Source organism: Kaistella antarctica, from assembly GCF_900109615.1.
GTDB classification, from domain to species: domain Bacteria; phylum Bacteroidota; class Bacteroidia; order Flavobacteriales; family Weeksellaceae; genus Kaistella; species Kaistella antarctica.
The window spans coordinates 346,028-807,400 of the sequence record NZ_FOIX01000001.1; the positions used below are offsets into that span (position 1 = coordinate 346,028).

Annotated in this window: 434 protein-coding genes, 6 tRNA genes and 1 pseudogene (2 of these 441 only partly in view); 235 read left to right on the top strand and 206 right to left on the bottom strand. The window is 36.3% G+C overall.

Annotated elements, in window-relative coordinates:
• The 4 genes from BMX49_RS01660 to porW all read left to right on the top strand — a co-directional run.
• Positions 1-207, top strand: partial view of a Rossmann-like and DUF2520 domain-containing protein gene (locus tag BMX49_RS01660; protein WP_034718034.1) — the final stretch only. The gene continues 546 nt to the left of window position 1, outside the view; only the last 207 of its 753 coding nucleotides appear in the window; its start codon lies beyond the left edge, outside the window; it ends in the stop codon at positions 205-207.
• A complete protein-coding gene (locus tag BMX49_RS01665; RefSeq protein ID WP_034718036.1) occupies positions 197-715 on the top strand; it encodes a KdsC family phosphatase in 519 nt (172 codons plus the stop codon). The genes BMX49_RS01660 and BMX49_RS01665 overlap by 11 nt, the downstream gene beginning before the upstream one ends.
• Before the next feature lie 19 nt (positions 716-734).
• Entirely contained in the window at positions 735-1,304 is a 570-nt protein-coding gene (locus BMX49_RS01670; RefSeq protein ID WP_034718037.1) for a Maf family nucleotide pyrophosphatase, read from the top strand.
• A gap of 78 nt (positions 1,305-1,382) precedes the next feature.
• Entirely contained in the window at positions 1,383-3,953 is a 2,571-nt protein-coding gene (porW, locus tag BMX49_RS01675) for a type IX secretion system periplasmic lipoprotein PorW/SprE (RefSeq protein ID WP_126337177.1), read from the top strand.
• Positions 3,954-3,967: 14 nt separating this feature from the next.
• Here the strand turns inward: porW and tsaB are convergent, their stop codons facing one another.
• The 7 genes from tsaB to rpiB form a co-directional block, all read right to left on the bottom strand.
• Positions 3,968-4,648 (bottom strand): tRNA (adenosine(37)-N6)-threonylcarbamoyltransferase complex dimerization subunit type 1 TsaB, encoded by a 681-nt coding sequence (gene tsaB, locus BMX49_RS01680; protein ID WP_034718040.1) that lies wholly within the window; start codon positions 4,646-4,648, stop codon positions 3,968-3,970.
• Between the two features lie 24 nt (positions 4,649-4,672).
• A complete protein-coding gene (locus tag BMX49_RS01685) occupies positions 4,673-5,422 on the bottom strand; it encodes an SDR family NAD(P)-dependent oxidoreductase (protein ID WP_034718042.1) in 750 nt (249 codons plus the stop codon).
• Between the two features lie 20 nt (positions 5,423-5,442).
• Complete coding sequence (locus tag BMX49_RS01690; protein ID WP_034718043.1) at positions 5,443-5,814, bottom strand: YraN family protein; 372 nt, start codon at positions 5,812-5,814, stop codon at positions 5,443-5,445.
• Positions 5,815-5,825: 11 nt separating this feature from the next.
• Positions 5,826-6,755, bottom strand: a complete 930-nt coding sequence (locus tag BMX49_RS01695) for a S66 peptidase family protein (protein WP_034718044.1) — start codon at positions 6,753-6,755, stop codon at positions 5,826-5,828.
• On the bottom strand, positions 6,752-7,435 hold the full coding sequence (locus BMX49_RS01700; RefSeq protein WP_034718045.1) for a LysE family translocator: 684 nt from the start codon (positions 7,433-7,435) through the stop codon (positions 6,752-6,754). The genes BMX49_RS01695 and BMX49_RS01700 overlap by 4 nt, the downstream gene beginning before the upstream one ends.
• A 67-nt stretch (positions 7,436-7,502) precedes the next feature.
• Positions 7,503-9,656 (bottom strand): ribonuclease R, encoded by a 2,154-nt coding sequence (gene rnr / locus BMX49_RS01705; RefSeq protein ID WP_034718047.1) that lies wholly within the window; start codon positions 9,654-9,656, stop codon positions 7,503-7,505.
• Positions 9,657-9,688: 32 nt separating this feature from the next.
• Complete coding sequence (gene rpiB, locus BMX49_RS01710) at positions 9,689-10,120, bottom strand: ribose 5-phosphate isomerase B (RefSeq protein WP_034718049.1); 432 nt, start codon at positions 10,118-10,120, stop codon at positions 9,689-9,691.
• A gap of 621 nt (positions 10,121-10,741) precedes the next feature.
• Here rpiB and BMX49_RS01715 point away from each other — a divergent pair.
• Complete coding sequence (locus BMX49_RS01715; protein WP_034718051.1) at positions 10,742-11,932, top strand: phosphoglycerate kinase; 1,191 nt, start codon at positions 10,742-10,744, stop codon at positions 11,930-11,932.
• A gap of 259 nt (positions 11,933-12,191) precedes the next feature.
• Here the strand turns inward: BMX49_RS01715 and BMX49_RS01720 are convergent, their stop codons facing one another.
• From BMX49_RS01720 to BMX49_RS01745, 6 genes are all read right to left on the bottom strand, one after another.
• Positions 12,192-13,010 carry a class I SAM-dependent methyltransferase gene (locus BMX49_RS01720; protein WP_034718052.1) on the bottom strand — a complete coding sequence of 273 codons (819 nt, stop codon included), beginning with the start codon at positions 13,008-13,010 and terminating at the stop codon, positions 12,192-12,194.
• A gap of 40 nt (positions 13,011-13,050) precedes the next feature.
• Positions 13,051-14,910, bottom strand: coding sequence for a tRNA uridine-5-carboxymethylaminomethyl(34) synthesis enzyme MnmG (gene mnmG / locus BMX49_RS01725; protein WP_034718054.1), 1,860 nt, complete (start codon positions 14,908-14,910; stop codon positions 13,051-13,053).
• A 156-nt stretch (positions 14,911-15,066) separates the two neighbouring features.
• Positions 15,067-15,474, bottom strand: a complete 408-nt coding sequence (gene ybeY, locus BMX49_RS01730; protein WP_034718057.1) for an rRNA maturation RNase YbeY — start codon at positions 15,472-15,474, stop codon at positions 15,067-15,069.
• Positions 15,475-15,478: 4 nt separating this feature from the next.
• Positions 15,479-17,644, bottom strand: coding sequence for a patatin-like phospholipase family protein (locus BMX49_RS01735; protein ID WP_034718059.1), 2,166 nt, complete (start codon positions 17,642-17,644; stop codon positions 15,479-15,481).
• A complete protein-coding gene (locus tag BMX49_RS01740; protein ID WP_034718061.1) occupies positions 17,645-20,089 on the bottom strand; it encodes a bifunctional UDP-N-acetylmuramoyl-tripeptide:D-alanyl-D-alanine ligase/alanine racemase in 2,445 nt (814 codons plus the stop codon).
• Positions 20,086-20,676, bottom strand: a complete 591-nt coding sequence (locus tag BMX49_RS01745) for a thymidine kinase (protein ID WP_034718062.1) — start codon at positions 20,674-20,676, stop codon at positions 20,086-20,088. Before BMX49_RS01745 ends, BMX49_RS01740 begins: the two co-directional genes overlap by 4 nt.
• Positions 20,677-20,737: 61 nt before the next feature.
• On the opposite strand from BMX49_RS01745, the gene BMX49_RS01750 reads away from it, so the two are divergent.
• The 7 genes from BMX49_RS01750 (at position 20,738) to BMX49_RS01780 (ending at position 27,658) form a co-directional block, all read left to right on the top strand.
• Complete coding sequence (locus BMX49_RS01750) at positions 20,738-21,760, top strand: DUF8457 domain-containing protein (protein WP_034718063.1); 1,023 nt, start codon at positions 20,738-20,740, stop codon at positions 21,758-21,760.
• 12 nt (positions 21,761-21,772) lie between these two features.
• Positions 21,773-23,152 (top strand): UDP-N-acetylmuramate--L-alanine ligase, encoded by a 1,380-nt coding sequence (locus BMX49_RS01755; protein WP_034718065.1) that lies wholly within the window; start codon positions 21,773-21,775, stop codon positions 23,150-23,152.
• Positions 23,153-23,887, top strand: coding sequence for a 16S rRNA (cytidine(1402)-2'-O)-methyltransferase (gene rsmI, locus BMX49_RS01760; protein WP_034718067.1), 735 nt, complete (start codon positions 23,153-23,155; stop codon positions 23,885-23,887).
• An 8-nt stretch (positions 23,888-23,895) separates the two neighbouring features.
• A complete protein-coding gene (gene fabG, locus BMX49_RS01765; protein WP_034718069.1) occupies positions 23,896-24,639 on the top strand; it encodes a 3-oxoacyl-[acyl-carrier-protein] reductase in 744 nt (247 codons plus the stop codon).
• Between the two features lie 258 nt (positions 24,640-24,897).
• Complete coding sequence (gene egtB, locus BMX49_RS01770) at positions 24,898-26,049, top strand: ergothioneine biosynthesis protein EgtB (RefSeq protein ID WP_034718071.1); 1,152 nt, start codon at positions 24,898-24,900, stop codon at positions 26,047-26,049.
• The gene (locus BMX49_RS01775; protein WP_034718073.1) at positions 26,046-26,999 is read left to right on the top strand and encodes an L-histidine N(alpha)-methyltransferase; all 954 of its coding nucleotides are present in this window, start codon (positions 26,046-26,048) and stop codon (positions 26,997-26,999) included. The genes egtB and BMX49_RS01775 overlap by 4 nt, the downstream gene beginning before the upstream one ends.
• Positions 26,996-27,658, top strand: a complete 663-nt coding sequence (locus BMX49_RS01780) for an aspartate/glutamate racemase family protein (protein ID WP_034718075.1) — start codon at positions 26,996-26,998, stop codon at positions 27,656-27,658. Before BMX49_RS01775 ends, BMX49_RS01780 begins: the two co-directional genes overlap by 4 nt.
• A 5-nt stretch (positions 27,659-27,663) precedes the next feature.
• Here BMX49_RS01780 and BMX49_RS01785 read toward each other — a convergent pair whose 3' ends face one another.
• Positions 27,664-28,701 (bottom strand): GMP reductase, encoded by a 1,038-nt coding sequence (locus BMX49_RS01785; protein WP_034718077.1) that lies wholly within the window; start codon positions 28,699-28,701, stop codon positions 27,664-27,666.
• A 48-nt stretch (positions 28,702-28,749) separates the two neighbouring features.
• On the bottom strand, positions 28,750-29,514 hold the full coding sequence (gene surE, locus BMX49_RS01790; protein ID WP_034718079.1) for a 5'/3'-nucleotidase SurE: 765 nt from the start codon (positions 29,512-29,514) through the stop codon (positions 28,750-28,752).
• A gap of 218 nt (positions 29,515-29,732) precedes the next feature.
• Here surE and BMX49_RS01795 point away from each other — a divergent pair, with 218 nt between their 5' ends.
• Together BMX49_RS01795 and BMX49_RS01800 are read left to right on the top strand one after the other, a co-directional pair.
• Positions 29,733-32,012, top strand: a complete 2,280-nt coding sequence (locus BMX49_RS01795; protein WP_126337178.1) for a DUF5686 family protein — start codon at positions 29,733-29,735, stop codon at positions 32,010-32,012.
• Between the two features lie 157 nt (positions 32,013-32,169).
• Positions 32,170-34,290: a carboxy terminal-processing peptidase gene (locus tag BMX49_RS01800; protein WP_034718081.1), complete on the top strand. Its 2,121-nt coding sequence runs from the start codon at positions 32,170-32,172 to the stop codon at positions 34,288-34,290.
• A gap of 93 nt (positions 34,291-34,383) precedes the next feature.
• Here the strand turns inward: BMX49_RS01800 and BMX49_RS14650 are convergent, their stop codons facing one another.
• Complete coding sequence (locus BMX49_RS14650; RefSeq protein WP_034718084.1) at positions 34,384-34,881, bottom strand: hypothetical protein; 498 nt, start codon at positions 34,879-34,881, stop codon at positions 34,384-34,386.
• Between the two features lie 160 nt (positions 34,882-35,041).
• Here BMX49_RS14650 and BMX49_RS01810 point away from each other — a divergent pair, with 160 nt between their 5' ends.
• The 7 genes from BMX49_RS01810 to cls are packed head-to-tail and all read left to right on the top strand — an operon-like array spanning position 35,042 to position 40,025.
• Positions 35,042-36,358 (top strand): 2TM domain-containing protein, encoded by a 1,317-nt coding sequence (locus tag BMX49_RS01810; protein ID WP_034718086.1) that lies wholly within the window; start codon positions 35,042-35,044, stop codon positions 36,356-36,358.
• Positions 36,359-36,360: 2 nt separating this feature from the next.
• Positions 36,361-36,654 carry a 2TM domain-containing protein gene (locus BMX49_RS01815; RefSeq protein WP_034718087.1) on the top strand — a complete coding sequence of 98 codons (294 nt, stop codon included), beginning with the start codon at positions 36,361-36,363 and terminating at the stop codon, positions 36,652-36,654.
• 4 nt (positions 36,655-36,658) lie between these two features.
• Entirely contained in the window at positions 36,659-36,955 is a 297-nt protein-coding gene (locus BMX49_RS01820) for a 2TM domain-containing protein (RefSeq protein ID WP_081864344.1), read from the top strand.
• 5 nt (positions 36,956-36,960) lie between these two features.
• Entirely contained in the window at positions 36,961-37,251 is a 291-nt protein-coding gene (locus BMX49_RS01825; protein WP_034718090.1) for a 2TM domain-containing protein, read from the top strand.
• A gap of 1 nt (position 37,252) precedes the next feature.
• On the top strand, positions 37,253-37,813 hold the full coding sequence (locus BMX49_RS01830) for a methyltransferase family protein (protein ID WP_246005101.1): 561 nt from the start codon (positions 37,253-37,255) through the stop codon (positions 37,811-37,813).
• A gap of 9 nt (positions 37,814-37,822) precedes the next feature.
• Positions 37,823-38,566, top strand: coding sequence for a LytR/AlgR family response regulator transcription factor (locus tag BMX49_RS01835; RefSeq protein ID WP_081864345.1), 744 nt, complete (start codon positions 37,823-37,825; stop codon positions 38,564-38,566).
• A 10-nt stretch (positions 38,567-38,576) separates the two neighbouring features.
• The gene (gene cls / locus BMX49_RS01840; RefSeq protein ID WP_034718092.1) at positions 38,577-40,025 is read left to right on the top strand and encodes a cardiolipin synthase; all 1,449 of its coding nucleotides are present in this window, start codon (positions 38,577-38,579) and stop codon (positions 40,023-40,025) included.
• Positions 40,026-40,134: 109 nt separating this feature from the next.
• On the opposite strand, the gene BMX49_RS01845 is transcribed toward cls, so the two are convergent.
• The 5 genes from BMX49_RS01845 to mnmA all read right to left on the bottom strand — a co-directional run bounded on the left by BMX49_RS01845 (position 40,135) and on the right by mnmA (position 46,254).
• Positions 40,135-41,511, bottom strand: a complete 1,377-nt coding sequence (locus BMX49_RS01845; protein WP_034721063.1) for a trimethylamine monooxygenase — start codon at positions 41,509-41,511, stop codon at positions 40,135-40,137.
• 461 nt (positions 41,512-41,972) lie between these two features.
• Positions 41,973-42,533: a DUF4256 domain-containing protein gene (locus BMX49_RS01850; protein WP_034718093.1), complete on the bottom strand. Its 561-nt coding sequence runs from the start codon at positions 42,531-42,533 to the stop codon at positions 41,973-41,975.
• A gap of 93 nt (positions 42,534-42,626) precedes the next feature.
• Positions 42,627-43,325 (bottom strand): Dph6-related ATP pyrophosphatase, encoded by a 699-nt coding sequence (locus BMX49_RS01855; RefSeq protein ID WP_034718094.1) that lies wholly within the window; start codon positions 43,323-43,325, stop codon positions 42,627-42,629.
• Positions 43,326-43,414: 89 nt separating this feature from the next.
• Entirely contained in the window at positions 43,415-44,344 is a 930-nt protein-coding gene (locus tag BMX49_RS14575) for a hypothetical protein (protein ID WP_126337179.1), read from the bottom strand.
• A 722-nt stretch (positions 44,345-45,066) separates the two neighbouring features.
• Complete coding sequence (gene mnmA / locus BMX49_RS01865) at positions 45,067-46,254, bottom strand: tRNA 2-thiouridine(34) synthase MnmA (RefSeq protein WP_034718096.1); 1,188 nt, start codon at positions 46,252-46,254, stop codon at positions 45,067-45,069.
• Positions 46,255-46,811: 557 nt separating this feature from the next.
• On the opposite strand from mnmA, the gene BMX49_RS01875 reads away from it, so the two are divergent.
• A complete protein-coding gene (locus tag BMX49_RS01875) occupies positions 46,812-47,351 on the top strand; it encodes a hypothetical protein (RefSeq protein ID WP_034718100.1) in 540 nt (179 codons plus the stop codon).
• Positions 47,352-47,626: 275 nt separating this feature from the next.
• On the opposite strand, the gene BMX49_RS01880 is transcribed toward BMX49_RS01875, so the two are convergent.
• Entirely contained in the window at positions 47,627-49,741 is a 2,115-nt protein-coding gene (locus BMX49_RS01880; protein WP_034718102.1) for a prolyl oligopeptidase family serine peptidase, read from the bottom strand.
• 227 nt (positions 49,742-49,968) lie between these two features.
• Here BMX49_RS01880 and BMX49_RS01885 point away from each other — a divergent pair, with 227 nt between their 5' ends.
• The 8 genes from BMX49_RS01885 to BMX49_RS01915 all read left to right on the top strand — a co-directional run bounded on the left by BMX49_RS01885 (position 49,969) and on the right by BMX49_RS01915 (position 57,455).
• The gene (locus BMX49_RS01885; protein ID WP_034718104.1) at positions 49,969-50,163 is read left to right on the top strand and encodes a hypothetical protein; all 195 of its coding nucleotides are present in this window, start codon (positions 49,969-49,971) and stop codon (positions 50,161-50,163) included.
• Positions 50,164-50,337: 174 nt separating this feature from the next.
• On the top strand, positions 50,338-51,741 hold the full coding sequence (locus tag BMX49_RS01890; protein ID WP_034718106.1) for a spore maturation protein: 1,404 nt from the start codon (positions 50,338-50,340) through the stop codon (positions 51,739-51,741).
• 100 nt (positions 51,742-51,841) lie between these two features.
• A complete protein-coding gene (locus BMX49_RS01895) occupies positions 51,842-52,237 on the top strand; it encodes a hypothetical protein (protein ID WP_034718107.1) in 396 nt (131 codons plus the stop codon).
• An 80-nt stretch (positions 52,238-52,317) separates the two neighbouring features.
• Positions 52,318-52,443, top strand: a complete 126-nt coding sequence (locus tag BMX49_RS14835; protein WP_260242640.1) for a hypothetical protein — start codon at positions 52,318-52,320, stop codon at positions 52,441-52,443.
• A 78-nt stretch (positions 52,444-52,521) separates the two neighbouring features.
• The gene (locus BMX49_RS01900; RefSeq protein WP_034718110.1) at positions 52,522-54,309 is read left to right on the top strand and encodes a MutS-related protein; all 1,788 of its coding nucleotides are present in this window, start codon (positions 52,522-52,524) and stop codon (positions 54,307-54,309) included.
• A 105-nt stretch (positions 54,310-54,414) separates the two neighbouring features.
• Complete coding sequence (locus tag BMX49_RS01905) at positions 54,415-55,755, top strand: TolC family protein (protein ID WP_034721068.1); 1,341 nt, start codon at positions 54,415-54,417, stop codon at positions 55,753-55,755.
• 24 nt (positions 55,756-55,779) lie between these two features.
• A complete protein-coding gene (locus BMX49_RS01910; RefSeq protein WP_034718113.1) occupies positions 55,780-56,370 on the top strand; it encodes a SprT-like domain-containing protein in 591 nt (196 codons plus the stop codon).
• A gap of 2 nt (positions 56,371-56,372) precedes the next feature.
• A complete protein-coding gene (locus BMX49_RS01915; protein ID WP_034718115.1) occupies positions 56,373-57,455 on the top strand; it encodes a mannose-1-phosphate guanylyltransferase in 1,083 nt (360 codons plus the stop codon).
• Positions 57,456-57,507: 52 nt separating this feature from the next.
• Here BMX49_RS01915 and BMX49_RS01920 read toward each other — a convergent pair whose 3' ends face one another.
• From BMX49_RS01920 to BMX49_RS01935, 4 genes are read right to left on the bottom strand one after another with little or no spacing between them, the layout of a single operon-like run.
• Complete coding sequence (locus BMX49_RS01920; RefSeq protein WP_034721070.1) at positions 57,508-58,470, bottom strand: glycosyltransferase family 9 protein; 963 nt, start codon at positions 58,468-58,470, stop codon at positions 57,508-57,510.
• A complete protein-coding gene (locus tag BMX49_RS01925; RefSeq protein WP_034718117.1) occupies positions 58,470-58,889 on the bottom strand; it encodes a SufE family protein in 420 nt (139 codons plus the stop codon). Before BMX49_RS01925 ends, BMX49_RS01920 begins: the two co-directional genes overlap by 1 nt.
• A gap of 38 nt (positions 58,890-58,927) precedes the next feature.
• On the bottom strand, positions 58,928-60,025 hold the full coding sequence (locus BMX49_RS01930) for a glycosyltransferase family 4 protein (protein WP_034718118.1): 1,098 nt from the start codon (positions 60,023-60,025) through the stop codon (positions 58,928-58,930).
• Positions 60,026-60,034: 9 nt separating this feature from the next.
• A complete protein-coding gene (locus BMX49_RS01935; RefSeq protein WP_034718120.1) occupies positions 60,035-60,256 on the bottom strand; it encodes a hypothetical protein in 222 nt (73 codons plus the stop codon).
• Positions 60,257-60,417: 161 nt separating this feature from the next.
• Here BMX49_RS01935 and BMX49_RS01940 point away from each other — a divergent pair, with 161 nt between their 5' ends.
• Positions 60,418-62,937 (top strand): ATP-dependent Clp protease ATP-binding subunit, encoded by a 2,520-nt coding sequence (locus tag BMX49_RS01940; protein ID WP_034718122.1) that lies wholly within the window; start codon positions 60,418-60,420, stop codon positions 62,935-62,937.
• An 81-nt stretch (positions 62,938-63,018) separates the two neighbouring features.
• Here BMX49_RS01940 and BMX49_RS01945 read toward each other — a convergent pair whose 3' ends face one another.
• Positions 63,019-63,522, bottom strand: coding sequence for a superoxide dismutase family protein (locus BMX49_RS01945; protein ID WP_177169182.1), 504 nt, complete (start codon positions 63,520-63,522; stop codon positions 63,019-63,021).
• Positions 63,523-63,673: 151 nt separating this feature from the next.
• Here BMX49_RS01945 and BMX49_RS01950 point away from each other — a divergent pair, with 151 nt between their 5' ends.
• The 8 genes from BMX49_RS01950 to BMX49_RS01985 all read left to right on the top strand — a co-directional run bounded on the left by BMX49_RS01950 (position 63,674) and on the right by BMX49_RS01985 (position 71,732).
• Positions 63,674-65,893 (top strand): TonB-dependent receptor, encoded by a 2,220-nt coding sequence (locus BMX49_RS01950; protein ID WP_081864346.1) that lies wholly within the window; start codon positions 63,674-63,676, stop codon positions 65,891-65,893.
• A 106-nt stretch (positions 65,894-65,999) separates the two neighbouring features.
• Entirely contained in the window at positions 66,000-66,641 is a 642-nt protein-coding gene (locus tag BMX49_RS01955) for a hypothetical protein (protein ID WP_034718124.1), read from the top strand.
• An 84-nt stretch (positions 66,642-66,725) separates the two neighbouring features.
• A complete protein-coding gene (locus BMX49_RS01960) occupies positions 66,726-67,445 on the top strand; it encodes a class I SAM-dependent methyltransferase (RefSeq protein WP_034718126.1) in 720 nt (239 codons plus the stop codon).
• 37 nt (positions 67,446-67,482) lie between these two features.
• Positions 67,483-69,243, top strand: coding sequence for a DNA mismatch repair endonuclease MutL (gene mutL / locus BMX49_RS01965; RefSeq protein ID WP_034718128.1), 1,761 nt, complete (start codon positions 67,483-67,485; stop codon positions 69,241-69,243).
• Positions 69,244-69,249: 6 nt separating this feature from the next.
• Positions 69,250-69,981 carry a rhomboid family intramembrane serine protease gene (locus tag BMX49_RS01970; RefSeq protein ID WP_034718130.1) on the top strand — a complete coding sequence of 244 codons (732 nt, stop codon included), beginning with the start codon at positions 69,250-69,252 and terminating at the stop codon, positions 69,979-69,981.
• 12 nt (positions 69,982-69,993) lie between these two features.
• Complete coding sequence (locus BMX49_RS01975) at positions 69,994-70,971, top strand: endonuclease/exonuclease/phosphatase family protein (protein ID WP_034718131.1); 978 nt, start codon at positions 69,994-69,996, stop codon at positions 70,969-70,971.
• A gap of 2 nt (positions 70,972-70,973) precedes the next feature.
• Positions 70,974-71,348: a hypothetical protein gene (locus BMX49_RS01980; protein WP_051803641.1), complete on the top strand. Its 375-nt coding sequence runs from the start codon at positions 70,974-70,976 to the stop codon at positions 71,346-71,348.
• A 39-nt stretch (positions 71,349-71,387) separates the two neighbouring features.
• The gene (locus BMX49_RS01985; protein ID WP_034718133.1) at positions 71,388-71,732 is read left to right on the top strand and encodes a hypothetical protein; all 345 of its coding nucleotides are present in this window, start codon (positions 71,388-71,390) and stop codon (positions 71,730-71,732) included.
• 30 nt (positions 71,733-71,762) lie between these two features.
• On the opposite strand, the gene BMX49_RS01990 is transcribed toward BMX49_RS01985, so the two are convergent.
• From BMX49_RS01990 to mraZ, 17 genes are all read right to left on the bottom strand, one after another.
• On the bottom strand, positions 71,763-73,277 hold the full coding sequence (locus tag BMX49_RS01990; protein WP_034718134.1) for a GH3 auxin-responsive promoter family protein: 1,515 nt from the start codon (positions 73,275-73,277) through the stop codon (positions 71,763-71,765).
• A gap of 105 nt (positions 73,278-73,382) precedes the next feature.
• Positions 73,383-73,793 (bottom strand): BrxA/BrxB family bacilliredoxin, encoded by a 411-nt coding sequence (locus tag BMX49_RS01995; protein WP_034718135.1) that lies wholly within the window; start codon positions 73,791-73,793, stop codon positions 73,383-73,385.
• Positions 73,794-73,890: 97 nt separating this feature from the next.
• Complete coding sequence (locus BMX49_RS02000) at positions 73,891-75,147, bottom strand: cation:proton antiporter (protein ID WP_034718138.1); 1,257 nt, start codon at positions 75,145-75,147, stop codon at positions 73,891-73,893.
• 176 nt (positions 75,148-75,323) lie between these two features.
• On the bottom strand, positions 75,324-75,770 hold the full coding sequence (locus BMX49_RS02005; protein ID WP_034718139.1) for a GatB/YqeY domain-containing protein: 447 nt from the start codon (positions 75,768-75,770) through the stop codon (positions 75,324-75,326).
• Between the two features lie 77 nt (positions 75,771-75,847).
• A complete protein-coding gene (gene ftsZ, locus BMX49_RS02010; RefSeq protein ID WP_034718141.1) occupies positions 75,848-77,671 on the bottom strand; it encodes a cell division protein FtsZ in 1,824 nt (607 codons plus the stop codon).
• 16 nt (positions 77,672-77,687) lie between these two features.
• Positions 77,688-79,061 (bottom strand): cell division protein FtsA, encoded by a 1,374-nt coding sequence (ftsA, locus tag BMX49_RS02015; protein WP_034718142.1) that lies wholly within the window; start codon positions 79,059-79,061, stop codon positions 77,688-77,690.
• A gap of 50 nt (positions 79,062-79,111) precedes the next feature.
• Positions 79,112-80,149, bottom strand: a complete 1,038-nt coding sequence (locus tag BMX49_RS02020) for a cell division protein FtsQ/DivIB (RefSeq protein WP_034718144.1) — start codon at positions 80,147-80,149, stop codon at positions 79,112-79,114.
• A complete protein-coding gene (murC, locus tag BMX49_RS02025; protein ID WP_034718145.1) occupies positions 80,146-81,507 on the bottom strand; it encodes a UDP-N-acetylmuramate--L-alanine ligase in 1,362 nt (453 codons plus the stop codon). Before murC ends, BMX49_RS02020 begins: the two co-directional genes overlap by 4 nt.
• A 118-nt stretch (positions 81,508-81,625) precedes the next feature.
• The gene (gene murG / locus BMX49_RS02030; RefSeq protein ID WP_034718147.1) at positions 81,626-82,741 is read right to left on the bottom strand and encodes an undecaprenyldiphospho-muramoylpentapeptide beta-N-acetylglucosaminyltransferase; all 1,116 of its coding nucleotides are present in this window, start codon (positions 82,739-82,741) and stop codon (positions 81,626-81,628) included.
• Positions 82,742-82,782: 41 nt separating this feature from the next.
• Positions 82,783-84,006, bottom strand: a complete 1,224-nt coding sequence (locus BMX49_RS02035; protein WP_034718150.1) for an FtsW/RodA/SpoVE family cell cycle protein — start codon at positions 84,004-84,006, stop codon at positions 82,783-82,785.
• Between the two features lie 12 nt (positions 84,007-84,018).
• The gene (gene murD / locus BMX49_RS02040) at positions 84,019-85,356 is read right to left on the bottom strand and encodes a UDP-N-acetylmuramoyl-L-alanine--D-glutamate ligase (protein WP_034718153.1); all 1,338 of its coding nucleotides are present in this window, start codon (positions 85,354-85,356) and stop codon (positions 84,019-84,021) included.
• A 6-nt stretch (positions 85,357-85,362) separates the two neighbouring features.
• Entirely contained in the window at positions 85,363-86,604 is a 1,242-nt protein-coding gene (gene mraY / locus BMX49_RS02045) for a phospho-N-acetylmuramoyl-pentapeptide-transferase (RefSeq protein ID WP_034718155.1), read from the bottom strand.
• A gap of 28 nt (positions 86,605-86,632) precedes the next feature.
• A complete protein-coding gene (locus BMX49_RS02050; RefSeq protein WP_034718158.1) occupies positions 86,633-88,093 on the bottom strand; it encodes a UDP-N-acetylmuramoyl-L-alanyl-D-glutamate--2,6-diaminopimelate ligase in 1,461 nt (486 codons plus the stop codon).
• A gap of 12 nt (positions 88,094-88,105) precedes the next feature.
• On the bottom strand, positions 88,106-90,097 hold the full coding sequence (locus BMX49_RS02055; RefSeq protein ID WP_034718160.1) for a penicillin-binding transpeptidase domain-containing protein: 1,992 nt from the start codon (positions 90,095-90,097) through the stop codon (positions 88,106-88,108).
• The gene (locus BMX49_RS02060) at positions 90,081-90,446 is read right to left on the bottom strand and encodes an FtsL-like putative cell division protein (protein WP_034718161.1); all 366 of its coding nucleotides are present in this window, start codon (positions 90,444-90,446) and stop codon (positions 90,081-90,083) included. The genes BMX49_RS02055 and BMX49_RS02060 overlap by 17 nt, the downstream gene beginning before the upstream one ends.
• Before the next feature lie 68 nt (positions 90,447-90,514).
• A complete protein-coding gene (rsmH, locus tag BMX49_RS02065; protein ID WP_034718163.1) occupies positions 90,515-91,408 on the bottom strand; it encodes a 16S rRNA (cytosine(1402)-N(4))-methyltransferase RsmH in 894 nt (297 codons plus the stop codon).
• A gap of 44 nt (positions 91,409-91,452) precedes the next feature.
• Positions 91,453-91,923, bottom strand: coding sequence for a division/cell wall cluster transcriptional repressor MraZ (gene mraZ / locus BMX49_RS02070; protein ID WP_034718165.1), 471 nt, complete (start codon positions 91,921-91,923; stop codon positions 91,453-91,455).
• A gap of 247 nt (positions 91,924-92,170) precedes the next feature.
• Between mraZ and BMX49_RS02080 the strand changes: the two genes are divergently transcribed.
• The 6 genes from BMX49_RS02080 (at position 92,171) to BMX49_RS02105 (ending at position 98,501) form a co-directional block, all read left to right on the top strand.
• Positions 92,171-92,935 (top strand): alpha/beta fold hydrolase, encoded by a 765-nt coding sequence (locus tag BMX49_RS02080; protein WP_034718170.1) that lies wholly within the window; start codon positions 92,171-92,173, stop codon positions 92,933-92,935.
• A gap of 56 nt (positions 92,936-92,991) precedes the next feature.
• On the top strand, positions 92,992-93,609 hold the full coding sequence (gene yihA, locus BMX49_RS02085; RefSeq protein WP_034718172.1) for a ribosome biogenesis GTP-binding protein YihA/YsxC: 618 nt from the start codon (positions 92,992-92,994) through the stop codon (positions 93,607-93,609).
• A 24-nt stretch (positions 93,610-93,633) separates the two neighbouring features.
• Entirely contained in the window at positions 93,634-94,083 is a 450-nt protein-coding gene (locus tag BMX49_RS02090; protein ID WP_034721081.1) for a GNAT family N-acetyltransferase, read from the top strand.
• A gap of 163 nt (positions 94,084-94,246) precedes the next feature.
• Positions 94,247-95,572: a T9SS type A sorting domain-containing protein gene (locus BMX49_RS02095; RefSeq protein WP_034718174.1), complete on the top strand. Its 1,326-nt coding sequence runs from the start codon at positions 94,247-94,249 to the stop codon at positions 95,570-95,572.
• 117 nt (positions 95,573-95,689) lie between these two features.
• Positions 95,690-97,831: a S46 family peptidase gene (locus BMX49_RS02100; RefSeq protein WP_034718176.1), complete on the top strand. Its 2,142-nt coding sequence runs from the start codon at positions 95,690-95,692 to the stop codon at positions 97,829-97,831.
• A 97-nt stretch (positions 97,832-97,928) separates the two neighbouring features.
• A complete protein-coding gene (locus BMX49_RS02105) occupies positions 97,929-98,501 on the top strand; it encodes a DUF3267 domain-containing protein (RefSeq protein ID WP_034718178.1) in 573 nt (190 codons plus the stop codon).
• A 15-nt stretch (positions 98,502-98,516) separates the two neighbouring features.
• Here the strand turns inward: BMX49_RS02105 and msrA are convergent, their stop codons facing one another.
• The 5 genes from msrA to BMX49_RS02130 form a co-directional block, all read right to left on the bottom strand.
• Positions 98,517-99,077, bottom strand: coding sequence for a peptide-methionine (S)-S-oxide reductase MsrA (msrA, locus tag BMX49_RS02110; RefSeq protein ID WP_034718180.1), 561 nt, complete (start codon positions 99,075-99,077; stop codon positions 98,517-98,519).
• Positions 99,078-99,166: 89 nt separating this feature from the next.
• Entirely contained in the window at positions 99,167-100,159 is a 993-nt protein-coding gene (locus tag BMX49_RS02115) for an ROK family protein (RefSeq protein ID WP_034718183.1), read from the bottom strand.
• A 103-nt stretch (positions 100,160-100,262) separates the two neighbouring features.
• Positions 100,263-103,334, bottom strand: coding sequence for a preprotein translocase subunit SecA (gene secA / locus BMX49_RS02120; RefSeq protein WP_034721084.1), 3,072 nt, complete (start codon positions 103,332-103,334; stop codon positions 100,263-100,265).
• A 115-nt stretch (positions 103,335-103,449) separates the two neighbouring features.
• Positions 103,450-103,671: a DUF2795 domain-containing protein gene (locus tag BMX49_RS02125; protein WP_015807225.1), complete on the bottom strand. Its 222-nt coding sequence runs from the start codon at positions 103,669-103,671 to the stop codon at positions 103,450-103,452.
• 95 nt (positions 103,672-103,766) lie between these two features.
• Positions 103,767-104,795, bottom strand: coding sequence for a GDP-mannose 4,6-dehydratase (locus BMX49_RS02130; protein WP_034718185.1), 1,029 nt, complete (start codon positions 104,793-104,795; stop codon positions 103,767-103,769).
• 65 nt (positions 104,796-104,860) lie between these two features.
• On the opposite strand from BMX49_RS02130, the gene BMX49_RS02135 reads away from it, so the two are divergent.
• Positions 104,861-105,652: a DUF2797 domain-containing protein gene (locus tag BMX49_RS02135; RefSeq protein ID WP_034718187.1), complete on the top strand. Its 792-nt coding sequence runs from the start codon at positions 104,861-104,863 to the stop codon at positions 105,650-105,652.
• A gap of 61 nt (positions 105,653-105,713) precedes the next feature.
• A complete protein-coding gene (locus BMX49_RS02140) occupies positions 105,714-108,389 on the top strand; it encodes a hypothetical protein (RefSeq protein ID WP_034718189.1) in 2,676 nt (891 codons plus the stop codon).
• Positions 108,390-108,406: 17 nt separating this feature from the next.
• On the opposite strand, the gene BMX49_RS02145 is transcribed toward BMX49_RS02140, so the two are convergent.
• From BMX49_RS02145 to BMX49_RS02160, 4 genes are all read right to left on the bottom strand, one after another.
• The gene (locus BMX49_RS02145; protein ID WP_034718192.1) at positions 108,407-108,748 is read right to left on the bottom strand and encodes a hypothetical protein; all 342 of its coding nucleotides are present in this window, start codon (positions 108,746-108,748) and stop codon (positions 108,407-108,409) included.
• 173 nt (positions 108,749-108,921) lie between these two features.
• Positions 108,922-109,005 (bottom strand) — tRNA-Leu (locus BMX49_RS02150).
• A 5-nt stretch (positions 109,006-109,010) separates the two neighbouring features.
• A tRNA-Gly gene (locus tag BMX49_RS02155) sits at positions 109,011-109,086 on the bottom strand.
• Positions 109,087-109,117: 31 nt separating this feature from the next.
• Positions 109,118-109,199: transfer RNA gene (locus BMX49_RS02160), tRNA-Leu, on the bottom strand.
• A 160-nt stretch (positions 109,200-109,359) separates the two neighbouring features.
• On the opposite strand from BMX49_RS02160, the gene BMX49_RS02165 reads away from it, so the two are divergent.
• The 8 genes from BMX49_RS02165 (at position 109,360) to BMX49_RS02200 (ending at position 115,726) form a co-directional block, all read left to right on the top strand.
• On the top strand, positions 109,360-109,734 hold the full coding sequence (locus BMX49_RS02165; RefSeq protein WP_034718195.1) for a DUF3127 domain-containing protein: 375 nt from the start codon (positions 109,360-109,362) through the stop codon (positions 109,732-109,734).
• Positions 109,735-109,789: 55 nt separating this feature from the next.
• Positions 109,790-110,443 carry a leucyl/phenylalanyl-tRNA--protein transferase gene (gene aat / locus BMX49_RS02170; RefSeq protein WP_034718198.1) on the top strand — a complete coding sequence of 218 codons (654 nt, stop codon included), beginning with the start codon at positions 109,790-109,792 and terminating at the stop codon, positions 110,441-110,443.
• Positions 110,433-111,350, top strand: a complete 918-nt coding sequence (locus tag BMX49_RS02175) for a DMT family transporter (protein WP_034718200.1) — start codon at positions 110,433-110,435, stop codon at positions 111,348-111,350. Before aat ends, BMX49_RS02175 begins: the two co-directional genes overlap by 11 nt.
• 132 nt (positions 111,351-111,482) lie before the next feature.
• The gene (locus BMX49_RS02180) at positions 111,483-112,136 is read left to right on the top strand and encodes a CBS domain-containing protein (RefSeq protein ID WP_034718203.1); all 654 of its coding nucleotides are present in this window, start codon (positions 111,483-111,485) and stop codon (positions 112,134-112,136) included.
• 88 nt (positions 112,137-112,224) lie between these two features.
• Positions 112,225-113,091, top strand: a complete 867-nt coding sequence (locus BMX49_RS02185; protein ID WP_034718204.1) for an NAD kinase — start codon at positions 112,225-112,227, stop codon at positions 113,089-113,091.
• Between the two features lie 70 nt (positions 113,092-113,161).
• Entirely contained in the window at positions 113,162-114,229 is a 1,068-nt protein-coding gene (fbaA, locus tag BMX49_RS02190) for a class II fructose-bisphosphate aldolase (RefSeq protein ID WP_034718208.1), read from the top strand.
• Between the two features lie 84 nt (positions 114,230-114,313).
• The gene (gene accD / locus BMX49_RS02195; RefSeq protein WP_034718211.1) at positions 114,314-115,165 is read left to right on the top strand and encodes an acetyl-CoA carboxylase, carboxyltransferase subunit beta; all 852 of its coding nucleotides are present in this window, start codon (positions 114,314-114,316) and stop codon (positions 115,163-115,165) included.
• Between the two features lie 54 nt (positions 115,166-115,219).
• On the top strand, positions 115,220-115,726 hold the full coding sequence (locus tag BMX49_RS02200) for a DUF6973 domain-containing protein (RefSeq protein WP_034718214.1): 507 nt from the start codon (positions 115,220-115,222) through the stop codon (positions 115,724-115,726).
• A 92-nt stretch (positions 115,727-115,818) separates the two neighbouring features.
• Here the strand turns inward: BMX49_RS02200 and BMX49_RS02205 are convergent, their stop codons facing one another.
• The 3 genes from BMX49_RS02205 to BMX49_RS02215 form a co-directional block, all read right to left on the bottom strand.
• A complete protein-coding gene (locus BMX49_RS02205; protein ID WP_051803643.1) occupies positions 115,819-116,289 on the bottom strand; it encodes a hypothetical protein in 471 nt (156 codons plus the stop codon).
• Between the two features lie 33 nt (positions 116,290-116,322).
• Positions 116,323-118,995, bottom strand: coding sequence for a TonB-dependent receptor domain-containing protein (locus tag BMX49_RS02210; protein ID WP_034718217.1), 2,673 nt, complete (start codon positions 118,993-118,995; stop codon positions 116,323-116,325).
• 69 nt (positions 118,996-119,064) lie between these two features.
• A complete protein-coding gene (locus BMX49_RS02215; RefSeq protein WP_034718219.1) occupies positions 119,065-119,436 on the bottom strand; it encodes a hypothetical protein in 372 nt (123 codons plus the stop codon).
• A 143-nt stretch (positions 119,437-119,579) separates the two neighbouring features.
• Between BMX49_RS02215 and BMX49_RS02220 the strand changes: the two genes are divergently transcribed.
• Positions 119,580-120,344 (top strand): murein L,D-transpeptidase catalytic domain family protein, encoded by a 765-nt coding sequence (locus BMX49_RS02220; protein ID WP_034718222.1) that lies wholly within the window; start codon positions 119,580-119,582, stop codon positions 120,342-120,344.
• Positions 120,345-120,400: 56 nt separating this feature from the next.
• On the opposite strand, the gene BMX49_RS02225 is transcribed toward BMX49_RS02220, so the two are convergent.
• A complete protein-coding gene (locus BMX49_RS02225) occupies positions 120,401-121,210 on the bottom strand; it encodes a GLPGLI family protein (protein ID WP_034718224.1) in 810 nt (269 codons plus the stop codon).
• Positions 121,211-121,346: 136 nt separating this feature from the next.
• Between BMX49_RS02225 and BMX49_RS02230 the strand changes: the two genes are divergently transcribed.
• The 5 genes from BMX49_RS02230 (at position 121,347) to sufD (ending at position 125,825) form a co-directional block, all read left to right on the top strand.
• Complete coding sequence (locus BMX49_RS02230; RefSeq protein WP_034718226.1) at positions 121,347-121,676, top strand: HesB/IscA family protein; 330 nt, start codon at positions 121,347-121,349, stop codon at positions 121,674-121,676.
• Between the two features lie 21 nt (positions 121,677-121,697).
• Positions 121,698-123,149: a Fe-S cluster assembly protein SufB gene (sufB, locus tag BMX49_RS02235; protein ID WP_034718228.1), complete on the top strand. Its 1,452-nt coding sequence runs from the start codon at positions 121,698-121,700 to the stop codon at positions 123,147-123,149.
• A 122-nt stretch (positions 123,150-123,271) separates the two neighbouring features.
• The gene (sufC, locus tag BMX49_RS02240) at positions 123,272-124,015 is read left to right on the top strand and encodes a Fe-S cluster assembly ATPase SufC (RefSeq protein ID WP_034718231.1); all 744 of its coding nucleotides are present in this window, start codon (positions 123,272-123,274) and stop codon (positions 124,013-124,015) included.
• Positions 124,016-124,045: 30 nt separating this feature from the next.
• A complete protein-coding gene (locus BMX49_RS02245; protein WP_034718233.1) occupies positions 124,046-124,456 on the top strand; it encodes a four helix bundle protein in 411 nt (136 codons plus the stop codon).
• Between the two features lie 49 nt (positions 124,457-124,505).
• Positions 124,506-125,825 carry a Fe-S cluster assembly protein SufD gene (gene sufD / locus BMX49_RS02250; RefSeq protein WP_034718236.1) on the top strand — a complete coding sequence of 440 codons (1,320 nt, stop codon included), beginning with the start codon at positions 124,506-124,508 and terminating at the stop codon, positions 125,823-125,825.
• 217 nt (positions 125,826-126,042) lie between these two features.
• On the opposite strand, the gene BMX49_RS02255 is transcribed toward sufD, so the two are convergent.
• Together BMX49_RS02255 and scpA are read right to left on the bottom strand one after the other, a co-directional pair.
• Positions 126,043-128,613, bottom strand: a complete 2,571-nt coding sequence (locus tag BMX49_RS02255; protein WP_051803646.1) for a T9SS-dependent M36 family metallopeptidase — start codon at positions 128,611-128,613, stop codon at positions 126,043-126,045.
• A 334-nt stretch (positions 128,614-128,947) separates the two neighbouring features.
• Entirely contained in the window at positions 128,948-131,065 is a 2,118-nt protein-coding gene (gene scpA, locus BMX49_RS02260) for a methylmalonyl-CoA mutase (RefSeq protein ID WP_034718239.1), read from the bottom strand.
• Between the two features lie 152 nt (positions 131,066-131,217).
• Here scpA and BMX49_RS02265 point away from each other — a divergent pair, with 152 nt between their 5' ends.
• The gene (locus BMX49_RS02265) at positions 131,218-131,961 is read left to right on the top strand and encodes a hypothetical protein (RefSeq protein ID WP_034718242.1); all 744 of its coding nucleotides are present in this window, start codon (positions 131,218-131,220) and stop codon (positions 131,959-131,961) included.
• Between the two features lie 106 nt (positions 131,962-132,067).
• Here BMX49_RS02265 and BMX49_RS02270 read toward each other — a convergent pair whose 3' ends face one another.
• From BMX49_RS02270 to BMX49_RS02290, 5 genes are all read right to left on the bottom strand, one after another.
• On the bottom strand, positions 132,068-132,274 hold the full coding sequence (locus BMX49_RS02270; RefSeq protein ID WP_126337180.1) for a hypothetical protein: 207 nt from the start codon (positions 132,272-132,274) through the stop codon (positions 132,068-132,070).
• Positions 132,275-132,404: 130 nt separating this feature from the next.
• Positions 132,405-133,493: a peptide chain release factor 1 gene (gene prfA / locus BMX49_RS02275; protein ID WP_034718247.1), complete on the bottom strand. Its 1,089-nt coding sequence runs from the start codon at positions 133,491-133,493 to the stop codon at positions 132,405-132,407.
• Positions 133,494-133,789: 296 nt separating this feature from the next.
• The gene (locus tag BMX49_RS02280; RefSeq protein ID WP_034718249.1) at positions 133,790-134,068 is read right to left on the bottom strand and encodes a hypothetical protein; all 279 of its coding nucleotides are present in this window, start codon (positions 134,066-134,068) and stop codon (positions 133,790-133,792) included.
• 92 nt (positions 134,069-134,160) lie between these two features.
• Complete coding sequence (locus tag BMX49_RS02285) at positions 134,161-135,768, bottom strand: fumarate hydratase (RefSeq protein WP_034718252.1); 1,608 nt, start codon at positions 135,766-135,768, stop codon at positions 134,161-134,163.
• A 167-nt stretch (positions 135,769-135,935) separates the two neighbouring features.
• Positions 135,936-137,015 (bottom strand): helix-turn-helix transcriptional regulator, encoded by a 1,080-nt coding sequence (locus BMX49_RS02290; protein WP_034718255.1) that lies wholly within the window; start codon positions 137,013-137,015, stop codon positions 135,936-135,938.
• Between the two features lie 141 nt (positions 137,016-137,156).
• On the opposite strand from BMX49_RS02290, the gene fumC reads away from it, so the two are divergent.
• Positions 137,157-138,539, top strand: coding sequence for a class II fumarate hydratase (gene fumC / locus BMX49_RS02295; protein ID WP_034721089.1), 1,383 nt, complete (start codon positions 137,157-137,159; stop codon positions 138,537-138,539).
• Between the two features lie 100 nt (positions 138,540-138,639).
• Here the strand turns inward: fumC and BMX49_RS02300 are convergent, their stop codons facing one another.
• The 11 genes from BMX49_RS02300 to BMX49_RS02355 form a co-directional block, all read right to left on the bottom strand.
• The gene (locus BMX49_RS02300) at positions 138,640-139,677 is read right to left on the bottom strand and encodes a porin family protein (protein WP_034718257.1); all 1,038 of its coding nucleotides are present in this window, start codon (positions 139,675-139,677) and stop codon (positions 138,640-138,642) included.
• Between the two features lie 30 nt (positions 139,678-139,707).
• The gene (locus tag BMX49_RS02305; RefSeq protein WP_034718260.1) at positions 139,708-140,322 is read right to left on the bottom strand and encodes a hypothetical protein; all 615 of its coding nucleotides are present in this window, start codon (positions 140,320-140,322) and stop codon (positions 139,708-139,710) included.
• Complete coding sequence (locus tag BMX49_RS02310) at positions 140,303-140,869, bottom strand: RNA polymerase sigma factor (RefSeq protein ID WP_034718263.1); 567 nt, start codon at positions 140,867-140,869, stop codon at positions 140,303-140,305. Before BMX49_RS02310 ends, BMX49_RS02305 begins: the two co-directional genes overlap by 20 nt.
• 147 nt (positions 140,870-141,016) lie before the next feature.
• Positions 141,017-141,730 (bottom strand): ABC transporter ATP-binding protein, encoded by a 714-nt coding sequence (locus tag BMX49_RS02315; protein ID WP_034718266.1) that lies wholly within the window; start codon positions 141,728-141,730, stop codon positions 141,017-141,019.
• Positions 141,731-141,753: 23 nt separating this feature from the next.
• Positions 141,754-143,220 carry a DUF5687 family protein gene (locus tag BMX49_RS02320; protein ID WP_034718268.1) on the bottom strand — a complete coding sequence of 489 codons (1,467 nt, stop codon included), beginning with the start codon at positions 143,218-143,220 and terminating at the stop codon, positions 141,754-141,756.
• 259 nt (positions 143,221-143,479) lie between these two features.
• On the bottom strand, positions 143,480-145,129 hold the full coding sequence (locus BMX49_RS02330; RefSeq protein ID WP_034718271.1) for a DNA repair protein RecN: 1,650 nt from the start codon (positions 145,127-145,129) through the stop codon (positions 143,480-143,482).
• 176 nt (positions 145,130-145,305) lie between these two features.
• On the bottom strand, positions 145,306-146,211 hold the full coding sequence (gene porD / locus BMX49_RS02335; protein WP_034718274.1) for a type IX secretion system protein PorD: 906 nt from the start codon (positions 146,209-146,211) through the stop codon (positions 145,306-145,308).
• Positions 146,212-146,248: 37 nt separating this feature from the next.
• On the bottom strand, positions 146,249-147,445 hold the full coding sequence (gene coaBC / locus BMX49_RS02340) for a bifunctional phosphopantothenoylcysteine decarboxylase/phosphopantothenate--cysteine ligase CoaBC (RefSeq protein ID WP_034718278.1): 1,197 nt from the start codon (positions 147,443-147,445) through the stop codon (positions 146,249-146,251).
• A 132-nt stretch (positions 147,446-147,577) separates the two neighbouring features.
• A complete protein-coding gene (locus tag BMX49_RS02345) occupies positions 147,578-147,901 on the bottom strand; it encodes a DNA-directed RNA polymerase subunit omega (RefSeq protein ID WP_034718281.1) in 324 nt (107 codons plus the stop codon).
• Positions 147,902-147,942: 41 nt separating this feature from the next.
• Entirely contained in the window at positions 147,943-148,905 is a 963-nt protein-coding gene (locus BMX49_RS02350) for an outer membrane protein assembly factor BamD (protein ID WP_034718284.1), read from the bottom strand.
• A 108-nt stretch (positions 148,906-149,013) separates the two neighbouring features.
• Positions 149,014-149,640 (bottom strand): TetR/AcrR family transcriptional regulator, encoded by a 627-nt coding sequence (locus BMX49_RS02355; RefSeq protein ID WP_034718287.1) that lies wholly within the window; start codon positions 149,638-149,640, stop codon positions 149,014-149,016.
• A gap of 52 nt (positions 149,641-149,692) precedes the next feature.
• On the opposite strand from BMX49_RS02355, the gene BMX49_RS02360 reads away from it, so the two are divergent.
• The 4 genes from BMX49_RS02360 to BMX49_RS02375 all read left to right on the top strand — a co-directional run bounded on the left by BMX49_RS02360 (position 149,693) and on the right by BMX49_RS02375 (position 152,179).
• A complete protein-coding gene (locus BMX49_RS02360) occupies positions 149,693-150,364 on the top strand; it encodes a TatD family hydrolase (RefSeq protein ID WP_246005103.1) in 672 nt (223 codons plus the stop codon).
• A gap of 2 nt (positions 150,365-150,366) precedes the next feature.
• Positions 150,367-151,095, top strand: coding sequence for a tRNA threonylcarbamoyladenosine dehydratase (locus tag BMX49_RS02365; RefSeq protein ID WP_034721092.1), 729 nt, complete (start codon positions 150,367-150,369; stop codon positions 151,093-151,095).
• A complete protein-coding gene (gene rnpA, locus BMX49_RS02370) occupies positions 151,088-151,468 on the top strand; it encodes a ribonuclease P protein component (RefSeq protein ID WP_034718293.1) in 381 nt (126 codons plus the stop codon). The genes BMX49_RS02365 and rnpA overlap by 8 nt, the downstream gene beginning before the upstream one ends.
• 63 nt (positions 151,469-151,531) lie before the next feature.
• Positions 151,532-152,179, top strand: coding sequence for a DUF4126 domain-containing protein (locus BMX49_RS02375; RefSeq protein WP_034718296.1), 648 nt, complete (start codon positions 151,532-151,534; stop codon positions 152,177-152,179).
• Between the two features lie 32 nt (positions 152,180-152,211).
• Here the strand turns inward: BMX49_RS02375 and BMX49_RS02380 are convergent, their stop codons facing one another.
• The 10 genes from BMX49_RS02380 to BMX49_RS02425 form a co-directional block, all read right to left on the bottom strand.
• The gene (locus BMX49_RS02380; protein ID WP_034718299.1) at positions 152,212-154,242 is read right to left on the bottom strand and encodes a DUF8458 domain-containing protein; all 2,031 of its coding nucleotides are present in this window, start codon (positions 154,240-154,242) and stop codon (positions 152,212-152,214) included.
• 1 nt (position 154,243) lies between these two features.
• Entirely contained in the window at positions 154,244-154,792 is a 549-nt protein-coding gene (locus BMX49_RS02385; protein ID WP_034721095.1) for an LptE family protein, read from the bottom strand.
• 23 nt (positions 154,793-154,815) lie between these two features.
• A complete protein-coding gene (locus BMX49_RS02390) occupies positions 154,816-156,090 on the bottom strand; it encodes a sigma-54 interaction domain-containing protein (protein WP_034718301.1) in 1,275 nt (424 codons plus the stop codon).
• A gap of 170 nt (positions 156,091-156,260) precedes the next feature.
• The gene (gene miaB / locus BMX49_RS02395; protein ID WP_034718303.1) at positions 156,261-157,694 is read right to left on the bottom strand and encodes a tRNA (N6-isopentenyl adenosine(37)-C2)-methylthiotransferase MiaB; all 1,434 of its coding nucleotides are present in this window, start codon (positions 157,692-157,694) and stop codon (positions 156,261-156,263) included.
• Positions 157,695-157,780: 86 nt separating this feature from the next.
• Complete coding sequence (locus BMX49_RS02400) at positions 157,781-158,497, bottom strand: energy transducer TonB (RefSeq protein WP_034718306.1); 717 nt, start codon at positions 158,495-158,497, stop codon at positions 157,781-157,783.
• Between the two features lie 20 nt (positions 158,498-158,517).
• A complete protein-coding gene (locus BMX49_RS02405) occupies positions 158,518-158,925 on the bottom strand; it encodes a hypothetical protein (RefSeq protein ID WP_034718308.1) in 408 nt (135 codons plus the stop codon).
• Between the two features lie 65 nt (positions 158,926-158,990).
• Positions 158,991-159,482, bottom strand: a complete 492-nt coding sequence (locus BMX49_RS02410) for a hypothetical protein (protein ID WP_051803647.1) — start codon at positions 159,480-159,482, stop codon at positions 158,991-158,993.
• Positions 159,483-159,547: 65 nt separating this feature from the next.
• A complete protein-coding gene (lysA, locus tag BMX49_RS02415; RefSeq protein WP_034718311.1) occupies positions 159,548-160,747 on the bottom strand; it encodes a diaminopimelate decarboxylase in 1,200 nt (399 codons plus the stop codon).
• Between the two features lie 211 nt (positions 160,748-160,958).
• The gene (locus tag BMX49_RS02420; protein WP_034718313.1) at positions 160,959-162,185 is read right to left on the bottom strand and encodes a 3'-5' exonuclease; all 1,227 of its coding nucleotides are present in this window, start codon (positions 162,183-162,185) and stop codon (positions 160,959-160,961) included.
• Positions 162,186-162,200: 15 nt separating this feature from the next.
• Positions 162,201-163,721 (bottom strand): helicase HerA-like domain-containing protein, encoded by a 1,521-nt coding sequence (locus tag BMX49_RS02425; RefSeq protein WP_034718316.1) that lies wholly within the window; start codon positions 163,719-163,721, stop codon positions 162,201-162,203.
• A 127-nt stretch (positions 163,722-163,848) separates the two neighbouring features.
• Between BMX49_RS02425 and BMX49_RS02430 the strand changes: the two genes are divergently transcribed.
• From BMX49_RS02430 to BMX49_RS02490, 13 genes are all read left to right on the top strand, one after another.
• A complete protein-coding gene (locus BMX49_RS02430; protein ID WP_051803649.1) occupies positions 163,849-164,211 on the top strand; it encodes a hypothetical protein in 363 nt (120 codons plus the stop codon).
• Positions 164,212-164,319: 108 nt separating this feature from the next.
• A complete protein-coding gene (locus tag BMX49_RS02435; RefSeq protein ID WP_034718319.1) occupies positions 164,320-165,183 on the top strand; it encodes a hypothetical protein in 864 nt (287 codons plus the stop codon).
• Positions 165,184-165,308: 125 nt separating this feature from the next.
• Positions 165,309-167,294, top strand: coding sequence for a TonB-dependent receptor plug domain-containing protein (locus BMX49_RS02440; protein WP_034721102.1), 1,986 nt, complete (start codon positions 165,309-165,311; stop codon positions 167,292-167,294).
• A 95-nt stretch (positions 167,295-167,389) separates the two neighbouring features.
• A complete protein-coding gene (locus BMX49_RS02445; protein WP_034718322.1) occupies positions 167,390-167,833 on the top strand; it encodes a hypothetical protein in 444 nt (147 codons plus the stop codon).
• Between the two features lie 76 nt (positions 167,834-167,909).
• Positions 167,910-168,716, top strand: a complete 807-nt coding sequence (locus tag BMX49_RS02450) for a sulfite exporter TauE/SafE family protein (RefSeq protein ID WP_034718324.1) — start codon at positions 167,910-167,912, stop codon at positions 168,714-168,716.
• Positions 168,713-169,099, top strand: a complete 387-nt coding sequence (locus BMX49_RS02455; RefSeq protein ID WP_034718327.1) for a hypothetical protein — start codon at positions 168,713-168,715, stop codon at positions 169,097-169,099. Before BMX49_RS02450 ends, BMX49_RS02455 begins: the two co-directional genes overlap by 4 nt.
• An 85-nt stretch (positions 169,100-169,184) precedes the next feature.
• Positions 169,185-170,594 (top strand): MBL fold metallo-hydrolase, encoded by a 1,410-nt coding sequence (locus BMX49_RS02460; RefSeq protein WP_034721105.1) that lies wholly within the window; start codon positions 169,185-169,187, stop codon positions 170,592-170,594.
• Entirely contained in the window at positions 170,594-170,968 is a 375-nt protein-coding gene (locus tag BMX49_RS02465) for a rhodanese-like domain-containing protein (protein ID WP_034718330.1), read from the top strand. The genes BMX49_RS02460 and BMX49_RS02465 overlap by 1 nt, the downstream gene beginning before the upstream one ends.
• Before the next feature lie 67 nt (positions 170,969-171,035).
• Positions 171,036-171,665 carry a methyltransferase domain-containing protein gene (locus tag BMX49_RS02470; RefSeq protein WP_034718332.1) on the top strand — a complete coding sequence of 210 codons (630 nt, stop codon included), beginning with the start codon at positions 171,036-171,038 and terminating at the stop codon, positions 171,663-171,665.
• Complete coding sequence (locus BMX49_RS02475; protein ID WP_034718334.1) at positions 171,662-171,871, top strand: DUF6132 family protein; 210 nt, start codon at positions 171,662-171,664, stop codon at positions 171,869-171,871. The genes BMX49_RS02470 and BMX49_RS02475 overlap by 4 nt, the downstream gene beginning before the upstream one ends.
• Positions 171,864-172,172, top strand: a complete 309-nt coding sequence (locus tag BMX49_RS02480) for a rhodanese-like domain-containing protein (protein ID WP_034718336.1) — start codon at positions 171,864-171,866, stop codon at positions 172,170-172,172. The genes BMX49_RS02475 and BMX49_RS02480 overlap by 8 nt, the downstream gene beginning before the upstream one ends.
• Entirely contained in the window at positions 172,172-172,378 is a 207-nt protein-coding gene (locus BMX49_RS02485; RefSeq protein WP_034718339.1) for a hypothetical protein, read from the top strand. Before BMX49_RS02480 ends, BMX49_RS02485 begins: the two co-directional genes overlap by 1 nt.
• A 48-nt stretch (positions 172,379-172,426) precedes the next feature.
• On the top strand, positions 172,427-172,726 hold the full coding sequence (locus BMX49_RS02490) for a thioredoxin family protein (RefSeq protein ID WP_034718342.1): 300 nt from the start codon (positions 172,427-172,429) through the stop codon (positions 172,724-172,726).
• Between the two features lies 1 nt (position 172,727).
• On the opposite strand, the gene BMX49_RS02495 is transcribed toward BMX49_RS02490, so the two are convergent.
• Positions 172,728-173,486, bottom strand: coding sequence for an amidohydrolase (locus BMX49_RS02495; protein WP_034718345.1), 759 nt, complete (start codon positions 173,484-173,486; stop codon positions 172,728-172,730).
• Positions 173,487-173,612: 126 nt separating this feature from the next.
• On the opposite strand from BMX49_RS02495, the gene BMX49_RS02500 reads away from it, so the two are divergent.
• From BMX49_RS02500 to BMX49_RS02510, 3 genes are all read left to right on the top strand, one after another.
• The gene (locus tag BMX49_RS02500) at positions 173,613-174,056 is read left to right on the top strand and encodes a DUF6646 family protein (protein WP_034718348.1); all 444 of its coding nucleotides are present in this window, start codon (positions 173,613-173,615) and stop codon (positions 174,054-174,056) included.
• A gap of 110 nt (positions 174,057-174,166) precedes the next feature.
• Entirely contained in the window at positions 174,167-175,534 is a 1,368-nt protein-coding gene (gene rseP, locus BMX49_RS02505; RefSeq protein ID WP_034718351.1) for an RIP metalloprotease RseP, read from the top strand.
• 74 nt (positions 175,535-175,608) lie between these two features.
• Positions 175,609-175,682: transfer RNA gene (locus BMX49_RS02510), tRNA-Asn, on the top strand.
• Positions 175,683-175,865: 183 nt separating this feature from the next.
• Here BMX49_RS02510 and BMX49_RS02515 read toward each other — a convergent pair.
• Together BMX49_RS02515 and pepT are read right to left on the bottom strand one after the other, a co-directional pair.
• A complete protein-coding gene (locus BMX49_RS02515; protein ID WP_051803651.1) occupies positions 175,866-176,426 on the bottom strand; it encodes an energy transducer TonB in 561 nt (186 codons plus the stop codon).
• 2 nt (positions 176,427-176,428) lie between these two features.
• The gene (pepT, locus tag BMX49_RS02520) at positions 176,429-177,688 is read right to left on the bottom strand and encodes a peptidase T (protein ID WP_034718354.1); all 1,260 of its coding nucleotides are present in this window, start codon (positions 177,686-177,688) and stop codon (positions 176,429-176,431) included.
• A 183-nt stretch (positions 177,689-177,871) separates the two neighbouring features.
• Here pepT and BMX49_RS02525 point away from each other — a divergent pair, with 183 nt between their 5' ends.
• The 3 genes from BMX49_RS02525 to BMX49_RS02535 all read left to right on the top strand — a co-directional run bounded on the left by BMX49_RS02525 (position 177,872) and on the right by BMX49_RS02535 (position 180,390).
• Positions 177,872-178,720, top strand: coding sequence for a hydroxymethylglutaryl-CoA lyase (locus BMX49_RS02525; protein ID WP_034718356.1), 849 nt, complete (start codon positions 177,872-177,874; stop codon positions 178,718-178,720).
• 3 nt (positions 178,721-178,723) lie between these two features.
• Positions 178,724-179,740 (top strand): tetratricopeptide repeat protein, encoded by a 1,017-nt coding sequence (locus BMX49_RS02530; RefSeq protein WP_034718360.1) that lies wholly within the window; start codon positions 178,724-178,726, stop codon positions 179,738-179,740.
• Positions 179,741-179,988: 248 nt separating this feature from the next.
• Positions 179,989-180,390: an OsmC family protein gene (locus BMX49_RS02535; RefSeq protein WP_034718364.1), complete on the top strand. Its 402-nt coding sequence runs from the start codon at positions 179,989-179,991 to the stop codon at positions 180,388-180,390.
• A 50-nt stretch (positions 180,391-180,440) separates the two neighbouring features.
• On the opposite strand, the gene BMX49_RS02540 is transcribed toward BMX49_RS02535, so the two are convergent.
• The 4 genes from BMX49_RS02540 to BMX49_RS02555 are packed head-to-tail and all read right to left on the bottom strand — an operon-like array spanning position 180,441 to position 182,159.
• Positions 180,441-180,767: an SUF system Fe-S cluster assembly protein gene (locus BMX49_RS02540; RefSeq protein WP_034718367.1), complete on the bottom strand. Its 327-nt coding sequence runs from the start codon at positions 180,765-180,767 to the stop codon at positions 180,441-180,443.
• Positions 180,768-180,782: 15 nt separating this feature from the next.
• Entirely contained in the window at positions 180,783-181,481 is a 699-nt protein-coding gene (locus BMX49_RS02545) for a 3'-5' exonuclease (RefSeq protein ID WP_034718370.1), read from the bottom strand.
• A gap of 11 nt (positions 181,482-181,492) precedes the next feature.
• Positions 181,493-181,834, bottom strand: a complete 342-nt coding sequence (locus BMX49_RS02550) for a tRNA-binding protein (protein WP_034718372.1) — start codon at positions 181,832-181,834, stop codon at positions 181,493-181,495.
• A 10-nt stretch (positions 181,835-181,844) separates the two neighbouring features.
• A complete protein-coding gene (locus tag BMX49_RS02555) occupies positions 181,845-182,159 on the bottom strand; it encodes a cytochrome c (protein WP_034718375.1) in 315 nt (104 codons plus the stop codon).
• 163 nt (positions 182,160-182,322) lie between these two features.
• On the opposite strand from BMX49_RS02555, the gene meaB reads away from it, so the two are divergent.
• Positions 182,323-183,306 (top strand): methylmalonyl Co-A mutase-associated GTPase MeaB, encoded by a 984-nt coding sequence (gene meaB, locus BMX49_RS02560; protein WP_034718378.1) that lies wholly within the window; start codon positions 182,323-182,325, stop codon positions 183,304-183,306.
• Here meaB and BMX49_RS02565 read toward each other — a convergent pair whose 3' ends face one another.
• Entirely contained in the window at positions 183,307-183,840 is a 534-nt protein-coding gene (locus BMX49_RS02565) for a DUF4251 domain-containing protein (RefSeq protein ID WP_034718382.1), read from the bottom strand.
• 99 nt (positions 183,841-183,939) lie between these two features.
• Between BMX49_RS02565 and BMX49_RS02570 the strand changes: the two genes are divergently transcribed.
• Both BMX49_RS02570 and BMX49_RS02575 read left to right on the top strand, forming a co-directional pair.
• Positions 183,940-184,749 (top strand): M48 family metallopeptidase, encoded by an 810-nt coding sequence (locus BMX49_RS02570; protein WP_034718385.1) that lies wholly within the window; start codon positions 183,940-183,942, stop codon positions 184,747-184,749.
• Between the two features lie 73 nt (positions 184,750-184,822).
• On the top strand, positions 184,823-185,149 hold the full coding sequence (locus BMX49_RS02575) for a hypothetical protein (RefSeq protein WP_034718388.1): 327 nt from the start codon (positions 184,823-184,825) through the stop codon (positions 185,147-185,149).
• A gap of 34 nt (positions 185,150-185,183) precedes the next feature.
• Here the strand turns inward: BMX49_RS02575 and BMX49_RS02580 are convergent, their stop codons facing one another.
• The 9 genes from BMX49_RS02580 to BMX49_RS02620 form a co-directional block, all read right to left on the bottom strand.
• Positions 185,184-185,822, bottom strand: coding sequence for an outer membrane beta-barrel protein (locus BMX49_RS02580; RefSeq protein ID WP_034718390.1), 639 nt, complete (start codon positions 185,820-185,822; stop codon positions 185,184-185,186).
• Positions 185,815-186,624, bottom strand: a complete 810-nt coding sequence (locus tag BMX49_RS02585) for an ABC transporter ATP-binding protein (protein WP_034718393.1) — start codon at positions 186,622-186,624, stop codon at positions 185,815-185,817. Before BMX49_RS02585 ends, BMX49_RS02580 begins: the two co-directional genes overlap by 8 nt.
• Entirely contained in the window at positions 186,624-187,376 is a 753-nt protein-coding gene (locus BMX49_RS02590; protein WP_034718397.1) for an MlaE family ABC transporter permease, read from the bottom strand. The genes BMX49_RS02585 and BMX49_RS02590 overlap by 1 nt, the downstream gene beginning before the upstream one ends.
• Positions 187,377-187,411: 35 nt before the next feature.
• Positions 187,412-188,785: an exopolysaccharide biosynthesis polyprenyl glycosylphosphotransferase gene (locus BMX49_RS02595; RefSeq protein ID WP_034718399.1), complete on the bottom strand. Its 1,374-nt coding sequence runs from the start codon at positions 188,783-188,785 to the stop codon at positions 187,412-187,414.
• 34 nt (positions 188,786-188,819) lie between these two features.
• Entirely contained in the window at positions 188,820-189,452 is a 633-nt protein-coding gene (locus BMX49_RS02600) for a 7-carboxy-7-deazaguanine synthase QueE (RefSeq protein WP_034718401.1), read from the bottom strand.
• Positions 189,445-190,329, bottom strand: coding sequence for a bifunctional 5,10-methylenetetrahydrofolate dehydrogenase/5,10-methenyltetrahydrofolate cyclohydrolase (locus BMX49_RS02605; RefSeq protein ID WP_034718404.1), 885 nt, complete (start codon positions 190,327-190,329; stop codon positions 189,445-189,447). The genes BMX49_RS02600 and BMX49_RS02605 overlap by 8 nt, the downstream gene beginning before the upstream one ends.
• 29 nt (positions 190,330-190,358) lie before the next feature.
• On the bottom strand, positions 190,359-191,999 hold the full coding sequence (gene pgi, locus BMX49_RS02610; protein ID WP_034718408.1) for a glucose-6-phosphate isomerase: 1,641 nt from the start codon (positions 191,997-191,999) through the stop codon (positions 190,359-190,361).
• Between the two features lie 117 nt (positions 192,000-192,116).
• Positions 192,117-193,028, bottom strand: a complete 912-nt coding sequence (locus BMX49_RS02615) for a DUF4349 domain-containing protein (protein ID WP_034718411.1) — start codon at positions 193,026-193,028, stop codon at positions 192,117-192,119.
• 131 nt (positions 193,029-193,159) lie between these two features.
• Positions 193,160-194,272, bottom strand: coding sequence for an AI-2E family transporter (locus BMX49_RS02620; RefSeq protein ID WP_246005105.1), 1,113 nt, complete (start codon positions 194,270-194,272; stop codon positions 193,160-193,162).
• A 278-nt stretch (positions 194,273-194,550) separates the two neighbouring features.
• Here BMX49_RS02620 and BMX49_RS02625 point away from each other — a divergent pair, with 278 nt between their 5' ends.
• Positions 194,551-196,797 (top strand): inorganic phosphate transporter, encoded by a 2,247-nt coding sequence (locus tag BMX49_RS02625; protein WP_034718414.1) that lies wholly within the window; start codon positions 194,551-194,553, stop codon positions 196,795-196,797.
• A 170-nt stretch (positions 196,798-196,967) separates the two neighbouring features.
• On the opposite strand, the gene lon is transcribed toward BMX49_RS02625, so the two are convergent.
• Complete coding sequence (lon, locus tag BMX49_RS02630; protein ID WP_034718417.1) at positions 196,968-199,373, bottom strand: endopeptidase La; 2,406 nt, start codon at positions 199,371-199,373, stop codon at positions 196,968-196,970.
• A 234-nt stretch (positions 199,374-199,607) separates the two neighbouring features.
• Here lon and BMX49_RS02635 point away from each other — a divergent pair, with 234 nt between their 5' ends.
• From BMX49_RS02635 to serS, 10 genes are all read left to right on the top strand, one after another.
• The gene (locus BMX49_RS02635; protein ID WP_034718420.1) at positions 199,608-201,752 is read left to right on the top strand and encodes a peptidylprolyl isomerase; all 2,145 of its coding nucleotides are present in this window, start codon (positions 199,608-199,610) and stop codon (positions 201,750-201,752) included.
• Positions 201,753-201,874: 122 nt separating this feature from the next.
• Entirely contained in the window at positions 201,875-202,825 is a 951-nt protein-coding gene (locus tag BMX49_RS02640; protein ID WP_034718424.1) for an MlaD family protein, read from the top strand.
• A 12-nt stretch (positions 202,826-202,837) separates the two neighbouring features.
• Entirely contained in the window at positions 202,838-204,169 is a 1,332-nt protein-coding gene (locus tag BMX49_RS02645) for a 4Fe-4S dicluster domain-containing protein (RefSeq protein WP_034718426.1), read from the top strand.
• Between the two features lie 19 nt (positions 204,170-204,188).
• A complete protein-coding gene (locus tag BMX49_RS02650) occupies positions 204,189-204,971 on the top strand; it encodes a (Fe-S)-binding protein (protein ID WP_034718429.1) in 783 nt (260 codons plus the stop codon).
• A 69-nt stretch (positions 204,972-205,040) separates the two neighbouring features.
• Entirely contained in the window at positions 205,041-205,532 is a 492-nt protein-coding gene (locus BMX49_RS02655; RefSeq protein ID WP_034718432.1) for a hypothetical protein, read from the top strand.
• A 99-nt stretch (positions 205,533-205,631) separates the two neighbouring features.
• Positions 205,632-206,759, top strand: coding sequence for a glycosyltransferase family 4 protein (locus tag BMX49_RS02660; RefSeq protein ID WP_034718435.1), 1,128 nt, complete (start codon positions 205,632-205,634; stop codon positions 206,757-206,759).
• 50 nt (positions 206,760-206,809) lie between these two features.
• Positions 206,810-208,456: an asparagine synthase-related protein gene (locus BMX49_RS02665; RefSeq protein WP_034718438.1), complete on the top strand. Its 1,647-nt coding sequence runs from the start codon at positions 206,810-206,812 to the stop codon at positions 208,454-208,456.
• Positions 208,457-208,458: 2 nt separating this feature from the next.
• Complete coding sequence (locus BMX49_RS02670; RefSeq protein WP_034718439.1) at positions 208,459-209,706, top strand: oligosaccharide flippase family protein; 1,248 nt, start codon at positions 208,459-208,461, stop codon at positions 209,704-209,706.
• Positions 209,707-209,721: 15 nt separating this feature from the next.
• Complete coding sequence (locus BMX49_RS02675) at positions 209,722-210,219, top strand: hypothetical protein (protein WP_034718440.1); 498 nt, start codon at positions 209,722-209,724, stop codon at positions 210,217-210,219.
• 68 nt (positions 210,220-210,287) lie between these two features.
• Positions 210,288-211,556: a serine--tRNA ligase gene (serS, locus tag BMX49_RS02680; protein ID WP_034718442.1), complete on the top strand. Its 1,269-nt coding sequence runs from the start codon at positions 210,288-210,290 to the stop codon at positions 211,554-211,556.
• A gap of 51 nt (positions 211,557-211,607) precedes the next feature.
• On the opposite strand, the gene BMX49_RS02685 is transcribed toward serS, so the two are convergent.
• The 9 genes from BMX49_RS02685 to BMX49_RS02725 form a co-directional block, all read right to left on the bottom strand.
• Complete coding sequence (locus BMX49_RS02685) at positions 211,608-212,396, bottom strand: hypothetical protein (RefSeq protein WP_034718444.1); 789 nt, start codon at positions 212,394-212,396, stop codon at positions 211,608-211,610.
• Positions 212,397-212,474: 78 nt separating this feature from the next.
• Positions 212,475-213,218 carry a sulfite exporter TauE/SafE family protein gene (locus BMX49_RS02690; RefSeq protein WP_034718446.1) on the bottom strand — a complete coding sequence of 248 codons (744 nt, stop codon included), beginning with the start codon at positions 213,216-213,218 and terminating at the stop codon, positions 212,475-212,477.
• Complete coding sequence (locus tag BMX49_RS02695; RefSeq protein WP_034718448.1) at positions 213,209-213,664, bottom strand: FixH family protein; 456 nt, start codon at positions 213,662-213,664, stop codon at positions 213,209-213,211. Before BMX49_RS02695 ends, BMX49_RS02690 begins: the two co-directional genes overlap by 10 nt.
• A gap of 8 nt (positions 213,665-213,672) precedes the next feature.
• Positions 213,673-215,121 (bottom strand): cytochrome c oxidase accessory protein CcoG, encoded by a 1,449-nt coding sequence (gene ccoG / locus BMX49_RS02700; protein WP_034718450.1) that lies wholly within the window; start codon positions 215,119-215,121, stop codon positions 213,673-213,675.
• Between the two features lie 89 nt (positions 215,122-215,210).
• A complete protein-coding gene (locus BMX49_RS02705; RefSeq protein WP_034718452.1) occupies positions 215,211-216,086 on the bottom strand; it encodes a cbb3-type cytochrome c oxidase N-terminal domain-containing protein in 876 nt (291 codons plus the stop codon).
• A 20-nt stretch (positions 216,087-216,106) separates the two neighbouring features.
• Positions 216,107-216,298: a cbb3-type cytochrome oxidase subunit 3 gene (locus BMX49_RS02710; protein ID WP_034718454.1), complete on the bottom strand. Its 192-nt coding sequence runs from the start codon at positions 216,296-216,298 to the stop codon at positions 216,107-216,109.
• A gap of 15 nt (positions 216,299-216,313) precedes the next feature.
• The gene (gene ccoN, locus BMX49_RS02715; RefSeq protein WP_034718455.1) at positions 216,314-218,593 is read right to left on the bottom strand and encodes a cytochrome-c oxidase, cbb3-type subunit I; all 2,280 of its coding nucleotides are present in this window, start codon (positions 218,591-218,593) and stop codon (positions 216,314-216,316) included.
• Between the two features lie 5 nt (positions 218,594-218,598).
• On the bottom strand, positions 218,599-218,820 hold the full coding sequence (gene ccoS / locus BMX49_RS02720; RefSeq protein WP_034718457.1) for a cbb3-type cytochrome oxidase assembly protein CcoS: 222 nt from the start codon (positions 218,818-218,820) through the stop codon (positions 218,599-218,601).
• A gap of 117 nt (positions 218,821-218,937) precedes the next feature.
• Complete coding sequence (locus BMX49_RS02725) at positions 218,938-221,328, bottom strand: heavy metal translocating P-type ATPase (protein ID WP_034718459.1); 2,391 nt, start codon at positions 221,326-221,328, stop codon at positions 218,938-218,940.
• Positions 221,329-221,419: 91 nt separating this feature from the next.
• On the opposite strand from BMX49_RS02725, the gene BMX49_RS02730 reads away from it, so the two are divergent.
• From BMX49_RS02730 to BMX49_RS02740, 3 genes are all read left to right on the top strand, one after another.
• Positions 221,420-222,133: a Crp/Fnr family transcriptional regulator gene (locus BMX49_RS02730; RefSeq protein ID WP_034718460.1), complete on the top strand. Its 714-nt coding sequence runs from the start codon at positions 221,420-221,422 to the stop codon at positions 222,131-222,133.
• Between the two features lie 75 nt (positions 222,134-222,208).
• Complete coding sequence (gene panB, locus BMX49_RS02735) at positions 222,209-223,024, top strand: 3-methyl-2-oxobutanoate hydroxymethyltransferase (protein ID WP_034718461.1); 816 nt, start codon at positions 222,209-222,211, stop codon at positions 223,022-223,024.
• Positions 223,024-223,356 carry a hypothetical protein gene (locus BMX49_RS02740; RefSeq protein ID WP_034718462.1) on the top strand — a complete coding sequence of 111 codons (333 nt, stop codon included), beginning with the start codon at positions 223,024-223,026 and terminating at the stop codon, positions 223,354-223,356. Before panB ends, BMX49_RS02740 begins: the two co-directional genes overlap by 1 nt.
• 91 nt (positions 223,357-223,447) lie before the next feature.
• Here the strand turns inward: BMX49_RS02740 and BMX49_RS02745 are convergent, their stop codons facing one another.
• From BMX49_RS02745 to BMX49_RS02790, 10 genes are all read right to left on the bottom strand, one after another.
• Positions 223,448-223,906: a heme-binding domain-containing protein gene (locus tag BMX49_RS02745; RefSeq protein WP_034718464.1), complete on the bottom strand. Its 459-nt coding sequence runs from the start codon at positions 223,904-223,906 to the stop codon at positions 223,448-223,450.
• Positions 223,903-225,585, bottom strand: coding sequence for an Ig-like domain-containing domain (locus BMX49_RS02750; RefSeq protein ID WP_034718465.1), 1,683 nt, complete (start codon positions 225,583-225,585; stop codon positions 223,903-223,905). Before BMX49_RS02750 ends, BMX49_RS02745 begins: the two co-directional genes overlap by 4 nt.
• Before the next feature lie 28 nt (positions 225,586-225,613).
• On the bottom strand, positions 225,614-226,873 hold the full coding sequence (locus BMX49_RS02755; RefSeq protein WP_034718467.1) for a serine hydrolase domain-containing protein: 1,260 nt from the start codon (positions 226,871-226,873) through the stop codon (positions 225,614-225,616).
• 79 nt (positions 226,874-226,952) lie between these two features.
• A complete protein-coding gene (locus tag BMX49_RS02760; RefSeq protein ID WP_034718468.1) occupies positions 226,953-227,888 on the bottom strand; it encodes a 2-hydroxyacid dehydrogenase in 936 nt (311 codons plus the stop codon).
• Positions 227,889-227,937: 49 nt separating this feature from the next.
• The gene (locus BMX49_RS02765; protein ID WP_034718470.1) at positions 227,938-228,453 is read right to left on the bottom strand and encodes an acyl-CoA thioesterase; all 516 of its coding nucleotides are present in this window, start codon (positions 228,451-228,453) and stop codon (positions 227,938-227,940) included.
• On the bottom strand, positions 228,420-229,184 hold the full coding sequence (locus BMX49_RS02770; protein ID WP_034718472.1) for an HU domain-containing protein: 765 nt from the start codon (positions 229,182-229,184) through the stop codon (positions 228,420-228,422). The genes BMX49_RS02765 and BMX49_RS02770 overlap by 34 nt, the downstream gene beginning before the upstream one ends.
• A gap of 89 nt (positions 229,185-229,273) precedes the next feature.
• Complete coding sequence (locus tag BMX49_RS02775) at positions 229,274-229,948, bottom strand: T9SS type A sorting domain-containing protein (protein ID WP_170166244.1); 675 nt, start codon at positions 229,946-229,948, stop codon at positions 229,274-229,276.
• Positions 229,949-230,048: 100 nt separating this feature from the next.
• Entirely contained in the window at positions 230,049-232,166 is a 2,118-nt protein-coding gene (locus BMX49_RS02780; RefSeq protein WP_034721113.1) for a TonB-dependent receptor, read from the bottom strand.
• A gap of 211 nt (positions 232,167-232,377) precedes the next feature.
• Complete coding sequence (locus tag BMX49_RS02785) at positions 232,378-233,139, bottom strand: WG repeat-containing protein (protein WP_051803653.1); 762 nt, start codon at positions 233,137-233,139, stop codon at positions 232,378-232,380.
• Positions 233,140-233,167: 28 nt separating this feature from the next.
• The gene (locus BMX49_RS02790; protein WP_051803656.1) at positions 233,168-233,494 is read right to left on the bottom strand and encodes a DUF2752 domain-containing protein; all 327 of its coding nucleotides are present in this window, start codon (positions 233,492-233,494) and stop codon (positions 233,168-233,170) included.
• A gap of 238 nt (positions 233,495-233,732) precedes the next feature.
• Here BMX49_RS02790 and BMX49_RS02795 point away from each other — a divergent pair, with 238 nt between their 5' ends.
• Together BMX49_RS02795 and BMX49_RS02800 are read left to right on the top strand one after the other, a co-directional pair.
• The gene (locus BMX49_RS02795) at positions 233,733-236,009 is read left to right on the top strand and encodes an aconitate hydratase (RefSeq protein WP_034718477.1); all 2,277 of its coding nucleotides are present in this window, start codon (positions 233,733-233,735) and stop codon (positions 236,007-236,009) included.
• A 171-nt stretch (positions 236,010-236,180) separates the two neighbouring features.
• A complete protein-coding gene (locus tag BMX49_RS02800; RefSeq protein ID WP_034718478.1) occupies positions 236,181-238,370 on the top strand; it encodes an outer membrane beta-barrel protein in 2,190 nt (729 codons plus the stop codon).
• A gap of 6 nt (positions 238,371-238,376) precedes the next feature.
• Here the strand turns inward: BMX49_RS02800 and BMX49_RS02805 are convergent, their stop codons facing one another.
• The 6 genes from BMX49_RS02805 to BMX49_RS02830 form a co-directional block, all read right to left on the bottom strand.
• The gene (locus tag BMX49_RS02805; protein ID WP_034718480.1) at positions 238,377-239,057 is read right to left on the bottom strand and encodes an RluA family pseudouridine synthase; all 681 of its coding nucleotides are present in this window, start codon (positions 239,055-239,057) and stop codon (positions 238,377-238,379) included.
• A gap of 65 nt (positions 239,058-239,122) precedes the next feature.
• The gene (locus BMX49_RS02810) at positions 239,123-239,635 is read right to left on the bottom strand and encodes an NUDIX domain-containing protein (protein WP_034718482.1); all 513 of its coding nucleotides are present in this window, start codon (positions 239,633-239,635) and stop codon (positions 239,123-239,125) included.
• Positions 239,632-240,543, bottom strand: coding sequence for a site-specific tyrosine recombinase XerD (gene xerD, locus BMX49_RS02815; protein WP_034718484.1), 912 nt, complete (start codon positions 240,541-240,543; stop codon positions 239,632-239,634). Before xerD ends, BMX49_RS02810 begins: the two co-directional genes overlap by 4 nt.
• Positions 240,544-240,558: 15 nt before the next feature.
• Positions 240,559-240,984: a deoxycytidylate deaminase gene (locus BMX49_RS02820; RefSeq protein ID WP_034718485.1), complete on the bottom strand. Its 426-nt coding sequence runs from the start codon at positions 240,982-240,984 to the stop codon at positions 240,559-240,561.
• A 30-nt stretch (positions 240,985-241,014) separates the two neighbouring features.
• Positions 241,015-241,782 carry an enoyl-CoA hydratase-related protein gene (locus tag BMX49_RS02825; RefSeq protein WP_034718487.1) on the bottom strand — a complete coding sequence of 256 codons (768 nt, stop codon included), beginning with the start codon at positions 241,780-241,782 and terminating at the stop codon, positions 241,015-241,017.
• 115 nt (positions 241,783-241,897) lie between these two features.
• Positions 241,898-243,388 (bottom strand): catalase, encoded by a 1,491-nt coding sequence (locus tag BMX49_RS02830; RefSeq protein WP_034718489.1) that lies wholly within the window; start codon positions 243,386-243,388, stop codon positions 241,898-241,900.
• 90 nt (positions 243,389-243,478) lie between these two features.
• On the opposite strand from BMX49_RS02830, the gene BMX49_RS02835 reads away from it, so the two are divergent.
• From BMX49_RS02835 to BMX49_RS02855, 6 genes are all read left to right on the top strand, one after another.
• The gene (locus BMX49_RS02835; protein WP_034718490.1) at positions 243,479-244,432 is read left to right on the top strand and encodes a hydrogen peroxide-inducible genes activator; all 954 of its coding nucleotides are present in this window, start codon (positions 243,479-243,481) and stop codon (positions 244,430-244,432) included.
• A gap of 187 nt (positions 244,433-244,619) precedes the next feature.
• Entirely contained in the window at positions 244,620-245,900 is a 1,281-nt protein-coding gene (gene metK, locus BMX49_RS02840) for a methionine adenosyltransferase (protein ID WP_034718491.1), read from the top strand.
• 74 nt (positions 245,901-245,974) lie between these two features.
• Positions 245,975-246,463: a hypothetical protein gene (locus tag BMX49_RS02845; RefSeq protein WP_034718492.1), complete on the top strand. Its 489-nt coding sequence runs from the start codon at positions 245,975-245,977 to the stop codon at positions 246,461-246,463.
• A 179-nt stretch (positions 246,464-246,642) separates the two neighbouring features.
• Positions 246,643-247,233, top strand: a complete 591-nt coding sequence (locus BMX49_RS02850; protein ID WP_034718493.1) for an RNA polymerase sigma factor — start codon at positions 246,643-246,645, stop codon at positions 247,231-247,233.
• Positions 247,234-247,274: 41 nt separating this feature from the next.
• Positions 247,275-247,409 carry a hypothetical protein gene (locus tag BMX49_RS14840; protein ID WP_260242669.1) on the top strand — a complete coding sequence of 45 codons (135 nt, stop codon included), beginning with the start codon at positions 247,275-247,277 and terminating at the stop codon, positions 247,407-247,409.
• A gap of 26 nt (positions 247,410-247,435) precedes the next feature.
• Complete coding sequence (locus BMX49_RS02855) at positions 247,436-248,131, top strand: YjjG family noncanonical pyrimidine nucleotidase (protein ID WP_034718495.1); 696 nt, start codon at positions 247,436-247,438, stop codon at positions 248,129-248,131.
• Positions 248,132-248,180: 49 nt separating this feature from the next.
• On the opposite strand, the gene trpS is transcribed toward BMX49_RS02855, so the two are convergent.
• The 3 genes from trpS to BMX49_RS02870 all read right to left on the bottom strand — a co-directional run bounded on the left by trpS (position 248,181) and on the right by BMX49_RS02870 (position 251,876).
• Positions 248,181-249,149, bottom strand: a complete 969-nt coding sequence (gene trpS / locus BMX49_RS02860) for a tryptophan--tRNA ligase (protein WP_034718497.1) — start codon at positions 249,147-249,149, stop codon at positions 248,181-248,183.
• Positions 249,150-249,213: 64 nt separating this feature from the next.
• Positions 249,214-250,323: a tetratricopeptide repeat protein gene (locus BMX49_RS02865; protein WP_126337182.1), complete on the bottom strand. Its 1,110-nt coding sequence runs from the start codon at positions 250,321-250,323 to the stop codon at positions 249,214-249,216.
• Positions 250,324-250,355: 32 nt separating this feature from the next.
• The gene (locus BMX49_RS02870) at positions 250,356-251,876 is read right to left on the bottom strand and encodes a helix-turn-helix domain-containing protein (protein ID WP_081864348.1); all 1,521 of its coding nucleotides are present in this window, start codon (positions 251,874-251,876) and stop codon (positions 250,356-250,358) included.
• A gap of 275 nt (positions 251,877-252,151) precedes the next feature.
• Between BMX49_RS02870 and BMX49_RS02875 the strand changes: the two genes are divergently transcribed.
• Positions 252,152-253,429: a T9SS type A sorting domain-containing protein gene (locus BMX49_RS02875; RefSeq protein WP_034718500.1), complete on the top strand. Its 1,278-nt coding sequence runs from the start codon at positions 252,152-252,154 to the stop codon at positions 253,427-253,429.
• A 72-nt stretch (positions 253,430-253,501) separates the two neighbouring features.
• Here the strand turns inward: BMX49_RS02875 and BMX49_RS02880 are convergent, their stop codons facing one another.
• The 8 genes from BMX49_RS02880 to BMX49_RS02915 form a co-directional block, all read right to left on the bottom strand.
• Entirely contained in the window at positions 253,502-254,143 is a 642-nt protein-coding gene (locus BMX49_RS02880) for a SanA/YdcF family protein (protein WP_034718501.1), read from the bottom strand.
• Between the two features lie 9 nt (positions 254,144-254,152).
• The gene (locus BMX49_RS02885) at positions 254,153-254,791 is read right to left on the bottom strand and encodes a lipoprotein signal peptidase (protein WP_034718502.1); all 639 of its coding nucleotides are present in this window, start codon (positions 254,789-254,791) and stop codon (positions 254,153-254,155) included.
• Positions 254,792-254,793: 2 nt separating this feature from the next.
• The gene (locus tag BMX49_RS02890; RefSeq protein WP_034718503.1) at positions 254,794-254,991 is read right to left on the bottom strand and encodes a DUF2683 family protein; all 198 of its coding nucleotides are present in this window, start codon (positions 254,989-254,991) and stop codon (positions 254,794-254,796) included.
• Between the two features lie 5 nt (positions 254,992-254,996).
• Entirely contained in the window at positions 254,997-255,239 is a 243-nt protein-coding gene (locus BMX49_RS02895) for a DUF6576 domain-containing protein (protein WP_034718505.1), read from the bottom strand.
• An 82-nt stretch (positions 255,240-255,321) separates the two neighbouring features.
• Entirely contained in the window at positions 255,322-255,702 is a 381-nt protein-coding gene (locus tag BMX49_RS02900) for a TraR/DksA family transcriptional regulator (RefSeq protein ID WP_034718507.1), read from the bottom strand.
• Between the two features lie 63 nt (positions 255,703-255,765).
• The gene (ileS, locus tag BMX49_RS02905; protein WP_034718508.1) at positions 255,766-259,275 is read right to left on the bottom strand and encodes an isoleucine--tRNA ligase; all 3,510 of its coding nucleotides are present in this window, start codon (positions 259,273-259,275) and stop codon (positions 255,766-255,768) included.
• A gap of 92 nt (positions 259,276-259,367) precedes the next feature.
• Complete coding sequence (locus BMX49_RS02910) at positions 259,368-260,819, bottom strand: sensor histidine kinase (protein WP_051803661.1); 1,452 nt, start codon at positions 260,817-260,819, stop codon at positions 259,368-259,370.
• 59 nt (positions 260,820-260,878) lie between these two features.
• Complete coding sequence (locus BMX49_RS02915; RefSeq protein WP_051803663.1) at positions 260,879-261,379, bottom strand: DUF2062 domain-containing protein; 501 nt, start codon at positions 261,377-261,379, stop codon at positions 260,879-260,881.
• Positions 261,380-261,505: 126 nt separating this feature from the next.
• On the opposite strand from BMX49_RS02915, the gene topA reads away from it, so the two are divergent.
• The 19 genes from topA (at position 261,506) to BMX49_RS03010 (ending at position 285,565) form a co-directional block, all read left to right on the top strand.
• Complete coding sequence (topA, locus tag BMX49_RS02920; RefSeq protein ID WP_034718510.1) at positions 261,506-264,076, top strand: type I DNA topoisomerase; 2,571 nt, start codon at positions 261,506-261,508, stop codon at positions 264,074-264,076.
• Positions 264,077-264,520: 444 nt separating this feature from the next.
• The gene (locus BMX49_RS02925) at positions 264,521-267,634 is read left to right on the top strand and encodes a T9SS type A sorting domain-containing protein (RefSeq protein WP_034718512.1); all 3,114 of its coding nucleotides are present in this window, start codon (positions 264,521-264,523) and stop codon (positions 267,632-267,634) included.
• A gap of 81 nt (positions 267,635-267,715) precedes the next feature.
• A complete protein-coding gene (locus BMX49_RS02930; RefSeq protein ID WP_034718514.1) occupies positions 267,716-268,792 on the top strand; it encodes an arginase family protein in 1,077 nt (358 codons plus the stop codon).
• A 65-nt stretch (positions 268,793-268,857) separates the two neighbouring features.
• Positions 268,858-270,405 carry a DUF8728 domain-containing protein gene (locus BMX49_RS02935; protein WP_034718515.1) on the top strand — a complete coding sequence of 516 codons (1,548 nt, stop codon included), beginning with the start codon at positions 268,858-268,860 and terminating at the stop codon, positions 270,403-270,405.
• On the top strand, positions 270,405-271,394 hold the full coding sequence (locus BMX49_RS02940) for a glycosyltransferase family 2 protein (RefSeq protein WP_034718517.1): 990 nt from the start codon (positions 270,405-270,407) through the stop codon (positions 271,392-271,394). The genes BMX49_RS02935 and BMX49_RS02940 overlap by 1 nt, the downstream gene beginning before the upstream one ends.
• Before the next feature lie 16 nt (positions 271,395-271,410).
• On the top strand, positions 271,411-272,541 hold the full coding sequence (locus BMX49_RS02945) for an EpsG family protein (protein WP_034718518.1): 1,131 nt from the start codon (positions 271,411-271,413) through the stop codon (positions 272,539-272,541).
• Between the two features lie 5 nt (positions 272,542-272,546).
• Entirely contained in the window at positions 272,547-273,668 is a 1,122-nt protein-coding gene (locus tag BMX49_RS02950; RefSeq protein WP_034718520.1) for a glycosyltransferase family 4 protein, read from the top strand.
• 34 nt (positions 273,669-273,702) lie between these two features.
• Positions 273,703-274,563: a polysaccharide biosynthesis/export family protein gene (locus BMX49_RS02955; protein WP_034718521.1), complete on the top strand. Its 861-nt coding sequence runs from the start codon at positions 273,703-273,705 to the stop codon at positions 274,561-274,563.
• Position 274,564: 1 nt separating this feature from the next.
• Positions 274,565-277,048 (top strand): exopolysaccharide transport family protein, encoded by a 2,484-nt coding sequence (locus BMX49_RS02960; RefSeq protein WP_034718522.1) that lies wholly within the window; start codon positions 274,565-274,567, stop codon positions 277,046-277,048.
• A gap of 181 nt (positions 277,049-277,229) precedes the next feature.
• A complete protein-coding gene (locus tag BMX49_RS02965) occupies positions 277,230-278,120 on the top strand; it encodes a DUF6089 family protein (RefSeq protein WP_034718523.1) in 891 nt (296 codons plus the stop codon).
• 3 nt (positions 278,121-278,123) lie between these two features.
• Complete coding sequence (gene uppS / locus BMX49_RS02970) at positions 278,124-278,876, top strand: polyprenyl diphosphate synthase (RefSeq protein WP_034718524.1); 753 nt, start codon at positions 278,124-278,126, stop codon at positions 278,874-278,876.
• A gap of 29 nt (positions 278,877-278,905) precedes the next feature.
• Complete coding sequence (locus BMX49_RS02975; RefSeq protein ID WP_034718526.1) at positions 278,906-281,443, top strand: BamA/OMP85 family outer membrane protein; 2,538 nt, start codon at positions 278,906-278,908, stop codon at positions 281,441-281,443.
• A gap of 11 nt (positions 281,444-281,454) precedes the next feature.
• On the top strand, positions 281,455-282,120 hold the full coding sequence (locus BMX49_RS02980) for an OmpH/Skp family outer membrane protein (RefSeq protein ID WP_126337183.1): 666 nt from the start codon (positions 281,455-281,457) through the stop codon (positions 282,118-282,120).
• Between the two features lie 13 nt (positions 282,121-282,133).
• The gene (locus BMX49_RS02985) at positions 282,134-282,628 is read left to right on the top strand and encodes an OmpH/Skp family outer membrane protein (RefSeq protein WP_034718528.1); all 495 of its coding nucleotides are present in this window, start codon (positions 282,134-282,136) and stop codon (positions 282,626-282,628) included.
• A 60-nt stretch (positions 282,629-282,688) separates the two neighbouring features.
• On the top strand, positions 282,689-283,180 hold the full coding sequence (locus BMX49_RS02990; RefSeq protein ID WP_034718529.1) for an acyl-CoA thioesterase: 492 nt from the start codon (positions 282,689-282,691) through the stop codon (positions 283,178-283,180).
• On the top strand, positions 283,177-284,046 hold the full coding sequence (rfbD, locus tag BMX49_RS02995; RefSeq protein ID WP_034718531.1) for a dTDP-4-dehydrorhamnose reductase: 870 nt from the start codon (positions 283,177-283,179) through the stop codon (positions 284,044-284,046). The genes BMX49_RS02990 and rfbD overlap by 4 nt, the downstream gene beginning before the upstream one ends.
• Complete coding sequence (locus BMX49_RS03000; RefSeq protein ID WP_034718532.1) at positions 284,043-284,720, top strand: hypothetical protein; 678 nt, start codon at positions 284,043-284,045, stop codon at positions 284,718-284,720. The genes rfbD and BMX49_RS03000 overlap by 4 nt, the downstream gene beginning before the upstream one ends.
• 16 nt (positions 284,721-284,736) lie before the next feature.
• Positions 284,737-285,456 (top strand): bacillithiol biosynthesis deacetylase BshB1, encoded by a 720-nt coding sequence (bshB1, locus tag BMX49_RS03005; protein WP_034718534.1) that lies wholly within the window; start codon positions 284,737-284,739, stop codon positions 285,454-285,456.
• A gap of 35 nt (positions 285,457-285,491) precedes the next feature.
• Positions 285,492-285,565: transfer RNA gene (locus BMX49_RS03010), tRNA-His, on the top strand.
• Between the two features lie 128 nt (positions 285,566-285,693).
• Here BMX49_RS03010 and BMX49_RS03015 read toward each other — a convergent pair.
• Together BMX49_RS03015 and BMX49_RS03020 are read right to left on the bottom strand one after the other, a co-directional pair.
• Positions 285,694-286,029: a DUF3276 family protein gene (locus BMX49_RS03015; protein WP_034718535.1), complete on the bottom strand. Its 336-nt coding sequence runs from the start codon at positions 286,027-286,029 to the stop codon at positions 285,694-285,696.
• Positions 286,030-286,143: 114 nt separating this feature from the next.
• Positions 286,144-287,805, bottom strand: a complete 1,662-nt coding sequence (locus tag BMX49_RS03020) for an ABC transporter ATP-binding protein (protein WP_034718537.1) — start codon at positions 287,803-287,805, stop codon at positions 286,144-286,146.
• 200 nt (positions 287,806-288,005) lie between these two features.
• Here BMX49_RS03020 and nusB point away from each other — a divergent pair, with 200 nt between their 5' ends.
• From nusB to yajC, 3 genes are read left to right on the top strand one after another with little or no spacing between them, the layout of a single operon-like run.
• Positions 288,006-288,911 (top strand): transcription antitermination factor NusB, encoded by a 906-nt coding sequence (gene nusB, locus BMX49_RS03025; RefSeq protein WP_034718538.1) that lies wholly within the window; start codon positions 288,006-288,008, stop codon positions 288,909-288,911.
• Between the two features lies 1 nt (position 288,912).
• Positions 288,913-289,398, top strand: coding sequence for a DUF1573 domain-containing protein (locus BMX49_RS03030; RefSeq protein WP_034718540.1), 486 nt, complete (start codon positions 288,913-288,915; stop codon positions 289,396-289,398).
• A gap of 19 nt (positions 289,399-289,417) precedes the next feature.
• Positions 289,418-289,747, top strand: a complete 330-nt coding sequence (yajC, locus tag BMX49_RS03035) for a preprotein translocase subunit YajC (protein ID WP_034718542.1) — start codon at positions 289,418-289,420, stop codon at positions 289,745-289,747.
• Positions 289,748-289,904: 157 nt separating this feature from the next.
• Here yajC and BMX49_RS03040 read toward each other — a convergent pair whose 3' ends face one another.
• The 5 genes from BMX49_RS03040 to BMX49_RS03060 all read right to left on the bottom strand — a co-directional run bounded on the left by BMX49_RS03040 (position 289,905) and on the right by BMX49_RS03060 (position 296,414).
• Complete coding sequence (locus tag BMX49_RS03040) at positions 289,905-291,593, bottom strand: putative transporter (protein ID WP_034718543.1); 1,689 nt, start codon at positions 291,591-291,593, stop codon at positions 289,905-289,907.
• A gap of 96 nt (positions 291,594-291,689) precedes the next feature.
• Positions 291,690-292,952: a DUF2851 family protein gene (locus tag BMX49_RS03045; RefSeq protein ID WP_034718545.1), complete on the bottom strand. Its 1,263-nt coding sequence runs from the start codon at positions 292,950-292,952 to the stop codon at positions 291,690-291,692.
• 70 nt (positions 292,953-293,022) lie between these two features.
• A complete protein-coding gene (locus tag BMX49_RS03050; RefSeq protein ID WP_034718547.1) occupies positions 293,023-293,400 on the bottom strand; it encodes a GxxExxY protein in 378 nt (125 codons plus the stop codon).
• A gap of 107 nt (positions 293,401-293,507) precedes the next feature.
• Positions 293,508-294,641 (bottom strand): N-acetyl-alpha-D-glucosaminyl L-malate synthase BshA, encoded by a 1,134-nt coding sequence (gene bshA, locus BMX49_RS03055; protein ID WP_034718549.1) that lies wholly within the window; start codon positions 294,639-294,641, stop codon positions 293,508-293,510.
• 21 nt (positions 294,642-294,662) lie between these two features.
• A complete protein-coding gene (locus BMX49_RS03060) occupies positions 294,663-296,414 on the bottom strand; it encodes a glycoside hydrolase family 3 protein (protein WP_081864350.1) in 1,752 nt (583 codons plus the stop codon).
• Positions 296,415-296,525: 111 nt separating this feature from the next.
• On the opposite strand from BMX49_RS03060, the gene BMX49_RS03065 reads away from it, so the two are divergent.
• Together BMX49_RS03065 and deoD are read left to right on the top strand one after the other, a co-directional pair.
• The gene (locus BMX49_RS03065; RefSeq protein ID WP_034718551.1) at positions 296,526-297,044 is read left to right on the top strand and encodes a hypothetical protein; all 519 of its coding nucleotides are present in this window, start codon (positions 296,526-296,528) and stop codon (positions 297,042-297,044) included.
• Between the two features lie 142 nt (positions 297,045-297,186).
• Positions 297,187-297,894: a purine-nucleoside phosphorylase gene (deoD, locus tag BMX49_RS03070; protein WP_034718553.1), complete on the top strand. Its 708-nt coding sequence runs from the start codon at positions 297,187-297,189 to the stop codon at positions 297,892-297,894.
• 13 nt (positions 297,895-297,907) lie between these two features.
• On the opposite strand, the gene ribA is transcribed toward deoD, so the two are convergent.
• The 9 genes from ribA to BMX49_RS03115 all read right to left on the bottom strand — a co-directional run bounded on the left by ribA (position 297,908) and on the right by BMX49_RS03115 (position 305,273).
• A complete protein-coding gene (gene ribA / locus BMX49_RS03075; protein WP_034718555.1) occupies positions 297,908-298,498 on the bottom strand; it encodes a GTP cyclohydrolase II in 591 nt (196 codons plus the stop codon).
• 10 nt (positions 298,499-298,508) lie between these two features.
• Positions 298,509-298,964 carry a hypothetical protein gene (locus BMX49_RS03080; RefSeq protein WP_034718556.1) on the bottom strand — a complete coding sequence of 152 codons (456 nt, stop codon included), beginning with the start codon at positions 298,962-298,964 and terminating at the stop codon, positions 298,509-298,511.
• Positions 298,957-299,571 carry a DUF4254 domain-containing protein gene (locus BMX49_RS03085; protein WP_034718557.1) on the bottom strand — a complete coding sequence of 205 codons (615 nt, stop codon included), beginning with the start codon at positions 299,569-299,571 and terminating at the stop codon, positions 298,957-298,959. Before BMX49_RS03085 ends, BMX49_RS03080 begins: the two co-directional genes overlap by 8 nt.
• 10 nt (positions 299,572-299,581) lie before the next feature.
• Positions 299,582-299,788 (bottom strand): Sec-independent protein translocase subunit TatA/TatB, encoded by a 207-nt coding sequence (locus BMX49_RS03090; protein ID WP_034718558.1) that lies wholly within the window; start codon positions 299,786-299,788, stop codon positions 299,582-299,584.
• Positions 299,789-299,820: 32 nt separating this feature from the next.
• Positions 299,821-301,404 (bottom strand): peptidoglycan DD-metalloendopeptidase family protein, encoded by a 1,584-nt coding sequence (locus tag BMX49_RS03095; protein ID WP_034718560.1) that lies wholly within the window; start codon positions 301,402-301,404, stop codon positions 299,821-299,823.
• Positions 301,401-302,195: a lipoprotein insertase outer membrane protein LolB1 gene (lolB1, locus tag BMX49_RS03100; RefSeq protein WP_034718562.1), complete on the bottom strand. Its 795-nt coding sequence runs from the start codon at positions 302,193-302,195 to the stop codon at positions 301,401-301,403. Before lolB1 ends, BMX49_RS03095 begins: the two co-directional genes overlap by 4 nt.
• Positions 302,196-302,289: 94 nt before the next feature.
• Positions 302,290-303,321, bottom strand: coding sequence for a sugar phosphate nucleotidyltransferase (locus BMX49_RS03105; RefSeq protein WP_034718564.1), 1,032 nt, complete (start codon positions 303,319-303,321; stop codon positions 302,290-302,292).
• Between the two features lie 67 nt (positions 303,322-303,388).
• Positions 303,389-303,820 (bottom strand): dUTP diphosphatase, encoded by a 432-nt coding sequence (gene dut / locus BMX49_RS03110; protein ID WP_034718566.1) that lies wholly within the window; start codon positions 303,818-303,820, stop codon positions 303,389-303,391.
• Position 303,821: 1 nt separating this feature from the next.
• On the bottom strand, positions 303,822-305,273 hold the full coding sequence (locus BMX49_RS03115; protein ID WP_034718568.1) for a lipopolysaccharide biosynthesis protein: 1,452 nt from the start codon (positions 305,271-305,273) through the stop codon (positions 303,822-303,824).
• Between the two features lie 141 nt (positions 305,274-305,414).
• On the opposite strand from BMX49_RS03115, the gene BMX49_RS03120 reads away from it, so the two are divergent.
• From BMX49_RS03120 to BMX49_RS03135, 3 genes are all read left to right on the top strand, one after another.
• Complete coding sequence (locus tag BMX49_RS03120; protein ID WP_034718569.1) at positions 305,415-306,752, top strand: dihydroorotase; 1,338 nt, start codon at positions 305,415-305,417, stop codon at positions 306,750-306,752.
• Positions 306,753-306,914: 162 nt separating this feature from the next.
• Complete coding sequence (locus BMX49_RS03125; protein WP_034718571.1) at positions 306,915-307,796, top strand: SDR family oxidoreductase; 882 nt, start codon at positions 306,915-306,917, stop codon at positions 307,794-307,796.
• 223 nt (positions 307,797-308,019) lie between these two features.
• Positions 308,020-310,242 (top strand): M1 family metallopeptidase, encoded by a 2,223-nt coding sequence (locus tag BMX49_RS03135; RefSeq protein WP_034718574.1) that lies wholly within the window; start codon positions 308,020-308,022, stop codon positions 310,240-310,242.
• 105 nt (positions 310,243-310,347) lie between these two features.
• On the opposite strand, the gene BMX49_RS03140 is transcribed toward BMX49_RS03135, so the two are convergent.
• The 8 genes from BMX49_RS03140 to BMX49_RS03175 all read right to left on the bottom strand — a co-directional run bounded on the left by BMX49_RS03140 (position 310,348) and on the right by BMX49_RS03175 (position 316,267).
• Positions 310,348-311,808, bottom strand: a complete 1,461-nt coding sequence (locus BMX49_RS03140; protein WP_034718577.1) for an NAD(P)/FAD-dependent oxidoreductase — start codon at positions 311,806-311,808, stop codon at positions 310,348-310,350.
• A 3-nt stretch (positions 311,809-311,811) separates the two neighbouring features.
• Positions 311,812-312,840: a polyprenyl synthetase family protein gene (locus BMX49_RS03145; RefSeq protein ID WP_034718579.1), complete on the bottom strand. Its 1,029-nt coding sequence runs from the start codon at positions 312,838-312,840 to the stop codon at positions 311,812-311,814.
• Positions 312,841-312,842: 2 nt separating this feature from the next.
• On the bottom strand, positions 312,843-313,532 hold the full coding sequence (locus BMX49_RS03150) for a hypothetical protein (protein WP_034718580.1): 690 nt from the start codon (positions 313,530-313,532) through the stop codon (positions 312,843-312,845).
• Positions 313,486-314,136 carry a hypothetical protein gene (locus BMX49_RS03155; protein ID WP_034718581.1) on the bottom strand — a complete coding sequence of 217 codons (651 nt, stop codon included), beginning with the start codon at positions 314,134-314,136 and terminating at the stop codon, positions 313,486-313,488. Before BMX49_RS03155 ends, BMX49_RS03150 begins: the two co-directional genes overlap by 47 nt.
• Entirely contained in the window at positions 314,126-314,743 is a 618-nt protein-coding gene (locus BMX49_RS03160) for a hypothetical protein (RefSeq protein ID WP_034718582.1), read from the bottom strand. The genes BMX49_RS03155 and BMX49_RS03160 overlap by 11 nt, the downstream gene beginning before the upstream one ends.
• On the bottom strand, positions 314,740-315,531 hold the full coding sequence (locus tag BMX49_RS03165; protein WP_034718584.1) for a COG1470 family protein: 792 nt from the start codon (positions 315,529-315,531) through the stop codon (positions 314,740-314,742). The genes BMX49_RS03160 and BMX49_RS03165 overlap by 4 nt, the downstream gene beginning before the upstream one ends.
• Before the next feature lie 28 nt (positions 315,532-315,559).
• The gene (locus BMX49_RS03170) at positions 315,560-316,036 is read right to left on the bottom strand and encodes a hypothetical protein (protein WP_126337185.1); all 477 of its coding nucleotides are present in this window, start codon (positions 316,034-316,036) and stop codon (positions 315,560-315,562) included.
• Positions 316,037-316,195: 159 nt separating this feature from the next.
• Positions 316,196-316,267 (bottom strand) — tRNA-Gln (locus BMX49_RS03175).
• 148 nt (positions 316,268-316,415) lie between these two features.
• On the opposite strand from BMX49_RS03175, the gene recA reads away from it, so the two are divergent.
• Complete coding sequence (recA, locus tag BMX49_RS03180; protein ID WP_034718588.1) at positions 316,416-317,423, top strand: recombinase RecA; 1,008 nt, start codon at positions 316,416-316,418, stop codon at positions 317,421-317,423.
• 413 nt (positions 317,424-317,836) lie between these two features.
• A complete protein-coding gene (htpG, locus tag BMX49_RS03185; protein ID WP_034718590.1) occupies positions 317,837-319,732 on the top strand; it encodes a molecular chaperone HtpG in 1,896 nt (631 codons plus the stop codon).
• A gap of 101 nt (positions 319,733-319,833) precedes the next feature.
• Here htpG and BMX49_RS03190 read toward each other — a convergent pair whose 3' ends face one another.
• Positions 319,834-320,139, bottom strand: coding sequence for an MGMT family protein (locus BMX49_RS03190; RefSeq protein ID WP_034718592.1), 306 nt, complete (start codon positions 320,137-320,139; stop codon positions 319,834-319,836).
• Positions 320,140-320,192: 53 nt separating this feature from the next.
• On the opposite strand from BMX49_RS03190, the gene BMX49_RS14655 reads away from it, so the two are divergent.
• Positions 320,193-320,339 carry a hypothetical protein gene (locus tag BMX49_RS14655; protein ID WP_170166245.1) on the top strand — a complete coding sequence of 49 codons (147 nt, stop codon included), beginning with the start codon at positions 320,193-320,195 and terminating at the stop codon, positions 320,337-320,339.
• Positions 320,340-320,465: 126 nt separating this feature from the next.
• Here BMX49_RS14655 and BMX49_RS03195 read toward each other — a convergent pair whose 3' ends face one another.
• The 6 genes from BMX49_RS03195 to BMX49_RS03220 all read right to left on the bottom strand — a co-directional run bounded on the left by BMX49_RS03195 (position 320,466) and on the right by BMX49_RS03220 (position 329,967).
• Positions 320,466-321,440: a deoxyhypusine synthase family protein gene (locus BMX49_RS03195; protein ID WP_034718593.1), complete on the bottom strand. Its 975-nt coding sequence runs from the start codon at positions 321,438-321,440 to the stop codon at positions 320,466-320,468.
• A 254-nt stretch (positions 321,441-321,694) separates the two neighbouring features.
• Entirely contained in the window at positions 321,695-322,090 is a 396-nt protein-coding gene (gene arfB, locus BMX49_RS03200; RefSeq protein WP_034718595.1) for an alternative ribosome rescue aminoacyl-tRNA hydrolase ArfB, read from the bottom strand.
• A 67-nt stretch (positions 322,091-322,157) separates the two neighbouring features.
• Positions 322,158-323,186: an AMP-binding protein gene (locus tag BMX49_RS03205; RefSeq protein ID WP_034718597.1), complete on the bottom strand. Its 1,029-nt coding sequence runs from the start codon at positions 323,184-323,186 to the stop codon at positions 322,158-322,160.
• A 208-nt stretch (positions 323,187-323,394) separates the two neighbouring features.
• Positions 323,395-325,173: an arginine--tRNA ligase gene (gene argS / locus BMX49_RS03210; RefSeq protein ID WP_034718598.1), complete on the bottom strand. Its 1,779-nt coding sequence runs from the start codon at positions 325,171-325,173 to the stop codon at positions 323,395-323,397.
• An 80-nt stretch (positions 325,174-325,253) separates the two neighbouring features.
• Positions 325,254-326,912: a SusD/RagB family nutrient-binding outer membrane lipoprotein gene (locus tag BMX49_RS14845; RefSeq protein WP_034718599.1), complete on the bottom strand. Its 1,659-nt coding sequence runs from the start codon at positions 326,910-326,912 to the stop codon at positions 325,254-325,256.
• A 10-nt stretch (positions 326,913-326,922) separates the two neighbouring features.
• Positions 326,923-329,967, bottom strand: coding sequence for a SusC/RagA family TonB-linked outer membrane protein (locus tag BMX49_RS03220; protein WP_034718601.1), 3,045 nt, complete (start codon positions 329,965-329,967; stop codon positions 326,923-326,925).
• A 112-nt stretch (positions 329,968-330,079) separates the two neighbouring features.
• Here BMX49_RS03220 and rnhB point away from each other — a divergent pair, with 112 nt between their 5' ends.
• Positions 330,080-330,685 (top strand): ribonuclease HII, encoded by a 606-nt coding sequence (rnhB, locus tag BMX49_RS03225; protein WP_034721129.1) that lies wholly within the window; start codon positions 330,080-330,082, stop codon positions 330,683-330,685.
• A 59-nt stretch (positions 330,686-330,744) separates the two neighbouring features.
• Here rnhB and yidC read toward each other — a convergent pair whose 3' ends face one another.
• Both yidC and pyrG read right to left on the bottom strand, forming a co-directional pair.
• On the bottom strand, positions 330,745-332,559 hold the full coding sequence (gene yidC, locus BMX49_RS03230) for a membrane protein insertase YidC (protein ID WP_034718602.1): 1,815 nt from the start codon (positions 332,557-332,559) through the stop codon (positions 330,745-330,747).
• A gap of 163 nt (positions 332,560-332,722) precedes the next feature.
• Complete coding sequence (gene pyrG / locus BMX49_RS03235; RefSeq protein WP_034718604.1) at positions 332,723-334,330, bottom strand: CTP synthase; 1,608 nt, start codon at positions 334,328-334,330, stop codon at positions 332,723-332,725.
• Positions 334,331-334,801: 471 nt separating this feature from the next.
• Here pyrG and BMX49_RS03240 point away from each other — a divergent pair, with 471 nt between their 5' ends.
• The 4 genes from BMX49_RS03240 (at position 334,802) to BMX49_RS03255 (ending at position 339,314) form a co-directional block, all read left to right on the top strand.
• The gene (locus tag BMX49_RS03240; protein WP_034718605.1) at positions 334,802-335,290 is read left to right on the top strand and encodes a T9SS type A sorting domain-containing protein; all 489 of its coding nucleotides are present in this window, start codon (positions 334,802-334,804) and stop codon (positions 335,288-335,290) included.
• Positions 335,291-335,314: 24 nt separating this feature from the next.
• The gene (locus tag BMX49_RS03245) at positions 335,315-336,868 is read left to right on the top strand and encodes a DUF8740 domain-containing protein (protein ID WP_051803667.1); all 1,554 of its coding nucleotides are present in this window, start codon (positions 335,315-335,317) and stop codon (positions 336,866-336,868) included.
• A gap of 489 nt (positions 336,869-337,357) precedes the next feature.
• A complete protein-coding gene (radA, locus tag BMX49_RS03250; RefSeq protein ID WP_034718607.1) occupies positions 337,358-338,704 on the top strand; it encodes a DNA repair protein RadA in 1,347 nt (448 codons plus the stop codon).
• Positions 338,705-338,741: 37 nt separating this feature from the next.
• Entirely contained in the window at positions 338,742-339,314 is a 573-nt protein-coding gene (locus BMX49_RS03255; RefSeq protein ID WP_034718608.1) for an acyl carrier protein phosphodiesterase, read from the top strand.
• On the opposite strand, the gene BMX49_RS03260 is transcribed toward BMX49_RS03255, so the two are convergent.
• Both BMX49_RS03260 and BMX49_RS03265 read right to left on the bottom strand, forming a co-directional pair.
• The gene (locus BMX49_RS03260) at positions 339,311-339,838 is read right to left on the bottom strand and encodes a DUF6702 family protein (protein WP_034718610.1); all 528 of its coding nucleotides are present in this window, start codon (positions 339,836-339,838) and stop codon (positions 339,311-339,313) included. The genes BMX49_RS03255 and BMX49_RS03260 overlap by 4 nt on opposite strands.
• Positions 339,839-339,916: 78 nt before the next feature.
• Positions 339,917-343,156: a S8/S53 family peptidase gene (locus tag BMX49_RS03265; RefSeq protein WP_034718612.1), complete on the bottom strand. Its 3,240-nt coding sequence runs from the start codon at positions 343,154-343,156 to the stop codon at positions 339,917-339,919.
• Positions 343,157-343,322: 166 nt separating this feature from the next.
• Here BMX49_RS03265 and BMX49_RS03270 point away from each other — a divergent pair, with 166 nt between their 5' ends.
• Both BMX49_RS03270 and BMX49_RS03280 read left to right on the top strand, forming a co-directional pair.
• Positions 343,323-343,895, top strand: coding sequence for a HupE/UreJ family protein (locus BMX49_RS03270; RefSeq protein ID WP_034718614.1), 573 nt, complete (start codon positions 343,323-343,325; stop codon positions 343,893-343,895).
• Positions 343,896-344,139: 244 nt separating this feature from the next.
• Positions 344,140-346,509 (top strand): M1 family metallopeptidase, encoded by a 2,370-nt coding sequence (locus BMX49_RS03280; protein WP_034718617.1) that lies wholly within the window; start codon positions 344,140-344,142, stop codon positions 346,507-346,509.
• A gap of 58 nt (positions 346,510-346,567) precedes the next feature.
• Here BMX49_RS03280 and BMX49_RS03285 read toward each other — a convergent pair whose 3' ends face one another.
• Together BMX49_RS03285 and BMX49_RS03290 are read right to left on the bottom strand one after the other, a co-directional pair.
• Positions 346,568-347,071, bottom strand: coding sequence for a phage tail-like protein (locus BMX49_RS03285; protein WP_034718618.1), 504 nt, complete (start codon positions 347,069-347,071; stop codon positions 346,568-346,570).
• A gap of 2 nt (positions 347,072-347,073) precedes the next feature.
• The gene (locus BMX49_RS03290) at positions 347,074-349,485 is read right to left on the bottom strand and encodes a DUF4347 domain-containing protein (RefSeq protein WP_034718619.1); all 2,412 of its coding nucleotides are present in this window, start codon (positions 349,483-349,485) and stop codon (positions 347,074-347,076) included.
• A 352-nt stretch (positions 349,486-349,837) separates the two neighbouring features.
• On the opposite strand from BMX49_RS03290, the gene BMX49_RS03295 reads away from it, so the two are divergent.
• A complete protein-coding gene (locus tag BMX49_RS03295) occupies positions 349,838-350,116 on the top strand; it encodes a co-chaperone GroES (RefSeq protein ID WP_034718620.1) in 279 nt (92 codons plus the stop codon).
• Between the two features lie 79 nt (positions 350,117-350,195).
• Entirely contained in the window at positions 350,196-351,821 is a 1,626-nt protein-coding gene (gene groL / locus BMX49_RS03300; protein WP_034718621.1) for a chaperonin GroEL, read from the top strand.
• Between the two features lie 67 nt (positions 351,822-351,888).
• Here groL and BMX49_RS03305 read toward each other — a convergent pair whose 3' ends face one another.
• From BMX49_RS03305 to BMX49_RS03355, 10 genes are all read right to left on the bottom strand, one after another.
• Entirely contained in the window at positions 351,889-353,088 is a 1,200-nt protein-coding gene (locus tag BMX49_RS03305) for a hypothetical protein (protein WP_034718623.1), read from the bottom strand.
• A gap of 304 nt (positions 353,089-353,392) precedes the next feature.
• Complete coding sequence (gene pyk, locus BMX49_RS03310) at positions 353,393-354,838, bottom strand: pyruvate kinase (protein ID WP_034718625.1); 1,446 nt, start codon at positions 354,836-354,838, stop codon at positions 353,393-353,395.
• Positions 354,831-355,301: an IPExxxVDY family protein gene (locus BMX49_RS03315; protein WP_034718626.1), complete on the bottom strand. Its 471-nt coding sequence runs from the start codon at positions 355,299-355,301 to the stop codon at positions 354,831-354,833. The genes pyk and BMX49_RS03315 overlap by 8 nt, the downstream gene beginning before the upstream one ends.
• Positions 355,276-356,040, bottom strand: coding sequence for a ribonuclease III (rnc, locus tag BMX49_RS03320; protein ID WP_034718628.1), 765 nt, complete (start codon positions 356,038-356,040; stop codon positions 355,276-355,278). Before rnc ends, BMX49_RS03315 begins: the two co-directional genes overlap by 26 nt.
• 15 nt (positions 356,041-356,055) lie before the next feature.
• Entirely contained in the window at positions 356,056-357,300 is a 1,245-nt protein-coding gene (gene fabF / locus BMX49_RS03325; protein WP_034718630.1) for a beta-ketoacyl-ACP synthase II, read from the bottom strand.
• Between the two features lie 24 nt (positions 357,301-357,324).
• Positions 357,325-357,564: an acyl carrier protein gene (locus BMX49_RS03330; protein WP_002976354.1), complete on the bottom strand. Its 240-nt coding sequence runs from the start codon at positions 357,562-357,564 to the stop codon at positions 357,325-357,327.
• Between the two features lie 331 nt (positions 357,565-357,895).
• On the bottom strand, positions 357,896-358,816 hold the full coding sequence (gene hutG, locus BMX49_RS03335) for a formimidoylglutamase (protein ID WP_034718631.1): 921 nt from the start codon (positions 358,814-358,816) through the stop codon (positions 357,896-357,898).
• 311 nt (positions 358,817-359,127) lie between these two features.
• Positions 359,128-360,072 (bottom strand): 1,2-phenylacetyl-CoA epoxidase subunit PaaA, encoded by a 945-nt coding sequence (gene paaA, locus BMX49_RS03345; RefSeq protein ID WP_034718634.1) that lies wholly within the window; start codon positions 360,070-360,072, stop codon positions 359,128-359,130.
• 15 nt (positions 360,073-360,087) lie between these two features.
• Positions 360,088-360,363 (bottom strand): hypothetical protein, encoded by a 276-nt coding sequence (locus BMX49_RS03350; protein WP_051803670.1) that lies wholly within the window; start codon positions 360,361-360,363, stop codon positions 360,088-360,090.
• 26 nt (positions 360,364-360,389) lie between these two features.
• Positions 360,390-361,478 carry an FAD-binding oxidoreductase gene (locus BMX49_RS03355; RefSeq protein ID WP_034718636.1) on the bottom strand — a complete coding sequence of 363 codons (1,089 nt, stop codon included), beginning with the start codon at positions 361,476-361,478 and terminating at the stop codon, positions 360,390-360,392.
• A 349-nt stretch (positions 361,479-361,827) separates the two neighbouring features.
• On the opposite strand from BMX49_RS03355, the gene clpB reads away from it, so the two are divergent.
• Complete coding sequence (gene clpB / locus BMX49_RS03360) at positions 361,828-364,419, top strand: ATP-dependent chaperone ClpB (protein WP_034718637.1); 2,592 nt, start codon at positions 361,828-361,830, stop codon at positions 364,417-364,419.
• Between the two features lie 367 nt (positions 364,420-364,786).
• Here clpB and BMX49_RS03365 read toward each other — a convergent pair whose 3' ends face one another.
• Positions 364,787-367,159, bottom strand: coding sequence for an outer membrane beta-barrel family protein (locus BMX49_RS03365; protein WP_034718639.1), 2,373 nt, complete (start codon positions 367,157-367,159; stop codon positions 364,787-364,789).
• Positions 367,160-367,304: 145 nt separating this feature from the next.
• Between BMX49_RS03365 and BMX49_RS03370 the strand changes: the two genes are divergently transcribed.
• The 3 genes from BMX49_RS03370 to BMX49_RS03380 all read left to right on the top strand — a co-directional run bounded on the left by BMX49_RS03370 (position 367,305) and on the right by BMX49_RS03380 (position 371,403).
• Positions 367,305-368,624 (top strand): sensor histidine kinase, encoded by a 1,320-nt coding sequence (locus BMX49_RS03370; protein ID WP_034718640.1) that lies wholly within the window; start codon positions 367,305-367,307, stop codon positions 368,622-368,624.
• Positions 368,614-369,297 (top strand): response regulator transcription factor, encoded by a 684-nt coding sequence (locus tag BMX49_RS03375; protein ID WP_034718642.1) that lies wholly within the window; start codon positions 368,614-368,616, stop codon positions 369,295-369,297. The genes BMX49_RS03370 and BMX49_RS03375 overlap by 11 nt, the downstream gene beginning before the upstream one ends.
• A gap of 180 nt (positions 369,298-369,477) precedes the next feature.
• A complete protein-coding gene (locus BMX49_RS03380; RefSeq protein WP_034718644.1) occupies positions 369,478-371,403 on the top strand; it encodes an ABC-F family ATP-binding cassette domain-containing protein in 1,926 nt (641 codons plus the stop codon).
• A 138-nt stretch (positions 371,404-371,541) separates the two neighbouring features.
• On the opposite strand, the gene BMX49_RS03385 is transcribed toward BMX49_RS03380, so the two are convergent.
• The 3 genes from BMX49_RS03385 to BMX49_RS03395 are packed head-to-tail and all read right to left on the bottom strand — an operon-like array spanning position 371,542 to position 372,985.
• On the bottom strand, positions 371,542-371,829 hold the full coding sequence (locus tag BMX49_RS03385) for a type II toxin-antitoxin system RelE/ParE family toxin (RefSeq protein ID WP_034718645.1): 288 nt from the start codon (positions 371,827-371,829) through the stop codon (positions 371,542-371,544).
• Positions 371,819-372,055, bottom strand: coding sequence for a hypothetical protein (locus BMX49_RS03390; RefSeq protein WP_034718646.1), 237 nt, complete (start codon positions 372,053-372,055; stop codon positions 371,819-371,821). Before BMX49_RS03390 ends, BMX49_RS03385 begins: the two co-directional genes overlap by 11 nt.
• A gap of 54 nt (positions 372,056-372,109) precedes the next feature.
• Complete coding sequence (locus BMX49_RS03395; RefSeq protein WP_034718648.1) at positions 372,110-372,985, bottom strand: DUF4846 domain-containing protein; 876 nt, start codon at positions 372,983-372,985, stop codon at positions 372,110-372,112.
• 116 nt (positions 372,986-373,101) lie between these two features.
• Here BMX49_RS03395 and BMX49_RS03400 point away from each other — a divergent pair, with 116 nt between their 5' ends.
• The 13 genes from BMX49_RS03400 to BMX49_RS03455 all read left to right on the top strand — a co-directional run bounded on the left by BMX49_RS03400 (position 373,102) and on the right by BMX49_RS03455 (position 385,682).
• Positions 373,102-374,436, top strand: a complete 1,335-nt coding sequence (locus BMX49_RS03400) for a hydroxymethylglutaryl-CoA reductase, degradative (RefSeq protein ID WP_034718650.1) — start codon at positions 373,102-373,104, stop codon at positions 374,434-374,436.
• On the top strand, positions 374,423-375,043 hold the full coding sequence (locus BMX49_RS03405; RefSeq protein WP_034718652.1) for a hypothetical protein: 621 nt from the start codon (positions 374,423-374,425) through the stop codon (positions 375,041-375,043). The genes BMX49_RS03400 and BMX49_RS03405 overlap by 14 nt, the downstream gene beginning before the upstream one ends.
• A 47-nt stretch (positions 375,044-375,090) precedes the next feature.
• Entirely contained in the window at positions 375,091-375,261 is a 171-nt protein-coding gene (locus BMX49_RS14665; protein WP_156030678.1) for a hypothetical protein, read from the top strand.
• Position 375,262: 1 nt separating this feature from the next.
• Entirely contained in the window at positions 375,263-375,649 is a 387-nt protein-coding gene (locus tag BMX49_RS03410; RefSeq protein WP_034718654.1) for a DUF423 domain-containing protein, read from the top strand.
• 71 nt (positions 375,650-375,720) lie between these two features.
• Positions 375,721-375,906, top strand: a complete 186-nt coding sequence (locus BMX49_RS03415; RefSeq protein ID WP_034718655.1) for a zinc ribbon domain-containing protein — start codon at positions 375,721-375,723, stop codon at positions 375,904-375,906.
• A 214-nt stretch (positions 375,907-376,120) separates the two neighbouring features.
• Positions 376,121-379,327: a YCF48-related protein gene (locus BMX49_RS03420; RefSeq protein ID WP_074726706.1), complete on the top strand. Its 3,207-nt coding sequence runs from the start codon at positions 376,121-376,123 to the stop codon at positions 379,325-379,327.
• A 160-nt stretch (positions 379,328-379,487) separates the two neighbouring features.
• Positions 379,488-379,820 carry a DMT family transporter gene (locus BMX49_RS03425; RefSeq protein ID WP_260242685.1) on the top strand — a complete coding sequence of 111 codons (333 nt, stop codon included), beginning with the start codon at positions 379,488-379,490 and terminating at the stop codon, positions 379,818-379,820.
• A 39-nt stretch (positions 379,821-379,859) separates the two neighbouring features.
• The gene (locus BMX49_RS03430; RefSeq protein WP_034718659.1) at positions 379,860-380,726 is read left to right on the top strand and encodes a DMT family transporter; all 867 of its coding nucleotides are present in this window, start codon (positions 379,860-379,862) and stop codon (positions 380,724-380,726) included.
• A gap of 322 nt (positions 380,727-381,048) precedes the next feature.
• Positions 381,049-381,570: an azurin gene (gene azu, locus BMX49_RS03435; RefSeq protein ID WP_051803672.1), complete on the top strand. Its 522-nt coding sequence runs from the start codon at positions 381,049-381,051 to the stop codon at positions 381,568-381,570.
• A 159-nt stretch (positions 381,571-381,729) separates the two neighbouring features.
• The gene (locus BMX49_RS03440) at positions 381,730-382,107 is read left to right on the top strand and encodes an HYC_CC_PP family protein (protein WP_034718660.1); all 378 of its coding nucleotides are present in this window, start codon (positions 381,730-381,732) and stop codon (positions 382,105-382,107) included.
• A gap of 95 nt (positions 382,108-382,202) precedes the next feature.
• Positions 382,203-382,673 (top strand): DUF3347 domain-containing protein, encoded by a 471-nt coding sequence (locus BMX49_RS03445; RefSeq protein ID WP_034718661.1) that lies wholly within the window; start codon positions 382,203-382,205, stop codon positions 382,671-382,673.
• A gap of 113 nt (positions 382,674-382,786) precedes the next feature.
• A complete protein-coding gene (locus BMX49_RS03450) occupies positions 382,787-383,275 on the top strand; it encodes a DUF305 domain-containing protein (RefSeq protein ID WP_034718663.1) in 489 nt (162 codons plus the stop codon).
• A complete protein-coding gene (locus BMX49_RS03455) occupies positions 383,265-385,682 on the top strand; it encodes a multicopper oxidase domain-containing protein (protein ID WP_074726707.1) in 2,418 nt (805 codons plus the stop codon). The genes BMX49_RS03450 and BMX49_RS03455 overlap by 11 nt, the downstream gene beginning before the upstream one ends.
• A gap of 54 nt (positions 385,683-385,736) precedes the next feature.
• On the opposite strand, the gene BMX49_RS03460 is transcribed toward BMX49_RS03455, so the two are convergent.
• Positions 385,737-386,711, bottom strand: a complete 975-nt coding sequence (locus BMX49_RS03460) for a phosphatidylserine decarboxylase (RefSeq protein ID WP_081864352.1) — start codon at positions 386,709-386,711, stop codon at positions 385,737-385,739.
• A gap of 558 nt (positions 386,712-387,269) precedes the next feature.
• On the opposite strand from BMX49_RS03460, the gene sucC reads away from it, so the two are divergent.
• The 10 genes from sucC to BMX49_RS03510 all read left to right on the top strand — a co-directional run bounded on the left by sucC (position 387,270) and on the right by BMX49_RS03510 (position 397,824).
• Positions 387,270-388,463 carry an ADP-forming succinate--CoA ligase subunit beta gene (gene sucC / locus BMX49_RS03465; RefSeq protein ID WP_034718664.1) on the top strand — a complete coding sequence of 398 codons (1,194 nt, stop codon included), beginning with the start codon at positions 387,270-387,272 and terminating at the stop codon, positions 388,461-388,463.
• A 271-nt stretch (positions 388,464-388,734) separates the two neighbouring features.
• On the top strand, positions 388,735-389,178 hold the full coding sequence (locus tag BMX49_RS03470; protein WP_034718666.1) for a hypothetical protein: 444 nt from the start codon (positions 388,735-388,737) through the stop codon (positions 389,176-389,178).
• Between the two features lies 1 nt (position 389,179).
• Positions 389,180-391,357, top strand: a complete 2,178-nt coding sequence (locus BMX49_RS03475) for a reprolysin-like metallopeptidase (RefSeq protein WP_034718667.1) — start codon at positions 389,180-389,182, stop codon at positions 391,355-391,357.
• 161 nt (positions 391,358-391,518) lie between these two features.
• Positions 391,519-392,889 (top strand): hypothetical protein, encoded by a 1,371-nt coding sequence (locus BMX49_RS03480; protein WP_034718669.1) that lies wholly within the window; start codon positions 391,519-391,521, stop codon positions 392,887-392,889.
• 114 nt (positions 392,890-393,003) lie between these two features.
• Positions 393,004-393,417, top strand: a complete 414-nt coding sequence (rpsL, locus tag BMX49_RS03485) for a 30S ribosomal protein S12 (protein WP_034718671.1) — start codon at positions 393,004-393,006, stop codon at positions 393,415-393,417.
• A gap of 25 nt (positions 393,418-393,442) precedes the next feature.
• Positions 393,443-393,919, top strand: coding sequence for a 30S ribosomal protein S7 (rpsG, locus tag BMX49_RS03490; RefSeq protein WP_034718672.1), 477 nt, complete (start codon positions 393,443-393,445; stop codon positions 393,917-393,919).
• A gap of 6 nt (positions 393,920-393,925) precedes the next feature.
• Positions 393,926-396,043 (top strand): elongation factor G, encoded by a 2,118-nt coding sequence (gene fusA / locus BMX49_RS03495; RefSeq protein ID WP_034718674.1) that lies wholly within the window; start codon positions 393,926-393,928, stop codon positions 396,041-396,043.
• Between the two features lie 18 nt (positions 396,044-396,061).
• Positions 396,062-396,367, top strand: a complete 306-nt coding sequence (rpsJ, locus tag BMX49_RS03500) for a 30S ribosomal protein S10 (RefSeq protein WP_034718676.1) — start codon at positions 396,062-396,064, stop codon at positions 396,365-396,367.
• A 357-nt stretch (positions 396,368-396,724) separates the two neighbouring features.
• Complete coding sequence (locus tag BMX49_RS03505; protein ID WP_034718678.1) at positions 396,725-396,997, top strand: DUF1294 domain-containing protein; 273 nt, start codon at positions 396,725-396,727, stop codon at positions 396,995-396,997.
• Positions 396,994-397,824: a GLPGLI family protein gene (locus BMX49_RS03510; RefSeq protein ID WP_034718680.1), complete on the top strand. Its 831-nt coding sequence runs from the start codon at positions 396,994-396,996 to the stop codon at positions 397,822-397,824. The genes BMX49_RS03505 and BMX49_RS03510 overlap by 4 nt, the downstream gene beginning before the upstream one ends.
• Positions 397,825-397,855: 31 nt before the next feature.
• Here the strand turns inward: BMX49_RS03510 and BMX49_RS03515 are convergent, their stop codons facing one another.
• Both BMX49_RS03515 and BMX49_RS03520 read right to left on the bottom strand, forming a co-directional pair.
• Complete coding sequence (locus tag BMX49_RS03515; protein WP_034718681.1) at positions 397,856-400,513, bottom strand: hypothetical protein; 2,658 nt, start codon at positions 400,511-400,513, stop codon at positions 397,856-397,858.
• 2 nt (positions 400,514-400,515) lie between these two features.
• On the bottom strand, positions 400,516-401,484 hold the full coding sequence (locus BMX49_RS03520; protein WP_034718682.1) for a hypothetical protein: 969 nt from the start codon (positions 401,482-401,484) through the stop codon (positions 400,516-400,518).
• A 184-nt stretch (positions 401,485-401,668) separates the two neighbouring features.
• Here BMX49_RS03520 and rplC point away from each other — a divergent pair, with 184 nt between their 5' ends.
• The 28 genes from rplC to rplQ all read left to right on the top strand — a co-directional run bounded on the left by rplC (position 401,669) and on the right by rplQ (position 415,713).
• The gene (gene rplC, locus BMX49_RS03525; RefSeq protein WP_034718684.1) at positions 401,669-402,295 is read left to right on the top strand and encodes a 50S ribosomal protein L3; all 627 of its coding nucleotides are present in this window, start codon (positions 401,669-401,671) and stop codon (positions 402,293-402,295) included.
• Positions 402,286-402,915: a 50S ribosomal protein L4 gene (rplD, locus tag BMX49_RS03530; protein ID WP_034718685.1), complete on the top strand. Its 630-nt coding sequence runs from the start codon at positions 402,286-402,288 to the stop codon at positions 402,913-402,915. The genes rplC and rplD overlap by 10 nt, the downstream gene beginning before the upstream one ends.
• Before the next feature lie 3 nt (positions 402,916-402,918).
• Positions 402,919-403,209 (top strand): 50S ribosomal protein L23, encoded by a 291-nt coding sequence (gene rplW / locus BMX49_RS03535; protein WP_034718687.1) that lies wholly within the window; start codon positions 402,919-402,921, stop codon positions 403,207-403,209.
• A 65-nt stretch (positions 403,210-403,274) separates the two neighbouring features.
• Complete coding sequence (gene rplB, locus BMX49_RS03540; protein ID WP_034718688.1) at positions 403,275-404,096, top strand: 50S ribosomal protein L2; 822 nt, start codon at positions 403,275-403,277, stop codon at positions 404,094-404,096.
• Positions 404,097-404,098: 2 nt separating this feature from the next.
• Positions 404,099-404,377 (top strand): 30S ribosomal protein S19, encoded by a 279-nt coding sequence (rpsS, locus tag BMX49_RS03545; RefSeq protein ID WP_034718690.1) that lies wholly within the window; start codon positions 404,099-404,101, stop codon positions 404,375-404,377.
• 2 nt (positions 404,378-404,379) lie between these two features.
• Positions 404,380-404,781 carry a 50S ribosomal protein L22 gene (gene rplV / locus BMX49_RS03550; protein ID WP_034718691.1) on the top strand — a complete coding sequence of 134 codons (402 nt, stop codon included), beginning with the start codon at positions 404,380-404,382 and terminating at the stop codon, positions 404,779-404,781.
• 2 nt (positions 404,782-404,783) lie between these two features.
• Positions 404,784-405,530 (top strand): 30S ribosomal protein S3, encoded by a 747-nt coding sequence (rpsC, locus tag BMX49_RS03555; RefSeq protein ID WP_034718694.1) that lies wholly within the window; start codon positions 404,784-404,786, stop codon positions 405,528-405,530.
• A gap of 83 nt (positions 405,531-405,613) precedes the next feature.
• On the top strand, positions 405,614-406,039 hold the full coding sequence (gene rplP / locus BMX49_RS03560; protein WP_034718696.1) for a 50S ribosomal protein L16: 426 nt from the start codon (positions 405,614-405,616) through the stop codon (positions 406,037-406,039).
• Positions 406,040-406,048: 9 nt separating this feature from the next.
• Positions 406,049-406,240 carry a 50S ribosomal protein L29 gene (gene rpmC / locus BMX49_RS03565; protein WP_034718697.1) on the top strand — a complete coding sequence of 64 codons (192 nt, stop codon included), beginning with the start codon at positions 406,049-406,051 and terminating at the stop codon, positions 406,238-406,240.
• Between the two features lie 10 nt (positions 406,241-406,250).
• A complete protein-coding gene (gene rpsQ / locus BMX49_RS03570) occupies positions 406,251-406,508 on the top strand; it encodes a 30S ribosomal protein S17 (protein WP_126337186.1) in 258 nt (85 codons plus the stop codon).
• Positions 406,508-406,876 (top strand): 50S ribosomal protein L14, encoded by a 369-nt coding sequence (rplN, locus tag BMX49_RS03575; RefSeq protein WP_034718700.1) that lies wholly within the window; start codon positions 406,508-406,510, stop codon positions 406,874-406,876. Before rpsQ ends, rplN begins: the two co-directional genes overlap by 1 nt.
• Before the next feature lie 17 nt (positions 406,877-406,893).
• The gene (gene rplX / locus BMX49_RS03580; RefSeq protein WP_034718702.1) at positions 406,894-407,220 is read left to right on the top strand and encodes a 50S ribosomal protein L24; all 327 of its coding nucleotides are present in this window, start codon (positions 406,894-406,896) and stop codon (positions 407,218-407,220) included.
• 10 nt (positions 407,221-407,230) lie between these two features.
• Positions 407,231-407,782: a 50S ribosomal protein L5 gene (gene rplE / locus BMX49_RS03585; protein ID WP_034718704.1), complete on the top strand. Its 552-nt coding sequence runs from the start codon at positions 407,231-407,233 to the stop codon at positions 407,780-407,782.
• Between the two features lies 1 nt (position 407,783).
• On the top strand, positions 407,784-408,053 hold the full coding sequence (gene rpsN, locus BMX49_RS03590; protein ID WP_034718706.1) for a 30S ribosomal protein S14: 270 nt from the start codon (positions 407,784-407,786) through the stop codon (positions 408,051-408,053).
• A 153-nt stretch (positions 408,054-408,206) separates the two neighbouring features.
• Positions 408,207-408,605: a 30S ribosomal protein S8 gene (gene rpsH, locus BMX49_RS03595; protein WP_034718707.1), complete on the top strand. Its 399-nt coding sequence runs from the start codon at positions 408,207-408,209 to the stop codon at positions 408,603-408,605.
• A 17-nt stretch (positions 408,606-408,622) separates the two neighbouring features.
• A complete protein-coding gene (gene rplF, locus BMX49_RS03600) occupies positions 408,623-409,168 on the top strand; it encodes a 50S ribosomal protein L6 (RefSeq protein ID WP_034718709.1) in 546 nt (181 codons plus the stop codon).
• 18 nt (positions 409,169-409,186) lie between these two features.
• Positions 409,187-409,534 (top strand): 50S ribosomal protein L18, encoded by a 348-nt coding sequence (gene rplR, locus BMX49_RS03605; RefSeq protein ID WP_034718710.1) that lies wholly within the window; start codon positions 409,187-409,189, stop codon positions 409,532-409,534.
• Between the two features lie 18 nt (positions 409,535-409,552).
• Positions 409,553-410,074 carry a 30S ribosomal protein S5 gene (gene rpsE, locus BMX49_RS03610; RefSeq protein ID WP_034718712.1) on the top strand — a complete coding sequence of 174 codons (522 nt, stop codon included), beginning with the start codon at positions 409,553-409,555 and terminating at the stop codon, positions 410,072-410,074.
• Between the two features lie 10 nt (positions 410,075-410,084).
• Positions 410,085-410,261, top strand: coding sequence for a 50S ribosomal protein L30 (gene rpmD, locus BMX49_RS03615; protein WP_034718714.1), 177 nt, complete (start codon positions 410,085-410,087; stop codon positions 410,259-410,261).
• 76 nt (positions 410,262-410,337) lie between these two features.
• On the top strand, positions 410,338-410,784 hold the full coding sequence (gene rplO, locus BMX49_RS03620; protein ID WP_034718715.1) for a 50S ribosomal protein L15: 447 nt from the start codon (positions 410,338-410,340) through the stop codon (positions 410,782-410,784).
• 8 nt (positions 410,785-410,792) lie between these two features.
• Positions 410,793-412,175: a preprotein translocase subunit SecY gene (gene secY / locus BMX49_RS03625; RefSeq protein WP_034718717.1), complete on the top strand. Its 1,383-nt coding sequence runs from the start codon at positions 410,793-410,795 to the stop codon at positions 412,173-412,175.
• 8 nt (positions 412,176-412,183) lie between these two features.
• The gene (gene infA / locus BMX49_RS03630) at positions 412,184-412,399 is read left to right on the top strand and encodes a translation initiation factor IF-1 (RefSeq protein WP_015806726.1); all 216 of its coding nucleotides are present in this window, start codon (positions 412,184-412,186) and stop codon (positions 412,397-412,399) included.
• A 142-nt stretch (positions 412,400-412,541) separates the two neighbouring features.
• On the top strand, positions 412,542-412,658 hold the full coding sequence (gene rpmJ, locus BMX49_RS03635; RefSeq protein WP_007839480.1) for a 50S ribosomal protein L36: 117 nt from the start codon (positions 412,542-412,544) through the stop codon (positions 412,656-412,658).
• 9 nt (positions 412,659-412,667) lie between these two features.
• Positions 412,668-413,045 (top strand): 30S ribosomal protein S13, encoded by a 378-nt coding sequence (rpsM, locus tag BMX49_RS03640; protein ID WP_034718719.1) that lies wholly within the window; start codon positions 412,668-412,670, stop codon positions 413,043-413,045.
• Between the two features lie 12 nt (positions 413,046-413,057).
• Positions 413,058-413,447 (top strand): 30S ribosomal protein S11, encoded by a 390-nt coding sequence (gene rpsK, locus BMX49_RS03645; protein ID WP_027376638.1) that lies wholly within the window; start codon positions 413,058-413,060, stop codon positions 413,445-413,447.
• Between the two features lie 91 nt (positions 413,448-413,538).
• On the top strand, positions 413,539-414,147 hold the full coding sequence (gene rpsD / locus BMX49_RS03650; protein WP_034718720.1) for a 30S ribosomal protein S4: 609 nt from the start codon (positions 413,539-413,541) through the stop codon (positions 414,145-414,147).
• Positions 414,148-414,180: 33 nt separating this feature from the next.
• Complete coding sequence (locus BMX49_RS03655; protein ID WP_034718721.1) at positions 414,181-415,176, top strand: DNA-directed RNA polymerase subunit alpha; 996 nt, start codon at positions 414,181-414,183, stop codon at positions 415,174-415,176.
• 6 nt (positions 415,177-415,182) lie between these two features.
• On the top strand, positions 415,183-415,713 hold the full coding sequence (gene rplQ, locus BMX49_RS03660; protein WP_034718722.1) for a 50S ribosomal protein L17: 531 nt from the start codon (positions 415,183-415,185) through the stop codon (positions 415,711-415,713).
• 123 nt (positions 415,714-415,836) lie between these two features.
• Here rplQ and BMX49_RS03665 read toward each other — a convergent pair whose 3' ends face one another.
• On the bottom strand, positions 415,837-416,253 hold the full coding sequence (locus tag BMX49_RS03665; protein ID WP_034718723.1) for a hypothetical protein: 417 nt from the start codon (positions 416,251-416,253) through the stop codon (positions 415,837-415,839).
• 178 nt (positions 416,254-416,431) lie between these two features.
• On the opposite strand from BMX49_RS03665, the gene eno reads away from it, so the two are divergent.
• The 9 genes from eno (at position 416,432) to BMX49_RS03710 (ending at position 425,475) form a co-directional block, all read left to right on the top strand.
• Complete coding sequence (gene eno, locus BMX49_RS03670) at positions 416,432-417,724, top strand: phosphopyruvate hydratase (protein ID WP_034718725.1); 1,293 nt, start codon at positions 416,432-416,434, stop codon at positions 417,722-417,724.
• Between the two features lie 81 nt (positions 417,725-417,805).
• Positions 417,806-419,092, top strand: coding sequence for a citrate synthase (locus BMX49_RS03675; protein ID WP_034718726.1), 1,287 nt, complete (start codon positions 417,806-417,808; stop codon positions 419,090-419,092).
• A 252-nt stretch (positions 419,093-419,344) separates the two neighbouring features.
• Positions 419,345-420,034 carry a DUF6624 domain-containing protein gene (locus BMX49_RS03680; RefSeq protein WP_034718728.1) on the top strand — a complete coding sequence of 230 codons (690 nt, stop codon included), beginning with the start codon at positions 419,345-419,347 and terminating at the stop codon, positions 420,032-420,034.
• Positions 420,035-420,075: 41 nt separating this feature from the next.
• Positions 420,076-420,360, top strand: coding sequence for a hypothetical protein (locus BMX49_RS03685; RefSeq protein ID WP_034718729.1), 285 nt, complete (start codon positions 420,076-420,078; stop codon positions 420,358-420,360).
• Positions 420,354-422,852 carry a phenylacetic acid degradation bifunctional protein PaaZ gene (gene paaZ, locus BMX49_RS03690; protein WP_034718731.1) on the top strand — a complete coding sequence of 833 codons (2,499 nt, stop codon included), beginning with the start codon at positions 420,354-420,356 and terminating at the stop codon, positions 422,850-422,852. The genes BMX49_RS03685 and paaZ overlap by 7 nt, the downstream gene beginning before the upstream one ends.
• Before the next feature lie 5 nt (positions 422,853-422,857).
• Positions 422,858-423,193 carry a 7(1) septoil knot domain-containing protein gene (locus tag BMX49_RS03695; protein ID WP_034718732.1) on the top strand — a complete coding sequence of 112 codons (336 nt, stop codon included), beginning with the start codon at positions 422,858-422,860 and terminating at the stop codon, positions 423,191-423,193.
• 75 nt (positions 423,194-423,268) lie between these two features.
• Positions 423,269-423,970 (top strand): SMUG2 DNA glycosylase family protein, encoded by a 702-nt coding sequence (locus BMX49_RS03700; RefSeq protein ID WP_034718734.1) that lies wholly within the window; start codon positions 423,269-423,271, stop codon positions 423,968-423,970.
• Positions 423,970-424,737, top strand: coding sequence for an enoyl-CoA hydratase/isomerase family protein (locus BMX49_RS03705; RefSeq protein ID WP_034718735.1), 768 nt, complete (start codon positions 423,970-423,972; stop codon positions 424,735-424,737). Before BMX49_RS03700 ends, BMX49_RS03705 begins: the two co-directional genes overlap by 1 nt.
• 3 nt (positions 424,738-424,740) lie before the next feature.
• Positions 424,741-425,475: an SDR family NAD(P)-dependent oxidoreductase gene (locus tag BMX49_RS03710; protein WP_034718737.1), complete on the top strand. Its 735-nt coding sequence runs from the start codon at positions 424,741-424,743 to the stop codon at positions 425,473-425,475.
• A 71-nt stretch (positions 425,476-425,546) separates the two neighbouring features.
• Here the strand turns inward: BMX49_RS03710 and recQ are convergent, their stop codons facing one another.
• The 4 genes from recQ to aspS all read right to left on the bottom strand — a co-directional run bounded on the left by recQ (position 425,547) and on the right by aspS (position 430,336).
• A complete protein-coding gene (gene recQ, locus BMX49_RS03715; protein ID WP_034718739.1) occupies positions 425,547-427,739 on the bottom strand; it encodes a DNA helicase RecQ in 2,193 nt (730 codons plus the stop codon).
• A 125-nt stretch (positions 427,740-427,864) separates the two neighbouring features.
• On the bottom strand, positions 427,865-428,218 hold the full coding sequence (locus tag BMX49_RS03720; protein ID WP_034721143.1) for a helix-turn-helix domain-containing protein: 354 nt from the start codon (positions 428,216-428,218) through the stop codon (positions 427,865-427,867).
• A gap of 4 nt (positions 428,219-428,222) precedes the next feature.
• Positions 428,223-428,516 (bottom strand): type II toxin-antitoxin system HigB family toxin, encoded by a 294-nt coding sequence (locus BMX49_RS03725; RefSeq protein ID WP_034718740.1) that lies wholly within the window; start codon positions 428,514-428,516, stop codon positions 428,223-428,225.
• A gap of 65 nt (positions 428,517-428,581) precedes the next feature.
• Entirely contained in the window at positions 428,582-430,336 is a 1,755-nt protein-coding gene (aspS, locus tag BMX49_RS03730) for an aspartate--tRNA ligase (protein WP_034718742.1), read from the bottom strand.
• Between the two features lie 467 nt (positions 430,337-430,803).
• Between aspS and BMX49_RS03735 the strand changes: the two are divergent.
• A pseudogene (locus BMX49_RS03735) lies at positions 430,804-430,884 on the top strand (30S ribosomal protein THX); the annotation flags it as partial.
• Between the two features lie 288 nt (positions 430,885-431,172).
• Here BMX49_RS03735 and BMX49_RS03740 read toward each other — a convergent pair.
• Together BMX49_RS03740 and BMX49_RS03745 are read right to left on the bottom strand one after the other, a co-directional pair.
• Entirely contained in the window at positions 431,173-431,835 is a 663-nt protein-coding gene (locus BMX49_RS03740) for a DUF937 domain-containing protein (RefSeq protein ID WP_034718744.1), read from the bottom strand.
• A 91-nt stretch (positions 431,836-431,926) separates the two neighbouring features.
• Positions 431,927-432,433, bottom strand: a complete 507-nt coding sequence (locus BMX49_RS03745; RefSeq protein ID WP_034718745.1) for a DUF2480 family protein — start codon at positions 432,431-432,433, stop codon at positions 431,927-431,929.
• A 99-nt stretch (positions 432,434-432,532) separates the two neighbouring features.
• On the opposite strand from BMX49_RS03745, the gene lpxB reads away from it, so the two are divergent.
• The 14 genes from lpxB (at position 432,533) to trmB (ending at position 449,587) form a co-directional block, all read left to right on the top strand.
• Complete coding sequence (gene lpxB, locus BMX49_RS03750) at positions 432,533-433,639, top strand: lipid-A-disaccharide synthase (protein WP_034718746.1); 1,107 nt, start codon at positions 432,533-432,535, stop codon at positions 433,637-433,639.
• A 153-nt stretch (positions 433,640-433,792) separates the two neighbouring features.
• Positions 433,793-435,466: a ComEC/Rec2 family competence protein gene (locus BMX49_RS03755; RefSeq protein ID WP_177169183.1), complete on the top strand. Its 1,674-nt coding sequence runs from the start codon at positions 433,793-433,795 to the stop codon at positions 435,464-435,466.
• A 123-nt stretch (positions 435,467-435,589) separates the two neighbouring features.
• The gene (locus BMX49_RS03760; protein WP_034718748.1) at positions 435,590-436,252 is read left to right on the top strand and encodes a succinate dehydrogenase cytochrome b subunit; all 663 of its coding nucleotides are present in this window, start codon (positions 435,590-435,592) and stop codon (positions 436,250-436,252) included.
• Between the two features lie 57 nt (positions 436,253-436,309).
• Positions 436,310-438,322, top strand: coding sequence for a fumarate reductase/succinate dehydrogenase flavoprotein subunit (locus BMX49_RS03765; protein WP_034718749.1), 2,013 nt, complete (start codon positions 436,310-436,312; stop codon positions 438,320-438,322).
• 20 nt (positions 438,323-438,342) lie between these two features.
• On the top strand, positions 438,343-439,110 hold the full coding sequence (locus BMX49_RS03770) for a succinate dehydrogenase/fumarate reductase iron-sulfur subunit (RefSeq protein ID WP_034718751.1): 768 nt from the start codon (positions 438,343-438,345) through the stop codon (positions 439,108-439,110).
• 187 nt (positions 439,111-439,297) lie between these two features.
• Entirely contained in the window at positions 439,298-440,803 is a 1,506-nt protein-coding gene (locus BMX49_RS03775) for a TlpA family protein disulfide reductase (protein ID WP_034718753.1), read from the top strand.
• Positions 440,804-440,880: 77 nt separating this feature from the next.
• Positions 440,881-441,189 carry a hypothetical protein gene (locus BMX49_RS03780; RefSeq protein WP_126337187.1) on the top strand — a complete coding sequence of 103 codons (309 nt, stop codon included), beginning with the start codon at positions 440,881-440,883 and terminating at the stop codon, positions 441,187-441,189.
• A gap of 95 nt (positions 441,190-441,284) precedes the next feature.
• The gene (rlmD, locus tag BMX49_RS03785; RefSeq protein WP_034718756.1) at positions 441,285-442,694 is read left to right on the top strand and encodes a 23S rRNA (uracil(1939)-C(5))-methyltransferase RlmD; all 1,410 of its coding nucleotides are present in this window, start codon (positions 441,285-441,287) and stop codon (positions 442,692-442,694) included.
• Between the two features lie 13 nt (positions 442,695-442,707).
• Positions 442,708-443,187 (top strand): DUF6452 family protein, encoded by a 480-nt coding sequence (locus BMX49_RS03790; RefSeq protein ID WP_034718757.1) that lies wholly within the window; start codon positions 442,708-442,710, stop codon positions 443,185-443,187.
• Complete coding sequence (locus tag BMX49_RS03795; protein ID WP_034718759.1) at positions 443,153-443,812, top strand: DUF6048 family protein; 660 nt, start codon at positions 443,153-443,155, stop codon at positions 443,810-443,812. The genes BMX49_RS03790 and BMX49_RS03795 overlap by 35 nt, the downstream gene beginning before the upstream one ends.
• Before the next feature lie 250 nt (positions 443,813-444,062).
• Positions 444,063-446,957: a reprolysin-like metallopeptidase gene (locus BMX49_RS03800; protein ID WP_034718760.1), complete on the top strand. Its 2,895-nt coding sequence runs from the start codon at positions 444,063-444,065 to the stop codon at positions 446,955-446,957.
• 178 nt (positions 446,958-447,135) lie between these two features.
• A complete protein-coding gene (locus tag BMX49_RS03805; protein WP_034718762.1) occupies positions 447,136-447,927 on the top strand; it encodes a hypothetical protein in 792 nt (263 codons plus the stop codon).
• 228 nt (positions 447,928-448,155) lie between these two features.
• Positions 448,156-448,836, top strand: a complete 681-nt coding sequence (locus BMX49_RS03810; protein ID WP_246005106.1) for a DUF6759 domain-containing protein — start codon at positions 448,156-448,158, stop codon at positions 448,834-448,836.
• Positions 448,837-448,912: 76 nt separating this feature from the next.
• Positions 448,913-449,587 carry a tRNA (guanosine(46)-N7)-methyltransferase TrmB gene (gene trmB, locus BMX49_RS03815; RefSeq protein WP_034718763.1) on the top strand — a complete coding sequence of 225 codons (675 nt, stop codon included), beginning with the start codon at positions 448,913-448,915 and terminating at the stop codon, positions 449,585-449,587.
• 83 nt (positions 449,588-449,670) lie between these two features.
• On the opposite strand, the gene rpsB is transcribed toward trmB, so the two are convergent.
• From rpsB to rplM, 3 genes are all read right to left on the bottom strand, one after another.
• Positions 449,671-450,453 carry a 30S ribosomal protein S2 gene (gene rpsB, locus BMX49_RS03820; RefSeq protein WP_034718765.1) on the bottom strand — a complete coding sequence of 261 codons (783 nt, stop codon included), beginning with the start codon at positions 450,451-450,453 and terminating at the stop codon, positions 449,671-449,673.
• Positions 450,454-450,618: 165 nt separating this feature from the next.
• Entirely contained in the window at positions 450,619-451,005 is a 387-nt protein-coding gene (gene rpsI / locus BMX49_RS03825; RefSeq protein WP_034718766.1) for a 30S ribosomal protein S9, read from the bottom strand.
• 5 nt (positions 451,006-451,010) lie between these two features.
• Positions 451,011-451,466: a 50S ribosomal protein L13 gene (gene rplM / locus BMX49_RS03830; RefSeq protein WP_034721149.1), complete on the bottom strand. Its 456-nt coding sequence runs from the start codon at positions 451,464-451,466 to the stop codon at positions 451,011-451,013.
• A gap of 327 nt (positions 451,467-451,793) precedes the next feature.
• Between rplM and BMX49_RS03835 the strand changes: the two genes are divergently transcribed.
• Positions 451,794-453,233, top strand: a complete 1,440-nt coding sequence (locus tag BMX49_RS03835; protein WP_034718767.1) for a CotH kinase family protein — start codon at positions 451,794-451,796, stop codon at positions 453,231-453,233.
• 26 nt (positions 453,234-453,259) lie between these two features.
• Here BMX49_RS03835 and BMX49_RS03840 read toward each other — a convergent pair whose 3' ends face one another.
• Positions 453,260-453,592: a hypothetical protein gene (locus tag BMX49_RS03840; RefSeq protein WP_034718768.1), complete on the bottom strand. Its 333-nt coding sequence runs from the start codon at positions 453,590-453,592 to the stop codon at positions 453,260-453,262.
• Between the two features lie 170 nt (positions 453,593-453,762).
• Here BMX49_RS03840 and BMX49_RS03845 point away from each other — a divergent pair, with 170 nt between their 5' ends.
• The 4 genes from BMX49_RS03845 (at position 453,763) to BMX49_RS03860 (ending at position 459,822) form a co-directional block, all read left to right on the top strand.
• On the top strand, positions 453,763-457,125 hold the full coding sequence (locus tag BMX49_RS03845; protein ID WP_034718769.1) for a methylmalonyl-CoA mutase family protein: 3,363 nt from the start codon (positions 453,763-453,765) through the stop codon (positions 457,123-457,125).
• A 78-nt stretch (positions 457,126-457,203) separates the two neighbouring features.
• Positions 457,204-457,764: a hypothetical protein gene (locus tag BMX49_RS03850; protein WP_034718770.1), complete on the top strand. Its 561-nt coding sequence runs from the start codon at positions 457,204-457,206 to the stop codon at positions 457,762-457,764.
• A 391-nt stretch (positions 457,765-458,155) separates the two neighbouring features.
• Positions 458,156-458,554, top strand: coding sequence for a GlcG/HbpS family heme-binding protein (locus tag BMX49_RS03855; protein ID WP_034718772.1), 399 nt, complete (start codon positions 458,156-458,158; stop codon positions 458,552-458,554).
• A gap of 128 nt (positions 458,555-458,682) precedes the next feature.
• Positions 458,683-459,822, top strand: coding sequence for a serine hydrolase domain-containing protein (locus tag BMX49_RS03860; protein WP_034718773.1), 1,140 nt, complete (start codon positions 458,683-458,685; stop codon positions 459,820-459,822).
• 68 nt (positions 459,823-459,890) lie between these two features.
• Here the strand turns inward: BMX49_RS03860 and BMX49_RS03865 are convergent, their stop codons facing one another.
• Together BMX49_RS03865 and BMX49_RS03870 are read right to left on the bottom strand one after the other, a co-directional pair.
• The gene (locus tag BMX49_RS03865; RefSeq protein ID WP_034718775.1) at positions 459,891-461,252 is read right to left on the bottom strand and encodes a peptidase M64 domain-containing protein; all 1,362 of its coding nucleotides are present in this window, start codon (positions 461,250-461,252) and stop codon (positions 459,891-459,893) included.
• A 2-nt stretch (positions 461,253-461,254) separates the two neighbouring features.
• On the bottom strand, positions 461,255-461,373 hold the end of the coding sequence (locus BMX49_RS03870; protein ID WP_126337188.1) for a hypothetical protein. It continues 334 nt past the right edge of the window; only the last 119 of its 453 coding nucleotides appear in the window; the start codon falls outside the window, past its right edge; its stop codon occupies positions 461,255-461,257.

The following is a 461,373-nucleotide window of genomic DNA, read 5'->3' on the forward strand; positions in this document are numbered from 1 at the left end:
GAAATTCCGTTTGATTACTTTTTACCTTTAATTAAAGAAACCACGCAGAAAATTGAAATATTGGAACCAAAATTAGCACAAACTGGCCCGGCGATTAGAAATGATGAACGGGTTTTGAAAGCACACGAAGAATTAATTACAGATCAAGAGCAGTTGAAAATTTATAAAATAATGAATGAATCGATAAAGAAAATGTATGAGTTATAAATCGAATTTAAAAAATATAAAAGCCTTTGTATTTGATGTAGACGGTGTTTTTACGGATGGAAGTGTTTATTTGATGCCTGACGGAAGCATGTGTCGCGTCATGAATGTGCTCGACGGTTATGCAGTAGTAAAAGCCAGAAAATACAACTATCCTATTTGTGTGATTACTGGTGGCGACGATCCGATGGTAAGAAATCGAATCAACTATTTAGGAATTACAGAGTATTATGCAAAAGTTGGTGATAAGCTGGAAAAATTTGAAGAATTTAAAGCAAAATACAACTTACAAAATCACGAAATCTTAACGATGGGTGACGATCTTCCAGATTTGGGAATGATGAGAATCTCGGGAATTTCAGCCTGTCCAGAAAATTCGGTGGCGGAAATTAAATTGATTTCAGATTATATTTCACCAATTCAAGGTGGCAAAGGAGCCGTAAGAGATGTGATCGAGCAAGTGATGAAAGTTCAAGGAAAATGGTTGGTAGACGATACCAAAAGCACTTAAAAAATAGTTTAAATTTTATATGAAAATATTATTAGCTTCCAATTCTCCGCGTAGAAAAGAACTCTTGAAAGAATTGGGTTTAGACTTTGAAGTTGTTTCTGTAGATTGTGACGAAGTATTTCCTGCTGATCTGGATGTTGAAAAAATCGCTGGTTATCTGTCGGAATTAAAGTCAAATTTTTTTCGGGAATTAAAGGAAGATGAATTGTTGATCACCGCTGATACGATTGTGGCACTTGACGACGAAATTTTAGGGAAACCAAATGATGAAATTCACGCTAGAGAAATGTTGGGAAAACTTTCTGGAAAAACGCATCAGGTTTATACTGGAATCACGCTGAAAACTTCAACAAAAACCATTACTAAAACTGATGTCGCCAACGTAGAATTTGATGAAATTAGTGAGGAGGAAATCAACTTTTATATCAGCAATTATAAACCGTTTGACAAGGCCGGAAGTTATGGAGTGCAAGAGTGGTTGGGCATGGCTAAAATTAAAAATATTGAAGGAAGTTTCTACACGATAATGGGATTACCCACTCATTTAGTCTATTCGCTCTTAAAAAATTTCCAACAAGGCACTTCCTGAAACAAAAAATCATTATTTTTACAAAAATTAATGAGTAGATTAATACTAAACTACTGATTTGAAAGTTATTATCTGATAATGAAAAAAACCATACTTTTTCTTTTAGCAATCATTGTTTTCAATTCTTGTTCCTCTCGAAAGAAGACCAATGATTCTACTTTTATGAAAGGATTTTTCTCTTACTACAACACGCTATTTAACAGTAAAGATGCGCTGGAAACCGAATTGAATAATAGAGACAAAGCCCATAAAGACAATTTCTACGCTCCCTACATTCAACTCTTAACGTACGATGAGCAACCGATGGGCACCGATTTTCAAACCGGGTCAGGTGGTGGAATGTTTGGTGATGATCCGGCCTCAGGAAGTAATGATCCAGCCGCAGGAAGTAGAAATAGAAACTCAAGCGGGCCGCCTTCTCCTCCAGGTTCAAATAATTCCGCGGGGAATTTTGGTTCTTCAGGAAGTTCCAGACAAGATGCTTTCACTAAAAAAGGCGCTTCAATTTTAGAGATTTCTGAAGCAAAAGCTTTGAAAGCCATCTCGAAATACTCGGTGATAAAAGGTGGTGAGGAGAAAAACAAAAAAATGTTTGATGCTTATATTTTATTGGCTCAATCAAGATTATACCGCGATAAACCTTTAGAAGCTTTAGACGGATTGAACTTTGTTTTTTCTAATATGAGAAACGATAAGCGAATTCCGTTAGCAAGAATTTATCAGGCACAAGCTTACTCAAAAATGGAAGATTATCATAGAGCCGAAGAGGTTTTTGCTGATTTGAAAAAAAGTAAAATTAAAAAAGACTATCGTAAATTGCTCGAGATTTACTATTCGGAAATGCTTTTAAACGCTGGTAAAAAGCAAGATGCGGTCAACGAACTTGATGATGCTTACGCTATTAATAAAAATAGAAAACTAAGAAGCAGGATTGCTTTCTTACGCGGACAAATCTTAGCTGATTTGGATCGAAATGAGGAAGCCAGAGAGAGTTTTGTTACTGCTTATAAAAATGCCAATGACTTTGAATTTGAAGTAAAATCTCAAATTGAGATTGCGAAAACCTTTAATGGAAAAGACGATGATTACCAAGGCGCCAAATCTTATTTAGAAAAAATAAGCAAAAAAGGAACGTATGGTTCTCGAAAGAATGAGTTTTATTATGCTCTTGGTTTAATGGCCAATAAAGCGGGTAAGAAAGACGAAGCGAAAGAGTTTTTCGCCCAGTCTCTAAAAGAAAAAGTTTCCGATCCGCAAGTTCGTGGGTTGACTTATTATGAAATTGGAAAGGCTTATTTTGAAGACAGCGATTATCTTTCAGCTGGTGCTTTTTATGATTCGTCACTTGCTGTAATGACCTATCAACCCTCAAAAATTCTTTTGGAAGAGCAATCTGCAAACATTAAAAAAGTTTCTGCCAATTATTATTTGATTAAAAAGAATGACAGTATTTTAGCTTTAAGCAAAATGCCGGAAGCTGAAAGGATTGCTTATTTTGATAAATTTATTGAGGGAATAAAAGCCAAGGAAGACAAAGAAGAATTAGCACGTAAAAAAGACGAGCGATCCAAAGGTTTTGATATCGGCGACTATAATGCCAATTCCCCATTCGCAGGAAATACAGGCGGGTTTCAGGATTACGGTGCAAGTAAAGGTGGTTTTTACTTTGCCAATCTAGGTACCGTTGCCAAAGGAGAATCTTCCTTTAAGCAAATTTGGGGAAACAGGGCCTTAAATGACAACTGGCGAACTTCTGCCCGAGGATCTTCCATTGATGATTTAAAAAATATGGCGATGGGAATAACGAACGTTCCTGATCCGAGAAGATTAGAACCAAGTTTTTACATCGAGAAAATTCCTACAAAAACCGAGGATATTTTAGCTTTGAAAAAAGCCAGAGACACGGCCTCTTTAGGCTTGGGAAGAATGTATGAAACTTATTTTTCTGATACGCCACTTGCGACCAAAACTTTATACGATTTAGTGGATACTCGTCCTGAAGAAGAAATTAAACTGCAAGCGTTATATCAGATATTTGCCTTTAACTATGAGAAAAACCCAACTGCGGCGGAAAGAGCAAAACAAATGATTTTAACTGAATATCCTTATACTTCTTACGCAGAATTCGTGCGAAATCCGAAAAATAGTTCTTTCTCACAATCTGCTGAAGAAGTAGAAAAATTATATTCCCAGGCATTTGATTTATATGATCAAGAAAAGTATGAAGAAAGTAAAGTTTTAATTGATGGTGCCTTGGAAAAATATCCAAAGGATGCTCTCGTTCCAAAATTTTCGTTGTTAAATGCTTTTAATATTGGAAAGACCGCAGGAAAGGAGATTATGATTTTGCAACTAGAACAAATCGCACTCAACTATGCCAGAACGCCGGAAGGTGAAAAAGCGAAAGACATGCTTAAATATTTGAAAAGTGATTTAGAAATTGAAAGTTTAGATGCCAACGGCAAAGTGATTAATGCGAATCAACCAGCGATGCCGATTGAAAATCAACCTGAAAAAATCGACGCGGATGATAATGATCCAGCAAGCCTACCAGATACTGATACAAAAAGACCCGCACCAAAAATGCCTCAGTCAATTGATAGTAAGCAGATGAAAACGGCTGTTGTTGAGGAGCAAAAAATAAAGTAACCTAAAAGCGAAGATTATTCTTCGCTTTTTTTCTTTTTAACGCCTTGAAAATCTTTTAGGTAAAAAGGTTCAAAATAAGCAACATCCTCAAAATCCTTTCGATTGTATTTTTCGACTGCTTTCTTAACAAGGTACTTTGCGGAGGGATATATTGTTTCGTTAAAGTCAGCGTTTGGAAGTTGCAGAATATCCTTTGCTTTTAGAGCGCCATCACCCACAAACAAAATCTTTTTATGCTGATATTCCTGATAGGAATTTTCATCTAAGACTTTCGCCTCGGTTTCACTAATCATATCGCCTGAATCTCCCTCAAAGATAGCGGAATAAACCTCCATTCTTCTGGCATCGATTAATGGAATGATAAAATCGTGACCCTGGTTTAAAAACTGCTCTATCATCGTTTCTAAAGAATTAATCGCAATCAAAGGAATATGGAGTCCAAAGCAAAAACCTTTTGCTGAGGAAGCTCCTATTCGTAGGCCCGTGTAAGAACCTGGTCCTTTTCCTAAAGAAATGGCATCAAGGTCTTTCAAAGAGATTTTTGCTCCTTCCAAAGCCCATTCAACAAAGGTGTGTAGACTTTCAGATTGTTTATAATTTTCGGAAATCTCTTCACACAAACAAAGCAATTCTAAACCATCAGAAATGGCAACAGAACAGTTTTTAGAAGAAGTCTCGATGTGAAGGATTTTCATTTTTTTGTAAAAATTTAGTAGTCTCTATTTTCGATGAATTGTTCGCGGTTCGCTTTGAGCACTTGGATAAATCGTAAGATCTGAAATCATAACATGCTTCGGAGCGTTAATACAATAAGCAATTGCATCTGCAACATCTTCCGCTTTCAATGCTTCATAGCCTTGATAAACTGTTTTCGCCCGATCGTCATCGCCTTTAAATCTCACTTTTGAAAAATCAGTTTCAACGGCGCCTGGTTGAATATTGGTGACTTTAATTCCAAACTCGGTGAGTTCCAAACGCATTCCTTCTGACAGAACGTCAACAGCTTTTTTCGAAGCACAATAGACCACGCCATTTGCATAGGTTTGTCTCGCTGCAACGGAAGAAATATTGACGATATGCCCCGAATTTCTCTCTTTCATTCCCGGCATAATCATTTTGGAAACATACAGAATTCCTTTCACATTACCGTCAATCATCATGTCCCAATCATTGATATTCCCCTCAATGAGCGAATCTAAACCGTGCGCATTTCCAGCATTATTAATGAGTATATCAATTTTCTTCCAATCTATGGGAAGTGATTCAAAAGCTTTTTCTACTTCTTCAAAATACCGTTGATCAAAGTTTAAACTAAAGGTTTCTGTATAAGCTGAAAGTTCAAATTTTAGCTGATCCAAAACTTCAGTTCTTCGTCCGCAAAGAATCAATCTGAAACCTTGCTTAGCGAGGAGTTCTGCCGTGGCTTTTCCGATTCCAGAAGTGGCTCCGGTGATGAGTGCTGTTTTCATTGATCACTGTTTTATATTAATTAATTGGCATCAAAGCTTTGAAAGGCATCTTCGAGATGCGTAATATTTAATCTTCCTTTTTCATCTCGTAAAACGGCAATGATATCAAAACGAACTTCCTTATCGATATTTCTATCCTTCATATAAAAATCGGCTGCCATGACTAGAGATTTTATTTTGGTTTTCGTTACGGCCTCTTGTGGTTCCATAAAGATATCGCTTCCCCTGGCTTTAACTTCTACGATGATAATTTCGTTCTTAAATTCTGCAATAATATCGATTTCCGATTTTTGATACCGAAAATTTTTAAGCAAAATTTTGTAGCCTTTCTTTTCTAAAAAAGAAGTGGCAAGCTCTTCTGCGATATTTCCAAAATCGTTGTGTTCTGCCATTGCATATTGCTCTAAAATATAACTTTTACTTTATCTTCAACTACCAGTTTGATGTTGGCTCCAATAATTAAAGGTTTATTATCTAAAATATGTCCGTTTGGAAAACCAAAGAGAGTAGGGAAGTTGTATTTTTTTATCCGTTCTGAAATAATTTGATTGCTAAAGTCATCGAAACTTTCTTCGTAGTTTTTATTATCCTTTTCGTCGCCCATGTTGATCATTCCACCAATGATTAAACCTTTGATTTTTCTAAAAACTCCAGCTAACTCAAGACTTATCAGCATACGATCTAAAGCATAATATTTCTCGCCAATTTCTTCTATAAAAAGGATTTTATCTTTAAAATCAAAAGAATATGGGCTTCCTAAAAGTGCATAAACCAAGGCTAAATTTCCACCGATTAGTTGACCATCTACGCGTCCAGTTTTATTTAATAAATTACTTTCTAAATAATATCTAGGTTTTTTACCTTGAAGAATGTTAAATATGAAATCATAGCTTTCATCCGTCACCCCAAAACTTGAGGTCTTAATAGTTTGTCCATTGATAGAAGCGAAATTATTCTTCAATAGAAAGCTCTGAATGACGGTGTTGTCAGAATATCCAATATACCATTTTGGATTTCTTTTAAATTTTGAAAGTTGCAGATGTCCTAATAAATGCTGACAACCATAACCACCTCTGGAAGTCCAGATAGCGGAAATATCTTCATCATTAAAGGCCCAGTTTAAGTCAGAAATTCTTTCCTTTTCAGTTCCAGCGTAATTGTATCCATGAGAAAACTGGGTGTAAAGATGTTCCCCCAAAACAGGTTCAAATCCTTTTTGCTCAATCATTAGTAAACCCTTTTCCAGTTGCTGCTCTTCCACGGCGCCGGCCGGAGAAATAATTGCGATTTTATCACCTTTTTTGACAGATTTTGGGAAAATGATCTCATTCATTTTTGAAGATGTTTTTGTTCTGTCTTTTCTGCCTGTTCTAGTTTTTTATCAAATTGATTGAACTTTTTGAAACTTTGTAAGAATATAAAAATACTGAAAACTACCAAGATATAACCAACCGCTTTTCTGATTTGATTCGCCAGCTTTTGAGTTAATTTATCTCGAAATACTTTAGCCAAATAAATTTTAAAGAAATCAATAACCAGATAAGTCCCGACGACTAGGCACATGTATAACAGAAAATCATTGGTTTCAGGATAGGAATTTCTAACTGAAATTACCGTAGCCAACCAAAAAAGAACAACGCCTATATTCAAAATATTAAAGAAAAAACCATTCAAGAAAGTTTTAAAATAATTCTGACTGATTAGTGTTTCTTCGCCTGGCAAGTGCATTTTCGTTCGAGAAACGATCATGTAAAGGGCATAAATGAACACAATGAAAGCCGTAATCCGATAGAATCCGGGATGTTTATCTATTAATTCTACCAAATCGCCACTCGCAAAATAGGCCGCTACAATACAAACGATATCGGCTAAAACAACGCCTAAATCCAGTGTAAATGCATGTTTAGGTCCACGCAAAAAACTTGTTTCAATCAGCAGAAAGAAAATCGGCCCGATGAAGACAATACTCAACATAAATCCTAATCCGACGGCTGAAAGTATAAGTTCTACCATTAATAATTTTTTGGAAACGAATCGATTTTTAAATCAGTCCATTTACAGTAACCCGCAAAAATACGTTTTACGGTTGAATGATTTTAAAATCTAATTGTTTCTGAATGAGATTGGCCTTCATTACCCTAATCGTAACTTCATCACCTAATTGGTATTTATTCCCAGTTTTGCTGCCATAAACAGCGTGATTTTTCTGATCATAGGAATAAGAGTCATCCATCAAATCTCTCAATTTAATTAGTCCTTCTGCACCATTTTCTGGAATTTGAACCCAGAATCCGAAATCAGCAACGCCAGAAATAACACCCGTGAAATCTTCGCCCAAATGCTGCTCCATGAACTTAACCTGCATAAACTTGATAGAGTCTCTTTCGGCATCTGAAGCCAGTTTTTCCATCGCACTGCAATGCTTGCATTTGTCTTCGTATTCTTGCTTTTGAGGAGATTTACCACCATCTAAATAATGCTGCAACAAACGATGAGCAATTAAATCTGGATACCGGCGAATAGGAGAGGTGAAGTGCGAATAATATTCGAAGCCGAGACCGTAATGTCCGATAGGGTCAGTAGAATAGACCGCTTTACTCATCGAACGCATTGCCAAGGTTTCGATCATATTTTCTTCGCCTTTTCCTTGAATATCTGCTAATAATTTATTGAGAGATTCAGCTACTTTCTTGGTATTCGCTAAGTTCATGGTATAACCAAAAGTACCTACAAAATCTCGCAAGGCTTCTAACTTAGCAGGATCTGGATCATCATGAACTCTATAAATAAAGGTATTACTGGTCGGAGATCCTTTCTTATTTAAAGAAATAAATTCAGAAACTTTCCGGTTGGCCAGCAACATAAACTCTTCAATCAAGTGATTAGAATCTTTGCTGACTTTAAAATAAACACCAATTGGCTGGCTATTTTCATCTAAATTAAAACGAACTTCGCTTCTATCAAAAGTAATAGCACCGTTTTCAATACGGGCTTTTCTTAAGATTTTCGCTAAGCGATCAAGTGCCAAAATTTCTTCAGCTAAATCACCTTCTTCCGTTTCAATCCTTTCTTGTGCTTCTTCATATGCGAATTTTCGATCAGAATATGTGATCGTTTTTCCAAACCATTCGCTTTTAATTTCAGCGTTGTCATCAATTTCGAAGACGGCTGAAAAGGTATATTTTTCTTCATTTGGTCGAAGCGAACATACGTCGTTACTTAGAACTTCAGGTAACATGGGAACCACACGATCGACCAAATAGACTGAGGTAGCGCGCTTATATGCTTCTGCATCAAGGATTGTTCCTGGCACAACATAATGCGAAACATCGGCAATATGAACTCCTATTTCCCAGTTTCCATTATCTAATTTTTGAATCGAAAGAGCATCATCGAAATCTTTTGCATCTTTCGGGTCAATGGTAAAAGTACAAACTCCTCGCATATCACGTCGTTTCGCAACTTCATCTTCATGAATTCTACGATCGATTTCCTGAGCTTCTCTTTCTACTTCTTCGGGGAATTCATAAGGCAAGCCATATTCGGCTAAAATTGAATGTATTTCTGTTTCATGTTCACCTGGTGCACCAAGAACTGAGATAATTTCACCTTCAGGATTTTTCTCTCCAGCTCTCCAAGCAGTCATTTTAACGACGACTTTATCACCGTCTTTTGCACCACCAATTTTACCTTGTGGAACAAAAATATCAGTGTTAATATGCTTTTTATCGCCTACAACAAACCCGAAATCTTTGTGTTTGATGAATTGAAAAGTACCCACGAATTGATCGCGTTTTCTTTCCATTACTTCTAAGACTGAACCTTCCATTTTTTTACCTTTAAATTTATAGGTAACAATAAGTACGGTATCGCCTTGGAGCGCATCTTTTACATTTTTAGAATGAATAAAAATATCATCATCTAAACCAACCACCTTTACATAAGCGTTTCCGGTTTGGTTAAAATCGATGGTTCCACTTAACGTTCCTTCGATTTTAAGATTAATAATGTATTTTCCTTTCTCAACTTCTTTTATTCGTTGATCAGAAAGCAATTTATGTATCGACTGTATGACCAATTCCCGTTGTCTTGGATTCTTATAGTCAATACCGTCTGCAATTTGCTTGTAATTATAGATTTTACCGGATTTATCGTTCATAAAACCTAAAATCAGTCGTCCGATTTCTTGCAATTTATGATTATTTTTATCCGAGAAATATTTTCCTTTTGCCATTTATTATGGTTTGTAATTATATTAAAGAAGGTTTAACAAGTAGAAATCTTTTCAACTCTGTTTTGATGTCTGCCACCTTCGAAAGCAGTGTTGAGAAAAGTATCAACAATATCAGTTGCCAACTGGGTAGCAATAAAGCGAGCAGGAAGGGCGATCATATTTGCATTATTATGTTGTCGCGCAAGACTTGCAAGTTCGGGCATCCAACATAAAGCACATCTGATATTCTGATGTTTATTTGCTGTAATCGCAACGCCTTCGCCACTGCCGCAAATTAGAATTCCCCATTCATTTCTTCCCTGTTCGATAGAGTTTGCGGCAGGATGCACAAAATCTGGATAGTCAACCGAATCGAGGGAAAAGGTGCCGAAATCTTCAACTTCAAATTTGCCTTCTAAATGCTTTTTTATAATTTCTTTATATTCAAAACCTGCGTGATCGCTGGCTATTGCTATTTTCTTCATGTCTATACTTTAAAACTTAATTTCTTAAGTCAGACAAATTTAAGATTATTAATATAAAAACATTCCATAATACATTAAATCTTTGTAATCCTTATATATGACGATTGAAATCAGCTTTCACTTTGATGACTTTTAATCGAAAAAATATTTTTGCAAATAACTTGGGGACAACCTACAGAAAGGGTGTTGATAAGTTCCCCGAACAATGTCTTTTATTATTGAAGTTAATTAGCTAATGGACATTAACTTCCCAACATTGCAAATAATCTTTTATAAAATTGTCATGCTTCAATTCCGAAGTTGTTAAGATTCAGTTTATAAATAGTAGCACGCAAATAAAATTACTCACAATTGTTAATTAGTAGTACAAGAAGCTCATATTCTAGTAATTATAATGTTAATAAACTATGATTAACCTAAGAATTAAATGGGGTCAAATTATTTATTTTATTTCTCCCCATACTACCAAACTACAACAACATCATTCATTTTCTTTCTATATATAAATAAACGATTGTAGATAAGATGAGTATTTGTGGATTGTGGATTTTTAAACTCAAATTAATCTTGAATCGAGGGAATTAATGGTAAATTTGTGAAACTTAAAAGGGAGAAAATTTTATGAAAACAATTAACGATTTTAATTTCAAAGATAAAAAAGCTTTGGTGAGAGTAGATTTCAACGTTCCTCAAGATGAAAATTTGAAAGTAACCGATAATACAAGAATTCAGGCTGTGAAACCTACCATTGAAAAGATTTTAAATGATGGCGGATCGGTTATTTTAATGACCCACTTGGGAAGACCCAAAGGTAAGGTTGCTGATGAATTTTCATTAAAAAAAATTCTTCCGGAAATAGAAGAAGTCTTGGGAAAAACAGTTAAGTTTTGTAACGACTGTGTTGGTGAAGATGCTAAAAAAATGGCTGCTGATTTACAACCAGGTGAAATTCTTCTATTAGAAAATCTTCGTTTTCACAGCGAGGAAGAAAATGGCGATACTGTATTTGCTAAGAAATTAGCTGACCTAGGAGATGTTTACGTTAATGATGCTTTTGGAACTGCTCACCGAGAGCATGCCTCAACAGCAGTTATAGCTCAATACTTTCCTTCAACGAAGTACTTCGGTTTATTGATGGCTAAGGAATTAGAAGCTATTGATAAAGTATTGATGAGTGGTGAAAAACCGATTACGGCAATTTTGGGAGGATCAAAAGTCTCCAGTAAAATTACTATTATTGAGAATATGTTGCCGGCAATTGATAACTTAATTATCGGCGGTGGAATGGCCTTTACTTTTATACGAGCCTTAGGAGGAGAAATTGGTAATTCTTTGGTTGAGGTTGACAAGCAGACGCTAGCTTTAGAAATTTTAGAGAAAGCGAAAGAACAAAATGTCGCTGTGTATTTACCTGTTGATTCAATAATAGCTGATGACTTTAATAACGACGCTGAAATAAAAGAAGTTGATATTTACGAAATTCCTCAAGGTTGGATGGGATTAGATGCAGGGGTGAGAAGTAGAAAATTATTTCACGATGTGATTATGAATTCTAGGACTATTCTGTGGAACGGGCCAATTGGTGTTTTTGAAATGTCACATTTTTCGGCAGGAACTGTTGCCTTAGGAGATAGTATTGCAAAAGCAACCAAGTTAGGTGCTTTCTCGCTTGTAGGTGGTGGAGATAGTGTTGCCTTCGTAAAACAGTTTGGATATGAAGATAAGGTTAGCTATGTATCTACGGGTGGAGGAGCTATGCTTGAAAGTTTAGAAGGTAAGGAACTTCCTGGAGTAAAAGCAATCAATAATTAATTTGGACTAAACCTTTAGTTTTTACATAAAAGAAAAGTTTCCTGTAAAAAGGAAACTTTTCTTGTTTTACGAAATGTTTGTAAGGAATGTTTATTTGTAAACTATTACTTACCTCTTAAAAATAAAAAAGTAGTAATTTTTTTTACCATCTATCTCTTTCATCTAAGTAATATGGATTTTAATAAATTTTTAATTATTTCAATATTTCTGACGAATCAAGTGAAAATATGGGTCCAGAAACCTATCTAAAATCGACAATCTATTTCTTTTCGATAATATATATCAAACTTGAATATTCGCCAGTTTTTGATGCTTTAAAATTAGAAATGAATCCGAAAATTAGTCCTTTGAGCCAAAAAAGAGAAGATTTCTTATATTTTTCACTTAACATTGAAATATAAAACGAATCGAGTAGGAGTGGTTTTATTTTTTTGACTTTCCAATCTTCGGTATTCATTAATTTTTCCATCCCAGATTTTGAGAAATGATAGACGTGTCTCGGGACATCGTATGCAGCCCAAAATTCTCTATATTTCAATGCATCGTATGAAGTTGGATTTGGAACCGCGATAATTAGCATCCCTTTATTTTTTAGTTTATCATGAAATAAATGTAACATTTCTTTTTGATTTTCGATATGTTCGAAAACATGCCATAAAGTAATTGCATCTAAAGACTGACTTTCAATAAAATCTAGATTATAAATGATCTTAGTTTTTTTAACTTTTTGAAGTACATATTTGCGGGCAGATTCGCTAGGTTCAAATCCTAAAGTTTCAAAATCATTTTCGATATATTTTACAAATTCGCCAGCACCACATCCATAATCTAAAACTTTTTTATCTTTTCCTACAAAATCAAATAGAATATTTCGCTTGTACCTCAGATTGAAGTTCTGCAACACTTTATATAATTTCTCTTTTAAAGATCCTGAATCTTGATGATGAGAAATATAGTCGGTGCTATCATAATATTTCACAATATCTACTGGAATAGGGTGGGTTTTGAAAACGCCAGGAATAACGGTTTCCTTAATTTCGAATTCTTCTTTAGTAAGAAAATGGTCTATAACTTTCATGTGGTAAATGGGAAACTCTGGATATGTTTCACGTGAAACATTATTTCAAGTAAATTAATAAGATGTTAATATCTGCAGGGGAGACACCACTAATTCTTGCTGCTTGTGCAATTGTTTTTGGACGCACTTTATTAAACTTTTGCTTTGCCTCAGCAGACAATGATTTTAAATTATCATAATTAAAATCATCTCCGATTTTTATTGTTTCCAGTCGAGATAGTTTAGCAACATTATCTCTCTCTTTCTCAATGTAACCCTTGTACTTAATATTAATTTCTGCTTGTTCTTTTACTTCTGTAGAATATTGATGAGTGACTTCCTTAATAAAATCAATTTCTTCTAATTTCTCCAAAGTCATATTAGGTCTGGTCAGTATTTGAGCGGACCGGTAAGCTTGGTCAACTTTAGCAGATGAGATAGTGTCTAAAATTGGATTAATAATTCCTGGTTTCAATGAGGTATCTCTTAAGAAACTCTCTAATTGATTACTTTTATTAATTTTCTCCTTAACTTTTATAAGACGTTCTTCGGATGCTAACCCTAAATTATAAGATTTTTCTGTCAGGCGAATATCTGCATTATCTTGTCTTAATAACAATCTATATTCTGCTCTGGAAGTAAACATGCGATAAGGTTCGTCAGTGCCTTTGGTAATTAAATCATCTATAAGTACACCGATATATGCTTCATCTCTTTTAAGCGTAAAATCTTCTTTTCCGTGAACTTTATTATGAGCATTTATTCCAGCTATTAATCCTTGTCCAGCGGCTTCTTCATAACCGGTAGTGCCATTTATTTGCCCTGCAAAGTATAGATTTTCGATGAGCTTTGTTTCTAAGGTGTGGTTAAGTTGAGTAGGAGGGAAGTAATCATATTCAATGGCATAACCGGGTCTGAAAACCTTTGCGTTTGCAAATCCTGGTATATGTCGCATGGCTTTAATTTGAATATCTTCAGGCAATGACGAGCTGAATCCGTTCACATAAATTTCAACTGTTCGCCACCCTTCTGGTTCAACAAACAATTGGTGACGTTCACGTTCAGCAAAACGATTAATTTTGTCCTCGATACTTGGACAATAGCGTGGGCCGATACTTTGGATCGTTCCATTAAACATAGGACTTCTGTCGAATCCTTCTCTTAATATTTCATGAACCGTTTCATTGGTATAAACAATATGACAGCTCATCTGTTTTGTCAATTTGGGACTGTCTAGATAAGAGAAGTTTTTAGGATTTTCATCGCCTTTTTGCTCTTCCATTTTAGAATAGTCTAGGGACCTTCCGTCTACCCTTGGCGGAGTTCCCGTTTTCATACGACCTGATTCAAAACCTAAATCTACCAATTGTTCAGTAATTCCAAACGCTCGCGGTTCTCCCATTCTACCGCCACCTAATTGCTTAATTCCAACGTGAATTAATCCATTAAGGAAAGTTCCGTTGGTCAGGACTACTGACTTTCCTCTAATTTCAAGTCCTAAAGAAGTGATTACTCCAACAACTCTACTTTTTTCTATGATTAAACTTTTTACCATATCTTGGAAAAAATCTAAGTTAGGAGTTTGTTCCAAAGCGATACGCCATTCTTCAGCAAATAACATTCGGTCATTTTGAGTTCGCGGTGACCACATTGCAGGGCCTTTGGAAAGATTGAGCATTTTGAACTGAATGGCTGATTTATCTGCAATAATTCCAGAGTAGCCACCCATTGCATCAATTTCGCGAACAATCTGTCCCTTTGCAATTCCGCCCATGGCTGGATTACAAGACATTTGTCCAATTGTCTGCATATTCATTGTTATAAGTAAGGTCTTCGAACCTAAATTGGCTGCGGCAGCTGCTGCTTCTGAACCAGCATGTCCTGCTCCTACTACAATAACGTCGTATATTTCGTTTATCATTATGATCTTTTAAATGTTTCACGTGAAACATTACTTTGAATTAAATTATATGCTTTCTTTATCGCTCTAATTAATGTGCCATCGTATTGTAAATCCTTTCGGAGTACTAATCGTAGAATCGGGCGGAACAGTAGATGTAGATTCACCGGAAAGTTCCTAAAAGAGATTGAGATAAAGATCCTCTTTTCCCGTCATTTCATTCTGCTCATCTTCGGTTTTATCTTTGTAACCGCACAGATGAAGAAGTCCATGCGCCAAAACTCTGCGAAGTTCTGACTCAAAATCTTTTGAATGCTCCAGAGCGTTTTCAGAAATGCGGGGCAAAGATACAAAAATATCGGCCGAAATAGTTTTGCCTTTCACATAATCAAACGTAATGATGTCAGTATAATAATCATGATTTAAGAAATCTTGATTGACTTTCAGTAATCCCTCATCAGTCACGAATATATAATTGATTTTACCCAGTTTCTTATTCTCTGCGATCACAAGTTTTTCTAACCACTCACTTGTTTGAGCGGTGATTTCGATGGAATCTATATTTTCGAAAAAAAATTGTATCATAATTTTAAAACCAATGTCCTAGAATGACACTGAACATTCCTTGATTAATGCTTAAAGCACGGCTGTAATTTATTTTTATCTGACCAAAAGGTGATTTATAACCCGCAGTAAGTCCTGCTGAAGATTGCGAAACATGAAATAGATTGTCGACTTTGATATCATTAAATAAGTTTGCAAATGAAAAATTAGCATCAGCAAAAAAGTTTTTGGTCAGCCTGAATTGCAGAGTACTGGAAGAAGTCAAGATATTTTGCGCTACTTCTTGACCAAAATTATACCCTTGAAAATCAACGAAATTTCCTAAATTTTGATCAAATATACCACCGAGCCTATAGTTATAGTAGGGACTTAAATTATCACCAATCGTAAATCCACCCACTAAACCGAGACGGTAGGTTAACCAAGAAGTCAAGGGAAAATTGAGTTGTGTAGTAATTTTTGCCTGGAATGTTTTACCATCATCAAACTTATCCAAAATATCTAGAAGTTTTCCCTCAGCATTTAATAGGAAACCTCTGGTGGGAAAACTACGATCATCTTGAGTGTCGCTTTTAATAAATGCATAGGCATTTACAAAATTTTGTGGATCGCCATAACCACTATTTCCAGTTATTTTGGAATCAAAATAATCGTTGCTGAGTCCTATACCAACTGCATATTTATCTCTCCAAATAGATTGTATGAAGACTTCATTGCGAAACCAATTCCATTTTTCATAAATGTTACCTGACGAATCTTTTAAGTCCAAGGACATTCCTGAAGCATATACGCCCAAGCCAGGGATATAGCCGTTATCAATAAAATAATTGAAATAATACCGAGGTTGATCACCTACGACAATGTCGAGCGAAACGGTTGAGTTGCGGAAGAGAAGTCGCTTTGCTGTAACGTTTAGAAGCAAACCCGTTTTGAAAATTTCATCGTAATGCAAACCGAATTTCAAGAAGAATCTGGTATCATCTTCAGTGACGTTTAACTTTAAATAATTTTTATCATTTTCTTGAACGATATCGTAATTAATTAATCGGTAGTTATTAGTTGCATATAATTTATCAACCATTTTATTAATTCCGCCATAGGTCTGCAAAGAAGGAATTTTCAAGTTCATTTTACCTAAGACATAATTCTTTCTGAAGATATGATCATTTTCTAAGATTAAGCTATCAATTTTGTACACGTTAGAATAGATTGCATTCATAGGGGCACGCAGCAACTTATCGTCTTTTTTTGGTAGTAAAGAGAGGGTTTGCGCATATTTTTGCGCTTCTACATAGCCTGAATCCAAAATCGCTTTTTTAGAATCATAACTGGTAGCACCTGTGCCGTCTAGGTTCGGATGAATATTAATATCCGTATAATTATATTGATTTTTTGTTTCGTTCTGAATACCGAAATCAATCACTTGATTTAAAATCGATATGGCAGATTGCAAATCTTTTCTATTGGATAAGCCCTGGCTCAAATCTACTCCAATCACAATATCGATTCCTTTATCTTTTAATGGTTTAGAAGGGTAATTGATGGTCATTGCCCCATCAATATACAACGAATCTCCAATCTTAACTGGATCCATTAACGAAGGAAAAGCAGAACTGGCCATAATAGAACTTACCAAATCTCCCTCCTCGAACAATTTCATTTTTCCACTTTCAAGATTGGTAGCAACACACATAAAAGGAATGGGTAACTTCGAGAAATCAGTGATGGTAGAAACATTTTTAAAGAGTTCTTTCAACATATAAATGTTTTTCTGACCTGTAGATATTGCTTTTGGTAAAACGTTAATTTTTCCATCTTTTATTGGAACCGTTAAAATATATTTATCAACAGATTTATTAAAGAAGGAAGTTTCTTGTCTTGTTTTTTCATTCGCAATGAGGGAATAAAAATCAGTATCCATTACAATTTTTTCGATTTCTTTTCCTGTATAACCAGAGGCGTATAAACCTCCTACAATTGCTCCCATGCTGGTTCCAGAAATATAATCGACTTTTACTCCCAATGAATCGAGCACTTTCAAAACGCCAATGTGGGCAAATCCTTTCGCGCCGCCACCTGAAAGTGACAAACCAATTTTAGGATTGGGAGGTATTGTAAATCCTTGTTTAAGCTGAGATTTTCCGTAGAAACTTAACAATAGCAGGAATAGGAGAGTGATGTATTTTTTCATTTAATCTTTGATATATATTCGTTTAACGCGTCTCGAGATGGATGTTAAAACTTCGTAAGAAATTGTATTACAATAACATGCGAAATCTTCAAGAGATGGATTTGAGTTGAAAATAATTACCTCTTCTCCTTCTTTTGCAGGAGAATCACCGATGTCAATCATCATCATATCCATGCAAACATTGCCTACAATCGGATAAAGTTCTTTTCTAATGCCCAAAAAACCAACATTATTTCCAATTAATCTCGGTATTCCGTCTGCATAACCAACGGGAATCGTTGCAATTCTAGTATTTTTATTTGCTTTGAATTTGCGGTTATAGCCAACTGAATCGCCTATCTCAATTGGTGATATTTGAGAAATTACGGTTTTGAAAGTAACTGCGCTTTTCAGTTGTTTTTTGATTTCGGAACTTGCAGATACACCAACCATTCCAATACCGATTCTTACCATATCAAATTGGTGGTCGGCGAAATTTGTAATTCCTGAGGTGTTGAGAATATGCCGAATCGGTTGATCTGGTAAACCCTCAATAAGTATTTCGGAACTGTTTCCAAAGGTTTCGATCTGTTGCAAAGTGTAATCTCGTTCCGATTCATCATCAGACGAAGATAGATGACTAAAGATAGAAATGACTTTTACATTCATTGAACGCAACTTTTCAATAAGTTCCTGCAATTCTTCTGTCTTAAAACCGAGACGATTCATCCCTGTTTCTAGTTTGATATGAATTGGGTATCGATGCTGAATTCCTTTTTGAGTAAGTTTTTCATTAAATAATTCCAGCACGCGAAAACTATAAATTTCTGGCTCTAGATTATAATCGATGATGATGTTGTAGCTGTGTTGCTCAGGATTCATCACCATGATTGGTGTCGTAATTCCGTTTTTTCTTAAATCTACGCCTTCATCTGCGTACGCGACGCCTAAATAATCAATGTGATGATGTTGTAGGAACTCAGCAATTTCATAGCCACCTAACCCATAAGAGTATGCTTTTACCATCGCCATCATTTTGGTTTTCGGTTTGAGCAAGGCTTTATGAACATTAATGTTATGGAGAATAGAATTCAGATTTACTTCTAAAACGGTATCGTGTTTTTGTAATTCTAAATAAGATTTTACTTTATCAATTTCAAACTTTCTAGCACCTTTTAGCAATATGAGATTATCTTCGATTTGATTAAGATTAACGCTTTCAATGAGTTCTGTCGTGTTACTGAAAGTAAATGTTGTCGCGGTAAAAAGGCCTTCCAATTTGGTGATTTCATCACCAATCAGAAATACCGTCTTGAAATTCTGCTCATTAGTTATTGCCGCTACTTCTTGATATAATCGATCTGAATCTTTCCCTTCTACAAAATCGGTCAGGATCAAAGTTTTATGTGGTCTGTTATATTCGTTAATATTTTGAAAAGCTATTTTTAAAGAATCTAAGTCGAGATTAAAGGAATCATTAATTATCAAATTGTTCCGAATCCCATTAACACTTTCTAACCGCATTTCTACAGATTTTAAAGAGTTCAGTTTCTCTACAATTATTGAATTTTCAATACCAAACTCCTTTAAAACACAAACAACACACAAAGCATTACTAATGGTTGCCTCGTCTCTCTGGTGAATCGGCACCGAAAATTCCTCCTCGAAATATTGAATAATAACGCCTTGTGATTTATTCTTCCAATCATTTTTAATAGACACATTATTGGTACTATTAAACCCGAATGATATTAAATTTTTAACTGAATAGGCATCGGCTAACTTTTTGCAAACCAAATCACTATCACCATTAAAAATGATGGTTTTAGAATTTACGAATAATTTTATTTTTTCATCAATCAACTCATCAACGTACTCGAAATTTGAAGAATGAGCAGATCCGATGTGCGTAAGAATACCAACTTCTGGAGAAAAAATATGCTCAAGCAACTCCATCTCTTTTGGTTTTGAAATTCCTACTTCAAAAATTCCCAATTGATGTTTTTTATTAATCTCAAGCAAAGAAATCGGAAGTCCCAATTGCGAATTGAAACTCTTGGGACTTTTCACCGTAGCGTAATCATGAAACAAAGATTGATACAGCCATTCTTTTACGATCGTTTTACCATTGCTACCCGTAATTCCAATGGTTTTAAGCTGGAATTGCTGTAGATGGTATTTCGCGATTTGTTGAAGAAATTGAATTGAATTACGAACGATGATCCAAGTAATATTTTCATATTGCGGGTGATAATGTTCAGAAATAATAATGTTAATTCCTTTATCAATCGCCGACTGAATATATTTTTCGCCCGAATTTTTCGAGGTATTAATTGCTAGAAAAGCCGAGTTCGCCTCCGAAAATATGGTCCTGCTGTCGTAGGCGATATTTTTAACTTCTGCAGTTTCATCACCAATTAATTGGGAATTTGTAATTTCTGCAATTTGTTTGGTGGTGTAATTCATTTACGATCGTTGATCAGAAATTCATCATTGAAAACTCTTCTACTCACGGCTTCATAACTGTCTGTTTCTCCTAACTGCACCAAATCAGTATTGGCTGATGTTCTCATTGAATGGTTCGCGAGGTTTCCCGTTCTCTTACAAATAGCGTGCACTTTCGTAACGTATTCTGCAGTGGCCATTAAATTGGGTATGGGTCCAAAAGGGCGGCCCATAAAATCCATATCCAAGCCTGCAATTACTACTCGTATTCCGCTATTGGCGAGTTTATTAGCTACCTCTACAATGCTTTCATCAAAAAACTGCGCTTCATCAATTCCGACTACATCGCAATTAGATCCTAAAAGTAAAATTTCACTGGGGTTTTCCACAGGAGTGCTGCGGATTTTATTTTGATTGTGAGAAACAACTTCTTCATCAGCATATCTGGTATCCAATTTTGGTTTAAAGATTTCCACGTTTTGTCCTGCCATTTCTGCACGTCTCAAACGACGGATCAACTCTTCAGTTTTCCCCGAAAACATCGACCCGCAGATAACCTCCATCCAGCCGCTTTGTTTTGCGTGATTTATTGTATTTTCTAAAAACATTTGTTAATTTAGCCGTAAGATTTAAAAAATCAAAATTACGGAAATATAATAAGAATCTAATATGCAAAATCTTCAAGATATACACGACAAAATTTTTTTTGAAACCAAAAGTATTCTCGAAACATTGTGTAAAATTAATTCAAAGGACGAGCTTCTTTCCAGACAAGATTTATTCGCCGAACTAACTGATCGAATTGCCTTTTTACGAATTTTAGAAAAAAACGAGGATCAATTCTCTCTTATGCTGAAAGGTGGAAATATAGAGCAGTTCAATGATGATAACCTCACTCTAGATGAAAGTGCGGAACAGGTAGCGTTCAATGGAAATGATTTCAAAGAGAATTTGGTTGAAGAAGAAGTAATCTTCACCAATGATTTAAACGATTTTGAGGAAGAAATTCAAACTGAAGAAAAGTATGCTACTTCAATGGTAGAGGATAACGACGATTTAGAATCGAATGAAATCCAAAACGGTTCTATTTCAGAATCAGATCTGTCGCCAGAGGATGAAATTCCTTTAATTATCGAGCAAGAGGAATCTGATTACGCCCAAAGAGTTGCCCAGAAAGAAAGAGATCTAGAGGAATTGGAAGAACGCAGACGTAAAATCGTTGAAATTACCAAGCCTGATGTCTTACCTGCGGAATCAGATATAATTCCTGAACAGAAAGCAGATGCGCTACCCGAGCATCTCGAGAAAAAATTTAAATTGGCCAATATAAAAGGGTTAAGAGTTGTGCAACATTTGTTTGATAATGATCCTTTGGAAGACGAAAAAGAACAAGAAAAACCAAAACCTGAGCTTGGAAGTCTTTTGAAAGCTAATGTGCGCACTGATTTTATGGAAGCCGAAAGAAAGAAACCTGAATTTAGGCTTGATCTAAATGACAAGGTTGCCTTTACCAAAAGCTTATTTGCTGGTGATGCGGACGAATTGAAATTAACCATCGACAAATTAAATAGCTTTAGCAATCTGGAAGACGCGAAGAATTATCTGAGCGAAGTTTATTACCGAAAAGATTGGGCTAAAGCCGACGAATACGCACAACGACTTTGGAACTTGGTAGAAAATAAGTTCATGTAAACTCTGAAATATATGATGATTAGAAATATAGAAGATTTCCAAAACGTTTTTTTTATCGGAGTAGCAGGAGTCGGAATGAGTGCAATCGCACAGTATCTACAAGGAATTGGAAAGCAAGTTTCTGGCAGTGACCGATATTTTCATCCTAATGAATATAACAAAACCAAAGATCAATTAGAAAGCGAAGGAATCAAATGTTTTCTTCAAGATGGCAGCGGAATTAATAAGTATACAGATTTAATTGTAGTTTCGACTGCGATCGAAGATACGGTTTACGAAGTTCAAAAAGCCAAAGAACTTGGAATTTCAATTATTAAACGGAGCGAGCTTTTATCAACTATTGCGAAAAGTAAAAAGACCATTGCCGTGGCCGGAACTTCTGGTAAATCCACTTCTTCTGCCATGCTTTATCAAATTCTATTGGATGCTAATTTTGAACCTAGTATTATTTCTGGTGCCGGATTAACAAGCATTATTAAACAAGGAAAGATTGGGAATGCTGCCGTAGGAAGAGGCGAGTGGTTAATCATCGAAGCAGATGAAAGTGATGGTTCCGTTGTTCAATATGAACCCGAAATAGGCTTGCTTTTAAATATTGACAAAGATCACCAGGAAATTGACGAATTAATAGAGCTATTTACTATTTTTAAAAACAATACGCAGAGCCTATTCATTGTTAATCAATCAAATGCACTAGCCAAATCATTGTCAGCTGATGCTAAAAACGATTTTGGATTTGAAGATTTCGCTGCAGGTTATTCAGCCGTAAATTTCAAACAAGATGGCCTTTCGTTAACTTTTGAAGTTTTGAATCAGCATTTTCAAATGAATTCTTTGGGCCAACATTCCGTTGAAAATGCTACCGCCGCAATTGCTGTGGCTCATCAAATCGGAATTGACCTTAAGACCTGTGCTGAAAGTTTAGAAGCCTACGAAGGAATTTACCGACGACATCAAATTTTAGGTAAAAAACATGGAGTTTGGGTAATTGATGATTATGCACATAATCCTGCCAAATGTGCAGCTTCAATTAAAGCCTGCCAACCTCTAGCGAAAAAAGTAATTGCCTGGTTTCAACCACATGGGTATAAGCCAACGAGATTTTTAAAAGATGATTTTATTCAAGAGATTGCTGATGCATTGCGACCTCAAGATGAAATCTGGATGAGCGAAATTTTCTACGCTGGCGGAACTGCGGTGAAAGATATTTCAGCCAATGAATTAGTAGAAGGAATTAAAGCTAAAGGTAAAAACGCCCATTTCGTTGAAGATCGAAATGATTTATTACAAGCATTGCGGCCTGAATTAAAAGAAGGTACAGTTTTATTGCTCATGGGCGCCCGCGATCCCAGCTTAGAAACTTTTTGCAAAAATCTTTATGAAAATTTATAAATGAGTGGAATCCTATATTTTGTCCCAACACCAGTTGGAAATTTAGAAGACATTACTTTCAGAGCGGTAAAAATTCTGAAAGAAGTCGATTATATTTTATGTGAAGATACCCGAACTTCAGGTTTTCTTTTGAAACACTATGAAATATCTAAACCATTAAAATCCTACCACTTACACAATGAGCATCAAAGCACTCAAAAAGTAATTGATGATTTAAAAAACGGCCAAAATATCGCCATCATTACAGATGCTGGCACTCCTGGAATTTCGGATCCGGGTTATCTTTTGGCGAAGGCTATTTCTGATGCGAATTTAGAAATGCAATGTTTGCCTGGCGCAACAGCGTTTGTTCCCGCCTTAGTAGTTTCAGGTTTGCCCAATAACGAATTTTTATTTGCTGGATTTTTACCTCAAAAAAAAGGGCGACAAACCAAGCTTAAACAATTGGCGGAAGAAAAAAGAACCGTTATTATTTATGAAAGTCCGCACAAGATCAATACTACTTTAGAACAGATTAAAGAATTTTTTGGTGAGGAAACCAAAGTGAGTCTAAGCCGCGAAATTTCAAAAAAGTTTGAAGAAACTAAAAGAGGAACAATCAATGAGTTAATTGACTTCTCCAAAAGCAAAACTTTAAAAGGTGAAATTGTTTTGGTTATCAATAATGTCGATAATAAGGAAGTTGATGAGGAAAAACCTTTGTCTAAAAATAAATACAAAAACGTAGAAAAATAGAATATACTATGGGATTATTAGAAGGAAAAGTTGCTTTAATTACCGGTGCAACACGGGGAATCGGAAAGGGAATTGCGGAGGTTTTCGCCAAAGAAGGAGCACACGTTGCCTTCACTTACGCAGGTTCTGTGGATAAAGCTAAAGCCTTAGAGGAAGAATTAGGAAAAATTACGAAAGTGAAATCATATCAATCCGACGCTTCAGATTATGAGGCGGCCCAGAAATTAGCAGCAGATGTTATCGCGGACTTCGGTAAAATTGATATTCTTATTAATAACGCTGGAATTACCAAAGATAATTTAATGCTCAGAATGTCCAAAGAAGATTGGGATACCATCATTAATGTTAATTTAAACTCTGTATTTAACTTGACTAAAGCGGTAATTAAACCTATGATGAAAGCAAGATCAGGCTCAATTATCAATATGACTTCCGTTGTCGGAATCAAAGGAAATGCAGGTCAGGCGAATTATGCGGCATCGAAAGCGGGTGTCATTGGTTTCTCGAAATCAATCGCGCTTGAGTTAGGTTCCCGAAACATTCGGTGCAATGCCATCGCTCCAGGATTTATTGAGACCGAAATGACTGCAGCTTTAGACGAGAAAACAGTTCAAGGTTGGAGGGACGCAATTCCTCTAAAACGAGGCGGTCAGCCGGAAGATGTGGCCAATGCCTGTGTGTTCTTGGCCAGCGACATGTCAACTTACATCAGCGGTCAAGTGCTGAATGTTGATGGCGGAATGTTGACTTAGATTCTTAAGGAGCAAAAAGATTTATATCTATCCTCAAAAGCGGTCCCGCTTTCCACTATATCTTTTGCAATCGCTATCGCGATCGTAAAAGGATACCGCTCCAATCGCGGCTACAACAAAAATCATTTCATCTTACTAACAATTTTACCAACCAATTGTTAGTAAGATTTCTTACTAATTTGCACAGAATAGTTGATAATTTTTCAATTGCGGAATATTATTTGTATTCTTCTAAACTTATAATTGATCCTAATTGTTATGAGTGAATTATTGCAACTATTTCAAAACACAAGAGCGCAATCTGTTGCACTCTGCGAGCCACTTCACATTGAGGACTACCTTCCACAACCTGTAGATTTTGCCAGTCCACCAAAATGGCATCTCAGTCATTCAACTTGGTTTTTTGAAGAAATGGTGCTCAAGAAATTCGTTACCGACTATAAAATTTTCAATCCACACTTTTCATTTTTATTCAATAGTTATTATCAGACGATAGGCGAAAGAGCGATCCGAACGGAGCGTGGCACCATCACCAGACCAACCGTTGCAGAAGTTTACGAATACCGTAAATATGTAGATGCTCATATCAAGCGTTTATTGCAAAATGCTATAAGTCCTGAGTTGGAAGAACTAATTATTTTGGGAGTCAACCATGAACAGCAACATCAGGAACTACTTATCACCGATTTAAAACACACTTTCTCCTATAATCCAATACATCCAGTTTATAAAGAAAACTTCAATCTTACCGCGCAAAATAACGAGGAAGACGGTTGGTTGCAAATAAGTGAAGGAATTTACAAAATTGGGTTTGAGGGTGAAGGATTTCATTTTGATAACGAAAAAGGGAGGCACAAAGTTTTTCTGCATGATTTTGAGATTTCTAAATTTTTGGTCACCAACGCCGACTTCTTAGAATTTATGGAAGTTGGCGGATACGATAATTTTAAATTCTGGCTGGATGAAGGTTGGAATTGGGTCAATGAAAATCAAATCAAATCACCACTTTATTGGACAAAAATAGATGGCGATTGGCATTCCTTTACTCTGGAAGGTTTAAAACCCATCGAACATGATGATATTTTAACCCATATTTCTTTCTACGAAGCACAAGCTTTTGCATGCTGGAAAGGTTTAAGATTGCCGACTGAATTCGAATGGGAAGCTGCGGCAGATCAATTAAATTGGGGGAAAAGATGGGAATGGACTTACTCGGCTTACCTTCCTTATCCCAATTTTCAAATTGCTGAAGGTGCGGTCGGTGAGTATAATGGCAAATTTATGGTGAGCCAAATGGTTTTGCGCGGCGCCTCCACGGCAACTCCAAAAGGACACGAGCGAAAAACCTACAGAAACTTTTTCCATCCTAAACACAGATGGCAAGTAACCGGAATAAGATTAGCAAAATGACGAAAAACAATACTTTTTTAAAGGACGTGAATGACGGTCTCAGTCAATATCCCAAATATCTTTCTTCACATTATTTTTATGATAAAAACGGCGATGAGCTATTCCGCCAAATTATGGAAATGCCTGAATATTATCTGACCAATTCTGAATTAGAAATTTTTAAGGAGCAGACCGACTCCATTATTGGATCCTTTGGCCTCGATAAAAGTCAAGGATTTGAATTAATTGAGCTCGGAGCAGGAGATGGGGAAAAGACACAACATCTTTTAAAGCGTTTGATAGACGAGGATTTCAAATTCAAATTTATTCCTGTTGATATTTCGAATAATAGCCTTCACCAAATTACCGAACGGATGACAGATTTATTTCCGACATTAGAAATTGAAGGAAAACAGGGCGATTATTTTTATGTCCTCGATGAACTTTTTATTTCAGATAAACCCAAAGTCATTCTCTTTATCGGTTCTAATCTTGGCAATATGGCAGATGAAACAGCTGCCAATTTCTTAAATAAGATCGCAATCAATATGAAGCCTGGTGAAAAATTATTGTTGGGCTTAGATTTAATAAAGTCACAAGATATCGTCCTTCCAGCTTACAGCGATGCCGCCGGAATTACAAGAGACTTTAATTTAAATCTTTTAAAAAGAATTAATAATGAACTCGGTGCGGATTTCGACATTTCAAGTTTTGAACATCAACCAGAATATACAGAAGAAGAAGGTATTGCAAAAAGTTTTTTGAGATCTAAAAAGAAACAAACTGTTTATATCAAAGACTTGGAGAAATTTTTCGAATTTGCTGAAAATGAAAGCATCCACACGGAAATCTCGCGCAAGTATAATGATGAAATTTTACAGAGGCTGATCGCTACCTCCGACTTGGAAATCTCGACTAAATTACTAGATCGGAAAAATTATTTCGCGGACTATATTCTTATAAAAACATGAGTGAAAAATTACCCATTAAAGGAATTTTAGGTTTAGGTAAAGCATCAACGCTCTACTATTTAAATGAAATTCAAGAAAGATATCAGCGAAAAAATGATTTATACTCTACGTGTCCATTTATCCTATACCAAGTTGACTTTCAAGAAATAAACCCTTTTTTGCCAAATAATTTTTCTATTCTAATTCCCAAACTTGAATATTTCTTTCATCAGATAAAAGAACTTGGAATTTCTAAATTATTAGTTCCTAATATAACATTGCACGAAAGCATAGATCAAGTTAGTTTTCAATTTGATATTTGTCATCCTGTTTTTTTAACGTTAAAATATTTGGCAGAAAATAAAATTTCAGAAGTTTGCCTATTTGGGACGAAGTATACGATGAACTCAGAATATTTGCACCATAAGTTTTCTGAAAAGAATATTAAAATGTATTTGCCCAGCAAGGAAGATCAAGACTGGATTGACCACTTTAGGAAATCAGTTTACTCCCAAAAATCTTCTTCTGAGGAAACTTTAAAGTTTCAACAATTGATTAGAAAATATTCATCAAAAAGCGCGGTCATCATTTCATGTACCGAGCTTTCTTTATTTTCTTTAAAAAATGATTCTTCTTGTATTGATATGGCAGACCTACAAATAGAAGAATTTCTGCGCTAAAATTTCTAGTGGAAAACCTGATTTTCCTGTTCCAATACTCTAATAAAAGTTGTTCTTTTCGAAAGCTCCCGCAATTGTGAAGCTCCGACATAAGTGCAAGTTGACCGAACGCCGCCCAGAATATCTTTCACGGTCACTGCAACTGCTCCCTTGTAAGGAACTTTTACCGTCTTTCCTTCAGAAGAACGATATTCTGCCACGCCACCTGAATGTTTATCCATCGCCGTTTGGGAACTCATTCCGTAAAAAAGTCTGAATTTTTCACCGTTTTCTTCTACAATTTCTCCACCACTTTCATCATGACCCGCAAACATTCCGCCCAACATCACGAAGTCGGCGCCGCCACCAAATGCTTTCGCGACATCTCCCGGAATTTTGCAACCGCCATCAGAGATTATGTGTCCGCCAAGTCCGTGCGCCGCATCAGCACATTCGATAATTGCAGAAAGTTGCGGATAACCGACACCCGTTTTTATTCTCGTTGTACAAACGGAGCCGGGACCAATTCCGACTTTTACAATATCAGCTCCCGATAAGATTAGTTCTTCCACCATTTCTCCAGTTACCACATTTCCGGCGATGATGGTTTTATCAGGGAAAATCTTACGCATCTTTCTTACGAATCCTACGAAATGTTCAGAATAACCGTTGGCAACATCGATGCATAGAAAATTAATTTTCGGATGCGCTTCTACAATTTTCTGAATTTTACCTTCATCTTCTTTACCAATTCCGGTACTTAACGCAATGTAATTGTAAATAGAGTCTGGTTGATCTTTAAGAAAACCTGACCATTCTTCAATGGTATAATGTTTATGAATAGCCGTAATTATTTGATGTTTTGAAAGCGCTTCTGCCATTTCAAAAGTTCCGACCGTATCCATATTCGCGGCAATAATTGGAACACCTGTCCATTCTTTCTGTGAATTTCGGAAGGTAAAATTTCTTTCTAAACTGACTTGTGAGCGTGATTTTAAAGTGGAGCGTTTCGGACGGATCATGACGTCTTTAAATCCTAATTTAAGTTCGGTTTCGATGCGCATTTTTTATATTTTAAATTAAAGTAGAAAAAGATTTAAAAAGCCATTCACTTATTCCAGAGTTTCTCTTAACTGCTGAAGATGTTCGTGCGCAGTTAAATCGAATTTAACCGGGACAATAGAGATGTAACCATCAGCCAGAGCCGTTTCATCAGCATCGTGGCCATCGTCCATATTATTGAAATAACCGGTCAACCAATAATATTTTTTGCCGTGTGGATTGATTCTTTCATCGAAATTTTCCTCCCATTTTGCATTGGCTTGTCGGCAAACTTTCACTCCTTTAATTTCTTCTTTTTTAAGATTGGGAATATTAACATTCAGCACCGTTCCTTTAGGTATTGGATTTGCCAAGACTTTTTTCACAATGGTTTGAATATATTCTTTGGCTTGCGAAAAATCAGCATCCCAAGAGAAATCGAGTAAGGAAAAACCAATCGCCTGTAAACCCTCTACGCCCGCTTCTACAGCAGCACTCATGGTTCCAGAATAAATAACATTAATTGAAGAGTTGGCGCCGTGATTAATTCCGGAAACGACTAAATCTGGTTTTCTAGGCAAAATTTTATTTAAGGCAAATTTCACGCAGTCAACTGGAGTTCCGCTGAGCGAGTAATCTTTTTGGGGACCATCCAAGCCAATTTCTTCGAAGGTTAAAGTAGAGTCAATCGTAATCGCGTGGCCTTTTCCAGACTGAGGCGAATTGGGAGCAACAACGATTACGTCGCCGATTTCGTTCATAAAGTTGACAAGATTTCTAATTCCGGGAGCCGTGATTCCGTCGTCGTTGGTGACTAATATTAAGGGTTTTTTCATGAATTTAAAATGATTTTAGACAAAAATAATTCTTTAAAAAGACATTAGGCGTATTCTTCAAAAGTTTAATGATTATTTAAGATTTGCGGAGAAACAGAGCATCGAATACTACTTTTCCTCATATTAAGTTGTTGCTTAACTAACAACCTGAATTTTTATCATACTTTTGCAAGTTGTTTGATGATTAAAATTCAAACCGTTTCTCAGGATAATTATTTATGACATATTTCAGATTTTTGTTTCTATCATTGATATTGACTTCAGCTTTTTATTTTTCTCAGGTTCGAGAAACTGGGATTGATGAAGTAAAAATTAAAGCCTTTAAGAAATCGAAAAAGAAAGATAATCCTGCCTACGATATTTTGCAGGAAGTTTGGAAACGGAAAAAAAGCAACGGTCTTTCTCAGTTTCAAGATTATCAATACGAAGAGTATGAAAAAGTAGAAATTGATATTGCAAACATCGATTCTGCTTTCACCCAACGGAAAATTTTCAATAACCTCGAGTTTGTTTTTAAGTATGCAGACACTTTGGATAATGCTGATAAAATGGTACTTCCGATTTTCTTTAACGAAACCCTTTATAAAAATTTCGGTAAAAACATTCCTAATAAGAAGGAGAAAAGAGAAATTCTAGCTAATAAATCTTCCGGTTTTTCTGATAACGACGCGCTGGCAAATACGGCAAAAAATTTACATAAAGACATCGATATTTATGATAATGTTCTCAACTTCTTCAATATTGGGTTTACAAGTCCGATCGCCACAGATGGTTTTTCAGCCTATGATTACCAACTCTTAGGAACAGAATTTATCAATGGTACAGATTGTTATCGCATAAAATATTCTCCGAAAAGAAAAGATGTACTTTCAATTTACGGCGTGATTTATATTGCTAAAGAAACTTACGCGGTCGTGCGGGCAACCCTTAGATCAAGTAAAAACATTAACGTCAATTTTGTTAATAATTTCTACAATGAATTAGATTATGACAATCCAAATGATTCTATTTTCCTGCCTAAAAGAAATTATCAGGAAATACAATTGTCGGTTTTTGGAAAAGCTGAAAAATCAAAAAGTCTTCTAGCAAAGAAAACTACGGTTTTTTCCGATTACCTGTTTAATCAGAATTTAAATGATGATTTGTTTGACAATAAAATTTCATCGATAACCGATGATGATTTTCAGAAAGACGATCAGTTCTGGATTGATAATAGAAAAGAGAAGCTTTCTAAAACGGAAAAGAACGTTTATGAAATGATGGGAGAATTGCAAAATGTGCCCAAATTTAAAACTGCCATGAAAGCTTATGAAACCATTGCCAGTGGCTATTACAACATCAACAAAAGCATCAGCCTGGGCGATATTTATTCAATCGTGGGTTACAATGAAGTAGAAGGTTTTCGCTTGAGACTCGGTGCAAGAACTTACTTTTCTTCAAACGATTTATGGCGCGCTGCCTTCTATACTGCTTATGGATTTAGAGATCAACAAGTGAAATATGGTGCTGAATTTAGGAATATGTTCAATCGGGATAATCGCTTTACGCTTGGAGTTGGAACCAGAAGAGATGTAATGCAGCTAGGCTCGCAGTTGACCGCCGATGAGGGAATTATGACGAGGTCTTTTGCTTCTTCCGGCGTTTTAAGCGCTGGCGATAATTTCTATTTAAGTTCCGTAAATCAAACCAGTGCGTTTGCAGCGATTGATCCTTTTAAAAATTTCACGGTGAGATTAGACGCCACTTATCAAACCATAAAATCTGCGAATCCGGAAAAATTCTCCTTAGACTTTTTTAAAAATAATCAACTAAAATCTGTCGTCAGTGATTCTAAACTGGCTTTCAGTTTAACCGCAAGACCAGGCGCGAAATTTTCGAGATATGGCGTCGATCGTTATGAGCACAGTACTTTGGCGCCAACGATTATGTTGAAATATACGCAAGGATTAGAAGGCGTTTTCGAATCTGATTTCAAGTATAGCAAGCTTCAGTTTTATTATTATCAACCGATTCTATTAAGCAGTTTCGGGCGACTTGTTTTGAATGTGGAAGCTGGTAAGAACTTCAATGCCGTTCCGCTCGCTTTGCAAAATATTATTCCGGGAAATCAAGCTTATAATTTAATGCCTAATACTTTTGCGCTGCTCGATTATTATGAATTCGTGGCAGATCAATATTTTACTTTTCAGGCAGAACATCATTTTAATGGCAAAATCTTTTCTTACATTCCTTTAATTAAAAAATTGAAATTAAGAGAAGTCGCTTTCTATAGAACGGCGGTGGGAACTTTAAATCAAAGCTCTGTTTTAATCAACTCTTCTAATTTAATTTTAAAAGCACCCAATAAACCGTATTACGAATACGGATTCGGGATTGAAAACATCGGCTTTGGAAACGTAAGAATTCTGAGAATTGATTTTAACTGGCGAGGAAATTATCTTGAAAATCCAGCAGCCAGAAAATTCGGAATTAAGTTTGGGCTGCAGGCTTATTTTTAAAATATCCTTACCTTTTTCAGTGCAACTTTTTGTATCCGAATAAAACTTTTCGAAAATCTGATTTTATTCTAATTAAGGTACTAATTTTGATACTTTGAAAAATCCTGTAACGAATAAGGATAATCTTCAACACATTACATATACTATTTACAACTCTATGTTCAAAAATTTTAAATTCAATACCTTACTGCTTTTCATTCCGCTCACGAGTTTAGTGTTTTGCTTTAACACCCCGAAAAATGACGACGAGAAAATGTCGACCATTATGATCAGCGTAAAAAACACGCTCAGCTATTTGCACTATTCGCCAAAACCTATTAATGATGCTTATTCACAAGAAGTTTATAAGCAGTATTTCGAAATGGTTGATAACTCGAAACGGTATTTCCTACAATCAGATATGGCCGAATTTGCGCAGCACAAAACGAAGTTAGATGATTACTTAAACCAAGGTGATTTGAAATTCTATAAATTAACCATCGATCGTTTGTATCAAAGAGTTGATGAAATAGATAAAATAACGCAGGATATTTTGAGCAAACCCATCAATTTAGATGAAGAGGAGACGCTTTTGCTGGAACCCAAGAAAAAAGATAATCCAGTAAACCAGAAAGAACTGGCCGCAGAATGGAAAAAATACATCAAGTATAATATTCTGCAGGAAATGGAATCTATGACGGCGAAAGAGGAAATTCAAAAAGAGAAGAAAGATTCTGTTCAGAAATTCAATTTGAAAGACACCATTAAGTTGGACATTTTAACTCCGGAAGCAAAAAGAGTTAAAGCGACTGCTGAAGTGAAAGATTTGGTGACCGATACTTTCAGAAGATTCAAGAAAAGAAATAAGATGGATTGGTTCACGGTTTATATGAACTCATACACCGCAGTTTTCGATCCACACACGAACTATTATTCGCCGAAAAACAAAGAGGATTTTGATACGCAATTCAAAGGAAAGATCATAGGAATTGGGGCAATTATACAAGAGAAAAAAGGAAACCTTTACTTAGGTGAATTAACGATTGGCGCGCCAGCGTGGAAATCGAAGCAACTTGCGAAAGGTGATAAAATATTAAAAGTTAGATCTACCCCGAAAGATGAAGCCGTAAATGTAGTCGGAATGTTGGTAGATGAAGCGGTGCGATTGATTCGTGGAAAAGAAGGAACCAAGGTTGTTTTGACCGTTGAGAAAGAAGACAAATCCATTAAGGAAGTAATTATGACTCGTGAAGAAGTTTCGATTGAAGATACTTTCGCGCGCAGTATTGTGATCAACTCTGCAGATGGTAAGAAATATGGATTTATCAGCTTACCAAGTTTTAATGCAGATTTCGAAGATGTGAAAGGAAGAAATGCTTCTGATGACATTAAGAATGAAATCGTTAAATTAAAAGCACAAAATGTAGAAGGAATCGTGCTTGACCTTAGAAATAATGGTGGAGGAAGTTTAACGGAAGTTGGCGATATCATGGGCTTGTTTATGAACGCGGGCGCTTATGTTCAAGTTAAAGATGGTAACGGGAAAATTCAAACCCTTAGAAATAAATCCAGCACTCCGTTATGGACTGGTCCATTGGTGATCATGCAAAATGAACTTTCTGCTTCAGCATCGGAGATTTTAGCAGGCGCCATTCAGGATTACGGTAGAGGCGTGGTGCTCGGTTCGCCACAGTCTTTCGGAAAAGGTACGGTACAAACATTTGTAGATTTAAATAGATTTTTAAATTCGACTGATGACTTCGGATCTTTGAAACTGACGATTCAGAAGTTCTATAGAATTACAGGAGAATCAACGCAGAGAAAAGGTATTCAGTCGGATATTCAAATGAAAGATTTCTACACCTTTGCAGAAATTGGCGAACGCTATGATGATTTTGCATTGGCTTGGGATAAAATTCCAGCTGTAGATTATCAAGCGACCAACTACTTTTCGGTTACTGCTTTGCAGAAAGGGATTGAAGCACGTTTGAAAGACAATAAAACGTATCAGTTGATGCAAGAATCTGCGCAATGGAAAGAAAAATTGGATAAGGAAGAAACGATTTCTTTGAATCAAGCAAAATTCAATGAAGTAATGCAAACCAGAAAATCGCAAATCAAGAAGTTTAAAACACTTTCTAAATTCAACAACGGTTTGAAATTTACAGTCAATCCAGACGAAGCAGTTCGTGAGAAAAAAGATGAAGCATTTGCTAAGAAAACGGAGAACTGGACTAAGAATCTTCAACGGGATTTATACCTTCAGGAAGCGGTTAACGTTATTGCAGAAATGAAGTAACTACTTTAAAACATAAAATAAAAACAACCATCAATAGTTATTGATGGTTGTTTTGTTTGAAGTGCTGCTATATATTTTTCCGAAACGTAAACCTTACTCAACTTTCTTATTCTTTTTCTGCTGCTCGTTTTCATATTCTACCGTCAATATGATAACGCCAATAAAACAGCCAATCACAGAAAAAAACATTAATACGGTCCACAACTTATTATTCGGAAATGCAGATATTCCTTTCGGAGTATCCTGTAAGGTCTCGCGAAGTTTCATCAACACATTTGTTTTTTCCAGGGCACTTGATGAAGTTAAAGTTTGGAGTTCATGTTGACTTGCCTTTAAATTCCGATACCAGAAATCTACATCCTCGTCTGGCGTTTTATACAAAACAGAAGTGTAGCCTGTGGTCATTTTTTTTCCTTCTAAATATTGAAGAGATCTCGTCAATTCTTCTTCTGCCAGATCGATGGTGTTGGCGTTAGAAGCCCTTTTCAAGTAACCAGAAACATTCTGTTTAAATTCGATTCCTTTTGAAACACGAAAACCAAAAATCGTTACTGCTATTACAATTAATAAATAGCCAACTGTTTTCTTCATAAAATAATATTGTTAAAATTTCTTTCGTAGAGCGCGTCTACACTTTTTACTTGCGTAAAAATATATAATTTTTACCATTCAGTCTTTAAAATTGACCATTCAAGCAATAATTATTTTATTTACCTTTAATCGAGTTTACATTTGTACCAATAATTAAATCATGAACAGAAAGAGTTTAATCATTATCGCCTGGATTACGTTTTTTATAGGAAATGCGATTTTCATATTTTTCGTACCTGTAAAAACCTTTCAGATGTATCTGCTGAATATGTTAATCGCTGGAATGTACAGTTTCACGATTGCGATTGGGAATGGGTTAGTGAATGATTACTTATCGTCTAAATATTCGTGGGTAGAAGAAACCAGAAAGCGGACAATTTTGGGCGTGATATCTACAATCTTAATTAATGTTGTTTTGGTTCTGGCTTGTAATTACGCGAATTATATTTGGTTTCAAAAGCGAGATCCTGCGAATTTTTTTTCCGGCTCAATGGGCTTTTCGAACTGGATCACCATTAACATTGCGCTGCTGATTTCTGCCATACTGCATGCAAAAGGTTTTATAGACGCTTGGAAAAGTTCTACCAAACAGGAAGTCGTTCAACAGAAGTTAATTGCGAAATCGGCCAACGCTCAATTTGAGAGTTTAAAGAATCAATTAGATCCGCATTTTTTATTCAATTCTTTAAATGTCTTAAGTTCTTTAATTGATGAAAATCCAGCTCAGGCACAAAGATTCACGGCTTCGATGTCGAAGATTTACCGCTATGTTCTGGAGCAGAAAGACAAAGAATTAGTGACCGTAGAAGAAGAACTGAGTTTTGCGAAAACCTATTGTGATTTATTGAAAACCCGCTTTGAAGACAGTGTGAGTTTTGAATTTCAGGTAAACGAAAATGATTTGAGATCATATGTTGTCCCGCTAGCTTTACAGTTGCTTTTAGAAAACTGCATCAAACACAATTTCGCCACGTCAGGAAAACCTCTGCATATTAAAATCTATTCTGAAAATGGAAACTTGCTTATTGAAAATAATTTGCAGCAAAGAGAGCAGGTAAAAGAAAGCGCTGGCATCGGTTTATCCAATATCGTTCAACGCTATTCTCTACTAACTAAACAAAATGTTTTCATTGAGAAATCTTCTTCTTTTTTTAAAGTGAAAATTCCCATCTTAACTCAAAAAACTTCCGCGATGAATACACAACCTTCCAACGAATCGATGGCTTATGAGAAAGCCTCAAAAAGAGTGAAAGAACTCAAAGGATTCTACAGCAATCTTATCTCTTATTGTCTCGTAATTCCTTTTTTAATTTTTATTAATCTACGGACCTCGCCCGAATATTATTGGTTCTTTTGGCCGATGTTAGGCTGGGGAATTGGCTTAGGCTCACATGCCTTTAAAACATTTGGCGTCAGTGGTAATTGGGAAGAAAACCAGATTCAGAAGATTTTAGATAAAGAAAAATATAATAATTAACCATGGATACTTTAAACAAAGATGATTTCAAATATCAGCAAGCCAAAAAACGGGTAGTCGAGGTTAAAGGTTTCTACATTCATTTACTGATTTATTTGCTGGTAAACATCGGCTTGATTATCACCAGACATGCGATTGAAGGAGAGAAGTTTGGCTCGGTAGATAATTACTACACAGCCTTCTTTTGGGGAGTTGGATTGCTTGCCCACGGCTTGAGCGTTTTTCTGCCCAACTTTATTTTAGGGAAAGAATGGGAAGCTCGCAAGATTCGACAATTAATGGATAAAAATAAATAAGATCATGGAAAACATCACCGAAAACGACATCAGATATGCGGAAGCCAAAAAAAGGGTTAAAAGATTGAAAAGTTTTTACACGCATATTCTGATTTATACGGTTGTTAATATCTTTATCATCTCTCAGAACTTAAAGCTGAAAACTAATTACGATTATGCTGATTTAGATAATTATTGGACTGCTATATTTTGGGGTGTCGGTCTGCTGGGTCATGGTCTCAGTGTTTTCCTACCAACTTTTATTCTGGGAAGCAATTGGGAAGCGAAAAAAATTAAAGAGTTAATGGATAAAAACAAATAACAATCATGGAAAATCAAACTGGACAAAATGACCTTCGCTATCTGGAAGCAAAACGGAAAGTGAAGAAAAGAAAGGCCTTCTTCTTACATATTCTACTATTCATCACCATCAATTCAGGACTTGTTCCTTTTAAACTAATTGGTAATCAAAGCGTGGAAGTCAATGAGTTTTTCACAATCGGGGTCTGGGGATTCTTCTTGCTACTGCAAGGTCTCAACACCTTCTTTCCAAATTTTTTCTTGGGCAGCAATTGGGAGGAAAAGAAAATACGCGAATTAATGACTAAAAATAAGTAGCATGAATGCCGCCACCAATATCATCCTGGTTCTGTGGGGAATTTCCGAAATCTATCTCGTCTTAAAAATGAGATCTGGAAGTGCCGATACAAAAGGTAAAGATAAAAAGTCGCTTGCGCGTCTTTGGTTGGTCATTGGTTTCAGTATCTTTTTCGGAATCTATGTTTCTAAAGTTTCGTTTTATCCTCTTTATCAAAGTCAAATAATTCAGATAATCGGTTTGGCTTTTCTGTTTTTTGGAGTGATATTGCGGTTGATTGTCATCAATAGTTTAGGGAGATATTTCACCGTAGATGTGACGATAAAAAAAGATCATCAATTAAAAACCGATGGAGCTTATCAATATGTGAGACATCCTTCCTATTCATTTTCATTGCTTTCTTTTCTTGGCTTAGCGATTATCTTAAACAATTATGTTTCCGCAATAATTATTTTCGTTCCCGTATTTCTAATGTTCCTCTACCGAATTAAAATTGAGGAACAAGCATTAACAGACCAGTTTGGCAATGATTACACGGATTATATGAAGAAAACTAAAAGACTTATCCCATTTATTTATTAATTTTAAAAGATGATAAAAACCCTCATCATTGAAGATGAAAAACCAGCCGCGCGCAAACTAGAACGATTAATAAGCTTGTTCCCTGACTTAGAGCTTGTTGGCGCCTTGCATTCTGTGGAAGAAGGCATTAATTTTTTTGAAAATAATCCGCATCCAGATTTGATATTTTCTGATATCGTTTTAGGGGATGGATTGTCTTTTGATATATTCGAAAAAGTGCCGACTAAAAGCTTTATGATCTACACGACTGCTTTTGATCAATATACTTTAAAGGCTTTTAAATTGAATTCGATTGACTATCTGCTGAAACCAATTATGGAAGAAGATCTGGAAAAAGCAATCACAAAATACAAAAGTTTCCTACCTTCTGAACTGTCCAGTAATTCACTAGAAATCAAATCTTTAATTAAAGAAGAGAAACAGAAGCTCTCTCGGATTTTAGTAAAGATCGGTTACAATTTAAAGATTGTGCAAACCGATGAGGTTTCCTGTTTTTATAGTGAAAATAAAATCGTCTATTTGCAAACGCAAGAAAGAAATTACCCGACCGATTTTACTTTAGATGAGCTACAGGAAGTTCTCGATGACAAAAAGTTTTTCCGCGTAAACCGGCAGTTTATTATTAATTCTAATTTTATTCATAATATTCATACCTCGCCTTATTACAAAGTTGAAATGCGGTTTCAGCCGGAAGAAGAAATTACGGTAAGTCGGGATCGGGTAAAGGATTTCAAAGATTGGCTTTCTAATTAATACAACGATTATGAACTGGATTTTAATTATCGAAATCATTTATGTGATCTTCATCATTGGAGTCATGCTTCGAATTATTTACGATACCCAAAGTGTAACCAAAACCCTGGCGTATTTGCTCCTGGTGATTTTCTTGCCGGTCATCGGTGTTTTCATTTATTTTTCGTTCGGGATTAACTATCGGAAAAATAAATTATACAGCAAGAAAATTATTCAGGATCAAAAGCAGGAAGAGTTGGTGCTTGATAAGTTGCATTCTTACAATCTAAAAAATCTGGAAGGAATTTCTGATGATGACCAATTTTCAGGCTTAATGAAAATGATTTATGAAACCGACCGAAGTCCTTTAACCACCAACAATTCGGCAAAACTTTTAATTAATGGAGAAACGAAATTCCCAGAAGTTTTAGAAGCCTTGCGTCAGGCAAAGCATCATATTCATATTGAGTATTATATTTACGAAGATGATGAAATCGGTCGGGCGATTGAACAGATTATGATCGAAAAAGCGAAAGCTGGAATCGAGGTTCGTTTTATTTACGATGATTTCGGCAGCGCGTCAATCCGGAAAACTTTAGCTAAAAGATTAAGGGAAAACGGGGTGAAAGCTTTTCCTTTTTATAAGATAAAACTGATAAAATTGGCCAGCAGACTCAATTATCGGAATCACCGAAAAATTATCGTCATCGATGGTCGAATTTCCTTTGTGGGCGGCATTAATATCAGTGATAAGTATAGCAATGCTTCTGTCGGAAATGAATTGTATTGGCGCGACACGCATTTAAAATTGGAAGGCGACGCTACGGCGATTCTGCAGCATATTTTCATTGGTGACTGGAATTACTGTTCAGATGAAAAGTTAACTATAAACGAAAATTATTTTCCGAAGCCTGAGTTTGTGGAAACGCAGACCAAAAATGTTCAAATCGTTTCCAGCGGTCCAGATTCTGATCGGCCGTCGATTTATTATGCCATTGTCAAGTCGATACAGTTGGCGAAGAAAGAAATATTTTTGACTTCCCCTTACTTTATTCCTGGTGAAACGATTATCGATGCAATGAAAATGGCTTCACTTTCGGGCGTTGATGTGAAGCTTTTGGTTCCGGGAATTTCAGATTCATTTCTCGTAAATTCTGCAGCGAAGTCTTACTATACCGAGCTTTTGAAAGCAGGTGTTAAAATTTATTTGTATCAGAAAGGATTTGTTCATGCCAAAACTTTGGTCGCTGACCGCTGTATGGCCATGGTGGGAACTGCTAACTTAGATTACCGGAGTTTTGATTTGAACTTTGAGGTTAATGCCGTTGTATACGATGAAGGAATTGCGAACGAACTTACCGATAATTTCTATTTAGATCTTCAAGATGCTGAACAGATTGAAATCAATGCCTGGCTCAATCGGCCGAAACACATTCAGCTGATCGAAAAAATTGTACGGTTGATTTCGCCGATGCTATAGGATTAATGCAGTTTAAATTAAAGATTTATTTTGTTTAAATAGTTTACAAAGCAAAACACCTTTCAGATATTCTGAAAGGTGTTTTATTTTAAATATATGGTAACGATTTTTAAATTCGTTCGGCTACTAACGGTTCTTCATTTACTTCATAAAGATAACGTTCCTTGGTGTCGTTCAGTTCGTCCATCCATTCGGTGTGATGTACGGCAGCCATGGTGCCAGTGACTACACTTTGATAGGTTTTATCACGATAAGTCAGGATGCATTCCTCTTTATCTTTCAGCCATTCTTTAAACATCACGGCAACCTGATCAACATTGAAATGCGGATAATCAGACGTCGCGAGTAAGTCTTTAATATAGGCGGTTTGAAAATCAACATGCTCGTCACCCGTTTCTGCCTGCTCATTTTTTTCTAACCACTGATCGATATCAAGTCGTCTTTCCGCTGGTGTTGGCAGTTGCAAACGATCCATCATATAATCGCGCGCCACCCAAGCTTGCGTATCGAACATATTGAAAGTATAATATTGATCCTGCATTCCTAAATAAATCAACTGTGGCAATTCGTTAAAGAATATCCCTTTATAAAGGTTATCGGGATATAAATTGTTCTTCGTTTTCAGACGCATTTCATCTGGTAAAAACGGAAACTTATGTTGGTAACCTGTACACATAATCACGGCATCGAATTTCTCCGTGGTTCCATCTTTAAAGTAGGCGATATCGTCTTCAAAGTGCGTCACCAAAGGAAGTTCCTTAATTCCTTCTGGCCACTCGATCCCAATCGGATTGCTTCTGTAACTTAAAGTCACTGATTGTGCACCATGTTTATAACATTGAACGCCAATGTCTTCTGCCGAATAACTGCTTCCGATTAACAAAATGTTTCGGTCCTTAAATTGATCCGCCCCTCTAAAATCATGCGCGTGCATAACTGTTCCAGGGAAGTTTTCAATTCCTTTAAAGTAAGGCATGTTTGGAGTTGAGAAATGTCCTGAGGCAACCACCAAATAATCAAACTCTTCTGAATACGTTTTGTCAATTTTTAAATCGTCAAGAATCACGGTGAACTTTTTCGTTTCCTCATCGAAACTTGTCCAACGAACGGTGGTATCGAAACGAATATACTCGCGGGCATTACTTTTTTTAATACGTCCTTGAATATAATCGAATAGGACGGGACGTGGCGGATAAGAAGAAATCGGTTTCTTAAAATGTTCGTCAAATGAATAGTCAGAGAATTCTAAACATTCTTTCGGACCATTGGACCACAAGTATTTATACATACTGCCATGCAATGGTTCTCCGTATTTTCCAACGCCAGTTCGCCACGAGTAGTTCCACATTCCGCCCCAGTTATCCTGCTTTTCAAAGCAAATAATTTCGGGCATGGCAAAACCTTGATCTTTTAAAGCTTCAAAAGCACGAATTTGCGCAAGACCACTTGGCCCAGCACCAATAATACCAACGCGTTTGTTTTTCAAAATATTTTTGTTACTCATATGATTTTTTTAAAATTGAATTGGAACACTTTCTAAAAAGAGTTCTAAAAGTTAATAATCGCTTGTAAAAATTTCTGCATAACGCAGCCGAAAGAGTGCAATACTCTAGTTAGAAATCAACAACAAAATAATTGTTTTTATAATTTCTAATGGAATTTTTATAGGTAAGCAAGAAAGACAATATAAGGAATTTTTTGTGACATTCCTAATTTTGGCAGAAAAAGCAATTTAATAAATATTAGATTGATAAAAAAATGCCACAATTTTTGATTTTAATTTAAAAATGTGAGAAGTTAATATATTATAGATTTTTTTGTGCGTTGACTTTTCAAGAAAATAAAAAGTGGTGAAAAAGATTAGAAGTTCAGCAGAAACAGGATCTTGTTATGGTTGAAGTTCTCTGTGGATGACTCGCGTTTATAGAAATCAACATTGCTGGCCAATTATACTTTGAGCAAGCTACGAAATCCCCTTCCGCCGTAATAAGATTCTGCACCATTGTGATAAACAAACACATGATTGAAGCGACGGTCGCCGAATATCGCGCCACCCAATGTTCTAATTTCAGGTGGTGTCAGCAACCAGCTGGAGGTTTTGGTGTCGAAGTTTCCTAATTTTTGAAGGTCTCGATATTGACTTTCATCCAATAAGGTCGTTCCCATTTCGCTGGCTTTATGGACGGCGCTGTCTTTCGGTTTATTTTCTTTCCTGGCTTCCAAAGCTTCGTGATCATAAGAAAGGCTGCGACGCGCTTTCGGACTTTCTGCCGCACAATCACAAAACAGAAATTCGTTCGTACTTTCGTCGTAGCCAATCACGTCTGGTTCGCCATCGGTTTCTTCCATTTCGTTGAGCGACCAAAGTTTTTTCGGATTTTCTTCCAGTTTTTTTTGAACATCTTCCCATTTTAAATCCGCAAGACGTTCCGTATTATTTACAAAACGTTTCTCTAAGATGGTGAGAAGCTCTTGCGTTCTTTCTCTGGATAGTTCTGTATTTTTCATTTTTAAAGAATTAGGGATTTCAAGAAAAGTGTTTAGCCTTAAAAAATGGTCTTTTTTAATAGAACTAAATTACAAAATAAAGGAAGGCGCAAACTATTTTTGAATCGTCAGTTCCGCCTGCCAATATTGAAAAATCTTTTTTTCTCCCGTATCTAAAGTAAAATCAAATGAGGTTTTGATGGTTTCCGAAATTGAAAACTTTATTTCTTTCTTAAACAAACCGCCGGCATAAGATAAAGTGTGATACTCGCCGTTTTCTCCGCAAACATCAATGTTCTTTGGAAACGAGTTGATCAGATCAGCATCCAGATCTTTTCCAATAAAAGTCTCATCTAAAATATCCGCCTGAGTAACAATGATTTTTGATTTGATTCCTGAGCTTAAAAAATCCTCGATAACTTCCTGAGATGTTTTTTCCCAAAGCGGTTCTACAACTGCAATTCCCAAAGGCTGAAGCTTGCTTTCCCGATAAGCCTTTACGTCTGATAAAAAGATGTCGCCAAAGATAAAATGAATTACACCTTGTTCTTTAAAATGCTGAACCGCTTCAGCCATTTTCTCCTCGTAATTTTTCAACATTGTAGAAGATGTGACCGCGTATAAAGGGATGCCAATACTTTCTGCCTGTCTTTCTAAAATTTGAAGTGGAATCTCATGCATCGATGATTTTGAGGTTTCTTCTCTCATGGTGGTCAATAAGGCAATGACCTCAAATTCTTTTTCTTCCAAAACTTTTTGAAGTGCTAAAGCAGAATCTTTTCCGCCACTCCAGTTGAATACTGCTTTTTTCATTGAACATTTGAATTTGCAAGATTTCCGGTTCCTCTGGCGACGCTATTGTTTTATTGGTCATTTTGTTTTTACATTGGGTGAAAGCGGAATTAACCTATGCGTTGGGTTCGTTTTTTTATTATTTCATCAACTTGCCCAGTTTTATTTACAGTATAAAATTCAAAGTTATTATTGAGATAGTATGCGATTTTCTCATGCTCTTCTCCATATGAACCTTCTTTTCTAGAATCACCAAGACCATCAACTTCTATCCAAATTGTCTCATCATTATTCAATGTTACTACAAAATCACAAGTCCATCTCCTTTCCTTTGTGAGCGGCACTTGAATGAAATAATCTGCAATTAATTGCTGATCTAACAGTTCAAATATTTCGTTACCTACTGCGCATTCAATTATTGAAGGGTAAGTGTTGCCATCTAATCCAATTGAAGTTTCACCCCAACTACATCCTGCAATTTCGTTGTATTGTAAGCCCGCAAACGCAATGGCTTTTTCCCATGTGCCAATTTGGGAATCTCTTCTTGCTGCATTGAATAAAGAAGCATATGTATCTCTTATACTAGTAGCCTTTAAATCAATATCTTCTTTGTACAACCGTAAAATTTCTTGTTTTATTAATTCCGGAGTCCATGTTACTCTATTTGAGTAAAGGTTGATTTCATCATAATTATAACCTGCACTTTTTATGGCATTTTCCCAGCTACCAAATCTTTTGACAGCAGCGGTATGGAGGGATTGGTAGTTTTTTTGAATATATGATGAGTTTAAAGGGACTGCAGTTTGGTTAAGATTTATAATGTCGTTCGTTATTTTTTCCTTAGTCCAAAGCATCTGAGTGTCTCCAACTCTTCTTTGACGAAGTTCAATTGGGCAGTAATCTAAATTCAACTTATGTTTCAGTCTAGCAATTGCACTTATTGAAGTATCAAACTTATCTGCGATTTCTTTCAAGGACATTTTGTACGGATAATGTTCTTTAATAAAACTAAAGTCTTCTTCTTGCCAAATGTGCTTCATATCACCTTTTACGCGGCAATCTTTACTGCAGTATTTTGATGTCTTTAGTCTTTTGGGTTGAACTTGATACTGATTTCCACAGGTCAAACATGTCAATGTACAGCAATTTTTACACAAAGTGCTTGAGCCTGACGAGGATATGAAAAAGTTTCCGCAATTTTTACAAACGTGCTGAACTTTAGTATCTCTTCCTTCTATAGCGCATTTACGGCTACAATATTTGATCATTTCTGCATCCCTTAGCTTTTCAATTACAAAACTTTTTCCGCAGTTTTGACAGTCGTAGGTTTTACACTCTGTGCATAATTTACTACTGGCTGAATTGGAAACGAAATATGTTTGACATCTTTCACACTTTATTTTAAACACGCTTTTTCTCCCTTTGATCTGACAATCTCTGCTACAAAAGTGTTGTGTTTCAAATTTATTTGGACTCTTTACTACAAACTCATTATTGCAGTATTGACATTTTTTCTTTTTGCATTCCACACACCAGACATCAGTTGAACTTCTTGGTTGAAATTCAGCATTACATTTTATGCAATTTTTTAGTTTAAATCTGTGCATGTAACGACTCCAACTTGTTTATGGTAAAAAAAAGTTTACCAACTTCATCTAAGAATGGTTAGATTCAAATTGGCTTTTTAATCTCATTGCTAAAATACCAAAAATTCCTCCTGAAAAATCAAAAGGAATTATATTATTAATTAAAAATCAGGATTTTACGAAATCACGCCACTTCCCACCAATTCATCTTCCAAATACCAGGCAGCAAACTGTCCTTCGGCAATCGCAGATTGTGGGTTTTCAAACTCGATATAGAAACCTTCTTCAAATTGGTATATCGTCGCTTCTTCCAAAGTTTGTCGGTACCGGATTCTGGATTTTACTTTCATCGATTCGCCATTTTGCAAACGCAAATCTTCCCGAACCCAATGAACTTCTGAGTTTTCTATTTTTAAAGCGCTTCTGAAAAGTCCCGGGAAATTTCTTCCCTCGCCTACAAAAACGATGTTTTTTTCGATATCTCTGGAAATCAAAAAGCAAGATTCTTTATGTCCGCCAATTCCCAAACCTTTACTTTGACCGACTGTAAAATAATGTGCACCCTGATGTTTGCCAATTACTTTTCCGTCCAATTTTTCGTATTTTATTTTCTGAGACAGGAATACCAATTCTTCCAGTTTTGAAGAAAACTCCGGTGTTTCTTGATGAAAACCAGGGAGATCTTTAAAAATCTCTACAATTTCACCTTCTTTTGGTTCCAGCTGTTGTTGCAGAAAAGTCGGCAAACTCACTTTCCCGATGAAACATAAACCTTGCGAATCTTTTTTATCTGCCGTCACCAAACCCATTTCCCGGGCAATTTCCCGAACTTCAGGTTTCGTCACTGCTCCAATCGGAAACAACGATTTTGACAACTGATCCTGATTCAACTGACACAGGAAATAGGACTGATCTTTATTATGATCTGCTCCCGCCAAAAGGTGAAAAATCTCTTTTCCATTTTCATCAAAAGTTGAGGTAACCTGCGCGTAATGTCCCGTTGCAACTTTCTCAGCACCAAGCGATAAGGCTGTTTTCATGAACACGTCAAACTTCACTTCACGGTTACACAAAACATCAGGATTAGGCGTTCTGCCTTTTTTATATTCTTCGAACATATAATCCACGATTTTCTCCTTGTACAGTTCACTCATATCGATCACCTGATAAGGGATTCCGAGTTTTTGCGCCACCATTAAAGCATCATTACTGTCCTCAATCCAGGGACATTCATCCTCCAAAGTAACCGACGCATCATTCCAGTTCCGCATAAAAAGCGCCACCACTTCATGACCTTGTTTCTGCAGCAAATACGCTGCAACACTGGAATCTACCCCTCCAGAAAGTCCTACTACAATTTTCATATGTTCATTTTATAAAGTCTTTCAAGGAGACTCTTTATTGAGGCTGCAAATTTACGACATTAATTAATGATTTTTAGGAGATTCAAAATTGTTGCTCTATTTGAAAACCCGTCCCGCTGTCCGCTACATCTTTCTCTTTTCTGAGGAAAAGAGAAAGGATACCGCTACCATCGCGGCTAGAAAGAAGGTTTCGATTTCAGTCAAAATTTTTAAAGCAGTCCAAAAGTGAAGTTTCGAGTAATTATAGAAATTTTCGATTTCAAAATAATAGCGATTTAATTTGTGGAATTTGTGAAATCATTCGTGGCATTTGTGTTTCGTATTTTTAGTTGTAACCGCAAAAGAGACACAAGAAAAATGCTAAAAAGAAGCTTTCAAAAGACGGCAAAATCGGAGAAAAATATTTTCAGAAACATTTTGCATCCTTTTGAATTATTACTCAATCAACCTTTTGTTTATTCTTTTGCGGTAAAAAAAATTCTCTGGTTGGTTGCAGAAATTTCCGATTTCAAAAAAAGACTTAATTTTGACTATTCAATCTTTAAAAAAAACACGTGATGAAAAAACTACTTTTTCTCTCCATACTCAGTTTTACTTTCTCTGCACAAGCTCAGATTGGAACATCAACCCAGTTAGGCGGCGAAAATTCCAAGTGGACTTTCGGTGGTTCGGCCGGACTAGGTGGAAGTTTCGGCAGCAATAATGGCGGCACATCAATTTATGTTTCTCCCAGAATTGGCTACAAACTCACCGAAAGCCTGGAAGCCGGAATCGTTTCTGATCTTACCTGGACCAATGCGAAATATTATTCTTCCAACACAATCGGAGTTGGACCGTTCGTAAATTATTATATCGCCAGAAACTTTTATTTAAGCGGAATGTTTCAGGAATATTTCTTCAATCAAAAAAACAAAGTGACCAATGTAAAATATTCTGGCGATGAAGCTGCCCTTTATTTCGGTGGCGGATATATGCAAAGAATTGGCGAGCGTGCGTATATGCAAATCGGCGGAATGTATAATGTGTTGTATAAAAAAGGCGAGTCTGTTTTCGGTAGTGGATTCGTTCCAAGTGTTGGCGTTGTGTTCGGACTTTAATCATCTTAACCCCAAAGGTCACAAAAGCGTAAGACTTTATAATTCTTATAAAAGTGCAAAAAATAAATATAGGAGTTTATCAATTTGTTCCTAAAAGCAAAACTTCCCGTGAATGATTTCACGGGAAGTTTTTTTTATCAATTTAAAACGAAATGCTGATCTTTATTCTAGTCTGCAGCCCGACTTGAGTGGAGCTCTCCCCCGTCCTATGACGGGGGAAGCGGGAACGGAAGGCGCATGAAGCTGCCCAAATAAAAATAGTAATCGTTCTTCAATTATTTCTTCAAAGTTTTAATGCCCATTTCCGACAGTCCAAAACTTAAGATATCGGCATTTTCACCAATCACTTGTTCGGTACTTCTACCAGCACCGTGTCCGGCATTGGTTTCAATTCTCACCAAAATCGGATTGCCACAAGATTGCTTTTCCTGCAATTCTGCGCCAAATTTAAACGAGTGCGCTGGCACAACTCTATCATCGTGATCACTCGTAATAATCATGGTTGACGGATAGCAAACTCCCTTTTTCACTTGGTGAATCGGCGAATAAGATTTTAGATATTCGAACATTTCTTTACTGTCTTCGGCAGTTCCGTAATCGTAACTCCAACCTGCTCCAGCTGTAAATTTGTTGTAACGCAACATATCCAAAACACCAACGCCTGGGAAAGCAACTTTCGCAAGATCAGGTCTCATCGTCATCACGGCACCAACCAAAAGTCCACCATTCGAACGGCCTGAAAGTGCCATGTATTTTTTGGAAGTATATCCTTTGTTCTGCAAATATTCACCTGCCGCGATGAAATCTTCAAATACATTTTTCTTCTGCATTTTGGTGCCGGCATCATGCCATTTCTTTCCATATTCGCCACCACCACGAATATTAGGAACCGCGTAAATTCCACCGTTTTCCATCCAGATCGCATTCACGACCGAGAAAGAAGGTTGCAAACTGATGTTGAATCCACCGTAAGAATACAGAATCGTTGGGTTTTTTCCGTCGAGTTTTAAGCCTTTTTTATAGTTGATCATCATCGGAATTTTCGTTCCGTCTTTTGAAGTATAGAAAATTTGTTCTGAAACGTAATTTGCAGGATTGAATTTTACGTTCGGTTTTTGATACACTTCAGATTTTCCGGTGTCTGCATTGAACTTATAAATCGTTCCTGGCGTAATGTAATTGGTGAAAGAAAAATACATTTCCTTCTCTTTTTCTTTACTTACGAAACCTCCCGCCGTACCGATTCCTGGTAGATCGATGGTACGGATTAATTTACCATCATAATCAAGCTGCTGCACCGAAGTCACTGCGTCTTTCATATACTTTGCAAATAAATAACCGCCGCCCGTTGAAACGCTCAATACGTTTTCAGTCTGTGAAATAACATCGGTCCAAACATTGGGTTTGTTGATATTGAATTTCACCAAACGCATATTCGGTGCGTTTTTATCAGTGAGTGCATAAATAATATCACCTTTGGAATCTACCACATTGGTATTGAAATCATATCCTTTTTGAATCGGCACAAAATCGGTTTTCTTTTGAAGATCTTTAATGTACAATTCATTTCCGTTCGTCGCCTCAGAAGCGCTCAGGATCTGGTAACGCTCATCATCAGAAACACCAACGCGCATGTAACGTCTTTTGAATTTGTCGCCGCCGATGATCAACTCATCTGATTTCTGCTTCGTACCCAACTTGTGGAAATATACTTTGTGCGTATCTGTTTTGGCAGATAATTCACTTCCTTCTGGTTTATCGTAACTCGAGTAGAAAAATCCTTTATCGCCTAACCAAGAAGCGCCAGAAAATTTCACATCAATAATGGTTTCGTCGATTATTTTTTTCGTCATCGCATCCATAATGATGATCTTGTTCCAGTCACTTCCACCTTCTGAGATAGAATATGCCACCAAATTTCCTTTTTTATTGAACGAAACTCCAGCTAAAGAAGTAGTTCCTTTGTCAGAGAATTTATTTGGATCCAAGAAAACTTCCGTTGTGCCAGCTTTATTTGTTCGGTATAAAACGGATTGTGCCTGAAGTCCATCATTTTTGTAGAAATAGGTAAAGTCACCTTCTTTAAAGGGAGCTCCGATTTTCTCGTAATTCCAGATATCTTTTAACTGCGCTCTGATTTCTTCACGGAAAGGAATTTTTGCCAAATAGTCGTTGGTAAAAGCTACTTCTCTTTGAACCCAATCTTTGGTGTCTTCGGCACGATCATCTTCTAACCAGCGGTAAGGATCTTGAACCTTGGTACCAAAATATTCATCTACATGATCGACCTTTTTGGTTTCTGGATATTTCAAATTTTTGGTCATGTTTTGGGAAGCGCAAGATGCGAGCAGTAATCCGGCTGCACCAAGAGCAAAAGTTTTTACATTCATAAATGGAGTATTTCCTCAAAAGTAAGATTATTTAGTGAAATAAAAAAAGCTTAAATTAGAACGTGGAAATTAACAAATTGAAGAATTCTATTAAAACAAAAAATGGTTTTTTTCAAAGGAAACGTTAACAAAAATGGAGGTGAGGGACGGCAACTTTAACAAACTTTAAAACATTTGATTGGTCCAAAGGAATACAATTTGCTACCTTTCTTTTTTATAATTAAAATATGAGCGCAAAAACAACAATAATAGTAGCAGGAAGCTTAGGCCTGATTATCAGTCTAGGTTTAATTGGAGTAAGAAGATTTCTACGAAAAAAAGCGAAGGAATATGAAGACTATTACTCAGATTTTCACCGCCATCACGTTTATGGAAAAAGAGATGATTCAAATGAAGGCGTCGAGTTTATAGCCGTTCAGTAAAATCAACAATCAAGTTTATAATTCTGTTTTTACAAAAAAGCAGAATTTTTTTATGCGCTATTTTCCATCACCCTATTTTCAGAAGTTGAAGGAAAACTGCTGAAAGTGATAATTTGCAGTCCCAGTTCCTTTAAAAATAAACTTTTTAGTTACTTTTACTCAAATTTTTAATTCATGGTTTTAAGCAGGATTTGGAGCGGGTTTATTATCGTTGCGATTATTGTCGCAAGTATCAAGTATCTATTTTCGGATTCTTACAAAGCGATTTATAATGATATGGTTGTTGGGAAAAGTGGCGACACCGTTCAGATTGCGACTCAAAACTTGTCTGAATTAAATCCCGAAATTAAATCTGCTTTACTACTAAAGCCTGATTTTGAACAAAATAGAATTCATTATAAAACGGATTCTGCAACTTCTCAAGTAGCTGTTTATCGAGTTCAGGCAACTGATGGCGTTATCGGAACTTCTGAAACTGCCGTAAAAATCTGTTTAGGTTTAATCGGTATTATGACCCTTTTTATGGGTTTTATGAGTATCGCTGAAAAAGCGGGTGGAATCAATCTTTTATCTCGAATGATTCAGCCTTTCTTTTCTAAATTATTTCCTGAAATCCCTAAAAACCATCCTTCTTTTGGACATATGTTATTGAATTTCTCTGCCAATCTTTTAGGTTTGGATAATGCTGCAACGCCATTTGGTTTAAAGGCGATGGAAAGTTTGCAAACCTTAAATCCAGATAAAGATAACGCGAGCAATTCACAAATTATGTTTCTGTGTTTGCATGCGGGTGGACTGACTTTAATTCCGGTTTCCATTATTGCCATTCGTGCCTCAATGGGATCGGAAACGCCGACCGATATTTTTCTGCCGTGTATGATTGCTACTTTTGCAGCAACACTGGCGGCCATGATTGTAGTTTCACTCTATCAAAAGATCAACTTGCTGCAACCCGCCGTCATCGCTTATGTTGGTGGTATTTCTGTGATTATTGGTTTGCTAGTGGTATATCTCGTTAGTTTAAGCAAAGAAGGTTTGGATAATTTCAGCATGTTACTGAGTAACGGAATTATTTTATTGATCTTCTTTGTTATTGTGATGGGAGCGCTTTATAAAAAGATCAATGTGTTCGATGCTTTTATCGACGGCGCGAAAGAAGGATTCTGGACCTGTGTGAAAATTATTCCTTATTTAGTCGGAATGTTGATCGCCATTTCTTTATTGAGAACTTCAGGAGTTTTCGATGTTCTAATTGATGGAATGAAATGGGTCGCCATGGTTGGCGGATTTGATACAAGATTTGTGGATGGATTACCAACCGCTTTAATCAAACCACTTTCAGGTTCTGGCGCGAGAGGAATGATGGTTGATACGATGCAAACTTTCGGTGCTGACAGTTTTCAGGGAAGATTGGCAGCCGTTTTACAGGGAAGTTCGGATACGACTTTCTATGTAATCGCAATCTATTTCGGAGCGGTAGGAATTAAAAACACAAGATATACCGTTACAGCAATGTTGTTGGCCGATTTGGTGGGAGTGATTACTTCAGTTATTTTGGCGTATATTTTCTTTGCTTAAACAGATCAACGCAGTAATTATATAGAATACGTCAAAGCTAATTGGCGAGCATAACCTTAAACCATGCAACTTGAACCTTGCACCAAATAAATAAATAAATATGATTCACGATAAAGATTACATCATCAGAATAGTAAAACAATTTTCAGAATTTCTTTCTAAAATGATTTTAGGCGGAGAAAGTGGTGGCGACGAAATAGAACTTCAACGGGTTTTTGACACCAATATGAACGATACGTTCAAAATGGATTTCGAAACCTTGTCTGCGATGCCGACTGAAGATATTATTGACGTAATTAATAACAAAGACAGCAGCCATCATATTCCCTATTTTGAATTGTTGGGACATTTGTTTTACTTTAAAAATAAGGAGAATCCTAATCCTGAATTTGCAGGAAAAGCCAAAACATTCTATGAACACTACTTAAAAACGAGCGGGATTTTTTCTATGCCGATTGTGAGTAGAATTGGGGAGTTGAAGAATGAGAATCTATAAATAGGAAAAAGTAGGACAGAAAAGAAATCCTATTTTTTTAAAGTAAATTTTTATTTAATTATTCATAAAAACGTTTTAATATGACTTTATTATTTGCTCTTCTTTTTATTGTTACAGATGTAATTCTGTACTTCTATCTAGCTAAAAAGTATAAAACTTACAATCTATTTAAAATTGCAAAAGCTTGGACGAAAGAATACTTTTAATCCAATTTAGCTAATTACAAAACCTAAAACCCGTTATTTTTAAAAATAAGTTTGCCATTTTGGCGAAAGAAAAATTGAATGAAAGAATTACAATTACTCCTCTCTCAAAAAAAGGAGACTCTTCAAAAATTACAAAAAAAATTAACTATTTTAGGTTGGGTTCGAGTGGCTGTCTTTCTTTCTCTTACCTATTTTTTGTTACAATATTTCATTCTCGAAAGCGGGTTGAAATTCCATTTGTATCTGGCGATTTTCTTCACCATTCTCTTTTTTATTTTAGGATATTTCCTATTGAAAATTAAGGAGCAATTGCAGTTTTATAAAAACTTTCTACATATTGGGAATGAAATAATTACTAAAACAGAATTCGAAACGGGGCTAGATTTTGAGGAAGATATTGATCAACATCCTTTCGCAAAAGATCTCGATATTCTCGGCAAAAGCTCGCTCTTTAGTTATCTTAATTACGGTGAAACGACTTTAGGGAAAAATAAACTCAAAGATTTACTTTTAAATTTAAGTATAGAAAAAGAGGAAATAGTATTACGTCAAAAATCAATCTCAGAATTGTCTGAAAAGATCGACTGGAATATTCGTTTTTTGACTTTAGCGAAGTCGATGGAAATTAAAGGAAAGATTTCACATCCCAAAAAATTAAATTCAATTTTCAATAAGCCAATTCTGGCCAAGGTAGCCACAATTGCGGTTCCTATCTTGAGTTTCATTGCTTTGATTTTGGTGATATTCAGCCCGATATCTGGGACGTCAATCGGCTTAATGTTCCTTGGAATTTTAATTATTTCCAGAATTGTCCTTTACATTTATCGAAAGAAAATGCAGGAATTAGGGGAAATGCTTTCTTTCGATTCGAATCAGTACGAGCAGTTTTTAAATATATTTTTCCATATTGAAAATGAAAACTTCACGGAAGAGTTGAATCAGTCGCTTCAAAATAAACTCCGTTCTGGAAAGAGCAAGTCTTCCCGGAAAGAAATAGAGAAGCTGGCGCGTTTGCTCCGAAACTATGAAAGCGGTCAGGGAAATATCGGTGTTATTCTCAATAATCTTTTCTTATGGAATCTTAATTTTGCGCTTAAAATTGAAAATCAATTCCATCATATCAATGACGATTTACCACAGTGGTTTGAAGCCTTTGCAGAATATGAAGCCTTAATTTCACTAGGAATTTTCACATTTAAAAATCCAGAATATATCTTGCCTGAAATAAATGAAGAAGGTGTCAAACTTCAAACAGAAGAACTCATCCATCCTTTATTGTTTCAAACGGAAGTCGTTTCTAATAATTTCACCATCAATCAAAGTACGGAAATCTCAATTATTACGGGTGCAAATATGACGGGCAAAAGTACTTTTCTTCGAGCGATCGGAACTAATTTGGTTTTGGCGATGGTCGGATGTCCAATTGCGGCTAAAGAGTTTAGTTTTATTCCAATGAAACTTTTCACTTCCATGCGAACGAGCGATTCTCTCAGCGATGGAACTTCTTATTTTAATGCTGAAATTCTTCGTCTTCGGAAATTAGTTGAAAATCTAGAAAAAGGCGAACCGCAATTTATTATTTTAGATGAGATTTTAAAAGGAACTAATTCCCAGGATAAGCTGACCGGTTCGGAATTGTTCTTAGAAAAACTAATGAAAAGCAAAGTGCTTTTCTCTTGCCTCATTGCCACACACGATTTAGATTTAACAAAAATTGAAGATAAATTTCCTTTAAAAATTAAAAATTATTGTTTTGAACTTCAAAATATTGATGGCGAATTGGAGACCGATTATAAACTTCAAAATGGCGTTACAAAAAGCATGAACGCGATTTATCTGATGCGGAAATTTGGGATTATTGATTAGTATTTACACTTAATGTTTCTCAATATTGAATACAGAAATAATGCTATTCAAATCTGCAGCTGTAACAATTCCTCAAAAACATCGTCTTATTCTATAAATTATTCCATGAAGAAATCTGCTGTTTTTCTGCTGAGCTTGCTTTCCACACTTGTTTTTTCTCAAAAAGTATGGACATTGGAGGAAGCTGTCAATTATGCTGTACAAAACAATCTACAGGTTATTCAGAATTCGTACAATAAAAAACTGCAGGACAACTCACTACAAGTTGCGAAGCGGCAATATCTTCCATCGGTTTCCGGAAGCATTACCAATAGTGCTACTTTTGGATTAGGTAGAGATAATTTCGGTAAAACAGGAAGCAATGATAACTTTAACAATGGAGCAAACGTAGGTGCAGATATTTTGATTTTTAATAACGGCAGACTAGAAAAAAACATCAGAAAAACTGAGTTTGATGTGGAGGCAAGTCAGTATGATGTAGATCGAATCAAAAATGATATCTCGCTTCAAATTGCGCAACAATATCTATCAATTTTATTGAATAGGGAAATTACTAAAATTTCGGAAAGTGCTTTGGGAAATGCAGAACGGTTATTCCAAAGAGCCAAAATTACTACAGAAGTTGGAACGACGCCGCAAACAATTTTAGCCGAAGCTGAAGCAGCTCTAGCTCGGGAAAAACAAAATGTAAAGACTGCAGAAATTAATACGGAAAGAAGTTTGTTTTCACTGGCCATGCTTTTGCAACTTTCTGATTACAAAAATTTCGATATTCAGAATGTTGATATTCAGAGTAAAATTGATGCACCCTTATATTCCGCAGCTCAAATTATAGACAAAGCTTTTGAAAATCAGCCGCAGATAAAAGCCGCCGAAATCAGAATAAAGTCCGCCGAGGCCCAAACTGAAATTACAGAAACTGCTTTCTGGCCAACGGTTACAGCCAATGCCGGAGTTGGTACTTCCTACTTTTCTCTTTTTAATGTGGGAACTGATCTTGCTGGAAACAAAATTAAACAATCTGGGTTTTTCAAACAATACAAGGATAATTTTGGACAGCAAATTGGTCTTAATGCTAACATTCCAATTTTTAATAAAGGCATTACCAGGTTAAATGTAGAGCAGTCGAAAATTAATGAGGATATTGCCAGGACTTCATTGGCACTGCAGAAACAAGAAGTTTTGCAAAATGTACAGAAAGCGCAGTTCGATGCGGAAAGCAATTACGAATCATATGTCGCAGCTACAGAATCAGAGCGGAGTTCGAAACTTGCCTTGGATTTTGCAGAGAAAAGTTACAACGCGGGAAGAACTACCATTTATGATTTAAATATTGCTCGAAATAATTTTGCAAATGCCCAAGGTTCTGTGTCGCAAGCGAAATACAACTACCTTTTTAGCTTGAAATTATTAAACTTCTACGCGGGAATTCCCCTTTCTCTTTAGAATTTTTAAAGGTATTTTTGCAAGATGTCAATATCGTTGTTAGAGAAATATTTGCCAAACTACTGCTTACCTTATTTAAAGGAATGGTTTGCGAATTACGCTATTCATATAAAAATTACCAGAGGAAGAAATTCCAAACTGGGTGATTACCGGAAAATGCCGGATCAATCACATCAGATTACGCTGAATTCTACCTTACAACCACAATTGTTTTTCTTCGTGTTGACCCATGAGTTGGCTCATTTGTTAGCATTCGATAATTTTGGGAACCGAATTTCTCCACATGGTGTTGAATGGAAAAGCACTTTCAGTAAGATGCTTTCAGAAAGTATTTCTGTTTATGATGAAGATTTAAAGCCCATTATTTTAAAATTTTTAAAATCTCCTAAGGCTAATTTTATGGCAAGTCCAGATTTGGTAAGATACTTCCACATCGAAGATTATGAGGATGAAAGTTCTTACATCGAAGATTTAGAAATAAAAGACCAGTTTACGTATAGAAAGCAAACCTATATCATTGAAGAAAAACGCAAAAAGAACTATCTTTGTACCCAGCTCAAAACTGATAAAAAATATATATTCAAACCTTTAGCTCGAGTGGAAAAAATTAATTAAATATGTCTAAATCAAATAATTACTGCGTGATCATGGCAGGAGGCGTCGGGAGTAGATTCTGGCCGATGAGTACTCAAAAGTATCCGAAACAGTTTCAGGATATTTTAGGGACTGGAAGAACCATGATTCAGCAAACTTACGATCGAATTCGAAAAATCGTGCCTGCGGAAAACATTTATGTAATTACCAATAAAGAATATATCTCGCTTACGGAAGAGCAGCTTCCAGAAATAGCTTTAGAAAATATCGTTGGAGAACCGATGATGAAAAATACAGCGGCTTGTAATATTTATATGGCAAAAAAAATAGCCGATAAAAATGAAAATGCCAATATCATTGTACTTCCAGCAGATCACTTGATTCTGAAGGAAAATATTTTTCTGAAGAAGGCAGAACTCGCCTTTAATTTAGCTGAAAAAAATGACTACTTAATTACCTTAGGAATTAAACCAACGCGACCTGATACTGGTTACGGCTACATTCAGTTCGTCGAAAAAAAGAAGGCTGAATTTTTTAAAGTAAAAACTTTTACTGAAAAACCGGATTTAGAAATTGCGAAAACCTTCCTGGAAAGCGGCGACTTCTTGTGGAATGCTGGGATTTTTGTTTGGAATGTAAAATCGATCCTTGATGCTTTTAACAGTTATTTGCCAGAAATGGCGCAAAGTTTTGAAAGCTGCGAGTACAATTCAAAAGGGGAAGAACAATGTATTGACTTGATTTATCCTAAAGTCAACAAAATTTCGATCGATAATGGGATTTTAGAAAAAGCCCAAAACGTTTATGTGATTCCTGCAGATTTGGGTTGGAGTGATTTAGGAACTTGGACATCCATTTATGAAAATGCAGAAAAAGGGGAAAATGAAAACTCTGTGAACACGAAACATTTTGTCACGTACAATTCAAAAGGCAATTTGATTAAATTAAAAAACGAAAATAAAGCAGTCGTAATCGATGGTTTAGAAAACTTTATCGTAGTGGATACCGACAAAGCGCTTTTGATTTGTCCACGAGAAAATGATCAACTCATTAAAGATTATGTTCAGGATTTAAAAACTCTGAAAAAGGGGGAAAAGTTTATGTAAAATCAGACTGACTAAAATAAAAATACTTTCAGAATTTGAAAGTATTTTTATTTTAAATAAGGTCGACTATTTTCTGAATATTGATTTCTTCTAAGCAGGCCCAGTCTCCACGGTAACATTCTTTGTCACCAAAGACAGAGCAAGGTCGGCACGTTAAATCTTTCACCTGAATGATGTCGTTTTCATTTTGCCCATAGCCCAAAAATCCGGCGTAAGGATGCGTGGAGCCCCAAATCGAAATACAGCGCGTTCCTACCAAACTGGCCAGATGCATATTGGCAGAATCCATAGAAATCATCATTTCAAGTTCAGAAATTTTCTGCAATTCCCCTTTTAAAGTGAGAGAACCAGCTAAATTTTCGGTGTTTGGAATTTTCGATTGCCAGTCGTTTAAAACTGCAACTTCGGTTTTACCACCACCAAAGAAATAGATTTTATGATTTCTCGCCAAGATTTTTACAAGCTCAAAGGTTTTTTCTAAGGGTAGCATTTTACCTTTATGTTGGGCAAAAGGTGCAATTCCGATTCCGTTTTTAACTAAGGTGCCTTGAGGATATTGATGCGAAAGTTCCAAGTTAAAACCCATTGCTCTAAATACATCTGCATAGCGCTCACTGGTGGGTTTTAGTTTTTTCTTATCCAGATTCCAGACATCGGTGAGTAGTTCTTTTTCCTCTTTTTCTTTATCGATTTTAAAGACTTTAAAACCATTTTTAATGAAAAATAAATCAAGTGTTTTTGTCCGAATAACATCATGTAAATCCGCAACGAAATCTGGATTAAATTCTTTCACCAGAGATTTCCCCAATTTTCTTAAGCCAAAAATTCCTTTGTAAACGTCGAAATCAATTCCTTTAAAAAGGAGGTTAGGAATTCCATCGAATAAATCTTTGAAATTAGTGCGCGAAACCATAACGATTTCGACATTGGGATTTTGTTGGAGGAATTCCTTGAAAACGGGCACGGTCATGGCGACATCGCCGAAAGCGGAAAATCGATATGCTAAAATTCTGATCACGATTTTAATTGGAATGCAACGGCATAGAACTTAATTTGCTTCGTCATGGCCATCAAACCATTGGCTCTGGAGGGCGACAAGAATTCTTGCAAACCAATCTCTTCAATAAATTTAAAATCGGAATCTAAAATTTCTTGGGTAGCGTGACCGCTGTAAATTGAAACTAAAAGGGAGATAATTCCTTTGGGTAAAATCCCGTCGGAATCGGCGTTGAAGTAAAGTTTTCCCTCTTTAAATTCGGCATCAATCCAAACTTTAGACTGGCAGCCTTTGATTAAATTATCATCTGTTTTTTTGTCGTCAGAGATTCCTTTCAGTTCTTTGCCGAGGTCGATGATGTATTCGTATTTCTGTTCCCAATCTTCCATAAAGTCAAATGCCTCTACGGTTTCCTGCTGTTTTTCTTTGATGGTCATTGCTCAATTCTATTTGCGCAAAGATAAGAAATTACGTCTTAGAAATTTTCGTCGGTAACTTTTTTAAACAACCGAAGTAATTTGGGTTCTTCTTTTTCCCAGCACAATTCTGCCGCAGCTTTGTCTAAAGCAACTTTATAAAATAATTTTCCGTTTCTAAGAACAATTTCTATCTTTTCAGCCAATTGGGAATGATCACTAATTTTTTCGCCAGTGGCAAATCGATCGATTACTTTTCGCATTTCGGGGAAATCTGAAACAACAACTGGAATTCTGGCTTGAATATAATCAGAAACTTTATTTGGCATCGAGTAGTAATAACTGAGACCGTTGTTCTCTTCAATACTTAAGCCTACGTCAGCATTCTTGGTGATTTCTCGTAAATCTTTTGGTAGTAGTTTCCCCAAAAACTTGACTTTGCTTTCTAAATCTAATGTTTTTGTTAAACTTTCAAGTTCTTCTTTTTTGGGTCCGTCTCCTGCAATCCACAGTTCGGCATTTTCAAGACTTTTCATTGCAGAAATAATTTGATCTAACCCCCGCGAAGGATTTATGACTCCTTGATATAAAATAATTTTGGGAGAATTAATTTTGAAATAGTCCTGCAAATTTGCAATTTTAACGGGAAAATTCTGAACGGTGATCGGTCTTTCAATTTCATAAGTCTTTGCAAACCAATCTGCATAACTTTCGCTGGCCGTCATCATGTAAGTAAGTTTGGGGATGAGCCATCTCTGTAAGCTGCGCCAAATCTTTTGGGTAAACCTTCGTTGTAAAGCGGGCATTTCTGTAAAAATTTCATGGCTGTCAAAAACCAAAGGAATTCCGAATTTTTTTGAAATCAAGTAGTTTGGTAGGATTGTATCTAAATCATTTGCGAGTAAAATGCAGTTTTTATCGGCTTTTTTTAAAAGTTGCTGATACAGTTTCCACTGAAATTCTACATACGCATAACGCAGAATCTTGGTTTTCAAAATGATTCGGGAGAAAGGATAAGGTCTTTCCATTTGGGGCAAACCGCCCCAACTGTTTCCAATAAGATCTATTTCGTAACCCGCGGTAGATAGAGATTCGCAAACCTTTTCTACGCGTTGGTCTGTATATAAATTATTGAAAACACTTACAATTACTTTCACCTCAGTAAATTACGCTTTTTTCTTAATCAAATGATATCCTTGAATAAAACAAAGAACCGCATTTGGAATGATAATTGGCCAAAGATAATTGCTGTAAATACCATATAAAACAAAAAGGATACAGCCGACAAGATTTACAATTCTTATTCTGGTTATGTCTTTCAACATAAAACTTAAAACGACGAAAAACGAGGCAGCGTAACCAAAATAATTGGTAATTTCAGGAGTCATAGTATTATTTTTTTGGAAGACAAACGTAGTCATTTTCAGGCGTATTAGGAAATAATTTTCGGACATATAGTCCTGATTTATATTTGGTAAAGTATTTGTAACTTTAATAAGGAATTCAAAGATTTTTATATATCTTTAATTAAACGACGAGAAACAACAATATGGATAGTCAATTTTCAAATGGTTTAGACCAAGTTTTCAAACACAGTAAAAACGAAGCACGACGCTTGCACAGCGAGTTTCTAAATACAGAACATTTCCTTTTGGGAATGATTAAAACAGACAACTCTGCCAAGGAGATCATGCATAATTTGGGAGCCGATTTAACCCAGATCAAAAGAAAAATCGAAACAATGTCCGTGGCAAGCTTAAATCCATTTTCTGTAGAAAGTGAAAAGATATCATTTACCAAAATGGCTGATCAAGCAATCAAACGCTCGGAGTTAGAATGCAGACAATATCAAAGTTCAGAAGTCAACACCGTGCATTTATTGCTCGGCATCCTTTATAAATCAGAAGATCCTGCAACCAGTATTTTGAGTTCTTATGATATTGATTATGAAAGGGTAACCAAGGAATATCAAACGATGCTTAAGAACTCTGGCCAAGATCCAAAGATGGGAGCCTACGATGACGATGAAGAAAGGGAAGAATTCGGACAAATGCGAAAACCACCTGGAAACATCGGAACTGGCAAAAGTAAAACGCCGACTTTAGATAATTTCGGACGAGATCTTACAACACTAGCAAGAGAAGGGAAACTGGATCCTGTGATTGGTCGTGAAAAAGAAATCGAAAGGGTTTCTCAAATTTTATCAAGACGGAAAAAGAACAATCCGCTTTTGATTGGGGAACCTGGCGTTGGTAAATCAGCCATTGCAGAAGGTTTAGCTTTAAGAATTCAACAGAAAAAAGTATCGCGTGTTCTTTATGGAAAACGGGTTATTACTTTGGATTTGGCGAGTTTAGTTGCTGGCACAAAATACCGTGGTCAATTCGAAGAGCGAATGAAAGCCATCATGACGGAACTGGAAAAAAACCGAGACGTCATTTTATTCATTGATGAATTACACACCATCGTTGGTGCAGGTAGTTCCACTGGAAGTTTAGATGCTTCAAACATGTTTAAGCCCGCTCTTGCGCGAGGTGAAATTCAATGTATTGGTGCAACAACTCTTGACGAATACAGACAGTATATCGAGAAAGATGGTGCTTTAGAAAGACGTTTCCAAAAGGTGATGGTAGAGCCTACAACCGTGGAGGAAACCGTGCAAATTTTAAATCAAATTAAAGACAAGTACGAGGATCATCATAATGTAACTTATACGGATGAAGCGATTCAGGCTTGTGTGAATTTAACTGCAAGATACATTACCGACCGGTTTTTACCAGACAAAGCAATTGATGCAATGGACGAAGCAGGTTCGAGAGTGTATATTAAGAACATGAAAGTTCCGACAGAAATTATCGAGCATGAAACGAAGATTGAAGAGATCAAGGAACTTAAGCAGCAAGCCGTAAAAAAGCAAGATTATCTTGAAGCTCGTAAATTGAAAGATGAAGAGGAGCGTTTGCAAATGGAATTAAATGTTGCGCAGGAAGCTTGGGATAAAGATGTTAAAGAGAAAAAAGAAATCGTAAGTGAAGAAAGCGTTGCCGAAGTAGTTTCCATGATGAGCGGAATTCCTGTTACGAAAGTGGGAAAAAATGAGTTAGATAAATTAGCCTTGATGGATGATTTACTGAACGGAAAAGTAATCGGACAGCCAGAAGCGGTGAAGAAAGTGGTGAAAGCCATCCAACGGAACAGAGCGGGGTTGAAAGATCCGAATCGCCCAATTGGAACTTTTATTTTCTTAGGAACAACGGGTGTTGGTAAAACGGAATTAGCGAAAGTAATGGCTCGTGAACTTTTTGATTCAGACGAAGCGCTGATCAGAATCGACATGAGCGAATACATGGAAAAATTCGCTGTTTCCCGATTAGTAGGCGCGCCTCCGGGATATGTTGGCTATGAAGAAGGTGGGCAGTTAACGGAAGCGGTTCGCAGAAAACCTTATGCAGTAGTGCTTTTAGATGAAATAGAAAAAGCGCATCCAGATGTCTTTAATATCTTATTGCAAATTCTAGATGAAGGTTTTGTAACCGATTCTTTAGGGCGTAAAATTGATTTTAGAAATACGATTATTATTTTAACCTCTAATATCGGAACACGAGATCTGAAAGATTTCGGCGACGGAGTTGGATTTGGAACCACCGCAAAGAAAACAAATACCGATGCCAGAGCAAGAAGTACAATTGAGAATGCTTTGAAGAAAGCGTTTGCTCCTGAATTCTTGAATAGAATTGATGATATTGTTATCTTTAATAATTTAGAAAAAGAAGACATTTCGAAAATTATCGATTTGGAATTGGGGAAATTGTACAGCCGACTTGAAAAGTTAAACTACAAAGTTGAGTTGACTGACGAAGCAAAAGAATTTATTGCTGAAAAAGGCTGGGACAAAGATTTCGGAGCAAGACCTCTGAAACGGGCCATTCAGAAATACATTGAAGATTTATTGGCGGAAATGTTAGTGAATAAGCTGCTGACCGAAGGCGGAACAGTAGTGTTAAAAGTAAATGAAGCCAAGGACGCTCTAGAAGGCGAGCCTGTAAAAAAGAAAGCCAGCGCAAAATAGCTCACTGTTTAAACTTAAAAAAAATCCGTCCCGTCATTAGTTTGACGGGACGGATTTTTATTTTAGATAAAGAATATTGGATTATTTAATTTCAATACAGCCAACTCTACCACCAGCATTTCCGGTTGGTTGAGATTTGAAATCATCTTTGTCAGCATGAATGATGATTGATTTTCCTATAATATTTTTGGTGTCATCTGCGCATCCTAAACACCACTTGTCCGTTTTAAACATCAATCTTGCAGTTCCACTCTTGTCTGCGACTAAGTTGCCAATATCTCCCATGTGAAATTCTCCTTTGTCCCATTTTCCATGGTTTTCTGAGGTTGGATTCCAGTGTCCGCCCGCAGAACTTCCATCAGCAGCTGAGCAATCTCCTTTCTCGTGAATATGAATTGCATGAATTCCAGGAGTGAGTTTGTACGCATTAAGATCCATAGAAACAGTCTTTCCTTTTTGGACAAACTGAGCAGTTCCTTGAGTTTGGGTGCCGCTTTTAGAATTAATGACATAGGATTTCGTGGTCGTGCAAGACACAGCAAAGACTGCACTGCAAACAAGCATCGAGAGTTTAGCGATTTTCATAATAGTATTTTTAGGGTTAATGTAAAGATCAAAATTGTGAACAAAAGACAGGAGGTTAAATATACCATTCGGTTTGCAAATTTAACCATTCGGTCACTTAAATTTTCAGCAAATCTCATTCCGCAGTACTTTTATTCCCTAAAACAAAACCATGCAAACGTTTATCATTTCTAAAGTGCTGCTCCTTGTATTTTTCCTGATCGGACTTTTTTCTCAAGCGCAGATCACTGTTTCTGGAAAAGTAAGTTTTAAAAACAAGGGCCTTAAAGACATTTCAGTCACTTTAAAAAACTCCTATGACGGATCTACCACTGATGAAAATGGGAATTATTCTTTTGAAACATCGGAAAAAGGACCACAGATTTTGGTTTTTTCGAATTCGAAATTTGCGGAGATTGAAAAACCAATAGTTATTGAAAGTTCCAATTTAAATGTAAATGCTGATTTAAAAGAACAGATTTCCGAGATCGATGCCGTCGTAATTTCTGCTGGATCCATTGAAGCAAGCGATCGAAAAAGAGCAACTGCACTTTTAACTCCAATCGATATCTATACCACGGCTGGAGCAAACGGTCAAGTTTCGGCAGCTTTGGAAACATTGCCAGGCGTACAAAAAATTGGAGAAACAGAAGGATTATTTGTTCGTGGCGGAACGGGAGCAGAAACTAAATTTTTTATGGATGGAAATTTAGTCAACAACTTTTTTGGTAATTCTATTCCTGGAATTAAGTCGATGGATCGGTTGAATACGTCATTATTTAAAGGAAACGTGTTTTCCAGCGGCGGCTATTCTGCGGTTTACGGTCAAGCTTTATCTTCAGTTTTGGTTTTAGAAAGCATTGACTTTCCCGAAAGAAACTCTGTAGATTTAGGTGTTTCACCTTTGTTCATCACGGCGGGATTTCAAAACGTCAACGAAGAAAAATCAAAATCATTTGGGGTTTTTAGCTCTTATTCGAATCTTGGCTTGATAAGGAAACTAATTAAGTTTACCAACGATTTTACCAAGGCACCAGAAAGCTTCGGCACCAATTTTAACTTCAGACTTAGAAATAAAGCTGGTGGAATTTTAAAATATTACGGAAGTTTCGATACAAATACAATCGGACTGCAATCCGAAAGTTTGGAACCCAACATCGATTTTGATAATACTTCTTTAAAGGGAAAAAATACGTTTCATAATCTTTCGTTCAGACAAAGATTCGGGCAATATCTTTTCAATGTCGGCAGCTCGTACACTTTCAATTCTAATTACATTGATCTCTCTAATACATTTGAAAATTCCGAAATCAATCAAAATGTTATTGATATAAGAGGAAATTATTTTAATGCAAAAGGAACTTTAGAGCGAAAAATAAATAAAATTTCAGCAATCAGAGGTGGTATTGAGTTTAATCAAGCCAACGAAAAAACTTACGTTGCACTTTCGCAGATGCCTTATATCTCTGATAACACTATTACGTCAATTTTTGCCGAAACGGATTTGGGTTTTAGCAATCATCTTTCCGCGAAAGTCGGAGTAAGAGGCGAGTATGCAACTGCGGTTAATCAATGGAATCTTGCACCAAGATTTGCTATGGCTTATCGGATTTCTAAAAGCTGGACCAGTTCTTTGGCTTACGGAATTTTCTACCAAAACCCGGAACAGAAATACTTTGGAACTGAACCCTTGAGTTTTCAAAAAGCCGAACATTACGTTTTACAAGTTCAAAAATCGGAGGATGGAAGAAGTTTTCGACTCGAAGCTTTCTATAAAAACTACACGGATTTAATTAAAACTAAAGTTCTAGATTTCCGGCCAGTTGCCATCAATAATAACGGAGATGGATTCGCAAAAGGCTTCGAAGTTTTTTGGCGCGATAAGAAATCAATTAAAAATATCGATTACTGGATTTCCTATTCTTACCTCGATTCCAAACGCAACTTTCAGAATTATGATCAACGTTTATTTCCGAGTTTCGCTTCAAAACACACGCTTTCCTTTGTCGCTAAGAAATTCGTAACCGACTGGAAAACGGGGTTTAATCTTTCTTACACTTATGCTTCTGGCAGGCCCTTTTACAATTTTCAAACCGATAATAATGGCGACTACTTTTTAAACACTCAAGGAAAATTAAAAGATTTTAATGCTTTAAATTTTAGTCTCAATTACTTACCTAATCTGGGTAAAAAAGATGCTAAAGCATTTACGATACTCGTTTTGTCAGTCAACAATATTTTAGGACAAAAGAATATTTATGGCTATCAATTTTCAAATGACGGGTTAAGAAGCAAACCAATTTTACCATCTGCAAGCACATTTGTTTTTATCGGAGCGTTCATCAGTTTCGGCATTGATCGAACTCAAGATGCAATCAATAATAATCTTTAATACGGTTCAGAAAATAGAATTGACCCTTCAGTAAGAAAAACTTTTGTTAAGAATTATGCTGAATTATCTTTAGCCCATCAAATTAAGAAACCAAATATTTAAAACAATGAAAAAATTATTTTTAACGATGCTTCTTTTAACAACAGTAAGCATTTTTGCCCAAACTACTTTTGATAAAGTAATGACTGAAAAGATTGCTAAAATTGACCAAGCTAAAACGCCAGAAGATTTTACCGCACTCTCGAATGATTTTGTAAGAATCGGAGATAAAGAAAAAACCCAATGGCTTCCTTATTATTACGCCGCTCATACTTCCATCGAAAAAGGAAGAATGTTGATGCGTACCGGAAAAGTTACCGAACTCGACGCAATTACGGCAGAAGCTCAAACTTCTTTAGACAAAGCTTCCGACTTAAGTAAAGACAATGCCGAAATTTTTATCTTGCAAAAAATGATTCACGGTTTAAGAATGATGGTTGATCCGCAAGTTCGATACATGAGTGAATCGATGTTAGGCGCGGCTGCCTTAGAAAAAGCTGAAAAGTTGGCTCCTGAAAATCCCAGAATTACGATGCTGAAAGCAGAAGATACTTATTTCACGCCGGAACAATTTGGTGGCAGCAAAACAAAAGGGTTGGAGTTATTTCAGAAAGCATTAGATCAGTTTAAAGTCTACCAACCGAAAACTTCGTTAGATCCAAATTGGGGTAAAGGAGAAGCTGAATATTTCTTGGCTAATAAACCCTAATCCGAATAAAATTTTAAAATAACCTCTGGAATTTCTGGAGGTTTTTTTTGATTGAGGCAAAAAATAAATCACTATTTTTGCGACATGAAAAAAGACGATATCGCGCACTTTTACGACGAATTTTCTAAGAAACAAGTTAGAACTGGAGCCAATGAACGTTTGATTTCATTATACAAAAGACTACAAAAATTAGGTTTAAAATCGAATTCAAAAATTTTGGAGCTCGGTTGCGGTGTTGGCATCTTCACTGGTCTTCTTGCCAAGAACAAATCTGTAGGAATAATTGAAGCGGTAGATTTAAGTGGGAAAAGTGTTGCTATCGCTGAAAAAGAACTGCAGAATAAAAAAAATATTCAGTTCGCGGTTGCAGATGTGGTTACTTACCAACCTAAAAATTCAGATTTCGATTTCATTACTTTGATGGATGTCATCGAACATATTCCTTTAGACCAACACGAAGCATTGTTTGGTAATTTAGCACAAATTTGTACGGACAAAACAAGGATTGCGATTAACATTCCGAATCCTCAATACATCGACTTTACCAGAATTAACCATCCCGAAACATTGCAGGTAATCGATCAGGAAGTTTATTTATTTCCACTTTTGCAGCATTTTGAAAAACACCATTTAGAATTGGTCTTTTTTGAAAAGTATGGTATTTGGGAAGTTGAAGATTATCACTTCATGGTCGTTCGGAAAAAAAGAGTTTTCGAACTGAAGCATCTTGCCGATCAGCGAAATGTTTCGGAGAAAATAGTAAAAAAAGTAACTGCTAAATTGGATGCAATTAAATATCAATAATTGCTGAGAAACACCTTTATTTGAGTATATTATTAAAATGTCAGACATTATAAAACTTTTGCCAGATCATGTCGCTAACCAAATTGCCGCTGGTGAAGTGGTGCAGCGACCTGCCTCTATTGTGAAAGAACTGGTAGAAAACTCCATCGATGCGGGCGCTACCAAAATTGAATTGATTATTCGCGATGCGGGTAGAAATCTAATTCAAGTCGTAGATAACGGCAGCGGAATGAGTGAGACCGATGCGAGATTGGCCTTCGAAAGACACGCAACTTCTAAGATTCACACGACCGAAGATATTTTCAGAATTTCCACTAAGGGATTTCGGGGTGAAGCTTTGGCTTCAATCGCCGCGGTGTCTGAGGTAGAATTAAAAACGAAAACTCAAGATTCCAAAATCGGCACCAATATTTATATTGAAGGTGGCGGTTTTCAATTTCAGGAACCGATTCAAACAGCGGAAGGTTCTAACTTTTCGGTCAAGAATTTATTCTATAATGTTCCCGCCAGACGAAAATTTTTAAAGAATAACAATATTGAATTTCGTCATATTATTGATGAGTTTCAAAGGGTTGCTTTGGCGCATGAGAATTTAGATTTCGAACTTTTCCACAATGATGATATTATTTTCAGATTACGGAAAGCCAGTTTGCTACAGAGAATTGTAGATGTTTTTGGCCGAAAATTGCAACCGCTTTTAATTCCAATTAAAGAGGATTTAGGCTGGATTCAGTTGAATGGATTTGTCGCAAAACCAGAAGGTGCGAAAAAAACTCGAGGTGAGCAGTTTTTCTTTGTTAATGGACGCTTTTTTAGAAGTCCCTATTTTAACAAAGCCGTTCAGGAGGCCTTTGATGGCTTGCTTTTGCCAGGATATATTCCGACCTTCTTTTTGTTTTTAGATTTAGCTCCCGAGAAAATTGACGTCAATATTCACCCGCAAAAAACAGAAGTTAAGTTTGAAGATGAGAATTTAATCTTCGCTTTGGTGCGTTCAACCATCAAGCGTTCTTTAGGAATTTATAATATTTCCCCCAGTTTAGATTTCGATCGCGATTCGGGAATGGATGCTTTTTTAAATCAAACTAAAACCAGCGGAAGTTTCAAAGTTCCAGAGATTGTCGTCGATCGTGATTACAATCCTTTCCGTGAAGAAACGGTTTTGCCTGGTGAAAAAGTGGCGATGGCAGAAATGTATCAGCAGAATATTCAAGCTGAGCCGTCCAAAATAAACCTTTTCGAAGAAGAAGATTTTGATGAGGATTTGATGCGTCTTCCAAATGGATATTGGCTTTTTAATAAAAACGGAAAAACGCTGATGCTCGATTTGGGCAGAATGCACCGCTTGATTGTGAGTGAGCGAAACGGTAAGAAAAAACGCAGCAATGAAAAGCATACGCTCCTTTTCTCACTGGAATATCACATGAATGAAACCGAAAAAAATAAGTTTCGGTCCATTAAAAAATATCTGCCAGAACTAGGCTTTGAAATGATTATAGCCAATGACAATGTGTTGCGAATTGATGCCGTGCCGCAAGGATTAAAAGAAACGCAGGTCATGAAATTTCTTGAGAACCTTTTTGAAATATTAGAGTATCGTACCGAAGATGAATTTCTCGATTTTTACAATAGCAAATGGGATAAAATCCAAAGCAAATCCCGCTTTGATTTCCTTTATAAAATGGATGCCGAGCAACTGATTAAGGATTTCACCTTGTTAGGTTTCCCCGAATATTTACCGTCTGGGAAAAGATGTTTCATCGAAATTCCCTTAGAGGACTTAAAAAATAAATTTTAAAAAATTATGTTTCAAAATATTACACCCATCACCCGAAATATCATCATCATCAACGTTGCTGTTTTTGTGCTGATGTATTTGCTAGACAGTCAGGAAGTCTTTATGAAATTTGCCGCCTTCTATCCTTTTTCGCCTTTTTTTAAATCCTGGCAAATAGTAACGCATATGTTTATGCACGGTAGTTTGATGCATATTCTTTTCAATATGTTTACGCTTTATAGTTTTGGACCGGTGCTAGAAAGAACTTTGGGTGACAAAAAATATATCATTCTTTATTTTGTGAGCGGACTTGGTGCCTTTTTTCTTTTCAATTTGTGGAATTTCGTTGAGGTTCAACAGATCCAGTCAAATCTAGAAAGTTTTGGCTTTAATTTAGAAAGTTATTTAGCAGGAGAGAGTGTTCCCTTTGTCGGAAATTCTGCCGCGATTGTTACTCAGCAAGGACTTCTGCAAGAACTAAAATCCATTATTACCGTTCCAATGGTTGGGGCGTCTGGAGCCATTTTTGGCGTCATTGCTGCTTTTGCCACCTTATATCCGAATGCAGAAATTGGCATTATGTTTATTCCGATTCCAGTAAAAGTAAAATATGTTTTGCCAGTCATCGTTATCGGTTCTGTCATTCTGGGCGTAACTGGAAATGTGGGAGGTATTGCTCATCTAGCCCATGTTGGTGGTGCATTGATTGGTTTTTTACTGGCGAAATATTGGAAAAAAGATCAGTACCGAATCAATTAAAATTACCTGTTTGTGAAACTTTTCAGATTTGCTTTAGTTCTAATTCATGTGGTCATTATTGTTTTGCTAGGCGGAACATTGTTAAATGATTATGTTTCGCCGAGCGTTTTTCCGTATTTAAATTTGTTGTCGTTGGCATTTCCAGTTTTAATGATTTTGAATCTAATGCTTTGCCTACTTTGGATCATCTCCTGGAAAAAGCGGGCATTATTTTTTATCGTGATGACTTTAATGATGTTGACGCCCATTAAAAGATGGATTAACTGGAACAGTGAAGTTGCAGAAAAGGCGAATCTTAAAATTGTTACCATGAATATGCATTTTGGCAATTTCGGTAAGGAAGAACTCATTAACTATTTACAAGAGACGGATGCTGATATTGTTCTGGGTCAGGAAGCGGTGCACGATTTAGAGCTTAAAGGTTATGAAAATAGCATCAATGAATATCAAATTCTTTCGCTAAATTCAAAAACGGAAATTATTAAGAAAGAAAAATTAGCGACCTTCAGTAATGGAAATGCATTCTATGCAGATATTAAATTTGAGGGTAAAATTATTCGGTTTGTGAATGTGTATATGAATCCATTTTCTTTTGACAAAAAGATGGTAAAACCCGTAGAAGATTTGCAGGAAAATAAAGCCAAAGTAAAAGACATTGTAAAAAAACTTGTGCCAACCTTTAAGATTCATCAGAAAGAAATTGTAGATATTAGAAAGGCCATTGATGATTCGCCTTATCCCGTAATTCTGGCGGGCGATTTTAATGCTGTTCCGAATTCTTATGAGTATTACGAATTGGGTAGAGGTTTAACTGATGCATTTCTAAAGGTTGGTCGTGGAAGTTCCACCAGCTTTCACGATTATAAATTCCCGATTAGGATTGATTATATTTTTACGTCCAAAGAAATAAAACCAGTTAGTTATCGTGTTGATCGGTCGGTGAAACTTTCGGATCATTTTCCGGTTATCGCTGAATTTAAAGTTGATTAAAAATGAGAAATATATATTTCATATCGTTTCTAGGCTTTCTTATTTCATGTGGAAAGGAAAGGGCTAAACAGATTGTTGTTGCTCAGGAAAACACTTCTATTCCACCTTATGATACGATTGCCATCGATTCCTTTTCCCAAGGCGCCACTTCTGTAGATATCGCTCGGAAAATTAAAATGTCTTCCTTAAAATTTCAAGATTCTTTAAAACAAATTAAGTTGAAAAGTCAGGAGGAACAACTGCTCAAAAAAGCGAAAGATGAAAAAGTAGAATTGGAGAAAAAAGCGGCTGAAGCTCAAAAGAAGATCGACGCAGAAAAGCTAAAAACCAAAGAGAAAGCAACAGCTATTCAACCTGTACCTGCGGTAAATCCGTAATTTTGGCCTACATTTGAAATTAAAGTGATCAAGTAAATTATGAAAAAATATTTTTTAAGTGCAGCAATTATTTCTTTAGGATTAATGAGTTGTACGAAATCTGAAGTAAATGTTGAAACCGTCGAAAATTCGGACGGAACATCAACCACAACTACCGTAGAAAAAGAAAAAACTACATCATTTGATTCTGTAAAAATTAATGCAACCGTAGATCAAGCCCAGCAGAAACTAAACGAAGCCGGAAAAAAAATTGATGAGTACGCAAAAGACGGACGCACTCAATTTAAGAAAGCGGGCAACGATATAAAAGATGCTGCAGCCAAAGGAGCTGAAAAAGTGGAGAAAGGTGCAGAAAAAATCAAAGACGATTTGAATAAAGAATAATTGAAAATCTGCTTTAATTAAGCAGATTTTTTATTGATTCATCTTTAATAATGGTTCGATATATTCCCGATCATTGCTTAATCGCGGAACTTTATTTTGACCACCAAGCTTACCTCGTTCAGACATCCATTTGTAAAACAGATGCGGTTTAGCCACGTGAATAATTGGTTTTTTCAACGTCATATTATTATACCTTTTCGCTTCGTAGTCAGAATTCACGGATTTTAAATGATTGTCGAAAACCTCGGCAAATCTTTCTAGATCTTCGGGTTCTTGCATAAATTCGAAGATCCATTCGTGAGCGCCACTTTCGCCATTCTGCATAAAAACAGGAGCGCCCGTGAAATCTAAAATAGAGGAATTGGTTGCCTCACATGCTTTTGAGAGTGCGGTTTCTACATTATCAATCATCAGTTCTTCACCGAAAGCATTAATATAATGTTTGGTTCGTCCAGAAACTTTAATTCGAAAAGGTTGAAGCGAAGTGAATCGAACGGTGTCGCCAATTAAATACCGCCAAAGTCCACTGTTCGTGGTAATAACCATCGCGTAATTCTTGCCGATTTCTACTTCTTGTAAAGGAATTGCTTCGAGATTATCTGGGTCAAATTTATCCATCGGAATGAATTCATAGAAAATTCCATAATCGAGCATCAGCAACATTTCGTCGCTTCCATGCTGATCCTGAATTCCAAAAAAACCTTCAGAAGCATTATAGATTTCGTAGTAATTAATATCTTTTCCGATGATTTTTTTATACTGTTCGCGGTAAGGTTTAAAACTGATTCCGCCATGAAAGAAGACTTCCAAATTCGGCCACAGCTCTGAAATGCTTTCATGTCCTTTTTCTTTTAAAATCCGTTGAAGCAAAACCATCATCCAACTGGGAACGCCGGTTAAGCTACCCACTTTTTCATTGGTTACTTCAGAAATAATAGCTTCCAATTTGGTTTCCCATTCCGACATTAAGGAAACTTTTTTGCTCGGTGTCGTGGTGATTTCCACCCAGAAAGGAAGATTGTCAATTAAAATCGCTGAAAGATCTCCGAATTTTGTATTAAAGTTTTCGTAGAAATCCGCACTTCCACCAAGACGAAGATTCATGTTGGTGAAGAGTTGATTTTCGGGATGGTTATTGGCGTAAATGGAGATGAGGTCTTTGCCTGCTTTCATATGGCAAAGCTCCAGACTCTCATCCGTAATCGGAATAAATTTACTTTTGGCGTTAGTCGTTCCTGATGATTTCGCAAAATTTTTCACATAACCTGGCCAGAAAACATCTTTTTGTCCTTGTCTGGCTTGTTCGATATATGGTTCGAAATCTTCATAAGTTACAATAGGAACATTTTTCGTAAAATCTTCATAACTCGAAATACTACTGAAACCGTGAATCTTACCGTAATCGGTATTTTCAGCGTAATAAAGTTGGGAGAAGAGCACGCCATTTTGGGTTTCAATCGGGTGATCCATAAAATTCTGAATCTGATCGATCCTTTGTTTGATAAACCAATTGACCACCGTGTTGAAAAGCGCTTTTGTTGCCATATAGGCAAATATAATATTTTTATGCTAAAAGGTGTTATGCTATCAATCACAAAAAAATTCCGCCTTGTGAAAAGCGGAATTTCTATTTAAACTAAAACCTTAATCTTAGCAATATTCTTCGTAAGCTCCTTGCAAGTTCGCCGCAATTGCTCCAGCAGGATTTCCTTCGATGTGGTGTCTTTCTAACATGTGAACCAATTCACCGTCTTTGAAAAGAGCGATACATGGTGAACTTGGTGGGAAAGGTGCCAAATGCTTACGCGCTTCGTCAACTGCATCTTTATCATAACCTGCGAAAACAGTTACAAGATTTGTTGGTTTCTTATCACCTGTTAGTGAGAAAACTGCGCCTGGTCTTGCCGCTCCGGCTGCACAACCGCACACAGAGTTAATCATCAAAAGAGTAGTTCCTTCTTTTTTGATGGCTGCGTTTACGGCTTCAGCAGAAGTTAAATCTTGAAAACCTTTATCGGTTAGTTCATGCTTCATTGGCATTACTAAATCATCTGGATACATATTTTTTTATTTTATGAGTTAAACTATTGACTTGCAAAAATAATTCTTTTTAAACAAATCTCTTTCGTCTTAAATCTATCAAAACAATACCAATTATCTATTGAGACTTATTGGCTGATTTAGCTGTCAGTTTTTTAGCGAGTTTACCGATGGTCAATCCTTGGAAAATAATAGAAAATAAAACGATAATATAAGTAATTGCAACAAACATGTCACCGGAAGTTTCCCTTGGTAAAGCCAGCGCCAGTGCGACTGAAATTCCTCCGCGAATTCCGCCCCAAACTAAAATTGGAAAAGAATTGGTTTCAAATTTAACCCGCTTTTTTAAGAGGAAAAAAGGAATTCCCACTGAAATAAATCGGGCTAAAAGAACAACGAAAATAGCAATGACGCCAATGAGAATATAGATGTTTTCAAAGTTGATCACCAATAGTTCCAAACCGATCAAGAGAAATAAAATAGCGTTCAAAATTTCGTCCAGCATTTCCCAAAACTTATCGATGTATTCTTCGGTAATTCTACTCATTCCCACTTCTCTACCGCGATTCCCAATAAAAATTCCAGCGACGACCATGGCCAAAGGACCACTGATGTGCAGTGACGACGCCAACCAATATCCACCCATCACCATTGCTAAAGTGACCATTACTTCCACCGAATATTCATCAATCGTTTTCAAAATGTAAGTTCCGACACTTCCGAGAATGGTTCCTAAAATGATTCCGCCACCGGCTTCTTTTAGAAATAAAAGAGCAATATCCGTGAAGCCCATATTTTCAAAACCGACTTTCGAGATTTCTAAGAGGGCGATAAATAAAACAACAGCAACACCATCATTAAATAAACTTTCTCCCGTAATTTTTGTTTCTAAAGTCTTCGGAATATTTGCCGTTTTTAAAATACCTAAAACTGCAATCGGATCTGTCGGTGAAATCAAAGCGCCAAAGAGTAGGCAATTAATGAAAGGAATATTTAAACTGAACGCTTCTAAAAGCAAATACATCAAACCACCTACGATAACAGTAGAGAGCAGAACACCAATAGTAGAAAAGGCGATAATCGGGACCCGCTCCGATTTTATATCATTTAATCGAATATGAATCGAACCTGCAAATAATAGAAAACTTAACATGATTTCCATTAAGATGGTGTAGAAATCAATTGACAAAATCATCTTCTTGGTCTCCACAAATAAACCTGGAAAAGAGGAAGCTAATAAAACAATTCCCAAAGAAGTTAGCAGCGAAATAATCATCACGCCAATGGTTCTGGGAAGTTTCAGAAATCTTTTATTAAAATAGCCGAATGCTGCGGCAAGTATGATGATGATGGTGAAGTAGTGGTAAATCTGCATGTAGAAAATTTATTCAAATGTAATAAAATAAAAAACCCGAAACATAATGTTCCGGGTTTCAATCAAATCGATATGCATAAAATGAATATCCCTTTTAGAATAATTGATGGTTTATAATTGATGGGTGATTAATGCGGCACTAATCAGTTATCAATCATCTTTTATCAATCATAATTTTAGGAAAGTAATTTTTTCGCCATGTCGGAAATACTTTTTCCGTCGCTCTTTCCAGCAAGTGCTTTTCCTGCCATTCCCATTACTTTTCCTAAATCTTTGGCGCTGGTTGCACCTGTTTCTGCAATAATATTTTTCATTTCGGCTTCCAGTTCTTCACTGGTCATTTGCTGCGGCAAATATTTTTCAATGACTTTGCTCTGTGCGTCTTCCACTTCAGCTAAATCGCCTCTGTTTTGAGCCATAAACTGATCGTAAGAATCTTTTCGCTGCTTGATCATTCTTTGTAAAATTGCAATTTCCTGCTCTGCCGAAACATCGGCTCCTTTTGCTTCTGTTTTTAGCAATAGGATTTGAGATTTTACGGCTCGCAAAGCATCTAAGGCCACTTTATCTTTCGCTCGCATCGCGTCTTTAATTGCGTCGCTGATGATTATTTCTAAACTCATAAGTTCAATTTGTTGATTAGATGATTTGACGATTTGTTAATTAAAAATTAGCAAATCATCGCATCGTCACATTATTATTAGTCTACGTCTTTATTTAAAAACCGATTTTCTCTAACCTGCATTTTTCCATCAGTTTCCGTTAGAAAATTATTGATTTTTTGGTCAGAAGCATTTTCCTGTCCGATTGAAATATTTTTTCTACGGAAAGCTGGAATCGTTTCGAAATCATTTTCTGGCTCGAAATTCTGGTATCTTGAGTTGAACTGTTTCAATTTATTTCTTCTTTCCAAAACTTTGTCGCTGTTCGGTGTTTTATTAATGAAAGTAAAATCATCTTCAACATCGAATAAGTTTGTTTCTGCTACAGGCTCTTCCACCTTTGGCTCTACTTTTTGAACCGGTTCTTCTTTGATGATTGCCGTAGGTTGCGGTGTTTCAACTATCGGTTCCTCAATCGGTTCGTTTACGAAAAAACTGAAATCCATCGGTTTTTCTTCTGTAAAAGTAGGGGTGTTTTTAAAAGGAGTTTCTTCTTTTTTATCTTCAGTTTCAAAACTAAATGATTGGGCAAGTGGCTCGTCGCTCAAGTCATCATCGTAGGTGAACAAATCAAATTCTGGACTTTCTTCCTCTTGAAGAAAGTTTTCTGGCGATTGATTTTCTTCCACAAAACGATTGTGATCAGTCGGTACTTCCTTCTCAATCACTCTCTTTTTCTCAACTGTCTTTACCTGAAACTCGTTGACTGGAAAATCATCTTCGTCATCTAGAATAAAAAGATTTTTAGAAGGGGAGTTACTTTTCGCAGTCTCTTGATTTTCAAGATTAGATTTGAAAATATTTTCTCTCTTCTTAGCTGGTTCAATTGAATCTGATAAAGTAAAGTTCACTTTTTCAGTAACGCCAGAAGTTTTTTGGTGTTCCTTTGAAAAACCAGTCGCGATAACCAGTACACTCACAGAATCTCCTAATTCTTCGTCGGTACCAACACCGAAAATAATATCAGCCGTATGTCCGGCTTCAATTTGGATATGATCCATAATCACACCGATTTCATCCATGGTCACTTCTTCCGTACCACTTCTGATCAGCAACAGCACGTTTCTGGCACCAGTAATTTTGTTATCATTTAATAACGGAGAATCAAGCGCTTTTTTCACAGCTTCTTCTGCTTTGTTTTCACCTGACGCAACTCCGTTCGACATTAAGGCCGTTCCAGAATTGGCTAAAACAGATTTCGCATCACGGAAGTCAATATTCACATCGAAATATCCGGTAATAACTTCGGCCATTCCTTTTGCAGCGTTAGTTAATACTTCATCCGCTTTGGAGAATCCTGATTTAAAACCAAGGTTACCAAACTGCTGACGTAATTTATCATTGTTAATGACGATCAGTGAATCAACATTATTTCTTAATTTTTCTAAACCTAATTCGGCTTGTTCTAATCTTCTTTTCCCTTCAAAACTAAAAGGAACGGTCACGATTCCGATGGTAAGAATTCCCATGTCTTTTGCTACTTTCGCAATGACAGGAGCAGCACCAGTTCCGGTACCACCGCCCATTCCGGCAGTAATGAAAACCATTTTGGTGTTTTGTCCCATGGCCGCTTTTATATCTTCGATACTTTCGATCGCTGCTTTTTCACCAACTTCAGGGTCGGCTCCTGCGCCTAAACCTTCTGTGATGGTCAATCCTAATTGTACTTTATTGGCAACTGGATTATTATCTAAAGTTTGAGAATCGGTATTACAAATGACGAAATCTACGCCATGAATTCCGCGCTCGTACATGTGCTTCAGGGCATTGTTTCCACCGCCTCCGACGCCGATTACTTTGATTATTGAGGAATTTCCTTTTGGTAAATCAAATGAAAATCCTGGGGTGTTTATATTTTCCATAGTCTTGGTTTTTTAATTATTCAACTTCTTCGAAAAACTTTTTTACGCTTTCCATTATTTTTTGACCGATAGTCAATTTGTTCCGTCTGTTTTCGGTCGCTTGAGCCACCAATACTTCTTTGCTAACAGGTTCGGCGTCCAGCAAAGTTTCGTCTACCGTAAGGCGATTGTTTGGTGCAGTTGACACTTCTGCTTTCTCATCTACAATCTCGGGACTACTTTTCTTATCGCGGATTTTCAAACTTTCCATGAGTAAACCAATGGCTGTTGCATATTCCGGACCTTTTAAATGTTGGCTTTTATCATTGGTCACATATTCATTGGCAAAACCAATTCTGCTGTCGAATCCTGTGGTGTAATTGGCCAGTTGACGAAGATGACGAAGATTGGAACCGCCTCCAGTCAAAACAATTCCGGCTATTAATTTTTTCTTTTGTTCGAAAGCGCCGTAGGCTTTTAATTCTGTATTCACCATTTCCAAAATCTCTTCAACTCTAGCACTCACGATTTGCGCTAAAGTTTTTAGAGAAATTTCTTTGTCAGGTCTTCCGTGCAAACCCGGAATCGTAACGAACGTAGTATCTTTCTCCAATTCAGGAACTGCAGATCCGAAATTTACTTTAAGTTTTTCTGCATGTTTTTCAATGATCGAACATCCCTCTTTAATATCATCCGTAATAATCCCGCCACCGTAAGGAATTACGCAGGTGTGACGAATAATATTGTCTTTAAAAATAGCGATATCCGTAGTTCCACCACCGATATCAACGATCGCAACTCCAGCTTCTTTTTCTTCTTTTGTTAAAACTGCTTCAGACGATGCTAACGGTTCGAGCGTTAAAGCTTCCATTTCTAAACCAGCTTCACGAACACATCTGGCGATATTTCTAATGCTGCCCATTTGACCAACAACCACATGAAAGTTCGCTTCTAAACGAGTGCCGTGCATACCGACTGGTTCCTGGATTTCACCTTGGGAATCTACTTTATATTCTTGGGGAAGAACATGAATAATTTCCTCGCCAGGCAACATGACCAACTGTTTTACTTGATCTTTTAATTTTTCGATATCGTCATCCGTAATATATCGATCCGGATTTTCGCGCATGATATAGTCGGAATGTTGCAGCGAACGAATATGTTTGCCAGCGATTCCCACCGTTACTTTGTGAATGGGAACGCCAGAACTTGACTGTGCTTGGGCTACGGCGGCTTTGATGGATTGAATGGTTTGGGAAATATTGTTCACAATGCCTTTATGAACTCCTAAACTTTTTGCGGTCCCGACGCCGAGAACCTCAATCTTTCCGTGGGTGTTTCGCCGTCCGACAATGGCCACAATCTTGGTGGTACCGATGTCGAGGCCTACTGAATACTCGTGATTTTCCATTATATGTCGATTTGATTTTTTATCATTTTCAAAGGATTGATCCTCTGTTTTTATTCTATTTTAACTTTCGCTTTGGGCTTGCTTTCCACCTTTTTCGGAGTAACTGCTGGTTTTTTTTCAACAACCTTTGGTTTTACTATTTCCTTTCTGGGAGTTACTTTTGGTTTACTTTCCTCAGATTTTGGTTTGATGGTTGCCTTTTTTTTGACCTCCGTAACTTTTGGTTTCTCCTTTCGCGTTTCTTTCTTAGCTTCTACTCTTTGAGGCGTTAATGCCTTTTTCTGTGCCTCTTCTTTTTTCTGATTGATCACCGGCAACTTGGCCAATTCCTTTTTACCAACCGAGATGATGCTGTCATTCTCTTTGAAATTAGGATTCAGCGTAGTGACAATTTGATTCTCATACTTCACCGAGACTTTATTGTATTTTTCTGGATCTTGAAAAATTAAAAATTTTTCTACGAAAGCTTTAAATCCTTTTACTTTCAGGTCTATTTTTTCTAAATCACCAATTTCTACTTTAAAGTAACCTTCGCTGGTGAGCAGTTCATAATTGCCATTTTTCTTTGCGATTCCGATGAAATATTTCTTACTAAAATCGTCACGGTCAATTTTTGACACGAGTTCAGCTAATTTCACATATTCCGATTTTTTTACATTTCCCATCACCAACATACAAGGGAAAGAGTAATTTTTAGAAGTGGGAAATTCAACGCCTTTTTCATCCACATAAAAATCGCGATCGTCTTTGTTGAGACGGAAAGCTGGCACTCGCTGTTTGATATCTAAATTCAAATTTCCGTTTAAGTTTAAATAAACATTAGCACTATCTACGGCGGGAAGTTGATTTAATTTCTTTTCTAATTCAGGAATATTAATATCACCAACTCTTTTGGTCGGATTTGATTTTTTCACCAGGTCCTTAACATCTTTTTCATCGATGAAGTAAACACGATTTTTAGTCTGAGTCAGCTTTACCGTTACTTTTTCCATGGGTTTATCGTTGAATCTTTTTAAGGAGAAACTCAGCAGAAATCCAAAGATGATTACTGTAATTAAAATTTTTAATATTCTGAATTTGTTCTTCATTTTTTATCTGAGAGCCATTCTACAATTCCGTCGTACAAAGTATCGATGTTTCCAGCACCAACGGTCAATAGTACGTCGAAGTCTTTTTCTTTTATTTTATTAAAAGTTTCTTCCAAGGTGGAAACTTCCTTTTTTTCTAGTTTAATTTTTTCTAATAACCACTCGGAAGTTGTTCCTTCATAGTTTTGCTGTAATTCGCGGGCGGGATAAATATCCATTAGAATCAACTCATCAGCCTTATCTAAACTTTCTGCAAAGGCTTCAGCAAAATCTCTTGTTCTGCTGAAAAGATGCGGCTGAAATACTACCAACAATTTCTTGTGCGGATAGAAGGTTTTAATCGAGCCAATTACCGCATTTAATTCGGTTGGATGATGCGCATAATCATCGATATAAATTTTTCCGCTATCGAAATTATGTTTGGTATAACGCCTCTTTATTCCTTTGAAACTGGTGATTCCTTTTTTCAGAGTTTCAATATCAACACCGAAATTATTTAATAGTGCAATCGCTGCGGTGGCATTTTCAACATTATGAATTCCGGGGATTTCCCAGACGAAATCATCAAACTCTTCCGTCGGAGTGTGGAAATCGAAATATATTTTATCGCCAATTTCTCTAATGTTATCGGAGTAGTAATCGGCTTCTTCATTAACTGCGTACGTTTTGGTCTCACGACCGATATTGATTCCTTTTCTAACAAAAAGCTGTTGGCCTTCTGGAACCAAATCAGCAAAATCCTGAAACCCTTTTTGAATCGTGGCATCATCTCCATAAATATCCAAATGATCTGCATCTGTGGACGTAATCACCGCCCAATCTGGAGAAAGCGTTAAAAAACTTCTGTCATATTCATCTGCCTCAACCACTGAAATATCGTTTCCATTAAAATGAAAATTAGATTTAAAGTTCTCTGCAATTCCACCTAAAAAGCAAGAGAACGGCAGATTCGCTTCTTCACATAAATGCGCCACTAAAGATGATGTCGTCGTTTTACCGTGTGTTCCTGCAATCGCGATGCAATCGGTATTTTCAGTGATCATTCCCAGAACTTTCGCTCTTTTTAAAACATCGAATTTCTTATCATTAAAGTAATTGAGAATATCCAGTTTTTTAATGGCTGGCGTATAAATCACCAAAGTATTTTCTGGTGTTAAATTTTTAATTTTATCATTAACAATATCTTCGAACTGAATCTCAACTCCTTCTTCTACCAAAGCGTTGGTCAACTTGGTGTGCATTTTATCATAACCTAAAACGGTTTTCCCTGACGCGTTGAAATAGCGCGCTAGAGCACTCATACCGATGCCGCCGATGCCGACAAAGTAGAAGTTTTGATATGTTGTTAAAGGTTTCATTTTCGTTTTATTGATTGCGCCCTTTCAGGGCTTTCTATTACTTTTTTTCTTTTTATCAAATTCAAAGGGCTTTACCCTTTGCTGATGATTACGCCACTTCGTGGCTGGATTAATTTTTTTAAAAGCTGATATTTAAGGATGCTAAAATTTCATCCACTATTTCTTCTGTCGCTGAGGGTTTTGCGAAGAATTTCAAATTCTCACTCATCTCAGCTCTTGTATTTTCATGCTCACAGATCTCCATTAAAGTAGTCCAGAATCTTTCTGACATTTCGGTGTCTTTTACCATTTTGGCTGCGTTTTTTTCAACCAAGGTCATCGCGTTTTTAGTTTGATGATCTTCAGCTGCAAAGGGAAATGGAACCAACAGTACTGCTTTCTGCGCCATCGCTAATTCTGAGATAGCAATTGCTCCAGCTCTGGAAACAATTACATCTGCCGCAGAATAGGCTAAAGCCATATCAGCAATAAATTCCCGTAACATAATTTTTGATTGATGATTGATGATTGATTGGTTGTCTTTCAAATCACTATAATCAGTTTTTCCAGTTTGCCAAATCAATTGGAAATCTTTTGCTGCTAATTGGTCAATATTTTCTTTCCAAGCATTGTTCAAAGTTCTTGATCCTAAGGATCCGCCGACAGAAAGAATGGTCAATTTGTTTGTATCTAAACCTAACTGTTCTTTTGCTGAATCTTTATCAATCAAATCCGTGATAATGTTTTTTCGAATAGGATTTCCTAAAAAGAAGGTTTTCGTTTTCGGGAAAAAGTGACCCATATTCGGATACGCCGTGAAAATGGCTTTTGCTTTTCTAGCCAAGAACGTATTTGTTTTTCCTGGTAATGAATTTTGTTCCTGAACGAAAATGGGAACATCCAATTGTGCTGCCATGTAAAGTGCTGGTCCACTTGCGAATCCTCCAGTTCCGATGGCGAAATCTGGTTTAAATTCTTTAATTGTTTTTCGGGCTTTAACTAAACTGGAAATTAACTTGATGGGTAGATTTACATTCTTCATTAAATTTCCACGATCGAAGCCAGCGATATTTAAACCGACGATTTTAAAGCCGGCTTGTGGAACTTTTTCCATTTCCATTTTCCCTTCCGCACCGATAAATAAAAACTCTGCTTCCGGAAATCTCTTTTGAATTTCCTGCGCAATGGCAATCGCCGGGAAGATATGTCCTCCGGTGCCGCCGCCACTCATTAGAATTTTTAAATTTTTATTCATATTTTAAAATCGATTATTATCGATCAATCATTTTTTATATACTATGCGATATCATTTATTTCTTCGATACTTTGTTTTTTGCCCATTCCTTCTTCATCATAAACCTGAATTCTGGAACTCACATTTAAGATCAGACCTAATTGAATATAAGTCACTAACATGGATGTTCCTCCATAACTAATCAAGGGTAAAGGTTGTCCTGTAACTGGAATTAGATTGATGGCGACGGCAATATTGACCGACAGTTGCACAAAAATCATGGTCCCGAGACTCAGCACCAGCAAGCTCCCAAAGAAGGCCGGCATCTTACTGGCGATCATTACAATTCGAATGATCATTATTAGATAAAGAGCAATTAAAACTGTGGCGCCGAAAAAGCCGTATTCTTCAACAATGATGGCGAATATAAAATCCGAGGCGGATTGTGGAAGCATTTGTTTCAAAGCACTTTTTCCCGGACCCATTCCAGCGATACCACCGTGAACAATGGCCGCTTTGGCTTGCATTACCTGATAGTTTTTCGCTTTATCAGCTTCATCTTCAATCTGATTATCTTTCTTGGTAAAGGTTTCTACACGGCTCATCCAAGTGTGAACCCGGTTGTTTTCGATGAGGTCTGTCTTTAAAGCAACAAACATGAATACTCCAATCGCCACCGATGAAAGTCCGACGAAGCCAACGATGTACTTTTTATTTAATTGGCCGATAACCATTACAATTAAGGAAACCATTAAAATCATTAAAGCTGTAGAACCATTGTCTTTTGCAACCAAGCCAAAGACCAATAGAACTGGCCCGAAAATGTAAAAGATGTTTTCAATGGGCAGGCGATCTCTTTTAATTCTCTTGGTTAAATAGCGACAGAGATAAATGACTAACATTAAATAAGCAAAAGAAGAAGGCTGAAAAGAAATTGGAGTTCCAGGAATTTTTAACCAACGAGAAGCAGAAGCTCCATCAATTGTTTGTCCCGAAACCATCGTTAAACCTAACAAAACAATGGTTACCAACAAAAGATAACTGCTGAGTTTGCCAATGTGTTCATATTTAAAATATCCAACGCCACGCATAATCGCCAAACCAAGTACAACGAAGAAAGTGTGCTTGATAAGGTGAGACGTGGTGGTTCCGCTATTGACGATATATTCCAAATTTGAACTGGCCGAATAAACAGGGAACACCGAGAAGAACGAAATCAATAAGATCACGCTCCAAAGCACTTTGTCGCCTTTTAAAAGTTCGAATTTGTTATCTCTTTCCTGCATTTTAATCTACGATTAGTCGATGGCTTTTTTTAATACTTGGTTTTTAAACTGATTTCCGCGGTCCTCATAATTGTCGAATAGATCGAAGCTGGCACAACATGGAGAAAGCAAAACGGTATCGTTTTCTTCAGCCAATAATTTCGAAACCCTAACCGCTTCTTCCATGCTCGACGTACTGTAAATCAATTCTTTTTTATCTTTGAAAAAGTCAATAATCTTTTGGTTGTCCAGACCTAAACAGACAATCGCTTTTACTTTTCTCTTTACTAAATTTTCAATCTCGGCATAGTCGTTTCCTTTGTCCACGCCGCCAACAATCCAAACGGTCGGCTGGTTCATGCTTTCTAAAGCGAAGTATGCCGCATTAACATTGGTCGCTTTGCTGTCATTAATAAAAGTGACACCATCAATTTGCGCAATTTGCTCTAAACGATGTTCAACTGCCTGGAACGTCATCAAAGCCGTACGGATACTTTCATTGCTGATATTTAATATTTTACTGGCAATGGAAGCTGCTAAACTATTGGCGATGTTATGATTTCCGACTAAAGACAATTCTGCGATTTTCATTGAAAATTCATCTTCCATTTTCACTACGATTTTATCATTGTGATAAAAACCGCCTTCTGATAATTTCTCCTTTAAAGAAAAGGGAATCTTCTTCGCTCTGATCGCCAGTTGCTCCAAAAGGTTCATGCTCATTTCATCATCTTTGTTGTAGATGAAGAAATTATCATTCTCCTGATTTTCAGCAATTCGGAACTTGGCCATCGCGTAGTCCTCGTAATTGTAATTGTACTGGTCAAGATGATCCTGACTTAAGTTCAACAACAAAGATATAAACGGTCTGAAATTTTGAATGTCATCTAACTGGAAAGAACTTACTTCTAACACGTAATAGTCAAAATTTTCATCAGCAACTTGTCGTGCGAAACTCGTCCCGATATTTCCAGCCAAACCAACGTTCATATCGTCGTTCTTTAAGATATGATAAATTAAAGAAGTTGTGGTGGTTTTGCCGTTGCTGCCTGTAATAGCGATAATTTTTGCCTGCGTAAATTCCGCTGCAAATTCAATTTCCGAAGACAAGCGAATTCCTTTCTGGTTGATTTTAAAAATAATATCAGCCTTTTTCGGAATGCCAGGAGATTTAATGACCCAGTCAGCTTCCAGGATTCTTGCTTCATCATGTTGTTCTTCTTCAAACTCAATCTCGGCTTCAATGAGCTGGTTTTTATATTCAGACTTGATCGCGCCTTTATCTGAAAGAAAAACATTCAAGCCTTTCTTCTTCGCTAAATATGCTGCACCAACGCCGCTTTCTCCGCCACCTAAAACAACTATTTTCATATTCTTTTATCTGACTTTTAAAGTAATTAAACAGATGATCGCAAATAAAACTCCGATTATCACCATGCGGTTTACGATTTTACTTTCGTGATATCCTTCTTTCTGATAATGATGATGAAGAGGAGACATTTTGAACAGTCTGTTGTTCTGAGCGTGCTCCAGTCCGTATTTTCTTTTTCTATATTTAAAGGTTCCAACCTGTAGGACGACCGAAAGATTTTCAATTAAGAAAATTCCACACAAGACAGGGATTAACAATTCTTTTCGAAGGATAATCGCTAAAACTGCAATGACACCACCCAACATTAGACTTCCTGTATCGCCCATGAACACCTGCGCTGGATACGTATTGTACCAGAAAAAACCGATTACCGCTCCGACTAAAGCGAGGGCGAAAATGGTTGTTTCCCCCATATTGGGTAAGAACATAATGTTCAGATAATCTGCGAAAATGATATTCCCGGAGAGATAGGCAAACAGTGATAATGTTAAAAGAATGACGACACTCGTGCCGGCGGTGAGACCATCGAGACCATCGGTTATATTGGCGCCATTTGAAACCGCTGTGACAATAAAAATCACCATTGGGATGAAGATAATCCAAGCCCATTCATTAGCATCTTCAGGACTCATCCAAAATAAAATCTTGCTATAATCGAATTCGTTATTTTTTACAAAGGGAACTGTTGAAACCGTGGATTTCTCCGTCTGCATAAAGTTTGCTTCTACATTATTTCGGTTAATTTCTTTAGCATCTGCGTACTTTCTTTTCACCGTAATATCGGGATGGAAATACATGGTAACTCCAACGATCACCCCTAAACCAACCTGGCCGATCACTTTGAATTTTCCGCTTAAGCCATCTTTGTTTTTTTTAATTTTCTTTAAATAATCATCAATAAAGCCAATCGCACCCATCCAAACCACAGAGATGATCAGGAGCATGATATAAACATTCATAATTTTAGTAAACAATAAAACGGGGATCAAAGTTGCCATGATGATGATTAAACCACCCATCGTCGGCGTACCTTCTTTTTGCTTTTGACCATCTAAACCTAAATCACGCACCAATTCGCCCATTTGTTTATTTCGCAAATAGTTGATTATTTTTTTACCAAAAACCAAGGCAATTAAGAGTGACAGCAATACCGCCATTCCTGCTCGGAAAGAGATAAATCTAAACATGCCCATGCCTGGAACGTGAATTCCGTGGCTGTTTAAATATTCGAAGAGGTAGTATAACATTTTCTTGTTGGTTTAAAGTTTAAAACTTTTATTTCGACATTAATCTGGCGAGTTCTATAATCGTTTCTGTATCGTCAAAGTGGTTTTTCACTCCGTTAATTTCCTGATAGGTTTCGTGACCTTTTCCGGCTACCACGATAATATCTTTCGGTTCGGCAAATTTGATGGCCATTTTTATTGCTTCTCTTCGGTCTGGAATTGAAGTGTATTTGCTGAAATATTGTGGCTCTACGCCTGCTTCGATTTCTTTAATAATATCCCCAGGATTTTCCGTTCGTGGATTGTCTGAGGTAATAATTGCCAAAGTTGATTTACGGGTTGCAATTCTGCCCATTTCTGGACGTTTGGTCGCATCTCGGTCGCCACCACAACCGAAGACGGTAATCAGTCTTTCGTTTTTGGTCCGGATTTCATTAATCGAATCTAATACGTTTTCTAAAGCATCTGGCGTGTGCGCATAATCGACGACGAAGAAAACCCCTCCATCTGATTTTACGGTTTCAAATCTTCCTTTCACTCTTTTTAATTGAGACATTGCGGGTAAAATATCATCTTCATGAAAGCCGCATTCGATGGCAACTGCATAAGCTAGCAACAAATTGTAAGCATTGAATTTTCCAGTAACCGTAGTCCAAAACTCCTTTCCATTAAAGTTGAGCAGCATTCCATTAAAATCTACCTCTGTGATTTTTCCATGGAAATCTGCCATCGTTTTCAAAGCGTAGGTTTTCTTAGTCGCTTTGGTATTTTGTAACATCACGTTTCCGTTTCTGTCATCAACATTGGTAATGGCGATAGCATCTGAATTCAAGTCATCGAAAAATCGTTTTTTGGTATTCAGATATTCAGCAAAAGTTTTATGATAATCTAAATGATCATGAGTGATATTGGTAAAACCGGCGATTTTAAATTGTAAACCTTCCGTTCTTTGCTGGTGAATTCCGTGCGAAGACACTTCCATAAAGGCATACTCACAACCTGATTCCACTGCTTTCGCCAAAATTTGGTTCAAACGAATAACATCTGGAGTGGTGTGGGTTGAGGGAATGATTTCGTCATCAATCCTATATTCAACCGTAGAAATTAACGCAGATTTAAAACCTAATATTTTAAATACATCAAACAATAGAGTAGTGGTAGAGGTCTTTCCGTTAGTTCCTGTAATTCCGATGAGGTTTAGTTTTGACGACGGATTTCCGTAAAAATTAGACGCAAGATGTCCCAAAGTTTTGGAAGCATCTTTTACTTTAAGATAAGTAATATCTTCTATAATCTCATTTGGAAATTCCTCGCAAACAATTACATTTGCCCCTTTTTCAATAGCGGCTTTGATGAAATCATGACCATTTGAAACAGTTCCTTTTATTGCAACATACAAGGAGTTCTCAACTGCTTTTCGGCTGTCAAAAGTTAATGCTGAAACTTCTCGGTTTGTATCTCCGAGTGTTTCTAGGACGGGAATTCTGTTTAATAAATCTTCTAATTTCATATTGTTATAGAATTAATTCTGCAGTTGCAGATAAATTCTTTGGTCTTTATTAATGATGGTTCCTTCCAATGGGAACTGTTCTTTTATTTTTCCGACACCTTTATAATCAACCCGATAACCTTGGTTTTCTAATTGAGGGATAATATTTTTACCAATCAATCCAGTCACTCTAGGCATTGTTTTATCTTTTACAGCAATTTTTACATTGGGTTCAGTCATTTTACTGAGATCAACTTTACGATCCACCAACATTTCTTTTTCAATATTCTGCGGCGTTTTCAAAAATGTCTTTCCGGCAATTTCTTTAAAGACTGGCGCCGCCACGGTAGAACCGTAAAATCCTTTTGAGTTGTCTGGTTCACTCACCATCACATAACAGGTGTATTTCGGATTGTCTGAGGGATAAAATCCCGCAAACGAGGCTCTGTATTTCATTGGACCTGGCAACCAGTATTCAAATCTGGCCGTTCCAGTTTTCCCAGCCATTTTTAAATTTGGGGTGAAAATACTTCTTGCGGTTCCTTTTTCAACAGCTTTGGTTAAAGCGCTGGTCATCATTTTAATGGCTTTTTCTGAGGCCATTTTGTTAACCATTACTTTTGGCTTTGCCTGATACAATGTTCTTCCATCCTTTAAAATTTTTTCGATGAAAAGTGGCTCTACCATTTTGCCATTGTTCGCAATTCCGTTATAAAAAGTAGTAAGCTGCAGAAGATTAATATTGGTCGCATAGCCGAAAGAAATAGAAGCCAAAGCACCTGGGCTCCACGTTTTACTTTTCGGTGTTATAATTCTTGGTTTTGTAATTCCAGGCAGTTCGATATCCATTTTATCGAATAACTTCCATCTTCTAAGATGGTCCAAAAAGACTTCTGGTTTATCTGAGTAATACTTAGTAATCAGTTTTGCAGTTCCGACGTTACTTGATTTTGCCAGAACATCTGAGATTTCATAAGTTCCACCACCGTGACCATCGGAAATCCTTTGTTTAGCATAAGTCCAAACCCCATTTCCAACATTTACGGTTGTGCTTTCATCAATGAAACCATCGTCCATCGCTGCTAATAATGAAATTGTTTTGAAAGTAGACCCTGGTTCGATATTGTCTTTTATAGCGTAATTATAGGCATCGACATAAATCTCAGGTTCAGTTCGGCGTAAGTTGACCATCGCCTTGACTTTCCCCGTGGAAACTTCCATGACGATGACGGATCCATGTTCCGCATCGAATTTTACCAACTGTTTTTCTAAAGCAGAATGGGCAATATCCTGAATTCTCAAATCTATTGTCGTATAAACATCCTGACCGTCGATGGGTTCGTTTACTTTCCAGTAATCGATTGGTTTCCATTGGCTAGAATTGACTCTTTGTTCTAAACGTGTTCCATCTGCGCCAGTTAGATATTTCGAAAATGCACCTTCTAATCCAGATTTAGCAATTTCATTATCCATCCCAATGGTTCCAGCACCGATTTGCGTTGTGGCTAATTCTCTTTTGTAGTTTCTATCGACGATAAATCCACCTCTATTTTTTCCTTTCTTAAAAATTGGAAACTGGCGTAGACGATCATAATCGTCAAAATCAAGTCCTTTTACCAAAGAATAATATTGGTTTTTGGCTTTTTTCTGCTGATCAAACCGATCTCTGAAATAACTTCTTGGTTTCCCGAACATTTTTGATAATGAGTCGGTTAAAGAGCCAATGTTGTTAGAATAAACGGTGTCTTTAATGATTTTAAAATCCAGATAAACGTCGTATCTCATTACAGTCGTTGCCAAGATGGAACCGTCGGCAGCGTAAAGATTTCCGCGAGCCGCTTTTAGAGTTGCTTCCCGATAATTTTTATTGATGTAATCGTCTTTGATTTCCTGAACATTGGTGTTTTGTAAAATAAGAATTCTGGCAAGAAACACCACAAAAAGAACGAAGGCAAACCCTGTAAAAAGGTAGCCCCATCTCAATGTTTTTGAGCGTTTTTTTTCAAATTCATTTTGTACTGCCATCTAGACTATCTAATTTTATCAATATTTTGTGTGGATGATTTTCTAATGATAGTAGGGAATCCTGCACCATTTCTTTTCCTAATTCTGATTCTAATTTTACTTTAATGAGTCGACTTTGAGCGTAGGCATTTCGCGACTTAAATTCTTCGGTCTGTTCTTTTAAAATATTTACCTGTTCAATTTTCTGGCTGACCAGGTGATTGCTATAAATCATGATCATTAAAAGAAAAAACACCAGCACAAAATATCGGTAATGAATAGTTACTTCATCACGGTTCAAAAAATTCCCTTTTATTATATCAATAAAAGTGAGTCTTTTTTGTGGACGATTTGCTGGTCTTTTTGCCATTTATTTTTGGTGAGTAATAATTGATTAGCAATGAGTAATTATGTTGCTTATCGCTTTTTACGAACTCTTTATATTTTTATTCCTGTTCTTAATTTTGCACTTCGGGCGCGTGAATTTTCTTTAATTTCGTCACCATCTGGTACCACCGCTTTCGTTTGTAAAAGATCAAATGTCTTAGCGTAATTTCCGAAAATGTCTCTCGCTGGTTCTCCTTCAAACATTCCGTTTTTCAAAAATCTCTTCACTAAACGGTCTTCTAGTGAGTGGTAAGAAATCGCTACCAATCGGCCGCCAGGTTTTAAGATGCGATGTGCCTGAACGAGTAATTCCTTTATTACTTCTAATTCTTGGTTGACTTCTATTCTGATCGCCTGAAATATCTGTGCGTAAACCTTATTCTGCTTAAACTGCGGGATATAACTGAATACTTTTTTCAGCTCCTCGGTTGTTTCGATAGGTTTAATTTTACGCTGAGCCACAATTTCTCTTGCTAACTTTCTCGACTCTCTAATCTCGCCGTATTGAAATAAAATATCTGCGATATGTTCTTCTTCATATTCGTTAATGACTTTTTTTGCATCCAACATTTGCATCACATTCATTCTCATATCAAGTGGCGCGTTGCTTCTCGTTGAAAAGCCACGTTCAGCTTCGTCAAATTGGTGAGAAGAAACTCCGAAATCTGCCAGGATGCCATCAACTTTAGAAATACCGTAAGCCATCATCGCGTTTTCTAAAAACCTGAAGTTTTGATTGATGAGCGTGAATCTTGGGTCGTCGATATTATTTTTCAACGCATCTAAGTCCTGGTCAAAGCCATATAATTTTCCTTTGGCGGAAAGTCGGCTTAAAATTTCTCTGGAGTGCCCACCGCCACCGAAGGTACAGTCAATGTAGGTTCCGTCAGGATTCGTCACCAAATCATCGACACTTTTTTTCAGTAAAACAGGATTGTGATACATTTTTCTGTACTAAGTGTTTTTATATTTTAAATTCCTTTGAATTTCTATTGTTGCTCTTCATCAAAACTAATCGAGCCCATCACGTCTTCCGCTAGTTTTGCGAAATCTTCTTCAGAGGTTGTGATCACTTTCTCATATTCCTCTTTATCCCAAATCTCAAAAAGTTCACCTGCACTCGTAATAACAACCTCTTTTCGAAGGTTAGCGAAGTGCGTTAAGTCTTTAGAAATTTGTAAACGTCCAGCATTATCGGGTTCTACTATTTTCACTCCGGCCGTAAACATCCGAATGAAATCTGCATTTTTCTTGATGAAACGATTGAGTTTATTGAGTTTGTTCATCAGTTGTTCCCAGGCCTGCATCGGATAAACTTCCAGGCAAGGCTGGAACACGGCGCGTTTGACCACAAAAGAGTCATCGCCAAAATCCCCCATTTGTTTTACCAAAGCTGAGGGGAGTTTTAGCCGACCTTTGTCGTCAATTCTGCATTCGTATGTCCCGATGAAATTCTTCATTTGGGACAAATTTATATAAAAATTTCCAATAGCTCCCACTTTTTCCCACTTTTTGACTTAATGTTAATAAGTTTTGATTTAAAGATTAACACATTGATTAAAAAGTAGTTAAAAAATGTTTTTATTTTTGAACCGTAGAAGTTGGCGGTTCGATCAAAAAAACTTAAATTTAATCTATAAAAGATTCCAAATAAATTTAATTTGGCGTTTAATTTGTATTTTTGCAAACGCTTATAGCGTAAGATTTATGATATTTAAAACAAAGAAGGATAAGAAGTTTGCTTTTATTGAAGCAGGAGAAGGAGAGCCGGTAATTTTATTACACGGTTTGATGGGCGGGTTAAGCAATTTCGATAATACTGTTAAATATTTTGCAGAAAAAGGATATAAGGTTTTTGTACCTGTTCTACCCATCTATGATTTACCCGTTCTCAATACCAACCTTACTACGATTGCAAAACATGTTGCAAAATTTATAGAGGAAAAAGTAAAACGACCTGCAACCATAGTTGGAAATTCGATGGGCGGTCATGTAGGTTTAATTCTCACATTAGCAAGACCAGAATTGGTAGCTAACTTAGTTCTTACTGGTAGCTCTGGGTTGTACGAAAGATCATTTGGCGACAGTTTCCCTCGAAAAAGTGATAAAGTTTATATTAGAAAGAAAACCGAAGAAGTTTTCTTTGATCCTAAAGTTGCAACCAATGAGTTGGTGGAAGAAGTTTTTTCTGTAGTGAATGACAGGATGAAGGGAATTAAAACGGTCATGTTAGCACGAAGCGCCATTAAGCATAACATGTTAAACGATTTGCCAAAAATAACCATCCCTGTTTGTTTAATTTGGGGAAAACATGACAATGTAACGCCACCAGAAGTAGCAGTTGATATGCATAAATTCTTGCCTAATTCAGACCTGTTCTGGATTGAAGAATGCGGTCACGCGGCGATGATGGAAAAACCAGATGAGTTTAATCATATCTTATATTCCTGGTTACAGAAACAAAAAAAATAATTGAATGGAAGTTTAGTCTTCCATTTTTCATTGAGTCACCTACATAAAAACTAATTATGGTAATCAAAACAGCAGAATTTGTAAAAAGCAGCGATAAATGGCAGGACTGTCCTGAACCGACCATGCCAGAATATGGTTTTATAGGAAGGTCAAATGTTGGCAAATCTTCGTTAATCAATGCATTGATGAATCATAAGTATTTGGCAAAGACTTCGGGAACTCCAGGAAAGACACAGTTGATTAATCATTTTCTCATTAATGACAGTTGGTATCTTACCGATTTGCCAGGTTATGGCTATGCAAGAGTTTCAAAAAGTATGCGCCGTGATTTTGAAAAATTGATCACCAATTATATATTGAACCGGAAAAATTTAGTGAATCTTTTTATTTTAATAGATTCGAGACATACTCCCCAAGCCATCGATATTGAATTTATAGAATGGTGTGGCGAAAACGGAATTCCTTTTTCAATTGCGTTTACGAAAGCAGATAAATTAAAGCCGACCGTGATTGCCGCAAATATAGAGAACTACAAAACTGAACTTCTGAAAACTTGGGAGGATTTGCCTGAAGTTTACGTAACCTCTGCGGAGAAAAAAACGGGTGGTGAACCAATTCTAGATTTTATTACAACCACCAACGAGTTTTTGATGCATAACCACGTTAAGTTTTAACACGTCATTTTAAAATTTTTAATGATGCAACCAATCACTTGGAAAATTAAAACTTTCGACGAGCTTTCAACCGTAGAATTACATCAAATTATAGAGGCAAGAATTGAAGTTTTTGTTGTGGAACAAAATTGTCCTTATCCAGAAGTTGATGGTTCTGATCCGAAAGCAATCCATCTATGGGCTGAAAATGAGGGTGAAGTAATCGCTTATTGCAGAATTTTCGAGCCAGGCGTAAAATATTCAGAATGTTCTATCGGTAGAGTTCTAACCCATCAGAATTTCCGAAAGTTAAATTTAGGAAAAACATTGATGAGGTTTGCGATTAGTACAATCGAAGCAAGATTTCTAAAAACTTCCATAAGGATCTCTGCCCAAGATTATTTACTTCCTTTTTATAAAGAATTCGGATTTACACCTACGGGCAAAAGTTATTTAGAAGATAACATTCCCCATTCTGAAATGCTACGCTTGTAGATTAATTTTCTCTTATAAATATCTAAAGTTTCTCTTAAATTCAAAATGCCGATAATGTTACATCAGTAGTGTTTTGGTCATTCTATTAAAAAAGTATCAAATAATTTTGGTTTTAATTTGTAAATGATATACTTTTACATCAAATCAATTAACTTTTAATATTATGAAAAAACTTTTACTTACTGGCTTTGCGCTAGTTTCAATGGCAACACAAGCACAAACCTGGGTGCAACAGAACTCAAATTTCCCGACTGCATCTACTTTGGTGAGAGATATCCACGCTGTTAATGCAAATGTTGCGTGGGCTTATGCCGCGCTACCTGGAGCAGGAGCAGCTAATTTGCAGCAATATACCAGAACTTCAAATGGAGGTGCTACCTGGACAGCAGGGCAAATAAATGTGGGAAACACAACACTTGGAATTTCAGATTTAACAGCGGCAGATGCAAATACAGCATGGGTTGCGGTTAATGGATCAAACCAAGGAATATGGAAAACTGTGGATGGGGGAACAACTTGGAATAAACAAACTACCGCTGATTACTCCAAGCCACTTTCATTTCCTAACACCATCTACTTTTGGGATGTCAATACAGGAGTTTCTATGGGAGACCCAGATACAGCCAATGGAAGATTTACCATTTTTACAACGACCAATGGTGGAACAAACTGGGTGAGAGTTCCAGATGCTAATTTACCAGCAACATCTGGTGAATATGGATATACGACCATCAAAGCTTTTGCAGGAAATACAATTTGGATTGGTACTGACCAAGGAAGAGTATTGAAATCAAATGATAAAGGAATGAACTGGACTGTTACAGCAACTCCAATTATCGATTTCGGTGGTGTTACTACTGCTGGATCAAATGGTCAACTTACTTTGAAAGACGCTAATACAGCTTGGGTAATGGATCAAGATGGTATCATCTTTAAAACCACAGATGCTGGTGCTAGCTGGCCCCTGGTAGATGTAATGTCTGGAACCAATTATGCAGGAGATTTAAAATATGTTCCTGGTACCGTGCAGACATTAATCAGTTCGGGAGCTGGTAATCCAGAGAGAGGTTCAGCAATTAGTTACGACGGAGGGGAAAACTGGACCGAATTAACTGCGGATGCTATCAACGGCGACCCAGGAATTACAGCTCTTGCAGCTTATGATGCTTCTACTATTTATGGTGGTGCGTTCAAAAACACTGCTGGTACGGGCGGGATGAATAAATTAGGTGCACTTTTAGCAACGGCTAACCCAGCATCAGCTAAAACTGCAGTCTCAATTTATCCTAACCCAACAAAAGGACAGGTTAACATCGTTTCGAAAAGCGATGTGAAATCAATCTTATTGGTTGATATGAACGGAAGAGCAGTTAAATCTTTTGAGAACACCAAACAAATCGACTTAGCTGGTCTTCAAAAAGGAGTTTACATTCTTAATGTAACTTTAGCAGACGGACAAAGAACTGCTACTAAATTAATCAAAGATTAATAGGTACTTTAAATAATTTTAAAATGGGTGAGAGTTTTCTCATCCATTTTTTTTTATTTGTTCACAACCATCAAGTAAAAGGAATTTCCTAAATTAGCAACTTAAATAAATTATTAAATGAAAAGAATTTTTTTATTACTCACCTTTATGTTGAGTTTCCTGCAATTGAAAGCAGATGAGGGAATGTGGCTTTTGAGCATGATCAAAAGACTGAATGGAGTCGATCTTAAAAAAGACGGTTTGAAATTAACTCCCGAAGAAATTTATTCTGTCAACAGTTCTAGTTTAAAAGACGCCATCGTTCAATTTGGTGGCGGATGTACGGCAGAAATGGTTTCTAAAGAAGGTTTGCTTTTTACGAATCACCACTGTGGTTACGGGCAAATCGCTGCGCTTTCAACTCCAGAAAAAGATCACTTAACCAATGGTTTTTGGGCCATGAAAAAAAGTGAAGAACTTCCATCGAAAGGACTTTCTGTGCGGTTCATGGTGAGAATGGATGATGTTTCGAAAAGAATCAACGCCAAACTTAACAACAATTTATCTGCTGAAGAAAGAAGCAATATCATCAGTGCAGAATATAAATTAATTCAAGCTGAAAATTCAGAAAACGGAAAATATACAGTCGTAGTAAGAGATTTCTATAATGGAAATGAATTTTATTATTTCGTTTATCAAGATTTTAAAGATGTGAGATTGGTAGGTACACCTCCAAATGCTTTAGGTAAATATGGTGGCGATACTGACAACTGGGAATGGCCAAGACATACTGTGGATTTCTCTGTGTTCAGAGTTTATGCAGATGCAAATGGTAATCCAGCAGAATATTCGCCAACGAACGTTCCAATGAAGCCAAAACATTCTTTGCCTATTTCGTTAAGAGGTTATAAGCCAGGAGATTTCGCAATGATTTTGGGATATCCAGGAAGAACGAACAGATATTTGACTTCTTATGGAATCGAGCAAATGGTTAGTAAAGATTATCCGGCGTGGGTGGAAGCTTCTAAAGTTGCCATGGACGTTATGAAGAAATATATGGATAAAGACCAAGCTACCAAAATTGATTACGCTTCGCAGTATGCTTCTGTAGCCAATTATTGGAAAAATAGACAAGGTACCATTGATGCCGTTATCAAAAACGGAACCATTACAGAAAAACAAGCTTTGGAAGAAAAATTCCAGACTTGGGCTTTAATGCCAGAAAACCAAGCAATGTATGGTGGGATTTTACAAGACCTTCAATCGAACTACACGCAAATTTCTGATCGTAATGTTGAAAGAAATTATTCTTCTCAATTACAGAGAAATGCAAAGTTCATAACGGTTGCTTACCAATTAGGTTCTCTTTTAAATACCTATGCTGATCAGGATGAGGCAGGAAAAGTGGCTATGAAAACCAAAGTTACCGACGCGATTGACAGAGTTTATGACAAGTTTAATGTAAAGCTGGAAGGTGAAATGTTGAACTCAATGGTTAACCTATATCAACAAAGAGTAAGTAAAGGTTCTGCGTCATCTACCTTAATGGCAGCAGATGCAAAGAATCTTTCAACAATGGCTTTCTCTTCAATTTTCGCAACCAAAGAATCAGCGATGAATTTTGTGAACAATCCTAACCGTTTACAAATCGATGCAGACCCATTATTGAAATTGGCAAACGGTTTTGTAACCGATCAGAAATTAACTGGTGATAAATTTGCTAAAATTGACGATGCTTTCGCGAAGAACAGCAGATTGTTTTTAGATGGTCTTAGAAAATCTCAGCCAGAAACCGCATTCTATCCAGATGCGAACTCTACGATGAGAATGACTACAGGAAAAATCACCACTCTTCCTATCAGAAATGATAGAAATTATGCTTCTATTAAAAAAGAAAAAGACAACTACTACACTGAAATTAACAGTATGGTAGCGAAACATAAAAAAGGAGATGAGGAATTTGAATTGCCTCAAAGATTCTTAGATCTTGTTAAGAAAAAAGATTTCGGTCAGTATAAAGATAAGAAAGGTTTCATGCCAGTGAATTTCTTGTCTGATAATGACATCACAGGAGGGAACTCTGGATCTCCAGTGCTTGATGGTGATGGAAATCTGTTAGGTCTAGCGTTCGATGGAAATAGTGAAGCTCTAAGCGGTGACATTATCTTCGATCCGAAAATGCAAAAAACAATTAACGTAGATGTAAGAATGGTTCTTTGGACTATTGAAAAATACGGAAATGCAGGTCACTTAATTAGTGAAATGGTTTTAGTAAAATAACTTGATTTAGAATATTTAAAGACCGTTGATATCTTTCAACGGTCTTTTTTTTATCTTTATTAAATGAGTTCTGCCTTGATTTACATAATTTTTAGATATGGAATTTGATCAATTTACAAGAGAGAAAAAAACCATCGACTTGGCAAAAGCGAATGTGGATGCTTTAAAATATCTCGTGCTTTTTATTTTCATTTTCGCAGGTCCTTATTATTTAATTTGGGGATTCCAGTTGCCCGACTTAGACTCAGAGTATTTAGTATTAAAGGCATTTGCACCTTTATTAATAATACTTGTGGGCATGGCAGTTCATGAACTCATCCATGGAGTTTTCTTCGCTCTTTTCGCGCCAAAAGGATGGCAGTCTATTAAGTTTGGGATTCTTTGGAAGATGTTAACTCCATATTGCCATTGCAAAGAGCCTTTAAAAATAAAGCATTATAACATTGCTTTACTTGCGCCATTATTAATCCTAGGTATTATTCCGGCAATCATTGGTTTAATAATTGGGAATATTTTAATCTTATTTTTAGGAATTGTATTTTCTGCTACGGCAGCAGGCGACATTATGATTTATTTGCTGATCAGAAAAGAGAATCCCGAACATTATGTTCAGGATCATCCCTCAGAAGCGGGCTATTATATTTTTAGAAAAAAAGAAAGCGAAGATTAGTCTTCGCTTTTTGTATTAATCAAGTTCGGGTCTTAGCATTCCTAAGTCGCCATAATGTTTTTTGAATTTGGCAACCTTCGGTCCTACAACTGCGCTACAGAATGGTTGGGTAGGATTCGCTTCATAATACCCTTGATGATATTGTTCCGCAGGATAAAATTTATCCAATTTTGTAATTTCAGTGACATACTTTCCACTATATTTCCCTGTTGCTTCTGATACTTTCAGCGCTTCTTCAGCTTTTTGTTTTTCAGCTTCAGTAGTATAATAAATCACCGATCGATACTGAGTTCCGATATCATTTCCCTGTCTATTCAATTGTGTTGGATCATGCAGGAAATAAAACACTTCCATTAATTGCTCATAAGAAATAATCCTTGGATCATAAGCCATTTGCACCACTTCAGCATGTCCGGTATTTCCCGTGCAAACTTCCTCGTAAGTCGGGTTTTCTTTATGTCCGCCAGCATAACCAGACGTTGTAGATTCTACCCCTTGTAATAAATCAAGTACGCTATCAACGCACCAAAAGCAACCACCACCAAAGGTGATATATTCTAAATTTTGTTTGTCCATTTTCTAGAGATTGGTCATCAGCTTTTTCATTTATAGTCCCTTGGAAGACCTCAATATGTGCTGATGATAAAAATTAATAATTTTTAGATTTAATATTTACGAAAACCAGGTGACTCATTTTCCCAGACCAAAGCGCTGGCTCCCAAAATTGCAGCATCAGCCTCGTCCAGTTCACTGAAAACAAGTTTTACTTTATTTCTGAAAATAGGGAAAAGATTTCTTTCCATGTGAAGTTTCGCCGGCTTCAAAATAAAATCGCCCGCTTTGATGACGCCGCCAAAAAGCAAAATAGCTTCTGGTGAAGAGAACATCACGAAATTGGCTAATGCCTCACCTAATTTTTGTCCCGTATACCGGAAAACTTCTATCGCAGTCGGATCTCCTTTCGTAGCACATTCATAAACTACTTTCGAATTGATATCTTCCTCCAAGTAATTGTTAAGCATAGAGTTTGGAAATTCCGCGCGCATTTTTTTTGCCGTAATTGTAATTCCAGTTGCAGAGGCGTAAGCTTCCAAAGATCCTTCCGAGCCAGTGCTCCAATGTTTTCTTCCACCTGGTTTGACGATCGTGTGACCTAGTTCGCCGGCAAAACCATCGTGACCATAGATTAACTGACCGTTCGACATAATTCCGCTTCCAACGCCAGTTCCCAGAGTGATCATGATAAAATCTTTCATTCCTCTGGCGGCTCCAAACATCATTTCGCCTAAGGCTGCCGCATTGGCATCATTGGTCATTTTGCAGGGAACTTCAAATTTTTCTGTCATTAACCTTGCAAACGGCACAACTCCCTTCCAATGGAGATTGGGTGCTTGTTCGATTGTTCCTGTGAAGTAATTGGCATTCGGTGCGCCAACTCCGATTCCGTCGAAATGTCTTTGGCCACAATACTTCATTATTAAAGGAGAAACCTTATCATACAAAGCATTTATAAAATCCTGTACTTCAGGGAAATCATCTGTTTTCAGATTGCCTTTTTCTAAAATTTCGCCGCGGTGATTCACGAGTCCGTATTTGGTATTGGTTCCGCCGATATCAACGCCGAGTGCTACTTGCCTGGATAGGTCTATTAATGCCATTAGTCAAATAATTTATGGATTAAAATTACAAAAAATATCACGACTAAAATAGAAAACTCCCTCAAAAAATTTGAAGGAGTTTTCTTTACTATTGAAAATCTTTTTACGCTGGAATTTCTCCTTTGTATAAAAACGAAATAATTTCTTTGTTTACTTTCTCTACCATTTCGGTGAAAAGATAAAATGATTCTTGTTTGTAAATAACCAAGGGATCTTTCTGCTCATAAACGGCTCCTTGTGAAGAGCGTCTTAAATCATCCATTTCTCTTAAATGCAATTTCCAGTTTTCGTCAATAATTGCGAGCGATATATTTTTTTCAAAATCATTGACTAAAGAATCACATTTGGTTTCAAAAGCTTGCGCTAAATCAGTGACGATGGTCATTGTTTTAATTCCATCGGTAAAAGGAACCTGAATCATTTTGAACATTGAACCTTGGTTTTGAAACACATTCTCGATGATTGGGAATGACTTTTCCTTCAAGAGATTCAACTTCATTTGATAATCTTCCGTAGCTGCTTTGAAAAGGATATCGGTTAATTCAGGAACTTGTTTAGATTTAAATTCACTTTCGGTAACCGGAGCTGCCATGGTGAAATATTTAATGATCTCATGTTCGAAATCTTTAAAATCTCCTTCTAATTTACCTCGGCTTACTAATGACTCTGATACATCATAAATCATGTTCGAGATGTCGTATTTCAAGTGATCACCGAACAAGGCGTTCTTTCTTCTCTTGTAAATAACATCACGTTGCTTATTCATCACATCGTCATATTCCAATAATTTCTTACGGATTCCGAAGTTGTTTTCCTCTACTTTTTTCTGCGCTCTTTCGATCGACTTAGAAATCATACCGTGCTGAATTACTTCACCTTCTTTATGACCCATTCTGTCCATCATTTTCGCGATTCTTTCAGAACCGAAAAGACGCATTAAATTATCTTCTAACGAAACGTAGAACTGAGAACTTCCTGGATCTCCCTGTCTTCCGGCACGACCTCTTAACTGTCTGTCAACACGTCTCGAGTCATGTCTTTCGGTACCAACGATTGCCAGTCCGCCATTTTTCTTTACTTCACCTTGTAGCTTAATGTCGGTTCCACGACCTGCCATGTTGGTTGCAATCGTTACAACTCCTGGACCTCCGGCCATTGCTACGATTTCTGCTTCTCTTGCGTGAAGTTTAGCATTCAATACATTATGCTGAATTTTTCTTAATTGCAATGCTTTAGACAATAACTGAGAAATTTCAACTGAAGTGGTACCAACCAAAACTGGTCGGCCGTCTGCAGTCAATCTCGTTACTTCTTCGATTACGGCGTTGTATTTTTCACGATTTGTTTTATAAACTAAATCTTGTCTATCATCTCTAGTGATCGGTCTGTTGGTAGGAATTACCACTACGTCTAATTTGTAAATTTCCCAAAGTTCACCTGCCTCAGTTTCTGCTGTACCAGTCATTCCCGCCAGTTTGTTGTACATCCGGAAATAGTTCTGTAGCGTAACCGTTGCAAAAGTTTGCGTAGCGGCTTCAATTTTTACGTTTTCTTTCGCTTCAATCGCTTGGTGAAGTCCGTCTGAATAACGTCTTCCTTCCATAATACGACCCGTTTGCTCATCTACGATTTTTACCTCGCCATCGATTACCACATACTCATCATCTTTTTCAAATAAAGTATAAGCTTTCAACAATTGGCTTAGGGTATGAATTCTTTCAGATTTAACGGCGAAATCATTAAATATTTTTTCTTTGGCTTCGAACTCGTCTTCTTTGGTTAAATTCTGTCTTTCTATTTCGGCAATTTCAGTTCCGATATCATTTAAAACGAAGAAATCTTTATCTTCATTTCCGGCAGACATATATTCTACACCTTTATCGGTAAGCTCTATTTGATTATTTTTTTCGTCAATAACGAAATATAAATCTTTATCGGCAATCGGCATTTCTTTATTATTGTCCTGCATGTACTGCCCTTCCACTTTTTGAAGAAGTGCTTTGTGACCGCTTTCAGAAAGGAATTTAATCAACTGACGATTTTTTGGTAATCCTCTGTAAGCTTGAAGAAGTTTAAATCCACCTTCTTTGGTATTTCCACTTGCAATTAATTTTTTAGCTTCATGAAAAATTGCACTGACCGTTTTTTTCTGAATTTCGACAATTCGGTCGATTGACGGTTTCAACGTATCAAACTCCTGGCGATCTCCTTGTGGAACTGGACCAGAAATAATTAAAGGTGTTCTTGCGTCATCTACTAGAACTGAATCTACCTCATCAACAATCGCAAAGTTTAATTCGCCCTGAACTAATTCAGCAGGTGAAGTTACCATGTTGTCTCTCAAATAATCGAAACCGAATTCGTTGTTGGTTCCGTAAGTAATATCTGATTGGTAGGCTTTTCTTCTTGCGTCGGTATTGGGCTGGTGATTATCAATACAATCGATGGTCATCCCATGGAACTGATAAATTGGACCCATCCAAAGTGAATCTCGTTTCGCCAAATAATCATTGACGGTAACAACGTGAACACCTCTTCCTGGAAGAGCGTTCAGATAAATTGGTAAGGTTCCCACCAAAGTTTTACCTTCACCGGTTGCCATTTCCGCAATTTTCCCACTATGCAAAACAACACCACCGATGAATTGTACATCATAGTGAACCATGTCCCACACGATTGGCGTTCCTGCTGCATCCCAATGGTTTTTCCAAACTGCAGTATCACCGTCTAATTCAATAAAATCTTTGGTAGCTGCAAATTCGCGATCAAGATCAGTAGCTTTAACACGGATTTCTCCGTTCTGTGCTAATCTGCGCGCAGTTTCTTTAATCAGAGCAAATGCTTCGGGAAGAATTTCGTTCAGAACTTTTTCTTCGATTTGATAAGAATCTTTCTTCAAAGCTTCGATCTTCGTAAAGAGCGCTTCTTTCTCATCAACATTGCTGGAGTTCTTGATCTGTTCTTGAGTCTGCTCAATCTGGGAAGTAATATTAGCTGTCGCAGTTTTTAATTTCTCTTTAAATTCCGCAGTTTTATCCCGCAAACCATCGTCAGTTAATTCCTGAATTTTTGGTTCTACTGGTTTTATTTTGTTTAAAACTTTTTTTGTTTCCTTGAGGTCGGTTACATTTTTGTCACCAAGAAAGCCTTTAAGAACATTGTCTATAAATCCCATAGTATTTGCGTTCGGCTTGGTGCGTGGGAGCATTAGCCAGTTTAAAAATTTTAATTTTTAGAATTTTTCTAAAATATAAAAGTCGATTGCCGAATACGACTATCGACTGTGTTTTCTAATATTCATCTTCATTCCAGAGAAAATCGTCATCGGTTGGGTAGTCGCTCCAAACCTCTTCGATAGACTCATAGATTTCGCCTTCGTCTTCGATGGCTTGTAGGTTTTCTACAACCTCCATTGGTGCGCCTGTTCTAATTGCATAATCAATAAGTTCAGCCTTGGTCATCGGCCAAGGTGCGTCGCTTAAATAAGAAGCCAATTCTAATGTCCAATACATATAATATAATTTTTGCAAAAATATAAAAATCAACGACATAAAAGATCTTTTTGCCTCTGATTTTCAACAAACTTTGATTAATAATTGATTTTTTTTCAAGAACCATTTCTCAAAAACCATTCCACAAACTTTTTTATGCCATTTTGGAAATGGGTTCTGGGCTGATATCCAATCAAGGATTTGGCTTTGTGAATATTTGCGTTCGTTTTCTCAACATCTCCCGCCTGTCTTGGCAGTAATTTTTTCACCGCCTTCTTTTCTAATTCATTCTCAATGGTTGCTACCATTTCATTTAAATTAATGACTTCACTTTCGCCTAAATTAATAATTTCATAAACTTGGTGATGGGTTTCAATATAACAAATAGATTTTTGAATTCCTTCAATGATATCGTCGATGAAAGTGTAATCTCTCGCCGTAGAACCATCACCATAAATAGGGATTTCTTTATTTTCCGATATGAGTTTGGTGAATTTATGGATGGCTAAATCGGGTCTTTGGCGTGGTCCATAAACGGTGAAAAACCGCAAATGAATCATATCAATTCCATATAAATGATGGTAAACATGTCCTAGGATTTCGCCACACTTCTTGGTGGCAGCGTAGGGAGAGATTGGCTGTTCAACGGAATCGTCCTCGGAGAAAGGGATCTTTTCATTATTTCCATAAACACTGGAACTAGAAGCGTTGATAAATTTTACAATTTCAAACTCTTTGCATAATTCCCACAGGTTCATGGTTCCCTTAATATTGACTTCCTCATATTCCAGCGGCCGCTCAATTGAAGGGCTTACCCCAGCTAAGGCAGCAAGATGAATAACCAAATCGATTTTATGTTTCTGAAAGATCTTTTCTAAACCCTCTTTATCACGGATGTCTTGATAATATAGTTGATAGTTTTTTGAAGAGGTTTCGAAGATTAATTTTTGAATATCCAATTCCTTTGAATGAAATGAAAACTCCAAAGTTTTGCCAACTGATTCTAAAGTGTTTTTGATTTTAATTTTATGATCATAGAAATCATCAAAGTTGTCTATGTTGATGACAGAATGTCCATTTTTCAATAAGTGTTCCACCAAATGGGAACCAATAAAACCGCTTCCGCCGGTGACTAAATAATTCATGCAGGTGTTTTGAGAACACAAATTTAATTAAAATCAAATGATTATTTTTACGCAAATAATTTACGATGAAATTCTCTGGACAAATTCTTAAAATGGTCACTCAAAACGGCAAACCCATTCAATATTTTCTTAATCTTTCTAATGATTTAATTAATATGAATCAATTAATCGGGAAAAATATTAAATTGAAACATATTGGTTATGATTGTGTGAGCTGCAATAGTGATGAGAAAATTTACCGCATGGGTTTCTGTAAAAGATGCTTTTTTGAAAGTCCATTTGCCAGTGAATCGATTATTCGTCCGGAACTTTCAACCGCACATCTTGGCGTTGGCGAACGTGATCTAGCAGTAGAAGAATCTATTCAGTTAAAACCTCATATTGTATATTTAGCTTACACAGGCGATGTAAAAGTTGGCGTAACCAGAGAATCGCAAATTCCAACGAGATGGATTGATCAAGGAGCAACATTTGCACTTCAGATTGCCAAAACAGAAAACCGCTATGAAGCGGGCATGATTGAAGTTGCCATGAAAGAGCATCTAGCCGATAAAACCAACTGGCGAAAAATGCTGGAAGATGATTTCGAAGATGATTTGGATTTAGCAGACTTCCGAGAAAAAATCAAAAATTATTTCCCAGATGATTTCAAAAACTTCTATTCTGGCGAGGAAGAAATCGTAAAATTAGATTTCCCTTACGAAGCACCAGAAAAAATAGCTTCATTTACTTTAGATAAAAAACCGGAGTTTGAAGGAGTCTTGAGAGGAATTAAAGGACAATATCTTTCTTTCGAAGGTGGAGATTTTATTAATGTCAGAGGACATGAAGGTTATGTGATTGAGTTGGAAATTTGATTTCTTGATTTAGAAGATTCTAAGAAAGTAAATTGGTTCCTAAATTGTAAGTTGAATTTTTATGAAGAAAAAACGTTTTCGCATCTTTTCGATTATTCTTGGGATTCTGCTGTTGCTTTTTCTCATTGTTAATTTTGGCCTCAATTTTTGGTTGAAAAGTAACTTGCCGCGATATATCAAAAATAATTCTGAATATATAATTACCTACAAAACTTTAGATATTGATGCTGGAACGGGAAATATTCTATCGACTGGCATCACCATAAATAGTCAAAATCCCGATCGCAATGATAAATTAGGGTTGCAGGGAACAATTGATTCGCTCTCAATTTCCAGATTGGGAATTTATGATCTAATTTTCAAAAAGAATTTCACGACAGATAAATTAACGCTGAAAAGTCCGAACCTGAATATCATTCTCGCCAAACCATCCGAGGATAAAACGGGTGAAAAGAAAAAACTACCGAATTTTGAAAACATCACCATTACCAATGGAAATATTCAAATTTTCAAGAGTACAAATGAGAAAATCTTGGCGGTAAAAGAATTGGATTTTATGGTTCAGGATCTTCGGATCACCGAAAAATCGGAAGAGAATAATTTACCAGTTGCTTTTGAGAAATACCATCTGAAAGGAAAAGAATTTTTTTACCAGCCAGATAATATATATTCCTTTGCTGCCGCCTCAATTGCCACAGAAGACGGACAAATGAAAGTGAAGGATTTTGCTATGATTCCACTTTTATCTTATCAAAATTTCCTAAAGTACTATCCGAAAAAACGAAATCTCTTTGAGGTAAAAGCGACAGAAATGAGTTTTAAAGATATTCTTATTAAAAAAAATAAGCTATCGCTCACCAACGTAAAATTCGACAGTCCAGAAATTAAGATGTTTACGACGGATGTGAAATCAGAGCAGAAAAAAAAGAGTTTCACTTACGATGTTAATCTGGAAAATGTACTGCTTAATAATGCGAAGATCAATATTTTAAAATCCAATGGAACCACTTTGTTTGGCGCAGATAATCTGACGATGAATATCACTCGACTGGTGATGAATGATGAAACAGCGAAGGGAAATATTCCTTTTCAGTACGAGAATTTCGATATTAAAGGAAAGAATATTAACTATGGATCGGCAACTCAAAATGTAAAAGTCGCCAGTTTAAAAATCAATCCAAAATCCGCGGATTTGCTGAATGTTTCGGTAAAACCAACTTCATTTCATCCTGATAAAACGAGTTTAGATTTAATGGCGCAGCGTCTTCAACTCAAAATCAACACTTGGGAGTTTCTTGAAAACAAATTGAAATTAGATGTTGAAACTGTTCTAGTGAATCAATTGAATGGAAAAATTAAAACGGCAAATAACCCAAAGAAAAAGAAACCAACTTTTGAGGGAATTCAGTTTCCATTAAAAATAAAAAATGTAATCGTTAAGAATTCCAACCTAGAGATTGATAGTAAAAATCAGCCTTTAGTTTTTAAAGATTTGAATGCGAATATTCAGCAAATCGAAATGAATGAACAAACAATTAAAGATGGAATTCCATTCAAAACCGGTAATTACAGTTTAACCACCAGAAATTTTATTTATAAAACTAAATTTTACAATCTCTCCGCGTCACTTTTAAAATTGAATAAAAACACGATTCAGATTTCTAATTTTACGATGAAGCCAACCGTTTCTAGGGCACAATATATAAAGATGATTCCAACGGAGAAAGACTTGTATGATCTGAAAATTAATCAGGTAAATGCCAATGGGAAATGGGATTTAGCGTCAGCGACCAAATTTTTAGATGTTGAAAATATTACAGTAAGTAATATGGACGCTAATATTTTTCGAAGTAAAATCCCGAACGATGATTTGACGACCAAACCGATGTATTCGCAATTATTAAGATCCATTAAATTTCCTGTTTTTGTTAAGAATTTAGAGGTGAAAAATTCACTTTTAGTTTATGAAGAAGATACTAAAAAAAGTGAAGGTCCCGGAAAACTCACTTTCAACAATTTTAATATGAATGTGAAAAACCTTAATTCTGGGAAGATGAAGGGGAAGCCAACGTTGGTGCCGATTGCTATTACTTGCAAATTTATGAATGCTTCACCGATGAACGTAAAATGGAGCTTTGACACGGCGAATAGGAATGAGGCGTTTGCGATTTCTGGAAATATTTCCGATTTGCCAGCATCCAGAATTAATCCTTTTATCGAACCATACTTAAAAATTCAGGCGACTGGCTTAATCTCTGATTTGATTTTCAATTTTAAAGGAACACAGCACGGAATAAATGGAACCTTAAAAATGGTTCATCAGAATTTGAAAATCGCTATTTTAAAACAGACGGGTGAAAAAGATAAGATCCTTTCTGCTGTGGCCAACATCTTTGTAAAAACCGATTCAGGTATTTATCCGGAATCCGTGGTTGTTGAAAACGTGGAACGTGATAAGACCAAATCATTCTTTAATATGTTCTGGCGAGGAATAGAACAAGGATTGAAGAAAACTTTGATTGGGAAAAACGCTCCGAAAACCGAGCAGTCTATAAAAAATACGGTTGGAAATACGAAATCTGCTTTGGAGCAAAACAAAATAGAATTGCAGGAAACCAAAACAGAAGTCAAGGAAAAAGTTGAAACGGTAAAAGAAAAGATTCAGGAAAAGAAAGAAGTTGTAAAAGAAAAAGGGTTTTTCAAAAATCTATTTAAGAAAAAATCCGATTCGCAGTAAGCGAGTCGGATTTTGATTTAATCTATATTGTATTCGTCGTTCTCTTCTATCGGAATTTCACGCAGGAAATTGTCAAACTCTTTGCCAGTGTGATTACTTTCTGCACCGTATGAGTCCAGTATGGTTGAGAGTTCACCCTCTTTATCTTGCAATAAATAAAGGACCGCATTATCGTCTGGATTACTGTCTCCTTCAAATCGATAAGATTTTACAATCTTAAGATCATCTGCTTGATAAACTTTCTCATCTTTCCCCAAAACCATTTGCTTCTGTTCGTTCATGCATATCTCCTTGGTAATTCCTCTTTTGATTAAAGTATTTAAAACTTCAGAAAGAGTCTTTAAATTGTGATTGGCCATAATGTAGTATTTGTCTGAGCAAGCAACAAATTAAGTACCACGAAAAAAATCTGGGCGAACAATTCTGATAAATAAGGAGATTTCGCAAGCTCAGAATTAAGTAATATCCGACGATAACTCGGAAGTTACAAACAAAAAAAACGCTGCTAATCAATGATTAACAGCGTCTAAAGTACCTCGGACGGGACTTGAACCCGTACATCCTTACGGACACAGGATTTTAAGTCCTGCGTGTCTACCAGTTCCACCACCAAGGCAAAAGTGGAGCGAAAAACGGGATTCGAACCCGCGACCCCGACCTTGGCAAGGTCGTGCTCTACCAGCTGAGCTATTTTCGCAATTTCTTGAAAAAATCCTCAGAAATTTTCGTGCGGATGGAGGGACTCGAACCCACACGCCTCACAGCACCAGATCCTAAGTCTGGCATGGCTACCAATTACATCACATCCGCTAATGAACTTCTGTTCTCTTTTTTTGTGAGTGCAAATATAAAAGATTTTTTCTAACTAAAGCAAGCTATTTTTTAAATTTTTATTTTTTTCTAAAATTCATCCAGAACTTTCTTTTTAAATTCCTTTTTATTACTTTTACACCTTTAACGAATTTATATCATGGAATTACAAGGAACAGTAAAGAAAATAACTGAAGTTCAGACATTTGCGAGCGGATTTCAGAAAAGAGAAATGGTTTTAACAACCGAAGAACAATATCCGCAACCCATAAATATTGAATTTCTTCAGGAAAAAGGAGATTTGCTAAATCAACTGAAAGAAGGTGATAAAGTAAAAGTTTCTATCAATATTAGAGGTAGAGAATGGACTTCGCCACAGGGAGAGGTGAAATATTTCAATTCAATTACTGGTTGGAAAGTTGAAAATATGGAATCTGCTGGTGGTTTTGAACCCACTCACGCAACACCATCTCCCACGAAACCTGCAGAAGGAAAAGGCGTTTTCGAAGAAGACGAAGACGATTTACCTTTCTAAAATAGAAATTTAAAATTGATAAAATCCTGCTCTTACAGCAGGATTTAATTTTCAAATGATTCTGCTCAATCCAAATGAAATCTCTTTTCCTGATCCCGCTTTGTTGGAGTCAGATTCTGGTATCATTGCCGTGGGTGGGGATTTGTCGGTCGAAAGATTGTATTTCGCTTATCAGTTAGGTCTTTTCCCCTGGTACAATCCGGCCGAAGAAATTCTATGGTGGTGCCCCGATCCTAGATTTGTGCTTTTTCCGAAAGATTTGAAAATTTCAAAGTCGATGCGAAAGGTTTTACGGGATGAAGTTTTTACTTTTACAGAGAATAAATGCTTCCGAAAAGTTATCGAAGAATGCCAAAATACTTTTAGGAAAGACCAAGATGGAACGTGGCTGTCTGAAGAATTGGTAGTTTCAATTGTAAAGCTGCACGAAGCCGGAATTGCAAAAAGCATTGAGGTTTGGCAAAATGAAGATTTGGTTGGTGGTTTTTACGGGATACAAATCGGTAAAGTGTTTTGCGGGGAAAGTATGTTTTCAAAAGTGAGTAACGCCTCCAAAGCTGGCTTCATTCAGTTTATTCAAAGTCAAAAAGAAGGTTTAGAATTAATTGATTGTCAAATTCATTCTGAACATCTTGAAAGTTTAGGTGCAACCATGATTTCAAAAAAGGACTATTTAAAAATTCTAAAAAATAATAACGATGAATCCTGAAAAAGAAAAATGGGTTTTGCTAATCGTTCTTTCCATCATTTGGGGTTCGTCCTTTATCTTAATTAAGAAATCTCTGGAACATTTCAATCCTTACGAGGTTGGCGCGTTGCGCGTCCTGATTGCCGGAATTCTTCTGCTTCCCTTCGCACTTAGCAACATCAAGAAATTCCCCAAGAAAAATTTAAAGTGGTTGGTTCTCGCTGCAATAACCGGAAACTTTATTCCGATGTTTCTTTTTCCTATTGCAGAAACCAAAGTAAGTAGTAGTATTGCTGGAATCGTCAATTCGATGATGCCGATATTTGTAATTATTGTTGGATTTCTATTCTGGAAGTTTTCAACCACCAAAAGGCAGTTGGTTGGCGTTGCTATCAGTTTCTCCGGGGCGTGCATTTTAGCGCTGTCCGGTGGAGAAGGCGGAGAGTTAAAGTTGATTCCAATTGTTTTGCTTTTGATTGCAACTTTAGGTTACGCCATTTCGATGACCACTGTTAAATCTAAACTGAGCGATATTCCCGCAAAAATTTTATCTGCTTTCGTTTTTTCTTTTGTGCTGATTGTTCCTTCGCTTATTGCTTTAGTTGTTGCTGGATTCTTTAATGACTTTAATGCTGATAAAGGTTTCTTCATTGGTTTAGGTTTTGTGAGCTTGCTCTCCATTTTTGGAACTGGCTTAGCGATGATGTTGAATTACCGATTGCTCAATATTTCGACGCCTTTGTTCGCTTCAACAGTAACTTTGTTGATGCCTGTTGTTGCCGTAATCTGGGGAATTTTAGATGGGGAAACCTTAACACCGATGCAATTTGTAGGTGCATTTATCATTCTCGCAGGATTAATATTTCTACGAGCAAAGACTGCAAAAATAGAAAAACCGCAAGACCCTGAAGTCGTACGGTTTAAATAAATCTAATAAAAAGTAAAAATGAAAGGCGACAAAGATATATAATTAATATTATACTATCCAAATCTTTTTTTGTAAATTTTAATTTATTTTAAAAAGTCCTTTTCTTTTTTAATATTTTGCTAAATTTGGCTAATGTTTATCAAAGATTATATTTCTAAAGACTATCCCGCGTTTAATGCCAGTGATTCTATTGAAGTGGCAAATGAAGTGGCGAAAGAATTCGGTTATTCACACGTTTTTATTAAGAAGAAAGGATTTTATCTCGGCGCCTTGAGTCAGCAATTTTTAGAGGAAAGTGCGGAAGGAACCTTAGCCACTTTAGAACATCATTATGAGAAATTCGCTCTGTTGGATGATGGGAATATCTTAGACTCAATTAAACTTTTCCACACCTTCAACAGCAATGTTGTTCCTATCATTAATAAATTAGAGAAATATCAAGGATATCTTTCCTGCGACGATGTTTTTTGCGAGTTTGCCAAATACCCTTTGTTCTCTGAAAATGGAGCTTTATTAATTGTTCAGATCAATAACAGAAGTTACTCTATGACCGATGTTTGCAGAATCGTAGAATCAAATAATGGTAAAATTTACGGCTGTTACATCAGTGCTTTTATTGAAGACGATGTACAGATTACTTTAAAAATTAGCAGCGAAAATCTTAGTTCAATTGATGAAACCTTTGAGCGATACGGTTATAATGTTGTATTGAAATATTATGATGACGAAAAAGAAGAACTGTTGAAAGACCGTTTCGGATTTTTTCAAAAATATATGGAATTTTAAAGATGATGAACCAGTATAATCGTTTATTGAAAAGAGATAAAAATCCGTTGGCGTTCCATCTGACCAATAAAAAAATAAGAATAGACAGATGAAAGCAGCTATTTATTCTCAAAAAAACGACTTAGATACGTTTTTGTATCTGAGTAAATTTGTATCTGAACTTGAGAAAAGGGGAGTTCAACCTTTCCTGTATGAAGGAATGGCAACGGCAATGCAATTCTCCAAAAATTTTGAAACCTTTGCGGGTAAAGAAGATTTAAAGGAGAACAAAGTCGATTTGTTTTTTACCTTCGGGGGCGACGGTACAATTGTAAACTCTCTACTGTTCGTTCAGGATTTAATGATCCCAGTTGTAGGTGTAAATACTGGACGGCTTGGGTTTCTGGCGAGTTTTACCAAAGAAGAAGTTTTTTTGGAACTTGACGGGATTATTAAAGGCGAAGTGAAAATCAGCGAACGTTCGGTCATTGAAATTATTTCACCCAATAGCTCGATGTTTTTCCCTTTTGCTTTAAATGATTTGACGATTTCGCGCAAAGAAACCACCGCCATGATTACCGTGGAATCTTATATCAATGGTGAATTTCTGAATACGTTTTGGGGCGATGGAATTATTATTTCTACTCCAACTGGTTCTACCGCTTATTCTTTAAGTTGCGGCGGACCAATCATTACGCCTAACAATAATACTTTTGTTATCACGCCAATTGCCCCACATAATTTGAATGTTCGTCCGCTCATTGTTAATGATGATGTAGAAATTCATTTAAAGGTGAAAAGCCGTGTTCCACAATATTCTTTATCCCTCGATTCCAGATTATTTCACATGGAAACCGACGTGGAAATCGTGTTGAGAAAAGCGCATTTTAAGTTGCTTCTGGTTCATCCGCCCAACCTCAGTTTTTATGAAACAATTCGCCAAAAACTGCTTTGGGGCAATGATAAAAGAAATTAAACATTCAACTTAAAATCCTTAACTTTACTGTTCCAGATATCATTAATAATAAATCTATAAAAATATAATTATGAGCAGAAAATTTCCGGCCGGAGTTGCCACAGGACAAATGGTTACTGATATTTTTCAATATGCCAAAGAAAACAAATTCGCACTTCCCGCAGTAAATGTAATTGGATCCAGCAATACCAATGCGGTTCTCGAAACTGCTGCAAAACTTAATTCACCTGTAATCATTCAGTTTTCAAATGGTGGTGCTGCGTTCAACGCTGGAAAAGGATTGAGCAATGAAGGACAGCAAGCCGCAATTTTAGGTGGTATCGCTGGAGCAAAACATATTCACACTTTAGCAGAAGCTTACGGAGCTACCGTGATTTTACATACCGATCACTGTGCTAAAAAATTATTGCCTTGGATTGATGGATTGATGGATGCGAACGAAGAGTTTTTCGCGCAAACCGGAAAACCACTTTATTCATCGCACATGCTTGATTTATCTGAGGAATCAATCGAGGAAAACATGGACATTTCTTGCAAGTATTTCGAAAGAATGGCAAAAATGGGAATGACGTTAGAAATCGAACTCGGAATCACGGGTGGTGAGGAAGATGGCGTCGATAATTCAGGCGTTGATTCTTCTAAATTATACACACAGCCAGATGAGGTTGCTTATGCTTACGAAAGACTAAATGCAATTTCTCCAAACTTTACGATCGCCGCTGCTTTTGGTAATGTTCATGGAGTTTATAAACCTGGTAACGTAAAATTAACACCGAAAATTCTTGATAATTCTCAGAAATATGTTTCAGAAAAATTTGGTTTAGGTGAAGAGCCGATTAACTTCGTATTCCATGGTGGATCTGGTTCTTCTTTAGAAGAAATCAGGGAAGGTATTGATTATGGTGTTATTAAAATGAACATCGATACTGACTTGCAGTTCGCTTACACCGAGGGAATCAGAGATTTCATGGTTGAAAAAGTAGAATATCTAAATACGCAAGTAGGAAATCCAGACGGTGAGGATTTACCAAATAAAAAATACTACGATCCAAGAGGTTGGGTTAGAAAAGGAGAAGAAACTTTTATTAAAAGATTAGAGCAGGCTTTTGAAGACCTGAACAATATCAATACACTTTAATATAAATGATAATTAATCAAAGATAAATGATATTATACATTTATCTTTGATCCTTTATCAATAATCATTCATCAATTATATCTTATGGCATTCGACTGGTTTAAAAGGAAAACACAGAACATTACAACTTCTACTGAGGATAAAAAAGACGTTCCCAAAGGGCTTTGGCATCAAACGATGACTGGGAAAGTCATCGAACATGAAGAGTTGAAAGCTAATAATTATGTGTCTCCCGAAGATGGTTTTCACGTAAGAATCGGTAGTAGGGAATTCTTCTCCATTCTTTTTGATGAAAATAAATTTACTGAACTCGACGCCAATGTTGAAAGTGTAGATATGTTGAATTTTAAAGACACCAAATCTTACACCGACCGTTTAAAAGAAGTGAAAGCCAAAACGAAATTAATCGATTCGATCCGAAATGCAGTTGGTACTGTTAATGGCGAAAAGATGGTTATTTCCTGTATGGACTTTAGTTTTATCGGTGGATCTTTAGGTTCTGTAATGGGCGAAAAAATCCGTCGTGCGGTGGATTATTGTATCGCAAACAAACTCCCGTATATGATAATTTGTCAGTCAGGTGGTGCAAGAATGCAGGAAGCAACATATTCTTTAATGCAATTGGCTAAAGTTCAGTCTAAGTTAGCACAACTTTCAGAAGCTGGCTTATTGTACATTGCATATTTGTGTGATCCTACTTTTGGTGGAATCACGGCTTCATTCGCGATGACTGCGGATATTATCATGGCAGAGCCAGGAGCTTTAATCGGTTTCGCCGGACCGCGAGTTATTCGTGAAACCATTGGTAAAGATTTACCAGAAGGCTTCCAAACATCGGAGTTCTTGCAAGAGAAAGGTTTCGTAGACTTCATCGTTAAAAGAACAGAGATCAAGGACAAAGTTTCAAAAACAGTTCGACTATTGGTACACGCTTAAAAGATTTGAATTAATATTAAAATCTCACCTCATTGGAGGTGGGATTTCTTTTTTATGAGAAACATCAAAATCATATTTAATACCTTAAGATCCTTAAGTTTCGACAAAATAATGAAACTTTTACGGTTGACACTTCCGCATCCTTTATTTTCAATAATGGGATTTTATGCGACTTTAAAAAGTTTTACTTTGGCTCAAAAGCACTTTCCAAAAACTCATTCTAACAATGGAGTCGGAAATGCTTTTCGCCATTCGCTCTGGACTTGCTTGATTATGATGTATTGCTGCAAAATTTCTTCGCCCAAAAAAGCTTTGGCTTACTGCAAAGAAATGACCGATTTACACGAAGAGCTTTTCCCAAATGAGCCTCTCGAAACGAAAATGGATCTGCATAACAACCAAGTCGGCATGGATTACTTCATGCAATTACTTCCTGGCGTTCACCGACAGTTTTTTGAAACAAGTTTTTTTGTTAAGGATTTGATTACCAAAACCAAAACTGCAAAAATCCTTAAAAGTCTAGATGATGATTTTAAAGACGAACTGGTTTATCTAACCTAAAAAAAACCCCGACCAAAGCCGAGGTTGTTTTAATAATCGAATTCAAGTACAAATATTTATAATTCTGACTTCCCTATTTTAAATTCTTTCCTTTAAGTTAATGGAGCACCAACTTCTAAATCACAACGGTGATGAGGTTGGCCATGTGCTGGATTATTAGCTGGTTTTGGACCATTTGCCTGCACGGGTGCGACTGCTGGAGCCAAAGAAGGCGAAATTGGATTGGTGTTGAAACTGCTGTTTGCAGAACTTTGCTGTGGCATCACTTGCGGTGCTGCATTTTGTGGCGGCGCACTATCAATCAGAGCTCCAACTGGAATCTCGCAACGGTGATAAGGTTGACCATGTTCTGGATTTAATGCTGGCTTATCAGCAGAACTTTTGGCAGCAATTGCTGTAGCATCTTGAGAAACCAATTCTCCATTTGTAGAGATCTGAGCATCAACTTTCGTTGAATCATTCATTTGACTTGCAACTGCGGCAGTTTCTGTTGAAGATGCCTCTTTTTTGTCGCACGAATAAAGAAGGGCAGCACTGGCTATTAATAAAGGTAATATTCTCATGTTTTCTATTTTTTTCAAAAGTAAGAAATTTATTTAGAACTTAAAGTCCAACCCGAAATACACATTGGCTCCCATAATCGGTGCGTAAACCATTCCCGCGTCAAAATAATTTCCGAAAGGATTTTGTACATCAATAATCGGATTGTTTTGAGTGTAGCCTAATAAGTTTTCACCACCAACATAAGCGCGGATGTTTTTATTAAAGTTTCTTGAAATCTGTGCATTGAGTGTGGAATAGCTTTTCGAGAATTCTGGCAATCTGTATTCTAAAGGATTAGAATTCAAGTTTGGAAGTTTCTGCTTTCCAATTAATTGAAGCGTGGTGTCGATATTCCAAAAGGCGCCTTTGTCCGTTTTGTCGGTAGAATAAGAGGCGTTGAAAAACCCTCTGTTTTTCGGCATAAAAGGAATTTCTCTTTTACCTCCAAGAAATTCTGCCTGCACATCATAATATTTGTAAGCTAGTCTCAGTTCTAGATTCTTTGCTGGGGCAAAATCCAACTGGGTTTGGAAACTGTTCGCAAATGATTCACCTTCTAAATTATAAAAAACAAGTTTCTGTGGAGAAATATCTAAATCTGCCAAAACCTGATTTTGGAAATCTGTTCTAAAGAAATCTGCTACTAAAGTCGCTTTTCTATTGAATAATTTAAACTCCTGTTGCACACTTGCTCCGTAATTCCAGGCGATCTCAGGTTTTAGGTCGTAGATTTTTCCTCCATTTCCTAAAATTTCGATTTGTCGGTTCGATCCAAAATATTGCTGACTTTCGGCAAAAACATTGGCCGTTCTAAAACCTCTTCCGGCTGAAAGACGTAGAATTGTTTTGTCGGTTACATCATATTTAAAGTTTAAACGTGGCGTAAATTGGGTCCCAGCCAGATTATGAAAATCCGTTCTTGCTCCCGCAACCAAAGTATATTTTAATCCTGTCAAAGTATATTCGAAGAACACTCCAGGAACGGTTTCTGTTCTTTTATAATTTTGAGTCAAATAATCTTCATCATATTGATCATAGAGAAAACTTGCTCCAGTTTTAAACTTATTGTTTGAATTTCCAATAATACTTTCAAAAACTAAGTTGGAGTAGAACGTGTTTTGATTTCCCCAATAATTTCTATTTCCGAAGAAGCTGTCTTGTTGATGGGTCGTAAACTGGTTCATCCAACCAATACTCTGGTAAGGTTTATCTTTAAAGACGTAACCCGTTTTATTCCAAATTTCAAATCTGGAAAGATCAATTCCGACGCCGTAAGCAGTTTGTTTAGAACGGTCAATTTTCTTATCAAAAGTAGTTTGTCCGCCAAATCTTTGATCTTTCACAAAACTAATTCCGAAATGCGTTCCTAATCCAGAATGATCTAAATCATTATAATTTAAAAGATAAGCCGCGTTAATTTGATTTCCTGTCGGTTGATCTAAAAAACCATCATCATTAGAATCAGTTTTACTTAAAGTGGCATTTCCATGAAGTAAAACCGATTGGTTCCAATGTTCATTGAGTTGCGTCGTAGAAGTGATATTGGTTTCTACTCTCCCATGAACATCACCGAAAAAGTTGATTGATGTTTCAGGATTATCGTTGGCTTTTAAAAGTTCGGTATTGATTTGTCCCGTGATGCTTTCGTAACCGTTAACCACTGTACTTCCTCCTTTTGTCAGTTGAATTCCACCAATCCATCTCCCGGGAATTAAATTCAGACCATAAGGTGCAGCCAATCCACGAATTGATGGCAAAAGTTCTTTGGTCAAAGAAGTATATTTTTGATCTAAACCCAACATCTTCAATTGCTTGGTTCCTGTTACCGCATTGGTAAATGAAACATCTACCGTTGCATTGGTTTCGAAACTTTCAGATAAATTACAGCAAGCTGCTTTTAATAATTCTTTACCTCCGATATTAAAGGTTAAGCCGGTTTCTTTTTTGCTTAAAGCTGTAGCGTCTGCTAACCTAATCAATCTCACTTCCTCAATTGATTTGTCGAAATGATCAGCGTGTTGTGAGAAATCTTTTTTCGGCGCTGCTGATTCTGCTTCGTCATCGTGAACCAAATCACTTTTTACGCCTAGTGGTAATTCTCGGTCGTACAAACAACATCCTGGTAGATTCTTATACGTATCATCGGTAGAGGTGAATTTTTCATTATCATGGCCGACATCTGCAATTTTCTTTAAGATTAGGTCTGCAGAAGTTTTCGCAGGATCAAAATTTAAGGTAACCATCTGGGTATTTGAATCCCAACTTGAGGAATCAGCACCAGCACTTGTAGCGGCTTTCTCGATTCGCGATTTACAAGAACTGCAGTTTCCGCGTACGAAAAATTGATTGTCTTGCTTTACAGGTTGTTCTGTAATTGCTGTTTTCAGAAAAGAGGGTTCTCTTTCGTACAAACAACATCCAGGTAATTGATCATAGGTTTGAGTTGGTGCAGAATAAAGTTCATTATCATGGCCAACTTCTGCAATTTGCTTTAGAATTTGATCTGATGAAGTTTTATCAGCATCAAATTCGATGTCGAGCTTTTGAGTGGTGGCATTCCAGTTCGCGGTTTTTGCTCCCGTTTTTTTGGCGGAGGTTTCAATTCTATCTTTACACATCCCACATTCACCTTTTACAAGAAAGGTGGATTTAGTAGTGGTTTGAGCGAATAAGAAAGAAGTAAATAATAGGGAAAATAAGCAAAGACTTTTTAACAAAGTTTTCATTTTTAAAAATAAGTTAATTAACAAAATAAGGTTGCCAAAAGAACATTCTTTTAGCTGTAATCTAAGGTGTTAACCTGTTTTAGGCGGTTGCCAAATATTTTGAAAATTTGAAGAAAAGTAAAAATTTCCGTACTCGAAAGTGAGCGTTTTTTCGAACAAATGCTGACTTGAAGTTTGGCTAATTTCTGGTGAAAGATAATTCATCACAAAATGAACCGTGCAAGAATGACATTGCGTACAATCGTCAGTGCAATTGTTTTTCTCGGATTCTTTACTGGAGTTTTCAGTATGGCAAGATTGGGTCTGTTCCTTCTGGCAACACTCATCATTGCTCATTTGATCGCAACATTCAATCACACTTTGTGCAAATACCATCTGCTTGGGTAGAATAAAAATACTCAACCCAAAAACAATAAAAAATATTTTCAAAGTTCTTGACATGCTTTTGCAAAAATAATAAATTAAATCGAAGTAACCTGATCATCGTTAAATCTTCTTAATTAAAGTTAAAAATTGATCATTCAATCGCTTGATAACTAATTAACTGTAATTTTGCACTGTAAAATTATTTAGCACAACATTCTATGAAAAAAATCCTTTTTCCCTTAATAACTGTTTTGTTTTTCGCTACTTCTTTTTATAAGATAGAGGATTCTAAGCAAATTATAGCAGAAACACCATCAAAAATTCAAGCACAAAATACAGTTCTTTCTATTGAGCCGAAGTCTAATTCAGCTTATGCTGAAGAAATTTACTCCGCACTTGCTTTCGAAAATAGTAATCAACTCCAACCAGATGTTTTTTCAAAAGCTTTTTTAGGCTTTACCAATCTTAAAAAAGAAGGGAAATTAGATGAAGAGGCACATTTATTGACCATTTGCGATTTTTCATTGTCATCTGCTCAAAAAAGATTGTGGGTTATTGATCTGAATGAAAAGAAAGTTGTTTTTAATTCTTTGGTCGCACACGGAAAAAATACGGGTGAAGAGTTCGCACAGAAATTTTCAAACACAGAAAGTTCTTACCAAAGCAGTCTCGGTTTTTACATCACTGAAACAACATACAGCGGTTCAAACGGTTATTCATTGAAACTTTTAGGAATGGATTCCGGTTATAATGATGCGGCCTTGCAACGAGCTATAGTAATGCACGGGGCTGATTATGTGAGTGAAGATTTCATTAAAAATCAAAAAAGGTTAGGCAGAAGTTGGGGATGCCCTGCGGTGCCAAGAGCGCTGGCAGAACCAATCATCAATACCATAAAAGGTAAAAACTGTCTCTTCATCTATTATCCTGACAATCAATATTTGTCTAGTTCGAAATGGTTGAAAGTAGAAGAGAATATTTAATTTATCAGCAATCAAAAATCCCGGTTAACATTTGCTAACCGGGATTTTTGTATATTTTATTTCAACTCAATCGGATTGTTGTTTTTCTTGATCTGTTCTTTTTGCCGGTCCTCCATTTGTTTTCGCTGGTTGGGATCCATTTGAATTCTGAATGATCCACCACTGCTACTCAATACTGCAACTGCTGCAGCTGGATCTTTTCGGAATTGCTCTTGTTGTTTTTCGAAAGCGGTTCTTTTTAAAGGAATGGTAGAACCTCTTTGATCGAAACTGGCAACCTCACTAATTTTTTTCGACTCTTTTAAATCGAAACTGTAATCACCTTTAGAATCTTCTACTTTTACAATTAAACCTGGTAATCCTGAGAATTTATAAGGACCATCTTGAAAAGGAACTTCGGAAGTAAACCAAGCATACCAAGTTCGCCCTCCAAATTGAGTTTCCGCTTTTTGAGTTTTATAGTCACCAATCTTTACAGTCTCAGGAAGGATTTTCCAATCCATCGGTCGGTCTTCTTCGTAGGCATATTGATCTCTCAGAATTCTTGCTTTGTATAATTTCTTTCCTGTCTTGTAATCCTTTTCAATAATGAAATCCATATTGCTTCGCAAATTCTGCATCTGCGTTCTATCAAAATTAAAATTTCCTGTCTGTCTCATTCTTCCCATGATCGAATCTCTTTTCAGGCGATTTTCAGCGTAGAAAATAGAATTTCCGGCGGCGATATCGAGATTAGCGATTTCAGTTTTTATCGTATTTCGGTCAGTGGAATCTGGCTTCATCGTGACTTGATAAACGAAACGATTTGCTTGCGCAAAAACAATTTGGGAGCAAATGCCCAAAAAGAGGAGTCCTAATTTTCTCATTATTTATTGATTTGAATTTTTCTTAAAAGTTAAGTATGACGGTCTATTACATTGATAGACAAATATACCGAAGCGAATTTGATATTCATTATATTATTAGTAATTTTGCAATCTAAATTCAGTCTAAATAAAAACAATGATAAAAGTGAGCGATCATGCAAAAGAAAAAGCCATTCAGTTAATGACTGAAGATGGTTTCAAACCTTTTGACGATTATATAAGAGTCGGTGTAAAAAGCGGTGGTTGTTCTGGTTTAGAATATGTTCTGAAATTTGACAATCAAAAAGACGATTCAGATCAGGTTTTTGAAGATAATGGGATTAAAATCATTATCGATAAAAAATCAGTATTATATCTGGCGGGGACTGTACTTGAATTTTCAGGTGGTTTGAATGGAAAAGGTTTTGTGTTCAACAACCCGAACGCAAACAGAACTTGCGGCTGCGGTGAGAGTTTCTCACTGTAAAACATTTAATTTTTATATAAAATGGCAACAAAATATACAGAAGACGATTTAAGAGTCGATCTAGAAAATCAACAATACGAATACGGTTTTACAACGGATATTGAGTACGACGATTTTCCAATTGGTTTATCAGAAGAAATCGTAAGAATGATTTCTGCTAAAAAAGAAGAGCCGGAATGGATGACCGAATGGCGATTGGAATCCTACAGAATGTGGCTGAAAATGGAAGAGCCAGATTGGGCCAATGTAACTTATGAAAAAATTGATTTTCAATCGATCAGATATTACGCAGCACCAAAGGTCAAACCAGAACTAGCTAGTTTAGATGAGGTAGATCCGGAGTTATTGAAAACTTTTGCAAAACTTGGAATCAACATAGAAGAACAGAAAAGATTATCAGGAGTCGCGATGGACATTGTCATCGATTCCGTTTCGGTAAAAACTACTTTTCAAAAAACTTTAAAAGAGAAGGGAATTATTTTCTGTCCGATTTCGGAAGCAATCCGTGATTATCCAGAATTGGTTCGTAAATATATTGGTAAAGTCGTTCCTAGAGGTGATAACTTCTATGCCGCGTTAAATTCGGCCGTGTTTTCAGACGGAAGTTTTTGCTACATCCCGAAAGGCGTAAGATGTCCGATGGAACTATCAACCTACTTTAGAATCAACCAATCCGGAAGTGGGCAGTTCGAAAGAACTTTGTTGATCGCCGACGAAGGAAGCTACGTTTCATACTTGGAAGGTTGCACCGCACCAGCACGAGATGAAAATCAATTACACGCTGCCGTCGTGGAATTGATTGCGATGGATGATGCTGAAATTAAATATTCGACCGTTCAAAACTGGTTCCCTGGAGATTCAGAAGGAAAAGGTGGAGTTTTCAATTTCGTAACAAAACGCGGAATTTGTGAGAAAAATGCAAAAATATCTTGGACTCAAGTTGAGACAGGTTCAGCCGTAACCTGGAAATATCCAAGCTGTATTTTAAAAGGTGATAATTCAATCGGAGAATTTTATTCCATCGCTGTAACCAATCATCATCAGTTTGCAGATACGGGAACAAAGATGATTCACATCGGGAAAAACACAAGATCAACGATTATTTCTAAAGGTATTTCTGCTGGAAAATCAAACAACTCGTATCGAGGTTTGGTGAAAATGATGCCTTCAGCGAAGGGAGCGCGTAACTTTTCACAATGTGATTCTCTATTAATGGGTAATGCATGTGGCGCACATACTTTCCCTTACATCGAAGTTAAAAATCCAACGGCCCAATTAGAACACGAAGCAACGACCTCAAAAATTGGTGAAGATCAAATCTTCTATTGTAACCAAAGAGGAATCAGTACCGAGAAAGCGATCGCCCTAATTGTCAACGGTTTCGGAAAAGAAGTACTCAATCAATTACCGATGGAATTCGCCATGGAAGCCCAGAAATTACTGGAAATTTCTTTAGAAGGTTCCGTAGGATAAGCCACGAATTGGCGAAATAAAATAACATAGGTTAAAACCCTATGAAAAAAATCATAACAGTAAAAAAACAGGAAGTCATTAATTTTAAATAATTAAAACAACCTAACTACCTTATTCATATTATGTTAAAAATTAACAATTTACACGCAAGAATCCAAGACGGAGCAGAAATTTTAAAAGGAATCAATCTACAAATCAATCCAGGCGAGGTTCACGCGATTATGGGACCAAACGGAGCGGGAAAATCTACGCTGGCTTCCGTTGTTGCCGGAAAAGATGATTATGAAGTGACCGAGGGTGAAATCCTTTTTGAAGGAAATAACATTATCGAAGATGCTCCTGAAGATAGAGCGCACAAAGGAATTTTCATGTCTTTCCAGTATCCAGTCGAAATTCCTGGAGTTACCGTTACCAACTTTATCAAAGCAGCCATTAATGAAAACCGAAAAGCAAAAGGTCTAGAAAATATGCCCGCAAAAGAAATGTTGGCTTTGGTTAAAGAAAACTCTGAAAAATTAAATATCAAAAGAGATTTCCTGATGCGTTCTCTGAACCAAGGATTTTCTGGTGGTGAGAAAAAGAGAAATGAAATTTTCCAGATGATGATGCTGAATCCAAAACTAGCCATCCTTGATGAAACCGATTCTGGATTAGATATCGATGCACTAAGAATTGTAGCCGACGGTGTTAATTCGTTTAGACAAGAAGGCAACGCAGTTTTGTTAATCACTCATTACCAAAGACTTTTAGAATACGTTCAGCCAGATTTCGTCCACGTTTTAGCCGATGGAAAAATCATCAAAACTGGTGATAAATCTTTAGCTTTAGAATTAGAAGACAAAGGATACGATTGGCTACTTAATTAATTTGAAATTTGATGTTTGAAATTTGATATTATGCCAACGATAAAAAACTTCGAAGATTTAGAAATTTGGCAAAAATCAAGAATACTTTGTCAAAATATAGACAGGCATTGTCTTAAAAATAACAAATTTCAAAAACATGATCAAAATCAAATCGATCGCTCTTCTGCTTCTGCTTCTGTGATGGATAATATTGCTGAAGGTTTTGAGAGGGAAGGAAACAGAGAATTTGCAAATTTTCTTACCATGTCGAAAGGATCTGCAGGAGAAGTCCGTTCTCAATTAATTAGAGCATTCGATCGAAATTATTTAGACGAAAGTACTTTTTTAATGCTTAAAGATGAAGCAATCAACATGTCCAAAAAGCTTTCTGGATTTATTAATTATCTTAAAAATTCGGAAGATAAAGGCAATAAATTTAATAGGAATAAAGAAAATGAATGATGTTTGAGCCCACAATTTCAAATATCAAACTTCAAATATCAAATATATAATGGCTCTATTAGAAAATATACAAAATAATCACACTGCTTTTTTAGAAACGCTTCAACACCGTTTTCTGGATGAGACCCGAAATGCTTCCTTGAAAAAGTTTTTTCATTTGGGTTTACCAACTAAAAAAGACGAGGAATACAAATACACCAACTTAAGAGAAATCACCGAAAAGAATTATAATTTCTTTCCGAAAGAAGCGCACACGATTTCAAAAGAACAAATTGACGAACTGCATTTGGGCGAAGAAAACTTCGACTGGATCGTCTTTGTTAATGGTAAATTACACAAAGAATTATCAAAAATATCAATTGGTAATGTCGAATTGCTGTCTTTCAATTATGCTTTAAATGATCCTCAACACAAAGATGTTTTTGATCAGTATTTCGATACGATTGCAGATAAGAATTTAGCTTTCACCAACTTGAATACGGCGTATTGCAAAATGGGCTTTTTCTTAAAGGTGCCTAAGAATGTCGTTATCGAAAAACCGATACACGTTTTCTATATCTCTCAAAATCAAGATGAAAATACTTTTTACAACACCCGTAATTTACTGGTAGCTGAAGAAGGTTCTAAAATTGAAGTGATCGAAAGTCACCATAATTTTGATGATACTTACGTTTTCACCAACTCTGTTACTGAGATTTTTACTTACCAGAATGCGAAAGCAGATTGGCACAAATTGCAAAATGACAGCAACACCTCCTACATGATGGATCACACTTTTGCGAAACAAGAACGTGATAGTTTGACGACGGTAAATACGTTTTCTTTTGGTGGAAAATTGGTGCGAAACAATTTAGATTTCATTCATAATGGCGAGAATATCAACTCCTTTATGAACGGAATTACAATCATAGGCGACGATCAACTGGTCGATCATCATACGGCCGTTCACCATAAAACGCCACATTGCGAAAGTTACCAAAACTACAAAGGAATTTACAAAGACCATTCTCGCGGAGTGTTCAACGGAAAAGTTTTCGTAGATAAAATCGCGCAGAAAACCAATGCTTATCAGCAAAACAATAATATTCTGCTCGATGAAGGTGCCAGTGTTGACACCAAACCACAACTCGAGATTTTTGCAGATGATGTAAAATGCTCGCACGGTTGTACGGTCGGTCAACTCAATGAAGATGCCATGTTCTACTTCCGTTCGCGAGGAATTTCGAAAAAGGAAGCGCAGGCAATGTTGTTATTTGCGTTTGCCAATGATGCGATGGAAAATATCGATATCGAACCGTTGAGAGTGAAAATCTCTAAGCTTCTGGCCGAAAAACTAGGAGTTGATATGTCGTTTGATGACGTTTATTAGGGCGACAAATTTCCGCCTGAGTTTAATCCTGAGCTTGTAGGATTAATCAAAAGAAACGGGCTTCGGCTCGTTTTTTTATTAGAACTAAGCAATGGCTTAATTCGAAATCTGGGACTCGTAGTCTTTTGCATCTAAAGAAATAATATAATGAAAGCCGAATAATAATTTCGGCTTTCATTCTTTAACTGTTTTATTTAAATCATTAATTTAATCGAATTTACTTCACAATTAATTTTTCTGTTTGTGATTTTGCACCTTGTACTATTTTAACCAAATATAATCCTGGATTTAGGCCTTTGGTAGAAATAGCTTGTTTGGAAGAAGATTTTCTATTTTCGGTTAAGAGTAACTTTCCTGATAGATCATAAACGCTAATTGTCGCCTCTTCCGTTGACTTATCGATATTCCCAACAAAAAACTCATCATAAGTTGGGTTGGGGAAAACGATGTAGCTTTTGTTCGAATCAACGTTAATAGCGGCCAGAGTACCAGCGCACTCGGCCGGGTAAGTGAAATTTTCTACCTGATCAGTTGCGTTTTGTTTATTACCTGCCGACGCCGTAACTCCTAAGCCTCGTTTTGCAAAAGCGCCCCAAATCATGCATTTGTTTTCGCCCCCAGTTGCAATTTGATCGGCTTGCAGTATGGCATTCCTTCCATCAATAAAAGTTGGATTACAGGCTTGAAGTTTCAAACCATCCATAACAACTTGAACTGCTTTTGCATTTCCCGAATTAGAATCTGCTAACAGCTCATTATTATAGCCGTATTTTTCGACATATTTCCAGGTAAGATCCCACAACATGGTCGCCCAGATAAACCCAATTGCATGTTCACCAGTTACAGTATTTGTTTTCGCGTACGTATAATTATTAATTGCAAAATCGGGAGAATATTTTGCTAACCGAAGACCAATGCCGTCTGTGGGCTGATCTTTAGAATAAGTTGACATTCCTCTTGGCATTGAAGACGTATCTCCCGGTCTCGCCGTAAGCATCAACCCAAAATAGTCAGACCATCCTTCGCCCATTTGCTCTGTAGAGTATGACATTGAAAGGCAATCGTATCCATCTCCGGTTAAGCGCCCAGAAATCCCATGTCCATATTCATGAATAACAATTGCATTATCTAAACTTGAATGTTTAAAACCATTAAAATCATTCTGCAAAGTTGCGTTAATCGTTTTTCCACCCGTAAGTTCCGACGCCAAAAAAAGACCTTCTTGTTTTCCCATATTGATTGCAGGAATCGTCACTTGGTACCCGTAACTTCCACCTCCCATATTTACGGCTTCGTTTACGGTTGGTCTGTAAATAATAACTCCAACTGCACCGGCTTTCTGAGCATTCAATACTTTAAGACTATACTCACAAGTTACACTAGTAATCAAGGCAATTTTTCCAGTAAGACTTCCCAAAGTTGGTTGCGAACAGCCACTTTCTGGAGTAGGAATTTTTAAATCACCAGTTACAGATTGACCCTCCAATAATAATTTGCCGAAAGAAGCACTGCCGGTTATTACTTTCGGACGAGCGGCGAGATCCGGTGGAGAATTAAATTGATATCTTAAAATAGGATCTTCCTCACTTTGGGCCCTGTTCCAAATGTACATTTGCATTCTTGGTGCTAAAACGTAAGTGGTTCCATCGTCGATAAATTCATAGCCTCTCATAAAATTAGCGTTATTAAGGCCGCTTCCATCGAATGCTTCTGCAGCTACCGAATCATTACCAACTCCTCCTTTACCAAAATTATTAGTTTGAAAATTCCGCGCAGATTCAGTAAACCCAAAATGGTAGAAGACATCATGAATTTTATTATTGATATAAAATAAATTGGTAATCGCGGTATCTTTGTAATTAAAGGGACTAATGTTTCTACCTTCAGCGTAGGGAAAATTAAAGATTAAACCCGCGCCTCCAGCTGGTGAATAGCCAGGTAAATCGGTATTGTTTTCGTCGGAATAAGCATACACATTATTTCCTCTTGTGGTGGTGTAACTATTGGTCCCATCAGAATGCCAGCCTTCGGGAGAAGCAGTTAAATCCCAAGGATTAGTTACCAGAGAAATCGGACCAAAAGTTGGTGCTTCTGTTGGCAGAGCAAAAACTTTATAAGATGCCGGCGAAGCATCAAAAGAAACATTATCAATGGTTGTACTGTGACTGATATGATGATCTGATGTTTGACCAATCTGGCTTTCTGATTCTGGTGAGAGGGCTTTGTCCTCAAAATTGCAGGATAATGTTAAATTACTTTTTAAAAGAATTTCACCTGTGGTCGCATCTGCAATTACATGCCAAACATCTGAAGAGTTTTTGTCGGAAATAAACACCTCGTTTGATAAAATATAAGAACTGTTTTTTTCAAAGTAGACATTTGGGAAATACTCAATTCGGGAGATTTGCTGTAAACCTAAGTTGCTTATGAGCATCTCTTCCGGAATTCTGGTGTTTAAAATAGAACCTTCAAAAGAAGGAACAGAGATTTTAGTTTTAAAATCATTCTTTTCAGAGATGACCTTTCCATTGCGTAAGATGACCTTTCCGAAAGCGTTGTACACTCTCAAACCATTATAAGTTTGTTGTACACTCACAATGTTTGCATTCATACTTTTGGAGACATCTTCATTGATAATTAGGACGCCTGCTTTACGATCGGTCTTGAGGAGTTCATTATTTTGCACATAATAATCCTTGACGAGCTTTTCAGAATTCTGCCCGTTCAAATAAGAAAAGGCAAAAAATGCAGCCACGGAAAGTGGCGCAAGAAATCGATTTTTTTTCATGGCTTTGTGTTTTTAAGAACTTAAAATTAAGAAGAATTTTTAGATAATCTTATGTTTTACATAAAAAGTATTTCAATAGGTGCATGAAGTACAGTGTTTTAGCCGGAAATGGCTGGAAAATTTGATCATAATTTTCTTAAAAAAATTACAGCAAAATTTTTTTAGAAATCGTAAAATATAAATCAAAGTAAGAAGAAAAGAGGTAAAGCGTTTTTAGTTAAGCTTTATCAAAAGCTTTACTAAAAAAAAGTAAATCATTGACGATTTACTTTTTGAATACTTCATTATTGTTGCGAAGGTTCAAAGAATAATTAAAAAAAGAAAAATCTTCTGTTTACTTTAAAAATCCTTCTAAAATCTCACATGCAGATTTCGGTAAATTGGTGCCTGGGCCGAAAATATAGTCTGCTCCGTTGGCGTAAAGAAACTCGTAATCCTGTTTTGGAATTACACCACCAACCACAATGGTAATATCATCAGCACCCAATTTCTTCAATTCTGCCACCACTTGCGGAACAAGAAATTTATGTCCGGCTGCTAAAGAAGAAACACCCAAAATGTGAATATCATTTTCGACGGCTTGTTTCGCTACTTCTTCCGGAGTTTGGAATAGTGGCGCGACATCAACGTCAAATCCCATATCGGCAAATGCTGTGGCTACTACTTTTGCACCACGATCGTGACCATCTTGTCCCATTTTTACGACCATAATTCTGGGTCGTCTTCCTTCGTTTTCTTCAAACTTTTCAGATAGTAAAAGGGCTTTTGGGAAATATTCATTCTTGCTTGCGTTCATGGCGTAAACTCCTTGTATGGTTCTGATATTGGCTTTGTATCTTCCGAAACTTTCTTCCATCGCATCGCTCATCTCTCCGAGTGTTACTCTTCTTCGGGCAGCTTCGATGCAGATTTCTAACAGATTTCCTTCGCCTGATTTTGCAGACTGTTTTAGCGTTTCTAAAATTTCTGTAATTGCTTCAGTATTTCGATCTCTTTTTATTTGATGGAGTCTTTCAATTTGTTTTCTACGAACTTCAGAATTATCGATATCTAAAATGTCCAACTCCATTTGTTTCTGGGTAGATTTAAAAGAATTAACTCCAATGATAAATTCTTCGCCACTATCGATTTTTGCTTGCTTTTTCGCCGCAGCTTCTTCGATTCTCATTTTCGGAATTCCGGCTTCGATGGCTTTGGTCATCCCACCTTCTTTTTCCACTTCATCGATAAATTTCATGGCTTCATCGATCATTTGCTGCGTCAGACTTTCAACCAAATGACTTCCGCCCATCGGATCTACAACATCGCAAATCCCGCTTTCTTGCTGTAAAATAATCTGGGTATTTCGAGCAATTTTCGCCGAATAATCGGTGGGTAAAGCGATGGCTTCATCTAGCGCATTTGTATGCAAAGACTGCGTGCCACCTAAAGCAGAAGCTAATGCTTCAATGGTCGTTCGGGTAATATTATTAAAAGGTTCTTGCTCCGTTAAGCTCCACCCAGATGTTTGCGAGTGAGTTCTTAAGGCTAAAGATTTTGGATTTTGTGGATTAAATGGCGTTAACAGTTTAGCCCAAATATATCTGGCTGCCCGCATTTTTGCGATTTCCATAAAATGGTTCATTCCGATTGCCCAAAAAAAGGATAAGCGTGGAGCAAAATCATCGATTTTCATTCCGGCTTTCATTCCCGTTCTTACATATTCTAAACCATCGGCTAAAGTATAAGCCATTTCTAAAACTGGCGTAGCTCCGGCTTCCTGCATGTGATATCCTGAAATCGAAATTGAATTAAACTTCGGAATATTCTTAGAGGCATATTCAAAAATATCAGCAATTATTTTCATGGAAGGTGTCGGCGGATAAATATAAGTATTCCGCACCATGAACTCTTTTAATATATCATTCTGAATGGTACCTGAAAGTTTGTCTTGAGAAACGCCCTGCTCTTCTGCGGCAACAATATAAAAAGCCAGAACTGGTAAAACAGCACCGTTCATCGTCATTGAAACTGAGATTTCATCCAAGGGGATTTCATTAAATAAAATCTTCATGTCTTCCACTGAATCAATGGCAACACCAGCTTTTCCGACATCACCTTCCACTCTTGGATGATCTGAATCGTAACCTCGGTGTGTGGCTAAATCGAAGGCAACCGACAACCCTTTTTGTCCTGCTGCCAAGTTTCTTCTGTAAAAAGCATTGGATTCTTCCGCGGTAGAAAATCCTGCATATTGACGAATGGTCCAAGGTTTCTGCACGTACATTGTCGAGTAAGGTCCGCGCAAATAGGGCGCAACTCCAGCCGCGTATTGTTTTTCTGTAAGTGTTTTTGAATCTTTTTCAGTGTAGGAAGATTTCATTTCCAAACCATCTTTTTCGAAAAAGTAAGGAAGTGTTGCTTCTGATTCTAAGGAAAAGTCAGGATTTGTATTTTGGATTTTTGTGCGCATTGTTCTTAGCTTAATAGGAAGTAAAGTTACGATTTTTTAAAAATTGTTATTTAGTTATTTCGTGAAGCATCCTATATTTACCAAAACTCCTAGACAATGAATAAATTGCAAGCTTTTCTATTTTCTATTTTCTATTTTCACTTTTCATCGGATTGATTTGTATTAATGCGCAGCAAACTATTGATTTTGAATATGCTCCACCTCAAAACTCTCATTTTATCATCAATAATAAAACTGAAACGGTTGGAACGGTGAAAATAAGTGGTGATAAAGCAGAAATGGAAGCACTCAAAAAAATTGGCTATAACCAAGATCGAAAAATGAGTTATGAGTTTGATATAGATGTTAATATGAAAACTTTTGAAAAAACTGAAGAATCATTCCCGTTCGAATTTAATTATGAGAAAATAAAAATTGATGTGGATAGTGATGGTAAGAAAAATAACCAACTCCTTTCTTTTTCTGATATTACGATAAGTGGTGATTTAAGAAAAGACAAAGAAGTAATCACTCATATCTCCCAATCTGGCGAGGACGCGAAAGATAATTTTATAAAATCGATGCCGAGGGAATTTTTACGTCAGATTATTTCTAAAAAAAGCATGAAAGTCGGAGATCAATTTATCTTTGAAAAAGCAATGCAGTCTGCTACTGCTCAATTTAAAATAAATGGGACTTTCTCTTATACTTTAAAGAAAATCGATCCAGAAGTAGCCTACTTTGAGATCATAATTAACTTGAAAAACGATCAAGACAGTTCGATGGTATTATCCGGAAATGGTACTGGAGAAATGGTCTACAACCATATTAACCACTATGTGCTTTCAGAAAACACAACGTCGAATATTGAGGCTAGTAAAATTGAAAGACCTTCAAGATTGAGGTTCAAACTTTGATGAAGAGTTGTTTTTCTATTATGTTAATAGAATAGCTATCACACCCTATCAAATAAAAAGAACCTGCAAATATTTTACAGGTTCTTCAATAACTAAATGTTTCTAATTATTTTGTGATATCTCCATCGCCGTCAGTAGCATCTTTTGCGCCCTCTTTAACCGCGTTTGCGCCATCTTTGATCGCTTTTCCAGTAGCATCAACTGCATTCTCAGCGGCATTATCTACAGCGTTGATTGTTGAGTCGTTGGTGATAGGCATAGAATCATTGTCTACAATTACTACAGATGCTGTAGTGTCTACGTCAGAATTCATGTCAACAGTTTCAGTTTTCTTGCATGAAATTAACGTGAAAGCTGCAACAGCTCCTAAAATAAAAATCGATTTTTTCATAATACTAAAATTTTGTAATTTTTTCAAAGATATTAAAATTATTTAAATGTCATTAATAATTATCTTCTTCCCCTTTCATTTTTTCAGCATTCTCTGCCATAATCACGGCATCAATCATTTCCTGTAGATCGCCATTCATATAAGCATCTAAATTATACATGGATTTGTTGATTCGATGATCGGTAACTCTTCCTTGAGAATAGTTATACGTTTTAATTTTTGCGGAGCGGTCACCAGTGGAAACCATTGATTTTCTTTGGGCAGCAACATCTCCAACTGCCTTTTGCAATTCGATGTCGTACAATTTTGTTCGAAGCATTTCCATGGCTAATTCACGGTTGGCCAATTGGGAGCGTGCTTGTTGACAGACAACCACCATTCCTGAAGGTTTGTGCGTTAACTGAACTTTGGTTTCTACTTTATTTACGTTTTGTCCACCAGCACCTCCAGATCTTGAAGTTTGCATTTCGATGTCTGCTGGATTTAATTCAAAATCAACTTCTTCCGCTTCTGGTAAAACTGCTACCGTAATTGCTGAAGTGTGAACACGACCTTGAGATTCTGTTTCTGGAACGCGTTGTACCCGGTGAACGCCCGATTCGAATTTCATGATACCATAAATTCCGTCATTTCCTTCCACTCGAACGATTAATTCTTTATATCCTTTTGAAGCCTCGTGTGCATCGGTGATTTCGTGTTTCCAACCTTTTGATTTGAAATACATGGCGTAGGCTCGGTAAACATCTTCCACAAAAATTGCGGCTTCATCGCCACCAGTTCCCGCTCTGAGTTCGACGATTACGTTTTTATCATCGGTTGGATCTTTTGGTATTAATAGAATTTTCAGCTGATCTTCTAAATCAGGAATTTTATCAAGCGCTTCATTCTTTTCAGCTTTTGCCATTTCAACAAACTCTTTATCAGAACCGTCAGCGATAATTTCGTCTGATTCTTCAATGGTCGTCAAAGCTTGTTTGTATTGATCGAAGACAGCAACGATCTTCCCCAAGTCGCTGTACTCTTTATTCAAGGTAGAATATTTCTTTTGATCAGAAATAATATCTGGTTGAATTATGAGGTCTGCAACTTCGTTGTAGCGTTGTTTGATGGCTTCGAGCTTCGGTATAAGTGACTTTGACATTTCTGAAATTTTGTGGTTGCAAAGATAAAGAAAAATGAACCAAGTTAAAAGAATCAATTTTGCGGTGTAAAGACGACTGAAACTTTATTATAGTCCCGATTGCAACGGCATCCTTTTTTGAGGCGGAACGACGAGGAAAAGATAGAGTGGAAAGCGGGTGAGAGCTTGATAAGAAATGAAAATGGTGGTGCTCCTAATAAAAAAATCAGTCTCTAAAAAATTAGAAACTGATGTATATATGATTTTGCTTTGCGATTGCTTTTCCCGAAATTAAAGTCGGAGAGCAATGACATCAACTAGTGATGACCGTCGGTGTGAAGAAATGGACCACGTCCTTTTGGGTTGCTGTAAAGAAGTTCTACGCCCTCTTGCTCAGTCATTATTTTTCTTCTTACTTCTTCTGGATCGAATGGTTTTGTTTTTCCGAAATACTCAGCCAATCCAGCGGTAAGCCAAAGTGGGATGATGTAACCGAAGAACATGAAAATACACCAGAATCCTACGAGAAACATGATGACGAAATAAACCGTCCAAAGGAACTGGTAGAAAGGGAAGAATGATGATAATAATACCATTGTAATAGATTTTAGGCAAAAATAGGATAAATTTCGATGAGGACAAAAGATTTACGCCTGATTTTTACAATTTAAATTGAGTATAAACTTAGTTAATGCGCAATTGATTCAAAGAAGTCGTTTCCTTTATCATCAGTAATGATGAAGGCTGGGAAATCTTTAATTTCAATTTTACGTACCGCTTCCATACCAAGTTCTTCGAAATCGAGAACTTCAACTGAGGTGATATTTTCTTTGGCCAAAATTGCAGCCGGTCCACCAATCGAACCAATGTAGAATCCGCCGTATTTATGACAAGCGTTGGTCACTTCTTTGGTGCGGTTTCCTTTGGCGAGCATAATCATGCTTCCGCCGTGAGATTGAAATTCGTCAACATAAACATCCATTCGTCCGGCTGTAGTTGGGCCGAAACTTCCAGAAGCCATTCCGACTGGAGTTTTTGCGGGACCTGCGTAATAGATTGGATGATTCTTGAAATATTCGGGCATCGGTTGACCGCTGTCAAGAAGTTCTTTAATTTTTGCGTGAGCGATATCTCGGGCGACGATTAAAGTTCCGTTCAGTTTCAAACGTGTTTTGATTGGATGTTTTGAAAGTTCTGCTAAAATTGCGGGCATCGGCTGATTCAAGTCAATCGAAACGGCTTCTTCTAAATGCGGTGGCGTTAAAGGCAAGAACTGTTTCGGATTAACTTCTAATTGTTCTAAGAAGATTCCGTCTTTATTAATTTTTCCTTTAATGTTTCGGTCAGCAGAACAGGAAACTCCCATTCCGACTGGACAACTTGCAGCATGACGAGGAAGACGAATAACGCGAACATCATGCGTTAAATATTTTCCACCAAACTGAGCTCCAATGGAACTTTCCTGGCAAATTTTCTGAACTCTCTGTTCCCATTCCAAATCACGGAAAGCTTGACCACCCATATTTCCTTCTGTCGGAAGATGATCATAATAACCGGCACTTGCTTTTTTCACGGCAGCTAAATTCGATTCAGCAGAAGTTCCACCGATCACAATCGCTAAATGGTAAGGCGGACAAGCCGCAGTTCCCAGATCCATAATTCTTTCTTTCACGAATGCTTCAAGAGAACTGTCGTTCAACAAAGATTTCGTTTTTTGATACAAGAACGTTTTATTGGCAGAACCTCCGCCTTTTGCAATGAATAAGAATTTATATTCGTTCCCTTGTTCAGCATAAATATCAATTTGAGCTGGAAGATTAGAACCGGAATTCTTTTCTTCAAACATGGTTAAAGGAACGATTTGAGAATATCTTAAATTCTTTTCCTGATAGGTATTATAAATTCCTTTTGAAATCCAGGCAGCATCTTCAACGCCTGTGTAAACGTTTTCGCCTTTTTTGGCCACACAGATTGCGGTTCCGGTATCTTGACAAGAAGGTAAAGCGCCTTCAATTGCCACGGCAGCATTTTGTAAAAGATTGTAGGCAACGAAACGATCGTTATCTGTTGCTTCTGGATCGTCGATGATTTTTTTAAGTTTTGCTAAATGAGAAGAACGAAGCATGAAAGATACGTCTGCTAAAGCATTCTCTGCCAATAATTCCAAGGCTCTTGGATCGACGGTCAAAATTTCACGATCGCCTAAAGTTTCTATTTTTACATATTCTGAACTCAACTTCTTGTACTGAGTGTCATCTTTTAGAATTGGAAAAGGCTCTTGATAATGGAAGTCCATAGTTTAATTTTTAGAAACGTAAAAATAGGCAAATTAAAAACTCTTCTTCTATGAATCTACTGCTATTTCTAAAATAGAAAAGGTGGAGACTAAGCCTTCACCTTTGTTGTGGAAAGATTTTTATTCTCTTTCATCATTTGTTAGGACAAATTTAACACATAACATTGTCACAGATTGTCAACCACGTGACAAGGACGAAAAGAGTTGTTTGAAATCAGAGCCGAATCATCTTCATAATACTGAACCATTTCCCGGTATTTTTCAAAGACCAGATTGTGAAGAAGGTCTGGTTTCAGGACTTTTACATTAGACATCCATTGAAATATCCAACCGACAAGTTCCCGATTGATACCGCAGTTTAAAGTCATTACAAAATTTCCATTTTCCAGTTGCTTAAAAGCTTGGGATTCGTGCCAAAATAGATTGTGTACAAAGTTTCCGGTTCGTTTCGTAAATTCAAGTTCAATATCATACACTTCATGATTGATATTTTGAGTAATCCCAAAACGGCTTAAAAGCTCCGTTTCTAATTTTTGCAACAAATCGTTATTGTCAAAAGGGTCGTTCGTCAATTTATATTTTTCGATTTGCTCCAATCCAAATATTAAAAGTTGATCATTGTTTTCAAGAAACCCTGAAATATGCACCACTCCACGGTGATAAAGAATCTGAATCGGTAGAAACATCTGAGGAAAAACAATATGAGAAGAGATCGAGGTGTAATCGTAGTTAACAGACTGCAATTCCATAATTCTTTTATTCTGAACGCTCCAAATGCAATCGTCTAAGATTTGCGGGTGATCTGTAAAATCGGATCCTTCAAAAAAATGACTAGATGTAATTTGCTGTTTTGCAACATCTACAAAATGTTCAAAGTGGCTCTTACTATGCTTTTGGTAGAAGAGTCTGCGCATTTTTTCGATTGAATCTTTGCGGGAAGAGGTTACGGCTAAGGGAAGAAAATGTTGAAAGAGAATATAGGAGTTGATATCGAATTCCGTCAAGGGCTCCTCATCGTTGATGTATTCAATCTTCCAAGATTTTCTATTTTTTTCACCGACAGTAACCACTAATTTTTGGTCAGATAACATCAAAGAATTTTCCAGATCTTCCAAATCCCGATAAAATGTTCGCGGTGATATTTGCACGCCGTTTTTGTTCGCCCAGGCAGATAACATTTCGATCGTTACAGGACCAGATTTCAAACGACTGTAAATCATCATCAATCTTTTCGATTTTTCCGACATTATTTGGAATTTATACCTAAAGTTAGCGATTTTAAACCGTACTAATTGTCTTTATACATTAAAGCCGTTGATTTATATCATGACGATTTTTTGTGGGTCAATTTTAAAATCATTATTTTTAAGGAAATAAATTTAATCCTAATGAATTATAGAATAGAAAAAGATACCATGGGCGATGTGCAGGTTCCTGCAGACAAATTTTGGGGTGCACAAACCGAACGTTCAAGAAATAATTTTAAAATTGGTCCAGAGGCTTCGATGCCGCATGAAATTATTGAAGCATTTGCCTATTTAAAAAAAGCTGCGGCATTCACGAATGCAGAGTTGGGTGTTCTCTCTAATGAAAAAAGAGATATGATCGCGAAAGTTTGCGAAGAAATTTTAGAGGGAGAATTAAATGATCAATTTCCACTGGTTATTTGGCAAACTGGGTCGGGGACACAGTCCAATATGAATATCAATGAAGTGGTTTCGAATAAAGCGCATGTGAATAATGGCGGAACTTTGGGAGAAAAATCTGAAATTCACCCGAACGATGATGTGAATAAATCGCAGAGTTCCAATGATACTTATCCTACAGCCATGCATATTGCAGCCTATAAGAAAGTAGTCGAACACACTTTGCCAGCCGTTGAAAAACTGCGAAATACTTTACATGAAAAAGCTGAGAGTTTTAAAACGGTAGTGAAAATCGGACGAACGCATTTAATGGATGCAACACCTTTAACTTTAGGTCAGGAATTTTCAGGGTATGTGGCGCAGTTGGATTATTCTATGAAAGCAATTACTAATACCTTCGATCATTTGCAAGAAGTTGCTCTTGGCGGAACGGCGGTTGGAACGGGATTGAATACACCAAAAGGATACGACGTTTTAGTGGCGAAATATATTTCAGAATTTACGGGACTTCCGTTTGTGACGGCACCCAATAAATTTGAAGCGCTCGCGGCTCACGATGCAATAGTGGAAAGTCATGGAGGGTTAAAACAACTGGCGGTTGCGCTTTATAAAATTGCGCAGGATATTCGTTTCCTCGCTTCCGGACCAAGATCTGGAATTGGAGAAATTCATATTCCAGAAAATGAACCCGGTTCTTCCATCATGCCAGGAAAAGTGAATCCAACTCAGAATGAAGCGCTGACAATGGTTTGTGCGCAAGTTTTAGGAAACGACACTACGATTTCTTTTGCCGGAACTCAAGGGAATTTTGAACTCAATGTTTTTAAACCGGTGATGGCGTACAACTTTTTACAATCTGCTCAATTATTAGGCGATGCGTGTATTTCTTTTAATGATCATTGTGCCGTAGGAATTGAACCGAACGAACCAAGAATTAAAGAGTTGGTTGAAAAATCATTAATGTTGGTAACGGCTTTGAATACGCATATCGGTTATGAAAATGCAGCAAAAATTGCGAAAACTGCCCATAAAAACGGGACCACTTTAAAAGAAGAGGCAGTTAACTTGGGATTAGTGACCGCAGAACAATTTGATGAATGGGTGAAACCGGAGGATATGGTTTAAAAAGACGTTTAGATCATAGACGGATAGATGATAGATAAATTATGCAAAAACTCTGGAGAATTTCCAGAGTTTTTTGTTGATATGAATTGCTATGAAAAATTTATAATCCAAGTGCCAAACCGATAACCAAGGCTTTATCATTTGGGAAGTAACTGCCTTTAAAATAATTGCTGAAATCTTTCTTAACGAAAAGGCTAAGGCTGTTGTAAGAGAAAGTAAGCTGTCCGCCGTACACGAATGGATTCACCTGATAGTTAGAGCGATTCCGGAAATCTTCAGAGTCTCCACGAACGATATTATTGGTTGACATTTTCACGCCGCCGTAAGCATTGGCTGCAACTCTGAATCCGCTGCCGTAGGGTCTGTATTGAATATCCATGCCGGCATTTTTCAATTTCGAAAAGTTGTATTGTAAGCCAAGTGGAACCATTAAATATCCAGTTCGCATTTTATTTTTATCGACGTTGCCACCGTAATCTGCAACGGAGACTTGACCATTATTGTCTTTGGAGAAAAATTTATTATTGTCTAAACGAATGGTTCTCCAAGAGAAACCCAAACCTGAAATTAAACCCCACGGACTCATTCTGTCAAACTGGTAATTTAGTTTAAAACCTACTTCCAGATTATTGCTATAAGCGATATTTTTATCGAGGTCATTGTCGGGTTGATCGTTAGTCAGGGTCATAATTCCATAGGAGAAATAAGGACTGAGGTTTCGGGCCGCACGAAATTTCTTCATCAGTTTCGCTTTCAATTCTTCCTCGGAAGTGATATCAGAATTGAGTAAAGAATAGCGCACTTGTTTTTGAATCACTTCATCTAAGTCGAAACCGAGCGCTTCAATTCTTTCGTCTATTTTGGTGGAATAGCGGTCTGCAATATCAGCCTTCTTTTTATTAAATTCTGCCTGTGGTAAACTTTCCTTAGCTAAAATTTCAAGTTCTGCTTCCATGAGTTTTTTTTCCTCTTGAATAATATTGTTGATTTTGGTGGCGTATTCTTCCACCTTTTCTTTCACAATTGGACTCAGCTCTGTATCCTGTTTGTTTGGGAAATTGAGTTTGATATTAACTTGAGCATTAAGAGCGGTTGCGTATGAACATACCAATCCCGTCATGATAATTTTCTTGATCATATTATTAATTTTTAAAAGTTTAAAATGGAATTATTTTGAGTTGAGGTCAATCGTGGCAACGTTACTACCGTCTTTCGATTTCTCAATAACATCTTTATGTTCTACTGAAAAGAGCAACGTAGATGGATCCACAAATCTTTTCCGCTTAACCGGAACTTTAGCAGAATCAATGATTGCAATACTGTTCGAAAATTGATCTGGGGCAATTGCAGGAATAATTTCTTTTTGTTTAATTGCAGGAATTTGCTTTTGCACGACAATCACTTCTGGATCAATAATTTTAGTTTCTTGAGTTGAAATAACAGGATTAATCTTATTTAAAGTAGGTTCAGTACGTTCAACTAAGAGTGGAGTTGATTCCTTTCCGATTTTATTTTCTGGTTGAGCAAGCGTAGGTTGAATAGTAGTTTCCACGATTTGTGGTTGAGCAACTTCTTCATCACTACTATTAACCAACACAATTCCTAAACTTAAAAGCAAACCTAAACAAGCCGCCACTAAAAACCAATTGATCCTTGTTTTAACAGAAGTTGGAGCTGAAGTCTGACTTTCAATTTCGGACCACAAATCTCTGGACGGTGTGATTTCGCGCTCCTCGATTTGGTTCTTAATTTCGTGCTCTATATTATATTTCGGAGTATTCATTTTTCAAGTTTTTTTGTTGCTGAAAGTAGATTGTTCTCAATTTCTCTTTGGCCCTAAAAAGCTGAGTTTTGCTTACAGATAAAGAAATATTTAAGATTTCAGAAATTTCCTGATGCGAACAGCCTTCGATTACATAAAGATTGAAAACCATACGATACGCATCCGGAAGTTGGTCTAAAAGTTCTTGCGCATTAAAGTCACAATCCGTGATTTCATCGTGAATTTCTTCTAAGGCAGAAGGATGAATGTCATCAATATAAAAAACGGTTTTATGGCTTTTAATAAAATTCAGACATTCGTTCACTAAGATTCTTCGCGCCCAACCTTCCAGATTTCCCTCACCGCGAAAAGTTTCGATACTTTTAAAAACTTTACAAAACGTTTTGATGACGCAATCTTCCGCCTGATAAATATCGGTGACATAACTTTTACTAATGCTTAAGAATTTCTTTACATTTTGCTCATAAAAGATTTTCTGCGCAGCCGGTTCCTGTTTTTTCAGGCGGCTCAGCAAATCATCTTTTTTATTATGGAACAAAATATTCATATTATTCTCTTTCTACTTTAAAGACACTGAAATTGAAAAAAGGTTACAGAAAAAATAAATTCTTTGCAATTAAAACAGTAAGTGCTTGATAATGAATTGAAAAAAAATCCATTTCCTACTGAAAGAAAATGGATATCTATTTTTGATTTAGATGGAAGTCTCAACCGACGTGGTAAAGAAATCTTCTAATTCCTGTAAGGTTTCTGGCGTGGTGATAATATCTTTCACCAATTCGCCTTTGTCCAATAGAACAATTCTGTTGCTGACTTCCGTCGTGTGCGCGAGATCGTGACTGGAAATTAAAAAAGTGACCTGTTCATTTTTCGTCCAATCTTTAATTAGTTTTTTTAATTTAATTTGAGTGGAAGGATCGAGGTTGGCAAATGGTTCATCCAAAACAATGATTTCGGGAGTTCCAATTAGAGCGCCGACAATTCCGACTTTCTTTTGATTTCCTTTCGATAGATCACGAACGTACTTTTTTGCGTTTAAAATTTCACCATTGAAAAAGTCATTGAACTGTTTTAGAAATTCATCAACCTGAATTTTGGTTTGTCCACGAAGTTCGCCTAAGAAATAAAAATATTCTTCTGGTGTTAAATAACCGATCAGAAAAGTGTCATCAATAAAAGCCGAAACTTTCTTTTTCCAGATTTCATTTTCGTTGACTTTGTTGCCATCGATTTCGATAAAACCTGTCGTAGGTTCTATTAAATCTAATAAAAGACTGAAAAGCGTGGTTTTTCCAGCACCGTTATTTCCGACCAAACCGAAACTTTCTCCTTTTGGAATCACAAGGTTTTCAATGTGAAGAACTTTTTTGGAGCCGTAAACTTTAGATATATTTTGAATTGAAATCATATTGTAAATTTTAAATTGGAGAATTATGCGTTTTTAAAAGAATCGAGGGTGGAATATTTTTGGGTTTTGTAAACTTTAACAATGTAACCGAAGACTTTATCTCTCATCATAAACCCGATAATTCCTAAAATCCCTAAACTTGCAACCGCGGGATAAATTCCCAAGAAATATTTTACGATTGCAAAAACCGCCATTGGTAGCAACATTTGTGGAATGGTGAGCAACATGGTTTTCATATTGAAGTTATTGGTACCGCCACCAAACGATTTACTTTTCGAGTTGAGGTCAATTGGTTTTTTATTAAATGCTCCGGCCAAAAGGGTGATGTAAGAATTCACACCTAAATTATACAATCCCGCCGCAAACACGGTGAGATAGAATTCCCAGCTGATTAAAAGATAGAAAGAGGACAAAACAATCGAGACTGAAATGCCGATAATAATTAAAGACCATTTTCCTTTCAAATATTCTTTGTAAGGAACATTGGAGGTCATCATCAGAGGATAATAAGAACTGTCCCAACTTGGAACTCGCTGACCGAACATCAACATGAATCCACCTGTGACGAATATTCCCATAAAGACTTGCATGAAACTATTGTCATATCCTTTTGTGAAAGTCAATAGACCGTAGAGCAGAAACATTGCGCTGGCAAATAAGGCAGATTTGGCAGCTTTGCTTCTTTTCAACAACCGAATGTCATTGTTAATAAAAGTTCCCATCACGCCATATCGATCGAAGAAAGCAATGTTTTCGGTTTTCCCTTCAGCAATTTTTAACTCTAATCCTTTATCCAAGTAAAAGTTTTTATAAATTTCTTGATAGGCGAGATAGGCGGTCAAAATTGCTAGAAGCACTGGAACTAAAAAGACGCCAGCATATTCGTAAAGACTATAGAATAATCGTTGCGAATAGTACGAAAGTTCAATGATTTTGAAATATTCTAAGGCAGCTAAACTCGCCATCACCGCAACAACGATGTACAAAACCAAGTCTTTTCCGTTTAGTAAAATATTCAGAAAATTGTTAAAGTAGAAGACGGCAAAAATTCCGATGGTAAACATAATCAAATGGGTCACTGAATAGCTACCGTCGTAAATTAATAAGCCAGCAAAAGGTAGCAGAAATAATAAATTCCCCCAGTTAAAAAAATTGACAAGAATTTTGATGACGGTGTAATTTACCAATTTCTTCTTGGTTATCCCTAAAGTGAGAAAAGGTTTGATGTTTTGCGTGGGCATTTGCTGCAGAAAATAACGAATGATTAAATCGAAAGCCCAATAGTAGATGAAGAATTTGCAAAAAATCAGCAGCGGATCTGCCATCATTTTTTTCTTTGCAAAGAAATAGAGAATGAACGGCAATGCCACGAAAATCGCACTGAAATAAGCCATTCCGAAAAACATCAAAATTTTCATTCCAAGGTTTGCTCCGAATTGCGGATTACGTATAAAATTTTTGAATTCAAGTTGTAGAAGTCTCCAGTACATAGTCTTACTTTTAAAGATAAGTCTAAAAATAAGTAAAATGTTACAAATAAATTATCGAAAGATGAAATAAATGATGAAACCAACAAGAATTGTAAGGATTAAGTACATTTGAAAAAGTTCGCCTAAATCATCAGGGCTTGGTATTCTAAATTTTGAAGTTTCTTTTAAAGAATTTCTTTTGATTCTTAAAAATAAGAGAAGGTAGATCCCGAAAAATAGTAAAACTCCAGCATAAAGAAAGTCCATCCTTCAAAAGCTTTTATTTCATCAATTCTTTAGCTTGCGAAATGGCAGCTTCGGTGATTTGTGCACCCGAAAGAAGTTGGGCGATTTCCTGCAGTTTCTCCTCTTGGTTTAAAGAAATGATGGTTGATTGCGTTTTACCAGAAACTTCTCGCTTGATCACTTTGTAATTGTCGTTTCCTTTAGCAGCGACTTGTGCGAGGTGACTGATAACGATGAGTTGCATGTTTTCGGACATGTCTTTCATCACATTTCCGATCTCCTCGGCAACTTTCCCGGAAACTCCAGTATCGATTTCGTCCAGAATTAAAGTTGGAAGTTCCGCATTTTCTGCCATAAACTTTTTAATGGATAGCATTACGCGTGAACGCTCGCCACCTGAAATTGCCGTTTGAATGGGCTTTAAGGGAAAACCAGAATTTGCCTGAAATAACAATTGAATATTTTCCTTACCGAAATTGGTAAAGTTTTTTAAGTCCGTTAACTGAACTTCAATCTTGGCTTTTTCTAAACCTAACTGATTTAATAGTTTCTCCGTTTTTTTAATGAAACCGGGAACTGATTTTTTACGATTTTGTGATAATTCAGTCGAAGCTTTCTCCAAACCTTCAGCAGCGATTGCGATTTTCTGCTCCGTCTGATTGATTAGAAATTCTAATTCTGCAAACCCAGTTTGCTCATTCTGAATTTCATCTCGAATGTCGATTAAGCCTTCTACAGAATTAACTTTATGTTTTAGAAATAGAGAATTAATTTTATTGAGTTGCAATGACAAATCGGTCAGAACTTCGGGATCAGTTTCCATTTTATCAGCTTCATTTTGTAGATCGAAAAGGAAATCTTTAAATTCTACGAACTGTTCCTCTAATCTTTGGTTCAACCTGGAATATTCGTGAGACAGCGACGCGACTTTTGACAGTTTAGTTTTAACATCCAGCAAAGAATCGAGTACGCCGACTTCTTCCTGATCCATTTTATTGAAAATAATTGACAGATTTTCTACAATCGTTTCGGCGTTTTCCTGCTTACTTAATTTATTTTGAACATCTTCTAAGTCAAAAAGATCCAGATTAATTTCAAGTAATTCCTCCAATAGAAAGACTTTATAATCGCTTTCTTTACTACCTTCAGCAAGTTGATTTTTAAAATCTTCCAGTTCTTTTACCAACTTTTTATAATCAGAAAAATCCTGCTGATATTTAATAATCGAAGTTTTGTTTTTTGAAAGTCCATCAATCATTTTAAACTGATATTCTTCGTCAAACAAATTGGAAGTTTCAAACTGGGAATGAATGTCAATCAGTTTTTCAGAAAGTTTTTTTAATATTTCTAAAGTGACCGGAACGTCATTGATAAAAGCACGTGACTTCCCGGTTGGTAACAATTCTCTTCGAATTACGGTGTTCACGTCAAAGTCTAAATCATTTTCCTCAAAGAAGATTTTGAAGTTTTCATTTATAATGAATTCAGCTTCAACAATACTTTTAGCATCCGAGCTTTGAATAGATTTTACGTCTGCGCGTTCACCCAAAATCAATCGCAAGGCTCCCAGAATAATCGACTTCCCAGCGCCAGTTTCTCCCGTAATTACCTGTAAACCTTTGTTCAAAGTAATCTCGAGTGAGTCGATCAGCGCGAAGTTTTGGATGAAAATTCTTGAAAGCATATTTTAAATCAATTGCGAAATTATCATTTTAATTTCGGCTTGTAAATTTAAGACTTTAAAAGAGAGTATGAAACAGTAAAAAGAAATGAAGAGGCCGAAAACACCTATGTTAACAGATCTTTAACAAGCTCGTTTTGAAAATTTCTTTTAAATTATCGAAATCGGAAACTCAGAAATTACTTCCACTTGTTCCATTTGCCATCAATATCTTTCGGAGATAGAATGGTGAAAAGCGCTTTTAAATCAGCCATGTTCACGTTCGCATTATTTCCGTTACTAAAGATGTCAAAGACTTCCTGCTTTTTAGTATCGATAAAAATATTCACCGGATAATTCATCTGGAAATTATTTTCATAAGCTTTCAATTGCAACAATGCATCAGCAATAATTTTCTTTCCAGAGGACTGATCTTGTTTTCCCAGATTGTCTAAACCCGCACGATGATACGTGTAGTAAAGATTTCTTAGCGTATTTTGCTCTGGCTTTAACATGTTGTCAACTAAGGCCGCGCGGGTTCTTGTGCCTTCCATCATCGACCATCCAGCGAAGTTTTGATTTTGAGAGTTGTTTGATATTTTTTGAGCTTTCTCGAACCATTCCTGTCCACCTCTAACCTTGTAACTGTCGGCATCGTAACCTAAAATAGTGTATACATAAAAGCTAATTACATCAATTAAATTTTTACCAGAAAACTGTCTTTCATTAAAGACCAGGTTTTCGTTTTCGGTATAATCAAAACTAAAATTGGTATCGTTAAGATTTAAAAGTGGGGTTTCATAAGTGGTGTTAAAAACGGGCCGTACTGCCTGTACCACGATGCTCGCTTTGTAATTATTGCTTCCCGCCTTTTCATTGATAACGATTGCGAAATTACATTTGATCTTTTCGAAATTCTGTAATTTCTTGCCCGTCCAGCTGGTATTGTTGATAAAATCGCGGAGATTCTTTTCTAAAGTTTTATAAGCCTGCATATTACTGCCACTTAACTGTTGAGTGTTAACCTGTACATTTGCCAAGAGCTCTTGAGAAAAAGTCAGATTAAACGAGAAGATAAGGACGAATATCGTAATAAGTTTCTTCATTATTAAGGTAAAGTTTTGAAACGGAAATTTAAGGATATTATTTCAGAATCTGTTCTTCTATGAAAGTTAAAATATCCTTGGCAACTTCTGTTTTTGATTTTAAAGGAAATTCAGTAACAGTCGATTCTGTAATAATTTTAATTTTGTTGGTAGAACCTTTGAAACCTGCCCCTTCATCGCGAAGAGAATTTAAGACAATCATATCCAGATTTTTTTTCTGAAGTTTTCCTTTCGCATTTTCTTCTTCATTTTGAGTCTCTAAAGCGAAACCTACTAAGAATTGTTTGGTTTTCCTTTCGCCCATGGTTTTTAAAATATCTGGATTTTTTACCAACTTGATCGTTAGCGAATCTTCACTCTTTTTAATTTTTTCCTGAGCAATTTCTTTCGGAGCATAATCTGCAACAGCGGCACTTGCAATGGCGATATCTGCATTTTCGTAATATTCAAAAACCTTAGTAAACATTTCCTTTGCAGAAGTCACCCGAAAGATTTCTATATTTTGATGATTGCTTAATTCAGAACTCGGTCCAGAAATCAGAATGACGTTCGCGCCTCGATTGGCAGCTTCTTCAGCAATAGAAAATCCCATTTTCCCGGATGAATGATTTCCAATAAATCGAACGGGATCAATGGCTTCATAGGTTGGACCAGCCGTAATGAGTACGGTTTTTCCAGTTAAACTTTTATCTGAATTAAAGAAATCTTCAATGATTTGTGAAATAGTTTCGGGTTCAGCCATTCTTCCTACACCAGATAGTCCGCTGGCTAATTCGCCGTCCTCGGCTGGAATAATATGATGACCGAAATCTTCCGCTAATTCTAGATTCAGCTTTGTGGAAGGATGTTGATACATATCTAAATCCATCGCCGGCGCTATAAAAACTGGACATTTGGCCGACATGTACGTAGCCAACACTAAGTTGTCACACATGCCGTGAACCATTTTGGATAAGGTGTTTGCCGTACAAGGCGCCATTAAAATAATATCTGCCCAAAGCGCCAATTCTACGTGATTATTCCAGGTGCCATTGTCCGAATAGAAATCGCTGTAAACTGGATTTTTGGAAAGGGTAGAAAGTGTGAGTTTTGAAACAAACTGTTCCGCGGATGAAGTCATTAAAACTTGAGCTTCCGCACCTTTTTTGATGAAATCTCTGATGAGGTAATTGATTTTATAGGCAGCAATTCCACCAGAAATACAGATGAGGATTCTCTTACCGTGAAGTTTCATTAATCAAGATTTAAAAGTTGAACGAATTTACTCAAATTTTTACGAACAGATAATTAGGTTCTAATATCTTAAATAAAAAAGTCACAAGAGCAATTAGCTTTGTGACTTTTATAAGATTTAAAGAAAAGATAATTAAATTTTTTCTTCAGTTTTTCGGTAGTAAATTTCTTCGTCTAACCATTCTTGAATCGCAATTGAAGTTGGTTTTGGAAGTTTTTCGTAATGTTTAGAAATCTCGATTTGTTCTTTATTTTCAAAAACTTCTTCAAGAGTTGAATTGTGCACTGCAAATTCATCTAATTTATTATGAAGCTCAGTGCGGATTTCCGCATTGATTTGCTCTGCTCTTTTTCCCATCACCACGATTGCTTCGTAGATAGAACCTACGTTTTCTTCGATTTTATCTCTATCGTAAGTTATGGTACTTAATTCGGCTTTAGAATCTTTTACGCTCATTTTCAGTTGGTTGTTATATTTAGAGTTTGCAAATGTACGGATTACTTTTTGATTTCGAAAGTTGCCGCTGGAGTAGGAGTTGCCAAAACAGCACTGTCTCGTTGTAATTTAGAGGCGTCGCGCTTATCTTTTTCTAAGTTGATTGTCGCTTCTGCTTCCTGCATTTTCTCTTTCATTTCTTTATTTCTGGCTTCTACTTTTTTCTCGAGTTCAGCGAAAACTTCTTTCTCTTTGGCTAATTTGTTTTTAAGTTCAGTCGCAGTTTTTGCATTTTCTGTTCCAGGAACTTCTCTTTCGATTTGTTTTGTAAATGATAAACCATTTTCAATACGGTCTTTTTTCAATGCATAAACAGAATTGACAGCCAGTTCATATTTTGATTTTAGCATGTAATCGTAGATTTTAGTACGAAGTTTCGTACTAGGGAAATCATCTAAAACATTTTCAAAAGCTGTACTCGCAGCCTTATAATCGGCCATCTTGTAATATTGCTTGGCATTTTCGTAAGCTTTAAACTCTAACTTATACGTCAATTCATCAATAAGTTCATTGATGTTTTTTGATCTTTCAGAATTCGGATAATTATTAAGGAAATTTTGAAGTTCGTTAATGGCTAGATCGGTACTGGTTTGGTCTAAATTATAATCCATACTTCCTTCATAATAACACAATGCCGACATGTACGCTGCATCTTCAGCACGCGCATCTTGTGGAAATGTTACCGAGAAATTTTTGAACTGATGCCCCGCCAATTTATAGTTTTTGTCGTAATAGTTTGCGTACGCAGAATTGTAAACCACGTTTGGTGCATCATCCGTACCGGCCACCAAGTTCGAAAGTCTTTCATACAAAGACAAAGCGTCTTTCCATTTTTTCTTTTCAAATTTTTCGTTGGCAATTTTTAAGATATAATCTTTATCTGCACTTTTCAAGGCTAAATCTTGTTGCCTGTTGCAGGCAGATAATGCAAAGAATGCAAGAGCAATAATCAAATATTTTTTCATAAATAAAATATAGCAGAAATTAATTGAATTTTAATTTCTGCGGTTTAGGGTGCAAAAATATAACTTTTTTATCAATAGATATTTTTTTATGATTATTTAACTATTAAATTAATCAGTTTGGTAACCTAGAAGCGAAAAAATGGTTACTAAAAGGTTCGCCAGAATTTTTTTTTCGGCTTCATCCAGGTAATTTTCCTCTTTGCCTGAGACATATAATTCGTAAAAATTTTTATTTCTAATGACGAAAAGAGAAGATCCGACCATTAAAGTCAAAATGTCTTCAGGTTTCGGCGCATTATTAAAAACGCCTGACGTAACTCCTTTCTTAATGACGTCATCTATTTTTGAAGTGAAAGTGGTGTAGAATTCTAAGAGATCTTCTTTCAAATGTTCTGTATGCCGAAGTTCCTGTGTTACAAAACCATGAAAATAATTGAACTTAAATAACTGACTAACTACATATTTAATCAATTCTTTCATTTGCATTTCGGGTTTACCGTCTCTTACGGTTTCGGCAAACTCTGCAAAACTCTCTCTTGTTTTTTGAACGCGATATCGGTAGAGATAGGACATCATTTTTTCCTTCGACCCAAAATAGTAGGAAATCATCGCTACATTAATGTTAGCTGTGGTAGAAATGTCGCGAACGGATGTTCCTTCGAACCCCTTTTTTGCAATCAGTTTTTCAGCAACATTGAGAATATGAATTTGTTTTTCAGTAAATTTTTTCTTCATCTGTGTTATTGTTTTAGTAAAGTTAATAAATTTTTAAGAATTTTTAAAACAAATGTTTAAGGCATATATAGCTGTTTTTTGGTTATTTTTGATCATGACTGATTTTGATTTGCACCATCATATCTCGACAAGGATGACTGGGATTTATAATTTAAATGTTGGAGAATCACCACCCAATGGATATTTTTCGGCGGGAATTCATCCAAATTTAATGATGGATTTTAGCGAAGATCAGTTTGATTGGTTAAAAGAAATTAGCAAACATGAACGTTGCTTGGCAATCGGTGAATGTGGCTTAGATGGATTGATTAAGGTTGATGACGATCTGCAAGAGGAGCTATTTGTAAGGCAAATTGAGTTAGCAAATGACAGAAACAAACCTTTGCTCATTCATTGTGTCAGAAGGTTTTCTCAAATAATTCATTTTAAAAAGATAGCAGAAGTTCCCATGATTATTCACGGTTTTAACAAGAGGAAAACCATCGCTGATGAATTACAAAAACACGATTTCTATTTAAGTTTTGGAAAATCTGTTTTGCAAAATGTAAATTTGCAGGAATTTGTTAAAGGTTTTCCACCTGAAAAACTATTTTTAGAAACTGATGGTAGGAATTTTAATATTGAATTACTTTATCAAAAAGTGGCTGACTTAAAAAATATGACCCTTGAAAACCTTCAATTACAAATTCAGCAAAATTTAAAAATTTTTAATATTTCCCACTGATGATGAATAAAGACTGGCTTGAAAGAACAGAATTGCTGATTAAAGACGAAGGCTTAGAAAAACTGCAGAAAGCAAACCTTTTAGTAGTTGGTCTAGGCGGTGTCGGATCTTTTGCCGCAGAGTTTTTAGCAAGAGCCGGCGTGGGAAAAATGACTATTGTTGACGGCGACACAGTCGATTTAACCAATATTAATCGACAACTCCCAGCTTTGAAGTCTACACTTGGTAAAGCTAAGGTAGAAGTAGTGGCAGAGCGTCTTTTAGATATTAATCCCGACTTAGATTTAACGCAACTTAACCAGTTTTTAAATCCAGAAGATATGGAAACAATCTTCGATAATCATCAGTACGATTATGTTTTAGACTGTATTGACAGTGTTTCGCCAAAGGTTACTTTAATTCTAAATGCGCGGCGAAGAAAAGTGAAAATTGTAAGTTGTATGGGTGCTGGGGGAAAGATGGATCCTTCGAAAGTAATCGTTCGTGATATTCATAAAACCCAAAGTTGTCATCTTGCCAAACAAGTTCGAAAACGTTTGAAAAAAGAAAATATCGACAAAGGAATCAGATGTGTTTTTTCCACAGAAATTCAGGATGAAGAAAGTTTAAAAATGACCGATGGTAGTAATTTTAAAAGGTCTTTCTATGGAACAATCAGCTACATTCCCGCAATTTTTGGACTGTATGCAGCCGCAGAAGTCATCAATTATTTAATCAAAAGAGATGAGTGATTTCAAACTTCCGAAGGAGGAAAAATTGAAACATAAAAAACATATCGGTTTGCTATTTGAAAAAGGCAAATGGAAAACCTGTGATAATTTACGAATTATGACGCTGAATTTAGATCTGAAACCTCAGGAAGAATTTACTTTTGACAATCAAAAAATAGGAGTTTCTGTTTCTAAAAAACATTTCAAAAGAGCGCACGATCGTAATAGAATTAAAAGATTATTGCGAGAATGTTATCGTTTAAATAAAGAATTGTTTGTAGAAAAATTCGGTTCCAATTCGTTATCAATGGTTTTTTGGGTTTCGAAAGAAATGCCTGGTCATTTTAAAGTAGTAGAAGAAAATTTTTTAAAACTATGTGACTCAATTAAGTAAAGTTTAAAATCATAGCACAATTATTGTAAATTTGGAAAACAATAAATACTAAATTGAAAAAGAATGCTTGATAATATTCCCTATTTACCGTATATTCTAAGTGCTTTCATGGGAATTGGATTGGCTGCCGCTACTGGTTTCCGCGTTTTTCTACCCATGTTTGCCGTGAGTCTTGCTTCTTTTATGGGCTGGATTCCGATGAATGAAAATTTTCAGTGGCTCTCAGGTTTGCCCGTTTTGATAACGACTGGAATTGCGACGGTCGTTGAGATTCTGGCGTATTACATCCCTTTTATAGATCATCTTTTAGATACCATGTCCATTCCTTTGGCGACAATTGCTGGTTCAGTTATGTTCGCTAGTCAGTTTGCAGATTTAGGAACATTCCCACAATGGACTTTGGCGTTGATTGCCGGTGGTGGCACGGCTGCCGCAATAAGTTCAGGTTTTGCGGGAACTCGCGCAGCTTCTACGGCAACAACTGGTGGTTTGGGTAATTCTGTCGTCGCCACAACCGAAACTGCAGGAGCTGGAATTATGTCGATTTTAGCCATGGCCGCACCGATTATTGCTTTTATCGCAACAATTATTTTAATCGTAATTATTTTAGTTTTAGGTCGAAAACTTTGGCGAAAATTCCGCAGTTTTAACACAGATCGAAATTCTAAGACAATTAATGTTGAAGCAATCGATCGCAAAAATATAGAATGAAAATAACCCACTCAATTTAGTGGGCTATTTGTTTATTTGTTCTGACGTAATTCTTTGATTTCTTTTATTTTATCATCAAAATAAGTTTTCTTTCCTGGATGCTTTTCAGAAAGTAGGCCGTACGATTTAATTGCTTTTGCATAGAGTTTTTGTTCGGTGTACAAATTGGCCAAAGTCTCGGTCATCAAATGTGAAATATCATCGTTCCTTTCCTTAATTACGAAATCAGATTCTTCTTTTAATTTCGAAATTCGGGGTTCTTTTTCGATAAAGTTTTCAATGACTTTATTTTTAATTTCGGTAATTGAAATTTCTATTTTTTCTTTTGTTACTTCTTTTGTCCGATCAATTTTTAACCAACTTTGCCAAGTATTGATAAAAGTTGGGACATTACTGTCTTCAGTGCTTTCAGCGACTCTTTCCTCTTTTTGAACTGTTACATTTTTGTCTTCTTTGTTTATAGAAGTTACGTTTTCGGTGAAGAAAGAACCATTGAAAATTGGTCGATCAGTCGATTGTGTTTCTTGTTCCGCGGACTTGGTTTCTTCCTCCTTATTAATGATGATTTTCTCTACTTTTACCTCTTCCTTTTTTACCGGAATTTGTTCCTGCTTTTTAGAAATTAAAGCATCTGGAGTATTGCTTGAAAAAGACATTGGCTGCCATGCCGGTTTAATTTCTGCCACAGAATCATCCTTCGCATCCATTGTTTGTGATGAAATGTCTTGTTGTTGAACTTCTGGAATTTCAACAATGGCCGCTATTTCTTCTACTTCCTGAACAACCGGTTCCTCTACAGCATTCTCCTTTTCTACGGTTTCGATTTCTTTCTCTTCTGTTTCTATGACTTCAAAGCTCTGGGTTTCAGAGAAATTAATTTCTGCGCTTTTAGGTGCAACCTCTTTTTCTTCTGCCGTTTTCTTCTGCGTTTTTGAAGCTTTCATTTTCGCCTCAACCTCTGCAATCAGTCGTTGCATTTCCTCTTCATGTTTGTTAAAAGATGGTTTTGCAATTTCTTGAATTTCTGCTTTTTCTGGACTTGGAGCAATTTTAACTTCTGGTAAAAATTCCGCAGTAGCATGGAAGCTTAGTTTACTTGGATCCTCAATAAGAGGTTCTTCCTCAGCAATTATCTCTTCTTTAATGATTGTTTCTTTACTAAAAGTTTCAGCATGTTTAACTTCCTTAAAGCCTTGACTTTCTTCTGCTTCTAGGTTTTCGACATTTGCTTCAATTTCTACCTCAGGTAAAAATTCCTCAGTAGCATGGAAGCTTAGTTTACTTGGATCGTCTATGATGGAATCTTCCTCAGCGATTATCTCTTCTTTAATGATTGTTTCTTTACTAAAGTTTTCAGCATCTTTAGCTTCCTTAAAATCTTGATTTTCTAAGTTTTCGACATTTGCTTTAATTTCTACCTCAGGTAAAATTTCAGCTACTTCATGAAAACTAAGGTCGGCAGGATTTTTAATTATTTCAGTATCATCAGCAATGAATTCTTGTTTAATAATCGTTTCTGTGCTAAAAGTTTCGGCAGCTTTCGATTCGTGAAACTTTTCTTTGTCTGTTGGATTGATTGCTCCATCAATTTTTTGGGTAACAATCGTTCCTGATTCTATCGTTGATTCCAGATCGATGACCTCATCTTCTCTTTCTAAGAAATCCTCTTCACCCTCAAATAAAATGCGATTTAATTCTCCATTGACGTAAACTGCTTTCGGAGTTTCAACAACTTTAGATTCTATCTCTGTGAATTTATTAAGCGGCTCTTCTATTAAAATTTCGTCCGTAACTATTGGTTCTACAACTGTATTTTCGCTAGGTTTATTTTCTTTAGTCGAGTTGATTAACTGATAAAGTATTTTTTTATCCGTCGTGTAAGCTGCCGTAATCGAAAGTTCATTGGCGTAATTTTCCGGCTTCAAACGATGAGTTCCCAAGAGATGAAGCGCTCGTAAACTTTGAATATAAGGATGTTTGTTAATCTCACTGTTCAGTAATTCCAAATCTTTGATCTGAAATAATTCTGGGTTTTTTGCTAATTCTAAAATTCTTCCGTTCATCTTACCAATTGGCTACAATATCATTAAAAATTTTATTGATGATTCTCTCGTTCACCACTTTAACTTGCGAAGTTTCAATGGTGTTAATATCTAAATCGCTGCTGAAAACTGCTTCGTCAGAATAGGTTCGGTCGAAACTCTTGCTTTCTTCATTGGGAACATTGTTTTCATAGTGCACTTTCACTGTAATCGTCAATTTGTTTTGAGCTGCCTGAATGTTTCCGCCTGGTGCGTTGACCGAACTGGAAATGGTAGTCGGCGTGATGGAATAATCTGTAATTTCTCCTTCAATTAAAATATCTGGTTTCTCTTTGGTTCCTTTTAAAGTCGTTCGCTGCAGAAACCGATTCTGTATCGCGGTCGAAAATTCTTGTGACAAACTCGCATTCATTAAGGGAGCGTTATTAGGAAAATCTCGAATCTCAATCGTCTTAGTTTCTGGACTCAATGATGAGCCAGTGAAACTGTAACAAGAACTTAAAAGAGCCAAGGAAAAAGAGCCAAGGAAAAAGAGCCAAATGAAGCGGGTTCGCCTCGTGTGCAATTTCATTTCTGCAATATTAAATCTCTTCATTAGTCTTCTAGATTATACTGTTTTATTTTTCGGTAAAGAGTTCTTTGAGAAATCCCTAATTCGTCGGCGGCCTTATTCCGTCTGCCTTTGTGTTTGTCTAAAGCTTTAACGATTAGCTCTCTTTCATTGTTTTGAAGAGAAAGTGAATCCTCTTTGGTTTCTTCGATTTCAATATCTTCGACATCTTCATAGTCTTCATCTGCTTTGGAAATAACGGATGAATTTTGATACTGTTTTTGGTTTTCAAAATACAATATCGAATTTGGGTTTTGACTTTGAGTTTCTGGCGTGAAAACGCGATTGATCAAGTTTTTTTCCTGATGACTTAAGTCACTGTTTTCACGGTTTTTTATCAATTCTGAAGTTAATGATTTTAAATCGTTCAAGTCATTTCTCATGTCGAAAAGGATTTTGTACATAATTTCTCGTTCCGAATTAAATTCGTTCGAAGAAATCCCGCTGCCTTTTTGAATTACCGCTGGCAATTGAGTTTGGATTGGAATGTATTCTGCCAACTTCACGGAGTTGACCATTCTTTCTTGTTCTACAACCGTCATTTGTTCCACCAAGTTTCTCAACTGACGAATGTTTCCAGGGAAAGGATAATTTTCTAAATAATGAATCGCATCGTCGGCAAGAACTAATTCTGGCATTCTGTATTTTTCTGCAAAATCGATAGCGAATTTTCTGAAAAGCAAATGGATATCGCCCTTACGGTCGCGCAAAGCTGGCATATCGATTTGGACGGTATTTAAACGATAGTACAAATCTTCACGGAATCTTCCATCATTAATAGCCTTAAGCATATTGACATTGGTCGCTGCGACAATTCTCACATTGGTTTTTTGGACTTGGGAAGAACCGACTTTCATAAACTCACCACTTTCTAAAACACGAAGCAGACGAACCTGAGTCTGCACGGGTAATTCACCTACTTCATCCAAGAAAATAGTTCCGCCATCAGCCACTTCAAAGTACCCTTTCCGGGTAGATGTTGCTCCCGTAAAGGCGCCTTTTTCATGTCCGAATAATTCAGAATCAATTGTTCCTTCTGGGATTGCGCCACAGTTGACCACAATATAAGGTTGATGCTTACGCCGCGATTCCCCGTGGATGATTTTAGGAATAAATTCCTTTCCGACCCCACTTTCTCCCATGACCAGAACAGAAATATCTGTTGGCGCTACCTGAATTGCTTTTTGCAACGCCCGATTGAGCACCGGAAAATTTCCGATAATGCCGAAGCGTGTTTTTATAGATTGTAAGTCTGTCATTTTTGTCTTTGTATATTGTACAATGTAAGATGTACAATTGTTTTAAATATTAACCAACCTGATTTTTTCTAAATGAGCTGCAGCCCGACTTGAGTGGAAATCCTTTTTGTGGAGCGCAGCGAAACAAAAAGATTGGGAACGGAAGGCGGAAATGTCTGCCTAAATAAATCCTAAACCGTTTCTCCCAAAAGCGTTCCCTGCGTGTTTCCGTGTACGAAAACGGTCACAAGGTCACCTAATTTTTGCCCTTCCAGTTTATCGAAAACACAGACTGCATTTTGAGAATTACGGCCTTTCCATTGGTTATCGTTTTTACGGGAAGTTCCTTCAATAAGAACTTCATGATTTCTGCCGACATAACCTTGCATTCTTTTTCGGGAAAGCTCGCCTTGTAAAGCAATAACTTCGGCCAGTCTTCTTTGCTTAACATCTGCTGGAATATCGTCTTCCATTTTCTTTTCTGCCGGCGTTCCCGGTCGTTCAGAATAAGAGAACATGTAGCCGTAATCGTATTCTACTTCGCGCATCAGTGATAAAGTTAACTGATGATCTTCTTCAGTTTCGCCACAGAATCCGATGATCATGTCTTGGGAAAAGGAAACTCCAGGTAACAATTCTTTTGCTGCATTAATCAAAGTTAAATATTCTGCGCGTGTATGTTGACGGTTCATTTTTTCCAACATTCTATCGCTTCCACTTTGAACTGGAAGGTGAATGTATTTGCAAATATTATCGTATTTCGCCATGATTTTGAAAACATCAGTACTCATATCATGTGGATTGGAAGTCGAGAACCGAAGTCTCATCTGTGGAACTGCAATGGCCACCATCTCCATCAATTGGGCAAAATTAACAGCAGTTAATTGCTGAATTTCACTGGCTTTTTTAAATTCTTTTTTAGCGCCTCCTCCAAACCAGAGATAGGAATCTACGTTTTGGCCGAGAAGGGTAATTTCTTTATAACCATTATTCCAAAGTTCTTGGCATTCTTTAATAATCGAATGTGGATCGCGGCTGCGTTCACGTCCACGCGTAAACGGAACCACACAAAACGTGCACATATTATCACAACCTCGAGTGATGGTCACAAATGCCGTAACTCCATTTCCGCCTAAACGAACGGGATTGATATCGGCATAGGTTTCATCTTTTGATAAAATAACGTTAATGGCATCGCGGCCGTCTTCGGTTTCTTTTAATAAATTAGGTAAATCTCTGTAAGCATCAGGCCCCACAACTAAATCGACTAATTGTTCTTCTTCCAAAAACTTGGTTTTCAAACGTTCAGCCATGCAGCCCAAAACACCGACCGTTAAACTTGGTTTTTGTTTTTTTAAATTTTTGAATTGAGCGAGTCGCATCCGAACGGTTTGCTCGGCTTTTTCACGAATCGAACAGGTGTTCAATAGAATTAAATCTGCTTCTTCTGGAAGTAAAGTTGTGTTATAACCTTGGTCGTTTAGAATGGAAGCAACGATTTCGGAATCGGAGAAATTCATCTGGCAGCCGTAGCTTTCCAAGAATAGTTTCTTTCCGTTTTCTGGTTTTTCTGCGATGGCAAAAGCTTCGCCCTGTTTGGTTTCGTCTATATATTTTTCTTGCACCGTAATAAAATTTTAGATTCTGAATTTTAGATTTTAAATTCAAAATGAGGGTGCAAATATACAAATTTCTGTGACAGAATGGCAGATTAGTGAAAAGTAAAATGAATAGGAACTTTAAGGGTGGTCTTAATGGGAATGCCGTGTAAACTTCCTGGTTGCCATTTGTATTTCATGTACTGAATGCCTTTAATAATGCTGGCGTCAAAGCGGTCGTAGCCAGTTTTATCTAAGAGTCGAACGTTTTCCATTTGGCCTTGCTCGTTGACTTCAAAAGCGATTCGCAAGGTGAATTCTCCATTGGTATGATCCAGGTTTGGAATTCGGATTGCTCCTGTAAATTTATTTCTAAATTTTTGCAATCCTCCCGGAAACTCGGGTTGCTTAATATATTTTGAGGCGGCATAACCATTCGGAAATTTATCGAATAAATCATTCAAATAAATAGGGAACTCGGCAACGGCCGGCATTTTTTTATCTTGATAGATTGCAGGATTCCAACCGGTCATCTCTGGTAAAACTTTTTTAATGATTTCGTAAGTACATTTATTTCTCTCGAGTTTTTCTGCGTTCTGCTCTTTGACGATTTTTACGGTAGCATCTTCATAAACGACCAATTTAAGCTCATACATTTCTTCCTTGTTTTCACACGGAGAAATATTTTGATCTTTAAGGATCTGGTGGAAATCTTTGTAGAAAGCCGTATCGCCGCCAGTATAAGAAACCTGATCTTCAGGATAACTTTCTAAAAACTGCGAATGAAAGCACGCAGAAACCATTAAAAATGAAAAAAGAAATACTTTCATAAGTTTTGAGTTGAGAGCTATTAATCGTGATCGTAAACTTCTGTATTAAAGTTAATTTGATAATGGTAAATTGAACTTACCTTCTTGTTATCTTTTTCGGCGGCCTCCCAATTTTTGTGAGTTTTTCGCAAGACATAATTCAAGTCGTCTAGCAATAATTGATGATTTTTAAATTTAGGTTTTATATCAACAATCTTTGCTAAACCAGCATCATTGATATGAAGTGAAAACGTCACAATTCCGTTGATGACGTAGTTTTCAGCCACCGTATAAGTTAACGCGCGCTTAAATTCTTTGTCCAATTTTGCTTTGCCCAGCTTATAAGATGCATTTTTGTCCAACTCTTTCGGTGATGATTCGGCGGGATTCATTTGCCCATAATGGGAGATGGTAGCGAAGAAAATTAGAAGGAGTAGAATTTGTTTCATTTCTTAAAAGTAAAAAAACTTTGCGAATATTCGCAAAGTTTTTAATAATTTAAGTTCGATTGGCGTTAAACGTCAATACTTTCCGTCACAAAGTTTAATTTAATTCTGATTCGGGAATCAACTGGAACGTTGTTGCATTTTGAAGGCGTCCAATTCTTTTTAATTTTTCCGACCGCGAATTTTAAGTCTCGTAAAAATCCTTCGCTGTTATCAACTCTCGGAGTAATCTTAAGACCAGTGACTTTTCCGGCTTTATCAATGTCCATGTGGAGAAAAAAGGTTCCATTCACAACATAAATTTCTTTATCTACATACGCAGAAATGTATCTGAAAAGTTCTCTGTTAAAGGAAGCGTCACCACCTTCGAACTGTGCTCGTATAAATTGCGCCTCGTCAGAACAAGAGCTTACTTTATAATAGTCGTAAGGTTTTTTTATATCGACCCGGAAAAAATTTTTACTGGTTTCAGAAAAAAAGAAGCCTTCTTGTAATTCCTCTACATCTTGTGCCTGGAAAAAACCAAAAGCGAAAATCATTAATAATAATAATCTTTTCATTGTATTTTATTTAATACGTAAATTTACGAAAAGGGTACTCATAAAAAAGTATTATGACATGACATTTATAATACTTCTATCTGATTCTTCAGTAAATCATCGAATTCTTCCCTTCTTCTGATCAAATGCGCTGTTCCATCTAGAAAGAAAACCTCGGCAGGCTTTAAACGGGAATTGAAATTCGAGCTCATTTCAAATCCATATGCTCCAGCATTTCTGAAAACTAAAATGTCATTTTCGCGAACTTCATTTAATTTTCGGTCCCAAGCGAACGTGTCGGTTTCGCAAATGTTTCCGACAACAGTGTAAATTCTTTCAGCTCCTTTTGGATTAGAAAGGTTTTCGATGATGTGATAAGAATCGTAAAACATAGGGCGAATTAAGTGATTGAAACCAGAATTAATTCCCACGAAAACAGTTGCAGTGGTTTGTTTAATGACATTCGATTTTACTAAGAAATGTCCGCTTTCACTTACCAGATATTTTCCCGGTTCAAACCAAAGTTCGAATTTTTTCCCACTTTCTTTTTGGAAATCCGACAGCGCTTTTTCTACTTTTTTCCCTAAAGTTTTTACATCAGTTTCTAAATCACCGTCTTGATAAGGAACTTTGAAGCCGCTTCCCATATCGATATACTTTAAATCGGGGAAATGTTCAGACATTTCAAACATGATCTCTAAACCTTGGATGAAAACTTCTGGATCTTTTATCTCACTTCCAGTATGCATGTGAAGACCTTCTATGCGAAGGTTGGTCGATTTCATGACTCTCGTAATGTGACGAAGTTGGTGAATTGAAATCCCAAATTTAGAATCGATGTGTCCTGTTGAGATTTTATGGTTTCCACCCGCGTAAATATGCGGATTTATTCTCACGAAAATCGGGTAAGAATTTTCGTACTTGGTTCCGAACTGTTCCAAAATTGAAATATTATCAATGTTGATGTGAACCTTTAAACCCATTACTTCTTCAATCTCCTTTAAATCAACACAATTGGGTGTGAAGAGAATTTTGTCAAAAGTGAATCCTGCTTTCAAACCTAATTTCACTTCATTTATTGAAACGCAATCTAAGCCAGCGCCCAAATTTTTAATATATTTTAAAATATTAATATTGGTCAGGGCTTTTGCAGCGTAGAAAAATCGCGTGCTTTTATGAAAAGAAGAGGTTAGTTTTTCATAATGATTTTTGATGCTTTCTGCGTCATACACATAAGTTGGTGTTCCGAATTCCTCGGCAATCTTCATTAAATTTTTATCGGTCATAAAATCTTGTTTTGTTAAATTAAAAAAGCAGACCCCAAAAAGGCCTGCTTCACAATATTATTAAAATACCTGCCCTTAATCCACGGAGTTTGCTTTAGAGAAAAACTTTTTTCCCTTTGCAGCAACCTTTTTTATAGAGTTAAGAACGTTCATTATTTTCTTTCGTTAAATTCTGGTCAAAAATAAAATTTTTAATTTAATTCTATACTATTTATTTTAAAGGAGTTGGCACAATTTCGAAATCTCCTCTCAAAAGTCCCAATTTTAAATCATTTTGCAGATCTACGGTCGAAAAATCGATATCAATTTTTAAACTTGATAATTTTTGCAGTGATTCTATTTGAGTATATAATTCGTAAAAGCCATACGCACTCAATTTCCCTTTTTCGAAAACTAAGAATGATTTTTCACCTAAAGTTCTTCCGGTTGACAACCATAATTCATCTTTTTTATGAATGGCCAAAAGCTGTTGAAGATTTTTCACTTCTTTTAAATCACCTCTGCTGTTGATAAAACTCACTGCCTTTATTCCTTGAGTAAAAGATTTGAATTTCAGTAAAGGTTTGTCAACTTGCTGATTGCTGATTTTATCAACGAAATATTTTTCACTTTTATGGTAAAGACCGAATGGTAATTTTTCGGTTTTTTTCAAGCCTTTTGTTTTCATCATCAATTTTGCCAGAATATCATTTCCAGTTAATTCATATTGAATTTGCTCCACGTCTTCCTGAATCGTAATCCAGCGTTTTGATTTGGAATGAAAAACGCCCTTTGAAAATTTATTTAAATCATCTACAAAATCCGAAAAAATGATCTTCCCATCTTGATCCTGAAAATAGAGAATGCCTTTTTCTGCGGGTAGATCTTGGGTCAGATCGCGGATCTTATTCAAATAAGATTTCTCGTTCACCTCATCATGATGTTGTTGAATGATTTCAGAATCCTTGTCTTTGATCATTAATAATTTAAACAATTCCAAAGTTGCTTTAGCGTCTCCAGACGCGCGATGTTGATGCACCAAAGGAATTCCCAAAGATTTCACCAGCTTTCCTAAGTTGTAACTTTCAGCTTGAGGAATCAATTTCTTGGCTAACGGAATCGTGTCTATCGTATTGATTTTAAACTCATAACCTAACCTTTTAAATTCTTGGCGAAGCATTCTGTAATCGAATTCAATGTTGTGTCCGACCAAAGTAGTATGCTCCGTAATTTCAACGACTCGCTTGGCAAGCTCGTGAAATTTAGGCGCAGTTTTTACCATCTTTGGCGATATGCTCGTCAATTTTTGAACAAATGGCGTGATGTCACTTTCGGGATTGACCAAAGAAATAAACTGGTCAACAATGCGGTGGCCGTCATATTTATACACGGCGATTTCGATGATGCTTTCTTTACGGAAAGGTGCACCGTTGCTTTCTATATCTATTACTGAATACAAATTATTGTGATTAAATTATCGTCTTTTTCCTGTGATCATTCCTAAAGCAAATTTACCCAATTCTCTGGCAAAAGTATTCATAAAAGTTTTTCCGGCTCTACTGCCAATTACTTCTTGAAAAACGTTTGGTTGCTCTTTGGTCACCGATTTTTTTATGGTTGGGGCGGCATCTTGTACCGCTTGGTCCATTCTGGTTGTCAGCATTTCGTAAGCGGAATCTTTATTGACAGTTTGCTCATATTTTTTCACGAGTGCAGAGTTAGCCGTCAAAGTAGAAACTTCTGACTCAGTTAAGATATCCATTCTACTTTCGGGTGAAATTAAATAAGTATGGACCAAAGGAGTTGGAATTCCTTTTTCATCTAAAGCCGTGATGAAGGCTTCACCAATTCCCAGATTTTGTATGAGTTGTCCGGCATCGTAATATTCTGTTATCGGGTAATTTTCTACCGCTTTTAAAATTTCTTTTCGGTCTTTTGCCGTGAAACCACGGAGTGCATGCTGAATTTTCATTCCCAGTTGGCTTAAAACATTTTCTGGAACGTCGCCTGGGATTTGAGTAATAAAATAAATTCCGACACCTTTTGAACGAATGAGTTTTACCATCGTCTCAATTTGTGCTAATAAAGTTTTACTTGCTTCTTTAAAAATGAGATGCGCTTCATCAATGAATAGCACAAATTTCGGTTTTCCCGAATCGCCTTCTTCCGGGAAGGTCATATAAATTTCGGCAAAAAGAGAAAGCATAAAAGTAGAAAAAAGTTGGGGTTGACTTTGAATGTTTTGAACTCTTAAAATATTGACGACTCCTTTTCCGTCGCGGGTTTCTAATAAATCATTAACGTCAAAACTTGGTTCTCCAAATAATTTGGTTGCACCTTGCTGCTCCAAAGCAACTATTGAACGTAAAATTGCTCCCAAAGAAGCTGGCGAAATAGAACCGTAACTGCTTTTTAAATCTGCTTTTCCACGGTCGTTATCAGTTAGATATTGGAGTAATTTTTTCAAATCTTCAAGGTCAATCAAAGGCAAGCCTTTATCATCCGAATATTTAAAAACAATCGATATGATGCTGGTTTGCGTATCATTTAGATTTAGGATTTTACTTAAAAGTAATGGTCCGAATTCTGTAACGGTTGCACGAAGTTTCACCCCTTTTTCACCAGAAATCGACATGAGTTCCACCGGAAAAGATTGTGATTGATAAGGGAGTTTGGTCTTTGAATATCTATCGGTAATAATTGCATTTTCTGATCCTGGTTCCGCAATTCCAGAAAAGTCTCCTTTGATATCCAAAACCAAAGATGGAATTCCAGCGTGCGAAAGTTGCTCTACAAAAACCTGAACCGTTTTGGTTTTACCCGTTCCCGTTGCGCCAGCGATTAAGCCGTGGCGGTTGATTGTTTTTAAAGGAATTTTTATATCAACTTCCGTTACAACTTCACCATCGAGCATTGCTTTTCCTAAAGTGATAAATTCACCTTTTGGGGTGTATCTCGTCGTAAGTTCTTGGATGAATTTCGCTTTGTCTGCCATCTGTAGTTTATTTGAATGGATAAAGATAAATAATAAAAAAGATTATAAATTATCCTGGCTTAAATTTTAATTTAGATGATGAAAATCATTTTTAAATAAGATGAAAAAGTCCTAATTTTGAACTGTCATGAAATCAGTAGTAACAATTCTATTATCACTCATCATTTTTGGAGCAAGTTTTCAGAACTCGCTTTTTATGGTTGATTATGCGATTAATAAAGACTTCTACGAAATTCACTGCGTCAATAAAGCGAAACCAGAATTAGATTGTCATGGAAAATGTCAGATGAAGATGGAAAGCGAGAAAAGTACGAATCCTTTCAATTTGGTGAAATACGCTTTTGAGTTTAATATTCTGCCAGCTGCGCCCGCTAATTATTTTATTTCGAAGGAAAACTTCGATCCTTATAAAACCTTGAAATTTAGTTATCAAGAACTTTTCGTTCCTGAAATTCCCCGCATTATTCTGCCACATCCTCCGCAAGTGTAGTTGATTCATTCATGTTAAATTCTTCTGTTTCAAATGAAACTGAAGCGGCTTGACCTTTTCTCTTAAAAGAGAAAATCTTAAATCAAATTATCACTAAAATTCAAACAAATGAAATTCTCATTCAAAACTCTATTTGCCTTATTGGCAATGGCATTTCTTGTAATCTCTTGTCGTACGTCTGATGACGATTCTATCGAAATTGTAAAGCCAAACACTGAAATCGAAGGCTTATTAAAAATTAAAGAAGTCACCAACGATACTCATATCATCGAATTGTATTCTAAATCTGGCGCGACCAATTTGGGCTACAACGATATTAAACTTCGTATTAAAAATAAATCCACCAATCAGTACGAAAAAAACGCAACAATTACCTGGAAACCGATCATGCACATGACTTCAATGATGCATTCTTCTCCGAATTCTGCGGTTCAAAAAGTAAACTCTGACGGATCTTTATATTCAGGTTACATTGTTTTCCAAATGCCTGGAAATGCTACCGAATATTGGGACTTGAAAATTGATTACATGATTGGATCCAATTCTTATAATGCCACAACCGTAATTAATGTTCCTGTTGAAACTAAAAAAACAGTGAACGTTTTTCTGGGAAGCGATGGGGTGAAATATATTGTGGCTTATATCGAACCGAAATCTCCAAAAGTAGCGGTAAATGATTTAACTGTAGGCGTTTGGAAAATGCAGGATATGATGACTTTCCCAGTGGTAGATGGTTATACGGTAAAAGTAGATCCAAGAATGCCCGGAATGGGAAATCACAGTTCACCTAATAATGTTCACCCAACACAAACTGCTGCTGGAAAATTGTACACTGGTAAACTTGCCTTAACCATGACGGGTTATTGGAAAATCAATTTACAATTGACCAAAGCTGATGGAACTGTTGTCAAAGGCGAAGAGATTACTGATGGAAATCCTGCCAGCAGTATCTTTTTTGAAGTAGAATTCTAAACGAACTCACTTAAAATTATCAAAACTAATCGACAATTTTAGCGTTGGTTAGTTTTGATTTATTCCAATTATAATGCTCTTATTTATTAATGATTGGTAGCATTTTATCTAATCAAAAACTTATCATGAAGCGATTCCTATTTATAAATATTTTCGTTTTTCTTTTTACCAATAGTTTCGGGCAACAATCAGATTCCACTAAATCACAACATATTCAAGAAGTTATTTTAATCGGAACGACCAAAATTTCCAGCAAAGAAAATAAGCCTTTAGGTTCAATCGATGAATACCTACAAAAATCTGCGAAGGTTGATATGGTTAAACGCGGTGCTTACGCTTGGGAACCATTAATCAATGGTTTGCCGACCGAACGAACTTTAGTGACGATCGACGGAATGCGAATTTTTGGCGCGTGTACCGATAAAATGGATCCAATTACTTCTTATATCGAAGTTTCTAATTTAATGGAAGCCAGCATCAGTTCGGGTCAGGAAGGTTCTTGCCACGGAAATACCATCGGTGGTTCCATCGATTTGAAAAGAAACAAAATGAGGTTCGGTCAACAAAAATGGAACTTTAATGTCAACAGTGGATATGAATCGGTGAATCAGCAAAAGATTTTTGGAGCCGGAACCAACTTTAAGACAGAGAAATTCTATTCGGATGGTAATTTTATGATGCGTGATGCTGAGAATTATAAAGCTGGCGGAAATATTGAAATTCCTTTTTCGCAATTTAGAAAATTTAATATTTCGGGAATCTCTGGCGTGAAATTGGGCGAAAATAAATTGTTAGAAGCGTCTGTTATTTACGACAAAGCCAATGACGTTGGATATCCAGCCTTGCCGATGGATGTTTCGATTGCGGAAGCTCTGATTACTTCTTTGAAATTTCAGATGTTGCCAGAAAGCGATTTTCTGAAAAGTTGGGAAACCAAAGTGTATTTTAATAATATCATGCACAGAATGGATGATACCAAAAGACCAAACGTTCCTATTCACATGGATATGCCTGGTTGGAGCAAAACATACGGTTATTATTCTCACTTAAAATCTGTTTTTAACAAACATAATTTATTGCTGAATATTAATGGGTTTATTAATAAATCATCGGCGGAAATGACAATGTATCCTGCCGATAAAAGTGAGAAGTTGATGTTCATGTTGACTTGGCCCGATGTGAGAACGCTTGCTCAAGCAATATATTTAGAAGACCAAATTAAGTTAACGCAAAATTCAAGTTTGAAACTTTCCGCTTCCGTAACGATGCATCAGAATAAAGTAGAAAGTGAATTTGGCTTACACAGTTTACAGATTTTTTATCCAGAAATGAATGCGGAGAAAACCAGAGTTCTAAAAAGCTTAGCTGCTAATTATCAGTTTGATCAAAATGGATTTCAGGCAGGTTTTGGTTTAGGTTATGGAGACCGCGCGCCTTCAGTTTCGGAAGGTTTCGGTTTTTATTTATTTAATAGTTTTGAGAAATACGATTACATCGGAAATCCCAATCTTAAAAATGAATCTTCTCTAGAAGCCAATGCTTTTATTGGTGTAAAAAAAGAAAAATACAGCGCTAAAGTTTCTTCTTCTTATTTTCATATTTCTGATTATATCGTCGGAAAAATTATTGACAATTTGGTGCCGATGACCATTGGTGCTAGCGGCGTTAAAAATTATACCGCTTTGGATTACGCGACTTTATTCAATATCAGTTTATCCACAGAACTTCAAGTTATCGATCCTTTAAAATGGACGACCCAATTCGTTTACACCAGAGGAAAAGATAATGAGAATGGCAATTTGCCATTTATGAGTCCGTTCAGTTATCAATCTTCTTTAAGATATGAGCAGAATAAATTCTCTTCTGAAGTTGCAGTTTTTGGTAATACGAAATATCAGGATTTTGCACCTCAATATGGAGAATCTGAAACTCCAGCCTATCTTATTGTCAATGCGAATTTTGGATATCCACTTCCCTTAGGTCAAACTAAATTGTATACTAAAATCGGCGTTGAAAATCTTTTTGATAGAAATTTTACCACTTATTCAGACTGGAATAAAATCCCACAACCAGGACGTAATTTCTACATCAACATGAATTTCAGCTGGTAAGAAAAAGGAGAGAAACACCTGTCATATGTTGGCAATTACCGAAAGAGGTTTCCGAAAAATTTCTGTAAATTTGGTAGATAACAAATAAAAAAATCATGAAAAGAGTAGATATCATCACCATTATTATTGAAGAACAAAAAGTCGTTATCGACAGTTTAAAACAAACCGTTGAGCGGTACAAGATTGCTTCTGATTTAGATGAAGAAAGCACGCACGATCCCGAAGATTTTTCGCAACAAACCCAAGCGAAAGATATGCAGCTTCGTTATGAAAACACCCTGAAAGAAGCAAATCAAAGCCTAGCTTTCCTAGAAAACGAACTGAAAGAAAAGCATGATAAAATTGAAAAAGGCACGCTGGTAGAAACTGATCAGAATTATTTATTCGTCGGAATTTCTGTGCCACCTTTCCAATTTGAAAAGAAAGACGTTATTGCCTTTTCTGATCATGCGCCTGTTTTCCAAAATATTAAAGGAAAAAGCAAAGGTGATAAGGTCGAGGTTGGGGCAAAATCAGTGCAAATTATAGATTTTAGTTAAATGCGTTATTTGCCTTGTGTAACTTTGATCACTCTTTATGAAAAAATTAAAGAGTATTTTTGCTAAAATTATTTAGATGGAGTTATTAGGGTATTTTTCAGCAATCGTTATTGGGCTCGTGATGGGCTTAATTGGTGGTGGCGGAAGTATCTTGAGTGTTCCGATTTTTGTTTACGTCTTTGGGTTCGATCCGGTCACGGCAACTACATTATCACTTTTCGTGGTGGGAGTTACGAGTTTAGTTGGATCAGCAGGTTTTGTAAAAGACAAGTTGATTGATTTTCGAACGGCTTTTATTTTTGGTATTCCATCAGTTCTCGGCGTGCTTTTCTCCAGGAGATTGGTATTGCCACATTTGCCCGAATATATCATCAATCGGTGGGGAATCACCATGACCAAAGATATGTTTTTGCTTTTTCTGTTTGCAATCTTGATGTTGATTGCTTCCTCAAAAATGATCAGAAAAAACGAAAGACCTTCAGGAAGAAAACAAAACGGAAATAATTATACCATCTTAATATCACAAGGACTTTTGGTCGGAATTATCACCGGATTAATTGGAGCCGGCGGTGGATTTTTAATTGTTCCTGCTTTGGTAATGCTTATTGGCTTACCTATGAAACGAGCGGTGGCAACTTCATTATTTATTATCGCCATGAATTCAATTCTTGGGTTTTTAAGCACCATGAAAATGGTTGCTCACGACTGGACTTTTCTCATCATCTTTTCCAGCCTGTCCGTCGTTGGTATTTTTATCGGAATAGCCGTCGCGAAAAATATCGACGGTCGCAAATTAAAACCTGCCTTTGGGTGGTTAGTTCTCGTGATGGGATTATTTATCATTATTAAAGAAATATTTTTTAAACAACAATTACCAATATGAAGAAGTTATTCACTTTAGCTTTAGCCCTATTTTTACTTTCCGCTTGTACAAAAGAAAATACTACTAGCGACGCAACAACTACAGCTGGTTCTGTAAAAGATCCTAATGAAGTTAGTTTGGTCCAGGAAACTACCAAGTTGAAAAACAGCAAAGGCGAAATTATAGGTGTTACTTATTTTGCACAAGGTGAAAACATCGCCGTAAAATTAGAGCAAGAAGGTAAACCAGACGAAACCCTCATCGCAAAAAAAATCAATACCAAAGGTGAACCCGTGTTTGCTAATGAAAAAATGATGTGGGAAGGAGCTCTTGGATCTGGAGGAAAGATCACAGACGGTGAAGGAAATATTACAGAATACCGAGAAATAGAGGAAACGAAGTAATCCTTATTTCGTAATTAATTAAGATGAAACTGCTTTTCTATCTTATTCTTTAATGAGATTTGAAAGTATAAAAAATTGAAATATGATGACAGTAGAACAAATTTACACAGGATGTCTCGCCCAAGGAGCGTATTATATCGTGTCTGAAAATGAGGCAGTGATTATCGATCCATTAAGAGAAACAAAACCTTATATCGATCGTTTAGAAAAAGATGAGGTTACCTTAAAATATATTTTTGAAACTCACTTTCATGCAGATTTCGTTTCTGGCCATGTTGATTTATCGCGAAAAACAGGTGCGCCAATTGTTTTCGGACCTACCGCAAATCCTGATTTTGATGCCATCATTGCAAAAGACGAACAAATATTTGAAGTTGGAAAAATTAAGATTAAAGTCTTGCACACTCCAGGTCACACCATGGAAAGTTCAACCTATCTTTTAATTGATGAAAACGGAAAAGAAACTGCCATCTTCAGCGGCGATACTTTATTCTTAGGCGATGTCGGCAGACCCGACTTAGCGCAAAAAGCCGCGAGCATGACTCAGGAAGAATTGGCTGGAATTTTATATGACAGTTTGCAGAATAAAATTATGCCTCTTGCTGATGACATCACAGTCTATCCAGCGCATGGTGCCGGTTCTGCGTGCGGAAAAAATATGCAGAAAGAAACTGTGGATACTTTAGGAAATCAAAAGAAAACCAATTATGCTCTGAATCAACCCGACAAAGAATCTTTCGTGAGAGAAGTTTTAGATGGTTTAACGGCGCCACCAAAATATTTTGGAATGAACGTCGCTATGAATAAAGGCGGTTACGAAGATTTCGATGTCATTCTTAAGAAAGGTTCGCATCCAATTAGGTCAGAAGATTTTGAAGCTGTCGCCGAAGATACTGGCGCTTTAATTTTAGATACCAGAAATGCCGCTGAGTTCCAAAAAGGATTTGTTCCTAATTCGATCAACATTGGATTACAGGGAGATTTTGCACCTTGGGTTGGAGCAATGATTGTGGATGTTCAACAACCGATATTATTAGTTACTGATGTAGGCGCGGAAGAGGAGGCAATCACGCGCTTGGCCAGAGTTGGTTTTGACAACGTAATTGGTTTTTTAGAAGGTAGTTTTCAAGCTTGGAAAAACTCAGGAAATGAAGTCGATACGGTTAATAGAATTTCCGTTAAAGAATTTGCATCACAGCTTAAAGACGACTCAAAGGTAATTGATGTTCGAAACGAAACAGAATATGCTGCCGAACATGTCAATGAAGCATACAGCAAACCTTTAGTTAACATCAACGAATGGGCAACAAATTTGGAAAAAGACGAACATTTTTTCCTACACTGTGCCGGAGGTTATCGAAGTATGATTGCCGCAAGTATTTTGAACTCCAGAGGAATTAGAAATTTTACGGAAGTTGAAGGAGGTTTTAAGGCCATTAAAGAAACCGATGTTCCCACAAGTAATTTTGTTTGCCAAAGCAAAACTTTAAAATAATGAATTTAAAACAATTTTTAATTCTACTTTTGATCTCAGTCGGATTTGTTTCTTGTAATAATTTGGTGGCACCATCGCAAGTATCTCGGGCAGAAGTGAAAGGAATGGTAAACGATTCTGAAACGCTTTTAATCGACGTGCGTATTCCGAAAGAATTTGCAGAAGAAACTGTGGAAGGAGCGATTAACATTCCCTTGGCAACGATCGAAGATAATCTTGATCTCTTTAAAAACAAAAAGCAAATTATTATCTTTTGCAATTCTGGAAGACAGTCGAACCTAGCCATAGAACTTCTGAAAAAGAAAGGAATAACCAATGTCTACAATGGCAAGAATGTTCAGAATGTAGAAGCCATTAAGAACGAGCAGAAATAAAAGCTTCAGTGAGCAGTTTGAAAGAAAGTAACGAAAAGAGTCCTTTCAATTTCGTTCAGAAATTACGATGAAAGAAAAAATTGCTTTAAATAAGTCCGTTGATCAAAATTTTCCCGATAAAAACTATTGGGAAGATCGCTGGGAAAGTCGTGAAACTGGTTGGGATATTGGCTATTCTTCTCCACCCATTGAAGCGTATATTTTGCAATATGCTGTCAAACAAGCGAAAATTTTAATCCCAGGTTGTGGAAATGCCTATGAAGTTGAATTTCTTTGGAATCAGGGTTTTAGAAATATTACCATTCTAGATATTGCGCCCAAAGCAGTCGCAATTTTAAAAGAGAAATATAAAGATAAGGAAGGCGTTGCCGTAATCTGTGAAGACTTCTTCACTCATTTCGGAAATTACGATCTTGTAATAGAACAAACATTTTTCTGTGCGCTTGCTATAACTTTAAGACCGAAATACGCTGAAAAAATGCATGACTTGCTTAGTGAAGGCGGAAGACTTGTTGGCGTACTCTTTAACCGGAAATTCGAGAAGGACGGGCCGCCATTTGGAGGAAGTATTTCAGAATATCAATCTGTTTTTAGCAACTATTTTCAACTGGAAAAGATGGAAGAATGCTACAACAGTATTCCTGCCAGAAAAGGCAGTGAAGTTTTTATTAATCTTAAAAAAGCAGACAAAGGATGATGTCATTATTAGTAAAATATAAATTTGGTTTAGTCGGCATTTTAGTCGGAGGAATTTTAGGCTACGCATATTATCATTTCATAGGTTGTACCACGGGAAGTTGCGCTATAACGTCTAAGCCTTTAAACTCAACCGCGTACGGAACGGTAATGGGATATTTGATGTTTTCAGTTTTTCAACCAAAAGTAAAAGAAGAGAATGCTTAGTTTTTTTAAAAATCTTTTCGGCTCGAAAGGGGTCGATTATAAGGAGCTTTATATTGGTGGCGCACAAATAATTGATGTGCGTACGCCTGCTGAGTTTAAAAATGGTCACATCAAACAGTCGAAAAATATTCCTTTGCAACAGCTTCAAAGCGAAATGAAGAAACTGGACTTGAAGAAACCGATTATTACCTGTTGTGCCAGTGGCGCGAGAAGTGCCTCGGCGAAATCAATTCTAAAGCAAAATGGATTCGAAGTGTATAATGGAGGTGGCTGGAGTTCACTTCAAAATAAATTGAATTAATGAAAACTATATTTCAAACCTGGACATTAAGTCGGTTTTTATATCTGGCAGCTGGAATGTTTTTTGTGCTCATCGCTTCCAATGACAGGGTTTGGTTCATGATTCCGTTGGGACTATATTTCATGGCGATGGCAATTTTCAAATTTGGGTGTGCCGCAGGTGCATGTCAAATCCCGCAAAAGGAAGAGGAAGAAAATTTGAGCTAGATTGGCTCAATGAATTATTTTTAAAGATTAATTATTTTATTTAAAATTATGTCACAAAAATTTAAAGAACTTATTGACTCTGAACGTCCAGTGCTTATCGATTTTTTCGCGACTTGGTGCGGTCCATGTAAAGTGCAATCTTCGGTACTCAATACCGTAAAAGAAAATATCGGTGATTTGGCCAGAATTGTAAAAATCGATATCGATCAATTTCCATCGATTGCAGCAGAGTATGGCGTTCGCGGTGTTCCAACATTAGCAGTTTTCAAAAAATCTGAAATGCTTTACAAAGAAAGTGGCGTGCACGACGTCAATCGATTGACTGAGCTTTTAAAAAGTTTTGCCTAAATCACATCAACGTAAATTTGTCCCGATCAGACAGAAAAGGAAATTTCGTTCTAAACTCTTGCAATCTTTCTACCTCGAAAGTTGCTGACACTATATTATTGTCTGTTTTTGAAACATCAGTTCCATCCGCAAAAAAGCAGAAAGAACTTTCTGGGTATTCTAACCGGTTGCCGTCGATTCCGATTCTGTTTAAGCCAAAAACATACGCTTGGTTTTCGATTGCCCTGGCTTTTAACAAAGTCTGCCAAGCGTCAATTCTACTTTTCGGCCAATTTGCCACATACAAAATTGCGTCATAATTGCCGTTATTTCGAGCATAGACAGGGAAACGTAAATCATAACAGACTTGCAATAAAATGCGCCATCCTTTATAGTTGACAATCACCTTGTCATTTCCAGCAGTGTACTTTTTATCTTCGCCAGAATAAGAAAAAAGATGTCTTTTGTCATAGAAGTAATAATTTCCATTTGGTTCTACAAAATAGAATCGGTTTAAGAATTTTTCATCCTCACAAATTGACGCGCTTCCAGTAACGACGGCATTTTTCTCCTGAGCAAACTTTTTCATCCAATGCAAAGTCTCTTCGTTGCGGTCGGCGATTTTATCGGGATTCATATAAAAACCAGTGGCAAACATTTCGGGTAAAATCAAAATGTCAGCTGAGGTTTCCCTTAGAGAATCTTCAATATTTTTAAAATTTTGGTCTTTATCAAGCCACGCGATATCTAAGTTTAAACCCGAAATTTTTAGATCCTTCATTTGAAATATAATTTAGAATGAAAATAAAAGTACGAAATTTTATCCATAAGTTAAAAAAATCATAAAATGGTCTGGTATTTGAATGTGGACTTATATCATTATTAATAACATAAAATTTTTAAAATTATGAAAAAGCTACTTTTAGTTTGCTCTATGTTCTTCATCGGACAAATGGCGTTTGCACAAGCTTGGCAAGGAAAAGGAGATCAGAAAATCCAGGTTGGATTTAACGGTTGGGGATACGGAACGGGTATTACTGCAACTTATGATTATGGTTTATCTAAATTAATTTCAGTTGGTGCTGGAGCTAATTTTTTCTTTGACCATGACGATGACAAATATGCAGATGATGACTTTGGAGTATTCGGTAGATTAAACTTTCACTTACAAGGACCATTAGGATTACCTTCAAACTGGGACATTTATCCAGGTGTTGATTTAGGTCTTTTAGGTAAAAGCGGAACTTATTTTGGAGCACACGTAGGAGTTAGATATTTCTTCAACAATAACGTTGGTTTATTCCTTGAAGCGGGTAACAACGGAAGCATCGGAGTTTCTTTCAACTTGTAAGAAATTACGGCATATCAGACAAAAGGTTCTCATTTTGAGAGCCTTTTTTATTTGGCATCGTTTTGATAAATTGTATCTTCGCAATCTTTAAAATAATTTAAACAAATTCAATGACGTTAATACAGTTATTTCAATTTATATTGAGCATCTCAATTCTGGTGATTCTGCACGAATTGGGACATTTTATTCCCGCTAAACTTTTCAAAACTAAAGTAGAAAAATTCTATCTCTTCTTTGATCCCTATTTTTCATTGTTCAAAACAAAAATCGGCGGTACCGAATATGGAATCGGTTGGTTGCCTTTCGGTGGATACGTGAAAATTGCCGGAATGGTCGACGAAAGCATGGATACGGAGCAGTTGAAAAAACCAGCTGAACCTTGGGAGTTCCGTAGTAAGCCAGCTTGGCAACGATTAATCATCATGTTAGGTGGAGTTACCGTTAACTTTTTCTTGGCTTGGGCTATTTACTCTTCTTTAAGTTATTTTAAAGGGGAAAAATTTCACGATAATGCCAAATTCGAAAACGGAATTTCTGTAAAACCTGCGGGTCAAAAAATGGGTTTAAAGAGTGGTGATAAAATTCTTAAGATTGATGGTAAACCAGCCGATAGAATGGAAACATCAACCATTAATATGCTTTTTGCAAATAATGTAACGGTTCTTAGAGATGGTAAAGAAGTTACTTTCGATGTGAACGAAGACGGTGTTGCCGCGGTGTTGGCAGAGAATGAAGTGAAGTTGTATTTCGGTCCACGTTACCCAGTTGTGATCGATAGTCTTTTACCAAAAGGTCCCGCCCAAGCAGCAGGTTTATTGAAAGGTGATAAAATTGTGGGAATTGACGGGAAGTCAGTACGATTCTTTGATGAATTAGGACCTCAGCTGGCGCAATTAAAAAATCAAGATATTGTTTTAGATGTGGAGAGAAATAGTTCTCCTATCGTCGATGGACAAAGTAGCGCAACGTTAGAAAAAGTTAATGTAAAAGTTAATAATGAAGGAATGCTTGGGTTCGCAGCTGATACTTCGATCGCGCAAAAAGAGTTTGAGAAAACGCTGGTAGTGAAAAGTTATACCCTTGCCGAAGCAATACCAAGAGGACTGACCAGAACAATTGATGTTCTGACCATGCAAATCAAGCAATTTAAGATCGTATTCAATACCAAAACTGAAGGTTACAAAAAAGTTTCCGGACCTATTGGAATTATTAAAATGATGCCTGAGTCTGTCGACTGGGAGTTTTTCTGGGGCTTTACAGCCATGTTTTCGGTTTGGTTGGCATTTCTTAATTTAATTCCGATTCCGGGCTTAGACGGTGGACACGTGGTTTTCACCCTCTGGGAAATGATTACTGGAAAACCAGTTCCGCAAAAAGTTTTAGAAAATGCACAAATGGTAGGAGTCATTTTCCTAATGGGACTGATGGTTCTGATCTTCGGAAATGATATTTTAAAATGGATTACCGGAAAATTTTAAAAATAGTCAGAAAATATTTTGGCAGTTCTAAAAAAGGTTTTATATTTGCAGACGCTTAGCGCAAAGAGCAACACTCCTCTTTAGCTCAGTTGGTTAGAGCATCTGACTGTTAATCAGAGGGTCCTTGGTTCGAGCCCAAGAAGAGGAGCAAAACCATCACAGAAATGTGGTGGTTTTTTTGTAGTTTTAAATCAGATAAATTTGATGTTATGTCGTTGAATTGCAGTTGAGTCAACAGGTATTACACATTCTATTATTCGACTTATTAATTGCATTTATTAAAGAGAAAAAAATAAGCCGACAAAAAAACCCATCTCTCGATGGGTTTTTTTTATTCAAATTGCATTGTTAGAGGAACTGAAAGTACGGATCGAACTGGAATACCATTATATTCTGCCGGTTTCCATTTTCCCTTGTTCAATATATCGTAAAGCGTAATAATCGTTAAAAGATTAAACTCCCGATAATCCCCAATAGCGGTAACATTACTAACATTGCCATTTTCGTCTACAAGAAACCGAGCTATCGTGCGTGCAACGCCGCCTTCTATGGTTACAGCATCCGTATCAAAGTTGTGCGAAATTAAACTTCGAAAACCATTGATGCCAGTTTCATACTCAGGTTGTTTTGTAACTTGGCTCTGATAGATCATTACATCTACTTTTTTCTCTGCTTTCTGAATTTCTTTTATAGCAAGCTCATAACCGTCAAGTCGGTCCATGATAATCTTTACCTCTTCTTTTTTTCTTTCGATATTATAAACCTTCTGGTATTTTTCAGAGATCTCTTTAGCTTGTTGGTTATATGTATGATTTAATTCCGCAACTTTTGAAAGCTGAGCATCATGAATTAAAAAAGACAGAACGCTAAGAAGGATAAACGCTTTTTTCATTCTTATCGCTTCTTCACTGCTCTCGCAATATTGACGATCACTTTCACCGCTTTCTCCATTGACTCTAAACACACGTATTCATAAGGCCCATGGAAGTTGATTCCGCCCGCAAAAATGTTCGGGCAAGGTAAACCCATATAAGAAAGCTGCGCGCCGTCCGTGCCACCGCGAATAGCTTTTATTTTAGGTTCAATGTTGGCATCTTTCATCGCTTGTTCAGCAATATCCACAATGTGCATTTTTCCTTCGAACTGTTGTTTCATGTTGCGATATTGCTCTTTGATTTCAATTTCTGCCGTGCCTTCTCCAAATTTTTTGTTGAAGTCTGCCACAACATCAGTGATGTGTTTTTTCCTTGCTACAAATTTTTCGTTATCATGATCGCGAATGATGTATTGAATTTTCGCTTCAGAAACATCTGCTTTAATATCCATTAAATGATAGAAACCTTCAAAACCTTTAGTTGTAGAGGGAGTTTCATTTGCAGGAAGCATTTGAACAAATTCTGCTGCCAGTAAAGAAGCATTAACCATTTTACCAATCGCATATCCTGGATGAACGCTTAATCCGTGAATTTTTACCACTGCTCCAGCAGCATTAAAGTTTTCATATTCCAGTTCACCAACTTCGCTACCATCCATAGTGTAGGCCCATTCTGCTCCGAATTTCTTCACATCGAATTTGTGTGCGCCTCTACCAATTTCTTCGTCTGGCGTAAATCCAATGGCGATTCTGCCATGTTTAATTTCAGGATGTGCCAGTAAATATTCTGCAGCAGTAACGATTTCGGCAATTCCGGCTTTATCATCCGCACCGAGTAAAGAAGTCCCATCTGTCGTAATTAAAGTTTTGCCGACGTAATCTTTTAATGTTTCGAATTTCTTAGGCGAAAGCGTAAATCCAGTTTCTTTGTTCAAGATTAAATCACCTCCATCATAATCATCCCAAATTTGAGGTTTCACATTTTCTCCATTAAAGTCAGGAGAAGTGTCATAATGCGAGATAAATCCAACTACTGGCTCATCATCATTTTCTAAATTGGAGGGAACATACGCGTAGATATAGCCATGCTCGTCCATAGAAACATCACTTAATCCTAGTGTTTTTAATTCTTCGAAAATATATTTTGCAATATCCCACTGTTGGGGAGTAGAAGGAGTGGACTCGCTTTCTGGGTCACTCGTAGAATATATTTTGACATAATTAATAAATCGGTTTTGTAACTTTAGTTTCCAGTCGAGATTAAAATCTAGGGTTGTCATAAGCTTGTTTTTAACAAAGTTAAAATTTTAGCTTGATGATTCGGTAAATTCGTCGGAATTATTTTCGTTCTTTTATCCGTTAATTTTATTTAAATATTTAAAATTCAACGCTTTAAAAATTATCATTAATTATTTAGACGTTTTTTAAAGTTTTGGTATATTTGAGAAAATCAAAAAATAGAAATGTTTTTAACCGAATGTCCGCGAGATGCCATGCAAGGTTGGGGAGAATTTATCCCGACCCAGAAGAAGATTGACTACCTTAATTCATTAATGGACGTGGGTTTCGATGTCCTCGATTGTGCCAGTTTTGTATCTCCGAAAGCTATTCCTCAAATGGCAGATTCGGGAACCGTGATTGATGAGATTGATAAAGGTATTTCAAATACGAAACTTTCAGTGATCGTTGCCAATTACCGCGGAGCACAGAAAGCGCTTAGTCATCAAGCAGTAGATATCATTGGTTTTCCTTTTTCTATTTCTGAAACTTTTCAATTTAGAAACACCAACAAAAATCAGGAAGAAGCTTTTAATGATATTAAAAAAATCACTCAACTTTTAGAATCAGATGGCCGCGTTTTAAACGTTTACTTTTCAATGGCGTTCGGAAATCCTTACGGTGAAATGTGGAAAGCAGCAGACGTTGATTATTGGGCAGAACGGTTTAATGATATCGGCATTAAAAATATTTTACTTTCAGACACCACAGGAACGGGGACGCTGGAGCAAATAGAATTGCTTTTTAAAACCATTCCGGCAAAATATCCTAGCATCGATTTTGGCGCTCATTTTCACAACCGCTATGAAGATTCTTACAAAAAATTAAAAGCAGCCTACGATAATGGTTGTCGCAGATTTGATTCTGCCATAAAAGGAATCGGCGGTTGTCCTATGGCAAAAGACGATTTAGTCGGAAATATGCCCACGGAACAAGTGATTAATTTTATGGCCTCGGAGGGAGTCGATCATACCTTAAACTTACTTAATTTCGAGAGTGCTTATAATAAGGCAAAAGATATTTTTCATTTTTAATTTATGAAACGTTCATTGTTATTTTTATTACTCACCTTCTTTTCTTTTAGTTTTTCTCAAACTATAAAACTGCAGTTTGAAGCAGGTAATTTTGATGAACTTGTAAAGAATAAATTTAATATGGAGAGATTAAGCGGAGAAGAACTTTATTATATTGGTTATGCATTTTTTAGAAAACAAGATGATCATAAGGCGATAGAATTTTATGATAAAGCCTTAATCAAAGGTTTTAATAATCCTAATATTTATTTTCAAAAGGGTCTATCAGAAGTTTATATTAATAAATATAGTGATGCAATAAAAAGTTTCAATACAGCAATTTCGTTGGAACCAAAAGCGGAATTCTACATTGAGAAAGGAAGGGTTTACAAATTACAAAAGATGCGAGCCGAAGAAATTGCAACATATTTGGTTGGTTTGGGAAATGCGGAAAAAGTTAAATTCTACATAGAGTTGATAAAGGTTGCAGGAAATTTTTACTATGCTGAAACAGAAGAATTTGCAAGAGCTGTTGAAGTATATAAAAATGGCATCTCTAATTTTCCTCATGAATACAGTTTCTATGAAAAAGTTATTAAGTCATTAAATGCTCAAAATAAATTTGCTGAAGCTGACTTGTATTTTAAAAAAATGAGGGATTTATATAATGAAAAGCTTTTATCAGAAGATATGATGACTTTTAAATCTATTGCTGTAGATGAATTTAATTGGAAAGGACAATGGTTAAATAGTTTCAAATCTTTTGAAGCCCCCAAACACTCGTTGGAATCTTTGTATGTGGTTTATCTTATTGACAAATCAGGTGACAAAATTGAAAGAAAATTTAACGTTGAAAAGACGGATAAATTTGCGGAAAGTGATCCTCAATATGTGATTTGTGAAGAGTTGAAAAATAGTCACAATACATATCCGATTGGTTTTAAAGATGGAAATTTTAATTTGCAAGAGTTAAGAGAAGCAATTATAGAAATTTTAAGTAAAAATCAGAAGCCCACGGCATCAGTAAGTTTCACACACTAATCTGTTAATTTGGGATCGATATTAATCTATAAAATTGTATTTACGATTAATATATTAAATTCATGAGAAAATCATTAATTTTCTACCGGCTGAAAAAATTGACGACTTTTCAAATTTACTTAATTTCGAGAGTGCTTCTAATAAGGCAAATGTTATTTTTCATTTCTAATAGTATTTAAAGTAAAACAGAAGTAATATCGTAAAAGTTAAACGAATTCATTATCTTTATCTTAAAATAAACTTAAGCTATGACTTCAAAAATGACCTATTTAGGCGACTTTAAAATCGTTTCGCAACACGAGAAATCAGGCGCCACTATTACAACCTGCGCTCCATTAAGAGAGGGTGGAACCTCAGAGTTTTTCTCACCGTCGGATATATTCGGAATTTCTTTCGGCCAGTCAATGTTAATGGCAGTTGCAGTTTTAGGCGAGCCAAGAGGAATCTCCATTAAAGGCGCCACGTGTGAATTAAAAAAATCAACTCATCCTCAACCGAAGAGAATCGGAACTATTTTTTGCATCGTAAGAATTCCTGGAAAGTTTACACCTGAAGAAAAGAAATTCATCGAAGATACTGCTTTGAATTGCCCAGTTGCTTTGTCGATACACCCAACCGTACAAAGAACGGTACTATTCGAATTCGAATAATAACATTGCATATAATTAAAAATGCCAGAGATTTCTGGCATTTGTTTTTTTTAGATCATTCCCAATTCGAATCGGGCTTCTTCACTCATCATATCTTTGTTCCAAGAAGGTTCAAAGGTGAGTTCCAAATCTACTTCCACTACATCTTCAACTTCCGATACGGTCTGTCTGACTTCTGCTGGCATACTTTCCGCGACTGGGCAGTTAGGTGTGGTTAAAGTCATAATCACTTTTACTTTACCTTCATCCGAAATCTGTACGTCGTAAATTAATCCTAATTCATAAATGTCAACCGGGATTTCTGGATCATAAACCGTTTTAAGGGCAACAATAATATTTTCGCCGATTTCGGCAATTTTTTCATCTGTATAATTCATTCTAATTGGGAACCTTTAGTTTTCACTTTTTTCTAATAAATCTTCCTGACGCATGCGCCGAAAAACATTTGCCAAAGTTAAGACATCTTTTTCACAATATTGAACGATTCTAAATAAGTCTTTCTCTATATAGTAGATTGATGCTACCATTGAACCATCGATATCGTCTTTTGGTGTTGGGATTCCGAAAAGATGAGCAAGTAGTTCCAGAGAAATAAATGATTTGTAATCACCGAATTTCCAAAGTTCCATCGTATCTAAATGTGGGATTTCCCACGGTTTTTTTCCAAACATTTGAAAGGGAAGGGGCGGTTGCATTCCATTAATTAAAAATCGTCTGGCAATCCAGGGGAAATCAAACTCTTTTCCGTTGTGCGCACAGAGAATAACGTCACGTAATTTAGGTCGGTTGAAAATTTCTCCAAATTCTTCTAAAAGCTTTTTCTCATCGTCACCATAAAAGCTCTTAATCATCAACTTCCCACTCTTTTCGATAATGCCAACGGAGATGCAAATGATCTTACCGAACTCCGCCATAATTCCGCCTCTCTCATTATAGTAATCTTTTGCCGTAAACTCTTCTTTACGCTGAAATTTTGTTTTCTTATCCCAAAGATATTGCTCGGTTTCATCCAATTCGCTCCAATTACCGAACTGAGGAACGGTTTCAATATCCAGAAATAATACTTTTTCTAAAGAAATGTTTTGTATCATAATTTTAGGTTTTAGCCGATAGGTAATCCGTTTGCTGTTGGTGCTGTGGTGGTCAGAATCGTTACTTCTTGCTTTTCACCGATAACACCTAAAACCAAACATTCACTAAAGAAGTTAGCAATCTGTTTCTTAGGGAAATTTACAATAGCGATAATCTGCTTTCCGATAAGGTCGTCACTTGTATATAAATCAGTAATCTGAGCGGAAGATTTTTTAATTCCTAAATCACCAAAATCAATTTCCACTTGATAGGAAGGATTTCGAGCTGCAGGAAAATCAGAAACTGAAACAATTGTCCCGGTTCTAATGTCAAGTTTTTCAAAATCGCTCCATTTAATTTCGGGCTTAAGCATTACTTCAAATTTATTTTTTCACAGAAACGATATAATTATAAACCATCTCATGTTGCTTCTCATTTAATTTTGCTTGCGGCGCCATAGCATTCATTATGCCGACCCAATCCTGCGCATTGTGATCGGTAGGATTGGGTAAATCATGACACTTCCCACAAGTATTATCGAAAATAACTTTTCCTTGCGCAAGATGTTCAGCCGTGATCATATTGGTTCCAGCTACTGCCGTTTTAGGAGTGCATGAAGATGTAAACGCAACAGCTGCAATAGCACCGATTAAAAAAAGAAAACGGAGGTTTGTTGGTTTTGGTTTTTTCAATTTCATTATTTTCTATTGATTAAGTACTCAAAAATAGACAATTTTATTTTTAAAATTAATGAAATTGAACAAATTCAGAAGCCTATTAGTACCATTTATTTAAAGGAAAAATCCCAGACTTCGTTTCATCATAGAACAACTTTCGTAAAAGAATTGTATTTTTGATTGAATGAAAACCCCTTCTACCCAAGAACTGATAAAAGGAATCCAGTCCGGCGACAAACGTTTGCTCGGTAAAGCAATTACGTTGGTAGAAAGTAAAAAAACGGAACACCGCGATCAAGCTGAAGAACTTTTAAAAGAAATCTTACCTTTTACGGGCAAATCAATAAGAGTCGGAATTACGGGCGTTCCAGGTGCGGGAAAATCTACCTTTATTGAAAATTTTGGCAAGTTGGCGATTCAGCATGGGAAGAAAGTTGCCGTGCTGGCGATTGATCCCAGTTCCTCTTTGAATAAAGGATCTATCCTCGGTGACAAAACACGAATGGAAGAATTAGCGAAAGAGAAAAACGCGTTCATTCGTCCCAGCCCGACTTCTGGATTTTTGGGTGGGATTGCTAATGCAACTTTTGAGTCGTTATTGATTTGTGAAGCTGCCGGTTACGATTACATTTTAATTGAAACGGTTGGTGTTGGTCAAAGCGAAGTGTTGGTTTCAGATATTACCGATTTCTTTTTATTTCTAAAGATTATTGGTGGTGGCGACGAACTTCAGGGAATAAAACGAGGGATTATGGAAATGGTTGATTTAATCTTCATTAATAAAGTAGAAGAAGAAAACCGACTCAAAGCAAAAAACACCAAAATTGAACTCATGCGGGCGCTTCATTTTTTACCCTCAAAAGAAAAAAACTGGAAAGTTCCGGTGCTTCTTGGTTCAGCTCTAAATAATAATGGTTTAGAAGAGGTTTATGAAAAGGTAGAAGAGTTCATTTACCTAAAAATTTCTAATCATTCTTTTGAAGAAACTCGGAAAAGACAAGCTGAAAAACGTTTTGATTATTGGGTTCAGGAATATATTTTGCAAAAAACGAAGTCTAATAAATCGACCGAAATATTTTACGAAGAGCATAAAAAAAATGCTTCTGAGTTGAAATCAAATCCAAGTACAGAAGCAAAAATTTTTGTCGAGAAATTGCTCGGAACTTAATTACTTCTTCAGCATTGTATTTTCCATAATGTATCCATTATAAGAGATAGACTGACGGTCATTAGAATCAATCGATACGTAAGTTTTTCCATTTTTAAAAACCTCCATATAAATTGTTCGCATGTTTTGTTGATCTTTAGCTACTATTGTATAAATAGAGCTTCCTTTTTTACCCTGCTTTTTGTCTACTGTAAAATCTGTCGTAGTGAACCGATAAGAATTTTTACTATCATCCATATTCGCATTGTACATTCTGCCGAAGTAAGGTAAAGTTACACTCAGTTTTTCTTTTCTAATTTCTATCGTGTATCCAGAATCTAAATTTAAAATGCGCGAACCGCCGCCACCTGGCAAGGAGTTCATGGCTTTGATAACGTCTGCATCCATCGGATTGGCGCGCTCTGCCATAAAGGTGAATTGATTACTTTCCAATAATCGGGCAATATTCGCCGACGGGATGTTGTTTTGAGTACTGCAGGAAAATGTCACCAGAAGCATAAAGGCAACACTTGCAATTGTAAGTAGATTTTTCATGTATATTTTTTTAGTCTTCCAAAGATTGCGAAATATTATGAATATATCACCATTTGGAATAAAAATTGTTTAATGGTTCAGCACTTAAAGTAAACTACTATGAAAAATTTAAATAAAGTATTAGGTATTACGGTACTATCAGCAATGATGATCGCTTGTACAACCAACCCAATCACGGGAAGAAAATCTTTACAACTAGCCAACAACCAAGAGATTTCTGCGATGGCTTTGCAACAGTACAGACAAACACTATCAACAGCGAAAGTTGTTAAAGGAACTACGCAGGCAAAAAGTGTTCAAAATGTTGGACTAAGAATTAAAAACGCTGCGAATAACTATTACAGAGGAATTGGTAGAGAAGCAGATCTTGCAAATTACCAGTGGGAATTTAATTTAATCAACGACAAGCAAATCAATGCTTGGTGTATGCCAGGTGGTAAAGTTGCCGTTTATACTGGAATTATGCCAATTACCAAGACAGACACTGGATTAGCAGTAGTTTTAGGACACGAGATTTCGCACGCAATTGCTGGTCATGGAAATGAAAGAATTTCACAAGGAATGATCGCCGAATATGGTGGAGCGATTCTTGGAAGTACGATTTCAAATGGTCAAATGGCAGCAATCTTTCAACAAGCTTATCCATTAGGCGCTCAAGTAGCGTTATTAAAATACGGTCGAAGCCAAGAATTAGAAGCTGACGAAATGGGACTTTATTTGATGGGGATGGCGGGTTACGATCCGAGAGAATCTCAACCATTCTGGCAAAGAATGGAAGCTGCTTCAACAGGGAACAGACCTCCAGAGTTTTTATCAACTCACCCGAATCCAGATACAAGAAGAGCAGATTTAGAAAGACACATGCCGAAAGCTTTAGCATATTACAAAGCTTCAGGCGGTAAACTCTAAGACAAAATCATATTTATAGTAAACCTTTCCGAATTTTTCTTAAATTTGGGAAGGTTTTTTAATTTACATCAACATGAAAAATTTACATTTTATAGGATTTCTTTTACTAGGTTTGGCTTTTTTACTTTACTATATGCTTCCCGAATTTGCGGTAGTTAAACTTTTTGAACCCATGAGTTTAATGGGAATTCTAGCCGGAATCGGAATCGGTTTGATCATCGGAGGAATCGTAGGATATATCAGCAAAGGAACTGCCTTGAAACAGGACTTAAAAAGAAAAGAATTGGTACAGCTTCGAAAAGAAAATGAAGATCTAGAGAAGCAAGCTGCGGAACTTGCCAGACAGCAAACTGTAACTTATACCACAACAGAAGAAAATAAAAATCCTCCGAATTATTAATTCAGAGGATTTTATTTATGAGGTAAAACTACAGTTAGAATTTGTACCCTAATCCAAGCATAAATAGACTAGCTCTGTTGTCATAGTCAATTTGCTGATTAGATCCTGCTACCGTATTCACGAATTTTCTTTGATCTTTAGAAAAAGCTCCTTCATACTTCGCTGAAATTATAAGCTTCGAAATTTCACTTTGCAAACCGATTTGGTATCCTAGGGTAAAATCTTTTGCATTAACACGTTGTACGAAATTATCAAAATTTTCATCTTTCGTTAAATTAATGCTGGCAACAGGTCCGGCGTAAGCACTTAACATATCTCCTAAAAGATTGTATCCTAAAAGTACAGGGATATCAACACGGCTGCTTTTAGCTTTAATAGTCGTTTGCTCAGTATTAATGTCATTTGCAACAGTAACTTCATTGTTAAAGGTAGAATAGTAAATTTCTGGCATCACATATAATGCAACTGGTAATTTTACTTTCATTGATAAACCAGCGTTAAAACCAGTTATGTTTTTCCCTTTCTGCTCAATAGCAGTTGTGGTTGCAGTTTTTAGGTTTTTCCAAGATGCTGAACTTGTAGGAATCATGACGTTTGCTTTAGCTGCAAAAGAAATTTGCGCAGATGCCATAACACTTGCACCGATTAAGACGATGCTAAAAAATTTATTCATTAGAATGAGGTTTTGTTATAATATTGTCAATTGAAGTTTTGTTCGTTTTCATGAAATATTCACGAAGTTCCTTGAACAACTCTGAGGAGTAAACGAAGTCGATTAGGTTTTTATTGCCTGCATTAATCAGGATATCTTTATTTCCTTGCCATTCCTTAATACCCATTCGTAAATACAAAATATTTTCTCCAATGGTCATTACGGAATTCATATCATGAGTGTTGATGATGGTTGTCGTATTATATTCTTTCGTAATTTCTAAAAGCAAATCATCAATAATGTTTGCTGTATAAGGATCCAGTCCCGAGTTCGGTTCATCACAGAATAGATATTTCGGATTGTTCACAATTGCTCGCGCGATGGCAACCCTTTTTTGCATCCCACCCGAAATTTCTGAAGGATATTTTCTATTTGCTTTTTCCAGATGTACGCGGCCAATCACTTCAAAAGCGCGTCTTTTTTTCTCGCGGAAAGTTAGGTTGGTAAACATGTCTAAAGGGAATGTAATATTTTCCTCTACCGTCATCGAATCAAAAAGCGCACTTCCCTGAAATACTGTTCCGATTTCGGAGCGCAGCTGTTGTTTTTCATCTCGCGACATTTTATTGATGTCCTTTCCATCGAACAAGATTTCGCCTGACGTTGGTTGATAAACATTCAATAAGCTTTTCAGAAAAACCGTTTTCCCCGAACCACTTTGACCGATGATGAGGTTTACTTTGCCCGTTTCAAAATTGCTTGAAATTCCTTTTAAGACCTCAACAGTTTCAAAACTTTTCTTTAAATCTTTTACTTCTATCATTAGCTTAGGAACATTTGAGTTAATATAAGATTCATAATGATGATGGCCACGATCGTCCATACTACTGCTTGCGTGCTGGCACGACCTACTTCTAGTGAACCTCCTTTTACATTATAACCGAAATAGGCTGGAATTGTGGCAATTAAAAAAGCAAATACCGCTGTCTTAAAAAAGGCATACCAAATGAAATGCTGTGGCATATACATCTGGATTCCGGTGATGTAATCTGCTTTACTCCAGCTTCCAGTCGCAGTTCCAGCTAAATAGCCGCCCCATATTCCAAAGACAATACTGATTGCAATTAGTAAAGGATTAAAAATGATACTGGCTAAAATTTTAGGTAAAATTAAAAAGTTCGGCGAATTAACTCCCATAATATCTAAAGCATCGATTTGTTCGGTGACGCGCATGGTTCCTATACTTGAAGCGATATATGATCCAACTTTTCCCGCTAAAACTACCGATATAATTGTGGGTGCAAATTCCAGGATCAATACCACTTTTGTAGCATATCCGATGAAAGAATTAGGAATAGGAAAAGATGATGCGCTGAAGTTATTGAACATCTGAATCGCCACAACCGCTCCTACGAAAGTAGAAGTAAAGAGGACCAATCCGAATGAATTCACCCCTAAGTCATAGACTTCACGCATGAATAATTTGCCGAATATTGATGCCTTCTGTGGTCTTTTTAGTGTTTTTCCTAGAAGAATGAAATAGGCGCCGACTTGGCTCAACAGATTTTTAAACATGCTGCAAAAATAGTGTTTTTTATTTTTTAATTAGTTTACTTGGCATTCTTATCTCCGCCGATAATTAAAAAAACTGTTTTTAGAATGACGACTAGATCTAAACTTACCGTCCAGTTTTTTACGTAGAATGCATCTGCTAAAATTCTTTTTTGCATTTCCAGATCCATGTCCCCAGCGTCACCGCGCAACCCGTTTACCTGAGCAAGACCTGTAACGCCAGGCTTAACCAAGCTTCGAATGGAGTACCGACCAATTTTTAATTTGTAGAAATCATCGACCAAAAGCATGTGCGGTCTTGGACCGACGACAGACATTTCTCCCTTCAAGACATTAATGAATTGTGGCATTTCGTCGAGACTCGTTTTCCTCAAAAACCGACCAATCTTAGTTATTCGTTTGTCATTTTTTTCGGTCGTTTTTGATGTACACTCACCATTAACGTGCATAGTCCGAAATTTAAGACAATTAAAAACGTCATCATGGTAGCCATATCTTTTTTGTACAAAGAAAACTGGACCTTTGCCATCTAACTTAATTAAGATTGCCAGAATCGGAAATAGCCAAGTACAGATGAACACCAAAATGAGTACTGAAAATAAAATATCGAACGCACGCTTTAAGACCGCATTCGTTAAATAATCGAGTGGAAATTTAGAGCGAAGTAAAATGGGTAAAGTTTCGATATATCCCAAATCGAATTGAAAGAAATTATTTTTTGAAATGCTGGGAATTAAAGAAATTCGAACTTGGTGTCTTTCTGCTAGTTTGTAAATTTCGGTTTCCTGTATCTTTTCATAATTGCTGAAATCAGTCGAAAAATATAAAGTGTGAATTCCATTCTCTTTCCAAAATTCGACGAGTTTTGAAAAATCAAATTGATCTTCCAAGGCATAATCGTAAATTTTGAAACCATAATCTTTACGTTCTGATAAAATATTTCTAAGTATAATTGACGAAGAGTCATCAGACAAAAACATCACGTTTCTTACGTTATATCCTAATGTTCTGATATATTTCAAAGCAAAGAAAAGGGTGGATTTAATAATGAAAAGTACCACGAACAGGCACATTGCAATTAAAAACCTTTCCTGCTTTAAAAAGGCATTGTTACTTACTTTCGCCAAAAGAATTACGCCGAAAATGAAAATAAAAATATGCGTAATCAATCGCTCCAAGTAAATCGTATACGTAATATTTCTGGCGACGGTATACAATTTCGTTCGGCTACTGAGCAAAATCCAAAAGAAAATCAATAAGACAATAGAAAGGAAGTTTTGCTCGGAATTCTCTCCGCCGAATAGTTCCTCATTATTTCGTAGAAAAAAGTACACAAATACTGCCGCAATCACAACGACATCGATGAGAATAAAAGTAGTCTTGAAATATCTAGAATATCGAATTCTTTGCATACAGCAGATTAATTACAAGTAAAGCTAAGGCAATTTATGGAATATTCAAATACTTATGGGTTTGAACGGAGGTTTGCCATTTTGGATTTGCAAGGACAAAGTCGGTAATTTTAGGATAAATTTCATCTCTTTTGCTCCATTCACTTTGAAGATAGAGGACGCAGTTTTCAGAAACTTTTGCTGCCTGTTCTTCGGCAAATTTCAAGTCATTGTTGTTAAAGACAATCATCTTCAACTCATTGGCTTTGGCATAAATAGCTGGTTTTGGCAACCCAGTTTTCTTTGGTGACAGGGTAATCCAGTCCAAAGTTCCACTCATTTCATAAGCTCCCGAAGTTTCAATATGAATGACACAGCCGAGTTCTTTTAAGCGGTTGGTTAAAATCTCTAAATTCCACATCAAAGGTTCACCACCAGTTAATACAATCGTTTTGCAAAAGCGGGCTGCAGTTTCCGCAATTTCTTCGGTATTCATCAAAGGATGTAAGGTAGGATCCCAACTTTCTTTTACATCACACCAATGGCAGCCAACATCGCAACCTCCTAATCTTATGAAATAGGCCGCTTTTCCGGTATGTGCGCCTTCACCTTGTATGGTATAAAAATGCTCCATCACGGGGAGCATTTTACCTTCTTTTAATAAAATATCTTCTTCTTCTTTAGTCATTGTATACTGAGGTTTTATAAGCCAATAGGGTGTTTTTCATCAACATGGCTCGGGTCATTGGACCAACTCCGCCTGGTACCGGCGTAATCCAACTCGCTTTTTCTTTGCAACTTTCAAAATCGACATCGCCGATTAGTTTGTATCCTTTTTCAGATTGATCTTCCACTCGTGTAATTCCAACGTCAATGATGATTGCGCCTTCTTTAATCATATCTGCTTTCAAGAAATTAGGGTCGCCTAAAGCAGTGATAATAATATCTGCTTTTTGGGTAAATTCTTCAATATGAGGAGTGTATGAGTGAGTAAGAGTCACGGTAGAGTTTCCTGGGAAATCTTTTCGACCCATCAAAATGCTCATTGGTTTTCCGACAATTCTACTTCTTCCGATAACGACGCAGTGCTTTCCTTTGGTATCAATACCATATCTTTCTAATAAAGTAATAATTCCGAATGGAGTAGCTGGTAAAAACGTATCCATTTCTAAAGCCATCTTTCCGAAATTTTCAGGATGGAAACCATCTACATCTTTTCGTGGATCGATCGCCATGATGATTTTTTCCTGGTCAATTTGTTTGGGTAAAGGTAATTGAACGATAAAGCCATCTACATCTTTAGACTTATTGAGTTCATCGATTTTTTCCAAAAGTTCTGATTCAGAAACGGTGCTTGGGAAATCTACCAAGGAAGATTTAAACCCAACTTCTTTGCAATCTTTGATTTTGTTATTTACGTACGTCATGCTCGCGCCATTCTTTCCAACCAAAATTGCTACCAGATGAGGTGGACGTCTATTCGTTTCAACAATTTTTATTACATCAACGCGGATTTCTTCTTTGATTTCCTTGGAAACTTTAAGCCCGTCTAGAATTTGTGCCATTTCGGTTTTACTTTAGATTTATTTTAGATTTACTTTTTGTCTTTATAATAATGGATCAAACCATTGGTAGAAGAGTCATGGGAAGTAACGGTCTCGGAACTTTTCAGTTCAGATAAAACTTTTCCAGCTAAAACTTTTCCTAATTCTACTCCAAACTGGTCAAAACTGAAAATGTTCCAAATAATTCCCTGAACAAAAATTTTATGTTCGTATAACGCAATTAATTGACCCAGTGAATAAGGCGTTAATTCATTAAATAATATTGAATTAGTAGGCGTATTTCCGTGGAACACTTTGTAATTAACCAATCGATCAATTTCTTCTTCAGAAATTCCAGATTTTTTTAAATCTGCTCTCGCCTCATTTTCTGTTTTCCCAAATGCCAAGGCTTCTGTCTGCGCAAAAAAGTTGGCTAATAGTATTTCCTGATGGTCAGAAATTACGTTGCAAGATTTTACATAAGCAATAAAGTCAGCCGGAATCAATTCTGTCCCCTGATGAATTAGTTGATAGAAAGCATGTTGACCATTGGTTCCAGGTTCTCCCCAAATAATTGGTCCGGTTTCATATTCTACAAATTCCCCATTTCGATCCACACATTTTCCGTTACTTTCCATATCACCTTGTTGAAGGTAGGCAGGGAAACGATCTAAGTATTGAGAATAAGGTAAAATTGCATACGTTCCAGCATCGAAAAAGTTACGGTACCAAATTCTATTAAGCGCCATTAAAACTGGCACGTTTTCTTTAAAGTCAGCAGTTTTAAAATGAACATCGGTTTCGTTGGCTCCTTTTAATAATTGCTCAAAGTTTTCATAACCGACAGAAAGTACGATGCTTAAACCGATGGCACTCCACAGTGAATATCTGCCGCCGACCCAATCCCAGAATTCGAAGATATTTTCCTCCGCAATTCCAAATTTTTTCACAGCTTCCGTATTGGTAGAAAGTGCCACGAAATGTTTGGCGACATCTTCTTGTTTTCCAGCTTTCATAAACCATGATTTTGCAGATTCTGCGTTGGTCATCGTTTCCTGTGTCGTAAAGGTTTTAGAAGCGATAATGAAAAGGGTCGTTTCTGGATTTAAATCTTTGGTCACTTCGGCGATGTGATTGCCATCAACATTGGAAACGAAATGAACCTGAAGTCTTGTTTTAAAATGTTTCAAAGCGGAGCAAACCATCACTGGTCCTAGATCTGAACCTCCAATTCCAATATTCACAACATCGGTAATTTCCTTTCCTGAAAATCCTTTGTGTTCCCCCGAAATAATTTTCTCCGAGAAGGTTTTCATTTGGTCTAAAACCCTCTTAATTCCTGGCTTTATATTTTCGCCATCGACCAAGATTTCTTTATCTGAAAAATCACGTAAGGCGGTGTGAAGAACAGCTCTTCCTTCAGTTTCATTGATTTTTTCTCCAGAGAACATCGCTTCAATTGCCGCTTTTACATCGCATTCTTCAGCTAAATTTTGTAAAAGGTCGAAGGTTTTCTGATCGATTAAGTTTTTAGAATAATCGAAAAGATAATCTTTTCTTTTTACTGAAAACTGGTTGAATCGTTCTGGATTATATTGAAATAAAGTGCGGAGTTCAAAATCGTTCTGAGCAAAATGTTCTTGTAGATTTTTCCAGGCGCTGGTTTGGGTAGGATTTATTTTGGGTAACATTTCAGAAATTTTTTAATTACAGATTTTATACTTTAATAGTTTTAAAATCCCTGCAAATTTACGGAAAAATAAAACCTCCGAAAAAGATTCGGAGGTTGATTTTAAAGTGAACTAAATTTAAGATTTTTGATCTGAATTTTCAATTTTTAAAGTCTCTTTTCTTCGTCTATAAAAATAAAACACAACCATAGAAATTAAGAGAATTGGCCAAATTGTTACGAGTCCGATTACCAATCTTTGAATGAGATAAAAGCCTTCCACAAAAGCATTTTTCAGATCATAGACAAAGTTGAACTTGTATTTATTATCGATGTTTTTTGTATTGGTTACGGCAATTTCGGCAATACGAAGTTTGGGTTCTTTAAGGTAAATGTCGACCGTGCTGTATTTTAAATGGTCGTTCATTTCAAAGCTGGATATTTTTTGATAATTCGATTCGCTGTCATTATCGTTCGCCATCGTCACTTTATCTTTATTTATTTTAAGCTGAGAAATATTGGTTGATGTTTTCGAATTTCTCTTAGCTTCCAGTTCAGCGAGTTTGATATTGGAGGTCACATCTGCAGCGGTAATATTCCTTGAATTAAGAAACAGTTTTTTATCATTAATAAAAGTTAAAAATTCACCAAGCTTTCCCGTTGGAACTCGCACTTGCATGGTGTTGTCAGTTTGAAATTTCCGAACCAAGGTTGCATTTTCATCGGAGGTATTGAAGGTTTCATCGGAAATGATCTGAGCGTTTAAACGGCTTGAAGTTACGAATCCGCCTAAATTAGTTAGTGATTTTTCGATAGCGATAGTCGCGTCGTATACATCTTTGACTTCCATATTAACATCAGCAGTTTTGATGAATTGTTTGTCTTTGACTTGCATCGTAGCGGCAGAGGAGATGCTGTCTGATGTTTCTACCATTGAAGTTTGGTCCATCGAGGCCTCGCCTGCATTGCCGACGGTCTCTGTTTTATTACAAGCGAAAATGGTCGTTAAAAGTAAAGAACCAAGAATAATTTTGAATGTTGGTGATTTCATAACGGATTTTTTTATTGATTAATTAAATCAAAGGTCCGCACGAATCTTTTGTAAAGTTTGTAAATGAGTTTTTTAGTTCTTGTAAAATCTATTTGCAATTTAAACGACTGCATTTCAGATGAGTAAGTGTTTTATTCCTTTTCCTCTAAAGTGATTTTCTTGGTGATTTTATATTTTTTCCGAGGCTTATGAGGTTTGCTTTCTTCACCCAGAACTTTGCCCCAAGGTTGCAAGCCTTCCACTCTTTCAAAAATAATTTTGAGAATGGCTAAAAATGGAATACTCAGAAACATACCCGCAATTCCCCACAATTCTTCACCAATTAAAAGCCCGATAAAAGTAAAAAGCGCATTGATTTTCACTTTAGATCCAACAACTAAAGGAAGAATGATGTTTCCATCAATCGCATGAATGACGCCATAACCTATCAGTACGAAAAGAGTATGTGTTCCGCCGGTAGCAAAAGAAATTAGACAGGCGATTAAGGCAGAAAATATAATTCCAACATAAGGAATAACATTTAATAAGCCCGTTAACACGCCAAGCAAAATCGCATATTTTACGCCTAAAAGAGAAAGTAAGATGCTCGTCAAACTGCTTATGATAATGATCTGAATGAATAAGCCGGAAATGTATTCCTTGATGATTTTTTGAATTTCTGAAATCCCTTCATTCACTCTTTCAAAATGTTGGTCATTAAAAATTGAAATAATGAACTGGTATAAAAGTCTGCGGTAATTTAAAATGAAGATAAAAAACAAAGCACTGAAGAGGAAAAAGGCCATCGTGGAAGAAAACATCGAAACGGTGAAGCCTAAAATAAGCGCCGTGGAAGCAAGGAGTTTTTCGATACCTTGATTGATATAAGACATCTGCTTGTTAAAATTCAAATGGAAATTTTTTGAAACCCAAATTTGCAGTTCATTAAATGATTTTGAAACCTGTGCCTTTAAAATCGGGAAATCATTGGCGAAATCACTGAGTTGCGTGGAGAAGAAATAAACCAAACCGGTTAAAAAAAACAGCATCATTAATAATGATGAAAAGGTAGAAATCGTTCTTGAAAAGCGAAGTTTTCTTTCTAAAAAATTAGCAAACGGAAGAAACAAAAGAGCCATTAATACTGAAAAAAACAGTGGTGCTAAAACGCCTTTGCCAACTTTTGCTAAATATCCTATCGCCAAAATACTGATGAGTACCATAGCCAGTCGCAATACAAATGGGAGTTTTAAATCTTTCATCATCAAGTAATTATTAATGGTGCAAAGATATTTATTTTTTACTATGAGAGGCTTTAATATGACATAAATACAAGTGATCTAGAAGAGTTAATTTTGTCATGTATTTTAAAAAATTGATATTATTATTTAAAAAAAAGAATTGACAAAAATTCAATATTAAAGTTATCTTCTATAATCATATTTTAAGTAGTCGAAATCTTGTAAATTTAGGAAGTTAACATTGTGTTAATGTAAAGACGGAAAGGAAAGTCGATTTTTGCAGTTCAATAAAACGTTTGTAAATGGAGCAGATTTATATTATCATGCTTATTGCTTTAGGAATATTAGCAATCATCGATTTGGTTGTTGGTGTCAGCAATGATGCAGTAAATTTTTTAAATTCGGCAATAGGTTCGAAAGCCATTTCCTTTAAAATTACCATGATTGTGGCGAGTCTTGGAGTTCTTATTGGCGCCATGTTTTCCAGTGGGATGATGGAGATTGCCAGAAGCGGCATCTTTGTTCCGAGCATGTTCAGCTTTAATGATGTCATGATCATTTTTCTAGCCGTTATGATTGCTGACATTCTTTTGTTAGATGTTTTCAACAGCTTAGGATTACCTACTTCAACCACAGTTTCTATTATTTTTGAATTATTGGGTGCGGCAGTTTGTCTGGCAGTTTATAAAATCGTGACCTCCGATGAAAGTTTAGATAATTTGGGTGCGTATATCAATACGGAAAAGGCCTCTATGATTGTCTATAGTATTCTTTTGTCCGTATTTTTATCTTTTTCGATTGGTGGTTTTGTGCAATATATTTCACGATTAATATTTACTTTTCATTTCGAAAAGAAGCTTAAATATTTTGGATCCATCTTCGGCGGCGTTGCAATTTCAGCGATTACTTTTTTCATTTTAATTAAAGGATTAAAAGGAGTTTCATTTATATCTGAGGAACAGTTTGCCTGGATCGATCATCATCAATTTCTAATTTTAGGTGGAAATTTTATTTTTTTTACGGTCTTATCTCAAATATTAATTAGTTTTTTCAAGGTTAATATTTTACGAGTAATTATTTTGATTGGGACCTTTGCTTTGGCGCTTGCATTTGCCGGGAATGACTTGGTTAATTTTATTGGGGTTCCGATCGCAGCTTTTAATTCTTATGAAATCTTTAACGGAAGTGGCATTTCTGGTGATGACTTTATGATGGGAGATTTGGCTAACAATGATATTGTTGCACCTTTCTATTTTTTATTATTTGCGGGGGTGATTATGGTTATTACGCTTTGGACGTCAAAAAAGGCAAGAAGCGTTATCGAAACTGGCGTCAATTTATCCCGACAAGGTGATGGGGTAGAAAAGTTTACCCCGAATACCATTTCCCGCGCCATCGTACGTGCTGGTGTAAATATTGGAGAAGGTATCAATCATTTTTTACCAAGAAGAGTACAGATCAAGATCAATAGAAGATTTCAAAGTGTACCGAAATCCACTAAAAGTACCTCCGACGAACCAGCTTTCGATATGGTGAGAGCTTCTGTAAATTTAATGGTTGCAAGTATTTTAATTGCAATTGGTACGTCGATGAAATTACCATTATCGACCACCTATGTTACTTTTATGGTTGCCATGGGAACTTCATTTGCAGACAGAGCTTGGGATAGGGAAAGTGCAGTTTACAGAATTGCGGGCGTTTTCAAAGTGATCGGTGGTTGGTTTTTCACCGCGATCGTCGCTTTTCTATTGGCCTGTACGATTGCTTATATATTGAAAATTGGAGAAGTGTTCGCTTTTGTGGGGCTTTTGCTTTTGCTGGCAATCATATTGTATAGAAGTTCTAGAAAATATAAAAAGAAAGTCGCAGTGGAGGCAGAAATAAAAACATTGCGTCGAGAAGATATTGGCACCGTCAATGAAATGATCACGGAAAGTTCTGCACAAATAGCCAAGGTTTTTAGTAAAACAAATTCTCTCTACAGTAGCTTAATAAAAAATATAAGTTGCTACGATTTAGCTTTGCTGAAAGCCAATAAAAAAGAGCAGAAAAGTTTAGAAAAGGAAGTTGATGAATTGAAAAGTAATGTGTTCTATTTGATTAAAAACTTAGATGCTAACTCCGTAGAAGCGAGTAAATTTTATATTCTGATCTTAAGTTATCTGCAAGATATGGTTCAGTCTATCGATTTTCTAACCAGCAATAGTTACTCGCATGTTGATAATAACCACAAACCTTTAAAAGAAAATCAGATCAGTGATTTAAAGACGATTGATTCTCAAATGAGTCAGTTATTATTTCTTTTAGAGGAAAGTTTCAAATCTGATGATTTTCAAAAGATCGACTTAATTCTAGAAGAGAAAGGAATGGTTTTGAATACCGTGTCTGAACTGATTACCAAGCAAATTATAAGAATTCGAACCACAGAAACAAGTCCCAAAAACAGTAAATTTTACCTGGCCTTACTGCTTGAAACGAATGATCTGGTAAAGTCTATCATGAATTTGTTAGAATTATTTAAGGAGTTTAATCAACTTAATAAACGGTAAGTTTTTGTAAGGGTGTTAAGAAAATAAATACTTTTTGCGAAACAAAATAAATTTTCAATTCTATGGAAATTGATCAAAAAAAAATTCTGCATTGCTGCAGAATTTTTTTATGTTTTTACGAATCTGTACGATTCAAATATCAAATTTCTATTGATGTAAAATGAATTGAATTAAGCCTCGATTGCCAAATCAATCACTTCGCTCATTCGCTGAACGTAATGAATTTTCAGACTTTTCAAATAATCTTTTTTAATTTCCTCTACATCTTTTCGGTTGGCTTCACACAGAATGATTTCTTTAATTCCCGCTCTAGCTGCAGCGAGAAGTTTTTCTTTAATTCCACCAACTGGTAAAACTTTTCCTCTCAAAGTAATTTCACCAGTCATAGCCAAGTGAGATTTTACTTTTTTATTTTTAAAGCTCGATACAATTGAAGTTAGCATCGCAATTCCGGCTGAAGGGCCATCTTTCGGCGTCGCTCCTTCTGGAACGTGCACGTGAATATTGTTTTCCTTAATCTCTTCGGACGAAATTCCCAGCTCTTGATGTTTGGCTTTTATATATTCTAAAGCAATCGTGGCAGATTCTTTCATCACATTTCCCAGATTCCCAGTCATGGTAAGCACGCCTTTCCCTTCGCTTAAAATACTTTCGATAAATAAAATATCGCCGCCAACCTGCGTCCAGGCTAAGCCTGTTACTACGCCTGGTACGCTTGTTATTTCAGATAAATTTTTTGGTCGTGGAACACCTAAAATCTCATCTACTTTTTCAATCGTAATCTTCGGATCATATTCTTTCTCCATCGCAGTTTGCAGAGCGACCCATCTTCCGATAGATGCGATTTGTTTTTCCAACCCACGTACGCCGCTTTCAGAAGTATGAGCATCGATGATATGTTTTAGCTCACCATTTCCAAGTTTGAAAGATTTTACATCCAACCCATTCTCTTCCTGTTGTTTTTTAATGAGATGACGTTTGGCAATTTCTACCTTTTCCTCTAAAGTATAACCAGCGATTTCGATGATTTCCATTCGGTCGAGTAGCGGTCTTTGAACGGTTGAAAGCGAATTCGCTGTGGCAATAAACATTACTTTAGATAGATCATAACCCATTTCCAGGAAGTTATCATAGAAAGAATTATTTTGTTCAGGATCCAAAACTTCTAACAAGGCAGAACTCGGATCACCGTGAATACCGGTTGCAATTTTATCAATTTCATCTAAGACAATAACTGGATTTGAGGTTCCAGCTTTTTTAATGGATTGCAGAATCCTTCCCGCCATGGCTCCGATATAGGTTTTCCGATGGCCACGGATTTCAGATTCATCATGAAGTCCGCCCAAAGAAAGACGCACATATTTCCTCCCCAAAGCATCTGCAACTGATTTTCCAAGTGAAGTTTTCCCAACTCCTGGAGGACCGACTAGGCAAAGGATTGGCGACTTCATATTGTTTTTCAGTTTCAGAACGGCCATGTGTTCCAAAATTCTTTTCTTAATATCTTCTAAACCGTAATGCGCTTTATCTAAAACTTTATCAGCTTTCACAATATCGAAAACATCTTTAGAATATTTCTCCCAAGGTAATTCTGTAAAGAAATCTAAATAATTTCGTTGAACGTTATAATCTGGCGAATTTGGATTTTGTCTTTGAAGGCGATTGATTTCTTTCTTGAAATGTTCGTCAACTTCTGCGTTCCATTTTATTTTTTTAGCTTTTTCTAAAAACTCTTCCACATCAGATTCCGGGCCGCCACCTAATTCATCTTGAATTGTTCTAATCTGTTGATTCAGGAAATATTCTCTTTGCTGCTTATCGAGATCTTTTGAAGTTTTGTTATGAATCTGACTTCGCAACTGTAATTTGCGATAATCATCGTGCATTTCTACGTAGCATTTTTCAGCACGAATCAGCAAACTTTTTTCTTCTAAAAGCGTTTGTTTTACATTCGGTAAGAAGTTAGCGTTCGAACAAATGAAGTTGAGTAAATCTTCATTATCTGTAATGTTTTTGATGGCAAAGTTAGCAGCCGTCGGAATATTGGGATCGATCTCTATGATTTTCAAAGCTAGCGCTTTGATGTTTTCCAGCAGCGCTTCATATTCTTCTTTCTTCTTGGTTGAAGTGTCTTTAAGTTTAGTTATTTCTGCTTTGAAATAAGGTTTTTTACCCGTAAACTGTTTAATTTTAAATCTTTGAAAGCCTCTGGTAATAGCGGTAACATTGCCTTCTGGAAGTTTAATGATTTTAATAATTTTGGCTAATGTTCCAACTTGAAACAAATCTTCGGTCGTCGGATTTTCAATGCTGGAATTGTTTTGAGTAAGAATTCCAATGTATTCATTGTTCCGCTGGGCTTCTTCCAAAAGTTTGATCGACATTGTTCTGCCAGCTGTAATTGGGATAATCACTTTGGGAAACATCACCATATTCCGCACGGGAAGAATGGGGAATATCGTCTGTTCATTGTTTTCATCATTAATCAGCATATCAGAAATATTTATTTCTTCAGTTAATAGGCTGAAACCGTCGTCTAAAATTTCGTCAAAGTTGATATCTTCAAATTCTGTCATAATATAGTGTAATGACAAATTGTCATTTTTTAAAGTTCATTAAAGGTGATAACCTGCATTTCCTTTGAAAAGTACGGGTATTAATAAGGTGAGTGTAATTTGACAAGCATTATGCCAAGCAAAAATTTAGACAAAATTACCGCCGTAAAGGATGGTAATCTAAATAAGTATCTGATTTTTTTTCTAATCTGTTAAAAATGTGTATTTTCGCAAACTGATAAAATTATACAAAAAATGGCAATTTTAGGACAAATAAGAAACAGACCTTGGCTTTTGATGGGAATTATTGCAGTTGCAATGTTGGCTTTCGTAGTGAATCCCGATAGTCTCGAAAAGCTATTTGGCGCAGAGCCAGGTGTTTACGGTAAAGTAAACGGCGAAGAAATTTCTAAGGAAGATTTCGACGATCAACTTTTCATGCTTCAGCAGCAAGCACAACAGCAAGGCCAACCCACCAAAGGTTTGGAGGAGCAAGCTTGGCAAATGCTTGTGCAGTCTAAACTCATCAAACAACAATTTGAAAAAATGGGTCTGACTTTAACAGAAGATATGTTCTGGAATCAATTGCAGTTCGATCCTATGTTCGCACAGAATAAAGAATTGTTTGACGAGAAAGGCAATTTCAAAGTACAGGAATTGAAAGGTCAAGTGGAGCAAATGAAAACGACCAACGCTGAACAATACAACAACTGGTTGAAAACGAGAAAATCAATCGAATACCGAATGATGGCTCGTCAGCTTTTTGCAAACGTAACAACTGGTATTACTGCCAGCGAAAAGGAAGCGGAAGAAATCATGAGACAAAGAGATCAGGTTGCAGATATTGATTTTGTAAAAGTTGATTATACCGAGTATGCTCTGAAAAATCCGGTTAAAGTAACAACAGGTGATTTAGCGGAATATATTAAGAAGCATCCTATCATGTTCAAGAGAGATGCCAGCAGAAATTTAGGATTGGTTTATTTTCCAGCGGCACCAAGTGCAGAAGATGATGTTGCGTCACAAGCTGAAATTAATAAATTATTTTCAGACGGAACTGACGTAAGCGGAAAAGAAAACTTTAAAAATACAGCGAACGACTCAATGTTTATTGCGTTGAATTCTGACTTGCCATTTAACCCAACCTATTTTTCACAAGATCAGTTGCCAATGTCGATTAGAGGCAAAGTCGCTACGGCTGGTATTGGAGAAACTTTCGGTCCTTACAAAGAAGAAAACTTTTACGTGGTATCTAAATTATTAGATAAAAAAGCGTCGGACTCTACTTTATCACGTCATATCTTGGTTACTTACAAAGGAAATCAAGCTGGTGGAGACGAAACAAGAAGTAAAGAACAAGCGAAAAAATTAGCAGATTCAATTGGAGCGGTTATAAAAGCGGACCCGTCGAAATTTGCTGAATCATTAAAATATTCTGCGGATCCAGGTTCTGCTGCACAAGGTGGAAGTGTAGGCTGGACTACTCCTGCTACGCCATTTGTACCTGAATATTTAAGTTTCTTAGCCAACAATGGTAAAGGAGCAACTCAGGTTGTAGAAACTCAATACGGATATCATGTCATCAATATTGAAGACAAAAAATCAGGAGCCATGATTTATAAAGTGGCGAACTTGGTAAAAACGATTAAACCTTCTGATAAAACAGAAAATGAAATCTATAACAAAGCGACTAAGTTTATTCAGCAAGTTCAAGGAAAAAGTTTTAATGACTTTGCGAACATTGCTAAGAAAAGCGATTATAACTTTTCTAACCCAACAGAGATTGGAAGATTCCAAGGTCAGCTTCCAGGTTTAGGAACAGACAAAGATGACGACATCATCGCATGGGCTTTCAACAAAAAAAGAAAGAAAGGCGATACCGATATTTTCACCGTAGATGGAACAGGCGACCGAGTTGTTGCTTATGTTAACGGTATTCAAGATGCAGGTACGGCAGATCCAGAAGCAGTAAGAAATCAAATTGAGCCAATTGTGAAAAACAAGTTGATGGCGAAACAAATTGAAGCTAAAATTACAGCAGCTAAGGCGACTAGTTTAGATCAAATTGCGAAACTCTTTGGGGTAACAAAACAATCTGCACAGGTTAATATCTTAAGCCCACAAGTTAATGGAGCTATGGAGCCTAGAGTTGCTGGAGCCGCTTTTGGAGTTGCAAAAAACAAGCTTTCTAATGCTGTTGAAGGAATGACCGGCGTTTATGTTGTTTTAAAGAAATCTAAAACAACCAATAAGCAGCCAGGAGATATTAAGCAAATGACTGAAGCTATTGCAGGACAAAATGCACAGCAATTTGGTCAAGCTTTATTGAAGAGCTTACAAGACAATGCGAAAATTAAAGATCACAGAATCGAAATTTACAATCAAGTTTCACAGCAGTAATTGTTTTAATAATATTTAAAAAAGGCGACTATTAATGGTCGCCTTTTTGTTATCTAGGCCTGAGGTTTTGCAACCAGTTTATTTAAAATTTATTATATTTGTCCATTAAAATTTAAAGAAAAGTGAAATTCACAAAAGAAATAAAAGCGGGACTCATCGCATTGTTGGCAATTATCGGATTCGTATTTTTGTTCCAGTTTATGAAAGGGAAAAGCCTTTTCACGACTGATAATATCTTCTACGCCAAGTTTGATAATGTAGAAGGTTTAGCCGCTTCTAACCCTGTATCTATAAATGGTTTAAAAGTTGGACAAGTCGATAACATCATTCCAATCACGGAGAAAGATGGCAAAATCCATTTTGTAGTAAAGATAATCGTTGACGATAATTTTGAGTTTTCAAAAAAATCAACTCTAGAGATTTTCGAACCAGGTTTAATGTCTGGTAAAGAAATGCGTCTAAATTTGGCTTATGGCAATCCAATGGCGAAGGATGGAGATACATTGTCCGGCGAATTTCAGCTTTCAATGTTAAATAGTATTTCATCGCAAGTTGGACCCGTGAAAGATCAGCTTCAAGCGGTTTTAAAGAGAGTAGATTCATTAACCAATAACGCCAATAAAATTTTTGATGATCAAAATCGTGCAGAAATTCGTGCTTTGTTAAATAATCTGAACAGAACTGTTGCTTCCTTCGAAACGACTTCTAGACAAACCAATGCGCTTTTAGCGAACAATGATCCACGAGTTCAAAAAGTCCTCGACAATGCGAATCTTGCCACATTAAGTGCAAAATCGACCATCGATAAATACGGTCGAGTTGCCGATGAAGTAGATGTGAAAAAACTAAACAATACCATTGAAAAGTTAAGCCTAACTTCCGATAAACTAAACGGTGTTATTAGTGGCATACAGAATGGTGAAGGATCGCTTGGTAAATTGACCAAAGATGAAGAGCTTTACAATAACCTTAATCAGACAGCCAATAATATGAATAAGTTGGTAGAAGATCTAAAAGCAAATCCTAAAAAATATCTTAATTTTTCCGTTTTCGGAAAGAACAACAAAGACTAAAAACCATTCAATATGCAATATATTGGCAATATTATTTTCTTTATCGCTCTGGTTGCAGGATTCGGGCTTTTTTTTAGAAGTTTAAAGGAAATCTACCGCAACATTCGATTGGGCAAAGAGAGCAATCGCTCTGATCAGAAAGCAAAACGCTGGGAAACCATGTCAAAAGTTGCCCTCGGTCAAAGTAAAATGGGGAAAAGACCTATAGCAGCCTTCTTTCACGTTATTGTTTATGTTGGATTTATAATTATCAACATTGAGCTGCTCGAAATTATCATTGATGGAATCTTTGGCACCCACCGATTTCTAGCCAGCATTCTAGGAAATGGTTTATACGGAGCTTTTACAGCGACTTTAGAAGTTTTAGCCTTACTCGTTATTATTGCAGTGGTTGTGTTCTTCATAAGAAGAAACTTTTATGGCATCAAGCGTTTCCAAATGAAGGAACTCTTTGGATGGCCAAAGAACGATGCTAACTGGATTTTAATTATCGAGTTCGCCTTGATGATTGCCTTCCTAACGATGAACGGTTCAGATTGGGTTCTACAACAAAGAGAAGTTCTCGCTACGCACGGGAGCTTTCCAATATCATCATATTTATTAGGTCCAATATTTCAAAACCTTGGCAATACGGCTTTAGTTTATACAGAAAGAGGAGCGTGGTGGTTTCACTTTATTGGAATTCTGTTCTTCATGAATTACCTTTATTACTCAAAACATCTTCATATTATTTTAGCTTTTCCAAATACGTGGTACGCTAATTTAAATCCAAAAGGAGAATTTAATAATCTAGCTTCTGTAACCGCAGAAATTAAATTAATGATGGATCCAAACGCTGATCCTTACGCAGCTCAACCTGAAGCAGATCCCAACGCAGTCCCAGAGAAATTTGGTGCAAGTGATATTTTCGATTTGAATCAAGTTCAACTGTTGAACGCTTATTCTTGTACGGAATGTGGTCGTTGTACTGCGGTTTGTCCAGCTAATATTACGGGTAAGAAATTATCTCCTCGTAAAATTATGATGGATACGCGAGATCGTATTGAAGAGGTGGGAAAGAACATCAACAAAAATGGAAAGTTCGTAGATGACGGTAAAAAGTTATTAGATGATCATATTTTAAGAGAAGAACTCTGGGCGTGTACCACTTGTAATGCTTGTGTAGAAGCTTGTCCGCTTCTGATTGATCCGCTTTCAATCATTGTTGACATGCGTAGATTCTTAGTAATGGAACAATCTGCCGCGCCACAGGAACTCAATCAAATGATGACCAATATTGAAAACAATGCCGCACCTTGGCAATACAACCAAGCCGATCGCTTGAATTGGGCAAATGAAAATTAGTATTTTGATAAATTAAAGAATGGATTTCACGATAAAAACAATGGCAGAATATGCCGCCGAAGGAAAAATGCCCGAAGTGCTCTTTTTTGTAGGATGCGCCGGAAGTTTCGACGATCGAGCAAAAAAGATTACCAAAGCTCTTTGTAAAATTTTACATAAAGTAGGAGTGGAATTTGCCGTTTTGGGTCAAGAGGAATCTTGCAATGGCGATCCTGCAAAACGTGCTGGTAATGAATTCGTTTTCCAGATGATGGCTCACACCAATATCGAGATCATGAATGGATATGGCGTTAAAAAAATCGTAACCGCTTGTCCGCATTGCTTCAATATTATTAAAAATGAATATCCAGGATTAGGTGGTAACTACGAAGTTCTTCATCATACTCAATTCCTAAGAAAACTAATGGAAGAAGGTCGCCTCAAGATTGAAGGTGGATCTTTTAAAGGTAAGAAAATCACCTTCCATGATCCTTGCTATCTTGGACGTGGAAATGGCGAATACGAAGCACCGAGACAATTGCTGCAAAAATTAGATGCCGAGTTGGTCGAAATGAAGCGGTGTAAATCTAATGGATTATGCTGTGGCGCAGGCGGTGCGCAAATGTTTAAAGAGCCAGAACCAGGAAATAAAGATATTAATATTGAAAGAACGGAGGAGGCCTTGAGCGAGAGTCCGAATATTATTGCGACAGGATGCCCGTTCTGTAACACCATGATGACCGATGGCGTAAAGCATTTCAACAAAGAAGAAGTTTCCGTAAAAGATATCGCCGAACTTCTCGCTGAAGCTGATGACTTATAGGTTAAGATTTCTTTCACTATCAATTTAATGATAGCTAAAAATCCGAGCTTTAAAATTTAATCAAAGAAAATGAAAATAGACGAAACGACCATCGTAGAAACCAGTGATTACCGGGTAATTATTTATCCTGCGTCCAGACCTTTCACGTCAAAAGAGAGCAAAACAATTACGGAAAAATTGTATGATTTTTTAGCAACTTGGGCCGCTCATGGAAAACCACTTTCTTCTTCGTTTAAAATTGAAAAAAATCAATTCATCATCGTCTGTGTTGATGAGGATATAGAAGCTGCTTCTGGCTGTTCTATTGATGCTTTAGGAACCGTGCTGAGGGAGATCGAAGCAGAATTTCAGTTGGGCTTGTTCGATCGAATGAAAGCAACCTTTGTTGAAGATGGAGAAGTGAAAACCCTGAAACTGCAAGATTTTAGAAACGGTTTGAAAAATGGTGAAGTCTCGAAAGAAATTGATGTTTATGACTTTTCAAAAAGCACTTACGTTTCATTTTTAAGTGATTTTCTTTTGCCCTTAAAAAGAAGTTGGGCGGGAATTTACATTGACTAATTAAAATTTTTTACAATATTAAAACCCTTTGAGTTGAATACTTAAAGGGTTTTTTGTTGCTCTTAATTAAAACCGTATTTTTGTGTATTAAGTTGATCGATGCGCTACAAAATTCTTTTTATTTCTTCTTGGTTTCCTAATAAATTGGAGCCGACCAACGGGAATTTTGTACAACGACATGCAGAAGCAGTTGCTCGTCTTCATGATGTAGAAATCTTACATTCAATCGGAGATGCAACTCAAAAACAAACCTATCTTTTCGATGATCAAATTATTAATGGAATCAGAATCTTGATTGTCTACTATAAAAATTCAGACAATCCTGTTCTTAATTTTATTCGTCGGATAAAAGCCTATAAAAAAGGTTTTTTGCTACTGCAAAAGCCTGATTTGGTTCATGCAAATGTTCTCCACAATTCCATGCTATTTGCAGTTTATTTAAAAAGGAAATTTAAAATTCCTTTTGTTATTACGGAGCACTGGTCTGGCTTTTTGAAAATAAATCGAAGTCAACTTTCAAAACCACAATTGTTAATTGCTAAACAAATCGCAACTAACGCAGAATATGTTTTGCCTGTGAGCCACTATCTATTGAATGATCTAAAGGAATTAGGCTGGCCAACTAAGTTCAAAGCAATCGGTAATGTTGTCGATACCGAGTTGTTCCATTTAAAATCACCGACAAATAATATATTTACTTTTCTACATATTTCGAATTTAATTCAGCTTAAAAATCCTGAAAAAATTATTGCTGCTGCTTTGAAGTTGCGAAAAGAATTCGATAATTTTGAATTACATATTGGTGGCGATGGCGATGTTGAGCAACTAAATAAAATGGTCGCAGAAAATAACGCAAAACATTTTATCAAAACCTTTCCCATGTTGACTTTAAATGAAGTTGCAGCTAAAATGAGAGCCAGCGATTGTTTTGTTTTATTCAGCGATTATGAAAACTTCCCTTGTGTATTGTTAGAATCGCTTTCAACTGGCACACCTGCGATTGCAACCAAAGTTGGAGGAATTCCTGAAATAATCAACGATAGCAATGGACTATTAATTTCCAACAATCAAAACGATTTGTATGAAGCAATGAAAAAAGTTTTAGAAGGAAAAGTTGATTTTGATCAACCGCAGGATTTGCATGAGCAGATAGAAGAGCATTTCTCAATGAATGTAATTGCGAAAAAGTTTGACATGGTTTATCAGAATATTTTAAATAAAGGATGATAAATTTTTCGTAATTTGAAAAAGTCAAATAACTTATTGGTAAAGAATTAATGAAAAAGGGGTTTTCAATAAACGTTTCAAGTATTGCAGTAGAGGTGAATTCTTTTATTACGGGAGAATACGACGATTTTTATTTAAAGGCGAAAGATTTTGATTTTCTTTTCGAAGGAGTCTTATTGAATAAAAGAAAACTTCTAAATGACTTTGCCTTAAAGGATTTCGAAACGCTTATTCAAGAATTATATCTTCAAAAAAAAGAACAAATTGTCAAACTTTTTGACGGTGAATTTCGGGGCTTTATAGTTGACAAAATTCGGAATAAAATTTTTGTTTTTACTAATGTCACGTCTACTCAAAGAGTTTTCCATGCAACATTTGATAGCAAAATCTTCGTAGATACCAGTTTAATTCGGCTTAATGAAACATTAAAGAATTCTGGTTTAAAATCACAGCCTGATATCGAATCGCTTTATCAATTGCTTTGCTTCAGTAATTTACCAGAACGGAAAACGCCTATTCAAAATATTCAAAAATTACTTGATGGTAATTTTCTCGAGATAGATTGCAATAAATTGACTTGTCAAGAAACAGCGTATTTTAGTTTAGCAGAGATACCACTTTTTTCTGGAACAAAAGATCAAGCTATTGATCGTATTCATGATATTTTCAGGGAAGCCATTTTAATGGAATACCAAAAAGACACAGAATTGGGTAAAGATCATCTTGCATTGTTGAGCGGCGGTTTGGACAGTCGTATAGCCATGATGTACGCGATTAAACATGACCATATACCAGGAAACGCATTGTGTTTTTCACATTCTAATTATTACGATCATACCATTTCAGAAAAAATTGCCAACGACTACGATATTCATTATGAATTCATCCCTTTAGATGGTGGGCAGTTTTTAAGAAAGATTGATCATCTAACTGAGATTTCCGAAGGAATGGTTTTTTATACTGGTGCAATTCACGTGCAGTACGCTCTTGAAAAAATGCAGTATGAAAATTTCGGCCTCTTCCACAGCGGACAAATTGGCGACGGAGTTCTAGGTGGTTTTAATACGGAACCAAGGCGCAAAAAACCGTCCACTTATAAGATTGTCGAGTTTCCAGAATTTCTGCCTAAAGTCAAAGACTCTCTGGATGAGATTTTAAAAAATTACGAAACCGAAGAACTCTTTTTATACCGTAATATCGCTTACAACCGAACACTTTTGGGCGCGCATGTTTTACAACAAAAGCGATATCAGACTTCGCCCTTTATGGCGAAAGATTTTCTAAAGTTTTCTATTTCACTTCCAGAAGAATGGAAATTCAACCATCGGTTTTATTTAGAGTGGTTTAATAAGCACTGTAAAGAAGCGACAAAGTATCGGTGGGAAAGAACATTGATGAAGCCCGATGCACATTGGAAAACAAGCTTTGGTGATAAATTTCTAAAACGTGGTTTTAATATTTTGAATCATAGAATTTTAAAGACACCACAAAATTCAAGCATGCATCCTTATCAGTTTTATTTTGATAGTGATGTCAATATTCAAGAATACTATCAAAAATATTTTGAAGATAATTTCTACAGAATCGAAGATTACAAAGAGCTTGCAGAAGATGTAGCTTCATTGTTTGATTCAGACGATTTTAATACCAAAACCAAAGCTATTAATATTCTATCAATCTTTAAACTCTACTTTTAAAGGTGAACAGCTTAAAGGGTTTTATCAAGGATTTTGTTAAAAATAAAGGACAACACGTTTTTCTTTCGCTTTTGATTGCTAAAATTTGTGCATTTTTAGGATCGCTTTTCATTATCAGGATTTTACCAGAAAGTGAGTTTGGAACTATTTCCATTGTTGCTTCAGTTTTTGCCATTTTTCTACCGTTTAGCGGTTTTGGTAGTCAGCAGAGTTTACTTCGTTTTGGGTCTATTAGCGACGATATCACAGATAAGAAAGCGCTTTCTAAGTATCTTATGAAGCAAGGATTTATTTATCAGCTTGTGCTCAGTTTTCTATTTTTGTTGATCAGTTTAGTGTATGTCAATAAATATGAAGACATTTTTTATATTTTCTTGTTATTTACGATTCGGTTAATTGGTTTTTATTTCTTAAATCATATTCAATCGGAGTTCAGAATTTTTGGAAACAATCAGGGATTTGCGAGGATTACGAATACCGTCAATATCTTCGGTGTTTTACTACTGTTGATTTTGTCATATTTTTTTGGGTTAAAAGGTTATTTAGTCGCGATCGCGGTAACGCCGTTCACAGCATTCTTTTGGTTTAAAAAGGAGCAGTATAGTTCCGCCATTGACAGTTTTAATTTTAAAAAGAAAGAAATTTGGAATTACGGTCTTCACGCTGCCGGAACTGCTCTATTATCTGATACACTATTCTCAGCTGATGTTTTGTTATTGAGTTTTTTAATGAATGAAACCGCAGTTGCCAATTATAAAGTGGCCATCTTAATTCCGGCAAATATTACTTTTTTGGCACTGACTTTTATGCAAAGTGATTTTCCCAGTTTGGCAAAAAACTATCAGAACAAAAATTTCCTGACTTCTTACATTACTAATTATTACAAGATTTTTATTCCAGTTTCCGCCGGAATTTTCCTTTTAGGATTTGTATTTAAAACAGAAATCTTATCATTATTCTTCAGTGAAAGATACGCGGATAACACGTGGGTCTTTACCATTTTATTAGCGGGTTTTTCTATTAATATGTTGTTACGAAACTTATTTGGCAATTTGCTGTCTGCCGTCGGAATGATGAAGATGAATACTGTCATTTCCATCTTGACATTAATAATGCTCCTCTGTTTCTCATTCATTTCTGTGACTAGATTTGGGATTGAAGGAATGGCGATCAGCTTATCCTTAAGCATGCTGATTGGCGGAATTTTGCTGCTGTTTTCGTTTTATCTTTATTGGAAAGATTTAAAATAAATTATATTTGCACCAATGAAAAATGTGTTTTTTTTAGTGATGGTTGCGTTTTTTGCTTTTCTCTCTTGCAGAGACGATGAAGAATCTGTGCAAAAAATAGATCAGATCATCAACTTATATATCGACTCGTTGGGTCAAGACATGTTGAATTCAAAAATCCCAGGCTCGTACGTGGCTTCTTCGATGAACGATGTCTACGGCTTGCGAGACACGGCTCCAGTTTCATTTACATTAAAGAAAGATGAAGATACAGTGAACTATATCGAATATCTTGCGGGTGCGACAAGAATAGGGATTGATTCCACGGAAAATTCTAAAACCTACGAATCGAAAATTGAATTGCGGTTAACTAAGCAAATCAACGACTCTACAAGAGGAATTGCGAAAGACCTTATCAAAATTCAGTATCTCTCGACGCCAACTCTTTTTCAAGTTTCTAAAATTTGGTATAATGATGAGCTTCAATTTACAAAAGTGGAGGGTCAACCGAACACCGTGAAAATCGTGAAATAATCACTAAATTTGCACTTCATTCTTCGACGGTTACGAAGAAATATTAAGAAATATACATCAATTAGGATATGTTACAAGTTCAGTTTTTGCGCGACAATAAAGACCGCGTTTTAAAAGGTTTAAATAAAAGAAATTTCAAACAGACAGAATTAGTCGACGAGGCGGTTTCTGTAGATGATGAAAGAAAAAAATTGCAGTTCGAACTCGATCAGAACTTGGCGGAAATGAATACAATTTCCAAGCAAATTGGTGTTTTGATGAAAGAAGGTCAAAAAGATGAAGCTGAAACTGCCAAGTCGAAAACAGCCGAATTCAAAGATAATGCTCAAAATCTTCAACAGAAGCTAAAAAGTGCAGAAGCGCGTCTTTTAGAAATTCTTTATTTAATTCCGAATATTCCTTACGAAAAAGTGGTGGCCGGAATTGGTGCAGATGATAATGAAATCATTTATCAATCTCACGATGTGGAAGGTTTGGGCGAAGGTGCAATTCCACATTGGGAGTTGGCAAAGAAATATAATATCATTGATTTTGAATTGGGCGTGAAGATCGCTGGTGCTGGCTTTCCCGTTTATTTAGGCAAAGGCGCACGACTTCAAAGAGCTTTGGTTCAATATTTTTTAGATAAAAATGTTGAAGCTGGTTATCTAGAAGTGAATCCGCCACATGTGGTGAATGAAGCTTCTGGCTATGGAACCGGACAATTACCGGATAAGGAAGGACAAATGTATTTCATTAATGAAGATAAATTGTATCTGATACCAACTTCTGAAGTTCCCGTAACGAATTTATATCGTGATGTTATTTTAGATGAAAAGGATTTACCGGTTAGAAATACGGCTTTTTCACAATGTTACCGAAGAGAAGCCGGAAGTTATGGTGCGCACGTTCGCGGGTTAAATCGACTTCATCAGTTTGAGAAAGTAGAAATTGTTAGAATTGAAAAACCAGAAAATTCCTACGCAGCTTTAGAAGGGATGGTTGAGCATGTAAAGTCAATTTTGGTTGATTTAGAATTGCCTTTCCGTATTCTTAGATTGTGTGGTGGTGATACAGGTTTTGCAGCAGCCATGACGTATGATTTTGAAGTTTGGAGCGCAGCTCAGGAGAAGTGGTTAGAAGTTTCTTCGGTTTCCAATTTCGAAACTTTTCAAGCAAACCGTTTGAAATGCAGATATAAAGTTGACGGTAAAACGCAATTGGTTCATACGCTAAATGGTTCTGCCATGGCTTTACCCAGAATTATGGCAGCTTTGTTAGAGAATAATCAAAACGAGGACGGAATTAAACTTCCGAAAATTGTCGCAGAATATGCGAAATTTAACTTAATTAATTAAGAACAAGTTTTGTAATAGCAAAAACCACCGAGCTCTCGGTGGTTTTTTATTTTATTCTGTGGTGATGATTATTTTTTGATCTTTATTTTTCAGAGCGGTCTTTTCATCCAATAAATCATTGCTTCGTAAATTGATTTGGATGGTTTTCTTATCGATTTGTTTTACATGATCGTGTTTGCCGACAATTGATTTAATAGGTTTCTGAAATTTAATAGTGCTCGAAAAATTGACGGGAAACATTTTCATCATCCCAACAACTCCCTCGGCCATTTTCTTACCGTAGACTTCAAGCGAATCGCTCTTGGTGGCGGGATTTTTAATCACTTTCTTTTCCGAATTATCTTCAATATTATTCAGAAATGAAGCAGAAGTAAATTGATTGGTGTCAATGGTTAAAGTCTTCCCATCCCATTTTCCAACATTTTGCAAAGGGAGGTTTTTCAATTGCTTACTTTGTGAAAGAAGAGAAGTGATTTCATTGGGTAGAAGTTTATCGTATTTCAAAGAAAGACCGTAAATCTCCCCTTTATCTTTGTTTACTTTCATAAACATCTTTTGTAAAACTTTCGTAGAATCTTTGTTAAGGGTAATTAAGCCATCTTTTTGAATATCGTATAAACTTTTCCATTCGGTGGTAAGTTTCGACAGATCTTGCACGGGTAGTTTGCTGCTTCCGTTGTTCATCATACTGATCATCGATAGCATTCCTTTATCGATCAAAATGTTTGATTCCATACTGGTTGCTGAATCTTTATAGTAGGTTGTTTCCGTATTGACAGAACAGGATTGTAAGGCTATGAGTGCAAGTCCTGAAACCCAAAGTCCAATTTTTTTAATCATTTTTAAATTTTAGTGGTGGAAGTCGTTGATATTCAAAATAGATACCAAAGAATTGAGCCTAAAATTTAGAAAAATAATTTAATGACAACTTTCGTGATTGCCTTCTTGATGATCGGTAGAATTATTATGAATAACTTTCATGGCTTCACTTTTAGGAGAAACGTAAGGAATTCCTAATTCCATGCCACGAAGAATAAAAAGAGAACCGAGAATGATCATCATTATGGGAATGAATTTTAAAATCTTAATCCGAAATGCGGTCGTCATTAAATTTCCTAACAAAACAACAGCAAACATAAAAGGTAAAGTTCCTAAGCCGAAAATTGCCATAAACAGAGAACTTTGCCAAATCCCGCTTGCAGCTAAGCTTGCAGTTAAGGCCATATAAACCATTCCGCAGGGAAGAAGTCCGTTGAGAAGCCCCGTGGCAAATCTGGACCGGTAATCGGCTTTCTGAAGAAGCTTTGATAAGTTTAACTTCACCTTTAATAACGATGAAGTTAAAAATGGAATTTTAGAAGCGAAATCTTTTCCACCAAAAGAAAAAACGGCCATTACGATTAAGAGAATTCCAACACCAATCGTTAAGTATTGCTGAAATCCAGCCATTTCAAATCCCTGACCGATAATTCCCAAAAGGCCGCCTAAAATAGAGTAGGTTACAATTCTTCCAAATTGGTAGGTTAGGTTTTGGAGATAGAAATTAGTCGCTTGCTTTTTTGTAAGTCCCAGTGATAAAGCAATAGGTCCGCACATTCCGATGCAATGAAACCCAGAAGCGAAACCTAATCCTAGCGCAGAAATAATGAGGGCTATTTCCATAAAACGTCGTAATCAACTTGATACGGTTTTTTATTTTGGGACCATTTAATTTTAAGCGTGTACGAACCTTTGGAGATTACTTGTTTTGGAATCAGAATCTCATTATTAGCATCTACGTCAACCTCTTTTTTTACATCGAGATTGGCATCATCGGTTCTGAAAAGTTCGAATTTTACATGTTTGTCTTCAGGAATAATGGTGCCTGGAAAGGTGATTTTCATTCCTTCCTTCAGTTCCTGATATTTTGGGATAGCAGCAAGCGCGTCGGCATTATTTTTAGCATCGATCACCTCTTGATAAACTAATTCATCGCCATAATAATCATCAGATACCAATTCGGAATTTTGTTGGCCGTAGGTAAACCCAAAAACCATAAACAGAATAAATGCGATAAATAATCCTAAGGCTAGTGCAACGCCGTGACCCCAGTTGAATTTTTTGAACATAATATTAATTAAAATTGAATTTTAAATGGTCCTTCAAAACTTGTGTCGAAAGAATCCAGTAATTTTCCTGAGGGATCGTAAACCCCGATTTTGACCTTCTGCTTAGAACTTTTTATTTGTTCTTCAGGGAAACTTAAATTTACGGTTCCTTTTGTCATTTGATCTTTTTTCAGAACGATCTTTTCTTCACCACTTAACGTGATTTTTCCTTTTTCCGGCTCGATTACTTTGATGGTTACTAATTGATCTTTCGTCGATTTGTTAAGGAAAGTGTAATTATAAATGTTGGTAATATTACCATCTCTCACAAAGTATGTTGAACCTGCAGGCTTGATAAATTTAGCTTCCATTTCACCTCGGTTGCTTAGCAAGAATCCTAGGAATCCGATCATTAGAATTAAAACAGCGCTGTACGCTTTCATTCTGTTGGTGAATTTGAAAGGTATTTCTTTCTCAATTTCATCTTCCGTTGCATATCGAATAAGACCTTTCGGTAGACCAACTTTTACCATCACTTCGTCACAAGCATCGATACAAGCAGTACAGTTAACACATTCTAACTGTTGACCATCTCTAATGTCAATCCCGGTTGGACAAACAACTACGCATTGGTTACAATCAATACAATCTCCTTTTTGTTCAGCGGCTCGGTCTTCTCCTTTTCTCCATTTGGAGCGATTTTCGCCTCTTTTGTAATCGTAATAAACATTGATGGTTTGTTTATCGATCAAGACTCCTTGTAGTCTTCCATAAGGACAAACCAAGGTACAAACCTGTTCTCTGAACCAGGCAAAAGTAAAATAAAAGGCTGCGGTAAAAATAATCATCACCATGAAACTTGAGAAATTCTCAAATGGTCCTTGCTGCATGATGTTAAAGACTTCTTGATAACCCACGATGTACATATACATCCAATGCGTAATGACTAAAGAAATAATGAGAAACAGAAAATATTTGACGGAACGTTTCCAGATTTTTTCGGCGTTCCATTCCTGTCGGTCCAGTTTCATTTGTTTGTTACGGTCTCCTTCAATCAGGTAATCTACTTTTCTGAAAATCATTTCGAGAAAGATGGTTTGCGGACAAATCCAGCCACAAAATATCCGCCCGAAAACGACCGTAAAAAGAATAATAAATACGATGGAAGTTATCGCTCCTAAAGCTAAAATGAAAAAGTCTTGAGGAAAAAATGGTCGGCCAAGAATAAAAAATTGGCGGTCCACAATATTGATTAATAAAAAGGGATTACCATTAATTTTAATGAAAGGTATGGCGAAGAATAAAGCAAGCAAAATGATGCTTACTAAAACACGATAGTTGGTAAATTTGCCAGATGGTTTCTTTGGGAATATCCATCTTCTTTTGCCGGACTGTTCCATGGTTCCTACGGAATCCCGGAAAGTCTCCGCTTCGATTACCTGTCCTTGCCCTCCTTTGAATATTTTATCTTCTGACATGTATGATCAAATTAAAAAAAACACAATTCGTTATCTTCTTGGTATAAAGATAACGAATTGTGTTTTCATAGTAGATTGTTTTTTAGTTCTTATTTTTCCCAGGTTGCAGGCGTTCCTTGCGGATCTGCACCACCTTGGTCTTTCGTAATCGGAGGCTGTTCTTGGTTGATATGGTAAACATAAGCCGCTACCTGCTGAATATCAAATCCTGTTAAAACTCCATTTTTACCGAAGGCTTGCATTGCACTTCCTTCAACTCCATTTTCTACGATATGGAAAACATTTTTGAATAGTGTTTTTTCAGTTTGGTTAATCCAAGTGTTATCGGTTAAGTTTGGACCAATTCCACCAGCACCGCCAGCATTGTGACAAGATACACAGTTGGTTTTGAATACTTCTTCACCAGCTGCAATATTATCTGAAGAATATTCTGCATCTTCAATAGTTGGAGGAGGCGTATTCTTTACGTATTCTGCAATACTCGCTGTTTGCGCTTTATATTCCTCATCATATTCAATATATTGATGGGCAAAATCAGTTGTAAAGTAAGAAACCATATAGACTACACAATAGGCAATCCCGAACCAGAAGAGTCCCAACCACCATTTTGGCAACTGATTATCTAGCTCCATAATTCCGTCGAAACCATGATCGATAAGAATATCTTTTTCTTCGGTCGCAGTTTGCTTTTTAAAAGCACTTTCGTAAAGTCCTTTTAAATACGGAGTTTTTTTACCTTCTAAATATACATTCTTCTCAGCATCAGTCAATTTTTTGAACTGGTCGTTTTCGATTAAATCACCAATCGCGTGATGAATCATCGCAAGAACAACACTGATTACTACAGTCCCCCAAAAGTAGGGCGAAGATAGGAATGTTGCTTCTTGTACAAACATGTAATACACAACCAACAAAATCGTAAGGATGGAAGCAATGCTAACATATACGGGACTTCTTTGTTTCATAATAGTTTAATTTTTTAAAATTAAAGATTTTGATCTTCAATATCATCATCTAAAGGTGCATTGGCTGCTTCGTCGTAATGCTTTTTCGGTCTAGAGAAAACATAAAACACAATCCCCAAAAAGAAAATTAAAAATAAGATCATGGATAGTGTTGAATAAAAACCAACATTTTCACCATTTGCTAAAATATCTTTTACACTTTGAGGTATCATCTTTTTTTAAATGAATTATTTAGTACTAGCAGTTTGAATTTCAGTTGTTTTGATATCGGTTCCAAGTCGTTGCAAATAAGCAATCAAAGCGATAATCTCTTTTTTCTCAAGTGGAACGAAGTTGGCACCGTCAGCTATTTTCTTGTCTTCATAAGCTTTCTTAACGTCAGCTGCTTCTGCAAAAATATCTTTCACAATTCCTGCTGCTTGATTATCTGCCCAAGCATCAACTGAATCCACTTGTGCTTTGGTATAAGGCACATCGAAAACGTTTTTCATCAGCTTGATTTTATCAACCGTTTGGCTTCTATCTAAATCTCTTGCAATCAACCAAGGATAACGAGGCATGATTGATCCGGCAGAAGTTACTCTTGGGTTCAACATGTGTTTGTAATGCCAAGAACTTGGGTTTTTACCACCTTGTCTGTGTAAATCTGGTCCTGTTCTTTTCGATCCCCAAAGGAAAGGTCTGTCATAAATAAACTCACCTGCCTTAGAATATTGTCCGTTTTTACCGTTGAATCGTACTACTTCATCACGGAAAGGTCGAATCATCTGAGAGTGACAAGAGTTACACGCTTCTCTGATATATAAATCTCTACCTTCTAATTCCAAAGGTGAATATGGTTTTACCGCCGCAATCGTGGGTACATTTTCCTTAATCATTAAGGTCGGTACAATTTCGACAAAACCTCCAATAGCTACTGCTACAAAAGATAAGACAGTAAGTATGGTCGGCATACGCTCGATCCAAAGGTGAAGTCCTTCTCCTTCTTTTCTTTGGTTTGAAATTTTCGCTAAAGCTGGAGCTTCTGCAGGTACATTCTTTTGGAATGATCCGCTTCTAACCGTTGCAATAACGTTAATACACATTAATGTGGCTCCGGCAATATAAAGCAATCCACCCACGAATCTCATTTCGTAATAAGGAATAATTGCAGTTACCGTATCTAACCAGTTTTTGTATAATAATGTTCCGTCTGGATTAAATTGTTTCCACATTAAACCTTGGGTAAATCCAGCGATGTATAAAGGAACAGCGTAGAAAATAATTCCTAAAGTTCCTAACCAGAAATGCCAATTGGCTAATTTTACAGACCATAATTTGGTTCTCCACATAATTGGAAGTAAGTAATAGATCATCCCAAAAGTGATGAAACCATTCCAACCTAATGCTCCAATGTGAACGTGACCAATTACCCAGTCAGTGTAGTGACCAATTTTATTTAAAGTTTTTGTTGCTAAGATTGGACCTTCGAAAGTGGCCATACCATAACACGTAATCGCTACTACGAAGAATTTAAGAACCGGGTTTTCCCGAACTTTATCCCATGCTCCACGAAGTGTTAGCAATCCATTCAACATTCCACCCCAAGAAGGTGCAATCAACATAATCGAGAATCCTGTTGCTAAAGCTTGAGCCCAACCTGGAATTGCAGTGTATTGCAAGTGGTGAGGTCCCGCCCAGATATAAACGAAGATCAATGACCAGAAGTGAATAATAGATAATTTATAAGAAAAGACTGGTCTTTCTGCCGCTTTTGGCAAGAAGTAATACATCAATCCAAGAACTGGTGTCGTCAATACAAATGCTACCGCATTGTGACCATACCACCATTGAACTAAAGCATCTTTAACTCCGGCATAAGCTGAGTAAGATTTCCATCCAGTGAATGATAAAGGAACTTCTAAGTTATTGAAAATATGAAGCATTGCAATTGCAACCCATGTGCCCAGGTAGAACCAAATTGCCACGTAAAGGTGACGAACTCTTCTTTTCAGAATCGTTACAAACATATTGATTCCGAAAATAACCCAGATTACAGTGATCAAAATATCAATCGGCCATTCGTGTTCTGCGTATTCTTTTGAAGTGTTGATACCCATTAAGAACGTGATAACAACAGATACGATCATTAACTGCCATCCCCAGAAGTGAATCCAAGAAAGCGTGTCGCTGTACATTCTGGTTTTTAATAGTCGCTGCAACGAGTAATAAGCTCCCGCAAAGAAACCATTACATACGAACGCGAAAATTACTGCACTGGTATGCAACATTCTAATACGACCAAAACCAAGCGCACCGTGACTATTGATCAGGCCTTGAAGGTTTCCACTTTGCAAACTTTTAATTGTTTCATCATCTGTCCCGAAAAAGAATTCCGGAAGTTCTGGGTAGAAAAGCATTAATGCAGCAGTAAGTCCTACTAAAAATCCAACCATCCCGAAGACGATGGTTGCATAAAGGAATGCCCGCACAATGTTATTATCATAACTAAACTTTTGTGTTTCCATATTTACTAATCGCTTTTTTCTTCTGTTCTTTTATTTAATTTCTCTGCTGATTCTGCTTCTTTGGGAAGCGGTGAATCTTCTTTTATAATTTCTGAATCCAACAATATTCTTACGGCTGGCGACTCATCATCTTCAAACTGCCCATTTCTTGCACTTATTATAAAAATGACCAAAAAAATTACAGCTAATGAAACGCTGCAAATAATCATTAAATATAAAATATCCATCCCGTTTGCAAATTTAGTTTTTAACCGCTTCAAAAATACTCAAAAATTATGATATTCGTCAGGAATCGTTAAATATCGTTAATTTAAAATATTTCTAAATAAGTGTTAGCAGTCACTTTACTGATTGATCTTAAAATATTTAGCCGATCGAACCCACGTCGCAATCGACGTAAAAATGACTACACTTATCGAGCTTATCGGCATTAAAATAGCCGCAACTAAGGGCGATAAGTGCCCTGTAACTGCGAACGAAAGTCCGATTATGTTGTAAAAGAAACTAATAGCGAAGGTGAACTTCACAATTTTAATAGCATCTTTTGACAGATCAAAATATTTTTTCAGTTCATTCATTCGGTCTCCCGCCATGATTACATCAGAGGAAGGAGTGAAGGAATGGGTGTCATCTGCCACCGCAATTCCGACATTACTTTGTTTCAAAGCGCCCGCGTCATTTAATCCATCACCAAGCATGGCTACTTTTTTCTGGGTATCTTGAAGTTCTTTGATGAAATTCAGTTTGTCTTCAGGACTTTGATTGAATTTCATTTTCTCCACATTAGGCACCAACGCTTTCAATGAAACTTCCTCCGAAGAGTTGTCACCACTTAAGATGTTGAGCTGATAATCACGTAGCTCTGAAAACATTTCCGACATATTTTCCCGATACTCATTAGTGAAAATAAACTTTCCTAAGAAAATATCGTCTCTAGAAATATAAACCGCAGTTTCTAAATTTTTGGAAGACTGACCAATAAACGTAGCCGAACCAATCTTGTAATTTTTTCCTCTTACATTGCCGATATATCCTTTTCCGGGCGTTTCTACAAATTTTTCAATAGGGAAATATTCTTCTTTAACTTCTAAAAAGTGATACAGGCTTTTTGATAAAGGATGGTTGGAGTTCTTCAGTAAACTCTTCAAATTCTTTAAGTCAAATTCTGAAATTTCTTCGCCGTCAAAAATCACATTTGCTTTTTTATTGTGGGTAATTGTTCCAGTCTTATCGAAAACAAGCGTGTCAATTTTCGCTAATTTTTCTATGGTCAAAGTATCTTTTACATAGAATTTATTTCGACCCAAAATGCGCATAATGTGTCCCAAAGTAAAGGGTGCAGAAAGCGCCAACGCACATGGACAGGCGACAATCAAGATCGCTGCAACCACTTGGAACATTTTTTCAAAATCATGTTGACCCCAATAAATCCCGGAGATCAGTGTAATGCCTAGAATGATAAAAGTAAAGTATTTACTGATATCATTCGTCATCGTATCTAAACCAGTTTCGAATTTTTTAAAGGCTTCTTTATTCCAAAGTTGTGTCAGATAACTTTGATTTACATTTTTAATGACTTCTAGTTCCAGCACGGAACCTACTTGTTTTCCGCCAGCAAAGATTTTATCGCCAGGCTTTTTAGGAATAGAAGCACTTTCACCAGTGATGAAACTGTTATCAATATTTCCTTCACCTTGAATTAAAATCGCATCAACCGGAATAATTTCCTGATTACGAACCATAATTCGGTCACCAATATTCAGTTCATTCAGTAATATATTTTGTTGCTTTCCTTCGAAATCAACTTTCGTAACCGCAATCGGATAGAAAGATTTGTAATCGCGATCGTAAGATAAAGCACTATAAGTTCGTTTTTGGAAAAGCTTTCCTAAAAGCATGAAGAATAAAAGTCCACATAAAGTATCGAAATATCCTGGGCCGTAATCGGTTAGCACTTCATAGATACTGCGGCCGTAAAGCATGATTACTCCCAAAACAATCGGAACATCAATGTTCACAATTTTATTTTTTAAACCAAACCAAGCTGATTTAAAATAGTCGGAAGCCGAATAAAAAACAACAGGTGTCGCGAGCAGAAACATCATAAATCGGAACAAGTTTTTGTAAGTGTCCATCCAATAATCGGTCGTGCCCATAACCTGTTCGGCATATTCTGGATAAGATAAAAACATTCCATTACCAAACGCAAATCCGGCAATCGCTAGTTTTACAATTAACGTTTTATCATATTTTTCTTCTTTTTTATCAGCGGTTTCAAGATTAATAACCGGTTTGTAACCTAGATTCGTCAAGAACTTAGCGAGCTCGCTTAACTTTAATTCGTGATGATTAAAAGAAATCTGAACATTTTTTCTGGTGAAGTTGACCTGAGAATAATTAATATTTTTATTTAAAGTCTGCAGGCTTTCTAGTAACCAAATACACGATGAACAGTGGATTACAGGAATTTTAAAAGTAACCAAAGTCGTATTCGCTTCTGAAAAGTCGGTCACTTTGGTGAAAACTTCGGGAGTGTCTAAATAATCAAACTGAGAAGTGTTGTCATCATTGGGTCTTATACCCGAACTCTTGTTCATTTCATAGAAATTCCCCAAATCGTTCATGTTTAGAATTTCATACACCGATTTGCATCCGTTGCAGCAAAAGGATTTTTCATCGAAGTTAACGCGCTCTTTATCTATGGTTTGCCCACAGTGAAAACAGTTTTCTGACAATCTATATAAAATTAAACGCACAAAATTATGATAAATATATTTGTGTTAGGGTTTTAAATATCCTATTTTTGCTGATAAATGTCATGCAATTATGTCCTTAGAAAAACAAAGCTTAATCGAAGAAAATTTACAGAAACTATTTAATGATGAGTCATTTAAAGAAATGCTTTCTCCTGAAGATTATGAAAAATATATTTCAGCAAAACAAATATTAAAATTTAATAAAGGCGGAATTATTTTCGAAGATGGAGAAGTGCCAAATGGCGTTTATTTTTTGAATAGAGGAACTGCAAAATTATCGAAACAAGGAGTCTATGGTAAAGACCAAATTCTTCGTTTCATTAAAGAAGGAGATTTAATTGGTTACCGATCTATATTGTGTGGTGAGGACTTTCAGGCAGAAGCTGAGGCAATGACCGAGGTTGAGGCCACCTTTCTACCAGCAGACCTTTTTCTGCAACTTTTAGAAGTAGCCCCGAAATTTTCTTTCGTAATGTTACAAAAAATCGCTTTTGAATTAGGCGAATCTTCGAATACCGTAACCTTCTTAGCCCAAAAGACCGTTCGCGAAAGACTGGCAGAAATTCTGCTTTTATTAGAACAGAAATTAGGGACAGATCCTGAAGGTTTTATTAAAATCTCATTAACCCGTGAAGAAATTGCCAACATCATCGGAACCGCAACGGAGAGTGCGATTCGACTGATTTCTGAATTTAAACAAGATAAACTTATCGAAGTAGAAGGGCGAAATATCAAAATTCTTAATCACGAAAAATTGATTAGATTAGGTCATGTAATCATCTAAATGATTAATAATTGATAAACGATGATTTATCAAAGATCATCCATCAACCATCAACCATCAACAATATTTAAAATCATGTCTGTACATTCAGAAATAAAAAAAATTACTACCGAAACTTTGCGAAAAATGAAATTCGACAAAGAGAAAATAACGATGCTTACTGCATATGATTTCACCACCGCGAAAATGGTAGATGCTGGTGGAATTGATGCAATTCTTATTGGTGATTCTGCTGCCAACGTAATGGCAGGACATGAAACCACACTTCCTATTACTTTGGATCAAATGATTTATCACACTCAGTGTGTGGTTCGCGGTGTAGATCGGGCGCTTATTGTGGCTGATCTTCCGTTCGGTTCTTACCAGAGTAACTCTGATAAGGCCCTTGAGTCGGCAGTGAGAATGATGAAAGAAGGTGGTGCGCACGCCATTAAAGTGGAAGGCGGAAAAGAAATTGAAAAATCACTGATCAAAATTATCAATGCCGGAATTCCGGTGATGGGACATTTAGGTTTAACGCCACAATCGATTTACCAGTTTGGAACTTATAAAGTGAGAGCCAAAGATGACGAGGAAGCTGAGAAACTGATGAGTGACGCCAAGTTGCTGGAGAAGTTAGGTTGCTTTGCTTTGGTTTTAGAAAAGATTCCAGCTGATTTGGCAAAAAGAGTTTCTGAAAGTATTTCTATTCCAACAATCGGAATCGGTGCAGGTGCCGGTTGCGACGGACAAGTGCTTGTTTACCACGATATGGTTGGGATGAACAAAGACTTCTCGCCAAAATTTTTAAGAAGATATCTTGATTTATATACCGAAATTACTGGAGCAGTTTCCAGTTTTGTAAAAGATGTAAAAACGGGGGAATTCCCCAACGAAAACGAAAGTTATTAATGAAAACAAATACCACAACTATTCAGGGGATTTTATCGATCGGCGCGCTACTGTGCATCTTGGTCGGTTTTTTCAATCTCCTTTCACCAGAAATTAATGAATTTCTTTATCAGAAATTATTTTACTTTTTAATTGGCGCGAGTTTCCTAGTTCAAGCCCCAACCTTGAGTAACAAAAATTTTATTTATCCCATGTATGCTGCGGCGGCACTTTGCATCATCGGTGCATTTATGCGACCAGATTCTCAGTTGGTGATGATTAAAACAATCGGCCTTTTTGCTGGAGTTTTAATTTCAATTTTCAGCAGACCCAGAGCTCCAAGAGCAGAGTAGGCTTCAAATTATTGATACATTTACAAAGATAAAAGGACTAATGCGTTTGCGTTAGTCCTATTTTTTATGATATCATTTCGGTTGAGCGTTTTTAGTAATTCTCCGTTTTCAAAATATCTTCAAAATAATTTTCGAGCAATATTCTTTCTGCTTTGCTGAGATTTGCTTCTGGATGTTGGGCGATGTAACCTGGCATCGGCATCGAATAAACCTTCAAAGAATTTACAGTCATGTCGAGCATATTCTTTTTTAAATCTCGGTTATAATTTCCCCAGACAGAAAAATTAAGGTAGTTTTTCCCTTTATTAACATGATGTTTGATCGACCAAGAAATCGGCGCAACGTAAGCGTATTTCGGATAAATAGTCTCATTGGCGTGACAATCATAACAGGCGGTTCGTAACAGTTGTTCTACATTTTTTGGGGTATTGTACACCTTTACAAAATCAACTTTTGGGTCGACTGGTTTGTTGGTTCGGTCGATCGGAATAAACTGAATCACCGCAAATACAATTAGAAACCAATAAATAATATTTAGAAAAGTTTTCATTGAGGAGTGGCGATATTTAAAGGAGTTTGGTTCGCATCAATTTTTGGATCTTCAATAATTTCTGAGGTTTCGCTCGGAATTCTCCAAGTTTCTCGAATTTCCCAAAGTGGTCTTACTTCTATTTTTTTATCAAAGATATAAACAGGTTCGGCAAAAATATTGTCGGCGAAGTTGGCAGAATCCCAAATGCCATTTTCATTTTCATCGACCAAAATACGCAAATCATATTTTCCTGGTTTCAAAGAATTGAAGTTGATCAGGGTTTCTTTACCGTATTTTGAATAAGCAATGACACCACTTTCGGTAATCAACTGAATCCAGAATTTTTGTTCCGGAGCATTTTCTAATGTTACTGTTAGCTCACCGTAGTTTTCAGTTTTATCCGCTTCGAAATCGAAACGATAAGATTTTTTAATGGTTTCGTAAAAAGAGTAGACCGTTTCTTTTGGAATCGTCAAAGCATATTTTTTACCTTCTTTAAAATCTGATTTAATTTGAATCTCAAAAGGATTCTTTTCAGAAATTTCAGCGGTAAATTCCTGTTTGATACTATCTGAAACCAACGACCATTTCTCAGGCTGGATCTTATCCAAATAATAATTAGAAGTCACCACAAAATCTTTCTTCGGGACCAATGAGTTTCCGCGAGCGTTAGAAATCGACATTTCATTCTTTACATTGTACCGATAAAAAAGAGAAACACTGTCTTGTTTTACGCCGTTGTCATAGCTGAATTTTAGATTCTCATTAGAGGAAATTCCGATGTCTTGCTTGGTTGCGTCAAACCAAATGGTAGCTGAATCTGATTTTGGTGAGTGCGTCACTTTATAATCCTTCAGTTTTGCGTTGAGTGGTACTATTTTCACCTCAGCGGGATTTCCTTCAAAAGTCATCAAAACTCCACCAGGAATTTCTTTCATTTCCAAATATTTCAATGTTTTTTTTGATGGATAGAGATTGATATTTAAGCCTGAAATGCTTTTATCTACAATAATTTTATCTTTTAAGAATCCTACTTTTTCTTTTCCAATATCATAGACTGAATTGGAATTACTGTCTTCAAAAGCCAAAACACGGTAATTTCCTGCCGATAAATAATTCAGTTCATAGTAGCCATCGGGATCAGCTTTAGCAATATAATAAGGCTTCTGGCGATAATCCATGGAGTCTTTGTCTTGATATAAGCCGACCACTAAACTTCCTTCCTCTGCCTTTTTATCTTTGTCATTAAAAAGACTTTTCAATTCTCCACTGATATAAAGGCTATCGATTTTTTCTCCTGTAGAAAAAGCGAAATTGTAATAGCCGAGGGCGTTTCCTTCGTTGTTATCAACAATCGCATTTCCGAAATTGAAATTATAAGTAGTGTTTGCTTCCAAAGTATCTGCCCATTTAATCAACAAATATTTATTGCCCATACCTGAGGGTAGAATTTTGGAAATTTGTTTTAAAGGCGGCGAAATAATCAAATTTTTGTTGATGTCTTTCAACGTGATGTATTCATCAAAATCAATTCGAAGTTCTCGGATGTTGCGCGGAACATTAATTCTTGGACTGTCGATATTGCTGCCAGTTACCTGTGGCGGAATGCTATCTTTCGCGCCTCCAACTGGTGAGCCAACTCTCGCACAGGAAGCCAATAGCAAAGTAATGAAAACCAAAAAGAAGAATCTTTTCATGAAAAGGATTTGTGCAAAATTAAGGAATTTATTCACTGTAACTGTCATTCGTCTGATTCTGTTTCAGCGTATCGTTTTCATTCATAACCTTCTGAAATTTCTCTAATTCATAAGGGAAATTTTCAAACAATCCCGAAAGTGCCAAAGCGGAATAGATTCTTTTAGAATATTTATTTCCCACAGCGATAATCGTTACTTGGGAATTGAGTAAATGCGCGAATACGGAGTTTGTGCCGTGCCACCAACCGTTGTGATAGGTCAATTTCTCTCCATCAGTAAAAATTTTCATCCGGAAACCTAAACCGTAATTATTAACTCCTGGGCGCTCGTTACTGTAAGGTTCGAAAATCATATCCTTCAAATTTGGCGGTAAAAAATCTTTGGAATACAGCGCTTTCGAAAAGTTAAGTAAATCTCTCGGCGTTGTGTACACGTTTTTGTCGCCGTAAATAACATCCAGTCGGTCATAAGGATAAACCCTGGGACCTTTTTGGTAGAAGGATTTAGCCGCTGTTAAAGTATCTTTTTCTTGAAAGATATAAGAATGCCTCATTTTCAAAGGGCGGAAGACCATCTGTTGCATGGCTTCTGGAAAGGATTTTCCCGTTGCCTTTTCAATGACCAAAGCCAATAGCGCGTAATTGGTGTTGCAATACATAAAACCCGTATCCGTCGCACGAGCAAGTTCCGGTTGATATTGAATCAGTAAATTTAAGATATCTTGATTGGTCAAAAATTTCTTGGAGAGTTCTGGCGGTGCTGGTTTTATTTTTTCTATAACGTATTCGTATTTCGGCAAGCCGCTCCGTTGACTCAATAACGTGAATACGGTTACTTTCGGATAAGGAAATTTAGGAAAATATTTCGTCAGTGGATCTTCTAATTTGATCTTTCCCGCATCAACCAGTTTAAGCGTTGCCATTGCTGTTAATGATTTCGAAATCGAGGCAACATGTAAAGCAACGGTATCATTAATGGGTTGTTGATTGTCGCCCTGAGCAAAACCGCGATAGCCTTCATAAAGAATTTCGTCACCTTTAGCAACGATAAATCCGCCCCACAAATCTCCTTTTTCCCATACATTTTTATAATAACGATCGAGCACAGAAATAATGGAATCTTTGTTTTCTAGCTTTCGGTCTTTGCGCTTGAAAACATCATCTAAATCAACGTTTCCGAAATTGGGTAAAGTAGTTTTGCTATTTTCTTCTTCTGAATTTTCTTTCTTACAAGAAAATAAAACAAATGAAAATAAAATGAGAAAAAAAAGGGCTTTGAGGAATTTCATTAAAAAGGTTTGTCTTAAAAATCTCTGCAATATAGGGGATTTTCACTACAAGAAATAAGACCTTAGTCATAAAGAAATGTTAAGGTTGCGGAAACTGAGCTGAGATTTTATCAACGATTACTTGGGCTAATTTTTCTTTACTTTGAATGGTCCAACCTGCAATATGTGGCGTTACGATTACTTTTTCGGAATCTAAGAGAAACTGCAAATCTTCATTTTCAGAATCAAGTTTTTCAAAGGAAGCTTTTTCGAATTCTAAAACATCGAGGGCGGCGCCTTTTACTTTTCCAGCTTTTATGGCCGTTACCAAATCTTTGGTGTTGACGTTTTTTCCTCTCGCTGTATTGACGAAGTAAAACTCTTTGTTCATTTCTGAAATGAACTTTTCATCAATTAAATAATGGGTCTCTTTTGTAATTGGAAGGTGAAGACTTAGAATGTCGGCTTCTATTTTTAAAGTTTCTAAGGAAACCTGCGAGGCAAATTCATCACCAAGATCAGCTAAAATATCATGGAAAATTACTTTGCAACCAAATCCTGAAAATCTCCTGGCTACGGCTTTCCCCATGTTTCCATAACCGATGAGTCCGACTGTTTTCCCTAGAATTTCATCGCCACGGTTTTCTTCTCTTTTCCAGATTCCGTTTTTTACTTCTTGGGAGGAAATGAATAATCGGTTCATCAAAATTAAAAGTGTTCCTAGTACCTGTTCTGCGACAGCATCGCGGTTTCCTTCCGGCGAACTGATCAAGGTGATTCCAGATTTTTTTGCAAACTCAACATCGATGTTTTCCATGCCGGCACCGACTCTGGCAATGAATTTTAAATTTGCCGCGTGTTCCAAAAAGTTTTGATCCAGAGGAATTCTACTGCGAATAATGATTCCGTCGTATTCACCAACTTTATTTAAAACTTCTTCATACGAAGAACTGAAATCCTCAACAAAGGAGAAGCCTTTGGCCGTAAGTTGTTCAGTGATTAGGGGATGATTTTTATCGAGCAGTAGGATTTTCATAATTTTATTTTTGAAACACTAAAGTCATTTGTGAAATTTGTGTTTAAAACTAACTTCCAAATAATTTTTTCAATTCCACCGAATCTGCAGCTTTCATTCTGCCAGAAAGAATTAAGGATAGTTCTTTTCTGCGTAAAGCCGCTTCAAATCTAATTTTTTCTTCTTCAGTTTCCGGCTCCATTTTCGGAATTGGGATTGGTCGGTTGAATTCATCTACCGCCACGAAAGTGTAAATTCCAGAATTGGTATGAATCTTTTTCTGATTGATAGGATCATCTAACCAAACATCCACATAAATTTCCATTGAAGTTGAAAAGGCTCGAGAAACTTTAGATTCCAAAACCACAATTCCACCCTCTGGAATTGGATGATCAAATGAAACATGATTGACAGAGGCGGTTACAACGCGTCTTTCGCAATGTCTTGCCGCTGAAATCGAGGCACATCGATCCATTTTTGCTAAAAGTTCACCACCGAAAAGATTTCTTAACGAGTTCGTTTCGTTTGGCAAAACGATATTAGTCATTATGGTTAGCGAGGCTGCCGCTTTTTTGCTTTTTTCCATTTAGATTTTGAATAGTTTTTTGAACTCCATTTTTTAACTGGAGCTTTTATAGGTGCAATCGCTTTTTGTAAAGAATCGTTTTTAAGAGAGTCTAAAACAAGCTTAGCCGCATTTATAGAATCTGTTTTCACCGCATCTATTTTAACGGGAATAATTTCTTTTTTCGGTGTTTCTGTTGTGAAAGATTTTTTACCAAAAATCATTTCCGGTTGCGTAATTCCCAGATAGGTAAGCGCTAAAATACCGATGAGTATTGGAGATATCCAGTAAAAGGATTTGCTTAATCGATAGGACGTCCCACTTTTACGCGGGCTATTTTTTATTTCGGAAAGATTTATTTCTTCTAAACCATAAAAATCCTGTGAGAGGTTTTCGGCCCTATTTCCAGAGAAAACCATGTGGCTATCTTCCAAGAAAAATGTTCCTAAATTCTCAACCTGTACTTTTTTATCTTTTAGAAGTGTTGCGTTCCAGTAATTAACTTGTTTTTTAATTTCGAGTTCTGCCTCGATCAGCGGAATGTTTTTTAGTGTGGCTAAAAAACTGCTAAAATCATTTCCGTTTCCAGATACATCAGTTTTAAAGGCCACTTCTGCGCCTGGTGGCAAAATGGTTTTACCCTCTTTATCGAGTTCAGCGGTAATCGTGTGCAGATAAAAAGTTCCGAAATTCGGGATGGTAACGCTGCCTTGTTTTTTTAAATAATCGAGAAGAGATAAGGAAAAATTCATACTGGGGCAAATTTATGATTTTTGATTGAGTTAATCAAAATAAAAGAGACTGCTCAAAAAGCAGTCTCAGATAGCAATGTTTGTTGAAATTATTTTACAAATTTCACTACTTCGCTGTGGGCTCCGTTAGTGATTTTCACCAAATAGATTCCGTTTTTATTAAGATTTAAATCAATCGCACTTCCAGTTGAAGTTGCTTTGAAAGATCTTACCAATTTACCGCCCATTTCAAAGACTTGTAAATCTAAAGATCCCTTTTGTGAAGTGATTAATTTTCCACTAACAACAGAAGATTTATTTAATAATACGTTATTGCTAACTGCCAAATTGCCAACTGTAACCGTTGGGCCATTTGCAAAAACATCCGCAGATTGAAAATCAGCACCATTTTGCAAATTCTTGAAAACCATACCCAGTTTAGCAACTGTAGTTCCAGTTGGAATTACATTATTGGTGTTCGTAAAAGTTTTGGTATTCAAGTTAATTGTACCAACATAAGCCATTGCAGCTTCGTTCCAATTCATTGTTACGTTAGAATTTCCCCAAGAATCATTATATGCTGCTCCTGTCGAATTATCTACTGTATTTACGAAGCAATGGATATAAAATGTTTCAGTTCCTACTCCAGGAGAGTAAAAAGAATAGTCGTTAGCTGCGCCATAAGTGATTTTGAAAACACCTGGACTTGTAACTTCTGTTTGTACTTGTGCAGTTGCAGTGGTAGCTATAAATAGAGCTACGAATAAAGAATAGAATTTTTTCATAATTTTTAAAATTTTAATTGACGCAAAAATACTCCAAAAAATCATATCCGTGATGTTTTCTTTTAAAGAATAGAAATTATCTAAACAAAGTACTTTTCACTTACTTAAATTTCAAACTTAGACCGAACATGAAGTTAGTCCCAGCCTGTGCAAAATAGAAAGGGTTCTGATCGTAAACAAAGCCATTATTCACATATTTTTTATTTAAAATATTGTTAACCAATAATTTCAAATTAATTTCAGTTCTTTTTAAATTTAAAGTATATTTTACATTAAAATCAGTTAAGAAATAATCGTTCAACTTTAAATTACCATTATTGCTGTTGTCTAAATATTGGCTTCCAACGTATTGGTTCTGAATTCCTAAAGTAAAATTGGTGGTCGGCGCATAACTAAGTAAAACATTGCTAATAACATTGGGTGAAAATGAAATCGGAGTATTTCCTAAACTTTCAAAACCTTTTTCAGTTTCAGTTTTAAAGTCTTTGTTTTCATTTTTACTTAAGGTGAAGTTTGCTGAAATGTTCCATTGATCAGAGATTTTTGCCAGCGCTCCAACTTCAACTCCCATTCGATAACTTTTTCCTGAATTAACTCTGATGAATTCTCCAATGTCATTAATCTGTCCATTCAAAACCAATTGATTTTCGTAATTCATGTAGTATAAATTGGTGGTGAGGGAAATAGGGCCGAAAGACTTTTCTAAACCTGCTTCAAAATCGTGTAATTTTTCAGGTTGAATTTCGGGATTCGCGAAAATGTCATCTCGGTTAGGTTCACGGTGTGCATGCGCATACGAAAAGAAAACTTTACCTGAATTAATTCTATAATTTACACCCGCTTTCGGGTTAAAAAACAACCAGCTTTTATTGAGTTCCACGCCTTCATCATCGCCTTGTTGAATGATTTCTGTATCATAATTGATATTTCTTAATTGTAAATCTCCATAAAATTCAAAGCGATTTACTTTAATGATGGCTTTTGCAAAACCCGCTAATTCTGTTTTCGTGCCATTGTTTCTGTAATATTCATGTTCGAAAATTTCTGGGAAGTAAACGCCCGAAACATTTCCGAAATGCTTTCCAAAATAATCGTTAGCAACAACTCCAAAATTTAAATCCAGATTTTCAAACTTTCCGTAAAGCGTAGAAACTCCACCAAGAAAATCATTGTCCAACCATTTCTTTCGGATAAAATCGGTTCGCTTGATGGACTGATTTTCGACTATTAAATTGTGCAGATTGTATTTTGAAAACTTCGCGTCTTGCTTATAATTTTCGTAATATCCTTTTCCTTTGGTATAATGAAAAGTCGTTTCTAAATTCCAATGATTATTGAGGTTTTGTTCCCAAAGTAATTGATAATGATTTTGTCCGTAATTATCGGTCTCATTGTCATAAAAGTTAACGATTTTCTCCCAATTCGCATCGTAGATTGCTCCCGAATTATTAAACTTTGGATTCTCCTCCCAAGTCTTTCGGTCAATGGCATTCCAAGCTTGATAGGTTTTTTCCTTACCACCAAAAGCCATCAAACGAATTTTGGTCTTATTTTCCTCAAACAAAGCTGAAAAGCTGTAGGATTTTAAATCAGAAAAAGCACGGTCAATATAGCCATTAGAGTGAATTTGAGTAAATCTTCCCATTAAAGACAATCGATCTTTCCAGAATTTTCCACTACCAATTTCGGCAGCATATTTATAAGTGTTGAACGATCCATACGCATTATCGGATTTTACGTGGAATTTTTCTTCAGGATCTTTAGAAATCACATTAACACTTGCTCCAAAAGCCGAAACTCCATTAGAGGAGGTGCCGACGCCACGTTGAATTACAATCTGTGAGGCCGAACTTGTGAGATCTGGAACATTCACGAAAAATGTTCCCTGAGATTCTGAATCATTATACGGAACGCCATTTAACATCACATTAATTGCAGTTCCACCAACGCCACGAATTCGAAATCCCGTATAACCAACGCCATTTCCAGCATCAGAAGTTGAAATTACCGACATTTGATTTTTCAGCAAAATCGGCAAATCCTGACCCAGGTTTTTATAACCTAAATCTTTTTCAACGTTGATGATTTCTTTGGTGACGGGAAGTCGTTTTAGAAAGTTGACGCTTTCAATATCCTTCGTTTTGAGGGAATCCTGCGCGGTGTTTTGTGCATAGTAGAACGGACTTGCGATAAGTCCTAAAAAAATAAATCCTTTCATTCTTTTAATTTTAAGATTAATTGAATAAAAGGGGTGAATTTGATTAGTAATAAGTAATTGGTAATAAGTAACAATCATTGCTAATTACTCATTATTTATTGCTTATTTTAATTTCCCTAAACAGCATTATCTGTTCTAGGTTCATTGGGTATAATCTCAGCTTTTCACAGCACCCCTTTAATTTCTAGACGCAAACCTACGACATATTTTTTCAATACGCCTTGTTATCGACGTCGACATAAAAATAGTTATCACCATCGGTAGTTACTTCGAACAAACGACCCAGTTTCCAGCTGTAGTTTCTCTTAATATCTTCATATATAAAGGGGATAATGACTTTGTTATTGACATCGATGATGCCGAATTTGTCATTTTTTACCGCAATTATCATTGGGTTTTTCAAATCGTCGCCTTCTAAAATGTGAAGATATTCAAATTGTGGATAAATGGTGAATTGCCGGTAATCAGAAGCGTCGCGGAATTTTGAATCTTCAATGATCCCGTAATATTTATTCATAATGTAAGCGTGAAACAATTGTGATTTAAACTCTAAAGGACATTTTCCTAAGTCGGCATCTTTAAATTGATAAACTCGTTTTCCTGCCATGTCGATTCGGTAATCTTCCTCATTCAGCCGAACCGAGGCATACTTCTTTGACCCAAATTTTTTGACTTTAATATTAGAGGAATTTAAAAGATTACAATCTTCAGTGAAAAAGCCGACGTTGCTGTAAACGGGCGGAATAATCACCTTCCCTTTTTGATTAATGAAGCCAGATTTTCCGTCTTTTTTATAAGGAATAAGGGCCGGAATTGAATCGTTGATTTTAATTAAATCTAAATTAACTTTAGGAATAGTTGGTTTTTTAGTGAGGCTTTTTTTAACGACAACTTTTTTAGTGATGGTCTTTTTCTGTGCAAACACACTTACTGAGAAAATTAAAACAAGGAAAGTCAAAATATTTTTAGTCATATCTATAAATAGGTTGCAAAAATAAGATTTATAAATTTCGGAGAATAAAGAATGCGATTACAACTATCAGTCCAACAACTAAGGCTTTTGTTCCGAACATAGATTTTGAAATCTTAGGAAATTCTTCTTTTAATTTGGTTTGATGAAACAATAATCCGACCATTAGATATGGTATTGAAACAACCCATAATGCATTGTAGGCTAAAGCACTTTTAAAATTTAAATGAAGTAATTCGTGCGTGGCCCTTTGCGCGCCACAACCGGGACAACTTAATCCCGTAATGTTTTTAAAGAGACATTTTGGAAATAATTGATAATGTTCGGGATGGTAGAAATAATAGATCAGTCCTGCCAAAAGTAACAAGGTAAAGTAGATGCCGTAATGAAAGTTCTTTTTGATTACTAAAGTTTATTTGCGATTAGAAACGAGATTGTTAACCCGCGTTTTGGTGGTGCTTTTTAATTTTTTAAAAGTAAGCAAATAGAAATAAAGCATCTCATTTATATTTATTCTAAATGACAATAGGCGACTCAAACTTAAAAAAAATCGTATTTTTGAATTTCAAATACAATTTAATAAAAAACCTATCAATATGACTTTTGACATTGACATGATTAAGAAGGTGTATGCTCGGTATCCAGAACGGATCGAAGCGGCTCGTAAGGTCGTGGGCAAGCCACTTACCCTTGCAGAAAAAATTCTTTATTCTCACCTTTGGGAAGGCAATGCAACTCAGGCGCACGAAAGAGGAAATTCTTACGTCGACTTCGCTCCAGATAGAGTAGCAATGCAAGATGCAACGGCACAGATGGCTTTATTGCAGTTCATGCAGGCTGGAAAATCAAAAGTTGCTGTTCCATCTACGGCGCACGCAGATCACTTAATTCAAGCGAGAGTTGGTGCCGCTTCAGATTTACAGGAAGGTATCAATAAAAACTCAGAAGTTTTTAACTTTTTAAGTTCTGTGTGTGATAAATATGGCATTGGTTTCTGGAAACCAGGCGCCGGAATTATTCACCAAGTTGTTTTAGAAAACTATGCATTCCCAGGTGGAATGATGATTGGAACCGACTCTCACACTGTAAATGCAGGTGGATTAGGAATGGTTGCTATTGGTGTTGGTGGCGCAGATGCAGTTGACGTAATGGCTGGAATGGCTTGGGAATTAAAAATGCCGAAGCTAATCGGTATTAAACTAACAGGTCGTTTGAGCGGTTGGACTGCAGCAAAAGATATTATTCTAAAAGTTGCCGGAATTCTTACCGTAAAAGGAGGAACTGGTTGTATCGTAGAATATTTTGGTGAAGGTGCAAATTCACTTTCTGCAACTGGAAAAGGAACGATTTGTAACATGGGTGCTGAAATTGGCGCCACAACTTCTACATTCGGATATGATGATTCGATGAGAAGATATTTATCTGCAACTGGAAGACAAGACGTGGTAGATGCTGCTGATCAAATCGCGGATCACTTAACAGGTGATGCAGAGGTGTATGCAAATCCAGAATTGTATTTCGATCAGGTTATTGAAATTGACTTAAATACTTTAACACCACATTTAAACGGACCGTTTACGCCAGATTTGGCAACTCCTGTGGCTGAGTTTCATGAGAAAGCCGTGGCAAACGGTTGGCCAATTGAAGTAGAATGGGCATTAATCGGTTCTTGTACAAACTCATCTTACGAAGATTTATCAAGAGCAGCTTCTATTGTTGAAGATGCTTTTGCAAAAGGCGTAAAACCGAAAGCGATATTAGGAATTAATCCAGGTTCTGAGCAAGTGAAATTCACGGCTGAGCGAGATGGTTTCCTAGATTCATTCAGAAAATTTGAGAACGCTAGAATCTTCACCAACGCTTGTGGACCTTGTATCGGTCAGTGGGATAGAGAAGGTTCTGACAAAGGAGAGAAAAACTCAATCATCCATTCATTCAACAGAAACTTTGCAAAAAGAGCTGATGGAAATCCAAATACACACGCTTTCGTAGCTTCACCAGAAATGGTTGCAGCCGTTGCAATTGCCGGTAGATTAGATTTTAATCCAATTACAGATACTTTGACCAACGAAGCTGGAGAGCAAATTAAATTAGACGAGCCAAAAGGTTTTGAGCTTCCAGAAAAAGGGTTCGCTGTAGATGACAATGGTTATCAAGCGCCTTCTCATGATGGATCAACGGTTCAGATTGCGGTAAGTCCAACTTCTGACAGACTTCAATTGTTAACTCCTTTCCAACCTTGGGATGGACAAAACATTAGCGGTGCGAAAGTTTTAATTAAAGCCTTCGGAAAATGTACCACCGACCATATTTCTATGGCTGGACCATGGTTAAAATACCGTGGACATTTAGATAATATTTCTAACAATATGTTGATCGGTGCGATCAACGCGTACAATATGGAAACCAACACCGTGAAAAATATTCTTACAGGAGAATACGGTGAAGTTCCTGCGGTAGCGAGAGCTTATAAAGCAGCTGGCGTTCCAACGATTGTAGTTGGTGACGAAAACTATGGTGAAGGTTCTTCTAGAGAGCACGCAGCCATGGAACCTAGACATCTTGGTGTGTACGCAGTTTTGGTAAAATCATTCGCTCGTATCCACGAAACGAATTTGAAAAAACAAGGAATGCTAGGTTTAACATTTGCTGATAAAGCAGATTATGATAAATTCCAGGAAGATGATGTAGTTAACTTCTTAGATTTAAATCAGTTTGCTCCAGGGAAATCACTGACTATCGAGTTGGTTCATGCTGATGGTTCTAAAGATATTGTGGTAACAAATCACACCTACAATACGCAACAAATTGAATGGTACAAAGCAGGTTCAGCCTTGAACTTAATTGCCGCCGAAGCAGCAAGAAATGCTTAATCAGGTCAGCTAATTATAATACAAACCGCTCAAGCAATTGGGCGGTTTTTTATTTTCTTAATTAAAGGAAATATTCATTCATGATTTAGGAAAAATTCGGTTGCAAAGTTAAATACAAACTCTTTGTAACAATTCCCTCTTTCCGTTGTCTTATTGTAAAGTAAATAAGATATGAACAGAAAAATTACCGTCGCAGTTATTGCCTTATTATTTTCGCAATGCTACTTTTCCCAGGAAAAAACCAATTCCGAACCCAAAGAAAAAGATATTGAAGGGGTTGTTATTACCAAAACTAAAAAGGCCATCGAACAAAAGGCCGATCGAACCATATTTGATTTTTCGGAGCAAGAATATCTGAACACGGGCTCTGCGCTGGAAGGAATTAAAAAACTTCCTGGTTTAATCTCAACCGACGTGGCGGGAATGATGTATCAAGGTAAAATGCTTGATGTTTATTTGAACGGCCGACCTCTCAATATTTCTACCAATGATTTAACTTCTTTTTTGGATGGAATGCCCGCAAACTCTATCGAGAAAATTGAAGTCATTACGCAACCTGGCGCAGAATTCCCAGCATCTTCTGGTGGTGCAATTATGAATATCATCACTAACAAAAATGCGAATAAATATTTGACAGCAACATATTCAGGCAATTATGCTTTTACGAATTACGATAAATTCCGAAGTAGAACCAATAATTCCTTAAGCTTAAATGCCAGAAATAAATATTTTGGCTGGCAATTGAGAGTGGGACAAAGCTATCGCGAAAGTGAAATGAACAGCAATCAGGATAATTTGGTTTTATCAAATACGGATCGAATTGCTCGTGGCGCGTTTGCAAAAGCTGGCGTTACGGTTGATTTAGGCAATGATAAATTATTATTCAACTACGATGTTTATAACAACGACAACGATAATGTTACGTTGAGCAATGGCGCTACAAGTGGTATCATCTTAAATGAATTTACCGCACTGGACGCTGCAAAAACAAATTCACTTCGTCAAGAGGCGGTCGTAACTTATCAAAAGAGATTTGAAGATAAGTTGAAAAAATTAGATTTCCAGGCTGGTTATACCCGTTCTGATAATGAATTTTATCAAGACAATATCTACAATATTTCTACCCTAAATGGGTCGCAAAGTCTAGGAAGATTATTGGACAACAATTCAACGATGCAAGTTTCCAATTTCAAAGTAGATTTTTCCCAACCGGTTAAAATTTTAGATGAAGGAAAAGTAAGTTTCGGAGGTTTATATGAAAATCAGATTTTCGATACCGAAAGTAAAGGATTGACCAATCTTGATTATCAACGAAATACGGCTTCCACCTATTTGGAGTTTCAAGCTAAACTGAAAAAATTCGATTTTACTTTAGGAACAAGAGCGGAGAATTATGACATTTCGGGCACGACAAGATTGCAGGATAAAAATGGAATTTTACAGGAACAGGAATTGCTTCCCTTCAATAAATTTAAATTATTTCCGAATGCCAGTATACAATATAATCTGATGAATCAGGTTTACCTGGCTTTAAATTACAATAAGAAAATTACGTTGCCGAGTATTTCTGCTTTAAATCCGAACAACAATACATTTGAAGGACCCAACTCCACAAACATCGGAAATCCTTATTTGCAGCCAACGATTTACGATAATTTCGAAATTAAACTTTCGGCGTTTGATTATGCTTTTATCGGCTATAATGTTTCGTCCATTGACAACCAAGTTGCACAGCTGCTTTCGAGAGATGGTGATGTCATTAAAAATGAGCAGGTGAACATTCCCAATATGAGAATTCACAATTTTAATGTGGGCTTGCCGATTCCGTTTATGATTTTAAATACGCCTTTGAGTGAAATTATGAAAGTGAACTTTAATCCAGATAAGATTAATTTTCTCTATGTTTATGCTGGTTATGTAAAGCATGAAATCAAAGAAATCGATCCGAAAGGAATGTTTATCTTAAATTTGATGGCGCAGGTAATGTTGCCGTCTCAAATCAAAATGACCGCTAATTACAACGTTCTTTCCAAAAGAGCTGGGTTTTATTACTTCGAATCGGAGAAGCCTTTCAATGAAAGATTTGATCTTACTTTTACCAAGAAATTCTTAAATGAAAAATTAACGGTTTCAGTCTATGGAAATGACTTATTAAATACGCAAGTTACCCAACTTCGTTCCAGACCAGTTACAGAAAACAGTGTTTTCCTTTACAACAAAACAGATACCCGAAACTTTGGTTTTTCAGTCAATTATAAAATTCCGACCAAGAATAAATTAGCCAAAGAAGATGCTAATATTTTGAAGCAAACCAATCAGAATGACAATAATGGTGGCGTTGTACCGCCAACTCAACCATAAGTCGAGCTAGTCTTCACAAGCTTTCCAAACCGCATCATTCTGAGGAACTGGTGCGGTTATTTTTATATTTTCATTAGACACGGGATGAATAAATTCTAGCTGTCTCGCATGAAGATGAATTCCACCATCAGGATTTGAGCGTGCTGACCCGTATTTTAAATCACCTTTAATCGGAACTCCAATTTTCGACAATTGTGCCCGAATCTGATGATGACGACCCGTTTCTAAGTCAACTTCCAATAACTGAAAATTATCTAAAGCTTTAATGATTTCGTAATTAAGAATCGCTTCCTTGGCGCCTTCTGTAGCTTTCGGGAAAACGGTAGATTTATTATTCTTTTCGTTTTTCTGAAGGTAATGAGTAAGTCGCTGAGTCTTTGGGATTTCAGTTTTAGGAACAACCGCCCAATAGGTTTTTTTGATTTCCCGATTTTTAACCATTTGTGTTAAACGAGTAAGTCCCTTCGAAGTTTTTGCATAAATAACCAAACCAGAAGTCGGTCGGTCAATGCGATGAACCAAACCTAAGAACACATTTCCAGGTTTGTTATCTCTTACTTTAATGAAATTTTTAATTAAGTCCAGCAAAGATAAATCACCAGTTTTATCGCCTTGAACAAGTTGTCCTGCTTTTTTATTGATGATTAAAAGATGATTATCTTCGAAAACGATTTGGTCTTGCATGATTGAAATTTACGAATTGCAAATTTAAGCTAAAAACATCGAAACCGCGAAGATGCGCGAGTGATTACTTAAGAGTTGATATAATTCTTAAAAAATATTTTTTGTGAGTCGAAAGCAATGTCTTCAATATTCACCTCATTTTTTTTAAGCCAAATGGTTTCTGAAATTTCAGACAACTCTAACTGCAGTTCCAGCTTTTCCGCTACTTCATATTCAAAAAACAAATCAATAGTGTTGTAAAGAATGTTTTTATATTCGTACGTATTGGGTAAACTTGCCAGGTACTTTAATTGAGAAAGATCCACTTTAATTTGCAGCTCTTCGAAAAGTTCGCGAACACATGTTTCTTCAGCTGATTCTTTTGGATCTACAAATCCACCTGCCAAATCTAGTTTTCCTTTTTTAGGTTCTTGATTTCTTCGGGTAAAAAGAATTTCATCTTCATGTTTAATGACAACTGCAACCGCTCCGGCAACATTATGGTACAAAACATAATCGCAGTTGGAGCAACTCCATTTCTTTTCACCGTCCCATTGCAAAGATGGTTTTCCACATTTGGGACAAAATTTTAAATCACTCATTCTGATTTATTTCTCGGATGATAATTAAGGATTACATCTCGTAATTCCTCATTTTTTAAATGCGTATAAATTTCGGTCGTCGTAATGCTGGAATGTCCCAACATTTCCTGAATGTACCGTAAATCTGCTCCATTCTGTAACAGATGGGTTGCAAATGAATGTCGAAAAGTGTGCGGCGAAATCCGCTTGCTGATACCAGCTTTTTGAGTTAATTCTTTAATGATGATAAAAACAATGACGCGCGACATCGCCGTGCCACGGCTATTCAAGAACACAATATCTTCATGTCTCTTGTTGATTTTGTTTTTTGACCGAACGTTCTGGATATATTCTTTAACGAGATCTGACGTAAATTTAGCTAAAGGAACAAAGCGGGATTTATCGCCCTTGCCCTCTACTTTTAAATAAGATTCTTTAAAATTAATATTAGAAATTTTTAAATCAATAAGTTCCGAAACCCGTAATCCACAGCCGTAGAGAACTTCGATCATGCATTCATTTCGTTTGCCTAAATCGGTGGAGGTATTAATCACGTTAATAATTCTCACCACATCTTCAAAACTTAAAGTATCAGGAAGGTAAAGTCCCAGTTTTGGACCTTCGAGTAAAGTAGCGGGATTGTCTTCCCGAGCTTCATCTTCCACCAAATATTTAAAGAAAGATTTGATGGAAGAAACCCATCTAGCCTGCGTTCTTTCACTAAATTTTTTCTTAGAAAGTTGAAAAAGATATTCCTGAATGTGTTCGTAAGTAATAATTAAAGGACCGGTTTTTTCGAGATCGAGCTCCGCATAGTCCTTGAGTTTCTTGATGTCTCGCAAGTAAGCATCTACTGTATTTTCTGAAAAATTTCGTTCAAATTTTAAGAACTGCTCAAAATCTTTAATTTTTTCATCCCAAGTTGCCATTATCGATATATATTTTCATCTAAGGTCGTCATTTATAACTTGTAAAATCTCAATTCCATGATTTTTTAGAAATTCTATTCCATCATTGTCCTTATAATCGTCTACATAGACCAGTTTTTTTATTCCGGCCTGCAAAATAAGTTTGCTGCATTCTTTGCAAGGAGATAAAGTGAGATAAAGAGTAGCGTCTTTTGCCGACTGAGTGGAAGTCGCCAATTTCAAAATAGCATTTGCCTCTGCATGCAAAACATACCAGTGAGTGTCACCAGCTTCATTCTCGCAGGAATTTTCAAAACCAGACGGAGTTCCGTTATAACCATCTGAAATAATCATCCGGTCTTTCACAATGAGGGCTCCGACTTGTTTGCGTTTGCAATAAGAGAGTTGGGCCCAAACATTTGCCATTTTTAGGTAGGCAATATCAAATTTAGTTACTTTCAAAAGAATTTTGTTTTTTTTGGAATTGGTCTTTTAAAAGGAAGGTTTCCTTTTTTCTAAAAAAGCGGCGACCCCTTCTTTTTTATCCTCCATTTCAAAAAGTTCGCCGAATGCTTTTATTTCTGTTTCAAAACCTTGATCGGTCTCAGATTGATTCACCGCTGTAATCGCTTTTGAAATTCCCATGGGTGAGTTTTGAGCAATCGTATTGGCCAGTTCCTTTGTTTTCGGTAGAAGGTCTTCTAAACTGAAAACATCATTCACCAATCCAATTTCTTTAGCGCGTTGGGCAGGAATCATCTTTGCGGAAAAAATCATTTCGTTCGCTAATCCTTTCCCTACCAATTTTGGTAATCTTTGCGTGCCGCCGTAACCTGGGATTAAACCTAAAGTTACTTCGGGTAAGCCTAATCTTGCGTTTTCTGAAGCGTATCTAATGTGGCATGCCATGGCTAATTCTAAACCGCCACCCAACGCAAATCCGTTTACTGCAGCAATGACAGGTTTATTCAGATTTTCAATTTTATTAAATAGAATGTTTTGTCCGTTTCTGGCCAAATCTTCCGCTGCCGTAGTTCCGAAATCAGAAAATTCTTTGATGTCGGCGCCAGCAACAAATGATTTTTCACCGCTGCCGGTAATAATAACGACTCTGTATTTTAAATCAGCTGAGATTTCATCTAAAACGTGACTCAATTCCAAAATAGTTTTCGCATTAAGCGCATTCAAGCTTTGAGGCCGATTGATGGTTACCACAGCCGTCTTTTGATCTGTTTCTAAAATTATATTTTCGTAAGTCATTTTCAGGATGTATTTAATTTTTAGATGACATGCAAATTAATCATTTTTTTTGCAGGATTGGCGTTGGATTTTAAAATCCTATACGAAATAGATAGTATTTAATTAATTTTTTTCATTAAGAAGTAGAGTGGCTCATCATATTGCCATCAATATTAACTTGAAGTCCCATAGCAATTTTCATCCCTAAATTAATATTGGCCCGGAAGAAATGACACAACTGTCGATTGATGATTTCGTCTTTTTTTGGACCAGCAATTCCTTTCATCGAATTTACAATGTTATCGACTAAATTTTGTCTTGCTTCATCGTTCATCGCATTGGTGTAAAGCAGTCCAGGTTGTGTGTAGTGATCATCGTCATTTTCATTTCGATTAAAATTCGCAACGTGATTACTATCTAAAGTTTCTTCAAAATTTTTGTATTCCGCCAAAGGTGAAATCTGGTCAAAACTATTGGGGTAATAATTCGGAGCGTCTTTATACTGGCTTGAATCTGCCATTGCACCGTCCCTTTGGTAATTGTTTACATTATACAAACATCGGTTCACTTCCAACAAATGTGCGTTGGCACCGACTCTGTAGCGGTGGGCATCTGAATAAGAAAACAGTCTGCCTTGCAACATTTTATCTGGTGAAAAACTAATTCCATTGATTAAATTGCTGGGTGAAAAAGTAGCTTGTTCCACGTGCGCGAAATAATTGACAGGAATTTCATTCAGTTCCATTTGGCCAACTTCAATTAAAGGAAACTCGTCGTGAAGCCAAACTTTAGTAACATCAAACGGGTTCCACCGAAATTCTTTTGCTTGCTCTTCAGTCATCATCTGAATGTAGAGCGTCCATTTCGGAAATTCGCCTGCTTCAATCGCGTTAATTAAATCTTCTTGCGCAAAATCAGGATTTTCTCCTTTCATTTTCACAGCTTCATTTTCGTTGAAGTTTTCAATTCCTTGGTTGGTTTTAAAATGAAACTTTACCCAAACTCTTTCATTAGTACTATTGATCATTGAAAAAGTATGTGATCCAAACCCATGCATGTGTCTGTAACCATGAGGCGTTCCACGATCAGACATCAATATTAAAACTTGATGCAGCGATTCAGGATTAAAACTCCAGAAATCCCACATCATTGTAGAACTTTTTAAATTGGTTTTTGGTAATCTTTTTTGGGTATGAATAAAATCGGGAAACTTTTTAGCGTCTTTAATAAAAAAGACCGGAGTATTATTCCCAACTAAATCCCAGTTTCCATCTTCAGTATAAAACTTCACGGCAAAACCGCGAGGATCTCGTTCGGTATCTGCACTTCCTTTCTCACCACCAACGGTCGAGAATCTTGTAAATATTTTGCAGGTGTTTCCTACATTTGAAAACAATTTGGCTTTCGTATATTTTGAAATATCATGGGTTACGGTAAAGGTTCCGTAAGCGCCAGTTCCTTTTGCATGAACCACTCTTTCGGGAATTCTTTCACGGACGAAATGAGCTAAGTTTTCCTGTAAGATGAAATCCTGTACTAAAACGGGTCCTCGTGATCCTGCGGTTTGAGAATCTTCGTGCTCGTAATAAGGGTTTCCGGCAGCATTGGTTAGTTTGTGATCGCTCATATTGATGATTTTAATAAACCTCAAATTTATTTAAAAATAATCACAATATGGCAAAATCTAAGTATATTTGACCTAGACTAAATTAATCAAATGAATATTCAGCAACTAGAATATCTTATCGCCGTAGATAAATATAAACACTTTGGTAATGCGGCTCAGGCTTGTTTTATTACGCAGCCAACCCTAAGCGCCATGATTCAAAAATTTGAAGACGAAATGGACGTGAAGATTTTTGACCGAACCACGCATCCAATCCGTACGACTGATGTCGGAATTCAATTAATCGTTGAGGCAAAAAAAGTCATGGATGCGATTAATGAGTTAAAGGGCAAAGCGAACTCACTTAATAATGTGCTGGCAGGAAAACTTAATTTAGGAATACTGCCGACGATTTCTGGGTTCATTCTCCCCACCGAGATTTTTGATTTTCTTAAAAATCATCCTAAGATAGAACTCAACGTAAAAGAAATGACGACCGACAGTATCATCAAAAGTTTAAAGACTGGTGAGCTGGATGCCGGAATAATTTCGACACCTTACACCGCCGCGAATGAATTTTATCATGACTTTCTGTTTAACGAAGAATTGATGCTTTATGCAGCAGACGACAGTGACGGTGGAAAAAAAGACAGTTTCGTAGTTCCCGAAGATATCGATGTACAGAAAGTGTGGCTCCTTGAGGAAGGCAACTGCTTAAGAACTCAATTTGAGAATATCTGCGAACTCAAAGAAAATTCGGTCAAACCTAAAAATTTGGAGTTTGTCGGGTCAAGTATTCACACCTTAATACAACTTGTAGATAAACTCGGTGGAATTAGTATTCTACCAGAACTTGCCGTAGAACAATTGTCTGACAAACAGAAAGAAAAAGTGAAGAGATTCCGAAAACCATTTCCGTATCGGGAGATTTCAGTGATCTACTACAAACCTACTTACAAGCAGAAAATCTTAGATGAATTAATTAAATTTATTTATGATTCTTTGAAAACGAATCTAAATTTCAATAAAAATCCGGAAGATTATATCGGCGTAAAACCGCAATAATTTTTAACATCGAAAAAAAATTTTGCACTTTGATAAATAGTGCTAAATTTGCACTACTAATTTACGGGAGGAAAAATTTGAACTGATTGCAACCTCAATAAAAAATGCTAAAACCGATTTTTCTCTTTTAGTTTCTTTTGCAATCACCAATTTTACTTCTATTTTTTAATTAAAAAACAATAGAAATATGTCTTATTTATTTACCTCTGAGTCGGTTTCCGAAGGGCACCCAGATAAAGTGGCTGATCAAATATCTGATGCTTTAATCGATAATTTCCTGGCGCATGACCCGACTTCAAAGGTGGCTTGTGAAACATTGGTGACAACAGGTCAAGTGGTTTTGGCCGGAGAAGTGAAATCTAAAGCTTACCTCGATGTACAGGATATTGCCCGACGTGTGATTAATAAAATTGGTTATACCAAAGGAGAATATATGTTCGCAGGTGATTCGTGTGGCGTTATTTCGGCAATTCACGAACAGTCTCCCGATATTAATCAAGGAGTAGATCGCGCTCATGAAGATGATGATTTCGAAACCAAAGCCAATAAGCAAGGTGCCGGAGATCAAGGAATGATGTTTGGATATGCAACCAACGAAACCGAAAACTATATGCCGCTGGCACTGGATTTAGCGCACACAATTCTTAAAGAACTAGCAATTTTAAGAAGAGAAAACGACGCCATTAAATATCTTCGTCCAGATGCAAAATCGCAAGTGACTATTGAATATTCTGATGATCATAAACCCGTAAGAATTGACTCGATTGTAGTTTCTACCCAACATGACGATTTCGGTAGCGAAGAAGCAATGTTGGCGAAGATCAGAAAAGACATGATTGAGATTCTTGTTCCAAAAGTAAAAGCAAAACAGAAAAAAGAGATTCAAGATCTTTTCAACAATCAGATTAAATTCCATATTAACCCAACTGGTAAATTTGTAATCGGTGGTCCACACGGAGACACAGGTTTGACAGGAAGAAAAATCATCGTCGATACCTACGGTGGAAAAGGCGGTCACGGTGGTGGCGCCTTCTCTGGAAAAGACCCTTCAAAAGTAGATAGAAGTGCTGCTTATGCCGTTCGTCATATGGCGAAAAACTTAGTTGCAGCAGGAGTTGCAGATGAAATTTTGGTTCAGGTGTCTTACGCGATTGGCGTTGCCGAACCTTGCGGTTTGTATATTAATACGTACGGAACTTCAAAATTAGATTTACCAGACGGAGAAGTTGCAGAACGAATCCAGAAGATTTTTGATTTAAGACCTTACGCCATTGAGCAAAACTTGAAATTAAGAAATCCTATTTATCAGGAAACTGCTTCTTACGGCCACATGGGCAGAGAAAATTACGTTGCTGATAAAACCTTTCGAGGCGCGAATGGAGTAGAGTTCACCATTAAAGATTTAGAATTCTTTACTTGGGAGAAACTCGACAAAGTAGAGGAGATTAAGAAAGAATTTAATTTGTAAGAAATAATAAAAGCTGCTTTTTCAGAAATGTTAAAGCAGTTTTTTTATCTTTAACCCCATATAAATTCATATTAATGAAGAAGAAGTTTGTTTTTTCAGCGTTGTTACTTTTAATATTTTTCGGAGTATCAAAAGCACAGTTAACCGTGCATAAATTAGTTCATGTTGGGTACGTGTACCAAAAACAAAGTTTCGCTGAGGTTGGCGGAAGATTGCTTTTTTTACAAAATGATGATGTCATTTATCGATTAGACGTCGCTGGATTAATGGGAAGTGCTAATGGGAAATTCGCTATCATGCCGAAAGTTCAGGGAGATATTTTATTTAATTTTGAAAGAAATGTAGATTTATATCACTCCATCTATTTTTTAGCGGGTGCAGAAGCAACCACTAAATATATTGCGCCCAAAGCCGGAGTTACTTTATTTGGTCTCATCGATCTAACTGGAGGTTATGCCTTCTCAATTGATAAGGAGGGAATTAATGGTAAAGAATTAAAAGGCGTTAATTTTAATTTTACCATAAACCTACCATTAGTCATGCTTCACGACTTATTAAAATGATTAATTTACATTTTTTTTGTTAAATAGTTAACAGAGTATTAACTTTTTGACTACTTTAGCCCAATCATAATAAAGCCAATTTTATAGATTATATAATTCTACTTTTTTTAATATTTTGAAATTTACGTGTCCTAATTGAGTGAAGGCGTAAGTTCTTGAATTAATCATAGAATAGAGTTATGCATACAAACACAGATAGTTGGCTGATTTCTAATTTCAAAAATGGCAACGAAAAAGCGCTCGCCATTCTGATTGAAAGACACCAGAAAGAAATTTTTACTTTTATTTTTTATAAATTAATGGACGAAACCTTGGCAAATGATATTTTCCAGGATACGTTCATGAAAATAATTATTACGCTGAAAGAAGGGCGGTATAAAGAAGAAGGCAAATTTGTTTTGTGGGCAAAAAGAATCGCACATAACTTAGTCATTGATCATTTCCGTCTGAAGGCAAAACATAATAAAGTCTCAGAAACTTCTTATGATAACGAAGAGTTTTCCATCTTTGATCTCATCGCCGTGCAAGAAGAAAACATTGAGGAGCAATTAGTCAGCAGACAAATCAAGGAAGATTTGATGAAGATGCTGGAGTATTTGCCAGAAAATCAACAGGAGGTCATCAAACTTCGCTTTTTTGATGGGTTATCTTTCAAAGAAATTGCAGAACAAACCGATTCTAGCATCAACACAACCTTAGGCCGCGTGCGGTATGCGCTCATTAATTTAAGAAAAATTATGGGCGAACATCAAATTGTTTTAACGAGATAATAATTTGTGCAATCTTGCGTTTTTAGTAAAACTTTTCGCGTATGAAAAATAATTACACTTTAAACGAAAGAGTATTGAAACCAAAGAAACAAACCATCGATTTTCTGCTCAGCTATTCTCAGAGCATTCAACTCCTAAAATTGAATTCAAAAATCCACATTGTTTCGAAGAACTAATCTTTATTTACTTAAATTTGTGCTGTATGAAAATTCAGCACATTTTTTTTGACCTCGACAATACGCTCTGGGATCACCGTGGCAACGCCTTCTTAACTTTAAAGGAGATTTTTAAAAGACAGGAAGTTCGCGACAAATACAATATCGACTTTGACGATTTTCACCGGGAATATTTTACCATAAATGAAAGATTATGGGAACAAATCCGTGATGGCGAAATCGATAAAGAATACTTAAGAAAACACCGTTTTTATGATTCTTTCCTCTTTTTTGGAATTGATGATTTCGATTTGGCTCAAGCTTTTGAAAGCAATTTTCTTGATGAAATCCTTAACTACAATGATTTGGTTGAAGGCGCCTTTGAAGTCTTAGAATATCTGCATGATAAAGGCTATACGCTTCACATTCTTTCTAATGGTTTCGAAGAAGTCACCCACAAAAAATGTGAATTGTCTGGAATTAAAAATTATTTTCAAACCATTACCAGCGCTGATGAAATTAATGTTCGAAAACCAAAACCAGAGATTTACGACTACGCCTTAAAAAAAGCCAACGCTTTACCCGAAGAATCGATCATGATTGGTGACGATTGGATTGCCGATGTAGAAGGCGGGAAATCTTTTGGCTTAAAGGTTATTTACTTTGATGTCTTTGACGATAAGTTCGAAGCAGAAGACGTACAGGTGATCAAAAAACTGGCTGAACTAAAAGAGCTTTTATAAAACAAAACCCTTCTCATTATGAAAAGGGTTTTGTTTATTTTAAAGGTTTTTAAACTCCCAAACTTGCTCTTACACGTGCTAAAGTTTCCAGGGCAATGACTTTGGTTTTTGCCGCGCCAGCCTGTAATTTTTCTTCCAATTCCGGTAAGTTGTTCATATAATAATTATAGAGTTCTCTTTCTTTTTCAAATCTCGTTAGAATTAAATTCAGCAATTCGGTTTTTGCATGACCATATCCAAAATTTCCAGCCAGATATTTTTGTCTTAGAGTTTCTGTTTGTTCTGGTGTTGCGATCAACTCGTACAAGCCAAAGATTTTGTCAGTTGCAGGATCTTTCGGCTCTTCCAGCGATTTAGAATCCGTTTCAATGCCCATTACTTGTTTTTTCAATTCTTTTTCAGGCAAGAAAATATTGATAATGTTTCCTCTTGATTTCGACATTTTATGGCCGTCCGTGCCCGGAACATATTTAGTATCTTCCTGTAATTCTGCTTGTGGCAAAACGAAAACTTCGCCCATTTGATGATTGAATCTCGCACCCATGTCGCGCGCCATCTCTAAATGTTGCAACTGATCTTTTCCGACTGGAACAACTTCCGCATCGTATAATAAAATATCAGCAGCCATCAAAACCGGATACGTAAATAACCCAGCATTAACATCGTCTAAACGATCGGCTTTATCTTTAAAGGAATGCGCCAAAGTTAACCTTTGATATGGAAAAAAGCAGGACAGATACCATGACAGTTCACACACTTCGGGAATATCACTTTGCCTGTAAAAAAAAGTTTTGTCGGTGTCTAAACCACAAGCTAGCCAGGCCGCGGCGATTTCATAGGAGTTTTGTTTAAATTCTGCGGCATCTTTAATTTGTGTTAAAGCATGTAAATTTGCAATAAACAAAAAAGATTCGTTTTCGGGTTTTTTAGATAATTCGATGGCGGGAATAATCGCTCCGAGCAAATTTCCGAGATGAGGTGTTCCCGTGGCTTGTATTCCTGTAAGTATTCTAGACATGCGTTTTGTAGTAATTTTAAGAGCAAAAATACGAAACTAAAATGCTTTTAACAAACCAATTCTTTTAGCTGGAAGGCAGCTCTTTTGATTTCGTGAGCGTTTCGATTAAATTCCTTTGGCGCCGGTTCTTTTTTATTTGTTTAATGACGTGTATCATTAAAAATACTATTAAACCTAAAGCGCAAACAACCGCGATTACATTGTAGATTCTAAACCTTTTCGCCACTTCAACATTAATTTTTTGTTGCTCTACATTCTGTGTATTCAAGTATCTGTTCAAGGATTTTAATTCATTTTGTTCTAAAGTTTTCTGAACTTCTAAATACTTGGTGTTGTAATTTTGAAATTTCTGAAAATCATTAATCGCTAAATTATTATTGGCCAGAAGCTTGTAAATTCCTTCATTTAAAACCAAATCGCCACTCGGTTCGGCCAGCACTTCCGCCTGGTAAAGAACTTTCAGCGACTGATCGTACTGATGCGTTAGAAAAAAACTTTCACCCAAACCTTTCAAAGCGTAGGCTTCTAAACTACTAGCTCTGTAAATTTTAGCATATTTTTCAGCTTCTTTAAAATAAAAAGTCGCTTGTCGATATTGCGACAAGTCAATAAAACAATTTCCGATATTATAATGAATGATACTTAAATTGGCAGAAGTCTTTTTATCTAAAGGAAGTTCATGGAAGTTTTTTGCCGCTAGTTTAAATTTTTCCAGCGCCAAATCTGGATTCGATTGATTTCGATAAATCATGCCGCGAACGGCATTGATAAAGCCACTATTGAAAAGCCGGTCTTTGTCATTCGCAGGTAATTTTTCGGTCATCTCTTGCGACTGATCTAAACTAGCGAGCGCTTTGTCGTACAATTCCATTTGCTGATATTGTACGGCCACGGAAAATAAAATTTTGATCTTTGTTGTGGGCAAGGCATCCGTATTGATGATGTCGGTCGCCTTCAAAATATAAAAAAGAGAGCTGTCAGTATTTCTTTTTACAATGTAAGCGTTGGAAATTAACATGTATAGATGAGCGACTTCGTCCACTTTTTTTTCTTGCGTAAGAAGTTTCAGCGCGATTTTTATGGTTTCATCTGGCTGGTCGTAGATGATTGATTTTGCCCTACTTTTACTAGAATCGGTGGAAGTTTGCCCATTCAAGCTGAGGGTTAGGAGCAAAAAAAGCAGGTGGTAAAATTTAAATCGAAACATCATGTTTGTTGTCTTAAAGTCTGCATATACTCATTCGGAGACATGCCAGTGACGGATTTAAAAATATTGGTGAACGCGCTATGAGAAGTAAAACCACCGATTTCTGCGATGTAACTGATCTTGTATTGCAAATAGCTTCGATCTGTTAATAATAAGTGAATCACGTATTTGATTCGCAATTCGTTGATGTAGGTGCTAAAGTTTTTGTGTTTGTACTTATTAATAATCTCCGACAGATATTTTGTATTCGTGTCCAGTGTCACAGCTAAGGTTGCCAGGGACATATTATTGTCGAGATATTTTTTCGATTCCTCAAATTCTTCTAAACCTTTCAAAATTTCCTCTTCCGTTTCTTTCGGAATAAAAAGTGGCTTTTTAAATATTTCTTTTGTCTTTACTTCTTCTATTTGCAGTTGGTTTTGTTTAAAATTAAGGGTTCTGAACAATCGAATTCGCTTTAGCAAAGATTTACTCTTATGAACTTCACGACTCAAAATGTAGAAGAGTACTGACACAACCAAAAGCGAAATGCCCAGAATATAAAATAGCTGCTCTTGCTTTTTCTGCAGAATTAATTTATTATTTTCCTCACTTAAATCGGTGCTTAGTTGAATAAGTTCGCGTCGTGCTGTCTTTTTATTTTCTTCTAATAACTTGGCGGTTTCGGTAAACTTGCCTTTGTATAATTCAAACTCCTCATTTTTATTGATGACCAAATAGTTCTTGGCTAAATCCTCGTAGATCTGTCCTTTCAAAGGAATGTAGGTGGTTTTTTCAATCGCTTGAAGGGAGTTTTGTAAACACTCAATCGCCTGATCATATTTTTGTTCTTCAAAAAATATTTGTCCGCGAAACTGCTGTGTCAATGCTAATAAATATTTAGCTCGCGGAATTGATTGTAAATCTTGCAGGAGCTGGTCAGCAATCTTTCGGGCTTCCGCTAGATTTCCTTTTTCTAAGGAAATGCGTGCCCTGATAAATTCATTTTCCTTAGAAATAATGATTAAAGAATTTTGATTTTGAGCTGCCAATTTTGAGCTTCTCGACAGGCTCTTTTTTGCGCCATCCAAGTTTTTAAGCGCCACCTGATTTTGGCTTTCCAGTTGAAAAAACTGAGCCGCTATCTTGTTAGGCTTAAAGTTGTTTTTTTCTAATGACAAAAAGGGTTCTGTTATTTGTGCGGTTTGCTCGTAAAGATTTAAGTAGTAGAATTCTCGCGCAATAATCAAGCGAACCAATAATTCTGAATTGGTGCTTTTTATACTGGATTTTTCAAAACCGATTCGTACCGACTCCAAATAATCGCCTTTTAGTAGAAAAGCCTGCGATAAAATATCTTTAATGACCAAATCATTTCGATCATTCCTGATTTCCTTGGCGGCGTGAATGGCGACTTCCGGATTTTCATACAGTTTAAGAAAACTATTTTCAATACGCATCTCGAAATCCGAGCGACTTTGAGCTGAAAGATAACTCAAGCCCAAAAAAATCATTACAACTGTTTGTATGAAATTACGCATGCCACAAAAATACTCAATTTGTAGTTTTAAATCTAAGATTAATTAGGGTTAATTGTATCAATTTCGGAGAAGATTCTTTTATTTGTTTTTAATATTCTATTTGAAAAAAGCTTCCTTTAATTAAAATTTAAGCCAAGTACGGAAATTTTAGAGCGCTGATTTTAAGTTGCTTATGTTTTAAATATTTTCGAATTTCGTGAAATCTGCAAGACAAATGAACGAAGTAAGTCTCTTTTTAATTTAGATTTGATTGAATTTAAAAATATAAAGTTATTATGAAAATTTTTTACTCAGCAGCACTCTTTTTTGTAGGGCTGAACCTTTCTCAAGCGCAAGTTTTCGATTCCGGCAGTTTCGCCCAAATGACAGATGTTTCTAATAACGGCGTGGCCGTAGGAAACGTAATGAATGCGTACCATGTGAAATGGACGGAAGCTGGCGGTGATGTCAATATTGGTGAATTAACCAGTGGCGATTTTATTTCTGGTTTTACCAATGTCTCTACAGATGGCAGATATATTTCTGGAACCATGACCAATCCGGATACCAATTTTGATGAAATGGCAAGATTCGATACCGAAACAGGCGTCTGGACTTTCCTGGGTGGACTTGGGGCAATATCAGAATTAACCTTGAGTTCTTCTTGGGGAATGTCGAGTGACGGAACTGCTATAGTAGGTTTAGGATTTATTAATGCAGCTGAAGGTCACGGTATTAAATGGACGCAAGATACAGGCTTGGTCGATTTAGGAAGTACTGTACCAGAAAGAAGTTCTCGTGCAAACTCCATTAATGACGATGGAACAATCGTCGTTGGTTGGCAAGATACTGACTATGGAGACCGCGAAGGAATTTATTGGAAAAACGGAGAACAGTTTGCTTTAAAAGATGGCGATGGAAATCCGACAGGCGAAGCCATTGGTGTAACCGGAGATGGCAAAACAATCATTGGCTTTACCCTTGATAATCCTTTTATCTGGAATGAAGTGGAGGGCTATACGGAAATTACCCATCCAGATCCTAATTTCAGTGGAGGCGCAGCTTCAATTACTGACGATGGGAAAACCGTGGTTGGTTATTTTAGACCTTGGAACGGACAAGCTGTAATGGGTGAAGGTTTCATCTACACCAAAGAGACAGGCAGAGTAAATCTTAACGATTACGTTGCCAGTTTAGGTTACGATAATTTAGGAATTACGTTCGCTTTGCCATTGGGTATTTCTCCGAACGGAAAGTATATCACAGGAATCGGCAGAACAGATGATGATTTGAGAGGTTTTGTAATTAAACTTCCAGCTGGTCTTGCGACAGACAATGTGCAGAATGCCAATAAAATAAGTGTTTATCCAAATCCAGTTCTGGATATCTTATATTTCAAAAATGCTGATAAAGTTAGCAGTGTTGAAGTTTACAATATGGTTGGACAAAAAGTCCTGGCTACCACTGCAGTCTCGAAAGACGGTTTGAATGTTTCTAAATTAGCAAAAGGTGCTTATGTCATTAAAGTGAAAGCTGGCGACAAAACCGAAAGTTTAAAATTGATCAAGAAATAAAATTAATTTCATTCTTAACTTATTTAAGCGAACCGTCACCTCAAAGTGACGGTTCTTTTCATTTTAAATCAGTTATGGAATGACCACTTTAGAACCTCCGAATTTTGGATCAACGCCAAATAGCAAATCATAGAAAACTTTTACGCGCGCGAAATACTCGCGTAAATTTGTTTTGAAGCCAGCTGCTTTATTTACGTCTTCTGCATTAAACCCATACGCTTCGATTCCTTTTTTCTGAGCGAGATAAACCGCTCTTTCATTGTGAAATCGCTGAGAGATAATGATAAATGATTGTTGTCCGAAAATTTCTTTTGCCCGCACCACTGAATCCAAAGTTCTAAGGCCCGCGAAGTCTAAAAATATTTTGGTCTTCGGAATTCCTCGTGCAATTAATTCGTTTTGCATGTCTTCTGGCTCGTTGTAATACTTGTTTGAATTATCGCCACTTACAATGATATACTCTATTTTTCGTGCTTTGAACAGTTCTTCCGCAGCATCAATTCGATAGAAAAAATACGGATTTTCATTTCCGTTTTTTAAAGTTTTGGAAGTCCCTAAAACCAAACCAACTTTTTCACTTGGAAGTTTTTCAGGATTTGACGTCACATAATCATCGGTTGCATATTCAATGGTTCGATTTGCCCAGAAAGTAAAGAAAATTCCCAATACTGCAAGCATCAGGAATAATAGAATTATATTTCTTAAAAATTTCATTTTGTCATTTTAAAAATCCAAGCCATTTGGTAAAGCTTTTTTTCTAAAGATCAATAATAACGCTGCACCAACAGTAATCGCCGAATCAGCAACATTAAAAATATATTTAAAGAATTCGATATGTTTTCCACCAATCAAAGGAATCGTCGGCGGAACATGCCAATCTACTAAAGGAAAATGAAGCATATCAACGACGCAACCTTTCATGAAAGAAGAATAGCCTTCACCAAAAGGAACGGTTTTAGAAATTCCGCCGTATTCAATCCAGCGGCCGATACTTTCTTCGTAAACGGTTCCGCTATCGAACAGCATTCCGTAAAACATACCATCGATCAAATTACCAATCGCGCCGGCGAAGATCATAGACATTGGAATGAGCAAATAATTGCTGGCTCCTTCTTTTAGCCATTTGCTGAATAGATAAACCATTCCGCCAATTAGAAATACGCGAACAATCACCAGGAAATATTTACCGAGCAATCCACCAAAATGAAATCCATAAGCCATACCCGGATTTTCAACGAAAGTCAATTTAAATCCAGGAAAAACGGGAATGCTTTCGCCTAAATTAAAGTTTGTTTTAATATAAAATTTAGAAATCTGATCGATGAACAGAATGGCAAAAGTTATTAATACTATTTTCTTCATTATTAATCGTTCTTCGGCTTATCTCTAAAGTTACGCGCAGGTTTCACAGTTTTATTTGCTGGAGTTTTTGGTTCAAATTTTTCCGATGCATTGTGATTTCGGGTGTGAAATTTTTCAAATTTAATGCCCATGTCTTTCATCACGCTTTTTAGGGCGTTAAGTTCCATTTGGTTTTTCGGATGTACGATAAGAGATTCCATTGTAATTATTTTTTTGAGAGTTCGTCGAGCCGTTTTCGGTCTTCTTTAGAGAGATCATTTAAGCCGTTTTTCCCTATTTTACTTAGGATTTTATCAACCTCATTTTCGCGATCTTTCTTGTCCGAGTTAAACTGATCATCGATGGTGTAATATTTTTCCTTGTTCGGAATAAATTTTTCTTTCAGGTTTTTGCGAAAAAAAAAGATCAGGATAACAGCGACTGCACTGATGATGAGAATAGTATTCATGAATTTAAAATTTAAAAGCACAAAGCATGCTGCATATAAATATACAGGTTACTTTGTGCAGTATTCATGGGGCGAGCTGAATTTATCGCTGCATATTTTTCGCTTCGATACTCAAAGTTGCGTGTGGAACTGCCATGAGTCTGTCCTTAGGAATTAATTTCCCGGTAACTCGGCAAATGCCATACGTTTTGTTTTGAATACGGATTAAAGCGTTTTTCAAATCACGTACAAATTTCTCTTGTCTACCAGCCAAAATTGCGTTTTGTTCTTTGCTCAATGTTTCCGCACCTTCTTCAAATGCCTTGAAAGTTGGCGAAGTATCATCAGTCCCATTATTTTGGTTGTTGATGAAGCTTTCGCGGATCAGCATTAAGTCTCTTTCTGCTTTATCTATTTTTGTTTGAATAAGCACCTTAAATTCTTGTAAGTCGGTATCACCGTACTTTTGTCTATCTTCTGCCATAGTTTCTGTGTTTTATTTAATGGAGTAAAACGATCTTGTTTCAGACATCGCTTTACCAATTTATTATAATTTTTGAACGTTTACTTTAAATTTGAGTTCATCGATTTCGATTTCGTCAAAATTTGAGAGTGAATTTACAATTTCTATTCTATCTGACAACACTTCTGCAGAAATATATGCATTATTGTTCATAATTTCGTTTTCAAAAGGATTATTTTCTTCCAATCGTATTGAAATTCTGTCAGTTAAGTCGAACTCCTTTTCCTTTCTTAAATTTTGAACGCGGTTAATGAATTCTCGTGCAACTCCTTCTGCTTTTAGTTCGTCGGTGAGTGTCAAATCTAATGCTACCGTTAATTTCCCTTCACTTGTCACCGTCCAACCTGGGATATCTTTCGTGAAAATTTCTACATCATCTAATGAAATTTCATGACCTTGAATTTCCATTTTCCCTTCTTTTTCTAAAGTAGAAATTTGGTCCGCTGTGAAATTGGTGATTTCACCAGCCACCGATTTCATGTCTTTTCCAAGTCTAGCACCCAGTGTCTTAAAGTTAGGCTTAATTTGTTTGATAATTAAATCTGCCGCTTCATCTGCATTAATGAGTTGCAATTCTTTAACATTTACCTCCTGTTTTACCAAGTCGGCAACTGCTAAAATCTGCGCTTCTGTCTTTTTATCCAAAACTGGAATCATTACTTTCTGAAGTGGCTGTCTTACTTTGATGTTTTCTTTCTTTCTTAATGAAAATACCATCGACGTAATTTGTTGTGCTAAATGCGTTTTCTCGACCAATTCCTGATCAATCAAATTTTCCTGAGCTTTCGGGAAATCGGTTAGATGAATAGATTCTGCCGCATTCTTTTCAGTGATTTTATTCAAATCCTGGTACAATTGGTCCATGAAAAATGGCGCAATTGGTGCTGCAATTTTCGCTACCGTTTCCAAACACGTATGTAAAGTTTGGTAGGCCGAAATCTTATCTTCAGAATAATCGCCTTTCCAAAATCTTCTGCGACAAAGTCTTACATACCAGTTGCTTAAGTTATCATTAACGAAATTATTAATGGCTCTGGCAACTTTCGTTGGTTCGTAATCTTCATAGAAAGAGGTAACTTCTTTTACCAATAAATTCAGTTCAGATAAAATCCAACGATCAATTTCCGGACGATTTTCTACGTCTTCCTCAGCGTAAGTAAATCGATCAACATTCGCATATAAAGCAAAGAATGAATACGTGTTGTAAAGCGTTCCGAAGAACTTACGACGAACCTCATCAATTCCTTCTAAATCGAATTTTAAATTTTCCCACGGATTGGCGTTTGCAATCATGTACCAACGTGTTGCATCCGGACCGTATTTTTCTAAAGTCGTAAATGGATCAACCGCATTTCCTAAGCGCTTCGACATTTTCTGTCCGTTTTTGTCTAAAACCAATCCGTTCGACATTACATTTTTGTACGCTACAGAATCGAAAACTGCGGTGGAAATAGCGTGCAAAGTATAAAACCAACCTCTCGTCTGATCAACTCCTTCTGCGATAAAATCAGCTGGGAAGGCTTTATTTGAATCAATCATTTCCTTGTTTTCAAAAGGATAATGCAATTGCGCATAAGGCATAGAACCTGAATCAAACCAAACATCGATCAAATCAGATTCGCGATTCATTGGTTTTCCGGAAGCTGAAACCAAGATGATATCATCCACTATATTTTTATGCAGATCAATATTTGCGTAATTTTTTTTCGACATATTTCCAACCTCGAACTTAGCGAAAGGATTTTCAGTCATGAATCCAGCATCCATTGATTTTTGGATTTCAGTCATTAATTCTTCTACCGATCCGATGATAATTTCTTCTTGTGGTCCTGTCGAAGGATCGGTTCTCCAAATCGGCAACGGAATTCCCCAATATCTTGAACGGGAAAGATTCCAGTCATTGACGTTAACGAGCCAGTTTGCAAACCTACCTTCACCTGTAGATTTTGGTTTCCAGTTGATGGTTTCATTCAAGGCAACCAAACGATCTTTTACCGCCGTAATTTTCACAAACCAAGAATCCAATGGATAATATAAAACAGGCTTATCAGTTCTCCAGCAATGTGGATAACTGTGAACGTATTTTTCTACTTTAAAGGCTTTATTCTCAGTCTTTAAAAGAATTGCCAGTTCTACATCCCAAGATTTCTCAGGTGCAGTTCCGTTATCATAATATTCATTTTTAATGAATTTCTCAGCGAATAATTCTGGAGTATTTCCACCTTTTAGGAAACGTCCCTGCAAATCAACCAAAGGAACGAGATTGTCGTTGTCATCTTTGATCAACAGTGGTGGAATTCCGTTTTCTTTTCCAACACGTGCATCATCAGCCCCAAAAGTTGGCGCGATATGTACGATTCCTGTTCCGTCTTCCGTAGTTACAAAATCTCCGATAATCACACGGAATGCTTTGTCTGCATTTTCAGCAGGTAAAAACCACGGAATCAATTGTTCATATTCGGTTCCAGCTAAATCAGCCCCGGTAAATTCCTCTACAATTTGATAAGGAATCGTTTTATTTTCTGAAGTATAATTTTTAAAATCTTCGTCTGTTCCTACAAAATATTTTTTACCGAAATTCTTTTGTAAAAGAACATTTGCTAAGATAATATGAATTGGTTCGAAAGTATATTGATTAAAGGTTTTCACCAAAACATATTCGATATCACGTCCAACTGCTAAAGCAGTATTGGATGGTAAAGTCCATGGCGTTGTCGTCCAGGCAAGAAAATAAACATTTGCTTTGGGTTTAGCTTCATCAAATTCTTCCCAATGCAAGGCGCCTCCGCAAGATGCTCCAGCTATTTCGGAAGTATCTATGTTTGATTCTGGATAAGAGATCGCAGATAACTTTTTCCAGGTTTCACTTTCATTCTCTGTCGCTTTTTTCAATTTAAATTGAGCAACAACCGTCGTGTCCGAAACATCGCGATAGGTTCCGGGTTGATTCAATTCGTGAGAAGATAAACCAGTTCCAGCCGCAGGAGAATAAGGCTGAATCGTATATCCTTTATACATTAAATCTTTGTCGTAAAGTTGCTTCAAAAGCCACCAAACGGTTTCCATGTATTTCGGTTCGTACGTGATATATGGATCTTCTAAATCTACCCAATAGCCAATTTTCTCCGTTAGATCATTCCAAACATCGGTATAGCGCATCACTGCATCTCGACAAGCTTGGTTGTAGTCTTCAACAGAAATCGTTTTTCCGATATCTTCTTTGGTAATTCCCAATTCTTTCTCAACGCCCAGTTCAATTGGTAAACCATGAGTATCCCAACCTGCTTTCCGAAAAACCTGTTTTCCATTTTGAGTTTGGTAGCGACAGAAAATATCTTTCAAGGCTCGCGCCATAACATGGTGAATTCCCGGCATTCCGTTGGCAGATGGCGGACCTTCATAAAACACAAATTCCGGCTGGCCTTCACGAATTTCGACAGATTTTTTAAAAGTCTGATTCTTTTCCCAAAACTGGGTAATATTCTCGGCTATCGTTGTTAAGTCAAGATTTTTATATTCGGTAAACTTCTTCATTTTCAAACAGTTCAATAAGAATTATCCTAATTAATTAAGTTTGCAAATATAAGAATTTTCGTGGAATTATGCGGTACAGAATGGCGTAAAAATTAAGCCGAAGGGATTTGCAGAACCACTATTGTTCCCATTGCCATTTCATTTTCGTACAAATCATGGTATTCGATTTTGCAGGATTGGGGACCGAAATAGTTTTTCAACATTCCATCAGCGATCTTCGTTCCGAGCGATTTGGTCGAACTTTGATATCGAGTTCTGTTTTTTTGCGCTTCTTTTCTACCAATTCCATTGTCGGTGATATGAATTTCGATATAAGGAGGTTTGTCTACAACCTTCAAATCTATTTTCTTACGATCAACCAACGCGATCCCGTGCACAATGGCGTTCTCTATAAATGGCTGCAGAATCATCGGTGGGATTTTAATCTCCGCAGGTTTAAGTTTTGGATCAATTGATATCGTGAATTCGATTTCCTTATTAAACCTTAGATTTTCGATCTCAACATACACTTTCAATGTTTGTAATTCTTCTTCTAAGGTAAATTCCTTCACCGTTGAAGAAATGAGAATTGTTCGAATAATCTTGGAGAATTTAGTGAGATAATTGACGGCATTTTCGCTGTCGTTTTCTAGAATATAGTATTTAATCGAATTCAGCGCATTAAAAATAAAGTGAGGATTCATCTGCGTTTGCAGGATAGAAAGTTTTAAATCTGAAATTTCCTGCAGATACTTAATTTGTTTGTTTTCAACCGAAAGTCTTTTTTCATTTTCGCGATTTATTTTATGACTTAGCTCTGCATTTTTCTGCATTTCAGCAATAAGGTTTTTGTTAAAGTCTACTTTGTCGCGATAGTTAAGTCTTTGCCGATGTCCTAAAGCAAATGAAAAAGCAATGTTTTCCAGGAGTAATCCGACGAAATAAATAAAATCGCCCATCTTTTTTGTCAAGTTCAAAAAAGGCAAATCTCGAACGGCATGCTGGCCAATCACAGAGCAGAGATATAAAATAACTCCACCAACAATGATATAGTATTTAAAATTATTTTTTATTTTAGAAAGAATATAAAAGGAAACAATGGTCTGAGCGGTAATAAGATAGATGAAAGCGTTTCTGAACCTGGAAAAAACATATTCGCTGATTCCCAATTTTAATAGTAAATACCCAAGTGTCGAAATCCCAATAAATAAGTAAATTGGAATAACGATTATTTGATACCACCTTTTGCTCGTCTTTTTTATTTCTAAAAACTGGGCAAAAAACAAAAAGTAGATGCAGTTGAAAATAATGGTGAAATAATGTTTGGAGTAATCACCAAAGTGTAAAAGGCGCGAAAGATCAAAGAGAAAACCACTTTCGGTAACGGGCACATAGGCTAAAAAAGAGAAGAAAGTGTAGGAACTGTAAAGTAAATAGGACTGATCTCGATTTTGGAAAAAAAGAGCCAAATGGTAAGTTGATAGTATTAGTAAACCACCAAGAACAGCATATAAAATACTCTCGTAAGTATCCCGCTCAACGATGAAATTTAATACTTCGGACATATCATACTATTTGTGTATTACAAAAATATGTAATTTCAAATTGCTGATTATTAATTGTATTAAGTTTTTTTATGCTTTTTTTTGGACCGTGAACTTAATTTTTCAAGAATTACATAAGAAACAAGACCAAATACTACCGAACAGCTTATTGATAAAATTAAACTTCCTATAATGTATTGCGTCAAATTATCTTTAATAAATTCCAGATCGAAACTTTGGTTTTCCAGACTCGTTGTGTTGCTTACGAACGGCGCACCCACAATCATCGAGATAAATATAATGACTGGAATTAAAGGTGGAAAAGTAACCTGAGAAGAAATAAACGTCAACAACTTATTCAGTTTGAAATAAACAGAAAGCGAAATTGCGAGAAAGGAATGAAAACCCCAAAAAGGAGAAAGACCAATGAAAATGCCCAAGGCAATCGATTTTGCTTTGGTTTCATTGCTGCCTTCACTTTCTAAAACATTTTCTTTAAAGAATCTTTTCAGACCTTTTCGGCGAAAATAGCGGTAGAAAACTTTTTGACTCTGGATTGTATTTTGAATAAATTTTTTCAAAAACAGTTAGTATTTGTCGCAAATGTAAGGGTTTTGTTTCTTTTAAAAATGCCATCAGAAGCACTGAAATAAAAGAGCAACACGTCATATTCAAAAAAAACTTCTACTTTTGCACAAAATTCGAGGATGTCAAAAAACTTAGTGATTGTAGAATCACCAGCGAAAGCCAAAACGATTCAAAAATATTTAGGGAAAGATTTCGATGTGAAATCGAGTTTCGGCCATATCCGGGATTTACCTAAAAAAGGAATGGGAATCGATTTGGAAACTTTCACACCGGATTACGAAGTTTCTGCCGATAAAAAGAAACTGGTAGCCGAGTTGAAAGCCGCCGTGAAGAAGGCAGACATCGTTTGGCTGGCTTCGGATGAGGATCGCGAAGGAGAAGCTATTGCTTGGCATTTGGCTCAGGAATTAAAACTAAAAGAAGAAAATACCAGACGTATTGTTTTTCATGAGATTACCAAAAATGCCATTTTAAAAGCGATTGAAAACCCAAGATCAATCAACCAAAATTTAGTAAATGCTCAGCAAGCCCGAAGAATTCTAGATAGGATTGTTGGTTTTGAAATGTCACCCGTTCTTTGGAAAAAAGTAAAAACTGGCCTTTCAGCCGGACGAGTTCAGTCGGTTGCGGTTCGTTTGGTTGTAGAACGTGAATTGGAAATTAGAGGTTTTACCCCAAAATCTACATTCAAACTAGAGGGAGTTTTTCTTAATAAAGCCAAGCAAGACATCACCGCGAAACTGAAGAAAGATTTTGTAAAAGAAGAAGAAGCTGAAGCGTTTTTAAAAAAATGTCAGGCAACTGATTTTAAAGTTTTAAATGTTGAAACAAAACCAGGAACTCGCACGGCTTCAGCTCCATTTACGACTTCGACCTTACAACAGGAAGCAAGTAACAGATTGGGATACGGCGTAACGGCAACCATGAGAGTTGCGCAGCGATTGTACGAAGAGGGTTTTATTACTTATATGAGAACCGACTCTGTGAATCTTTCTCAAGAAGCCATCAACGGTGCAAAAGCTCAGATTCTTTCTGAATACGGCGAAGAATATTCTAACCCAAGAAACTATACTACCAAATCGGCGACAGCGCAGGAAGCTCACGAGGCGATTCGTCCGACTGATTTCTCCATGAAATCGATTGGTGATGTACAGCTGAATAAATTATATCAATTAATTTATAAAAGAACATTGGCCTCTCAAATGGCGAATGCTAAGATAGAAAAAACCGTTATCGAAATCGGAGACGCAAAACTTACTCCTCATTTTGAAACACAAGGTGAAGTGATTATTTTCGATGGTTTCTTAAAAGCCTACGGAATTTTAAAAGCGGAAGATGATGACGAAGATAACAACGAAAAATTATTGCCGAAGGTTTCAATTGGTGAAAACTTAGATTATAAAAAAATAGAAGCGACTGAGAAATTCTCTCGACCTTCTGCAAGATATACTGAAGCTGGTTTGGTGAAGAAACTTGAAGAACTTGGCATCGGAAGACCTTCTACTTACGCACCAACGATTCAAACCATTCAGAATCGCGAGTATGTTGATAAAAGAGAAATCGCCCCGCAAGAAAGGGAGATTATGAAAATGACTTTAGGAAAAACCGAACTTCAAAAAGAAGTTTTGACTGAAAAATTTGGTGGCGATAAAAATAAATTTGTCCCAACCGATATTGGTGAAGTGGTGAATGAATTCTTAACTCAAAATTTTGCTGAGGTGCTCGACTACGGATTTACCGCAAAAGTAGAGCAGGACTTTGATCATATTGCCAACGGAGACGAACAATGGAAAGATGTTCTGCAAGGTTTTTATAAAGACTTTCACCCGAGAATTGCAGATGTAGAAGAAAACGCAGATCGCGCAAATGGGGAAAGAATTTTAGGTGTAGATCCCAAATCTGGCAAAAATGTCTTAACCCGAATTGGAAGATTCGGACCGATGGTTCAGATCGGTGAGCAGGATGACGAGGAAAAACCAATTTTCGCAAGTCTAATGCCGACGCAAAATATCGCTACTATCACTTTGGAAGAAGCGATGGAACTATTCAAAATTCCTTTTGATTTAAATAATTTCGAAGACCAAACCGTAACGATCGGTGTGGGTAGATTCGGACCTTATGTGAAATGGGGTGAAGCATTCATCAGTATTCCGAAAGGCGAAGATGCGCTTTCGGTAACGCAGGAAAGAGCTGAAGAGATTATCAATGAAAAGAAAATTGCTGATGCGCCGATTGCATCTTATAAAGGAGAGCCAGTGACGAAAGGAACGGGTAGATTCGGTCCTTTTATTAAATTCCAATCAATGTTCATCAATGTTCCGAAACGATATGATTTTGATAACCTTTCACAGAGTGATATCGATGAGTTGATTGAAGCGAAGCTAGAAAAAGAAGCCAATCGGTATATTCAACAGTGGGACGAAGAAAAAATCTCTATCGAAAACGCGAGATGGGGACCGATTGTAAAATTTGGAAAAAATATTTTTAAAATTCCGAAAAATAAGAAAGACGAAAAATACACGGCCGAAGAATTGGCAGATGTTTCTTTGGACGAAGTGAAAAAATGGATCACCGCGCAGGATAAAAACGCCTTTAAAGTAAAAGCAAAAAAGACAGCTGTTAAGAAACCCGCTGCCAAAAAGGTGGTTGCTAAAAAATCTGCAGCCAAAAAAGTAGCTCCAAAGAAATAGACTTTAACTTCTAATTAAATCTTTAATCCCCTGAGTATTCAGTGGGATTTTTTTGTTTTTAAGGCATTTTCCATCCTTACTAATTCTTTCCGTGAATTATACGAGGTTATTTTAGTGCTGTAAATGAGTATATTAACTAAAAAACCAATATATTATGTTAAACACGTCTTTAGTTCTTTAAAATATTGAGGATCATTTTGAAGAGCTGTTAAGATGTTTTTGCTTTACTAGTGGACAGTTGAAAGGTATTCAATGCATAGTGATAAATATCACTTTTGTTAAACAATATGATTTTGAGTAACAATCTCATCAGATGCGATTTATATTTCTATATTTGGCATCACACAAATAAGAAAAAAAACAAACACACACATTTGATCTAAAAGAAAACCAACACACAAAGGATGTTAAAAAAATATAATAATTAATTATAATTTTTTAATAATGATAAAAAGTCAACTGTTCGTTTTTTGTTTTTTTGCTAATCTTCTCTACGCTCAAACTTCGAATGAAGCCAAAGCTCCCAACAGTTATATTTACGACATTGGGCTTGCAGAATCCAACAATTACGGTGGGATAGAAATCCCAGTTTTAAAAGCCTACAAAATGTGGGCGAGTTATGAGTATTTACAAACCAATGGTTTACCAACTCCGATTCCCACGGGTACCCAGAGTGGTTCGCTGTATTGGGAAGATGTTCCCGGACTTATTCAAAACGTGACAATCGTTCCCGGAGCAGATCCTTCCAATGCTAAACTTAAGGTAGAAATTAATAAAGGGAAAGGCAAAGGAAATGCCGTGGTCGCTTTTAAAGTTAATGGAACAATTTATTGGAGCTGGCATATCTGGGTAACTGACAACCCTGAAAATGGCGTATTTTACCAGCAAGCAACAGAAACTGATGTTGATGGAAACTTGATCAATATTCAATATATGGATAGAAATCTAGGCGCAACCAGCAACGGGTTTTTAGACAATCAATGGCAAAAATCTGGCGGGTTAATGTATGAGTGGGGACGAAAAGATCCCTTCCCACCTTTGGTTTATAAAGATGCTTATTTCTATGAAATTTCTGGAGAAGTTGGAGTCTTAAAGCACCGAGAGGTTGACGCCGTGAATACTATTCCGGTTCTAGTTAGACCCTTTAATGAAATTGAAAAAAATATTCAATATTCGGTTAATAACCCGATTACTTACATTGTAAATACAGAGGCTACGGGCAACTGGTTTTCTAGCAGCAGATACAAAGTTGCCGCTGCCAGTCCCAACTATGTCAACTGGGATTTGTGGTCAGATAACGCTAAAGGTCTTAACAGCAATGGAAACAGTTCTAACGCCGCGCTTAAAAAAGAAAGCCGCTCTTACGAATTGAAATCAGAGCTTGATCCGTGCCCGAGCGGCTGGAGAATCCCTTCTTATTATGGTAGAGAAACCATGAACAATAACTTAGCCTTTTTCGGCAAGAAAGATTGGAATAACGATGATGGAAACATCAATCTTAGACAAATTTTCCCCAACGCAATCAATGTTAATCTAGACGGAATTAAAGTTTACCCTGGTTTAGGAATGGACTTTACCAATGCTCAAGGCGGTGCTAGGAATCTAGGAATGTTACCAGTCTCGGGCGGTTATGTTTATTATCCAAACTCGGCGGCTCCCAATGCGCCTGTTGGCGTAATCTTTCAAGACAACAATGCGAATGGTGGTTTGTGGAGTTCAACTTTTTCGTATGATGGCGCGCGTATTTTTTCAATGATTTCTGATCCGTTCAGAACAAATACCAATGTAGGATTACATGCTATTTATAACAATCAGACGAATCCTACCAAAGCTGGGAACGCCGTAAAATGTATGAGAGACCCAAATCTACTGAAGATTGGAGATTTTGCCACACAATATTTTACTTCTGAAAAAGAGGACTTCGTTGAGGGACTCGATAATCCGAATTCTTATGTCATGTTTAATAATGAAACTTCGGTCAGAATTCCAGTGAATAAGGCATTTTCGGTTTATAACCAATTGCTTTCTGACCAAGAAATGCTTCCTTATGAAAATTTAGTCGTGAAAGTTTTATGGACCAGCGATACTAAATTAGTGACTTCGTTATATCTTGATGAACATCCAAAAGATGGAAGACTTTCTTTTATTGATGTTGGTGTAAATCCTACTATAAAAGGGAATGCTGTTATTTCTCTTCATCACGAAAATCCTAACACTCCAGCTCTTTGGAGTTGGCATATTTGGGCTACAGATGGTGATCCTACTGAAAATGCTGTAACCTATGTTACCGAAAACCCGATACCTGTTTCTTACAATTTTGTTAATGCTACAGCGAGTAAAATTCCGCCAATGAAAACGGTGTTTATGGATAGGAATCTAGGCGCAGAAAGCAGTTCTTTGGAATCTGGAAAAGCAAATGGTCTTCATTACCAATGGGGAAGAAAAGATCCGATGCCAATATTTAAAGATGCCTACTTGGATTTAGTTTATGTCTTTACAGATGATATACCAGATTTTACACCACCGTTTCTTTCAAGAGGTAGAAATTTTAATTATAATTCACTCAGCGCGGAGAATTTTTTAAGAAATCACACCGAACTTTATCAGAATTATGGATCTCAAAATCCAATTAAACATAAAAAGGAAAGAGAAAACATCATTTACTCAATTAAAAATCCACTCATGTTTATGTACCAAACAGGCTTTGGAAATATATATGATGGTGGCAATCATTACGGAAACGACCTCACAAAAGTAAGAGATTGGATTTCTAATGACAGGTCGAGTGCAGACAACCGATGGGGACACGCCGATAAAAAATCACCTTTCGATCCTTGTCCAGAAGGTTGGCGAGTACCTGATGTAACTTTAACTAATCTTTACAGTGGATCAAAAGGAAATTCTCCATGGTATAATGGATATCAAAATGATGCCTACGGAAAATCAGGAGTTATTCAAGATCAGTGGCATGATATCTCAAATTTCTACTCGGGATCAATTGCTGGAACTGAAGGCTGGAAATTCGAAAACTCACTTTTCCCACTCGGTAAATATCCTAAGGATGGAATTCGCGGTGAAGTAGGAGAAAATGAAGTCTTCTTTGACAGATCAGGCGTGTGGACAGCATCCATGGCAGATTACAATACAGGTTATGCCCTTGCAATGCAGTTTCAAGGAAATAAAATGCAAACCGGAACAGGTGTTTATCCCCAAGCTGGTATGTCGGTGAGATGTGCAAAAGATGAAAAGCGATTATTAGGTGCGCCCGCAGGTAAAAATGTTCCTTATGTTGGAAAAGATTCAAAACAAACAGAACCTTCCCTGACAATTGTTAATAATGAAATTAATCTTTATCCTAATCCTTTTAAGGACCAATTTAATATTCAAAATAAAAATGCTGAAAGCGTGCAGTTATATGATTTAAGCGGGAAATTAGTTTTGACTTCTAAAATTATAGATGGTTCGGTGACTGCTGCAAATTTGCCTAATGGATTATATATTATTAAAATTTCAATGAAAGATCAATCATTCGTCACCAAAAAATTAATCAAACAATAATCTTATTTAACTTTAAAGTAAAAGCATCGCCGTTTGGTGATGCTTTTTTTTTACTTTTGTTCGAAATCAATAATCCCTACTATGAACCTTGAAGACATCCTGATTCCTGCAAGAGCTATAAAATCCGAAAAATGGCAACTCGGAAACATTATTTCTACTGAAATACAAGAAAATGGAATTGTCCTTGTTTTTTGCTCAGATTATCGCGGGATAGAAAATGGTCAGGCAGAGATTCTGGATTTTAAACAAGTTAGAAAAGAACTTTATCGTTTATCAAAACTCGATTTTAATATTCCCGTCTGCGATTTGGGCGATTTGATTTCAGGAAAAAATCACGGTGATACGCATTATATCCTGCAGGAAATTTTATCGATGTGCCATTATAAAAATGCGATTCCGGTGGTGATTGGTGGCAGTAATGATTTGGCGTTTTCCCTTTTCTCAGCTTTAAATTTTCATCAAAAGAATACTAATTACACGCAGATTTCAAATCTCATCACGCTTTCTAATGAAGGTGAAGAGCTTACCGAAAAGAATTTTCTTTCTAAAATTTTAGGTTCCAAATCCTTTAGCATCAAGAATTACCATCATCTCGGTTATCAAAAACATTTAAACGAAATGGATTCGGTTAAGTTGATGAAAGAAGTAGAATTCGATGTGATTCGTTTGGCAGAATTAATGAACAGTACCGAGAAGACAGAGCCGTTTTTTAGGCAGGCAGATTTGGTGACTTTAAATTGTGATTCTGTGGAAAGTATGGGCGATGGGTTTTCTGTAAATCCGCAAGTGAATGGCTTGAACAAAAGGGAAATTTGTGCCTACATGAAAGAAATCGGTTTGAGTCAGAAATTGAAATCTGTTGGTCTATTTAATTATAATGCTGGATCCGAATACTTTCTTAATCACCAACTTTTAGCCCAAATGATTTGGCATTTGATTGAAGGAATTAATATTCAGAAATCGCATCCCACTGAAAAATCGTTTGAAACGTATTGGTTGATGATTGACGAAAATAAATATGCCTTTCAACGGGAGACCTTTAGTGACCTGTGGTATTTTGGCGCTGATGAACAAGAGGAGCACCTAATTCCATGTTCACTTTCAGATTATGAGTCGGCGAAAAAAGGTTTTATAAATCCTCGATTGCTGAAAATCTAAACCGTTTTTTAAGAAAATTTTGGGACAAGATTAAAATACTTATTTTTGAGGCCTTAAACACAAAAATGAAAACCGCTCTTTCAAAGATTTTTAATAATTCTTTCTTGCTCATAGTATTGGCCGTTCTGGTGAAAATCCCCTTGTTATTTACCAAAAACATTCAAGAAGATTCTTTCATTACTTGGCGCGTTGCCAGAAATTTTTTAAATTACGGCGTTATTGGTTTTAATGGAGATGAAAGAATATCTGCTTCTACCACACATTTATATGTTTTCATCACTGCGTTTTTTCAATTAATTTTTGGTGAAGGCTTCATTTATCCACTTCTCATTTTTTCGGGGATTTTTTTTGCAATTGGATCTTGGTGGTTAGCGAAAATTCTTTTCCCAACCGATGTTGCAAACCGTGGGATTTTTGTACTGCTACTTAATATTACACCGCCGGCTTTAACCGCTTCCTTTTTGGGAATGGAATATGGGATTTTGTTTTTTCTTTATACTGGTTTAATTTATTTCGGACTGTTTAAAAATAAAAAATGGGCCTATTTTATCTTTCCAATTCTCCTACTTTGGACAAGAGTTGATACCGTTATTTTCCTGGGGATTTTCTTCTTAGGAGATTTGTATTTAAGGCGGAAAATCAATCTTATTTACATCTATGGTGGAATCATCGGAGTTGTAACGGTGGTTGGTTTTAATTACGTGTATTTTGGCGAAATTGTAAACCATACTATCACCGCAAAAAAAATTGCCTATAAAAATCTAATTCAAAATAACAGCATCGAGAATTTGCTTTATCAATGGGCATATTACGGTGGATTGATTAAGTATTATGGAATTTTCACCTTCTTAATTTTCATTGTATTTCTGGGGTTTTTAGGTTATGCAGCTTTTAGAATTATTAAAAATACTAAAGTGGGAACGCTGACAATTAAAGTTGTTTTGATTTTAATTCTCGTTTTCGCCTTGGCGAAAATTACTATTTTCTCTTTTTTCAGAGCATACTTCGATTGGTACTATTGGCTTCCACGAGCTTTCCTTTTCGTGGTGATTATATACTTCTTTTTAAATATCAATACCTGGAAAAAGAAAAGTGTTTTAGCAGTACTCAGTTTTTTATTAATAGGTTCCTACTTTTTTCAAATGATTCAATCTTACACGATTGGCTATATGGAAGAACGGCAACGAATGACGATCGCCGCCGATATTAATAAAGATGAGGTCGGGTTAAAACAGTCAATTTTATTAGAGCCAGCTGGAATTATTCCTTTTTATACAAAGCTTTACACCTACGATGAGGTGGGCTTAGTCAACGAAAGGATTAATGATGAAATGCTAAAGGATGAACAATATTGGTGGAGTAATTCGGTGCAGAAATTTAAGCCAAATTACATGTTAACCATCGCAAAAAAGCCGGGAGATTCAAATAGCTTATATCAAATAAAGTCAGAAAACTTGGCGCGATTCGATTCTGATTATCAATTGGTAAAAACATATCCGATCGCTAAGATTCATGATAATGCGCCGCAACTTTTAAAGTGGATTTACCAATTGAGACCCATTGGCAAGGACTATTTCCTTTATAAAAAACGCACTGTAAATTCTCAGAACTGATGGTTAAAGTTTCCATAATCGTTCCCGTTTATCAGGTGGAAAAATACCTTAGAAAATGTTTAGATTCTTTGGTTAATCAATCTTTGCAGGAAATTGAAATCCTGGTCATTAATGATGGAAGTCCGGATCAGTCTCAGATTATCATTGATGAATTTCAAAAAAAACACCCTTTAAAAATAAAATCATTCACTAAAGAAAATGGAGGTTTAAGCGATGCCCGCAATTTCGGTCTCGATAGAGCTACGGGAGAATTTATCGGTTTTGTAGATAGTGATGATGAGGTTTCAGAAAATATGTTCGAAGAAATGTATTTTTTGGCAAAAAAACATGCTGCCGACATGGTCATCTGTAATCTGCAGAAGGTCGATCAGTTCGGAAACGTTACGCAAAAACTGACGCAAATCCCGAATATGCCAGAGAAAATAATTTTACGAAAAAACCTTTCGGTGTTTTCAGATCTTTCGTATTTCGCTTGTAATAAAATTTTCAAGCGCGAACTTTTTAAAAATAAAAGATTTAAAAAAGGAGTTCATTTTGAGGATATTCAACTAATTCCACAATTATTATTGGACTGTAAAACAATTGCCCAAACGCAAAATTATCATTATCACTATTTGGAGCGAACCGATTCCATTTCAAAAACTCATACCAGAAAAGGTCTGGATATTTTGGAAGCGGTAGAAGAAGTGAATTTTTATTTTAAGGATTCGCAATATTCAGACAAAAAGGAAGCCCTGCAGAATTTCAATATTTTAGAGGGAGTTTATACTTTTTTGGCCTACTTGGCTTTCGTAAAGGAAGATGAAGTTTATCGAGAAATGGATGAGGCATTGAAGAGTTTTATTAAAAAACATCAGATTTTAAGACGAGAAATATTTAGCTACAAACGCTTCGAAAAGAATTATCTCTTATCTTTGCCTCTGAAGAAAAAAATTTATTATTTAGCATATTTCACGGGATTCAATCAATTAGTAAGGAAATTTATCTAAAAACACAACTTTATTAATGCCAATTCTCCATCCTATTTTTATTACGATTTTTCTTTTTCTTGCTTTTGCAAGTTATTGGGAAATTTTTCGGTTAGAGAAAAAGCAAAGTGTTTTTGTGTGGATCGCGGGAATTCTAATTGTCGCTTCGGTAGGTTTTAGAATCAATGCGGGTGCCGATTATCCTATTTATAAAATGCTTTTTTCTGGCTTCGCAATTTATACCACTTACGGTGATGTTTTAGACAAAGCGCTTTTCCGACCAAACACTGAAGAAATTGAGTGGATTTTCGTCCTCATCAATAAGATAGTATTCGATTTCGGAATGCCTTTTTACATTGTCACCTTTATAATGGCACTCATTGCGGTGAGTTTGAAATTTACGGCCATTTATAAAAACGTGGCTTTCCCGACCTTGGCTTTAATGTTTTACTTTATGCCAATCATGTTTTTTGAAGATTCGGGGCAGATGCGGCAGGGCTTGGGAATTGCGGTTTGTGTAGCTTCCTTTAAATTCATCAAAGACCGAAATCTCTTCATGTTTCTTTTGTGCATGTATATCGCTTTAGGATTTCATAAAACGTCGATTGTTTTTTTACCAGCATATTGGATTGTGAAAATCCCGATGAATAGCAAACGAATTTTTTGGGTCTTGGTCATAGCGCTTTTGACGTCTCCTTTTGAGTTATATCGATTAGGCGGTGGGATCTTTGGATCCATCGCGCCAGATGATCTCTCCGGCGCTTATACCGGTTATTTAGATGATAAATATTATGGTACTGAAGTAGAAACTGGTTTGAATGACATTGTTAAATTGTTTTTTATTGGGATTTTAATTAAATATGATAAGCAAGGTTGTGACGAAGTTTGGTGGTATGAATACATGCGGAATTTAGCCGTTTTTGGGATTGCGTTGTTTTATTTCTTTAGATCCAATGAGATTTTTGCCGTGCGACTTCCCGGCGCCTACATGTTTTTTGTAACGATGTTCTGTATGACAAGCCTCGTTTATGCCGTGAAAGGAAGAGGTCGGCAAATACTTTATCTAGGATTTATGACTTATTTTGTAGCCATGTTTTTCTACTTTGGGAAAGGAAATGGAGATCGAGGCGGTTTCTCGATCGATAAATATACAAACGCACTTTGGTAATCACGATGAATGAAATAGTAAAAGGCGGTTTAGAAAGTTTGGGAATTTCCCTCTTTTATGCAAAGTTAGTTCTGGGCATGGTATTCTCCTTTGCCTTAACTTTTTTCTCTATCCCCACCATCGTGAAGATTTCGAGACGAAAAAACTTGATGGACGAACCAGGAATTAGAAGTTCTCATCTAAGAAAAATACCAAACCTCGGCGGGATTGCAATTTTTTATTCTTTGGCGGTTTGTGCCTCTATTTTTGCGTTTGAACTTTTTGAACTGTATAAATTCTTATTCGCGTCTTTAGTAATCCTACTTTATATTGGAGTGATGGATGATATAGTGGTAATGCGCGCCTACAAGAAACTTTTAGTCCAGATCATCGTAACTGCCTTAATGGTTTTGGGTTCTGATGTTAGGATCAGAAGTTTTTTCGGCGTGCTGGGAATTTATGAATTGAGTTATACGGTCAGTGTTATTTTCAGCATGTTCACCTTTATTGTCTTAATAAATTCCTTTAATTTAATAGATGGCATTGACGGTTTGTCTGGCGGGTATTCCATTATTTGCAGCGCTTTATTTGGTATCAGTTATTTTCGCCTAGGCGAATTCAACTATCCTTTGGTGGTATTATCTGCCGTAATTATTGGTTCAGTAATTGGCTTTTTATATTATAATCTTTCGCCCTACCGAACTAATAAAGTTTTTATGGGCGATACTGGTTCTATGATATTAGGGTTTTTGCTGGCCTTCACAGCGATTTGTTTTATAGATATATTCATCGATAAACAATTACCAGACGTCCCGAGATATTTCCTACAAACGGCACCAGCAGTTACGGTGGCGATCTTAATTTTACCCATCGTAGATACTTTAAATGTGGTAATTATTCGGCTTCTCAACAGGCAATCTATATTTGCGGCAGATAAAAACCACATTCACCACTCACTTTTGGAGTTGGGATTAACCCACCGCCGGTCGTCGGCCTACATTATGGTTTATTATTTATTCGTGGTGATGGTTGCTTATTTTTACCGACATATCAACGTAAACTATTTACTTGTTTTAGTTTTAACCTTAGGGTTTATAGGTGCTTATATTCCACGCCTCATTTTATATTTAAGAAAAGAAACTAATTAATTATTTGTTATTTTTGCAAAACTACATACAACTGATGAAACTATTTACAACGGCTTTATTGCTAATTCTGTCCTTTTTCCTTTTTTCGTGTATTTCAACCAAAGACGTACGCTACATGCAGCCTAACGAAAGTTTGGTGATTAACGAAGAAGGCTTAGTTCCTTACAATATTCCTATTTACAGGATTACCAAGAATGATATTTTAACTTTAAATATTGTCACCACGCCGCAAGGTGATGCTGCCCAATTTTACTCTGCGCTTAATACTTCTTCTACGGGTGCTGGCTCAGCGGGTGCCGGAAATGTTTCTATCTCTAATCAAGGTGGAGGGCAAGGGCAAGGTGGCAACACTACCATTTATTTTAATGGATTAAAAGTCGATTCAAAAGGAGATGTTAATATTTTTGGAATTGGCTATATCAAAGCGGAAGGCAAAACAATTGAAGAATTAACGATAGAAATTCAAAATAAAGTAAACGAAAATTTTGTTGATGGTAAATCTGAAGTTCGTCTCAATACCGATGGAATTACCTATTATATTTTAGGAGATGTTGAAACGGTAGAAATCGGCGGCGAGAAAAAGGCCCATAAAAACACCCTTACCATCACCGAGGCTTTGGCAATTAATGGCGGTTTAAACAGGACGATTGATAGAACCAATGTCGTAATCCATAGAAAATTACCAGAAGGAATAAAAATCGCCAAAATAGATTTAACCCGCGAAGATGTCATGAATTCGCCCTATTACTGGGTCCAAAATGGTGACGAAATTTTTCTCAACACCCGATCAAAGAACTTGAATGGTTTTGGAAAGGATCCCATTCAAACATTAACTACGGGAGTCTCTTTGATCACGACCGCAATCACGATTTACTTAATCTTTACAAAACTTTAAGATGATTCCGGGAAAAGAAAACACAAATACACCACCGCTGCAAGATAAAGTAGGATCATTTGCTATTTTTGATGTAGAACATTTTATCAGAAGATTGCTGAAAAACTGGTACTGGTTTTTGCTCATGGCGGCTTTGGGATACGGAATTTCCTGGGTTTACAGCAAGTATTATGCGCAGCGCGTTTATGCTTCAAACCTTTCATTGAGTATTTCTAATAGCACTGCAAGTTACTTCACGCCAAACCAGTCGATCAATTTCATTTGGGGAAATACTGGGAATCAAGATGGAGTTTATTTAAAGAAGATGTTGCTATCTCGATCGCACAACGAATATTTAGTAAAGCAACTGGATTTGTATGTTAATTACGCGACAAAAGGTTTGATCAAACAAACCTACCTTGATAAATATGATTCGCCCGTTTTCTTTGAAATCGACAAATCTTATTCTCAACAAGTTGATTATGCCATAACGCTTATTCCTAAAAGTGGCAATCGCTTTGAAGTGGTTTTGCCGCAGGACGGTGAATCAACCTCATTATATTCCTACGAAGCCGAAGGTTTTAAAACAATACAACCTTATAAAAGACCAGCAGATAAAACGATTTCTTTAAATGAATGGTATACATCACCGAATCTAAAATTTAGATTGGTCAAAAATGCTCGCCCGAGTGAGATTGTTTTTGAAAATATTATCGTCACCTTATCCACCGTTAACAATACCGTTAATAGTTTGGTAAGCACCATCAGTGTTGATTTTGATAAAGAAATCAGCACCATCATGATCATCGGCAAAAAAGGGTATAACCTGAATGGAACTGTTAATTTCCTGAATACCTCGGTGGATGAACTTCAGAAAAAAAGATTAATTGACAGAAACGTTGTTGATAAAAACACTGAAAAATATTTGTTAGATAATCTAGCCAATATTCGTAAAAAATTAGATTCCAGTGCGTTGGTTTTAAACCACATGAAGGTTTCCGAAGGATTGTATAACATCAAAGATCGCGACGAGAAATCATTAGATAATATAAAAACGCTGGATGCAAAAAAAGCTGATTTTCTAACCAGAATCAATTCTTTGAACAGTATTAAAAATTCTTTGACCTCCCAGAATTTGGATCGAATGATCAGCACCAATGCTGCGGGAGTAGAAGATGGAGTGTTCAATGCCACGGTTTCTGAACTTAAAAATTTGTATGCTAAAAGACGAGAACTTGCTTTAATTTATACCCCAAACTCGGAGCCGATGAGGGAAATTAACAGATTGATTAATGAAGCTCGAACCAATTCCACAGGATCACTTCGAAATTACTACAATACTTACGCAAATGAGATTTCGAAAATCGATCGGGAAATTGCACGGGCTAATGTTGATTTGGTGACCTATCCCGAAAAGGAAAGAAAGTACATCGATGCCGAACGTGGTTACAACATGATTGAAGCGACCTACAATACTTTGCTTACCAAGCAGAATGAAACGCAAATCAGAGTTGCTACTAATAAATCTGATATCAATGTAATTGATCCTGCGAAAAATCTGGGGCAAGGACCTATTGCTCCAAATATTACGAAGACCAAATATACCATCATCGGCGGATTACTTCTTTTGCCGTTGATATTTTTAAGTATCGGTCAAGTTCTCGATAACAGAATTAGAAATATTAAAGAATTAGTTCAGGCTACTAAAATTCCGCTGTTAGGCGTTATTGGCAGAAGCAGCCATGATAATAATCTGACCGTTCTAGAGCAGCCACGATCTTCCATTTCTGAAGCTTTCCGTGGAATTAGAGCCAATCTGCGGTTTTTACATAAAGAAGATAATCAGTCTAAAGTTATTTTGGTCACCTCCTCCATTGGTGGCGAAGGTAAAACGTATGTTTCAATTAATATAGCCTCAGTACTGGGCTTAAGTGGTAAGAAAACAATTCTTTTGGGGATGGATCTTAGAAAACCCAAGATTTTTGGGGACTTCAAAATCGATAATCAATATGGAATTTCGAACTACTTAACTGGCGAAGTAGAAATGGATAAGATTATTAATAAAACTTCCATTCCAGATTTAGATGTGTCGACTTCGGGTCCAATTCCACCAAATCCTTCAGAGTTATTGATGAGTACGCGAAATATTGATTTTATAAAAGAGTTAAAAAATCATTACGATTTTATAATTATCGATTCGCCGCCCGTCGGTTTGGTGGCCGATTCTTTTGAGTTAATGAGTTATTCAGATGCCAGCATTTATGTGGTACGGCATGAATATACAGAAAAACACATGTTGAAAATGATCACTGAAAAGTATCACAATCACGAGGTGAAAAATTTAGGATTGGTTTATAATGATTACCAGGCAGAAAATGGTTATGGCTACGGCTATGGCTATGGCTACGGTTATGGCTACGGTTACTTTGAAGAAGATGCCAATTACCAGGAACCAACCTTAATTAAGATTAGAAATAAGATTAGAAAATTGATTGGTAAAAATTAGCTATTAATTTTTTACTAGTCTTAATTAAATTTTCATAAAATCATAAAAAGAATAATTAACCGTTTTAGGAGCTAAACATTATGCTTTTTTGAGGGTATTTAACTAAAAATTAAGAATTTCATTAAGGTAAAAATGTTTTATATTTGCAAAATTATTCATAAAATTTCAGGTACAGCCATTCATGCAGAAAAAAGTTATTTACACCCTTATCGCGTTGTTTTTTGTTTCAGTTGCCTACAAAGGTCAACGTCATGAAATAGGAGTGCAGCTTGGTATGAGTAATTTGGTGGGGGATATTGGGAGAACCAATTATGTTTTGCAGAAACCAACCCGTAATTATACAGATTACGGCATTCCCTTTTACGGCGGTATTCTTTACCGAATGAATTTTAATCCTTACCAAACGGTGAGGTTGAATTTAGGGTACAGCCATATTCAATTCATTGATGTCTTGGCTAAAGAACAGTATCGTAGAAATAGAAAATTGTCGGGTACGAATTCAATTATGGAAGCTGACCTAATTTTTGAATACAATTTTTTCCCCGTTAATGATGAGCAAAAAGGTTTACTTAGTCCTTACATTTTCGGCGGGTTGGGTGCAATGTACGCGAGTACGGCACAATTTACTATAGCAAATGATTTTTATAAAGATAGTAAAGGAGATCCTAAAGCGCCGTCTTCTTTTGGTGACTTTGAAACTAGGGAAGAATATATTAACGGAAAGAAACTAACCATGTCCATTCCATTCGGTATTGGATTGAAATATAAATTTAATTATAACTGGTCTCTGTTTGGTGAACTTATGTTTCGACCTACATTTTCCGATTCGATTGATTACAGCGTCATTAATGATGATAATATAAATATATCTTATAAGAAAAAAAATATTGGAGGTACGGATTATGATTTAGGTAAAGGCGAATATAGAGTAGAAGCTGATAAGAGATCCGCTGAAATACTTAAAAAATTAGAGAGTCGTCAAATAGGAAACATCAATTCTAAAGATTGGGTGAATACCATTTCCATCGGACTCAGTTATTCATTCGGAAGACCACCATGTTATTGTGATTAAAATATGCAGTCGATAAAAGAAAAATTAAATCTGGATCAGCTTCCAAAGCATGTTGCCATCATTATGGATGGAAACGGCAGGTGGGCAAAATCCCGCGGAGAGGAAAGAACTTTCGGACATAAACACGCCATTCAGGCGGTGCGAAACGCGGTGAATGCTTGTAACGAAATTCATATTCCTTACCTTACACTCTACACCTTTTCTTCGGAAAACTGGAAGAGACCAGATGATGAGGTAAGTACGCTGATGGGTTTGATTTCAGAAACGTTGTTGTTAGAAGCTGAAGATATCTTTAGCAAAGGTTTGAGAATGCATATCATTGGCGACATTAAAAAATTGCCGGAATTAGTTCAGGAACAACTGCATCAGTTGGTAGAAATCACCAAGAATAACGATCGAGGAAATCTTATTCTGGCCCTAAGTTACGGTTCGCACAAAGAAATTTTGAATGCGGTAAAGGAAATTAGTTCGAAAGTAAAAAGTGGCGAACTGACTGAAGAAGACATTACAGAAGAAGTTTTTGAAAATCATTTATATACTAAAGAATTTCCGCCGGTTGATTTATTGATCAGAACCAGTGGTGAAGTTAGAATCAGTAACTTTCTGCTTTGGCAAATTGCCTATGCAGAATTGCAGTTTTTAGATATCCTATGGCCAGATTTCGGTCAAGAAGATTTCTTTAAATGTATTTATGATTACCAGTGCAAAGAAAGAAGATTCGGTAAAACAAGTGAACAGCTTGACGAACAATTATAGATAAAAGAAAATAGTTAGCAAGATAAAAAATGAAGTTTAAATTCTTACCCATCATCATGTTTGTGGCCTCAGCCCATTTTTATGGTCAGATTACGCCGCCGCAAAATACCCAAGAAAGCAATGCTGTTCAAGCTCAAGATGAAGCTGGGACTTATATCCTGAAAGACATTGTCGTAGATGGTGTTAAAAAATATACTGCTGCTCAAATTTTAAGATTTACGGGTCTTAACAAAAATGAGAGTGTAGAAATCCCTGGTCAAAAAATAAGCAACGCCATAAAAAAACTCTGGGAAACTCAATCTTTCTCAGAAGTTGAAGTTTATATCGAAAGTTTAGAAGGGGATCAAGTTGTTTTGCGATTTAACCTTCAGGATTTGAAAGATTTAGGAGAAGTTAAGTTTAAAGGCAAAGGAATTGGAAAATCGAAAAGTGAGAAACTTGCGAAAGACAACAATCTAAAGCCGGGAACCAAAATTACCCAAAATTTAGTTTCTACGCTTAAAACCAATATTCCGAAAGAGTATATTAAAAAAGGTTTTGCTGATGCCAAAGTGACGATTCAAGATCAAGTGAATGCTGGAGATCCGAACTTGGTAGATTGGACTATTACCGTAGATAAAGGCAGAAAAATTAAAATCAGCCATATTGAATTTGAAGGAAATGATAATGTTCCCGATAAAAAACTTCGTAAGAAGGCCTTTAAAGATACGAAGCAAAAAGGCTTGAGTATTCAAGGAATTCTTAAACCTTCGAAATTCATCCAGGATAAATATGACGATGATAAAGGCAACTTGATTAACTATTATCGATCTTTAGGTTTCCGTGATGCACAGATTGTTTCTGATTCGGTTTGGAGAAATCCTCAGAATCAATATGAAATTAATGTAAAACTGAATGAAGGAAAAAAATACTATATCGGTGATGTGAATTTCTTAGGAAATACAGCATTCGCTACCGATTATTTACAAAAAGTTTTAGGCTATAAAACAGGAGATATTTACGATGCAGTCGGCTTCAACAAAAAAGTAGGTGAAGACGGTGGTAAAGAAGATGATTCTGATATCAAGTCTATTTATATGAATAGTGGTTATCTTTTCTCTAATGTAACTCCGATTGAGAAATCAGTACAGGGAGATTCCATTAACTTGGAAATTAGAATTAATGAAGGTGAAAAAGCAACCTGGAATCGCGTAACTTGGAGTGGAAATACCACAACTCATGACCACGTAATTCTTCGTTCCCTAAGAACAAAGCCCGGAAGTTTGTTTGCTAAAAGTGATATTAAAAGAACTTATTTCGATTTAGCAGGAATGCAGTTCTTTGATCCGCAGCAAGTTGGCCAGCAAATTACACCTAACCCACAAGATAATACCGTAGATGTTCATTGGACCTTGGTAGAGAAAGGTTCTTCCCAAGTTCAGTTGCAAGCTGGGTACGGTGGAGGATCGTTCATCGGTACTCTAGGATTGACTTTTAATAACTTCTCATTGAGAAACTTTTTGAAGTTCAAAGATTTTAAACCAGTTCCACAAGGAGACGGACAAACTTTATCAATCCAAGCCCAAGCTGGGCAGTTCTTCCAGAATTATGGGATTTCATTTACAGAGCCATGGTTGTTTGGAACGAAACCAACGGCACTTTCAGTTGGAGTCAACCAATCTTTGGTTCGCTACTCTGATCAGTTTGGAGCGACTCAAAAATTAAATATATTCTCCGCAAGTGCAGGGTTAAACAGACTTTTGAGATGGCCAGATGATTATTTCTCTTTGTATACTGGAATTCAGTATCAGAGTTATGATTTTGAAAATTATCCGTTCCAGTTTGGAAATGAAACTGAATACAATGGTTCAGCGAAAAACTTTAGTTTTAACATTGGGTTAAGTAGAAACTCTGCTGGATTAGATCCTATCTTCCCAACTCAGGGTTCAAATATTGAAGCATCTGTGAAATTTACGCCACCATATTCACTCTTTAATGATAAAGATTATTCGAGTATGCCGGCAATTGAGAAGTATAAATGGCTAGAATTTTATAAAGTAAAATTGAAAGCTGATATTTACAATACCGTAGTTGGAAAAATGGTTTTAAGAAGTACGGCAGAAATGGGATTCTTAAACGGATACAATAAAGAGTTAGGAGCGCCGCCATTTGAGAGATTCTACGTCGGTGGAACTGGTCTTTTCGGTGGAAGATATGACGGTAGAGAATTGGTGCCACTTCGTGGGTACGAAAACGCTTCTTCTACGGGAGGAACTATCGATGATGTTACTCCTATGGGTGGAGCGACTATTTACAATAGATTTGCCTTGGAATTAAGATATCCAATTTCAATGAATCAAACGGCGAAGATTTATGCGCTATCTTTCTTAGAAGGAGGAAACGCTTATAATTCTTTCGGTACATACAATCCTTTCCAGTTGAAACGTTCAGCAGGAGTTGGGATTAGAGTTTACATGGGAGCTTTCGGATTGATCGGATTTGATTTCGCTTATGGATTTGATAAAACGGCAATGGGCACAGAACCTTCAGGTTGGAAAACACACTTCCTGATGAACCAATCATTATAAACTTAACAAAAATGAAAAAGTTTCAATTATTATTCATTTTCCTGCTGAGCTTTGCTACCATTGCAAATGCCCAGAAAATAGGAGTGGTTGATACCGATTATATTCTCGGTAAATTGCCTCAGTACAAAGAGGCAGAAACGAGATTGAATGAACAGATTACCAATTGGCAAAATGAAATTCAAACTTTGCAAACTGACTTTGAAAAAAAGAAAACAACCTTAGAGAATGAGAAAGTTCTTTTGATTGGGGATCAGCTGAAGCTTCGTCAAAAAGAAGTTGATGATTTAGATAAAAGAATCAAAGTGATGATCAATAATCGATTTGGATCTTTAGGAGAAGTCAATAACGCCAGATCAAATTTGACCAAACCTTTTCAGGATCTTATTTGGGGCGCAATCAAGACGGTATCTGAGAAAAATACTTTGGGCATAGTTCTTGATAAAAGCAATAACATTAGCGTGATTTTTCTTGATAAAAGATACGATTACACTGATAAAGTATTAGATTTGCTACTCAAAAATTCTCCCGAAAAAAAGACCGAAAAAGGAACTCCTAACAAGAGAAATATCAATGATTCTAGAAATGAAAAGATGAGAATTATGAAAGAACAAGAGAGAGAATCTAAGGATGTGAAAGCAAAAAAAATAGAAACAATTAACAAATCAACCATAAATTAATTTAATCCCAATTATGAAAAAATTAAGTGTATTATTCGCAGCAGTAATGTTGATGGCAACTGTAGGAGTTGCTAAAGCGCAGAAAGTTGCAATGATGGATTATGAAGCGGTACTAGCCGTAATGCCAGAAACTAAGAAAATGACAACTGACCTAGAAGCTTTTAGTAAAACTAAAGGTGATGAATTAAATAAGCAAGCAGAAGCATTTCAGAAAGAAGTGCAAGCATATCAAGCTGAAGGAGCTAAGTTAACAGAGGCTCAGAGAAATGCGAAAGAAGCAGATCTTCAAAAAAAGCAACAAAGTTTGCAGCAAATTCAGACTACAGCTCAAAATGATTTGGCTCAAAGAAGAGATACAGCGGTTAAACCGATTATCGACAAATTAAATAAAGCAGTAGAGAAAGTAGCAAAAGCAAACGGATACGATTTTATCATTGATGCAGGTGCATTAATCTACAAAGGTGGTCCAGATGCTACTCCTGGAGTGAAGAAAGAATTAGGACTTTAAGAGATTATTTTAATATCCCAAACCATCCCAATTATGGGATGGTTTTTTTAATTTTGTACCATGCAAAAAGAAATTTCAAATCTGTCTAGAATTCGTTTCAGTGATTGCGATCCCATTGGACATCTGAATAATGTAAAGTATTTGGAGTATATGCTCAATGCGAGAGAGGATCATGTAGAATCTGGCTATGGCTTTACTTATGAAGAATACACTCGCAAAACTGGTTGCACTTGGATTACCATTCAAAATGAAATCGCTTATCTAAAGGAAGTTCGGTATAACGCCAGAGTTCAGATTTCCAGCAAGACGATTGAAGTGGGTGACCGAGTTTCGAAAGTTGAAATTTTAATGAAAAGTGAAGACGGCCAAACCATTCACAGTATTTTGTGGATGACTGTGATTTATTTTAATATGAAAACGCGTAAGTCAGATTCGCATCCCGAAGATACGAAACGACTTTTTGAAAAGTTTTTGGTTGATCTAGACGAAAAAGATTTTAAAAGTCGCGTAGCCTATTTTAGAAAGCAGAATAAAAAAGCAAAATCAGCATGAAGAAAATATTAGTAATTGGTGGAAATGGACAGTTGGGAAATTGTTTTAAAAAGTTATCCTCAGATTTCGATAGTCTATTTGAATTTAATTTCGCGGGCTCTAAAGATTTAGATATCACTGACAGAAGCGCAGTCACAGATTTTTTTGAAGATTATCGACCTGATTTTTGCGTTAATGCTGCAGCTTATACTGCGGTAGATTTAGCTGAAAAAGAATTTGAGAAAGCCTTTGCCGTAAATGCCGAAGCAGTCGCAAACATCGCGGAAGCTTGTAAAGACTCGAACACCATTTTAATTCACATCTCAACCGATTATGTTTTTGCTGGAGAAACTAATATTTCCTATTCAGAAGATAATTTTACCAATCCACAAGGAGTTTATGGTGCTTCTAAATTGAAAGGTGAAGAATTGGCTACTGAGAATAATCCGAAAACGATAATCATTCGGACTTCGTGGCTCTATTCAGAATTTAATAAGAATTTTGTCAAGACTATGCTCAATCTTTTCTCTGTAAAAGAAGAGTTGGGAATTGTAGCAGATCAGTTTGGTCAACCAACCAATGCTAATGATTTAGCAGCAGCAGTGATGAAAATCATTGAATCAGATCCAAAAACTTTCGGGGTTTTCCATTTCTCGAATTATCCAGAAACGACTTGGTTTGAATTCGCAAAAAAAATTGCAGAATTCTCTGACTCGAAAATTATATTAAATCCAATCACAACCGAGGAATTTCCAACGCCTGCAAAACGTCCGAAACGAAGCACCATGGCTTTAGATAAAATAGAAGAAGTCTACGGGGTTGGATCAAATCACTGGGAACATTCCCTTCAAGATTGTATCGAAATATTAGCAACAACTACCGAATGAAAAAACTCTTATTATCCCTTCTAATCGCTTCATCGCCTTTCTTTTTAGCACAAAATGTGGTATTGAGTAAAGTGGTGAAATCTCATTCCAATGAAGATAAAGTGTTTTACAAAATAAATGCTGACTTCGCTTCTGCCGAATATCTAGGTGAAGTAGAGGTGCGGGGTTTTTCAGATAATGATGCCGAAATTTTTGGTATGGTTTATAAAAAAGCCAAGGAAATCGGAGCCAATGCCTTTTCTTACAAACCTTTTCAGGAAGTCGACGAGACTTTTTCTAAATTCGATCCTGGCCATTATAAACTGAGTTTGTATTACGTTTCTAGTTCGTATTTTCCAAAAGAAGACAATGCGGTTTATCTTATTTCTTCACCTTACAAAAAGCAGACGATTTCCATTAATAACGATAAGAAAATTTTTGAGGAAAGAACATTTACGAAATTCGAATTAAAATCTGGAGAAATTTATACGATTTCCACGAGAGGACTTTTAGGTTCGACCATAAAAATTGCAGCCCAACAAAATCAACCCGTGCAGTATTTTCAACTGTCAGGCGCTTCCGTAAATTCTAATGATTATGGCAAGCCGGGCATCAATCTGAAATCTGGAGACATCATGCGATTGGAACAATCCTATGCTCAGTTTCTGACAACCATTTATCAATATTTTAAATAATTAAATTTTGAGCGTTATGAAAGTAGATATTTTAGCAATCGGAGCTCATCCTGATGATGTAGAATTAGGTTGTAGCGGAACGTTGGCCAAACTGATGTCAGAAGGAAAAACCGTCGCGGTTATAGATTTAACGCAAGGTGAGCTCGGCACGCGTGGTACGAATATAACAAGAGCTGAAGAAGCAGCTGAAGCGACAAAAATTATGGGTTACGTTAATCGCGAAAACTTGAAAATGAAAGATGGCTTCCTGTCAAATAGTGAAGAGTATCAAATGCAGATTGTGAAAATGATTCGCAAATATCAACCGGAAATGGTGTTTTCAAATTCTATTGATGATCGTCATCCTGATCATGCTAAAGCCTCGAAGTTGGTTTCTGATGCCTGTTTCCTTTCTGGACTTGTAAAAATTGAGACTACATTAGAAAACGAAAATCAGCAAGCCTGGCGGCCCAAGCATATCTTCAATTACATTCAGTGGAAGCATATCACTCCCGCGTTTGTTGTAGATGTTTCTGAGTTCATGGAGAAAAAAATTGAAGCCTGCCTCGCGTACAAGACGCAATTTTACGATCCAAACTCTAATGAACCGATGACGCCAATTGCGTCAAAAGATTTTCTAGAAAGTCTTACCTATCGTGCCCAGGACTTAGGTCGGCTCTCTGGAGTTGCCTATGCGGAAGGTTTTACAACAGAAAAGTTGATTGCCTTTAAAAATTTCGATGGAATAATTTTGTAGTATATCGAAAAACCTTATATTTGCACTCTCAAATGGTGGTTGTAGTTCAGTTGGTTAGAACGTCGGTTTGTGGTACCGAAGGTCGTGGGTTCGAGACCCATCATCCACCCAAGTTAAAACGCATTGATTATCAATGCGTTTTTTCGTTTTCAGGGGCTTTCAGTTAATTTTATGTAAAATTTAAATCAAAAAAGGCATTCAAAATTTTGAATGCCTTTTAATATATTTTGAATGGAGTTAAACTTTGTCGTCTGACTCGATCGTAAATGATTTTGATTTGAAATCTTTGTCGTGTCTTTCAGAAATTACATCTTCTCCTTTTTGACCGATAATGAAATCTGTAGATTCTTTGAACATCTCTTCAAAATGTTTGAAATCTTCTTTGTAGAGATAGATTTTGTGTTTTTCAAAACTCGCTTCGCCATTTTCACCAAAGTTTTTTTTGCTTTCGGTAATCGTTAGATAATAATCTCCCGCTTTGGTTTCCCGCACATCAAAGAAATAGGTCCTTCTTCCTGCCTTCAACACCTTGGTGAAAATTTCGTTTTCGTGGCGTTCCTTATAATCACTCATTTGTAGATATTTTTTGAAATCTTGTGTAACAAATATAAAAGATTTCTTTTAACTGCGAAATTAATTATTAAATATTTACGAAAAAAAGTGACTTATCAATAAATATATTATAGATTAGTTTAGATTTTCGCTTTCTAACGGCGTCAGGTTCAGTAATTTATCAGCGCGCTTTGCACTGCTTTCACGGTGCGTAATGATGATTGACGTACAGTTTTGAACTTCCTTTTCAATATTTTGAAGAATGTTCTCTTCCGTCTCCGTATCTAAGGCTGATAAGGAATCATCAAAAATTAAGATGTTCGGTTTTTTAATTAAAGCGCGTGCTATGCAAATCCTTTGTTTTTGTCCACCAGAAAGCATCACGCCCCGTTCGCCCACCATGGTTTTGTATTGGTTTTTAAACTCCACGATGTTTTTATGAACATCAGCTTTCTTGGAATATTCCACTACTAGATCATGCGAAGGTTTGTCAATCGCAAAGCCGATATTGTTTTCGATTGTATCAGAAAATAGGAAGCTTTCCTGTGGAATATAACCGATAAAATTACGGTAGTTTTCTAAATTGTGATGTTTTAAGTTTTTCCCATCAATCAGAATTTCGCCTTCTGTTGGATCAATTAATCTACAAAGCAAAAGGGCAATCGTTGATTTTCCGCTCCCGGTTTTTCCCATGATCGCTAGTGACTTCCCAGCTTCTATTTTAAAACTTAAGCTATCCAACGCTTTAATTCCTGTATTTGGATAAACGTAGGAAACATTTCTAAATTCGATATCTCCTTTAATCGGATAGACTTCATTACTGGTATTAATGATATCGGTTTTCATATCAAGAAATTCATTAATTCTCGACATCGAGGCTTCAGCTCTTTGATTAATAGAAGTCACCCAACCGACCATTGAGAAAGGGAATATCAAAATATTAATATATAAAAAGAAATCGGCAATCTTACCAACGGAGAGTTCATTTGCCATATATTTCTGACCACCAATTAAAAGAATAACAACATTCAACATTCCTATCACAAATAGAATAATGGTAAAAAAGTAGGCCTCTGTTTTTGCGAGATCCAATGATTTATCCTGATAATCTTTTACTTTGGATCCGTAACTTTTTTCAATGTAGCTTTCTTTAGCAAAAAATTTAACCACTCGAATTCCTGAAAAACTATCTTGCACAAAAGTCGAAATCGCAGACTGGCTTTTCTGCATGATTTTCGATTTTTTATTGATAATGGAACTTACTTTATAAATAAGAAAAGAAAGGATAGGCAAGGGAAGCAAAGACCAGAGGGTCATCGCAACGTTGGTGTTGAGCATATAAATACTCGTGATGATAAGGAGAATTAATAAATTTGCGATATACATTACACCGGGACCGAGGTACATTCTAACCGCGACTACATCTTCACTCAAACGATTCATCAAGTCGCCAATGGTGGTTTTTTTAAAGTCGGTTAAGGATAATTCCTGGTAGTGATTGTAAATTTTATTTTTGAGTTCGTATTCAATTCTTCTGGAAGAAACAATGATGGTTTGGCGCATCATAAAGGTGAAAAAGCCCGTTAATAAGGAAGAGCCGACAATAATGCCGACATAGAATAATACCTGTTTGTTGAAACCTAAACTATTGGTGTTTGCAATTTCATCGATTGATTTACCAACGAATTGAACTTTAAAAATATTGAAAAAGTTACTGGCGATGATGAATAGAAGTCCATAAAAGAGTAGGTTTTTATGTTTCCAGAAATAAGGATTGAGGGTTTTCAGTGCGTTCATAAATAATCATTCAGTTTTTAGCAGTTGATTGCTCCTAAACCTTTGCAAAAGTAAGAAATTGAAAATTGATATCTTTTAAATTTGGAAAATGCAGTTGGTTTTAAAGCTTTAAAATCTGTAATTCTTTAACATAAGTTATGCCTTAAAATTCTCAACTTCCGACAATTTTATTATCTTTGCACGCATAAAAGCTCTTTGAAATGTTAGGAAGAAGACAAATTCGTGAAAAGGCAATAGGATCGTTGTATTCATATTACCAAAACCCAATAAAATTCGATGTTTTAGAGAAAAATATGTTCTCGGAAATCGACAAGATCTATCATCTTTACATTTACCAACTCAATTTTTTGGTGGCTCTAAAAGATTTAGCAGAAAGACAAATCGAAATCGGTAAGAATAAGTATATCAAAACCGTTAACGAGACCAATCCCAATCAAAAATTTATTTACAATCAAGTTTTAATCAAGTTAGAAGAAAATGAAGAAAGACTTTCATTCACTTCTAAACATCAGGATTTAAAATGGGATATTAATGATGAATTATTGGTGAAAACTTTTCAAAGAATGTCTGCTGGTAAGCGCTATCAGGATTTTATGAAAGAAGAAGGACATTCTTTCGAAGCTGACCAGAAATTTATTGGAAAGTTATTTTTAAGATATATCGCTGAGAATGAAGATTTTCATGAACATCTTGAAGATAAAGAGCTAAGTTGGTCAGATGATTTTCATATCGCTAATTCGATGATGCAGAAAACCATCGGGTTTTTTAAAGAAAATGAACCGAGTCATACTTTAATTAAAATGATTAAAGATGAAGAAGATCGTGAATTTGCCCGAAAGCTCTTAAAAGAATCCCTTAACCACTGGGAAGAAAATGAGAAAAAACTGGAAGGAAGATTAGATAATTGGGATTTGGATCGTGTGGCCTTAATTGATAAAATTATTTTGATTGCCGCCTTGACCGAACTCGATTATTTCCCGTTGACGCCGGGACGCGTGATCATCAATGAATATATCGAAATTTCTAAGGTATTTTCAACCGATCGTTCGAACATTTTCATCAATGGAATTTTAGATAAATACACTAAAGATTTAAATAGAAGTTAATATGAAAAATTTTATTAAAATAGCACCACTTGCAGTTGCTTTAACTTTATTAAGTTGTAAAAAAGATCAAACTGCAGATCAGCTTGTAATCCAAGAAGATAATTCGGCACAAATCGCAGCGCCTATGCCAGTTGATTCTAATGCAGAAATGATTAAAGAAGCGCAATCGAAGCCTTTAACAAACCTGGTTCTTTCCGAAGCTCATTTTGAGTTTGGGAAAATGAAAAAGGGCGATCAAAAAGAACATATCTACGAAGTGACTAATACTGGCGAAAATCCTTTGATTATATCCCAGGTAAAACCAGGTTGTGGTTGTACGGTTCCTGATTATACCAAAGAGCCGATTCTACCTGGCAAAAAAGGAAAAATTACATTGAAATTTGATTCATCTAGTTTCGATGGCTTAGTAAACAAACAGGCAGAAGTTTATGCTAATGTGGAGAAAGCGCCGATTATTATTTCTTTCTCGGCAGATATCCAACCTTAATTAATTTAAAATTGAAATTATGATAACAATATTCTTACAGGCAGGAGCAGCACCAGAAGGTTCTATGATGCCAACAATGGTAATGATGGGATTGATGTTCGTTGGGTTTTATTTCCTGATGATTCGCCCGCAAATGAAAAAATCAAAGCAGGAAAAAAGCTTTCAAGCTGAATTGAAAGTGGGAAGTAGAGTAGTTACTACATCTGGAATGCATGGTAGAATCAATCAGATTATGGACGATGGCATCATCATCGAAACACTATCTGGGAAATTGAAATTTGAAAAAGCAGCGATTTCAAGAGAATTTACGGCACAACGTTTTCCTGATAATTCTACTGAAGCTAAATAATCTTTTTATAAGATTAATACATAAAGCAATCTCACTGAGGTTGCTTTTTTCGTTTTGAAACATAAAAAAAGTTTACTGAAACAAAATTCAGTAAACTTTTTATTTAAAGTGAGGCAATCTATTTTAACCTCCAATCTGTCAGCGGTAATACTTTACTTTAACTGAAGAACAGGATCAGTAAACTCGCTACGAATATCCTGAAGATGGTTACCAAAGGATAAACCTGTGCGTAGGTTTGAATTGGGATATCAGAATCTAAATAGTTCGTACTAAACGAAAGAGCTGCTGGATCAGTATAACTTCCACTCATAATTCCAACGAGTTGTAAGAAGTTTATTTTCATGATGAAGCGACCGATGATAACCATTAAAATTAATGGAATAAAGGTAATTGCACATCCATATAATAACCATAACCAACCGTTGTATTGAATGAAATTGTCATAGAAACCATCACCGGCGTGAATTCCCACAGCGGCGAAGAATAGACAAATACCAAAATCTTTCATGAAATGAGTCGCTCCTGTATTAATATAGGAGTGGATGAATGAAATCCCACCATATCTCGAAATTAAAAGAGCGACAATCAGAGGTCCCGCGGCAAATCCTAATTTAATTGGAACGGGTAAACTTGGTATTACAATTGGAATGGATCCTAAAATTACCCCTAACAATAATCCACCAAATAAGGAAAGGAAGTCAGGTTCTAATAATTTCTTTTCGGAGTTTCCAATAAGTGTTTCAACTTCCTGAATTGCTTCTTCCGATCCGATCACTCTCAGCTTGTCACCGTAAAATAGTTCAAGAGACGGTCGTGGTAAAATTTCTCGACCTGCGCGGAATACTCGGGTAACCTTTAAATCAAATGTATTGTATAAATCCAGTTCCGATAGTTTTTTGTGAATTATCTTCGCATTCGTTACATAAATATTTTTCTTCAGCATTAATTTATCAGATTCGATAAATAAATCGGAAGATGGCCGACCAACTAGAGCCATGAAATCATCTAAATCTTTTTCAAGGCCAACCAGCATCAACACGTCACGATCCTGTAGTTCCGTATCTAACATTGGCGATTTTACGGCTACCGTACCACTGTGTTTCAATCTGGAAATTACGATATCTCTACCGAAACCTTTTAAAATTTGGTGCAACGTTTTTCCGAAATAATCTGGATTCGTTACCCTTACTTTCTTATGAACTAAAGGTAATTCACGGTTGATTTTAGACATCCGGAATTTCTTCATTTCTTCATCTGGATCGATTTTCAAGAGTAATTTTGAGATAATAATTGTTGCAATGATTCCGAAAACCCCAAGTGGATAAGTAATAGCGTACCCGATGGTTGGATCATTAAATTTCTTATCGGGAAAAGAGTTTGTAATTTCTTCAATGGTGTTTTTAGCAGCTCCCAACCCAGGAGTGTTCGTAACCGAACCACTCATGATTCCTACTAAATCTTCGATTTTAAGACCCGTAAAATAAAATAGGCCGACGGTAATAACTCCACCCAAAAGAACCGTAGAGACCGCAAGAATATTAAATTTTAAACCTTCATTTTTGAAGGAGGAAAAGAAGGATGGTCCGACTTGCAAACCAATTCCATAAACGAAAAGGATTAAACCAAAGTCACGTATGAAATCCAAAATTCCCGGTTGGATTCGATAGCCGAAATGTCCCAGAATTAATCCGGTAAACATTACGGCGGAAACACCGAAAGTAATTTTCCCCATTTTTAGTCTTCCGAAAAAAACGCCCGTTCCAATGGCGAGCATAATGGCAACAATGGATTGCGTTACCGTGGGAATTTCCCCGGGCAGTAAAAGTAATTTCAACCAATCAAACATCTTCTCTATTTTTTAATTCCCGACAAAATTAGGGCTATTAATCATCAATAGGTAATTGCAAGTACTGAAATGTATCACATCTCAGCATTATTAGTTCTAATTATTCATTAGTCGAACGCCAACTTCGCACCGCAAACATTCTTTCTTCTGACAGAAATTTCGATAATGAAACAATAGTGATTGAGTTTCCAGAGCGTTTTTTGGTTTTACCTTTAAAGTATTCCATTCCTCGATGACCGTATTTTTTTCAGGGGAGATATTTTGATATAAGGTTAGGATTTCATCTGGAATATTCTCATCAGTATTTTTATGATAGGTATATTTTAAAGGAAGAACCGCATTAATCAAAATCAAATCAATAAAATCTTTGGTTAAAGTTTTCTCGCCTTGAAGTGTCGAAATCTTTCCGAAATTAAATCTAGTGTTCCAATATTCACTTGCTTTCACTTTATTAAAGAGCGGATAAATTTCGTCAATCTTTTTAGCCGTAATAAGTTTAGAGAATAGATTTTGGTTTTGATGATATAGCGAAGCCAACTGAGAAAGTCGAATAGTGGGGAAATTTGGAGGTCTCAGCTTTGAAAATTTGGGATAAACATAGAATTCAGGAAGTTTGTATTTCACTTTTAGAAATTCAAATTCCCGTTTCCAAATTTGAGTCTGGGAGTCTTTAGGTTTCTCGAGCCAGCCACATATTCCGAAAAGTAGCGCTTCAACCTGCGTTTGATTTTGTCGAATTTTATTGAAAATGTTGTAATCGATACTTTCGGCGAGCTGTTTAAAAATAAGTGCATTAACTTTTAGACCAAAGGCATAAGCGAGTTGTGAAAATAATAGCGCTTCATAATTGTTTTGATGGAGCTTAAGAGATTCATCAATTTCTGTTGATTTTTGATCCAGTTTTTTCAGCAGATTTTCTTCATGAAAATTAACAGGTAAATGTTTCGGATCAAATATTTTCTTACACGGAATAAACTGGGTTTCCTGAAGTAAAGATTCATATTTGTAAAGTACTTCTTCATCGATATAATCTTTCAATTCTAAAGTCGGGATATTTTTACTTTTGAATTCTTCAATCTCTACATCATTAATGAAAACGACGTGAGCAATGATATTGTCAAACTCTGGATTGCCAGAATGTTTATGGAAAATCCAGTCGGATGATTTTACATGAAGTTCGATATTGCCGGCGAGAATGATGCCTTTTGTTTTTATTTTACCAAAGAGAAAATCCGGCCCAGAATTAAAATTCCAGCGGCCGAAATCTAAAATTTCGAGCTCGTTGCCATCCATATCTTTGAAATCAAAACTGGTGAAAATTTTGAAATTCCAGAGGTATTGTAGCAATTTTTCGTTCATATGATTTCACGCCATGACGCAATGTACTACGCCATGATAGTTTCTTTGAAGGAATTTATTGGTCTTTTAACTATAAATTATTCACAATCCTGTGAATACCATCTTTAATAAATTTTTCATTAAAATTTATTAATAGTGCTAATTTTAAATTAGGAAGTTTGAGATAAGTCAGCGTTTGTGCGTAATGAACGGGATGAAGTTTCTCTACACTTTTCAATTCGATAATTACTTTGTCCTGCACCAGTAAATCTATTTTATATCCAACTTCCATCATCATATTTTTATAATGAAATGGCATTGCGCATTGCTTTTTCACAGATAAACCTCTTTGTGCTAATTCGTATGCAAGTGCAGATTCGTATGCGCTTTCAAGTAGTCCTGGGCCAACCTCACGATGTAACTCCAAACTTGCTCCAACAATTTGATATGCAATTTCATTTTCTGTCATGATATCTAAAAATAATCATTAATAACATTGCGTAAATTCATTGCGACTTTGCGTGAAATAATGTAACAAAGTAACAAAGCAAATTCTGAATAAAAAAGGTGAAAAGACTATTTTTTAAAGTTAGCCAGGGTATGTTCGTACATTTTTTCGTACAGTGGTAAAATGTTTTTTAGATCAAATCTTAAAGCTTGCTCTTTTGCATTCTTCTTCATTTGCATTAAAAGATTATCGTCGCTCAAAAGTTTGATGGTGTAATTACTCATCGCTTCGATGTTTCCGATTTCAGCCAGGTAACCAGTTTCTCCCTGAATATTGACCTCCGGAATTCCACCAGCGTTACTACTAATCACAGGAGTTTCTGCGGCCATAGCTTCCAATGCAGCCAGTCCAAAACTTTCCTGTTCCGAAGGCAGTAAAAATACATCAGATAGTTGTAAGATTTTATAGAGATCGTTCACTTTTCCAAGAAGTCGAACTTTGCCGATAAGATCTGGATGTTCTTCTAAAAACTGATTGATTATTTCCATATCGGGGCCTTCACCAATAATGATGAGCATTGCTTTTACTCGCGTTGTTACATTTTTGAAAATTGCTAAAACATCTTCAACTCTCTTTACTGGGCGAAGATTGGAAACGTGAATAAGTATTTTTTCATCGTCGGTCGCAAACTGTCTTCTTTGACAATCAGAGGACATTTTAAATTCATCGTTATCGATAAAATTGGTAATGACCTGAATCTCTTTAGTGATTTTGAAAAATTGTAAAGTATCCTTTTTTAAACTTTCAGAAACCGATGTAATCGTATCTGACTGATTGATAGAAAATTCTACCGCATGTTTGTAACTAGGATGTTGACCTACCAAGGTGATATCGGTGCCGTGAAGCGTTGTTACCAACGGAATATCTTTCCCTTCTTCCTTCAACATTTGTTTAGCCGTAAATGCTGCGTAGGCATACGGAATTGCGTAATGCGCGTGAAGTAAATCCAATTTATACAAATTTACAACGCGATAAATCATCGACGAAAGTGCGATATCATAGGGCTGATATTGAAAAAGTGGATAGGTTTGAACATTTACTTTATGGAAGAAAATATTAGGATTAGTGATGTCTAATCTAGCAGGCAAGGCCGAACTTATAAAATGCACTTCGTATCCTTTATCAGCGAGTGCCATACCGAGTTCTGTAGCAACGATGCCACTTCCACCGTAAGTGGGATAACAGAGAATTCCGATTTTCATGTGTTTTGTTTTAAATTGAAATTACTCAATTAGTGTTTTGTTATTTTTTTTCAAGGGCAAATCAATTCTGGAAGAAGGTCTGAGATCTAAACCCATTCCCGCTTTTAACTGATCATTAACCAGAACGGGAAGTTTTCCCCAGATTTTTGTCTGACCAGATAATGCTTTTGCAGTTGCAATCATTGAGTCTTCGTTGTTTTCGTAAGCGACTAAAACGGTGGATACTTTTGAAATATCCACATCTTTTAAGGCATAAGCAGATCCAAAAACGTTTAAGATAACCTGATGGTTTTTAGTGAGCTCAGCTAGTGTTTTTTTACTTTCTGTGGAAATTTTGTAAGGTTTATAAGCCGTAGAATTATCTTTGTGAAAGCCTACAATCACTTTCGAATTCGCAGGAATTGCCGAAATTTCAGTAGCTTTCTTTACAATTACTGTGGCGTTGAGATTTAATTGATCTAAAAATGTTTGATAAGGAGCTTCTTCTAGCGGAACATAGTAATAGGTTTCTTTGCAATCTAGCGGAAGCAATTTATGTTCATCTTTAATTAAAGTTAAAGCATTTGCATACATTTTTTGAACGATTTCTGAATGAGAAGCGTTGTTCAAATCTTCATTAATATTTTCTGGATTTCTAGGCTCATAGGAGGTTAAACCTAAATAGTATTTTGTTAGAAGAATTTTCTTCACGCTTTCTTCAACTCTATTTTGGGATATTTCACCTTTGTCAATTGCTTGCTGAATCAATTTTTTCCCCGTGGCAACATCTTGTGAAAAAAGCATAATGTCATTTCCTGCTATAAACGCCAAAGCATCTAATTCACCGGCCTTATATTTATTGGCAACGGCGCCCATGTTTAAAGCGTCAGTGATGATCAAACCTTTATAACCCAATTGTTCTTTTAAAATTCCAGTGATGATATTTTTAGAAATAGAAGCTGGTATTCCTTTCGTTTTTTCTAAAGCTGGCACATAAAGATGCGCTACCATAACGCCGCCAATACCTTTATCCATTAAGGCTTTGAAAGGTGCGATTTCGATCTCATTTAATCTTTTTAAAGAATGTGAAATTACGGGCAGGTCTAAGTGTGAATCTTGGTCAGTATCACCATGGCCAGGGAAATGTTTAATCGCTGCTAAAATATTATTGTCTTGTAATCCTTTTGAATAAGCCATGGCGGAATTAACCACATTCTGAACTTCTGAACCAAAACTACGGTTGCCAATAATTGGATTATTTGGATTGGTATTTACATCTACAACAGGTGCAAAATCCCAATTAATGCCCATTCTTTTAGCATCTTCAGCAATTTTCGCCGCCATCTCCGTAATTAAACTTTTATCCTGAATTGCGCCAAGCGTCATGGCCCACGGAAATTTGTGTGCTGCGGCAATTCTTTGGAACAGTCCCCATTCGGCATCCATTCCAATCATCAAGGGGGTTTTTGATTTTTTCTGAAACTCATTTACCAAATTAATTTTTCTGGCAGCATCATCTTGCATCAGAATCAAGCCGCCAATTTTTTGGTTCGCAACAATATTCCGAACATCATTAATGTGTCCTTCCCCTTTATTGGTGTACAGAGCAACGATAAACAGTTGGCCTAATTTGTCATCTTGCGATAAAGAATTGTAAGTTTCATTTACCCATATATTTGCCTTTTTTAAATCTGCGGATGATATATTATTGGGCTGGTATTGAGCATTTAGAGGTAGATTAAAGCAAAGCAGAGTAATAGTAAAAAAGAAAGCTTGAATATTAATGTTTTTCATTCTATATAAAATAAATAGTAAGCAAAAATACAAATTTTAATTTTTAAAAACAGATGATTTCTTGGCATGCATATTGACATCTTGAAGTTAATTAACTAAAAAATTAACAAAATGAAAAAATATTTTACATTATTGCTATTGGCAATATTTGGATTTGCGGCGGTAAGTTGCAATGATAGAAATGATGATGTGATTGTGCAGGATAATGATACTTATTCGGTAGTGTTAGACATAAATAACGTGAATTTTGCTTACAATGCAGATGATGGTTATTTCATTAGTCGTTCATTCACTAAACCTTTGGTTAGTACAGACGTGGTTTTAATTTACAGAAAAGGTAGCTCTGCTCCAGACGGTTCGCCAGTTTGGCAAATGATTCCTAGAACTCTTTACTTAACAGGTGGTAATGAATTAGATTATGATTTTGATTTTAGCAAAAATGATATTATGATTTATGCTAATGGAAATTACGATATTTCAACAACGCCTCAGTATCTAAATAATCAAACATTCAGAGTCGTTTTGGTGCCAGCATCAGCAGGTGGAAAAAATGCGAACGTAGATTATAATAATTATGAAAGTGTTATTAAATATTTTAACATCGACGATTCTAAAGTAACTTCTTTATAAATCTATAAAATAGACAAAAACCACTGCATCTGCGGTGGTTTTTCTATGTCAAAAATCACCGTTAGAATTTTGGTTTTAATTTCTTTATCGATGTTATTTTAGTAACTTTATGAAATTGAATAATTAATATAAATTTATAACTATGAGTGTACATATTGCCGCTAAAAAAGGAGATATTGCTAAAATCGTTTTGCAACCTGGTGATCCTTTAAGAGCAAAATATATTGCAGATAATTTTTTAACTGATGTAAAATTAGTTAGTAAAACTAGAAACGTCTTTTATTTCACGGGACTTTATAAAGGTAAAGAAGTTTCTGTGGGTGCCAGTGGAATGGGAATTCCAAGTATCGGAATTTATTCTTACGAACTGTTTACCGAATTTGATGTTGATACCATTATCAGAATTGGAACGTGTGGAGGCTATTCGACCGATTTAAAAGTTTACGATTTATTAAATGTGGAGTTTGCTGCAAGTGAGTCTACCTATGCAAAATATTCTTGGGAAATAGAGGGAGATTTGATATCTCATCAGGGTAATGCTTTTGGACTTCTGAATGATACTGCGAAAGAATTAGATCTAAACATAAAGTCGACAACTATTCATACCAGTGATGTTTTTTATAGAAAAAATCCAGGGCAAGTTGATATCGTGAAAAAGTATAATTGTTCTGCTGTTGAAATGGAAGCTTTTGCACTTTTCGCAAATGCACAATATTTAGGTAAAAATGCCGCCACTATTTTGACGGTTTCAGACATCATTCCAACTGGAGATGAAATCACGGCTGATCAGCGTGAAACAGCTTTAACACCGATGATTGAATTGGCTTTAGAAACTGCAATTAAAATGTAAGAGATTAGGAAACTTACTCATCTTCTAGGAGATGACCAAAGTAGTCTTTCTTAGTTTTTAAATAAGCTTCACTTTCCTTTGTAGAGTCAATCTGCAAAGGAATTCTTTTATTAAAACGAATATTGCTATCCTTAACAAATTTTATTTTTTGAGGATTATTGGTTAAAAGATTTACTTCTTTCACCTCCAAAATATTAAGAATTTCGATCGCAATATCAAAGTTACGATCATCGGCTGGGAGTCCCAATTTTAGATTAGCTTCCACCGTATCAAAACCTTGCTCTTGCAAAGCATAGGCTTTTAGCTTATTGATGATTCCGATATTTCTTCCTTCTTGTCTTAAGTAAACGATAATCCCACCATTTTTGTGAATGAAATTCATCGCTGCATCTAACTGTTGACCACACTCGCATTTTTTAGAATGAAACACTTCGCCAGTAATACATTCCGAATGGAAACGAACATTGACGGGTTTTGAATAATCAGTATCTTTCGCAATTATAGCCAAGTGCGGCATCCAGTCGCCTTCTAATTTCGAAAATGCAATCATACGGAATTCTCCGTGCTCGGTCGGAACGTTTGATTCAGCTTGAATTTTTAACATGGAGGTTTTGCTATTTTAGAGAAGTAGAGGTGGAATCTTTGGAAATGTTACTTTCGAGAAAGGTCATGTTGGTTTTAATTCGGACCAAATATCGATTCAGAATTTGATCTTCGTCCTCATTCAAAAATTTTCTGAGATTTTGAAGTTTCTTGTAGGATTTTTCAAAATTTCTTTGGGCGATGTTGAGACCATTAACATTATAAGCCTCCATCGCACCGATATAATCTTTGATATGATATTTGAGCTTAGTGATTTCAGCATTAACGGAGTCATTGCGGAATTTTGGAAATGAGGTAAGTAAATTGGTAATTTCTGAGGAATAAACGATAATGTTTTTTCTTTCACTATAGGAGTACACATTGTTTTGACCACTACTGATTCCAACTGGAGAAAGATTTATTTTTTCCGCAGAACAGGATAAAGTAAGCAATAGTAATAAGGTATAACCAAAGTTCAGTTTACGCATTTTTCACATTTTGATAAAGGATCGGATTAAGACTTTCATCATTGTACATTTTCATCTGTTTATACACTTTCATCTTAATGCTACCGTTCTCTATATCAAAAAGCAATTGATTGATTGCTTCCGAAAGATCTTTTTTTTGTTCCAGCAAAGTATTCAACTTTGCAGTACAATTTTTGCGATGTTCATCACTTGCAGACTCACGCTGAGCTTCAAGATTCATATGATACACCTTTAATGCTAAAATCGAAAGACGATCTACTGCCCAAGCGGGAGTTTCCGAATTAATCTTAGCATCGCTATTTGGGGAGATATTTTTGTATTTAGTTAGGAACCAACTGTCGATGAACTCTACCAAATCAGTTCTTTTCTGATTTGAAGAGTCTATTGCTCTTTTTAATTTTAAAGCTTCAGTTGGATCAATATTTTCGTCTCGAATAATATCTTCTAAATGCCATTGAACGGTATCAATCCAATTCTTAGCATACAAAAGATGTTCCAAACTTTCGGTTGGAAATGGATTTTGTAGCATTGTATCTACATCGTCCATTATGTGGTAATCCGCAATCGACTGATTGAAAACCCTCCACGCTGTTTCCGTAAAATTCATGGAGATATTTTTAAGGGGTAGTAGAACTAGAATTGCTTTTTGGCTCCTCGGGAGTTTTTGTTTCATCTTCCTTCACCGCGTCTTTAAATTCTTTAATTCCAGAACCTAAACCTCTCATCATTTCGGGTATTTTACGACCTCCGAAAAAGACCAAGATAATAATCCCAACGATTAACAAGTGTTGCCAAGAAAGTGCTAGTATTGTAAGTGTATCCATTTTGAAATTTTATACAAAGTTATATTTTTTTTTTAATTCACCCAACCTAATGGATCCACTGGATTGCTACCGTTCCATATCTGAAAATCTAAAGTATAGCTGCCATCGAAATCTGCCCCGATCGTTCCCATTGAGGTTCCTGCAGAAACCTGCTGATTAGCAGAAACCATCGTGCTAGATAGATTTGCATAGATGGTGAAATAATCACCGTGTTTCACAATTACCGTCTTCGATCCATCAGCAGAAGCGATAACTCGCGACACAGTTCCGGGAGCAACACATTTTGCCACAGTACCTTTAGCCACAGCAATTTTCACGCCGTTGTTTTCTTCCACAATGTTTTTGAAAACGGGGTGCGGCTGTCGCCCAAATCGGTGAGTGATTGTACCATAAGCCGGCATTCCCATTTTTCCTCTATTGGCAGCAAAATTACTTCCCAAGTTCGGAGAGACACCAAAGTTGGTCATTGCCTTTGCCTCAGCTGCTTTCTTCTCATCATCATTTTTCTTAGCCATGCTCGCTTCTGCTGCGCGGGCTGAAGCTGCTCTATCGGCTGCGGCTTTTGCATTTGTGGCGGCTTCCGCAGCATCTCTGGCGGCAGAAATTCGGCGTGCTTCTGCTTTCTCCGCATCTGCTGCTTTTTTAGAATCTTCGGTTTTTTTCGAATCAGCCGCGGCAGCTATTTTCGCTTTCTCTAGCTCCTCAGCGGCTTTTCGTTCAGAAATTTCTTTTAATCTTCTCGCTTCATCATCAGCCTTTTTCTTCTCTAAAGCCAAAGCTTCCATTCGTGCTTTATTTTCCGCTTCTATTTTTGCTTTTTCTCTTTCTGCAGCAATTTTTGCAAGACGAATTTTTTCGGCTTCTATTTTTCTGTTTTCTTCTTCTTTAACTCTGGCAATTCTGATCTCCTCTGCAATAATTGATCGAATTTGACCTTCCAGCTGTTTAGATTCTGCCTGCTTCTGCTTCAGTTCGCCAGTTAGTTGAACTTCATTTTTCTTGAATTCTTCCAGCAGAGTTTGTTTCGTTTTCTTTTCAGCTTCTATAGTTAATAAATCTTTTTTCTGATTAGAAAGAATCATTTCTTTATCTGCGGCCGATTTCTGTTTTAAGGTGATGTTTTCCTGTAAAACCTTAGCCGCTGTGGAAATTTCCGCAGCTTTTTTGTCTTGATAATCTGAGTAATCCTTTAAATATTGAATTCTTCGAAGCGCTTCTCCTAAGTTTTTTGAGGAGAGAATAAAAGTAACTTTGTTTTGCGAGCCTTTGTTTTTATAAGCTTTCACCAAAACTTCAGCGTAGTTTTTTCTTAAGACTGCCAATTCGCGATTCTGGCGATTGATTTCTAATTGTCTTAAATAGATTTCGTCTTCAATTAGTCTTTTTTCCTTTTGTGTATTGGTATATACTTTTTCCCGAAGGCCAATTTTCTTTTCTACTTCGTTTAAGTAAGCTACAGAGAGTTTAGACTGCTGCTGAGTTTTAGCGAGATTTGAGTTAATTGCTGAAATTTGTTTTTTCAAGTCGGCATTCTGCTTTTGAAGTTGTTCCTTCTTCTGCGCAGAAAAAGATACGAACAGAAAAATTCCTATTAAAACGCTTAATCTTTTAATCATTTAATTTCAGTTTTCTTATAATTATTGGGAACAGAGTAGGGAGCATCCATTTTCGAACTCTCAAATTTCGTATTTTCTAATAAAATCTGACTGTCTTTCGAACCCTTTATTACTATTTTAACAGTTTTCGGAAGTTTATTGTTTTCGAAATTCTCCCAATTCGCGTAGGAAACTTGAAGTTCATCTGACGCATTAATTTTTTTCAACGAAACATTTTCAAGATCCATTTCGTTATTGTAGGACAAGGAAGCGGAGTATTCATGCGAGCTTCCGTTAGACTGAAAACTTAAATCTTTTATAGAAGTTAACAAATAACCTTGCGCATTTTTGGTCAGTTTAAAATCTTTGGCGGTAACGGGAATAAAGGTCTTACCCAAAAGCAAATTTTGAAAAGCTCCATAATCGATGAAGTTGACATTAAGAAGACCATTTAAATAAGAAAAATCTGATTCAATATAAGTCTTATTCCACTTTTCATATCCTTTAATTCCGTCAGGTGTAGCGAGTCCTCTTCCAACATTTAGAAAGATCGCAATCATATTGATCCAAACTTTTTTGTCTTTTTCAATATAAATTGTCGCATCTAAAGGTGGAATAAATTTACCAGTTTCTGCCGTGATTCTAGAATTTATTTTAAGCTGTTGAAAATTAGTTTTTTCTGTAATTGTCTTGAAAAAAGCTGTATTGGAAGCGATTGGTGAATTGGTGCTAATGGGATTTTCAACCGCCGTTTTTGTTTTGCACGAAACCATCATGATTATTACGGCAGCCGCTAGGATATATTTTTTCATTTAATTTTTTTGGTTAAACTTTTAGGGAAAGTTTACAATATTAACGCCAAATCAGACAGAATGTTTTGGTTAGTAAGTGAATATTATTTCAATACTATTTATGACTCTCCTCTTTTGAAAGGAAATCAAGTACGGAAAAATCACCTAAAGATATTTCGCGAGCTACTCCATAATATTGAGCAGAATTCCCAATCATTGAGTTGCTTAAATTCCCATGATCAATCATCGTGTTTTCTTGAATTAAGGAATTGTCAATATTTGAATTGATAATCTTGGTATTGTTCCCTATAGAAACTCGCGGTCCAATTTTAGAGTTAGAAATTTCCACATTTTCTCCAATAAAACACGGTGGAATAATTAAGCAATTGGTAATTTTTGCCGACGCTGGAAAGTTTGCCACATTTTTTATCTCATACTCTAGTACCTTTCCGTTGGTGTCAACGGTCGCGTTTTTATTTCCACAATCCATCCAGTCGTCAACCTTCCCAAGAGAGAATTTCGCCCCTTTTTGACGAAGGTTTTCTAACGCAGTTGTTAATTGAAATTCGCCGCCCTCTTTAATGTCATTATCAATGATATAGTTGATTTCACCCATTAATTTTTCAGCAGAATTGAAATAATAAATTCCAATAATTGCCAAGTCGGAAACGAAGGTCGTTGGCTTTTCTACAAAATCGGTGATGAAACCGTAATCGTCTAATTTCACCACTCCAAAGGCAGATGGATCATCTACTTTTTTAACCCAAATTACGCCATCAGAATTTTTATCTAAAATAAAATCGGCTTTGAATAAAGTATCTGCAAACGCAACGATAACATTTCCTTGCATCGATTCTTCTGCGCATTTAATCGCATGAGCGGTTCCTAGCGCTTCGTCTTGCGTATAAACCTTTCCTTTTGCGCCTAAACTTTCGGCGATTTGAATTAAAGAGGCTTCAACTTCAGCTCCGAAATCTCCAATAATAAAGGCGATTTCATCAATTTTTTCGCCCGCAACTTTAGTAATATCTTCAACTAAACGTTGTACAATTGGTTTACCAGCGATTGGAATTAAAGGTTTTGGAACTGTTAAAGTATGAGGTCTTAATCTAGAACCACGACCAGCCATTGGCACAATAATTTTCATATTTTATTTTTTAGTTGATTTACGACTTTTGACAAAGTCTATTTGACGTAAAATAATCATTTTAAATTTATAACTGAGTACTTCCGAATCCACCTGTACCGCGCTCTGTCTCATTAATTTCAGAAACTTCTTGCCATTCTGCCGTTTCGTATTTCGCAATCACCATTTGCGCAATACGGTCACCATTATTGATGGTGAAATTCTCGGTCGACAAATTTACTAAAATTACCCCAATCTCTCCACGGTAATCTGCATCGATCGTTCCGGGTGCATTTAGAACCGTAATTCCGTTTTTTATGGACAAGCCGCTTCTCGGTCTAACTTGTGCTTCTGAACCTTTTGGCAGTTCCAAAAATAATCCCGTGGGAATCAATTTTCGCTCTAATGATTTTAAAGTGAGGCTCTCATCCAGATTAGCATACAAGTCCATTCCAGCAGAAAGCGTGGTTTGGTATTTAGGTAAGGGATGGTGGGATTTATTAATGATTTTTATTTTCATATCAGGCTTTTCTAATTTTTCTTAAAGTTTCTTTTTCTATATAAACAACAATTGCTAAAAATACAAGAAATAGTGCGTTTCCAACGATTATATTTCCATCAAATACATAATACGAAATAATAGAGAATAGAATACTTATACTTAAATATCCTATTATTTTTTTCATATTGTAGGGAACAGGATAAAAATGTTGTCCGAGGAAATAAGATGCGATCATCATTGATAAATAAGAGAAAAATGTCGCCCAAGCCGAAGCCCAAAAGCCATATTCTGGAATGAAGTAAAGATTGATTGCAATAGTTACTGCCGCACCCAGCAAAGAAAGATATGCGCCGTAAATCGTTTTGTCGGACAGCTTATACCATACTGACATATTCAGATAGATTCCTAAAAATACTGCAGCGATAAGCACTATTGGTACAATCGCAATTCCAACATTATATTCCGCGTTTCTTAAATACAAAGGGGCAATCCAATTTAAATTGACACATAAGGCCAAAAGGAAAACGCAATTGACAACCACGAACATGTCCATTAACTTTGCATACGATTTCCCGGAGTTTTCATTCTTTGCGTGCGCGAAAAAGAAAGGTTCAATCCCTAAAAGATACGCTTGTCTAAAGAGCGTAATAAAAGTAACAATCCTACAAACAGCGCCGTAAATAGCCATCTGTTCAGTATTTGTTCCATCGGGAAGAAGATATTTTAAGAACTGGCGATCCATCGTTTCGTTGATAACCCCAGCCAATCCCGCAATGGTAATAGGCCAGGAATAGGCCATCATTTTTTTCCACAGTGACGAGTCGAATGCTTTGAAACTTACACTTTTTAACTCCTTGAAAAGAAGGATGAAAGTGACTGCACTGGCGACCAGATTCGCGACGAATACATAGCCAATTCCAAAATCTTTATCATAGGTAAAACCGAAGAATCCAGTATTTCCTAATTTTGGAAGTAGCACAATAAAAAACAAAACCAATAAAAAATTGACTACGCCATTAATAATTTTAATGATGGCGAACTTTTTGGGCCTGCCTGTTTTTCTTAAAATGACAAAAGGCATCGTGCTTAGCCCATCTAATCCGAGAACAATAACAATTAAAGTTAAAAGATTAACCTGATCAGGCGTTTTAAAAGCTACTGCCAAATCGGAACGGTACAGGTAAGAAAAAATGACGAAAATTAGGGAGACTGTTATAACACTTAAAGTCGCTGTGGAAATTAATTTTTTCGAATCTTCTATTTTCTCCGCAAAACGGAAGAAAGTCGTTTCCATCCCATGCGAAAGGAGAACGATTATAATTCCGGCAACAGAATAAAAATCGATAAAAGGCGCCAATGCCGACGGTCCAAACCGCTCTGTGACAAAAGGCGCAATAATAAATGGGAAAAGACGAATGATAACGGTGCTTAATCCATAGATTGCCGTTTGCCCCAATAATTTTTTATACAAAATTTAGAAATTTTTACAAATGTATTGTTTTAATTAAAATCAAAAAATAATTTTAGAAATGAAAGCGTCCGCTCAGTTGAAAATTCTGTTCATTCTCTTGAATTTCCCTAAATTTACGGGGAACAAATCCGCACCCTAAAAATGAAAATCCTTATTAAAAATGCTCACCTTGTTAATGAAAATCAAATTATAGAAAGTGATCTACTCATTGAAAATGATTTAATTTCAAAAATCGGAAAAAATATAGCTGGAGAAAATGTAGATCAAATTATTGATGCTTCCGGCAAATACCTCCTTCCAGGAATTATAGATGATCAGGTTCATTTTCGAGAACCAGGCTTGACTTGGAAAGGCGATATCGAAAGCGAATCGAGAGCGGCAGTTGCTGGCGGAATCACCAGTTTTATGGAACAGCCGAATACCGTTCCCAATGCGGTCACGCAAGAATTGTTGGAAGAAAAATATAAAATTGCGGCAGAGAAATCATTTGCGAACTATTCATTTATGATGGGTGGTACCAATGATAATTTAGAAGAAATTTTGAAAACAAATCCAAGAAATGTCGCTGGAATAAAATTATTTCTCGGGTCTTCAACTGGAAATATGCTGGTTGATAATCCAGAAACTTTAGAAAAGATTTTTAGCAGTACAAAAATGCTGATTGCTGTTCATTGCGAAGATGAGGGGACCATTAGAAAAAACACTGAAATAGCGAAAGAAAAATATGGTGAAGATATTCCAGTTACGGAACATCATCTTATTAGAAGTGAAGAAGCGTGTTATATATCTTCTTCAAAAGCGGTTGAGTTGGCAAAAAAAACTGGAGCAAGATTGCATTTATTTCATATTTCAACGGCTAAAGAAACGGAGCTTTTTAGAAACGATATTCCTTTAAAAGACAAAAAAATCACCGCAGAAGTTTGCGTACATCATTTGACGTTCACCAGTGATGATTATGGCACGAAAGGAAATTTCATCAAATGGAATCCAGCCGTAAAAACGCAAAAAGATAAAGACGGTTTGTGGAAAGCTTTGCTGGATGATCGAATTGATGTTATCGCCACCGATCATGCGCCACATACTTTGGACGAAAAATCTCAGAACTATTTACAAGCACCGTCGGGCGGACCTTTGGTTCAACATTCTTTAAATGTGATGTTAGAAAATTTTAAAAATGGAAAAATTTCTTTAGAAAAGATCGTTGAAAAGATGTGTCATAATCCCGCTATTCTTTTTGAAATTGAGAAACGTGGTTTTATCAAAGAAGGTTATAAAGCGGATTTAGTTTTAGTTGATTTAAATGATGGTTACACCGTTTCGAAAGAAAATTTATTATATAAATGTGGCTGGAGTCCCTTGGAAGGAACGAAATTTCAGTCGAAAATTACGCACACTTTTGTCAATGGGTTTTTGGCTTTTGAGAACGGAAAGGTCTCAGATGAAAAACATGGCGAAAGACTCCTTTTTGATCGAGATTGATTTTAACTAGCGCTGTTAGAGCTCGAAGCTCTAACAGCGCTTACGATTAATCCGAAAAATAATTCTTTTCGGCGCTCGCTTCACTCCTCATCTTTATCCAAGGCATAACTTTTCGTAACTTTGCTACCGCTATTTCTCTTAAATTTACAAAAACAATAGAATATGAATTTATATACGCAACCGATGCTCAAAGAAGATGCATTGAAAGATAAAGTGGCCGTTGTAACAGGTGGTGGAAGCGGATTAGGAAAAGCCATGACCAAATATTTTTTGCAATTAGGCGCCAAAGTAGTCATTACTTCCAGAAATTTGGAGAAATTACAAAATACGGCAAAAGAACTTGAAGAAGAAACAGGCGGAAAGGTTTTTTGCGTACAATGTGACGTTAGAAATTGGGACGAAGTTGAAGCAATGAAAAATGCTGCCGTAAAAGAGTTCGGACAAATTGATATTCTTTTAAATAATGCGGCCGGAAACTTTATTGCACCCACAGAGCGGTTGACACATTCGGCTTTTGACTCGATTTTAGAAATCGTCCTAAAAGGAACGAAAAACTGCACCTTATCAATCGGTAAATATTGGATTGAGAATAAAATCCCAGGAACGGTGCTGAATATCGTCACCACTTACGCTTGGACTGGCTCGGCTTATGTCGTTCCCTCTGCGTGTGCAAAAGCTGGAGTTTTAGCCATGACCAGAAGTTTAGCGGTTGAATGGGCGAAATATAATATTCGTTTCAACGCAATCGCACCAGGACCATTTCCAACCAAAGGAGCTTGGGAAAGATTATTGCCAGGAGACTTGGCGGAGAAATTTGATATGCGTAAAAAAGTTCCATTAAGAAGAGTTGGTGAGCATCAGGAATTGGCGAATTTGGCGGCGTATATGGTCTCCGATTATTCTGCGTACATGAATGGCGAAGTCGTGACACTCGATGGTGGCGAGTGGTTGCAAGGCGCGGGAGAGTTCAATATGCTGGAAGAAATTCCACAGGAAATGTGGGATATGTTAGAGCAAATGATCAAAGCCAAGAAGTCTAATTAATCAGCGTATTATTGGGGCAACTTAATCCGCCTTCCACTCCCAATCTTTTTTTTGCCAACGCTTTAGGCCCTTCAAAAAAAAGGATTTCCGTTGAAGTCGGGTTGCAGGTTAGTTTCCAAATAAAAAATCTTGCTATTATTTGAAATAGCAAAAACGAAAATATAAAAGTTCGGTGTTTGTAACAATACTGGGCTTTTTTTATACTCATTACCCAAATACCCTCATGAATTTTAAATTTTTGAAGCCATTCATTACGTTGGCAATTGCAGTTTCTGTTCAATTATCCGCTCAAACCGATGTTCCAAAATACAGTTACACCGAAGCGTTTAAACCGTTTTTCTATCAGAATAATGCAACTGAAACCCGTTCAGCGAGCGGACAACCCGGTCATAAGTACTGGCAAAACAGCGCCGATTATATTTTGAATGCCACTTTGAACGATTCTAAAAATGAAATTTCTGGTTCGTCGGAAATCATTTACACCAATAATAGTTATGACGATTTAAGTTTTCTGTGGTTGCAATTGGATCAGAATTTATTCAAAAAAGATTCCCGTGGAAATGCCGTTGTTCCACTGGCCGGAAATAGAAATGGTGCACACGGACAAGAATTCGATGGCGGATATACCATTAAATCAATTGAAATTCTTTCTTCAAACGGCAAGAAATTAAATATCAATCCGACTTACACGATTTCAGATACCAGAATGCAGATCGATCTTCCCCAAGATTTAAAAGCAAAAGGTGGGGTTATCAAATTTGTAATTAATTATTCATTCGTCTCACCCAATTACGGATCTGATCGTATGGGCGTTGAAGCCACGAAAAACGGTAAGATTTTTACCATCGCACAATGGTTTCCAAGAATGTGTGTTTACGACGATCAAATGGGTTGGAACACTTTGCCTTATCTGGGTGCAGGAGAATTTTATCTCGAATATGGCGATGTTACGGCAAACTTAACTGTTCCGGCCAATCATTTTGTCGTGGCTTCTGGGGAATTATTAAACCCGAAAGAAGTGTATTCAAATGACCAAAATAAAAAATGGGAACAGGCACGAAACAGCGAAAAGACTGTTTTGATCCGTTCCGCTGCGGAAGTAAATGCTGCGGCGAAAACTTCAGCTACCACGAAAACATGGAAATTCAAAATTGAAAATACAAGAGATTTTGCGTGGGCATCTTCGTCTGCATTTATTTTAGATGCAGCGAAAATCAATTTACCAAGTGGAAAAAAATCATTGGCGATTTCGGCTTATCCAGTCGAAAGTGATGGAAATGATTCGTGGGGAAGGTCTACGGAGTATACCAAAGCCGCGATTGAACATTACTCGAAAAAATGGTATGAATATACTTATCCAACTGCCGTAAATGTTGCTGGGAATGAAGGTGGAATGGAATATCCTGGAATTGTTTTCTGTCACATGGATTCGAAAGGCGCTGATCTTTGGGGTGTTACGGATCATGAGTTTGGGCACAACTGGTTTCCCATGATTGTTGGTTCCAATGAGAGATTGTATGCCTGGATGGATGAAGGTTTGAATACATTCATCAACGATATTTCTGGAAAAGAATTTAACAAAGGGGAATATCACACGGCAAAATCACTTCAAATGATGGCGCCCGCTTTTAATAATGATAACATGGAACCGATTATGACGGCTCCTGATAATTTAAAGGAAAGAAATCTTGGCTTCTTAGGCTATTATAAACCCGCAGCCGGAATGCAAATGTTGCGCGAAAACATTTTGGGTGAAGAACGTTTTGATAAAGGACTACGCGAATATATTAAAAGATGGGCTTTCAAACACCCAACGCCAAATGATTTTTTCAGAACCATGGAAAATGTGGCGGGTGAAGAGTTGAACTGGTTTTGGAGAGGGTGGTTTTTGAACAAATGGAAAATTGACCAAGCGGTAAAAAGCGCGAAATATGTAAACGGTGATTTCACCAATGGCGTTGTTATTAAAATTGAAAATATTGGTCAACTACCAATGCCCGTGAATATAGATATTAAATTTAAAGATGGAACGACGCAGAATGTAAAATTACCAGTAGAAATTTGGAAACGAACTTCAGAATGGTCCTTTGAAGTTCCGACCACCAAGGAAATTGTGACGGTACAATTAGATCCAAAGGGAAGTTTGCCTGATGCCAATCCAACAGACAATATCTTAAAAATGGAAAGTGGAATTGCGGAAACAATTACATTATCCGATTATATTGGAACTTATTCAAGCAAACAAATTCCTTTAAAAATCGCCTTAAAACAAGAAGGTAAAAAACTAATGGCGCAAGCCGACGGGCAAAATGCATTTCCTTTAGAATATGATGGTGGAGGTAAATTCAGTTTCACCATGGCAGGAATTGAACTTGAATTTGCCAAGGACAAGAAAAGCTTTATCCTACTACAAGGCGGACAAAAATTTACTTTTACTAAAGATTAAAGAACTGAAGTGTATTAATAATTGAATGAAATCGTCCCGCAAAAATATTTTGTGGGACGGTTTATTTTGAAGATTATCGATTTTACCGAATCGATTTAATTACGATTATTTGTTTCCAGAATTTGCCGCGTATTTTGCGACATGAAAAAGCTTTTTGCCAATCTGGGAAGCCCAGTCTAGATTATTTTTTGGATGATCGGAAATTTCTGAAACGATTTTCTTGGCAGACTTTAAAAATAAGGTTCCTTCATTTTTAAAACTAGATGGGCCTTTCATCGTGTCCAAAATATAATCACTACCCGAAATGCCACCTTGAAGAAATATTTTCATCACAAAATCTAAAGTCAATGCTTTAAATGAAGGGAAAGTTCCCTCTGAAATTCCTACGACAATCTCTGCGAATCTTTGATCCTTTCGCGCTCGCTCTACTAAAATCTCTACAGCTTTCATCCACACAGGAAGCAAGGATTTGTTTCGGGGAAAATGCACAATAAGGTTTGAAAAAGCCAGATCATATCCCAGTTCTTGGTCTAAGACAAGTTTGTAATCTGCTAGTTTTTCGGCAGAGAAGTCATCTTCTTCAAAACATTTTCCTAATATTTCGGAAGCCCATCTTGCACTCAATAATGCATACTGAATTCCATCTCCGCTTAAAGGGTTTATTAATCCAGCTGCTTCACCCACAAGTAAAACCCGATCTCCCGTCACTTCTTTTTTGGCATCGTAGAAAGTAATTGGCCAACCTTCGATTTTATTTCTTAGGGTTCCATTTCCAATTCTTGCACTGATGTCTTTATTGTTTTTAATGTGATCGGTCAATATTTTTTTAACCTGAGATTGTTTGTGGGGAAAAGTGTTTGAAAGAGTAGCCAACCCAATATTTGCACCCGATTTACCTTCGGGAAAAAACCAGAAAATGCCTGGAAAATTTTCTTCCATAAAATAAACATCCATTCGATCCGAAGGTCCTTGAACATTATCATAATAGGCCCGTAAACCCACGAGTTGAAAATCGTCATCGAAAGTCTTTTCTTGGAGCAGTCTTCTTACCACAGATCGGCTTCCATCTGCACCGACTATTAGTTTTGAAACAATTTCAAATTGTTTTTTGCCTTGCTGTAAAGTTGTTATGACTTTATGCGGAAAAGTTTGATAGTTGATGACTCGAGTTTCTTCCAAAAATTCCGCTCCTTCGTCTTTTGCCTTTTGATAGATGGAATAGTCTAACTCAACTCGCGGAATAATTCGAGCATGATAATGGAGATGATCCGGCAGAATAAGATTGACGATTGCGTGGTTGTTCTCCACAAAAAGACCAACTTTAGTAATTTCATTGGCGTTTTGAAAAGTTTGCGTTTTAGTAATTCCCATCGCTTCTAATTCATTAATTGCAATTGGGCTAATCGCATCGCCACATACTTTATCGCGCGGAAATTTATCTGCTTCCACCACCAATACTTTTAATCCAAGTTTTCTAAGATGATAGGCAGCGCCACTTCCGGCGGGACCACCACCGGAAATTAAAACATCGTAATCAAAATGTACTTTCTCTTTTATTTTTAACATCACCTAGTAATTTCGGTCGATCATATATAAAATAATATGCTCAAGAAAAGCTTTCTCAGTCGAATCTGGTAAAGGAGAAAAATTGGTATAAAACTCCTTTAATGCTGCACCAGCAAAATATTTACTCGTCTCGATCGCGTAATCTATAGCCTCGTATTTTTTCATCAAATCAAATATTTTACGTGCGTCCAGGTCTGTTCTTTCTGGAATTGATATTGAAAGAAAAGTCTTCAGAAAAGCCAACTCTTTATGATTGGCTTTCTCCATTAAGTTAATAAGCATTAAAGTTCGTTTCCCTTCGATGATATCACCGCCAATTTCTTTTCCGTATTTCTTTTCGTCTGCAATTAAATTCAGTACATCATCTTGAATTTGAAAAGCCGCTCCCATAAAATACCCAAGTCGATCAAATTTTTCGGGGTTGATATATCCTTTTGTGCCGATGATTGCCCCGATACGAATGGGATGCATGCAAGTGTACCAGCAGGTTTTCTTTAGAACCATTCGAAAATAATCTTCCTCTTTTAAATCTGATCGGTTATCTAATCGCCAACCAAGTTCGAGTGCCTGACCTTCTGTCGATTCTGTAACCAGATGTTGAATTTCTAAAAAAATAGTTTCTGTAAGTTTTTCTCCCAGTCGCAGTTTATTTTTAAACAAAGGATATAAACCAAGTGCGTTCATCGCATCGCCAACGTTTATAGCAATTGCTTTTCCAGTCATTTGATGCATGCTCGGTTTATTTCGCCGATTATAACTTTCATCTTCCACATCATCATGAATTATAAATGCATTATGCAGAAGTTCCAACGTAATTGCCGAGAATTTTGCATCCTCTGTTTTTCCACCAAATGCCTTACAAGTTGCAATACATAAACCGGGACGAAAACCTTTCCCACCTCTGTTTGGATAATCGTGCATTAAATTATAAAGATATTCCTTGGGTTCTTTATTGGGAATAAATTGATGAATTCCGGAAAGCGTATATTCTCCATATTCTTTCAACATGTCTTTCATTAAGAGCGTATTCATCTTTAATTTTCAATTTGAAAAGAGAGGATAATAATAATTTTTGGATTGTATTTATCGGATAAAATTGCCCGATAGAATCCCGGAACTGTGGTTCTGAGCGTTTTTACTTCGATGGTGATTTCGGCTTGCTCTTTTAATTTTAAGAAAAGCGTAGAAGGTTTAATGCTAATATTTCTTTGACTTATTTTATAATTATCGTTGGATGTAAAATCGGATTTTATAAGAGCAATTTTGGTATTTTTTTCATCATCAGAAAGGATAATTTGAAATACCGCAGATTCCCCGGGTTTCAGAATTTTATCGTTTTCTAAAACAATCGTTTGGGAACTGTTAGTATTTGTTGAGGCCCGCTTTTTTACGATGGTTTCTTCAGATGTAGTTTTCCTTTTGTCAATAACTGAGTTTAGCTGTTGGGTGAGCGCTGCAAATGCATCTAGAAAAATATCTACAGCCTCATGGGTATCACGACGAATCCTTGCCATCAGCTGATCTTGGTTGTCTCGAACTTCTTCAACATTAATAAATTGATGTTCAAGCTTTTTGGCTGCCAGAATCCCCGCAGCAATTTCTTCTTCCAAAACATTAATCGCAGAACTAAGAATTTTATGAGCGTTACCCATAACCTTATCAGTTTTTATCGTTTCATTATTGCTTGGTCTCTGCTGTTTCGATTGGTTCGGTGTTATTGGCATTGGGCATTGTGTTTTTTTCGATGGTGATAACAATGGTAAAATAAGCTGGTTCAAATCCCAGAACTTTCACAAAAGAATGAAACGTACCTGTTGTCGCTTCTTTGGAAATGTTACAAATAACACCAATGTTTGCGGCGCCGCCTGATTCAAGTTCGAACGATTGCGGTTGAAACGAAACCGAAATTTCCAGGTTTTCAGTCTCATCATCTGCATTTACAAATCTTGTACTTTGTAATTCGCAAAAAACTTTTTCTTCTTTTGAATTATCCAAGACAAATCCCATTTCAATGGTTGCACCTGGATAACCTTTCCCAGACAATGTGAATGAAGAGCCTACTTCCTCTTCTGTAGTCTGAGGTGATAGTATTCGATCGGTTATAGAAAAGCTATAATCCATCAATTTCGAATAGTAGTCGATATTCAGTTTGACAATTCCAGCAAAAACATCTGCAATTAGATCCTGATCTATATTGGTGATTTTTTCTGCCGCCGCACCGTTCTTCAATTTACCGATGATATCAACACTTTTATTGATATATTTTCTATTGATATCCAAAACTTGTTTTGTGATATCTTCCACATTTTGCGTAATATTAATTGCCATCTTTCGTAAGATTATAGTTCTGTCTTCGCTTAGGCTCACAATAAAAGTGTGTTTTCCAATTTTGCCATTTCAGCTGGTATTTTTTTTCATCTAAAGGTGAAAAAACAGGCGCACCAGAATTTGTAATTTCTACAACTAACAAAATATTCTGATTATAGTCTTGCTCTCTCACAACCACTTCAGCTTGATAGAATCCGACATTATAATTAATTAGATGTAAGTCAATCAAAATCCTTTCTTGGCCATTTGGTGGAATGGTCACGGTGTTTTTGTTAAGGATTGGTTGAGTTGGAGCAGTGTTTCCATCTAAATCAGAAAATTCGCGCAAACCTACGCGGTATGTTTTCGGAGTTGAGCAGTTGTTGCTTAATATAAATGGAATAATAATTCTCTCATTTGACATCACCTTTCGGTGAATTTCCCCTAAAGATTTTGGGGAGCAAACCTCTTTTGGTGGACAATTATCACAATTAGAGGGCTTCAAAAAATTCATATTAGAATTTTGTAATCCAACTTCCATAACCTCTTTGTAGACTTGAAAAGATTGGTTAATCAAATCTCCAAAACGGTCGGCAATGTTTATCGGTTTATTAGTTAAAGTTTTCATATCGATTTGGTTTTAATTTCTAGATGAGATTTTATCACAAAAGATAAATCCTTATCCCAAAAACGGATATTCCCACTGTAATCATTTTTCGGATCCGCATTTTTTGGGACGATAAAATCCAAATGAATGAGTTGGCTTTTCCCAGGAATTATAATTTCGCCTGCTTCTAAAACTTTTGCCGAAGCCCAGTCGGTTAAGTTTTGTTTAATGTTTTCGGTAACAGAATTTAAAGTTTCCGTAAAGTTGAGGGCTTTCTGATCACGAAATGCAAAGCCAAAAGCACGACAAAGGAAATCCATATCAAGAGCTGCAATATGTTTTATTTCAGGAATTTGAAAGGGTAAATTACCAATGTTGGTAACTGTAAAAGCGAGTGTTTGGCGCGTACCAGGATCTGTGTTTTGTAAAGTGAAAGTGGTAGGGTAAATATCAATTTCAACACTAGGTTGTACCACTAACTTTACTCTTTGCTTTTTTCCACCTAGTTCCAGATATCGAATATATTCTCCAGGTGGCGTCTCAGTCGGAAGTGAAAAGTTAAGCGATTGTAGTGTGGTTTCTCCCGGGAATAATTTCCAACTAATATTTAAATCAGTTTTTTCTGAATGTTGAATTTCATCTGAAAGTGAGATGGTTCTCACTTTAATGGTTTCGTTGAATGTGTTGCTTACCTGAAGATATCCGGACATAGAAGAAGGCGTCCCATTAAGGATAACATGGTCTTGTTCCTGTTCTTCAATGTTGATATGATTCAAAAAAGCATCATTGCTATCTTTGACGAATATCATGGTGATAAATTTAAAGTGAGTAAAAAAATCAGTTTTCCTTTATAGTAGGAAAAGGCCGAGTATCTGCATCGCAGCAATTATCTTCGCAGTTTTCTGCGGAAGTTGGCACATAGGGTTCCGTAATGATTTGGCTTTCACCGCTCATGCAAACATTAAATAATTCAAAACCCATTACTTTGAAACAAACCGTAGAATAGTTAGGAATTCTTACGCGCTGCTTCATAAATCCTTTGATGTCATCCAGCGTAAAGCGTGGCAGATTTACAATTTCAAATTTACTGTCTGTGAAAACAGGTTGTTTGGCATCTCCTTTCAGCATAAGAACATTGTCTGTTTTTAATTCACCGCTAATAGCTGCGGCAAGAGAGCCAGAATGCTGCACATCAAAACCGCCAGCTAATTTAGATTCGAAGGAGCCATTAAGATTGGTGTCTAAATCCACATCAAAGGGCGCTGTTGGCTGTAACCGATGTGTGAATGTGGTAGGAATACTTGGTACACTCATGGTAATTAGTTTTTTATGGTAAAGTAAAATTAATAAATAATTTTGTAAAAGATTCACTCTCAAACAATTAATTATAATTTTTTTATTAAAATAAAATTCAGCTTCCTTATAAAAACGAAAAAAACGCTCTGATTTCTCAGAGCGTTTAACCTTAATTTGTAGACCCACAGGGACTCGAACCCCGAATGTCGGTACCAAAAACCGGTGTGTTACCAATTACACCATGGGTCTATGTTTATTTTGGTGGTGCAAATCTAAAAAAAATTTTCTTAATGAACAAATATCTATCAAGAATTAATTTTAAAAAGTGTTTTTGGAATTTTTTAGTGTTTTTGTTTTGATATAATTTCCGTATTTTTGAGGAAATAAATATTTACAAATGAGTAGTATCGAAGATAAGAAAAAAGCACTGGCTTTGGTGCTTGAGAAACTAGATAAAACCTACGGCAAAGGAACCGTAATGACCTTGGGAGGCGCTTCTGTAGATGATACAATCGAAGTAATTCCTTCTGGATCATTGGGAATTGACCTGGCTTTAGGAGTTGGCGGTTACCCAAGAGGAAGAGTGATTGAAATATATGGTCCGGAATCTTCTGGGAAAACAACTTTAACTTTACATGCCATTGCAGAAGCCCAAAAGGCAGGTGGAATCGCAGCATTTATTGATGCTGAGCACGCATTCGATCGTTTTTATGCGTCGAAATTAGGGATTAATCTTGATGACCTGATTATTTCTCAACCAGATAATGGGGAACAAGCTTTAGAGATTGCTGATAATTTAATCCGTTCTGGAGCGGTGGATATTGTGGTAATTGACTCCGTTGCTGCGTTGACGCCGAAAGCGGAAATCGAAGGTGAAATGGGAGATTCAAAAATGGGTCTTCATGCAAGATTAATGTCTCAGGCATTAAGAAAATTGACTGGAACAATTTCAAAAACAAAATGTACTGTAATCTTCATCAATCAATTGAGAGAGAAAATTGGTGTGATGTTCGGAAACCCTGAAACGACAACGGGCGGAAATGCCTTGAAGTTTTACGCCTCAGTAAGGATTGATATCAGAAAGGCAAGTGCACCGATTAAAACAGGTGACGAGGCTGTTGGAAGCCGCGTGAAAGTGAAGATCGTGAAAAACAAAGTGGCACCTCCATTTAAAATGGCCGAATTCGACATTATGTACGGTGAGGGAATTTCTAAAACTGGAGAAATCTTGGATATGGCGTCCGAGATGGGAATCGTGAAGAAAAGCGGTTCATGGTTTAGCTACGGAGACACCAAATTGGGGCAAGGTCGTGATGCAGTAAGAGATATGTTGAAAGATAATCCTGAACTATCTGAGGAACTAGAAGCAAAAATCAAAGAAGAGATTAAAAATAAGAAAAAATAGATTTTAGATTTATTTTTCAGACTTAAATTTAAAGACAGCGATTAAGCTGTCTTTTTTATTTCCGTTCAATTTAGATTTTTGTTATTTGAATAGGGGCAGGCTTTAGATAGCCTTTTCAAGTGGGTTATAGATTGGCATTAGCCGAAACTTATTTGCAGTTTTAGGGCTTGAAATTTTTTATTTTAAAACCCTTCTAGGTAATTAAATCCTCCTTTGCAATAGGGATAGAAACGGAAACCCCGCAGAAAGGGTTGGCATTTGGTGTGGCTCGAGGAGTTGCAGTGGATAGCCCGACCCGAGCGAGAGGAGAAGCGTAGGCGAGGGGATTGCCCCAAAAATTTGACATTATGTCACGTTCTTTAGAATGGTGTTTCTTTTGAGAACTCAACTGCATAATTTAAAAATCAATTAACATGACAAAAGGAAATATTAATGTATCGGTTGAAAATATTTTTCCCTTAATTAAAAAGTTTTTGTACAGCGATCACGAAATATTTTTACGTGAACTGATTTCTAATGCTACAGATGCAACCTTGAAATTGAAACATCTGACCAGTATTGGGGAAGCTAAAACCGATTACGGCAATCCAAAAATCGAAGTTGTTATTGACAAAGAAGCAAAGACGCTTCGCATCATTGATCAAGGAATTGGAATGACGGGTGAAGAAGTTGAAAAATACATCAATCAAATTGCCTTTTCTGGAGCTGAAGAATTTTTGGAGAAATATAAAGACACTTCCAAAGATTCTGGAATTATCGGTCATTTTGGTCTTGGTTTCTATTCTGCCTTTATGGTTGCTGAGAAAGTAGAAATTCTTACAAAATCATACAAAGATGAACCAGCAGTTCGTTGGGTTTGTGACGGAAGTCCACAATATACTTTGGAAGAAACTACTGACAAAACAGATAGAGGATCAGAAATAATCCTGCACATTGCTGAAGATTCTACTGAGTTTTTAGAAGAATCAAAAATACGTGAATTGTTATTGAAATATAATAAATTCATGCCTGTTCCAATTAAATTTGGAATGAGATCTGAAACACTTCCTTTACCAGAAGATGCTGCAGAAGACGCGAAAGCTGAAACCGTAGAAGTTGATAATATCATCAATAATCCTACACCTGCTTGGACGAAAACTCCGAGTGAACTTTCTGATGAAGATTATAAAGAATTCTACCACGAATTGTATCCAATGCAGTTTGAAGAGCCGTTGTTTAATATCCATTTGAATGTTGATTATCCATTTAACTTAACTGGAATTCTTTACTTTCCAAAGTTGAACAACAACATGAATATTGAGAAAGATAAAATTCAACTCTACCAAAATCAGGTTTATGTAACCGATGAGGTAAAAGGAATTGTACCTGACTTCTTAATGTTGCTTCGTGGGGTAATTGATTCTCCGGATATTCCATTAAACGTTTCTCGTTCTTATCTTCAAGCTGATGGTGCGGTGAAGAAAATCGCTTCATACATTACCAAAAAAGTAGCTGATAAAATGGCTTCTTTGATTAATGAGAATCGCGAAGATTACAACCAGAAATGGAACGACATCAAAATCGTTATTGAATACGGAATGATTTCAGAAGATAAATTCTTTGATAAATCAGACAAGTTTGCACTATATCCAACCACTGACGGCAAATATCTGTTATGGTCTGAATTGGAAGAAAAAGTAAAACCAATGCAAACCGATAAAGACGGAAACTTTGTGATTCTTTATGCAACAAATGCAGATGAGCAACACAGTTATATTCAGTCTGCGAAAGATAAAGGATATGAAGTTCTTCTTTTAGATTCTCCGATTGTTCCGCATTTAATTCAGAAATTAGAAACTTCGAAAGACAAGATTTCTTTTGCCAGAGTTGATGCTGATCACGTGAATAACTTGATTAAAAAAGAAAATACGGCAATTTCCAAATTGAATGAAGAGGAAAAAGAATCTTTGAAGAAAAACATTACCGAAGCAGTGAATGATACTAAATTCACGGTTCAGGTTGAAGATTTGGAAAGCACTGAAGCTCCATTTATGATTACACAACCAGAATTCATGCGCAGAATGAAAGACATGCAAGCGACCGGCGGCGGTGGCGGAATGTTCGGAATGAGCGGTTTCCCAGAAATGTATAATTTGGTGGTGAATTCGAACAGTGAATTAGCAGGTGAGATTCTGAAAAATGAAGATGTAGAAGCTAAAAATTCTAAAATTAAATATGCTTTAGACTTAGCAAAACTTTCGCAGAATTTGCTGAAAGGAAAAGACTTGACGGAGTTTATCAACAATAGTTATAAGCAGTTGAGTAAATAGAATAGAGATAAAAGAACAAATAATAAAGACTTTCTCAGTTCTTAATATAACCTTGTCAGCGTTTGAACTCTGACAAGGTTTTTTTTATTTCTGGATTTAAACTATAATTCTTCCAACGGATTCCAAAACACATTTTTGAAATTCTGAATTTTTCCCTCTTTAACTTCCACGCCTTCGATCTTTAATTTTCCCACAAAATCCCGTTGACAGCTCGCCGTGATTCGGCCCGAAGAATTGCAAACCCGATGCGCCGGGAAATCTTCGTCATAATTTCGCAGTGCATTTCCAACATGTCGAGCATGATTCGGATAGCCAAATGCTTTTGCAATAGCGCCATAACTCGTCACTCTTCCTTCAGGAATCATCATGATGATTTCAAAAACCTGTTTTTTGAATAGGTCGTTCACTGTATAATTTTAATGCTAATTTTGTAAATTGAAATCTACAAATATAAATAGGTATGAAAAAGAAATTCTTTATAATTCTTAATAAAATCAACAAGAAGGTTTTGCCAAAACTTGGTGGACAAGATCCTTTGAAAATGAACAAATTTCAAAAGGCGATATTGGCTTATCGATATTATGTCGTGATTAATTCTTTGGATTAGTAAGTTTTGTTTAATACTTTTCTTGCTGAACTGGAAAATCCTGGTAAAATTTTCACCAAAAAAACGCCTTGAAAAAGGCGTTTATATAACTTTAGAATATAATTCAGACTTCTAACATCCAAATTTCTATGAATTCTCCAAGATGTAAGAGAACATCAACGGTGCACAAATGGTTGCATCACTTTCAACGATAAACTTCGGTGTCGTAATATCCAGTTTTCCCCAGGTGATTTTCTCATTTGGAACAGCTCCGGAGTAAGATCCGTAAGAAGTCGTAGAGTCAGAAATTTGACAGAAATACGACCAGAATGGAGTATCCGTCAATTCCAAATCTTGATACAACATTGGAACCACACAAATTGGGAAATCACCAGCGATTCCACCACCAACTTGGAAGAAACCAACGCCTTTACCACCAGAATTTTTCGGATACCAATCTGCCAAGTACATCATATATTCAATTCCTGATTTTACAGTCGAAGGTTGCAATTCTCCTTTGATACAGTAGCTTGAGAAAATATTTCCCATGGTAGAATCTTCCCAGCCTGGTACTACAATCGGCAAGTTTTTCTCTGCCGCCGCAATCATCCAAGAATTCTCTCTAGGGATTTCATAATATTGCTCCAAAACTCCTGACAGAATCATTTTGTACATATATTCATGCGGAAAAAAACGTTCTCCAGCAGCTTCCGCATCTTTCCAAATTTTCACGATATGTTCCTGTAATCTACGGAACGCTTCCTCCTCTGGGATACACGTATCAGTAACACGATTCAAACCTTTCTCCATCAAATCCCATTCTTCCTGTGGCGTCAGATCACGGTAATTCGGTACACGTTTGTAATGTGAATGTGCTACTAAATTCATTAAGTCTTCCTCTAAATTCGCACCCGTACAAGAAATAATATGCACTTTATCCTGACGAATCATTTCGGCTAAAATTTTTCCAATTTCCGCCGTAGACATTGCTCCAGCCAGCGTTATCATCATTTTTCCGCCATCTTTCAAATGGGCAACATATCCTTTTGAAGCATCTACCAACGCTGCAGAATTAAAATGCAGATAATATTTTTCGATAAATTCCGTAATCGGTTTACTCATAATTTTTTGATTTCAGCAAAGATAATGAAATTTAAGAATTTTAGGAGCTACAAGATTTTCGCTTTTCCCAAATCCCGTCCCGCTGTCCACTATATCCCAATCCTTTGCAATCCCTCCGCTTTTGGGGATGTCGTTTCCATCGTGGCTAAAAGAAGAGCAGTTTATATTCTCAATGAATAAGTTGGTTTTTGAATTGATAGCAATGATAAAATTTAGACACGGTTAATTTCTAGCAGAACATGAATAGGAAATACTTACTCACCTTTAAACCTCCGATTTTCCTTTTTCTCAGAAAGATGCTTATTGGCTTTCTTTCGTTTTTCAATCTTAGATCTAGACGGTTTCGTGGGCTTGCGATTTTTTGGGATAAACAGCGATTTTTCGACAATTTCTAAAATCTTATCGGTGGCGATTTTTTTATTTTGCAGTTGTGTTCGGCTTTCGGAAACTGTGAGTTGCAAAATACCTTCAGCGTTGATGCGATTTTTAAGTTTCTCCAAGATCATTTCTTTCCCCTCGATAGAGAAGCACTCACTTTCCGCCACATTCCACATTACCGTCACCGAAGTTTCAACCTTATTCACGTTTTGTCCGCCAGCGCCGCTGCTGCGGGAGGTTTTGTAGGTGAGTTCTTTGCTGAAATCTTTCATTAGTATTTACTTATTTCTTTACTTTGGAGAAACAGTGATTTGATCGCGGTCTTAAAAACCAAAGTCTTTATTGTATCAAATTTAGCAATTCCTTACGATTCACCTTTCCGTTTGGAATTCTAGGAAATTTTGCAATGAATATAATTACTTTCGGCAGATGATTTTTGGTCGGATATTCAACCGTTCCTAATTTTTGATTGAGCGCTGAGCTTTCCACGCCTTCAATTACTAGAACTAATTTTTGCCCAAGAATTTCATCCTCAATTCCCACGAAAGCAACTTCGTTCCCAACTTCTTTTTTAACCAAATTTTCTAATTGTTCGGGCTGGATTTTTAAGCCAGCAGAATTGATGATATTATCAATTCTCCCTAAAAATTTAAATTCATTATCATTAGTAATCTCCACTAAATCGTTTGTTTTAAGAAGTGCTGGATTTAAGTCTGGTGCGAAAATCTGTAAACAATTTCTTTCATCTAAAGAAATTTCGACACCTCCTAAAACTTTAAAGTAATCTTCTGCGATCGGATAGATTTGTTTCAGAGCAATATGAGAAAGTGTCTCTGACATCCCATACGTTTCGTAAATATGATTATCGGTTGTGAATTGTAAATCGTCGGTGAGAGATAATTTAATTTTTGTTTTTAAAGATTCTGAAACTGCGGCCCCACCGATGATAAGGTTTTTTATCAGATGAATTTTGTGTAATGAGTTCTCCACTTGAAGTGGCGACATGGCACAGAAATCTACTTCTTCCATCAAATCTTCGATAGGTTTTGCGGAAGGTGTTTTGACAACTAATTTTAGCTTTCTTTCAATCGCTCGAACGATCATCATTTTTCCGGAAATGTAGTCAACAGGAAGACAGAGTAGAGCAGAATCACCACTTGCCAGTCCAAGTATATCGCAAGTCCTATTGGCAGAATGTCGCATTCTTTGTTTTTCTATCTCAAAAACCTTTGGTGTTCCGGTAGAGCCAGAAGTTTGAACTTTTACGGTCCTTGAATCATCCTGCCATTCTTGGATAAAAGAAATAACTTGTCGTTCAAAGTCAGTAGTGGGAGCTGGAAGTTGGTCGGTAGAAAAATCAATTTTCATTTGGAAATATAATTTTTAAAGATAGCGATTCCCTGCGTGAGGGCGTAGGTGGAAATCCTTTTTTTTTCTATACTCTGGCTAATAGCGAACGCTTCGAAAAAAAAGATTGAGAGCCGGAGACCGACCCGAAGTGGGAGTGGGAAAGCGCTGTTAGAGCTTCAAGCTCTAACAGCGCTAAATTTTGGCAACGAAGGGACACGCCCAAATATTACATTCTATTTACGGTTCCAATTCCCAAAAGTTCTAACCCTTTCTTAATTGTTTTGCCGGTAAGTTGCGACAATTCTAAACGGAAATTTTTCGCATTCTCATCATCCTGATTAAGGATCGGATTGTTCTGGTAAAAGGAGTTGTAGGATTTTACCACTTCATAAATATAGTTGGCCACAATTGCCGGAGACAATGTTTCAGCTGCTCGGGAAACTACTTCTTTGAAATTGGAAAGATTCATCACCAATTCTTTTTCTGAGGCGTTGATTTCATAATCGGAAACGACCGCTTCTTTGTAGTCAGCTTTTGCTAATAAAGATTGAATTCGAGCATACGTGTATTGGATGAAAGGTCCAGTATTTCCAGCGAAATCGATACTTTCTGCCGGATTAAATAGCATTTTTTTCTTGGGATCAACTTTCAGCATGAAGTATTTCAAAGCGCCTAAACCAACAGTTTCGTAAGATTTTTCTTTATCTTCATCTGAAAGGTTTTCCAATTTGCCGAGTTCCTGAGCTTTCGCCTTGGCAGTCTCGTACATTTCCTGCATCAAATCATCTGCATCTACGACTGTTCCTTCACGAGACTTCATTTTACCAGCCGGAAGTTCAACCATTCCGTAAGAAAGATGGAATAAGTTTTCTGCCCATGTATATCCTAATTTTTTAAGTATTTTGAATAGCACATCAAAATGATAATCCTGTTCGTTCCCGACCGTATAGATTAATTTTTGAATGGAAGTTTCTTTGAAACGCTCTACGGCAGTTCCTAAATCTTGCGTCATGTAAACAGAAGTGCCATCACCACGCAATAATAATTTATGATCTAAGCCTTCTTCAGAAAGATCGCACCAAACCGAGCCATCTTCTTTTTGATACAAAACACCTTTAATTAAGCCTTCCTGAATTAAATCTTTTCCTAAAAGATAAGTATTGCTTTCATACTGAACCTGATCGAAATCAACGCCCAGTCTTTGATAGGTTTGAGCGAATCCGGCATAAACCCAAGAGTTCATTTCTGACCACAAATTTTTAACGGTTTCATCGCCCTTTTCCCAATCAAGCAGCATTTTTTGAGCTTCTAAAATAATCGGTGCCTGTTTTTTGGCGGTATCTTCATCTAGTCCTTGTTCAACTAAATCTGCGATTTCTTTTTTGTAGGCTTTATCGAAGGCTACGTAATAATTTCCAACCAGTTTATCACCTTTCAATCCTGTCGATTCTGAAGTTTCATTTGTTCCTGATTTTTGCCAAGCAAGCATCGATTTGGAGATATGGATTCCGCGATCATTAATGATTTGGGTTTTAATCACATCATAACCATCTTGTTTTAAAATCTGCGCAACGGAAAATCCCAAAAGGTTATTTCGGATATGGCCCAGATGCAAAGGTTTATTGGTGTTTGGCGACGAGTATTCTACCATGACAGTCTGGTTCTTACTTTCTACTTGATCGAAATTTTCCTTGATAGTGTTAAAATTATCCAGAAAAAATTTATTTTTAATCTTTAAATTGAGAAATCCTTTAACGACATTAAAGCTCTCTACAAAATTTGACTGAGTAGAGAAAGCATCTCCCAATTCCATAGCTACTGCATCGGGGTTTTTTTTAACAATTTTTACCAAGGGAAAAGTGACAATCGTAAAATCTCCTTCATATTCGGTTTTATTTTGCTGTACATCTAAGGTGATTTCATTGGTCTTATTAACATCGTTAATTTGAAAAACAGTGTGGATGATTTCGGCAAGTTTAGCTTGAATGATATCTTTAATATTCATGGTTTTATTTTGAGTGACAAATATACGGAAATAAAAAAACCACTCCGAGGAGTGGTTTATATAAATTCTTGAATAAAATACTAGTTTTTATCCCAGAATATCTTAGTGTAAAGGAAGTCACCACCAATAGCAGCAGAACCTGCTCCATAATTTGTTGGATTGGTCGTTTGCTCACTTACTGGATATTGTAATCTTACCGGCACCTTGTTGTTAGAAGCTGCTACAGCATTAGCTGCAGGTAATAATACTGGATAATCCAATCTTCTATAGAAGTTAAAACTTGTAGGTGATTGGTCATACATGGCGACCCAAGCTTGCTCTCCGATTGATTTTTTCCAATTGGCTGCATTATATGGTTGCGTTGCCAGATATGCAGTTGCGTCCGCAGCAGTTTTACCCCATTGTACGAATGACGCGGTTACGGCAGTTGCGTAGTTGGCTGCAGGTGTGCCTCCAATTCCCCATCTTGCAGAAGCTTCAGCAAGATAAAACGCTACTTCGGTGTAATTCAAAAGAATTGCTGGAGTAGTCGTTGCATAAGCGAATGAACCAGGTCTACTGTTCGAATTGAAAGAAGAACTTGACCCGATTGTACCACCTTTGTAATAGAAGCCAAATCCTAAATCATTCTCTTCTACAATGTCTCCAGGTTTGTAACCACTCAAAGTAATGGTGTTACCAGAAATACTTGCAATGGTTCCGACCTTAGTATTCGGCATTACATAAACGTCATCTCCTACTTGAGGAGCAACTGCTGGTGGCGTGTCTGCTGGCGTAAAAGTTACTGTACTACCCGTAACATTAGTCACTGCACCTGCTAAATAATGAACATTCTTTTGAAAATAAACGTCTCTACGTGCATCATTATTTGCGTTCATATAATCTACCAGAGTTTTACCTGACACATAATCATTACGGTTAGCCGCAACTAAGTTAGCATACAACTGACTGTAATTTGGTGAAGCAAAGTAGGCGAGCAAACCATCATCTCCTTTCGAAGTGAAAACTCCTCTGGTGATTGCAGTTTGTGCCGTAGCCTGTGCTAAAGCAGGATCTGAATCAGCGATGTTAATCCCAAGTTTTAACAACATTGAATTACCAAACTTTTCCCATTTTGCAACATTTCCGCCATAGATTTTATCTCCTGTTCCGAAGCTTTTTCCAGTAGCATCTAGTGCTGCCACAGCTACTTTAGTTCTAGCAATTAAGCTCGCATAGATGTCTTTTCCAGAATCATATTTCGGAAGTGGATTTAGATCAATATCCGTTGCTTCAGTATAAGGGATATCACCGTAAAGATCAACAAGAAGCTGGAATGCGTAGACTTGCTGTAATTCGATAACTGCCAATTGATTTTTCTTGGTTTGTTCCCAAGTAGAAGCTTCATTCGCTGTTGGCGTATAGGCTAATACCAATTTTCTTGCTTGATCAAGATTCTTGATTACTCTTACGTAAAGATAATTCCAAGTTTGATTTGATACATTTCTGGTCGAGAAATCATATCTACTTTCATCCAAGTAGGTGGTTTCTTGCCAGTATTGCGTTGTGAGACGTAGGTTATTAACGTTAACGTTAGGCGTACTCACAAAATCTGCTAATTGTTTTTGAGCATAAGTCAATACGGATGCAGGAACAGTTGTATAGTAGCTGTTGGGATCAGTATTGATTTCTGACATTGATTCCCGGCCGCATGATTGCAGCAAAGAGACCAATAAGATTGATGCTAATATTTTTTTCATTTCTATTTTATTAAAAGTTTAATCTTATGTTTAAAGAAACCGTTCTCGTCGTAGGAAGTACACTTGTTTGGTATCCTTGAACGTTCCCAGCACTTAACCCAGATTCTGGATCTGCATAAGGAACATGTTTTTTAATAATCCAAAGATTATTTCCTATCAAACTAAATGAAGCACCTTGTACAAATGTTGATTGTAAAAATTTCTTCGGCAAAGCATAAGTTAATGCTACCTCTCTTAATTTTACATAAGATGCATCATATACGAATTGTGCAGCCGGATATGCTGAATATCCAAAAGCATTTTGACTTTCAGCATCAATTCTAGTTGCGTTCGGCGTATAAACTGGACTTCCTGGTGTTCCAGTATTTACAACTCCTGGTAAAATAATACCTCCACCATTTGCTAGAGAATTTCTTACAGGATTTCCTAAATCATTGGTAAACACTGTTTCAGGATATAAACCTGTTGACATTCCGTAGTATTGATCTAGAGAGAATAATTCACCTCCTTCTCTAACATCTACTTGGAATGATAAACTTAAGTCTTTATAAGAAACTCTGTTAGTAATACTTCCAAACCAATCTGCCTGCATATTACCAATAACTGAATTTGTATTGGTGCTTAAATATTTCCCTTTAGATGCTCCAGCGCTAGAAATAACTTTGTTTCCATTGTCATCATACACAAAGTTGGATCCTTTGATGGTTCCATAAGCATCATTTAGTGAAGCGTTAATAGTAACACCTCCTTGGAATGATCCTAAAGTGATATTTTCAACACCAGACGCTAGTTCAGTAACTTTCGATTTTGGATTAGACCAGTTAACATCAAGACCCCAAGTGAAGTCTGTTGTTTTAATTGGAACTAAATTCAAAGCGACCTCGAAACCGTCAGACCTCATGTTTCCAACGTTCTGGAATTTAGCAGCATTTCCTGAGGCTAAAGTAACTGGTAAGGCAAGAATTTGATCAGACGTATCATTTCTAAACCATCCGAAATCTAATCCGATACGATTTTTGAAAAATTGTAAGTTAATACCTGCTTCTAATGACTTAGTTTTCTCAGGTTTTAAATTAGGGTTTTTTGCTGTCGTATTATAGAAATAAGTTGGTGTACCGAAAGTGGTGGTTACCCCGTAAGTATTTTGCAACTGATTTGGGTCGGTGTCATTACCAACAACCGCATAAGAAGCTCTAATTTTACCAAAATTCAATGCTGAATCTTTTAAGAATGACCAGTTAGAAATTACGGTACTCATCGATACAGATGGATACCAGTAGGTATTGTTATCTGAAGGTAACGCACTAGAAACGTCTCTTCTGATCGATCCTTCAAGGAAATAGGTGTCGAAGAAACCTAATGTCGCTTGTCCGAAAAGACCAAAAATTCTTTTTTCATTATCGGTAATAAGTGGAGCATTTGGAGTAGCCGCACTGTTAGAAACTGCATAAACACCAGGAATATACAAACCTCCTTGCGTCCCTTGTGCATTAGAATAGAATCTCTGAATGTTGACGTTACTTCCTAATAATGCAGTAAACTTGATGTCATCAGTGAAACTGTCTTTATAGGTTCCAATAAAATCGTAGTTTTCTTCATTTCTTCTTTGGTTAACAACAGCGTAGCCAGATGGCTGATTTCCTGTAGCAGGTCCTAAAGACATCGTGTCTGGTAATGATCCTACTGCTCTTTTTTCGTCAATGGTGTAGTTAAATCCATCATGAGATACTCTACCTAATAAATTTATTTTGCTAGTAACATCATAATTTAAACTGAAATTTCCAGCAAATCGATCTCTAGCGTCAGAGATGTAATTCTCGTAGGCACGGAAATAAGCATTGTCCCAATATAGTGGAGCGGTATCATCTGGTGACTTGATGTTCCATGAGTTATTTTTCCCGTTTAAGAAATATAAATCTCTTTGATCTCTCATGTCAACGTTAGTTGCCCACCACTGACGGAAATTACCCATCATACCGTGGTAACCAGTTGGGTTTTTACCTACTGTTTCCTGAGTAACAAAAGTACCATATAAACTGGCTGTCAATTTATCAGTAATTTTATAAGATGCGTTTCCTGTAAAACTATTCTTATCTAATCTTGTATTTGGTAAAACATCATTCCCTTGTACATTTTGGTAAGACAAACGGAAAGAAGAGACGTCATTACCTTTTGAAACCGAAACTGAATTGTTGTAGCTAAATGCTTTCTGGAACAAATAAGATGGATCTTTTTCAGCTACTTTCCAAGCACTTGGTTTTCCGAAGCTACTTGCGCCAGGTACAAATGAGGTGTATTGCCATACCAATAAGTTCGGATCATAAGCTGCTCCATAAGAAGCATCCTCATACATTGGAGCTAATGGTTGCCCATTATAAACTTCAAAGAAAGAGTCTTCCGTTGGTCCATACAAAGGACCATATCCTTGACCGTACTTTTGTTGGTAAGTAGGAAAGGTCTCTTTGTTGATTTCAGAAACGGAAATTGAAGTAGAGAAATCGATATCTAATTTATTAGAAGACCGACCTTTTTTGGTGGTGATGATAATCGCACCATTCGCAGCTCGTGAGCCGTAAAGTGCAGTTGCAGCAGCACCTTTCAAAACATTCACTTCTGCAATGTCTTCTGGATTAATATCCGAGATGGTGTTTCCCGTATCAACATTAAGTCCAGAGGAAGTAATGGAGTTACCTGAATTCAGCATCGGTGCGCCATCAACAACGAATAGAACCTGGTTGCTTCCTGACATTGACCGGTAACCTCTTAAGGTAACGTCAACCGAACCACCAATGTTACCACTGTTTTTGATGTTAAGACCAGCTACCTTACCAGAAAGGTTACTGGTGAAATTCGCGGAAGGTGATTTTGTAATGTCATCCGCGTCAATACTCTGAGTTGCATAACCCAAAGATTTTTTCTCTCTTTTAATACCTAAAGCTGTCACGACGACGCCTTCGATATCTGTCGTTTTAATAGTGTCTCTTTTCTGTGCATTTACTAAAGCAAATGACGCAGTCAAAACTACAGCTAAAACGCTTGTTGTTAGTTTCTTCATATCAAATTAAATTTTTTCATTACAACAAAAGTGCAAACTTTTTACAAAACAACCAAACAATTAGTTAAAAAATTCTTAAAAATTTTGTAAATTTAACATTTCAATGCTATTAATGGAATTAGTCAAATCGTTCTCCGGGGATTTTATAGAAGCTGGTTGTGATGAGGTCGGTAGAGGATGTTTATCTGGACCCGTCGTAGCTGCGGCAGTTATTCTTGATAAAAGCTTTAACCAAAATTTGGTTAATGATTCTAAAAAATTAACATTTAGGAAAAGAATGAATCTAGATGCTTATATTAGAGAAAATGTACTTGATTTTGCTATTGCTGAACTCCCACCTGCACATATTGATGAACACAACATCTTAAATGCGAGTCTTCATGCAATGCATGCTGCCATAGATCAACTTAAAATTCGCCCAGAACTTCTTTTAATCGACGGAAATCGGTTTCATTCTTATCATTCAGTTCCACACGAATGTATTATCAAAGGCGATGCAAAGATTCTCTCTATCGCATGTGCCTCGATTTTAGCTAAGAATTATCGGGATAAATTGATGATTGAGCTGCATGAAGAATTCCCAGAATACGGCTGGAATAAAAACATGGGCTATGCCACAAAACAACATCGGGAAGCGTTAATTAAATATGGTCCAACCATCCACCATCGGCAGTCATTTCGACTTGATTACAGCGAGATAATAATAACTGAGAAGTAGGTTCAATAAAAAAGCAGAAGATTATTTCTTCTGCTTTTTTATACTTTTCGATAGGATATTTATTTTTTCTTTCCTCCTTGCTTCTGTTGCTCTTTTTGTTGCTCTTGAGCTTTTTCCATCATTTCTCGCATTCTTTTCTGGAATTTGCCTTCAGGTTTTGGTCCTTTGGTTTTATTGACTTGAATTTGAGCATGAATTTTCTTCTCATCCAAAATCCAATATTTAATGACCAAAATAATTAAAATGTTAATCGCATTCGAAACAAAATAATACCAAGATAAACCTGACGCAGACGTGTTTAAGAAGAACAAGAACGTAATCGGGAAAATGTACATGATCACTTTCATATTCGGCATTCCTTCTTGCGTAGGTTGCTGAATATTTCCAGCTGTCATCACGGTATAAATTAAAATTACTACGGTACACGCAATTGCGAAAATACTTAAATGATCTCCTAATAATGGAATGCTAAAAGGTAATTTAATGACATCATCGTACGCCGTTAAGTCTTTTGCAAACCAAAAACTCTTACCACGAAGATCAATCATATTCGGGAAGAAGCGGAATAACGCGTAGAAAATCGGCACTTGTATTAATCCCGGTAAACAACCTGCCATCTGATTCACACCCGCCTTTCGATAAACAGCCATTGTTTCCTGCTGTTTTTTCATGGCGTCGGCACCTTTGTATTTGGCGTTGACCTCATCAATTTCTGGGCGTATTACCCGCATCATCGCACTCAGTTTATGTTGTTTAAACATGACTGGCGATAAAATAATTTTTACGATAATCGTCATTAAGAAAATCACCCAACCTGCCGCAAGTCCCCAACCTGAAATCAAATTATACATTGGGATAAAGAACCATCTGTTTAAGGTTCCAATAAATGACCAACCCAAAGGAAGCAATTCATCGAAATTTTTATCGTAGGATTTTAATAACGGTAGATCCAAAGGCATAAAATACCATTTGAAATTCTGATTAAGTTCACCTCCGGCCAAATCAACCTGACCATTGAAATTGAATTTTTTAACAAATTCACCTTCGTCGATTGTATCTTGTGAACCACGGGAATTTTTGAAACCATTTTGCGGTTCAATCACCATGGAGAAAAATTGCTGCTTGATTGCCAACCAGTTCAGGGTTTCTTTTGGCTCTTCCATTTCTGTTCGGCCATCATAATCGAAACTGCTGTAATTGTCAAAGGTATAGTTGAATTCGGTATGAGTTTGTTCTTGCGAACGACCTTTCTCCATTTGTCTGGCACTGAAATCCCAAACAAAATCTGCTTTGGAGTCAGTAACTAATTGACCTAAACCCTGAGTTTTAACATTAAAGTCAACCGTGTATTTATCTAATAAAGTATAGATGAACTGAATGACTGCACCATTTACGGTCGCTTGCATCGTCACCGAATTGCCATTTTGAGTTGGTGCAAAAACCAAATCTTTGGTATTAAAAGTTTTTCCCGTTTTGTCTTTAAACTGAAACCCGTAAGATGAATTGTTTTTATCAAAGAGTAATAGTTTCTTATCATTGACATCGGTTTTCTTATTGTACGCTTTGTAATCATTTAATTCAACCGTAGAAAGTTGACCACCTAGAGTGGAGATCGCCAAAGTCAATTCTTTATTCTTTAAAGCAATTTGCTGAATCGAGGTTGCCTGTACACTATCATTAAGATTGATTGCTGCGGCAGGTTTTGTCGCAGGATTTGGAACCGTTTGTGTAATTGGAGTTGGGTTCTGCGCTTCTCTTAATTGCTGTTCGGTTTGCTGTTTATTTTGAAAATAAAACATTGCACCCATTACAAGTACGGAAAACAGTACAAAAATGATCAATTGATTTTTATCTAAACCGTTATTTTGCTGCATTTTAATTTATTTGAATTTAAAATTGAAGGTTAGAAATTTTGCATTCTTTTACCTTTTAATTTTGGGTGACAAAAATACTGAAATTTTCTGCAATGAAGAATTTTTTAGGAGGTCATTTAAAACAAAAGAGATAAAAAACACATTGTCTTTTATCTCTTTCTTTTTATTTTTTCGTAGAAGCTTTTATCAAAGCTTTAAACAAAGGGTGAGGCGAGGCAACCGTACTCTTATATTCGGGGTGAAATTGCACGCCGATATAGAAAGGATGATCTTTTAATTCCAACGTTTCAACCAATTCGGTATCTGGATTAAATCCTGTCGGAATGAGTCCTGCTTTCTCAAATTCGTCTTTAAATTCCGAATTGAATTCATAACGGTGGCGATGTCTTTCAGAGATACTCTTAGTTCCGTAAATCTCCTGAAGTTTTGAACCGTTTTTTAGCGAACATTTCCAGGCTCCTAATCTCATGGTTCCACCTTTGTCAACTACATTTTTCTGATCTTCCATTAAGGAAATCACCGGTTCTGGAGTTGACGTGTCAAATTCCATAGAGTTCGCCTTCTTGTAACCAAGCACATTTCTCGCAAATTCAACCGTCATAATTTGCATCCCCAAGCAGATTCCTAAAAGCGGAATATTATTTTCACGGGCATATTTTGCCGCTTCTATTTTTCCTTCAATTCCTCTATCACCAAATCCTGGAGCGATCAGCATTCCGTCGATTCCCGCTAGTGTCTCGGCGATATTGCTTTCGTCGAGTTCACCGCTGTAAACCCAACGAATTTTTACTTCAGTTTCTAAATCTGCACCGGCGTGAATAAACGATTCTGCGATCGATTTATAAGAATCTTGCAGTGACACATATTTCCCAATTAGAGCAATCTCTACTTTTCTTTTCGGATTCTGGTATTTTTTAAGGAAGCTTTTCCAGTCTTTCAAATCAGCTTGTGTATCTGATTTTAGGTTTAATGTTTTCAAAACGACATCGTCGAAATCCTGTTTTTGCAAATAAAGCGGAACTTCATAAATCGTGTCCAAATCTTTACATTCAATCACATTTTCCAAAGCGACGTTACAGAATTGCGCCAATTTCATGCGCTGTGCTTTCGGAATAATATGCTCGGTTCGGCAAACCAAAACATCAGCCTGAATTCCCGATTCCATTAACTGGCGTACAGAATGTTGAGAAGGTTTGGTTTTCAATTCACCACTGGACGCGAGGTACGGAAGTAACGTTAAATGAATGACCATCGAATTATGTTCCCCCAATTCCCATTTCAGCTGACGAACACTCTCTATATAAGGAAGCGATTCTATATCGCCCACCGTTCCACCGATTTCGGTGATGATGATGTCGTAATTTTGCTTGGCCAGAATTTTAATTCGGCGCTTAATTTCATTGGTTATATGTGGAATTACCTGCACGGTTTTGCCCAGGAAATCGCCTTTTCTTTCTTTTTCAATAACGGTTTGGTAAATTTTACCCGTCGTTACATTATTGTTTTGCGAAGTTTTAGAATTCAGGAATCTTTCATAGTGGCCCAAGTCCAGATCGGTTTCTGCACCATCTTCAGTCACATAGCATTCGCCGTGTTCATAAGGATTTAGAGTTCCCGGGTCGATATTGATATAAGGGTCAAGTTTTTGGATGGTGACATTAAATCCTCTCGATTTTAGCAGTAAGCCAAGTGACGCCGAGACAATTCCTTTGCCTAAAGAAGAAGTTACACCGCCAGTTACGAAGATGTATTTCGTGTTCTTTTTACTCATTAGATTAGGTTTGGGCAAAGTTAGGGTAAAAAACTTATCACGGCAATTAAGTTAATTTAAAATTAATTCTGTGCAGTCTACACTTAAATGATGAAAGTGAAAACATGGATGGTTCAATTTCATTTTAAAGAAAAATGATTTTCCATGCTGATCAAATATGCAGTTTATATTTTCACATCCATCTCACAAAGATTTTGATATGATTTCATAAAATTTAATATTCTTGCTCACAGTTTTCTTTTTTAACTATAAAATATAGCAGTTTGTATTTCCGTATTGATAAATTTATGAATTATAAAATTACTTAAAGTTACCTAGCTTATATTATGCTACAAATAACTAATAATTAAAATTAGTAATTGTAATGCTTTCAAATAGACATTTTTACCGTATTCTTGCACTTTTGACTCGCAAAAAAAATTATATTTTAGACAGCTAGATTAATTTTAAATTACTAAGAAATATAGGAGTATGGAACACAAACGGTTAAAGCTTTTTTCGATCATTTTTTTTACCTTTGGAATATCCAATTTATACGCTCAGGAAAGTGTTAATGCTGGCAGCGGTAACACATTCGGTACCGGTGGTTCTGGTAGCTACTCTCTCGGTCAAATTGTCTATACTACTAATGAAAGCGTCACAGGCTCTTCAGCACAAGGCGTGCAACAACCTTTTGAAATTTCGGTCTTGGGATTGGGAGATATTTCTTTTTCAAACAATACAATTTCTATTTATCCGAATCCTGTAGCAGATCACATTACTATATTATTAAAAGATGTTGAACTTTCTGAATTAACTTATCAACTTTTGGATATGCAGGGTAGAAAAATCGTCGGCAAAAAAATCGAAAATAATTCTACTCAAATTGTAATGAACCATTTACCTGTAGCGACTTACTTTGTAAAAATAATTAAGAGGAACAGAATCATAAAAACCTTTAAAATCATTAAAAATAAATAACTAATTAACAAAAATCTAAAAAATATGAAAGGAAAATTTTTCACACTGAAAATGTCGGTATTTTTTGCCTTAACTTTTTGTGTTAATTCATTACTAGTAGCACAAACTCCAGAAAAAATAAGCTATCAGTCAGTCCTTCGTGGAAGTGATAATGAATTACTTGCAAACAAACGAGTTGGAATGAAAGTCAGTATTTTGAAAGGTTCAGCAAATGGAACAGTGGTTTATACGCAGACAAAATCGACTATGACAAATGCTAATGGGCTCATAAATCTGAAAATCGGCGACGAATCTATTTTTTCAAATATTGACTGGGGAAGTGGAGTCTATTACATAAAAACAGAAACAGACCCAACTGGTGGAGCAAATTATACTATTTCAGGAGAAAGCCAATTACTTAGTGTGCCCTATGCATTGCATGCTAAAACTACAACCTCAGAAAGTTTAAAATATGATAAAGCTGGTGGGAAAATAAATGGACCAGTAAGCGTGGGGATTGATTTACCCAGCGGTCATTTATTTAATGTTTTTGATAATTTAAAAATATTAGATGATGAAGCTAAAGCAGTAATAATCGGAAATACAGTTAACAGTGCAGGCGCGCGACATAGAGTTTATCACGAAGACTATAATTGGAAGGTGCCGGAATTTAATCCAGGGATGATTGGTGATTATGCTGATTTATACCTTCATCAAGTTGAAACTGCACCTTCAACTGTCGCGGCAAATGAATCGTATACAAATATAAGTACTGCAGCTGGTGTAACAAACGCGGGAAGACAAATTGGATATTTAGGCGGTGTTATGATCATGAGTGGGCATAAAGGAATTATTGAACACATCTCTGGCGCGAAAATCGCTAACAGAATACGCCCAAATGCGAGCGGGAATATTGGGTCTATGGCGGGAGTTCAGGGTGGATTAACATCTTACGGTACGAATACCGCTAAAATTCAAGAATTTAGAGCGCTAGAGTCGTTTACTTACGCTTTAAACGGAGCGAGGCTTGTAGATAATTATGGGTTGTATTTACGCTCAGCGATGGTTCCAGGCGTTACTCGGGGATGGGGGGTTTATCAAGAGGGTTCAAATGATAATAATTATTTTGCGGGGAAAGTAAGAATAGGTCATGTATTAGGTTCTGATATTCCTGTAAGCGATTATAAACTTGACGTTTTAGGATCATCGAGATTTTCTGCAGGAGTAGAAGTTGGTGCTTTTAAGTCTAATGGAAATATAAATATAGTAAAGCAGGCAACCGCAGAACCACGGTTAATAAATTTTCGAATCGGTGACCAACTTCGCTATTCCACTCAATTTTTAGGTGCGGAAGAAGGTGGTTTGTCAGGCAGCAATATTACTATGTATCGATATGATGATGCCGGTGCTTATTTAGGTAAAGTTTATAATATTAACAGAGCAACAGGAACCGTAGAAATTGAAGAGGAATTAAAAGCAAAAACCGTGAAACTAAAAAAAGGTACGTTAAACCAAACTCCGCAACCTGGGACATTAGAATATGATGGATCCGATTTATACTTTACAAACGAGTCTGGAATTCGTAAAAAAATAAATTAAATAAAGATTTCCGAAACAATGCCAATATCGGTATTAAGTAGTATCGCGTAGAATAACCTGAAATATGTACATATGATGACTTTACAAGAAAATCGAAAACTACAATTTTTTTTTTAGAATATATGCGATATCAATTATTTTAGGAAACATTTATGTAAAATTACGAAATAGAACCAAAATAAATCTCGAGTTTTTCTATTAGCTGATTTCAGAATACAACTTAGCAACGTTTACTTATTATTAAATATAAACGGAATTAAGTTTTAGTCTTTCTACGTTTAATAAAAGACAAGATTATCAGTATCAGAAGAATTCTGTCTGTAATTTTAGTCACGATGGAAGTGACATCCTTTTTTTTGTAAAGAAAAGCAAAAGATATAACCACTAGCGGCAGGACTTTAGAAGAAGAGGAAATTTTGTTGCTCTTAAATACTGAAATTATCGGTTTTGTCTCCTTGTCATTTGGAAAATTTTCAGGAGATTCGCACCATGGCAAAAGTGAAAACAGCATATATCTGTCAAAATTGTGGCACCAATTATCCACAATGGCTTGGGCAGTGCAAAAATTGTGGTGAGTGGAATACTTTGGTGGAGGAGATTGTAGAAAAATCGCCGGCAAAATCTTACACTGATAAATCGAAACAGCATATCATCAATATTATCGAGGTTGAAACCTTTGAAGAACCTCGCATTATAAGTCCGTCTGAAGAACTTAACCGTGTTTTGGGTGGCGGAATTGTTTTAGGTTCGGTGACCTTAATTGGCGGCGAACCGGGAATTGGGAAATCGACTTTATTGCTGCAACTGGCTTTGAAAATGAAGAAGAAAATTCTTTATGTTTCAGGTGAGGAAAGTGCGTCACAGATTAAAATGCGGGCTGATCGTTTGACGGAAGTTCAGAATCCGAACTGTTTTCTTTTTACCGAAACTTCCGTCGAGAAGATTTTGCACGAAGCTAAAAAGTTGAAGCCTGATTTTATGATTATTGATTCCATTCAAACGCTGCAAAGTCAAACCATCGAAAGTTCACCGGGGACGGTTTCTCAAATTCGGGAATGTTCCAATGAAATTATTAAATTTTCAAAAGAAACGAATACGCCAACATTCTTAGTGGGTCACATTACCAAAGACGGACAAATTGCTGGGCCTAAAGTTCTAGAACACATGGTCGATGTCGTCTTAAATTTTGACGGCGATCGAAATCATTTATTCAGATTGTTGAGAGCCAGTAAAAACCGCTTTGGATCCACCGCAGAAATCGGTATTTACGAAATGGTTTCCCAAGGGTTGAAAGAAATAAAGAATCCCTCAGAAATATTAATCACCAAAAAATTCGAGGAACTTTCCGGAAATTCGGTTGCCGTAACTTTAGAAGGAAACCGACCAATGTTGATTGAGATTCAGGCCTTGGTAAGTTCGGCTGTTTATGGAACGCCGCAAAGAAGTTGTACCGGTTTTGACTCCAAACGATTAAATATGCTTTTAGCAGTTTTAGAAAAAAGAGCTGGTTTTCAATTAGGTGCAAAAGATGTTTTCCTCAATATAACTGGCGGAATAAAAACGGGAGATCCAGCTTTAGATTTAGCAGTTGTAGCTTCCATTCTTTCCTCCAATGAAGATATTGCGATTTCTGAACATTTCTGTTTCGCCGGAGAAATTGGGTTGAGTGGAGAGATTCGTCCGATTCCGCAGATTGAGCAAAGGATTTCGGAAGCGGAAAAATTGGGATACGAAAAAATATTTGTATCGAATCTCAATAAAATCCCAAAGAAAAAATACGGAATTGTTATTGTGGAGGTAAGTAAGATTGAGGATTTTCATGAAGCTTTATTTTAATAATTGGTTATCTTCCTCCAACCCCTAAAAAAAACTCATGAACTACCTCGCCCATTCTTTTCTTGCTTTTTCTGATGAACAAATCGTCGGGCAGTTTCTGGAGGATTTTATTCCCAACCGAGATCGCTATTCTTATCCGATAGGAATGCAGGAGGGAATTACTTTGCATCGTGAAGTGGACACCTTTACAGATTCGCATCCGGAACTGCGTGAAGCTAAGAAAATTTTCAGCCCATTGGTAAGACTCTATTCTGGTGCTTTTGTAGATGTTTCGATGGATTATTTTCTGGCCAATTCTCTTTCTGATCAAGCTCTTAAAAAGCATGCTGAAAAAGTATACCAAGTCTTAAGAAAAAACGAGAAGTTTCTGCCTGAAAGACTTTTGAGAATGGTTAATGGAATGGAAAAAGACAATTGGTTGTACAACTACAAAGAAGATTGGGGAATCAAATATTCGATCCAGAATGTTTTAAATAAAGCAAAATATTTAGATAAAGACTTGCCTGTTTTCGAGGTTTTTTTAAATAATAAATCGCAGCTTCAACGGCACTTTGATGTTTTCTTTCCGGAACTTTTAGCGCACGTACAGAAAGTAAATTCAGAGTTTTAGAAGTTTTTATAAAGATATCGATTTGGATAATTCAATCGTTCACTTTGACGTTTTCCGTTAACGATGATGTGGATAATATTCATTTGATCATCATATAAATTATAAAGAAAGCTTACCGCAGTTTCCACTTTTTTTGGTGGAGTCGTGACTTCTGATTCCAAAAATATATTAACCGACTCATTGTCCTCCTCAAAGCCGATGTAGTTGATCCTTAAAGCATTATTGTCTGATTTAAGTTTAAGGTATTCACTGCAATATTTGCTTAAAAGTTCGTTGATTTGCTTTTTATATTTTTCATCATTAAAGTGAACAGCGATTCCATATTTTTCTTTTAATCCATTTTCCAGATCATCCAAAAAGAATTTTCCCGAAATTTCGTAGGTCTTTGTTTTTGAATTATAATTGAATTCAACGGATCCCACGTGATAGGGATGAAGGACAGCTGCTTCAGAACTTTTGAAAGAACTTAAAGCTATTATAAAAAATAGGATCAGAGAAAATAACAAAGACTTTTTTAAGAACATGACGGCAATATTTAAGGCAAAGATAAAAAAAGTGGCAACCTTTCGGCTGCCACTTCAAATTAAATTGATACTGAATATTTATTCTTTAATGATTTTTTTGGTCACTTTAGTATTTCCGTCGGTGGTGATTTCAACGATGTACATTCCTTTCATCAGTTTTGAAACATCTATAGAGCCAGATTTATTCACCTCAGCAGTTTTAATAACTTTTCCAGAAAGATCGAAAATTTTCACTTTTCCATTTTGAGCTTTTAGGTCAATATTTAAAACTTCTTTTACTGGGTTTGGATAAATGACAACTTGATCTTGTTTCACATTAGCTGTTGCCAAAGTAGAAGAAGCAGTTCTCACAAAGAATCCGCTAAATCCTGAAGTTTCTAATGTTACTTCCCAATATTGATAAGTTGAATTCCATTTCACGTTTTCAACGTTTGGAGTTAATGTCACAAAGCCGTTGCTGTAAGAGCTTATAGTTCCCGAATTATCGGAACTTGTTCCTGCGAATTTGTCCACTAAAATATTTGCTTTTCCCGCTTCATCTGTTGGTGAAGTTGGAAGTTTTATACTGTTTGTTGCATTATACGCATCAAATTCTGCCTGGCTGAAATACAAAGTGACTCTTCCGGTAGCAGTTGTAGGGTTGTTACTTGGCGTAATTTCATATCGTCTTGCTACGTGCGTAGATTCTGGATTGGTCACCCAAACTTTTGCCGTAACGTTTCCTGCAATAGTGCTCGTAGGAGTTTTCTCAATCATCGCCACGAAATTGCAACTGGTAGTACCGTAATTTTTACCATCAGTCAACTCAAAGGTTACGCTTTCATTTTGCGTAGCTAATTGTTTGATCTGAGGTTTATCTTCGTAAGCCATTGCTCTGATTCTGTAATCAGATGTTGACGCGTTCCACGTAACACCGTTATCAGTAGAGTATGTACTTCTATTATCTAAGTTAATGCTTTCTCTTCTTAAAGCCATTGTTCCAGCTGAAGCATCAATCGTTACAAAGAAATCTTCACCCGAAGTTACAGGAACTCCAAACTGAGTAAAGTCAATCGAATTCCAGGCGCTTCTTTGAACGTCATTTGACAAAGAATTAATTGTTTTAGTCGCAACTACTTCTCCTGGCTTTCCATCTTCTACTTTCCTGATTTGGATGGTAACTGGAATATCACCTGAAGCTCCAGATCCAGTGTAAAAATTGACCGAACCTAATTTCCCCGTAATGGTAGGCGTGTACTTCACTGCAAAAATATAATTGGTAGAAGTTGCATTGGTGTCCTGAGCATTTATATAGAATTGCTCATCATAACCAATGGTTTCGGTTTCTGAGGTTTGACAGCCGATTTCATCAGCTACAGTTTTGTAAATATCCAGTTTCCCAAATCCCCATCTTGCATTGGGTGTGGTGTTGGTCGCCGCATCTTGTCGGGCATTTTCTGTTAATTTCGCTTTTACTTGAGCAGCCGTTAGATTAGGATTCGCTTGAAGCAAAAGGGCAATAGCTCCTGCAACTCCTGGAGCAGACATACTTGTACCTTGATTTTTTCGGTAGTAAGTTCCATCAATATTATCTGTCGAGCTTGTTGGTAGCTTCGCATCTGAAGACATCGCTGATACCACCCATTGTCCCGAAGCCGTAATGTCTGGTTTTTGAAAACCGTCTGCACGTGGACCTTGTGCGCTAAAAGAAGAAATATCTTCAGCTATGCTCCCATTAAGGGCATATCCTCCAGCGGGAGTAGTGCGGTAAGATGTTATTCTTCCTAAATAAGAAGCCACGGTAACTGCAGTCGTTGCGTTTCCGGGTGATCCAACAATAAATTCATTATCTCCATCTACCAAAGTTGTAGCAACCCCTTCACTTACTTTCCAACCGTGTACTAACATGGGAGTTACTCCCGTATTTTGTAAATCTATTTTATAAACACCTTCGCTGTTTTCAGTAGTACCTTCATTCCTGCTGATTACCAGTTGAACATATCTTTTAAGATTTACAGAAGATACCCAGTTATAGACTTTCGCTGTAAATTTTCCGCCCATGATTGCATGTTCCGTGGTTGCTCCTGGAGGAGAAAAATACTCATTACCATCGGGCGTAGTTAATTTAGCAATCACGTCATTATCTTTATCACCATACATGTAAATAGAAAAAACCGCCTCGGTCGTGTTGCTTCCGGAAGTAAGACTGAAATTTCCAGACTCTGTTGGAGCAATATCAACTTTTCTGTGAACATTCTTTCCATAATCATTACCGGCAGAAATCACCATTACTCTTCCAGGAGCGGAAGTAGTAAAAGCATCAATAGCAATTTCGTGTGGTCCACTGCCATCGTGTGCTGTCGTTTGTCCGCCAATACTCATGTTAACCACAATTGGTTTATTGAGAGCGGTAGCAACGTTTTGGAAATAAGTCACGGCATCAATCGTGTTCGTTTGCGGAAAAGAACCATTTCCACCTTTTACGATAACGATGCCTGCTTTAGGAGCGAATCCTTGATGTCTTCGGTCTGCTAACCCCGCACCATTTCCGGTAACGGTTCCTGCAACGTGCGTTCCATGACCGTTCGTGTCTTTTTGTCGAACATAGTTAGTCGGCGTTCCATCCAACTCGTCGTCAATTTGCGCCTTTGTATATTCTACGCCTTTAGTAAATCCTGCTGGACTTACTTCAGTTTCTAATTTGGTTAAAGTCTGATCCCAGATGCTTACGATTCTACTTTTAGTAGGGTCAGTTGGATCACGAAAATCTGGATGTTTCCAGTCAATTCCAGAATCATAAATTCCCACCAATACTCCTTCACCGGTATAGCTGGTATTGTTCAAAGCTCCTGATTGCAATAAAGTTGCACCCGATTGCAGTCTGCTAACATCATTATTAAGTTCATCAAATTCTGGTGATAGGATTGATATGACCTCTTTCATCTCAGCCATTTTCTGTAAATCCTCCAAAGTTGCCAACGCCGTCACAAATGTGGGTAAAGTGCTTTGTACTAAAATACCTTTGGCTTTTAAACTTGTAGCATTTTTGGTGTACACAATACACGAATACATTTTTTGGGCGCCAGCTGCGGTAACCACCAAATGTTCATCCAACTGTAATTTCTTAGCGAGGTTGGATAGTTTTGCCGCGGAGGAAGAAGTCGTTTTACTTTCCTGAATAAGCTTTTCGAATTTATAATCCAGTTTTTGAAATTGTCCAAAAAAAAGTCCAAATAATAGTAAGAATAAGAAAGTCAGAGACTTCTTATAGATTCGTGATTTCAGATTTAGGGAATATTTTAGAATTCCACCAATCGAAAAAAATACATTTCTAGTCATATTTAAATTTATTGATTTTATGGGCTCAAATCTATAAAATTTAAACCGTTATTCATAGAATAATATCGGTTCCAAGTGTAATATTTGAGAATTCTATTTTGGAAGGAAAATTTTAGAAATTTGGTTCATATGTTTCAGAATTCTATTTTTACACGAAAATTTTTTGATGCAGGACTTTATTTTCTATTTAAATCTTGGCTGGGAACACATTATTTCTTGGGATGCTCTAGATCACCAATTGTTTATCTTGGTTTTAGTCGCCGTTTATTTTTATAAAGACTGGCGTAAAATTTTAATTTTAATCACCGCTTTTACTATTGGACATTCGGTCACCCTCGCGTTAAGTGTTTTAGATGTCTTCAGATTGCCGTCTGATTTGGTAGAAACTTTAATCCCGATTACCATCATGCTTACCGCATTCGACAATATTTTGTTTCGTGAAAATCAGAAAAAACTGATGCGAATCAATTACGTTTTGGCCTTAGTTTTCGGCTTAATTCATGGGATGGGCTTTGCCAATATCGCGAGAATGACCATGGCTTCCGAACAAAATATTGCCGTGCCGCTTTTAGGTTTTAACATCGGTTTAGAACTGGGACAAATAACCGTTGTTCTTGTGGTGATGGCAATTTTATACCTTTTATCAAAGTTTTTCAAGTTCCACCAGAAATATTGGATTATCGGGATTTCGGTAATCGCGATTATTCTTTCGGGACAAATGATCTTAGAACGTATTTAATTTTTTATTTATGACTTTTTTCCATCTTGCAGTCCCATAACGAAACTCGAGTTTCCACGATTCAATTCAAAAATAAATTAAATGACAGAGTGGATTTTTTTTCTGCCAACGCTAAAAAAAGAATTTCTGTTCAACCTGCGCGTAGAGCAGATAAAAGAAATCAATTCATTTTTTTACAAATAACTATTTCTATCCAACTTAAAATAATTAAATTTGAAACTCACACTTGCAAAGATTCAACCCTATGAAATTTAAAATAGTAACCTTCCTTTTTTGTTCCTTATTTATTTTCGGACAAGACATTCAAAACAATCCGAAAAGTAATCACGGAAATAAATTCGAACAGCTGGGAACTATTCTTCCAACGCCTAATTTTTACCGAACAGGTTCTGGTGCTCCCGGACAAGGATATTGGCAAAATCGTGCAGACTATGATATCACGGCGTATTTAGACGAAGACAAAAGAAATTTAAAAGGTTCCGAAACAATCACATATTATAATAACTCACCCGATGATCTTGATTATTTGTGGTTACAACTCGATGAAAACGAGCAGTCTTCCATCAATAATGCAGGCTATGATTCGTCATCATTTCTACCAAAGCAACTTAGTTCTGATGATTTAAAAGTGACCGACCTTCCCTTTAAAAATAATGGTTACGGTGTTAATCTAGAGAAGGTGACCGACGTTTCAGGGAAATCTTTGCCTTATGTAGTCAACAAAACCATGATGCGAATTGATCTTCCTAAAGTTTTAAAGAAAGGCGAAAAGTTCATCTTTAAAATTGATTGGAATTACAATATTCCAGATCGCATTAAAATGGGTGGCCGTGGTGGTTATGAATTTTTTCCTGAAGATGGGAATGATTTATTTACAATTACCCAATGGTATCCGAGAATGTGCGTGTACAGCGATTTCAAAGGTTGGCAAAATAATCAATTTACGGGCAGAGCAGAATTTGCTTTGGCTTTTGGTGATTTTAAAGTTTCCATGAATGTTCCGGCAGATCATATTGTTGCCTCAACTGGCGCTGGTAAAAATTTCGAACAGGTTTTAACTCCAGTGCAATTGCAAAGATGGAAACAGGCGCAAACGGCAAAAGAACCGATTGAGATTGTCACTTTAGACGAAGCTAAAAAAGCAGAGAAAAGCAAATCAAAAGAAAGAAAAATTTGGAAATTCGACGCAGAAAACGTGCGTGATTTCGCCTGGACTTCTTCGCGTAAGTTTGTTTGGGATGGAATGAAAGTGATTATTCCAGAAAATAATAATCATGTGATGGCGATGAGTTTATACCCAAAAGAAGCGTATAACCTTTATCGTAAATTTTCTACCAAAGTTATTGCTCATACGATTTTAACTTATTCCGAATTTTCTATTCCTTATCCTTATCCTGTGGCACAGTCAATTGAAGCTGCAAATGGAATGGAATATCCAATGATTTGTTTCAATTACGGACGTACTGAAAAAGACGGAACCTATTCTGAAGGAATTAAAAATGGAATGATCGGCGTCATCATCCATGAAGTTGGACATAACTTCTTTCCAATGATTGTCAACTCCGACGAAAGACAATGGTCTTGGATGGATGAGGGTCTAAATACTTATCTGGAATATCTGACGGAACAATCATGGGATAACAAATTTCCCTCAAGACGTGGTCCTGCGTACACGATTGTAGATTACATGAAATTACCAAAAGAAGAGTTAGAGCCAATTATGACCAATTCAGAAAATATCAATCAGTTTGGACCGAACGCCTATTCAAAACCAGCAACTGGTTTAAATATTTTAAGAGAAACAATAGTTGGAAGAGAACTATTTGACAAAGCTTTTAAAACCTATTCCAAAAGATGGGCGTTTAAACATCCAGAACCCGCAGATTTTTTTAGAACAATGAATGATGCGAGTGCAGAAAATTTAGATTGGTTTTGGAGAGGTTGGTTTTATGGTATTGATCCAGTTGATATCGCAATTGATAAAGTGACGGCGCTTAAACCCGATTTAGATACAACTCCGAAATCAGGTGAAATTAGTTATAACGTAGATCCTCCGATGGAAGCTTCCTTTGATGATATCTCTAAAATCAGAAACCGCGAAGATAAAAAAATTACTTTTTATACTGATAAAGATAAAGAAACTCAAGACTTCTACTGGCGTTATAATCGCGGACAAGAAAAAGTAGATGCGAATAAAGAATACAAAATGCAGGTTGATAATTTTGAAAAAGTTGCTTTAAAAGAAAAGTCAGAATTAGAAAGGATCTATGCTTATCAAATTGATTTCTTGAACAAAGGCGGTTTGGTGATGCCGATCATTTTAGAATTTACTTTTGAAGATGGCTCAAAACTAAATGATAAATCTTCCGCTCAGATTTGGAGAAAGAACGAAGACAAGGTTTCCAAAACTTATTATTTCGATAAAAAGTTAAAATCGATTCAACTGGATCCAATGCGGGAGACTGCAGATATTGATACTTCTAATAATTTCTGGGGAGAAATCGCGGAACCGACTTCTAAGTTTCAGGTTTTTAAACAAAAACAGGAAGGCGCTGTACGCGGCGCTGCTAACGGTAAAGTAAATCCGATGCAGGCAGCTGGAAAGAAAAATTAGGATCAGATTTAAAACAAAAAAAAATGCTTCATTATTATGAGGCATTTTTTTATGATATTTATTTCCAGAAAGACCAGTCTTTTCCGTTATATATTGCCATTATTTTTTTCGTTGGATCATATACCATTGTACCTGCTACAGGGGCCTTTATATTTGCTACGGGACTTTCTACTTTAGGCAAGATAAGCGCTTTAGTATCGGATTCCAAAACTAAAACACCTTCCGCAGTTGTACTCTGTTTCCCAATAATCACGCCTACTTTGGTGTTAGGTAAATCACTTCCTGGTAGAGGAGTCGGAGCATTATCGGCTGCTGAAAGAATATTTAATGTTTTCCAGGCACCATCGTAATATTGCGCATTTTTTGTTGTATTATCATAAACAAGAGTTCCACGTGTAACTGGAGTCATCGATGAACTATCTGTAACATTCGGTAAAATAATACCTTTTGTTGTAAGTAATGGAAAGTCAAGAATTCCACTTCCATCTACTGTTGTTTTTTCGATAGCAACTTGCGAAAAGTAGCAATTTGAAATGAAAAGAGCGATTATTATATTTTTCATAATTAATTACATGTTGGTTCGATACAGTTCCATGAGGTTCCATTGTATAGTTTTAAACAGTCTTTTGTAGTGTCATAAACTAACATTCCTATAACTGGACTCATAATGGCTGTTTCTGGTGAAGCTATTCTAGTAATCACGAATCCTTTATTGTTAGCTTCCATGGCTATAAATCCATTTGGAATATCTTTTGGCCAATCAGCTGTGGTTCTTTTGTCTCTTATGCTGATGCCCATTTTTGTAAAAGCATCAGGGGTTCCGCCTACTCCCGGTTTGGTGCAGGGACATACTTCACTTGTAACTTGATTCGAACTGATTACGCAGCCACCTGGAAAAGTGATTTTAACATAATAGGTTGTATTGGCTGGATCTGTAGCTGGTACAGAATATACGTTCGTGGTAGCACCGGAAATCGGATTATTATTCTTATACCATTGGTAGGTTCCTGAAGATGTAGCAACTGATAATATGCCATTTCCGGGACATAAAAATCCAAAGGTATCGGATTCAGATATGACGTAAGAAGGAGCGTCTCCAAAACCAGAATAGTAACCACCAAAACCAGCGTTGGCATTTGCGCCAAAAATCTCCGCTTGAATAGCTCCTTGTGAAGTTACGCTCACATTACTCATTCCAGATAAATTATAGCGGTAAGATTTCCAGTTTAAGTTACCAGTTACGTCTCCAATAGTTCCAGTATAATTTAAAACTGTTCCATTTTGCTTGACTACTGGCGGAACAGCGACCGCTGGATTTCCTATTGTTGCTGCTAAAACGACAAGTTGAGTACTAGTATATTCAAAATTTCCAATTTTAGTTGCATCCGGAATTAAGTCTACAGATTTTTCCCCAAAGCAATTCAGCGGAGGTATAAACATTAAACTATTTGTATTATTAGCATCGCTTCCATAAATTTTAAGAAAAACATAGGCCGGTGAAGATACTTCTACTCTCATGTTTTTAGAACTATTAAAAGAACTGGAAGGAATAATGGTATAATCGCCAGCATTTGCTAAAGTTGCAAATGGCATAGTCGTATTATTATTAACGTACACTTTGGTATTTGCCACCGTGCTTACTACAATTACTTTTTCTCTTGCTCCACCATTTCCCTGCATAACGATATGTTCTAAACCCAATCGATTCACAGGTACTAACTGGTCAAAACCTAAATCTCTGTCATTGCTGGCATTTCCTTGTTGCATTAAGCCGCCGACCGTTACGGCAATATTTTTAGTTGCAAAAATTTTTGCACCTAGCCATCCAGTATCTTGACTTGATAAGACATTATTTGCCGCAGGTGCATATAAAATAAAAGATTGTCCCTTCTGCAAAGTTATATTAAAGGGGCCTACCAGCGGTGTAGGTGCTAATCCTCCAGCGCCATTAATAAACTTGGTTCCCGCTTTAATATTGTCAATTCTAATATCTGTATTAGCATCTGTTGCCATAATAGAAAGCATATTTCCAGTTTCAGGAATTGTGGTAGCAAATTCTATTGGTGAGCCTCCCCATCTAAATTCTGTACCAAGCGCTGCTGTTCCCTTAGTCAAAACAGATCCCGCCTGTGGAGTTGAGCGCGCTCGATAGTTTACATAAAAATTACCAGTTGAAGTAAATTTCAAACCAGCAGTGCTACCTGAAATTATTGTACCTGCAGTATTTAACGGGCGGGTGATAGGACTGCTTCCAGGTAAAATTACAGGATTGCCTGTCGTAGATGCTACAAATTGTAATCTTACTGGTGTAGAGTTTTTGAAAGTGAAACTTCCTGTATTGTTAGTTACAGTAGTTCCACCAGTTACTAAAGTTGTTACTCTAACAATAGGAAAACCAGTTCCAGAAGCATAATTCATTTGAACCGTAATATCTGTTGCAGATGGGGTAGATAAATAAATATATTCTTCCGTAATCGTTGAATCATCACTATACTTGCCGGCGATCATTGGATTTAGATAATGCTCCATATCCAATTGTAAATTTCCTTTAAAATTGGGGAGTTTTAGTCCGTTTTTTCCATTTCCCATTTCGAGATTCCAATCACCATCAATACCAGTAATATTAGTTGAGGCAGAAACTTTTACATTTAAAGTTTTTTCAAGATATTTTACGGCCGCTATACCTTTCTCACCTTGTGCGAAATTACATCCATATATATACAACTCAGTTTTTTCGTTTAATTGATTTTTAAATTTTAATGCAATTTCCGAAACATTCATCCACTGATTGTCAATAAACAATTCACCAGATTTACCGTGACTGAATAAATGATAAGTCTGTATATTTGAGTTTTCAGTAGGAACTGATAATTCTGAAATAGAGGAGTCGATATAAATCGACTTGGTTGTTCTGTTATTTGCATATATCATTAATTGACAGAGTATTGCCAGAAAGAATAAAGATTTTTTTTTCATTGCGTATACCTATTTTTAAATTTAGATGTAAAATTATTTATGGATAAATTAAGTTCGAACCTTGCTAACAATATCTGATAATTTTAATTCGATGCAAATATATGTAAAACAGCATGTTGAATACCTGTTTTATACGTTAAAATTATAAGAATACTTGTTTTTTTTACCAGATTAAGCGAGAGTATCTCTGTAAATAGGTTAAACGTGTTTTTATTTTTTCATGATTGTAAAAAGATTTTTCTGCCATAATTTCACACTCCTATGTTTACCCTGACAGATTTGCCATAAACTTTGCTTGGCATTCTTTTAGACAAAACCACTACAGTATAATTAATAATTTAAACAAAATAATATGTCAGTAAATTTCAGACCATTAGCAGATCGAGTTCTTGTAGAGCCAACCGCTGCTGAAACTACCACCGCATCAGGAATTATTATCCCAGATACGGCCAAAGAAAAACCACAAGAAGGTATTGTAGTTGCTGCAGGACCAGGAAAAGTAGACGAACCAACCACAGTGAAAGTTGGAGATAAAGTACTTTACGGAAAATATTCAGGATCTGAATTGAAAGTAGATGGTAAAGATTACCTGATCATTAAAGAAGGTGATATTTTAGGAATTATTGGATAGGTCTTTTGTAAGATCAATCCGGCGTAAAAATTTAATTAATAAATAAAGTAATTTCAATATTACATTAATACAGATAAAAATGGCAAAAGAAATAAAATTCGATGTTGAATCAAGAGACGCTTTGAAAAGAGGTGTTGATGCATTGGCGAACGCAGTAAAAGTAACTTTAGGTCCAAAAGGGAGAAACGTAGTAATTGAAAAATCTTTCGGTGCTCCACACGTAACCAAAGACGGAGTTTCTGTTGCTAAAGAAATTGAATTAGAAGACAGAGTAGAAAATATGGGTGCTCAGATGGTGAAAGAAGTTGCTTCTAGAACCAGCGATATTGCTGGAGATGGAACGACTACAGCAACTGTTTTAGCTCAAGCAGTCGTTCGCGAAGGTTTGAAAAACGTTGCAGCTGGAGCAAACCCAATGGATTTGAAAAGAGGAATTGACAAAGCAGTAACTGCGGTTGTTGAAAGTCTTAAATCTCAATCTCAAGAAGTTGGCGATTCATCAGAAAAGATTAAACAAGTTGCTTCGATCTCAGCGAACAACGACGATACCATCGGATCTTTAATCGCTGAAGCTTTTGGTAAAGTAGGAAAAGAAGGAGTAATCACCGTTGAAGAAGCTAAAGGAACTGATACAACGGTAGATGTTGTGGAAGGAATGCAGTTCGACAGAGGATATCAGTCACCTTACTTCGTTACGAATCCTGAAAAAATGGTTACGGAATTAGAAAACCCTTACATCTTATTGGTAGAGAAAAAAATCTCTTCGATGAAAGATTTACTTCCAGTTTTGGAGCCAGTTGCACAAGCAGGAAAAGCTTTATTAATTATCTGTGAAGAAGTTGAAGGAGAAGCTTTAGCTACGTTGGTAGTAAACAAATTAAGAGGTTCATTAAAAATTGCAGCTGTTAAAGCTCCAGGTTTTGGGGACAGAAGAAAAGCAATGTTAGAAGATATCGCGATTTTAACAGGAGGAACTGTTATTTCTGAAGAAAGAGGTTTCACCATGGAAAACGCTACTTTGGAAATGTTAGGAACTGCTGAAAAAGTAGTGATCGACAAAGACAATACAACTTTGGTCAACGGTGGAGGAGACGAAGCTCAAATCAAAGGACGAGTGAGTCAAATCAAAGCTCAGATGGAAACCACAACTTCTGATTATGACAAAGAAAAACTTCAAGAAAGATTAGCGAAATTAGCTGGTGGAGTTGCCGTACTTTATGTAGGTGCTACGTCTGAAATCGAAATGAAGGAGAAAAAAGATAGAGTTGATGATGCCCTTCACGCAACGAGAGCTGCGGTAGAAGAAGGTATTGTTCCTGGTGGTGGTGTTGCTTTGGTAAGAAGTATCCCAACTTTAGATAGTTTGAGAGGTGAGAACCAAGATCAAGATACAGGAATCAAAATTGTGAAAAGAGCAATCGAGGAGCCATTAAGACAAATCGTTGCCAATGCAGGTGGAGAAGGATCAGTAGTCGTTGCGAAAGTAGCTGAAGGAACTGCAGATTTCGGTTTCAATGCAAAAAATGACGAGTACGTGAATATGTACGAAGCAGGAATTATCGACCCTACGAAAGTGGTCCGTGTTGCCCTAGAGAACGCAGCATCTGTTGCAGGAATGTTGTTGACGACTGAATGTGTAATCACGGAAGTGAAGAGCGCAGAACCAGCAATGCCAATGGGTGGCGGAATGCCGGGAATGATGTAATAACAAACCCAAATGGTTTAAATTATAAATAAAATAGTCCGTTCAATTTATTGAGCGGATTATTTTTTTAGGATATGGCCGCGAAATTTTTATTTTCAAGATTTTTATTGACTAAGCTTTTAAGCTGCTTTGAAAAGTAAACCATGTGAGTGTCCTCAATTAACCCCGAAAGTTTATTTTCGATGACCAACTTTTCTTCAAAATTTGCAAACTCATATTTCACAAAGTAAAAAAGTATGGAATAGTATTTTTTCCAACCCAAGGAAAGTTCTCCTAAATGGACTTTATTGAGATATATTTCACACTCAGCATATTCTTCCATTTTCAAATATGCTACTGCACACATAATATTCCAGCAGACTTCGTGGTTTTCTTTACGATCTTGTGGGACAAACTCCCGATCGCGATGTATTTGAAAAGTATTATTCTCAATCAAAAACCGCATTTCTTCGGTCTTATCGGTAAAGATTAAATGTTCCAACACGGCATACTCAAAACTGCAAACGGATTTTTCAGAAGACTCTTTATAAGTTTCCCGTGCAACTAACATTTGATTATAAGTTTCTTTAAAATATCGCTCGTCTTTTTTTAGCCATGATTGGAGAAGGGCTACTCCGAATTTTCTGGCTGCTGGTAAAACATACACTTCAGACGTCAGTTCTGTTTCGCGTATTTTTTGGGCATAGATTTCCATGAATTCACCGTTCTCCGTTAAAAATGCACTCATATACAGAAAACCGTAAGCAAATAATTTGGCTTCATTAGCATGTTCATATTTTAAATAATCGTGGAAGTATTGTGCATAAACGGTTCCAGCCAAATCACGCAAGGGATGATGTTCTATGAAAAAAGTTCGGGCTAAAGGATATTTTACAAGTTGATGATGAACACTTGCTAACATGGAGGGCGAATCTATAATTTTCCGACAGATATTTTCACTCAATGCCCAATAATTAAATTCTGGATGTTTCCCATCTAAATCGCCGAAAAAGATATCCAGTTCATTTTCGATGAGGTTTTTTTTAAAACTGCTGAAATCGGGAAATTCGCAATATTGCGAAAGTGCATCTAAGGTAAATATATGGAAGTTGCCGCTGCTTTTAATTAATCCAAAAAATCGCCGAAAGGTTTGGGCGTTAATAATAAACCCGATTTTTTTGAGCTCAATGGAAAGCTCATCGCAGTGGGAAGAAGAAGAAATTTCTTTCCCTAACTTAGTTGAGACCGCTTTTCTTAACTCTATAAAAATTTTCCTTTCGGTATCCATTTGTTATTTAAATTATTAAAGCTAATTTAATAAATATTAAACAGATAGAACTGTACAAACTTGTACTGGATAAAAATGTTTTTTTAGCTGTATTTTTGTTCCCGCAATACAAATGATGAAAGTAAAATTTCAGATAGACGAAATATATAGATGTTTCGTCTTTTTTAAATTTTAAAAATGAGAAAAATCTTTTACGGCTCATTTATTTGACACTTAAAATTTAGCAGAAAATTTGTAGTTTTTCCCCAACTTAAATAAAAATTGCGTCCCAGAAGAACGCAATTTAATTTCTATTTTAAATAAATTAGATGGTGGTTAATCTCAAAGTATTTGTCTTACCATCTTCGTAAGCTGGCGTAGCGTTAAGATTCAATACGAAATCACCTTGCTCCACATATCCGTGCGTATGCGCTAACATATTAACTTGGATGATGGTTTCGTCAGTCGATTTCTGCATATCATAATAGAAGGCTCTAACTCCCCACAATAAATTCAACATGGTTATCACGCGTTGGTTTGAACTGAAAACAATGATATTAGAGTTCGGTCGGTGAGCAGAAATCTGGAAAGCCGTGTAACCTGAATAAGTTAAGGTAATGATGGCTTCTACATTGGTTGTTTTTGCAATTCTTACAGCAGCCAGACAAATTCTATTCGTAATAAAACGTTCATCTATACAATCGAAATCGTGTTCAATCGGTGAGTTTTTAGTTCTGTAAAAATGAGTCTGCTCAATATTTTTAATAATTTTCGACATGTTTTTCACCACATCTACAGGATAACGTCCAACTGAAGTTTCACCAGAAAGCATCACTGCATCTGCACCATCAAGTACGGAGTTGGCAACGTCGTTCACTTCTGCTCTCGTTGGGGTTAAGCTTGTGATCATCGTTTCCATCATTTGAGTAGCGATAATTACTGGTTTTGAATATTTACGGGCTTTCTCAACCAAGTTTTTCTGAATTGCAGGAACTTCTTCCATCGGAACTTCAACACCTAAATCTCCACGGGCAACCATTAATCCATCGCATTCCAAAAGAATTTCATCAATATTTCTGACACCTTCTGGTTTTTCAATCTTTGCAATGATTGGCGTTTTCTGCTTATTGGTTGGGTGGTTTTTAATGATTTCCTTTAAATCAATAATATCCTGAGCATGACGAACAAAAGATAAAGCAATCCAGTCTAGTTCTAAATCCAAGATAAAGTTCGCATCAGCGATATCCTTCTCGGTTAAGGCAGGAAGCGAAACGTTCGTATTAGGGAGATTAACTCCTTTCTTAGAACTCAACGGTCCACCTTGAATAGTTTTCGCTTTTACAGTATCGATTTCATTGGTCTCAATAACTTCTAAAACCAGTTTGCCGTCATCAATCAAAATCCTTTCGCCCACTTTCACATCTTGTGGGAACTTTTGATAAGTCATGAAAACTCGTTTAGAATCTCCTTCGATATTTTCATTGGTAAATGTTAAGATATCTCCTGGATTCAAATAAGATCCTTCTTTCACCACTCCTACACGAAGTTTTGGACCTTGTAAATCTCCTAAGATCCCAACAGACTGCCCAAGCTCTTCATTAATTTCTCGGATGGTTTCTACGTTCTTTTTTACAATGTCGTAGTCGGCATGGGAAAAATTTATTCTAAATATGTCAACACCAGCTAAAACCAACTGTAGCATCGTTTCTTTATCAGAAGATGCGGGTCCTAGAGTTGCAATGATTTTTGTCTTTTTTAAATATTTATTCATAATATTGAATTAATTGATAAAGCTCCTCGATAGGGCTTAGTTGAAAATCCTGTATTTGAAACATTAGATTTTCAGGATGCAAAATTACTGAAAAATCAACAAATGGTTCTGATGTTTTAATGATATAGTTAACATCGGGGAAATGGTCCAGTAAATTTTTGGTAATTCCTTCTGTATTAAATAGTTCTGTCGAACTTTTCTTTTGAAAACTCTGACTGGATTGGTTGGAAATAAAATGAATGCAGATTTTCGTGTCGTGATGAAAGGTCTCAAATCTCGGAAAATGATAGTCATAATACTGACCATGAAAAATTAAATCAGTAATCCGAGTAAACTTGAACGGGTTCAGCGTATTGAGATGGTGAAAAAGTTCGTAATCAGGAACTTCTTTTACAAGGCGAACTAATCCTAAAGTAATTTCGTCGTCTTCATCGATCTCAAGAGTGAACTTTTGGGCTTTCAAGGATACACTGTTTTTTATTTAAAATATAGAAAGCTCTTTGCGCTGCTTTTTCTTCTGCTTTTTTCTTAGAAGTTTCCGTCGCATTTGAAACTCTCTCTTGATTCAACCAAACGTGGGTTCTAAAAACTAAATTCTTATTCGGTTGCATTTCCTCTAAAGTCTCATACTTAATGACGACTTTTTTCTTTTGGCTCCATTCCAAAAGCAATCCTTTATAACTAATAATTTTATTCTCAAGCTGATTAATTGCTGAAGGTGTCAACAACCGTTCTAGAATAATTTTCCGACAGGTATCGTAATCTTGGTCCAGATAAATTGCGCCAACTAAGGCCTCAAATAAATTTCCCGCCAGATTTTCACTGAGAGAAGTATTGGATTCGTTTTGCAGAAACTTGGTCAAGGAAAGTTCGGTTCCTAATTTATTGAGATTTTTCCGGTTGACAATTTTCGACTTCATCTGTGTAAGGTAGCCTTCATTTGCCTCAGGATAAGTCGCAAAAAGATGGCAAGAAATAATTGTTCCCAACACCGAATCACCTAAGAACTCCAATCGCTCGTAGTTTTTAAGTTGTTTGTTTTTCGCGGATGATTTTAAAGAAAATGCCTCCCGGTAAAGATTAATATTTTGAACAGAAACACCCGTAATTTTGGCTATTTCGTTGCTTAAATAGTAGTCTTTTTCAGATAGACTTTTTTTTCGTCTGGCTAGGAATTTAGAAATGTATTTCTTTAACTCCATAGAATTTTAAGGGTCTTAAATTTTGGTAAAGAGTACACAAGCGTTGTGCCCTCCGAAACCGAAAGTATTACTCATCGCCACATTCACTTCTTTTTTAACTGCATGATTAAATGTGAAATTCAATCTGTTGTCAATCCTTTCATCATCCGTAAAATGATTAATGGTAGGTGGTACAATATTGTGAATAATGGTGTGGATCGCTGCAATCGCTTCTACAACTCCCGCTGCGCCAAGTAAATGGCCAGTCATCGATTTGGTAGAATTGATCTGAATATCGAAAGCGTGCTCTCCCAGTAATTTTGAAATTGCATTAGATTCTGCAACATCTCCCAATGGAGTAGAAGTCCCATGCATATTGATGTGATCTACTTCATCGGCAGTAATGCCAGCGTCTTCTAGACAGTTTTTCATTACGAGATAAGCGCCCAACCCTTCCGGATGTGGTGCAGTCATATGATAGGCATCAGCACTCATTCCGCCGCCTTTTAGCTCAGCATAAATTGTTGCACCTCTTTTTAAGGCATGCTCATATTCCTCCAAAATAATACAACCAGCTCCTTCGCCAAGTACAAAACCATCTCGATCTTTATCGAAAGGTCTTGAGGCAGTGGTAGGACTATCGTTTCTAGTCGAAAGCGCCATCATAGCATTAAAGCCACCGACGCCACTTGCCGTAACTGCTGCTTCAGATCCGCCACAAACAATTACATCTGCTTTTCCTAATTGGATAAGCATCTTAGAATCGATGAGTGCATTAGCTGAAGATGCGCAGGCAGAAACCGTTGCATAGTTAGGACCGTGAAAGCCGTATTCAATAGAGATATGTCCTGGTGTGATATCAACGATCATCTTTGGAATAAAAAAAGGATTGAATCTGGGAATATCTGTATTCGCCCAGCCCAACACTTCTTTTTCGAAAGTTTCTAAACCGCCAATTCCTGAACCCCAAATAACGCCTACACGATTTTTATCTACGTTGTCTGCAATGATGCCAGAATGTTCCACGGCTTCTCTAGCAGCAACAAGACCTAATTGCGTGTTTCGGTCCATTTTTTTAGCTTCCTTTTTTTCAAAATGAGCAAATGGATCGAAATTTTTTACTTCACACGCGAAATTGGTTTTGAATTTTGTGGCATCAAAAAGAGTAATCGGGGCAGCTCCGCTCTCGCCTTTTATAAGGCTTTCCCAGAATTCTTTAGCGTTATTTCCAACAGGTGTAATAGCGCCAAAGCCAGTTACAACTACTCTTTTTAATTCCATAAATTTTTCTTTGTTGATAGAATACTATTTGTTTACTACTTCTTCAATGTAAGCAATAGCGTGTCCTACCGTAGTAATTTTTTCTGCTTGATCATCAGGAATCTGAATATTAAATTCTTTTTCGAATTCCATGATTAATTCTACAGTATCCAAAGAATCAGCTCCTAAATCGTTAGTGAAGCTAGCTTCTGGAGTTACTTCTGTTTCTTCAACGTCGAGTTTGTCCGCGATAATCGCCTTTACTCTTGATGCAATGTCTGACATAGTAAATTATTTTTAATTAATTGTTAGTTGCTGCAAAGATATAAAATTCTTTAACATTTGAACTTTTTTTACTAAATTTTAAATAATTAGTAAAACTCATTTTAATGGTAACTGAACCTATTTTTCTCTGATAGCATAATGCGAATATAATATTAATATCGCACAAATGCGATTGTTTTGAGGTATTGTTTTTTGAAAGCGTGAAACTCAATAAGTTATCCTAAACATAAGTATTGCTTTAGCTAAAAACTACCACCGTACGGAGCATGATTTTATCTGAATTACAGAAAGTTTGCTGAAATTTTTATAGAAATAGACGGAGAAAAATAAATCATTCAGCCAGCATGAACCATTCATTAACTAGGGAACCGGCTAATCTCGATGTGATTTCATTGGTGTCATAAGATGGATTAATTTCTGCAACATCCATCGCCATTAGTTTTTCTGATTGAATGATCTTTCTGAAAATATGCATAAAACTAGCATCCGCAAAAATTCCATTATAAGCTAAAGCTGAAACACCTGGAGCGATGGCAACATTGAAAACGTCCATGCAAATTGTCAGATAAATGACATCTGATTCTGAAATAAAATCCTCGATTTTAGGATATAGAGTTGGGAGATTCTCGAAGAAAAGTTCATCTGCTAAGATATATTTGATTCCAGCTTGATGCGCAGTGTCGAATAGTTTTAAAGTATTTGAATTCCGCTGAATTCCGATATGTAGAGAATGGATGTTTCCTTCTTGTGCAACTTGCCAAAACCCAGTCCCAGAACTTGCGCCAATTGTAGGGTCGATTTCCCGGTTGTCGAAATGCGCATCAATGTTAATGATTCCAATTTTCTGAGTTGGAAACGCTTTTTTAATTCCAGAGTAATGCGCAAACATTACTTCATGTCCGCCTCCGAAAACAACTGATTTTCCACCCTTCTGCAAAACGAGTTGAACTTTGTCAGCTAATTTATTCTGAGTGTGTTCTAAATCTTCATTTTCACAATTGATATTTCCAAAATCTTTTAAATTGAAATTCGGATTAATGACAGGAAAGTTGGACATGTTTTTGCGCATAACGTCGGGTGCATCTTTCGCCCCAACTATTCCTTTATTTCTTTTTACTCCTTCATCAACCGCAAAGCCATGCAAAACGAAATCGTTCTTTAAAATATTGTCGTAATTCTCTTCCAAAGAAACCCTTTGAAAAATTCGGTGATATAATGGTTCATCACCATCGAAACGTCCTTGCCAAATCATTAATTTTCCTTTCTAAATCTAAAATTATAAAAAATAAATAGTGCTAAAAGTAACAAAGTCGTTTTGAAAAAAATATCATCTTTTTCTAGTGTGCCTACAATTCTATTTTGAAATACTTCACCTGCCCTATCTAGGTTAAAATCTGTTATTATTAAAAGAATATAATTGCTTATGAATAACCCAATTACAAGATAAAAGCGTGAACCTTTTGATATTTTATCATTATATATTAAATTGTAGGTGCATTCTAAAGCAATAATGATAAAAATAGAAAAAAAGATTAGAAACAAAATGATTTCAAACATTCCTTTTTATTGATTTACGGTTTCCTCTTTTAAATTCGCCGCAAACGCAATCGCCGCTTCTTTCACCCAAGAATGTTCGCGTTGTGCTTTTCGTTTTGTTTCCAAACGTTTCTTATTACATGGACCGTTCCCTTTCAAAACTTCCATAAACTCATCCCAAGGCAATTCTCCGAAGTCGTAATGTTGAGTTTCCTCATTCCATTTTAAATTTTCGTCTGGAACCTTTAAGCCTAAGAAATCTGCTTGAGAAACAGTCACGTCAACAAACCTTTGTCGAAGATCATCATTACTCTCACGCTTCACTCGATAATTCATCGATTTCTGAGAGTTAGGAGAATCAGCATCATTCGGTCCGAACATCATTAAAGCTGGCCACCAGAAACGGTTGAGTGCTTCTTGAGCTAAATCTTTTTGTTCTTTTGTACCGCGGCAAAGTGTCATCAAAATTTCATAACCTTGTCTTTGGTGAAAAGATTCTTCTTTACAAATCCTCACCATCGCTCTGGAATAAGGTCCGTAAGAATTTCCCATCAACATGACTTGATTCATAATTGCAGCGCCATCAACGAGCCAGCCAATTGCACCAATATCTGCCCAAGAAAGTGCAGGATAATTAAAAATGCTGGAGTATTTTGCTTTTCCAGAAAGCATATCGTTATAGGTAGAATCTCTATCCGCAGCGATTTCACCGTTATTCAAAGTTTCTGTAGCCGCGTATAAATAAAGACCGTGTCCAGCTTCATCTTGAATTTTTGCTAAAAGCGCCATTTTTCTTCTTAAGGTCGGAGCACGCGAAATCCAGTTGGCTTCCGGGAGCATTCCTACTATTTCGGAATGGGCGTGTTGCGAAATCTGACGAACCAGTAGTTTTCTGTAATCATCGGGCATTACATCTTTTGGTTCTACTTTATTTTCGGCCTGTACGTATTGTAAAAATTTTTCTTGATTCATGATTTGGCTTTTTAATTAATTAACATGGGAAGACTGGTGTGCAGTAATTGCATCTTCTTCCATTAAATAAAGTCCGATTCGCCCTTCTGAGAATTCGCCAACAACAAAGGTTATGGTCTTTTCCGGACTTCTAATTTCGTACTCATTGAAGAGGTATGGATTTCCACTAAGTGGCCCAATTACCTCAATCTTTCGATCAGAGCAATGCCAATAATGATTCCAAATATTGATTCCTTCTACTTTAAACTCTTTATCTATTTCTATTAAAGAGATGAAATTCCAGTTTCTCATGATAGTTCGTTTTTTTAAATAATCAGTTAGACGTCGTAGTTTAACATGACGACATTAGTCGTCGGGTGGCATTGACAAGTTAATACAAATCCTCGCGCAACTTCATCTTCAGTCAAAGCGAAATTTTTATCCATAAAAACTTCTCCTTCCATCACCTGCGCTTTGCAGGTACAGCAGACTCCTCCTTTACACGCAAATGGAACCGGAAGTTTCTCAGCCAACGCTTGGTCTAAAATACTGTTTTTCTTTGAATTAAGGTGAAATGAATATTCATCATCATCAATAATTAAAGTAACCATGCTTTCTAGATTCGGGATCGCTTTGAATTCTTCACTCATTTCTGCATTCCCTTCTTCATCTGGCGCCGCGTAATATTCGTACATGATTTGCAGCGACGGAACTTTCTTTTCTTTTTTCAAATAGTCAGAAATTCCTTTGATCATTTCAGACGGTCCACAAATAAAATAAGTGGATTCCTGAACTGGAATATCTGTAAATCTTTGAAATAAAAGATCCAGTTTTTCTGCTGAAATACGTCCTTCAAAAAGTTCATCTTCAAAATGCTTTTCTCTCGATACCAAAAAAATCACTTTTAATCTTCCGTCAAATTTCTCTACCAATTCATCAATTTCCTTTTTAAAAATGATGTCTACAAAACTTCTATTGCTAAAGAAAAGATAAGCGGAACTCTTAGGCTCCTGATAAAGCGCTTCTTTGATATTTGATAATACGGGAGAAATCCCACTTCCTGCAGCTAAACCAATATACGTTTTCTCATTAGAAACATGATAGTGCGTATAGAAATGTCCAGACGGCGCCATGATTTCTACCAGATCACCTTCTTTTAATTCTTGATTTAAATAAGTGGAAACTTTTCCCTGGTCCAGATGTTTGACCAATATTTCTAATTCAGGGTTGTCTTCACTTGGAGCATTGATGATGGAATAACTTCTGCGCAAATCTTCTTCCCCAAAAACAAACCTTACATTAATATATTGTCCTTGTTTAAATGAAAACTCGTGTTTTAAGTGATCTGGAATTTCGAATCCGATATGAATACAATCGTTGGTTTCCTTAGATACTTTGGTTGCTTTAAGTTGATGAAAATGATGCATATTGTTTTAAAATCTCAATAAATGGGTGTTCAACAAATATACTTATTTTTTGAAACTCACGGAAAGGATTTCGCTCATTGTCGGATTCTATTGATAATAGATTTTGCTTTCTGATCTCCAATTTGTCTTAACTAAATGAGGAGAAAACTCTGAATTCGGAAATAATGACTTGAATTTTTATTTAAAAATTATTGAATTCGGAAATTATGACCGCTTTTTAGTAATAATATTGAATAGAATGCTTTTTGAGGATAAGGAATCAGAATTAAAAATAGATTGATAGGAAGGAGTAAGAATTCGTAGCTTTATATGGATTCTTACTGTTTCTGAAACCTAAAAAATTATTACTATGAATTTAAATCAATATACCGTAAAATCACAGGAAGCCATTCAGAAAGCGCAACAAATTGCAATGGAGTTTGGCAATCAAAGCATTGAACCGCAGCATATATTAGAAGGGATTTTCCAGATCGACGAAAATATCTCTGATTTTTTATTGAAGAAATCAGAAGCTGAATTAACATTAGTTCGAGAAAGAAACCGCGAGAATATCGAAAAACTACCAAAGGTGGAAGGTGGAAATATCTATCTATCGCAAACTGCAAATAAGGTTTTGCTCGATGCTCCGAATGTTGCTAAAAAAATGGATGATGAATTCGTCACCATTGAACATGTGTGGCTTTGTCTTCTGGATGTAAATTCTGACGTTTCTAAGATGCTCAAGGATATGGGCATCACCAAAAATGGGTTAGAAATGGCGATCAAAGAATTGCGAAAAGGGTCTAAAGCAACTTCCGCAAGTTCAGAAGAAACCTATCAAAGTTTAAATAAATACGCCAAGAATTTTAATGAACTCGCAGCGGAGGGAAAACTTGATCCCGTAATTGGACGAGATGAAGAGATACGTCGTGTGTTGCAAATTCTGTCCAGAAGAACTAAAAACAATCCAATCTTAATCGGTGAACCTGGAGTTGGTAAAACTGCGATCGCAGAAGGGATCGCACATCGAATTATTTCAGGTGATATTCCAGAAAATTTGCAGGATAAAACTCTGTATTCTTTAGATATGGGCGCTTTGATCGCTGGTGCGAAATACAAGGGTGAATTTGAAGAACGATTAAAATCGGTCATCAATGAAGTCACTAACTCTGATGGACAAATCATATTATTCATCGATGAAATTCATACTTTGGTTGGCGCCGGTGGAGGAGACGGAGCCATGGATGCTGCAAATATTCTAAAACCAGCTTTGGCGAGAGGCGAACTTAGAGCTATTGGTGCAACGACTTTAAATGAATATCAAAAATATTTTGAAAAAGATAAAGCCTTAGAAAGACGATTTCAAAAGGTGATGGTGGAAGAACCTGATACCGAATCAGCGATTTCTATTTTGCGTGGAATTAAAGATAAATATGAAGCGCACCATAAAGTTCGGATCAAAGACGAAGCGATTATTGCAGCCGTAGAACAATCTCAGCGCTATATATCAGATCGTTTTTTACCGGATAAAGCCATCGATTTGATTGACGAAGCTTCGGCTAAGTTGAGAATGGAAATCAATTCAAAACCTGAAGAACTCGATGTTTTGGATCGTAGATTAATGCAGATGGAAATTGAATTAGCGGCGATTTCAAGAGAAGGAAACGATATCAGAGTTCAGCATCTAAAAGAAGATATTTCTAAAGTTTCAGCAGAGCGAAATGAAATCAATGCGAAATGGTTGAAGGAGAAACAGAAATCTGAAGATCTAACTTCCATTAAAAAAGATATTGAAGCGCTAAAATTAGAAGCGGAACGCGCCTCCAGAATTGGAGATTATGCGAAGGTTGCTGAAATTCAATACGGGAAAATTAAAGAGAAAGAAGATGATTTGCAGAAGTTAGAATTGGAAATGCAAAACCATCAAAATGAATTGATTAAAGAAGAGGTTACGGCGGAAATGATTTCCGAAGTCATTTCAAAATGGACTGGAATTCCCGTCACTAAATTAATTCAATCCGAAAGAGAAAAGTTATTGCATTTAGAAGACGAACTTCACAAAAGAGTCGTTGGTCAGGAAGAAGCAATTGAAGCGGTTGCCGATGCCATCAGAAGAAATCGAGCAGGTTTGAGTGACGAGAAAAAACCCATCGGTAGTTTCTTATTCCTCGGAACTACTGGCGTGGGAAAAACGGAGTTGGCAAAAGCGCTGGCAGAATATCTATTCGATGATGAAAATAACATGACTCGAATTGACATGAGTGAATACCAGGAAAGACATTCGGTATCGCGTTTGGTTGGCGCGCCTCCCGGATATGTCGGTTACGATGAAGGCGGTCAACTAACGGAAGCGGTGAGAAGAAGACCTTATTCAGTCGTGCTTTTAGATGAAATTGAAAAAGCGCATCCTGATGTTTTTAATACGTTGTTGCAAGTTTTGGATGATGGACGATTAACGGATAGTAAAGGCAGAGTCGTGAATTTCAAAAATTCAATTATCATAATGACATCGAATTTAGGTTCCCATATCATTCAAGAAAACTTTGAAAAAATAACCGACGAGAATGTGACGGAAATTGTTGCGAAAACAAAAGAAGAAGTTTTTGCTTTGCTGAAGCAGACTTTGAGACCAGAGTTTTTAAATAGAATTGATGAAACGGTGCTCTTCCAACCTTTAAGTAAAAAAGAAATTGGTAAAATTGTCAATTATCAGTTGCGTGGATTTAATGAGATGCTGGCAAAAAAAGGCATTATGATGACTGCTACAGAAGATGCAATTCAATACATCACAAACAAAGGTTATGATCCAAGTTTCGGAGCAAGACCGCTAAAAAGAGTTCTGCAGCAGGAAGTTTTAAATAAACTGTCCAAAGAAATTCTCGCTGGAAATGTAAATGACGGCGACCGAATTATCCTGGATTATTTTGATGAGAGCGGATTGGTTTTTAGACCTAGTGAGTAAGCAAACTGTTTATCCGAGAAGAATTTTCACAGTATCACTGCAGAAATTATGTTTTTTATAGCTGTTGTTATATGAATATTTGCATCCCCTAGTCAAAGTCATGTCTTTTATCTATGATGACTTTTGTTGGCAAAATGGAAAATACTTCGGGAAACATTTTGTTATCTAGAAAAATAAGCTAATCTTTGCAGTGTTCAAAGCTTGTGAAAGTAATGAACAAATTTTTTTTCATCATTTGTGTTTTTAGAATCCATCAGTCATGATGGATTCTTTTTTTTATTTAAAAAGGAGGTGTTCTTTGGGAAATTAGGTTAAAAATAGAAGTAAATTTCTCTTCTAAAATCTGGGTGCTTTTACTAAAGTCTGTCTACATTCGATTCTGCTCATCGGCCTTTTCAATAGTCTTCGCACTCTTCACAGCCTGATTTCCAAAATTAAATTTGATCGAAATAATTAAATTTTGCGTATCAGTATAATCCAAAAAGTAATTGTCCTGATTCGCGTATTTAGTCGTGACTTTTTGCTGAGAGGTTTTAAAAATATCATTAAAGAAAAGGCTTGCTTCTAATTTCTTACTCCAAAACGTTCTATTCATCACCAAATAAGTAGCTGAAAAACCTGAAATGGTAAATGTTCCCTGTATAGAAGGTGAGTTATATTGATGCCCAATTTCTATGTTCCAATCGCTTTTTTTATCCAAAGTAAAACTGGTGGAAAGATCGGAAGACCAGTTCCAGACTTTGTTTTTATATAAAACGGCATCAACTCCCACAAAATAGTTTTCATTATGTTCCAGATTTTCAGAAACACTTAAACTCCACCAAGGTTTTATTTGAAAATTTTTATAGAAACTTAAACCATAAGCCTGACCTTTTTCGATATTGGTAAAATGATAGATTAGATTGGTGGTCGATGGATCTTGAAATGAAATTTCCATCGATGGATTGATTTCTTTACGGTAATAAAAATCCAGATTCCAATCTTTCCAGGTATAAGTGAGATTGAGGTTGTGAACCATCGTGGCTTTTAATTTCGGATCACCTTGGAAATAGGAAAATAAATTATAGTAAGACTTTGCCGGATTTAACCAGGAATAAGAAGGTCTGCTGATTCGCTTGCCGTAAGATAATCCAAATTGATGGTTACTCGTGGTGGTATATTGCGCATATAAAGTCGGAAACAATTTCCAATAATCATTTTCACTCAATTCATACGGTTCTGAAACGATGCCTTCTAAATCTGTTTTCTCGGCGCGCAAACCTGCTTTAAAATTCCATTTTCCAGAATTGTAAGCAACAGAAGAATATAAAGCGAAATTATGTTCTCGATAATCAAAAGTATTGCTTTTATCAGATCGGTATTGAAGTTCTCCTTTTTCGTTTTCTGAAAAGTCTAGCACGCTGTTGGTTTTTACAAAACTATATTTTGCGCCTGATTCAACTTCCCATTTTTCGTTTTTCCACTCATAATCTACTTGAGTAGAGTAGAGCTGAACATCACTTCTGTTATTGGTTGTAAAATTATTTTCCTTAGGATCCTGATTAATAAAATCTAAATAAGTAAGCACGTTCTGATATTTCCGAGCATTGTTTCCAGCGAAATAATTGACCCAACTTATTTTACTTTTATCATTCAATTTCCGGTCAACCTGAAAACTCAAAGCATTATTGTTGGAGCGCGAATAATGATCATTAATAGTGGTGTAATTAGATTCGACAACGTTCTGAATATTATAAATCAAAGTGGGCACATGATAATTCCCAAAAGATTTTGGACTAAAAAATCCAGAATAGTTGAAGCTCAAATTTGTCAGACTATCAAGCTCATATTCCATATTGAAGTTAACTGTATTCTGACTTCTATTTTGGTCTTTCCGATTCATGATACTGATCCAGCGCGTTTGATCTTCAAGATAATTGACGTAATCTGTTCCCTCTCGATAATAAGTTCCAGCACCTAAATAGTAACCTGCCATCACTGAAATTTTATCCTTTTTATAATATTGAGAAATTCCAACTCCACCTTTAGTATACTGACTTTGTACATATTTTGAAGAGACAACGCCGCGATAACCTTCAATGGTGTTTTTCTTCATTATGATATTGAGAACCGTACTTCCCGAAGCTTCATATTTTGCGGGAGGATTCGTAATTACTTCGACCGATTTCATATCTTCACCTTGCGTGTTTTCTAACAGATTTTTTAATTCATCACCTGTCAACATGACTTTTTTATCGTTGATAGTCACCAAAATACTCTGGCTTCCTTTGATGGTTAAAGTTTCATTATTTACAGAAACGCCTGGTGTTTTTTTAAGAATTTCCCACGCGTTCAAAGATGAGATGTTGCTGTTTTCTACATTAAAAGATAAGCGGTCAATTTTTCTGGTAACTATCGGTTTTTGTTTGATCATGACCACTTCCTCAATGTCTTGAATGTTTTTTTTCAGAATTATTTTTAGTTGCTTATCATATTTGACCAAGTCGATAACTTCTTCAAATTGATTGTATTCCAAATCTTTAAATATTAATTTAATAGAAGATTCAGAAATTTCATCGAAAGAAAATTCACCATTTTCGCCGGTGATTAATTTTTTAATTAAAGTATTCTGAAAATCGTAAACTTCAATAGTCACGAGCGGAAGTTTTTCATTTTGAATATTAACAACCGTTCCCTCGATTTTCTGTTTTTGAGAAAATAGCATCAGCGGGAAAAATAAGAAAAGCAGGAATTTATACATGATGATCAGTTTTTGATTAAGGAGAATTATATTCTATAAAGTATTGAGACAAAGGTCTTTGTTGTCGGGGAGAATTTCGGTTAACGGAAGGTTAATGATGGGTTAATGGTCATTGGGAAACCAATATTCAATTATCTTTGTTACTATGATTTCGAAAAGCAAAAATCTTGTCGCCGCTTTTACGATCTTGTTTCTACTGTTAATGGGGATTCAAGCTTATTTTCTGGTGAAGACTTATCAGCTAAAAGAAAGAGAAATTTACAGGACCGTTTATGATCAACTGACTAATTTTACAGATCGGTTAGAAAATCAAGGTGGAATCATCACCGTCACCAATGATTCGCTGCAGCAAAGATTTATTGAATTCAAAAATAAAGAAATCACCAAGACGCAATTTCTAAATTCCTTTGAAGAGAACAGAAAGGTTAATGAGAAATATGTGAGTCAGTTTGTCGATCAGCAATTCGCTAAAGAAAAATATCAAGTCGCTGCTAAAATTGAGTTTTCGTCGATTCTTTTTGTGCCAGATAATATTCATCTTATTGAAAAGCCAGTCGTTCTTTATGAAACCAAAAACAAAGTAATAAATCCCGGAATTTTAAATACAGGAACTTGGGAAACTTCTTCCAGCTTTGTTTCCGACCAGGAAAAAGACATTCCCAGAAACAATGTTTTCCTGGTGAAAAGCAAAACGAGTTTCGAAATTCTGAATATTAAAAGTATTATTTTTAAAGAATTAATCGTGCTGATTTTCTCCTGTGTTGCTCTTCTATTAGGTGTTTTACTCTTGTATATTTTCACGCTCAAAAATTTAATTAAACAACAGAAGCAAGTTGTGATTCTGCATGCCGTAGTTGATAATATTTCGCATGAATTCAAAACGCCCATTGCAACCTTGAAAATTGCGACCAAAACTTTGAATAAAGATTGGAATCCCAAAACATTACCTTTGATTGAAAGACAAGTTTCCCGCTTGGAAGGTCTGATGCTTCAGTTGCATAATGATGATGATGGTGGAGAAATGATAAAAGTAAAAGCTGCAGACTGGGATTTTATCATTCAGGATTTAGCATTTGTCAATCCATCTATTCAATTCATTCTTAAAAATAATACGTCACAAGAACTTCCTTTTGATAAAAATTTAATGGAAACTGTTTTGAAAAATTTGTGTGAGAACAGTGTGAAATATGGTGCTTCTACCATTAAAATAAATTTGAGTCAAACAGAACGAAATTTAGAAATTAAAGTCAGCGATAACGGTCAGGGAATTGACAAGAAAGAATTTAAAAATATTTTTGAAAAATTCTACAGAATACAATCTAATAATATTCACTATACCAAAGGTCTTGGGTTGGGACTATATTTCGTGCAGAAAATTGTTGAGAAATATAAAGGAATGGTAATCGTTGCGAGCGAACCAACTTATGGAACAACCTTTAAAATAAATCTGCCTTATGAAAACTAAAGTTCTTTTGGTGGAAGACGATTCAGATTTCGGACTCATTCTAAAGCAATATTTAGAACTGAGTAATTTTGAAGTGAGTTGGTTTCAAAACCCTGCGGATGTCGTTGAAATTTTAGATTCTGATTTCTCATTTAATATTGGAATCTTAGATATTATGATGCCGAATATCGACGGATTTTCGTTGGCTAAAATTATTTTGAAAGAAAAACCAAATTTCCCTTTGCTTTTTTTATCAGCCAAAAATCAGAAAATAGACCGACTAACCGGCTTGAAAATCGGTGCAGATGATTACATTTCCAAACCTTGCGATCCTGAAGAATTGATTCTTCGAATTAAAAATATTCTGAAAAGAGTGTCGCCTGCGACTTTAGAAAGTCACTTTAAAATCGGAACATATACTTTAGAAGCAGAAAAACTGTTGCTGACCCATCCTAACGAAAAGGTACGGTTAACCATTCGCGAAAAAGAGCTTTTGCTTTATCTTTTGAAGCAGAATAATCAAACGATAAAAAGAGATGATATTTTAAATCAACTTTGGGAAACCAATGATTATTTTACAGGGAGAAGTTTGGATGTTTTTATTAGCAGAATAAGAAAATATTTTCGACATGATGAGCAGATTAAAATTCAATCGATTAGAGGAGTCGGATTTGAAATCGATTTTCCTGTATAATAAGGTTACTTTCTATATTAATAGCAATAAATTTCAATAAGTAATTGGTTTTTAAAAACATACCACCTAATCAATCTGGTTTATAATCTGAACGATCCCAAAGACAAGATAGTCTGTAATTCAATTAGTTTCACTACTTTTGCACCTCGAAAATTCACTCAATAATTAGTATTCAAAAATATGATTTCTGTTCAAAGTTTAGGTCTTCATCATTCAGGAAATTACCTCTTTCAAAACGTCAATTTTACCATCAAAAAAGATGATAAGATCGGTTTGGTAGGTAAGAACGGAGCAGGTAAATCAACTTTATTAAAGATGCTTACCGGAGAAATCAATTTCTTCGAAGGAAGTATCGTTCAGGAAGGTGCAGTGACGATTGGATTTCTAAAACAGGATCTGGATTTTGTAAAAGGTCGTACGGTTTGGAATGAAACTTTGCAGGCTTTTGAGCAGATCAATAAGATGAAGGACGAACTGGATGATGTGAATCTTCAGATGGTGACCAGAACTGATTATGAAAGTGATTACTATGAAAATTTAATTCATAGAATGACGGAACTGAATGATCTTTTAATGCATTACGATGCTTATAATTTAGAAGGTGATGTTGAGAAAGTCTTATTGGGACTAGGTTTTAAAGCGGATGATTTCCATAAAATCACCGATGAGTTTTCAGGAGGTTGGAGAATGAGAATTGAATTGGCGAAACTGCTTTTGCAGAAAAATGACTTAATGTTACTCGATGAACCAACCAATCACTTGGATATGGAATCGATCATTTGGCTCGAAGCCTTTTTGAAAGATTATCCTGGCGCAATCGTTTTGGTAAGTCACGATAAGCAATTCATGACCTCAGTTTGTAACCGAACGTTTGACATTAATAATAAGAAGGTTGACGATTATAAAGCCAACTACACCAAATATCTGGAACTTAGTAAAGAGCGAAAAGAGAAACAGATTCAAGCCAAGAAAAATCAGGATGTCGAGATTAAGCAGATGGAAGATAACATCAACCGTTTCCGTGCTTCTGCAACCAAGTCTTCTTTTGCGCAATCTTTGATTAAAAAATTGGATAAACTGGAAAGAATTGAAGTTGATACTGATGATGTATCCAAATTTAATATTCGTTTCCAACCTGCTGTAACTCCTGGAAAAGTAGTCTTTGAAGCGAAGAATCTAGGAAAAGCTTACGGGAATAAACAGGTTTTTGATGAGGTTGATTTCTTCATCGAACGTGGACAGCGTATCGCTTTATTAGGACAAAATGGTCAAGGTAAAACGACCATCGCAAAAATTCTTTCCGGAGAAATTACCGATTATTCAGGTGAATGGAATTTGGGTCATAATGTCAACATTGGATATTTTGCTCAAAATCAAGAAGAAGTTCTTACACCAAACAAAACCGTTTTAGAAGAAGCCGAAGATGCGGCGACTGAAGAAACGCGTCCGAGAGTTCGTGACTTATTAGGAAGTTTCTTGTTTCAAGGTGATGATGTTTCTAAAAAAACCAAAATCCTTTCTGGAGGTGAGCGTAACCGTTTGGCTTTGTGTAAGTTGTTGCTTCGTCCATTCAACACGTTGATTATGGATGAGCCGACGAATCACTTGGATATTCAATCGAAGGAGATTATCAAACTCGCTTTACAGAAATTCGAAGGAACCTTAATCGTTATTTCTCACGACCGTGAATTTTTACAAGGGTTGAGCGATAAAATTTTTGAATTCCGTGATGGAAGAATGAAAGAGTTTTTGGGTGATGTTAATGATTACTTAGAATTCCGTCAGAAAGAAAGTATCCGAGAAGTTTCCGCAGAAAAATCAAAACTTCAAGAATTGCGAAACGAACCAACTCCAGCGAAAGTGGTGGAAAAGCCCGTTGAGAAAAAACAGGTTATCGTTAGTAAAGAAGAAAAAAATATTCAAAATAAAATTAAGAAAGTAGAAGAGAAAATTTCTGAACTCGAATTAAAAATCGAAGAAATGGAAAAATCCTTTACGACTGGAAATCCATCGGAAGAAACTTTAGAATTGTACAATACTAATAAAGCAGATTTAGATTTGGCTTTGCAGGAATGGGAATATCTAGGAACGCAGTTGGAAGCGTAACTTAAAATAGAAATATTGCAGCTCACGTATTTAACCGTGTCAAGGTTCTGAACCTTGACACGGTTTTTTTATCGAACAATAGTGGGTTGGAATTTTAAATTGAAATAGTGTCTTAGTAAATCTGATCGGCTGAAAATATCACTCTCTTAATTCCTCTTCCCATTTGTGAAAACCGAAAACTACTATTTTATTTTCTGAGCGTACAATTTCGTAAATGATAGAAGACCCTTTTACAATAAGTTCTCTAATCTGGTCGCTTCGAAAAAACTTAGAAATCTTATGCTTAAAAGCCATATTTCCATTTTTTCTTATTTCGGAATAGATGAGTTTACTCAGGTTTTTTGCAGCCAATGGTTTATCCTGAGAGATGTAGATAATCTGTCTTTTTAATTTTGCTTGAAATTCAGGAGTGATTTCAATTTTCATTACTTTGAAATAAAGCATTCATCTCTTCTTCTGCGTCATCCACGCTTATTAAAGGATTTTTATTATTTTTGTAAAGATCATAATCCTTTTGCAATTCTTTTTTTGCAGCAAGAAATTGGGTGTCATTTCCAAATTCAATTTTCAAATCTTTTTCAGAAAAAGTTTTTAAAAAATCATTAAGTTTTTCTGCAATAGACTCACTGAAATGTAAGGTGATGGTTTTCATAACTTCTTGATTTATTAATACAAATGTAATATTTTTTCTTCAAAAGTTTATAATTTAAAAACTCCTAAAATTACTCGGTTCGAAGAAATATCTCGCTGTTTTCGTTTCAGCAGAATTCACATCTAATTCATACCAAGGCGAAATTTTTGGATTGAATGGATTTTTCAAAAGATGAATTGATTGAGCCGGCGTAAAACCTTCAGCAAGTAAAAATAATTTTTGTCCTTTTTGATTCTCAGAAACTCCTGCGATAAAAACGATATGTCCTGGACTTCCGGCTGTTATCAAAAGATCTCCAGTTTTTAAATCATTTGTTTTCAAGACGGGTTTTGTTTCTTTATTTAAAGAAATAGTTCCTGCATACGTGAAAATTAAATCCAAATACTTTCTGAAGTTTTCCTTAGAATCATCAAAGTTTTCGGTCTTTTTAAATTTTACTGAATTTCCATTAACAAATGCTCGAGTCCCTTTTTTGTAATCATTCCAAGTCATTAAATCTCCGCTGGTGAAATGGAATTTAATTTCATCAAACTTCTTTAATTGAAACAAATATTCGGCTCTTAATCGAATAAGTGCATCGGCACATTGCTGTAAATCTTTTGTTCCAGTATCGATAACAAAAATCGCCTCATGAAGATGCTGAGTTTCAATTTCAGTTCCATTATATTTCAGAATTGGTGAACTGTATTTTTTTAAGGCAAAGTTTTCTAGATAATGTCCGAAAGAATTTGGTCTTACTTCAACCCACGAATATCCTTCCGGCGCTGGAAATCTTTCTTTAACCGTGTTTTTATCTTCATTAATTTTTATAGAAGACGGTGTTTCTAAAACTGCAGAGCTTTTATTGGCTTCGTTTTTAATTTCCGAATTTGAACTTTTTTCACAATTAAAAAGAAAGATCAATAATGTAAATAGAATTGCTTTTTTCATGGACTAAATATAAATAAAATCTATCACCCGTATCTATTATCCAGCACCTAACACCCAAGATCTATCTCCAAACATCCAACCGAATTTCCTATCTTTGAAATTCAAAATTAATTTCTATGAATCACCAACCGGTTGAAGGTTTTTCTAAACTCTCAAAGCAAAGAAAAATAGATTGGCTTATTAAAGAGTATTTGAGTGAAGACCGCAGTTACGAACAGGTTCTTCAGCAATATTGGAACGGCGACCCAACCTTGCAAAAACTCCACGAAGAGTTTTCTGAAAACACGATTTCCAACTTTTATATGCCGTACGGAATTGCGCCAAACTTCCTCATCGATGGGAAATTATTAGCCTTGCCAATGGCGGTTGAAGAAAGTTCAGTGGTTGCTGCAGCCTCAAAAGCCGCCAAGTTTTGGATCGATAAAGGTGGTTTTAAAACTACGATCATTAATACCAAAAAATTAGGTCACACGCATTTCGTAATGGATGCTGAACCTCATAAAATATTGCATTTCTTTAACTTTAAATTAAAGAAAAAATTATTTGAAGCCACTGAAGATATCACCAAAAACATGCGTAATCGTGGCGGTGGAATTTTGAACATTAGACTGATTGATAAAACGGCTGATCTTGAAAATTACTTTCAACTGAAAGCGAGTTTTGATACTGTCGATTCGATGGGTGCTAACTTCATTAACTCGTGTTTGGAACAGTTTGGAAAAACATTGAAAGAGGAAGTAGAAAAAGAAGAAAGTTTCACTCAGGAAGAAAAAGATTCATTGCAAATCGTGATGAATATTCTGTCCAACTTTACACCAGATTGTATTGTTCGGGCTGAAGTCTCCTGTAAAATTGAAGATTTAAAAGACGATAGCGGAATTTCTAATGAGGAATTTGCAACTAAATTTAAACGCGCCGTAACCATTGCAGAAATAGAGCCTTATCGCGCAACTACGCATAACAAAGGAATTATGAATGGAGTAGATGCGGTCGTAATCGCAACTGGGAATGATTTCCGGGCGACTGCGGCTTGTGCTCATGCCTACGCCGCGAAAGACGGTAAATATTCTAGTTTAACGCATTGTACAATCGATAACGGAATTTTTAGATTTTGGATTGATCTTCCAATTTCTGTCGGAGTTGTAGGCGGTTTAACGAATCTTCATCCATTGGTGAAATTTTCGCTGGCTTTGCTGGGTAAACCTTCCGCGCAAGAACTGATGAGTATTTTGGCCGTTTCGGGTTTGGCTCAGAATTTTGGAGCGTTGCGTTCTTTAGTAACCACTGGAATTCAGAAAGGGCATATGAAAATGCACTTGTTTAATATTTTGAATCAATTAGGCGCGACTGAAGAAGAGAAGAACCATTTCGTTACTTATTTCAAAGACAAAACGGTGACGCATCATGAAGTGATTAGTGAATTTCATAAAATGAGAAATGATCAAAAATAAATTGGTTTGGCTGATCGTAACGTTTCTGGTTTTTAGCCAAGTTTCATTACTTTTGGGTCAAACTAAATTCACCCAAAATAAAGAAATTTTACAAGGGATTGGAAAAATCAATAAAGCGTTCTCTGATAGTGTAAGTCTATACGATTACAAAAAAGATGAGAAATTATACCTAGAGAAGTATGGAGTTTTTTATAAAAACAAAATGGAAAATCTATACCGATACTACCAAGAAATTTATGCTGCAAATCTTTCCGATGGAAAAAATGATGGAAAACCAAAGATTTCAGATCCCAACCAAGCCGACTTGAATATCGGACTTGAAGATCTTGAAAACGGGGAGCAAATGAAGGAATTAGGAACGTATTTGCGAACTAATTTCCCATTACATTTATTTGGCGCAGAAGGTTCGGAACCTTATAAATGCAAGTTGACCTTTATTGTAGATGCTGAAGGAAAGTTTAAGAGAATTAAATACAAAGGGGAGAAATTAGAATTCAACTTGGTCAGCGCCCTGTTTCTTTACGCTATTGATCATCTAGAAAAACCTTTGCTGTATAAAGGAGTGCCGATTAAAAGGCAGTTTTCACTTCCTATCACAATCTTATGAAATTAAATTCAGGTTATTAATCAATTTTTATCATTATAATAAATAATATGTTTCAACTCGTCTTAGGACTTTTAATTTTAATATTTGGGATTTTTCTGAAGGTCACCAAAGATCCCGGTTTCGAGAAATCAAAGAAATTTTCGTGGATGTTTATCGCCATCGGAATTTTATCAATCATCGGAAAACTAGTCATCATTTATCAAACAGGTACTATATAATATGAAAACATTTACTTTAGTCGTCGGAGCCGTTTACGGATTGGTGTCCGTTATTTTAGGAGCCTTTGGAGCGCATGCTTTAAAGAAAGTAATCTCTATAGACAAACTCGCAAGTTTTGAAACTGGCGTCAAATACCAGATGTATTCTGCGCTATTTTTATTAATCGTTGGTTATATTTTAAAATTTGAAACACCCGCTGAAAAATGGATTTCTATTTTTATGATCGCTGGAACTTTCATCTTTTCAGTGAGCATTTACTTATTGGCATTTAGCGAAGTGGCGTCAATTCCATCCAAGTTTATTGGACCCGTAACGCCACTTGGTGGTCTATTAATGATCATTTCTTGGTCAATGTTGATTTTCTACTTTGTGAAGAATAAAGTATAATGTTTTTTATCGCAGGAAATACCAGGAAGTTAGTAGGTTAGGAAACCAGAAAAATTAATAAAAATGGTTTGATGTTGAATGCTGAAGTTAAAGTGTATAAAAATTATATTACTTTATTTTTTATTCCAATTATTCCTTTGGGAAAAAAGTACAGCATCTATATTCCACATTCCGATGAATATTTTGAGAATAACTATTTTTCGAGAATGCCTGCAGAGTATGTAGAAATTTGTAAAGACGTCGGTAGAAAATATTGAGCAATACTCTCAGCATTTAGATTGAAAAGTGATGTCATTTTTGGTCTATTATTGAAAACTGCATAAGAAGGAATTAGTTTTATCGGAATATGATTAAATAGGATTTATTTGGAAGTAATTGAAAATTATTTACGAAAAGTTTTATTCATTTAATATAATCGTGATTGGTATTTTTTTATATTTGCTGACTTTACTAATTGTAAATTCAAACGATATGAAAATAAGATTATTTTTTTTCTGCCTTCTATTCACCCAACTTTTTATCGCTCAAAATTCCTGGGATATTCTGAATCCAAAGCCGAGTTCTGCTAATAACAAATCCGTTATCTATAGTGGAGGTGTAGGTTATATTATTAATAATGAAAAGCAACTGCTTTATACTATTGATAATGGTGAAACGTGGACGATAAAGCAACCCATAACTTCTGCAAATTCCATCAATTTTTCATCAAATGTTGGATATATTGTTGGAGATCAAGGATCCGTTTTAAAAAGTGTTGATTCCGGTGTAACCTGGACAAGCATCAATATTGGGACTACAGAAAATTTAAACAGCGTCAGTATTTTTGCAGATAAAATAATTATCTCTTCCGGTACGAAACTTTTTATCTCGACATATGGAAGTGCCTTCAGCTCCAAAACAATTAATATTGAAAATATCAACGCAGTCAAAGTCGTCTTCACGACTCCTACGGAAGGCTATTTTTATTCTTATAGAAGATTGTTTAAAACCTTTGACACTGGTACAAGCTGGACGGAAATACTTACCTATAATTTTACGCCCGCTGATCTGAATATGCTTTATTTTAAAAATAAAAATGAGGGCTATATTAATTTTGGACATAATGAGTTTAAAAAAACAATTGATGGTGGACAAACCTGGACGAACGTGCCTGGTGATTGGTTTTATGCCATCAACTCAATGTACTTTGTTAATGATAATACTGGCTTTGCCGTTGGTAGGGGTTTTATTTATAAAACAATAGACAATGGTGCAACCTGGATAAGATATCAAGAAAATTTTGAAAAAAATTCAGAAGTAGATTTGAAAAGTGTTTCTTTTCTTACTCAGAATATCGGCTCTGCGGTTGCAAATGACGGCGTTATTTTGAAGACGAATAACGGCGGTGCTACCTGGACTCGAAATGCATTCACTTACGATACCGTAAGAGAAATTAAGAAAATTGATGATTTATTTTATGTTCAGGCCCAGCACGATATTTATAAGTCTGCTGACAAACTAATCTGGCAGAAATTAACTTCACCAATTATACCAGATGAATATCCCTACATCGTAGATTTTCAAATGGTGACCGCAAGTATTGGGTATGCTTTGGTTGGTACTGCAGGATCTTCGAATCTGTCAAAAACAGTTGATGGAGGACAAACCTGGACAATGATTCCTAATACGTACGGCGGCGGTCGACAATTGCAATTTCTTAATGAAAATGTAGGATATCGTACAGATTCAGACATTTACAAAACAACAGATGGAGGAATTACCTGGGTGAAGATCACTTCCCCTTTTTACTACAATGTTTATTTTGTGACTGAAAATCTGGCCTTTGGAATGAGCGACTCGAAATTACACCGTTCAACTGATGGTGGAACAACCTGGAATTTAATTTCTGGAGAGGAGTATGTGGCTAGTTACCAGTTTATAAATGCAGAAGAAGGGTTCATTGCCGGAAATAATGCATTTCTAAAGACTAAAGACGGTGGACTCACTTGGGAGAAAATAACAATGTACGGAACTTATCAATATGTTAATTTTCAAACGTCGAATATTGGTTATCTGACTGGTCAGTATAATGAAAATCATGCTTACACAGACAACGGAGGTGCAACCTGGAACTCCATTTCAAAACCGTTCCCTGATATTTCCAGATTCGTTATCGATAAGCAACTTTATATCGGAGGCACTCACGGCAAACTTGCCGTCACAAATTTAACTCATGCAAATGTTTATCTTTCCCTCAAAGCTGCAACTGAAATAACTGCGCAAAAAGCTAAAATCACAGGTTACGGAAGCATCAATAATGGAGATCTTTCAAATCTGGTTTTGGAGTACAGCATGCAAAATTCATTTGCAAATGCACTTACTTTAAATGCGAACCCAACTACAATTACAGCTGGTAGAAATTCATCTTTTACGGTAACAATTGACCAATTGTTACCAAACACTACTTATTTTGTTCGTGCCAAAGGGATGATTGCAGGCATTCCCAAGTACAGTAATGTGGTTGAGTTTAAGACAACTCCGGCCTTTAGTCAAATGCTGACTTTTACTAAAAGGAAATCGAAGAGCGTTGTCTTAAATACCAAAATAACAAGCAACGATGATAAAGGGGTGCAAAATATAAAGATCATTTATGGTATCGATCCAAATGATTTAGCTAATACTATAGAACTTTCGCCAAACGCCGCAGCGCCAAATGAAAGCATAACGATTGTAAGCCTTTTAGAAAATTTACTAAAAGACACGACTTATTACTTTAAAGTAAAATTGACTTATAATGAAGCAGAAAATCTGAGTAATGTTTACAGTTTTACAACTTTGGCAGGACCTTCCTTATATTTAAATCCTTATCGGCAGTATTTCGAGCCATTTAATGCATATGTTCAGGCAGATGAAATGGTGACAGACCTTATGTTCCAGTATGGTTCACAGAGTTTTGAAAACGCAATTACCGCAGATCCAACTTCTTTTGGAGAAGGCGAGGGCGGTTATATTCAAAGTTCTTCCGTGCCAGTTATGGATCAGAATAAGACTTACTATATTAGATTAAAAGGTGATCATGATAACTCTGTATTGTTTAGCAATGTTGAAGTCTATAATCCTTATTCTCCAATTGTTTTAGCGAAAAACAATGAGCAGGCAATTTCTAATAATTCAGTGAAAATTAATGGACTGATCAACACGAGAGGATTTACGGCAAGTAATCTGAGAGTGATTTATGGAACTTCTCCGAGTTTATTAAATAACATTGTTAATTTTGATCCTAGTACGGTGATGAATTACGAAACAAACCCGATCTCGACTGAAATTTCAAGTCTTGAATTCAATCAAATTTATTATTATCGCTTGGTCGCACAAAGCAATACGGGTAAGTTGACTGATTACTCCTCAGATCTTTATAGCTTCAATTTATCCCAATTGAAAACGACGGAATCTTCCGCAATCAATACTTTAATAATTTACCCAAATCCTGTTTCAGACTATTTTAAAATTGAGACGAAAGAGCAGATGAGGTCAGTTGATGTATTTGATTTTCAAGGACGATTAATAAAATCATTTAATATTTCTGGTCGAACATTAGATAACAATTTTAATATTCAAAATCTTAATTCAGGCGTCTATCTGGTAACCGTCAAGCTTTCTTCTGGAAAAATCATTCATAAAAAGTTCATTAAAAAGTAAGTTTTAATGAGTGGCAAATTTAATAGTTTGTCACTCTTTAGTTAATTATATTCGGAATACTTTAAATTTGTAGTAAGGATAATAGATTCACTAAGGATGAGTAAATTTAGCTGTGATCTTCAATCATTGTAATAACATACTCTTCAAGTTCCATTTTTTAATTATGAAATATTTATTTTTAGCTCTGGCAATTGTATTTGAAGTCGTAGGATCTAGTTTCCTCAAAGTTTCTGATGGCTTTTCGAAGATCATCCCAAGTGCTATTGTCGTTGTTTCTTATGGGATTTGCTTTTATTTTTTCTCTTTATCGCTGAAAACGATTAATCTCGGTTTCGCGTACGCAATCTGGGGTGGTTTAGGAATTGTGTTAACGGCCTTAATCTCTGTTTTTATATTTAAAGAAAAACTGGATTTCGCCGCAATCGTTGGAATGACCTTGATTGTTTCGGGAGTTTTGGTGATGAATTTCTTTTCTAAAACTGCCACGCATTAACATTGATCTGAATAACTTTTATTAAATGAAGACTTGCAGATGATGACTAAACCACGACTTGCTTTATTAGTTGGAATCCTTTGTATCAGCATTTTTCCAGTCATTGTCCGAATGAATTTGACATCGGGCTTGATTTCTGCCTTTTATAGGATGGCCATTGCGACGGCGATTATTTTGCCTTTTGCTCTTTATACAAATAAACTTAAACCAGAGAATTTGAAAATTCTCTTGCCAATCGCAGCCTGCGGAATATTATTTGCGTCTGATATTGCCGTTTGGAATATTTCTATTCAAAATTCTTCAGCGACTCAAGCGACTTTACTCACTAATCTATCTCCAATCTGGGTTGGTGTTTTTTCTTTACTCTTTCTAAGTTTTCGACCACGAAAAAGTTTTTGGCTCGGTACTTTAATTGCTTTAATCGGCATGACCGTTTTCGTTGGGATTGATACTATTTTAAACTTACAACTGGACTATGCTTTTTTCCTGGGAATCTTATCGGGAGTTCTTTATGCCCTTTATATCTTAGTGAGTAAATCGGTTTTAGAAAAATTAGAAGTCATTACTTTTATCACGTACAGTATGATTTTCAGTACGATTTTTCTCTTCCTTATTAATGTAGCTTTTGGAGAACAGTTTTTTGGCTTCTCAACGAAAGGCTGGATTTCTCTTTTCATTCAGGGAATTGTCTGTCAATTGATTGCTTGGTTGCTCATTAGTTATTCCACCCAGAAAATGCGGGCAACCCGAGTTTCTTTAAGTTTAATAAGTCAGGCCATATTCGCGACCATCTTGGCGGCCATCTTTGTTAATGAAAAGATTACCAACATTCAGATGATCGGAAGTGTGATTATTCTCGCTGGGATTGCGACGACTTTTTATGAGAAGAATGCAAAGACAAATTAATAATTTATTCTAAAAGTAAATAAGAGTCTCACGTAAGAAACGCTAGTTTAATTTTTCACAGCACTAAATTTGAAAATATTCCTATTTATATTAGCAAAGATAAAGTCGATATAGAAAATTTTAATTCGCTCTAAACATCTTTTGGCCTCTAAATAATAAGTTAAATAACAATTATAGAACATTTCAATTTATTTGTAAGTAGTGACAACAACGCATTAAAAGTCTGTTGTTTGAGTAACGCGTCATGTTTCTATGAGCAAAAATTAAATCTATGTTTGTTCTATTCACGTTATATATGTACATTTGTTAAAAATAATATAAGATGAATTATACAAAAATCAAATCTGTTTTCGCGTTATTAACAATCAGTGCTACCCTTTTAGTTTCTTGTAACAAGAGTGAAGAAAGTACCGTTGTGACTGATACTCCAGTTGAAACCGAAGTTGTTACTCCTGAAGTTGTTAAGGAAGACACTATTAAAATTACATTGAATTCTAATGATAAGATGCAATACGATCTTTCAGAAATCGATGTTTATGAAGGGCAAACAGTTGTTCTTACTCTAAACCATACTGGAACAATGCCAAAAGATGCTATGGGACACAATTTCGTTTTGTTAAAAAAAGATACCGATATGGCTAAATTCGGTGAAGAAGCTGCGAAATTTCAAAAAGAAGGTTATATGCCAACTGACCAAAGCAATATTATAGCGCATACGAACTTAATCGGTGGTGGAGAAAGTGACACAGTAACTTTCATGGCTCCTGAAAAAGGAACTTATGATTTTTTATGTTCGTTCCCAGGACATTACTCTGTGATGAAAGGGAAATTCAACGTAAAATAAATCTTTAGAGATTTATAACTAAGAAGGGATTGGTACAGCATACCGATCCTTTTTTTTTATTCCATTATATTCATTTAACATAAGGTCAATACACGCTATCAATTGTTTATCCGGTCATTTCTTTTCTCATTTTGTATCTTTACGAATTATTAATTCAAGTTGAAAAAATATCTAGCCATAATGTTTACTGTTTTCTATTTCGGATTTTCGTCCGGGATGGTTTATAACGTGCATTATTGTCTGGGTCAAATTTTTGTTTCTTCTGCCTCTTCGAAGAAGTCTTGTGACCTTTGCCGCACCGACAAAAAGAAAGATTGCTGTAAAACTGAAATTAAGATCTTAAAAACTGATGTTGCCCAAAAAGCAGATATTACTTTTATTAATGATGCGCCAATAGTTGCAGTTCTCCCGCAGGAATATTTTGCAAATTTTATAGCGCCCGTTGTAGAACGTACTAATTTTTCAGTTCAAATCAATGCGCCGCCTGATAAAGCGGAACTTCCCTTATTTATTTCTTATTGTAATTTTAGAATTTAGAATCGTACTTCATTTCTCTTTTGAAAAATGACCATTTCTCGTGTCCTAATTTTCTCTGGACTTTTCGTATTTTTAAACAACCTAAAATTATTACAATGAAAAAATTAATTTTCACAACCCTATTCTCTGTATTTTCAATTCTAAACTTATCAGCACAAAAAACTGATGCCTCCATTTCAAAATTGTATCAAAACTATTTAAGTATTAAAACTGCTTTGGCGGCTGATAATGGTGATGATGCTTCAAAAGCGGCTAACATCTTTGTAAAATCTGCCTCAATGGTAGACTATAAAGTTTTGTCGGAAGGGAACTTAGATGCTTTGCGTAAAGACGCCTCTCAAATTGCTGAAAGCAGAAGCATCGAGAAACAGAGAGAATCCTTTAATGGTCTTTCTGATAACATGATTCCATTGGCTCAAAAATTTAAGTTGGCTGATGACTCTGTATTTGTGCAATTTTGTCCAATGGCAGATGCCAGTTGGTTAAGTGCTGAAAAAGAGATCAGAAATCCTTACTACGGTGCTTCTATGTTAAAATGTGGAAGTGTTAAAAAGGTTTTAAAATAATACAACTTTTATAACTCTATTTTCTCTGATGACTTTCCGTTCCAATTATTAAAAGGAATGGAAGTTTTCGGGGCTAAAAAACTTTCCAAAAATATTCACCAAAAATAAAAATTATGAATACTCATTCAGAACATAATAAACCGCATTCAAACCCCTATCCGAAATTTTTATTGATGATGGGCGTCTCGTTCATTGTTATGTACGTAGTTATGTATCTCAACACTTACGAACTCGATCATGTTTATTTCAGCATGACCCGTTTTTATATGACTTGCTTAATGATTGCCAGTATGGCTTTATTAATGCTGGGCTTTATGATAAAAATGTATCAGGATAAAAAGAAAAATATTGCCATTGTTGTTGGTAGTTTAATCTTATTTTTCGGCTCCCTTTTCTTAGTTCGTGCACAAAGTCCGATCATCGGTGATGTATTATGGATGCGCGCAATGATCCCTCATCATTCAATCGCAATCTTAACAAGTGGAAGAGCAGATATCAAAGATCCCGAAGTAAAGAAATTAGCGGAAAGTATTATCACCGCTCAGAAAAAAGAAATTGAAGAAATGAAAGCCATGATTAAAAGATTAGAAAATGAGAAATAGAATATCCAACTTATTTAAAATATATACGCTGCTTTTTCTTGTAGTTTCAGTTCAGGGATTTTCTCAGGACCAATCCATGCACGGAGAGAAAATGACAAAGGCAAATTCAAAAGACGAAGCCGCAGGAAAGATTTCCTTTGGCGGCAAAACAGTTCGTTATGATCTTTTTGTAAAAGACACCCTGGTTAACTTTAGCGGAAAGCCGGCTAGAGCAATCGCCACCAACGGAAAATTGCAGGCGCCCACTTTATATTTTACGGAAGGCGACACGGCAGAGATTTATCTGCATAATCAATTGAAGGAAAACGCAGGTCTTCACTGGCATGGTGTGATGCTACCCAATGAGATGGATGGTGTTCCTTATTTGACAACCAAAGAAGTGAAGCCGGGCGAAACCCATTTATATAAATTCAGGATTTCTCAAAATGGAACTTACTGGTATCATTCTCATGAAGGCACTCAGGAGCAAATTGGGATGAACGGCATGTTGGTCTTCAAGAAAAGAGATGGTCAGCCTGACCAGAAATTCGATGCTGATATTCCGGTTCTTCTGGGAGAATGGACGGATGAGAATCCGAAACAAATTATGCGGAAGCTTCACATGGATCAAGGAGATTATTGGGCAGTAAAAAAAGGAACCGTTCAAAGTTATTCTGAAGCCGCGAAAGTTGGGCATTTCGGAACCAAGCTTTTAAATGAGTGGAAACGAATGGAAGCGATGGATGTCAGCGACGTTTACTACAATAATTTTCTAATCAATGGCGCAGTTTCTTCTGATTACAAAAATTTAAAAGCCGGAGATAAAGTCCATCTGCGAGTTGCCAATGGAGGCTCATCGTCTTATTTCTGGTTAAATTATGGCGGCGGAAAAATCACCGTAATTGGTAATGATGGTAATGAAGTAGAGCCTGTTGAAGTAGACCGATTGATTATTGGCGTTTCGGAAACCTACGATATTGTAGTGACCATTCCGATCAATAAAAGTTTTGAATTCAGAGCGACTTCAGAAGATCGTCAGGGCTATGCCTCGTTATGGTTAGGAGATGGTGATAAAATAGTTGCGCCGACTTTGCCTAAATTAATGCTTTTTGAAGGCATGAAAATGATGAACGGCATGATGGAAATGAGTGGCGATATGAAGCCAATGACCATGACCATGGGAAATCAAATGATGGATATGAATGAAGTAATGTATCCGGAAATTCCTAAAAGTCAAAGAATGGAGACCATGAAGCATATGAATGAAATGATGGGCATGACGGATAAGTCTTCTGATATGAATATGAGCGGTGATGAAAAAATGGATCACAGCGAAATGGACATGAAATCAGAGATGAAAATGGACACGAAAGCTGATATGACCATGGATCACAGCATGCACAATATGGATGCGTCTGATATGAAAACGATCAAACGGCTGAATTACAATATGCTGAAAGCGCCCTTTAAAACAATATTGCCAGATGATAATGTAAAGGAATTAAATTTCACTTTAGAAGGAAATATGCGGAATTACCTTTGGACTTTAGATAATAAAACCGTTGCTGAAAGCGATAAAATTTTAATTAAGAAAGGTCAGGTTGTGCGAATTACGATGTACAATAATTCGATGATGCGTCACCCGATGCACCTTCACGGACATGATTTCCGACTCATAAATTCTAAAGGGGAATATTCGCCGCTGAAAAACGTGGTTGATATGGCACCGATGGAAACCAACACGATTGAGTTTGCTGCCAATCAAGATGGTGACTGGTTTTTCCACTGTCACATTCTTTATCACATGATGGGTGGAATGGGCAAAGTTTTCACGTATGAAAATTCAGCACCTAATCCACAGATTCCAGATAAAGAAGCATCTTATCGTAAGTTTTTGAGTACCAACAGAATGATCAGTACGACCGCCATGCTTGATGTAGCTTCTAATAAACTACATTTTGAAAACATGACCATGGTTGGTGCGAGATGGATGAACGTGAATGAATTTCACAGCAACTACCAATTCGATCATTACGAAGGAAGTGTAAAAGTGGGGCGTTTCCTTGGAAAATACCAGTGGGCAATGCCTTACGTTGGTTTTAGAACCAATAAAACGCACGATCTGGCGAAAACCTGGTTCGGACAAAATGTAATGCCAGAGAATGAGAACGTAGCCATCGCAGGGATCAGATATATTCTTCCATTTTTAATTACGGCAGACGCCAATGTTGATCACAACGGAAAAGTTCGTTTGGAATTAGGCAGAGAAGGTATTCCTATTTCGCCAAGAATTCGCGGTAGTTTTGCCGTTAATTCAGATAAGGAATTTGATTTTGGCTTAAAATATATTTTACAAAAATGGGTTTCTATTTCTACCAACTACGACAGTGAGTTTGGTTTTGGAGCAGGTTTGACTTTTATGTATTAGGATAAATAATATTTGTAATTATTAAATCCGTCTCATTTAAAAAGTGGGACGGATTTATTTTTTTACCGCAATTTGTTCACCCATTTTTATGGTCGTTTCCAATCCTCTTGAAGTATTGGTCAGCAAGTCTTCATCGATTTTAATTTGATCTTTTTCAAACAACAGCACGACAGTCGAACCGCCAAATTTGAAATAACCTTTTTCTTGGCCTTTTTTTACCGTCGTACCCTTGTATGTTTGAATCATACTTCCGACCATTGTTGCCCCAACTTCTACCATGGCAACATCGCCAAATATTGGGCTTTTTATAATGCTGTATTCCCGTTTGTTGAGCCAGAAGATTTCGGCCTTTTTGCGAAGTGCCAAAGGGTTTACGGAGTAGTAATCTCCTTCAATTTTAATATTTGAACTTCCGGTGACGCCACTTACTGGAAAATGATACCGGTGGTAATCGGGTGGTGCGAGGCGGAAAACGATCATCGCTCCGTTTTCATATTTTTTACTTAATTCTTTATCATTTAAAAAGGAGTCCACATTAAATCGAAAACCTTTGATATAAAAATCGGATTGGTTGATGTTCTCATAAGCAAGGATTTTACCATCCGCGGGAGAAGCTATTGCTAAGGAATCGGCTATGATTGGTCGGGCTTCTGGTTTAAGCTGGCGTATAAAAAAATCATTAAAGCTTTTAAAACGCTGTTGTTGAGCAATGCTGAGATCTACCTTATATTCTTTTACAAACGGCATGATCTTATCGGCGGAGGAAGGTTTTTCCATGGCATCACCGTACAGAGAAGTCACTATTTTCCGTTTTGCAATGACCCATAAAGTTGCTTCGCCCACGGGATTATGGTACAGCCAGTTCAGCCATTGTTCGCCGTACACATTTTCAATTTGAATCTGTCCGGTTTCTCTGTCAATGTATTTGATGGGTTTTTGAGACGGAACTGGAAAAACAGCGAGCACGAAAATAAGGGCTGAAATGAACCAGATGATAGTCCATTTCTTATTTGGTTTTTTAAATTTCATAGTAATATTCAATCTGCAGATTAATTCAAATTATTATCGATGGTGATAGCAAGCATGGCAATTTATGACATTTTTGAATGATATTGCAAACCTAAAATTGGCAAACTTTTTTTATAATGAGGCAATAAATGGTCTCACAGATTTGACTCCGTCGAACTTACGTTTCACGGATTTGCACAGATAAATGCTTTTTTAGTATTGGATGTAATTAAAAATGCATCAGAATAATGATCAAAAAATCTGTGCGAATCAGTGTAATCTGTGCGCAGAAAAATTTTATTGAGTTTGCGTTAACATGTCTGGAATTTGAGGAATGTCTTTTTTTAAAACTGAATTGCAAATTAGAAACAAATCGCGCCCCGGATTGAACGGTTTGTTTGAGCTCTTTTTTTGCTGAACGAATTTTTAATTCAGTGCGACAATTACTTGCAAAAAAAAGCGAGCCGTGAAAGCCGGAAATGTGCGCCCAAAAATTTAAAATGGATATGCTCTCTATCTTCTCAAATTTTCTTAAATTTGTCGTTCTTTAAAAATTTATAAAAATCTAACAAAAATATTATGAATCTTCACGAGTACCAGTCCAAAGAAATTTTGGCAAAATACGGAGTTAACATCCAACGAGGTTTTATTGCAAACACTGTGGAAGAAGCAGAAGCAGCAGCAAAAAAACTGACTGAAATGAACGGAAATGAAGGCTGGGTCGTAAAAGCACAGGTTCACGCAGGTGGCCGTGGAAAAGGCGGTGGCGTTAAGTTTTCTCCGACCATGGAAAAACTGAAAGAAAATGCTGGAAACATCATCGGAATGCAGTTGGTTACTCCACAAACTTCTGCAGAAGGTAAAAAAGTGAATTTCGTTTTGGTAGCTGAAGATGTTTATTATCCGGGTGAAACTGAAACCAAAGAGTTTTATGTTTCGATTCTTTTGGATAGAGCTCAAGGTAAAAATATGATCGTTTATTCTACAGAAGGTGGAATGGATATTGAGCACGTTGCGGAAGTAACTCCTCATTTAATTCATAATGAAGTCGTTGATCCTATCGTTGGATTGCAATCTTTTCAAGCGCGTAAAATCGCTTTTAACCTAGGGTTAGAAGGTGCTGCGTTTAAAGATTTCGTGAAATTTATTACTTCTTTATATAACGCTTACGTTGGAATCGATGCAAGTCTTTTTGAAATCAACCCGGTTTTGAAAACTTCTGATAATAAAATTATCGCTGTTGATGCGAAAGTTTCTTTAGATGACAACGCATTATTCCGTCACAAAGATTTGGCTGAATTGAGAGATACAAGAGAGGAAGATCCCATTGATGTAGAAGCTGGTGAAGCTGGTTTGAACTTCGTGAAGTTAGATGGTGATGTTGCTTGTATGGTGAACGGTGCTGGACTTGCGATGGCGACTATGGATATCATCATGTTATCTGGTGGTAATCCTGCGAATTTCTTAGACGTTGGTGGTACGGCTGATGCTGAAAGAGTTCAGAAAGCTTTCGGAATTATCTTGAAAGATCCAAATGTAAAAGCAATTTTGATTAACATCTTTGGTGGAATCGTTCGTTGTGACCGTGTTGCTCAAGGAGTTGTTGACGCTTACAAAGCGATGGGAAGTCTCCCAGTTCCATTGATCGTAAGATTGCAAGGAACCAACGCTGTTGAAGCAAAACAATTGATTGACAATTCTGGTTTACCAGTTCATTCAGCGATTACGTTGGAAGAAGCTGCTAATAAAGTAAAAGAAGTTTTAGGTCACTAAAATTTTCAACATAGAAAAGCAAAACCGTCTCGTCAAATTTTTGACGAGACGGTTTTTTTTATTTTTAAGAGCTCAATCGAAATAGGATTTGAATGATTGCCAAAAACAGTTAACAGTATTCTGATGGAATTAATTCTAGATTCAGTCCGAAAGCACCTACTCACAACATCAAGAATAATTTTTGCCATTTATGCAGATAAATGTCAAATAGTTTAAATTTATCTAAAAGATTTCAGATAGATATTGTAGTTTTGTTACTCAATTATTTAGAATGAAATGTTTTTCTTTTTTAGTTTTCCTTTTCTTCATTTCCTGCGATTCCCAAAGTCCTTCCAAAAAATTGAAAGTGGAATTTGAAGATGTCTATCATCATTACTTTACACTTACGCCCTCCAATTTTATGATCATCGATTCGCAAGAAAAGATGAAAAAGGTTTATGCTGCTATTTATAAAAATTATGGTAGCAAAAGAAGCGCACCAATTCCAACCGTCACTGCAGGCGAGAAATATGTAATCATAAAGCCAACTTTAAAAAACTCAAATGACGTGGAAATTGAAGACGTTGAGGTTTTAAACAAAACGCTTTACATCACTGTGAAACCTTTTCAAAATCCCGAGGTTCGAAAGACCAGTCGTTTATCTCCTAATGTTTTAATGAAAATCTACACCAAATCTACTATTAACAAGGTTATAATAAATACTCAAAACAAATAATATGAAAACAAAAATCTTTACTACATTTCTGCTCTTTTTAGCATTGATGAGTTTTGGTCAAAATTACTGGACTAAAGCTCCTGTTACTCCAACCCAAAATCTTGCGCAACGTTGGGTTCAACCAAAAGCATTTACCCTTTATCAAGTGAATCTAGCGCAATTAAAAAATGATTTAGCTCAAGTTCCAAATCGACTTTCAAACGATAACTCTAAAACAGTTATTTTCCCGACTTCGGATGGTAAATTTAAAGAATATGTGGTGCAGGAAGCTTCTGTTATGGAAGCAGCTTTGCAGGCAAAATATCCCGAAATCCGTTCTTACGCCGGCTGGGAAAAGAATAACAAACAGAATTCAATCCGTTTCAGCGTAACTCCAGATAATGGGATTAGCGCCATGTATTTTGACGGTTGGACAATTAGTTATCTCGACAAATTTACCGCAGACCAGTCGAAATACATTTTTTACAAGAGAGAAGATTTACCTGTAAATGACCGCTTATTTGAATGTTCAGTTCAAGGTCTAGGTGACCAGATGACTGAAGATCCTGTGGCTAAAGCGCCCTTGGTAACCGATGGACAATTTAGAACGTATCGTTTGGCACTTGCAGCAACTGCAGAATACACTGCTTATCACGGCGGAACAGTGGCGAAAGCTTTAGCAGCGATGGCCGTAACCATGACTCGGGTTAATGGAATTTATGAAAAATCAATTTCGGTGACCATGGTGATGGTTGCCAATAATAATCTTTTAATTTATACCGATCCTGTAAAAGATCCTTACACCAATGATGATGGTTTTGAAATGCTGGATGAAAATACTGCGAACGTTAATGCCGTTATCGGTGCAGCCAATTTTGATGTCGGACATGTGTTTTCTACAGGCGGTGGTGGAGTCGCAGGATTAGGAGTGATTTGTACCTCAAGAAAAGCAGAAGGTGTTACAGGTTCTGGTGCACCCATTAATGATCCTTTTGATATTGATTACGTCGCTCACGAAATGGGTCATCAATTCGGTGGGAATCACACGTTCAGATCTGCAACTGGGTCATGTTCTGGAAATGCTAATAACACGACGGCTTTTGAACCCGGTAGCGGCTCGACGATAATGGCTTATGCCGGAATTTGTGGAATTAATAATGTGCAGTCAAACAGTGATGCTTATTTTCACTCGGCCAGTATTAATGAAATGTACAAGGTCGTAACGAGAGTAAGTGATTGTGCTGTTAAAGTCAGTAATAATAACCAAGTTCCTACGGCGGATGCAGGATTAGATTATATCATTCCGAGAGGAACTGCTTTTGTTTTAACAGGTTTAGGAACCGATCCAGACAATGATCCAATTACGTATTTGTGGGAGCAGCTAGATCGTCAAACCAATGTGCAGCCGCCAGTTTCGACTGCAATCGGTGGGCCTGTTTACCGTTCATTAACTCCTACTGTTTCGCCTTCACGCTACTTTCCGATGATGAGTTCTATTTTAGCCAATAATCTGGTTCCGAAATGGGAAGTAACGCCAAGTGTACCACGACTATTAAATTTCTCGCTCCTTGTTAATGACAACAAAGTAACTGGAAATCAAGCGGCAAGAGATCAAACCTTAATCAGTGTTGTAGCAGCAGGACCTTTCAAAGTAACTTCGCAAACTACCAATATTGAATATGATGGCGCTGTGCCAATGACCGTAACTTGGGATGTAGCGGGAACTGACATTGCCCCTATAAATACGCAAAATGTTCAGGTTCTTTTAACGAGAAATGGTGGCGTGAGTTTCGAAGTTCTGGCAGCAAGAGTACCCAATAATGGATCAGCTGATGTGATGCTTCCAAATGAAAATATAGCCTCGGCAAGAATTATGGTGAAAGCGGTTGATAATATTTATTTCGCGATCAATTTTTCTTACTTTAAAATTAAAAAAGGAAACTTGGCCACGGTTGATAGTAAACTGAAAAGTTTATCTATTTATCCTAATCCTGCTAAAAATGAAGTTAATGTGAGAATGAATAAATCTGAAGGTGCGAAATACATGATTTATGATGCATCTGGAAGATTATTAACTTCTGGAAATGTATCTGCGGAAGGTAAAATTAATACCGACAAAATCTCTAACGGAAATTACATTTTGACCATTCAAATTAATAGTGGTGAAAAAATATCGGAGAAATTAATGATTAAAAAGTAATTTTTAAATTTTTTGATTATAATAAGGATGCTGGTGAGTCGGCATCCTTATTTGTTTTAATTAAAATCATAAAAAACTTTTTTGATCAAGATGCATTTCACCTTTCAACAGAAGTTCAAAATAGGCATATTTGCGGAGTAATGGGATGTTGTAATTTTAAAATGAAGAAATATATTTATTTGGCAATCATCGTTGTGATTGTATATTGCTTTCAATCTTTTTTTCTGGCCGCAGGTGGAATCGGCGCAGACAGTCTGTCTTATTTTGGGATTGCCTCGGATCTGCCGAATCTTGTCACAAATCTTTTTCCCTTAGGTTTCCCTGCATTGATTAAATTTTGCCATTTTATTTTTCAGGATTATTTCTGGGCATCAAAAATGCTGAATATTTCAATGGTTATTTCGATGCTGCTATTTTCTTATTTCAAGCAATTCTATTTTAGAGAGACCGTTTTATTATTCACTGGGAAGTCAATTTTCTTTGCTTTGAATATTGTTTCTTCAGAAGGTCCTTTCCTTTTTCTACTTTATTTCCTATTCTATTTTTTACACGAAAGATTTCATGATAAAATAAAATCGGGAACTTTTCTCTTAGGGGCTTCCCTAATTATGTTTCTATTATTTACAGTCCGTTATTCCGGAATCTATATTTATTTAGCAATTGGATTGTTTTGGATGGTAATGGTTATTAAAAGAAAAGCTTTTGCGCCCAATTTTGATCTTTTTAGATTTCTAGTATTTTCTGGAATCGGGATCGCGGCATATCTTTGCTTTAATTTTCTTACTTTCGGAAGTTACACTGGGGAACACCTTCGCGGCGCCCCTACACAGTATCAAACGGTTTATATTTATCGGAATCTTTTGGGAATGGCAAATGTTATCGATCCCTTTATCGGCTTGAAACCATCCTCTAATAGTTTTACAAGTCTGGCTTTTCAGGTTCTTATCCTAATAGTCGATCTCGTTTTACTGGGTTATTTAATAAAATTATACCAACGGAGAAAAAATTTATTTACCAGAGAATTTCATCATTTACTTTGGGTGATTGCCGGGATTTACACCGTAGCTCTATTCATCTCAGGAATTTTTCAGCAAATCGAAGAAATGAATGTGAGAATGCTTGCTGCGGCTAATTTATGTCTGTTTTTTTCTTTTCTACTTATTTATTTCAAAGGTTTAAAATCAGACCGACTTATTTTTAGATTAAGCTGCTTTTTTCTAGGCTTCTTAACTTTCTACAGTTTAAAAAGTCCAGCAAATTATTTGGAAAACAAAGCAAAGATTGTAGAGCAGATGCCCAAATTCAAGTCAAAAAAATATTTGTATGATAATGAGCACAATCAAAAAATAACTGCGACCTATTATTTTCCAGTTTTGGAAAAATCCTTTAGCTATCAGCATACCAATTCGCAGAAAGGTTTCATCAAACAAAGCATCGCAGGAACGGTTAATCCTCAAATTAAATGGTTGAAGTACGACACCGTTCCAGATAAATCTTCCATTCTTTACACTTCTGAATTGGTGTTGAAATGATCCTAGTGGTTGACTAAATTAGACTTAATTATCACAAACTTTACAATTAATCATTCGAGTTTGTGGGTTACAAAATAATTTCTTACTTTTGCCACCTAAAATAAAAAGCAATAAATGCCTACTATTCAACAATTAGTAAGAAAAGGAAGAGTCTCGCTTGCCAAGAAGAGCAAATCGGCCGCCCTTGAATCTTGTCCACAAAGACGAGGTGTATGTACAAGAGTATACACCACAACTCCAAAGAAACCTAACTCTGCACTTAGAAAAGTTGCAAGGGTACGACTTTCTAATGGTAAAGAAGTTAACGCCTATATCCCGGGCGAAGGACATAATCTTCAAGAGCACTCGATAGTATTGGTTAGAGGCGGAAGGGTGAAAGACCTACCGGGAGTACGTTATCACATTGTTCGTGGAGCTTTGGATACCGCAGGTGTAGCTGGGAGAACCCAGAGACGATCTAAATACGGAGCTAAAAGACCAAAACCAGGTCAAGCTGCGGCAGCACCAGCAAAAGGTAAGAAAAAGTAATTATTAATTAGTAAGAAACGAAACAATGAGAAAGACAAAAGCGAAAAAGAGACCGTTGTTACCGGATCCAAAATTTAATGATCAACTGGTAACAAGATTTGTAAACAACTTAATGTTTGATGGTAAAAAATCCATCGCATTTAGAATTTTCTATGATGCATTAGATATCGTAGAAAGCAAAAAAGGAGATAACGAAAAAGAAGCTTTGGAAATCTGGAAAGATGCCTTAACTAACGTTATGCCTCATGTAGAAGTACGCTCAAGAAGAATCGGTGGTGCAAATTTCCAGATTCCAATGCCAATTAGAGCTGATAGAAAAATTTCTATGGCGATGAAATGGTTAATAAAATATTCTACAGCAAGAAACGATAAATCAATGGCTCAGAAATTAGCCTCTGAAGTTATCGCTGCTGCTAAAGAAGAAGGTGCTGCTTATAAAAAGAAAACAGACACTCATAGAATGGCTGAAGCAAACAAAGCATTTTCACACTTTAAATTCTAATCTGAAATGGCAAGAGATCTTAAGTATACAAGAAATATCGGTATTGCTGCGCACATTGATGCGGGTAAGACTACCACTACAGAAAGAATTTTATTTTATACAGGTAAAACTCACAAATTAGGAGAAACTCATCAAGGTTCATCTCAAATGGACTGGATGGAGCAGGAAGCAGAAAGAGGTATTACAATTACTTCAGCAGCGACAACCTGTAAATGGATTTTCCCAAGATTTAATGGGGAACCTACTCCTGATGCACACGAATACCATTTTAATATTATCGATACTCCAGGACACGTAGATTTTACGGTTGAGGTAAATCGTTCTTTAAGAGTATTAGATGGTTTAGTGTTTTTATTCTCGGCGGTTGATGGTGTTGAGCCTCAATCTGAAACCAACTGGAGATTGGCTGACAATTACAACGTTGCGAGAATGGGATTTGTAAACAAAATGGACCGACAAGGTGCTGACTTCTTAATGGTTGTAAAACAAGTTAAGGAAATGCTAGGATCGAATGCAGTGCCAATCGTTTTACCAATCGGTGCTGAAGAAACCTTCACTGGTGTTGTAGATTTGATTAAGAACCGTGCTATTATGTGGCATGACGAAACTCAAGGTGCAACCTTCGACGTTATTCCAATTCCGGAAGAAATGTTGGCTGAAGTTCACGAATACAGAGAAAAATTAGTTGAAGCAGTTGCTGATTATGATGACACTTTGATGGAGAAATTCTTCGAAGATCCAGATTCAATTTCAGAAGACGAAATCAACGAAGCTTTGAGAAAAGCAACCATCGATATGTCGATTATCCCAATGACTTGTGGTTCTTCATTTAAGAATAAAGGAGTACAGTTTATGTTGGATGCAGTATGTAAATACTTGCCTTCACCAATGGATAAAGATTCAATCGTAGGTACCAATCCTAAAACTGATGAGGAAGTTTCAAGACAACCTTCAGTTACGGAACCGTTCTCAGCTTTAGCATTTAAAATTGCTACCGATCCTTTCGTAGGAAGATTAGCTTTCTTTAGAGCGTATTCAGGAAGGCTTGATGCAGGTTCTTATGTGTTAAACACAAGATCAGGTAACAAAGAAAGAATTTCTAGAATTTACCAAATGCACGCTAACAAGCAAAATCCCGTAGAATATATTGAAGCAGGAGATATTGGTGCAGCTGTTGGATTTAAAGATATTAAAACTGGAGATACTTTGTGTGATGAGAAACATCCAATTGTTCTAGAATCGATGGTGTTCCCAGATCCAGTAATCGGTATCGCAGTAGAACCTAAAACAAAAGCAGATCAGGATAAAATGGGGAACGCTTTGGCAAAATTGTCCGAAGAAGATCCTACTTTCCAAGTGAAAACTGACGAAGCTTCTGGTCAAACGATTATTTCAGGAATGGGTGAACTTCACCTTGACATCTTGATCGATCGTATGAGAAGAGAATTCAAAGTTGAGGTTAACCAAGGTGAACCACAAGTAGAATATAAAGAAAACCTTACAATGGTTGCGGCTCACAGAGAAGTTTACAAAAAACAATCAGGTGGTCGTGGTAAATTTGCAGATATTCAGTTCGAATTAGGCCCAACCGATGACGGTAAAGCTGGTTTAGTATTCGTAAATGAAATTAAAGGTGGTAACATTCCGAGAGAATTTATCCCATCTGTAGAAAAAGGTTTCAAAGAATCTATGAAAAACGGTCCTCTAGCAGGATTTGAAGTAGAAGGAATTAAAGTAACTTTGAAAGACGGATCTTTCCACGCAGTGGATTCAGATGCATTATCTTTTGAACTTGCAGCAAAAATGGGCTTTAGAGAAGCAGGTAAAAAAGCGAAACCAGTTATCATGGAACCGATCATGAAATTGGAAGTAGTAACTCCAGAAGAATACATGGGAGATATCGTTGGTGACCTTAACAGAAGAAGAGGAACAGTAAACGGTATGGACGACAGAAACAACGCGAAAGTAATCAAAGGATTCGTTCCACTTTCAGAAATGTTCGGTTATGTAACTTCATTGAGAACCTTGTCTTCAGGTAGAGCAACATCTTCTATGGAATTCGAAAAATACGAAGCAGCTCCACAAAGTGTCGCTGAAAAAGTAATCGAAAAAGCAAGAGGTTAATATTTAAATTAGATCAAAATGTCACAAAGAATCAGAATAAAATTAAAATCTTACGATTACAATTTAGTAGACAAATCTGCTGAGAAAATCGTAAAAACGGTAAAAGCTACCGGTGCTGTTGTAAACGGTCCGATTCCTTTGCCAACGAATACGAGAATCTTCACCGTGTTGAGATCTCCTCACGTAAACAAAAAAGCAAGAGAACAGTTCCAATTATCTGCACACAAGCGATTGATGGATATCTATTCTTCTTCTTCTAAAACTGTAGATGCCCTAATGAAATTAGAGTTACCTTCAGGAGTTGACGTAGAAATTAAAGTGTGATAATTTAATTATCGTTCTTATATAAATCCCTTTTCGAAAGATTAGGGATTTTTTACTTTGTCAAAGTTTCAAATCTTTGACAAAGTTTGCATCATCAATCTTTCATTAGAAGCATCCAGATTATTTTATTTTTTCAAGATTGATCCAGCTGTACACTATATCTTTTTCTCGTCGTGCCTCCTCAAAAAAGGATGCCGTTTCCATCTGGGCTAAAATATCAGTTGATCTATTTTTCAACGGAAATCCGGATCTATTGGAGAGTCTTTTCTAACCGTGTCAAGGTCTTAAACCTTGACACGGTTAATTTCCAAACCGATGTCGTAAAAACGATAAATCTAATTTCCTTATTTTCACCAAATGAACGAATTCTTCATCGCCTTCTTTGCCACTATAAATGCTTTTAGCTTCATTTACTTCGGCCTCGACAAAAGAAAAGCACAAAAAAATCAACATCGAATAACAGAAAGGAAACTTTTAACAATGACCTTTTTCGGTGGCACCATAGGGTCAATTTTAGGAATGCTTATTTTCAAGCATAAAACCAATAAGAAAAATTTCATTTTGAAAATGCTGATTATCATACTGATTCAGTTTTTAATTTTATATTTGCTTTACAATAATTACAAATGAAGTATTTAGTATTCCTGCTTTTTCCCTTTCTAGTTTCAGCTCAAACCCATCGTTTTATTTATGAATATCAATTCAAAAGTGATTCGCTGGCCAAAGAGTTCACCAAAGAAAATATGATTCTGGACATTAATCCAGAGGACGTGAAATTCTATCCTTACTTTTTTGCAGAAAATGATTCCATTAATAAATTGAAGAGTATTAAAAATTCGGGTTGGGATGATGTGCTTCCCGTTATAAAGAGAAATCTAAATAGCAATAAAAACACTTCTTATATTTTACTAGATGATCTTTTCAGCCTTCAAACAGAAGATGAAATAAGTTGGAAATTATCTACTGAAACAAAATCAGTTGAGAATTATAAGTTGCAAAAAGCAACCGCCACTTTCGGTGGCAGAAATTGGATCGCTTGGTTTAATACCAAAATCAATTTAAATGAAGGACCGTACAAATTCCGTGGATTGCCAGGATTGATTTTTGAAATTGCAGATGATCAAAATAGTTTCAGATTTAATTTAATAAAAAGTTATCAACTGAAATCGACGTATGATACTTCCGAATTTTTAGAATCATTTGCTGGTCAAAAAGCAATTCCGGTCTCAGAGAAAATTCTATTAAAAAAGCAATTGGAATTATTTAATGATCCTTTGCAGGATTTCAAAGAAGATTTTAAAAAAGGGACTGCCTCAGATAGTTTTTGGGTAATGGGAGTTCAGGTGAAAAGTCTCGAGCAATTTAAAGACTTGACTGTCCAGACGCAAGAAAGAATGCGAAAAGAAAATAATCCCATTGAATTAGATAAGGCCCTAAAATATCCCAAAGCAAAATAAAAAAAAGGAATCGCATTGATTCCTTTTTTTATTAGTGGGTCTTTAGAAAATAATCGTAATAGGAACAACCTTCCTGCAACGACTTTGAAGTTTGGGTGTTGCCATAATTTTTCGCCAGGTTGGCCATATGCGTTCTAAATTTCTCATTTTGCGCATTGTTTAACTTCTTAGCAAAAGCATCTTGTTTTTCCTCGTACTTCGGATCATCGTAGTCTATCTTTAAAGTTTGCTTTTCGGCATACAAGTAAAATTTACCTTGTTCAGCGCTGGCCATTTGAAATAGTATTCTGGCTTTCTGCTCGTCATCCTGACTTTTATCGAGTGCCTTTTGATAGAAGTTAATTGCTAAGTCTAAGTTGTTGTTTTCAACATAACTATGCCAGTTGAAATCTTTGTAGTAATACTGAAAATTCGGTTTCTCCTGATCATAGAAATGAAATTTCGGACCCATTTGATTATCCACATCCATTACAAAAACTTCCCGATAGTAACCCATGATCGAAGTATTGTACATGAGGTTTCCAATAAGCTGATTGGCCTGCGAGGCTGCCACATTTTTTCCGGCACCAACTTTCTGCAATTGAATAACCGCCTCTGCAAGTTGCAGTTTATTCATTTCATTTTTAATGAAAGGAAATCCTTCAAAATTTTCCGCTTTCATACTTTGACTTTCCTCACTATTGAAACTCTCCCAAACATTATGTCCGAAAATTAAGGAGGAAATATGTGAAAAGCCGTCGTAACTATTTCCATAGGATCTTCTCGCCGTCTGCATCGGTTCTCCTTCTGTATACGAGTAATCAAACCGTGGAATTCCACTAAAGTTTTTTGCCTTCGCGTAGAACTCTTTTGCTTTTTCAAAATTGGTCTGGCGCATTTCATAATCGCCGTAAATTAAATTAAAAAAGGCATCGACATTTCCGACGTCATCAATATTTTTGGCAATGAGTTCTTTTTCTAAAACGGTTTTATCAGATTTATTGTAAAAGGCTTCTACACTTTTCACCAATTCGAGATCTGGGTTATACTGAAGAGCCGAAAGCGTATTGCTCATCAAATAAGATTTCCCTTTTTCACCCTGAATAAAATAGCGGTTGGCCAAAATATCTCGAATAAACCTTTTGGTTGAATTGTCTTGGCTTCCATAATAATCTGGCGTATCATTATTTGCCGTCATATCCTTAATGAGTGCTGAATAATTAGTCATTAAATAATTTTCATATTCCGCGTCGATCCTTGGTTGCGAGACAATATCGTTCAGCATTTTCATGCGCGTGATTTCAGTAATATATTCTGGATTGCTGGTTTTGACATTATTTAATATTTCGGAACTTTTTTTATAATCGCTTTTTAAGAAGGCAAGATAAGCCTGCGTGATTTTCCAAAATTCATCACTTGACTTTTCACTAATTTTAAAAGTGACTTTATCTAAGTTATTCAAAAAATCTTCCTGACTATTTTTAACATCTTTTGTGTAAAAGGGAATTCTATGCGGATTATTCAAAAGTTCTTTATCACTTAGAGAAGTTTCTTTTTTCGGAGTCTCCGATTTATTAGATCTAAAAAGTCCCGAGAAGAAATTTTTGATTTTTTGCCAAAAGCTAATCTCGCCAGTTGCAACTTCATTATCATTTTCTGATGATTTATCAGATGAGTTCGACGCAACATCGTTGTCATCACCTATAAAGTAACCAGGCAGATATCGTCTTTCAAGCTCATTGATACTTCGGGCTGCCAACACTTTTAGAATTTCGGAAGTCGGATCAATGTCATACATTTTCTCCATCATCGGGATCGGATTATTAAAATCATCATAACCCAACAGAAAATACGCCATGTTTTTTTCAGCAGGATTCTCCGCTTTTTCCAGTAGATGTTTAAAAGAAGCCGAATCAGTCCATTTCATGGAAGTGAAAGCACTTTCCTTTCTGCTTTTACTGTTCATAAAAACCTGAAAGAAATTCCAGTTGGCTTCTTCCTTCATATTGACTTTACGTTGCGCGCCAGCCAATTGGTCCAAAGCCATATAATAAGGAGCCGTTCTTAATTTCAGCGGTTGCACAAATTCTCGGAAGGCATCTTTGGCAGATTCAAAATTTTGAGTGTAGTGATTAAATCGAACCAACTGATATCCATATCGTAGTTTAATTTCGGGATTTCTTGCGGCGTGATATAGGGAAGTTAAAGCTGCAATGGTTTCATCGTAATCCAGTTGCGTAACATCTTTCGATCCTTCTGCTGGTGTTTGATACCAAGCGTTTGGACTTTCGACATATTTGATACTCATGAATGGTTCCAAATATTTGGCTTCAATTAAATAATCGATCCCTTCGTGAAATTTATTATAGCTGCCTAATTTTTTCAAAACTGAATTCTCAGAGCCGCCTTTTTTAAAAGCATTCAATTCATCCATCGACATTTTTTCGACCAAAAGTTGAGTGTCTGCATAGGAAAGGGTCTTACCGAAATACTTTTGCCAGTCTTCAATACTATCATTTCGAATATCGTAATGTTCGTGATCGTGAAAACCATTGCTCATGGTTAACAAAAAAGGGAGATAGTTTTTATCTTTGATAATACTTTGCGTGAAGAGATTAAAATAATCGTAATCTGCATCGTGGTCTGCACAAGCATTTGCGTTCGTATGTGCCAATAGTATTAAAGAGGCCGAGAAAATAACTTTTTTCATAATTAGTAGGAATGGTGGTTGAGAAACCTGGAGTCTAAATGATAATAAACGATGCTGTATCCTGGCAATTTTTTATTCAAATATTTTTTAACTTGATTTAATCGATCCTCCGAAATCTCCTCTACCTTTAAATTAAAGCCTTTATTAAGATAATTTCCAAAATAGAAACCGTCTTTAATGACTTCAACTTCGGTGTCAGATATTTTCTTAAAGTTAACATTTTTTAAATCTTCAACGGATAAAGCGTTGATTAATTTATGCTTTCCCAAATGATTGGTCACAATTCCCCAGGAATAAATGGGCAAGGCAATTTCAATTTCTAAAGGATAAAGATCGATGTTTTTCAAGTAGGCTTTTAGGGTTGGAAAATCAAGTATCGAATTTTTAGTTGAATTCTCTAAAGGCGACGAAGTAGAGTAGCACATTAGAAATACTTTTTCAACTGGCGGAATTCCCGACAACTTGCTGTTTTTAACTTGATGAAGACGGAGCGTACACGAGATTTCTTTTTTTGAAAACTCTTTTAATTTCTGAAGGAAGGTGAAATATTCTTTGTTTGTTCCCGCCGTCCAGTCGCAATCAATTTGAATCTGAGTGGATACTTTGAATCCAAATTCTGTTTGTTTCTTCTTAATTAAAGTAGCAACGTTTTGTGCTAAAAAATTAATTTCATCTAAAGTGATATCGTAAAATAGATCGTTTCTGATGAAAATCACTGGTACAACTTCCTTATCAGTCTTGAAAGTGCGGTCTTTTGTAATCACCGCAACGGGCTGAAATTTTCCGTTGACTTTTTCAATATCAAAAAAGCGGGTGTATATATAGGTACTTGATGCTTTATCTAAAGCCGCTTTTTCTGGCGCGTCTAAAGAAAGGTGAGTTCGCCAATAGTAAAAAGTGTAATCATGGCTTTTAGAATTCTCGCACGAAATCATCAATGCGAAAAGAAAAACAAAACAGAATATTTTCATGCAATAAAAGTATAAAAAATTGTAATATGTTAAAAATCAAAATATTTTACGGTGTTATATTGTCAATTAAAATATTCTTCATACATTTGCACTCTCAATTTAAGGAAGAAGTGCGCCTATTTCAAACGTAGAAACTACTAAAACCTTGATTGATAAACAAGAACTTAATTAGATATATATAAACATGTCAGGTATTATTGGTAAAAAAATCGGGATGACATCGCTGTTTGACGAGGCTGGGAAGAATATTCCTTGTACCGTTATCCAAGCAGGTCCTTGCTCGGTTTTACAGGTCAGAACCATAGAAAAGGATGGGTACAAAGCTGCTCAACTTGGTTTCGATGACAAGAGTGAAAAGAACGTTGGTAAAGCGTTAGCCGGCCATTTCAAAAAGGCGGGTTCTAATCCTAAAGCTAAATTGGTAGAATTCTACCATGCTTTCGTAGAGAAGCTAAGCGTAGGAGATGAAGTGAAAGTGAACTTATTTGCTCAAGGCGAATATGTTGATGTAACTGGAACTTCAAAAGGTAAAGGTTTCCAAGGGGTTGTGAAAAGACACAATTTCCGTGGGGTAATGCAAGCGACTCATGGTCAGCACAATAGATTAAGAGCCCCAGGTTCAATCGGTGCAGGATCGGATCCTTCTAGAGTGTTCAAAGGAATGCGTATGGCGGGGAGAATGGGTGGTAAGCAAGTTACCGTACAAAACCTAGAAGTGTTAAGAGTAGATGAAGAACAAAATCTTTTAGTAGTAAAAGGTGCTGTTCCGGGAGCGAAAAATTCTTATGTAATTATCAGAAAATGGAACTAGTAGTATTAAATACATCAGGAAAAGAAACCGGAAGAAACGTGTCTCTTGACGAAGCAATCTTCGGAATTGAGCCAAACCAGCACGCGGTTTACTTAGAGGTTAAGCAATATCTTGCTGCACAAAGACAAGGTACGCACAAATCTAAAGAAAGAAACGAAATCTCAGGATCAACCAGAAAACTTAAGAAACAAAAAGGTTCAGGTTCTGCAAGATACGGTAGCATCAAATCGCCAATTTTCAGAGGTGGAGGTAGGATTTTTGGTCCAAAACCAAGAGACTACAGATTCAAACTGAACAAGGCTTTGAAAAGATTAGCTAAAAAATCTGTTCTTTCACAAAAAATGAGAGATAATTCAATTAAAGTATTAGAAGCATTCAATTTCGATGCTCCTAAAACGAAAGAATTTATCACTTTGAACAATGCGTTAGGATTTGAAGGTAAAAAATCTTTATATATTTTACCAGAAGCGAACAAGAACGTTTACTTGTCTTCAAGAAACTTAGCGAAAGTGAAAGTTTTGACATACAACGAAATCAGTTCTTACGATTTGGTACACGCCGGAGAGATTATCTTCTTAGAAGGTGCAATAGAAAAATTTCAAGAAAATTTAAGAAAATAAATCATGTCTATTATCATTAAACCAATCATCTCAGAAAAAGCAAACTATCTTACAGATTTGAGAGGACATTATTCTTTTTTAGTTGATCCTAAAACGAATAAAATCCAGATCAGAAAAGCGATAGAAGTAGCTTATGGTGTAAAAGTAGCAGACGTTAGAACCATGATTTATGGCCCTAAAGTTTCTTCTAAACATACCAAAAAAGGATTGCAAGTTGGGAAAACCAGCAAATTGAAAAAAGCAGTTGTGACTCTTGCAGAAGGAGAAGTGATTGATATCTTTGCAACCAACTAAAAAAAGCATCGGGTTAGCGCCCTTTGACTTGAACAATAAAATTTTATTAATTATAAATAATTGTAATGTCTGTTAGAAAATTAAAACCTATCACCCCGGGACAGAGATTCAGAGTTGTTAACAACTTTGATGAAATTACTACCAACAAACCAGAGAAATCTCTAACAGTTGGTATTAGTAAGTCAGGTGGTCGTAACAATACTGGTAAAATGACCATGCGTTACACCGGAGGTGGACACAAACAAAAATACAGAATTATCGACTTCAAAAGAAACAAGTTTGATGTTGAAGCTACGGTAAAAACTGTTGAGTACGATCCAAACAGAACTGCTTTCATCGCTCTATTAGAATACGCAGACGGAGAGAAGAGATATATCATCGCTCCTAGTGGAATTAAAGTAGACCAGAAAGTAATTTCCTCAGAAACCGCAGAACCAAATGTTGGTAATGCAATGAAGTTGAAAAACATTCCTTTGGGAACTGTTATTTCTTGTATCGAATTGAAACCTGGTCAAGGTGGAATTATGGCAAGAAGTGCAGGATCATCGGCACAATTAACTTCAAGAGATAAGAAATACGTTATCATTAAGTTACCTTCAGGAGAATCTAGAATGGTTCTTGGTGAATGTATCGCAATGATTGGGGCAGTATCTAACCACGATCACATGCTTACCGTTTCTGGTAAAGCAGGTAGAAGCAGATGGTTGGGTAGAAGACCTAGAACCAGAGCAGTAGTAATGAACCCTGTCGATCACCCAATGGGAGGTGGAGAAGGTAAATCTTCTGGAGGTCACCCAAGATCAAGAAATGGTATGCCTGCTAAAGGTTACAAAACCAGAAAGAAAAACAAAGCATCTAACCGTCATATCATATCTAAAAGAAAATAATTATGTCAAGATCACTTAAAAAAGGACCTTTCATTCATCACACTTTAGATAAGAAGGTTCAGACAAATATAGAGGCTGGTAAGAAGACAGTAATCAAAACTTGGTCTAGAGCATCAATGATCTCTCCAGACTTCGTAGGGCAAACCATCGCAGTACACAACGGGAAATCTTTTATCCCAGTTTATGTAACTGAAAACATGGTAGGTCATAAGTTAGGCGAATTTTCTCCGACAAGATCTTTTAGAGGTCACGGCGGTAACAAAAATAAAGGAGGTAGATAATCATGGGATCAAGAAAAAGAGAAAGTGCATTAGCACGTAAAATAGCAAATCAGGATGTAGCAAAAGCGATACATAATGACTGCCCTTCTTCGCCAAGAAAAATGAGATTAGTAGTTGATATCATTAGAGGAGTTGAAGTAGATAAAGCGTTGAGTATCCTTAAATATTCCAAGAAAGATGCTTCTAACAAATTAGAGAAAGTACTTCTTTCTGCGATGGCTAACTGGCAATCAAAGAACGAAGGTGCCGATATCGAAGAAGCAAATTTAATCGTAAAAGAAATTATGGTTGACAGTGCAAGACAATTGAAGAGACTAAGACCAGCGCCACAAGGTAGAGGTCATAGAATCAGAAAAAGATCAAACCACATCACATTAATTTTAGGAACTAAAGATAATAAATAATCATGGGACAGAAGACAAATCCAATTGGTAACAGATTAGGTATCATCAGAGGATGGGATTCAAACTGGTATGGTGGTAAAGATTATGGAGACAGAATCGCAGAAGACTACAAGATCAGAAGATACCTTGAGGCGAGATTATCTAAAGGTGGAATTTCAAAAATCTACATCGAGAGAACATTGAAATTAGTAACGATTACAATTACGACTGCAAGACCGGGTTTAATCATCGGTAAAGGAGGTCAGGAAGTTGATAAATTAAAAGAAGAATTAAAAAAATTGACGGATAAAGATATCCAGATCAATATCTTCGAAATTAAAAGACCTGAACTTGACGCAGTTTTAGTTGCAGACAGTATTGCAAAACAAATTGAAAATAGAATTTCTTATAGAAGAGCTGTGAAAATGGCAATTCAAAGTACCATGAGAATGGGAGCTGAAGGAATCAAAGTTCAAATCTCTGGTAGATTGAACGGAGCTGAGATGGCAAGAAGTGAAAACTTCAAAGATGGTAGAATACCATTGTCAACTTTTAGAGCAGATATCGATTACCATATAGGTGAAGCACTTACTCAGTACGGTAAACTAGGAGTAAAAGTTTGGATTATGAAAGGTGAAGTTTACGGTAAAGTAGATCTTAGCCCACTAGTAGGACAACAGAAAAAAGGTGGCCCTGCAGGAAGAGGAGATCGTAATGATCGCAATGACAGAAGAGACAGAGACGACCGTAGACCAAGAGATAGAAAATAATTAATGAAATTTTGGAGGATATTTTTTAAATGACCGTTACTTTTTTAAAATCTAAAATCTAAAATCTAAAATTCCTAGAAATTATGTTACAACCTAGAAGAACCAAATACCGTAAAGTTCATAAGATGAAAATGAAGGGGATTGCCCACAGAGGTAGTCAACTTGCATACGGAACTTTCGGGATCAAAGCAAATGAAGGTGCTTGGATCACTGCAAGACAAATTGAAGCGGCGCGTATTGCTGCAACAAGATATATGAAAAGAGAAGGTCAATTATGGATCAAAGTGTTTCCAGATAAGCCTATTACAAAGAAACCAGCCGAAGTAAGGATGGGGAAAGGTAAGGGTGCTGTGGAATATTGGGTATCTGTAGTTAAGCCTGGTAAAATTATGTTTGAAGTAGGTGGTGTGTCTTATGAAGTTGCGAAAGAAGCACTTCGTTTAGCCGCTCAGAAACTTCCTGTTACTACACGTTTTGTAGTTGCTAACGATTTTGTTCAACCTCAATAATTTATTAAAATGAAAACAGCTGACATCAAAAATCTAAGCGCAGGAGACCTTCAAAACAAGTTGACTGAAGTAAGAGCAGATTTCTCTAAAATGAAATTATCTCACAGCATCAGTCCGATTGAAAATCCAATTCAAATTAAAGACATGAGGAGAATGATCGCTCGTCTGGAAACTGAATTATCACTAAAACAACAATCATAATTTTCCTTTTATCATGGATAGAAATTTAAGAAAAGAAAGAATCGGAATCGTTTCCAGCAATAAAATGGAAAAGACCATTGTTGTTAGTGAGACGACGAGAGTAAAACACCCAATGTACGGTAAGTTCGTTTTAAAGACGAAAAAATATACCGCTCATGATGAGAACAATGAGTGTACTGAAGGCGATACAGTAATGATTACTGAAACAAGACCTTTAAGTAAAAGTAAGAGATGGAGATTAGTAAGAATCATTGAAAAAGCTAAGTAATGTTACAAACAGAATCAAGAATAAAAGTTGCTGATAACACAGGTGCGAAAGAAGTACTGGTTATTAGAGTTCTAGGAGGTACTAGAAGAAGATATGCTTCCGTTGGTGATAAAGTCGTAGTTACTATCAAAGATTCTACACCACAAGGAACAGCGAAAAAAGGAACTATTTCTAAAGCAGTAGTGGTAAGAACTAAAAAAGCAGTAAGAAGAAAAGATGGATCATACATCAAATTTGACGACAATGCTTGTGTTCTTTTAAATGCTACTGGTGAAATGAGAGGAACCCGTGTTTTCGGACCAGTTGCTCGTGAACTAAGAGACAAAGAATATATGAAAGTTATTTCATTAGCTCCTGAAGTACTTTAATTTTAAAATTTACAAAAATGACAAAGTTAAAAATCAAAAGAGGAGATAACGTAATCATTACTACCGGTAAGAAAGAAATTAAAGGTAAGAAAGGTGAAGTTATTGAAGTGATCAGAAAAGAAGGCAAAGACGCTAGAGTAATTATTGCAGGTTTAAATATTGTTAAAAAACATACTAAACCATCTGCAGGAAACCCACAAGGCGGAATTGTTGAAAAAGAAGCATCAATCCATATTTCAAATGTTATGCTTATCGACAAAGACGGTAAAGCAACTAAAACAGGATCTAAGGTAGAAGGTGATAAAAAAGTAAGAGTTGCTAAATCAACCGGTGAAACTTTATAATTAAACGACGATGGAATACATAGCAAGACCAAAACAAATATATAAAGACAAAATTATTCCTACGATGATGGAAGAGTTTGGGTACAAATCTGTAATGCAGGTTCCCAAATTATTGAAAATCGTTGTATCACAAGGTTTGGGTGCAGCAACAGCTGACAAGAAAATTGTTGATTACGGAATTGAAGAACTTACAGCAATCACTGGTCAAAAAGCAGTTGGTACAATCTCTAAGAAAGATGAGGCCGCTTTTAAATTGAGAAAAGGAATGCCTGTAGGAGCTAGAGTTACTTTAAGAGCAAATCAAATGTATGAGTTCTTAGACCGATTAACTGCTTCAGCTTTGCCACGTATCCGTGATTTTAACGGTATAAAAGCAGATGGTTTCGACGGAAGAGGAAATTACAACTTAGGAATCACTGAGCAAATTATTTTCCCTGAAATCGCAATCGACAAAGTAAAAAAAATCCAAGGGATGGACATTACTTTTGTAACTTCTGCAAAAACTGACAAGGAAGCTAAATCACTATTAACGCATTTCGGTATGCCTTTCAAAAAGAACTAAGATGGCTAAAGAATCAATGAAAGCGCGTGAGCGCAAAAGAGAAGCTACGGTAGCAAAATATGCAGAGAAAAGAAAAGCTTTGAAAGAAGCTAATGACTATGCAGGTTTGCAATTATTGCCGAAAGATGCTTCACCAGTAAGATTACACAATAGATGTAAATTAACAGGAAGACCAAGAGGTTACATGAGAACATTCGGTCTTTCAAGAGTAACTTTCAGAGAGATGGCCAACAAAGGTCTTATCCCGGGAGTGAAAAAAGCCAGTTGGTAATAAATTTAGAACAATCGAGATGATCAAGTTGGTCAAAGATAAAAGATGAATAGAGAAGAGAACGAGAGACTTTAAAAATCTCTCCTCTCTGATCTCGGATTCTACTCTTTAATCAAAACTGCTCATCACAAACCAATAATTTAAAATAGAAAAATGGTAACAGATCCAATTTCAGATTTCCTAACCAGAGTAAGGAACGCACAAAGCGCAGGCCACAAGGTGGTGGATATTCCTGCATCGAAAATCAAAAAGGAGATTACAAAAATTTTGTTTGACCAGGGTTTTATCTTGAACTACAAGTTCGAGGATAACGCTGTTCAAGGAAATATCAAAATCGCTTTAAAGTACGACAAAGCAACCAACAAACCAGTTATCAAAAGCATTCAAAGAGCTTCAAGACCAGGTTTAAGACAATACAAAGGGTCAGGTGAACTGCCAAGAGTATTGAACGGGTTGGGAATTGCAATTATCTCAACTTCGAAAGGAGTGATGACAGATAAAAAAGCACGTCAGGAAAAAGTTGGTGGAGAGGTAATCTGCTATGTTTATTAATAAATAATCAAAGGAAAATGTCAAGAATTGGTAAATCAATTATAGAAATTCCCGCTAATGTTACCGTAACCGAGAAAGACGGATTGGTAACTGTGAAAGGACCGAAAGGAGAACTTACACAACAATTAGGAAGTGGAATCACTATCAAGCAAGAAGACGGGATTCTAACTTTCGATCGTCCGTCGGAATCAAAACAACACAAAGCATTACACGGTCTTTACAGATCGTTAATCAATAACATGATTCTAGGAACTGCCGAAGGGTGGACCAAAAAACTAGAACTTGTAGGAGTAGGATACAGAGCTTCTAATCAAGGAAACAGATTAGATTTAGCATTAGGATTCTCACATGGAATCGTCCTGGATCTTCCTAAAGAAGTAGTAGTAGAAACATTATCTGAAAAAGGTAAGAACCCAATTATTACTTTATCATCTTTCGACAAACAATTATTAGGAATGGTTGCTGCTAAGATTAGATCTTTCAGAAAACCAGAACCATATAAAGGAAAAGGAGTAAGATTCGTAGGAGAAATTGTAAGACGTAAAGCTGGTAAATCTGCTTAATTTTTTAAACTTAAGAACATGGCACTAAGCAAAGTACAAAAAAGAAATAGAATTAAAAGTAGAGTAAGAGGGAAAATCTCTGGCTCTGCAGAATTACCAAGATTATCTGTTTACAAAAGCAATAAAGAAATTTACGCGCAATTAATCGACGATAAAGATGGTAAAACTTTAGCTTCAGCTTCTTCAAGAGCGCTGACAGCAAAAGGAAACAAAGTAGAAATCTCTGCAGAAGTTGGCAAAGCAATCGCTGAAAAAGCTATCGCTGCAGGAATTGAAAAAATAGTGTTCGACAGAAACGGTTTCGTATACCATGGTAGAGTGAAAGCTTTAGCTGACGGTGCGAGAGAAGGCGGACTAAAATTCTAATCATTAAATTTCGGAAATATGTTAGGACTAGATAATATAGAAAAAATTAAACCGGGAGGATTAGAACTTAAAGATCGTCTCGTGTCTGTTAATAGAGTTACGAAAGTAACAAAAGGAGGTAGAGCTTTCGGTTTTTCTGCAATCGTGGTTGTAGGAGATGAAGCTGGGACTGTAGGTTTCGGATTAGGAAAATCTAAAGAAGTTGCTTCAGCGATCGCAAAAGCGGTAGAAGATGCAAAGAAAAATTTAGTAAAGATTCCTATGAAAGAGCATACGATTCCTCACCAAACATCAGCAAGATACGGTGGTGCAGATATCTTTTTAAGACCTGCAACTCATGGTACTGGTGTAATCGCTGGTGGTACAGTTCGTATGGTATTAGAAGCTTGTGGTATTAGAGACATTCTGTCTAAATCTAAAGGTTCATCTAACCCACATAATGTTGTGAAAGCTACTTTCAAAGCGTTATTGGATATCAGAAAACCTGAAGAGATTGCAAGATTAAGAGGTATTTCATTAAATAAAGTGTTTAACGGTTAATATTAAAACAATGGCAAAAATTCAAATCAAACAAGTTAGAAGCGCTATTGGTAGAACCAAAACTCAAAAGAGAACGCTTGAAGCATTAGGATTGAAAAAACTTCACCAAGTGGTAGAACATGACGATACTCCTGCAATTTTAGGAATGGTAGCGGCAGTAAGTCACTTATTAGAAGTACAAAAATAGAAAATTGACAAAGAGGTAAGAGACTTGATCAACATATTCTCTTAACTCTAATCTTTAAATCTCAAATCTAAAAATAATGAATTTAAATAATATCAGACCTGCAGCAGGATCTACTCACAGTACTAAAAGAATCGGAAGAGGACAAGGTAGTGGAAAAGGGGGAACAGCTGGGAAAGGTCACAATGGTCAGCAAGCTAGAGCTGGTTATTCTCAAAAAATTGGTTTCGAAGGTGGACAGATGCCTTTGCAAAGAAGATTACCGAAATTCGGTTTCAACAATATCAACAGAAAAGAGTATAGAGGAATTAATATCGATACGCTTCAGATTTTAGCTGATACGAAAAATATTACTGAAATTACTCAAGACATTTTGGTAGAAAATGGTTTAGCTAAAAAACGCGAAATCATCAAAATTATGGGTAGAGGAGAATTGAAAGCTGGTATTTCAATCTCTGCGCACAAATTCACTAAATCTGCAGAAGAAGCAATTGCTAATGCAGGAGGTAAAGCAATTACTCTTTAACATTTACAATGAAAGAATTTATACAAACACTAAAAAACATCTGGAGTCTTAAGGAACTTAGAGAGAAAATTATGTTCACTCTGGGAATCGTCCTCGTGTATAGATTCGCATCTTATATTTCCTTACCAGCCATTAACATGGCAGAGGTAGGGAATCTTTTGGATATATATAAAGACCAGGGAGGCAACAAGCAAGGAGCAGGACTTCTTGGCTTGCTTTCTTCTTTTACAGGTGGGGCTTTCTCCCGAGCGTCTATTATGGCTCTTGGAATTATGCCTTATATTTCTGCTTCCATTATTGTGCAATTGATGGGTATGGCTATTCCATATCTTCAGAAATTGCAGAAGGATGGGGAAAGTGGTAGAAATACTTTAAACCAAATAACAAGATGGTTAACTATAGCAGTTTGTTTGATACAGGCGCCTTCTTACCTTACTTCAATCACCCAAATGTTCTTGCCACACGCACAGTTTGCTTCTGCTTACTATGTACACCCGGCGTCCATTATGTTCTGGTTGCCAAGTATCGTAATTCTGGTTGCTGGTTCAGTCTTCGCAATGTGGTTAGGAGAAAAGATTACTGACAAAGGAATCGGAAACGGAATATCTATCCTTATTATGGTAGGAATTTTAGCTGATTTCCCAGGAGCATTTATTCAGGAAGTAGCAACTCAAACAGGAAAAGGTGGTTTCGGAACGATCATGATCCTTATTGAAGTCTTATTCTGGATGGTCGTTGTTCTGTTAGCAATTATACTCTCGGTCGCGGTGCGGAAAATTCCTATTCAATATGTAAGTAGAGCTCAGGCAAGAGGTGGAGTAAACCGAAACTTAATGCAAGGTGCAAGACAATGGATCCCTTTAAAAGTGAATGCTTCTGGAGTAATGCCAATTATCTTCGCCCAAGCTTTAATGTTCGTTCCTGGATTATTAACGAAAGTTGATGAATCTAATACGTTCTTAGCAGGATTCAAAAATGTATTCAGTTGGCAGTACAATGTATTGTTTGCTTTATTAATTATCATCTTCTCGTTTTTCTATACCGCAATTACAATTCCAGTGAACCAAATGGCTGATGATTTAAAAAGAAATGGAGGCCTCATTCCGAAGGTAAGACCCGGTAAAGAAACCTCTGATTATCTGGACGATATTTTGTCAAAAATAACATTGCCAGGTTCTATCTTTTTAGCTATCTTTGCAATCCTTCCAGCACTTGTGTATGGAACGTTTGTTCAGACTGATCGTTTTGCCCTCTTTTTCGGGGGAACATCACTTTTAATTATGGTCGGAGTAATCTTAGATACTGTACAACAGATCAATACGTATTTGTTGAATCATCATTATGATGGCTTAATGCAGTCGAAATTATCCAGAACAAACAACAATCTGTAATTAGATAAATGGCAAAACAAAAACATATTGAACAAGATGGCGTGATTACGGAAGCACTTTCCAACGCTCAATTTCGTGTTGAACTAGAAAATGGGCATATCCTTATTGCACATATTTCTGGTAAGATGCGTATGCACTACATTAAACTTTTACCTGGAGACAAGGTGAAATTAGAATTATCTCCTTACGATTTATCGAAGGGAAGAATTACATTTAGATATTAAGTTCAGACTCATCTGAACATTATTATAAGAGAGAACTCCTAAAGTTGAAATACTTTATTGAAGTTTTAAATTTAAACAAAATGGGAATGATTCCGTAAGATCTCATTTAACCGTTGCAAAATTAGAAAAGAAAACTTAACAAATGAAAGTTAGAGCATCTATTAAAAAAAGAAGTGCTGATTGCAAAATCGTTCGCAGAAAAGGCGTTCTGTTTGTGATCAACAAGAAGAACCCAAAATTTAAACAAAGACAAGGCTAAAATTAAATTATGGCGAGAATTTCAGGTATTGATTTACCAAAAAACAAAAGAGGCGTTATCGGTTTAACTTATATTTATGGTGTTGGGAGAAGTACTTCTTCTGAGATCTTAAAAGCAGCCGGAATCAGCGAAGACAAGAAAGTCAACGAATGGAATGACGATGAATTGGCATTAATCAGAAACTACATCACTGATCACGTAAAAGTGGAAGGGGAGTTGCGTTCTGAAACACAACTAAACATCAAGCGATTGATGGATATTGGTTGCCAACGAGGAATACGTCACAGACTGGGATTACCTTTAAGAGGACAAAGAACTAAGAATAATTCTAGAACCCGAAAAGGAAAGAGAAAAACTGTTGCTAACAAGAAAAAAGCAAGTAAATAATCGGTAAGAATTATGGCAAAACAGACTAAAGCAGTAAAGAAAAGAAAAGTAAAAGTTGAAGCAATTGGTGAGGCTCATATCCAAGCCACCTTCAACAATATCATCATTTCTTTAACAAATAAAAGTGGAGAGGTCATCTCTTGGGCATCTGCCGGAAAGATGGGATTCAGAGGTTCTAAGAAGAATACTCCTTTTGCAGCGCAAATGGCTGCAGAAAATTGCTCAACTGTAGCACACGATGCTGGACTACGCAGAGTAAAGGTTTACGTGAAAGGTCCTGGTGCAGGTAGAGAATCTGCCATCAGAACTATTCACAATTCAGGAATTGAAGTTAGTGAAATCGTTGATGTGACTCCAATGCCACATAACGGATGTAGACCACCAAAAAGAAGAAGAGTATAATCTATGAATTTTAAATTATAGATTATGAATTTTAAATGTGATGCATTTTAATTTAAAATCTACAATTTTTAATCTAAAATCTTAAAGAAATATGGCAAGATATATTGGACCAAAAACAAAGATTGCAAGAAAGTTTGGGGCTGCAATCTACGGAGATGATAAAAGCTTCGAGAAAAGAAAAAACCAACCACCAGGACAACATGGTGTTAACAAAAGAAGAAACCAAAAGAAATCCGAGTACGCTGTTCAGTTAATGGAAAAGCAGAAAGCGAAATATACTTATGGTATTTTAGAGAAGCAATTTGCTAACCTATACGAAAAAGCAGTAAGAGCAAGAGGTGTTACTGGTGAAGTTCTTTTACAGTTGTGTGAGTCTAGATTAGACAATGTAGTGTACCGTTTTGGGTTTGCAAAAACCAGAGCTGGAGCAAGACAATTAGTTTCTCACAGACATATTACCGTAAATGGAGAATTGGTAAACATCGCTTCTTATACTTTGAAGCCAGGTGACGTAGTTGCTGTTAGAGAGAAATCAAAATCTCTTGAAGTAATTGCTGATTCACTAGCGTACAAATCAAGTTACGAGTGGTTACAATTCAACGACGAAACTAAATCAGGTACTTTTACATCTGCACCGGAGAGAATTCAAATTCCGGAAGATTTGAAAGAACAATTGATCGTCGAACTTTACTCTAAATAATAATTTTTCAAATTTTTGCTCAACCTATATTATATGGCAATTTTAACATTTATTAAACCCGATAAAGTAATCCTAATCAACTCTAATGAATTCAAAGGGCAATTTGAATTCAGACCCTTAGAGCAAGGTTTTGGACTTACTATCGGTAATGCTTTGAGAAGAGTTTTACTTTCCTCACTTGAAGGTTATGCTATTTCATCTATCAAAATAGAAGGCGTAGAGCACGAATTTTCAACAATTCCAGGTGTAATTGAAGATGTTACAGAAATTATTCTGAACCTGAAACAATTAAGACTTAAAGCAAAATCTGAAACTGCAACTGCAGAAGAAGTAACTGTAAAAGTATCTGGGCAAACTACTGTAACAGCTGGCGATCTAGGTAAAACAATGCAGGATTTCGAAGTATTGAATCCTGACTTAATTATCTGTTCAACTAACAAAGACGTGAAATTTGAAATCACGTTCAATATTGAGAAAGGTAGAGGTTATGTTCCAAGTGAGCAAAACAAATCAGCCAATGCTCCTTTAGGAACTATTGCAATTGATTCAATCTACACCCCGATCAAGAAAGTACAGTACAGTGTTGAAAACTATCGTGTCGAGCAAAAAACAGACTACGAAAAACTTGTATTGGATATTGAAACTGATGGATCTATCACTCCTCAGAATGCCTTAACAGAAGCTTCTAAGATATTAATTTATCATTTCATGTTGTTCTCCGATGAGAGAATTACGTTGGAAACTGAAGCAGTGAAAGCCTCAATCCAGTATGACGAAGAAACTTTACATACAAGACAGCTCCTTAAAACTAAATTAGTTGATATGGATCTTTCTGTAAGAGCATTAAACTGCTTGAAAGCTGCTGAAGTTGAATCTTTAGGAGAACTAGTTTCTTACACGAAGTCTGATTTGATGAAATTCAGAAATTTCGGTAAAAAATCTTTAACAGAATTAGAAGAATTAGTGCACGCAAAAGGTCTTAACTTCGGTTTCGACGTTGCAAAATATAAATTAGACGCTGATAAATAACAAACAATGAGACACGGTAAAAAATTCAATCACTTATCTAGAACAGCTTCTCACAGAAGTGCTTTGCTTTCTAATATGGCTTGTTCTCTTATTGAGCATAAAAGAATCAACACAACTGTTGCCAAAGCGAAAGCTTTGAGAGTGTATGTTGAACCGATCCTTACAAAAGCGAAAGAAGATACAACACACAACAGAAGAACAGTTTTCTCTTACCTGCAAAGCAAAGAAGCGGTTACTGAATTATTCAGAACAGTTGCTCCTAAGATTGCAGAAAGAAATGGTGGTTACACAAGAATCATCAAAACAGGATTCAGACAGGGAGATGCTGCCGATATGGCAATGATCGAACTTGTAGATTTCAATGAACTTTACAACCCGAATGCTGACGAGAAAAAAGTAACTAGAAGAAGCAGAAGAGCAACTCCAAAAACAGCAGAAGCTGTAGCTGAAGTTAAGGAAACTCCTGCTAAGGAAGTTAAAACTGAAGAGCCTACTGCAGAAGCTGCAGATGCTACAGAAGAAAAAGCTGGCGAATAATATTCCCAAGCGTATAAATTAAAATCCGCCTCATTTTTAAATGAGACGGATTTTTGTTTTATGCCAAGGTTTTTTTATTAATCATCAGTCATCAATCATCAATCATCAATCATCATCCATGACTTACTGTCCTCTCGCTTTCTTTAAAACAATCACATTATCTTCTTGGGTAATAGTGATGCTGTCATTTTTTGCTACGATCGTAATATCAAAGTCTCCATAAGTTCGAACCTTTTCAGTTGCTTCTTTTTGAGGCGCAGAAATCGTTTTATTATTACTTCTGATGCTGATATTTTTTTCTTTATCGGTATTTTTAAAGGTCACCAAAGCAGAGGTGCCGTCTTCTCCCACGTAACGTTCTGTATATTCTTGTGAATGAGTATTATCCGTTTCTCCTGCAACGGTGAGCGTATCTTTGGAGAGATCTTCTGAATAGCCGTTCTCTTGTTTAATAACACTTTTATTTCCTTCTGAACTTTTGGTGCAGCTACTGATGACTAAAAGTGCAGAACTTGCGGCGATAAGAATTGTTTTTTTCATAATCTACTATTTTGTTGTCTACTCAAATGTAAAGATAAGTTTTTGAAATCCCTAGAAACCCCTACAATTAACGAAAGTTTAACGCTAACCTAGTTAATATCATTGTTTAAGACTGTAGCAATCACTCAATTTTCGCTAAATTTGTAGTTCATATTAAATAATACAAAAAAATCATACAATGAGTTACATTTCTTACATTGAAGCAAGACAAATTTTAGATTCTAGAGGTAATCCTACCATTGAAGTTGATGTTTTCACGGAGGCTGGTTCCATGGGTCGCGCTGCGGTTCCTTCTGGTGCATCTACCGGTGAACACGAAGCGGTAGAGTTACGTGATGGAGCAAAAGAATATGGCGGAAAAGGGGTTTTAAAAGCAGTTGAAAATGTAAGAGAAATCATTGCGCCAGAATTAATTGGTACTTCTGTTTTCGAGCAAAACTTTATCGATCAGTTGATGATTGAGCTAGATGGTACTCCGAATAAAGCCAACCTTGGTGCAAATGCAATTCTTGGTGTTTCTTTAGCAGTTGCGAAAGCGGCAGCTTTGGATTTGAAAATCCCATTGTACAAATATATTGGCGGCGTCAATGCAAATACGCTTCCCGTTCCGATGATGAATGTTATCAATGGTGGATCGCACTCAGATGCGCCCATCGCTTTTCAGGAATTCATGATTATGCCGGTGAAGGCTGATTCGTTTTCACACGCTTTACAAAAAGGAACCGAAATTTTCCACGAACTGAAAGCAATCTTAAAATCAAGAAATCTTTCTACCGCAGTTGGAGATGAAGGTGGTTTTGCCCCTAAATTTAAAGGAACTGAAGATGCCTTAGATACTTTAACGCAGGCTATCGCTAATGCTGGCTACAAAGCTGGAGACGATATCATGTTTGCATTAGATTGTGCGGCGTCCGAATTCTATGTTGATGGAAAATACGATTACAGAAAATTTGAAGGTGAAGATGGAGCTTTAAGAAGTAGAGAAGAGCAAGTCGCTTATTTGACAGAACTGGCTGAAAAATATCCAATCATTTCTATCGAAGACGGAATGGATGAAAACGACTGGGAAGGTTGGAAAATGTTAACTGATAAATTAGGAGAAACTACTCAGATTGTTGGTGATGATTTATTTGTAACCAATACCGAAATCTTAGCCAGAGGAATTAAAGAAAATATCGGGAATTCAATCTTGGTAAAAGTAAATCAGATCGGTACTTTATCAGAAACGATGGCAGCTGTACAAATGGCTCAACATAATAAATTTACCACTGTAATATCGCACCGCTCTGGAGAAACTGAAGATTCTACCATCGCAGATTTAGCCGTAGCAATGAATTGTGGACAAATCAAAACTGGTTCAGCTTCACGATCAGATAGGATGGCAAAGTACAATCAATTATTGAGAATTGAAGAAGCTTTAGGCGAAACAGCCATATTCCCAGGAATGGATGCTTTTAAAATAAAACGATAATAGAAAAAATGAATGGAGAGACTGCAAGAAATACTTGCAGTTTTCTTCTTTTAGTTATAAATTAGTAAAAAATAAATTATAATGTCAGATAACAAAGTTATATTAAACTATGATGGGAAATCTTTTGAATACCCAATCGTAGAAAGTACTATCGGTGACAGAGGAATCGATATCTCAAAGTTAAGAGACCAAACGGGTTTAATTACTTTAGACTTAGGATATAAAAATACAGGTGCAACCATTAGCAACATCACTTATTTAGATGGTGATAACGGCGAATTGTATTACAGAGGTTATCCGATTGAGCAGATTGCAGAAAAATCTAGCTTTACAGAGGTAATGTATCTTTTGTTGAATGATGATTTACCAACAACCGAGCAATTTGCAGGTTTCGAAAAGGGAATCAAACAATATAATTTCGTTGCTGATGAGATGAAAAGATTGATCGATGTCTTTCCTCGCTCGGCTCACCCAATGGGTGTTTTGTCTGCGCTTACTTCTGCCTTAATTGCCTTTAATCCAAAAGCAGTTGACGTAAGATCCAAAGAAGATATGGACCACGCCGCAGAAATGCTAATCGCGAAATTTTCTCACCTTTGTGCTTGGACTTACCGTAAGAAAATGGGCTTATCCATTAACCACGGAGACGACAGTTTAAACTATGTCGAGAATTTCTACAAAATGTGTTTCCGTCGTCCAAACCAAGAGTTTCATTTGGATTCTACGGTGGTAAATGCTTTAGATAAATTACTAATTCTTCACGCAGATCACGAGCAAAACTGTTCTACTTCCACAGTGAGAATGGTTGGTTCCGCACACACTGGATTGTTCGCTTCAGTTTCAGCTGGGATTTCTGCTCTTTGGGGACCACTTCATGGTGGCGCCAACCAAGCGGTTATTGAAATGTTAGAAATGATTGAAAAAGATGGTGGCGATGTTGCGAAATATGTAGAGAAAGCGAAAAATAAAGATGACGATTTCCGTTTGATGGGCTTCGGACACAGGGTTTACAAAAACTTCGATCCAAGAGCACGCATCATTAAAAAAGCAGCCGACGATATTTTTGCGGCCTTAGGAATTGAAGACAAAGCTTTAGATATTGCTTTACAATTAGAAAAAGTAGCCTTAGAAGATGAGTATTTCATCGAAAGAAAACTCTATCCAAACGTAGATTTCTATTCCGGAATTATTTACAGAGCTTTAGGAATTCCTACAGAGATGTTTACGGTAATGTTCGCTTTAGGACGCTTACCAGGCTGGATTTCTCAGTGGAAAGAAATGAGATTACACAACGATCCAATCGGACGACCAAGACAAGTTTATCAAGGTGCTACAAAACGTGATTACGTTGACATGAGCGCAAGATAATCTTAACTGATATTTATAAATTCCCTTTCAATTTACTTTGAGAGGGATTTTTTTTGGGCGCACATTTCCTTCTTCCGTTCCCGCTGTCATTGCGAGGATCGAAGCAATCTTATAATAATAGATCGTCGTACTCGCAATGACGAGCTCCACTCAAGCCGGGGCGCAACTCGGTTTTCAAAATTAGATTTCAGCAAAATTGAAATTTTCAGTATCTTAACCCTCGGAAAAATTATTAGAAAAACTTTCTAATCAATGAAGTTATCATACCCTATTCTTTTTGTAATTTTTACAGGTCTTTCCTTATTCTCCTGCAGTCCAAAAGCTGCGATAAATACTGAGTTAAAAAAGGAATTGGATATGATTATGTTTACAGACCAAGCCTTCCGCCGACAGTATGATCCTAAAATGTCAGAGGCAGAAAGGAGAGATATAGCAGATAGTCTCAACTTGAATTATGATGAAATGAGACGAAATCTATTAGTTCTAATGAATAGATATGATACTGAAAATACTAAGAAAATCGAAACCATCATCGCAAAATATGGATATCCCGGAAAATCATTAGTTGGCGAACCCACCAATCAGGCAGCTTTTCTAGTGATTCAGCATTCGTCTGTAATACCAAAATACCTTCCTTTAATTAAAGTTGTTGCAGAAAAAAAGGAGTTGCCATTTATGTTGTATGCAATGATGCTTGATCGTCATTTAATGTACAAAGGTGAAGAGCAAATATATGGATCGCAAGGCGACGAAAGGGATGGTGTCGCCATTATCTGGCCGATAAAAGATGTCGTCAATGTTAATAAATTACGAAAGGAAGCTGGTTTTCCAGAAACAGTAGAAGAATATTCGAAATTACTGTTTGGAGAAGAGTTCATCTTTAAAAGCTATACTTTGAAAGAAGTAGAGGAGATGTTTGCTGGGCAGATTATTTCTTATTGAAAAAATAAAAGTCTTTATCAAAAAAATATAATTATCAGGAAATGAATTCCAAAAAGAAAAAAATACTTATAGCCGCCGGAATATTTTTAATTGCATTGAATATCTTTGCTTTTTATATTCTTCAAGAAGGAATCGGTATCGCCGAAGCCATTAAAAATACAAAAAATAAAGCAGCCTTAAATTCATTGGAGCAGAAGCAAATTTTCAGCGATGTGTTTCCATCATTAATCTTTACGATTGATATCGCGATCATCTTTTTTGTCTGTTATCTACTCATTAAAATACTATTTAAAAGTCTTAAAAAATCTTTATCTACGAAATCATGAAATTAAAAAATTATATCAGCGGTCACTGGATCGAAGGATCAGGAAATGAAATGCCACTCTACAACGCAGTCAACGGTGAGTTAGTTGCGATTTCAGATACGGGCGGAATTGATTTTGAGCAAGCTTTACATTACGGAAGAACAGTCGGCTACAAAAATTTATCCTCCATGACTTTCTACGATCGTGGCGAAATGTTGAAGAAATTAGCATTGTATTTACTAGAACGGAAGAAAAAATATTACGATTTATCTTATAAAACTGGTGCAACTCACGCCGATTCTTGGGTTGATATTGAAGGAGGTTTTGGAACTTTCTTCACCTATTCTGGTCTTGCAAAAAGGATGTTGCCTAACACTCCCTTTTGGGTAGATGGTGATACTCAGAAAATTTCGGCCAATGGAACATTTCTCGGAACGCATATTTTAACGCCCAGCGAAGGAGTTTCAGTTCAGATTAATGCGTATAACTTTCCAGTTTGGGGAATGCTAGAAAAATTATCAACCTCACTTTTAGCTGGAGTTCCAAGCATCGTCAAACCTGCGACGCCAGGTTCCTATTTAACGAATGCAGTTTTTCAGGATATGATTGAAAGCGGATTTCTTCCCGAAGGTGCTATTCAATTAGTTTGTGGTGAGCCCGGAAATATTTTAGATTACGTTCAAGACGGTGACTCTGTCCTTTTTACAGGTTCGGCATCGACTGGAAAGAAGTTAAAATCTTTGCCTTCAGTTTCAACGAATTCGGTTCGTTTCAACTTAGAAGCCGATTCATTAAACTGTTCAATCCTTGGCTTAGATGCGAAACCTGGAACACCAGAATTTGATCTTTTTATTAAAGAAGTCAGAACTGAAATGACGACCAAAGCGGGACAGAAATGTACGGCGATCCGAAGAATTATCGTTCCTGAAAATTTAGTTGGTGATGTTCAAAGTACTTTAGCAAAATCCTTAGACCAAACTAAAATTGGAAATCCTTTGAGTAGAGAAACTCGAATGGGTTCCATTGTCGGTAAAAAAGAAATGGCTGTTCTTCAAGAAAGAATTAATCTTTTAAAAACGGAGACCGAATTAATCTACGATGGGCAACATCAATTGGTTGATGCTGATTACGAAAGCGGCGCTTTTATGACGCCGAAAGTATTTTACAACGATAAACCTTTTGAGAAAAATATCTCTCACGAAGTCGAAGCTTTCGGACCGGTTTCAACTTTAATGCCTTACAAAGATGCAGACGAAGCAGCCGCTTTAGCAAAACGTGGAAAAGGAAGTTTAGTTGGCTCCATTATTTCCCGCGATGAAAAATTTGTAGCCGAAACATCTTGGAAAATGGCCTCAAGCCACGGGAGAATTTTCGTCTTAAATAGAGATAACGCAAAAGAATCCACTGGCCACGGTTCACCTTTGCCAACATTAATGCACGGTGGTCCGGGAAGAGCAGGAGGTGGTGAGGAAATGGGCGGATTAAATGGACTTCATTTCTTTTTACAAAAAACAGCGATCCAAGGTTCACCAGATATTTTAACCGCGATTACCAAAATTTATCAGCAAGGTGCAACTCCAACTTACTCAGATAAACATCCATTTAGAAAATATTTTGAAGAAGTAGAAATCGGAGATTCTTTAGAAACCGCTGGAAGAACCGTAACCGAAGCAGATATTGTTAATTTTGGTAATGTTTCTTGGGATCATTTCTATGCCCACACTGATTCAACTTCTTTAAACGGAACCATCTTCGATCAAACAGTAGCGCACGGATATTTCATTCTTTCGGCAGCAGCAGGATTATTTGTTTCTGGTAAAAAAGGACCAGTGATTGCCAATTACGGTTTAGAAAATGCGAGTTTCTTTAAACCTGTTTACGCTGGAGATACAATTACTGTTTATTTGACCGCAAAGGAGAGAATCAACAAAGGAGTAAAAGGGCGTAATGTCCCGAGCGGCGTCGTAAAATGGTTAGTAGAAGTAGTTAACCAGCGGGAAGAAACCGTTTGTATCGCCACGATTTTAACATTGGTAGCCAAGAAATCTCCTTTCATTAAAATCGATTACAAAGATTTTGCAAAAAGATTAAATAGTTTGACCGCAGAATCTTTACCGAAATGGGGAAGAATGAAAGCGCAGGAAATGCTCGAACATTTGAAAACCACCATGGAATACAGCATCGGCGAATTAGAAACTTCTCATTGTAAAACGCCAGAAGATCAATTAGAAAAATATCAAGATTCGCTTTATAATTTCTGGAAGATGCCGCAGGATTTCCCAGCACCGTTTTTAGAAGACGGCAAACTTCCAAAGTTAAAATATAGAAATTTAGAAGAAGCGAAAACACATTTCATTGAGTCTGTAAAAAATTATCAAATTTACTTCCGTGAAAATCCAAACGCCGAACATTTACATTTTGTCTTCGGAACTTTAAATAAAGAAATGATGGAATTATTTCACCAAAAGCATGTGACCCATCACTTTGAGCAATTTGGACTTTTCACTAGCTAATTCAAATGACAAAATATCTAGTTTTAATCTTTGGACTCTTTTTCACTTTGCAGTTTTCTGCACAGAAGGTTTTTTCGGTCGATTATCAAAGTCAGGCAGACGTAAAAGTTTTTGTTGTAAAATATGAAAGTCAAGCAGATTTAAAGGTTTTTAAAGTCGATTACCAAAGTCAAGCAGACCGGAACAAAGGGAATTGGTTTTTCGTAAAATATTCGAGCCAGGCTGATAAAAAAATCTATTTCGTGGATTACGAAAACCAAGCGGACTTGAAAATAATTTTTGTCAAATACCAAAGTCAGGCTGGTTGGAGAAAGAATGAAAAGAAACAGTTGATGTATTAAAAATCTGTGAAAATCCGTGAAATCTATGTGTAATTCAGCGCACAGATTATACAGATTTTCACAGAGAAACTAAAAATGAAAAAATCATTGAAAAAAACCATCGGGGAACAAGTTGTAGCATTCAATAAAAAGCTACGTTATTCAGGAAATCTTCCTGAAGAATTCGACGTTCTCAATCCTTTCTTTGATAATCCCGAAACGATGGAGGTGATGTCCAACTTTTACCAAAAGTTTTACAATGATCAGAACCAAAGAAAATTCATCATCGGAATTAATCCTAGCCGTCACGGAGCTGGTGTTACAGGCGTTCCTTTTACAGACACCAAAAGATTAGAAAGTGTCTGCGGAATCGAAATGAAATCTGCTCACACGCATGAGATTTCGTCGGTTTTTTTGTATAGCGTTATTGAGCAGTTTGGCGGACCAGAAGAGTTTTACAAACACTTTTATATCAATTCCCCTTTTCCTTTGGCCATCATTCGTAAAACAATACGAGGTGGATTAAACGCCAATTATTACGACGATAAGAATCTTTTTGCAGCCGTGAAACCCTTTATGATTCAAAGTTTAAAAGATCACATCAGTTTAGGTTTAGATACCTCCGAAGTTTTTATTTTAGGAAAAAAGAACGCTACCTTTATAGATAAAATAAACAGTCAGGAAAAATTCTTTCAGAAACTGACCGTGTTGGAACATCCCAGATATATCCAGCAATACAAAAGCAAAGAGAAACAGTTATATATCGATAAATACATAATCGCCTTAAATAAAGTCTAATGAACAACGGATTTGTTAATCAAGAAGTTAAAAATAATATTTCAGAAATCACTTTTGGGCATCCGAAAAGTAATTCCTTACCTGGAGAAATTTTAGAATTGCTCGCGAAAACAATTTTAGCAGCTGGAAAGGATATCAGCATAAAAGCCATCCTGTTAAAATCTGAGGGCGATAGAGCCTTTTGCGCCGGAGCCAGTTTTGATGAGCTGCTTTTAATTGAAGAGTTAAATGCTTCAAAAAAATTCTTTGGCGGCTTTGCTAAAGTCTTAAATGCAATGAGAAGTTGTGGGAAAATAATCATCGTAAGAGTTCAAGGAAAAACGACTGGCGGCGGAGTAGGAATTGCCTGTGCAGCGGATTATTGCTTTGCAACTAAAGATGCTGAAATGGCTTTAACAGAATTAAATCTGGGAATCGGACCGTTCGTTATCGGACCGTACGTTGAACGAAAAATGGGTAAGTCTGCGTACATAGCCATGTCAATTGACGCTGATTTCAGAAGTGCGGATTGGTGCGCAAAACACGATGTCTATCATTCAGTTTCGGAAAATATTGCTGAGATGGATCAGGAAATTGAGCAGTTTTTAAAAAAGTTAGCCACCAGGAGTACAGACGCTTTAGCTTTAATTAAAAAAGTATCTTGGAACGGAACGGAAAATCTCGAATTGGTCATGCCTGCTCGCATTGAAATGAGCGCCAGTTTAATTTTAAAGGAATCTGCCAAGAAAAATATTGAATTGATTAAAGAAAGGTTGAGAGCGAAATAATCGATGAACACTCATTCTAATAAAACGGTTCTGATTTTAGGTGCCAATTCCGACGTTGCTAAAGAATGCATTTTGCAATATCTGGAGAGAGGCTTTAGTATAATTGCCTCCTCCAGAAATCTTGCTTCTATAGAAAATTTTGAGCGCGAAAATAATATTGATTCTTCGAAAATTACGCTTAAATATTTCGACGCTACCGATTTTTCTTCGCATCAAAAATTTTATGATGACCTTTCCGTAAAACCCAACATTGTAATTTACGCTGCAGGTTTTTTAGTGGAAAATCAGAAAGCGCTTCACGATTTCGAAAGTGCAAAACAAATGATAGAAGTCAATTACATGGGCGCAGTTTCTATTTTGAATATTATTGCAATGGATAAATCAAATAAAAATTTGGAGAGAATTATTGGTCTGTCTTCACTGTCTGGAGTTCGTGGGCGGAAAAGTAATTTCATTTATGGAAGTACAAAGTCTGCCTTCACGCAATATTTAGCCGGGCTTCGACAAGAATTATCTTCAAGAAAAATTATAGTGAATGTTTTGGTGAGTGGTTACATCAATACTAAAATTAATGCAGGTTTAGAACTCAACAAAAACCTACTTATGGAACCACATTATGTTGCGAATCAAATCGTCAATGCTGGAAATTCCTTTTCCATCGTTCCTAATTTTAAATGGAAAATCATTTATTTTATTCTAAAAATATTACCGGAAAGTTTGGTTTCAAAATTACCATAAAAGAGGCGGAATAATAATATTCCGCATCTTATTTTATAATGCTTCTCTCAAAATTCAGAGATGATAAACTTTTATTTTAAATTTTTTTCTTTTTCTTCCCATTTATAAAAAGCAAGCGCAACATTAATTTCAAAGTAAGAATAATCTTCGCCCAATTCTTCTTTTATCGCCTTTAAAGACAGAATAGTTTGAGTTTTTGCAATAGAAATGATAGGATCTATTTTATTGATATCCATTAATTCGCTAGCTTTAATTGTTCCCACTTCCACGAAATTAGCCAGGTGATTTTGAATGGTATTTAAAGACATATTTCTGATATTTGCGATTTCTTCTACGCTGTTTCCCTCTTTGTATAATTGAAAAGTTGTGGTATATGTTCCCGCTTCATATTTATTTATTTTCTTGGGTGCGCGTTTTATTCTCGGTGTTTTTTCGGCAATCTTGCTCTGTAAATTATTTTTGTTGCAAAAGTCTAATATTACATTTAAAAATATCTCGCCGTATTTTTCTATTTTAAAGGCTCCGAAACCACTTATCTGCTCGAGTTCTTCTTTTGTATTAGGAAGATATGTTGCCAGTTCCATCAAACTAGCATCGGAAAAAATAACATAAGGTGGTACGTTTTCTTGCTCGGCTTGTTGTCTTCTTAAAATTCTTAATTCGTCAAATAATTCCAGATTCGTTTCTATATTATCGGAAGGATCAGAAATCTCTATTTCCGCCACAGTTACTGCTTGGGCTTGTTCTTTTACTTTTTGAAGGTTTACTTCTCTCTTGCCAAATAAGACGTCTTTACTGGCTTCTGTTAGTTTTAGTACTGGAAACTCTTCATTCGAATCACGTAGAAAATCATTAATCACTAACTGCTTTATTAGATTTTGCCAGTACGTTTTGTCCGCGTTGGCACCAATGCCATAAGTGGGCAAATTGCGCATATAATCGGTAATTTTCACCCCTTTCGAACCGCGAAGGAAATCGATAATTAAATTTTTTCCATATCGTTCTTTCAATCGATAAACGGCACTTAATAATTTCTGAGCATCTTCAGTAGCATCCCAATTTTCAAAATCACTGAGACAATAATCACAAGAATTACAATTGCCAGGATGGGATTCTCCAAAATATTCCATCAGATATTGTCGTCTGCATTTTTGCATTTCGGCAAAGTCGGTCATTTGCTGCAATTTTCGCAGCATTAAGGATGATTGTTCCTCGTTACCTTCCACCATTGCAAATTTTTTCAACTTCATCACATCGGCATTGGAGTAAAATAAAATCGCCTCACTTGGTAATCCATCTCTGCCGGCTCTTCCTGTTTCCTGGTAATAACTTTCTATGTTTTTCGGAAGATCTGCGTGCATTACAAAACGGACATTACTCTTGTCGATTCCCATTCCAAATGCAATGGTAGCAATCATCACTCTGATTTTATCTTTGATGAAGTCGTCTTGAACCTGCGCTCGTTCAGTAGAAGAAATCCCTGCATGATAAAAAGCAGCGTTGACACCGTTTTCTTTTAAATTATTCGCCAAATCTTCGGTTCCTTTTCGGGACAAACAGTAAATAATTCCCGAGTCATTTGGATGCTCATTGAGATATTTAACAACGTGATTGAGCACAGATTGTTTCGGCTGTACAAAGTATTTAATATTGGGCCTATCAAAAGAGGAGATTAAAACAGCCGGTTCTTGAAGATTGAGTTGTTTAATGATATCTTTCCTCGTAATTTCATCAGCACTTGCAGTTAAAGCAATAATTGGAGTTTGCGGAAATTCTTTTTTTAATCCATTTAAAAATAAATAATCTGGACGAAAATCGTGTCCCCAATGAGACACACAATGAGCTTCATCGACTGCAAAAAGGGAAATATTAATTTCTTTCAGCAAGTTTAAAAATGAACCATTATCTGCGCTTAATTTTTCTGGCGCAACATATAAAAGTTTGAGTTTGTCTTCTTTTAATTGACGAAAAGTTTCATTCTGCTCCAAAGGATTCATCGAAGAATTGAGGAAAGCTGCAGAAATTCCATTTACTCGCAAAGCATCAACTTGGTCTTTCATTAATGCAATTAATGGTGAAATAACAATTGCTGTTCCGTCTAAAACCAAGGCTGGAACTTGATAACATAAAGATTTTCCACCGCCCGTTGGCATGAGTACAAACGTGTCTTTTTTTGCAATTACATTTTCAACGGCGCTCGCTTGGTTCAATCTGAAACTATCGTAGCCAAAATATTGTTGAAGAATTTCTGTAGATTTTTTCATTGCTCAAAATTTGTGTTCTGGTAAAATTAGTTAATTAAAAACTCAGTTTATATTTGCTTAAATTAAAAAATCCTCACTGTTTTTAAAAACAATGAGGCTTTTTTATATTGATTTGAAAAGAAATTTTAAACTCCTAAAATGACAGACGCATCAATATTTAATTTCTTACTTATTTCCCTAGCTACTTTCAAAGTGGGTTCAGATTTTCCTGTTAAATATTCGCTAATTCTGGATGGACTTACATTTAATATCTCCGAAAGTTTGACTTGATTGATATCCATTTCAAACATCCGTAGTTTTAAAGTTTCTTTTAAAGATGGCTTTTCTATGGGAAAATATTTCTCTTCATAATCTGCAACCAAATCTGACAGAAAATCTAACTGTATAAAGTTTTTGTCATTTTGCGAAGTTTCATTTCCAACTACTTTTAATAGTTCTTCAATTCTTTCGCAACTTACTTCGTATTGTCTTTTTGTCATGATACTAAATTTCTGAAGCATTAATTTTATCGTATTGCGAATGAGTCCCAATAAATCTGATGTAAACTTTCTGCGATGCAAATATTATAATTGCTACTAACCGATAGTGGTTGCCTTTGATATTAAACACAAAACGATTATTTCCAACATAATCTACAGAATTAAATGAATTTTTAATATCTACTAAATTTGTCCAATCTTCGCCCTTAGTTCTCGAATACCAATCTTTTAAAGCAATTTCCGCATCTGGATACTTTAAAGTGAAATCTTTAATTTTCAAAAAACTTACGATTCTCATTCAGCACAAATTTAATAATTATATTTTGAATTTCAAATTAAAATACCAAAAATCAAAATTGAATTCTAATCTTTAAGTTCAACTTTCAAAGCCAACTCGTCCAACTGCTCGCCCGCAATCGGACTCGGAGCATCGATCATTACATCTCGTCCTGAATTATTTTTCGGGAAAGCGATATAATCTCTGATCACTTCATTCCCATCAAGAATCGCAACCAAACGGTCGAAACCTAATGCTAATCCAGCGTGTGGTGGTGCCCCATATTGAAAAGCATTCATTAAGAATCCGAATTGGGCTTCTGCCGCTTCTTTGGTGAAACCTAATAAATTGAACATTTTTGCTTGTAGATCTTTATCGAAAATTCTAACCGAACCACCACCGATTTCATTTCCGTTGAGGATTAAATCGTAAGCATTTGCTCTCGCTTTTCCGGGATCGGTTTCTAATAAATGAACGTCTTCTGGCTTCGGTGCAGTAAACGGATGGTGCATTGCATGATAACGATTCGTTTCTTCATCCCATTCTAACAATGGGAAATCTACGACCCAAAGTGGTGCGAATTCTTTTGGATTTCTTAATCCTAATCTGTTCCCCAATTCCATTCTCAAGGCAGAAAGTTGGGTTCTTACTTTATTTTCGTTTCCAGACATTAGGAAAATTAAATCTCCTGGTTTTGCGACGAATTTTTCTGTTATCTTCTTTAAGTCTTCTTCGTTGTAAAATTTATTGACGGAAGAAGTAACGGTTCCGTCATTTTGGAATTTAATCCATATCATTCCGTTTGCGCCAATTTGCGGACGTTTTACCCAATCGATTAATTCATCGATTTGTTTTCTGGTGTATTCTGCACAACCTTGAACGTTGATTCCGACTACCAGTTCTGCGTCGTCGAATATTTTGAAATCTTTTCCTTTTACCAAATCATTTACTTCCACGAATTCCATCCCGAATCTGATATCCGGTTTGTCGTTTCCGTATTTTTTCATTGCGTCTGCAAAAGTCATTCTTGGGAATTTTCCGAACTCTTTTCCGGCAATATCTTTTAATAAAGTTGCGGTCATTCCTTCGAAGATTTGTAAAACATCTTCCTGTTCCACGAATGCCATTTCACAATCGATCTGTGTGAATTCAGGTTGACGGTCAGCTCTTAAATCTTCATCACGGAAACATTTTACAATCTGGAAATAGCGATCCATTCCACCGATCATCAATAATTGTTTGAAAGTTTGTGGCGATTGCGGCAAAGCATAAAACTGTCCTGGATTCATACGGCTTGGAACGACGAAATCCCTTGCTCCTTCGGGAGTTGATTTAATAAGAACCGGAGTTTCTACTTCGATGAAATCTTGGTCAGATAAATAGTTACGAACTTTCTGCGCCATTTTGTGACGGAAAATTAATTTGTCTTTTACGGGATTACGTCGGATATCTAAATATCTGTATTTCATACGAAGTTCTTCACCGCCATCAGTTTGGTCTTCAATGGTGAAGGGTGGAACTTCTGAGGAATTTAAAATCGTTAATTTTTCAACTAATATTTCAATATCTCCAGTTGGGATTTTAGGGTTTTTGCTCACTCTCTCAATAACTTTTCCTTCAACTTGAATGACGAATTCCCGTCCAAGTTTGTTCGCATTTTCTAACAATTCTGCAGACGAACGATCGGCATCAAAAACCAACTGGGTAATTCCGTAACGATCACGTAAATCAATCCAAATCATAAATCCTTTGTCGCGGATGGTTTGAACCCAGCCAGAAAGAGTGACCGTTTGATCGATGTTTTGAGAAGTTAATTCTCCGTTGGTGTGCGTACGAAACATGTTTTAAAGATATTTGAGGTTAGACTTTAGATATAAGAACTCATCTAAAATTTCAGGTGCAAAGATAAGATTTTTGGACGATTGATAGCGGTTTGTCATTGGACTTTATTTGTGAGCGGAGTGTGATTATAAGATAATGGAAATTAAATTCTAGCGCGAGCGAAGCGATCACCAAAAAGGATGAGGGATTGTAGTTTTTAAAGTGATAGGAGAAAATATCCATTATTTTTATCCGTCATTCTCAACTAATCACAATTTCGCGTGAGGGATTGTAGTGAAAATCCCGGAATGAAGCAAAGCGGAATGAGGAATTGCAATGAAAAGCCCGACCCAAGCGTTGGCAAATTTTCCATAATGAAGGTAAGCGTTGGAAAAGGGTCACGCCCTAAACTTTATGATTATTTAAGAATGGTTTGCCGATATAATTTCTAACTTTGTTAAAACCAACATTAAAAAATTATTTCATTATGGGAAAAGGTGATAAAAAATCGAAAAGAGGAAAAATTATTGCAGGAAGCTATGGTAAGAAAAGACCAAAGAAAGCAAGTTCTATCAATCATGTTCCTGTGACAGTTTTAGATGAGGATGACAAAAAAGCTTCTAAAGAAAAAGTAAGAAAAGAGGTCGGTTATCCTACTGACAAATCTGAAAATGCAGAAGTAGAGAAAAAACCTAAAGCGACGCCAAAACCTAAAGCGGAGAAAAAAGAAGATACGGCTGAAGCTAAACCGAAAGCTGAAAAAACAGCAGACAAGGAAGAAGCAAAACCGAAAGAAGAAAAACCTAAAAAAACCGAAGATTAATCTTCGGTTTTTTTATAGATGATGTTCGGAGAATTATTTCCCGCCTAAAATACTGCCTAAAAGCCCACCTAATCCTCCTTGAGATTGTTGCTGATTTCCACCACCGAGCACACTTCCTAAAATATCGTTTAATGGATTTCCAGAAGAGTTCGCTTGTGAGCCGCCACCAAGAACACTTCCTAAAATATCATTTAGTGGATTTGAAGGTTCTGCTTGAGCCTGGCTTTGTGCGCCACCCAAAATGCCACCTAGCAAATCTCCTAAACCACCACCAGAAGTAACTCCGCTCGATTGTTTTTGTTTACCGATGTAGCCCATAATCAATGGAGCTAACATTCCTAAAATCGGACCGATTTTATCCATCGAAATCCCAGTGTTTTGAGACAATCTATTTTCAACATTATTTTTTTCTCCGCCAAAAATATGATCTAAAATTGAACTGCCTTCTTGCTGTCTAGCCACCGCTTGCGAAGGATCATTCAAAATACTTCCATCATGATCTTTGTCTAATGCGCTATTCAACGCATCCGCATCTGCTGAATTATCCTGTGATTTTTTTCTCAAATAAGAAATCACCAATGGCGCAGAAACTGCCAATAACGCGATCACCTGATTTTTACTAATTCCAAATTTATTTTCTGCTTCACCAGCTACCTGATTTCCAGCACTTCCTGTAATAAGATCAATTAAACTCATTTTTTTTTTATTTTAAAGGTTATAAAAAATTTCGAGGCATATTTAGCAAAAGACAGTCCATTTATGAAGTTCTATTTGAAGTTAAACTCAATTAGTTTTTAAAGATGGGCACATTCGAACAGGCTTCACCAAACATTAGGGATTTCACGAGTGGCTTTAACTGTTCCACCAATTCGATATAAGCATTCTCGGGAATTGATTGGTCGCTGCAACCTTTAACTAAAACTCTTTTACCCATCAAGTCAGTAAAATCGTAGGTTTGAACTGCTTGATGCATCAACAAAACTTCTAAATCTTCTCGATTACCGAACACTATTTTTTTAGCCGTTTCTGTTAATTTTGCCGTAATTAGAAAGTAAGCCCAAAGGGGAACAATCGCATCTGCAGAATTAAAAATGTAAACGTAGCAATCATTATACTCGTCCGTATTGATCGCTGCTATTTTTTCCCTGAATTCTTTTTCCTTTAAAATCAATTCTTGAAAAAGAAAATCTTTTAAATCGATGCCGACTCTTTTCCCTTTTGGCACGAGTTGCGACAGATCTAAATTGACCAAACCGCTTTCGGCTATTTTATTTTTTATTTCTAAATCAGACATTTTTTTATTTTATCTTTGAACAAAATTAAGGTAAATAATTGATTTTGAATGAAGGGTTCAAAACTCTGAAAGCTGAAATCTACAATCTAAAACTTCATCTTGAAATATTATATCATCGCTGGCGAAGCATCCGGAGATTTACACGCTTCCAATTTAATGAAATCCCTTCTCAAAAAAGATTCTCAAGCAGAATTTCGTTTTTGGGGTGGCGATTTAATGACGGCTGTGGCTGGGTTTGAACTGGTGAAGCATTATCGGGAATTAGCCTTTATGGGTTTCTTAGAAGTTGCTAAAAATTTGGGTGCCATTCTGAAAAACATCAAATATTGTAAGAAAGATTTGCAGCATTATCAACCCGATGTTTTAATTTTAGTTGATTATCCTGGCTTTAATTTACGGATCGCCGAGTTTGCTAAAAGTTTAGGAATTAAAGTCGTCTATTATATTTCACCCCAACTTTGGGCGTGGAAAGAAGGCCGCGTTGAGAAGATTCGAAAGTTCGTCGATGAGATGTTAGTGATTCTTCCCTTCGAAAAAGATTTTTACAAAAAACATAATGTTGAGGCACATTTCGTGGGACATCCTTTGCTAGATGCTATTTCTGATTTGCCGGAAATTGATATTGATCAATTTAAAAAAGACAATAATCTAAATGCAAAGGAAATCATTGCTCTCTTGCCTGGATCACGTGAACAAGAGGTAACGAAAATGCTGGAGCTGATGCTTTCTATTCGTCCTCATTTTGAGGAATATCAGTTTGTAATTGCAGGAGCCCCAAGTTTACCCAAGGAATTCTATCAAAAATTCACAGATGAAAATGTGCATTTCGTTTCTAATAAAACGTATGACTTGTTGAGATGTTCTAAAGCTGCTTTAGTTGCTTCTGGAACAGCCACCTTAGAAACGGCGTTGCTCAATATTCCGGAAGTGGTTTGTTATCGAACCAGCACGGTTTCTTATGAGATTGGAAAACGGGTGGTTAAAAATCTCAAGTATATTTCCTTGGTCAACTTGATTATGGACAAAGAAATTGTAACAGAATTGATTCAAAGCGATTTGAATACAAAAAAATTAGTGAAGGAGCTCAATGCAATTCTGGAGGGCAAAGGAAGAGATGAAATGCTTTCTGGTTTCAAACAACTTAGAGCGAAACTAGGTGGAAAAGGCGCGAGTGATGAAGCGGCGGAAATAATTGTTAATGGGTGATTTTACCCGTGATTTTGTCAGCGAAAGTTGATAATTTTACGGAAAAACATCGTGTATAAAGAACCTTTATTTATTCTTTTTGGTTGTTTCGTCTTAGGAATTTTCTGTCAAGATTATTTTTTCTTGTCTGAAATTAAAGTATACACGCTTCTGATGGTAAGTTTATTATCACTTTTTTTAATGGCCTTTAAAAATTATTATTTCTACAAGTTTCGTCCCTTATTATTCGGAATTCTGTTTTTTACCTTAGGAATTTTCATTCATTATATTCATTCTCAAAAACCTAAACTTCCATCATTGGAAGGTAAGGAAACGATTACTTTTAAAATCACCAAAAAACTAAACTCCAACGATAAAAATCGTCGCTACGAAATTGATGCCTGGAAAGAAAAATCCTATTTTAAAAGTGTGCTGTCAATTCCTAAAGCTCAGAAAGAATTGGATTTCCTCCATTATTATAAAGGTGAAGTTTACGTTAACAAAATTGAGAAACCCTACAGCGATTTTCAATTCGATTATGGAAAATATCTCGCCAGAAAAGGAATTTATTTTCAAAGTTATGTGCCCAATTCATTACTATTTGCAGCAAGAGAGGATCTTTCTTTCGGTGAAAAGGTGAAGCAACGGCGGCTGGAAACGTTAGCGAAAATTGATCAAACTTCTTTGAATAAAAGAACCCGTGAATTTACCAAGGGAATTATCCTGGCCGACCGCACCGAAATGGATCAGGAGACGGTTCGCGATTTTCGAGATTCTGGGACGATGCATATTTTAGCAATTTCAGGAACTCACATGGCAATCATTTTTGGGGTGATTCTATTGGTTCTAAACTTTATTTTTCCACCCAAATATCGGCGGTACAAAATTATGCTTGCGTTAATTTTGATTTGGTCTTTTGCCGTGTTTATCGATTTTGGCAATTCGGTCGTCAGAAGTTGCATCATGATTTCGGCTTATTATATTTTTGTGCTCCTTCAAAGAAAGACGGATTTATTGCATTCCATGGCGCTGGCGGGTTTCGTCATTCTTTTCGCAAATTCCAATCAGCTTTTTGACGTTGGGTTTCAACTTAGTTTTACTGCAGTGTTGGGAATCTTTTGGCTTAATCAACCTGTTTTAAAATATTTACCCAAACCCAGAAATAAGTTTCAAAATTTTATGGTGAATATCCTTTCGATCAGTTTATCGGCGCAACTTGGTACGATTCCTTTGGTGATTTACTATTTTCATCAGTATTCGGCAATTTCGATTATAGCGAATTTAGCGATCATTCCCTTTTCTGAAATTGTGATCGTTTTTTCATTGTTAATGGTGATTTTAATATCTATCTCCATCCATTTTTCTTGGCTTAATTTTATTTATGATGGTCTTATTTCTTCTACTTTAAAGTTAATTCACCTTTTCGCAGACACCGATTCTTTAATGCAAAAAATGATTCCTTTAACATTGCTAGAAGTCATGCTTTTATATTTGCTCTTTTATTTTCTGAGATTTGCGATTCAGAAGTTCACCATTAAAAATGTTTCTAGATTGATTTATTTTACCTTAATTTTCATTTCGCTTCGATGGATGTTAAATTATAAGGCTGCTCAATTAAATGAGGTTTTAGTCCATCAGTTCTTCAAAGAAAAAATAGTTTCTGTAAAAGAAGGAAATAATGTTTATTTTTATTGCTCAGAAAATTCCAATCAAGAAAAAATTCAACAATATATTATTGGACCCTATTTAACTTCGAGAAGAACCAAAACCTTTTCTCTTACCGCTGTACCGCAAAATGGTTCCCCTGTAGAAATTTACGGTCAGAAATACGAGCTTTATAATAAATGATTTTAAGTTATTCGAACCATCTTATTTAGAGTCATTACAAACTAAAATATTCTGACATTAGTCACGTGCGATTGGTTCTACAATTTTCTAACTTTGTGGGAATTTCAAATTTAAACATTAATTATGGCAGGATTAACTAGTTCTACTATTGGTAGAAAGTACGCAATGGCATTATCTGCAATGTTCTTGCTCATTTTCCTATTGATTCACCTCTTCGTGAATTCACTCTCAGTTTTTAGTCCAGATGCATTTAACGCTGCATCGGAATTTATGGGTTACAACCCCCTAATTCAGTTTGTAATGCAGCCTGTTCTTGGCTTTGCAGTAATTTTTCACTTCGTACTAGGTTTCGTTCTGGAAATTAAAAACAGAAATGCACGACCGGTCAAGTACGCAGTAAACGGTTCAGCAGCAAATTCAACTTGGATGTCTCGAAATATGATTATTTCTGGATTGGTTGTATTGGCATTTTTAGGATTACACATGTATGACTTTTGGTGGCATGAAATGGACTACAAATATATTGTAGGAAATGTTCGTGATGAAGCACGGTATTGGCCAGAACTTCACGCACAGTTTGGGAACATCGCAAGAGTTCTTTTTTATGTAGTTGCTTTCGTATTGTTGGGACTGCATTTGGCGCACGGTTTCCAGTCGTCATTCCAGTCGGTAGGAGCAAGGCATCCAAAGTACACGCCGATGCTTAAAACTTTGGGAACATGGTATTCAATCCTTATTCCAGGAGCATTTATTTTTATCGCCGTTTTTCATTACGTAACTCAATAAATTTTAAATTTTGTATCGACATTAAAATTTAAAATCTAAAATTTAAAATTTCTAAAAATGAGCAAATTAGATTCAAAAGTTCCAGCAGGTCCGTTAGCGGAAAAATGGAGTAATCATAAAGATCATATGAACTTGGTTTCGCCAAACAACCGTGATAAAATCGATATCATTGTTGTAGGAACGGGTTTAGCAGGTGGATCAGCCGCAGCAACATTAGCAGAACAAGGTTATAATGTAAAAGCATTTTGTTACCAGGATTCACCAAGACGTGCACACTCGATTGCAGCACAAGGTGGTATCAACGCTGCTAAAAATTATCAAGGTGATGGTGACTCAGTCTACAGATTGTTTTACGATACCATCAAAGGTGGAGATTATCGATCTAGAGAAGCAAACGTATATAGACTTGCGGAAGTTTCGGCAAGTATCATCGACCAATGTGTCGCTCAGGGTGTTCCTTTCGGAAGAGAATATGGCGGTCAGTTAGACAATCGTTCTTTCGGTGGAGTTCAGGTTAAAAGAACTTTCTATGCGAAAGGACAGACTGGTCAACAATTATTATTAGGAGCTTATTCTGCCATGAGCCGACAAATCGGTAAGGGAAGAATCAAAATGTATAACCGTCATGAAATGCTGGATTTAGTTCTGGTTGATGGAAAAGCAAGAGGAATTATCGCGAGAAATTTAGTGACTGGAGAAATCGAAAGACATTCTGCTCACGCTGTGGTGATTGCTTCTGGTGGATACGGAAATGTTTATTTCCTTTCTACCAACGCAATGGGATCTAACACCTCTGCCGCTTGGAAAGTACACAAAAAAGGAGCGTATTTCGCAAATCCATGTTATGTACAGATTCACCCAACTTGTATTCCAGTACATGGTGTAGCACAATCGAAACTGACTTTAATGTCAGAATCATTAAGAAACTCAGGACGGATCTGGGTTCCGAAAAATATCGAAGATGCTGTAGCAATCCGTGAAGGAAAATTAAAAGCCGAAAGCATTGCTCCTGAAAATCGTGATTATTACTTAGAAAGAAGATATCCAGCTTTTGGAAACTTAGTTCCTAGAGACGTAGCTTCCAGAGCAGCAAAAGAAAGATGTGACGCTGGTTACGGAATTGAAAATAACGATACTCAAGAAGGTGTTTACTTAGACTTTTCTACTGAAATTCAGAAGAAAGGAAAAGAAGCTGCGATTGAGAAAAATATTCACAATCCTACAGAGCAACAAATTTATGATTTAGGAAAAGCTTGGATTGAAGAAAAATATGGGAATCTTTTCGTGATGTACGAAAAAATTACGGCAGACAATCCATACGTAACTCCAATGAAGATTTATCCAGCAGTTCACTATACAATGGGTGGAGTTTGGGTAGATTACAATTTACAATCGACAATTCCTGGTTGTTTCGTTATTGGTGAAGCGAATTTCTCTGATCACGGTGCAAACAGACTTGGTGCTTCAGCTTTGATGCAAGGTTTAGCCGATGGTTATTTCGTACTTCCATATACCATTGCAGATTATCTTGCAGCGGATATTAGAACAGGTGAGATTTCTACAGATAGTCCAGCATTTGAAGCAGCTGAGAAAGAAATTCAAGATAAAGTGAATTTCTTCATGACGAACAAGGGAACGCACAGTGTTGATTACTTCCACAAAAAACTTGGTCACATCATGTGGAATAAAGTTGGAATGGGGAGAACACCTGAAGGTTTACAAGAAGCGATTCTTGAAATCGAAGCCGTGAAAAAAGAATTCTGGGCAGATGTAAAAGTTCTGGGCGATCCAATGGGAATGAATATGGAGCTTGAAAAAGCCTTCAGAGTTGCAGACTTTTTGGAACTTGGTCAATTGATGGCGAAAGATGCTTTGGCAAGAGAAGAATCTTGTGGTGGGCATTTCCGTTGGGATCATGCAACGCCAGAAGGTGAGGCCGAAAGAGATGATGAAAACTTCAAATATGTTGCGATATGGGAATATCAGGGAGATGATATTAATCAAGAAACCATGCATAAGGAAGATTTGATTTATGAAAATATCGAAGTTAAAACAAGAAGTTATAAATAATCTCCAAAAAAGTTAATAAAATGAGTGCACAAAAAGGATTAAACCTGACTCTGAAAATTTGGAGACAGAAAAACAATAAAACAAAAGGACAGTTTGAGACCTACAAAATTTCCGATGTTTCCACAGATTCATCTTTCTTGGAAATGTTGGATATGCTCAACGAGAACCTGATCAACGAAGGTCAAGAAGCTATTGCTTTTGATCACGATTGCCGAGAAGGTATTTGTGGAATGTGTTCATTATACATTAATGGGCGTCCACACGGGCCAGATACAGGAATCACCACTTGTCAGTTGCACATGAGAATGTTCAAAGACGGTGAAACAATCCATATCGAACCTTGGAGAAGTGCGGCTTTCCCAATCATTAAAGATTTAGTGGTTGATAGAAGTTCTTTCGAAAGAGTAATGGCTGCAGGTGGATTTATTTCGGTAAATACCTCTGGAAATACACTTGATGCCAACGCAATTTTAGTTCCGAAAGATGACGCAGATAGCGCTATGGATGCTGCGGCCTGTATCGGTTGTGGCGCTTGTGTTGCGACTTGTGTCAACGGTTCTGCCATGTTATTTGTGGGGGCTAAAGTTTCTCAGTTCGCCTTACTTCCACAAGGAAGAGTAGAAGCAAAAAGAAGAGTTTTGAACATGGTAAAAGCCATGGATGAAGAAGGATTCGGTAACTGTTCAAACACCGGAGCTTGTGAAGTAGAATGTCCGAAAGGAATTACTTTATCTGTGATCGCAAGAATGAATAGAGAATATATGGTAGCTAACATCGATCAAGGTTAATAGGTACTGTTATGATATTAAAAACTGCTTTCAGAAATGGAAGCAGTTTTTTCTTTGTTAAACTTTCACAAATCTTAACAATTTATTTTTAATAACTCAGCGAAAACCTTATTTTTGCCGCAATCTAAAAATCCATATTTCTAAGGATTTAGGTATTGTACTTAATTAAAAGAAAAAAACAATAAAGATGAGTAAGTATTTTATGATGCTAATGGTTGCCTTCGTTGCAATGTCATGTTCAAAAAAAGTAGAAGTAACTGGTAATTTTGCCGGCGGTTCTCCTTTAGAAAGAATAGAATTTATAGAAGCGTCAGGCGTGGCAACACTTCCAATAATTAATATTGGCGTCGACAGTAAAGGTAGCTTTACCGGAAGTTTCGATGCGCCCAAAGACGGAATGTATATTATGACTTACGCGGGTAAACAAGCCATGGTTTATCTTAAAGGTGGTCAGAAATTAAATATTTCAGGACAAGCAGAAGCCTTCCCAGGTAAATTTACGGTTACGGGTGATGCTAAAAAGAATAACGATTTCTTGCAAGATGCCACGGCTCAAATTCAAACCTACGCTACCCAAATAAATGTGGGTGAATTGGTAACGAAAGATGAAGCCGCATTTTTGAAAGAAGTTGAAAAAGTAAGAGCAGAATTAGAAAAACGCATCGACATTGCTGCCAAAAAAACATCTCCAGACAGCGAAGTTGTTAGTTGGAAAAAAGACGAAATGAACGCCAGTATCCTTGGTTTATTAAATCAATATGAAATGAATCACGGTCAAATCAGCGGAAAGGAAAATTTCAAAGTCTCCAAGAATTTTACTGATGTTGAAACCAAAATGAAGAAAGATAGCGATAGAATGTTGAAAAATCAGCCGATCTATAGAAATTATTTACTTGGAAAATTGAGTCAGGATTTCCAGAAATATGCTGAAGCGAATAATAAAAATGGTGAAGAAACTTCTTCCGTTTTATTTTCAAATTTTTTAGATACTAAAAAAGAAGTGAGCCAATTGGAGAAAGATTATTTGTTAGCATTTGTAATGTCAAACAGTGATATCAATCCTTCAACCACTCCAGAAAATGCCGCGAAAATTGATAAGATCATTAAAGATAAAATCAAAGATGCTGACATTAAAAAAGATCTAGAGCGTATTCAGTTTGTCCTTTCTGGTCCTAAAATGGGCGAAGCGATCACTGGTGCGAAATTGATCAAAGAAGATGGTACCGCTTTCAAATTGACTGACAATAAAACAAAACCAACCATGATTATGTTTTATGCTTCTTGGAATCCTTACATTTCTGAAGCAACACTTCCAGTTTTATCAGAGGTAACTAAGTTTTATCAATCAAAACTAGATTTCGTTTATGTAAATTTAGACGATACTAAAGATCAGTTTGCTAAAACCAGCAAAGCGATGCTACAAGGGATGCCAGGAACAAATGTTTATGGCGAAGGCGGTATGAATTCTCAGATTGCTAAAGATTTAGGAATTTATGGTTTCAAACTTCCCTCTTTTATCCTAATTGACAAAGAAGGAAAAGTGGCCAGCAAATTTTTCTTTAATTTAGGAGATCCGGAATTGGTTACTACTCTTGATAAATTAACAGGTTTAAAAGCACCAGCTGCTCCAGAAGCGACTTTGCAAAATGACTTGCTTGCACCACCAATGCCAGAAATGCCTCAAACGAAGTAATTCTGTTTAACTGAAAATAAAGTTCCTGTCATTCTTTGGCAGGAATTTTTTTATCTTTAATGAAAAGATTTTATATCATGAAAAGTGAACTCCTTGTACCGAAGAATATTTTATTTGCACTAATTGCTTTTGGTTTTCTATTTAATTTTTCTGCACTCAGTTTCGATTTCGAAAAGATGGGAATTCCGCTAGAGGTGAGCAATGTTCTGATTTCTTTGGGCTTAATTTCCAGTTTTATCGCAACCATAATTTTGATTGTTGACGTTTTTAAAAACAATGTAAACGCTAAATATATTTGGACCGTGGCCTTTCTATTTTCTGGTGGGCTGATCGGCTTTTTCTATTTACGCAGCCGCGATTATTATTTGAAAATTAGTAATCAATAAAACATCAAATCTTAATTAGACTTTAAAAAACACAAAGCGGGTTAAGTCCCGTTTTTTTGTTTTAAAACCTTACTTTTGCCGTCAGAACATTTATCATGAGAAAGAGAAAACAAAATATCATTTTAGAAAATATAAAACTGGTTTCTGCCGGGTCAAAAGGCGTTGCAGTCGGAAGAACGGACGAAGGAAAAACCGTTTTGGTTTCCGGCGCAGTTCCAGGAGATGTCGTCAATGCCCGTGTAAAAAAATCGAAATCGAATTACTACGAAGCAGAAATGATTGAGATTGTAGAAAGGTCACCTTTCCGTGTGGAACCAAGATGCATGCACTTCGGAGTTTGCGGCGGTTGTAAATGGCAGAATCTTTCTTACGAAAAACAATTAGAATTTAAACAAGACGAAGTTTATAATCATATCAAAAGAATTGCAGGAATCGAGGATTTCGAAGTATTACCAATTCTTGGCAGCGATGAGCAGTACTTTTACCGCAATAAAATGGAATTTTCTTTTTCTAATGCACGCTGGCTCACCCAATATGAAATAAGCTCTGAAGAAAATTTCGGAAATAGAGATGCTTTAGGTTTTCATATTCCGGGAATGTGGAGCAAGATTTTAGATTTAAATGAATGTTTTCTTCAGGAAGATCCGTCGAATGCGATGCGATTGGCCATTAAAAAACACGCGGTAGAAAACGGATTGGAATTTTTCGATGTTCGGAATCAGGAAGGTTTTTTACGAACCGTAATGTTCCGTCAAAACTCAAAAGGAGAATGGATGATTTTATTTCAATTATTCCGTCAGGAAAAAGAAAATCAGCAAAAATTATTCGACTTCATGTTGAGTGAATTTCCTCAAATTAAAACTTTGCTTTTCTGTATTAATGCCAAACAAAATGATTCTCTTTATGATCAGGATGTTCAAAACTATTATGGCGACGGCTTTTTAATGGAAGAAATGGAAGGTTTAAAATTCAAAATAGGACCCAAATCATTCTTTCAAACCAATTATAAACAAGCCTTAAATTTATATGCAAAAACTTTAGAATTTGCAGATTTAAAAGGTGATGAGGTTGTTTACGATTTATACACAGGAACGGGAACCATCGCTCAATATGTTGCGAGAAAAGCGAAACAGGTAATCGGAATCGAATCCGTACAGGAATCGATTGATGCTGCCAAAGAGCACGCAGAATTGAATGGTTTAACCAATTGTACTTTTTACTGTGGCGATATGAAGGAAATCTTTAATGATGAGTTCATCGCCCAACATCCGAGAGCTGATGTTTTAATTACGGATCCACCAAGAGACGGAATGCATCAGAAAGTGGTGGAACAAATTTTAAAAATCGCTCCTGAAAAAATTGTGTATGTAAGTTGTAATTCTGCGACTCAAGCAAGAGATTTAGCTTTAATGAAAGACCATTACAAATTGGTGAAAATTTTGCCAGTTGACATGTTTCCGCAAACACATCATGTCGAAAACATCGCGCTTTTAGTAAAGATTTAATTAAATTTGAGCCATGAAATTTTTGAAAACATTCTTGATTTCCCTATTTTTCCTTTCGCTTTTTTCTTGCGGAAGCGATGATGATATCTGCGTGGGTGGTGAAGCAACGCCGCGAATGAAGATTAAATTCAAAACTCAAGCTACCGGAAAAATGAAAACTATGGATTCGCTTTTCATTGCTGTTGATTATGGCAACGGTCCAGTCGCTGTTTTTGGCAGTGTGGTGAAAACCGATTCCGTTATCATTCCTTTGCGAGTTGACGATACACCTTTTACGAAAATGTATGTGGGAACTTTCCGCAAGGCTGTGAATTCAGAAATCAAAATTAATTATACCACCGAGACAGAATATGTCTCACCTGCCTGTGGAATAAAAAAAATATATCAGAATGTAAATTCTATCCTGGAAGTTCCCAATGCTGTTTTGGGAGTAGAACAAAATCAAAATGAAATCATCAATGAAAGCAAAACGCATCTTTACCTTCTTTTTTAGTTTTCTTTTGATGCTTACTTTTGGTCAGAAAAAGCAAGATTCTTTAGAAGTAGAATGGAAATATGAACCTAATTTTTTAGTTGGTTTCGATGTTTTGAATGTGGGGGTTGCAGCCTTTTCAGATCGTCAATTATTTCAGGGATTTGTTTCTTCTAAGGTTAAAGGTAATTGGTATGCGACTGCTGATGCTGGCTTTGAAAAAAATATTTATGAAAAGAACGGTTATGATGCCGCCGCAAGTGGGCCGTTCCTAAAGTTAGGCGCGCTTTATATGTTAGCCAACGATTTGGATAATCCGATGAATGGCTTTTTTATTGGTGGAAAAGCCGCGGGTTCTTTTTATAATCAAGAATACAAAGCGGTTCCTATTCGTGGTTTTGGCGGAAGTGATTTTTCACAAGCCTTCGAAAAATCTTCACAAAGTTCTTATTGGATGGAACTGAACATTGGCGGAAGAGTTCAGTTTTTTGATTCTCCGTTTTTTATTGAAGCGACTATTCAACCAAAATACTTAGTGTTTACTACAACACAAGATGACATTAAACCCATGATTGTACCAGGATTTGGGAAAAGTTCTGCGAAATTTAATCTTGGTTTTTCCTGGAATATTGCCTATTCATTTTAAAGTCAAAGAATTAAAAACCTATTTTTAGTTTTTAATCTGATATTCACTTTTAATTATCTTTAAAGGTTTTCAATTTTGTTTATTATTACGTCATACGTGTAAAACAGCCTATTAATTTACGAATGTGTTAATTTGTTGTGGTAATAAATAACGATTGGTTTGTAAATTAAGTGATTTTTTACCGTTTTAAATTTTGATAAAAGTTTGTTTAATGGTAGATTTGACTGATATTGAATAAAAAATCAGTCCAATGAAGAAAATTTTTACCAGCTTAATCTGCGGGTTTTTGACCACTACTATGTTTGGTCAGTGGAGCCCGACCTCCATGACAGGAGAAAAATTGAGACCTGAAACTCAGGTCAAAAATTATTACACTTTAGATCTCAATTTGTTGCAAACCCAATTAAATGGAGCAACCGAAGCGGGCAAAGGAAATAAACCAGTAATCATCAATCTACCGACATTGAATGGGAAGATTGAAAAGTTTGCCGTTTACAGCGCACCAGTTGTGGCCAAGACGCTTGCAGAAAAATACCAACTACAGTCTTATGCTGGAGTTAGTGTAGATGACGCTAACAAATCTGTTCGTTTCAGTTTGGCGCCAAATGATTTTCAGTCAATGGTTTTCAGCGATGGAAATTATGAATTTATTGAACCTCAAAATAAGTCTAAATCGGTTTATGGCGTTTTCCCGAAAACAAACCGAACTGGTAAAGCGTTTGAATGTTCTACCGTAGAAAGTTATGCTAGCAAAGCAGAATTGGAAGAATTCAGACTAAACAATACTGCGACGCCTACCAATGTTTTTAATAAAAACAGTGATCAGAAATTTCGCACCTATCGATTAGCGATTTCTGTGACTGGTGAATATACCGTTTTCTTTGGCGGTGTGCCACAGGCTTTGGCGGCGATTAATGCTACGATGACCAGAGTTAATGGCGTGTTCGAAAAGGATTTTGCAATTAGAATGATTTTGCAGGATTTCCCAGAACTAATTTATACTGATCCGATTAAAGATCCTTACAGTGCAGCTGGCGCAGGAGCAGGCGGAGCTTGGAGTCTTGAACTTCAGCGAAACTTAACTGCTGTAATCGGAAATGCTGCGTACGATATCGGTCACTTATTTGGTCGCTCAGGTGGCGGTGGAAGTGCTGGAGATATCGGAAATGTATGTAGAAATCCATCTGGTACTAGTGATGGTACCGCGAAAGGTTCGGCATTTACGTCCCCAGGATCAGGTGATCCAGTAGGAGATAATTTCGATATTGATTATGTTGCTCATGAAATGGGTCATCAATTCGGAGCCGATCATACCTTTTCTCACGCTTTGCATGGTGCCCCCAATAATAGCGCTCATATGGAGCCGGGTTCTGGATCTACTATCATGAGTTATGCTGGGATTACCAATTCAAATGTACAGTTGCATTCTGATCCTTACTTTTTGGTAAGGAGTATCGAACAAGTACAAACATATGTCAACACGCAAAGCTGTGATGTCAATACAGCGATTACCAATACGCCACCTGTAATTTCAGCAATGGCCAGCAAAACAATACCGAAAGGAACTGCTTTTGTGTTAACGGCTGATGCTACTGATGCCGAAAATGATCCGCTTACTTATACGTGGGAAGAATATGACCGTGCAACTTCTGCCGTAACTACGGTTACAGGTAATAACTTGACGGGTGCAAAGTTTAGATCATTGCCTGGAACTTCTAGTCCTTCTAGATATTTCCCTAAATTATCATTAGTTCTAAACGGAACTTTATCGAGCGCGGCTGATTGGGAAGCAGTTTCAAATATTGCCAGAACAACCAATTTTAGAGTTACTGTAAGAGACAATAATCCTAACGTTGCTCAGCAACAAACGTCGATTGGTGTTCAAAATCTTACCGTTGGAGCTGCGGGACCTTTTAAAATTACAAGCACTAAAGTTTTTAATAATGCTCCAGGACCATTAACTTGGGACGTAGTAGGAACGAATGCTGCTCCTTATGATGTGTCTGATGTAAAAATTGATTACACTCTAGACAATGGAGTAACGTGGACGGTCTTATCTGCATCTACGCCTAACGATGGATCGGAAGACTTCAGTTTCGCATCAATTCCAACCAATACTGCTTTGAAAATTAGAATTTCTGCAATCGGAAATGTCTTTTATGCAGTGGCTCCAGTTACAGTATCTGCAATTGTTAATTGTGACGGTACAGCGCCCGCAGGTGTTGCTGTTTCTGCAATTACGAACGCTTCTGCAAACGTAAACTGGGGTCCTATCGCAAATGCAACGTACAAAGTTAGATACAGAAAAGTGTCTGAGCCAACTTGGATTATGGCTGATGCTCCTACCAATACTTATGCAATCGTAGGTTTGACTGAAGGTACCAATTATGAAGTTCAGGTTGCCGCGGTTTGTACTGGGACAACTGGTGCTTATTCAGCATCTGCTAATTTCACCACAACTGTTCCAACTTATTGTGCAGCTGGTTCTACTGCAACTAGTTTTGAGAAAATATCGAATGTGCAATTTGCTAACATTAATAAAAGTTCTACCAGTACGGCAGGTTATGAAGACTTTACGGCAGTAAGTGGAAATGTAATTAAAGGAACTTCTTATCCTTTCACCGCAACGAGTACCAATTCGTATGCAGCTGATGAAATAAGAGTCTGGATCGATTTTAATGGAGATAAGAATTTTGACAATAACGAACTGGTTTTTGTTTCCGATATTAAAAAATCGCCTTGGACTGGTAGTATTGCAATCCCTGCTGATGCTAAAACTGGTCCGACCAGAATGAGAGTTAGACTACATGATACTAGTATTGGTCCGAATAGCTCTGCTTGTGGCAATTCTAGTTATGGTCAGGTAGAAGATTATACTATAGAGATTGGTGGTCTTGCTGTAGGTGAAAGTGTAAATCAGGTAAACAACGTTCAAGTATACCCGAATCCAGCTACAGACATTCTTAATATTACCAAGGTGAGCGACAAAGCAACTTACACAATTTACAGCATGAGCGGTCAGACTGTGAATAAAGGTAAAGTTGTTAATAATAAAGTACAAGTTTCGCAATTGCAGAAAGGAGTTTACATTATTGCAGTTGATAACAACGGCGAACTGAGCAAAGTGAAATTTATCAAAAAATAAGACTTCACTTATATAATGATAATCCCCGGGAAATTTCCTGGGGATTTTTGTTTTTAACTATTGCATAATAGAATTGAAATCTATTAACATTTATTTTGAGGCTTTAACCAAACTTTAACCATGATTTATTGTCTAAACAAGAATTATTAGTTAAAAATTCATTTATTTTGCGCACTGTATGAGGAAGCTTTTTTTACTGCTCACTTTTTTTATTTTAATTAAAGTTGAGGCCCAATTTTTTTCTGGAGAAATCTTAATTAGAGACAAGTCAATCTACTATCTCAATCAAGTATATGTAACGAATATTACCGCTCAGAAAACCGTCTACACGGATTACTTTGGCACTTTCAAAATCCCGGCAAAACCTGGAGATGTCATTCGCTTTACTTCTATTGTAACCGATAGAAAAGATGTTGCAGTTACAGCAGACCAATTAGAGACGGGTAAAAATATTGTTGAGTTAAAGATTGCTTACTACGATATACAGGAAGTCGTAATCAGTAAATTTAAACCAACTGGAAATTTACGTAAAGATGTAACTTCTTTAAAAACGGGAGAAAAAGCTTTGGCACTACAAAAAGTAATCGGGCTTCCCGTTCCGAAGGGGGATGGCACTTCGCCGCAGTTGCCGGTAGCAGGATTTAATGGTGGCGGACTAACCTTTAACTTAGAAAGTATTTTTGATATTCTTTCTGGCGAGCGAAAAAAGCAAGAACGCGCGCAACAGTATGAAAAGATGAATCTTGCTGTTAGTAATATTAAAAACTATTATGGCGAAGCATATTTTGCCAATCTTAAAATACCCGTCAATTTAATCGATAACTTTTTACAGTTCGTCTATTCTTCCGATAATATTAGTACTTATGTTCAGACTAATAATTACGAAGCGGTTGGAATTTACATTGATAAATACTTACCCATCTATCAGCGAAGGTTGAAAAACTCCAGTTTAATGAGTGAGCTTAAGTAATAAAGCCGATCTTCATTTTATATTTACTATTTTACATTTTAACTATCCTATAAATAAGCAAACATGTATTTCGACTTTAAAAATATCAGAGGACTTCGATTATCATCGATCATTGTAATCTTCAGATTTAATAAAATAATAGCAAAGCAAATATTTTTTATATTACTATTGTTCTGCTCATCTCTAAATTTATCAGCTCAGCAGAAAGGTAAAGACTTTAGTAAAATTATGCAAAGTACCAGCATTTATGAGATAGATGCTTATCTGCGGATTGCACATCCTGATGATCCGAAAAGGTCAATTCTAAAACCACGTTTGATTAAAATGCTGAAAGAATACATTAGAACTGCTCATCCTGCAGATTCCAGAGTTGTTGATTTTCAAGAGAAAATTGCCTTGCTGAGAAGAAAATCTTCTACCAGAATCAGTTATGTAGAGATGTCTGAAAATATCAGACAGAAACAAATTGCAAAATATCAGGCAGACTTAGAAGCGGTAAGAAAAGGGGAGAATGCTGGTAGCTCACAAGCACTACAAGAAGAAATTTTCGTGAAATCCTCTACTCTAGGTGCTGCAGAACAAGAGGAATTCAAGATGTTAATGACACAAAGCGCCGCAGAACACAAAAATAAAACGGTAAACATTTTGAATTCCCTTTTTGATAACGATCCTAATAGCAAAGAAAGCATTGTTTTAATAGAAAATAAATCAGATTGCAATATGATTGTACGGATCGAAGGAGTTGGCAGATCCATGTACCGTCTACCAGTGGCTTCAAAGACAGAGAATTCCATTGTGGTAGCAAAAGGTAATTATCTATTCTCAAGTAATGTTTGCGGTGCGCAGTATGCGTCGCAGAAGTCAGTTCATAAAGCCATTATGGTTTCTCTAAATAATCCGGGCAAATAGTTCAATATTTATTTTCACATTTTTAAAAAGATAAGAAAATTATTTTAACTAATTTTGAGCGCTTTTCTAAAAAAATATGGGTAAAAATAAAATGGCAAGATTTGCCGAAAACAAAATACTTCCGAACGTTTTTCAACCAACCAGAGCCGAGGCTTTAGCAGATTTTCATCTAAAAGGAAAATGGCGACGAGAGGTTTTTAAAAATGATAATCCAATCGTTTTAGAATTAGGTTGCGGAAAGGGTGAGTATTCTGTAGGTTTAGGACGGGCTTTCCCAGAAAAAAACTTTATCGGTATTGATATCAAAGGAGCCAGATTTTGGTTTGGAGCCAAAGATGCCATTGATAATAATCTGAATAATGTAGCTTTTCTAAGAACTCAGATTGAATTGATCGATCATTTTTTTGACGAAGATGAGGTTGATGAAATCTGGATTACTTTCCCAGATCCTCAAATTAAATACCGACGGACCAAACACCGAATGACGCATCCTGATTTCCTGGAACGTTATAAAAAAATTCTGAAGAAAGATGGAATCATGCATTTAAAAACGGATTCAGAGTTTTTACATGGCTACACTTTAGGATTGCTTCAAGGATTAGGAAAAGAAATTATGTTTGCCAATCACGATATTTACGGGGCTCCAGAATTCGATCCAGAAACGCCACTATTGAGAGAGATTAAAACCTATTACGAAGGTTTGTTTGAAGCAAAAGGTAAAACGATTACGTATATCAAATTTAGAATATGAGGAAGAAAATAGATCTTTCATCACAAAGCACAAAAAAAGGTTCAGAATTAATTCTGAACCTTTTCTATATTTAAGATAAAATCTTATTCTGCAGCCGGAGCTGGAGCTTCAGAAATAAAATCTGCGTCAGCATCTGCTGAAACTTTTTCTCCTTCTTCTTTAGATTTTTCTTTATCTGCTTTTCTTTGAGATAAACCGTCTTTGATAGAAGCTGAAACTACGCTCAACAACATATCAATTGATTTAGAAGCATCATCGTTTCCTGGAATAACGTACTCAACTTTTCTTGGGTCAGAGTTCGTATCAACGATAGCGAAAATTGGAATTCCCAGTTTTTTCGCTTCAGTAACTGCGATGTGTTCTTTCATAATATCAACAACAAAAAGTGCTGATGGAAGACGAACCATGTCAGAGATTGAACCTAAGTTTTTCTCCAAGTTCGCTCTTTGACGATCAACCTGTAGTCTTTCTTTTTTAGATAAAGTTTCGAAAGTTCCGTCTTTCTTCATTTTATCAATGTGGTTCATTTTCTTAACAGCTTTACGAATGGTAACAAAGTTTGTTAACATTCCTCCTGGCCATCTTTCTGTAATATAAGGCATATTAAGTTCTGCAGCATATTTCGCTACTACTTCTTTCGCTTGCTTTTTAGTCGCTACGAAAAGAACTTTTTTACCTGCAGAAGTAATTTTTTCTAAAGCTGAACAAGCTTCGTCTAATTTTACTGCTGTTTTATGTAGGTCGATGATGTGAATACCATTCTTCTCCATAAAAATGTATGGAGCCATATTTGGATTCCACTTTCTGGTCATGTGACCAAAGTGTACTCCTGCCTCTAAAAGGTCTTTAACATTTGCTTTTGCCATGTCTCTTTTTTGTTTTTAGTTTACGTGCCGCTTTATGCAATCAACAATTTCTTTAGATGGGAGAAATGTTTGGGTGCTAAACTAACGGGGCATTTTGTGATTAATAATAGAATAAAGAGTGAGGAAATAAAATCTCCCAGCTCTTTCCAAAAATCTCGTCTTGTATTAACGTTTCGAGAATTGGAATTTCTTTCTTGCTTTTTTCTGACCTGGTTTCTTTCTTTCTACCATTCTTGCGTCTCTCGTAAGCAATCCGTGTGGCTTCAAAAGCAAACGGTTTTCTTCGTTGATTTCGCACATGGCTCTAGAAATAGCGAGTCTGATTGCTTCAGCCTGACCAGTAATTCCACCACCAAAAACATTCACAGTTACGTCATACTGACCTACTGCTTCTGTTAATAAAAATGGTTGATTCACTTTGTAAACTAAAACGTCAGTTCCAAAGTATTCCTTAGAATCCTTTTTGTTTATCGTGATCACACCAGTACCTGGTCTCACGTAAACTCTTGCAACAGAAGTTTTTCTTCTTCCGATTTTATGAACTATTGACATATTAATTATTTGAATTCGTTAATATTAATTACTTTCGGCTGCTGAGCTTCATGTTTATGTTCAGTTCCTTCATATAAATAAAGATTCTTGAACAATTGATTCCCTAATTTAGTTTTTGGAATCATTCCTTTTACAGATTTTTCCAATACTTTCAAAGAATCTTTCTTTTGAAGTTCGAGCGCAGTCATTGACTTTTGACCGCCTGGATACCCAGTATGCCAAATGTAAGTTTTGTCAGCCCACTTGTTTCCAGAAAGGGTAATTTTTCCAGCATTCAAAACGATTACATTATCTCCGCAGTCTGCGTGAGGTGTAAAATTCGTTTTGTGCTTCCCTCTCAAAATCTTTGCAACCTTAGAAGCTAATCTTCCTAAAGGTTGTCCTTCAGCGTCTACCACAACCCATTCTTTGTTAGCGGTAGCTTTGTTAGCTGAGACGGTTTTGTAACTTAATGTATTCACACTTTTTCGTTTACGATTAAACATAATTTTCCCCAAAACGGGTGTGCAAAGGTAGCGATTATTTTTCTATCTGAAAATATTTATTGAAAATATATTTGATGGTTTTCGTAAATATATAAAAACAACTTGTCTATCTCTTCGGTTGGAAATTAAAATCTATTTTCAAATTTCTAATTATTGCTTTCCAATCAGTTAGTTTTAAAAGAAACCAAATCCCCTTAAATAAAGATATTTTGACTTTATATAATAGAACATATTTCATATTTAAATCAAGTGATAAATTCTATATCGATTTTTATTTCCCCTAAATTTGATTAAAATTATTAAATGAAACTCCTCGCAAGATATTCGATTTATTTAGTGGCTTTACTATTTTCTGTATCGTGTCGAAATGATATTGTTAATCTGGACCCAGAAATTGTAATTCCACCAGAGGAACTTTTGCAGCAACCTTATCAAACTCCGTATCAACTTTCTGCCTCTCAAAAATACCTTTATGATATTGAAGCGGTGCCCGAAATTTCTCTCGAAATCTCCAAAGACGAATGGAATAAGATTCTTTCTTACTACGATCAAAATAAAAATAATGAAGAATATATTGTCGGCAAATTTGCTTTTAATAAATCGGGGACGCCAGAAAAATTAGATAGTATCGGCGTAAGACTACGTGGTAATACCAGTCGAAGAAGGCCTGAAGGTTTCGCGGGACAGTCTCATAATTCTTCCAATCCAGATTGGAAACATGCTAGTTTTACCGTCAACTTTAAGAAATTTCGCAAGACTCAAAAATTTCACGATTCAGAAAAACTAATTTTAAAATGGTTCAAAGACGATCCCAATTACGTTCGCGAAGTTTATTCCTATGATTTGTTTGAAAGGTTCGGCGTTTGGACGGCGCCACAATCCAGTTATTGTAAACTGACCATCAAAGTTACAGGCGATGAAAAACCAGCTTATTTTGGAGTTTATCAAATGATTGAACCTGTTGACGATACTTATTTGGCCAATCGAAATTCTTTCTATAAAAGCAATGCTGGAAATTTATGGAAGGCAAGTTACGGCGCAGATCTCAAGAACACTTCAACTTCGCCAGATCGCATGGGAATTGAGAATGTAACTTTAACGTCAAACTATTCGCCGATCTATGATTATAAAGGAAAGAAAGGAAATCTGGAATCATCAAAAGCCCAACTGGTGGATTTCATCACGCAAATCAATTCCAAATCTGGTGCAGAGCTTCAAACTTACATTGATTCAAAAATGGATGTTAATCTTTTTTTGAAAACCTATGCCGTAAATGTTACGCTCGGCATGTGGGATGATTACTGGAACAATAAAAATAATTTTTACTTTTATTTCGACTCCGATAACAAGTTTTATTTCATTCCTTACGATTACGACAACACTTTAGGGACGTCGTTTGAAATGGGAGATTCGGGAACGCAGAATCCATTAGAATGGGGGAAAACCGCCACCAACCCGTTGGTCTCGAAAATCTTAAGCATTCCAGCATATAGAAACCAGTATATTAAATATTTGAATGATCTGATCGATAGGAAGTATGATTTATTCTACAGCACTTACAGTCAGGAAAGAATTCTAAAATGGCGAGGTAAAATCTCCAATAATATTTCTAATGATACGGGCGAAGATATGATCATTTCAGATATGCCAGCAAACTGGGGAAACCAGGCACGATATCGATTACTTAGCAATGATCAAAATAATTTTTTTACAGTAAAAGCCAATTCAATTCCCAAAAATTAAGTTGAGATTTCATCGTTTAAAAATTCTTATTTTCTCAGCGATTTCGTTTTTCTAAAACTAGCAAAAACATAATACGCCACGAAGACCATTGAGAATTTAATGAGGGAGGGAACGGCTAATTCCATATTGAACACCAATAAACCAATTACAATTAAAACTGCCATTGCCACAAAGGAATACATTAGTTTCTGTGGAAGTGCAAATTTCTCATCATCTAAAAAATAGGCTGTTCCCCAAGCCAAACCAAAAGCAAAGCCATAATACAAATCAAGTTTCCAGCCTTGGCTTCCCAATAAAAAGTAGTTTAATAAAAAACTGATACCGGTTCCAGCGAATAAATAGAGTAGAGACTTTTGCATGGCTAAATTATTTTTGCAAAACTAACCTTTTTAAAGTTTCACCAATTACTAAAGGGCAACGATAACGTCCTCGCTTTTTGCGCATCGCATCTTTCTATTGAGTCGATATCCTTTTTCGGTTTCCATATTTTAGAGAAAACCTTATCTTTGGAACAATCGAAAATTCAATTATGGAATCTCAAAAATATACGCCCAAAAATAAAGTAAGAGTCGTAACCGCCGCTTCATTATTTGATGGTCACGACGCTGCAATTAATATCATGCGAAGAATGATTCAGGCAACTGGTGCTGAAGTTATTCATCTCGGTCATGATAAATCTGCCGAAGAAGTGGTTGATTGCGCTATTCAGGAAGATGCAAATGCGATTGCCTTAACTTCTTATCAAGGTGGTCACAACGAATATTTTAGATATATCTATGATCTGCTCCGCGAAAAAGGAGCGCCTCAAATTAAGATTTTTGGTGGTGGCGGTGGCGTAATTCTACCAGAAGAAATTCGAGAGTTAATGGAATACGGCATCGACCGAATCTATTCGCCAGATGACGGACGTGAAATGGGGTTGCAAGGAATGATCAATGATCTGGTTCAAAAATCTGATTTTTCCACCGGAGAACATGTTCAAGTTTCAGATTTAGACAAGATTAAATTTGAGGATTCTAAATCCATCGCAGAAGTTATTTCCGCCGTAGAAAATTTCTCTGATGAAAAACAAGATTTAATAAAAGCCATTGACGAAAAAGCAAAAGATTCCAAAATTCCAATTATCGGAATTACGGGAACTGGTGGCGCCGGGAAATCGTCCTTAACCGATGAATTGGTTCGTCGTTTTTTACGGTCAAATCCAGATCAGAAAATCGCTATTGTTTCCGTCGATCCTAGTAAAAAGAAAACCGGTGGAGCACTTTTAGGCGATAGAATAAGAATGAATTCCATCAATGATGCGCGTGTTTATATGCGTTCGATGGCAACTCGGGAACATAATGTTTCGGTTTCGCCTTACATTCATTCTGCTTTAAATATTTTAAAATTAGCAGAACCAAATGTGATTATTTTGGAGACTTCCGGAATCGGACAGTCGGGTTCTGAAATTACAGATATTGCAGACATTTCGATGTACGTGATGACGCCAGAATATGGCGCTTCAACCCAATTGGAAAAAATCGACATGCTGGATTTTGCCGACTTGATTGCTTTAAATAAATCAGACAAACGAGGAGCTTTAGATGCCTTGCAAGCTGTTCGGAAAACTTATCAACGAAATCACGTTGCATTTGATCAGCCTTTAGATGCGATGCCTGTTTTTGCGACCAAAGCGAGTCAGTTCAACGATTACGGAATGACGGAATTGTATAACGCATTGATTCAAAAAGTAAATGAAAAGTTTGCAGACATGAATCTTCAAGAATTTGTCGAGCAAAACGTTTCTGAAGATACCACCGTGATACCGCCAAAACGCGTTCGTTATCTTTCTGAAATTGTAGAATCGAATCACGCTTATGATAAAGAGGTGGAGCAGCAAGCACTCATCGCCAAGAGAATGTATCTTTTAGAAGGCGCTCGAGTTCTGATCACCGACGATCAACATACCGTGGATAAATTAGAAAAGGTCTTCCTTAAAACGAAGAAAGAATTGTCTGAAGAGAATATTGCTTTCTTGAAAGGATGGCATAATTTCAAAGAAGAAATGGCTGGAGATGCTTATTCTTATTTTGTTCGTGGAAAAGAAATTAAAGTAGAAACAAAATACGAATCTCTTTCTCATTTAAAAATTCCAAAACTATCTCTACCCAAATTTCAGGATTGGGGCGATTTGCTGCGTTGGAAAGGTCAGGAAAATGTTCCTGGACAATTTCCGTACACGGCGGGTTTATTTCCTTTTAAAAGAACGGGTGAAGATCCGACCAGAATGTTCGCCGGTGAAGGTGGACCAGAAAGAACCAACCGTAGATTTCATTATGTGTCTGCAGATATGGATGCGAAAAGATTATCTACCGCTTTTGACTCGGTGACTTTATATGGTCAGGATCCTGGTTTTCCACCCGATGTTTTTGGGAAGATTGGTAATGCTGGAGTTTCAATTGCAACTTTAGATGATGCTAAAAAATTATATTCTGGTTTTGATTTGGTGAATGCCATGACTTCGGTTTCCATGACCATTAATGGACCTGCGCCAATGATCTTAGCCTTTTTCATGAATGCTGCCATTGATCAGAATGTTGAGAAATATTTAACGGAGAATAATCTTTGGGAAGCTGTTGAAGCAAAATTAAAAGCCAAGTTCGATGATCAAGGTTTGAAAAGACCAGGTTATGAAGGCGACCTTCCAAAAGGAAATAATGGTTTAGGTTTAAAATTACTAGGAATCACCGGTGACGAAGTTATAGATGCTGAAACTTATAATAGAATTAAAGCAGAAACCATCGCGACAGTTCGTGGGACCGTTCAGGCAGACATTTTAAAAGAAGACCAAGCGCAAAACACGTGTATTTTCTCGACTGAATTTGCGTTGAGATTAATGGGAGATGTTCAGCAATATTTCATTGACCAAAAAGTTAGAAATTTTTATTCAGTTTCTATTTCCGGATATCACATTGCAGAAGCCGGTGCAAATCCGATTTCGCAGTTGGCATTTACCTTGGCAAATGGATTCACGTATGTTGAATACTATTTGAGTCGCGGAATGGATATCAATGATTTCGCTCCGAATTTATCCTTCTTTTTCTCGAATGGATTGGATCCGGAATATGCGGTAATCGGACGTGTTGCCCGTCGTATTTGGTCGAAAGCCATGAAGTTGAAATACCAAGCCAACGAAAGAAGTCAGATGTTGAAATACCACATTCAAACATCTGGAAGATCTTTGCACGCGCAGGAAATTGATTTTAATGATATCAGAACAACTTTGCAAGCCTTGTATGCGATTTACGATAACTGTAACTCATTGCACACCAATGCTTATGACGAGGCAATCACCACTCCGACTGAAGATTCAGTTCGTAGAGCCATGGCAATTCAGTTGATTATCAATAAAGAATTAGGTTTAGCGAAAAACGAAAATCCGCTGCAAGGTTCCTTTATTATTGAAGAATTAACAGACTTAGTGGAAGAAGCAGTTTACACCGAATTCGACCGAATCACCGAAAGAGGCGGAGTTCTTGGTGCCATGGAAACGATGTACCAACGATCCAAAATCCAAGAAGAAAGTATGCATTACGAAATGTTGAAACATACGGGAGAGTTTCCGATAATCGGCGTAAATACGTTCTTAGGAAAAGACGGTTCACCAACTGTTTTACCACGAGAAGTAATTCGTTCAACGGAAGAAGAAAAACAATTACAGATTCAGAATTTAGAAAACTTCCAAAAATCTCATGCTGATAAACGCGAAGAAATTTTAAATGATTTACAAATCGCCGCCATCAATCAAGAAAACCTTTTTGAAAAAATGATGGAAGCGGTGAAGTATTGTTCACTGGGACAGATTACCAATGCATTATTTGAAGTTGGTGGGATGTACAGAAGGAATATGTAATGAAGTTATTTGAGTCATAAATAGTTACCAACCGTGTCAAGGTTTTAAACCTTGACACGGTTTTTGATAAATCGAAATATGAAAAACATTCTTTTATTCTTAAGTTTTATTCTTCTGACTTCATGTGGAGGCAGAGATGATGAACCTACTAAGGAAACCAACTCAAGTGGTTCTTTTACAGCTAAAATCGAAGGGGTCCAAAAGTCAGTTAAAAATAATGGCAATTCACATTATGTAAAATGGAAAAAAGGCAAGGATGATCGGAATGGATCTTTTTATCAATTAAGTGTTTATGGAGCCGATGAGGGATTTTATTTCGATTATATTATTTATGACGAAAATATTCAAGTAGGTAAAGAATATATTTATCAGCATTCCAGTGATTTTGCTAATCTTCATTATGAAATTAAGTACTCTGAAACTTGTAGTGGGCCTTGCGCATCGCATTGGGGAACGTCGAATGAATTTTATGGAACGCCATCTGGCAAAATTACATTTACTTCTTTTGATGGAAAAAGGATGAGTGGAACATTAGAAGCAAAAGTTAATCACCAATATTTTGGTATGAAAGAAGATCAAACCCGAACTATTGCAGAAGGTAAATTTGTGAATGCAGAAAAGGAATTTGGGAGTTTGTAGACTATTCTATTTAATGATTTACCAACCGTGTCAAGGTTTAAAACCTTGACACGGTTTTTTTTAGGGATTTTTTGAATGATGTTAAAATACGTTAAATCAAATAATTACCACGATTTTCTTAAAATCATTTTTTATCTTTATTTCCTAATCTTTTAATTAAATAGAAAATTATGGAAAATAATAATTGTACCTGCAACTGCGAGAGCTGCAAATCGGGTGACTGTAAAAAATGTACTTGTATCAATTGCACTTGCAAAGGTTGCACCTGTGATAAGTAAGTCACGTAGACAAAAGCAATAATTAATAACTAAAACCATCAATGCTTCTAAGGTTTTGATGGTTTTTTTTTGAAATTTTATAAAAAATATTAAATCAATAAAACCTAAATCAAATGAATATTACCTTATCACAAGCTGAACAATTAATTTCAGCAGCAAAAGAAAAAGCAGTATCAATCGATTGCAAAATGAACATTGCTGTTGTAGATGCTGGCGCCAATCTAGTTGCCTTCGCCCGAATGGATGGCGCTTGGTTGGGCTCGTTAGACATTTCCATCAAGAAAGCAAAAACAGCCAGATTCTTCGATATGAATTCTGGTGAAATCGGAAAACTTTCTCAACCCGGCGAATCGCTTTATAACATCGAACATTCTAACGGTGGATTAATCACTTTCCCAGGCGGAGTTTTAGTGAAAAATTCCGATGGGGAAATTATTGGTGCAATTGGCGTAAGTGGAAACGCTGTGGAAAATGACCACGCCGTAGCAGAAGCTGGAGCAGCGGCCTTATAATTTGTTATCAAGCAGTCAATTAAGGATTTCTCAAGTTTTGAGAGATCTTTTTTTTGTTTCTAGCGTATCTGGTTTTAAAGCGGGTCGTTTATTTTTCATTCTTTATATTTGACAAAAAGCCTTTACTTATGAATTTTAAATCTCTTTTCTTCTTCTTAATTTTAGCGACCACATTTTCCTGCAAATCTGAAGCAGAAAAAATTGTTGACCAAACTTCTACTCGAAATGCCTTAATAGATTCTACTATCAATCAATTTCAAAAAAAATTATTGACGCAACAAATCGATTCGGTTTTTTCAAAATATCAATTTAATGGTTCCGTAGCTGTTCTTAAAAATGATGAAATACTTTACCAAAAAGATAGTGGCTTTGAAGATTTTAAACAAAAGAAAAAACTAGACAGCAGTTCAGTATTTGCAATCGCTTCGGTGAGTAAACAGTTTACCGCCGTTTTGATTTTGCTGCAGGAAGATTCAGGAAAATTAACTACAGAAGATCAAGTTTCAAAATACTTAAATACTTTTCAAACCAATCAGTTTAAAAATATTTCTATTAAAGAATTATTGAATCACACGTCAGGAATTAGTGATTATGGAGACGGCTTATTGTCAGAACCTGGAAAGGAATTTCATTATTCCAATAAAGGATATCGGCTGCTGGGAGAAATCATCGAAAAGGTATCCGGAAAATCTTATGATGAAAATGTGAAAGAACTCTTTTCGAAAGCTGGGATGCAAAATTCTTCTACCGCTAATTCGTTTCAAGGAAGTAGGTTGGCCAGCGCTTTTACAGGTGATGCTAAAAGTTATCATGAAGTGGAAAATATGCCGAAAAGGCTTGCCAACAAATCCATTAGCGTACCTGCTGGCGGAATTCTGTCGACGGTTAATGATTTGCATCGCTGGAATACGGCGCTTTATGGAGGAGTCATTTTAAAGCCTGAATCTTTAAATAAGTTGATGGAAAAATCTTCTAATCGAAATCATCAGATTTTAGGTAAAATGGGTTACGGTTTAGGTTTGATGACCAATGTTGGAAAACCGCTTGCTTACTTCCATACTGGTTATGTGAAAGGGGCGCCGTCGCTTTTAATTTATTACCCTGAGAGTCAAACCTCCGCAATAATTTTATCGAATATCGCTGATGAAGTAAAAGGAAAAAATGCGATTTTCAATCCTCATAAAGAAGTGAAACAAATTACCGATGTGATTCAAAATACGGTCATTGATTTGCGGAAAGACATGATAGAAGCGCCTTTGCCGGAATGAGCGTGAATATTTTAGCTAAGAAAAATCCGACTCACTTCTGAATCGGATTGCTATAAAAATTTTATGATCTATTCTTTAATAATTTTTTGAGTCAGGATCAAAGTTTTATTTTCATAGACTTTAATGATATATGACTGTGGTAGTAAACCTTCGACATTTACCGAAACTTCGTTAGCAGATAAATTTTGAACGCGTGGGCTTTTTAAGTTTCTACCTGAGGCATCGTAAATTTCTACGGTGATATTCTTCAAGTTTTTAGTTTCATCCTTAATAAAAATTTGTGACTTTGCAGGATTTGGATATACTTGGAAATTTCTCTGCGAAGCATTTATATCAACAACGGCGAGCGTTTTAGTCACGCTCCAACTAATGGTAGAAACGTGTAGATTCTCATGATTATCAACTTTTAATAAAGTGTTTTTGTCAACGACCGTAAAGAGAACGGTATTCACTCCATTGATGAAATCGCTTGGAGACAAGGTTGCAACATTAGAAGTTTCGCTGATAGCAGTTCCATTCACAGACCAAGTATTTGCCAGCGTATTTGGAACGGGCAGGATTTCATTAACAGAGAAAGTGATTGGTCCGGTAAGATTGATCGCAGAAGAATTGGTTGGGGTAAAAGAATCAATGGGGTTTTGCAAAGTATGAACGCGCTCTACCAACTGTTGTTTGCAAACAGAACAAAATTCACGATCCAAAAAACGCATTTCGCAATTTTGATGAGGTCGGAACCAAGTTGGGCTTTCGGTGTACGGAAAAATACCGACGTTATTAATACCAATCCAGTTCTTCCATTTGTTCGTTGCGGCATTATTGTTCTTCGTCTTATTTGGAGATTCTCCAGTCCCAGAAAACCAGTATTCATCGGCTAACTTTCCAAAAGAATGTCCTAGCTCATGCACCACAATTTCAGATGCTGAAGGATGATTTGACACAAAGGCGTACGTTCCACCGCAACCACCATATTCAGGGGAATTACCTAAAACAAAAGCGATATCGAAGTCAGGTACGTTGCTTGCCAAAACACTTGATACGACATTGGTGGTATTCGAATAAACGCAGCGATGGACACCGACGTCGAAGGTAGTTCCTAAAAAGTTATTAGGATTGCTTACCGCAAAAACCGGCTCTGTAACATCTGTCGCAGTTCCGGGATGCTTTACGCCTGATTCGGCGGAGATCACTTTAACCGCATAAACATTAAAATAATTTTTATACTGGTTAAAAGGTGATTTATTAAATAAGTAATCTACTAAATTACTAGCATCTGCTACGAAATCTGCTTGTTGCCCAGCAGTAAATCCGTCGCCCAAAATAACCATATTGATTCTTTTGTCTCTTGGTCCATTTTCTAAGATTGGAACGGTTTCAAAAACTTGTGAAAAGCACAATTGGCTTATCATTAAAAGAAGTAGAATTTTTTTCATGTTTAAAGTTTTAAGGTTATTAATGTGTTTTTAGATTTATCGGTAATTTTTTCGACTCTCACATTGGAGATTTCTCCTTTCTGATTAAATCGAACGCTAAATTCTGCTTTGTTCAAATTGA

What these genes read in the sequence shown, in the direction of transcription:
- BMX49_RS01665 (WP_034718036.1), top strand. Translation starts at nt 197, where the DNA reads ATGAGTTATAAATCGAATTTAAAAAATATAAAAGCCTTTGTATTTGAT.
- BMX49_RS01670 (WP_034718037.1), top strand. Translation starts at nt 735, where the DNA reads ATGAAAATATTATTAGCTTCCAATTCTCCGCGTAGAAAAGAACTCTTG.
- porW (WP_126337177.1), top strand. Translation starts at nt 1,383, where the DNA reads ATGAAAAAAACCATACTTTTTCTTTTAGCAATCATTGTTTTCAATTCT.
- tsaB (WP_034718040.1), bottom strand. Translation starts at nt 4,648, where the DNA reads ATGAAAATCCTTCACATCGAGACTTCTTCTAAAAACTGTTCTGTTGCC.
- BMX49_RS01685 (WP_034718042.1), bottom strand. Translation starts at nt 5,422, where the DNA reads ATGAAAACAGCACTCATCACCGGAGCCACTTCTGGAATCGGAAAAGCC.
- BMX49_RS01690 (WP_034718043.1), bottom strand. Translation starts at nt 5,814, where the DNA reads ATGGCAGAACACAACGATTTTGGAAATATCGCAGAAGAGCTTGCCACT.
- BMX49_RS01695 (WP_034718044.1), bottom strand. Translation starts at nt 6,755, where the DNA reads ATGAATGAGATCATTTTCCCAAAATCTGTCAAAAAAGGTGATAAAATC.
- BMX49_RS01700 (WP_034718045.1), bottom strand. Translation starts at nt 7,435, where the DNA reads ATGGTAGAACTTATACTTTCAGCCGTCGGATTAGGATTTATGTTGAGT.
- rnr (WP_034718047.1), bottom strand. Translation starts at nt 9,656, where the DNA reads ATGGCAAAAGGAAAATATTTCTCGGATAAAAATAATCATAAATTGCAA.
- rpiB (WP_034718049.1), bottom strand. Translation starts at nt 10,120, where the DNA reads ATGAAGAAAATAGCAATAGCCAGCGATCACGCAGGTTTTGAATATAAA.
- BMX49_RS01715 (WP_034718051.1), top strand. Translation starts at nt 10,742, where the DNA reads ATGAAAACAATTAACGATTTTAATTTCAAAGATAAAAAAGCTTTGGTG.
- BMX49_RS01720 (WP_034718052.1), bottom strand. Translation starts at nt 13,010, where the DNA reads ATGAAAGTTATAGACCATTTTCTTACTAAAGAAGAATTCGAAATTAAG.
- mnmG (WP_034718054.1), bottom strand. Translation starts at nt 14,910, where the DNA reads ATGATAAACGAAATATACGACGTTATTGTAGTAGGAGCAGGACATGCT.
- ybeY (WP_034718057.1), bottom strand. Translation starts at nt 15,474, where the DNA reads ATGATACAATTTTTTTTCGAAAATATAGATTCCATCGAAATCACCGCT.
- BMX49_RS01735 (WP_034718059.1), bottom strand. Translation starts at nt 17,644, where the DNA reads ATGAAAAAATACATCACTCTCCTATTCCTGCTATTGTTAAGTTTCTAC.
- BMX49_RS01740 (WP_034718061.1), bottom strand. Translation starts at nt 20,089, where the DNA reads ATGAATTACACCACCAAACAAATTGCAGAAATTACAAATTCCCAATTA.
- BMX49_RS01745 (WP_034718062.1), bottom strand. Translation starts at nt 20,676, where the DNA reads ATGTTTTTAGAAAATACAATAAATCACGCAAAACAAAGCGGCTGGATG.
- BMX49_RS01750 (WP_034718063.1), top strand. Translation starts at nt 20,738, where the DNA reads ATGCAAAATCTTCAAGATATACACGACAAAATTTTTTTTGAAACCAAA.
- BMX49_RS01755 (WP_034718065.1), top strand. Translation starts at nt 21,773, where the DNA reads ATGATGATTAGAAATATAGAAGATTTCCAAAACGTTTTTTTTATCGGA.
- rsmI (WP_034718067.1), top strand. Translation starts at nt 23,153, where the DNA reads ATGAGTGGAATCCTATATTTTGTCCCAACACCAGTTGGAAATTTAGAA.
- fabG (WP_034718069.1), top strand. Translation starts at nt 23,896, where the DNA reads ATGGGATTATTAGAAGGAAAAGTTGCTTTAATTACCGGTGCAACACGG.
- egtB (WP_034718071.1), top strand. Translation starts at nt 24,898, where the DNA reads ATGAGTGAATTATTGCAACTATTTCAAAACACAAGAGCGCAATCTGTT.
- BMX49_RS01775 (WP_034718073.1), top strand. Translation starts at nt 26,046, where the DNA reads ATGACGAAAAACAATACTTTTTTAAAGGACGTGAATGACGGTCTCAGT.
- BMX49_RS01780 (WP_034718075.1), top strand. Translation starts at nt 26,996, where the DNA reads ATGAGTGAAAAATTACCCATTAAAGGAATTTTAGGTTTAGGTAAAGCA.
- BMX49_RS01785 (WP_034718077.1), bottom strand. Translation starts at nt 28,701, where the DNA reads ATGCGCATCGAAACCGAACTTAAATTAGGATTTAAAGACGTCATGATC.
- surE (WP_034718079.1), bottom strand. Translation starts at nt 29,514, where the DNA reads ATGAAAAAACCCTTAATATTAGTCACCAACGACGACGGAATCACGGCT.
- BMX49_RS01795 (WP_126337178.1), top strand. Translation starts at nt 29,733, where the DNA reads ATGACATATTTCAGATTTTTGTTTCTATCATTGATATTGACTTCAGCT.
- BMX49_RS01800 (WP_034718081.1), top strand. Translation starts at nt 32,170, where the DNA reads ATGTTCAAAAATTTTAAATTCAATACCTTACTGCTTTTCATTCCGCTC.
- BMX49_RS14650 (WP_034718084.1), bottom strand. Translation starts at nt 34,881, where the DNA reads ATGAAGAAAACAGTTGGCTATTTATTAATTGTAATAGCAGTAACGATT.
- BMX49_RS01810 (WP_034718086.1), top strand. Translation starts at nt 35,042, where the DNA reads ATGAACAGAAAGAGTTTAATCATTATCGCCTGGATTACGTTTTTTATA.
- BMX49_RS01815 (WP_034718087.1), top strand. Translation starts at nt 36,361, where the DNA reads ATGGATACTTTAAACAAAGATGATTTCAAATATCAGCAAGCCAAAAAA.
- BMX49_RS01820 (WP_081864344.1), top strand. Translation starts at nt 36,659, where the DNA reads ATGGAAAACATCACCGAAAACGACATCAGATATGCGGAAGCCAAAAAA.
- BMX49_RS01825 (WP_034718090.1), top strand. Translation starts at nt 36,961, where the DNA reads ATGGAAAATCAAACTGGACAAAATGACCTTCGCTATCTGGAAGCAAAA.
- BMX49_RS01830 (WP_246005101.1), top strand. Translation starts at nt 37,253, where the DNA reads ATGAATGCCGCCACCAATATCATCCTGGTTCTGTGGGGAATTTCCGAA.
- BMX49_RS01835 (WP_081864345.1), top strand. Translation starts at nt 37,823, where the DNA reads ATGATAAAAACCCTCATCATTGAAGATGAAAAACCAGCCGCGCGCAAA.
- cls (WP_034718092.1), top strand. Translation starts at nt 38,577, where the DNA reads ATGAACTGGATTTTAATTATCGAAATCATTTATGTGATCTTCATCATT.
- BMX49_RS01850 (WP_034718093.1), bottom strand. Translation starts at nt 42,533, where the DNA reads ATGAAAAATACAGAACTATCCAGAGAAAGAACGCAAGAGCTTCTCACC.
- BMX49_RS01855 (WP_034718094.1), bottom strand. Translation starts at nt 43,325, where the DNA reads ATGAAAAAAGCAGTATTCAACTGGAGTGGCGGAAAAGATTCTGCTTTA.
- BMX49_RS14575 (WP_126337179.1), bottom strand. Translation starts at nt 44,344, where the DNA reads ATGAAGCACATTTGGCAAGAAGAAGACTTTAGTTTTATTAAAGAACAT.
- mnmA (WP_034718096.1), bottom strand. Translation starts at nt 46,254, where the DNA reads ATGAAAATTGTAGTAGGACTTTCTGGAGGGGTAGATTCCAGTGTTGCA.
- BMX49_RS01875 (WP_034718100.1), top strand. Translation starts at nt 46,812, where the DNA reads ATGAAAAAACTACTTTTTCTCTCCATACTCAGTTTTACTTTCTCTGCA.
- BMX49_RS01880 (WP_034718102.1), bottom strand. Translation starts at nt 49,741, where the DNA reads ATGAATGTAAAAACTTTTGCTCTTGGTGCAGCCGGATTACTGCTCGCA.
- BMX49_RS01885 (WP_034718104.1), top strand. Translation starts at nt 49,969, where the DNA reads ATGAGCGCAAAAACAACAATAATAGTAGCAGGAAGCTTAGGCCTGATT.
- BMX49_RS01890 (WP_034718106.1), top strand. Translation starts at nt 50,338, where the DNA reads ATGGTTTTAAGCAGGATTTGGAGCGGGTTTATTATCGTTGCGATTATT.
- BMX49_RS01895 (WP_034718107.1), top strand. Translation starts at nt 51,842, where the DNA reads ATGATTCACGATAAAGATTACATCATCAGAATAGTAAAACAATTTTCA.
- BMX49_RS14835 (WP_260242640.1), top strand. Translation starts at nt 52,318, where the DNA reads ATGACTTTATTATTTGCTCTTCTTTTTATTGTTACAGATGTAATTCTG.
- BMX49_RS01900 (WP_034718110.1), top strand. Translation starts at nt 52,522, where the DNA reads ATGAAAGAATTACAATTACTCCTCTCTCAAAAAAAGGAGACTCTTCAA.
- BMX49_RS01905 (WP_034721068.1), top strand. Translation starts at nt 54,415, where the DNA reads ATGAAGAAATCTGCTGTTTTTCTGCTGAGCTTGCTTTCCACACTTGTT.
- BMX49_RS01910 (WP_034718113.1), top strand. Translation starts at nt 55,780, where the DNA reads ATGTCAATATCGTTGTTAGAGAAATATTTGCCAAACTACTGCTTACCT.
- BMX49_RS01915 (WP_034718115.1), top strand. Translation starts at nt 56,373, where the DNA reads ATGTCTAAATCAAATAATTACTGCGTGATCATGGCAGGAGGCGTCGGG.
- BMX49_RS01925 (WP_034718117.1), bottom strand. Translation starts at nt 58,889, where the DNA reads ATGACCATCAAAGAAAAACAGCAGGAAACCGTAGAGGCATTTGACTTT.
- BMX49_RS01935 (WP_034718120.1), bottom strand. Translation starts at nt 60,256, where the DNA reads ATGACTCCTGAAATTACCAATTATTTTGGTTACGCTGCCTCGTTTTTC.
- BMX49_RS01940 (WP_034718122.1), top strand. Translation starts at nt 60,418, where the DNA reads ATGGATAGTCAATTTTCAAATGGTTTAGACCAAGTTTTCAAACACAGT.
- BMX49_RS01945 (WP_177169182.1), bottom strand. Translation starts at nt 63,522, where the DNA reads ATGAAAATCGCTAAACTCTCGATGCTTGTTTGCAGTGCAGTCTTTGCT.
- BMX49_RS01950 (WP_081864346.1), top strand. Translation starts at nt 63,674, where the DNA reads ATGCAAACGTTTATCATTTCTAAAGTGCTGCTCCTTGTATTTTTCCTG.
- BMX49_RS01955 (WP_034718124.1), top strand. Translation starts at nt 66,000, where the DNA reads ATGAAAAAATTATTTTTAACGATGCTTCTTTTAACAACAGTAAGCATT.
- BMX49_RS01960 (WP_034718126.1), top strand. Translation starts at nt 66,726, where the DNA reads ATGAAAAAAGACGATATCGCGCACTTTTACGACGAATTTTCTAAGAAA.
- mutL (WP_034718128.1), top strand. Translation starts at nt 67,483, where the DNA reads ATGTCAGACATTATAAAACTTTTGCCAGATCATGTCGCTAACCAAATT.
- BMX49_RS01970 (WP_034718130.1), top strand. Translation starts at nt 69,250, where the DNA reads ATGTTTCAAAATATTACACCCATCACCCGAAATATCATCATCATCAAC.
- BMX49_RS01980 (WP_051803641.1), top strand. Translation starts at nt 70,974, where the DNA reads ATGAGAAATATATATTTCATATCGTTTCTAGGCTTTCTTATTTCATGT.
- BMX49_RS01985 (WP_034718133.1), top strand. Translation starts at nt 71,388, where the DNA reads ATGAAAAAATATTTTTTAAGTGCAGCAATTATTTCTTTAGGATTAATG.
- BMX49_RS01990 (WP_034718134.1), bottom strand. Translation starts at nt 73,277, where the DNA reads ATGGCAACAAAAGCGCTTTTCAACACGGTGGTCAATTGGTTTATCAAA.
- BMX49_RS01995 (WP_034718135.1), bottom strand. Translation starts at nt 73,793, where the DNA reads ATGTATCCAGATGATTTAGTAATGCCAATGAAGCATGAACTAACCGAT.
- BMX49_RS02000 (WP_034718138.1), bottom strand. Translation starts at nt 75,147, where the DNA reads ATGCAGATTTACCACTACTTCACCATCATCATCATACTTGCCGCAGCA.
- BMX49_RS02005 (WP_034718139.1), bottom strand. Translation starts at nt 75,770, where the DNA reads ATGAGTTTAGAAATAATCATCAGCGACGCAATTAAAGACGCGATGCGA.
- ftsZ (WP_034718141.1), bottom strand. Translation starts at nt 77,671, where the DNA reads ATGGAAAATATAAACACCCCAGGATTTTCATTTGATTTACCAAAAGGA.
- ftsA (WP_034718142.1), bottom strand. Translation starts at nt 79,061, where the DNA reads ATGGAAAATCACGAGTATTCAGTAGGCCTCGACATCGGTACCACCAAG.
- BMX49_RS02020 (WP_034718144.1), bottom strand. Translation starts at nt 80,149, where the DNA reads ATGAAGAACAAATTCAGAATATTAAAAATTTTAATTACAGTAATCATC.
- murC (WP_034718145.1), bottom strand. Translation starts at nt 81,507, where the DNA reads ATGAAACCTTTAACAACATATCAAAACTTCTACTTTGTCGGCATCGGC.
- murG (WP_034718147.1), bottom strand. Translation starts at nt 82,741, where the DNA reads ATGAATAAAAATTTAAAAATTCTAATGAGTGGCGGCGGCACCGGAGGA.
- BMX49_RS02035 (WP_034718150.1), bottom strand. Translation starts at nt 84,006, where the DNA reads ATGCAGGAAAGAGATAACAAATTCGAACTTTTAAAAGGCGACAAAGTG.
- murD (WP_034718153.1), bottom strand. Translation starts at nt 85,356, where the DNA reads ATGAAAATAGTTGTTTTAGGTGGCGGAGAAAGCGGCGTTGGTGCAGCA.
- mraY (WP_034718155.1), bottom strand. Translation starts at nt 86,604, where the DNA reads ATGTTATACTACCTCTTCGAATATTTAAACAGCCACGGAATTCACGTT.
- BMX49_RS02050 (WP_034718158.1), bottom strand. Translation starts at nt 88,093, where the DNA reads ATGAAATTAGAAGATTTATTAAACAGAATTCCCGTCCTAGAAACACTC.
- BMX49_RS02055 (WP_034718160.1), bottom strand. Translation starts at nt 90,097, where the DNA reads ATGGCAGTACAAAATGAATTTGAAAAAAAACGCTCAAAAACATTGAGA.
- BMX49_RS02060 (WP_034718161.1), bottom strand. Translation starts at nt 90,446, where the DNA reads ATGGCAAAAAGACCAGCAAATCGTCCACAAAAAAGACTCACTTTTATT.
- rsmH (WP_034718163.1), bottom strand. Translation starts at nt 91,408, where the DNA reads ATGTATCACAATCCTGTTTTACTGAAAAAAAGTGTCGATGATTTGGTG.
- mraZ (WP_034718165.1), bottom strand. Translation starts at nt 91,923, where the DNA reads ATGAAGAATTTCATCGGGACATACGAATGCAGAATTGACGACAAAGGT.
- BMX49_RS02080 (WP_034718170.1), top strand. Translation starts at nt 92,171, where the DNA reads ATGATATTTAAAACAAAGAAGGATAAGAAGTTTGCTTTTATTGAAGCA.
- yihA (WP_034718172.1), top strand. Translation starts at nt 92,992, where the DNA reads ATGGTAATCAAAACAGCAGAATTTGTAAAAAGCAGCGATAAATGGCAG.
- BMX49_RS02090 (WP_034721081.1), top strand. Translation starts at nt 93,634, where the DNA reads ATGCAACCAATCACTTGGAAAATTAAAACTTTCGACGAGCTTTCAACC.
- BMX49_RS02095 (WP_034718174.1), top strand. Translation starts at nt 94,247, where the DNA reads ATGAAAAAACTTTTACTTACTGGCTTTGCGCTAGTTTCAATGGCAACA.
- BMX49_RS02100 (WP_034718176.1), top strand. Translation starts at nt 95,690, where the DNA reads ATGAAAAGAATTTTTTTATTACTCACCTTTATGTTGAGTTTCCTGCAA.
- BMX49_RS02105 (WP_034718178.1), top strand. Translation starts at nt 97,929, where the DNA reads ATGGAATTTGATCAATTTACAAGAGAGAAAAAAACCATCGACTTGGCA.
- msrA (WP_034718180.1), bottom strand. Translation starts at nt 99,077, where the DNA reads ATGGACAAACAAAATTTAGAATATATCACCTTTGGTGGTGGTTGCTTT.
- BMX49_RS02115 (WP_034718183.1), bottom strand. Translation starts at nt 100,159, where the DNA reads ATGGCATTAATAGACCTATCCAGGCAAGTAGCACTCGGCGTTGATATC.
- secA (WP_034721084.1), bottom strand. Translation starts at nt 103,334, where the DNA reads ATGGGATTTATAGACAATGTTCTTAAAGGCTTTCTTGGTGACAAAAAT.
- BMX49_RS02125 (WP_015807225.1), bottom strand. Translation starts at nt 103,671, where the DNA reads ATGTATTGGACATTAGAATTGGCTTCTTATTTAAGCGACGCACCTTGG.
- BMX49_RS02130 (WP_034718185.1), bottom strand. Translation starts at nt 104,795, where the DNA reads ATGAATTATTTAGTCACCGGCGGAAGCGGTTTTATTGGTTCCCATTTG.
- BMX49_RS02135 (WP_034718187.1), top strand. Translation starts at nt 104,861, where the DNA reads ATGAAATTCTCTGGACAAATTCTTAAAATGGTCACTCAAAACGGCAAA.
- BMX49_RS02140 (WP_034718189.1), top strand. Translation starts at nt 105,714, where the DNA reads ATGAAGAAAAAACGTTTTCGCATCTTTTCGATTATTCTTGGGATTCTG.
- BMX49_RS02145 (WP_034718192.1), bottom strand. Translation starts at nt 108,748, where the DNA reads ATGGCCAATCACAATTTAAAGACTCTTTCTGAAGTTTTAAATACTTTA.
- BMX49_RS02165 (WP_034718195.1), top strand. Translation starts at nt 109,360, where the DNA reads ATGGAATTACAAGGAACAGTAAAGAAAATAACTGAAGTTCAGACATTT.
- aat (WP_034718198.1), top strand. Translation starts at nt 109,790, where the DNA reads ATGATTCTGCTCAATCCAAATGAAATCTCTTTTCCTGATCCCGCTTTG.
- BMX49_RS02175 (WP_034718200.1), top strand. Translation starts at nt 110,433, where the DNA reads ATGAATCCTGAAAAAGAAAAATGGGTTTTGCTAATCGTTCTTTCCATC.
- BMX49_RS02180 (WP_034718203.1), top strand. Translation starts at nt 111,483, where the DNA reads ATGTTTATCAAAGATTATATTTCTAAAGACTATCCCGCGTTTAATGCC.
- BMX49_RS02185 (WP_034718204.1), top strand. Translation starts at nt 112,225, where the DNA reads ATGAAAGCAGCTATTTATTCTCAAAAAAACGACTTAGATACGTTTTTG.
- fbaA (WP_034718208.1), top strand. Translation starts at nt 113,162, where the DNA reads ATGAGCAGAAAATTTCCGGCCGGAGTTGCCACAGGACAAATGGTTACT.
- accD (WP_034718211.1), top strand. Translation starts at nt 114,314, where the DNA reads ATGGCATTCGACTGGTTTAAAAGGAAAACACAGAACATTACAACTTCT.
- BMX49_RS02200 (WP_034718214.1), top strand. Translation starts at nt 115,220, where the DNA reads ATGAGAAACATCAAAATCATATTTAATACCTTAAGATCCTTAAGTTTC.
- BMX49_RS02205 (WP_051803643.1), bottom strand. Translation starts at nt 116,289, where the DNA reads ATGAGAATATTACCTTTATTAATAGCCAGTGCTGCCCTTCTTTATTCG.
- BMX49_RS02210 (WP_034718217.1), bottom strand. Translation starts at nt 118,995, where the DNA reads ATGAAAACTTTGTTAAAAAGTCTTTGCTTATTTTCCCTATTATTTACT.
- BMX49_RS02215 (WP_034718219.1), bottom strand. Translation starts at nt 119,436, where the DNA reads ATGTCAAGAACTTTGAAAATATTTTTTATTGTTTTTGGGTTGAGTATT.
- BMX49_RS02220 (WP_034718222.1), top strand. Translation starts at nt 119,580, where the DNA reads ATGAAAAAAATCCTTTTTCCCTTAATAACTGTTTTGTTTTTCGCTACT.
- BMX49_RS02225 (WP_034718224.1), bottom strand. Translation starts at nt 121,210, where the DNA reads ATGAGAAAATTAGGACTCCTCTTTTTGGGCATTTGCTCCCAAATTGTT.
- BMX49_RS02230 (WP_034718226.1), top strand. Translation starts at nt 121,347, where the DNA reads ATGATAAAAGTGAGCGATCATGCAAAAGAAAAAGCCATTCAGTTAATG.
- sufB (WP_034718228.1), top strand. Translation starts at nt 121,698, where the DNA reads ATGGCAACAAAATATACAGAAGACGATTTAAGAGTCGATCTAGAAAAT.
- sufC (WP_034718231.1), top strand. Translation starts at nt 123,272, where the DNA reads ATGTTAAAAATTAACAATTTACACGCAAGAATCCAAGACGGAGCAGAA.
- BMX49_RS02245 (WP_034718233.1), top strand. Translation starts at nt 124,046, where the DNA reads ATGCCAACGATAAAAAACTTCGAAGATTTAGAAATTTGGCAAAAATCA.
- sufD (WP_034718236.1), top strand. Translation starts at nt 124,506, where the DNA reads ATGGCTCTATTAGAAAATATACAAAATAATCACACTGCTTTTTTAGAA.
- BMX49_RS02255 (WP_051803646.1), bottom strand. Translation starts at nt 128,613, where the DNA reads ATGAAAAAAAATCGATTTCTTGCGCCACTTTCCGTGGCTGCATTTTTT.
- scpA (WP_034718239.1), bottom strand. Translation starts at nt 131,065, where the DNA reads ATGCGCACAAAAATCCAAAATACAAATCCTGACTTTTCCTTAGAATCA.
- BMX49_RS02270 (WP_126337180.1), bottom strand. Translation starts at nt 132,274, where the DNA reads ATGAATTCTGACGTAGACACTACAGCATCTGTAGTAATTGTAGACAAT.
- prfA (WP_034718247.1), bottom strand. Translation starts at nt 133,493, where the DNA reads ATGTCAAAGTCACTTATACCGAAGCTCGAAGCCATCAAACAACGCTAC.
- BMX49_RS02280 (WP_034718249.1), bottom strand. Translation starts at nt 134,068, where the DNA reads ATGGTATTATTATCATCATTCTTCCCTTTCTACCAGTTCCTTTGGACG.
- BMX49_RS02285 (WP_034718252.1), bottom strand. Translation starts at nt 135,768, where the DNA reads ATGGACTTCCATTATCAAGAGCCTTTTCCAATTCTAAAAGATGACACT.
- BMX49_RS02290 (WP_034718255.1), bottom strand. Translation starts at nt 137,015, where the DNA reads ATGTCGGAAAAATCGAAAAGATTGATGATGATTTACAGTCGTTTGAAA.
- fumC (WP_034721089.1), top strand. Translation starts at nt 137,157, where the DNA reads ATGAATTATAGAATAGAAAAAGATACCATGGGCGATGTGCAGGTTCCT.
- BMX49_RS02300 (WP_034718257.1), bottom strand. Translation starts at nt 139,677, where the DNA reads ATGATCAAGAAAATTATCATGACGGGATTGGTATGTTCATACGCAACC.
- BMX49_RS02305 (WP_034718260.1), bottom strand. Translation starts at nt 140,322, where the DNA reads ATGAATACTCCGAAATATAATATAGAGCACGAAATTAAGAACCAAATC.
- BMX49_RS02310 (WP_034718263.1), bottom strand. Translation starts at nt 140,869, where the DNA reads ATGAATATTTTGTTCCATAATAAAAAAGATGATTTGCTGAGCCGCCTG.
- BMX49_RS02315 (WP_034718266.1), bottom strand. Translation starts at nt 141,730, where the DNA reads ATGATTTCAATTCAAAATATATCTAAAGTTTACGGCTCCAAAAAAGTT.
- BMX49_RS02320 (WP_034718268.1), bottom strand. Translation starts at nt 143,220, where the DNA reads ATGTACTGGAGACTTCTACAACTTGAATTCAAAAATTTTATACGTAAT.
- BMX49_RS02330 (WP_034718271.1), bottom strand. Translation starts at nt 145,129, where the DNA reads ATGCTTTCAAGAATTTTCATCCAAAACTTCGCGCTGATCGACTCACTC.
- porD (WP_034718274.1), bottom strand. Translation starts at nt 146,211, where the DNA reads ATGAAGAAACTTATTACGATATTCGTCCTTATCTTCTCGTTTAATCTG.
- coaBC (WP_034718278.1), bottom strand. Translation starts at nt 147,445, where the DNA reads ATGAAACTTCACGGTAAGAGAATCCTCATCTGTATTTCTGGTGGAATT.
- BMX49_RS02345 (WP_034718281.1), bottom strand. Translation starts at nt 147,901, where the DNA reads ATGAGCGTAAAAGATTCTAAAGCCGAATTAAGTACCATAACTTACGAT.
- BMX49_RS02350 (WP_034718284.1), bottom strand. Translation starts at nt 148,905, where the DNA reads ATGAAAAAATATTTGATTATTGCTCTTGCATTCTTTGCATTATCTGCC.
- BMX49_RS02355 (WP_034718287.1), bottom strand. Translation starts at nt 149,640, where the DNA reads ATGAAGAAAAAATTTACTGAAAAACAAATTCATATTCTCAATGTTGCT.
- BMX49_RS02360 (WP_246005103.1), top strand. Translation starts at nt 149,693, where the DNA reads ATGTTTAAGGCATATATAGCTGTTTTTTGGTTATTTTTGATCATGACT.
- BMX49_RS02365 (WP_034721092.1), top strand. Translation starts at nt 150,367, where the DNA reads ATGAATAAAGACTGGCTTGAAAGAACAGAATTGCTGATTAAAGACGAA.
- rnpA (WP_034718293.1), top strand. Translation starts at nt 151,088, where the DNA reads ATGAGTGATTTCAAACTTCCGAAGGAGGAAAAATTGAAACATAAAAAA.
- BMX49_RS02375 (WP_034718296.1), top strand. Translation starts at nt 151,532, where the DNA reads ATGCTTGATAATATTCCCTATTTACCGTATATTCTAAGTGCTTTCATG.
- BMX49_RS02380 (WP_034718299.1), bottom strand. Translation starts at nt 154,242, where the DNA reads ATGAACGGAAGAATTTTAGAATTAGCAAAAAACCCAGAATTATTTCAG.
- BMX49_RS02385 (WP_034721095.1), bottom strand. Translation starts at nt 154,792, where the DNA reads ATGAAATTGCACACGAGGCGAACCCGCTTCATTTGGCTCTTTTTCCTT.
- BMX49_RS02390 (WP_034718301.1), bottom strand. Translation starts at nt 156,090, where the DNA reads ATGACAGACTTACAATCTATAAAAACACGCTTCGGCATTATCGGAAAT.
- BMX49_RS02400 (WP_034718306.1), bottom strand. Translation starts at nt 158,497, where the DNA reads ATGAAAGTATTTCTTTTTTCATTTTTAATGGTTTCTGCGTGCTTTCAT.
- BMX49_RS02405 (WP_034718308.1), bottom strand. Translation starts at nt 158,925, where the DNA reads ATGAAACAAATTCTACTCCTTCTAATTTTCTTCGCTACCATCTCCCAT.
- BMX49_RS02410 (WP_051803647.1), bottom strand. Translation starts at nt 159,482, where the DNA reads ATGAAAAGATTATTATTATTAATGATTTTCGCTTTTGGTTTTTTCCAG.
- lysA (WP_034718311.1), bottom strand. Translation starts at nt 160,747, where the DNA reads ATGACCGATAAAAATTTAATGAAGATTGCCGAGGAATTCGGAACACCA.
- BMX49_RS02425 (WP_034718316.1), bottom strand. Translation starts at nt 163,721, where the DNA reads ATGGCAGACAAAGCGAAATTCATCCAAGAACTTACGACGAGATACACC.
- BMX49_RS02430 (WP_051803649.1), top strand. Translation starts at nt 163,849, where the DNA reads ATGAAATCAGTAGTAACAATTCTATTATCACTCATCATTTTTGGAGCA.
- BMX49_RS02435 (WP_034718319.1), top strand. Translation starts at nt 164,320, where the DNA reads ATGAAATTCTCATTCAAAACTCTATTTGCCTTATTGGCAATGGCATTT.
- BMX49_RS02440 (WP_034721102.1), top strand. Translation starts at nt 165,309, where the DNA reads ATGAAGCGATTCCTATTTATAAATATTTTCGTTTTTCTTTTTACCAAT.
- BMX49_RS02445 (WP_034718322.1), top strand. Translation starts at nt 167,390, where the DNA reads ATGAAAAGAGTAGATATCATCACCATTATTATTGAAGAACAAAAAGTC.
- BMX49_RS02450 (WP_034718324.1), top strand. Translation starts at nt 167,910, where the DNA reads ATGGAGTTATTAGGGTATTTTTCAGCAATCGTTATTGGGCTCGTGATG.
- BMX49_RS02455 (WP_034718327.1), top strand. Translation starts at nt 168,713, where the DNA reads ATGAAGAAGTTATTCACTTTAGCTTTAGCCCTATTTTTACTTTCCGCT.
- BMX49_RS02460 (WP_034721105.1), top strand. Translation starts at nt 169,185, where the DNA reads ATGACAGTAGAACAAATTTACACAGGATGTCTCGCCCAAGGAGCGTAT.
- BMX49_RS02465 (WP_034718330.1), top strand. Translation starts at nt 170,594, where the DNA reads ATGAATTTAAAACAATTTTTAATTCTACTTTTGATCTCAGTCGGATTT.
- BMX49_RS02470 (WP_034718332.1), top strand. Translation starts at nt 171,036, where the DNA reads ATGAAAGAAAAAATTGCTTTAAATAAGTCCGTTGATCAAAATTTTCCC.
- BMX49_RS02475 (WP_034718334.1), top strand. Translation starts at nt 171,662, where the DNA reads ATGATGTCATTATTAGTAAAATATAAATTTGGTTTAGTCGGCATTTTA.
- BMX49_RS02480 (WP_034718336.1), top strand. Translation starts at nt 171,864, where the DNA reads ATGCTTAGTTTTTTTAAAAATCTTTTCGGCTCGAAAGGGGTCGATTAT.
- BMX49_RS02485 (WP_034718339.1), top strand. Translation starts at nt 172,172, where the DNA reads ATGAAAACTATATTTCAAACCTGGACATTAAGTCGGTTTTTATATCTG.
- BMX49_RS02490 (WP_034718342.1), top strand. Translation starts at nt 172,427, where the DNA reads ATGTCACAAAAATTTAAAGAACTTATTGACTCTGAACGTCCAGTGCTT.
- BMX49_RS02495 (WP_034718345.1), bottom strand. Translation starts at nt 173,486, where the DNA reads ATGAAGGATCTAAAAATTTCGGGTTTAAACTTAGATATCGCGTGGCTT.
- BMX49_RS02500 (WP_034718348.1), top strand. Translation starts at nt 173,613, where the DNA reads ATGAAAAAGCTACTTTTAGTTTGCTCTATGTTCTTCATCGGACAAATG.
- rseP (WP_034718351.1), top strand. Translation starts at nt 174,167, where the DNA reads ATGACGTTAATACAGTTATTTCAATTTATATTGAGCATCTCAATTCTG.
- BMX49_RS02515 (WP_051803651.1), bottom strand. Translation starts at nt 176,426, where the DNA reads ATGAAAAAAGCGTTTATCCTTCTTAGCGTTCTGTCTTTTTTAATTCAT.
- pepT (WP_034718354.1), bottom strand. Translation starts at nt 177,688, where the DNA reads ATGACAACCCTAGATTTTAATCTCGACTGGAAACTAAAGTTACAAAAC.
- BMX49_RS02525 (WP_034718356.1), top strand. Translation starts at nt 177,872, where the DNA reads ATGTTTTTAACCGAATGTCCGCGAGATGCCATGCAAGGTTGGGGAGAA.
- BMX49_RS02530 (WP_034718360.1), top strand. Translation starts at nt 178,724, where the DNA reads ATGAAACGTTCATTGTTATTTTTATTACTCACCTTCTTTTCTTTTAGT.
- BMX49_RS02535 (WP_034718364.1), top strand. Translation starts at nt 179,989, where the DNA reads ATGACTTCAAAAATGACCTATTTAGGCGACTTTAAAATCGTTTCGCAA.
- BMX49_RS02540 (WP_034718367.1), bottom strand. Translation starts at nt 180,767, where the DNA reads ATGAATTATACAGATGAAAAAATTGCCGAAATCGGCGAAAATATTATT.
- BMX49_RS02545 (WP_034718370.1), bottom strand. Translation starts at nt 181,481, where the DNA reads ATGATACAAAACATTTCTTTAGAAAAAGTATTATTTCTGGATATTGAA.
- BMX49_RS02550 (WP_034718372.1), bottom strand. Translation starts at nt 181,834, where the DNA reads ATGCTTAAGCCCGAAATTAAATGGAGCGATTTTGAAAAACTTGACATT.
- BMX49_RS02555 (WP_034718375.1), bottom strand. Translation starts at nt 182,159, where the DNA reads ATGAAATTGAAAAAACCAAAACCAACAAACCTCCGTTTTCTTTTTTTA.
- meaB (WP_034718378.1), top strand. Translation starts at nt 182,323, where the DNA reads ATGAAAACCCCTTCTACCCAAGAACTGATAAAAGGAATCCAGTCCGGC.
- BMX49_RS02565 (WP_034718382.1), bottom strand. Translation starts at nt 183,840, where the DNA reads ATGAAAAATCTACTTACAATTGCAAGTGTTGCCTTTATGCTTCTGGTG.
- BMX49_RS02570 (WP_034718385.1), top strand. Translation starts at nt 183,940, where the DNA reads ATGAAAAATTTAAATAAAGTATTAGGTATTACGGTACTATCAGCAATG.
- BMX49_RS02575 (WP_034718388.1), top strand. Translation starts at nt 184,823, where the DNA reads ATGAAAAATTTACATTTTATAGGATTTCTTTTACTAGGTTTGGCTTTT.
- BMX49_RS02580 (WP_034718390.1), bottom strand. Translation starts at nt 185,822, where the DNA reads ATGAATAAATTTTTTAGCATCGTCTTAATCGGTGCAAGTGTTATGGCA.
- BMX49_RS02585 (WP_034718393.1), bottom strand. Translation starts at nt 186,624, where the DNA reads ATGATAGAAGTAAAAGATTTAAAGAAAAGTTTTGAAACTGTTGAGGTC.
- BMX49_RS02590 (WP_034718397.1), bottom strand. Translation starts at nt 187,376, where the DNA reads ATGTTTAAAAATCTGTTGAGCCAAGTCGGCGCCTATTTCATTCTTCTA.
- BMX49_RS02595 (WP_034718399.1), bottom strand. Translation starts at nt 188,785, where the DNA reads ATGCAAAGAATTCGATATTCTAGATATTTCAAGACTACTTTTATTCTC.
- BMX49_RS02600 (WP_034718401.1), bottom strand. Translation starts at nt 189,452, where the DNA reads ATGACTAAAGAAGAAGAAGATATTTTATTAAAAGAAGGTAAAATGCTC.
- BMX49_RS02605 (WP_034718404.1), bottom strand. Translation starts at nt 190,329, where the DNA reads ATGGCACAAATTCTAGACGGGCTTAAAGTTTCCAAGGAAATCAAAGAA.
- pgi (WP_034718408.1), bottom strand. Translation starts at nt 191,999, where the DNA reads ATGTTACCCAAAATAAATCCTACCCAAACCAGCGCCTGGAAAAATCTA.
- BMX49_RS02615 (WP_034718411.1), bottom strand. Translation starts at nt 193,028, where the DNA reads ATGAAATCACCAACATTCAAAATTATTCTTGGTTCTTTACTTTTAACG.
- BMX49_RS02620 (WP_246005105.1), bottom strand. Translation starts at nt 194,272, where the DNA reads ATGATGAAAGATTTAAAACTCCCATTTGTATTGCGACTGGCTATGGTA.
- BMX49_RS02625 (WP_034718414.1), top strand. Translation starts at nt 194,551, where the DNA reads ATGGAGCAGATTTATATTATCATGCTTATTGCTTTAGGAATATTAGCA.
- lon (WP_034718417.1), bottom strand. Translation starts at nt 199,373, where the DNA reads ATGACAGAATTTGAAGATATCAACTTTGACGAAATTTTAGACGACGGT.
- BMX49_RS02635 (WP_034718420.1), top strand. Translation starts at nt 199,608, where the DNA reads ATGGCAATTTTAGGACAAATAAGAAACAGACCTTGGCTTTTGATGGGA.
- BMX49_RS02645 (WP_034718426.1), top strand. Translation starts at nt 202,838, where the DNA reads ATGCAATATATTGGCAATATTATTTTCTTTATCGCTCTGGTTGCAGGA.
- BMX49_RS02650 (WP_034718429.1), top strand. Translation starts at nt 204,189, where the DNA reads ATGGATTTCACGATAAAAACAATGGCAGAATATGCCGCCGAAGGAAAA.
- BMX49_RS02655 (WP_034718432.1), top strand. Translation starts at nt 205,041, where the DNA reads ATGAAAATAGACGAAACGACCATCGTAGAAACCAGTGATTACCGGGTA.
- BMX49_RS02660 (WP_034718435.1), top strand. Translation starts at nt 205,632, where the DNA reads ATGCGCTACAAAATTCTTTTTATTTCTTCTTGGTTTCCTAATAAATTG.
- BMX49_RS02665 (WP_034718438.1), top strand. Translation starts at nt 206,810, where the DNA reads ATGAAAAAGGGGTTTTCAATAAACGTTTCAAGTATTGCAGTAGAGGTG.
- BMX49_RS02675 (WP_034718440.1), top strand. Translation starts at nt 209,722, where the DNA reads ATGAAAAATGTGTTTTTTTTAGTGATGGTTGCGTTTTTTGCTTTTCTC.
- serS (WP_034718442.1), top strand. Translation starts at nt 210,288, where the DNA reads ATGTTACAAGTTCAGTTTTTGCGCGACAATAAAGACCGCGTTTTAAAA.
- BMX49_RS02685 (WP_034718444.1), bottom strand. Translation starts at nt 212,396, where the DNA reads ATGATTAAAAAAATTGGACTTTGGGTTTCAGGACTTGCACTCATAGCC.
- BMX49_RS02690 (WP_034718446.1), bottom strand. Translation starts at nt 213,218, where the DNA reads ATGGAAATAGCCCTCATTATTTCTGCGCTAGGATTAGGTTTCGCTTCT.
- BMX49_RS02695 (WP_034718448.1), bottom strand. Translation starts at nt 213,664, where the DNA reads ATGTTCAAAAAATTCAACTGGGGTCACGGCGTTGCACTAGCCTTAGGA.
- ccoG (WP_034718450.1), bottom strand. Translation starts at nt 215,121, where the DNA reads ATGTCAGAAGATAAAATATTCAAAGGAGGGCAAGGACAGGTAATCGAA.
- BMX49_RS02705 (WP_034718452.1), bottom strand. Translation starts at nt 216,086, where the DNA reads ATGAAACAAAGAAGTCCCGTATATGTTAGCATTGCTTCCATCCTTACG.
- BMX49_RS02710 (WP_034718454.1), bottom strand. Translation starts at nt 216,298, where the DNA reads ATGATACCTCAAAGTGTAAAAGATATTTTAGCAAATGGTGAAAATGTT.
- ccoN (WP_034718455.1), bottom strand. Translation starts at nt 218,593, where the DNA reads ATGGAAACACAAAAGTTTAGTTATGATAATAACATTGTGCGGGCATTC.
- ccoS (WP_034718457.1), bottom strand. Translation starts at nt 218,820, where the DNA reads ATGGATATTTTATATTTAATGATTATTTGCAGCGTTTCATTAGCTGTA.
- BMX49_RS02730 (WP_034718460.1), top strand. Translation starts at nt 221,420, where the DNA reads ATGTCCTTAGAAAAACAAAGCTTAATCGAAGAAAATTTACAGAAACTA.
- panB (WP_034718461.1), top strand. Translation starts at nt 222,209, where the DNA reads ATGTCTGTACATTCAGAAATAAAAAAAATTACTACCGAAACTTTGCGA.
- BMX49_RS02740 (WP_034718462.1), top strand. Translation starts at nt 223,024, where the DNA reads ATGAAAACAAATACCACAACTATTCAGGGGATTTTATCGATCGGCGCG.
- BMX49_RS02745 (WP_034718464.1), bottom strand. Translation starts at nt 223,906, where the DNA reads ATGAAAACTTTTCTAAATATTATTTATTGGTTTCTAATTGTATTTGCG.
- BMX49_RS02750 (WP_034718465.1), bottom strand. Translation starts at nt 225,585, where the DNA reads ATGAAAAGATTCTTCTTTTTGGTTTTCATTACTTTGCTATTGGCTTCC.
- BMX49_RS02755 (WP_034718467.1), bottom strand. Translation starts at nt 226,873, where the DNA reads ATGAAATTCCTCAAAGCCCTTTTTTTTCTCATTTTATTTTCATTTGTT.
- BMX49_RS02760 (WP_034718468.1), bottom strand. Translation starts at nt 227,888, where the DNA reads ATGAAAATCCTACTGCTCGATAAAAATCATCCCCTAATCACTGAACAA.
- BMX49_RS02765 (WP_034718470.1), bottom strand. Translation starts at nt 228,453, where the DNA reads ATGGAAAAAAGCAAAAAAGCGGCAGCCTCGCTAACCATAATGACTAAT.
- BMX49_RS02770 (WP_034718472.1), bottom strand. Translation starts at nt 229,184, where the DNA reads ATGAATTTTTCCTTATCTCTTCTCGATTATTTAAAAAAACAAGGCAGC.
- BMX49_RS02775 (WP_170166244.1), bottom strand. Translation starts at nt 229,948, where the DNA reads ATGAAAAAATTCTATTCTTTATTCGTAGCTCTATTTATAGCTACCACT.
- BMX49_RS02780 (WP_034721113.1), bottom strand. Translation starts at nt 232,166, where the DNA reads ATGAAAGGATTTATTTTTTTAGGACTTATCGCAAGTCCGTTCTACTAT.
- BMX49_RS02785 (WP_051803653.1), bottom strand. Translation starts at nt 233,139, where the DNA reads ATGACTAAAAATATTTTGACTTTCCTTGTTTTAATTTTCTCAGTAAGT.
- BMX49_RS02795 (WP_034718477.1), top strand. Translation starts at nt 233,733, where the DNA reads ATGACTTTTGACATTGACATGATTAAGAAGGTGTATGCTCGGTATCCA.
- BMX49_RS02800 (WP_034718478.1), top strand. Translation starts at nt 236,181, where the DNA reads ATGAACAGAAAAATTACCGTCGCAGTTATTGCCTTATTATTTTCGCAA.
- BMX49_RS02810 (WP_034718482.1), bottom strand. Translation starts at nt 239,635, where the DNA reads ATGAGTGATTTAAAATTTTGTCCCAAATGTGGAAAACCATCTTTGCAA.
- xerD (WP_034718484.1), bottom strand. Translation starts at nt 240,543, where the DNA reads ATGGCAACTTGGGATGAAAAAATTAAAGATTTTGAGCAGTTCTTAAAA.
- BMX49_RS02825 (WP_034718487.1), bottom strand. Translation starts at nt 241,782, where the DNA reads ATGACTTACGAAAATATAATTTTAGAAACAGATCAAAAGACGGCTGTG.
- BMX49_RS02830 (WP_034718489.1), bottom strand. Translation starts at nt 243,388, where the DNA reads ATGAGCGATCACAAACTAACCAATGCTGCCGGAAACCCTTATTACGAG.
- BMX49_RS02835 (WP_034718490.1), top strand. Translation starts at nt 243,479, where the DNA reads ATGAATATTCAGCAACTAGAATATCTTATCGCCGTAGATAAATATAAA.
- metK (WP_034718491.1), top strand. Translation starts at nt 244,620, where the DNA reads ATGTCTTATTTATTTACCTCTGAGTCGGTTTCCGAAGGGCACCCAGAT.
- BMX49_RS02845 (WP_034718492.1), top strand. Translation starts at nt 245,975, where the DNA reads ATGAAGAAGAAGTTTGTTTTTTCAGCGTTGTTACTTTTAATATTTTTC.
- BMX49_RS02850 (WP_034718493.1), top strand. Translation starts at nt 246,643, where the DNA reads ATGCATACAAACACAGATAGTTGGCTGATTTCTAATTTCAAAAATGGC.
- BMX49_RS14840 (WP_260242669.1), top strand. Translation starts at nt 247,275, where the DNA reads ATGAAAAATAATTACACTTTAAACGAAAGAGTATTGAAACCAAAGAAA.
- BMX49_RS02855 (WP_034718495.1), top strand. Translation starts at nt 247,436, where the DNA reads ATGAAAATTCAGCACATTTTTTTTGACCTCGACAATACGCTCTGGGAT.
- trpS (WP_034718497.1), bottom strand. Translation starts at nt 249,149, where the DNA reads ATGTCTAGAATACTTACAGGAATACAAGCCACGGGAACACCTCATCTC.
- BMX49_RS02870 (WP_081864348.1), bottom strand. Translation starts at nt 251,876, where the DNA reads ATGCGTAATTTCATACAAACAGTTGTAATGATTTTTTTGGGCTTGAGT.
- BMX49_RS02875 (WP_034718500.1), top strand. Translation starts at nt 252,152, where the DNA reads ATGAAAATTTTTTACTCAGCAGCACTCTTTTTTGTAGGGCTGAACCTT.
- BMX49_RS02880 (WP_034718501.1), bottom strand. Translation starts at nt 254,143, where the DNA reads ATGAAATTTTTAAGAAATATAATTCTATTATTCCTGATGCTTGCAGTA.
- BMX49_RS02885 (WP_034718502.1), bottom strand. Translation starts at nt 254,791, where the DNA reads ATGAAGAAAATAGTATTAATAACTTTTGCCATTCTGTTCATCGATCAG.
- BMX49_RS02890 (WP_034718503.1), bottom strand. Translation starts at nt 254,991, where the DNA reads ATGGAATCTCTTATCGTACATCCGAAAAACCAAATGGAACTTAACGCC.
- BMX49_RS02895 (WP_034718505.1), bottom strand. Translation starts at nt 255,239, where the DNA reads ATGAATACTATTCTCATCATCAGTGCAGTCGCTGTTATCCTGATCTTT.
- BMX49_RS02900 (WP_034718507.1), bottom strand. Translation starts at nt 255,702, where the DNA reads ATGGCAGAAGATAGACAAAAGTACGGTGATACCGACTTACAAGAATTT.
- ileS (WP_034718508.1), bottom strand. Translation starts at nt 259,275, where the DNA reads ATGAAGAAGTTTACCGAATATAAAAATCTTGACTTAACAACGATAGCC.
- BMX49_RS02910 (WP_051803661.1), bottom strand. Translation starts at nt 260,819, where the DNA reads ATGTCCGAAGTATTAAATTTCATCGTTGAGCGGGATACTTACGAGAGT.
- topA (WP_034718510.1), top strand. Translation starts at nt 261,506, where the DNA reads ATGTCAAAAAACTTAGTGATTGTAGAATCACCAGCGAAAGCCAAAACG.
- BMX49_RS02925 (WP_034718512.1), top strand. Translation starts at nt 264,521, where the DNA reads ATGATAAAAAGTCAACTGTTCGTTTTTTGTTTTTTTGCTAATCTTCTC.
- BMX49_RS02930 (WP_034718514.1), top strand. Translation starts at nt 267,716, where the DNA reads ATGAACCTTGAAGACATCCTGATTCCTGCAAGAGCTATAAAATCCGAA.
- BMX49_RS02935 (WP_034718515.1), top strand. Translation starts at nt 268,858, where the DNA reads ATGAAAACCGCTCTTTCAAAGATTTTTAATAATTCTTTCTTGCTCATA.
- BMX49_RS02940 (WP_034718517.1), top strand. Translation starts at nt 270,405, where the DNA reads ATGGTTAAAGTTTCCATAATCGTTCCCGTTTATCAGGTGGAAAAATAC.
- BMX49_RS02945 (WP_034718518.1), top strand. Translation starts at nt 271,411, where the DNA reads ATGCCAATTCTCCATCCTATTTTTATTACGATTTTTCTTTTTCTTGCT.
- BMX49_RS02950 (WP_034718520.1), top strand. Translation starts at nt 272,547, where the DNA reads ATGAATGAAATAGTAAAAGGCGGTTTAGAAAGTTTGGGAATTTCCCTC.
- BMX49_RS02955 (WP_034718521.1), top strand. Translation starts at nt 273,703, where the DNA reads ATGAAACTATTTACAACGGCTTTATTGCTAATTCTGTCCTTTTTCCTT.
- BMX49_RS02960 (WP_034718522.1), top strand. Translation starts at nt 274,565, where the DNA reads ATGATTCCGGGAAAAGAAAACACAAATACACCACCGCTGCAAGATAAA.
- BMX49_RS02965 (WP_034718523.1), top strand. Translation starts at nt 277,230, where the DNA reads ATGCAGAAAAAAGTTATTTACACCCTTATCGCGTTGTTTTTTGTTTCA.
- uppS (WP_034718524.1), top strand. Translation starts at nt 278,124, where the DNA reads ATGCAGTCGATAAAAGAAAAATTAAATCTGGATCAGCTTCCAAAGCAT.
- BMX49_RS02975 (WP_034718526.1), top strand. Translation starts at nt 278,906, where the DNA reads ATGAAGTTTAAATTCTTACCCATCATCATGTTTGTGGCCTCAGCCCAT.
- BMX49_RS02980 (WP_126337183.1), top strand. Translation starts at nt 281,455, where the DNA reads ATGAAAAAGTTTCAATTATTATTCATTTTCCTGCTGAGCTTTGCTACC.
- BMX49_RS02985 (WP_034718528.1), top strand. Translation starts at nt 282,134, where the DNA reads ATGAAAAAATTAAGTGTATTATTCGCAGCAGTAATGTTGATGGCAACT.
- BMX49_RS02990 (WP_034718529.1), top strand. Translation starts at nt 282,689, where the DNA reads ATGCAAAAAGAAATTTCAAATCTGTCTAGAATTCGTTTCAGTGATTGC.
- rfbD (WP_034718531.1), top strand. Translation starts at nt 283,177, where the DNA reads ATGAAGAAAATATTAGTAATTGGTGGAAATGGACAGTTGGGAAATTGT.
- BMX49_RS03000 (WP_034718532.1), top strand. Translation starts at nt 284,043, where the DNA reads ATGAAAAAACTCTTATTATCCCTTCTAATCGCTTCATCGCCTTTCTTT.
- bshB1 (WP_034718534.1), top strand. Translation starts at nt 284,737, where the DNA reads ATGAAAGTAGATATTTTAGCAATCGGAGCTCATCCTGATGATGTAGAA.
- BMX49_RS03015 (WP_034718535.1), bottom strand. Translation starts at nt 286,029, where the DNA reads ATGAGTGATTATAAGGAACGCCACGAAAACGAAATTTTCACCAAGGTG.
- BMX49_RS03020 (WP_034718537.1), bottom strand. Translation starts at nt 287,805, where the DNA reads ATGAACGCACTGAAAACCCTCAATCCTTATTTCTGGAAACATAAAAAC.
- nusB (WP_034718538.1), top strand. Translation starts at nt 288,006, where the DNA reads ATGTTAGGAAGAAGACAAATTCGTGAAAAGGCAATAGGATCGTTGTAT.
- BMX49_RS03030 (WP_034718540.1), top strand. Translation starts at nt 288,913, where the DNA reads ATGAAAAATTTTATTAAAATAGCACCACTTGCAGTTGCTTTAACTTTA.
- yajC (WP_034718542.1), top strand. Translation starts at nt 289,418, where the DNA reads ATGATAACAATATTCTTACAGGCAGGAGCAGCACCAGAAGGTTCTATG.
- BMX49_RS03040 (WP_034718543.1), bottom strand. Translation starts at nt 291,593, where the DNA reads ATGTTTGATTGGTTGAAATTACTTTTACTGCCCGGGGAAATTCCCACG.
- BMX49_RS03045 (WP_034718545.1), bottom strand. Translation starts at nt 292,952, where the DNA reads ATGAACGAAAAATTGCTACAATACCTCTGGAATTTCAAAATTTTCACC.
- BMX49_RS03050 (WP_034718547.1), bottom strand. Translation starts at nt 293,400, where the DNA reads ATGACAGAAAATGAAATTGCATATCAAATTGTTGGAGCAAGTTTGGAG.
- bshA (WP_034718549.1), bottom strand. Translation starts at nt 294,641, where the DNA reads ATGAAAATCGGAATTCTCTGTTATCCCACTTACGGTGGAAGTGGCATC.
- BMX49_RS03060 (WP_081864350.1), bottom strand. Translation starts at nt 296,414, where the DNA reads ATGAAAAACATTAATATTCAAGCTTTCTTTTTTACTATTACTCTGCTT.
- BMX49_RS03065 (WP_034718551.1), top strand. Translation starts at nt 296,526, where the DNA reads ATGAAAAAATATTTTACATTATTGCTATTGGCAATATTTGGATTTGCG.
- deoD (WP_034718553.1), top strand. Translation starts at nt 297,187, where the DNA reads ATGAGTGTACATATTGCCGCTAAAAAAGGAGATATTGCTAAAATCGTT.
- ribA (WP_034718555.1), bottom strand. Translation starts at nt 298,498, where the DNA reads ATGTTAAAAATTCAAGCTGAATCAAACGTTCCGACCGAGCACGGAGAA.
- BMX49_RS03080 (WP_034718556.1), bottom strand. Translation starts at nt 298,964, where the DNA reads ATGCGTAAACTGAACTTTGGTTATACCTTATTACTATTGCTTACTTTA.
- BMX49_RS03085 (WP_034718557.1), bottom strand. Translation starts at nt 299,571, where the DNA reads ATGAATTTTACGGAAACAGCGTGGAGGGTTTTCAATCAGTCGATTGCG.
- BMX49_RS03090 (WP_034718558.1), bottom strand. Translation starts at nt 299,788, where the DNA reads ATGGATACACTTACAATACTAGCACTTTCTTGGCAACACTTGTTAATC.
- BMX49_RS03095 (WP_034718560.1), bottom strand. Translation starts at nt 301,404, where the DNA reads ATGATTAAAAGATTAAGCGTTTTAATAGGAATTTTTCTGTTCGTATCT.
- lolB1 (WP_034718562.1), bottom strand. Translation starts at nt 302,195, where the DNA reads ATGAAAAAATATATCCTAGCGGCTGCCGTAATAATCATGATGGTTTCG.
- BMX49_RS03105 (WP_034718564.1), bottom strand. Translation starts at nt 303,321, where the DNA reads ATGAAAATTATTGTGCCAATGGCTGGTCGTGGTTCTAGATTAAGACCT.
- dut (WP_034718566.1), bottom strand. Translation starts at nt 303,820, where the DNA reads ATGAAAATAAAAATCATTAATAAATCCCACCATCCCTTACCTAAATAC.
- BMX49_RS03120 (WP_034718569.1), top strand. Translation starts at nt 305,415, where the DNA reads ATGAAAATCCTTATTAAAAATGCTCACCTTGTTAATGAAAATCAAATT.
- BMX49_RS03125 (WP_034718571.1), top strand. Translation starts at nt 306,915, where the DNA reads ATGAATTTATATACGCAACCGATGCTCAAAGAAGATGCATTGAAAGAT.
- BMX49_RS03135 (WP_034718574.1), top strand. Translation starts at nt 308,020, where the DNA reads ATGAATTTTAAATTTTTGAAGCCATTCATTACGTTGGCAATTGCAGTT.
- BMX49_RS03140 (WP_034718577.1), bottom strand. Translation starts at nt 311,808, where the DNA reads ATGTTAAAAATAAAAGAGAAAGTACATTTTGATTACGATGTTTTAATT.
- BMX49_RS03145 (WP_034718579.1), bottom strand. Translation starts at nt 312,840, where the DNA reads ATGAATACGCTCTTAATGAAAGACATGTTGAAAGAATATGGAGAATAT.
- BMX49_RS03150 (WP_034718580.1), bottom strand. Translation starts at nt 313,532, where the DNA reads ATGCCAATAACACCGAACCAATCGAAACAGCAGAGACCAAGCAATAAT.
- BMX49_RS03155 (WP_034718581.1), bottom strand. Translation starts at nt 314,136, where the DNA reads ATGGCAATTAATATTACGCAAAATGTGGAAGATATCACAAAACAAGTT.
- BMX49_RS03160 (WP_034718582.1), bottom strand. Translation starts at nt 314,743, where the DNA reads ATGAAAACTTTAACTAATAAACCGATAAACATTGCCGACCGTTTTGGA.
- BMX49_RS03165 (WP_034718584.1), bottom strand. Translation starts at nt 315,531, where the DNA reads ATGATATTCGTCAAAGATAGCAATGATGCTTTTTTGAATCATATCAAC.
- BMX49_RS03170 (WP_126337185.1), bottom strand. Translation starts at nt 316,036, where the DNA reads ATGAGTGTACCAAGTATTCCTACCACATTCACACATCGGTTACAGCCA.
- recA (WP_034718588.1), top strand. Translation starts at nt 316,416, where the DNA reads ATGAGTAGTATCGAAGATAAGAAAAAAGCACTGGCTTTGGTGCTTGAG.
- htpG (WP_034718590.1), top strand. Translation starts at nt 317,837, where the DNA reads ATGACAAAAGGAAATATTAATGTATCGGTTGAAAATATTTTTCCCTTA.
- BMX49_RS14655 (WP_170166245.1), top strand. Translation starts at nt 320,193, where the DNA reads ATGAAAAAGAAATTCTTTATAATTCTTAATAAAATCAACAAGAAGGTT.
- BMX49_RS03195 (WP_034718593.1), bottom strand. Translation starts at nt 321,440, where the DNA reads ATGAGTAAACCGATTACGGAATTTATCGAAAAATATTATCTGCATTTT.
- arfB (WP_034718595.1), bottom strand. Translation starts at nt 322,090, where the DNA reads ATGAAAGATTTCAGCAAAGAACTCACCTACAAAACCTCCCGCAGCAGC.
- BMX49_RS03205 (WP_034718597.1), bottom strand. Translation starts at nt 323,186, where the DNA reads ATGAAAATTGATTTTTCTACCGACCAACTTCCAGCTCCCACTACTGAC.
- argS (WP_034718598.1), bottom strand. Translation starts at nt 325,173, where the DNA reads ATGAATATTAAAGATATCATTCAAGCTAAACTTGCCGAAATCATCCAC.
- BMX49_RS14845 (WP_034718599.1), bottom strand. Translation starts at nt 326,912, where the DNA reads ATGAAAAAAATATTAGCATCAATCTTATTGGTCTCTTTGCTGCAATCA.
- BMX49_RS03220 (WP_034718601.1), bottom strand. Translation starts at nt 329,967, where the DNA reads ATGAAGAAACTAACAACAAGCGTTTTAGCTGTAGTTTTGACTGCGTCA.
- rnhB (WP_034721129.1), top strand. Translation starts at nt 330,080, where the DNA reads ATGGAATTAGTCAAATCGTTCTCCGGGGATTTTATAGAAGCTGGTTGT.
- yidC (WP_034718602.1), bottom strand. Translation starts at nt 332,559, where the DNA reads ATGCAGCAAAATAACGGTTTAGATAAAAATCAATTGATCATTTTTGTA.
- pyrG (WP_034718604.1), bottom strand. Translation starts at nt 334,330, where the DNA reads ATGAGTAAAAAGAACACGAAATACATCTTCGTAACTGGCGGTGTAACT.
- BMX49_RS03240 (WP_034718605.1), top strand. Translation starts at nt 334,802, where the DNA reads ATGGAACACAAACGGTTAAAGCTTTTTTCGATCATTTTTTTTACCTTT.
- BMX49_RS03245 (WP_051803667.1), top strand. Translation starts at nt 335,315, where the DNA reads ATGAAAGGAAAATTTTTCACACTGAAAATGTCGGTATTTTTTGCCTTA.
- radA (WP_034718607.1), top strand. Translation starts at nt 337,358, where the DNA reads ATGGCAAAAGTGAAAACAGCATATATCTGTCAAAATTGTGGCACCAAT.
- BMX49_RS03255 (WP_034718608.1), top strand. Translation starts at nt 338,742, where the DNA reads ATGAACTACCTCGCCCATTCTTTTCTTGCTTTTTCTGATGAACAAATC.
- BMX49_RS03260 (WP_034718610.1), bottom strand. Translation starts at nt 339,838, where the DNA reads ATGTTCTTAAAAAAGTCTTTGTTATTTTCTCTGATCCTATTTTTTATA.
- BMX49_RS03265 (WP_034718612.1), bottom strand. Translation starts at nt 343,156, where the DNA reads ATGACTAGAAATGTATTTTTTTCGATTGGTGGAATTCTAAAATATTCC.
- BMX49_RS03270 (WP_034718614.1), top strand. Translation starts at nt 343,323, where the DNA reads ATGCAGGACTTTATTTTCTATTTAAATCTTGGCTGGGAACACATTATT.
- BMX49_RS03280 (WP_034718617.1), top strand. Translation starts at nt 344,140, where the DNA reads ATGAAATTTAAAATAGTAACCTTCCTTTTTTGTTCCTTATTTATTTTC.
- BMX49_RS03285 (WP_034718618.1), bottom strand. Translation starts at nt 347,071, where the DNA reads ATGAAAAATATAATAATCGCTCTTTTCATTTCAAATTGCTACTTTTCG.
- BMX49_RS03290 (WP_034718619.1), bottom strand. Translation starts at nt 349,485, where the DNA reads ATGAAAAAAAAATCTTTATTCTTTCTGGCAATACTCTGTCAATTAATG.
- BMX49_RS03295 (WP_034718620.1), top strand. Translation starts at nt 349,838, where the DNA reads ATGTCAGTAAATTTCAGACCATTAGCAGATCGAGTTCTTGTAGAGCCA.
- groL (WP_034718621.1), top strand. Translation starts at nt 350,196, where the DNA reads ATGGCAAAAGAAATAAAATTCGATGTTGAATCAAGAGACGCTTTGAAA.
- BMX49_RS03305 (WP_034718623.1), bottom strand. Translation starts at nt 353,088, where the DNA reads ATGGATACCGAAAGGAAAATTTTTATAGAGTTAAGAAAAGCGGTCTCA.
- pyk (WP_034718625.1), bottom strand. Translation starts at nt 354,838, where the DNA reads ATGAATAAATATTTAAAAAAGACAAAAATCATTGCAACTCTAGGACCC.
- rnc (WP_034718628.1), bottom strand. Translation starts at nt 356,040, where the DNA reads ATGGAGTTAAAGAAATACATTTCTAAATTCCTAGCCAGACGAAAAAAA.
- fabF (WP_034718630.1), bottom strand. Translation starts at nt 357,300, where the DNA reads ATGGAATTAAAAAGAGTAGTTGTAACTGGCTTTGGCGCTATTACACCT.
- BMX49_RS03330 (WP_002976354.1), bottom strand. Translation starts at nt 357,564, where the DNA reads ATGTCAGACATTGCATCAAGAGTAAAGGCGATTATCGCGGACAAACTC.
- hutG (WP_034718631.1), bottom strand. Translation starts at nt 358,816, where the DNA reads ATGATTTGGCAAGGACGTTTCGATGGTGATGAACCATTATATCACCGA.
- paaA (WP_034718634.1), bottom strand. Translation starts at nt 360,072, where the DNA reads ATGAATCAAGAAAAATTTTTACAATACGTACAGGCCGAAAATAAAGTA.
- BMX49_RS03350 (WP_051803670.1), bottom strand. Translation starts at nt 360,363, where the DNA reads ATGAGAAACTGGAATTTCATCTCTTTAATAGAAATAGATAAAGAGTTT.
- BMX49_RS03355 (WP_034718636.1), bottom strand. Translation starts at nt 361,478, where the DNA reads ATGCATCATTTTCATCAACTTAAAGCAACCAAAGTATCTAAGGAAACC.
- clpB (WP_034718637.1), top strand. Translation starts at nt 361,828, where the DNA reads ATGAATTTAAATCAATATACCGTAAAATCACAGGAAGCCATTCAGAAA.
- BMX49_RS03365 (WP_034718639.1), bottom strand. Translation starts at nt 367,159, where the DNA reads ATGTATAAATTCCTGCTTTTCTTATTTTTCCCGCTGATGCTATTTTCT.
- BMX49_RS03370 (WP_034718640.1), top strand. Translation starts at nt 367,305, where the DNA reads ATGATTTCGAAAAGCAAAAATCTTGTCGCCGCTTTTACGATCTTGTTT.
- BMX49_RS03375 (WP_034718642.1), top strand. Translation starts at nt 368,614, where the DNA reads ATGAAAACTAAAGTTCTTTTGGTGGAAGACGATTCAGATTTCGGACTC.
- BMX49_RS03380 (WP_034718644.1), top strand. Translation starts at nt 369,478, where the DNA reads ATGATTTCTGTTCAAAGTTTAGGTCTTCATCATTCAGGAAATTACCTC.
- BMX49_RS03385 (WP_034718645.1), bottom strand. Translation starts at nt 371,829, where the DNA reads ATGAAAATTGAAATCACTCCTGAATTTCAAGCAAAATTAAAAAGACAG.
- BMX49_RS03390 (WP_034718646.1), bottom strand. Translation starts at nt 372,055, where the DNA reads ATGAAAACCATCACCTTACATTTCAGTGAGTCTATTGCAGAAAAACTT.
- BMX49_RS03395 (WP_034718648.1), bottom strand. Translation starts at nt 372,985, where the DNA reads ATGAAAAAAGCAATTCTATTTACATTATTGATCTTTCTTTTTAATTGT.
- BMX49_RS03400 (WP_034718650.1), top strand. Translation starts at nt 373,102, where the DNA reads ATGAATCACCAACCGGTTGAAGGTTTTTCTAAACTCTCAAAGCAAAGA.
- BMX49_RS03405 (WP_034718652.1), top strand. Translation starts at nt 374,423, where the DNA reads ATGATCAAAAATAAATTGGTTTGGCTGATCGTAACGTTTCTGGTTTTT.
- BMX49_RS14665 (WP_156030678.1), top strand. Translation starts at nt 375,091, where the DNA reads ATGTTTCAACTCGTCTTAGGACTTTTAATTTTAATATTTGGGATTTTT.
- BMX49_RS03410 (WP_034718654.1), top strand. Translation starts at nt 375,263, where the DNA reads ATGAAAACATTTACTTTAGTCGTCGGAGCCGTTTACGGATTGGTGTCC.
- BMX49_RS03415 (WP_034718655.1), top strand. Translation starts at nt 375,721, where the DNA reads ATGTTGAATGCTGAAGTTAAAGTGTATAAAAATTATATTACTTTATTT.
- BMX49_RS03420 (WP_074726706.1), top strand. Translation starts at nt 376,121, where the DNA reads ATGAAAATAAGATTATTTTTTTTCTGCCTTCTATTCACCCAACTTTTT.
- BMX49_RS03430 (WP_034718659.1), top strand. Translation starts at nt 379,860, where the DNA reads ATGATGACTAAACCACGACTTGCTTTATTAGTTGGAATCCTTTGTATC.
- azu (WP_051803672.1), top strand. Translation starts at nt 381,049, where the DNA reads ATGAATTATACAAAAATCAAATCTGTTTTCGCGTTATTAACAATCAGT.
- BMX49_RS03445 (WP_034718661.1), top strand. Translation starts at nt 382,203, where the DNA reads ATGAAAAAATTAATTTTCACAACCCTATTCTCTGTATTTTCAATTCTA.
- BMX49_RS03450 (WP_034718663.1), top strand. Translation starts at nt 382,787, where the DNA reads ATGAATACTCATTCAGAACATAATAAACCGCATTCAAACCCCTATCCG.
- BMX49_RS03455 (WP_074726707.1), top strand. Translation starts at nt 383,265, where the DNA reads ATGAGAAATAGAATATCCAACTTATTTAAAATATATACGCTGCTTTTT.
- BMX49_RS03460 (WP_081864352.1), bottom strand. Translation starts at nt 386,711, where the DNA reads ATGAAATTTAAAAAACCAAATAAGAAATGGACTATCATCTGGTTCATT.
- sucC (WP_034718664.1), top strand. Translation starts at nt 387,270, where the DNA reads ATGAATCTTCACGAGTACCAGTCCAAAGAAATTTTGGCAAAATACGGA.
- BMX49_RS03470 (WP_034718666.1), top strand. Translation starts at nt 388,735, where the DNA reads ATGAAATGTTTTTCTTTTTTAGTTTTCCTTTTCTTCATTTCCTGCGAT.
- BMX49_RS03475 (WP_034718667.1), top strand. Translation starts at nt 389,180, where the DNA reads ATGAAAACAAAAATCTTTACTACATTTCTGCTCTTTTTAGCATTGATG.
- BMX49_RS03480 (WP_034718669.1), top strand. Translation starts at nt 391,519, where the DNA reads ATGAAGAAATATATTTATTTGGCAATCATCGTTGTGATTGTATATTGC.
- rpsL (WP_034718671.1), top strand. Translation starts at nt 393,004, where the DNA reads ATGCCTACTATTCAACAATTAGTAAGAAAAGGAAGAGTCTCGCTTGCC.
- rpsG (WP_034718672.1), top strand. Translation starts at nt 393,443, where the DNA reads ATGAGAAAGACAAAAGCGAAAAAGAGACCGTTGTTACCGGATCCAAAA.
- fusA (WP_034718674.1), top strand. Translation starts at nt 393,926, where the DNA reads ATGGCAAGAGATCTTAAGTATACAAGAAATATCGGTATTGCTGCGCAC.
- rpsJ (WP_034718676.1), top strand. Translation starts at nt 396,062, where the DNA reads ATGTCACAAAGAATCAGAATAAAATTAAAATCTTACGATTACAATTTA.
- BMX49_RS03505 (WP_034718678.1), top strand. Translation starts at nt 396,725, where the DNA reads ATGAACGAATTCTTCATCGCCTTCTTTGCCACTATAAATGCTTTTAGC.
- BMX49_RS03510 (WP_034718680.1), top strand. Translation starts at nt 396,994, where the DNA reads ATGAAGTATTTAGTATTCCTGCTTTTTCCCTTTCTAGTTTCAGCTCAA.
- BMX49_RS03515 (WP_034718681.1), bottom strand. Translation starts at nt 400,513, where the DNA reads ATGAAAAAAGTTATTTTCTCGGCCTCTTTAATACTATTGGCACATACG.
- BMX49_RS03520 (WP_034718682.1), bottom strand. Translation starts at nt 401,484, where the DNA reads ATGAAAATATTCTGTTTTGTTTTTCTTTTCGCATTGATGATTTCGTGC.
- rplC (WP_034718684.1), top strand. Translation starts at nt 401,669, where the DNA reads ATGTCAGGTATTATTGGTAAAAAAATCGGGATGACATCGCTGTTTGAC.
- rplD (WP_034718685.1), top strand. Translation starts at nt 402,286, where the DNA reads ATGGAACTAGTAGTATTAAATACATCAGGAAAAGAAACCGGAAGAAAC.
- rplW (WP_034718687.1), top strand. Translation starts at nt 402,919, where the DNA reads ATGTCTATTATCATTAAACCAATCATCTCAGAAAAAGCAAACTATCTT.
- rplB (WP_034718688.1), top strand. Translation starts at nt 403,275, where the DNA reads ATGTCTGTTAGAAAATTAAAACCTATCACCCCGGGACAGAGATTCAGA.
- rpsS (WP_034718690.1), top strand. Translation starts at nt 404,099, where the DNA reads ATGTCAAGATCACTTAAAAAAGGACCTTTCATTCATCACACTTTAGAT.
- rplV (WP_034718691.1), top strand. Translation starts at nt 404,380, where the DNA reads ATGGGATCAAGAAAAAGAGAAAGTGCATTAGCACGTAAAATAGCAAAT.
- rpsC (WP_034718694.1), top strand. Translation starts at nt 404,784, where the DNA reads ATGGGACAGAAGACAAATCCAATTGGTAACAGATTAGGTATCATCAGA.
- rplP (WP_034718696.1), top strand. Translation starts at nt 405,614, where the DNA reads ATGTTACAACCTAGAAGAACCAAATACCGTAAAGTTCATAAGATGAAA.
- rpmC (WP_034718697.1), top strand. Translation starts at nt 406,049, where the DNA reads ATGAAAACAGCTGACATCAAAAATCTAAGCGCAGGAGACCTTCAAAAC.
- rplN (WP_034718700.1), top strand. Translation starts at nt 406,508, where the DNA reads ATGTTACAAACAGAATCAAGAATAAAAGTTGCTGATAACACAGGTGCG.
- rplX (WP_034718702.1), top strand. Translation starts at nt 406,894, where the DNA reads ATGACAAAGTTAAAAATCAAAAGAGGAGATAACGTAATCATTACTACC.
- rplE (WP_034718704.1), top strand. Translation starts at nt 407,231, where the DNA reads ATGGAATACATAGCAAGACCAAAACAAATATATAAAGACAAAATTATT.
- rpsN (WP_034718706.1), top strand. Translation starts at nt 407,784, where the DNA reads ATGGCTAAAGAATCAATGAAAGCGCGTGAGCGCAAAAGAGAAGCTACG.
- rpsH (WP_034718707.1), top strand. Translation starts at nt 408,207, where the DNA reads ATGGTAACAGATCCAATTTCAGATTTCCTAACCAGAGTAAGGAACGCA.
- rplF (WP_034718709.1), top strand. Translation starts at nt 408,623, where the DNA reads ATGTCAAGAATTGGTAAATCAATTATAGAAATTCCCGCTAATGTTACC.
- rplR (WP_034718710.1), top strand. Translation starts at nt 409,187, where the DNA reads ATGGCACTAAGCAAAGTACAAAAAAGAAATAGAATTAAAAGTAGAGTA.
- rpsE (WP_034718712.1), top strand. Translation starts at nt 409,553, where the DNA reads ATGTTAGGACTAGATAATATAGAAAAAATTAAACCGGGAGGATTAGAA.
- rpmD (WP_034718714.1), top strand. Translation starts at nt 410,085, where the DNA reads ATGGCAAAAATTCAAATCAAACAAGTTAGAAGCGCTATTGGTAGAACC.
- rplO (WP_034718715.1), top strand. Translation starts at nt 410,338, where the DNA reads ATGAATTTAAATAATATCAGACCTGCAGCAGGATCTACTCACAGTACT.
- secY (WP_034718717.1), top strand. Translation starts at nt 410,793, where the DNA reads ATGAAAGAATTTATACAAACACTAAAAAACATCTGGAGTCTTAAGGAA.
- infA (WP_015806726.1), top strand. Translation starts at nt 412,184, where the DNA reads ATGGCAAAACAAAAACATATTGAACAAGATGGCGTGATTACGGAAGCA.
- rpmJ (WP_007839480.1), top strand. Translation starts at nt 412,542, where the DNA reads ATGAAAGTTAGAGCATCTATTAAAAAAAGAAGTGCTGATTGCAAAATC.
- rpsM (WP_034718719.1), top strand. Translation starts at nt 412,668, where the DNA reads ATGGCGAGAATTTCAGGTATTGATTTACCAAAAAACAAAAGAGGCGTT.
- rpsK (WP_027376638.1), top strand. Translation starts at nt 413,058, where the DNA reads ATGGCAAAACAGACTAAAGCAGTAAAGAAAAGAAAAGTAAAAGTTGAA.
- rpsD (WP_034718720.1), top strand. Translation starts at nt 413,539, where the DNA reads ATGGCAAGATATATTGGACCAAAAACAAAGATTGCAAGAAAGTTTGGG.
- BMX49_RS03655 (WP_034718721.1), top strand. Translation starts at nt 414,181, where the DNA reads ATGGCAATTTTAACATTTATTAAACCCGATAAAGTAATCCTAATCAAC.
- rplQ (WP_034718722.1), top strand. Translation starts at nt 415,183, where the DNA reads ATGAGACACGGTAAAAAATTCAATCACTTATCTAGAACAGCTTCTCAC.
- BMX49_RS03665 (WP_034718723.1), bottom strand. Translation starts at nt 416,253, where the DNA reads ATGAAAAAAACAATTCTTATCGCCGCAAGTTCTGCACTTTTAGTCATC.
- eno (WP_034718725.1), top strand. Translation starts at nt 416,432, where the DNA reads ATGAGTTACATTTCTTACATTGAAGCAAGACAAATTTTAGATTCTAGA.
- BMX49_RS03675 (WP_034718726.1), top strand. Translation starts at nt 417,806, where the DNA reads ATGTCAGATAACAAAGTTATATTAAACTATGATGGGAAATCTTTTGAA.
- BMX49_RS03680 (WP_034718728.1), top strand. Translation starts at nt 419,345, where the DNA reads ATGAAGTTATCATACCCTATTCTTTTTGTAATTTTTACAGGTCTTTCC.
- BMX49_RS03685 (WP_034718729.1), top strand. Translation starts at nt 420,076, where the DNA reads ATGAATTCCAAAAAGAAAAAAATACTTATAGCCGCCGGAATATTTTTA.
- BMX49_RS03695 (WP_034718732.1), top strand. Translation starts at nt 422,858, where the DNA reads ATGACAAAATATCTAGTTTTAATCTTTGGACTCTTTTTCACTTTGCAG.
- BMX49_RS03700 (WP_034718734.1), top strand. Translation starts at nt 423,269, where the DNA reads ATGAAAAAATCATTGAAAAAAACCATCGGGGAACAAGTTGTAGCATTC.
- BMX49_RS03705 (WP_034718735.1), top strand. Translation starts at nt 423,970, where the DNA reads ATGAACAACGGATTTGTTAATCAAGAAGTTAAAAATAATATTTCAGAA.
- BMX49_RS03710 (WP_034718737.1), top strand. Translation starts at nt 424,741, where the DNA reads ATGAACACTCATTCTAATAAAACGGTTCTGATTTTAGGTGCCAATTCC.
- recQ (WP_034718739.1), bottom strand. Translation starts at nt 427,739, where the DNA reads ATGAAAAAATCTACAGAAATTCTTCAACAATATTTTGGCTACGATAGT.
- BMX49_RS03720 (WP_034721143.1), bottom strand. Translation starts at nt 428,218, where the DNA reads ATGACAAAAAGACAATACGAAGTAAGTTGCGAAAGAATTGAAGAACTA.
- BMX49_RS03725 (WP_034718740.1), bottom strand. Translation starts at nt 428,516, where the DNA reads ATGAGAATCGTAAGTTTTTTGAAAATTAAAGATTTCACTTTAAAGTAT.
- aspS (WP_034718742.1), bottom strand. Translation starts at nt 430,336, where the DNA reads ATGTTTCGTACGCACACCAACGGAGAATTAACTTCTCAAAACATCGAT.
- BMX49_RS03740 (WP_034718744.1), bottom strand. Translation starts at nt 431,835, where the DNA reads ATGAGTTTAATTGATCTTATTACAGGAAGTGCTGGAAATCAGGTAGCT.
- BMX49_RS03745 (WP_034718745.1), bottom strand. Translation starts at nt 432,433, where the DNA reads ATGTCTGATTTAGAAATAAAAAATAAAATAGCCGAAAGCGGTTTGGTC.
- BMX49_RS03755 (WP_177169183.1), top strand. Translation starts at nt 433,793, where the DNA reads ATGGTAAGTTTATTATCACTTTTTTTAATGGCCTTTAAAAATTATTAT.
- BMX49_RS03760 (WP_034718748.1), top strand. Translation starts at nt 435,590, where the DNA reads ATGGCAGGATTAACTAGTTCTACTATTGGTAGAAAGTACGCAATGGCA.
- BMX49_RS03765 (WP_034718749.1), top strand. Translation starts at nt 436,310, where the DNA reads ATGAGCAAATTAGATTCAAAAGTTCCAGCAGGTCCGTTAGCGGAAAAA.
- BMX49_RS03770 (WP_034718751.1), top strand. Translation starts at nt 438,343, where the DNA reads ATGAGTGCACAAAAAGGATTAAACCTGACTCTGAAAATTTGGAGACAG.
- BMX49_RS03775 (WP_034718753.1), top strand. Translation starts at nt 439,298, where the DNA reads ATGAGTAAGTATTTTATGATGCTAATGGTTGCCTTCGTTGCAATGTCA.
- BMX49_RS03780 (WP_126337187.1), top strand. Translation starts at nt 440,881, where the DNA reads ATGAAAAGTGAACTCCTTGTACCGAAGAATATTTTATTTGCACTAATT.
- rlmD (WP_034718756.1), top strand. Translation starts at nt 441,285, where the DNA reads ATGAGAAAGAGAAAACAAAATATCATTTTAGAAAATATAAAACTGGTT.
- BMX49_RS03790 (WP_034718757.1), top strand. Translation starts at nt 442,708, where the DNA reads ATGAAATTTTTGAAAACATTCTTGATTTCCCTATTTTTCCTTTCGCTT.
- BMX49_RS03795 (WP_034718759.1), top strand. Translation starts at nt 443,153, where the DNA reads ATGAAAGCAAAACGCATCTTTACCTTCTTTTTTAGTTTTCTTTTGATG.
- BMX49_RS03800 (WP_034718760.1), top strand. Translation starts at nt 444,063, where the DNA reads ATGAAGAAAATTTTTACCAGCTTAATCTGCGGGTTTTTGACCACTACT.
- BMX49_RS03805 (WP_034718762.1), top strand. Translation starts at nt 447,136, where the DNA reads ATGAGGAAGCTTTTTTTACTGCTCACTTTTTTTATTTTAATTAAAGTT.
- BMX49_RS03810 (WP_246005106.1), top strand. Translation starts at nt 448,156, where the DNA reads ATGCAAAGTACCAGCATTTATGAGATAGATGCTTATCTGCGGATTGCA.
- trmB (WP_034718763.1), top strand. Translation starts at nt 448,913, where the DNA reads ATGGGTAAAAATAAAATGGCAAGATTTGCCGAAAACAAAATACTTCCG.
- rpsB (WP_034718765.1), bottom strand. Translation starts at nt 450,453, where the DNA reads ATGGCAAAAGCAAATGTTAAAGACCTTTTAGAGGCAGGAGTACACTTT.
- rpsI (WP_034718766.1), bottom strand. Translation starts at nt 451,005, where the DNA reads ATGTCAATAGTTCATAAAATCGGAAGAAGAAAAACTTCTGTTGCAAGA.
- BMX49_RS03835 (WP_034718767.1), top strand. Translation starts at nt 451,794, where the DNA reads ATGAAACTCCTCGCAAGATATTCGATTTATTTAGTGGCTTTACTATTT.
- BMX49_RS03840 (WP_034718768.1), bottom strand. Translation starts at nt 453,592, where the DNA reads ATGCAAAAGTCTCTACTCTATTTATTCGCTGGAACCGGTATCAGTTTT.
- BMX49_RS03845 (WP_034718769.1), top strand. Translation starts at nt 453,763, where the DNA reads ATGGAATCTCAAAAATATACGCCCAAAAATAAAGTAAGAGTCGTAACC.
- BMX49_RS03850 (WP_034718770.1), top strand. Translation starts at nt 457,204, where the DNA reads ATGAAAAACATTCTTTTATTCTTAAGTTTTATTCTTCTGACTTCATGT.
- BMX49_RS03855 (WP_034718772.1), top strand. Translation starts at nt 458,156, where the DNA reads ATGAATATTACCTTATCACAAGCTGAACAATTAATTTCAGCAGCAAAA.
- BMX49_RS03860 (WP_034718773.1), top strand. Translation starts at nt 458,683, where the DNA reads ATGAATTTTAAATCTCTTTTCTTCTTCTTAATTTTAGCGACCACATTT.
- BMX49_RS03865 (WP_034718775.1), bottom strand. Translation starts at nt 461,252, where the DNA reads ATGAAAAAAATTCTACTTCTTTTAATGATAAGCCAATTGTGCTTTTCA.